425 protein-coding genes, 3 tRNA genes, 11 pseudogenes and 1 riboswitch (1 of these 440 only partly in view) are annotated in these 453,756 nt (G+C 68.4%); of the genes and pseudogenes, 218 read left to right on the top strand and 221 right to left on the bottom strand.

All coding sequences use genetic code 11. From position 1 onward, the window contains the following. A protein-coding gene (locus BLQ49_RS05150; RefSeq protein WP_091713846.1) for a GNAT family N-acetyltransferase crosses the window boundary here: on the top strand, positions 1-1,178 show its 3' portion. The gene continues 7 nt to the left of window position 1, outside the view; only the last 1,178 of its 1,185 coding nucleotides appear in the window; the start codon falls outside the window, past its left edge; the stop codon is at positions 1,176-1,178. Positions 1,179-1,181: 3 nt separating this feature from the next. Here BLQ49_RS05150 and BLQ49_RS05145 read toward each other — a convergent pair whose 3' ends face one another. Beyond that, on the bottom strand, positions 1,182-3,389 hold the full coding sequence (locus BLQ49_RS05145) for a GumC family protein (protein WP_091713844.1): 2,208 nt from the start codon (positions 3,387-3,389) through the stop codon (positions 1,182-1,184). Between the two features lie 186 nt (positions 3,390-3,575). Here BLQ49_RS05145 and BLQ49_RS05140 point away from each other — a divergent pair, with 186 nt between their 5' ends. Beyond that, positions 3,576-4,157 (top strand): polysaccharide biosynthesis/export family protein, encoded by a 582-nt coding sequence (locus BLQ49_RS05140; protein ID WP_167627634.1) that lies wholly within the window; start codon positions 3,576-3,578, stop codon positions 4,155-4,157. A 9-nt stretch (positions 4,158-4,166) separates the two neighbouring features. Here BLQ49_RS05140 and BLQ49_RS05135 read toward each other — a convergent pair whose 3' ends face one another. Both BLQ49_RS05135 and BLQ49_RS05130 read right to left on the bottom strand, forming a co-directional pair. After that, positions 4,167-4,793 (bottom strand): hypothetical protein, encoded by a 627-nt coding sequence (locus BLQ49_RS05135; protein WP_091713840.1) that lies wholly within the window; start codon positions 4,791-4,793, stop codon positions 4,167-4,169. A 187-nt stretch (positions 4,794-4,980) separates the two neighbouring features. Continuing rightward, positions 4,981-5,229: a hypothetical protein gene (locus BLQ49_RS05130; protein ID WP_091713838.1), complete on the bottom strand. Its 249-nt coding sequence runs from the start codon at positions 5,227-5,229 to the stop codon at positions 4,981-4,983. Between the two features lie 268 nt (positions 5,230-5,497). Between BLQ49_RS05130 and BLQ49_RS05125 the strand changes: the two genes are divergently transcribed. Further along, positions 5,498-5,713, top strand: coding sequence for a hypothetical protein (locus tag BLQ49_RS05125; protein ID WP_091713837.1), 216 nt, complete (start codon positions 5,498-5,500; stop codon positions 5,711-5,713). A 4-nt stretch (positions 5,714-5,717) separates the two neighbouring features. Here BLQ49_RS05125 and BLQ49_RS05120 read toward each other — a convergent pair whose 3' ends face one another. Together BLQ49_RS05120 and BLQ49_RS05115 are read right to left on the bottom strand one after the other, a co-directional pair. After that, positions 5,718-6,797 carry a hypothetical protein gene (locus BLQ49_RS05120; RefSeq protein WP_091713835.1) on the bottom strand — a complete coding sequence of 360 codons (1,080 nt, stop codon included), beginning with the start codon at positions 6,795-6,797 and terminating at the stop codon, positions 5,718-5,720. Positions 6,798-6,813: 16 nt separating this feature from the next. Then, a complete protein-coding gene (locus BLQ49_RS05115; RefSeq protein WP_091713833.1) occupies positions 6,814-9,834 on the bottom strand; it encodes a penicillin-binding protein 1A in 3,021 nt (1,006 codons plus the stop codon). Between the two features lie 153 nt (positions 9,835-9,987). Here BLQ49_RS05115 and BLQ49_RS05110 point away from each other — a divergent pair, with 153 nt between their 5' ends. The 6 genes from BLQ49_RS05110 to BLQ49_RS05085 all read left to right on the top strand — a co-directional run bounded on the left by BLQ49_RS05110 (position 9,988) and on the right by BLQ49_RS05085 (position 18,471). Then, on the top strand, positions 9,988-11,655 hold the full coding sequence (locus tag BLQ49_RS05110) for an alpha-amylase family protein (RefSeq protein ID WP_091713832.1): 1,668 nt from the start codon (positions 9,988-9,990) through the stop codon (positions 11,653-11,655). Between the two features lie 66 nt (positions 11,656-11,721). Further along, the gene (locus BLQ49_RS05105) at positions 11,722-12,105 is read left to right on the top strand and encodes a hypothetical protein (protein ID WP_091713830.1); all 384 of its coding nucleotides are present in this window, start codon (positions 11,722-11,724) and stop codon (positions 12,103-12,105) included. A gap of 88 nt (positions 12,106-12,193) precedes the next feature. Next, a complete protein-coding gene (locus BLQ49_RS05100) occupies positions 12,194-12,838 on the top strand; it encodes an MBL fold metallo-hydrolase (RefSeq protein ID WP_091713932.1) in 645 nt (214 codons plus the stop codon). A 5-nt stretch (positions 12,839-12,843) separates the two neighbouring features. After that, on the top strand, positions 12,844-13,806 hold the full coding sequence (locus BLQ49_RS05095; RefSeq protein WP_091713828.1) for an aldo/keto reductase: 963 nt from the start codon (positions 12,844-12,846) through the stop codon (positions 13,804-13,806). Positions 13,807-13,984: 178 nt separating this feature from the next. Then, positions 13,985-16,429 carry a DNA topoisomerase (ATP-hydrolyzing) subunit B gene (gyrB, locus tag BLQ49_RS05090; protein WP_091713826.1) on the top strand — a complete coding sequence of 815 codons (2,445 nt, stop codon included), beginning with the start codon at positions 13,985-13,987 and terminating at the stop codon, positions 16,427-16,429. A gap of 278 nt (positions 16,430-16,707) precedes the next feature. Continuing rightward, the gene (locus tag BLQ49_RS05085) at positions 16,708-18,471 is read left to right on the top strand and encodes a methyl-accepting chemotaxis protein (protein WP_244507437.1); all 1,764 of its coding nucleotides are present in this window, start codon (positions 16,708-16,710) and stop codon (positions 18,469-18,471) included. 15 nt (positions 18,472-18,486) lie between these two features. Here the strand turns inward: BLQ49_RS05085 and asd are convergent, their stop codons facing one another. Further along, entirely contained in the window at positions 18,487-19,392 is a 906-nt protein-coding gene (gene asd, locus BLQ49_RS05080; RefSeq protein WP_091713823.1) for an archaetidylserine decarboxylase, read from the bottom strand. A 32-nt stretch (positions 19,393-19,424) separates the two neighbouring features. Here asd and BLQ49_RS05075 point away from each other — a divergent pair, with 32 nt between their 5' ends. Further along, positions 19,425-21,116, top strand: a complete 1,692-nt coding sequence (locus tag BLQ49_RS05075; protein ID WP_091713821.1) for an aminotransferase class III-fold pyridoxal phosphate-dependent enzyme — start codon at positions 19,425-19,427, stop codon at positions 21,114-21,116. 46 nt (positions 21,117-21,162) lie between these two features. Here the strand turns inward: BLQ49_RS05075 and BLQ49_RS05070 are convergent, their stop codons facing one another. Together BLQ49_RS05070 and BLQ49_RS05065 are read right to left on the bottom strand one after the other, a co-directional pair. After that, positions 21,163-21,774 carry a hypothetical protein gene (locus tag BLQ49_RS05070; protein WP_091713819.1) on the bottom strand — a complete coding sequence of 204 codons (612 nt, stop codon included), beginning with the start codon at positions 21,772-21,774 and terminating at the stop codon, positions 21,163-21,165. A gap of 38 nt (positions 21,775-21,812) precedes the next feature. Continuing rightward, positions 21,813-22,499: a class I SAM-dependent methyltransferase gene (locus tag BLQ49_RS05065; RefSeq protein ID WP_091713817.1), complete on the bottom strand. Its 687-nt coding sequence runs from the start codon at positions 22,497-22,499 to the stop codon at positions 21,813-21,815. Between the two features lie 747 nt (positions 22,500-23,246). Here BLQ49_RS05065 and BLQ49_RS05060 point away from each other — a divergent pair. From BLQ49_RS05060 to mqo, 4 genes are all read left to right on the top strand, one after another. Next, positions 23,247-24,032, top strand: a complete 786-nt coding sequence (locus tag BLQ49_RS05060) for a lytic murein transglycosylase (protein WP_425283978.1) — start codon at positions 23,247-23,249, stop codon at positions 24,030-24,032. A gap of 329 nt (positions 24,033-24,361) precedes the next feature. After that, on the top strand, positions 24,362-25,465 hold the full coding sequence (locus BLQ49_RS05055; protein WP_091713929.1) for a DUF2778 domain-containing protein: 1,104 nt from the start codon (positions 24,362-24,364) through the stop codon (positions 25,463-25,465). A 162-nt stretch (positions 25,466-25,627) separates the two neighbouring features. Then, complete coding sequence (locus tag BLQ49_RS05050) at positions 25,628-26,149, top strand: lipocalin-like domain-containing protein (protein WP_091713815.1); 522 nt, start codon at positions 25,628-25,630, stop codon at positions 26,147-26,149. A 429-nt stretch (positions 26,150-26,578) separates the two neighbouring features. Then, positions 26,579-28,306, top strand: a complete 1,728-nt coding sequence (gene mqo / locus BLQ49_RS05045) for a malate dehydrogenase (quinone) (protein WP_091713814.1) — start codon at positions 26,579-26,581, stop codon at positions 28,304-28,306. Positions 28,307-28,384: 78 nt separating this feature from the next. Here mqo and BLQ49_RS05040 read toward each other — a convergent pair whose 3' ends face one another. From BLQ49_RS05040 to BLQ49_RS05030, 3 genes are all read right to left on the bottom strand, one after another. Further along, on the bottom strand, positions 28,385-29,119 hold the full coding sequence (locus BLQ49_RS05040; RefSeq protein ID WP_091713812.1) for a DUF3750 domain-containing protein: 735 nt from the start codon (positions 29,117-29,119) through the stop codon (positions 28,385-28,387). A 162-nt stretch (positions 29,120-29,281) separates the two neighbouring features. Beyond that, positions 29,282-30,187 carry a triphosphoribosyl-dephospho-CoA synthase MdcB gene (mdcB, locus tag BLQ49_RS05035; protein ID WP_425283975.1) on the bottom strand — a complete coding sequence of 302 codons (906 nt, stop codon included), beginning with the start codon at positions 30,185-30,187 and terminating at the stop codon, positions 29,282-29,284. Positions 30,188-30,244: 57 nt separating this feature from the next. Continuing rightward, positions 30,245-32,227, bottom strand: coding sequence for an acyl CoA:acetate/3-ketoacid CoA transferase (locus BLQ49_RS05030; RefSeq protein ID WP_091713811.1), 1,983 nt, complete (start codon positions 32,225-32,227; stop codon positions 30,245-30,247). Between the two features lie 1,619 nt (positions 32,228-33,846). Here BLQ49_RS05030 and BLQ49_RS05020 point away from each other — a divergent pair. The 3 genes from BLQ49_RS05020 (at position 33,847) to BLQ49_RS05010 (ending at position 36,416) form a co-directional block, all read left to right on the top strand. After that, on the top strand, positions 33,847-35,403 hold the full coding sequence (locus BLQ49_RS05020) for an integrase family protein (RefSeq protein WP_244507436.1): 1,557 nt from the start codon (positions 33,847-33,849) through the stop codon (positions 35,401-35,403). Between the two features lie 177 nt (positions 35,404-35,580). Then, entirely contained in the window at positions 35,581-36,159 is a 579-nt protein-coding gene (locus BLQ49_RS05015) for a metallophosphoesterase (protein ID WP_091713925.1), read from the top strand. Then, positions 36,159-36,416 (top strand): hypothetical protein, encoded by a 258-nt coding sequence (locus BLQ49_RS05010; protein ID WP_091713805.1) that lies wholly within the window; start codon positions 36,159-36,161, stop codon positions 36,414-36,416. Before BLQ49_RS05015 ends, BLQ49_RS05010 begins: the two co-directional genes overlap by 1 nt. On the opposite strand, the gene BLQ49_RS05005 is transcribed toward BLQ49_RS05010, so the two are convergent. From BLQ49_RS05005 to BLQ49_RS04975, 7 genes are all read right to left on the bottom strand, one after another. After that, positions 36,413-37,384, bottom strand: a complete 972-nt coding sequence (locus tag BLQ49_RS05005) for a hypothetical protein (protein ID WP_091713804.1) — start codon at positions 37,382-37,384, stop codon at positions 36,413-36,415. The genes BLQ49_RS05010 and BLQ49_RS05005 overlap by 4 nt on opposite strands. Further along, positions 37,384-37,743, bottom strand: a complete 360-nt coding sequence (locus tag BLQ49_RS05000; protein WP_091713802.1) for a hypothetical protein — start codon at positions 37,741-37,743, stop codon at positions 37,384-37,386. Before BLQ49_RS05000 ends, BLQ49_RS05005 begins: the two co-directional genes overlap by 1 nt. Then, entirely contained in the window at positions 37,743-38,999 is a 1,257-nt protein-coding gene (locus BLQ49_RS04995) for a DUF6011 domain-containing protein (RefSeq protein ID WP_091713800.1), read from the bottom strand. The genes BLQ49_RS05000 and BLQ49_RS04995 overlap by 1 nt, the downstream gene beginning before the upstream one ends. Positions 39,000-39,076: 77 nt before the next feature. Then, positions 39,077-39,766 (bottom strand): hypothetical protein, encoded by a 690-nt coding sequence (locus BLQ49_RS04990; RefSeq protein ID WP_091713798.1) that lies wholly within the window; start codon positions 39,764-39,766, stop codon positions 39,077-39,079. A 10-nt stretch (positions 39,767-39,776) separates the two neighbouring features. Further along, positions 39,777-40,325, bottom strand: coding sequence for a hypothetical protein (locus BLQ49_RS04985; RefSeq protein ID WP_091713796.1), 549 nt, complete (start codon positions 40,323-40,325; stop codon positions 39,777-39,779). Continuing rightward, positions 40,322-40,849: a hypothetical protein gene (locus tag BLQ49_RS04980; protein WP_091713795.1), complete on the bottom strand. Its 528-nt coding sequence runs from the start codon at positions 40,847-40,849 to the stop codon at positions 40,322-40,324. The genes BLQ49_RS04985 and BLQ49_RS04980 overlap by 4 nt, the downstream gene beginning before the upstream one ends. Further along, a complete protein-coding gene (locus BLQ49_RS04975; RefSeq protein WP_091713793.1) occupies positions 40,849-41,076 on the bottom strand; it encodes a hypothetical protein in 228 nt (75 codons plus the stop codon). The genes BLQ49_RS04980 and BLQ49_RS04975 overlap by 1 nt, the downstream gene beginning before the upstream one ends. Before the next feature lie 289 nt (positions 41,077-41,365). Here BLQ49_RS04975 and BLQ49_RS04970 point away from each other — a divergent pair, with 289 nt between their 5' ends. Further along, positions 41,366-42,034, top strand: a complete 669-nt coding sequence (locus BLQ49_RS04970) for a hypothetical protein (RefSeq protein WP_244507435.1) — start codon at positions 41,366-41,368, stop codon at positions 42,032-42,034. A 274-nt stretch (positions 42,035-42,308) separates the two neighbouring features. Further along, positions 42,309-42,779 (top strand): hypothetical protein, encoded by a 471-nt coding sequence (locus tag BLQ49_RS04965; protein WP_091713792.1) that lies wholly within the window; start codon positions 42,309-42,311, stop codon positions 42,777-42,779. Between the two features lie 56 nt (positions 42,780-42,835). On the opposite strand, the gene BLQ49_RS04960 is transcribed toward BLQ49_RS04965, so the two are convergent. Then, on the bottom strand, positions 42,836-43,129 hold the full coding sequence (locus BLQ49_RS04960; protein WP_091713790.1) for a hypothetical protein: 294 nt from the start codon (positions 43,127-43,129) through the stop codon (positions 42,836-42,838). Positions 43,130-43,513: 384 nt separating this feature from the next. Between BLQ49_RS04960 and BLQ49_RS04955 the strand changes: the two genes are divergently transcribed. Continuing rightward, positions 43,514-43,894 (top strand): hypothetical protein, encoded by a 381-nt coding sequence (locus BLQ49_RS04955; RefSeq protein ID WP_143012207.1) that lies wholly within the window; start codon positions 43,514-43,516, stop codon positions 43,892-43,894. A 53-nt stretch (positions 43,895-43,947) separates the two neighbouring features. Here the strand turns inward: BLQ49_RS04955 and BLQ49_RS04950 are convergent, their stop codons facing one another. Then, entirely contained in the window at positions 43,948-44,829 is an 882-nt protein-coding gene (locus BLQ49_RS04950) for a metallophosphoesterase (RefSeq protein WP_091713787.1), read from the bottom strand. Positions 44,830-45,214: 385 nt separating this feature from the next. Between BLQ49_RS04950 and BLQ49_RS04945 the strand changes: the two genes are divergently transcribed. Beyond that, positions 45,215-46,012, top strand: coding sequence for a DUF3800 domain-containing protein (locus BLQ49_RS04945; RefSeq protein WP_091713785.1), 798 nt, complete (start codon positions 45,215-45,217; stop codon positions 46,010-46,012). 102 nt (positions 46,013-46,114) lie between these two features. Here BLQ49_RS04945 and BLQ49_RS04940 read toward each other — a convergent pair whose 3' ends face one another. From BLQ49_RS04940 to BLQ49_RS04925, 4 genes are all read right to left on the bottom strand, one after another. After that, positions 46,115-46,954, bottom strand: coding sequence for an exodeoxyribonuclease III (locus BLQ49_RS04940; protein ID WP_091713784.1), 840 nt, complete (start codon positions 46,952-46,954; stop codon positions 46,115-46,117). Beyond that, complete coding sequence (locus BLQ49_RS04935) at positions 46,951-48,123, bottom strand: hypothetical protein (RefSeq protein ID WP_143012206.1); 1,173 nt, start codon at positions 48,121-48,123, stop codon at positions 46,951-46,953. The genes BLQ49_RS04940 and BLQ49_RS04935 overlap by 4 nt, the downstream gene beginning before the upstream one ends. A gap of 107 nt (positions 48,124-48,230) precedes the next feature. After that, positions 48,231-49,013 (bottom strand): hypothetical protein, encoded by a 783-nt coding sequence (locus BLQ49_RS04930; RefSeq protein ID WP_143012205.1) that lies wholly within the window; start codon positions 49,011-49,013, stop codon positions 48,231-48,233. 70 nt (positions 49,014-49,083) lie between these two features. Next, positions 49,084-50,214: a radical SAM protein gene (locus tag BLQ49_RS04925; RefSeq protein ID WP_091713778.1), complete on the bottom strand. Its 1,131-nt coding sequence runs from the start codon at positions 50,212-50,214 to the stop codon at positions 49,084-49,086. Positions 50,215-50,475: 261 nt separating this feature from the next. Between BLQ49_RS04925 and BLQ49_RS04920 the strand changes: the two genes are divergently transcribed. After that, complete coding sequence (locus BLQ49_RS04920; protein ID WP_091713776.1) at positions 50,476-50,991, top strand: hypothetical protein; 516 nt, start codon at positions 50,476-50,478, stop codon at positions 50,989-50,991. Positions 50,992-51,262: 271 nt separating this feature from the next. Here the strand turns inward: BLQ49_RS04920 and BLQ49_RS04915 are convergent, their stop codons facing one another. The 7 genes from BLQ49_RS04915 to BLQ49_RS04880 form a co-directional block, all read right to left on the bottom strand. Continuing rightward, positions 51,263-51,589: a GCG_CRPN prefix-to-repeats domain-containing protein gene (locus tag BLQ49_RS04915; protein ID WP_091713774.1), complete on the bottom strand. Its 327-nt coding sequence runs from the start codon at positions 51,587-51,589 to the stop codon at positions 51,263-51,265. A gap of 120 nt (positions 51,590-51,709) precedes the next feature. Next, on the bottom strand, positions 51,710-51,871 hold the full coding sequence (locus tag BLQ49_RS04910; RefSeq protein ID WP_091713772.1) for a DUF3309 domain-containing protein: 162 nt from the start codon (positions 51,869-51,871) through the stop codon (positions 51,710-51,712). 48 nt (positions 51,872-51,919) lie between these two features. Next, on the bottom strand, positions 51,920-52,225 hold the full coding sequence (locus tag BLQ49_RS04905) for a hypothetical protein (protein ID WP_244507434.1): 306 nt from the start codon (positions 52,223-52,225) through the stop codon (positions 51,920-51,922). A 69-nt stretch (positions 52,226-52,294) separates the two neighbouring features. Next, entirely contained in the window at positions 52,295-52,558 is a 264-nt protein-coding gene (locus BLQ49_RS04900; RefSeq protein ID WP_091713770.1) for a hypothetical protein, read from the bottom strand. A 40-nt stretch (positions 52,559-52,598) separates the two neighbouring features. Continuing rightward, positions 52,599-53,084 carry a hypothetical protein gene (locus BLQ49_RS04895; protein WP_091713768.1) on the bottom strand — a complete coding sequence of 162 codons (486 nt, stop codon included), beginning with the start codon at positions 53,082-53,084 and terminating at the stop codon, positions 52,599-52,601. A gap of 191 nt (positions 53,085-53,275) precedes the next feature. Further along, positions 53,276-53,434 (bottom strand): DUF3606 domain-containing protein, encoded by a 159-nt coding sequence (locus BLQ49_RS04890; RefSeq protein WP_091713767.1) that lies wholly within the window; start codon positions 53,432-53,434, stop codon positions 53,276-53,278. Positions 53,435-54,127: 693 nt separating this feature from the next. Next, positions 54,128-55,156, bottom strand: a complete 1,029-nt coding sequence (locus BLQ49_RS04880) for a CorA family divalent cation transporter (protein ID WP_244507433.1) — start codon at positions 55,154-55,156, stop codon at positions 54,128-54,130. Positions 55,157-55,313: 157 nt separating this feature from the next. Here BLQ49_RS04880 and BLQ49_RS04875 point away from each other — a divergent pair, with 157 nt between their 5' ends. The 13 genes and pseudogenes from BLQ49_RS04875 to BLQ49_RS30840 form a co-directional block, all read left to right on the top strand. After that, positions 55,314-56,870, top strand: coding sequence for a carbohydrate porin (locus tag BLQ49_RS04875; protein WP_244507432.1), 1,557 nt, complete (start codon positions 55,314-55,316; stop codon positions 56,868-56,870). Positions 56,871-57,569: 699 nt separating this feature from the next. Next, positions 57,570-59,495: a methyl-accepting chemotaxis protein gene (locus tag BLQ49_RS04870; RefSeq protein WP_091713763.1), complete on the top strand. Its 1,926-nt coding sequence runs from the start codon at positions 57,570-57,572 to the stop codon at positions 59,493-59,495. Further along, positions 59,488-60,966 carry a chemotaxis protein CheW gene (locus BLQ49_RS04865; protein WP_091713761.1) on the top strand — a complete coding sequence of 493 codons (1,479 nt, stop codon included), beginning with the start codon at positions 59,488-59,490 and terminating at the stop codon, positions 60,964-60,966. Before BLQ49_RS04870 ends, BLQ49_RS04865 begins: the two co-directional genes overlap by 8 nt. Beyond that, on the top strand, positions 60,963-62,069 hold the full coding sequence (gene cheB, locus BLQ49_RS04860; protein ID WP_091713758.1) for a chemotaxis-specific protein-glutamate methyltransferase CheB: 1,107 nt from the start codon (positions 60,963-60,965) through the stop codon (positions 62,067-62,069). The genes BLQ49_RS04865 and cheB overlap by 4 nt, the downstream gene beginning before the upstream one ends. Then, positions 62,069-62,611 (top strand): HEAT repeat domain-containing protein, encoded by a 543-nt coding sequence (locus BLQ49_RS04855; protein ID WP_091713755.1) that lies wholly within the window; start codon positions 62,069-62,071, stop codon positions 62,609-62,611. Before cheB ends, BLQ49_RS04855 begins: the two co-directional genes overlap by 1 nt. 4 nt (positions 62,612-62,615) lie before the next feature. Beyond that, entirely contained in the window at positions 62,616-63,479 is an 864-nt protein-coding gene (locus BLQ49_RS04850) for a CheR family methyltransferase (RefSeq protein ID WP_091713753.1), read from the top strand. Beyond that, entirely contained in the window at positions 63,472-63,870 is a 399-nt protein-coding gene (locus BLQ49_RS04845) for a response regulator (RefSeq protein ID WP_091713751.1), read from the top strand. Before BLQ49_RS04850 ends, BLQ49_RS04845 begins: the two co-directional genes overlap by 8 nt. Next, on the top strand, positions 63,867-66,137 hold the full coding sequence (locus BLQ49_RS04840) for a chemotaxis protein CheA (protein WP_091713749.1): 2,271 nt from the start codon (positions 63,867-63,869) through the stop codon (positions 66,135-66,137). The genes BLQ49_RS04845 and BLQ49_RS04840 overlap by 4 nt, the downstream gene beginning before the upstream one ends. After that, the gene (locus tag BLQ49_RS04835) at positions 66,134-66,385 is read left to right on the top strand and encodes a hypothetical protein (RefSeq protein ID WP_091713747.1); all 252 of its coding nucleotides are present in this window, start codon (positions 66,134-66,136) and stop codon (positions 66,383-66,385) included. The genes BLQ49_RS04840 and BLQ49_RS04835 overlap by 4 nt, the downstream gene beginning before the upstream one ends. A gap of 109 nt (positions 66,386-66,494) precedes the next feature. Beyond that, on the top strand, positions 66,495-66,878 hold the full coding sequence (locus BLQ49_RS04830) for a response regulator (protein ID WP_091713745.1): 384 nt from the start codon (positions 66,495-66,497) through the stop codon (positions 66,876-66,878). Beyond that, a complete protein-coding gene (locus BLQ49_RS04825; RefSeq protein ID WP_091713744.1) occupies positions 66,875-67,516 on the top strand; it encodes a chemotaxis protein CheX in 642 nt (213 codons plus the stop codon). Before BLQ49_RS04830 ends, BLQ49_RS04825 begins: the two co-directional genes overlap by 4 nt. A gap of 41 nt (positions 67,517-67,557) precedes the next feature. Further along, positions 67,558-68,358: pseudogene (locus BLQ49_RS30845) on the top strand (PAS domain-containing protein); the annotation flags it as partial. Positions 68,359-68,637: 279 nt separating this feature from the next. Continuing rightward, positions 68,638-69,933 (top strand): annotated as a pseudogene (locus BLQ49_RS30840) (ATP-binding protein); the annotation flags it as partial. A 67-nt stretch (positions 69,934-70,000) separates the two neighbouring features. On the opposite strand, the gene BLQ49_RS04815 reads toward BLQ49_RS30840, so the two are convergent. The 6 genes from BLQ49_RS04815 to BLQ49_RS04790 form a co-directional block, all read right to left on the bottom strand. Then, positions 70,001-73,177: a PAS domain S-box protein gene (locus BLQ49_RS04815; RefSeq protein WP_091713742.1), complete on the bottom strand. Its 3,177-nt coding sequence runs from the start codon at positions 73,175-73,177 to the stop codon at positions 70,001-70,003. A gap of 113 nt (positions 73,178-73,290) precedes the next feature. Further along, entirely contained in the window at positions 73,291-75,003 is a 1,713-nt protein-coding gene (locus BLQ49_RS04810) for a sensor histidine kinase (RefSeq protein ID WP_091713740.1), read from the bottom strand. A 209-nt stretch (positions 75,004-75,212) separates the two neighbouring features. Continuing rightward, positions 75,213-76,217 (bottom strand): HWE histidine kinase domain-containing protein, encoded by a 1,005-nt coding sequence (locus BLQ49_RS04805; RefSeq protein WP_244507431.1) that lies wholly within the window; start codon positions 76,215-76,217, stop codon positions 75,213-75,215. A gap of 70 nt (positions 76,218-76,287) precedes the next feature. Then, entirely contained in the window at positions 76,288-77,565 is a 1,278-nt protein-coding gene (locus tag BLQ49_RS04800; RefSeq protein WP_091713736.1) for a hybrid sensor histidine kinase/response regulator, read from the bottom strand. Positions 77,566-77,573: 8 nt separating this feature from the next. Beyond that, positions 77,574-77,999, bottom strand: a complete 426-nt coding sequence (locus tag BLQ49_RS04795) for a response regulator (RefSeq protein WP_043759363.1) — start codon at positions 77,997-77,999, stop codon at positions 77,574-77,576. Next, on the bottom strand, positions 77,983-79,107 hold the full coding sequence (locus tag BLQ49_RS04790; RefSeq protein WP_091713734.1) for a sensor histidine kinase: 1,125 nt from the start codon (positions 79,105-79,107) through the stop codon (positions 77,983-77,985). Before BLQ49_RS04790 ends, BLQ49_RS04795 begins: the two co-directional genes overlap by 17 nt. 342 nt (positions 79,108-79,449) lie before the next feature. Here BLQ49_RS04790 and BLQ49_RS04785 point away from each other — a divergent pair, with 342 nt between their 5' ends. The 5 genes from BLQ49_RS04785 to BLQ49_RS04765 all read left to right on the top strand — a co-directional run bounded on the left by BLQ49_RS04785 (position 79,450) and on the right by BLQ49_RS04765 (position 84,874). Beyond that, complete coding sequence (locus BLQ49_RS04785) at positions 79,450-81,873, top strand: PAS domain S-box protein (protein ID WP_091713732.1); 2,424 nt, start codon at positions 79,450-79,452, stop codon at positions 81,871-81,873. A 238-nt stretch (positions 81,874-82,111) separates the two neighbouring features. Next, the gene (locus tag BLQ49_RS30730; protein ID WP_342028155.1) at positions 82,112-82,948 is read left to right on the top strand and encodes a GAF domain-containing protein; all 837 of its coding nucleotides are present in this window, start codon (positions 82,112-82,114) and stop codon (positions 82,946-82,948) included. A gap of 28 nt (positions 82,949-82,976) precedes the next feature. Further along, complete coding sequence (locus BLQ49_RS04775) at positions 82,977-83,978, top strand: GAF domain-containing protein (RefSeq protein WP_091713730.1); 1,002 nt, start codon at positions 82,977-82,979, stop codon at positions 83,976-83,978. A gap of 12 nt (positions 83,979-83,990) precedes the next feature. Beyond that, positions 83,991-84,467 carry an HWE histidine kinase domain-containing protein gene (locus BLQ49_RS04770; protein ID WP_167627628.1) on the top strand — a complete coding sequence of 159 codons (477 nt, stop codon included), beginning with the start codon at positions 83,991-83,993 and terminating at the stop codon, positions 84,465-84,467. A 32-nt stretch (positions 84,468-84,499) separates the two neighbouring features. Beyond that, positions 84,500-84,874: a response regulator gene (locus BLQ49_RS04765; protein WP_091713727.1), complete on the top strand. Its 375-nt coding sequence runs from the start codon at positions 84,500-84,502 to the stop codon at positions 84,872-84,874. Between the two features lie 39 nt (positions 84,875-84,913). On the opposite strand, the gene BLQ49_RS04760 is transcribed toward BLQ49_RS04765, so the two are convergent. Then, positions 84,914-87,574: an MHYT domain-containing protein gene (locus BLQ49_RS04760; protein WP_091713725.1), complete on the bottom strand. Its 2,661-nt coding sequence runs from the start codon at positions 87,572-87,574 to the stop codon at positions 84,914-84,916. A 252-nt stretch (positions 87,575-87,826) separates the two neighbouring features. On the opposite strand from BLQ49_RS04760, the gene BLQ49_RS04755 reads away from it, so the two are divergent. Beyond that, positions 87,827-88,240, top strand: a complete 414-nt coding sequence (locus BLQ49_RS04755; RefSeq protein ID WP_091713723.1) for a DUF1236 domain-containing protein — start codon at positions 87,827-87,829, stop codon at positions 88,238-88,240. A gap of 54 nt (positions 88,241-88,294) precedes the next feature. Here the strand turns inward: BLQ49_RS04755 and BLQ49_RS04750 are convergent, their stop codons facing one another. From BLQ49_RS04750 to BLQ49_RS04635, 24 genes and pseudogenes are all read right to left on the bottom strand, one after another. Beyond that, the gene (locus BLQ49_RS04750; protein ID WP_091713721.1) at positions 88,295-88,486 is read right to left on the bottom strand and encodes a hypothetical protein; all 192 of its coding nucleotides are present in this window, start codon (positions 88,484-88,486) and stop codon (positions 88,295-88,297) included. A gap of 121 nt (positions 88,487-88,607) precedes the next feature. Further along, positions 88,608-89,453, bottom strand: a complete 846-nt coding sequence (locus BLQ49_RS04745; RefSeq protein ID WP_091713917.1) for a transglutaminase-like domain-containing protein — start codon at positions 89,451-89,453, stop codon at positions 88,608-88,610. Positions 89,454-89,548: 95 nt separating this feature from the next. Further along, on the bottom strand, positions 89,549-90,319 hold the full coding sequence (locus BLQ49_RS04740) for a hypothetical protein (RefSeq protein WP_091713719.1): 771 nt from the start codon (positions 90,317-90,319) through the stop codon (positions 89,549-89,551). 32 nt (positions 90,320-90,351) lie between these two features. After that, positions 90,352-92,121, bottom strand: a complete 1,770-nt coding sequence (locus tag BLQ49_RS04735; RefSeq protein ID WP_091713717.1) for a glycoside hydrolase family 15 protein — start codon at positions 92,119-92,121, stop codon at positions 90,352-90,354. Beyond that, positions 92,118-93,092, bottom strand: a complete 975-nt coding sequence (locus tag BLQ49_RS04730; RefSeq protein ID WP_208859006.1) for a mechanosensitive ion channel family protein — start codon at positions 93,090-93,092, stop codon at positions 92,118-92,120. Before BLQ49_RS04730 ends, BLQ49_RS04735 begins: the two co-directional genes overlap by 4 nt. A 66-nt stretch (positions 93,093-93,158) precedes the next feature. Next, positions 93,159-93,695, bottom strand: coding sequence for a CsbD family protein (locus tag BLQ49_RS04725; RefSeq protein WP_091713713.1), 537 nt, complete (start codon positions 93,693-93,695; stop codon positions 93,159-93,161). 59 nt (positions 93,696-93,754) lie between these two features. Next, entirely contained in the window at positions 93,755-94,891 is a 1,137-nt protein-coding gene (locus BLQ49_RS04720) for a coiled-coil domain-containing protein (protein ID WP_091713711.1), read from the bottom strand. 30 nt (positions 94,892-94,921) lie between these two features. Further along, a complete protein-coding gene (locus BLQ49_RS04715; RefSeq protein WP_244507430.1) occupies positions 94,922-95,224 on the bottom strand; it encodes a hypothetical protein in 303 nt (100 codons plus the stop codon). 33 nt (positions 95,225-95,257) lie between these two features. Further along, a complete protein-coding gene (gene aqpZ / locus BLQ49_RS04710; protein ID WP_091713707.1) occupies positions 95,258-96,028 on the bottom strand; it encodes an aquaporin Z in 771 nt (256 codons plus the stop codon). Next, entirely contained in the window at positions 96,028-96,363 is a 336-nt protein-coding gene (locus BLQ49_RS04705) for a DUF3618 domain-containing protein (protein ID WP_091713705.1), read from the bottom strand. Before BLQ49_RS04705 ends, aqpZ begins: the two co-directional genes overlap by 1 nt. Beyond that, positions 96,353-96,766: a phage holin family protein gene (locus tag BLQ49_RS04700; RefSeq protein WP_244507429.1), complete on the bottom strand. Its 414-nt coding sequence runs from the start codon at positions 96,764-96,766 to the stop codon at positions 96,353-96,355. Before BLQ49_RS04700 ends, BLQ49_RS04705 begins: the two co-directional genes overlap by 11 nt. Next, a complete protein-coding gene (locus BLQ49_RS04695; RefSeq protein WP_143012204.1) occupies positions 96,763-97,209 on the bottom strand; it encodes a hypothetical protein in 447 nt (148 codons plus the stop codon). The genes BLQ49_RS04700 and BLQ49_RS04695 overlap by 4 nt, the downstream gene beginning before the upstream one ends. A 46-nt stretch (positions 97,210-97,255) precedes the next feature. Further along, on the bottom strand, positions 97,256-97,618 hold the full coding sequence (locus BLQ49_RS04690) for a CsbD family protein (protein WP_091713698.1): 363 nt from the start codon (positions 97,616-97,618) through the stop codon (positions 97,256-97,258). A gap of 62 nt (positions 97,619-97,680) precedes the next feature. After that, positions 97,681-97,872 carry a hypothetical protein gene (locus BLQ49_RS04685; RefSeq protein WP_091713696.1) on the bottom strand — a complete coding sequence of 64 codons (192 nt, stop codon included), beginning with the start codon at positions 97,870-97,872 and terminating at the stop codon, positions 97,681-97,683. 112 nt (positions 97,873-97,984) lie between these two features. Further along, positions 97,985-98,449 (bottom strand): YidB family protein, encoded by a 465-nt coding sequence (locus BLQ49_RS04680; protein ID WP_091713695.1) that lies wholly within the window; start codon positions 98,447-98,449, stop codon positions 97,985-97,987. A gap of 45 nt (positions 98,450-98,494) precedes the next feature. Then, complete coding sequence (locus tag BLQ49_RS04675) at positions 98,495-98,743, bottom strand: hypothetical protein (RefSeq protein WP_091713693.1); 249 nt, start codon at positions 98,741-98,743, stop codon at positions 98,495-98,497. 83 nt (positions 98,744-98,826) lie between these two features. Continuing rightward, the gene (locus BLQ49_RS04670) at positions 98,827-99,720 is read right to left on the bottom strand and encodes a YsnF/AvaK domain-containing protein (protein WP_091713691.1); all 894 of its coding nucleotides are present in this window, start codon (positions 99,718-99,720) and stop codon (positions 98,827-98,829) included. Next, a complete protein-coding gene (locus tag BLQ49_RS04665; RefSeq protein ID WP_244507428.1) occupies positions 99,717-100,214 on the bottom strand; it encodes a YsnF/AvaK domain-containing protein in 498 nt (165 codons plus the stop codon). The genes BLQ49_RS04670 and BLQ49_RS04665 overlap by 4 nt, the downstream gene beginning before the upstream one ends. A 2-nt stretch (positions 100,215-100,216) precedes the next feature. Continuing rightward, complete coding sequence (locus tag BLQ49_RS04660) at positions 100,217-101,173, bottom strand: hemophore-related protein (RefSeq protein ID WP_091713688.1); 957 nt, start codon at positions 101,171-101,173, stop codon at positions 100,217-100,219. Positions 101,174-101,240: 67 nt separating this feature from the next. After that, the gene (locus BLQ49_RS04655) at positions 101,241-101,501 is read right to left on the bottom strand and encodes a GlsB/YeaQ/YmgE family stress response membrane protein (protein WP_091713687.1); all 261 of its coding nucleotides are present in this window, start codon (positions 101,499-101,501) and stop codon (positions 101,241-101,243) included. 85 nt (positions 101,502-101,586) lie between these two features. Continuing rightward, positions 101,587-101,781 carry a hypothetical protein gene (locus tag BLQ49_RS04650; RefSeq protein WP_091713685.1) on the bottom strand — a complete coding sequence of 65 codons (195 nt, stop codon included), beginning with the start codon at positions 101,779-101,781 and terminating at the stop codon, positions 101,587-101,589. A gap of 130 nt (positions 101,782-101,911) precedes the next feature. Next, positions 101,912-103,402 carry a helix-turn-helix transcriptional regulator gene (locus BLQ49_RS04645; RefSeq protein WP_167627627.1) on the bottom strand — a complete coding sequence of 497 codons (1,491 nt, stop codon included), beginning with the start codon at positions 103,400-103,402 and terminating at the stop codon, positions 101,912-101,914. A 101-nt stretch (positions 103,403-103,503) separates the two neighbouring features. Continuing rightward, entirely contained in the window at positions 103,504-105,483 is a 1,980-nt protein-coding gene (locus tag BLQ49_RS04640) for an ATP-binding response regulator (protein WP_167627626.1), read from the bottom strand. 43 nt (positions 105,484-105,526) lie between these two features. After that, positions 105,527-106,354 (bottom strand): annotated as a pseudogene (locus BLQ49_RS04635) (transglutaminase-like domain-containing protein). 197 nt (positions 106,355-106,551) lie between these two features. On the opposite strand from BLQ49_RS04635, the gene BLQ49_RS04630 reads away from it, so the two are divergent. The 6 genes and pseudogenes from BLQ49_RS04630 to BLQ49_RS04610 all read left to right on the top strand — a co-directional run bounded on the left by BLQ49_RS04630 (position 106,552) and on the right by BLQ49_RS04610 (position 110,842). Then, positions 106,552-108,525 (top strand): AI-2E family transporter, encoded by a 1,974-nt coding sequence (locus BLQ49_RS04630; RefSeq protein WP_091713913.1) that lies wholly within the window; start codon positions 106,552-106,554, stop codon positions 108,523-108,525. Positions 108,526-108,591: 66 nt separating this feature from the next. Then, positions 108,592-108,795 carry a hypothetical protein gene (locus tag BLQ49_RS04625; RefSeq protein WP_091713682.1) on the top strand — a complete coding sequence of 68 codons (204 nt, stop codon included), beginning with the start codon at positions 108,592-108,594 and terminating at the stop codon, positions 108,793-108,795. Between the two features lie 302 nt (positions 108,796-109,097). Further along, a pseudogene (locus BLQ49_RS30725) lies at positions 109,098-109,517 on the top strand (alpha/beta hydrolase); the annotation flags it as partial. Positions 109,518-109,557: 40 nt separating this feature from the next. Next, positions 109,558-110,247, top strand: coding sequence for an alpha/beta hydrolase (locus BLQ49_RS30160; protein WP_244507427.1), 690 nt, complete (start codon positions 109,558-109,560; stop codon positions 110,245-110,247). A 122-nt stretch (positions 110,248-110,369) separates the two neighbouring features. Then, positions 110,370-110,606, top strand: a complete 237-nt coding sequence (locus tag BLQ49_RS04615; protein WP_091713680.1) for a 3',5'-cyclic-nucleotide phosphodiesterase — start codon at positions 110,370-110,372, stop codon at positions 110,604-110,606. Beyond that, positions 110,603-110,842 carry a hypothetical protein gene (locus BLQ49_RS04610; protein ID WP_244507426.1) on the top strand — a complete coding sequence of 80 codons (240 nt, stop codon included), beginning with the start codon at positions 110,603-110,605 and terminating at the stop codon, positions 110,840-110,842. The genes BLQ49_RS04615 and BLQ49_RS04610 overlap by 4 nt, the downstream gene beginning before the upstream one ends. A 15-nt stretch (positions 110,843-110,857) precedes the next feature. Here the strand turns inward: BLQ49_RS04610 and BLQ49_RS29520 are convergent, their stop codons facing one another. The 12 genes and pseudogenes from BLQ49_RS29520 to BLQ49_RS04565 form a co-directional block, all read right to left on the bottom strand. Beyond that, positions 110,858-110,998 carry a hypothetical protein gene (locus BLQ49_RS29520; RefSeq protein ID WP_167627625.1) on the bottom strand — a complete coding sequence of 47 codons (141 nt, stop codon included), beginning with the start codon at positions 110,996-110,998 and terminating at the stop codon, positions 110,858-110,860. Positions 110,999-111,067: 69 nt separating this feature from the next. After that, positions 111,068-111,298, bottom strand: a complete 231-nt coding sequence (locus BLQ49_RS04605; RefSeq protein ID WP_091713679.1) for a hypothetical protein — start codon at positions 111,296-111,298, stop codon at positions 111,068-111,070. A gap of 29 nt (positions 111,299-111,327) precedes the next feature. Then, the gene (locus BLQ49_RS29515; protein ID WP_167627611.1) at positions 111,328-111,609 is read right to left on the bottom strand and encodes a hypothetical protein; all 282 of its coding nucleotides are present in this window, start codon (positions 111,607-111,609) and stop codon (positions 111,328-111,330) included. Positions 111,610-111,836: 227 nt separating this feature from the next. After that, positions 111,837-112,094 (bottom strand): annotated as a pseudogene (locus BLQ49_RS30560) (response regulator); the annotation flags it as partial. A 43-nt stretch (positions 112,095-112,137) separates the two neighbouring features. Next, a complete protein-coding gene (locus BLQ49_RS04595; protein WP_091713677.1) occupies positions 112,138-113,712 on the bottom strand; it encodes a sensor histidine kinase in 1,575 nt (524 codons plus the stop codon). A gap of 6 nt (positions 113,713-113,718) precedes the next feature. Beyond that, a complete protein-coding gene (locus BLQ49_RS30835; protein ID WP_091713675.1) occupies positions 113,719-114,933 on the bottom strand; it encodes a GAF domain-containing protein in 1,215 nt (404 codons plus the stop codon). Beyond that, positions 114,930-115,430, bottom strand: a complete 501-nt coding sequence (locus BLQ49_RS30720; RefSeq protein WP_342028153.1) for a Crp/Fnr family transcriptional regulator — start codon at positions 115,428-115,430, stop codon at positions 114,930-114,932. Before BLQ49_RS30720 ends, BLQ49_RS30835 begins: the two co-directional genes overlap by 4 nt. Positions 115,431-115,442: 12 nt before the next feature. After that, positions 115,443-115,745, bottom strand: a complete 303-nt coding sequence (locus BLQ49_RS30715) for a cyclic nucleotide-binding domain-containing protein (protein ID WP_342028152.1) — start codon at positions 115,743-115,745, stop codon at positions 115,443-115,445. A gap of 606 nt (positions 115,746-116,351) precedes the next feature. Next, positions 116,352-116,624, bottom strand: coding sequence for a hypothetical protein (locus BLQ49_RS04580; protein WP_091713674.1), 273 nt, complete (start codon positions 116,622-116,624; stop codon positions 116,352-116,354). Between the two features lie 2 nt (positions 116,625-116,626). After that, positions 116,627-117,391 carry a Crp/Fnr family transcriptional regulator gene (locus BLQ49_RS04575; RefSeq protein ID WP_091713672.1) on the bottom strand — a complete coding sequence of 255 codons (765 nt, stop codon included), beginning with the start codon at positions 117,389-117,391 and terminating at the stop codon, positions 116,627-116,629. Between the two features lie 168 nt (positions 117,392-117,559). Continuing rightward, a complete protein-coding gene (locus BLQ49_RS04570; RefSeq protein ID WP_091713671.1) occupies positions 117,560-119,911 on the bottom strand; it encodes a PAS domain-containing protein in 2,352 nt (783 codons plus the stop codon). Beyond that, positions 119,904-120,095, bottom strand: coding sequence for a type II toxin-antitoxin system ParD family antitoxin (locus BLQ49_RS04565; RefSeq protein WP_091713669.1), 192 nt, complete (start codon positions 120,093-120,095; stop codon positions 119,904-119,906). Before BLQ49_RS04565 ends, BLQ49_RS04570 begins: the two co-directional genes overlap by 8 nt. A gap of 989 nt (positions 120,096-121,084) precedes the next feature. Between BLQ49_RS04565 and BLQ49_RS04560 the strand changes: the two genes are divergently transcribed. From BLQ49_RS04560 to BLQ49_RS04490, 17 genes and pseudogenes are all read left to right on the top strand, one after another. After that, positions 121,085-121,270 carry a type II toxin-antitoxin system ParD family antitoxin gene (locus tag BLQ49_RS04560; protein ID WP_091713668.1) on the top strand — a complete coding sequence of 62 codons (186 nt, stop codon included), beginning with the start codon at positions 121,085-121,087 and terminating at the stop codon, positions 121,268-121,270. A gap of 9 nt (positions 121,271-121,279) precedes the next feature. Next, on the top strand, positions 121,280-125,020 hold the full coding sequence (locus BLQ49_RS30140) for a PAS domain-containing protein (RefSeq protein WP_143012202.1): 3,741 nt from the start codon (positions 121,280-121,282) through the stop codon (positions 125,018-125,020). Then, positions 125,017-127,890: a GAF domain-containing protein gene (locus BLQ49_RS04550; RefSeq protein WP_091713665.1), complete on the top strand. Its 2,874-nt coding sequence runs from the start codon at positions 125,017-125,019 to the stop codon at positions 127,888-127,890. Before BLQ49_RS30140 ends, BLQ49_RS04550 begins: the two co-directional genes overlap by 4 nt. 256 nt (positions 127,891-128,146) lie before the next feature. After that, positions 128,147-129,853, top strand: coding sequence for a sensor histidine kinase (locus BLQ49_RS04545; protein WP_091713663.1), 1,707 nt, complete (start codon positions 128,147-128,149; stop codon positions 129,851-129,853). A gap of 413 nt (positions 129,854-130,266) precedes the next feature. Beyond that, positions 130,267-131,235 (top strand): AraC family transcriptional regulator, encoded by a 969-nt coding sequence (locus tag BLQ49_RS04540; protein ID WP_091713661.1) that lies wholly within the window; start codon positions 130,267-130,269, stop codon positions 131,233-131,235. Between the two features lie 183 nt (positions 131,236-131,418). Further along, positions 131,419-132,525: a catalase family protein gene (locus tag BLQ49_RS04535; protein ID WP_091713659.1), complete on the top strand. Its 1,107-nt coding sequence runs from the start codon at positions 131,419-131,421 to the stop codon at positions 132,523-132,525. 180 nt (positions 132,526-132,705) lie between these two features. Beyond that, on the top strand, positions 132,706-133,068 hold the full coding sequence (locus tag BLQ49_RS28835) for a hypothetical protein (RefSeq protein WP_143012201.1): 363 nt from the start codon (positions 132,706-132,708) through the stop codon (positions 133,066-133,068). A gap of 49 nt (positions 133,069-133,117) precedes the next feature. Next, on the top strand, positions 133,118-133,858 hold the full coding sequence (locus BLQ49_RS04530) for a phosphate/phosphite/phosphonate ABC transporter substrate-binding protein (protein WP_091713658.1): 741 nt from the start codon (positions 133,118-133,120) through the stop codon (positions 133,856-133,858). A gap of 1,290 nt (positions 133,859-135,148) precedes the next feature. Continuing rightward, the gene (locus BLQ49_RS04525; protein WP_244507425.1) at positions 135,149-135,532 is read left to right on the top strand and encodes a phospholipase A2 family protein; all 384 of its coding nucleotides are present in this window, start codon (positions 135,149-135,151) and stop codon (positions 135,530-135,532) included. A gap of 106 nt (positions 135,533-135,638) precedes the next feature. Continuing rightward, a complete protein-coding gene (locus tag BLQ49_RS04520; protein WP_091713657.1) occupies positions 135,639-136,460 on the top strand; it encodes an alpha/beta fold hydrolase in 822 nt (273 codons plus the stop codon). A 104-nt stretch (positions 136,461-136,564) separates the two neighbouring features. After that, a pseudogene (locus tag BLQ49_RS30710) lies at positions 136,565-136,678 on the top strand (alkene reductase); the annotation flags it as partial. A 142-nt stretch (positions 136,679-136,820) separates the two neighbouring features. Further along, positions 136,821-137,162 (top strand): annotated as a pseudogene (locus BLQ49_RS30130) (oxidoreductase). Positions 137,163-137,277: 115 nt separating this feature from the next. Continuing rightward, positions 137,278-137,889, top strand: a complete 612-nt coding sequence (locus tag BLQ49_RS04510; protein ID WP_091713655.1) for a DUF892 family protein — start codon at positions 137,278-137,280, stop codon at positions 137,887-137,889. 572 nt (positions 137,890-138,461) lie between these two features. Beyond that, complete coding sequence (locus BLQ49_RS04505) at positions 138,462-139,802, top strand: SDR family oxidoreductase (RefSeq protein ID WP_091713654.1); 1,341 nt, start codon at positions 138,462-138,464, stop codon at positions 139,800-139,802. 41 nt (positions 139,803-139,843) lie between these two features. Continuing rightward, positions 139,844-140,401: an alpha/beta fold hydrolase gene (locus BLQ49_RS30705; protein WP_143012200.1), complete on the top strand. Its 558-nt coding sequence runs from the start codon at positions 139,844-139,846 to the stop codon at positions 140,399-140,401. A gap of 634 nt (positions 140,402-141,035) precedes the next feature. Beyond that, entirely contained in the window at positions 141,036-141,233 is a 198-nt protein-coding gene (locus tag BLQ49_RS04495; protein WP_091713653.1) for a type II toxin-antitoxin system ParD family antitoxin, read from the top strand. Positions 141,234-141,249: 16 nt separating this feature from the next. Then, positions 141,250-143,328 carry a hybrid sensor histidine kinase/response regulator gene (locus BLQ49_RS04490; RefSeq protein ID WP_425283977.1) on the top strand — a complete coding sequence of 693 codons (2,079 nt, stop codon included), beginning with the start codon at positions 141,250-141,252 and terminating at the stop codon, positions 143,326-143,328. 235 nt (positions 143,329-143,563) lie between these two features. Here BLQ49_RS04490 and BLQ49_RS04485 read toward each other — a convergent pair whose 3' ends face one another. Beyond that, positions 143,564-144,376 carry a Crp/Fnr family transcriptional regulator gene (locus BLQ49_RS04485; protein ID WP_091713652.1) on the bottom strand — a complete coding sequence of 271 codons (813 nt, stop codon included), beginning with the start codon at positions 144,374-144,376 and terminating at the stop codon, positions 143,564-143,566. Positions 144,377-144,821: 445 nt separating this feature from the next. Next, entirely contained in the window at positions 144,822-146,312 is a 1,491-nt protein-coding gene (locus BLQ49_RS04480) for a DUF3987 domain-containing protein (protein WP_091713650.1), read from the bottom strand. 365 nt (positions 146,313-146,677) lie between these two features. On the opposite strand from BLQ49_RS04480, the gene BLQ49_RS04475 reads away from it, so the two are divergent. Continuing rightward, a complete protein-coding gene (locus BLQ49_RS04475) occupies positions 146,678-148,030 on the top strand; it encodes an IS701 family transposase (protein ID WP_091713648.1) in 1,353 nt (450 codons plus the stop codon). Between the two features lie 25 nt (positions 148,031-148,055). Here BLQ49_RS04475 and BLQ49_RS04470 read toward each other — a convergent pair. Then, a pseudogene (locus tag BLQ49_RS04470) lies at positions 148,056-148,861 on the bottom strand (IS5 family transposase). 861 nt (positions 148,862-149,722) lie between these two features. On the opposite strand from BLQ49_RS04470, the gene BLQ49_RS28830 reads away from it, so the two are divergent. Together BLQ49_RS28830 and BLQ49_RS04465 are read left to right on the top strand one after the other, a co-directional pair. Next, positions 149,723-150,619: a hypothetical protein gene (locus BLQ49_RS28830; RefSeq protein WP_143012199.1), complete on the top strand. Its 897-nt coding sequence runs from the start codon at positions 149,723-149,725 to the stop codon at positions 150,617-150,619. Between the two features lie 824 nt (positions 150,620-151,443). Beyond that, complete coding sequence (locus BLQ49_RS04465) at positions 151,444-151,812, top strand: hypothetical protein (protein WP_091713647.1); 369 nt, start codon at positions 151,444-151,446, stop codon at positions 151,810-151,812. On the opposite strand, the gene BLQ49_RS04460 is transcribed toward BLQ49_RS04465, so the two are convergent. The 4 genes from BLQ49_RS04460 to BLQ49_RS04445 are packed head-to-tail and all read right to left on the bottom strand — an operon-like array spanning position 151,809 to position 154,876. After that, entirely contained in the window at positions 151,809-152,216 is a 408-nt protein-coding gene (locus BLQ49_RS04460) for a hypothetical protein (protein WP_143012198.1), read from the bottom strand. The two genes, BLQ49_RS04465 and BLQ49_RS04460, sit on opposite strands and share 4 nt — an antisense overlap. A 52-nt stretch (positions 152,217-152,268) precedes the next feature. Next, positions 152,269-152,610, bottom strand: coding sequence for a hypothetical protein (locus BLQ49_RS04455; RefSeq protein ID WP_244507424.1), 342 nt, complete (start codon positions 152,608-152,610; stop codon positions 152,269-152,271). A 14-nt stretch (positions 152,611-152,624) separates the two neighbouring features. Continuing rightward, positions 152,625-153,236, bottom strand: coding sequence for a hypothetical protein (locus BLQ49_RS04450; protein ID WP_091713643.1), 612 nt, complete (start codon positions 153,234-153,236; stop codon positions 152,625-152,627). An 11-nt stretch (positions 153,237-153,247) separates the two neighbouring features. Continuing rightward, positions 153,248-154,876: an AAA family ATPase gene (locus BLQ49_RS04445; RefSeq protein ID WP_091713642.1), complete on the bottom strand. Its 1,629-nt coding sequence runs from the start codon at positions 154,874-154,876 to the stop codon at positions 153,248-153,250. 616 nt (positions 154,877-155,492) lie between these two features. On the opposite strand from BLQ49_RS04445, the gene BLQ49_RS04440 reads away from it, so the two are divergent. The 4 genes from BLQ49_RS04440 to nifW all read left to right on the top strand — a co-directional run bounded on the left by BLQ49_RS04440 (position 155,493) and on the right by nifW (position 156,532). Beyond that, positions 155,493-155,741: a hypothetical protein gene (locus tag BLQ49_RS04440; RefSeq protein ID WP_091713640.1), complete on the top strand. Its 249-nt coding sequence runs from the start codon at positions 155,493-155,495 to the stop codon at positions 155,739-155,741. After that, complete coding sequence (locus BLQ49_RS04435) at positions 155,738-155,989, top strand: hypothetical protein (RefSeq protein ID WP_091713638.1); 252 nt, start codon at positions 155,738-155,740, stop codon at positions 155,987-155,989. The genes BLQ49_RS04440 and BLQ49_RS04435 overlap by 4 nt, the downstream gene beginning before the upstream one ends. Then, a complete protein-coding gene (locus BLQ49_RS29505; protein ID WP_167627624.1) occupies positions 155,983-156,150 on the top strand; it encodes a hypothetical protein in 168 nt (55 codons plus the stop codon). The genes BLQ49_RS04435 and BLQ49_RS29505 overlap by 7 nt, the downstream gene beginning before the upstream one ends. 97 nt (positions 156,151-156,247) lie before the next feature. Beyond that, positions 156,248-156,532 carry a nitrogenase-stabilizing/protective NifW family protein gene (gene nifW, locus BLQ49_RS04430; protein WP_091713636.1) on the top strand — a complete coding sequence of 95 codons (285 nt, stop codon included), beginning with the start codon at positions 156,248-156,250 and terminating at the stop codon, positions 156,530-156,532. A gap of 10 nt (positions 156,533-156,542) precedes the next feature. Here the strand turns inward: nifW and BLQ49_RS04425 are convergent, their stop codons facing one another. The 4 genes from BLQ49_RS04425 to BLQ49_RS04415 are packed head-to-tail and all read right to left on the bottom strand — an operon-like array spanning position 156,543 to position 159,154. Then, the gene (locus BLQ49_RS04425) at positions 156,543-157,676 is read right to left on the bottom strand and encodes a hypothetical protein (RefSeq protein ID WP_091713634.1); all 1,134 of its coding nucleotides are present in this window, start codon (positions 157,674-157,676) and stop codon (positions 156,543-156,545) included. Next, the gene (locus BLQ49_RS29500; protein ID WP_167627623.1) at positions 157,673-158,188 is read right to left on the bottom strand and encodes a DUF4365 domain-containing protein; all 516 of its coding nucleotides are present in this window, start codon (positions 158,186-158,188) and stop codon (positions 157,673-157,675) included. Before BLQ49_RS29500 ends, BLQ49_RS04425 begins: the two co-directional genes overlap by 4 nt. Before the next feature lie 58 nt (positions 158,189-158,246). After that, positions 158,247-158,843: a hypothetical protein gene (locus BLQ49_RS29495; protein ID WP_167627622.1), complete on the bottom strand. Its 597-nt coding sequence runs from the start codon at positions 158,841-158,843 to the stop codon at positions 158,247-158,249. Next, entirely contained in the window at positions 158,843-159,154 is a 312-nt protein-coding gene (locus tag BLQ49_RS04415; RefSeq protein WP_091713631.1) for a hypothetical protein, read from the bottom strand. Before BLQ49_RS04415 ends, BLQ49_RS29495 begins: the two co-directional genes overlap by 1 nt. 382 nt (positions 159,155-159,536) lie before the next feature. Between BLQ49_RS04415 and BLQ49_RS29490 the strand changes: the two genes are divergently transcribed. Next, positions 159,537-159,683, top strand: coding sequence for a hypothetical protein (locus BLQ49_RS29490; protein WP_167627621.1), 147 nt, complete (start codon positions 159,537-159,539; stop codon positions 159,681-159,683). A gap of 160 nt (positions 159,684-159,843) precedes the next feature. Here the strand turns inward: BLQ49_RS29490 and BLQ49_RS04410 are convergent. Next, positions 159,844-159,920: transfer RNA gene (locus BLQ49_RS04410), tRNA-Met, on the bottom strand. Positions 159,921-160,525: 605 nt separating this feature from the next. Here BLQ49_RS04410 and BLQ49_RS04405 point away from each other — a divergent pair. The 6 genes from BLQ49_RS04405 to guaA all read left to right on the top strand — a co-directional run bounded on the left by BLQ49_RS04405 (position 160,526) and on the right by guaA (position 166,755). Further along, positions 160,526-160,864 (top strand): hypothetical protein, encoded by a 339-nt coding sequence (locus BLQ49_RS04405; protein ID WP_091713630.1) that lies wholly within the window; start codon positions 160,526-160,528, stop codon positions 160,862-160,864. 124 nt (positions 160,865-160,988) lie between these two features. Then, a complete protein-coding gene (locus BLQ49_RS04400; protein ID WP_091713629.1) occupies positions 160,989-161,894 on the top strand; it encodes an aldo/keto reductase in 906 nt (301 codons plus the stop codon). Further along, positions 161,884-162,627, top strand: a complete 744-nt coding sequence (locus BLQ49_RS04395) for an NADPH-dependent F420 reductase (protein ID WP_091713627.1) — start codon at positions 161,884-161,886, stop codon at positions 162,625-162,627. Before BLQ49_RS04400 ends, BLQ49_RS04395 begins: the two co-directional genes overlap by 11 nt. 42 nt (positions 162,628-162,669) lie before the next feature. Beyond that, entirely contained in the window at positions 162,670-164,040 is a 1,371-nt protein-coding gene (locus BLQ49_RS04390; protein ID WP_091713626.1) for an NTP/NDP exchange transporter, read from the top strand. Positions 164,041-164,681: 641 nt separating this feature from the next. Next, positions 164,682-165,101 (top strand): hypothetical protein, encoded by a 420-nt coding sequence (locus BLQ49_RS04380; RefSeq protein WP_091713622.1) that lies wholly within the window; start codon positions 164,682-164,684, stop codon positions 165,099-165,101. Positions 165,102-165,198: 97 nt separating this feature from the next. Next, positions 165,199-166,755, top strand: a complete 1,557-nt coding sequence (guaA, locus tag BLQ49_RS04375) for a glutamine-hydrolyzing GMP synthase (RefSeq protein WP_091713620.1) — start codon at positions 165,199-165,201, stop codon at positions 166,753-166,755. 4 nt (positions 166,756-166,759) lie between these two features. Here the strand turns inward: guaA and BLQ49_RS04370 are convergent, their stop codons facing one another. Both BLQ49_RS04370 and tsaA read right to left on the bottom strand, forming a co-directional pair. Further along, on the bottom strand, positions 166,760-167,452 hold the full coding sequence (locus tag BLQ49_RS04370) for an SGNH/GDSL hydrolase family protein (protein WP_091713618.1): 693 nt from the start codon (positions 167,450-167,452) through the stop codon (positions 166,760-166,762). Further along, a complete protein-coding gene (gene tsaA, locus BLQ49_RS04365; RefSeq protein WP_091713616.1) occupies positions 167,449-167,946 on the bottom strand; it encodes a tRNA (N6-threonylcarbamoyladenosine(37)-N6)-methyltransferase TrmO in 498 nt (165 codons plus the stop codon). The genes BLQ49_RS04370 and tsaA overlap by 4 nt, the downstream gene beginning before the upstream one ends. Before the next feature lie 113 nt (positions 167,947-168,059). On the opposite strand from tsaA, the gene BLQ49_RS04360 reads away from it, so the two are divergent. The 22 genes from BLQ49_RS04360 to dprA all read left to right on the top strand — a co-directional run bounded on the left by BLQ49_RS04360 (position 168,060) and on the right by dprA (position 189,700). Beyond that, on the top strand, positions 168,060-169,553 hold the full coding sequence (locus tag BLQ49_RS04360) for an AMP nucleosidase (RefSeq protein WP_091713614.1): 1,494 nt from the start codon (positions 168,060-168,062) through the stop codon (positions 169,551-169,553). A gap of 147 nt (positions 169,554-169,700) precedes the next feature. Continuing rightward, a complete protein-coding gene (locus BLQ49_RS04355) occupies positions 169,701-170,225 on the top strand; it encodes a hypothetical protein (protein ID WP_091713613.1) in 525 nt (174 codons plus the stop codon). A 283-nt stretch (positions 170,226-170,508) separates the two neighbouring features. Beyond that, a complete protein-coding gene (locus tag BLQ49_RS04350) occupies positions 170,509-171,759 on the top strand; it encodes an SLC13 family permease (protein WP_091713907.1) in 1,251 nt (416 codons plus the stop codon). A gap of 129 nt (positions 171,760-171,888) precedes the next feature. Continuing rightward, on the top strand, positions 171,889-172,290 hold the full coding sequence (sdhC, locus tag BLQ49_RS04345; RefSeq protein ID WP_091713611.1) for a succinate dehydrogenase, cytochrome b556 subunit: 402 nt from the start codon (positions 171,889-171,891) through the stop codon (positions 172,288-172,290). A 10-nt stretch (positions 172,291-172,300) separates the two neighbouring features. Next, entirely contained in the window at positions 172,301-172,720 is a 420-nt protein-coding gene (gene sdhD, locus BLQ49_RS04340; RefSeq protein WP_091713609.1) for a succinate dehydrogenase, hydrophobic membrane anchor protein, read from the top strand. Between the two features lie 32 nt (positions 172,721-172,752). Continuing rightward, positions 172,753-174,570, top strand: a complete 1,818-nt coding sequence (gene sdhA, locus BLQ49_RS04335) for a succinate dehydrogenase flavoprotein subunit (protein ID WP_091713608.1) — start codon at positions 172,753-172,755, stop codon at positions 174,568-174,570. Positions 174,571-174,653: 83 nt separating this feature from the next. After that, positions 174,654-175,478 carry a succinate dehydrogenase iron-sulfur subunit gene (locus tag BLQ49_RS04330; RefSeq protein ID WP_091713606.1) on the top strand — a complete coding sequence of 275 codons (825 nt, stop codon included), beginning with the start codon at positions 174,654-174,656 and terminating at the stop codon, positions 175,476-175,478. A 163-nt stretch (positions 175,479-175,641) separates the two neighbouring features. Beyond that, the gene (locus BLQ49_RS04325; protein ID WP_091713605.1) at positions 175,642-176,220 is read left to right on the top strand and encodes an AprI/Inh family metalloprotease inhibitor; all 579 of its coding nucleotides are present in this window, start codon (positions 175,642-175,644) and stop codon (positions 176,218-176,220) included. 167 nt (positions 176,221-176,387) lie between these two features. Beyond that, positions 176,388-178,253, top strand: a complete 1,866-nt coding sequence (locus BLQ49_RS04320; protein ID WP_091713603.1) for an ABC transporter ATP-binding protein — start codon at positions 176,388-176,390, stop codon at positions 178,251-178,253. 271 nt (positions 178,254-178,524) lie between these two features. After that, on the top strand, positions 178,525-179,109 hold the full coding sequence (gene petA, locus BLQ49_RS04315; protein ID WP_091713601.1) for a ubiquinol-cytochrome c reductase iron-sulfur subunit: 585 nt from the start codon (positions 178,525-178,527) through the stop codon (positions 179,107-179,109). A gap of 13 nt (positions 179,110-179,122) precedes the next feature. After that, the gene (locus BLQ49_RS04310) at positions 179,123-180,409 is read left to right on the top strand and encodes a cytochrome b (protein ID WP_091713600.1); all 1,287 of its coding nucleotides are present in this window, start codon (positions 179,123-179,125) and stop codon (positions 180,407-180,409) included. An 18-nt stretch (positions 180,410-180,427) separates the two neighbouring features. Next, on the top strand, positions 180,428-181,330 hold the full coding sequence (locus BLQ49_RS04305; RefSeq protein WP_091713598.1) for a cytochrome c1: 903 nt from the start codon (positions 180,428-180,430) through the stop codon (positions 181,328-181,330). Positions 181,331-181,630: 300 nt separating this feature from the next. Beyond that, a complete protein-coding gene (locus BLQ49_RS04300) occupies positions 181,631-182,506 on the top strand; it encodes an S-methyl-5'-thioadenosine phosphorylase (RefSeq protein WP_091713596.1) in 876 nt (291 codons plus the stop codon). An 83-nt stretch (positions 182,507-182,589) separates the two neighbouring features. Beyond that, entirely contained in the window at positions 182,590-183,177 is a 588-nt protein-coding gene (gene hisB, locus BLQ49_RS04295) for an imidazoleglycerol-phosphate dehydratase HisB (protein WP_091713594.1), read from the top strand. A gap of 71 nt (positions 183,178-183,248) precedes the next feature. Further along, positions 183,249-183,728 (top strand): DUF2628 domain-containing protein, encoded by a 480-nt coding sequence (locus BLQ49_RS04290; protein WP_425283976.1) that lies wholly within the window; start codon positions 183,249-183,251, stop codon positions 183,726-183,728. Between the two features lie 46 nt (positions 183,729-183,774). Next, positions 183,775-184,434, top strand: coding sequence for an imidazole glycerol phosphate synthase subunit HisH (gene hisH, locus BLQ49_RS04285; protein ID WP_091713591.1), 660 nt, complete (start codon positions 183,775-183,777; stop codon positions 184,432-184,434). Positions 184,435-184,471: 37 nt separating this feature from the next. Then, positions 184,472-185,215 (top strand): 1-(5-phosphoribosyl)-5-[(5-phosphoribosylamino)methylideneamino]imidazole-4-carboxamide isomerase, encoded by a 744-nt coding sequence (hisA, locus tag BLQ49_RS04280; RefSeq protein ID WP_091713590.1) that lies wholly within the window; start codon positions 184,472-184,474, stop codon positions 185,213-185,215. A 40-nt stretch (positions 185,216-185,255) separates the two neighbouring features. Beyond that, positions 185,256-185,726 carry a DUF29 domain-containing protein gene (locus tag BLQ49_RS04275; RefSeq protein WP_091713588.1) on the top strand — a complete coding sequence of 157 codons (471 nt, stop codon included), beginning with the start codon at positions 185,256-185,258 and terminating at the stop codon, positions 185,724-185,726. A gap of 19 nt (positions 185,727-185,745) precedes the next feature. Beyond that, positions 185,746-186,549, top strand: coding sequence for an imidazole glycerol phosphate synthase subunit HisF (hisF, locus tag BLQ49_RS04270; protein WP_091713586.1), 804 nt, complete (start codon positions 185,746-185,748; stop codon positions 186,547-186,549). Further along, complete coding sequence (locus BLQ49_RS04265) at positions 186,546-187,850, top strand: dihydroorotase (protein ID WP_091713584.1); 1,305 nt, start codon at positions 186,546-186,548, stop codon at positions 187,848-187,850. The genes hisF and BLQ49_RS04265 overlap by 4 nt, the downstream gene beginning before the upstream one ends. Continuing rightward, the gene (plsY, locus tag BLQ49_RS04260; protein WP_091713583.1) at positions 187,850-188,452 is read left to right on the top strand and encodes a glycerol-3-phosphate 1-O-acyltransferase PlsY; all 603 of its coding nucleotides are present in this window, start codon (positions 187,850-187,852) and stop codon (positions 188,450-188,452) included. Before BLQ49_RS04265 ends, plsY begins: the two co-directional genes overlap by 1 nt. 36 nt (positions 188,453-188,488) lie before the next feature. Continuing rightward, complete coding sequence (gene dprA, locus BLQ49_RS04255) at positions 188,489-189,700, top strand: DNA-processing protein DprA (RefSeq protein WP_091713581.1); 1,212 nt, start codon at positions 188,489-188,491, stop codon at positions 189,698-189,700. Here the strand turns inward: dprA and ruvX are convergent. Both ruvX and BLQ49_RS04245 read right to left on the bottom strand, forming a co-directional pair. Continuing rightward, positions 189,690-190,190, bottom strand: a complete 501-nt coding sequence (gene ruvX, locus BLQ49_RS04250; protein WP_091713579.1) for a Holliday junction resolvase RuvX — start codon at positions 190,188-190,190, stop codon at positions 189,690-189,692. The genes dprA and ruvX overlap by 11 nt on opposite strands. Next, positions 190,187-190,756, bottom strand: a complete 570-nt coding sequence (locus BLQ49_RS04245) for an SMI1/KNR4 family protein (protein ID WP_091713578.1) — start codon at positions 190,754-190,756, stop codon at positions 190,187-190,189. Before BLQ49_RS04245 ends, ruvX begins: the two co-directional genes overlap by 4 nt. 447 nt (positions 190,757-191,203) lie before the next feature. Between BLQ49_RS04245 and gatC the strand changes: the two genes are divergently transcribed. The 4 genes from gatC to gatB all read left to right on the top strand — a co-directional run bounded on the left by gatC (position 191,204) and on the right by gatB (position 194,994). After that, positions 191,204-191,491, top strand: a complete 288-nt coding sequence (gene gatC / locus BLQ49_RS04235; RefSeq protein ID WP_091713574.1) for an Asp-tRNA(Asn)/Glu-tRNA(Gln) amidotransferase subunit GatC — start codon at positions 191,204-191,206, stop codon at positions 191,489-191,491. A gap of 72 nt (positions 191,492-191,563) precedes the next feature. Further along, positions 191,564-193,042, top strand: coding sequence for an Asp-tRNA(Asn)/Glu-tRNA(Gln) amidotransferase subunit GatA (gatA, locus tag BLQ49_RS04230; RefSeq protein WP_091713572.1), 1,479 nt, complete (start codon positions 191,564-191,566; stop codon positions 193,040-193,042). Then, a complete protein-coding gene (locus BLQ49_RS04225) occupies positions 193,039-193,338 on the top strand; it encodes a hypothetical protein (protein WP_091713905.1) in 300 nt (99 codons plus the stop codon). The genes gatA and BLQ49_RS04225 overlap by 4 nt, the downstream gene beginning before the upstream one ends. A gap of 183 nt (positions 193,339-193,521) precedes the next feature. Then, entirely contained in the window at positions 193,522-194,994 is a 1,473-nt protein-coding gene (gatB, locus tag BLQ49_RS04220; RefSeq protein WP_091713571.1) for an Asp-tRNA(Asn)/Glu-tRNA(Gln) amidotransferase subunit GatB, read from the top strand. A gap of 790 nt (positions 194,995-195,784) precedes the next feature. Here gatB and BLQ49_RS04215 read toward each other — a convergent pair. The 4 genes from BLQ49_RS04215 to BLQ49_RS04200 form a co-directional block, all read right to left on the bottom strand. After that, positions 195,785-196,840, bottom strand: coding sequence for an efflux RND transporter periplasmic adaptor subunit (locus BLQ49_RS04215; protein WP_091713569.1), 1,056 nt, complete (start codon positions 196,838-196,840; stop codon positions 195,785-195,787). Beyond that, complete coding sequence (locus tag BLQ49_RS04210; RefSeq protein WP_091713567.1) at positions 196,841-197,035, bottom strand: DUF1656 domain-containing protein; 195 nt, start codon at positions 197,033-197,035, stop codon at positions 196,841-196,843. It abuts the gene before it with no gap. A gap of 33 nt (positions 197,036-197,068) precedes the next feature. After that, positions 197,069-199,108, bottom strand: a complete 2,040-nt coding sequence (locus tag BLQ49_RS04205) for an FUSC family protein (protein WP_091713565.1) — start codon at positions 199,106-199,108, stop codon at positions 197,069-197,071. A gap of 125 nt (positions 199,109-199,233) precedes the next feature. After that, the gene (locus BLQ49_RS04200) at positions 199,234-199,563 is read right to left on the bottom strand and encodes a hypothetical protein (RefSeq protein ID WP_208859005.1); all 330 of its coding nucleotides are present in this window, start codon (positions 199,561-199,563) and stop codon (positions 199,234-199,236) included. A 239-nt stretch (positions 199,564-199,802) separates the two neighbouring features. Here BLQ49_RS04200 and BLQ49_RS04195 point away from each other — a divergent pair, with 239 nt between their 5' ends. Further along, the gene (locus tag BLQ49_RS04195) at positions 199,803-200,438 is read left to right on the top strand and encodes a glutathione S-transferase N-terminal domain-containing protein (protein ID WP_091713563.1); all 636 of its coding nucleotides are present in this window, start codon (positions 199,803-199,805) and stop codon (positions 200,436-200,438) included. Between the two features lie 7 nt (positions 200,439-200,445). Here BLQ49_RS04195 and BLQ49_RS04190 read toward each other — a convergent pair whose 3' ends face one another. After that, complete coding sequence (locus tag BLQ49_RS04190; RefSeq protein ID WP_091713561.1) at positions 200,446-200,910, bottom strand: DUF2147 domain-containing protein; 465 nt, start codon at positions 200,908-200,910, stop codon at positions 200,446-200,448. A 265-nt stretch (positions 200,911-201,175) separates the two neighbouring features. On the opposite strand from BLQ49_RS04190, the gene ndk reads away from it, so the two are divergent. Continuing rightward, positions 201,176-201,598 carry a nucleoside-diphosphate kinase gene (gene ndk / locus BLQ49_RS04185; protein ID WP_091713559.1) on the top strand — a complete coding sequence of 141 codons (423 nt, stop codon included), beginning with the start codon at positions 201,176-201,178 and terminating at the stop codon, positions 201,596-201,598. 166 nt (positions 201,599-201,764) lie between these two features. Next, positions 201,765-202,130: a hypothetical protein gene (locus tag BLQ49_RS04180; RefSeq protein ID WP_091713557.1), complete on the top strand. Its 366-nt coding sequence runs from the start codon at positions 201,765-201,767 to the stop codon at positions 202,128-202,130. A 151-nt stretch (positions 202,131-202,281) separates the two neighbouring features. On the opposite strand, the gene purN is transcribed toward BLQ49_RS04180, so the two are convergent. Both purN and purM read right to left on the bottom strand, forming a co-directional pair. Next, complete coding sequence (purN, locus tag BLQ49_RS04175) at positions 202,282-202,932, bottom strand: phosphoribosylglycinamide formyltransferase (RefSeq protein ID WP_091713555.1); 651 nt, start codon at positions 202,930-202,932, stop codon at positions 202,282-202,284. Then, positions 202,932-204,011 carry a phosphoribosylformylglycinamidine cyclo-ligase gene (gene purM, locus BLQ49_RS04170; protein WP_091713553.1) on the bottom strand — a complete coding sequence of 360 codons (1,080 nt, stop codon included), beginning with the start codon at positions 204,009-204,011 and terminating at the stop codon, positions 202,932-202,934. Before purM ends, purN begins: the two co-directional genes overlap by 1 nt. A 130-nt stretch (positions 204,012-204,141) precedes the next feature. On the opposite strand from purM, the gene BLQ49_RS04165 reads away from it, so the two are divergent. The 3 genes from BLQ49_RS04165 (at position 204,142) to ppx (ending at position 209,378) form a co-directional block, all read left to right on the top strand. After that, positions 204,142-204,852 carry a P-loop NTPase family protein gene (locus BLQ49_RS04165; RefSeq protein WP_091713551.1) on the top strand — a complete coding sequence of 237 codons (711 nt, stop codon included), beginning with the start codon at positions 204,142-204,144 and terminating at the stop codon, positions 204,850-204,852. A 93-nt stretch (positions 204,853-204,945) separates the two neighbouring features. Beyond that, positions 204,946-207,552 (top strand): RNA degradosome polyphosphate kinase, encoded by a 2,607-nt coding sequence (locus BLQ49_RS04160; RefSeq protein WP_091713549.1) that lies wholly within the window; start codon positions 204,946-204,948, stop codon positions 207,550-207,552. Positions 207,553-207,836: 284 nt separating this feature from the next. Beyond that, positions 207,837-209,378, top strand: coding sequence for an exopolyphosphatase (ppx, locus tag BLQ49_RS04155; protein WP_091713902.1), 1,542 nt, complete (start codon positions 207,837-207,839; stop codon positions 209,376-209,378). Positions 209,379-209,386: 8 nt separating this feature from the next. On the opposite strand, the gene BLQ49_RS04150 is transcribed toward ppx, so the two are convergent. Continuing rightward, positions 209,387-210,832 (bottom strand): acetamidase/formamidase family protein, encoded by a 1,446-nt coding sequence (locus tag BLQ49_RS04150; RefSeq protein ID WP_091713544.1) that lies wholly within the window; start codon positions 210,830-210,832, stop codon positions 209,387-209,389. Between the two features lie 82 nt (positions 210,833-210,914). Further along, positions 210,915-213,242, bottom strand: coding sequence for an NADP-dependent malic enzyme (locus BLQ49_RS04145; protein WP_091713542.1), 2,328 nt, complete (start codon positions 213,240-213,242; stop codon positions 210,915-210,917). A 78-nt stretch (positions 213,243-213,320) separates the two neighbouring features. Between BLQ49_RS04145 and BLQ49_RS04140 the strand changes: the two genes are divergently transcribed. Then, positions 213,321-213,932 (top strand): CatB-related O-acetyltransferase, encoded by a 612-nt coding sequence (locus BLQ49_RS04140; protein WP_091713901.1) that lies wholly within the window; start codon positions 213,321-213,323, stop codon positions 213,930-213,932. A 45-nt stretch (positions 213,933-213,977) separates the two neighbouring features. After that, positions 213,978-214,232 carry a DUF3297 family protein gene (locus BLQ49_RS04135; protein ID WP_091713540.1) on the top strand — a complete coding sequence of 85 codons (255 nt, stop codon included), beginning with the start codon at positions 213,978-213,980 and terminating at the stop codon, positions 214,230-214,232. On the opposite strand, the gene BLQ49_RS04130 is transcribed toward BLQ49_RS04135, so the two are convergent. From BLQ49_RS04130 to aspS, 4 genes are read right to left on the bottom strand one after another with little or no spacing between them, the layout of a single operon-like run. Then, positions 214,202-214,534 carry a hypothetical protein gene (locus BLQ49_RS04130; protein ID WP_091713539.1) on the bottom strand — a complete coding sequence of 111 codons (333 nt, stop codon included), beginning with the start codon at positions 214,532-214,534 and terminating at the stop codon, positions 214,202-214,204. The two genes, BLQ49_RS04135 and BLQ49_RS04130, sit on opposite strands and share 31 nt — an antisense overlap. After that, the gene (locus BLQ49_RS04125; RefSeq protein WP_091713537.1) at positions 214,531-215,607 is read right to left on the bottom strand and encodes an acyltransferase family protein; all 1,077 of its coding nucleotides are present in this window, start codon (positions 215,605-215,607) and stop codon (positions 214,531-214,533) included. The genes BLQ49_RS04130 and BLQ49_RS04125 overlap by 4 nt, the downstream gene beginning before the upstream one ends. After that, positions 215,604-216,476, bottom strand: coding sequence for a glycosyltransferase family 2 protein (locus BLQ49_RS04120; protein WP_091713535.1), 873 nt, complete (start codon positions 216,474-216,476; stop codon positions 215,604-215,606). The genes BLQ49_RS04125 and BLQ49_RS04120 overlap by 4 nt, the downstream gene beginning before the upstream one ends. Before the next feature lie 13 nt (positions 216,477-216,489). After that, positions 216,490-218,334, bottom strand: a complete 1,845-nt coding sequence (gene aspS / locus BLQ49_RS04115) for an aspartate--tRNA ligase (protein ID WP_091713534.1) — start codon at positions 218,332-218,334, stop codon at positions 216,490-216,492. Positions 218,335-218,521: 187 nt separating this feature from the next. Here aspS and BLQ49_RS04110 point away from each other — a divergent pair, with 187 nt between their 5' ends. From BLQ49_RS04110 to xoxJ, 6 genes are all read left to right on the top strand, one after another. Continuing rightward, positions 218,522-218,902, top strand: a complete 381-nt coding sequence (locus BLQ49_RS04110; RefSeq protein ID WP_091713900.1) for a hypothetical protein — start codon at positions 218,522-218,524, stop codon at positions 218,900-218,902. 75 nt (positions 218,903-218,977) lie between these two features. Further along, a complete protein-coding gene (gene rnd, locus BLQ49_RS04105) occupies positions 218,978-220,162 on the top strand; it encodes a ribonuclease D (RefSeq protein ID WP_091713532.1) in 1,185 nt (394 codons plus the stop codon). Positions 220,163-220,266: 104 nt separating this feature from the next. Beyond that, positions 220,267-220,554 carry a hypothetical protein gene (locus tag BLQ49_RS04100; RefSeq protein ID WP_091713530.1) on the top strand — a complete coding sequence of 96 codons (288 nt, stop codon included), beginning with the start codon at positions 220,267-220,269 and terminating at the stop codon, positions 220,552-220,554. A 728-nt stretch (positions 220,555-221,282) separates the two neighbouring features. Then, on the top strand, positions 221,283-223,088 hold the full coding sequence (gene xoxF1 / locus BLQ49_RS04095) for a lanthanide-dependent methanol dehydrogenase XoxF1 (RefSeq protein WP_091713529.1): 1,806 nt from the start codon (positions 221,283-221,285) through the stop codon (positions 223,086-223,088). 131 nt (positions 223,089-223,219) lie between these two features. Beyond that, positions 223,220-223,834: a c-type cytochrome, methanol metabolism-related gene (locus BLQ49_RS04090; RefSeq protein ID WP_091713527.1), complete on the top strand. Its 615-nt coding sequence runs from the start codon at positions 223,220-223,222 to the stop codon at positions 223,832-223,834. Continuing rightward, positions 223,834-224,679: a rare earth element methanol dehydrogenase accessory protein XoxJ gene (gene xoxJ, locus BLQ49_RS04085; protein WP_208859004.1), complete on the top strand. Its 846-nt coding sequence runs from the start codon at positions 223,834-223,836 to the stop codon at positions 224,677-224,679. The genes BLQ49_RS04090 and xoxJ overlap by 1 nt, the downstream gene beginning before the upstream one ends. Before the next feature lie 6 nt (positions 224,680-224,685). Here xoxJ and folK read toward each other — a convergent pair whose 3' ends face one another. From folK to BLQ49_RS04005, 16 genes are all read right to left on the bottom strand, one after another. Next, positions 224,686-225,156, bottom strand: coding sequence for a 2-amino-4-hydroxy-6-hydroxymethyldihydropteridine diphosphokinase (gene folK, locus BLQ49_RS04080; RefSeq protein WP_091713523.1), 471 nt, complete (start codon positions 225,154-225,156; stop codon positions 224,686-224,688). Next, entirely contained in the window at positions 225,153-225,530 is a 378-nt protein-coding gene (folB, locus tag BLQ49_RS04075; protein ID WP_091713522.1) for a dihydroneopterin aldolase, read from the bottom strand. Before folB ends, folK begins: the two co-directional genes overlap by 4 nt. Before the next feature lie 2 nt (positions 225,531-225,532). Further along, positions 225,533-226,369: a dihydropteroate synthase gene (gene folP / locus BLQ49_RS04070; RefSeq protein WP_091713898.1), complete on the bottom strand. Its 837-nt coding sequence runs from the start codon at positions 226,367-226,369 to the stop codon at positions 225,533-225,535. Between the two features lie 83 nt (positions 226,370-226,452). Beyond that, positions 226,453-226,815 carry a hypothetical protein gene (locus BLQ49_RS04065; RefSeq protein WP_091713520.1) on the bottom strand — a complete coding sequence of 121 codons (363 nt, stop codon included), beginning with the start codon at positions 226,813-226,815 and terminating at the stop codon, positions 226,453-226,455. Beyond that, the gene (locus BLQ49_RS04060) at positions 226,796-227,479 is read right to left on the bottom strand and encodes a hypothetical protein (protein ID WP_091713518.1); all 684 of its coding nucleotides are present in this window, start codon (positions 227,477-227,479) and stop codon (positions 226,796-226,798) included. The genes BLQ49_RS04065 and BLQ49_RS04060 overlap by 20 nt, the downstream gene beginning before the upstream one ends. A 23-nt stretch (positions 227,480-227,502) precedes the next feature. Then, the gene (gene pqqE, locus BLQ49_RS04055; RefSeq protein WP_091713517.1) at positions 227,503-228,648 is read right to left on the bottom strand and encodes a pyrroloquinoline quinone biosynthesis protein PqqE; all 1,146 of its coding nucleotides are present in this window, start codon (positions 228,646-228,648) and stop codon (positions 227,503-227,505) included. Next, entirely contained in the window at positions 228,645-229,730 is a 1,086-nt protein-coding gene (gene pqqC / locus BLQ49_RS04050; RefSeq protein WP_091713515.1) for a pyrroloquinoline-quinone synthase PqqC, read from the bottom strand. Before pqqC ends, pqqE begins: the two co-directional genes overlap by 4 nt. Positions 229,731-229,907: 177 nt before the next feature. Then, positions 229,908-230,807: a pyrroloquinoline quinone biosynthesis protein PqqB gene (gene pqqB, locus BLQ49_RS04045; RefSeq protein ID WP_091713514.1), complete on the bottom strand. Its 900-nt coding sequence runs from the start codon at positions 230,805-230,807 to the stop codon at positions 229,908-229,910. 35 nt (positions 230,808-230,842) lie between these two features. Next, positions 230,843-230,932 (bottom strand): pyrroloquinoline quinone precursor peptide PqqA, encoded by a 90-nt coding sequence (gene pqqA / locus BLQ49_RS04040; protein ID WP_007564431.1) that lies wholly within the window; start codon positions 230,930-230,932, stop codon positions 230,843-230,845. Between the two features lie 222 nt (positions 230,933-231,154). Next, complete coding sequence (locus BLQ49_RS04035; protein ID WP_091713512.1) at positions 231,155-231,859, bottom strand: response regulator transcription factor; 705 nt, start codon at positions 231,857-231,859, stop codon at positions 231,155-231,157. Then, complete coding sequence (locus BLQ49_RS04030) at positions 231,856-233,490, bottom strand: sensor histidine kinase (RefSeq protein WP_091713510.1); 1,635 nt, start codon at positions 233,488-233,490, stop codon at positions 231,856-231,858. The genes BLQ49_RS04035 and BLQ49_RS04030 overlap by 4 nt, the downstream gene beginning before the upstream one ends. A 60-nt stretch (positions 233,491-233,550) precedes the next feature. After that, positions 233,551-233,757 (bottom strand): hypothetical protein, encoded by a 207-nt coding sequence (locus BLQ49_RS04025; protein ID WP_091713508.1) that lies wholly within the window; start codon positions 233,755-233,757, stop codon positions 233,551-233,553. A gap of 81 nt (positions 233,758-233,838) precedes the next feature. Continuing rightward, entirely contained in the window at positions 233,839-234,633 is a 795-nt protein-coding gene (locus BLQ49_RS04020; protein WP_091713507.1) for a formylmethanofuran dehydrogenase subunit C, read from the bottom strand. A 3-nt stretch (positions 234,634-234,636) separates the two neighbouring features. Beyond that, a complete protein-coding gene (gene fhcD / locus BLQ49_RS04015) occupies positions 234,637-235,584 on the bottom strand; it encodes a formylmethanofuran--tetrahydromethanopterin N-formyltransferase (protein ID WP_091713505.1) in 948 nt (315 codons plus the stop codon). Positions 235,585-235,611: 27 nt separating this feature from the next. After that, entirely contained in the window at positions 235,612-237,258 is a 1,647-nt protein-coding gene (locus tag BLQ49_RS04010; RefSeq protein ID WP_091713504.1) for a formylmethanofuran dehydrogenase subunit A, read from the bottom strand. Continuing rightward, positions 237,252-238,322 carry a molybdopterin-binding domain-containing protein gene (locus tag BLQ49_RS04005; protein WP_091713502.1) on the bottom strand — a complete coding sequence of 357 codons (1,071 nt, stop codon included), beginning with the start codon at positions 238,320-238,322 and terminating at the stop codon, positions 237,252-237,254. Before BLQ49_RS04005 ends, BLQ49_RS04010 begins: the two co-directional genes overlap by 7 nt. A gap of 360 nt (positions 238,323-238,682) precedes the next feature. On the opposite strand from BLQ49_RS04005, the gene BLQ49_RS04000 reads away from it, so the two are divergent. The 7 genes from BLQ49_RS04000 to fae all read left to right on the top strand — a co-directional run bounded on the left by BLQ49_RS04000 (position 238,683) and on the right by fae (position 245,540). Next, positions 238,683-239,657 (top strand): beta-ribofuranosylaminobenzene 5'-phosphate synthase family protein, encoded by a 975-nt coding sequence (locus BLQ49_RS04000; RefSeq protein WP_091713501.1) that lies wholly within the window; start codon positions 238,683-238,685, stop codon positions 239,655-239,657. An 84-nt stretch (positions 239,658-239,741) separates the two neighbouring features. After that, on the top strand, positions 239,742-240,635 hold the full coding sequence (locus tag BLQ49_RS03995; RefSeq protein ID WP_091713499.1) for an NAD(P)-dependent methylenetetrahydromethanopterin dehydrogenase: 894 nt from the start codon (positions 239,742-239,744) through the stop codon (positions 240,633-240,635). A 25-nt stretch (positions 240,636-240,660) separates the two neighbouring features. Further along, positions 240,661-241,812: an ATP-grasp domain-containing protein gene (locus BLQ49_RS03990; RefSeq protein ID WP_091713498.1), complete on the top strand. Its 1,152-nt coding sequence runs from the start codon at positions 240,661-240,663 to the stop codon at positions 241,810-241,812. Continuing rightward, a complete protein-coding gene (gene mch / locus BLQ49_RS03985) occupies positions 241,809-242,783 on the top strand; it encodes a methenyltetrahydromethanopterin cyclohydrolase (RefSeq protein WP_091713496.1) in 975 nt (324 codons plus the stop codon). Before BLQ49_RS03990 ends, mch begins: the two co-directional genes overlap by 4 nt. Before the next feature lie 250 nt (positions 242,784-243,033). After that, the gene (locus BLQ49_RS03980; protein WP_091713495.1) at positions 243,034-243,942 is read left to right on the top strand and encodes an ATP-grasp domain-containing protein; all 909 of its coding nucleotides are present in this window, start codon (positions 243,034-243,036) and stop codon (positions 243,940-243,942) included. Between the two features lie 8 nt (positions 243,943-243,950). After that, entirely contained in the window at positions 243,951-244,784 is an 834-nt protein-coding gene (locus BLQ49_RS03975; RefSeq protein WP_091713493.1) for a triphosphoribosyl-dephospho-CoA synthase, read from the top strand. Positions 244,785-245,027: 243 nt separating this feature from the next. Next, on the top strand, positions 245,028-245,540 hold the full coding sequence (gene fae, locus BLQ49_RS03970) for a 5,6,7,8-tetrahydromethanopterin hydro-lyase (RefSeq protein WP_091713492.1): 513 nt from the start codon (positions 245,028-245,030) through the stop codon (positions 245,538-245,540). A 1,048-nt stretch (positions 245,541-246,588) separates the two neighbouring features. Here the strand turns inward: fae and groL are convergent. Further along, a complete protein-coding gene (gene groL / locus BLQ49_RS03965; RefSeq protein WP_091713490.1) occupies positions 246,589-248,232 on the bottom strand; it encodes a chaperonin GroEL in 1,644 nt (547 codons plus the stop codon). 72 nt (positions 248,233-248,304) lie between these two features. Next, positions 248,305-248,595, bottom strand: a complete 291-nt coding sequence (groES, locus tag BLQ49_RS03960; protein ID WP_007567860.1) for a co-chaperone GroES — start codon at positions 248,593-248,595, stop codon at positions 248,305-248,307. 208 nt (positions 248,596-248,803) lie between these two features. On the opposite strand from groES, the gene BLQ49_RS03955 reads away from it, so the two are divergent. Then, entirely contained in the window at positions 248,804-249,790 is a 987-nt protein-coding gene (locus BLQ49_RS03955; RefSeq protein WP_091713489.1) for a CorA family divalent cation transporter, read from the top strand. A gap of 206 nt (positions 249,791-249,996) precedes the next feature. Next, positions 249,997-251,457 (top strand): methyl-accepting chemotaxis protein, encoded by a 1,461-nt coding sequence (locus BLQ49_RS03950; protein WP_091713487.1) that lies wholly within the window; start codon positions 249,997-249,999, stop codon positions 251,455-251,457. 295 nt (positions 251,458-251,752) lie between these two features. Here the strand turns inward: BLQ49_RS03950 and pdeM are convergent, their stop codons facing one another. From pdeM to BLQ49_RS03935, 3 genes are read right to left on the bottom strand one after another with little or no spacing between them, the layout of a single operon-like run. Then, positions 251,753-252,466, bottom strand: coding sequence for a ligase-associated DNA damage response endonuclease PdeM (pdeM, locus tag BLQ49_RS03945; protein ID WP_091713486.1), 714 nt, complete (start codon positions 252,464-252,466; stop codon positions 251,753-251,755). A 38-nt stretch (positions 252,467-252,504) separates the two neighbouring features. Further along, positions 252,505-255,135 carry a ligase-associated DNA damage response DEXH box helicase gene (locus BLQ49_RS03940; protein ID WP_091713484.1) on the bottom strand — a complete coding sequence of 877 codons (2,631 nt, stop codon included), beginning with the start codon at positions 255,133-255,135 and terminating at the stop codon, positions 252,505-252,507. Further along, complete coding sequence (locus BLQ49_RS03935) at positions 255,132-256,088, bottom strand: alpha/beta hydrolase (RefSeq protein WP_091713483.1); 957 nt, start codon at positions 256,086-256,088, stop codon at positions 255,132-255,134. The genes BLQ49_RS03940 and BLQ49_RS03935 overlap by 4 nt, the downstream gene beginning before the upstream one ends. 275 nt (positions 256,089-256,363) lie before the next feature. Between BLQ49_RS03935 and BLQ49_RS03930 the strand changes: the two genes are divergently transcribed. Then, on the top strand, positions 256,364-256,717 hold the full coding sequence (locus BLQ49_RS03930) for a DUF6460 domain-containing protein (protein WP_091713896.1): 354 nt from the start codon (positions 256,364-256,366) through the stop codon (positions 256,715-256,717). 51 nt (positions 256,718-256,768) lie between these two features. After that, positions 256,769-258,133, top strand: a complete 1,365-nt coding sequence (locus BLQ49_RS03925; protein WP_091713481.1) for an MATE family efflux transporter — start codon at positions 256,769-256,771, stop codon at positions 258,131-258,133. Positions 258,134-258,172: 39 nt separating this feature from the next. On the opposite strand, the gene BLQ49_RS03920 is transcribed toward BLQ49_RS03925, so the two are convergent. After that, positions 258,173-258,526 (bottom strand): hypothetical protein, encoded by a 354-nt coding sequence (locus tag BLQ49_RS03920; protein WP_091713480.1) that lies wholly within the window; start codon positions 258,524-258,526, stop codon positions 258,173-258,175. A gap of 216 nt (positions 258,527-258,742) precedes the next feature. Between BLQ49_RS03920 and BLQ49_RS03915 the strand changes: the two genes are divergently transcribed. Beyond that, entirely contained in the window at positions 258,743-259,636 is an 894-nt protein-coding gene (locus BLQ49_RS03915; RefSeq protein ID WP_091713478.1) for an HpcH/HpaI aldolase/citrate lyase family protein, read from the top strand. A gap of 98 nt (positions 259,637-259,734) precedes the next feature. Here BLQ49_RS03915 and BLQ49_RS03910 read toward each other — a convergent pair whose 3' ends face one another. The 4 genes from BLQ49_RS03910 to BLQ49_RS03895 form a co-directional block, all read right to left on the bottom strand. Next, positions 259,735-260,043 carry a MarR family transcriptional regulator gene (locus BLQ49_RS03910; RefSeq protein ID WP_091713476.1) on the bottom strand — a complete coding sequence of 103 codons (309 nt, stop codon included), beginning with the start codon at positions 260,041-260,043 and terminating at the stop codon, positions 259,735-259,737. Continuing rightward, entirely contained in the window at positions 260,040-262,337 is a 2,298-nt protein-coding gene (locus tag BLQ49_RS03905) for an FdhF/YdeP family oxidoreductase (protein WP_091713474.1), read from the bottom strand. The genes BLQ49_RS03910 and BLQ49_RS03905 overlap by 4 nt, the downstream gene beginning before the upstream one ends. Positions 262,338-262,495: 158 nt before the next feature. Continuing rightward, positions 262,496-263,572: a quinone-dependent dihydroorotate dehydrogenase gene (locus BLQ49_RS03900; RefSeq protein ID WP_091713472.1), complete on the bottom strand. Its 1,077-nt coding sequence runs from the start codon at positions 263,570-263,572 to the stop codon at positions 262,496-262,498. Further along, entirely contained in the window at positions 263,569-263,919 is a 351-nt protein-coding gene (locus BLQ49_RS03895; RefSeq protein ID WP_091713470.1) for a DUF952 domain-containing protein, read from the bottom strand. Before BLQ49_RS03895 ends, BLQ49_RS03900 begins: the two co-directional genes overlap by 4 nt. Before the next feature lie 313 nt (positions 263,920-264,232). Between BLQ49_RS03895 and BLQ49_RS03890 the strand changes: the two genes are divergently transcribed. The 3 genes from BLQ49_RS03890 to BLQ49_RS03880 all read left to right on the top strand — a co-directional run bounded on the left by BLQ49_RS03890 (position 264,233) and on the right by BLQ49_RS03880 (position 267,181). Next, entirely contained in the window at positions 264,233-264,865 is a 633-nt protein-coding gene (locus BLQ49_RS03890) for a S24 family peptidase (RefSeq protein WP_091713468.1), read from the top strand. 124 nt (positions 264,866-264,989) lie between these two features. Next, complete coding sequence (locus BLQ49_RS03885; RefSeq protein WP_091713466.1) at positions 264,990-266,087, top strand: two-component system sensor histidine kinase NtrB; 1,098 nt, start codon at positions 264,990-264,992, stop codon at positions 266,085-266,087. 134 nt (positions 266,088-266,221) lie between these two features. Continuing rightward, on the top strand, positions 266,222-267,181 hold the full coding sequence (locus BLQ49_RS03880) for a TIM44-like domain-containing protein (RefSeq protein ID WP_091713464.1): 960 nt from the start codon (positions 266,222-266,224) through the stop codon (positions 267,179-267,181). A 37-nt stretch (positions 267,182-267,218) separates the two neighbouring features. Here the strand turns inward: BLQ49_RS03880 and rsmA are convergent, their stop codons facing one another. The 5 genes from rsmA to lptF all read right to left on the bottom strand — a co-directional run bounded on the left by rsmA (position 267,219) and on the right by lptF (position 274,169). Further along, the gene (gene rsmA / locus BLQ49_RS03875; protein WP_091713463.1) at positions 267,219-268,097 is read right to left on the bottom strand and encodes a 16S rRNA (adenine(1518)-N(6)/adenine(1519)-N(6))-dimethyltransferase RsmA; all 879 of its coding nucleotides are present in this window, start codon (positions 268,095-268,097) and stop codon (positions 267,219-267,221) included. After that, positions 268,094-269,206, bottom strand: a complete 1,113-nt coding sequence (gene pdxA, locus BLQ49_RS03870; RefSeq protein ID WP_091713461.1) for a 4-hydroxythreonine-4-phosphate dehydrogenase PdxA — start codon at positions 269,204-269,206, stop codon at positions 268,094-268,096. Before pdxA ends, rsmA begins: the two co-directional genes overlap by 4 nt. 49 nt (positions 269,207-269,255) lie before the next feature. Beyond that, complete coding sequence (locus tag BLQ49_RS03865; RefSeq protein WP_091713459.1) at positions 269,256-271,835, bottom strand: LPS-assembly protein LptD; 2,580 nt, start codon at positions 271,833-271,835, stop codon at positions 269,256-269,258. Positions 271,836-271,912: 77 nt separating this feature from the next. After that, the gene (gene lptG / locus BLQ49_RS03860) at positions 271,913-273,001 is read right to left on the bottom strand and encodes an LPS export ABC transporter permease LptG (protein WP_091713457.1); all 1,089 of its coding nucleotides are present in this window, start codon (positions 272,999-273,001) and stop codon (positions 271,913-271,915) included. 7 nt (positions 273,002-273,008) lie between these two features. Beyond that, positions 273,009-274,169 (bottom strand): LPS export ABC transporter permease LptF, encoded by a 1,161-nt coding sequence (lptF, locus tag BLQ49_RS03855; RefSeq protein WP_091713456.1) that lies wholly within the window; start codon positions 274,167-274,169, stop codon positions 273,009-273,011. Between the two features lie 179 nt (positions 274,170-274,348). Between lptF and BLQ49_RS03850 the strand changes: the two genes are divergently transcribed. From BLQ49_RS03850 to msrP, 4 genes are all read left to right on the top strand, one after another. Beyond that, the gene (locus BLQ49_RS03850) at positions 274,349-275,860 is read left to right on the top strand and encodes a leucyl aminopeptidase (protein ID WP_091713454.1); all 1,512 of its coding nucleotides are present in this window, start codon (positions 274,349-274,351) and stop codon (positions 275,858-275,860) included. Between the two features lie 326 nt (positions 275,861-276,186). Further along, positions 276,187-276,888 (top strand): hypothetical protein, encoded by a 702-nt coding sequence (locus tag BLQ49_RS03845; RefSeq protein ID WP_244507422.1) that lies wholly within the window; start codon positions 276,187-276,189, stop codon positions 276,886-276,888. Between the two features lie 99 nt (positions 276,889-276,987). Beyond that, the gene (locus BLQ49_RS03840) at positions 276,988-278,742 is read left to right on the top strand and encodes an AMP-binding protein (RefSeq protein ID WP_091713451.1); all 1,755 of its coding nucleotides are present in this window, start codon (positions 276,988-276,990) and stop codon (positions 278,740-278,742) included. Positions 278,743-278,891: 149 nt separating this feature from the next. Beyond that, positions 278,892-279,845: a protein-methionine-sulfoxide reductase catalytic subunit MsrP gene (msrP, locus tag BLQ49_RS03835; protein ID WP_091713449.1), complete on the top strand. Its 954-nt coding sequence runs from the start codon at positions 278,892-278,894 to the stop codon at positions 279,843-279,845. A gap of 16 nt (positions 279,846-279,861) precedes the next feature. Here the strand turns inward: msrP and BLQ49_RS03830 are convergent, their stop codons facing one another. Both BLQ49_RS03830 and BLQ49_RS03825 read right to left on the bottom strand, forming a co-directional pair. Then, positions 279,862-280,752 carry a LysR family transcriptional regulator gene (locus BLQ49_RS03830; RefSeq protein ID WP_012317569.1) on the bottom strand — a complete coding sequence of 297 codons (891 nt, stop codon included), beginning with the start codon at positions 280,750-280,752 and terminating at the stop codon, positions 279,862-279,864. A 279-nt stretch (positions 280,753-281,031) separates the two neighbouring features. After that, a pseudogene (locus BLQ49_RS03825) lies at positions 281,032-281,172 on the bottom strand (thioredoxin reductase); the annotation flags it as partial. A gap of 97 nt (positions 281,173-281,269) precedes the next feature. On the opposite strand from BLQ49_RS03825, the gene BLQ49_RS03820 reads away from it, so the two are divergent. Next, a complete protein-coding gene (locus BLQ49_RS03820; protein WP_244507421.1) occupies positions 281,270-282,742 on the top strand; it encodes a tyrosine-type recombinase/integrase in 1,473 nt (490 codons plus the stop codon). Positions 282,743-283,373: 631 nt separating this feature from the next. Here BLQ49_RS03820 and BLQ49_RS30555 read toward each other — a convergent pair. Next, the gene (locus BLQ49_RS30555) at positions 283,374-283,499 is read right to left on the bottom strand and encodes a hypothetical protein (protein ID WP_280140938.1); all 126 of its coding nucleotides are present in this window, start codon (positions 283,497-283,499) and stop codon (positions 283,374-283,376) included. 357 nt (positions 283,500-283,856) lie between these two features. On the opposite strand from BLQ49_RS30555, the gene BLQ49_RS03815 reads away from it, so the two are divergent. The 4 genes from BLQ49_RS03815 to BLQ49_RS03810 are packed head-to-tail and all read left to right on the top strand — an operon-like array spanning position 283,857 to position 290,705. Beyond that, positions 283,857-287,282, top strand: coding sequence for a hypothetical protein (locus tag BLQ49_RS03815; protein ID WP_143012197.1), 3,426 nt, complete (start codon positions 283,857-283,859; stop codon positions 287,280-287,282). A gap of 2 nt (positions 287,283-287,284) precedes the next feature. Beyond that, positions 287,285-287,932, top strand: coding sequence for a hypothetical protein (locus BLQ49_RS29485; protein WP_167627619.1), 648 nt, complete (start codon positions 287,285-287,287; stop codon positions 287,930-287,932). After that, complete coding sequence (locus BLQ49_RS29480) at positions 287,932-288,438, top strand: hypothetical protein (protein ID WP_167627618.1); 507 nt, start codon at positions 287,932-287,934, stop codon at positions 288,436-288,438. The genes BLQ49_RS29485 and BLQ49_RS29480 overlap by 1 nt, the downstream gene beginning before the upstream one ends. Further along, positions 288,435-290,705: an AAA family ATPase gene (locus BLQ49_RS03810; protein ID WP_167627617.1), complete on the top strand. Its 2,271-nt coding sequence runs from the start codon at positions 288,435-288,437 to the stop codon at positions 290,703-290,705. The genes BLQ49_RS29480 and BLQ49_RS03810 overlap by 4 nt, the downstream gene beginning before the upstream one ends. A 188-nt stretch (positions 290,706-290,893) precedes the next feature. Here BLQ49_RS03810 and BLQ49_RS03805 read toward each other — a convergent pair whose 3' ends face one another. After that, a complete protein-coding gene (locus BLQ49_RS03805) occupies positions 290,894-291,313 on the bottom strand; it encodes a hypothetical protein (protein WP_091713442.1) in 420 nt (139 codons plus the stop codon). Positions 291,314-291,731: 418 nt separating this feature from the next. Between BLQ49_RS03805 and BLQ49_RS03800 the strand changes: the two genes are divergently transcribed. The 12 genes from BLQ49_RS03800 (at position 291,732) to BLQ49_RS03740 (ending at position 308,003) form a co-directional block, all read left to right on the top strand. Beyond that, entirely contained in the window at positions 291,732-293,045 is a 1,314-nt protein-coding gene (locus BLQ49_RS03800) for a metallophosphoesterase (protein WP_091713440.1), read from the top strand. Continuing rightward, complete coding sequence (locus BLQ49_RS03795) at positions 293,038-294,138, top strand: GTPase-associated system all-helical protein GASH (protein WP_091713439.1); 1,101 nt, start codon at positions 293,038-293,040, stop codon at positions 294,136-294,138. Before BLQ49_RS03800 ends, BLQ49_RS03795 begins: the two co-directional genes overlap by 8 nt. Continuing rightward, complete coding sequence (locus BLQ49_RS03790) at positions 294,135-295,148, top strand: TRAFAC clade GTPase domain-containing protein (protein WP_091713437.1); 1,014 nt, start codon at positions 294,135-294,137, stop codon at positions 295,146-295,148. The genes BLQ49_RS03795 and BLQ49_RS03790 overlap by 4 nt, the downstream gene beginning before the upstream one ends. Continuing rightward, on the top strand, positions 295,149-296,006 hold the full coding sequence (locus tag BLQ49_RS03785; RefSeq protein WP_091713435.1) for a TRAFAC clade GTPase domain-containing protein: 858 nt from the start codon (positions 295,149-295,151) through the stop codon (positions 296,004-296,006). After that, a complete protein-coding gene (locus BLQ49_RS03780) occupies positions 296,006-298,054 on the top strand; it encodes a GAP1-N1 domain-containing protein (protein ID WP_091713433.1) in 2,049 nt (682 codons plus the stop codon). The genes BLQ49_RS03785 and BLQ49_RS03780 overlap by 1 nt, the downstream gene beginning before the upstream one ends. Before the next feature lie 351 nt (positions 298,055-298,405). Beyond that, a complete protein-coding gene (locus BLQ49_RS03775) occupies positions 298,406-299,503 on the top strand; it encodes a hypothetical protein (RefSeq protein ID WP_208859003.1) in 1,098 nt (365 codons plus the stop codon). Between the two features lie 424 nt (positions 299,504-299,927). Beyond that, positions 299,928-300,482, top strand: a complete 555-nt coding sequence (locus tag BLQ49_RS03765; RefSeq protein ID WP_091713429.1) for a metallophosphoesterase — start codon at positions 299,928-299,930, stop codon at positions 300,480-300,482. Next, positions 300,479-301,285 carry a metallophosphoesterase gene (locus BLQ49_RS03760; protein ID WP_091713428.1) on the top strand — a complete coding sequence of 269 codons (807 nt, stop codon included), beginning with the start codon at positions 300,479-300,481 and terminating at the stop codon, positions 301,283-301,285. Before BLQ49_RS03765 ends, BLQ49_RS03760 begins: the two co-directional genes overlap by 4 nt. A 324-nt stretch (positions 301,286-301,609) precedes the next feature. Further along, on the top strand, positions 301,610-304,954 hold the full coding sequence (locus tag BLQ49_RS03755; protein WP_167627616.1) for a DEAD/DEAH box helicase: 3,345 nt from the start codon (positions 301,610-301,612) through the stop codon (positions 304,952-304,954). Between the two features lie 298 nt (positions 304,955-305,252). Continuing rightward, positions 305,253-305,582: a hypothetical protein gene (locus BLQ49_RS03750; protein WP_244507420.1), complete on the top strand. Its 330-nt coding sequence runs from the start codon at positions 305,253-305,255 to the stop codon at positions 305,580-305,582. Between the two features lie 179 nt (positions 305,583-305,761). Continuing rightward, positions 305,762-307,807: an AAA family ATPase gene (locus BLQ49_RS03745; protein ID WP_167627615.1), complete on the top strand. Its 2,046-nt coding sequence runs from the start codon at positions 305,762-305,764 to the stop codon at positions 307,805-307,807. Next, the gene (locus BLQ49_RS03740; protein WP_091713421.1) at positions 307,800-308,003 is read left to right on the top strand and encodes a hypothetical protein; all 204 of its coding nucleotides are present in this window, start codon (positions 307,800-307,802) and stop codon (positions 308,001-308,003) included. The genes BLQ49_RS03745 and BLQ49_RS03740 overlap by 8 nt, the downstream gene beginning before the upstream one ends. A gap of 349 nt (positions 308,004-308,352) precedes the next feature. On the opposite strand, the gene BLQ49_RS03735 is transcribed toward BLQ49_RS03740, so the two are convergent. The 7 genes from BLQ49_RS03735 to carB all read right to left on the bottom strand — a co-directional run bounded on the left by BLQ49_RS03735 (position 308,353) and on the right by carB (position 316,506). Then, positions 308,353-308,808, bottom strand: a complete 456-nt coding sequence (locus tag BLQ49_RS03735; RefSeq protein WP_091713420.1) for a hypothetical protein — start codon at positions 308,806-308,808, stop codon at positions 308,353-308,355. 8 nt (positions 308,809-308,816) lie between these two features. Next, positions 308,817-309,821 (bottom strand): thioredoxin-disulfide reductase, encoded by a 1,005-nt coding sequence (trxB, locus tag BLQ49_RS03730; protein ID WP_091713418.1) that lies wholly within the window; start codon positions 309,819-309,821, stop codon positions 308,817-308,819. Positions 309,822-309,865: 44 nt separating this feature from the next. Continuing rightward, positions 309,866-310,804, bottom strand: a complete 939-nt coding sequence (gene trxB, locus BLQ49_RS03725) for a thioredoxin-disulfide reductase (RefSeq protein ID WP_091713416.1) — start codon at positions 310,802-310,804, stop codon at positions 309,866-309,868. A gap of 12 nt (positions 310,805-310,816) precedes the next feature. Next, positions 310,817-311,866 carry a mitochondrial fission ELM1 family protein gene (locus tag BLQ49_RS03720; protein ID WP_091713415.1) on the bottom strand — a complete coding sequence of 350 codons (1,050 nt, stop codon included), beginning with the start codon at positions 311,864-311,866 and terminating at the stop codon, positions 310,817-310,819. A gap of 94 nt (positions 311,867-311,960) precedes the next feature. Continuing rightward, on the bottom strand, positions 311,961-312,461 hold the full coding sequence (locus BLQ49_RS03715) for a hypothetical protein (RefSeq protein ID WP_091713413.1): 501 nt from the start codon (positions 312,459-312,461) through the stop codon (positions 311,961-311,963). Between the two features lie 4 nt (positions 312,462-312,465). Then, positions 312,466-312,942: a transcription elongation factor GreA gene (gene greA, locus BLQ49_RS03710; protein ID WP_208859009.1), complete on the bottom strand. Its 477-nt coding sequence runs from the start codon at positions 312,940-312,942 to the stop codon at positions 312,466-312,468. Between the two features lie 90 nt (positions 312,943-313,032). Further along, positions 313,033-316,506, bottom strand: coding sequence for a carbamoyl-phosphate synthase large subunit (carB, locus tag BLQ49_RS03705; protein ID WP_091713410.1), 3,474 nt, complete (start codon positions 316,504-316,506; stop codon positions 313,033-313,035). Positions 316,507-316,808: 302 nt separating this feature from the next. Between carB and BLQ49_RS03700 the strand changes: the two genes are divergently transcribed. Next, positions 316,809-317,243, top strand: a complete 435-nt coding sequence (locus tag BLQ49_RS03700; protein WP_091713409.1) for a pseudoazurin — start codon at positions 316,809-316,811, stop codon at positions 317,241-317,243. A gap of 30 nt (positions 317,244-317,273) precedes the next feature. On the opposite strand, the gene BLQ49_RS03695 is transcribed toward BLQ49_RS03700, so the two are convergent. Next, positions 317,274-317,651, bottom strand: coding sequence for a hypothetical protein (locus BLQ49_RS03695; protein WP_091713892.1), 378 nt, complete (start codon positions 317,649-317,651; stop codon positions 317,274-317,276). A gap of 142 nt (positions 317,652-317,793) precedes the next feature. Continuing rightward, entirely contained in the window at positions 317,794-319,026 is a 1,233-nt protein-coding gene (gene carA, locus BLQ49_RS03690) for a glutamine-hydrolyzing carbamoyl-phosphate synthase small subunit (RefSeq protein ID WP_091713407.1), read from the bottom strand. 213 nt (positions 319,027-319,239) lie between these two features. Between carA and BLQ49_RS03685 the strand changes: the two genes are divergently transcribed. The 4 genes from BLQ49_RS03685 to BLQ49_RS03670 all read left to right on the top strand — a co-directional run bounded on the left by BLQ49_RS03685 (position 319,240) and on the right by BLQ49_RS03670 (position 325,236). After that, positions 319,240-319,701, top strand: coding sequence for a GatB/YqeY domain-containing protein (locus BLQ49_RS03685; protein WP_091713405.1), 462 nt, complete (start codon positions 319,240-319,242; stop codon positions 319,699-319,701). Between the two features lie 119 nt (positions 319,702-319,820). Continuing rightward, entirely contained in the window at positions 319,821-321,713 is a 1,893-nt protein-coding gene (dnaG, locus tag BLQ49_RS03680; protein WP_091713403.1) for a DNA primase, read from the top strand. A gap of 210 nt (positions 321,714-321,923) precedes the next feature. Beyond that, positions 321,924-323,906, top strand: coding sequence for an RNA polymerase sigma factor RpoD (rpoD, locus tag BLQ49_RS03675; protein ID WP_091713402.1), 1,983 nt, complete (start codon positions 321,924-321,926; stop codon positions 323,904-323,906). 70 nt (positions 323,907-323,976) lie between these two features. Beyond that, positions 323,977-325,236: an adenylate/guanylate cyclase domain-containing protein gene (locus BLQ49_RS03670; RefSeq protein WP_091713400.1), complete on the top strand. Its 1,260-nt coding sequence runs from the start codon at positions 323,977-323,979 to the stop codon at positions 325,234-325,236. 632 nt (positions 325,237-325,868) lie between these two features. Here BLQ49_RS03670 and BLQ49_RS03665 read toward each other — a convergent pair. Beyond that, positions 325,869-326,606, bottom strand: a complete 738-nt coding sequence (locus BLQ49_RS03665; RefSeq protein WP_244507419.1) for a retropepsin-like aspartic protease family protein — start codon at positions 326,604-326,606, stop codon at positions 325,869-325,871. Beyond that, a riboswitch (TPP riboswitch) is annotated at positions 326,581-326,709 on the top strand. Its footprint overlaps the gene before it by 26 nt. A gap of 70 nt (positions 326,710-326,779) precedes the next feature. On the opposite strand from BLQ49_RS03665, the gene thiO reads away from it, so the two are divergent. From thiO to BLQ49_RS03645, 4 genes are read left to right on the top strand one after another with little or no spacing between them, the layout of a single operon-like run. After that, positions 326,780-327,997 carry a glycine oxidase ThiO gene (gene thiO / locus BLQ49_RS03660; RefSeq protein ID WP_091713398.1) on the top strand — a complete coding sequence of 406 codons (1,218 nt, stop codon included), beginning with the start codon at positions 326,780-326,782 and terminating at the stop codon, positions 327,995-327,997. Next, complete coding sequence (thiS, locus tag BLQ49_RS03655; RefSeq protein ID WP_091713397.1) at positions 327,994-328,206, top strand: sulfur carrier protein ThiS; 213 nt, start codon at positions 327,994-327,996, stop codon at positions 328,204-328,206. The genes thiO and thiS overlap by 4 nt, the downstream gene beginning before the upstream one ends. Positions 328,207-328,208: 2 nt before the next feature. Then, positions 328,209-329,012 carry a thiazole synthase gene (gene thiG / locus BLQ49_RS03650; protein ID WP_091713395.1) on the top strand — a complete coding sequence of 268 codons (804 nt, stop codon included), beginning with the start codon at positions 328,209-328,211 and terminating at the stop codon, positions 329,010-329,012. Next, a complete protein-coding gene (locus tag BLQ49_RS03645) occupies positions 329,009-329,653 on the top strand; it encodes a thiamine phosphate synthase (RefSeq protein WP_091713394.1) in 645 nt (214 codons plus the stop codon). Before thiG ends, BLQ49_RS03645 begins: the two co-directional genes overlap by 4 nt. A 127-nt stretch (positions 329,654-329,780) precedes the next feature. Here the strand turns inward: BLQ49_RS03645 and BLQ49_RS03640 are convergent, their stop codons facing one another. The 6 genes from BLQ49_RS03640 to map all read right to left on the bottom strand — a co-directional run bounded on the left by BLQ49_RS03640 (position 329,781) and on the right by map (position 335,536). Beyond that, on the bottom strand, positions 329,781-330,530 hold the full coding sequence (locus tag BLQ49_RS03640) for a proteasome-type protease (RefSeq protein ID WP_091713392.1): 750 nt from the start codon (positions 330,528-330,530) through the stop codon (positions 329,781-329,783). Between the two features lie 42 nt (positions 330,531-330,572). Next, complete coding sequence (locus BLQ49_RS03635; protein WP_091713391.1) at positions 330,573-331,400, bottom strand: transglutaminase family protein; 828 nt, start codon at positions 331,398-331,400, stop codon at positions 330,573-330,575. A 21-nt stretch (positions 331,401-331,421) separates the two neighbouring features. Then, on the bottom strand, positions 331,422-332,369 hold the full coding sequence (locus BLQ49_RS03630; RefSeq protein ID WP_091713389.1) for an alpha-E domain-containing protein: 948 nt from the start codon (positions 332,367-332,369) through the stop codon (positions 331,422-331,424). A 56-nt stretch (positions 332,370-332,425) separates the two neighbouring features. Beyond that, positions 332,426-333,859, bottom strand: a complete 1,434-nt coding sequence (locus BLQ49_RS03625; RefSeq protein WP_091713387.1) for a circularly permuted type 2 ATP-grasp protein — start codon at positions 333,857-333,859, stop codon at positions 332,426-332,428. Between the two features lie 96 nt (positions 333,860-333,955). Then, positions 333,956-334,702: a RadC family protein gene (gene radC / locus BLQ49_RS03620; protein WP_091713385.1), complete on the bottom strand. Its 747-nt coding sequence runs from the start codon at positions 334,700-334,702 to the stop codon at positions 333,956-333,958. Positions 334,703-334,708: 6 nt separating this feature from the next. Beyond that, positions 334,709-335,536 (bottom strand): type I methionyl aminopeptidase, encoded by an 828-nt coding sequence (map, locus tag BLQ49_RS03615; protein ID WP_091713384.1) that lies wholly within the window; start codon positions 335,534-335,536, stop codon positions 334,709-334,711. A 199-nt stretch (positions 335,537-335,735) separates the two neighbouring features. Here map and BLQ49_RS03610 point away from each other — a divergent pair, with 199 nt between their 5' ends. The 4 genes from BLQ49_RS03610 to BLQ49_RS03595 all read left to right on the top strand — a co-directional run bounded on the left by BLQ49_RS03610 (position 335,736) and on the right by BLQ49_RS03595 (position 337,745). Continuing rightward, positions 335,736-335,993, top strand: a complete 258-nt coding sequence (locus tag BLQ49_RS03610; RefSeq protein ID WP_091713381.1) for a zinc-finger domain-containing protein — start codon at positions 335,736-335,738, stop codon at positions 335,991-335,993. A gap of 88 nt (positions 335,994-336,081) precedes the next feature. Beyond that, positions 336,082-337,254, top strand: a complete 1,173-nt coding sequence (locus BLQ49_RS03605) for an FAD-dependent monooxygenase (RefSeq protein ID WP_244507418.1) — start codon at positions 336,082-336,084, stop codon at positions 337,252-337,254. A gap of 34 nt (positions 337,255-337,288) precedes the next feature. Beyond that, positions 337,289-337,375, top strand: a tRNA-Leu gene (locus tag BLQ49_RS03600). Between the two features lie 121 nt (positions 337,376-337,496). After that, complete coding sequence (locus tag BLQ49_RS03595) at positions 337,497-337,745, top strand: flagellar protein (protein WP_091713378.1); 249 nt, start codon at positions 337,497-337,499, stop codon at positions 337,743-337,745. On the opposite strand, the gene BLQ49_RS03590 is transcribed toward BLQ49_RS03595, so the two are convergent. The 5 genes from BLQ49_RS03590 to BLQ49_RS03570 all read right to left on the bottom strand — a co-directional run bounded on the left by BLQ49_RS03590 (position 337,735) and on the right by BLQ49_RS03570 (position 341,448). Continuing rightward, the gene (locus BLQ49_RS03590; protein WP_091713377.1) at positions 337,735-338,433 is read right to left on the bottom strand and encodes a YoaK family protein; all 699 of its coding nucleotides are present in this window, start codon (positions 338,431-338,433) and stop codon (positions 337,735-337,737) included. The two genes, BLQ49_RS03595 and BLQ49_RS03590, sit on opposite strands and share 11 nt — an antisense overlap. 36 nt (positions 338,434-338,469) lie before the next feature. Then, a complete protein-coding gene (locus BLQ49_RS03585) occupies positions 338,470-339,858 on the bottom strand; it encodes an HD-GYP domain-containing protein (RefSeq protein ID WP_091713375.1) in 1,389 nt (462 codons plus the stop codon). A 104-nt stretch (positions 339,859-339,962) separates the two neighbouring features. Then, on the bottom strand, positions 339,963-340,337 hold the full coding sequence (locus BLQ49_RS03580) for a hypothetical protein (RefSeq protein ID WP_091713374.1): 375 nt from the start codon (positions 340,335-340,337) through the stop codon (positions 339,963-339,965). A gap of 105 nt (positions 340,338-340,442) precedes the next feature. Next, positions 340,443-340,676 (bottom strand): hypothetical protein, encoded by a 234-nt coding sequence (locus BLQ49_RS03575; protein ID WP_091713888.1) that lies wholly within the window; start codon positions 340,674-340,676, stop codon positions 340,443-340,445. 148 nt (positions 340,677-340,824) lie between these two features. Then, entirely contained in the window at positions 340,825-341,448 is a 624-nt protein-coding gene (locus BLQ49_RS03570) for a carboxymuconolactone decarboxylase family protein (protein WP_091713372.1), read from the bottom strand. Between the two features lie 157 nt (positions 341,449-341,605). Here BLQ49_RS03570 and hrpB point away from each other — a divergent pair, with 157 nt between their 5' ends. From hrpB to BLQ49_RS03535, 7 genes are all read left to right on the top strand, one after another. Beyond that, the gene (gene hrpB / locus BLQ49_RS03565) at positions 341,606-344,059 is read left to right on the top strand and encodes an ATP-dependent helicase HrpB (RefSeq protein ID WP_091713370.1); all 2,454 of its coding nucleotides are present in this window, start codon (positions 341,606-341,608) and stop codon (positions 344,057-344,059) included. Positions 344,060-344,103: 44 nt separating this feature from the next. Continuing rightward, entirely contained in the window at positions 344,104-344,529 is a 426-nt protein-coding gene (locus BLQ49_RS03560; protein ID WP_091713368.1) for a PaaI family thioesterase, read from the top strand. A gap of 77 nt (positions 344,530-344,606) precedes the next feature. Continuing rightward, entirely contained in the window at positions 344,607-345,830 is a 1,224-nt protein-coding gene (locus tag BLQ49_RS03555) for an SMP-30/gluconolactonase/LRE family protein (RefSeq protein ID WP_091713366.1), read from the top strand. 87 nt (positions 345,831-345,917) lie between these two features. Further along, the gene (locus BLQ49_RS03550; RefSeq protein WP_091713365.1) at positions 345,918-346,499 is read left to right on the top strand and encodes a DUF1285 domain-containing protein; all 582 of its coding nucleotides are present in this window, start codon (positions 345,918-345,920) and stop codon (positions 346,497-346,499) included. Further along, on the top strand, positions 346,496-347,167 hold the full coding sequence (locus BLQ49_RS03545) for a CoA pyrophosphatase (protein WP_091713363.1): 672 nt from the start codon (positions 346,496-346,498) through the stop codon (positions 347,165-347,167). The genes BLQ49_RS03550 and BLQ49_RS03545 overlap by 4 nt, the downstream gene beginning before the upstream one ends. A gap of 12 nt (positions 347,168-347,179) precedes the next feature. After that, entirely contained in the window at positions 347,180-347,437 is a 258-nt protein-coding gene (locus tag BLQ49_RS03540; protein ID WP_091713362.1) for a DUF6111 family protein, read from the top strand. Next, entirely contained in the window at positions 347,434-348,678 is a 1,245-nt protein-coding gene (locus BLQ49_RS03535; RefSeq protein ID WP_091713360.1) for a CCA tRNA nucleotidyltransferase, read from the top strand. Before BLQ49_RS03540 ends, BLQ49_RS03535 begins: the two co-directional genes overlap by 4 nt. A gap of 174 nt (positions 348,679-348,852) precedes the next feature. Here the strand turns inward: BLQ49_RS03535 and BLQ49_RS03530 are convergent, their stop codons facing one another. The 7 genes from BLQ49_RS03530 to BLQ49_RS03500 form a co-directional block, all read right to left on the bottom strand. Next, complete coding sequence (locus BLQ49_RS03530) at positions 348,853-349,254, bottom strand: F0F1 ATP synthase subunit epsilon (RefSeq protein ID WP_039893282.1); 402 nt, start codon at positions 349,252-349,254, stop codon at positions 348,853-348,855. A gap of 152 nt (positions 349,255-349,406) precedes the next feature. Continuing rightward, the gene (gene atpD / locus BLQ49_RS03525; RefSeq protein ID WP_091713359.1) at positions 349,407-350,861 is read right to left on the bottom strand and encodes a F0F1 ATP synthase subunit beta; all 1,455 of its coding nucleotides are present in this window, start codon (positions 350,859-350,861) and stop codon (positions 349,407-349,409) included. 42 nt (positions 350,862-350,903) lie between these two features. Next, positions 350,904-351,794: a F0F1 ATP synthase subunit gamma gene (locus BLQ49_RS03520; protein ID WP_091713356.1), complete on the bottom strand. Its 891-nt coding sequence runs from the start codon at positions 351,792-351,794 to the stop codon at positions 350,904-350,906. A 149-nt stretch (positions 351,795-351,943) separates the two neighbouring features. Beyond that, complete coding sequence (gene atpA / locus BLQ49_RS03515; RefSeq protein ID WP_091713355.1) at positions 351,944-353,476, bottom strand: F0F1 ATP synthase subunit alpha; 1,533 nt, start codon at positions 353,474-353,476, stop codon at positions 351,944-351,946. Between the two features lie 54 nt (positions 353,477-353,530). After that, a complete protein-coding gene (locus BLQ49_RS03510) occupies positions 353,531-354,103 on the bottom strand; it encodes a F0F1 ATP synthase subunit delta (RefSeq protein ID WP_091713353.1) in 573 nt (190 codons plus the stop codon). 216 nt (positions 354,104-354,319) lie between these two features. Then, the gene (locus tag BLQ49_RS03505) at positions 354,320-355,009 is read right to left on the bottom strand and encodes a DsbA family protein (protein WP_091713351.1); all 690 of its coding nucleotides are present in this window, start codon (positions 355,007-355,009) and stop codon (positions 354,320-354,322) included. A gap of 106 nt (positions 355,010-355,115) precedes the next feature. Beyond that, positions 355,116-355,742, bottom strand: coding sequence for a 2-hydroxychromene-2-carboxylate isomerase (locus BLQ49_RS03500; protein ID WP_091713350.1), 627 nt, complete (start codon positions 355,740-355,742; stop codon positions 355,116-355,118). A 199-nt stretch (positions 355,743-355,941) separates the two neighbouring features. On the opposite strand from BLQ49_RS03500, the gene BLQ49_RS03495 reads away from it, so the two are divergent. Beyond that, positions 355,942-357,180, top strand: coding sequence for an argininosuccinate synthase (locus BLQ49_RS03495; protein WP_091713348.1), 1,239 nt, complete (start codon positions 355,942-355,944; stop codon positions 357,178-357,180). Positions 357,181-357,184: 4 nt separating this feature from the next. Here BLQ49_RS03495 and BLQ49_RS03490 read toward each other — a convergent pair whose 3' ends face one another. After that, positions 357,185-357,835: a hypothetical protein gene (locus BLQ49_RS03490; protein ID WP_091713346.1), complete on the bottom strand. Its 651-nt coding sequence runs from the start codon at positions 357,833-357,835 to the stop codon at positions 357,185-357,187. Positions 357,836-358,121: 286 nt separating this feature from the next. Here BLQ49_RS03490 and BLQ49_RS03485 point away from each other — a divergent pair, with 286 nt between their 5' ends. Beyond that, positions 358,122-358,697 (top strand): hypothetical protein, encoded by a 576-nt coding sequence (locus BLQ49_RS03485; RefSeq protein ID WP_091713345.1) that lies wholly within the window; start codon positions 358,122-358,124, stop codon positions 358,695-358,697. On the opposite strand, the gene mtgA is transcribed toward BLQ49_RS03485, so the two are convergent. Then, entirely contained in the window at positions 358,675-359,325 is a 651-nt protein-coding gene (gene mtgA, locus BLQ49_RS03480) for a monofunctional biosynthetic peptidoglycan transglycosylase (protein ID WP_244507443.1), read from the bottom strand. The genes BLQ49_RS03485 and mtgA overlap by 23 nt on opposite strands. A gap of 156 nt (positions 359,326-359,481) precedes the next feature. Here mtgA and BLQ49_RS03475 point away from each other — a divergent pair, with 156 nt between their 5' ends. After that, positions 359,482-360,453, top strand: coding sequence for a polyprenyl synthetase family protein (locus tag BLQ49_RS03475; protein WP_091713343.1), 972 nt, complete (start codon positions 359,482-359,484; stop codon positions 360,451-360,453). A gap of 108 nt (positions 360,454-360,561) precedes the next feature. On the opposite strand, the gene mmsB is transcribed toward BLQ49_RS03475, so the two are convergent. The 4 genes from mmsB to BLQ49_RS03455 form a co-directional block, all read right to left on the bottom strand. Then, entirely contained in the window at positions 360,562-361,728 is a 1,167-nt protein-coding gene (gene mmsB, locus BLQ49_RS03470) for a multiple monosaccharide ABC transporter permease (protein WP_167627631.1), read from the bottom strand. 56 nt (positions 361,729-361,784) lie between these two features. Then, entirely contained in the window at positions 361,785-363,320 is a 1,536-nt protein-coding gene (mmsA, locus tag BLQ49_RS03465) for a multiple monosaccharide ABC transporter ATP-binding protein (protein WP_091713339.1), read from the bottom strand. A gap of 188 nt (positions 363,321-363,508) precedes the next feature. Further along, positions 363,509-364,567, bottom strand: a complete 1,059-nt coding sequence (chvE, locus tag BLQ49_RS03460; RefSeq protein ID WP_244507442.1) for a multiple monosaccharide ABC transporter substrate-binding protein — start codon at positions 364,565-364,567, stop codon at positions 363,509-363,511. A gap of 463 nt (positions 364,568-365,030) precedes the next feature. Next, positions 365,031-365,783, bottom strand: a complete 753-nt coding sequence (locus BLQ49_RS03455; protein ID WP_091713335.1) for an SDR family oxidoreductase — start codon at positions 365,781-365,783, stop codon at positions 365,031-365,033. A gap of 165 nt (positions 365,784-365,948) precedes the next feature. Between BLQ49_RS03455 and BLQ49_RS03450 the strand changes: the two genes are divergently transcribed. From BLQ49_RS03450 to mutS, 5 genes are all read left to right on the top strand, one after another. Beyond that, entirely contained in the window at positions 365,949-367,730 is a 1,782-nt protein-coding gene (locus BLQ49_RS03450) for a patatin-like phospholipase family protein (RefSeq protein WP_091713334.1), read from the top strand. 101 nt (positions 367,731-367,831) lie between these two features. Beyond that, entirely contained in the window at positions 367,832-367,987 is a 156-nt protein-coding gene (locus BLQ49_RS29475) for a hypothetical protein (protein WP_167627614.1), read from the top strand. A gap of 43 nt (positions 367,988-368,030) precedes the next feature. Then, entirely contained in the window at positions 368,031-368,888 is an 858-nt protein-coding gene (locus BLQ49_RS03445) for an alpha/beta fold hydrolase (RefSeq protein WP_091713332.1), read from the top strand. Between the two features lie 232 nt (positions 368,889-369,120). Continuing rightward, complete coding sequence (locus BLQ49_RS03440; protein ID WP_091713331.1) at positions 369,121-369,417, top strand: hypothetical protein; 297 nt, start codon at positions 369,121-369,123, stop codon at positions 369,415-369,417. 117 nt (positions 369,418-369,534) lie between these two features. After that, positions 369,535-372,252, top strand: a complete 2,718-nt coding sequence (mutS, locus tag BLQ49_RS03435) for a DNA mismatch repair protein MutS (RefSeq protein ID WP_091713329.1) — start codon at positions 369,535-369,537, stop codon at positions 372,250-372,252. A gap of 195 nt (positions 372,253-372,447) precedes the next feature. Here the strand turns inward: mutS and BLQ49_RS03430 are convergent, their stop codons facing one another. Both BLQ49_RS03430 and BLQ49_RS03425 read right to left on the bottom strand, forming a co-directional pair. Then, a complete protein-coding gene (locus BLQ49_RS03430; RefSeq protein ID WP_091713328.1) occupies positions 372,448-372,885 on the bottom strand; it encodes a response regulator in 438 nt (145 codons plus the stop codon). Between the two features lie 68 nt (positions 372,886-372,953). Further along, positions 372,954-373,994, bottom strand: a complete 1,041-nt coding sequence (locus BLQ49_RS03425; protein WP_091713326.1) for a histidine kinase dimerization/phosphoacceptor domain -containing protein — start codon at positions 373,992-373,994, stop codon at positions 372,954-372,956. Positions 373,995-374,233: 239 nt separating this feature from the next. On the opposite strand from BLQ49_RS03425, the gene BLQ49_RS03420 reads away from it, so the two are divergent. From BLQ49_RS03420 to BLQ49_RS03410, 3 genes are all read left to right on the top strand, one after another. Further along, positions 374,234-375,622 carry an AmpG family muropeptide MFS transporter gene (locus BLQ49_RS03420; RefSeq protein WP_091713325.1) on the top strand — a complete coding sequence of 463 codons (1,389 nt, stop codon included), beginning with the start codon at positions 374,234-374,236 and terminating at the stop codon, positions 375,620-375,622. A 25-nt stretch (positions 375,623-375,647) separates the two neighbouring features. Beyond that, positions 375,648-376,586: an EcsC family protein gene (locus BLQ49_RS03415; RefSeq protein WP_091713323.1), complete on the top strand. Its 939-nt coding sequence runs from the start codon at positions 375,648-375,650 to the stop codon at positions 376,584-376,586. Positions 376,587-376,668: 82 nt separating this feature from the next. After that, positions 376,669-377,328 (top strand): MgtC/SapB family protein, encoded by a 660-nt coding sequence (locus tag BLQ49_RS03410; RefSeq protein ID WP_091713885.1) that lies wholly within the window; start codon positions 376,669-376,671, stop codon positions 377,326-377,328. Between the two features lie 13 nt (positions 377,329-377,341). Here the strand turns inward: BLQ49_RS03410 and ilvA are convergent, their stop codons facing one another. From ilvA to BLQ49_RS03380, 6 genes are all read right to left on the bottom strand, one after another. Continuing rightward, complete coding sequence (gene ilvA / locus BLQ49_RS03405) at positions 377,342-378,871, bottom strand: threonine ammonia-lyase, biosynthetic (protein ID WP_244507416.1); 1,530 nt, start codon at positions 378,869-378,871, stop codon at positions 377,342-377,344. Between the two features lie 81 nt (positions 378,872-378,952). Continuing rightward, the gene (locus tag BLQ49_RS03400; RefSeq protein WP_091713320.1) at positions 378,953-379,243 is read right to left on the bottom strand and encodes a type II toxin-antitoxin system RelE/ParE family toxin; all 291 of its coding nucleotides are present in this window, start codon (positions 379,241-379,243) and stop codon (positions 378,953-378,955) included. Then, entirely contained in the window at positions 379,240-379,491 is a 252-nt protein-coding gene (locus BLQ49_RS03395) for a type II toxin-antitoxin system ParD family antitoxin (protein ID WP_091713318.1), read from the bottom strand. Before BLQ49_RS03395 ends, BLQ49_RS03400 begins: the two co-directional genes overlap by 4 nt. Before the next feature lie 94 nt (positions 379,492-379,585). Beyond that, positions 379,586-379,933 (bottom strand): diacylglycerol kinase, encoded by a 348-nt coding sequence (locus BLQ49_RS03390; RefSeq protein WP_091713316.1) that lies wholly within the window; start codon positions 379,931-379,933, stop codon positions 379,586-379,588. Then, complete coding sequence (locus BLQ49_RS03385) at positions 379,933-380,988, bottom strand: AbrB family transcriptional regulator (protein WP_091713314.1); 1,056 nt, start codon at positions 380,986-380,988, stop codon at positions 379,933-379,935. The genes BLQ49_RS03390 and BLQ49_RS03385 overlap by 1 nt, the downstream gene beginning before the upstream one ends. Before the next feature lie 111 nt (positions 380,989-381,099). Beyond that, positions 381,100-382,044 (bottom strand): LysR substrate-binding domain-containing protein, encoded by a 945-nt coding sequence (locus tag BLQ49_RS03380; RefSeq protein ID WP_091713313.1) that lies wholly within the window; start codon positions 382,042-382,044, stop codon positions 381,100-381,102. Positions 382,045-382,180: 136 nt separating this feature from the next. Between BLQ49_RS03380 and BLQ49_RS03375 the strand changes: the two genes are divergently transcribed. Continuing rightward, complete coding sequence (locus BLQ49_RS03375; protein WP_091713311.1) at positions 382,181-383,770, top strand: catalase; 1,590 nt, start codon at positions 382,181-382,183, stop codon at positions 383,768-383,770. A gap of 114 nt (positions 383,771-383,884) precedes the next feature. Here BLQ49_RS03375 and BLQ49_RS03370 read toward each other — a convergent pair whose 3' ends face one another. After that, complete coding sequence (locus BLQ49_RS03370; RefSeq protein WP_091713309.1) at positions 383,885-384,409, bottom strand: BA14K family protein; 525 nt, start codon at positions 384,407-384,409, stop codon at positions 383,885-383,887. A 368-nt stretch (positions 384,410-384,777) separates the two neighbouring features. On the opposite strand from BLQ49_RS03370, the gene BLQ49_RS03365 reads away from it, so the two are divergent. After that, positions 384,778-385,254 carry a cupin domain-containing protein gene (locus BLQ49_RS03365; RefSeq protein ID WP_091713883.1) on the top strand — a complete coding sequence of 159 codons (477 nt, stop codon included), beginning with the start codon at positions 384,778-384,780 and terminating at the stop codon, positions 385,252-385,254. On the opposite strand, the gene BLQ49_RS03360 is transcribed toward BLQ49_RS03365, so the two are convergent. From BLQ49_RS03360 to BLQ49_RS03305, 12 genes are all read right to left on the bottom strand, one after another. Beyond that, entirely contained in the window at positions 385,206-386,450 is a 1,245-nt protein-coding gene (locus BLQ49_RS03360) for an MFS transporter (protein ID WP_091713307.1), read from the bottom strand. The genes BLQ49_RS03365 and BLQ49_RS03360 overlap by 49 nt on opposite strands. After that, entirely contained in the window at positions 386,447-388,108 is a 1,662-nt protein-coding gene (lnt, locus tag BLQ49_RS03355) for an apolipoprotein N-acyltransferase (protein WP_425283970.1), read from the bottom strand. The genes BLQ49_RS03360 and lnt overlap by 4 nt, the downstream gene beginning before the upstream one ends. 19 nt (positions 388,109-388,127) lie before the next feature. After that, complete coding sequence (locus tag BLQ49_RS03350; RefSeq protein WP_091713303.1) at positions 388,128-389,264, bottom strand: hemolysin family protein; 1,137 nt, start codon at positions 389,262-389,264, stop codon at positions 388,128-388,130. 36 nt (positions 389,265-389,300) lie between these two features. After that, on the bottom strand, positions 389,301-389,780 hold the full coding sequence (gene ybeY, locus BLQ49_RS03345) for an rRNA maturation RNase YbeY (protein ID WP_091713302.1): 480 nt from the start codon (positions 389,778-389,780) through the stop codon (positions 389,301-389,303). Between the two features lie 2 nt (positions 389,781-389,782). After that, positions 389,783-390,886, bottom strand: a complete 1,104-nt coding sequence (locus tag BLQ49_RS03340) for a PhoH family protein (protein WP_091713300.1) — start codon at positions 390,884-390,886, stop codon at positions 389,783-389,785. Positions 390,887-390,908: 22 nt separating this feature from the next. Next, positions 390,909-392,246, bottom strand: a complete 1,338-nt coding sequence (miaB, locus tag BLQ49_RS03335) for a tRNA (N6-isopentenyl adenosine(37)-C2)-methylthiotransferase MiaB (RefSeq protein WP_091713298.1) — start codon at positions 392,244-392,246, stop codon at positions 390,909-390,911. 155 nt (positions 392,247-392,401) lie between these two features. Then, a complete protein-coding gene (locus BLQ49_RS03330) occupies positions 392,402-394,138 on the bottom strand; it encodes an L-lactate permease (protein WP_091713296.1) in 1,737 nt (578 codons plus the stop codon). Positions 394,139-394,296: 158 nt separating this feature from the next. Continuing rightward, on the bottom strand, positions 394,297-395,157 hold the full coding sequence (locus tag BLQ49_RS03325) for a lysophospholipid acyltransferase family protein (protein ID WP_091713294.1): 861 nt from the start codon (positions 395,155-395,157) through the stop codon (positions 394,297-394,299). 4 nt (positions 395,158-395,161) lie between these two features. After that, the gene (locus BLQ49_RS03320) at positions 395,162-395,677 is read right to left on the bottom strand and encodes a GNAT family N-acetyltransferase (protein WP_091713292.1); all 516 of its coding nucleotides are present in this window, start codon (positions 395,675-395,677) and stop codon (positions 395,162-395,164) included. Further along, positions 395,674-396,351: a tRNA (adenosine(37)-N6)-threonylcarbamoyltransferase complex dimerization subunit type 1 TsaB gene (tsaB, locus tag BLQ49_RS03315; protein ID WP_091713881.1), complete on the bottom strand. Its 678-nt coding sequence runs from the start codon at positions 396,349-396,351 to the stop codon at positions 395,674-395,676. Before tsaB ends, BLQ49_RS03320 begins: the two co-directional genes overlap by 4 nt. Positions 396,352-396,599: 248 nt before the next feature. Then, positions 396,600-398,291, bottom strand: a complete 1,692-nt coding sequence (locus BLQ49_RS03310; protein WP_091713290.1) for a methyl-accepting chemotaxis protein — start codon at positions 398,289-398,291, stop codon at positions 396,600-396,602. 461 nt (positions 398,292-398,752) lie between these two features. Further along, entirely contained in the window at positions 398,753-399,319 is a 567-nt protein-coding gene (locus BLQ49_RS03305) for a NifU family protein (protein ID WP_091713289.1), read from the bottom strand. Positions 399,320-399,494: 175 nt separating this feature from the next. On the opposite strand from BLQ49_RS03305, the gene BLQ49_RS03300 reads away from it, so the two are divergent. From BLQ49_RS03300 to BLQ49_RS03285, 4 genes are all read left to right on the top strand, one after another. Further along, positions 399,495-399,947, top strand: coding sequence for an atp-dependent helicase (locus BLQ49_RS03300; RefSeq protein WP_244507413.1), 453 nt, complete (start codon positions 399,495-399,497; stop codon positions 399,945-399,947). Positions 399,948-400,221: 274 nt separating this feature from the next. Further along, the gene (locus BLQ49_RS03295) at positions 400,222-400,632 is read left to right on the top strand and encodes a DUF2934 domain-containing protein (RefSeq protein WP_091713287.1); all 411 of its coding nucleotides are present in this window, start codon (positions 400,222-400,224) and stop codon (positions 400,630-400,632) included. A 151-nt stretch (positions 400,633-400,783) separates the two neighbouring features. Beyond that, entirely contained in the window at positions 400,784-401,449 is a 666-nt protein-coding gene (locus BLQ49_RS03290) for an HAD family hydrolase (RefSeq protein ID WP_091713285.1), read from the top strand. Positions 401,450-401,638: 189 nt separating this feature from the next. Then, on the top strand, positions 401,639-401,845 hold the full coding sequence (locus BLQ49_RS03285) for a hypothetical protein (protein ID WP_091713284.1): 207 nt from the start codon (positions 401,639-401,641) through the stop codon (positions 401,843-401,845). A 403-nt stretch (positions 401,846-402,248) separates the two neighbouring features. Here BLQ49_RS03285 and BLQ49_RS03275 read toward each other — a convergent pair whose 3' ends face one another. Continuing rightward, positions 402,249-402,530, bottom strand: a complete 282-nt coding sequence (locus tag BLQ49_RS03275; protein WP_091713281.1) for a hypothetical protein — start codon at positions 402,528-402,530, stop codon at positions 402,249-402,251. Positions 402,531-402,702: 172 nt separating this feature from the next. Continuing rightward, positions 402,703-403,083 carry a DUF6481 family protein gene (locus BLQ49_RS03270; RefSeq protein ID WP_091713280.1) on the bottom strand — a complete coding sequence of 127 codons (381 nt, stop codon included), beginning with the start codon at positions 403,081-403,083 and terminating at the stop codon, positions 402,703-402,705. A 799-nt stretch (positions 403,084-403,882) separates the two neighbouring features. On the opposite strand from BLQ49_RS03270, the gene BLQ49_RS03265 reads away from it, so the two are divergent. From BLQ49_RS03265 to BLQ49_RS03225, 9 genes are all read left to right on the top strand, one after another. Next, positions 403,883-404,077 carry a DUF4089 domain-containing protein gene (locus BLQ49_RS03265; RefSeq protein WP_091713278.1) on the top strand — a complete coding sequence of 65 codons (195 nt, stop codon included), beginning with the start codon at positions 403,883-403,885 and terminating at the stop codon, positions 404,075-404,077. Beyond that, positions 404,074-405,471, top strand: a complete 1,398-nt coding sequence (locus BLQ49_RS03260; protein WP_091713277.1) for an AtzE family amidohydrolase — start codon at positions 404,074-404,076, stop codon at positions 405,469-405,471. The genes BLQ49_RS03265 and BLQ49_RS03260 overlap by 4 nt, the downstream gene beginning before the upstream one ends. Further along, positions 405,471-405,854, top strand: a complete 384-nt coding sequence (hpxZ, locus tag BLQ49_RS03255; protein WP_091713276.1) for an oxalurate catabolism protein HpxZ — start codon at positions 405,471-405,473, stop codon at positions 405,852-405,854. Before BLQ49_RS03260 ends, hpxZ begins: the two co-directional genes overlap by 1 nt. A gap of 89 nt (positions 405,855-405,943) precedes the next feature. Next, positions 405,944-407,566, top strand: a complete 1,623-nt coding sequence (locus BLQ49_RS03250; protein ID WP_091713274.1) for an ABC transporter substrate-binding protein — start codon at positions 405,944-405,946, stop codon at positions 407,564-407,566. Between the two features lie 217 nt (positions 407,567-407,783). After that, complete coding sequence (locus tag BLQ49_RS03245; protein ID WP_091713273.1) at positions 407,784-408,737, top strand: ABC transporter permease; 954 nt, start codon at positions 407,784-407,786, stop codon at positions 408,735-408,737. A 14-nt stretch (positions 408,738-408,751) separates the two neighbouring features. After that, entirely contained in the window at positions 408,752-409,687 is a 936-nt protein-coding gene (locus tag BLQ49_RS03240; RefSeq protein ID WP_091713271.1) for an ABC transporter permease, read from the top strand. Continuing rightward, positions 409,684-410,739, top strand: a complete 1,056-nt coding sequence (locus tag BLQ49_RS03235) for an ABC transporter ATP-binding protein (protein WP_091713269.1) — start codon at positions 409,684-409,686, stop codon at positions 410,737-410,739. Before BLQ49_RS03240 ends, BLQ49_RS03235 begins: the two co-directional genes overlap by 4 nt. After that, positions 410,736-411,779, top strand: coding sequence for an ABC transporter ATP-binding protein (locus tag BLQ49_RS03230; RefSeq protein WP_091713268.1), 1,044 nt, complete (start codon positions 410,736-410,738; stop codon positions 411,777-411,779). The genes BLQ49_RS03235 and BLQ49_RS03230 overlap by 4 nt, the downstream gene beginning before the upstream one ends. A 69-nt stretch (positions 411,780-411,848) precedes the next feature. Then, positions 411,849-413,093: a hypothetical protein gene (locus BLQ49_RS03225; RefSeq protein ID WP_091713878.1), complete on the top strand. Its 1,245-nt coding sequence runs from the start codon at positions 411,849-411,851 to the stop codon at positions 413,091-413,093. Between the two features lie 38 nt (positions 413,094-413,131). Here the strand turns inward: BLQ49_RS03225 and pdxR are convergent, their stop codons facing one another. Further along, positions 413,132-414,622, bottom strand: a complete 1,491-nt coding sequence (gene pdxR, locus BLQ49_RS03220) for a MocR-like pyridoxine biosynthesis transcription factor PdxR (RefSeq protein WP_091713266.1) — start codon at positions 414,620-414,622, stop codon at positions 413,132-413,134. Positions 414,623-414,723: 101 nt separating this feature from the next. Here pdxR and BLQ49_RS03215 point away from each other — a divergent pair, with 101 nt between their 5' ends. Both BLQ49_RS03215 and BLQ49_RS03210 read left to right on the top strand, forming a co-directional pair. Continuing rightward, a complete protein-coding gene (locus BLQ49_RS03215; protein ID WP_091713265.1) occupies positions 414,724-415,350 on the top strand; it encodes an FMN-binding negative transcriptional regulator in 627 nt (208 codons plus the stop codon). Next, complete coding sequence (locus BLQ49_RS03210; protein ID WP_091713263.1) at positions 415,347-416,063, top strand: GNAT family N-acetyltransferase; 717 nt, start codon at positions 415,347-415,349, stop codon at positions 416,061-416,063. The genes BLQ49_RS03215 and BLQ49_RS03210 overlap by 4 nt, the downstream gene beginning before the upstream one ends. Positions 416,064-416,070: 7 nt before the next feature. Here the strand turns inward: BLQ49_RS03210 and BLQ49_RS03205 are convergent, their stop codons facing one another. After that, positions 416,071-417,618, bottom strand: coding sequence for a GMC family oxidoreductase (locus BLQ49_RS03205; RefSeq protein ID WP_091713261.1), 1,548 nt, complete (start codon positions 417,616-417,618; stop codon positions 416,071-416,073). Next, complete coding sequence (locus BLQ49_RS03200; RefSeq protein WP_091713260.1) at positions 417,615-419,054, bottom strand: alpha/beta hydrolase; 1,440 nt, start codon at positions 419,052-419,054, stop codon at positions 417,615-417,617. The genes BLQ49_RS03205 and BLQ49_RS03200 overlap by 4 nt, the downstream gene beginning before the upstream one ends. A 135-nt stretch (positions 419,055-419,189) precedes the next feature. Here BLQ49_RS03200 and BLQ49_RS03195 point away from each other — a divergent pair, with 135 nt between their 5' ends. Next, positions 419,190-419,951 carry a GNAT family N-acetyltransferase gene (locus BLQ49_RS03195; protein WP_091713258.1) on the top strand — a complete coding sequence of 254 codons (762 nt, stop codon included), beginning with the start codon at positions 419,190-419,192 and terminating at the stop codon, positions 419,949-419,951. Here BLQ49_RS03195 and BLQ49_RS03190 read toward each other — a convergent pair. Both BLQ49_RS03190 and xseA read right to left on the bottom strand, forming a co-directional pair. Then, the gene (locus BLQ49_RS03190; protein WP_244507412.1) at positions 419,918-420,412 is read right to left on the bottom strand and encodes an NUDIX hydrolase; all 495 of its coding nucleotides are present in this window, start codon (positions 420,410-420,412) and stop codon (positions 419,918-419,920) included. The genes BLQ49_RS03195 and BLQ49_RS03190 overlap by 34 nt on opposite strands. A gap of 3 nt (positions 420,413-420,415) precedes the next feature. Beyond that, the gene (xseA, locus tag BLQ49_RS03185) at positions 420,416-422,065 is read right to left on the bottom strand and encodes an exodeoxyribonuclease VII large subunit (RefSeq protein ID WP_091713256.1); all 1,650 of its coding nucleotides are present in this window, start codon (positions 422,063-422,065) and stop codon (positions 420,416-420,418) included. Positions 422,066-422,105: 40 nt separating this feature from the next. On the opposite strand from xseA, the gene BLQ49_RS30700 reads away from it, so the two are divergent. Beyond that, complete coding sequence (locus tag BLQ49_RS30700; RefSeq protein ID WP_167627613.1) at positions 422,106-422,258, top strand: hypothetical protein; 153 nt, start codon at positions 422,106-422,108, stop codon at positions 422,256-422,258. A gap of 145 nt (positions 422,259-422,403) precedes the next feature. Here the strand turns inward: BLQ49_RS30700 and BLQ49_RS03175 are convergent, their stop codons facing one another. The 7 genes from BLQ49_RS03175 to BLQ49_RS03145 form a co-directional block, all read right to left on the bottom strand. After that, on the bottom strand, positions 422,404-422,694 hold the full coding sequence (locus tag BLQ49_RS03175; RefSeq protein WP_091713875.1) for a ribbon-helix-helix domain-containing protein: 291 nt from the start codon (positions 422,692-422,694) through the stop codon (positions 422,404-422,406). 83 nt (positions 422,695-422,777) lie between these two features. After that, the gene (locus tag BLQ49_RS03170) at positions 422,778-424,250 is read right to left on the bottom strand and encodes an MDR family MFS transporter (RefSeq protein WP_091713254.1); all 1,473 of its coding nucleotides are present in this window, start codon (positions 424,248-424,250) and stop codon (positions 422,778-422,780) included. Between the two features lie 173 nt (positions 424,251-424,423). Further along, positions 424,424-425,752: an MFS transporter gene (locus BLQ49_RS03165; RefSeq protein WP_091713253.1), complete on the bottom strand. Its 1,329-nt coding sequence runs from the start codon at positions 425,750-425,752 to the stop codon at positions 424,424-424,426. Continuing rightward, positions 425,752-425,967: a ribosome modulation factor gene (locus tag BLQ49_RS03160; RefSeq protein ID WP_091713251.1), complete on the bottom strand. Its 216-nt coding sequence runs from the start codon at positions 425,965-425,967 to the stop codon at positions 425,752-425,754. Before BLQ49_RS03160 ends, BLQ49_RS03165 begins: the two co-directional genes overlap by 1 nt. Before the next feature lie 65 nt (positions 425,968-426,032). Further along, the gene (locus BLQ49_RS03155) at positions 426,033-426,290 is read right to left on the bottom strand and encodes a DUF6894 family protein (protein ID WP_091713250.1); all 258 of its coding nucleotides are present in this window, start codon (positions 426,288-426,290) and stop codon (positions 426,033-426,035) included. Positions 426,291-426,376: 86 nt separating this feature from the next. Further along, positions 426,377-426,640, bottom strand: coding sequence for a hypothetical protein (locus tag BLQ49_RS03150; RefSeq protein ID WP_091713248.1), 264 nt, complete (start codon positions 426,638-426,640; stop codon positions 426,377-426,379). A 168-nt stretch (positions 426,641-426,808) separates the two neighbouring features. Beyond that, the gene (locus tag BLQ49_RS03145) at positions 426,809-427,036 is read right to left on the bottom strand and encodes a hypothetical protein (RefSeq protein WP_091713246.1); all 228 of its coding nucleotides are present in this window, start codon (positions 427,034-427,036) and stop codon (positions 426,809-426,811) included. A 280-nt stretch (positions 427,037-427,316) separates the two neighbouring features. Here BLQ49_RS03145 and BLQ49_RS03140 point away from each other — a divergent pair, with 280 nt between their 5' ends. Further along, positions 427,317-427,682, top strand: coding sequence for a c-type cytochrome (locus BLQ49_RS03140; protein WP_091713244.1), 366 nt, complete (start codon positions 427,317-427,319; stop codon positions 427,680-427,682). A 66-nt stretch (positions 427,683-427,748) separates the two neighbouring features. Here BLQ49_RS03140 and BLQ49_RS03135 read toward each other — a convergent pair whose 3' ends face one another. The 3 genes from BLQ49_RS03135 to BLQ49_RS03125 form a co-directional block, all read right to left on the bottom strand. Then, complete coding sequence (locus tag BLQ49_RS03135; RefSeq protein ID WP_091713242.1) at positions 427,749-428,267, bottom strand: MarR family winged helix-turn-helix transcriptional regulator; 519 nt, start codon at positions 428,265-428,267, stop codon at positions 427,749-427,751. 131 nt (positions 428,268-428,398) lie between these two features. After that, on the bottom strand, positions 428,399-429,340 hold the full coding sequence (locus BLQ49_RS03130; RefSeq protein WP_091713240.1) for a site-specific tyrosine recombinase XerD: 942 nt from the start codon (positions 429,338-429,340) through the stop codon (positions 428,399-428,401). Then, positions 429,337-429,489, bottom strand: a complete 153-nt coding sequence (locus tag BLQ49_RS03125; protein WP_091713238.1) for a histidine kinase — start codon at positions 429,487-429,489, stop codon at positions 429,337-429,339. The genes BLQ49_RS03130 and BLQ49_RS03125 overlap by 4 nt, the downstream gene beginning before the upstream one ends. A gap of 256 nt (positions 429,490-429,745) precedes the next feature. Here BLQ49_RS03125 and BLQ49_RS03120 point away from each other — a divergent pair, with 256 nt between their 5' ends. From BLQ49_RS03120 to BLQ49_RS03110, 3 genes are all read left to right on the top strand, one after another. Beyond that, positions 429,746-430,357 carry a shikimate kinase gene (locus BLQ49_RS03120; RefSeq protein WP_091713236.1) on the top strand — a complete coding sequence of 204 codons (612 nt, stop codon included), beginning with the start codon at positions 429,746-429,748 and terminating at the stop codon, positions 430,355-430,357. Between the two features lie 19 nt (positions 430,358-430,376). Beyond that, entirely contained in the window at positions 430,377-431,522 is a 1,146-nt protein-coding gene (aroB, locus tag BLQ49_RS03115; protein WP_091713873.1) for a 3-dehydroquinate synthase, read from the top strand. Positions 431,523-431,632: 110 nt separating this feature from the next. Then, positions 431,633-431,708 (top strand) — tRNA-Thr (locus BLQ49_RS03110). Between the two features lie 52 nt (positions 431,709-431,760). Here the strand turns inward: BLQ49_RS03110 and selB are convergent. The 9 genes and pseudogenes from selB to BLQ49_RS03060 form a co-directional block, all read right to left on the bottom strand. Continuing rightward, a pseudogene (selB, locus tag BLQ49_RS03105) lies at positions 431,761-433,638 on the bottom strand (selenocysteine-specific translation elongation factor); the annotation flags it as partial. A 67-nt stretch (positions 433,639-433,705) separates the two neighbouring features. After that, a pseudogene (locus BLQ49_RS03100) lies at positions 433,706-435,079 on the bottom strand (ABC transporter substrate-binding protein). 286 nt (positions 435,080-435,365) lie between these two features. After that, a complete protein-coding gene (locus BLQ49_RS03090) occupies positions 435,366-437,120 on the bottom strand; it encodes a complex I subunit 5 family protein (RefSeq protein ID WP_091713231.1) in 1,755 nt (584 codons plus the stop codon). After that, entirely contained in the window at positions 437,117-437,524 is a 408-nt protein-coding gene (locus tag BLQ49_RS03085) for a sodium:proton antiporter (protein WP_091713230.1), read from the bottom strand. Before BLQ49_RS03085 ends, BLQ49_RS03090 begins: the two co-directional genes overlap by 4 nt. Beyond that, positions 437,521-438,297 (bottom strand): MnhB domain-containing protein, encoded by a 777-nt coding sequence (locus tag BLQ49_RS03080; protein ID WP_091713228.1) that lies wholly within the window; start codon positions 438,295-438,297, stop codon positions 437,521-437,523. The genes BLQ49_RS03085 and BLQ49_RS03080 overlap by 4 nt, the downstream gene beginning before the upstream one ends. Further along, entirely contained in the window at positions 438,294-438,545 is a 252-nt protein-coding gene (locus BLQ49_RS03075; protein ID WP_091713227.1) for a Na(+)/H(+) antiporter subunit B, read from the bottom strand. Before BLQ49_RS03075 ends, BLQ49_RS03080 begins: the two co-directional genes overlap by 4 nt. A gap of 10 nt (positions 438,546-438,555) precedes the next feature. Further along, positions 438,556-438,840 (bottom strand): monovalent cation/H(+) antiporter subunit G, encoded by a 285-nt coding sequence (locus BLQ49_RS03070; RefSeq protein ID WP_091713225.1) that lies wholly within the window; start codon positions 438,838-438,840, stop codon positions 438,556-438,558. Further along, complete coding sequence (locus BLQ49_RS03065) at positions 438,837-439,088, bottom strand: monovalent cation/H+ antiporter complex subunit F (protein ID WP_091713224.1); 252 nt, start codon at positions 439,086-439,088, stop codon at positions 438,837-438,839. The genes BLQ49_RS03070 and BLQ49_RS03065 overlap by 4 nt, the downstream gene beginning before the upstream one ends. Further along, positions 439,085-439,576, bottom strand: a complete 492-nt coding sequence (locus BLQ49_RS03060; protein WP_091713222.1) for a hypothetical protein — start codon at positions 439,574-439,576, stop codon at positions 439,085-439,087. The genes BLQ49_RS03065 and BLQ49_RS03060 overlap by 4 nt, the downstream gene beginning before the upstream one ends. Positions 439,577-439,721: 145 nt before the next feature. On the opposite strand from BLQ49_RS03060, the gene BLQ49_RS03055 reads away from it, so the two are divergent. The 4 genes from BLQ49_RS03055 to BLQ49_RS03040 all read left to right on the top strand — a co-directional run bounded on the left by BLQ49_RS03055 (position 439,722) and on the right by BLQ49_RS03040 (position 444,386). Continuing rightward, positions 439,722-440,291, top strand: a complete 570-nt coding sequence (locus BLQ49_RS03055) for an NUDIX domain-containing protein (RefSeq protein WP_091713220.1) — start codon at positions 439,722-439,724, stop codon at positions 440,289-440,291. 121 nt (positions 440,292-440,412) lie between these two features. Continuing rightward, positions 440,413-442,131, top strand: a complete 1,719-nt coding sequence (locus BLQ49_RS03050) for a dihydroxy-acid dehydratase (protein WP_091713219.1) — start codon at positions 440,413-440,415, stop codon at positions 442,129-442,131. Between the two features lie 64 nt (positions 442,132-442,195). Then, positions 442,196-443,365, top strand: coding sequence for an acetyl-CoA acetyltransferase (locus BLQ49_RS03045; RefSeq protein ID WP_091713217.1), 1,170 nt, complete (start codon positions 442,196-442,198; stop codon positions 443,363-443,365). A gap of 85 nt (positions 443,366-443,450) precedes the next feature. Continuing rightward, on the top strand, positions 443,451-444,386 hold the full coding sequence (locus BLQ49_RS03040) for a glycoside hydrolase family protein (protein ID WP_091713208.1): 936 nt from the start codon (positions 443,451-443,453) through the stop codon (positions 444,384-444,386). A gap of 175 nt (positions 444,387-444,561) precedes the next feature. Here BLQ49_RS03040 and BLQ49_RS03035 read toward each other — a convergent pair whose 3' ends face one another. Both BLQ49_RS03035 and BLQ49_RS03030 read right to left on the bottom strand, forming a co-directional pair. Further along, positions 444,562-444,948: a response regulator gene (locus BLQ49_RS03035; protein WP_091713207.1), complete on the bottom strand. Its 387-nt coding sequence runs from the start codon at positions 444,946-444,948 to the stop codon at positions 444,562-444,564. 88 nt (positions 444,949-445,036) lie between these two features. Beyond that, positions 445,037-445,693, bottom strand: coding sequence for an alpha/beta hydrolase (locus tag BLQ49_RS03030; RefSeq protein ID WP_091713205.1), 657 nt, complete (start codon positions 445,691-445,693; stop codon positions 445,037-445,039). Between the two features lie 272 nt (positions 445,694-445,965). Here BLQ49_RS03030 and BLQ49_RS03025 point away from each other — a divergent pair, with 272 nt between their 5' ends. The 6 genes from BLQ49_RS03025 to BLQ49_RS03000 all read left to right on the top strand — a co-directional run bounded on the left by BLQ49_RS03025 (position 445,966) and on the right by BLQ49_RS03000 (position 452,866). Then, the gene (locus BLQ49_RS03025; protein ID WP_091713203.1) at positions 445,966-447,135 is read left to right on the top strand and encodes a cysteine desulfurase family protein; all 1,170 of its coding nucleotides are present in this window, start codon (positions 445,966-445,968) and stop codon (positions 447,133-447,135) included. Between the two features lie 69 nt (positions 447,136-447,204). Further along, on the top strand, positions 447,205-448,674 hold the full coding sequence (gene sufB / locus BLQ49_RS03020; RefSeq protein ID WP_091713202.1) for a Fe-S cluster assembly protein SufB: 1,470 nt from the start codon (positions 447,205-447,207) through the stop codon (positions 448,672-448,674). Positions 448,675-448,898: 224 nt separating this feature from the next. Continuing rightward, positions 448,899-449,651 carry a Fe-S cluster assembly ATPase SufC gene (gene sufC, locus BLQ49_RS03015; protein ID WP_091713200.1) on the top strand — a complete coding sequence of 251 codons (753 nt, stop codon included), beginning with the start codon at positions 448,899-448,901 and terminating at the stop codon, positions 449,649-449,651. Between the two features lie 3 nt (positions 449,652-449,654). Further along, positions 449,655-450,977 (top strand): SufB/SufD family protein, encoded by a 1,323-nt coding sequence (locus BLQ49_RS03010; RefSeq protein ID WP_091713198.1) that lies wholly within the window; start codon positions 449,655-449,657, stop codon positions 450,975-450,977. A 208-nt stretch (positions 450,978-451,185) separates the two neighbouring features. Continuing rightward, positions 451,186-452,430 (top strand): cysteine desulfurase, encoded by a 1,245-nt coding sequence (locus BLQ49_RS03005; RefSeq protein WP_091713196.1) that lies wholly within the window; start codon positions 451,186-451,188, stop codon positions 452,428-452,430. A 52-nt stretch (positions 452,431-452,482) separates the two neighbouring features. Further along, the gene (locus tag BLQ49_RS03000; protein WP_091713194.1) at positions 452,483-452,866 is read left to right on the top strand and encodes an SUF system Fe-S cluster assembly protein; all 384 of its coding nucleotides are present in this window, start codon (positions 452,483-452,485) and stop codon (positions 452,864-452,866) included. Positions 452,867-453,756 lie beyond the last annotated feature (890 nt).

The raw sequence follows: 453,756 nt of genomic DNA, 5'->3' as shown, positions 1-453,756 counted from the left end.
TCGGCATACAGGCAGCGGGTATGGATCGGGTCGATGCGCCGACGGAAACCATGCTCGACGCGGAGATCGTCCGGGATCCGACGGCAGCCGAGGTCCTGTGGCGCCGGATGGAGGCCGATCCGGCCAGCCTCCAGACACCCTATCAGCGCTACGACTGGACCATCGCTTACCTGCGCGCGAGCGGCCAGATGGAGAGCAGCCGGGTCGCCATCCTCCGGGACCGGGGTGGTCGACCTCAAATCCTCCTGCCACTGACCCTGCAGCGGGAATACGGCCTGCGCGTCGCTCGGACGGTCGGCGACACCCACGCGAACTATCACATGCCGCTCTTCGCCAGCCGTGACGCGGCAGCGATACCGGCCCGCGACATCGCCGGCGCGCTCATTCGCGCCGGGCGTTCTAGCGACATCGACGCCTATGCGCTGCGCCATCAACCCCGGATCTGGGATGGATCCGTGAATCCGCTCGCCGCCCGTGGCGCGGCCGAGGCCAGCGACGCTTACGGGCTCACCCTCGACCCCGATCCGGAGACGACCCTCCGGCGCGTGTTCAGCGCCGACGCCCGCAAGAAGTTGCGTTCCAAGGAGAAGCGCCTGATCGAGGCGCATGGCCCGATCGCTTACCGTCGCGCCGAGACGCCGGAGGAGGCAGTTCGCTTCCTGTCCGCCTTCTATGCGCACAAGGCCGCGCGGTTTGCCGGGATGGGCGTCGCCGATCCTTACGCCGATCCATCGATCCGCGACTTCCTCACGGCCGCCGCCGACGGTGAAAACCCGGCCGTAGAGATCCATGCCCTTTGCCTCGCCGGGAGCGGGCGGGTGTTGGCGACCTTCGGCGGCGCGGTCAGCGCACAGCGCTACAGCGGCATGATGACCGCGTTCGATCCTGACCCCGTGATCGCCCGCTACAGCCCGGGCGACCTGCTGCTGCAACATCTGGTGCGCGATCAGGCGGCACGTGGGAGGCTCGGCTTCGACCTCGGGGTCGGCGAGGCCCGCTACAAGGCCAGCATCTGCGACGAGACCATCAGCCTCGTCGAGTCCATCATTCCGGTCACCCTGGCGGGTCGAACCTACGGCGCGATCCGGCAGGGTATCGTGCGCACCAAACGGCGGATCAAGCGAGACCCGCGCTTATTCGCGGCGCTCCAGCGGCTGCGGAAGCTGCGCGGGGTCTGACGGTCACGCGGCGTTCAGGCGAAGCTGCGCGTCGAAGGTGCTCCCGGCCGGGCTGTCCTGCGCGACCACGATCTGCCCGGCACCCGCCTCCTGGACGACGGCGTAGAGGTCGGCGAGCGCAGGATCCTCGGCGGACGCGTTCGACGCAATGATCACCGTATCCATGTAGCCGGCCGTGAGTTCCAGGAGATCGACGGCCCCCGCGGCGGCGTGCAGGTGGCAGACGACCCAGTCGTAGGCCTCTGCCATCGCCTCGAAGGTCAGGGTCAGCGCGTCCTCCTCGTCGAACAGCACCGTTGTGGCGCGGCGTCCGGCTTCGATTCGATGCAGAGCGCTGCCGCGTTCGGCCTGGATCACGTCGAGGAAGGCCGCCCCGCCGGCAACCAGATCGGTGAACCCCAGCGTGCCGTCGGCGCGGCCGGCGTTCAACGAGACCGAGACGAGGCTTCCGGCGGCGCCGAGGGCGCGGGTGAGGGCGGACGACAAACCCGGAACGCCATTCGCCACATCGGTCTCCACGATCAGAATCCGGCGGCCGGCCGGGGCGTCGGAGGCCCGCGGGGCGGCGGTGATCCGCGCGATCAGCGGGGCGAGGTCGAAGGCCTGGGCCGCTTGCGCGGGCGCCGGGGCGGGCGGCACGACGGCCGTGGCGGTCTCGGTCGGCTGCGTCCAGCCGGCTGGCGGCATGGCCTCCGGGAAAGCAAAGAGCGGCCGCTCCAGGACCGGCTCCTGACGCTGACGGTCCTGCGCCGCCTCGAAGGCATTGTCTCGCACCGCCGCGTTCCGAGCCGATTCGGCCAGCAGCGCCCGGGCGATGACCGCGCCGATCGCAAGCATCAGCGTCAGCAGCGTCGCAAAGGCGACGATCGGCAGCTTCTTCGGGAAGGACGGTACTTCCGGCGTGACAGCGCGGGAGACGATGCGGGCATCGGCGGGGGTCGCAGCCTCGCCGTCGCGGGCTGCTGCCTCGCGATAACGGGACAGGTAGGATTCGAGCTGCTCGCGCTGAGCCTTCGCTTCGCGTTCCAGGGCGCGGAGCTGGATCTCGCTGGAATTGCCGCGGACGACGACGTCCTGCTGCCCATCCACCGCGGCTTGGAGGCTCTCGACCCGGGCATCCGCGATCTTGGCGTCGTTGTCCATCGTGCGGACGATGCGCTCGGCCGATGTCTTGATCTGCGCGTCGAGATCCTCGAGCTGCGCCTTCAGCTCCTTGATGCGCGGATGCGCCGGCAGGAGCGTCCGGGATTCCAGGGCGAGTTGCGCCCGCACCGCGATGCGATTGTCAACGATGCGCCGGACGACCTCGTTGTTGGCGACATCCGGGATCTCGAAGGCCCGCCCGTCCTTGATCAGGTCCTTGATGGCCTTCACCTTGCCCACGAGATCCGCCTTGAGGATCCGGGCGGCGGAAAGCTGGCTGGAGAGTTCCCCGAGTTGCTGGGCGTTGAGCGGACGGCCGCTGGCGCCGGAACTGCTCACCAAGCCGTTCTTGGCCCGGAAGGCTTCGACCTTCGCCTCGGCCTCGGCGACGCGCTTGCGCAGCCCATCGATGTTGCCGCCGAGCCAAGTGGAGGCGTAGCGCGCCGTATCGACCTTATCGGCCTCCAGCGAGGCGATGTAGAGTTTCGCGATGGTGTTGGCGGCCTCGGCGGCGAGCGCCGCATCCTTGGCGCGGAACTCGATCGTCAGGATGCGCGACTTGCCCGCTGGATAGACCAGCAGATGCTCGAAATAGGCGTCGAGCACCCGATCCTCGGCCGGGCGGTCGAGGGGGTTGGCGCCGATGCCGAGCATCATGAGCAGCCGCTGGACCGGGCCGATGCTGCCGGCGCCGGGATCGAATTCCGCGTTGCCGACGAGTTTCAGGCGCCGGATCGCCTCGCGCGCGAGATCACGCGACATGACGACCTGCACCTGGCTCGCCACCGCCTGCTCGTCGATCGGCGCGAGCTGCTCGCCGCGGTCCTGCGCGGTCCGGGCGAAGGCCGGGTCCCGGCTTTCCAGGAGCAGCTTCGCTTCGCCGGTATAGCGCGGGCTCACCACGTTCACGAAAACGGTCGCTCCGAGGGCGACGACCAGCGTCGGCCCGACGATCCAGCCGAGGGAGCGCCGCAGGAGGCGCGGCACCTCAGCGAGGCCGAGGCCCTCCTGAGCGCCGGGCACCGTCCCGGGCAGGGCTTCGATCGAGCGTTGACGAATACGGGACATGCGGACGCTCTGGGCGCGGGGGCAGACCGGCAGCACGTAGAGCCGCCCGGCAGCTATTAGCGGATATTAAGGTTGCTCAAGAGTTAAAGCGAAAGGTTGCTGGCCTAACCGCTGGCCAGCTGATCTCGATCAGACTTCGTTAACCTTAACAGCCTAACCCAAGCTGCAACCTCATCCATGACGGCGATGGTGATGAACCGGCGCGCTCTTCTGCTCTCCCTCGGCACCACCCTCGCGCTCGGCGGCTGCCTGCGTCCGACCTTCCGGACCGACCAGCTCGACGCCACCGGCACCGGTTCGATCGCCGCGCGCTACACCCTCGCGGCAGGTGACAAGCTGCGGGTGATCGTATTCGGTCAGGACAACCTGTCGAACATATACGCGGTCGATGGGGCCGGACGGATCGCGATGCCGCTGATCGGCGTCGTGCAGGTCGGCGGCCAAACGACCGGCCAGGCGGCGCGGTCGATCGAGGCCAAGCTCGCCTCTGGCTTCGTCCGCGAGCCGCACGTGACGGTCGAAGTGGACGCGTACCGACCGTTCTACATCCTCGGCGAGGTCACGACCTCCGGTCAGTATCCCTTCGTGAACGGCATGACGGTCGAGACCGCGGTCGCGATCGCGGCAGGCTTCGGACCGCGTGCCGCCCGGGATTACGCAGTCCTCACCCGCGATACGGGCGGCGGCAAACTCGTCTCCGGTATCGTGCCGATGACCTACTCGGTCCGGCCCGGCGACACGATCGTGGTTAAGGAGCGGTTCTTCTAAGCCGTCGCCTCACTGAGCGCTCTGCCACGGGTTGATCACCCGCATGGCCGTCTTCTGCTCGGGGATCGGCGTGACGTTCGACGGGACCGCATCCTTGGCCCGGGTCATCATGCGTCGCGCTTCCTGGGCAGGCCGTACGCCGACCGGGGTGAACAATCCGGCCAGGACCTTGCGCGTCCCCTTGCTGACGTAGCGGGAACTCTGCACCGGCTCGAAATCCCGGAGCGCATGACGTTTATCGGGATCGCCAGCGAAGACCTTCGCACCCGTATTCAGCACCACGATATCGCCGGGTTGCAGCGTCTCGTCCTTCATCAGCGCCGCGGTCGCCCCGGCCGTCATGTCGAGCGGGGTTTGACGCGGGGACAACTCGCGCTCCTTCACCCGGATCTTGACCGGCAGGGCCGCATAGCGGGTCTGGAAGCGCCGACGCGCCGCCCCGAGGCGCGGCGTGTGACGCGCGGACGGCGCGTCGTAGGCCGGAGCGGGTTGCGGTTGCATCTGCTGGGGCGCGGGACGTGCGCCGAACAGCATCTCGAGGAAGCCCAACTCGGCCGCATCGACGCGGGACACCGTCCCGAAGACAAAACCTGCGGCGGCGACGACCAGCAGCGTGCGGCCCGTGTGAAGACCCATGGCGTCCCCCGGAAACGACGCCCGACACGAGCATCCGATCTTCAACTGCAAGCTGTGCGGGCCGGTTCCCCCAGCGTATCGCTGTGCAGAGCCAGAACCGAAAACAGATTGGATGTGCAGTAGAGCCGCCGCGGGCAGCAAGATAGCCTAGGCGACATCAATCCTGTGGGCGAGATCGACGCGTTCGTCAGGCTGGGGCAGACTGCTCACCCTCACCGATGCAATCGAGGGCACGCTCGACGGCGCTGACGGCATCGAGCAGGTGCTGGACCGTCTGTTCGACCTCGCGGGCCGGACGTCCCATCGCGGCGGCGCGCGCGCTCACATCCTCGAGCTGCTCCAGCAGGGTGAGGAGGTCACCGGCCACCGTCACGACTTCGCAGCGGGCGAGGCGCGGGACCGACGGGCGCGGACGGAAGGGCAAGACATTGGTCATCGCCGAGGGTTGTCGCCCGAAAGGACCCGGATTCGCCAGAGGGTTGGGGCGCCGCTCAACACGATTGGCGTCGATTCTCCGCCGGAAAGCCGGGCTGTGGTGGATTTTCCGTGGCCGATGCGCATCGGAGGCGGCGGATCCGGTTTACAGGTCGCGGCGGATCTTGACGGATCCTGTTCCGCCCTGACCATGCCCCGCTCGCCCCGCGTCCGGTCCCGTCCGCGCGAGAACCCATCAACCGCCGATCCGGCGCCCGTCAGGATCCATCATGCGTGTAACTCTGTTCGCGATCGCCGTGCTGACGGTCGGCGGCCTGTGCGCCTGCGCCACCGAAGGGCCCGATTCCCGCAGCGGCCTTGCCGAGAGCTTCAACCTCGATAACTACCGCGCCTCCAGCAACACCAACGGCACGCAGACCCGGCGGGACGTGAACCGGGCCTACACGCAGCCGACCCTGCCGACGATCGGCAATCGCGGCATGTAAGCGCTCAGCGCTTGGCCAGCGCGTCCGCGAACGTGGTGATGCGGTTGCGGGCGTAGACCGGCAGGCCGGCGCTGATCGAGGTGCCGGTGTTGAAACTCGAATTGCCCATCAGCACCTGCGCGGGCAGCAGGTTCTTCAGGACCGGCACGCGCGCATACTCGGCTTTCCGATCGAGCACGTCGCCCTTGATGGCGAGCGCCATGTAGGCGGTGACGACAGTCCTACCCGGGTCGTTCGGCATCGGCTGGAACACCGCCAGGAACTTGCCGAAGCGCAGGATCTGGTTGACCCAGAAGATCGTCTGCTCCAGCCCGCCGGTGACGGGCGTGTCGATCTTGGTCAGTGCCCGCAGCGGACCGTCCTGGTCGGGCCCGAGCACGCGCAGCTCGCTCTGGAACGAGACGTATTCGGCGATCTTCTTGGCCGAACCATCCTCCAGCTTGTTGGCGAGCTTCACGCCGAGCGGCAGTTTGCCCTCCAGATCGTAGCGGGATTCGATGCAGGCGCCGGCGCCCTGGCACCACGGCCGGTCGGGCCGCTTGGCGAAGGCCGCCGCCGGATCCTTGTTCGGCGTCACGTCGGCGACCGAGAGGGCGCGGTGCTTGATCGCTGGATCCATCTTCTGGACGAAGGCGAGGTTGGCGAAGGACGCCGCGTCGATCGATTCGGGCGGACGCGGGATCACGAAGCGCCCCTCGGCCACGTAGATCTTGAGCGTCTCGTGCCGCGGCTTGGTCACGCCGTTCACCGTGACGGTGTAGTCCGGCTCCTTATAGCCCGGATAGGGCGCGAGCACTGCCGCCTCAGCCGGACGAGTCTTCTGCCAGTCGAGATACGGGATCAGCCCGTTTTCCGGTGTCGACGGCTTGTCGCGATGGTCGGTGAACAGGATCTGGCCCGGCTTGATCGTCGTCGGATCGACCGCCGCCACGGAGGGTACCTCCTTGATCCGCTCGGTGGCCGGCGGCGGGGCGGTATTGGCGGCGGGCGTCTGCGCGCGGGCCGGGATTGCAGCCGTCAGCGCGAACGCCAAGGCAGCAGGAACGAGGGCGGCAGGAAGCTGCGGTCGCAACGGGAGTCTCATCTCTCGGGGAGGGCGGTCAGAAGCCGGAATCTTCGCCGAACAGGTAGTCCGGATCGCGGCGGCGCGGCCTGCGTGCACCGTCATCCCCGAACGGCGAGCGCGCGGCCTGGCCCGGCCAAGGCCTGTAGGGGTCCTGACCGCCGGGATCCAGATCGCCCTGCGCACGGCGGCTGCGCGGCGGCGGGCGATCATTGAACGGATCGAGCAGGTCCTCGGGCGGACGTTCGCCGGTCATGGCGCCGGCATAGTCGCCCGCGACGCTCGCGCCGTCCTCGGCACCGCCGAGATCGCCGTCCTCCGCATCCGGCCGCATGGCGTAAAGCGTTTCGCGGGGCACGAGGCGGTACTGCGTGTCGGCCATCTTGCCGTCGCCGCTGGTGCGGAAATGCTCGATGAAGCCGCCGCCTGCGACCCGGACGCCGCTGCGCGGATCGATGGCGAGGTCGGCGATGAAGGGTCGGGCCTCGGGGGAGGGCCCCCGGAGGGGCGTCTTCGGCACGCCGTTGGCCCAGGCCGCCTGCAGGATCGCCGAGGCGATCGGGACCGAGACGTGGCCGCCGGTCTGGCCGCGCCCGAGGGTCTTCCGGCTACCGTCGGCGTTGTCGTAGCCGACCCAGACCACAACCGTGATCTCGTTGGTGAAGCCCGCGAACCACGCGTCGTTCTCGTTCTCCGAGGTGCCGGTCTTGCCGGCCACGTAGGCCGAGACCTTCGACAGCGCCGCCGCGGTGCCGTGCTGGGTCACGCCCTGGAGCATGGTCTTGAGCTGATAGAACGCCACCCGGTCGGCCGATCCGATGCGGACCGGTTCCCGGGGCGCGTGCGTGTAGAGCGCCTTGCCGTCCCGCTCGACCGATTCGAGCGCGTAGGGCGCAGGCCGGGCGCCCTCGTTGGCCACCGCCGCGTAGAACGCCGCGAGGTCGAGCATGCGCACCGGCTGGGCCCCGAGGACGAACGGGTAGTAAGGCTCGCATTCGGCGTAGATCTGCGCTTCGAGGGCGATGTCGCAGACGCGCTTCAGGCTCGCCGGGGCCTTCGGGGCGATCCCCCCCTGGAGCAGGCGGGCGGTCACGAGGTTCTTCGAGAATTCGAGGCCGCGCCGGAGCGTCGTGGGGCCGGAGCCGCCACCCTCGTAGTTCTTCGGCGACCAGGAATCCCCGGTCCCGTTGATCGGCGGCAGGGTGACGGCGGAATCCATCACGAGGGTGTTGGGCTGCAACCCCGCATTGAGGGCTGCGAGGTAGGTCAGCGGCTTCAGGGTCGAGCCCGGTTGGCGCACCGTCTGCGTGACGCGGTTGAGCTGGCTCAGCGGATAGGAGAAGCCGCCGGACATCGCCAGGATGCGGCCGGTCTGATTGTCCATGACCAGGGCAGCACCCTGAACGGTCGGACGCACGCGGATCTGGGCGCGTGGGCCGCCCTTGCCCTGCGTGAGCTTCACCCGCACCACGTCGTAGAGTTGCAGCTTGCCGCGGGCTATACCCGCATCGAGGGAAGCTGTGCGGCCATCCGCAAGGCCGACCTTGATGCCGCTCCGGCCTGTTTCCAGCACGATCGCCATCGGCCAGCGGACATCGTAGAGGACCGGCCGGGCACTCTCCAGTGCCAGCAGCCAAGCTGGTTTCCGCGCAGGCGTCGCGACGGCTTTCTCGGCCCGGAGCATCCGGGCATCCGGCTTGATCGCATCCGCCCGGGCGCCGGTGACGGCCGGGGCCGCCTGGGGTGAGCCCTCCGGCGCCGGCGTCGCGGCCTGGATGCGGCGGACGCTGTCGGCGAGGTTGAGTTCCGGCCCTGTGAATGTCTGGCGCCCGGTGCCGCGCTCGTAAGCGGCGAGCCCGTCCTGCAAGGCCTCCTCGACCGCCCGTTGCAGGCCGGCATTGATCGTCGAGCGCACCGTGAGCGAACCAGCGGTGAGCGAATCGACGCCCGCGAAGGTGCGCGCCTCCCGGTTGAGGAAATCGACCACATAGAAACCGGAATCGCGCCGCGAGACCTCGATCGGCTTCAGGCCGAGATCGGCCTTGATCGCGGCATTCATCTCGGCTTCCGTGATCGTGCCCTCGTCCTTCAGGCGGGAGAGCACGTAGGCGCGGCGCTCCCGCGCCCGGTCCGGGTATTTGTCCGGGCTGTAGAAGTTCGGCCCCTTGGGCATGCCGGCCAGCAAAGCCGCCTCCGGCAAGCTGAGCTGGCCGACCGGCTTCCCGAAATAGCTCTCGGAGGCCATCTCGATGCCGTAGGCGCCACGGCCGAGATAGATGCCGTTGAGGTAGAGACCGAGGATCTGCGGCTTGGTGAGGATTCGCTCCAGCCGCGAAGCCACGATCATCTCGCGGATCTTGCGCTCGTACGTGACATCATCCCCGACCGACAGGTTCTTGACCACCTGCTGGGTGATGGTCGATCCGCCCGCCGGCCGACCCGGCGAGGCGAGATTGCCGATGAAGGCGCGGATCACGCCGCGCTCGTCGATGCCGTGATGGCTTTCGAACCGCTTGTCTTCGGCGGCAATGAACGCCTTCTGCACGAGCGGCGGGACCGCCGAGATCGGTACGACGATGCGCCGGCCGTTGGGCTCGGAGGCCTCCGCGAAGGGTTTGCCGGCGCCGTCGAGGATTCGGGTCATGCCCGGCAGGGCCTTGTCGCGCAGAGCCTCGGCGCTCGGAAGATCCTTGGTGGCGTTGTCGTAGAACTCGATCACCGCCTTCGCATCGAAGGGGGAGTTCGGCGGGTTCTCGCCCTTGCAGAATTGCTTGTAGCTGACGTTCAGCTCGTTGATGTCGAGCCCGTGCAGAATCTTGGGCGCGCCTGGCCCGGCGACGCTCGACGGATCCTCCATGGCGGTGGAGATCAGGTCGTCGAGATTGATGTCCTCGATGTCGAAGCTCTTGCGCATGTGCGCGCAGCCGTCGCGCAGCAGGCGCACCACCTCAGGCCCGTCTGTGGCCGGATCGAATCGGGTCCGCACCGCGTCCGGCCGGGTGGTGACCTGGCTCAGCGTCAGGGCGGTCGCGAACAGCTTGATCAGGATGGCGTTCATGCGGGCCGGGTTCGGGGACGCAACAGGTGGACCCGGATCGTCCGGGTGCGTGCCCGACAGGGCGTGCACAACGCGGCTCTTTTATGGACGCGGCGAACGGCAACGCTTTTGCTCGGCCCCACGTTCTGAAGCCGTGATGACGCCGGGGACCGCATGATCACCGACCTCTGGTACAAGAACGCCGTCATCTACTGCCTCTCCGTCGGCACCTTCATGGATGCGAACGGCGACGGCGTCGGCGACTTCGCCGGACTGGAGCGCCGGCTCGACTACATCCAGGGGCTGGGCGCCACCGCGATCTGGCTGATGCCGTTCCAGCCCTCGCCCAAGAAGGATGGCGGATACGACATCTCGGACTATTACGGCGTCGACCCCGCCTACGGCTCGCTCGGCGATTTCGTGGCTTTCACGCATGCGGCCAAGCAGCGGGGCCTGCGCGTGCTCATCGACCTCGTGGTCAACCACACCTCCGACCAGCATCCCTGGTTCCAGGCTGCCCGCTCCGACCCGAACTCACCCTACCGGGACTGGTATGTCTGGTCGGACAAGCGGCCCTCCAGCGCTGACGAGGGCATGGTCTTCCCGGGCGTGCAGGACACGACCTGGACCTACGATGCGAAGGCCCAGGCCTGGTACTTCCACCGGTTCTTCAACTTCCAGCCCGATCTGAACACCGCCAACCCCGCGGTGCTGGCCGAGATCCTGAAGATCATGGGCTTCTGGATCCAACTCGGCGTCTCGGGCTTCCGGATGGATGCGGTGCCCTTCGTCATCGCCGAGAAGGGCGCCGATGTCGGCGGCAAGCCGCGCGAGCAATTCGACATGCTGCGCGATTTCCGCGAGTTTCTGCAATGGCGCCAGGGCGATGCGATCATCCTGGCCGAGGCCAACATCCTGCCGAACCAGGATTTCGACTATTTCGGCGACGATGCCGACCGCATGCACATGATGTTCAACTTCCAGGTCAATCAGGCGACCTTCTACGCCCTGGCGGGCCATGACGCACGGCCTCTGGTGAAAGCGATCGGGAAGACCAAGCCGCGCCCGCTCTCGTGCCAATGGGGCATCTTCCTCCGGAACCACGATGAGCTCGACCTCGGCCGGCTCACGGAGGCGCAGCGGCAGGCGGTGTTCGCGGAGTTCGGCCCGGAGAAGCGCATGCAGCTCTACGACCGAGGCATCCGGCGCCGCTTCGCCCCGATGCTGGCTGGCGACCCGCGGCGGATCCGGCTTGCCTACTCGCTGATGTTCACCCTGCCGGGGACACCGGTGCTGCGCTACGGCGACGAGATCGGGATGGGCGACGATCTCGCGCTGAAGGAGCGCGACTGCGCCCGCACGCCGATGCAGTGGACCGGTGAGCGTCAGGGCGGCTTCTCGCAGGCAGATACCACCGTGCTGCCGGTGATCGACCACGGGCCCTATGGCTACGCCCATGTCAACGTCGCCGACCAGCGCCACGAGCAGGACTCGCTGCTCAACTGGATGCAGAGCATCATCCGGCAGCGCAAGGAGACCCCGGAGATCGGCTGGGGCGACGTCGTCCCGGTGCCGACGGGCAAGAACTCGGTGCTGGCCCTGCGCTACGAATGGCGCGGCAACGCGGTGCTGTGCGTGCACAACCTTGCAGCGGAGCCGGTGGAGATCGCCCTCGAATCCGGCAGCCCGGATCGTGAGCACGACGTGCTGGTCGACGTGCTCACCGGAGCGCGGAGCGATATCCGAGAGGACGGCACGCATTGCGTGTTTCTCGAAGGCTACGGCTACCACTGGTTCAGAGTCGGTGGGCTCGACGCGCTGCTGAAGCGCCGCCCGGCCTGAGGGCGGTCGATTACGCCTCGCGCTCATCCGGCCGAACCGATAGGACAGGTCAGAGCGAGGTGGGACATGGCCCGGACGAAGCATTATCCCCCGGACGCGACAATCGCCGACATCCTGCCGGACCTCGCCGATGGCGAAGCCTATCTGCGCGAGGTTCTGGTCACCATGCGGATGTGCCAGAAGCATTACGGCGACGCCTGGGTGCGGATCGGCGTGACCGGTCGATCCCCGACGCCGTCCTACCGGATCGACCGGCCGGACGAGACGGCCGCGGGGGACGGTGCCTTCGAGGCGGGCCGGGCCCTGTTCGGCGCCTATGGCGGTCGGTCCCATGATCGGTTCACGCAGGTGAACACCGCGGAAACCCGCTGGAGCACGCGGGCGCTCGGCATGGCCGAGATGCTGGCGCTTCACGCTGGCTTGCGCCGTCCCAGGGGTGACGCGGCCTGAGCGGTCGCGCAGGGTGCCGTCCGTCCGCGTTCTGCGCTAGAATCCGATCGAGGGCGTCCGGAGCGGCGCTGCCAACATGCGGAACGTCATGCCAGGTACGCCACGCGCCGGGATCATCCCGGTTACGCCCTTCCAGCAGAACTGCACCCTGATCTGGGACGAGGCCACCAAGATCGGGGCGGTGGTCGATCCCGGCGGCGATCTGGACCGGATCGAGGCGGCGATCCGTGAGCAGGGCGTGCAGGTGGAAAAAATCCTGCTGACCCACGGCCATGTCGACCACGCCGCCGGCGCCGACGAGCTGCGGGAGCGCCTCGGTGTTCCGGTGGAGGGCCCGCACCTCGCCGACAAGTTCCTCCTGGATTCGCTGCCGGAGACGGCTGCCAATTACGGGCTCGGCGAGGCTCGGCCCGTCACGCCGGACCGCTGGCTGAACGAGGGTGACGCCGTGACGGTGGGCGGCCTTGGCTTCGACATCCTGCACTGCCCCGGCCATTCCCCCGGCAGCGTGGTGTTCGTGAGCCGCGACGCGCGCTTCGCCCTGGTGGGCGACGTGGTGTTCAAGGGCTCGGTCGGTCGCACCGACCTGCCCGGCGGCAACCATGAGCAGCTGATCCGGGCCATCAAGGAGAAGGTCCTGCCGCTCGGCGACGACATCGCCTTCATCCCGGGCCACGGGCCGACCAGTACGCTCGGCGAGGAGCGTGTCTCCAACCCGTTCCTGCAGGATTGAGCGCCATGGACAAGCGCCGCATCGGCCGCTCCGATCTCACGGTCGCGCCCTTCTGCCTGGGCGGGAACGTCTTCGGCTGGACCGCCGACGAGGCCACGTCCTTCGCGATCCTCGACCGGTTCGTGGAGCAGGGCTTCGACTTCATCGACACGGCCGACGTCTACTCGCGCTGGGCGCCGGGCCACGCCGGCGGCGAGTCCGAGACGGTGATCGGGCGCTGGTTCGCGGCCCGTCCGGGGATGCGCGATCGGGTCGTGCTGGCCACCAAGGTCGGCATGGATATGGGCGAGGCCGGCAAGGGTCTCTCTGCGCAGCACATCGAACGGGCCTGCGAGGCGTCGCTCCGGCGGCTCCAGACCGACCGAATCGACCTCTATCAGTCCCATCTCGACGATGCCGACGTGCCGCTGGAGGAGACGCTGCGGGCCTACGAGCGTCTGATCGCGGCCGGCAAGGTGCGCGTGATCGGAGCCTCGAATTACGAAGCCCGTCGCCTCGAGGAGGCTCTGGCGCTTTCGGCCGACTCCGGCCTGCCACGCTACGAGTGCCTCCAGCCGGATTACAGCCTCGCCCAGCGCGGCTACGAGGCCGAGCTGGAGCCGCTCTGCCGGGCCGAGCAGGTCGGCGTGATCGGCTACTTCTCTCTGGCGGCGGGCTTCCTCACGGGGAAATACCGCTCCGCCCAGGCTGCCGCCGGCCGGCCCCGGGAGAACCGCGTCGCCAAATACCTCAACCCACGCGGCTTCGCGCTGCTCGACGCGCTTGATTCGGTCGCCACGGCGCAGGGTGCAAGCCCGGCGCAGGTGGCGCTCGCCTGGGTCATCGCCCGGCCCGGCATCACCGCACCGATCGCCAGCGCCACCTCCGCGGCGCAGCTCGACGAGCTGCTGGGCGCGGCTCGCTTAAGCCTGCCGGCGGAGGCGATCGCGCGCCTGGACGAGGCCAGCGCCGGCGGGATCGAGGGCTAACGCGGCGTTAAGCCGGGCACGTCAGAAAAGCGCCCAGGGGTTCGCCCTGGGTGCGCAAAAGTCGTGCAAACTCAAGGTGGAACCCCTATATCAGGCAGACCGAGTGAGAGTTCAGGCGTGGGCGCCTGACAGCGCGAGTCCATCCGTCGCGTGAAGGCCCGCCTGCCCGAGGAAGTTCATGGCCGACACCCCCCAGAGCGAGCACGCCGATTACGGCGCGGAATCGATCCGCGTCCTGAAGGGCCTCGATGCCGTCCGCAAGCGGCCCGGCATGTATATCGGTGATACCGATGACGGTTCCGGCCTCCACCACATGGTGTACGAAGTCGTCGACAACGCCATCGACGAGGCGCTCGCCGGCCACGCTGACCTCGTCACCGTCACCCTCAACGCCGACGGGTCCTGCACGGTTTCCGACAACGGCCGCGGCATCCCGGTGGACATCCACAAGGAGGAGGGCGTCTCGGCGGCCGAGGTCATCATGACCCAGCTGCACGCGGGCGGGAAGTTCGACCAAAACTCCTACAAGGTCTCCGGCGGCCTGCACGGCGTCGGCGTCTCGGTGGTGAACGCCCTGTCGTCGTGGCTGAAGCTGCGCATCTGGCGCAACGACACGGAACACGCGATGGAGTTCCGCCACGGTGACGCCGTGGCGCCGCTCGCAGTGGTCGGCCCCGGCAACGGCCGGCGCGGGACGGAAGTGACCTTCCTGCCCTCGACCGACACCTTCACGATGATCGAGTTCGACTACGGGACGCTGGAGAAGCGCCTGCGCGAACTCGCCTTCCTCAATTCCGGCGTCCGCATCGTGCTGACCGACGCACGCCACGCCGAGAAGAAGCGCGAGGAACTCTACTACGAGGGCGGGATCGAGGCGTTCGTCCGCTACCTCGACCGCTCGCGCAAGCCGATCGATGGAATGACCAGCCCCGTCGTGGTCAGTGCGGAGCGCGACGGCATCCGCGTCGAAGTCGCGCTGTGGTGGAACGACTCGTTCAACGAGACCGTCCTGCCCTTCACCAACAACATCCCGCAGCGCGACGGCGGCACCCACATGGCGGGCTTCCGCGCCGCCCTGACCCGCCAGATCACCGGCTACGCCGATTCCTCAGGCGTCTCGAAGCGTGAGAAAGTCTCGCTCACCGGCGAGGATTGCCGCGAAGGCCTGACCGCGGTGATCTCCGTACAGGTGCCGGACCCGAAATTCTCGTCCCAGACCAAGGACAAGCTGGTTTCCTCCGAGGTCCGGCCCGCGGTGGAAAACGTCCTCAACGAGGGCCTCTCGACCTGGCTGGAAGAGAACCCCTCCCAGGCCCGCTCGGTTATGGGCAAGGTGGTGCTCGCGGCCTCGGCCCGCGAAGCGGCCCGCAAGGCGCGCGAGACCGTGACCCGCAAGGGCGCGCTCGACATTGCCTCGCTGCCCGGCAAGCTCGCCGATTGCCAGGAACGCGATCCGACCAAGTGCGAGATCCTACTGGTCGAGGGCGATTCCGCCGGCGGCTCGGCCAAGCAAGGCCGCGACCGCACCTTCCAGGCGGTGCTTCCGCTGCGCGGCAAGATCCTGAACGTCGAGCGCGTGCGCGCCGATCGGATGCTGTCCTCGGCGGAGATCGGCACCCTGATCACGGCGCTCGGCGCCGGGATCGGCCGCTCCTCGACCGACCGGGAAGGCTTCAACCCGGAGAAGCTGCGCTACCACCGCATCATCATCATGACCGATGCGGACGTGGACGGCTCGCACATCCGGACGCTGCTGCTGACCTTCTTCTTCCGGCAGATGCCGGAGCTGATCGAGCGCGGCCACCTCTACATCGCCCAGCCGCCGCTCTACAAAGCCGAGCGCGGCCGCCGGGCAATCTACCTGAAGGACGAGCGCGCCCTCGAAGATTACCTGATCGACCAGGGCACGGACGGGGCGATCCTGCGCCTCTCGACGGGTGCGGAGTTCGCCGGTCCTCAGCTCAAGAGCCTCGTCGAGGAGGCGCGGACCTTCCGGAGCATCCTACAGGGCCTGCACACGCGCTACGACCGGTCCGTGGTCGAGCAGGCGGTGCTGGCCGGCGCCTTCGATGCCGATGCGGCCGACCGCCCCGGCGAGGCCGAGGTGCTGGCCGACATGACAGCGCGGCGTCTCGACGCCATCGCCGACGAGATCGAGCAGGGCTGGCAGGGTGAATCCTTCGAGGGCGGGTACCGCCTCAGCCGGACCCTGCGCGGCGTGCGGCAGGTGGCGACCCTTGATGCCGGCTTGATCACCTCGCAGGAGGCCCGCCGCCTGTCCGAGCGGGCCGACGCCTTCCGCGAGATCTACGGCGAGCCCGCGACCCTGATGCGCAAGTCGGACGAGACCGTGCTGCACGGTCCGGTCGCGCTGTTCGAGGCCGTGATGGCCTTCGGGCGGAAGGGTCTCCAGCTCCAGCGCTACAAGGGCCTCGGCGAGATGACGGCCCAACAGCTCTGGGAGACGACGCTGGATCGCGACATCCGCTCGCTGCTGCAGGTCAAGGTCAAGGACGTTACCGACGCCGACGACCTGTTCGTGAAGCTGATGGGCGATGTCGTGGAGCCGCGGCGCGAGTTCATCCAAGAGAATGCGCTCAGCGTCGCCAACCTCGACGTTTAAAGCGGCATCGACCGCTCCGATGAGACGAGCCGCCGGCCCAGGACAGGGTCGGCGGCTCGTTGCGTTTCGACGGTCAGCGATCACGTGCGGACGCGGTAAGGTGGCTGCCGCGCACGCTACGGTGATCGCATGTCGTTCCGCGTGGCATATCCGAACTGGTCAGACTGACGGGTTTTCGAGAAGCGTGAACCTTGCGATACTCTCGCTTTCACGCAATATATTTTTCTGAAATTGTTGTATTTAATATCAGACCACACATCATCTAAGCTGCGTTTTCATTGCGCGGGATAAAACTGACACTTGAATCTTCTCTGCACACCGCTATGATATGCAAGTTTTTCAAAAGGTGTGGATCAGGAGCTCTGTCGGCTTCGATGAAGATCTCGATCAAGGCGCGGCTTATTGCGCTCCTCGCATTGCTTGGCACTCTCCTTCTTGGCTCAGCGTTGCTCGGCAATTATGCACTCCGCAGCACCAGCAGGAGCTTGGCGACAATCGTCGCCGACCGCGTTGTCCCGCTCAGCCAGTTCAGCGCATTGCGTGACACCTACGACGCCATTCTCGTCGTCGTCCGCACCATCGATATGCCGACGGCCGACACTGCAGATCTCGCGGCGACTGCGGAACGGCAGCTCGCACGCGGGCAACAGGTTTGGTCCGACTATCTGGCGACGTACCTGACACCCGAAGAGGAGCAGCTCATCGCAGCCGTGAAGCCTCAGCTCGAGCGGAACGCGAATATCGTCCACGATCTGAGCAGCGCCCTGAAGGCGCAGAACACCGCCGCCATCGCCACCGCCAAAGCCGCCTTGCTGCAGGCGATGGCGCCGACGATGGCGGGGGTGAGTAAGCTTACCGATCTTCAGGTCCGCGAGGCCAACGCGGAATTCGGGCGCGCGGAGTCGCTGACCGAGATTCTGAAGACCCTTCTGCTGGCCGCGCTGATCGGCGCTGTGGCCGCGGTCGCGTATGGCGTCTGGGTGATCCTCGTCCGGGTGACCCGACCCATCGAGCAGACCACGGCAACGATGGAGCGCGTCGCGGCTGGCGACCTCGACACGCAGGTCGTTGGCGCCGAACGGTCCGACGAGATCGGCGCCATGGCCAAGGCCCTTGAAGTCTTCCGGGAAGCGCTGCTTGCCAAGCACTCGGCCGACGAGGCGTCGGCACGGGATCTGACGGAGAAAGCGCGCCGGGTTGAGGTCCTGGATAAGGCGACACAGGCATTCCGGTCGCAGGTCGGACGGATGACGCAAACGCTGATGAGCGCAGCGGACGAGATGCAGGCGACGGCCCGATCGATGAGCGGCAACGCCGATCAGACCGCCGCCCAATCCGCTACGGTCTCGTCGGCAGCCGAGCAGACCTCGTCGAACGTCCAGACCGTCGCCGCAGCAAGCGAGGAGTTGTCGGCCTCGATCGGCGAGATCAACAGCCAGATCATGCGCTCTGCCGAGATGGCCGAGCGTGCCGCCGCGAGCGCCAACGAGACCAACGCCCTGGTTCTCGGCTTGGCTGAGGGTGCCGAGCGGATCGGCGCCGTGATCGGCCTCATTTCGGGTATCGCCGCTCAGACGAATTTGCTGGCGCTGAACGCCACGATCGAGGCGGCCCGGGCCGGCGAGGCGGGCCGGGGCTTCGCCGTGGTTGCGGCTGAGGTCAAGGAGTTGGCCGGTCAGACCGCGAAAGCCACCGAGACGATCTCCGGCCAAGTGAACGCCATTCAGGGTGAAACGGCCCGCGCCGTGGACGCCATCCAGGCCATCGCCGCCACGGTCCTCGACCTGCGGACCATCGCGGTCGGGGTGGCGGCCGCTATGGAAGAGCAGGGGACGGTTACTCAGGAAATCGTGCGTAGCGCCAGCGAGGCGGCCGGCGGGACGCAGGCGGTCACGGTCAATATCGGTGCGGTCACGCATGCCGCCGCCGAGACCGGCATTGCCGCCAACCAGGTTCTCAACGCCGCGACCGAGCTATCGCGTCAGTCGGATGGGCTGAGTTCCGCCGTGGCGGAGTACTTGGCGACCGTCCAGGCAGCCTGACGGCAGCGGGGGCTGTCAGCCGGCCTGCGCAGCCGGTGGCAGGCGCATCAGCGGCTCGCCCATGCGCAGGCGACGGCCCTCGGTCAGATCGGGCAGGAGCGTGAAGCCCGCCGGTGCCAGCACCACGATCGTCGAGCCGTGCTCGAACCAGCCCATCTCGTCGCCTTTGGCGAGGCGCGCCGTGCAAGGCAGGGTTTGGCCGCCCGTCCGGCGAAGGGCTGCGCCCTCCGGCAGAAAGCCGAGGCGCAGGCCCGCCACCAGAATCGCCGCCACCGGTACCAAAGTGACGGCGTGACCAGCCTCGGCCACGCGCAGCCGCAGGACCGCGCGCTCGTTGCGGCAGAACAGGGCCTCGACGCGCTTCAGGGCGATCGGATTCACGTTCCACGTGTCACCCCAGATGTGCCGCACGGATTCGACGCGGAGGTCGTGGGGGGCGTGGAAGCGGTGATACATCCCGGCGGTCAACCGCAGGGTCGCGTAGCTGCCACCCTCATGCGCCTCGGCGAGCTGCGCATCGCCCCCGAGCAACTCGATCAGCCGGTACGACAACCCCTTGATTTGCAACAGGCGGCCGGCCTCGATCCGGCCATGCGCCCCGAGAATTGCGTCGCTCGGACTCGTTAGGATCGCAGGATCAGCCGCGATCGGACGGGCCCCGGGCCGGAGCGCCCGGATGAAGGCCGCATGGAGGCTCGGGAAACGCGCCTCGCGCGCGTCACTGAGGTCAACGTCGCAGAACAGGCGCCACGTGGCGATCGAGAGGTCGCGTACCAGCGGCTGCTCGATCCGGCTGAACCAACCCATGAACCGGGTGGCGAGCCTTCGCGGCAGGCGGTTGGTCAACAGGAAGTTCAGGTCCTCCTGGGCGCCGACCCGCGCCAGGGCCCGCCGCAGCGGCGAAACGGAAACCGTCATCATGCCGTGAATTGCCTCCGATAGGGCGCGGGGCGATGTCCGCACTCCTCGTCACCCTGTCCGCCACGACCGCCGCCGCGGTTCTCGTTCTGCCGCGCGCGGCCCAGCGCCTGCAGCTGTCCCGGGCGAAACATCCTTCGCTCACCGGCCATGCCCGGATGGCTCGCCGCGTCGCCGGGCTCATTCCCAACTATGCCTATTCCGAGCGCGCCTTCTTCCGCTCCGACCATCCGGACGAGGCGGTCGCGCTGCGGCGGGAGGCGGGTTTCGCGCGGCTCTCCGAACTGTTCCGGACCCGGTACGCACGCACCCGTGCCGAGACCGACGCCGTGCGCGACGGCCTGTCCGACCTGCAATTCACCGGCCTCTACCGGGTGCCGTTCCAGTACGCCCGGCACGTGCGGGCGCATCTTGGGACCGGCGCCTTCGCGGCCGCCTCCGAAGGGGTGACCGTCACGGATCTCGACGGCAACGTGTCCTACGATCTCGCCGGCTCCTACGGAGTGAATCTGTTCGGCGTCGATTTCTACCGGGCCTGCCTGGAGGAGGGAGCCGCGCGCGTCTCCGCGCTCGGCCCGGTGCTCGGACCGCTGCACCCGGTGGTCGCCGGCAACGTCGCGCGCCTGAAGGCGCTCTCGGGCCTCGACGAAATCTCGTTTCACATGTCCGGGACCGAGGCGGTGATGCAGGCGGTACGGCTGGCCCGCTACCACACCGGCCGCCGCCGGATCGTGCGCCTGTGCGGCGCCTACCACGGCTGGTGGGGCGAGGTGCAGCCCGGCATCGGCAACCCTGTTCCGACCCGCGACACGCTTACCTTGGCCGACATGTCGGAGCGGACCCTGCGCGTCCTGGCAACCCGCAGGGACGTCGCCTGTGTTTTGGTTAATCCGCTCCAGGCCATGCACCCCAATGTGGGCGCACCAGCCGACTCCGCCCTGGTGGACAGCGCGCGCAAGGCCGCCTTCGACCGGGCTGCCTACACGCGATGGCTGCACGCCTTGCGGGCAGTGTGCAGCGCCCGGGGTATCGTGTTGATCCTCGACGAGGTCTTCCTCGGCTTTCGCCTCGCCCGAGGCGGAGCGCAGGAATATTTCGGCGTCAAGGCCGACATGGTCACCTACGGCAAGACGCTCGGGGGCGGCCTGCCGGTCGGCGTCCTGTGCGGACGCGCCGACCTGATGCGGCGCTATCGGGACGACCGGCCGGTCGATATCTGTTTCGCCCGCGGGACCTTCAACGCCCATCCTTACGTGATGGGTGCCATGAGCGCCTTCCTCGACCGGCTCGACACGCCGGAGGTCGCCGCGCTCTATGCCGACCTCGACGCGACCTGGGACCGGCGCGCGGCGCGCCTCAATACCCTGCTGGCGGCGGCCGACCTTCCGGTACGGGTCGCCAACATGTCCACGGTCTGGACGGTCCTGTACACCAAGCCGTCGCGCTACAATTGGATGCTGCAATTCTACCTGCGCGCGGAAGGGCTGGCTCTGTCCTGGGTCGGGACCGGACGCCTGATCTTCAGCCTCGCCTACGAGGACGCGGCTTTCGAAGCCGTCGCAACGCGGTTCGTGGCGGCGGCCACGGCCATGCGGGCTGACGGCTGGTGGGATGCCGGGGCGCCGACCGACAAGGCGATCCGCCGCGCCATCCTGCGGGAGGTCGCGGCCGTGCGCTTGGGCAGGTTCGGCGCCCGGTTCGGCCTACGCGCGCCGGATCGAGCCTGATCCGTCAACGAGCGCCGGGCGGATTTCCGCCCAGCGCCCTCCGATCTCAGGCGCCGTGCTCGTGCGGCTCGTGCTCCTCGACCAACTCACCCTGCAGCAGCGCGAGCGGCGCCTTGTGATAGAGCTTGATGTCGTGGAACGGGTCCGTGAGAATTTTGGTGACCCACACGATCCCGGTCTGCACATCTCGCAGGAAGAACAACTGCACCATCCGGAACAGCAGGCCCGCCAGCGCCAGCCATAGCCAGATCCAGCCGACATTGCGGATCAGGTCGCCGGTCGTCTGATGCGGTGAGAGCAGCCCGAACAAGGTGGGATCGAAGTAGAGCGGCAATGGCGACAGGGCCCAGATCGACAGGAGCACGATCTTGCGCTGCAGGTTATAGCCGACCTTGATCTCTTCCTTGTACTCGTGGGTCGCATCGTTAACGTGGTCGTAGCCCTTCGGCTCGAAGAACAGGTGACCGGCCTGTCTGGACGTCATGGCGACCAGCCAGCCGATGAGCGCGGACGTCGCCGGATCCTTGAACGCCAGGGCATAAGCCACCAGGAAGCTGATCGCACTGACGACGTGCAAGCTCTGGTTGACGCGATTGTGGTGATAGTACCGGTGATCATCCCAGCGCTGGATGCGCAGAGCTTCGAGAAAGCTCGCCATGGTGTGCGTCCTCGTGAAACGATGATGGGGGAGTGACGTCAGGCGTCGTGTTTGCGCATGCGGACGAGGGAGAAATGTCCGAGGGGCGGCAGCGCCCGGCGCTCGACGATCTCGACCGGAGCGCCGGCCGCCCAGGCGGCGTAGCGGTTCCAGGCGAATTCGGTTCGCCAGCCAAGGCGGCTCGTGATCGGGGCCAGGGCATGCTCGACGGTGCGGCGCAGACCGTCCTCGGCGCCGATGCGGGTCGTGATGACGATCTCGCCACCGGGGCGGAGCACCCGGGCGAATTCGTCCAGCGCCTGCTCAGGGTGCGGCACCGCCGTGACCACGTATTGCGCGACGATCACGTCGAAGGACGCATCCGGGAAATCGAGGTGCTCGGCGTCCATCACGGCGAGGCGCTCGACGTTGCGCAGGCCGAGCCGCGCCACGCGTTGGCGCGCCTTCTCCAGCATCGGCGCCGAGATATCGATGCCCACGATGCTGGCAGCCCGACGATAGGCCGGCAGGGACAGGCCGGTCCCGACGCCGACTTCGAGGATGCGGCCGCCGATCCGCTCCGCCGCCGCGGCTGCCAGGGTCCGCCCCTGGGCGAAGACCGGCCCGAACACCAGATCGTAGACCGGCGCCCATCGCCCATAGGCCTTGGCGACGCCATCGCGGTCGAGATCCGGGCCGAGGGCGCCTGCCCGCGATGAGTCGGTGCCGTGCATTCCGATGGCCATGGGTGTTCAGTCCCGCTGTCAGTTCGGTCGAAATCTGGTGGAACGAGATCGGAAGGGTCGGAGCGTCCGCGGCTGCCGTTACCAGAGCGGCGCTCCGGACCGGCCCCGCCTGCGTGACCGGATGACCTGTTGCGCGGCACTGCCCGGCCGCACCGCCTCGTGGGCGGCGACGGGCCATGCGGCCGCCGTCAGGATCACCGACATCACAGGGCGCCGAACGGGATCAGGAGATGCGGAACAAGCGTGGGCCTCTCGACGCCCTGTTCATCATGAGCCCCACACCGCTGCTCCCGAGACCTTTTTCCGCCGGCAAAGCTATGACCGTCATTTGACAACGTTGTGACGGCGACGAGAACCATGTCCGAAGAATTCAATTCGCTGGCAAATCAAATTAAGATGGCGGATCTGCCGAATTTATACTTTAGGCGCGCTCGCTGTAGGCCGCGATGATCTTGCCGGCAAAATGCTGGGTCCTATCCCGTGTGGTCCGTCGCGGGGCCTGAGGCTCACGGGGAAATCGTTGCCGGCACAGCACGGGCCTTCGTCGTTCCAGCCCGCAGCCGTGTGGGGATGCGTTGCGTGCTTGCTCTCGCGGAGCCGTTCTGCGAATGCGCGAGGATGTGAAGGTTGGGACCCGAAGTTCGCGTCCCGGACATCTTCTCGCCCTGATATCGCCGGGATGTCGCTGGGTATCGCCAAGCGGATAAGGCGCGCGGACGCGCCGAAGGAGTGTTTCGCGTGATCGAGATGATGCGGCGTCAGACCCTCGCACTGGCGGCAATCGCCGGACTCGCCCTGAGCGTCGGCCAGGCGCAGGCCGCGCAATGCGGCAACAGTGCCGCCGGCTTCGAGGCGTGGAAGCGTGAATTCACGGAGGAAGCGCGCGGCCGGGCCAGTGCGGCGAGCCTCGCGGCCCTGCAGAACACCACCTACTCGACCGCCACGATCTCGGCCGACCGCGGCCAGCACAGCTTCAAGCTGTCGCTCGACCAGTTCCTGGCGAAGCGCGGCGGCCCGGCGATCGTCTCCCGGGGCCGGGCGCTGAAGCGGCAGAATGCAGCTTTGTTCGAGTCGATCGAGCAGCGCTACGGCGTTCCGCCGGGGCCGCTCCTGGCGATCTGGGGCATGGAGACCGGGTTCGGCGCGGTGCGCGGCAACGTCAATACGCTCTCGGCCGTGGCGACCCTGGCCTACGATTGCCGCCGCTCAGAGTATTTCACCGATCAGCTCTACGCCGCGCTGACCCTGGTCGATCGCGGCCTGCTGACGCCGAGCACCCGCGGCGCCGCGCATGGTGAGGTCGGCCACACGCAGTTCCTGCCGAAGAACGTGCTGACCTATGGCACCGGCGATCTCAACAACGTCGGCGCGGCCCTGTCCTCGACCGCCAACTTCCTCAAGGCGCATGGATGGCGCGCGGGCGCAGGCTACCAGCCCGGCGAGCCGAACTTCGCCGCGATCCAAGGCTGGAACGCCGCCCCGGTCTACGAGCGGGCCATCGCGCTGCTCGGACGCCAGATCGACAACGACTGACGATTTTCGGTCGCGATCCGCACCGGTTCGGCGCGTACCCACGCGCGGGAACAACGTTCAGGTGCCGTCCTTGCTGATGGTGCATTCATGCGCGGCGGCCGAGTTTCTCGGTCGCCGGCATCCCGCGAAGACTTGTAGAAGCCGGGCTCCATGCCCGAAAATGGTCCCGATCGATCCAAGATCGACCATGGAGCCGCCCCAGAAAAGCCTGTCGGAGCCCGCTGTTTCGCACCGAGAGAGGCAGGCCCGCCACGTGGTCCCCACGTCGTTCCGGCGTATCGACCATCGACCGGTTCGGCCCCTCGGCGACGAGGAGCATGGGCACCCGCATGGCGATCGATCCCGTGCCGCTGGACGGCCTCCACAGCAGGCGGACGCGGCTTTCCTGCTTGGCACCGCTGGCGGTGTTCACCGGAGCGGTGGCGATGGCCCTCGTCGGGTCGGGCGCCCTGACCACCACGCCACAGCCCCCAGCATCGGCCGACATGACGGCAGCGTCCGGCGCCTCGGCGCCCGACGCGCCGTCGCGTGTCAAAACTTCAAGCGGATCTCGGACCGCCGAGCTCGATAACTCGCGGACGCCTGAGGTTTCACCGGACGACGCTGCTGGCGGCCCCCCGGCGCACTGGGCCTGGATGCAGATGGCACCGCTCGACGTCGCGCCGGTCCCGGACCTCCCGCTCGACGGTGGCTCGGTCGAGCCGCCGCGTACGGCCATGATCGTGCCGCTCCCGATCCCGCGCCCACCGGAATTCCGGTCCTCGGGTACGACCGCGCCCGTGCGGCGGGCCGAGCGCCGCGTGGCGCGGCGTGACGTGGCGCCCGTGCAGCCCGCCGCGCCGCCGGCCGATGAGCGCTCGTTCCTGGAAAAACTGTTCGGCATCGAACGCGCACCGGCCTTGGCCTACACGGCGCTGGAGAGCAAGCCGTTCGACCCCGCCCCCCAGCGGCGGATCTCGCCGCCGCTCACCCTGTCGCGTGAGCCGAACCCGACCGCGGGTGTGGCCGTCTACAACATCGCCGCTCGGACCGTGACGCTGCCGAGCGGCGAGCGTCTCGAGGCGCATTCGGGCCTCGGCGAGGGGCTGGACGAGCCACGCCTCGTCAACATCCGGATGCGGGGGCCGACGCCGCCCGGAACCTACGACCTGACGGAGCGCGAGCAGTTGTTCCACGGCGTGCGGGCGATCCGGCTGACCCCGGTGGGCGGAAGCGAGGCGGTCTATGGCCGTGTCGGGCTCTTGGCCCACACGTTCATGCTGGGCCCGCGCGGTGATTCGAACGGCTGCGTGTCGTTCCGTGATTACGAGCGGTTCCTCCAGGCCTTCCTCCGGGGCGAGGTCCAGCGGCTCGTCGTCGTCACCGGCACGCAGGATCCGCTCCCCTTGGTCGTGGATGGCGGGCGTACGCGCATGGCCCGGAACGGCGGCTGAGGCCGCTCGGAGGCACCTCGATTTCCGCCCTGGCATCCCGCAAGCGCTTGCGGCGCGGATGAGAAGCGAAGTATCGGCGCCTCCGCCGCCACAGGGGCGTCGGACAAGTCGGCCCGGCTGAGCACGCGCCGACCGATTCGCACCGCATAACCCGAAGAGACCATGCGTCGCGCACTGTTCCCGTTTGCCGTCCTCCTGATGCCGCTGGCGATGCCCGGAGCCCTCGGGCAGATCGCCGGCACGAACAGCCCGACAGGGACCGCGCTGGCGAACCGCCTCGTTGGAACCTGGGAACTCGTCTCCTACAAGGTCGAGGACAAGGAGACCGGCACGCTCATCGACGCGATGGGCAGCACGCCCCGCGGACGCGTCATCTTCACCCGGGACGGGTGGGTGGCCTTCAATCTGGAAGGCAGCGACCGGAAGCCGGCCTCCACGGATTCCGAGCGGGCCGCGCTGCTGAACAGCCTCGTCGCCTATATCGGCCGCTACCGGGTCGAGGGCGATCAATGGGTCACCGCAGTCCAGACCGCCTGGACGCCGGAATGGGTCAGCACAGAGCAGCGGCGGACCGTCCGCTTGGACGGCGATTATGCCGACGTGACAACGCCGTGGCGGGTCATGCCCAACTGGAATGCCGGACGCCCATCGCGCAGCCACGTCCGATTCAGGCGCGCATCGTAGGGCACGCACCATCGAAGCGCGCACCGGTGATTGTCCTGCCGCGCGTCATCCTCTATGACGACGCCGTTCAGCCGCTGTTCCGGACAGAACAGCGTTGTTCTCTCATCATGGTCGCGCGTCTATCCGCGATCGTTCCGAGCAGAGGCGGTCGCAGGTTCGACGGCCGGACTGTGCTCTGCGGTGGGCAATAATAAACGACTGCGCTTTGATGTGTGCGCAAGCTGACGTCGTCTGGTCGTTCGATTGGATGACGGCGGCACAGCGATGTCGATCGCATGAATTCCGGGCCACGGCCCGGAGCCGTGTATCGGTTTGGGGGAAACGATCCTGAAGGCCGGCGGGGAAATCCCTCCTGCGCCGACTGCCTACGTCTTTGCTCATCGGCGATCGACGCCGGTGACATCCGATACGTAAATACGGGATCCGACCATGCGTGCCGACGACGAGACCGCGCCCGTCCACCACCGGGACATGCAGGCTGCGCCGCCACTGAGTCGGAGGCAGCTCCTCGCCACCGCCGCGACCGGTCTAGCGGTGGCGGCGCTCCCGGCCTCTCTCGCCATGGCCGAGGCCGCCGACGGCAGGGTCGACGTGCTGCTCATCGGCGGCGGCATCATGAGTGCCACGCTCGGCGTGTGGCTGAACGAGCTTGAGCCCCACTGGTCGATCCAGATGGTCGAGCGTCTCGATCAGGTGGCGCTGGAAAGCTCGAATGGCTGGAACAATGCCGGCACGGGCCACTCGGCCCTGGCGGAACTGAACTACACCCCTGAGAAGAACGGCAAGGTCGAGATCGCCAAGGCGGTGGAGATCAACGAGGCCTTCCAGGTGACCCGTCAGTTCCTGGCCCATCAGGTCAAGACCGGCGTGATGCGGGACCCGCACACCTTCATCAACCACACGCCGCATATGAGCTTCGTCTGGGGCGACGACAACATCGCTTACCTGAAACGGCGCTGGGAGGCGCTGAAGGCCAGCCCGCTCTTCGCCGGGATGGAGTATTCGGAGGATCCCGAGCAGCTGCGCAAGTGGGTGCCCCTGATGATGGACGGGCGCGACCCGAAGCAGAAGGTCGCCGCCACGTGGTCGCCGCTCGGCACCGACTGCGAGTGGGGCGAGGTCACGCGGCAATACGTTGCCTATCTGCAGAAGCAGCCGAGCTTCAAGCTGCGCCTGTCCACCGAGGTCGAGAGCATCGTCAAGAATTCGGACGGGTCCTGGCGCGTGACCTCAAAGAATCTCAAGGACGGCTCCCGACAGAGCATCGATGCCAAGTTCGTGTTCATCGGCGCGGGCGGCGGCGCCCTTCACCTGCTGCAGAAATCCGGCATCCCCGAGGGGGAGAACTACGCGGGTTTCCCCGTAGGCGGCTCGTTCCTGATCAACGACAACCCGGATGTCGCCACGCTCCACCTCGCCAAGGCCTACGGCAAGGCTTCGGTCGGATCGCCGCCGATGTCGGTGCCGCATCTCGACACGCGTGTCCTCGGCGGCAAGCGCGTGATCCTGTTCGGACCGTTCGCAACCTTCTCGACGAAGTTCCTCAAGGAAGGGTCGTATTTCGACCTCCTCAGCTCGACCACCTCCAGCAACATCTGGCCGATGATGCGCGTCGGGCTGGATGAGTTTCCGCTGGTCGAGTACCTCGCCGGGCAGCTCATGCTGTCGGACGACGACCGCATCGCGGCCCTGCGCGAATACTTTCCCAAGGCGAAGAAGGAAGAATGGCGCCTTTGGCAGGCAGGCCAACGCGTGCAGATCATCAAGCGCGATCCGGATAAGGGCGGCGTGCTGAAGCTCGGCACGGAGATCGTCAACAGCAAGGACGGCAGCATCGCGGCCCTGCTGGGCGCCTCGCCGGGCGCCTCCACGGCGGCGCCGATCATGCTGCAGGTGCTGGAGAAGGTCTTCGCCAAGAACGTCGCGACGCCGGAATGGCAGGCGAAGATCCGTGAGATCGTCCCGAGCTACGGCACGAAGCTCAACGACGATCCGGATCGTGTGGCGCAGGAATGGGCCGCCACCAGCGAGGCGCTGCAGCTGCCGACGCCGCCGCAGATCGACCGGTCCCTCCTGAAGCCGGTCGACACCGGCAGTGCCGTCCTGAACAGCAGCGCCACGCCGGTGAAGGAGCCGGTTCACGACCTCGCGCCGTGATCGGCTTGTCGCAACCGTGAGTCGGCGCCGTGATCGCCTCCGATACGAGGCGGCCACGGCGCGCGGGCGATGCCGCAATCAGAACCCGAGCCGCCCCAACGCCGGCACCTTGATCCCGGGACGGCGCAGATCGATCCCGGCCACGCCGCCGAGCAAGTTCAGTTCGAGTCCCTCGACCCAGCCGACGGTCAGCCCTGCATAGCCGCCCAGATTGATCCGGATGCCGGTGCCGGAGGGTGTCCAGCCGATCCAGCGGCCATCGTAGGGAAAATCCTTGCCGATCGCGGTGGTCGGCAGGCTTGCCTTGATCTCGGGAACGGCCGCCATGATGGCGGCGACGAAGGTGTTCGAGTTCGGTCCCGGCCAGACCACGTAATCGCCGGGTCGGGCGTAACGGTACTCGGCGACCGCTTTCCGGATACGCGGCAGCATCGCCTCGGCCGCCGGACCGTCTGCTGCGAAGACAGTTTCCGGGGGATTGCCGAACCACCGCCCATCCGGGACGAAGCGATCGACCCAGATCGGCTGTCCCCAAGCGGTGTAGTCGAAGCGCCGGTAGGCGCGCTCGCCCCGCCCCTTGATGACGATCCAACTATGGGTCGCCACGATCCCGCGCCAACTGACCGTACGCGCGGAGAAGATGCGCACGACTGCGTCGGGCTCGGCCTCCGCGGGTGGGAGCAAGCCGGCGCTGGACCGGTCGGCGAGGCGCCAATCACCGCTCGCACGCAGCCAGTACAGCGTCGCGGAGATTGCGATAGGCACGACAAAGAGGGCTACGAACGCGAGGAGCGCGATCCGAATCAGGGTCACGGGAGGCCGGGGGCAGGGCGGAGCGAAGCCCTATCTGGGGATCGCTCGCCTTCGGGGGAATGCGACAGAAGCGGTGCCGCCCCAGATCGGCGTGCAGGACATGACACTGGGTTCGACACGCTCATCGAGCGATTGACGTGGTCTGTCACGGGCGGCGCCTGGTCAGGACGATGCCGCGAGGGCTTCGAGGAAGAGGGTGGCCGCGAGGAGATCGGCGCAGCCGCCTGGGCTGAGCCTGGCCGCCACGAAGGCGTGGTGGATCTCGATGGCCCGGTCGCGCCAGGCGGGCGCCGCCACGCCTCCGGCCGCAACGAAAGACGCGGCGGCGGCCCGCGCAGCCATCAACCCGTCTGCCCCGCCGCGATAGAGCAGGTTGGTATCGTCGAGCACGGCGAGGAGCGCGAAGAAGCAATCGACGCGCGCCGCCTCCGGGTCGTCCGGCGCACGCGAGCGGCCGAGGCGCAGGGCCGGCAAGCCGACGGCGCGGATCGTGGGGAAGCCGGCAGCCGCCTCGGCGCCCGCGCCGCCAACGCTGTAACGCTGCGCCGCGCGGCCGCCATGGCTCGTCGGCGACGCCGGAACCCGCGCGATCTCTGCACCCCAGCGGGCACCGACCGACGCCGCGCAGGTCTCGGCAGAAGCCGGCATTTCACCCGCCGCTCCCACCGCCGCGCAGATAAGGCCCAACGAGAAAATGGCGCCGCGATGCGCGTTGACTCCGCCGGTGGCGCGCAGCATCGCGGCCTCCGCCCGGAGCCCGATCGCCCGGAGATCCGCCATCACGGCGCCCCGGGCTCCGGCGGCGTACAGATCCGCGAAAAACGGCTGGATCGCTGCAGCACTGCGCCGGAGGAGGTCGGCATCCATGTCATCATGGCTGCCGGAATCGATCGGGCTCACGAGGCCGGGCTTCGGCCAGGTTTCCAGCTCGGCGATCAGGGCGGCGTGGGCGAGCGCCGCGATGCGCCGAGCCGATAACGTGTCCAAGGTCGCCGGCCCAGCGGCCGGCACGGTGACGAGGCAGAGATCCTGTCGCAGAATCGGGCTCCCGGAGAGGCCCGCCGGCACGGGCGGGTCGGACTGTATACCAGACCGCCGCCCGACCGTATGCGAACGGCCCCGGCGCTAGGCCGCCGACGCTACAGCCGGCGGGATCCGCTTGCGGGCCTTCTTGTCCTCGGTGCTGCTGACGAAGGCCTGCGCCTCCTCCTTTCGCTCGAAGACGTGGGGGGCAACACCGCGGCGGGTCAGCGCCTCCTCCATCTTGAGGCGTAGGAACGCGCTCGTCGCATAGCGCGTGGTTGTCGCGTAATAATTCGCCTGCAAGTATTGCAGCACCCCGGCGTAATCGTCGAGCAGATTATCGTTCAGCCGGAACCCGTCATGGTTGATCACAGCGTTGACGCGCTGACCAGCCTTACGGCACGCCTCGACGATGGTCATGCGCAACTCGTCCATGTCGCCCTTCACCCGGCAGTACCAGCCCTCCAGGTTGATGAAGAGGATGTTGCGCTCGCCGTCGTAGCTGACGCGCGACTTCAGATCCAGGTTGAGCAGATCGGAGATCAGCTCCATCGGCTCGTCGCGGAAGATGCGCGGATCCATCAGCACGGGGTTCCGCACCACGGGGGCGAAATCCATGTGCGCGAGGATGTCCCGCTCGATATCGATTCCGGGTGCGACCTCGATCAGTTCCAGCCCCTCCGGCGTCAGCTGGAAGACGCAGCGCTCGGTGACGTAGAGGACCGGCTGCGAACGCTCCACCGCATAGGGGCCCGAAAAGGTATTCTGCTGGACCTGGGCGACGAACTTGCGGGCCTTGCCCTCGCTGACGACCCGCACGTGGCCGTCGTTGACCGCGATCTCCAGTCCCCCGGCCGTGAAGGTACCCGCGAAGACCACGGTCCTGGCGTTTTGCGAGATGTTGATAAAGCCGCCGCAGCCGTTCAGCTTCCCACCGAACTTCGAGGTGTTGACGTTGCCGGCGGCATCACACTCGGCCATGCCCAAACACGTCATATCGAGGCCGCCGCCATCGTAGAAGTCGAACATCTGGTTCTGGTCGATGATGCAATCGGCATTCGTGGCCGCGCCGAAGCTCGATCCGGAGGCCAGTACGCCGCCGACGGCCCCAGCCTCGGTCGTCAGGGTGATGTATGGGGTGATCTTTTCCTCATTGGCCACTGACGCGATGCCTTCCGGTGCGCCGACGCCGAGATTGACCACGCCGTTCGGCGGGAGTTCGAAGGCGGCGCGGCGGGCGATGATCTTGCGCTCGTTGAGCGCCATCCGCTTGATGCCGGTGACCGGCACGCGGATTTCCCCGGCGAGGGCGGCGTCGTGCATCACGCCGTAGTTCATCCGGTGCATTTCGGGTTCGGCGACCACCACGCAATCGACCAGGATGCCGGGTACCCGGACGTCCTTCGGCAGCAGGTAGCCGTCATCGACGATGCGCTCGACCTGCGCGATGACGATGCCGCCGTTGTTGCGGGCCGCCATGGCCTGCGCGAGGCAATCGAGCGTCAGCGCCTCCTTCTCGTAAGAGAGGTTCCCCGACGGATCCGCCGAGGTGGCGCGGATGAAGGCGACGTCGATTTTGGTGGCGGTATAGAACAGCCACTCCTCGCCATCGACTTCGACGAGTTTGACGATGTCCTCCGTGGTCAGTTCGTTGACCTTGCCGCCACCGTGGCGCGGATCGACATAGGTCTTCAAACCGACCTTCGAAAACAGACCCGGCTGACCGGCCGCGCAGGCCCGGTAGAGCTGCGAGATCACGCCCTGGGGCAGGTTGTAGCCGCGGATCAGATTGTCCTGCGCGGCCTTGGCAACCTTCGGCATCCGGCCGAAATTGGCCGCGATGACCCGCGACAGCAGGCCGTCATGGTGCAGCCGGCCGGTGCCGAGGCCTTTGCTGTCGCCCGCGCCGGCGGTCATGATCAGGGTGAGGCCCCGCGGTGAGCCGGTCTCGACGAAGCGCTTCTCCAGGGCGGCGTGGAGCGCCTCCGGGATGCAGCTCTGCACGAAACCCGTGGTGGTGACGACATCGTTCTCGCGGATCAGCGCGATCGCCTCGCCCGCCGAGATGACCTTGTTCTTCCTCATGGAGCCCGTGATCCTCCCAATCGATCGAAGCCGTGACCGGCCCTCACCCACGCGCCAGCCGAGACATCGTCCCGTCGAGCGACGGAAGCCGAAGCGGATCGAAGCTCGCGCGCAGCTGAGTTCCGCCCGCGTCCTTTCTTGCGCCGCACCAATATTGCCGCACCGCAAGATGCGTCAGTCTTTTGCGGCAGCGTACTCCAGAATAGGACCTAGGCGCGCCACAAAAACACTTCGCGCCACCATCAGAAAAAGTTGTACGGCCACCGGGTGTGCGAGTCTTGTGATGCGGTGAGATCTCTCGATGCATCACCCACTTCGAGGCGGATCTCCGCGGCTCAGGGAGCGCTGCCTCAGAAATTCTGACGGGACCGCGCGCATCAGGGCGGGGCGGACCAGCAAATCATGAGCGGCGGCCAATCCTTCGAATCCACCTCTCTGCTTCATGTTAAATTCTTCGATTTCTCACGTCGATAATAACCGGCATCGACGAGCCGAAAGCGTCAATTTTACAATGGACAAGATATTGTATATAGCTGATCCAGCTTGGGGAGCGTGTCGAGCCAGGAGCACGCGATGACAGACTTGAAACCGATCGCGGATGAAGCCGCGACACGCTTTGCCTTCAGCCTTCTCCGGAGCGCATATCTAGACTTGGCGCAGACGCTGCTTCGGATCGAGGCGGAGCCGGCGCGGGAGTTACTGCAAGGCGTCGAGCACCGGATCGCCTACAGACTCGGATCTCTCGGGCAGGGCGACGTCGAGGGGCACTTACAGGCGAGCGCTCTCGCCGCTGCGGCCGGACAGGTCCAAGCGGTCCTTCGCGACGCGCAAGCGGGGTGAGGCCGTGCGCGGTAAGACGGGTCCGATCTCACCGGGTGCCCGCCGGACTTCTCGTCAGGATCCTGCCATGCGTCGGTATCCCGGCTGACGATCCTTTCCGCGACCACCGCCAATCTGAATATCTCCGATTCCAGGCGATCGACTCAGCAGGCCAGGACTCAGCAGCTACCGCGATAGCGGATGAGCTCAATGCGTTGGCTTTCGAGCCGCGGACGAGCCTGCGGCGTCGAGACATACCCGCCGCCATCGCTCTTCGCATCCGTGCCGAGTGGGGACGATAGCGCTTCGCCAACGGCGTGAACGCTTCCAGGCGCCCGTTGACGTATATCCACGGGGATGAATGCTGTTCAGTTCCGGGCTTGCCGTCGGATCACGCGACCGACAGCCCGCTTTCGGCGCGTTGCTGCAACCTGCACGAATCGCCAGCCACGTGACGACGATCGTCCTTAACGGGTCTCAGGCCCGCAAGGCGCAAACGCGTCATAGGCAGGCGGGTCTGCATGCGTCCAGAACGCTTTGGGATCGTCACAACAGGCTGGGACAGTTGCTACATGCAGTGTGTTGGTAGCGAGGGAGGGATTTGAACCCCCGACACAAGGATTATGATTTCTATTGTTCCGCCCCCGCAGCCCGAGTTCGAGACGTAGACGGTTAACGGCGGGAGCCCGGAAATGCCTGAGAATGCTGGGGATTGCCTTAACGGCGCGGTGACGCGCGGGGGCGTACAGGGCACGGAGGATTTCGGGCTGCGCAGCCCGAGAGCAGCCCGAGCCGGTTCGATGTCCGTTCGCCTGAGCAAGACCCACGTCGACAAGGCCCTGAAGGATGCCCGCGACGGCACCCCGGCCTACGATTTGATCGACAGCCAGCAGCCCGGGCTGCTGCTCCGCGTCGGACCCCGAGGCGCGCGCTTCGCGTTTAAGGCGATCCGTTTCAAGCAGACACTCAGGCTCACCCTCGGGTCGCCGCCCGGGCTGACGCTCGACGAGGCGCGCTCAATCGTGGCCGAGGCACAGAAGCTCGTCGCCAACCGCACGGGCATGCCCGACGACAAGTTCCTGGAGGCGCAGTTCATCCGCCTCGGCAAGGTGACGGCGCGGCCATCCCCGCCGCCGCGGGATCCCGCGCTGGTGGCCGAGCGCGAGCGCAGCATCGCCGACCTGCCGTACTGGACCTGGGAGACGGCCCGGACCGAGTACCTCGCCGAGGTGAGGCGGACCCTGCGCGAGGCGACCTGGAAGGACTATTCCGCAAAGCTCGGCGCGCCCGAGCTGGCGGTCCTCGCCGGCAAGGCGGTCAGGCGCGTCACAGAGGAGGACCTCGCTGGCGTCGTCTTCGAGGTGCACCAGTCCGGCCGGGAGACGCATGCCGTCAACCTCGCGGCCGCGCTGCGCCCGATGTGGCGGTGGATGTGGAAGCCACATATCCGGACCCGTAGCGGCATAGGCATCGAGGGTGTCGGCGCCGACATGTCGAAGCTGGCTGCCCCGCCCAAGTCATCGGCCCGGAAGGTCCGCGCGAACGGGAAGGTGGCCGGTCGCTACGTGGCGACCGCACCCGAGATCGGCACCGTCCTCGGCGTGGCCCGGGCCGGGATCCTCGACCCTACCGTGTCGCTTGCCCTGGAGCTCCTGGTCCTGACGGCCCAGCGCCGGCGACCCATCGTCGATGCCCGCGTCGAGGATTTCGTGCCTTGGACGGAACAGCCCGGGTGGGGCGTATGGTCGATGGGACCGGCGCATAGGAAGACCGCCGATAAGAGAGACGACCAAAGCCGCCACGCCCTGCCGCTCCCTCCGGCGCTGTGGCAGCGGATCGCCCCGCAGCTGAGGGCGTGCAGCGAGCGCGGCCTGGAGCACCTTTTCCCCCAGATCCGCGCATGGAAGCTGGGCGACGCCCTCGGCGGCCACATGAACGAGGCCGGCCTGAACCACAGGCTCTTGGACCTCGGCGTGAAGGCCTCCCCGCACGACATCCGCCGCGGGTTCTCCACGCACGCGCAGAAGACGCTTCGGCTGCCGCGCGACAGCGTGAAGATGGTCATGGACCACAACGAGGGCATCAGCTCGGACGACGTCCTCGAAGGGCACTACACGGTCGACGATCGCCTCGACCTCAAGCAGCCCGTGATGGAGCGGTGGCTCGCTTGGTGCGACGAGCAGGCCGCGGCGGCTGCCGCGGGATTCGCGCCGCTGCCAGAGCTCGCGGCTGAAATTTCAGCCCGCCGGCGCGCCCGGGAGAAGGAGGGCAAGGCCAAATCCGCGGCGAAGGCGGCGGCGAAGAAGGCTGCTGATGCGGCCGCAGCTGCCGAGGACGACAAAGCTCTCGCAGCCTAAGCCCAGGGATATCCTAACCACCCCGACAGCATCGACTTGCCGGGGCGGCCATGATGCCAGATGATGCACACATGACGACCGCTTTCCTCCTAGCGAAACGCGCCCGCTTGGCCTGACCGGCCAGCCTTCATCGTCCGGAAATCCGGACGCGCGTGATCGCTTTTTTTGGAGGATGCCATGACAACTTTCGTGGTCTCGGACACCCACTTCGGCCATGCCGGCATGCTGTCCGAACGGATGGGCAGGCCCCGGCCGTTCGGGTCCGTCGAGGAGATGGACGAGCACATGGTGTCGGCCTGGAACAACCGGGTCACCCGCAACGACCGCGTGATCCACATCGGCGACTTCGCCTACGGCTGCAGCCTCGCGCATGCCAGATCGATTTTCGATCGCCTCGCCGGGCACAAGACGCTGGTGCGCGGAAATCATGAGCAGCGCGGGGAACGTCTCGACTGGCAGGGAGGGATCCACGACGTGCTGCGCCTGAGCATCCAGGACCGCGGCATGCCCGCCCCCGTGGATCTTTGGATGAGCCACTATGCCCACCGCACATGGCCCGACGCGCACCGCGGCCGGATCCACCTCTTCGGCCATAGCCATGGCAGCCTCCCCGCCACGGCATCCTCCTGCGACGTCGGCGTGGACTGCTGGCGCTTCAGGCCGGTGGCCGTGCCCGAGGTCATGGAGCTCCTCGCCGACGTGGCGGCCCGGGAGGCCGGGGTCGCCGCCGTCGCGCAGATGGCCGAGGCTGCCTGATGCGGGGCGACCACTCCTTCAGCGAGCCCCCGGCCGGCTCGGTGACCTGCATGTCATGCGGCCGCGTCAGCATGGGGATGACGCGTGCCGAGGCCGAGGCCGCCGCAGCGCGCGTGAATGCCGGGCTCCGGCCGGGCGAGCACCCGGTCGAAGTCAGCTATTTCAGGTGCTGCAGGGCGCCTCGGTATAGGCCGGCCCGGATCGGGGACATCCCCGACGGGGCCAGCTACGGGAGCGTGCTGGCCGAGGGCGTCTAGACCTGACCGTTGATCCGGTTGGCCTGGTCAATGTTCTCCCTCTCCCGCCGCCGCGCCCTCCGCTTCATGGCGAGGTCCGACGGAGGCGAGATCACCCCTCTGAAATGGTCCAGCAGCATCTCGTCCAGCGGGCGGGCCGGCGGGGCCGGAGCCTGCCCGTCGACGTGGGCGTCGTGGTCGTCGAGGCCGGCCGCCCTCTCGAACTCGCGCTCGTAGAAGGCGACGGCGGCATGGATCTCCGGCGACATCCTGCCGACCGGGTGCATCCGCGTCCGGTGCGCGATGAGCCGTAGCCGTTTGGTGTCCTCACGCGAGATGAGCCGGCGCTTCCACTCGTCGCCAGGCGGCTCCATAACGTCGTAGCCCCGCATCGCGTAGTGACCGCGGATCCGGTCGGCCGTGTCCTCGTCCCGGCTAGCCTGCCAGAGCTCGCAGGCTCCGTGGTGGATCGCGGTCTGCCGGGTGGCCCAAAGATAGAAGCCGTGGGCATCGGCGTTGGGGTGCCAGTTCCCACCTTCGCCGGATCCGAAGCGGAAGGCCTGGAGGTCGAAGCCCGAGGTCCAGCCGAGGCGGGTCTCCGTGATGAGCACGCGCGCCGAGCATCCCTTCCCGGCGACTTCGACCTGTTCGGCGGCCACCTTGGCGGTCGGGATGATGTAGGCCTTCCACGCCGTCGAGCTGACGCCGAGAACGGCATAGTCCTCGATCACGGAGATCTGCTCGGCCGACCAGTGAACCGGCACCAGCGGGGGGTCTTCGCCGAAGACCGGGACGACGTCCGGGCGCTCGGGCCGGCGCTGCTCGGGCAGGTCCTCAAACAGCAGCGGCAGCGGGGGCTCCGGCTCGGCCCGGGGCCGCCGCTGCGTCGGCAGGGGCTCCGGGATCTTCAAGGGCTCGGCAAGGCGGATCCGGCACCAGGCCAGCATGTCCGCGTGCGTGGCCGAAGCGGGGAAGACGTGGCGGGGCATCAGCGCTTCCTCTCGGCTTCGTGCAGCAGGACCCCGATGTCCCCGTAGAGCCGCTGCGCCTCGCGGGACTGCGAGGCGAGGTCGAGGGCGCGCTGATGCAGCATCTCCCTCAGCACAGGCCAGACCCAGTCGGGGATCGGTCGACCGTTGAACTTCGCCGTCGAGTCCTCCGGCGGCTCCATCGTCCATCTGAACGGCAACCGCGGATCGATCGTCTCCATGGGGCCGCTGGGGTGGTAGGGCCCGAGCAGGCGTGCGAGCGGCCTCTTCCATTCGTCGCCGAGGAGCAGGCGCGCGGCCTGCTCCAGGGTCTTACGGTCCAGCGCCTCGGGGGGCGGGAGCCGGGTGCGGCGGGCCATCAGTTGGCCCTCGCCCAGGCAATGGCTTCCTCGCGCGTAAGGACCCCGACGGATGAGAACCCGGAGAACCTGCCTTCCTTGACGCGCAGCTGGTCCCACGTCCCGCTGGAGTCCCTGTAGACGACAGGCACGCCCGGGCGGATCAGGCCCGCCTTGCGGAGGTCGTCGATGACCCCCGAGGCGTCGTTGCTGACCGAGCGGCCGCCGCGGTCGAGGTCGACGACGAGGACGACGTCGAGCAGGTCCTCGACGGTGTAGTCGCTGCGGGTCGTGAAGAGGTCGCGGGTCGGCGCCGCGCTGTTCGCCCGGCAGATCGGGCCGATGCCGTGGCGGACGCTGACGTGGTCGGTGAGCCGGCGGCCGCAGCACGAGCAGTGCGTCGGGGGCGTCGGGTTCGTGATGACGGTGAGCCGGGCACCCGCGTTCGCCTGCTGCTGCTGGGCGACCTGCTGGATCATCGGTACCGGCATCGGCATCGCGGCCAGCTGCCGGCGCAAGTCGGCGGCGTGGAGGCGGAGCGCCTCGACGCTGTCCTGCGTGGCCGTCGTCGACCCGAGGCCAGCCGCGGCGCGGTCGACGCTCGCCTGGACGAGGGACTGCAGGTGCTCGGTGCCCTCGATCATGTCGAGAAGGTCGGCGCAGGCCTGAGCGGCGTCGTCCTCATCCTGCTCTTCGCGGAGGTTGAGGCAGGCCTCATGGTGGTCGTCGATGCACTCGTCGAGCCTGGCATCGGCCTCCTCGGCCGCCACCTCGGCGCGCTCCTCGTTCGTCCAGCACACGCCCGGGCAGGCGTCGAGCTCGCCGGAGACGGCGGAGATGCGCTCGGCGCGGCACTCGCGCAGCAGGTCATACGCGGGCAGCTTCTCCTCTCGCAGCACGGCGCATCGCGCCTCCAGGCGTGCCACCTCGGCCTTGGCTACCTCTACCTTAGAGGGCGTCCGGACAACCGCCGCGCAGGCCTGCTGCTGCTGGGCCTGCTGCTGGATCATCGCTGGCGCAGACCCGATCTCGGCTGCGGCAGCCCGGTCGAGGATCTCCTCGGCGTCTTCAGCAAGGTGCGCACGCACTTCGAAAAAGTCGCCGCTGAAGCCCGACCATCCACCGTGCCAGACCTGCCACTCCGTGCCCTTCACGCGGTGGACGCTGACGATGCTGTCCTCGATCGCGGCGTCGTAGGCGTCGACGAGGAGGCTGACGTTGGGGGCCCGCGAGATGCGGGAGATGAGCTCGGAGGTTGTGGGGGTCTTCTTCGTCATGATCGCGGTTTCCCTTCGATATGTGAGCCTGCAAGGCCTGCTCAACGTGCGTCAATGTACGCACGTTTAAGGAGTTGTCAAGCTTCGCGAGCGATCTCGGCGAGGGCCTTCTTCCGTGCCTCTGCCAGCCGCTTCCGCAGCTTGATCGCCTCGGCCCTGAGCGGGTGCGCCGCGTAGCGCGAGTGATCCAGGAGGCAGAGCCGGCTCCCTGACAGGGACGCCACCTCGGCCCTGCGCTCCAGCGCGGCGAGGCGGGGGGTCGCTTCCGCATGGCCGAGCCCGAGCACGAGGGCGCCCTCGACCTCGGTGAGGCCGCGTCGAGCTTCGATGACCGCTGGCGTGAGGTAATCCAGCTGCATCTGCTCGGGCGTCAGGGGGCGGCCGAGGAAGTCGTGGGTCCCTGCGTTGACCAGGTCGGCGACCGAGGGGCGCGAATCGGGGATAGGCGTCTCGACCGCCGGGGCCTGCTCCGCGGGCGGGTCGGCCTCGGACGGCAGGGCCCGCAGGAGTGTCTGAGCCGTTCTGCCGATCTGGGCGACGCCGCCATGCAGCGCGCAGAATGACCGAACTGCCTCGACCGGCATTCCCCCGTACAGGGCGAGCCCGTCCCAAGGATCGCTCGGCCTGCGGTAGGGCGCCAGGGCCGACGCGGCGGTCATATCCGTGTCGGGCGCCGTGATGAGCGTCAGGCGGGGGCCGTGGGCGTGGACGGAGAACGTCTCGCCATCGCGGCACTTCACTTCGGTCGCGTGAAGTTCGCTGTCCATGCTTGCCTCCTCAGAACGGCAGGTGTTCTTCGGGGCGGCCGCAGGCGGTGCACTCGATCCGCCGCTCGTCGGTCCAGCGGCACCCGTCGGCGCACGCGTCGTTCTGGCTGCATCCGCAGTTCAGGCAGACTGGCCCGAGCAGGGCGGGGATCCTCCACGATGGACCACGGATGGCGGCGACGACGCTGTCCGGGATCTCCGAGGAGAGCGCCTCCAGGCTCTGGTGGTAGCACTGGTCCCCAGCACGGGAGGCCGAGGCTGCCGTCGACTCCGCATGGGCGCCGATCAGGCCACCCACGATGAGGCCGAGGGCCAGCTCGCCGATGTGGGCGCGGTCCTCGTCGGGCAGGGACTGCCACAGCGCGGCGAGGTCGAGCCGCTCCTCGGAGATCACCGGCACGCCGGCCTCGGGGTGGGGCATGCCGCGCTCTCGAAGCAATGCGATCTCGCCGGCCCAGGCGGCCTCATCGCCCTCGTGGCGGTCTTTCTCCCGGGCCCAGAGCTGGTCCTCGGTGAGCAGCATCTCCTGCTCGATAACGTACTGTCCCATCCTGCTCATGCGACCCTCCTCTGACCCGGGACCCACACGCTGACAGGCCGCTGCGCCGGCGCTGCGCAGATCGCCCGGTGACCCGGGCACCACGAGCTGCCCGGAACGGTCTGGTGCCCGCAGCACGTACCCCCAGCCTTCGGGTCATCCGCGATGAAGCGGCAGCCCCCATCACGGATCTCCCAGATCGGGACCCCGAGCGACACTGGCACGTCTGCCGGCTGCACGCGGGGCCGCGGCGGGGGCACGGGCCGGCCCGCGGCGACGGCGGAACGCTCGCGGCGCCGGGCGGCCCGGGCGCGCTCCTTCTCGGCGCGCTCCTCTGGCGTCATGGGGATCCGCTTCGGCTGCGAGGGGGCCTTGCGGTGGCGGGCGCCTTGGAAGGCGAGGCCGGCCCTGAAGGCAATGCTGATGATGCTGGACTTCGACTTCTCGATGCCGAGGTCGAGCAGGGCGGCACGGATCACGGGCGTGCCGCAGCCCGTGGGCCACATCTCCAGGACGAGGGCCCGGTGTGCGGGGAGCCAGGGCATCAGCGGGCCTCCTGCGAGGTGGCGGGGGCGTAGGTGACGACCTTCACCAGCCCGAGGGCCAGTAGGATCGCGGGCCCGGGCTGGCGGCGGCAGGCGTGCACGTCACCGACGTACTGCTCGGAGAGGCCGATTTTCGTGGCGAGGGCCCGGATCGAACCGGCCTCCTTGATGGCGAGCGCGAGCGCTCGCAGAGGCTCACTCGCCTCGACGTGGACATCATCAGACACGGGGGGGGGAGAACCCTGAAAACCCAGGTGAGGCGCCCACGCCTAAGCGGGGCCGCTTGTGAGCAAGATAAGCAGGGCTCTCTATTCGTCAAGAAGAATTATTGGAAACCCGCCGGTTTCCGATCGAGCCGTTATAATCTTTTTGCGAAAAGATTATAACTCGGCCCGTTAACCCTCCTGAGCACTAGGGGTTGCTGAGGTCGCTACTTGCGACATGCAAACTCGGGTGTACTTATAAGCGTGCCAGCGGGGACGCTGGCCCCTCAACCCCGGTTTCTCCGAGATACACATGACTGCCCGCCCGCCGATCGCCTTCGGGACGACGTGGCGCCTCGCCGGCGTCTACAAGCGCTACGGACACGACCTCGACCTGTGGCTCGCCGATGAGCCTACGACCGCGTTCTCGGATGCCTACTGCGGCGCCAAGGAGATCATGACGACTTCCGGCTACAGCTGGACGGACCGCGGCCACGACCGCCCCAACCTGGCGGCCTGCTGGTGGGATCTCGGCGCCCCGATCCACCTCTGTGACCTCGCCAACGCGGCCGATCGCGCCATCACCGAGGCGGCCGCCGCCCGAGCCGAGAAGGCCCGTGCCGCCGAGGAACGCCTTGCGGACGAGGTCGCCGAGGTCGCCCCGAAGGCGGCCCCGATTCGCGCGGAGCTCGCCGCCATGATCGCTGACCGCCCGTGGGCGATGGGCCGCCAGCTCGCCGAGGCACGCGAGCTCGTCGCGCTAGCGGACTGGACGCGGCACGGCCTGCAGTGCGCTGACCGGCTGCTCTCGAACGCGACGGGCAACATCGCACGGGCGGCCGAGCGGCTCGGCCGGACGCCGCCCGCGACGTGGTTTGCCCGCGCGGAGGACGCCGACGTCCGGGCGGCCGCTCTGTCGGCCTGCCGGATCCTCAGCGCGCTCGACAGCGATTGGGCCGCAATCGAGAACGGGCGAGGCTGATCGCAGGTGACGACGTGGACCGGGCACACGCTCAGCGAGATGGACGCACTGGATCAGGGCGAGGCCGCCCACGCCCTCGGGATCCTGCATGGCCACCGGCGTCAGCTCCCTGATCCACTGTGCGTCTTGCTCTTCGGCTCGGCCCCCACCCGGCGGAGGCGCCCCATCGCAGAAGACGCGCCCTCGCTCGCCCTCTGACTTTCACGCCCGCGAGGCACACTCCACGCACGGGCGGCCCCACTCCCGGGGCCACCCATCAGGACAGGGGGACGACATGTTGAGGTTTCTCGCCCGGATCATGCGGGCGCTCATGGGGGCGGTGACCATGCCGCTCAGGCTGCTCGGGCTCAGCGGTGGCGTCACGGCCGCGGACGTCGCCCGGGCCGCCTTGGACGAGCCTGCCCGGGCGGCCGCGCCCCGCGAGCTGAACCTCGGGCAGTTGCTGAGGGTGCATGCTTGGGACCGCGTCGAAGGCTACGACCGCGACCGGCCCGCCCGCCCGCCGCTGCCGGCCGACGCCGCGGCGTGGCTGTCCCGGCAGTCGAAGGAGCAGGTCCTGAAGACCGCCAACATGCGCCCGCACGAGATCGAGGCTCGCTTCAAGGCGGAGGTCGCCGCGGCGGCGGCCGCCCCGGCCGGGCTCGACCGCTCGCTGGAGGAGACTGGCCTCGCGCTGCTGCGGAAGCTGGGGCCGGCGCGGCAGAGGGACGATGAGACGTTCGCGGCCTTCGCCCGCCTCGCCTGAGCGGACCGCGCTACCGAGAGAGGCCGTCCCGGGAAACCGGGGCGGCCTTCGTCGTTTCAGGCGACCTGGAGCGCGGCGGCATACCCGCGGAGGGCGGCCCGGCTGCGAGCGAGGGCGGCATGCAGGGCCGCGTTCTCCGCGGCGAGGCGGGCGTTCTCAGCCTGCGCCGCGGCGGCCGCGCGCCGGGTCCGGCCGAGCTCCGCGACGAGCTGCGTGACGGCATCGCGGTCGTCGGCGCGCTGGTCGGCGATCGCGGTGACGACACCGTCGACTGCGGCGTGCATGACGGAGAAGGCCAGCGCACCGCGGCCGGCAACATCGGCCATGACGTGGGCAGTGACGGCGGTCATGGCATCTCTCCGGGCGGGGCTGATCTCGCACCCAAAAGATGGGCCTGGGCGGAGTCGGCCGTCAAGAATCCGTCCGGGCCGTCCACAAAAAGCGGTTAAAGCTTTCCTGGCCCCCTTGTGCCTTTCCCTGTGCGCCCGAATAGGGCGCACGTCAGCCTATTTGCGCCCACCATCAATAAACCGCCCCCAACATACCCCTAGATCGCGTTACCTGCCTGGATGTCTGGTGCGCACGTATAGTCGAGTGGATTTCTGCCCGACGAGTTCTCCCCCCATTACTCCTACCCTCTGCAACGCGGGATCGAGCCCCATACGTATAGTCTCGTATGCATACGTATATGGCATTCTCTCCTCATGGCCGCCGCGGCCAGCGAGGAGACCCTGATGCGCATGCCAATCCCCACCGCCGAGGAGACCGACGTCGAGGTCGACCTCGCTCCTGAGACGCCCCAGCAGAGGCGTCGCCGCGCCGCGCGGGAAGCCGCCGCCCGCACGGCGGACTGGCGGGCCCGCCGGGCCGAGGAGGAGGCGGCCGTGCGCCGGCAGGCCGCCCGGGACGCGGCCATCGTCGATGCTCTGGTCACGGCTGGCTACATCGCCGAGCAAGTCTCGAAGCGGACCGGGACGGCCGAGGAGCCGAGCTTCACGATCAAGGACGTCTTGCGGGTCGCCCGCGACAAGTTGGAGCACCTCGGCATGTCGCGCGCCGAGGCGCTCCGGCAGCTGCACGGCAGGTTGGCCCCGGGCGTCGCTTGCCCGTTCTGAGGGCTACGCCGGTTCGAAGCTGACGACGGCCCGCTTCCCGGCCGGCACCAGGATCATCTGGACGCTGTGGTCCAGCGAGGCGGCCACGGCGCACTGGCGGTCACCCTGACCGACGGGAAGTTGGAGCCGGCGAAGGGCGTGCAGGCCGAGTACGAGATGATGCGCGCCCTCAACCGTACCCGTATCCGACCGACCTGATATTCGACTGCACGATGCACATGGCCATGGATCCATAGGTCTGGTCCGCGCTCCATGATCATGTCCGTCAGGTCCGACGCGTAGCACCACGCTAGGTCGACGTGAGGGTCTGGCAGGCTGACCGGGTGCGGGGCGTGATGGGTCACGACCACGGTCGGGCCAGCGTGGTGCCGGGCCAGCTCGCCCTCGATGAAGGCCCGCGTGGCCCGGTGCATCGCCAGCACTTCGCCCGGCTCGATCCTGTTCCGGGAGCGGGGCCCCGTCCTGATGCGCCGGTAGTCCACCATGCCGTCGCGGCCCTGGGCGGTCCGGAAGGCTTGCGTGAGCCCGTGCGAGCCCAACCGAAAGTCCGTCCATAGGGTCCCGCCGAGGTAGCGCGTGCCGCCGATCACCACGACATCATCGAGCAGCAGGTGGATGCCGAGTGCGGCCGCCCGTTCCCGCCCGCGTTCAAACTGGTCATGGATCGTGTAGCGGTCCTCGCCCCGGTCCCACCAGTAATCGTGGTTCCCCGGCACGTAGACGACCGGCACGCCGGGCATGCGCTCGCCCAGCCAGTCGAGGGCGCGGGTCAGGGGCATGTGGACGTCGCCGGCGACCGCGACCACGTCGAAGCCCCCGGCAGGGGCGTGGGCGGCAGGATCCCAGGCGTTCTCGGGCCATTCCTGATGGAGGTCGCTGAAAATCCAGAGCCTGGACGGCGAATAAGGTCTCGGGGGATCGACGTGGGGTGGCATGGTGGCCTCGCGGGGATGCGGAGGCTCGGCACGCGGCGGGGCACTCCGGAATCAATCGGACGGGTGCAGGGCCGCGCGTTTCATGATGGGAGGTTTCCTGAAGAAGGCACGTGGATCGCCTGGACGTGAGCGACGGGCAACCGGTGGACGCGGGCGGTGATGGCCTTGTCCACCGCCAAAGTCGGATGCCGGCAGGTAAATGTCCCACTCAGGATCCCAGCGCACTCAAGCCGATGAGGGTGTCATCCCCCCTCCGGCAGGCGTCGAGCATTCGAATAGTCCCTGAGGATGCGCGGGGCTTCGCGACAGCATTCGGGGCGACCCGTCACCGCCAGAAGCCCCCGAACGACTTGGCAATGGCCAAATCGCGCGGCATTCCCTGGGCATGAACCGTCCCTTCACCCTGTACCTCGACGAGACCGGCAACCGGCATCCGGACAAGCGTCCCGATGCCGGGCGCGAGGGGCGCGACTGGTTCGCGTTCGGCGGCATCATGGTCCGTGGCGAGGACAACGACGAAGCCCGGGGGCTCGTCGATGGCTTCGCCGAGCGGTGGCGCCTGAGGGGGCCCGCCCACCTGACGGACATGCGCGCCGAGAAGGGCCATTTCGCCTGGCTTGAACGCCGCACCCAGGAGGAGCGCGACGCGTTCTGGACCGACTGGAAGGGCGTCCTCGTCGGCGCCCCGGTCATCGGGCTCGCGTGCGTCATCGACCGCCCGCGCTACCTCGCCCGCGGCTACCTGGCGAAGCACGGCAACGACCGCTGGCTGCTGTGCCGGAGCGCGTTCGACATCACGGTGGAGCGGGCGCCGAAGATCGCGAAGAGGGAGGACCGGAAGCTGCACGTCGTGTTCGAGGCCGACCCGAGCTTCAACAAGACGGTCGTGGGCTACTTCGACAACCTGAAGGAGAACGGCCTCGCCTTCGACAAGGCGAACAGCGGCAAGTACGAACCGATGCCCAAGGAGGAATTCGCCTCCATCCTGGGGCGCATCCAGTACAAGCCGAAGGCGTTCCCGCTGCTCCAGCTCGCCGACAGTTACGTCTACGCGATGGCGAGGGCCGGGTACGACAAGAAGTTCGACCTGTACCGGCACGTCCGGGACCGGGCCCGGATCGCCGATTTCGCGTTCCCCGGCGAGGGGGCGAAGCTCGGCGTGAAATACTATTGCTTCGACTAAAAACGAAAAAACCGGGCGATGCCCGGTTGCTCGCGGCCCCCATGCGGTGAGCCTAAGAGGCTTGCGGCCTCGGGAGGATAATTAAGCCCAGGCCGGCGAATGTCAAGGAGCGCGGGGTCGCGGATCATGGTCCGGAAGGGCCGATGACGATGCCATCAACCCGCGGTGCCCGTCCGTCGCTTCCGCCGCGAACTCGACCTCGACCGGGCAGTGGTCCGACCCCGTCCGGCCGGTCAGGTGTCGGCAGGCGACGAGATTGCCAAGCAACGCCGGGTCGACGAAGGCGTAGTCCAGTCGCCACCCGACGTTCCGCTCCCTGACCGTCGGGCGCATGCTCCACCACGTGTAGTGGCCACCGGCGGGCTCGAACCGCCTGAAGGCGTCGACGAAGCCGGATGCGAGCAGGCGGTCGACCCAGGCCCGTTCCTCCGGGAGGAACCCGGCGTTCTTGCGGTTGGCACGGGGATTGGCGAGGTCGGCCTCGGTGTGGGCGACGTTGAAGTCGCCGACGAGGACGAGGGGGCGGCCGCGGGACCGCAACCCGGCGACGTACGCGTCGAAGGCCTCTATGAAGGCCTGCTTCTCCGCCACGCGCGTCAGCATGCGGTGGCTGTGGGGCGCGTAGACGTTCACCAGGGTGAAGGCGTCGAGGTCGAGCGTCAGGACACGCCCCTCCGCGTCGGAGGCGTGCCCGATGCCGCGCGTCACGCCGCGGACCGGGATGCCCTCCCGGACCAGGGTCGCCACGCCGCTGTATCCGCTCCGTTCGGCGCCGTTCCAGTGCGCGACGTATCCCGCGAACCAGTTGGTCGTCAGCAGGTCCTCGTGGACCTTGACCTCCTGCAGGCAGACGACGTCGTTGCCGGCCTGGGCCAGCCAAGCCTCGAAGTCCTGCCGTACGGTCGCCCGGAGGCCGTTCACGTTCCAGGTGACGATCCTCATTGCCACCACGCCCAAAACAGGCGCCAGGCGAGGAACGACACGGAACCGAGAATGCCGAGCGTCAGGACGGCGATAAGGGGATAGACCACCTTCCCGGTGCGCGACCAGACATGGGGCAGCCAGTCGAGCAGGCTTTGCCGCCTGGACGGGCAGCACCCGTCCGACGCTCGCTCCACCTTCTCGTCGGCCAGGAATGGCACCCAGAACCGCTCGGCGAATTCCCGTGTCAGGAACTGGCCGTGGTCGGTTCCCGGATGGAAACGGTCCTCGACCGTGACGCCGGAGTGGAAGCCGAAGCTGCCGGAGTGGCCGTAGGCGGGGGACACCTTCGAGGCCAGGACGGGCCAGACATCCAGCGACCCGACGTCGTTCAGCACGGGAGGTCCGCCGGCGGCGAAGTCATACTCGGAGGGAAGGATCGAGCCGCACAGGATCACGCGGTCGAACGTCTCCCCTTCGGCCAGGAGCCGGCCGACGACGTACGAGCCGTAGCTGTGCGCGAGCACCGCGAACGAGGCATGCCCGTACCTGTCCCGGGCCCGCCGGATCTGCCTCCGGATGGCCTCGATGGCATTCCGCTCGCGATCCCGGAACCGCAGCGCGAACGGGAGGAGGTTCATCATGCCGTAGTTCGTCGGCACCGGTATCAGGCCCGCCTGTTCGATTGCCGGCTTCACATGCGACATCCACTGGGCCCGCGTCCGGATCCCATGGAGCATCAGCACGACGGTCTCGTCAGGGTTGAGCCGCCTGATGCGGGCCGAGTTCCAGGCGACCAGGGCGTTGGCGCATGCACGGACGACGTGGATGCCGGTGCGGTCCGGGACGCGTTCGCCGCCGCCCGATGCCGGGAGGCTGACCAGGCCAGCCTTGTGTTCCTGCGCCAGCAGCCGTCGCAGGTACTCGTCCTCGGGTCCGGCGGGCACGCATGCCACGACCGCGCGGTCAGGGACGGGCTTCGAGGCCATCGCGAGACAGAGCGCGCGGGTCTCGCCGTCGAGTGCGAAGATCACGAGGATCTCGGCGTCGTCGTATTCCGGCAGCAGGGTCCCGCCCTGGCGCGCGCCATGCTCGAAGGCCGGGTCGATCCCGTATCGCGCCAGCAGGCGCATCACATCGTGGACCACGTCATCGCCGGTGCCGTATCCCGGCGGGGAGACGAGCAGCACGCGGAACGGCGCCTCCGCCTCGCGGACCTGGTCCCGTGCCAACACGAACGACGAGCCCGGCTTTTCCAGGTACCCGTCGAGGACGCCGGCACAGTGTTCGAAGGAACTCATGCCGTCTTGGCTATGAACTGCCTGCCTCCGGACGTGATGGCGACGATGCCAGCCGTGTCCGTCTTGACCAGGCCCAGGTCCCCGAGCCCGTCCAGTATGTCTCCGGCTCCGGGGTCGAAGTCGAGCAGTCGGGAGGTCAGCAATGCGGAGCGTCGGATCGGCCCGCCGGTCGATAGGGTCGCCAGCATGTCGTGGGCCGCCACGCCGTTCGTGCATATGAAGAAGTCGCGGAACTCGCCCTCGTTGATGTCCCGGGACTTGGAAAGGGTGGTCTCGGCCCATTCCGTCAGGATGCCGTTCACCTCTTCGGACTCAATCAGCCAGATCGGTTTCGCGACGCTGGGCGCGCCGTCGGTTTCCCGATGCTCGCCCTGGAGCTGCGTGTAACGGCCGCCGAACACCGTGTACTGCACCGCGTCCCTTGTCGGGCCAGCCCAGAGATCCACCAACTCGTCGCCGATGAGGCGGACCGCGGAGAGCTTGTCGTTCCAGGCGGCGTTCGCCCATCGCCTGGCACTCCTCGCAGCGGCGCCTCGCCCTTGCGTCGGGCCGCCGACGGAGCCGTCATAGACGATCTTGAACCGAGTCTTTCCCTGCCTGGCGACCTCGGCGCACAGGCGTCGATGGAATGGGTCCGCGAGGGCGTTCATCTTGCCGGTGATGTGGATGCAGTCGCGCAGACCGCCATCCATGATCGCTTTCTGAAGCGTCCGGTTGGTGGTCGCGTGCAGCTTGGCGTTCGCGGCCTTGTCGTCCGGGCTGTAGGCGATGATCCGCATGCCCTTGAACGAGCCGGCGTAACCCGCTGCCCGTAAGGTCTCCTGCGCCCCGGCCGCCTGAGGACCCTTGCTAAACGGCCACATCGAGGTCCCCGCGCTTCCGGGCCGCGTCGTCCCAGCCGAGCCGATGGTCCCACACGTACTCCTCCTGACCCGGCTTGAACGAGAAGCACACCGGGACGAGGTCGCCGTACTTCCTGTGGCGGCTGCGGTTCGTGCAGGGGGTCATGCGGTTGAGGTCATGCCCGGCGAGCTCGTTCGCGTGCGACCGCTCCCAGCCGATCCTGCCCTCGCCCCAGGTCGCCACGCCGAACGCCGTGCAGATGAGGTTGGAGCAGATCCTGATGGTCCCGTTGGGGTGGACCATGACCCGCTCGCCGAGCTTCACCGGGCAGTACCCGTAGTAGTCCGGCGCCCGGGCGAACTCGGCCTTGGTCACGAAGCACTGGGGCAGGCGCACCTTGATCCCGAAGGCGCCAGCCCGGACCTTGGCGGACAGTTCCTCGTAAACGGGCACCCAGTCCTTCGGGCGGGGCGCGAAATCCCCCGTCCAGGTATCCATCGGGATGCCGACCTTGAACAGGTCGTGGAAGTTGACCTGGTGCACGCCGAGCCCCTCGACGAAGCGGATCATCCGTTCGAGGTTGAGCGTCCCCGTCTCGTCCCGGTCGAGGAACAGCCTCTGGACGCAGCAGGTGACGGTCACGAAGTAGCCGAGCGCCACGGACTTTCGGATCGCGTCGACGGCACGGACGAAGGTCCCCTTGCCGCGCAGCGGGTCGTTCGTCCCCGCCGAGAACCCGTCGAGGCTGAACGCGACCTCGTCGAGCCGTTGGAACGAGGGCTGTTCGAGCAGGGACGAGACGCGCTGCCCGTTGGTGTCGATCCTGACGTAGTCGTACCCGAGGGCGCGCGTCCCCTCGATCAGGTCCAGCAGCGGTCGCCCGCCTTGCCTATGTCCGTAGAGGGTCGGCTCGCCGCCGAGGAAGGTGACCTTGCTGGCGCCGAGGCCGCGGAACGTCGCGAGGAGGCCCAGGGCGTCGTCGAGCGCGATCTCCTCGTTGATGAAGTGCGAGATGCTGGGCTTGTAGATGCACTGCTCGCATTCGAGGTTGCACCGGTCGGTGACGTACATGAACACCTGGTGCAGGCGTCGGAAGTGGTGGGCGAACTCGGGGTCCGCCGCGAACGTGTTCGGCATCGAGAGACCGTCCTTCCGCCGGGTTCGTCCGTGCCCGAAATGAAACCATGGGGTCGCGTATTGGACAAGCGCACGGCGTGATTGCCCGTACGACCCTTCGAGGTCACCCACAAACTTCACTCAAGGATGACGCGCGGGAGAGTACCCGGTTCACTTCGCGACCGGGGCACACGCTCCTGAGGTGCCTCCCCCGATGCCGCCCAGCCACCGCAACCTTCCGGCTAGTCGCGACCTAACCCGTCCCAGATCCCGGAGAAAGACATGCGTGTTCCCATCGCCCTCGCCCTGACCCTCGCCGCCGTGACCGCCGCCGCGGCCGAGCAGTCCAAGGACGAGGCCGTCGTTATCGGTCCGTGGAAGGTCGAGGCAGTCACGAAGGGGCAGAAGTTCGAGCGCTGCACGATGACGAGGACCACGGACGACAACGTCGAGGTCGAGTTCGCCCGCGACGCCGCGGGCCTCGACCTGACGATGAGCTCGCCGAAGTGGAAGCTCGGGCGCGGCAAGAGCTACCCCGTCGAACTGGCCGCCGGGTCGTCCGTCCTGCAGGCGACCGTGGCCGCGTCCGGCAACGCCGTGTCGCTGCCGGTCAAGGATGAGCGGTTCCTCAAGTCCCTGAAGCTTGCCGACGCCCTGGACGTGAAGGGTGAGGGCGCGACCATCAAGGTGGCGCTCGACAAGAGCGCCGCGGGGCTGGACCGGCTGGAGGCGTGCTACGCGAAGAACGGGTCGGCGACCGAGACCAACCCCTTCGTCCCACCCAAGGCCAAGCCGTAGGCGTCAGCGTCGAGTCCCCGTCGCCATGGCGCCGACGGGGGTGGTTGGGTCAGCTCCCGACCGTACGACCTTCGGCCGGTCCTGCCCCGGTACCGCGAGGTGTGCCGGGGCTAGGCTCGGACGACATCTCAAGCGCCGGCCGGCACACCACCGGTCGGACGATGAGGCCGAGCCCGGGGGTGGCCTCTTCGTCCAGCCGGCCACCGCCAAGGTGAAGGCCTCGGCGGTGGCCTGTCGTGAAGGCACCGATGCCGCCCCGGAGGAGCGCGGCTTAGTACCCCCCGTAGTACCGCCGCGGGCCGTCGTAACCGTCCGGGCCGCGTCCGTAGCCGTCATACCCGCCGCGGCCCGGGCCACGGTAGCCGTAGCCATAACCGCCGCGTGGTCCGCCCCAGCCGCCCCGGCCCCAATCGTTCGGGCGGCAGCGCCCCCAGGGGTTGGGGTGGAAGCCGGGACCGCAGCCGCCGGCGACCCGCTCGACGATTGCCTCACGCTCGGGTGGCCCGAACCCGTATCCGACCGGGGCGGCAACGGCCGCCGAGGAGGCGAAACCTACTCCGATCAGAGCGGGGAGGCCCATCACCTTCAAGCCCGTCATGACTGCATCTCCAAAGGCCCGCGGCCCGACCATGTCGGTCCGGATGGCTTGGAGGATGCCCCTGGACGGCTGACCCGGATCTGAGGAGCTCGTTCATCCTTCCGATGGGTGCCACCCGCCTCAGAGCCGCCCGGTCACCAGCAGCACGATCAGGACGATGATCAGGATGCCGCCAAGGCCAATGCCGCCGATGCCGTTGTAGCCGCCCCCATAGTAGCCGTAGCCGCCACCGCCGAGCGCTAGCACGATCAAGACGATGAGGAGGATGGTGACGAGATTCATGCGTTGATCCTTGTTCCGCAGGAGTAGGCCGATGCCCGGCCGGGCCGCTCAACGCCCATTGAGGGACGGGCCGCCGGAGGTGCCGCCTGTGCCGGGCGGTCCGCCCGTCGGGGTGCCACCGATGTTCACGTCCGGTGTCGTGCCGGGAGCCGACGAGTTGCTGGGGCTGGCCTCGTTGCCCCGGGTGATCGGGCTGGGCCCGAGGTCCCGGGCGCCGGGACCGACGCCGCCAACGGTGGCGGGCGGGGTGACGCCGGTATTGCCCGCGCCGCCCGTCGTGACCTGTTGCGCCCAGGCGGAGCCGGCTACCATCGCTCCCAGGGCGGCCAAGAGGACCAGCTTCGTTCGCAGCACGTGATCGCCCTTCCGTACGCGACAGGACAGTGCCGGCCGCCATTCCACCTTTAGCAGCGTTCGCCCGGCTCAGTACCGGCCGCGCGGCGGCACGCCGTCCTCGAAATCGCGCCGGCGCTCCTCCCGGCGGATGTCGTCCCGGATGGCGTCGCGGCGCTCCTCGCGGAATTCCTCCCGGCGCTCCTCGCGGCGGATGGCGTCGTATTCGCGCTCGCGCGGCGAACGCGGGTCGACCCGGACGCCGCCGGGGCCGATGTCGATGCTTTGCGCCAAGGCCGGTACGGCGGGGAACAGGCCGGCGACGACGAGGCCGGCGGTCAAAAGAGCTTTCACGGGTTTTCTCCCAGGTTCGATTGATGAGGAAACAAGGTGATCAGCCCTCGTCATCGCGGGCGGGATCACGTGGCACGACGCCGGGCGTCCCAATCGGCGCCGACTCGGCGTCCGACGACGACGCCTGGGCCGTCCGGGCGCGAGCGGCCACCGTCGGCCCGGTGCGAACGGAATGCATCGTGGTTTTGCCCCGTCGCCGCGCCCCCGTCTCCCGGGGCGCGGCGCCGGGACCCGACATCGCCGCCGGCAGGACCGGCATCATCGTCATCCCGGCCGGTAGCGGCGCGGTCAGCCGCGGGGCCAGCACCGCCATCCCGGGCGACGACGCGCCTGGGCGCATGTACGGACCGTAAGGCGGATCGCTCCTGACCATGGCCACGGTCGACGTCGTAGCGGCATGCGACTGGACCGGCCGCGCGACACGGGGCGAATGTTCGAAGTTGCCCGGGTGCAGCACGCGCGCGGCCACGAGAAGGCCGATGGCGGCGATGGCGGCGGTGCCCAGGGTCGAGCGATAGCGTTCCATGGCCTCGCTAACAGGCCATGGAGTTCGCCGTTCCGTTCCATCCGCGCGATCCCACGGGGCGTGGCATCGCCGCAACATCCAGGGCGTCGCCGGCATGGACCGCTGAACGCATGCTACGCCAGGGACGGCTCGGCGTCCCAGACCAACCCGTTGGTCGCCCCCCTGGCCGCAAGCCGTGAGCGGGCCCGGCCTCAGCGCCGGAGGTGGCCCCGCAGCGTGCTGACGCGGCTGCCCACGAGGCGGACGGCCTTGCGGAGTTGCTCCTCGCTGACCCCGAACAGCCTGGCGTAGGACTCGCGGCTGGTCCGGTCATGGATGTCGAGGTGCGTGCGTTCGGTCTCGGTGGCCATCTGTGTTCTCTCCCTGACACGCCTCGCGAAGGGGCGCCGTCCACTGTCGGGACAACACGACCGCATCCTTCGTGTTGCCGCCCTTGGAGATGCGTACCACCGCTCATGCACAGGTTCGGCGGGCGATCCGACGGCGCATCCCGCCGTTCACGCGAGGCGATATTGGAACCGACCTTGAGCAAACGGGCAGATGCCGGCGGCGGAGGCTGCCTGCTTCCGCCGATCTGCGGTTCGTATCGGGTATGGAACCCTTCCGAAACGGAAACCAGGAGCGATGCGACCAATGACGTTTGGCGCTCTTCTTCTCCTATCCACCACATCGAACATTTCGTCGGCCGCGTCCGCCGGATGATCCGCGTTCGCGAGGGCCGCAGCCATGATCCATTGCAATCACCGCCACGACGGCGAGGACCGACCAGTCCTCGCCGAGGTCGCCAGGGTGCTGGCAGGGCGAATGGTGCCTCCCAAGAACGCGGACCTCCCGACGCGCCTGGCCGAACTCGTCGCCGCGCTGCTCGCACATGATGGCTCGCGCGGCGACCATCGACCGGGCGATGGCGTCCGTCGACCCAACGACGCTTGACCGGTTCCCGGCTTGCGCGGGCGTTCAGGCCGCTGCGCTCTCCGAACATGAGCGGCGGGAGCAATCGCCCCAGGACCAGGTGACTGTACAAACGGTGGCAGACGACCTGGTCAAGCCCTGGGCGGCCGGATGCCGAGCAGGCGGATGACCGCGAAGGCCAGGACCGCCGACGCCAGGCTGAGGCCGCACACGACGAGGAAACCGTGCGGATCGTCGCCCAAGGGCAACCCCTTCACGTTCATCCCGAACAGGCCGGTGAGGAAGGTCGGGGGCAGGAACAGCGCCGACAGCACCGACAGGACGTAGAGCTGCCGGTTCGTCGCCTCGGCGACGCGCTCGGACACCTCCTCCTGCAGCAGCCGAGCCCGCTCCGCCTGGAGGGTCATGTCACGGTCGAGCGCGTCGAGGCGCTGCGCGAGCCGCGCCGCCGCCGCGACCGCGGGTCCGTGCACGTCGTCCGTCGCCCCGTCAGCCTCCAGCCGGTGGAACACGGCGGCGAGGCCGGTGATCTGCCGGTGCAGGCGTACCGCGTTGCGGCGGACCGGCCCGAGTCGGCGGCGGTCGTCGCGGGGCCGTCCGTCGAGGATGTGATCCTCGATCCCGTCGAGCGTGTCCGAGAGCCCCTGCCCGGTGGTGGCCATCGCCGACACGGCGTGCCCGACGAGCGTCTCAAGGAGCAGCGTCGGCGAGGCGACGGTGTCGCCGCCCTCAACCGCGGCACGGGTTGCGTCCGGGCTCTCCGCCGGTCCGCGCCGACCGCTGACGAGGCTGCGCGGCCCCATGACGAAGTGGAGCCTGCCCGCCGGGGCCGGCTTCGCGCCCGGGCGTGCGATGTCCGCGAGGACGCCCCCGACGTGGTCGGCCTCGACCGTGACGCGCTGGTGCTCGTCATGCGCGAACACGGCGGTGGCGAGCCGGATGGGACCGAACTTGCCTTCGCCTGCAAGTCCCGTCAGATCAGCGGCATCCAGGTCGTAGTGCAGCCACAGGAACCCGCCGCCGAACGCGTCGAGGTCGGCCGTCACCTCCGTCGCCGGGACGGACAGCCCCCGCCCGTCCGCGTCGAACGCCATGGCCCAGAGCGGCTCGCCCTGCCGGGTCGATCCCAGGATAGCCTCGGTCTCGGTGGAAGTTTTCACCGGTCGGTCCAATCGGTTCATGGGTGAAGTCCAATCGATGCCCGACCCAATGGCCGCGCGCCGGCGAAAACCGAACTGGCGCCGTGACGTTTTGAGCCGTGGCACTGGGACCGTATGGTGCGGCTCGTAGCCGAATCGAGGGCGACCGACGAGCGGCATGGGCACCCCACCGGACATCGAAGCGACGCATCGCTTCCGAGCGGCGGGCAAGATGTCCAGCCCCTCGACCGAACTCGCGCGGCGGTGGCACGCCACGAACGCCCGCGCGTCCCGTGTCGCCCTCGCCCTGTCCCTCGCACCCATCGCCGCGGTCGCCCAGTCCGCGAACACCGGCGCCGGCGGCGACCCGCGCACCTCCGTCGCCCAGCCCGAGGTGTCGGGCAAGCCGTCCGCAGTAGCGACAACCTCGATCCAGTCCGTGCTCGGTGACGCGGCCGATCCGACCGGTCTGCGCCGCTTCTTGTCCGACCGTGGCGTCGTCCTCAGCTTCAACGCCATCGCCGACATCCTAGGCGACACCAGCGGCGGCACGCGCCGGACCGCGACGGTACTCGGGCGGCTCGACATGCAGCTCGACGCCGATCTCGACCGCCTCGCCGGCTGGCACGGCGCCGCGTTCCGGGTCGAGGCCTACCAGATCAACGGAGCCGGGCTGTCCCGGGCCGCCGTCAACGACCTCGCAGTGGTCAGCGAACTGGAGGCGCTGCCGTCCACCCGCTTGTACGAACTCTGGATCGAGCAGCAGCTTCTCGACGGGCAACTGGCGGTCAAGCTCGGGCAGGTGGCGGCCGACACCGAGTTCCTGGTCAGCCAGACCGCGACGCTGTTCATCAACTCGACGTTCGGCTGGCCGACCATCGCCGGGACCAACCTGCCGAGCGGCGGCCCGGCCTACCCGTTCGGCGCCCCGGCGATACGGGCCAAGTACCTCCCGACGCCGAACCTGTCGTTCCAGGTCGGTCTGTTCGACGGCGACCCGGCCGGTCCGGCACGGGCGTGGAACGACCCGGACCCGCAGCGGCGGAACCGCACCGGCACGAACTTCCGCCTGTCCGACCCGGCGTTCCTGATCGCCGAGGTCGCCTACGCCTACAACGTCGAGGAACGGGCCCGCACCGGCCAGGTCCTGGACGAACCCGGGACGGTGACGTTCGGAGGCTGGCACCATTTCGGCCGGTTCGATTCGCTGCGGGTCGACGACACCGGTCGCTCGCTCGCCGACCCCTCGACCAGCGGGGTCGCCCGCAGGTTCCGAGGCGATGACGGCCTCTACGCAATGATCGACCAGACCGTGTACCGCGAGCCGGACGACGCCGGGCAGGGCGCCAGCGCGTTCGTGCGGGCGGTGACGTCGCCGGGCGACCGCAACCTGATCGACTTCTACCTCGACGCCGGCATCGGCTACCGTGGGTTGCTGCCTGGGCGGTCGAACGACACGGCGGGCGTGGCGGTATCGTACGCGCGCATCTCGCCGTCGGCCCGGGGCGCGGACCGCGACACCATCCTGGAGACAGGCATCGCGATGCCCCGGCGGCGGCTCGAGGCGCTGGTCGAGGCGACGTACCAAGCGGTCCTCGCCCCGGGCGTGACGGTGCAGCCGAACCTGCAGTACGTCTTCCATCCGGGCGGCAACATCCCGGATCCACGCGACGCGCTCGGGCGGCGGATCAAGGACGCCACCGTCGTCGGCATGCGGGCGACGCTGACCTATTAAGTGGTGCCGAACGTCGCTCATGGCCCACCGGTGGGCACTGTGCGCCCGGTACCCGCGAAGGGTTTGCTCAGGACCGATGCCACCATCGCACGGTTCCGCCAAGGGCATACATTTGGCATGATCGCGCAGGTCAGGGACTACCATTCCGATACGGTGAGCAAACGGCTGGGTCATGGAGCCTGGGGGGGCACCGACCGATTGCTACCGGCGGCCAGGCCCAGTGCGTTTGGTCGGGTCGAGCGAGCTGTAAGCCTAAACGATCACCTGCGCCGACGACCCGCCGAGGGTATGGCCGAGAGACGATCCTGGACGACCGTCGCGACGGCACACCGTTCCGGAGCGGGCCCTGCGTCAGTCCCGTATTTGTTTCGGGGATGCCTGCAGAACTACCCAGCCAACCAACTCGACGTCACCCGCCGCCAATCGCGAGCGTACGTCTCGTTGACGGATAGGCACGCTACCGAAACCGGTCGGAGGCTGTGCATGCCTCCGCTTTGACGGCAGGGTCAGGACCGCGTGAGCGTCGGCGGGGGGCACGCAGCGTCCGGGTGCAATGTACGGATGACGCACGTGCCCACCCGTTGTCCCAGCCTTGTTCTTGACCGGCCCGTGTCCCGGCTTACAAGCCGAACTCCATTTCCGAACCATCCTCGGCCTCGCTCCCCGCGGGAAGGACGGTTGAACGCGGGTGAGACGTCGATGTCGTTGGTGAAGAGGACGCGGCTCTCGCCGCAGGAGGCCCCCGCCGAGGTCGTCGCGTCGGCACCTGTCCCGGCGCCGGCCGCCACCGCCGGGCGTTCCCGCGAGCGGTCACGGGCGCGGCGGCAGAAGGCGGCCGAACGGCTCGCGGCTGCGACCGAGGAACTCGCTGCGGGGGTGACCGAGGCGTCGTCCGCCGCGGAGGAGCTGCGCCGGTCGATGGAGCAGATCGCCGCCGGGGCCGAGGAGGCGGCGGGCGCCGCGCAGGAATCCCTCGGTGCCATCGGCGGCATCGTCGGGCGCCTTTCCGAGGCCCGGACGCGGGCGGACGCCTCACGGCAGTCCACCGCCGCGTTCCAGACGCTGCTGGCGGAGACCGGCGTCCAGATCGTCTCCTCCGTCGCCGCGGTGCAGGCGAACTCGGAACGGCAGTCGGCAACCGTGTCGCTGATCGAGCAGCTCGACCGGGGGGCCGCGAGCATCGGCGAGATCACCGGCACGGTCGAGCACATCTCCGACCAGACCAACCTGCTGGCGCTGAACGCCGCCATCGAGGCCGCCCGCGCCGGTGAGCACGGGCGCGGCTTCGCCGTCGTCGCGGACGAAGTGCGGGCGCTTGCCGAGACGTCCGAGGCGAGCGCTGCCGAGGTCCGGACGTTAACCGAGGCGATCCGCACCGAGGTCCGGGGCGTCGGCGAGGTCATCCGCGCCGCGGCCCTGGCGGCGTCGACGGAGGCGGAGGCTGGCGGACGCGTCACCGTCAGGCTGGAGACCGCGCGCTCGGAGCTAGGTTCGGTGTCGGAGGGCGCGCAGGCCATCCTCGCGGCCGCGGTCGAGGCCGAGACCGCCGTCCGCGAGGCGCAGCGCGGCGCCGAGCAGATCGCCTCCGCGGCCGAGGAACAGGCCGCCGCCGCGGGGGAGGCCCAGCAGGCCGTGGCGCAGCAGGTCCAGTCGCTCGACCAGGCGCAGACGACGGCGCAGTCCCTCGCCGGTCTCGCCGACGACCTGACGGGGAGCGGATCGGTGCAGGCCCGCGCCGAGGAGGTCGCCTCGGCCGCGGAGGAACTGTCCGCGACGGTTCAGGAGCTCTCCGGCGCGGCCGGCGAGATCCTCGCCGCCATAGACCAGATCAGCCGCGGGACCGCCGTCCAGAGCGCCGCGGCCCAGCAGTCCAGCGCCGCGATGGCGCAGGTGGAGCGCAGCGCCGCGGTGTTCGGCACGAACGCCACCATCGCCCGCGAGAGCGTCGCAGGCATCGGGGCGACCCTGGGCGACGTGCGTACGGCGGTGGGCTCCCTCGCTGACGGTGTGGAACGGTCGCTCGACGGGACCCGCGCATGCCTCGCGCGGATCGGCGAGCTGGAGGGCAGCAACCGCCGCATCGACAAGATCGTCGGCTCCATCGCCCTCGTGGCGGTGCAGGTGAACATGCTCGCGGTCAGCGGGTCCATCGAGGCGGCCCGTGCCGGAGAGGGCGGACGCGGCTTCGCGGTGGTGTCCAACGACATCCGTGCGCTGGCCCGCGACGCCGCCGAGAACGCCGAGCGCATTCGCGACACGGTGCGGGACATTCAGGACGGGGTGGCCGCCGTCCGCCGGGCCCTGGAGTTGGTCATCGCCGCGTCCGAGACGGAGGTCCAGCGCAACCGCGGCCTCGTCGCCACGCTCGTCGGCGTCGGGGACGACGTCGCGAAGCTGGAGGCCGGCAACGCCGACGTGCTGTCCGGCGCGGACGCCATCGTCATCGCGGCTCGGGAGGGGCTGAAGGGGGCGCAGCAGATCGCCGCCGCCGCGGAGGAGGCTGACCGTGCCTCGGCGGAGGCCGCCACCGCGGCGCGGCAGCAGTCGCGGGGAGCCGAGGACCTCGCGGCGAGCATCGAGGAGATCGCGTCGCTGGCCGACGAGTTGCAGGCCGTCGATGCCTGAGGCGGCCGGCACGGGCGACGCACGCTACCTCGTCTTCACGCTGGGGCCGGACGACTTCGCCCTTGACCTGGGCGTCGTGCGCGAACTCATCCGGCCGCCCCGGCTGACGCGCGTGCCCGGCGCCCCCGCCGCATTGGCCGGCTTGGCCAACCTCCGCGGCCTGGCGCTTCCGGTGCTCGACCTGCGCCGCGTCTTGCGGCCCGACGCGGAGCCCGCCGCCGAACCGACCCGCGTCGTGGTGGCGGAAGCGGGCGAGCCCGTCGGCCTCATGATCGACCGCGTCCTGGCATTCTCCGGCGGCGCCGGGGCCAGCGGGGGGGACGACCAGCCGGGAAGCCGGCGCATCGCCACGTCCGTCGGGTCGGGGCGAGCCCGCCTCGTCGATCTCGCCGCTCTGGTCGCCGAGGCTTTCCCCGAACGCAAGGCCCGTCCTGCAGCATCCTTCGCCGGGCTTCGGACGACCCGGGGTGGCGACGGCGGCGCCGCGGAGCGCATCGCCCTGGTCTCGTTCAACGCCGCCGGCCGGTCCTACGCCCTACCGCTCGAACGGGTCGCTGAGGTGCTCGCGCTGCCGCCCGACATCGTTCCCGTACCCCGGGCCGGCGAGGCGGCGCTCGGCGTCGTGGCGCGGCGCGGCGGCGTACTGCCGTTGCTGGCCCTGCCGACGCTGCTGGGCCTCGTCGCGCCCCGGCCGGGTCCGGACGCGCGCATCGTGGTCGCGCGGATCGGGGGAAGCGAGGTCGGGCTGGTCGTCGACGCCCTGGGGCCGATCCTGCGGCTCGCTCCGGACGCGGTGGACCCCGTGCCGGCGGCCTTGGGCCGGGGACGCGCGACCGCCGTGGAAGCCATCTGCCGCGTCGACGGCGACGGGACGCTCGTCTCCGTCCTCTCGACCGACCGTCTCCTGGAGGGAACGACCGTGACCGCCAACCCACCGCGATCCGCCGACACAACGCGATCGAACGGCGAGACCGGGGGGCGTACCGAGCAGTTCGTCGTGTTCGACGTCGCGGGCGAGAGCTACGGCGTTCCGGTGGCATCGGTGCGGGAGGTGCTGCGGGTCCCCGCGACGATGACGCGCCTGCCCCGTTCGCCCGACATCGTCGCCGGCGCCGTCGACGTGCGCGGGACCGTTCTGGCCGTCGTCGACCAGCGCCGGCGCTTCGGCTTGCCCCCGGGCGAGGACGGGCCCCGGCGACGCATCATCGTCCTCGAAGCGGCAGGCAATGTCGCCGGCCTGCTCGTCGACGGGGTCTCGCGCATGCTGCGGCTGGAAGAGACGGCCATCCGGCCGACGCCGGGACTTTCGGATGAGGCCGGGAACGCAGTCGACCGCGTTGCGACGCTCGACGACGGCGGCCTGCTGCCCATCGTGGACGCGCAGGCCCTCCTGGCCGGGACGGAGCGCAGTGTGCGGGCGGCGACGAAGACCGTCGCCCACCGGGCGCCGGGGTCGGACGCCCCGGCATGATCCGGCTGCTGGTCGTCGACGACTCCGCCCTGATGCGCAAGCTCCTGGGCGGCGTGTTCGCGGCGGAAGGGGACTTCGAGGTCGCCTTCGCTCGGGACGGCGACGAGGCACTGGCCGAGCACGCCCGCTTCAGGCCGGACGTGATCACCCTCGACGTCAACATGCCGGGCCTCGACGGCCTCGGCTGCCTCGACCGCATCATGCTCGACCGCCCGACGCCGGTGGTGATGGTGTCGTCGCTGACCGCGGTCGGCGCCGAGGTCACCCTGGACGCGCTGGGCCGCGGCGCGGTGGACTTCGTCGCCAAGCCCGGGGGCGCCGTCTCGCTGGAGATGGACCGCCTCGGGCCGCTGATCGTGCAGAAGGTGCGGGCGGCCGCCCGTGCCCGCCTGCGCCCGACGCTGCGCCTCGCCGAGCGCATCCGCGCCCGGACCGGCGGGACGGACGGTCCCTTGCCTCGGTCCGCACGGCGCCCCGCACGGACGGCATCGCCCGAACCGTCGACCGTCCAGCCGCCCGTGCCGGGCTCGGTCGGGGGCATCGTGCTGGTCGGCACATCCACGGGCGGGCCTCCCGCCCTCGACGCGCTGCTCTCCGGCCTGCCGGCGGACTTCCCGTGGCCGGTCGTGGTCGCCCAGCACATGCCGGGCAGCTTCACCGGACCGCTGGCCCGGCGTCTCGACGGCCTGTGCGCCCTTCGGGTCCAGGAGGCGTCGCGCCCGATGCCGCTGGCCCCGGGCAACGTCTACGTCGGCAAGGGCGATGCCGACGTGACCCTCGCGCGCCGCCCATCCGGCCTCGTCGTGCAACCGGTGCCGGCACGGACCGAATACTCCTGGCATCCCAGCGTCGACCGCCTGGTGGCCAGCGCGCTCGACCTCGTCCAGCCCGAGCGCCTGGTGGGCGTCCTGATGACGGGCATGGGACGGGACGGGGCGGAGACGATGACCGTGCTGCGGGGGCGCGGCGGCCGCACCATCGCCGAGAGCGAGGAGACGGCGGTCGTCTGGGGCATGCCGGGCGAGTTGGTCCGGGCGGGCGGCGCCAGCGTGGTCGCCCCGCTCGAAGACATCGCCGACGCCCTCCTGAGGATGGTGCCCTGATGCCGCTTGTCCGCCGCGACCCACCCGGACTGCCGAAGGCGGAAACCGCCACGCCGGCCGTCCGGTCCGCGGAGGAACTCGGCACGGCCCTGGGATCGGAGCGGGACCTGCGCGGGCGCGAAGCCCTCCTCGCGGCGCTCCTGGCCCTCGCGGACGCATCCGCCGCGACCGCGCTCGCCCGGCACCTGCGGTCGGAGGATGCCGGGCTGCGCAATGCCTGCATCGAGACGCTGCAGGCCATGCCCGCCGCGGCCCTCCCGGTCCTCCCGGGCCTGCTGGTTGATCCGGACTCGGACGTGCGGCTGCTCGCGACCGAGGTCGCGCGCGCCCAGCCCACCGAGGTCGCGAGCGCGTTGCTCGCCCGTCTGCTGGAGGGGGAGACCCACCCGAACGTCTGCGGCGCCGCGGTCGAGGTGCTGGCCGAGGCCGGGACGGCGGCGGCGCTGCCGGCGCTTCGGGCCGCCCGGACCCGGTTCGCCTCCGAGCCGTTCCTGCCCATGGCCATCGACATGGTGCTCGCCCGCATCGGCGCGGGGCGCTGAACGCGTGTCCGATACACCGTCGCCGGTCACAGACGCCGATTTCGCGCGATTCTGTGAGTTCCTGTACCGCCGCACCGGCATCCTGTTCACGCCGGCGAAGCGCTACTTCGTGGACCGGCGCCTGAGCGAGCGCATGCAGGCCACCGGGTCGCGGTCGTTCGCGGTCTACCTCGCGCGGCTTCGGTCCGACGCGAGCGGCGAGGTGGAGCGGCTGATCAACGCCTTCACCATCAACGAGACCTATTTCTACCGCGAGGACCACCAACTCCGTTGCTTGACGGCGTCCCTGCTCCCGGAGACTGTTTCCCGGAAGGCCGCCGGCTCGACGGTGCGGATCTGGTCGATGCCTTGCTCGACGGGCGAGGAGCCGTACTCGGTGGCGATGTGGCTCCTGGAGAACTGGCCGGAGGTCGACCGCTACGACATCGAGATCGTCGGCTCGGACATCGACACGAGGGCGCTCACGGCGGCCGAGGAGGGACTGTACGGCGAACGTGCCCTGATGCGGCTCAGACCGGACCTCGTCGCCCGCTACTTCGTCCGGGAGGAGACCCGCCTCGGCCCGGGATGGCGCATCCTCGACGACCTGCGCGGTTCCGTGCGCTTCACGCCGTGCAACCTGACGGACGCGGCGGACATGGCCGCGCACGGCCGGTTCGACGTCGTGTTCTGCCGGAACGTGCTGATCTACTTCGACGACGCATCCCGGCGCATCGCGGCGGACCACATCTACGACGCCCTGGTTCCCGGCGGCTTCGTCTGCCTCGGCCACACCGAGAGCATGAGCCGGATTTCACCGTTGTTCAGGGTCTGCCGATACGATGACGCCATCGTCTATCGGAGGCCGCGGGAGGGCGAGCATGTCTGAGGCCGGAATCGGAGGTCCCCCGCACGTCCTGCTCGTCGAGGACGCGAGCCTCGTGCGGCTGTACTATCGCGGCGCCCTGGAGCGGGCCGGCTTCGTCGTGGACGAGGCCTTGAATGGCATTGAGGGCCTGGAGCGCGTCCTGACCGCAACCTACGACCTGCTGGTCGTCGACGTGAACATGCCGAAGATGGACGGCCTCAGCTTCCTGCGCGCCCTGCGCGGGCGGGAACCCGGGGTTCGCGCGATCCCGGCCCTCATGACCAGCACCGAGGCCGGCGACGGGGACCGCGCGGCCGCGCGGGTGGCCGGCGCCAACTTCTACCTGGTGAAGCCGGTACCCGAGGGGGCACTGGTCGCGCATGCCCGGGCGCTCGCGGGACGGCGGGCGTGAACGACCTGCTCGAACAATTCCTGGTCGAGACGCGGGAGCTCGTCCAGTCCGCGACGGAGGACCTGCTGGCCCTGGAAGGCAGGCCCGGCGACGCGGAGGCCGTGAACCGGGTGTTCCGGGCCTTCCACACGCTGAAGGGTTCCGTCGGCCTGTTCGACTACCCGCCATGGTTCGCGCTCCTGCACGCGGCGGAGGACGGCCTCTCCGCGGCCCGTGCCGGGAACCTGGTGGTCGACGCGTCGCTGGTCGACCTGTCGCTGGAGGCGCTCGACGCCACCGCGCGCTGGTCCGACGCCATCGAGGCGACGGGACGATTGCCCGACGCCGCGGGCGGCGAGGCGGCGGCGCTGGCCGAACGGTACCGGTCGCTGCTATCGCCCGACCGGAAGTCCGCGACGGAGGCAACGGGGGCCTTTCCCGACTGGGCGGCCCGCCTGGTCGCATCGATGGCGGAAGCGCCCGGGGGCCCTTCTACGGCGGTCCGTTACCGGCCGCGCGGCGACTGCTTTTTCTCCGGGGACGACCCCCTCAGCCTCGTCCGGAAGGTGCCGGGCCTGCTGGCCGTGTCGGTCGAGCCGGCCACGCCCTGGCCGCCGGACGGGGAGTTCGACGCCTATGCCTGCAACCTCGACATCACCCTGCTCGCCGGGGCTCCGCGCCGAGAGGTCGAGGCGCCCTTCCGCCTGGTTTCCGATCAGGTCACGGTCGTCGACGTTCCCGCGACCGGCACGGCGAGGCCGTCATCCGCATCCGCGATGGACCCGGTCGTGGCGGCCATCCTCGGGGAACAACTCCTGGCGATGGCCGCCTCGGGCGACCCGGAGACGGCCCCGGGCCGCCTCGAAGCCTGTGCGCGGTCCGTGGCGAACGCCCTTCGGTCGATTGGCCGGGATGCGGAAGCCGAACGATGCCGCGACGCGTCGGAACGAGGGGCCGCGTCCCTCGGTCCTGCCATCGAGGCGGCGCTGGCCGGAGGGAGCCCGACCGATCCCGGGAGCGATAGGGAGACGTCCGGCGCCGACGAACGTGCGTCCGGCGCCCACGGCGCGGGCACGGCGCGCACGCTCCGGGTCGATGCCGTCCGGGTCGATGCGCTGGTGGGCCGGGTCGGCGAGCTCGTCGTGGCCCGCAACGCACTGGGCCGCCTCGCGGCGCGTGCCGAGGCGGGCGAGGACGCGGCCACGCTGGCCCGGGCGATCCGCGAGGCAGACGCCGACATCGGACGTCTCGCGACCTCGCTGCATCGCGACGCGGTATCCCTTCGGCTCATGCCGTTGTCCGAGGTTTTCCGGCGCTTCGCCCGACCCGTTCGCGAAGCCGCCCGTAGCCTCGACAAGGAGGTCCGCATCGACTTCGAGGGGGAAGGCACGGAGGCGGACAAGGGCATCGTCGAGAACCTGTTCGAGCCGCTGCTGCACGTCGTGCGCAACGCCGTCGATCACGGGCTTGAGGACACGGGGACCCGCCTGCGCCTCGGGAAGCCCGCGTCCGGCCGCATCAAGATCGCGGCCGGACAGGACGGCGACGGCATCATCGTGTCGGTCTCCGACGATGGTCGCGGGATCGATCCGGCCTTCATCCGCCGACGCGCCGCCGAGCGTGGCCTGCGCTCGCGCGAGGCCGTGTCGGCCATGGACGACGCCGCCGTCACCGACCTCATCTTCGCGGCCGGCTTCTCGACGGCCGGCAGCGTCGGTGCCCTCTCGGGCCGGGGGGTCGGCATGGATGCCGTGAGGGTCGCCGCGGAGCGCATGGGGGGACGGGTCTCGGTCGAGAGCCGGGTGGGCGAGGGCACGACGGTCGCCCTGCATCTCCCGAGGACGGTCGCCCTGGTCCGGTTGCTGGTCGTCGGGATCGGCGAGGAATCCTACGGGATCGCGATGGACGCCGTGGCCGAGGTCGTCCGCGTCCCGAGATCGGCCATCCAAGCCGTCGCCGGGGGCGCCGCGACCGTCCTGAGGGGCCGGACCCTCCCGGTTTTGCGGCTCGCCGACCTGCTGGACCATCGGTACGGTGCCGGCATCGGGACGGAGGCGCTGCTCCTCGTCGTCCGAGCGGCCGACGAAACCGTCGGGCTGGAGATCGACCGCCTCGACGACCGCCTCGATGCCGTGGTGCGCCCCCCGGCCGGCCTCGTCGGCAGCGTGCCCGGCGTCGGCGGCACCACCGTCCTCGGGGACGGCGGCGTCCTGCTCGTCCTCGATCCCGCCGCACTGCTGGCGGACCCGGCGTCGGACGGCCGGCGAGCGCCCGAGGAAACCCGATGACCGTGACGCTGCGGGCGGACGATGGAACGAACGGGACGATCCGCCTTGAGGGCGACTGCCCTGTCGAGGATGCGGAAACGCTCGCCTCGCTCATCCTCGGGGATCCGGGCCGGGCGGTGGATTGGACCGCCTGCACCCGGATGCACACTGCGGTCTACCAGGTGCTGCTGCGCCTGCGTCCCGTCATGCGCGGTACCTGCCGCGACCCCTTCGTTGGCCGATGGCTGACCCCTCCGCGCTCAGGATAACGCAGCGCTACCCAAACATATCGCTATGCCGCGGCGAGGTCCCGACGCATAAATGCCGCCATCGCCACGCATCCGCCCGCAACGCGCGCAACCTCATTAGCATCGCCCCATGACGACAACTGCACTCATCGTCGACGACAGCAAGCTCGCACGCCTCGTCGCCGCCAAGCTCCTGCGCCAAGTCAAGCCGGACTGGGAGGTCGCGGAGGCCGCGAACGCCGACGCCGCGATGGCTGTGGTCGGCGGGCGTCAAGTCGACGTGGCGCTGCTCGACTTCAACATGCCCGGCAGGGACGGTCTCGAACTCGCCGCCGAACTGCGTGCCTTGAGCCCCGGAATGCCCATCGCCGTGGTCTCGGCTAACATCCAGGACGAGATCATCGCGCGGGCCCGCAGCGTGGATGCGACGTTCCTGCCGAAGCCGCTCACCGAGGAGGCGCTCTCTGGCTTCCTGTCCGGCGCCATGCTCCGGTTGCGCCGGGCCGCGTCGTGACGGCGGCCACGGTCGACCTCACGGAGCTGCAGCGCGACGCCTTCACCGAACTGGTGAACATCGGTGTTAGCAAGGCCGCCGCGAGCCTGCGCGGGATGATCGGCGTCCAGGTCCTCCTGTCGGTGCCGTCAGTCGAGATCGTCTCGCAGGGGCAGGCTGCGCGCATGATCGGCGAACGCGAGGCGTCCGAGCTCGTCGTGGTGCACCAGGACTTCACCGGCGCCTTCGCCGGCCGCGCCCTGCTGATCTTTCCCCAGGAGAACGGTCGCGAGCTCGTCCGAGCGGTCGCCGGGGAGGAGCTCTCCCCGGAGGAGGTCTCCGAGATGGAGGAGGAGGCCCTGACGGAGACGGGCAACGTCATCCTGAACGGCTGCCTCGCCACGATGGCGAACCTGCTGCAGCGGACGCTGACCATGTCGCTGCCGGAGGTCATGCGGGGAGACGGACAGCGCATCTTCCGGCCGACGGGCGACGTGGGCGGCGACGCGCTCGTCCTGTTCCTCTACATCAACTTCTCCGTGCGCGAGCGGGACATCCGCGGCTACATTGCCATGCTGATGGACCTGCCGTCTCTTGAAAGCCTGAAGGTGTTGATCGACGACTTCGTCGAGCGCGCCATCGGCGAGACGGAAGCGTGACGGCCATTTCTCCCGAACACCTGGCCCGGGCGACGGCCGAGATGCGTGGCCGCGCCGCCCCCTTCATCGCGGCCCTTGAGGTCAGTCGCCAGCCGATGGTGGTGACCGACCCGCGCCTCCCCGACAATCCCATCGTATTCGCGAACCGCGCATTCCTGGAACTGACGGGCTATGCGGCCGGCGAGATACTGGGACGCAACTGCCGTTTCCTGCAGGGACCGGACACGGACCCTGCCGCCATCGCCCTCGTCCGGGACGCATTGGCCGAACGGAAGGAACTCAAGGTCCAGCTGCTCAACTACCGCAAGGACGGCGCACCGTTCTGGAACGAGCTCTACCTCAGCCCTGTCTTCGACGGTGCGGGCGAGCTGGTGAACTACTTCGCCTCCCAATTCGACGTCACGTCCACCCGTCGGGGAGAGGCCGCCCAGGAGCGTTTGCCCGCCATCGAACGTCGCCTCGCCGACGCCCAGCGCCAACTGAGGATAACGCTCACGGCCGCGGGCGTCGCCGGCACTTGGGACTGGGACATCCCGGGCAAGCGGCTTCATGTCGACGACCGTTTCGCCCTGCTGAACGGCATCGGGACCCAGGCCGGCCCGGACGGGATCGAGACGAAGGCATTCTTTACCCGCATCCATCCCCAGGACCGCACGCGGGTACGCCTGGCGGTGACCGGCATCCTCAACGGCGCGGAGGTTTTCGACAGGGAGTACCGCCTGCAGGCTCCGGATGGCGCCGTCCATTGGGTCCATGCCCAGGGACGCTGCGCCTACGACGCCGGCGGCAACCCGATGCGCTTCACCGGCGCCCTGGTGGACGTCACCGAGCAGAAGCGCGTCGAGGAGCGGCTGCGCATCGCCCAGACCGCCGGCCGGATCGGCACGTTCGAGTACGTGCCGGGCTTCGCGACCGTCGAGGTCTCCCCCCAGTTCTGCGCCCTGCTCGGCGTCGTCCCGGCCGCGACGCTGGCCGTTAGCTCGGTCAACGCCCTCCTGGTCGAAGGCGGTCCGCTGCTCGATTCGGGCCTCCGGCAGGCCGGCGAGCTGCCCTATGCCGAGATGCGCGTTCCCGTCGGGGACGCGGGGGAGACGCGTTGGCTCGCCCGCCGCGGCGAGGCGGTCAGGGACAACGACGCCGCCGAGCTGCGCCATGTCGGCGTGATCTACGACGTGACGGCGACCAAGGCATCCGAGGTCGCCTTGCGCGAGATGAACGACACGCTGGAGGCCCGCGTCCAGGAGGCCATCGCCGAGCGGGAGCTGGCCGAGGAGCAGTTGCGCCAGTCTCAGAAGATGGAGGCGGTCGGGCAATTGACCGGGGGCATCGCGCACGACTTCAACAACCTGCTGACCGGCATCGTCGGATCGCTGGACCTGATGCAGACGCGCATCAACGAGGGCCGGACCGAGAACCTGAGCCGCTACTCGGGTTTGGCCATGGCCTCGGCCCAGCGGGCGGCGGCGCTGACCCACCGCCTCCTCGCCTTCTCGCGGCGGCAGCCCCTGGAGGCGAAGCCGGTCGACGTGAACCGGCTGGTTGGTTCGATGGACGACCTCCTCCGCCGCACGCTGGGGGAGCGGGTCCGCCTGGAGGTGGTCGTGGCCGGCGGCCTGTGGCTGACCCTGTGCGATCCCAATCAGCTTGAGAACGCGATCCTCAATCTCGCGATCAACGCACGCGACGCCATGCCGGACGGAGGCAGGTTGACCATCGAAACCGCGAACAGTTTCCTCGACGACGCCTATGTCGCCCGCGAGATCGGCGTTCGCGCCGGCCAGTACGTCTGCGTCTGCGTCACCGATAGCGGGACCGGCATGCCGCCGGACGTGGTCGCCAAGGCGTTCGACCCGTTCTTCACGACGAAACCCATCGGGCAGGGCACGGGGCTCGGCCTGTCCATGATCTACGGCTTCGCCAAGCAGTCCGAGGGCAACGTCAAGATTTACTCGGAGCCCGGTGAGGGCACGTCAATCAAACTCTACCTTCCCCGCTACTACGGCGAGGTCGACGAGACCGGGATGCCCAGGGGCGAGACGCCGCGCGCCGAGCACGGCGAGATGGTCCTGGTCGTGGAGGACGATGATACCGTCCGCACCCTCGTCGTGGAGGTGCTCGGAGAGCTCGGCTACGCGACGCGGGAGGCCCAGGACGGGGTCGCCGGCCTGCGCATCCTGCAATCGGACATTCGAATCGACCTTCTCGTCACCGATGTCGGCTTGCCGGGCCTGAACGGGCGCCAACTCGCCGACCAGGCCCGGACCGCACGACCTGACCTCAAGGTGCTGTTCATGACCGGTTATGCCGAGAACGCCGCCTTCGGCGCTGGCCATCTCGAACCCGGCATGCAGATGATCACGAAGCCGTTCCCGGTCGAGGGACTCGCGACCAAGATCCGTTCGATCATCGAGACATGACGGCGAAGCGGGCAGGCGGCGTTGTGAACGATATCTTGCAAACACGCTTACAGCCGCTGGACCAGGATTAGGCTCGGAAGCGAGCTAGTGGCGCCGCGAGGGTGCACATCAACCCCTTGGGGTCGAAATCCAGTCCGACATCGCCACCGACCGCGCCCGACAAACCCCGCTCGATCAGTCGAGAACCGAACCCGCGTCGCGTCGGCGCGACCACCGGCGGCCCGCCGCACTCGCGCCAGACCAGCTTGAACCAATCGCCGTCGTCGGACGGCTCCACGTGCCATTTTACTTCGACGTAGCCGGTCGCGTTCGACAGGGCGCCGTACTTGGCCGCGTTCGTCGCGAGTTCGTGCAACATCAAAGCGAGGGACAGGGCGGCGGCGGGATCGACGAGCAGGCTCGGGCCGGACACCCGGAACCGGTCGGCCCCGTCAGCGTGCAGATCGAGCGCACCCTGGACGACGGCGGCGACGCCCGCACTTTCGGTGTGTCCGGCGAGCAGTATGTCGTGCGCCTTTCCGAGCGCGATGAGGCGGGATGCCAGCGCCTCGCGTGCCGCCTCGACGTTCGGCGCGTTGCGCAGGGTCTGCGAGGCGATGGACTGCACCAACGCTAGGGTGTTCTTCAGCCGGTGCGAGAGTTCGCGGTTGAGGATGTCCTGGTCCGCCTCGGCTTGCTTACGGGCATCGACGTCCGACATAGCCACCACCGCGCCGACGGTCGCCCCATCCGGGTTCTTGATGGCCTCGCCCGAAATCGCGATCCACCGGCGCGTCCCCTCCGGCGGCGCGTACTGGACCTCCAGGAAGGCCTGGTTGCATTCCCCGGCGCAGATCCGGGCCAGCGGATACTCATCGGCCTCGACGCGCCGGCCATCAGCGTGGAAGGCGACGTACTCGCCGTAGGCCCCGTGTCCAGGCGAATACAGCGTGTCGTGGCCAAGCACTTCGATCAGACGCCGGTTGCCCATGATGATCCGCCCCGAGGGGGCCTCGGCGAGCAGGATGCCCACTGGAACCGTATCCATCACCGTAGCGAGGCGCGCCTCGGACAGTCGCACCGCGTCGGTCGCGCGATGCATCTCCTCGACGTCCACGAGCACGGTTACCGCCGCCGCGGTGGCGCCGTCCGGCCCGGTGACGGGCGAGCTCGATACATCCCATCGTTGGACGTCATTGGTCCGGCCCTGGCGGTACAGCATGCGCTCGTTCCGAACGACCTCGCCCGTGCGCAGGGCCCGCATGGTCGGGTAGTCCCGAATCTCGTAGGGTCGCCCGTCCGAGTGGACGGCGCCGTAGCCCCCGTACCGCGCGTCGCCGCCCTCGCCAAGGCCGTGGCCCAGCATCTCAAGAGCACGCCGGTTCAGGCTCGCAGTGCCGTCGGCATGCGCGATGGAGATGCCCACCGGGGCCTGCTCCACGACGGCCCGGAGCAGTTCCTCCTGGAGTGACAACCGCCGCTCGCTCTCGCGCCGGGCGTCCTCTGCCCGCTTGCGCTCGGTCAGGTCGAGCATGGCACCGATCATCCGGGTCGCGCGACCGTTCGCGTCGCGGATGACGTAGCCGCGGTCGAGGACGTCGGCGTAGGTCCCGTTGGCCCGCAGGAAGCGGTACTCGTCCGTCCAGGCGGTCTCGTCCCCGTCGATCACCGCGTGGATCGATGCCTCGACCCGCGGGCGGTCGTTGGGGTGGATGTGGGCCACCCACCAGTCCCCCGTCGGGTCCACCGTCCCCTCGCCGTGCCCGTAGGCGGTGGCTAGCGCCTCGTTCCACAAAACGTGGTTCGTGGCGAGGTCCCAGTCCCAGATTGCGTCGTTGGTGGCCTTGGCGGCAAGACGGTAGCGTTCCTGGTTCGCGCGGAGACGCGAGGCGGTCTCACGCTGGTCTGTGCGGTCGCGAAGGATCTTGAGGAAGCCGATATGCGCACCGCCCTCGCCACGCAAGGCGGTCATCTCGCCGGACGCGAAGAACCGCTCGCCGTTCCTTCGCAGGTGCCAGCGCTCGTCGGTCGCCTTGCCGATGGCGGCAGCCTCGCGCAGTTCCCGCGCGGGTACGCCGGCCTCCCGGTCCTCGGGAGTATAGAATAAGTCGGCCTGCGTGCCGCGGACCTCGTCTGGCTCCCAGCCGAGGATGCGGGTGGCGCCCGCGTTCCAGTCGTTGATGCACCCGTCGAGGTCCATGACGACGATGGCGTGGTCGACCGCGCTCTCGAACACCGCGCGGTAGTGACCCTCGCTACGCCCGGCTTCCCGGCGGGCCGCGGCCTCGCCGGCCGCCGCGAGACCCGGCGCAACGGTCTCGGCGAGCAGCACGGCCATTTCCAGGTCATGCGCGGCGAAGGCGTCTGCCCGGGACGATTGCAACTTGAGGACGCCGACTGTCTCCCGACCGCGGCGGATCGGGACGTACAGGGCGGCGCGCATACCGAGCGTCGGAAGGGCGGCCTGGTTGACCCGCGGGTCGGCGGCGGCGTCCGCGCACAGGATGGGCTCGCCCGACAGGAGCGCTGCGCCGGACAGGCTGCCGTCGAGGGGAAGCCGCAGGCCGACGTGGCGAGCGAGCGTGCCCGACCCGGCCCGGTACACGAGTTCGTCCCCCTCTCGGGTCTCGATGGCTCCGCCGTCCGCGGCCGGTACCGCGAGCATCGACCCGGCCAGCACCGCGTCGAGGCCGGCGGCGAGGTCGCCCCCGGCGACACCCACCGCGGCGACCGTCCTTGCCACGGTCGCGCGCAGCCTCGCGAGGCGGTCGCGCTCGGCCACGGCCCGGCGCAAATCGAGTTGCGCCATGACCTGCTCGGCCAGGGCCTCCAGGTCTTCTCCCTCGCCCAAGGTCAGGCCCCCGGGCCGGGGCTCGTGGTCGAGGACGCACAGGGTGCCGATCACCCGTCCGTCGGGCGCGGCCAGCGGGAAGCCGGCATAGAAGCGCAGGTGCGGCTCCCCGGTCACCAGCGGGTTGTCCATCGTGCGTCGGTCGCGCGTCAGATCGGGAATGACCAGGAGGCCTGGTTCGGCGAGGGCGTGGCGGCACACCGAGGCGTCGAGGCCGGTCTCGCACGGCTCGAAGCCGGACCGGGCCTTGAACCACTGCCGATCCCCCGCGACGAGGCTCACGAGGGCGACGGGCGCGCGGCACAGCCTGCGGGCGAGATGGACGATCCGGTCGAAGCCGCGTTCGGGCGGTGTGTCGAGAATTCCGTAGGCGGCAAGCGCCGCCAGCCTTTCAGGGTCCTGGGCGTCCGTCATGCTTCGAGGGGCGTGTTGGTCGAGTTACCCGTGTCGGTCGGGCCGACGGTGGTTTCTGCCATCCCGTACCGATCGCCGCAACGTCTCGGCGAGACGACGGTGAACGCCGGGGCTCACCCGGACCCGCTGTGCGGGGCGAGCATCGCTGGCTGCGCCGCGAGGGGGACGTCGAGCCAGCAGCGCAGGCCGTCCGAGGCGAAGTCGACCTCGATGCGCCCGGCGAGCTCGCGCTCCACGTTGGCACGTATCAGCCGCGAGCCGAAGCCCCGTCGTGCTGGTTCCGCCGTGGGGGGGCCACCGGCCTCGACCCAATCGAGGCACAGGCGACGAGCGCCGCTTTCGCCGACGGTCACCCGCCAGGATACCCGGACCGTGCCGCTCGGGACCGACAGGGCCCCGTGCTTGGCGGCGTTGGTGACCAGCTCGTGCAGCGTCATGCCGAGCGACAGCACGTGCCGGGCCGGGAGGTCGACGTCCGGGCCGTCGACCGCGAACCGGTCGGGCCCGTCGCGGTAGGGGCCGATCTCGCCCTCCAGCACCTCGCGCAGGGAAGCCCCGGACCAATCGTCCCGGGTGAGCAGGTCATGCGTCTTGGACAGCGCCAGGATTCGGGCCTCCAACCGCTCCCCCGGGGCCTCGCCGCCGCGGTTCGCTTGGCGGGCCAGGGCCTGGACGGTCGCGAGTGTGTTCTTCACCCGGTGGTTCAACTCGTGCAGCAGCGTCACCTGCCGTTCCTGCATCTCGCGGCCCCGGGCGATCTCGCCGCGGAGTTCCGCCTCGTTGCGCTGAAGGGCGCCGGCCATGCCATCGAGCTCGCGTCCCAGTCGCCCGAACTCGTCGTCCCGGGTCATGCCTATCCGGACGGACAGGTCGCCCTCCCGCCAAGCAGCGGATGCCCGGAGCAACCTGACGAAGGGGCGGCGGATGAAGAAACGGCCGGCCAGGAGCGCCGCGGCGATTGCGAGGACGGCCCCCAAGGCGATCATCGTGATCCCGCGCCGGGTCGCCGCATCGACGTCGGCGAAGGCGACGTCCCGGTCGCGCCCGACGGTGATCCAGGCCCCGGCGGCCGCTCCGCGGGGCGTGGCATTGGCCAGGATGCGTTCGCGCCCGTCGATGCCGACGTCGATGCGCACGCCCTCGCCCCGGCTCGCCAGGATGCGTTGCCGTTCCTCCGGAATGGGTTTGCCGACCCACTGCGGTCCGTCCGGACGGCGGATCATGATGACCTTGTCCTGGTCCGCGACCGTGAGCGTGGTGGAGGGGAGGCGCAGATCCTTCTGCAGGTGCAGCGACAACCAATCCAGGTCGAGGGCCGCCACCAGCAGGCCGACGACGGCGCCGTCCTCGTCCCTGAGGGGGCGGGCGAAATGGACGCTGTCCTTGCCGGTCGCGACGCCCCGGGCGTACCCGCCCATCGCGAAACGGCCGAGGGACAACGTGAGCTTGTGATAGGCGCGTTCGGCATTCGAGTATGCCCCCGTCGGAGAGCCGACGCTGTTGCAGACCACGGTGCCGTCCGGCCGCGTCAGCGCGAGGAGGTTGAGTTGCGGCAGGTCCGTGGCGGCGCCGCGAAGGTATTCGGTGCAGGCCGGTGGGTCCAAGGCGAGGATGCGCGGGTCGCGGGCCAGGAGGTCGAGTGACCGCCTGACCTCCTCGGCGACCTGGGCGAGATCGTCGGCCACGGTGCGCGCCGTCGCCGTGGTGTCCGCTCGCACCGCCTCGTCGCGGGCGGCGCGGAGGGCGTGCTCGTTGTAGCCTTGGATCGCGATGGCGGGTGCGAGGGCCAGCAACACCAGCAGCACGATGCGGGTGGTCAGGGACATGCGGCCACCCGCGCGGGGAACATGATTGCCGGGAGCATCTTCGGTTGCGTCGGCGGGCCTTTGCACGCCGTCACGGTCGCGGCCGGCGTTCCATAGGCCAAGATGCCGCTGGCGTCATCCGGCAAGACCGTCAGGATCGTACGCAGGAGGCTGCGACCGACCGGCCGTGCCCACGCCTTTCCGAGCCCGCTTCCCGGCGTCGGAAGGGGTCACCCCCGCCGCAAGGGGACGCGGACACCGATCCGTAAGCCGTCGGTATCGTGGGCGAAGTTGACCTCCGCCGCCGTCTGGGCGGTCAGGATCTTGTTCAGGAGGCGCGATCCGAATCCCTCACGCGTCGGCAGCGCAGGCGGCGGCCCGTCGTGTTCGTTCCAGGTCCAAGCCAACGCCTGTCCGCCCGGGTCGTCCTCCAGACCCCAAGTCACGACGACGCGTCCGCCCGGATGCCCCAAGGCTCCATGCCGGAGGGCGTTCGTGGTCAACTCGTGCAAGGCCATGCTCACAGGTACAGCGAGCTCGGACGGCAGCCTGAGACTGGGTCCCATGAGCGTCACCCGGCCATCCTCGGAGTACGGGTCGAGTTCGGCCCGTAGCAGCCCCTCGAAGGAGGCGGCCTGGGCCTGGTCCTCGGTGATGAGGGCGTGCGTCCGGGCGAGGGAGACGATCCGCCCGGTGAAGGCGTCGAAGAACTCGGACGGCGACATTGCCGAGCGCAAGGTCGCATTCAGCACGGCCTGGACCGTCGCAAGGGTATTCTTCACTCGGTGGTGCAGTTCGCGCACCATCATCGTCTGGCGGTCCTCGAACGCCCGTCTCTCGGTAACGTCGCGCTGGGCCGACACCCAGTTGGTGATCCGACCGTCCGCGTCCCGGACCGGGGTGATCAGCCACTCCACCCGGTAGGTGGAGCCGTCCTTGCGGTAGTTGAGCGCCTCGCCCTGGAACGCATCGCCAGCCACCAGGGAGCGGCGGGCCGCGTCGAGGGGGCCACGTTCGGTCGCGGGACCTTGCAGGAACCGCGGGGAATGTCCGACGACCTCGTCGAAGCCGTATCCGGAAAGCCGGGAAAAGGCCGGATTCGCATAGACGATCACGGGGCCGGGCTCGTCGAGGTCGGCGGTGGTGATGAGGATGGCTTCCCCGGCTGCCTCGACGGCGGCCCGGAGTAGCCGCAGGTCGACCCCGTCAAGCCTGATATCCCCAAATTGTGACAAGCCTTGCTCCCAACGTACGCTCCGGGGGTAGAAACCGGAACCCGCGGCGGAGCGGGTCAGACGACGAGGATCAAAACTCGCCAGGCGTTTGGCGGTTGCGGCCAGGGTTGCGGGGTGGGGAAACGTCGCGGGCGTTCCCGTCGCTGGACATAGGCGCATCGACGGTCACGCCCGGACTGGGTTCCGGCCGCCCTTCGCCGGAAGTGCACGCTGCCGCGGGCGATGCGGGCAGGATGAAGCTGAAGGTCGTCCCGCGGCCGGGGACACTTCGCACGTCGAGGCGCCCTCCCAGTCGTTCGACGAGATCGCGGCACAGCAACAGTCCCAACCCGCTGCCGCGTTCGCCGGCCGTGCCGTTGGTGGTGACGCGACGGTCAAGTCGGAACAGGTCGGCGACGCGACCGGGTGGCATGCCGAGGCCGCTGTCCGCGACCGAGATCTCGACGCCCTGAGTGACGGGTTTCGCGGTGATCTCGACCGCCCCGCCCGGCAGCGTGAATTTCACCGCGTTGCTGACGAGGTTGCGCAGCACCGTGGCGAGCATGTCGCGTTGGCCGAGGACCTTGAGGCCGCCCGTATCCGTCGAGAGCCTGAGTCCCTTGTCAGCCGCTGCCTCGCCCGTACCCGAGACGACATCGGCGGCGACCCCATCGAGATCCAGAGGACGGAGGGTCACCGCCAGGGTATCCATTTGCACGCTGGCCCAGGAGAACAGGCTCTCCAGCAGGGCGTAGGCCTGCGTCGCCGCCTCGTGGATGCCCTTCGACCTGCGCTCGATGGAGGCGGGATCGCGAGCCGCCACGGCCTTGCCCAGCACCTCGGACAGGCCGAGCAGCGCCTGGAACGGGTTGCGCAGATCGTGGCCGATGATCGAGAACAGCAGCGACTTCTGCCGGTTCAGCGTGTCGAGTTCGAGCGACTTCGCCTCCGCCTCGCGCCGTGCCGTGGCGAGCTCGGCCTGGAAGGCCTGCCTGGCCGCGGCGTAGCGGATCGCGCGGGCCAGGCCGGAGGGCGTGACCTCGGCCTTGTCGAGGTAGTCCAGTGCGCCGGCCCGCATCAGCCGCGTCGCCAGGTCCGGGTCGGCCTCGCCGGTCAGCATCAGGACCGCCCGAGCCTCACCCTCGGCCGCCAGCAGGGTCTTCAGGAGCGCGAACGTGTCGACACCCGGCAAGCGATAGTCGAGCAGGATACAGTCGAACGTATCCTCGGAGGCGAGGCGCTCGCCATCCTCGCCGCCGGCCGCCTCGGTCAGGGTGTGGGCGAGGCCGGACTTGGCGAGAGCCCGCCGCACGGCCGCGCGGTCGACCGCGTCGTCGTCGATCAGCAGGATGCGGGTCGGGTTCGTCACGATGGGGACTATGCAGGAAACTCGACCACCTTCCAGTAGTGCTCCAGCAGCGCCACCGCTTCCATGAAGGTGTTGGCCGGGTCGCGCTTGACGATGTACCCGGCGACGTTGTGGCCGTAGGCTCGCATTCGGTCCTCGTCGGCCTTCGACGTGGTGATCATGAACACCACCGCCGAGCGCAGGTCCTCGTCGGCGCGGACCGCCTCCAGGAACTCGATGCCGTTCATGCGCGGCATGTTCAAGTCAAGCAGGATCAGGTGCGGTTTGGGCAGGCGCTCGCGCCCGTTCTCACCGCGCAGGATCTCCAGGGCCTCGATGCCGTCGCGGGCGACGGTGATCGGGTTGCCGATCTTGCTTTTCTTGAAGGCGCGCTTGAGCCCCTGGACGTCGACCTCGTCGTCGTCGACCAGCAGGATGTTAACCGTCGAGCCCATCCGCCTGTCCCTTCCGGCCGTCGCGCGGCCATGTAAAGTGCGCCGCCAGCCCGCGTCCGTCGGGCCCGTCGAAAAGCCAGACCTTGCCGCCCAGCCGGTCGACGAGCTTGCGCACGATGGCCAGCCCCATGCCGCTGCCCTCGACCTCGTCGCGGGGCTTGAGCGTCTGGAACATGCCGAAGACGCGCTCGCGGAACTGCTCGGGGATGCCCGGCCCGTCGTCGGTCACAACGAACTCGAACGCGTCCCCCGCCGGCCTCGCCGCGACCGAGATATGACCCTCGGCCGGCCGGTCGTGGTGCTTGATGGCGTTGCCGATCAGGTTCTGCAAGGCTTGGGTCAGTGGGGCCCGGGCCGCCTGTAACGTCGGCAGGGACGCATCGGCCGTAATGGCGAAGCCTGCGGGCGGGCTGACCAGCACGGCGAGTTCCTCGACGAGCGCCTTCGTGTCGAGCGTGTCCATCGTCGCGTCGGCCCGTCCCGCCCTGGAATAGGCCAGGAGGTCGTCGAGCAGGCTGTCGAGCCGCCGCACCCGGCTCTTGAGCAACTCCATGTTGGTCTGGACGTCGCCGGTCAGCGAGCCTTCGAGATCCTCCTCGATCCATCCGACGAGGTTCTCGATGCCGCGCAGCGGCGCCTTGAGGTCGTGGGAGGCGACGTAGGCGAACTGCTCCAGCTCCTCGTTGGATCGGCGCAGGTCGGTGGCGTGACGGGCGAGCCGGCGTTCCAGGCCTTTGCGCTCGGTGATGTCGGTGTTGGTCCCGAACCAGCGCAGGATGGCGCCGTCCGGCCCGCGATGGGGCTGCGCCAGCGACAGGAACCAGCGGTATTCGCCGTCGGCGCCGCGAAGCGGGAAGGTATCCTTCCATGGCTCGCCGGTGCGGAAAGCCTCGCTGATGCGTTCCACGACGCGCTCGACGTGGTCGGGGTGGTGGACGTCGCGCCAGCCCCAACCTCGCATCTGTTCGAGGGTGGTGCCGGTGTAGTCGTACCAGCGACGATTGTACCAGATGATCTCGCCGCTCGGCTCGGCGACCCAGGCCATCTGGGGCAGCGCGTCGGCGAGGGCGCGGAAGTCGTCGCTGGTCAGGTTCGCGGCTCGCTCCAAGCGAACGCCCCCCTCGATTTCGATGACCGCCAGGGTCGGGATGAATGGTGAGATGCAGACTTAAATGTGAAGCGGGCCGCCGTCATCGTGACGCTGCGCCAGGCGGCGGCCGGGGAAATGTGTTGGCGTATGCCGCATGACCGAGCACGTCGTAGATGCCCGGAAACGCGCGAGCTGCGAAACTCCAGGGGACGCGCATTCCTTAGAGATGCCGGCGGGAATGGGCGAGTATCCGTCGCCAGCGGCCATGAGGCGATGCGTCCGGTATCGGGACCCCATCGACGTGGCAATTGTTTTGAACGTGGCGGCCAGGTTCGAAGACGCCAAGCGGGGCATTTGTGGATGAAGGCGGAGAACGACGAGTTGCGTCGCCGGCTGATGGCGGCGGAGGCGGAGATCGAACGGCTGCGGCGGCGGAACGAAGGGTACGTGCACGCGCCGGCCGGTGGGGAAAGGACTTCGGCGGCAGGAGCCGACCTGCTGTTCACGGCGGCGGAGAAGACCCGCATGCCGCAGATCATCACGGACCCCAACCTGCCCGACAACCCTATCGTCTTCGCCAACCGCGCCTTCCAGGAACTCTGCGGTTATGGAGCGGAGGACCTGATCGGACGCAACTGCCGCTTCCTCCAGGGGCCGGACACGGACCCTGCCGACGTCGCCAAGGTCCGTGACGCCATCGCGGCACGTCGTGACGTGGTCGTCGAGATCGTGAACTACCACCGCGACGGCGCGCCCTTCCGCAACGAACTGTACGTCAGCCCCGTCTTCGACCTGGCCGGGGGGCTACGGTACTTCTTCGCGAGCCAGCTCGACGTCACGCGCTTCCGCACCGAGGAAGGCCGGCTCGCCGAGAGCGAGGCCCGCTACCGGACCCTGTTCGAGGCCGTAGACGCCGGCTTCTGCATCGTCGAGATGCGCTACGACGCGGCTGGCCGCGCCGTCGATTACCGCTTCGTCGAGGTCAACCCCGCGTTCGAGAGCCACACCGGGCTCCGGGACGTTGCCGGACGCTGGGTCAGCGAGGTGATCCCCGGCCTGGAGCAGTCGTGGAAGGACGCCTACGGCGAGGTCGCCTTGACCGGCCGTCCGACGCGCTTCGAGAGCGGCGCGGTGGCGATGGGCCGGTGGTTCGACGTCCACGCCCTGCGTATCGGTGAGCCGGCCCGGCGCCGCGTAGCCATCCTGTTCAACGACATCACCGAGCGGCGCGAGGCCGAGCGGATCTTGGAGAACACCGCCCGCGACCGGACGGACGAGCGCGACATGGTCTGGCGCACCAGCCGCGACCTGTTCCTGGTCTGCGGTTTCGACGGCCGGTACCGCACGGTGAACCCGGCCTGGACCGAGATGCTCGGTTGGTCCGAGGGCGAACTCGTCGGCGCAACGTTCGACGCGTTCATCCATCCCGAGGACCTCGCCTCCGTGCAGGCGGTGTTCGGGGACCTCGTGAACGGCATCGTGCTCGACAACCTCGACGTACGCATGCGGACGCGCGAGGGCGGTTTCCGCTGGCTGTCCTGGTACGCGATCCCGCGCGGCGACCATTTCTACGCGGCCGGCCGGGACGTCACCGAGCGCAAGGCCCTGGAGGAGCAGCTCCGCCAGTCCCAGAAGCTTGAGGCGGTCGGGCAGTTGACCGGGGGCGTCGCGCACGACTTCAACAACTTGCTGACTGTCATCAAATCGTCGACCGACCTCCTCAAGCGTCCGAACCTCGCGGAGGTGCGCCGAGCCCGCTACGTCGACGCCATCTCGGACACCGTCGACCGGGCCGCCAGGCTGACGGGCCAGTTGCTCGCCTTCGCCCGGCGCCAGGCGCTCCGACCGGAGGTGTTCGACGTCGGCCGTGGCGTCGCCGCCGTCACCGACATGGTGCGCACGCTTACCGGCTCGCGCATCCATGTCGAGACGCTCGTCGAACCGTTCCACGACGCCGGGGGCCGGGAGATCCCTTGCCTCATCGATGCCGATCCGAGCCAGTTCGACACGGCCCTGGTCAACATGGTCGTCAACGCGCGGGACGCGATGTCCGGAGAAGGCCGGATCACGATCCGTGTACGGTCCGTCGACCAGGTGCCCATCGTCCGGGGTCACCCCGCCCACCGTGGGGACTTCGTCGCTGTCTCCGTGTCGGACACCGGCACCGGGATCGCCCCGGACGTGCTCGACCGCATCTTCGAGCCGTTCTTCACCACCAAGGGCGTCGGCCAGGGCACGGGCCTGGGACTGTCCCAGGTGTTCGGGTTCGCCAAACAATCCGGCGGCGAGGTCGTCGCCGAGAGCCGCCTCGGCGAGGGGACCGACTTCACCATGTACCTTCCGCGCGCCACCGCCGTCGCGGTCGCCGACAGGGAGGTCGAAGAGCTCGCGCCGTTGGCCGATGGGCATGGGACCTGCGTCCTGCTCGTGGAAGACAACCCGGAGGTCGGCGCCTTTGCGGCACAGGCCTTGGAGGAACTCGGCTACCGTACGGTTTGGGCGACGGACTCCGAGAGGGCCTTGCTCGAACTTGAACGCATCCCGTACCGGTTCGAGGTGGTCTTCTCCGACGTGGTGATGCCCGGGATGAACGGGGTCGACCTCGCCTGCGAGATCCGGCGACGGCAACCGGGCCTGCCGGTGGTACTGGCCTCCGGCTACAGCGACGTGCTGGCGGTGCAGGGGACCCACGGGTTCGAGTTGCTGAGGAAGCCCTACTCGGTCGAGGACCTGTCGCGCGTCCTCCGGAGGGCCGTGGGGCGAGCCGTCCCGCGCATGGGCTAGCGGCGCGGTCGCCGGCACCCACGGAAGACTTCCCCGGGCGCGCGCGTCCGACGTTTCACGCCGCCCTACGATCCCGGTGGCTGACGAAACGGTTAGGGTGGGCTATTCAGGCGACGATACGAGACGACCGTCGATGAATACCCATCCGCTTCCGACCATCGTCGATGACGCCGGCCGCCTCGGCGCCCTACTGAGCTATGCCATTCTCGACACCCCGGCCGAGTAGGGCTTCGACGACATCGTCCAGTTGGCCTGCAACCTCTGCCAGGTCCCTGTGTCCCTCGTCAGCCTGGTGGCCGGCGACCGGCAGTGGTTCAAGGCGCGTGCCGGGTTCCCGCATTGCGAGACAGACCTGAACAGCTCGGTCTGCGCCCATGCCTTGGTTCAGCCCGACGCCGTCCTGGTCATCCCCGACCTGACGGCGGATGCGCGCACCCGCGACAATCCGCTAGTGACGGGCGAGCCGTTCATCCGGTTCTACGCCGGCGCACCGCTGGTCACACCTGACGGCCATGTCCTGGGCAGCCTGTGCGTCATCGACAAGGTGAGCCGGCCCGGAGGGCTGACCGCAGCCCAGACCGAGAACCTGAAGGCGTTGGCGCGCCAGGTCGTCACCCAGCTTGAGCTCCGCCGGGCGGTGGCGAGCCGCGACGCCGCACGGGCCGAGGAACAGCGCGCCTACCAGGTCCGCGAGGCGCTGCGCGAGGCGCAAGCACGGATCGCGGTCGCCGGTGGCGACCTCGACGCGGTGCTGCGGGCCGTCGTCGCCGGCGCGATGTCGGCGGTGCCGGCGGCGGAGGGCGGCGTGATCGAGCTCCTCGACGGCGACCACCTCGAATACCGCGCCGTCCTCGGCACCCTGGTGGCACACAAGGGCCAGCGCATCACGGTGTCGACCAGCGCGGCGGGTCACTGCGCCCTGTCACGCGAGCCGTACCTTATGAAGGACGCGAGCAGCGACCCGCACGTCGGCCGCGACCTCGTCAGGACGCTCGGGCTGGGCTCGGCGGTGTTAGCGCCGATCCTGGGCGGCGACGGCGTGCTGAGCGTGCTCAAGCTAATCGGCGAAAGCTGACACGTTCACGGCGGGCGACCTCGACATCGTGGGCCTGTTCACCAGCGCGGCGACCGCCGGGCTGACCGAGGCGTCGGCCTGGGCCGAGACCCGCGACAAGGACGACTATTGGCGCGGTCTGTTCGACCACCTGAGCGAGGGGTTCGTGGTCGGCGAGGTCGTCAGGGACGCGGGCGGGCGGGTGACCGACTGGACCTACGTCGAGGTCAATCCGGCCTGGGGCGACCTTCCCGGCATCGATCCGACGACGGTGGTCGGCTGGTCCGTGCGCGAAGTCATCCCGGACATCGAGGACGCGTGGGTCGACGAGTTCGCCGAGGTGGTCGAGACCGGCGTCGTGGCCAACTTCACCCGGCGCATCGACACGATCAGCTGTTGGTACGAGGGCCGCGCGTTCAGGCTCGACGCGAACCGCTTCGGGGTGATCTTCCTGGAGGTCACCCAGCGCGTCGAGGCCGAGGCCCGCCGCTCCGCGCTCCTGACCCTCGGCGACCGCCTGCGCGACCTGACGTCCACGGCGGACATGACCCGTGCCGCCGCCGAGATCGTCGGTCGGACGCTGGGCGCGACCCGTGCCGGGTTCGGCCGGATCGAGGGCGACGTCGAGGCCATCGAGATCAATCCGGACTGGACCGCCCCGGGCATCGCGAGCATCGCCGGGCGGCACCGCTTCGACGACTACGGCGACCTCCGCGGCTCGCTCCGACGCGGCGAACCGCTCGTGATTCATGACGTCGCCACCGACCCGCGCACGCGGGACGACCCGGGTCCAATGAAGGCCATCGCCATCGGAGCCCTGGTCAACATGCCGGTGCGCGAGCGAGGGCGCACGGTGGCGGCGTTCATCGTCCACGACGTCGAGCCGCGGACCTGGACGGGTGAGGAACTCGCCTTCCTGCGCAACGTCGCCGACCGGCTTGAGGTCGGCGTCGCCCGGGTGCGGGCGGAGGAACTCCAGGCGGTGTTGAACACCGAGCTCGCCCACCGGCTCAAGAACACTCTGACCGTCGTGCAGTCCATTGCCACGTAGACCCTGCGGGGGGTGACCGAGCGCGAGCCGGTCGTGGCGTTCGAGCGCCGCGTCCTGGCGCTGTCGCGCGCCCATGACGTGCTCATGCAGAAGAGTTGGGCGGCGGCCCGGATGCGGTCGGTCATGGAGAGCGTGCTCGGCATGCAGGCCGACCTCGACCGCTTCGCCCTGGACGGTCCCGACATGGACATCAGTCCGCAGGCGGCCCTGTCGCTGACGCTGCTGCTGCACGAGCTCGCGACCAACGCGCTCAAGTACGGGTCGCTGTCGGCGAGGGCGGGCAGCGTGCGCATCGCTTGGCGAACCCAGCAGGGCAAGGCGCCGACGCTCGTGCTCGACTGGACCAAGACCGGTGGCCCGAGCGTCACGGCGCCCGACGGTCGTGGCGGGTTCGGTTCGAAGCTTATCGCATGGGTTTGGCGGGAACCCGCAACGCGGACCTTGAGTATGGTCAGACCGGGTTGCGCGCCGAGTTCCGCGCGCCCCTGACCGACATCCAGATCCATGTGCATTGAATCCCGATGACCGAGACTCGACGTCCCGAACACATCCTGGTCCTCGTCGTCGAGGACGACCCGATCCTGATGCTGTCGTTGGTCGATTTCGTAGAGAACGCCGGCTGCGAGGCCATTGAGGCCGATAGCGTCGCCGAGGCCATCCGCATCCTTGAGACGCGCCCCGACATCCGGACGGTGTTCACCGACCTCGACATGCGCGGGTCGACCGCCGGCATGCAGCTCGCCCTGTCGATCCGCGACCGCTGGCCGCCCATCGAGTTGCTGATGGTGTCGTCGCAGCCCTGGGACGCCTCGCAGATCCCCGAACGCGGCATCGTCCTGGGCAAGCCGTTCGATCGCCGCAGGATCGTGGCGGCCATCCAGAAGTTCGCGGCTTAATCCAGCCCCGCGAGCCTGGGGGATTCCAGTACCGGCCCATCAGACCCGCGATGGTTCCCCCGCCTCGACCGTTTCCGCAGCGTCGGTTTGACGGTTATCGAGCTTGCGCAGCTCGGTGGCGATGTCCTGTAGGCTGGTGTCGCCCTTCCGCATGATCCGGTCGGCCTCGGACAGCCGGTCGCGTTCCGCTGCCGTAATGGCTCGGGCGCTCAGTACCACCACGGGGACCTCGGCGCAGCCTGGCAGGCCCCGGAGCCGGTCTAGGAACGAGAACCCGTCCATCACCGGCATGGTCAGGTCGAGCAGCACCAGGCGCGGCACGCCGTGTCGGACCTGGTCGAGCGCTTCGCAGCCGTTCCCGGCTTCGTGTACGGTCCAGCCGTTGCGCTCCAGCACGGTGCGAAGGCGGTGACGCATGTCGGCGTCGTCGTCGACCACGAGCACGTCGCCGTCCGCCGCCCGGAACTGGTCCAGGATCGTGCGCAGTCGCGTCCAGTCCACCGGCTTGGGCACGGCCTCGACTGCGCCAAGCGAGGCGCTCAGCGCCGCATCGGCGACGAAGCTGACCATCACCACGGGGATGCCGGCGGTCTTCGGATCGGCCTTTAGGGCGGCGAGCACCGACCAGCCGTCCATCTCGGGCATCATCACGTCGAGGGGGATTGCACGTGGCTTGAGCGACCGGGCGAGGTCGAGGCCTGTTCGTCCGTCGCCGGCCGTGCGCACGGCGAAGCGTTGGCGTTCGAGGAACTGGGTCATCAGCTCGCGCTGATTGGCCTCGTCGTCGATGACCAGCACGAGGTCGCCGACCGTCACCTGGTTCTTGGGTGCCGCCGGTGCCGCCTCGACGGCCTGCTCGGGCGCCACCGCCGGGACGCGCAGGGTGAAGCTCGTCCCCTCGCCCTCGACGCTGTCGACCGTGATGTCGCCGCCGAGCAACTGGGCGAAGGCACGGCTCAGCGCCAGTCCGAGTCCGGTGCCGCCATAATTGCGGGTGGTGCTCTCATCGGCCTGCGTGAAGCGCTCGAACAGGCGCCCGACCTGTTCCGCGTTCATGCCGATGCCGGTGTCCTGCACCGTGAACCGGAGCCAGTCGCCGGCCACGTTGACCTCCCGGGCCGCCGTCAGCGTGATGGTGCCGCCCTCGGTGAACTTGGCGGCGTTCGAGAGCAGGTTGAACACGCACTGGCGCAGCTTGGTCGCGTCCGTGCGCGCCCGGCCGACATCCCCGGCGACGTCCAGCGCCAGGACATTGCCCTTCTTGGCCACCAGAGCCTCCACGGTACCGGCGGCGTCCGTGACGAAGCCGGCGACGTCGATGTCCTCGGGGTAGAGTTCCATCTTCTCGGCCTCGACCTTGGATAGGTCGAGCACGTCGTTGATCAGCCCGAGCAGGTGCTGCGCGTTCGACTTGATCTTGCCGAGGTCCTTGAGCAGGCTGTCCTGTCCGAGCTCCTCCGCCTCCTCCTCCAGCATCTCGGAGTAGCCGATCACCGCGGACAGCGGGGTGCGCAGCTCATGGCTCATGTTGGCGAGGAAACGACTCTTGGCCCGGCTATGCTCCTCGGCGGCGTCCCGGGCCTCCTTGAGGGCGACCTCTGACGCGTGGCGTTCGGTGATGTCCTCGTGGACGCCGACCCATTCCCGGATCGTGCCGTCGGCGTCGCGCACCGGCACCGCGCGGACCACGTACCGCCGCCATTCGCCGTGGGCGGTGCGCACGCGACGCTCGACCGTGTACGGGGTCCCGGCGCGTAGGGCGTCGCCCCAGGTGGCCACCGTCGCCGGAAGGTCCTCGGGATGGATCGCCTTCGCCCAGCCGGCGCCCATGTACTGTTCCGGGACGTGCCCGGTGATGCCGGCCCAACCCGCCTGCTCCTCGACGAAATGTCCGGCGGCGTCGGTGGTCCACATGATTCCGTTGACGGCCCGAACGGCGGATCGGAAGCGCGCCTCGCTGACGTGCAGGCGCCGCTGCACCCGGCGCTGGTCGAGCGAGGAGGCCATCATCGCCAGGAACAGGATCAGGAAGGTCACGCCGGCCACCGCCAAGGCGACGTCCCGCTGACCCGTCGCCAGGATGGTCACGTGCGCGGCGTCGGCGCCGGCCTCCTGCGCCGTGAACGTCGCCGCGGCCATCCCGGTGTAGTGCATCCCGGCGACCGCGAGGCCCATCACGCAGGCGGCGGCGAGCTTCTGCCATGGGCGGTTGCGGCGGAAGGTCAGCCACAGGGCGGCGGTCGCGGCGGTGACCGCGATGGCGACCGACACCGCCACGATGGCAGGGTCGTAGGCGAGGTTGCCGGGCACGCGCATCGCCGCCATGCCGGTGTAGTGCATCGCCGCCACGCCAAGGCCCATGAGCGGGCCGGCGACCAGCAGGGACCGCGTGCCTGTGCCCCGGCGCGCCACCCAGGCGAAGGCGGCGGCGGTCACGCCGACGGCGATCAGCAGTGACAGCAGCGTCAGGCCGAGGTCGTAGACGGCGGGCAGCCCCATCTCGAAGGCGAGCATGCCAACGAAGTGCATCGACCAGATGCCCCCGCCCATCGCCACCGCCGCGCCCGCACCCCAGGCCCAGCGCGGTCCGACGTCCGGCCGGCGCACCCGCGCGCCGAGGTCGAGAGCCGCATAGGACGCGAAGACCGCGATTATCAGGGAGAGCGCGACAAGGAGTGGGTTGTATCCGGTGTGGACCATGGCATGTCCGTTGGGGCACGGGGTCCGTAGCACCGAAAGGCAGCGGCCTCGGGGCAATCGCCCATTCGTGAAGCCGACCCTCGATCCGGTGGTCCGGTGATCGTCGAGGCCTTCGCGTCGTTCCCGACCATGCGGACGTTGATCCACCGGCATCGTATCCCGTATCCCACGGCATCCGGGGCGGATGTCCCGGCATCGGATCAAACGCGCCGGACGTAACCCACCGGCCGCGATTGGCATCAGGGGGATTCCATGAGCACCAAGTCCATTCTCGCCGCGGCGGCCCTCGCCCTCGCGCTCCCAGCCGTCGTCCAGGCGCAGGGCCTGGTACGCGGCGCACAGGAGGGTGCCGAGGACGGGCGTGCGGCCGGCGGCCCCATCGGGGCCATAGTCGGTGGCGCCATCGGCGCGGCCACAGGCACCGTCAACGGCATCCTCGGCGTCGACGACCGTCCGCGCTTCCGCACCTACGTCCGCGGCGAGCGCCGCGCGTCCTACGCCTACGACGGCGACGTCCGGGTCGGCACGGTCCTGCCGTCCGCCGGCGTGAGCTACTACGACATCCCGGAGGAGTACGGCGCCCGCGGGCACCGCTACACCGTCGTCAACGGCCGCACCGTCCTGGTCGAGCGCGGCAGCGGCCGCATCGTCGAGGTCATCGACTGAGCGACGCGAGGGAACGCCACGGGCCGACGTGCCCGTGGCGTTCCGAGGCCTGGCCTAAAGCAGGAATCGGAGGCAGGCCGCAAGGGCAGCCGTCGAGGCGAGCGGCAGACCCACCACCGCGACCATGGCCCCGGCCCGCATGCCCCGCGGCTCGTTGTCGTTGTCCGCGAAGCTGGCAAGGGTCAGGTGCCAGCGAGCAATGACGACCTCGGTGTGCATCGCCCCGGACGCGTTCGTCTCGGTCATGGGTCGCTCCCTCGAACGGACCCTCTCATAGCACGGGACGGGTCATCGGTCCGCCACGGCGGCCCCTTCGCGGAACGCGTCCGGACGGCGAGTCCCTCCCTCTCCCCGCGGCATCGAAACATCAGCCTTGAGGCTGAAGCACGAAGTCGTCGGCGACCTCCAGGGTGTGGACGTCGAACCGCGCCAGCAGGGCCGTGCCGAAGCTCGTCGAGATGGCGACGTCCGTCGCATCACGGCCCCTGGCGATGACCACCCGCCCGATCCGTCTGGCGTCGTGGCGCGCGTCGAAGGTATACCAGCGTGGCCCCTCCGGGCCGTCGAGGTAGACCTCGAACCAGGCCGAGAAATCCATCGGGTTCGGATCGACCGGAACCCCGATGTCGCCGAGGTAGCCCGTGCAGTAACGCGCCGGGATGTTCATGCACCGGCACAGGGTGACGGCGAGGTGGGCGAAGTCGCGGCAGACGCCGACCCGTTGGTTGTAGCCGTCGAAGGCCGAGCGCGTGGCGTCGGCGAGTTGGTAGTCGAACCGGATGCGAGCGTGCGCCCAGGTGACGATGGCCTGGACCCGCTCCCAGCCCTCGGGGGCGTTGCCGAACAACGACCAGGCCGTGCCTGCGAGCTTGTCGGTGTCGCAGTAGCACGAGCCGAGCAGGTAGACCAACGCGTCGTCCGGGAGGTCCTGAACCGCGATCTGCCGGGCATCCGGCGCGTAGGCGTCCGGTTCGCCGGTATCGGCGATGAGGAAGTCGGCGGAGACCGTCATCCGCCCGCCGGGGGAGACGAGGCGGACGCAGGTGTTGCCGAACCCGTCCGAGTAGGTCCGCATCGGCACCAGCGGGTCGGCCCGGATCGCGTCCGAGGTCAGTAGGTCATGGGCGCGGGAGGGGTGCACGTTCAATTGGTAGATGATCGGTGTCGGACCGAACGTGTCGTAGCCGATGGTGTATCCGGCCCTGATCCTCATGTTCGTCCCCGCGGTTGGGAGGTCCGCCGTCCCATTCGGTTCGGCGATGTCCGGCGATGCCTGCATGTGCCGTGCCCCGCCCGGGGGAGGCCGGCTCAAAGCGTCAGCAGCAACGCGGAGTACCCGGCCGCCCCGAGCGCGAAGGCCCAGAACCGGCTCTGGCGCTCGCTCGGCACCTCGTCCTTGAGGACGTTGAGGATCACGCCGCCACCGAGGAAGGCCGTCAGGGCGGCGATGGCCGCGTCCGAGACCGCCGTGGCGGCGCCGACGGCAAACCCAGCGAGTACGGCGACGACGAGGACCCAGCGCCCGATCCTGCGGTAGGCGGCCTTGTGGTCCTCGTTCAGGCCGTAGTCGGTGACCACGAAGTGCAGCGCCATGGCCACCGTGAAGAAGGCCAGGGAGGCGGGCCCCGTCGCCTCGCGATGGAGGAGGAGATAGCCGACGAGGCCGTTGTAGAGGCCGAAGGACCCCATGTGGATCCAGAACACCCCGGCCCCGGTGCCGACGTTCACCGAAGCGCCCCGGGCGTCGGTGACAGGGATGCCGGCGCGGCGGGAGCGGTCGACCTTGGCGAGCCGGTCGAGCCCGTAGAACGCCATCAGGCCGGTAAGCGCGATCAGGTAGACGTGGCGCTCCGAGAAGCCGCCGAAGGTGTCCCCGGCCATGCGACCGACGCTGGCCTCGCCACCGGCCAGCTCCGGAAGGAAGTGGACGAACACGTAGGCCACCGCGACCCCGCCCGCGGCGGAGAGCCAGACGCTTCGAGGTGAGCCGTCGAGGAAGCGCAGCGACGGGGTCACGACGTGGACCGCCGCCAGCAGCAGCACGGCGAGTCCTGCCAGAGCCAGGGTGAGGACCGTCATGGGACCGGCACGATCAATCGCGAGAGCACCTCTTACCCCCCGCCGAGGTTCACCACGGGACCCGACAGACCAAGGGCCGTGTTGACCACCGCAAGGTGCATGAGCGCTTGCGGGAAGTTGCCCGCCAGGCATTTCCCCGGGACGTCGTACTCCTCCGAGAGCAACCCAACGTCGTTGGCCACCCCGAGGACACGCTTCAGGTACGCCTCTGCCTTGTCGGGCTTTCCTTGCAGCCGCAGGCAGTCCGCCATCCAAAGCGAGCACGGTAGGAACGCACCCTCGTCTGAATCGCCGCCCTTGGCCCGCGTGCGCCGGATGAACCCGCCCTGGCTCAGATCGCGCTCGATCCGGTCAACTGTCGCCGCCATACGTGGCTCGTCCGCCGCCAGGAAGCCGACCAGGGGCAGCAACAGCAGGCTCGCGTCGACGGCATGACCGCCGTAGCTCTGGGTGAACGTGCCGAGACCCGCGTTCCAGCCGTCGCGATACACCTCGTCGCGTATCCTGGTTCGAAGTGCGTCGAGGCGGGCTAGCCTTTCCCCATCCCCCGGTGCCGGATGTCGCATCGCCCGGTCGACCCCGACCCAAGCCATGACTTTCGAATAGGTGTAGCGGCGTGGCTCGCCCCTGGCCTCCCAGACGCCGGAGCCCCGGCCGGACCAGGTCTGTTCCAGATGGTCGGCGATGCGGCGCTCGACCGCCCTTTGGTGTTCGGTCACGGGTATGCCGACGGAACGGGCCAGGCTCAAGCAATCGAGCACCTCGCCTAGCACGTCGATTTGGTGCTGGGTCGAGGCGGCGTTACCGATCCGTACGGGCCGCGCGTCGCGGTACCCGGGGAGCGCGTCCACGGTCCACTCGTCCAGGTGACGTGACCCGTCGACGCGATACATGATCCGGATCTTGTCGGGCGAGCCTGCGACCGCCCGCAGCAGCCAGTCCCGCCAGCGCGTGGCCTCGTCGCGGAACCCCGCGTTGACGAAGGCCCCAAGGGTAAACGTCGCGTCCCGCAGCCAACAGTAGCGATAGTCCCAGTTCATCGTGCCGGCGGGCGCCTCGGGCAGGCTCGTGGTCGGCGCGGCGATCAGCCCCCCGGTCGGCTCACGTACCAGCGCCTTCAGCGTCAGCAGCGAGCGCTTCACCTGGGCCGGCCAGCGCGTACGGGCGGCGTCGAAGCCGGCTATCCAGGCGCGCCAGTACCGTTCGGTGGCGATCAGCGCCGCATCCGCATCGACCGGGTCCGGTGTCGGCCCGGTGGACGGACCGTAGCCGAGGACGAAGGCGAGGCGCTGGCCAGCCCTCGCCGTGAAGGTACAGCCGACTTCGTCGCCGTGGAGTTCGAGCCCGACGGGCGCGCGCAGGACGACATGGTCCGGCCCGACCATACCGGTGTAGACGCCGTCCTCGACGGCGCCCCACGGCGGGAGCGCCCCGTAGTCGAAGCGCAGGCGAAGATCGAGGTGCATGGGTACGGCGCCGGCAAGCCCTTCGACGATCCGCACCAGGGCGGGATGCCGGCCGCGGACCGGCATGAAGTCGGTCAGCCGGACGACCCCCTCGTCGGTGTGTAGGTCCGTCTCCAGGATGAGGGTATCGTCCCGGTAGCGACGCTCGACGAGGTCGACCTTCGCCCTCGGCGCGATGAGCCAGCGCCCGTTCTCCCGGGTGCCGAGCAGGGCGGAGAGGCAGGCGTCGTCGTCGAACCGGGGCCAGCACAGCCAGTCGACCGAACCGGCGCGGCTGACCAGCGCCGCGGTCTCGCCGTCGCCGATCAGGGCGTAATCTTCGATGGGCAGGCTCATCGTGACTCGTGTTCGGCTTCTGGGATCGTCGGCGACGCCACCCGAATGGGCGGCAGGCCGACGATGTCGTAGGTCGCCGAGGCGATGCCGATGCCGGCCGCGTCGAACGCCGTGAGGATATCCCGGCTCATCGCGTCCTTGGCACCCCGGATCTGGTGCGTGCCGAGGATGAACCGAACCGTCAGTTCGAGCCAGTTGTCGGTGATGCGGTAGAACACCCGCGGTTCCAGGTCGACCGGCTCGACCCCGAAGCGTTCCTGCAGCTTGGCCTTGGCCTCGACGGTCATGGCGTTCGTGTCCAGCGCGTGCCTCCGGGCGGCCTCCAGCATCACCGCCTCGGCCCTGGTCCGGTCCGCCTGGTAGGTTACCGGCACGGCCATCTCCTCCCAGATGAACGGGAAGTCCCGGGTGTAGTTGAACACCGGCTCGGAGAAGATCTGTGCGTTGCTCACCGTCACGATGCGGCCGGTGAACTGCCGGCTGCGCACCCACATCGCCGGCGAGGCCCCCTGGACTGCCGGAGGCTGGCCCATCTCCATGATCGTGGTCTGGATGAAGCCGAGGCGCAGCACGTCGCCGCGCACGCCGCCCATCGAGATGCGGTCGCCGACCGTGAAGGTCGCCCCGCGCAGGATGACGAAGTAGCCGGCCAACGAGGTGATGACCTGCTGCAGGGCGAAGGCGAGGCCGGCCGACAACAATCCGAAGGCGGTCGCCAGGCGCGTCGGATCGTTGAACCAGATGGAGAGCAGGCCGAGGACCAGCAGGACCGCCGCGAGCAGGCTGATGCCCTGGCGCGTCCAGAACTTGGTCTGGAGCGTGGCGTGGTCGGTGCGCGTCAGGACGAGCCCGACCAGGGCGCGCAGCCCGAACCCGCCCCCGAGGACGACGGCGACGAACACCAGCGACAGGACGAGCTTGCGCCCGTTCTCGGCGTTGACGCCGACCCAATCGATTCCGAACAGATGCAAGGGGACGCCCCGGATGGCGGTGTTTGACCCGGCCACCGTGCGGCGGCAGGGCGACGAGGGACGACGTCAGCGGCGGCCGTGGACGAGCAGCGCGAGGCCGTAGCCGACCGCGCCCGCGATCAGCATCGCGACCAGCGGGCTCTCCTCGACCTGGTGGCGGACGGCCCGGGTACCGTCCCGGGCGTAGTCGTCGGCGTGCTCGTACAGGTCGCGGGCGTAGCCTCCGATGTCGCGTGCGGCATCCTCCGCCCGTCCATGGAGGTCCTGCGCGCGACCCTCGACCTGGCGCCGCCGGCCCTCGACCCGGTCACGCTCGCCGCCCGTGACGGCGCCAACCGCGCTCTGGACCTTGCCGCGGATCTCCTTCGCGGTACCGGCGACCCGGTCGCCGTCGATGCCGCCGCGTTCGACCGCACCCCCCACGGCGTCCGTGGCGTCGCTCACTGCGTCCTTGGCCCGCCCGTACAGGTTCTCGACGTTGCCCTTCGCCTCGTTGGCCGCGCCCTTGGCCTGGGTCTCACGGTTGCCTGTCAGTTCCCCGGCCTTACCCTGGATCTTGCCGCCGAGTTCCTTGGCGGCGCCGGTGATGCGGTTCTCGTCCATGTCGTCTCTCCTGTCGTCACGGTGAGGGGTAGATAGGGTGCACCCGATGCCGGCCGGCCTCAGTCGGGCTTCACGGGCGTCGCGGCCGGCGCCGGTGGGGTCGAGAGTTGCTGCCGGGCGTTGGCCAGCTTGGCCTGTGCATCCGCGAGCTCGGCCCGGGCGGAGCGCAGCTTCTCCTCGACGTCCGCCACCTCCTTGTTCCTAGCGGACATCGTCTCCGTCAGCGTCGCGAGCTGGCCCTGCGCGTCGGCCTGCCGCTTCTGCAGCGCCTCCAACGCCGCGGCGGCCGCGTCGCGGTCCGACGTCAGCTTCATGACCGACTGCTCCGCCTGGCCCCGCTCGGCGGTGACGCGGTCCCGCTCGGCCTGCGCCGTCGCAAGATCCTTCCGGGTGCCGTCCAGGGTCTCCCGTGCCTGCGTGGCTTGCTGGGTCATCTGCTCGTTCCCGGCGACGAGCTTTTCGCGGTTCGCGGTCAGGCTGGCGACCGCCTGCTCCAGGTCGCCGCGCTGCTTGATCGCCTGCTCGGTCGCGGTCCGGGCATCCGCGAGTTCCTTCTGTGCCGCGGCCGCCCCTTCGCGGGCCTTCTGCTGACGCTCCTCGGCCTTGGCGAGGTCGGCGGTCTTTCCGTTGGCCTCCTGCGCCATGGCGGCGATGTCGGCACGCAGCCTGGCTTCCTGCTGCCGGGCGTCCTCGAGCCGGCGCCCGACGTCGGCGAGTTCCTGGGTTCGGGCGGTGGCAGTCTTCTCCGCTGCGGTGGTCGCGTCGCGCAGGGGGGCGAGCTTCCGTTCCGCCTCCGTCACCTGGGTCTGGAGGTCTAACAGGCGCTTCGTCTCCGCATCGGACGCCGCCTTCGCCTCGCCGGCCTTCCGTTCGGCCGCCTCCCGCTCCTCGGCGAGGCCGGCCGCCTTCGCCTTGGCCTCCTCGCCGGCCTGGGTGGCTTGCTTCACCTCGGTCTCGGACGTGGCGATCCTAGCCTGCAGCGCCGTGAGGGTGCCGGCGGTGGACCGCTGTTGGTCGAGGTCCGTCTGCAGGGCCGTCCGCTGGCCCTCCAACTCGCCGATGCGGTGGTCCCTGGCGCCGCGTTGCCTGGCGCCGGCGATCGAGGCCACGACCAGCCAGAGCAGCAGCACGGCGGCGATTACCGCCAGGCTGAACGGGAGGGGGCGGCGAAGTTCCGAACGGTAGTCGATGGCCATGGCGGTCTCGCGAGCTTGGGGGGCGTAGGGTCAGGTCGAGGCGGCGGCCTCGCCCGGGGTCGGCTCCGCGCCAGCGGCACCAGGTTCGGGACCACGGTCGGTTGTGCCCGACCCGGCATGGGCCGTCCCGACCAGGGAACCGATCATCGTCAGCAAGGTGCGGTGCTCCGGCGATCCACTGCCGGAGGCGAGGAAGGTCGTAAGCTCGATGCGCGACCGCGATCCGCCCGACGGCCCGTTCGGCTCGTGGAACACAAACACGTCAGCCGCATCTTCGCCCTGGCAGAGGAACCACCGGTCGTCGTTGCCGCTGGCATAAATCTGCGTTCGCATGGTCGGCATCGGCGGGTCCCTCCGGTGGTGGCGCTAGAATTCGGTCGGCTTGATGCCGGCTTTCTCAAGGCGCTGTTCGAGCTCGGCCGGAAGGGCCTGCACCGCCTGCCGCACGGGCATTTGCACCACGGGGTCGAGGGCGCGCATCGTCGAGTACAATCCGGCCGCGGTGGCCCCGCCCAGCAGCGGGGCGAGCACGAACAGCCAGAGCTGCCCCACCGCGTCCCATCCGGCGAACAGGGCTGGCCCGATGCTGCGGGCCGGGTTGACCGAGGTGTTGGTCACCGGGATCGAGACGAGGTGGATCACGGTCAGCACGACCCCGATGGCGAGCCCGGCGAAGCCCACCGGCGCCTTCAGGTCAGTCGCCCCGAGGATGGTGAGGACGAGGAGCGCCGTCAGCACGAACTCGACGATGAACGCCGCCGCCCTGTTGTAGTGGCCCGGCGAGCGTGCGTCGTATCCATTCGATGCGAAGCCCGAGGCGAGGTCGAAGCCCGGATGCCCCTGCGCGACGACGTAGAGGACGTAGGCCGCGACGACCGCGCCGAGGACCTGGGCGGCCATGTAGCCGGGTAGGCGCGCCGTATCGAACTTGCGGCTCAGGGTGAGGCCCAGCGTGACCGCGGGATTGAGGTGGCAGCCCGAGATCGGACCCAGCGCGTAGATCATCGCCATCAGGACGAAGCCGAACGACAGGGCGACCCCGGCATAGCCGATGTGGTCGGCTGCCAGGACGGCGCTGCCGCAGCCGCAGAACACCAGGACGAAGGTGCCAATGAACTCGGCGAGGTAGGGACGCATCAGCGGTGGTCCTTGGGGGCAGAGGTGACCGCCGCCGCGGCGTACCGGTCGGGATCGCGCACGGCGCGGTAGGTCGCCGGCTCACGCGGCTTCTTACCGTTGAGCAGCATCACGGTACCGAGGCACATCAGCAGTACCGGCACCGGGTTGCGTCGGACCGCCTCCAAGGCGCCGTCGTAGAGGCCGGCCCCGGTCGCGTCGCGCCGGACGGTGCCGAGCATGTCATCGGCGATGCCGGTGGGGGTGAGACGCTGGGTGAGCCTGTCCAAGGTTTGGTCGAGGCGGTCGCGGCTCGCCTCGATCTCCCGCTCCAAGGCATCTGCGTCACTCGTCATGCGTCACGTGCTCCTTGATGACGACGGCATCGTGCCGAAGCTGTCGGCCCGTCCGGGTCGGGACGAGTCCGTCGACTGTGAACCGGCTCTTGGCCATCAGTGCCAGGACGAGGCCGATGACAAGGAAGGCGGTGCCGACGATCAGGGCGGCGAGCGCCTCCGAGCCGACGACGGTGGCAAGCCACTTCACCAGGGCGTCGACCAAGACCAGGAAGCCGACGACGGCGAACACGGCTGCGCCGGCCATCGCCGCGAGGCCGACGATCAGGCGGCGCAGGTTGTCCGCCATCTCCTGGCGGAACAGGGCGATCTCGCCCCGCAGGACATCGCCGGCACCCCGGAGGGCCTCGGCCATCAGGCCCTGGAGCCCGCCGGACGGCGGGGTTGGGGGAACGGCGCTCACGGATACCCGCCCCAGTCCCGCCTGGGCTCACCCGGGGACTTGAGGGCATCGCCGTTTCCGGACCGTAGGACATGGAAGGTGCCATACCCAAGCGCGCCGACCACCAGGGCCGTCGCCAGCGGGTTGCCTCGCGCCACCGCCTCGGCATCGCGGAAGAGTTCGCGCAAGCCACGGCGTGCGACGTGCTTCGAGAGCGCGTCGAGGTTGTCGGCGACCGTCTGGACGAACGGCTTCGCCCGCGCCCGTTTGTCGAGCTCGGCGCCGTTCGAACGCAGTGCCTTAGCGATCTCGGACAGAAAGCCGGCCGCCTCGGTCCTGCGCCGGTTGGCATAGCCGCTGGCTTGGTCGCGCACGGCATCGGCTAAGCCGGACGGCGAGCGTGCCGCCTGCAACGGGCCGTCGGAGGCCGGTGATGGTCCCGCAGGTCGGGTGGGATCGTTCATGATGCTGCTCCGGACCTGCGGGATGATGTTGGAACGGGGGCCGGACCTAGCGGCGGCCGTGGACGACCATCGCGAGCAGGTAGCCGAGCGCACCGGCCATCGCCGCCATCATCAGCGGGGACTCCTTGGCGTAGCTCGTCACCGTGTCGGCCCCCTGGCGGTAGGCCCGCTCGGCGTCGGGGAAGGCGTCACGACCCTGCTTCAGGGCGTTCTGTGCGAGATCGCCGGCCTGGTCGGCCGCGTCGCGCACGGCGTCCTTGGCCTGGCCGTACAGGTTCTCGACGTTGCCCTTGGCCTCGTTGGCGGTCCCCTTGGCCTGGGTCTCGCGGTCGCCGGTCACGTCGCCGACGGCGCCCTGGACCTTGCCGCCGAATTCCTTCGCGGCGCCGGTGATGCGGTTCTCGTCCATGGGTGTTCTCCTGAATGGGGCCGGACGCGCGGGATGCGCGTCCGGCGGTCGGGTTGGGTCGGTTACTTCTTGGCGCTCTTGCCGTGGGCCTTGGTCGAGCTCTCGTGCGCCTTCTCGGAGTGGCCGTGGGCCTCCTTGGAGTGCTTGGCGGCCTTCTCCTCGTCGCCCTTCTCGTGATGCTCGGCGGCGGTCTTGTGCGACTTGGCGGCGGCCTCGTGGTGCTTGGCGGCCTCGTCGTGCGCAGTCTTGGCCATGGTGGTGTTCCTCGTGCGGCACCGTCACGGTGCTCGTTGCGGTCGTGTCGACCGGCGCGTCCGGACGGGACGGATCCCGACCGGCGTGCGGGGTGTCATCAGGCGCACCGCCTTAGAGGGCGGGCAGCCTGCCGTCGGGGGTGTAGCGGTCCACCGCCGAGGGAAGCTCCCGGGAGAGCCTGGAAAGCAGTTCGTCGTGCGACAGCCCGGTCTGCCGGGACAGGGCGTCCATGACGTCGGGACCGATGGCCTGGCGCAGCTGGGGCGGGGCGATCTCGTGGTTGGGACCGTGGTTCACCCAGGAGTCCGCCGCTGCGCCATGTCCGTTCTGACGGAAGCTCTCGACCAGCTGACCCAGGCCCCCGCCGAGCACGTTGCCGACGCCGGCCCCGCCGAGCGCACCGCCGATGTTGCCGAGCAGGCCCCCGAGGCCGGCCTGGCCGGGCGCGGCTGCGGACCCAGTTTGGGACGCGGGGTGACCGCCGCCGAGCATCTCGGCGATCTTGTCCTTGTTCTGGAACCCAGCCACGGCAAGCAGGCCGAGCAGGGCGGTCATGGAGGGAAAGCCGTCACTCATGTTCGTTCTCCCGTTTGGGTGTGCGACGTACGGGTTCCGGGCGGCTCAGGACCTCGAACCGGTTCCCTTGGACGCCTTGTATTCGTCGGTGGCGGTCCGGCAGCCGGGCGAGAGCTTGCCCATGTTCCTGCGGAAGCACGCCACCACCTCCGGCCCCTTCGGGTCCATGCCGTTGCAAAGGCTGAGATAGTCCCCGGAGCAGAACGTACGAAGATGGTTCGTGGCGGCATCGTCGCCCTGAGCATTGGCGGAGCCGGCCGCCATGACGAAGGAGAGGGCAAGGATGCGGATCATGGGGCGGAGGCCGTGCTCGATGCTTGCCTGGAGGTTCGTGCGTTGGCCGGGAGGAGGCCGCGGGCTCCCTCCCGACCCGGCGCTCAGACCGGCTTGCGCGGGGCGGTCCCGGTGGTGGTGCCGGCCGTGCCAGTACGCTCGACGTTGCCGCGCTCGTCGGCGACCTCGACCTCAGTGTGGCGCACCTTGTCAGTCACGGTCTCGACGCGCTGGGTCGCGTCCCTGCGGATACCGACCTCGCCGACGACGCGCGCCTCCTTCGAGACCACCGCCTGCTCGCGCATCTCGGTCGCCTCAATGACCTTGTCCTCGAACAGGGCCATGTCGTCCGGCGTCACGGCCCGGTCGACCACGCGGCGGTCGACGTGCACGGTCTCGTCGTGCAGCGTGACGTTCTCGCTCACGTCCTTCTCGACCGCGTAGGAGCGGACCCGCACCCGGCCACTGTCGACCATGCGCTTGCCGACGTTGAGGCGCTCCTCGACCACTGGGATATAGTCGGTGCCCTGCGCGGTCCCCCGTGGCGCGGCGGTCTCGGTGGAACCCGCCGCACGCAGACCCGTCGTGGCGGTCGTCGATGCGGGAGCAACGGCCGCGACCGGCGCGCCTGCGGCCTGTCCGGTCCAGCCCTCCTTACGCCAGGACGCCTCGCGCTCGTCCATGTCGACCGAGCCGTGCTCCTCCAGGATGTCGTAGGTCCGCTCCGCGTACCCGTCCTCGACGGTCGCGGTCAGCATGGTGCCGCCCCGGTTCAGTCCCTCGGCGTGCAAATGGCGGTCCTCCTCCGGCATGAAGAACTCCTTCAGCGAGCCCCACATGCCGCCCTCTTGGGTCGTGGCGGCGCCGGTCGTGGTGCCGGTCTCGTTGCCGGACAAGATCCGGACGCCGACCTCGGGGATGCCGATGGCCACGAGTTTGGCCTTCGCGGCTGTTGCGTCCGTGTAGGTGTCGTACATGGCGGTGATGGACTGGGTCATGGTTCGATCTCCGGTGGGGGTGCAGGGGACACGGCCGTGACGTGCCCCTCGGGGGACACGCGTTCGATCACGGCGTGTTGTCTGCGCAGCGTCACCGGCATCTCGACGTCTTCGCCCGCCGTGGTCTGGCGGACATGCACCTCTTCCCGCAGGATGAGGCGCTTCTCGACGACGAGGATCTCTTCCAGGACCGGGATGATCGTCACCCCGTCCTCCTCGCGGACCACCGGGGGCACTTCGCCCTCGGCCAGGGTCCGGTTGATCGCCACCCGGGTGACCCCGACCATGTCGCTGCGAAGGTTCTCGCGCAGGACCTCGTCGACGGTCTCGGTTCGGGTCGAGACCCGCACCCGCCCGGTCTCCACCGCCCGCTTGTCGATGCGGACGGTCTCGGCGATCAGCGGGAGGACCGCCTCCTCGCCGACGGCGACCTCCGCCGCCTGCTTGTCCCGCGTCCCGAAGGGAAGCGGCTCGGTGGCGGCGGGGTCGCCCACGATCAGACCCGGCGCTGGGTCGTGACGGCGGGTGCGGTGCGGGTGAGCACCGGGTCGACCGCCGCGCCACGGCCGGCGAAGAAGGCGGCAAGTGCACCGAGGATCAAAGCCAGGGCGCCGTAGAGCGCCCCCTGCGAGCCGACGCGCGCGGCGGTGTCGGCCGCCTGCTTGGCCTGCTCCTTGGTCTTGGCGACCGTGTCGTTGAACTGCTGCACGTACTGAGCGACCTGGGTCCGGGCCTGATCGACCGGGATGCCCTGCGCCTTTGAAAGCGCTTGGGCCGCCTTCTCCTGCGCATCCTTCTGCTGGGCGGCGTCACCGGTCACCGCGGCGCGCATGGCGCTGACCGCGGCGTTCTTGAGGGCCTCCGGGTCGTTGCCGGTCGTGCCGCGAACCTGGCTCTCGATGTTCGAGAACGGGTTGTCCATGCCCGGCAGCGACGGGGCCGCGGCCTGCGCGGCGGTCTTCACCGAGCCGCCGATCAGATTGCCGGCGCCGCCGAGCGTGCTCGACACCGCGCTCGACGCGCCGCTGACGATGCCACCGACCGCTGAGGACAGCAGATACACGATGACCAGGGTCGAGACCGCCCAGGCGATCAGCCCGTGATAGGCGGTGGTTGTGTTGGTCGGCTTGCCCGACAGGCGCCCGGCGAGCCAGCCGCCGGCGGCGGATGCGAGGATGCCGGAGATCACGAACCAGATCCCGGCGCCCGAGGACAGGCTGCCAGCCGTCGGGGTACCGTTGCCGGCCGGGTCGACGGTCGAGAGCCCGATGCCGAGCCCGACCATGTTCAGGATGACCTGGGCGACCAGCGCGATTACCGCGCCGGCGATGACGGCACCCCAAGAGATGGAGTGCAGTGCCATCGTGCGCATGTCCTCGGCCGGGGTGGCGAGGCTGGTGGTCGGCAGGTCGCGGTCGTAGGCCGCGCGGGTGGTGTCGGTCGATAACGCCATGATCGGTACACTCCGGTCTGTGTGGTTCGGATGCTTTTCGGCTAAAGCGGAAGCAGTTTGGCCGGGCTCAGAACGCCCCACGGCGCCTCATCAGGGCGTGGTAGATGACCAGCACGATGACAGCGCCGACGACGGCGACGAGCAGGCTGTAGAGGTTCACCCCGGACACCCCGGGCTGACCGAACTGATTGAACAGGAAGCCGCCGACGACCGCGCCGACGACCCCGCGCAGGATGTCGACGAGCAGCCCCTGGCCGGTGTTGTTGACGATCTTGCTGCCGATGAAGCCGGCGATCAGGCCGAGCACGATCCAGGCGAGGAGGGACATGGTTGGCTTCCGTGTGTGGGCATGCGCTAAGGTTCCGACGCCCGTGGCTGCGCCGGGGATGGAGATGACCTGGAAGGCCGGGACGCTAGGGACCTGGGGTCGAACTCGGCTTGGTGGGTTTGGTCGCCTTAACCCTGCCCTTGGCGTGCTGCGCCTCTATCGCGGCGATTTCGGCCGTGGCCTCGGTTTCTACTGTGATGTCCCCGAAGATCATGCCGATGGCCTGCTTGATCAGGGCGCGCGCGTGATCGGCCGACAGAACCTTGCGGCCCTTGCCCATGTCCTGGCCCTCGCCCCAACCGGTTCGGCAGTCGTTCAGGAGCCCGGTACGAGCAGGCCTATACCGCTAGAATATCGAAATCCAGCCGATGTTCCTCGGCATTACATAAAAGTATTTTAGATCAACGCGCTTAGTGTTTTTTGCCCAGTTTTCGGGTGTTGTTTTTGCCGTTGTTGTCAAATGACGGCTTTTCCCCGATGCCGCGTTCCCTGGCCCACACCACCACAGCGCTGCGCCGGTTGACCCCGATCTTCCGGTAGAGGCTCGCGACGTGGTTGCGCACGGTGCTGAGCGACACGCCGAGCGCCGTTGAGATCTCCTCGTCGGTGTCGCCGCGACAGATGCCTTCCAGCATGTCGCCCTCGCGGGCGGTGAGCTTCTCGATCATGCCCTGCGGCTTGCCGGGCCTAGGCGGGTTGCGCAGCAGGGCGAGCTTCTCGATCACCCCGTGGCTGAACCACGAGGCGTCGGCCATCACCGACTCGATGGCCGAGATCAGCTCGGTCTCAGTTCGCTTCCTCGACGAGATGTCCTGGACGGCGCAAAGCAGCCCGGCGGCCCCGTTGACGGTGATTCTCTCGGCCGACACGAGGCAATCGAGTTCCTCGCCGTCCCGGGTGCGCAGGCGGCCCTCGAAGGCCCGCACCCGGTCGTAGCGCTGGAGCTCGCGCTTGAAGCGCGTCCACTCCGCCTCCTCCGCCCAGGGCATCGCGATGGCGTCCGCCCCCCCGAAGGTCGCGGCGTAGGCCTCGTTGACGCTCGTCGGTACGTCCGCGTCGGAGCTCAGGAGGACCGTCGGGATCGGGCTGAGCTCGAACGCCTTGGCGAAGCGCTCCTCGCTCAACCGAAGCTCGGCCTCGGCCTTCCGGCGGTCCTCTAGATCGGCGAAGGTGAACAGCATGCAGCGCTCGCCGCCCGGCATCTCGATGGGGTGGCCGGCGACGATGACGTACCTCTCGCCGTCGGAGGGGATCGAGAGACAGGCCTCGCGCTGGCGTATGGTGGTGCCGGCATGCAGGTGCGCCACGGCGGAGGCGCGGTGCTCGCCCTGGCCGATCAGGTCGATCTCCGTGAAGCTGCGGCCGAGCACCTGCTCGCGAGCGTACCCGGTCAGGTCGACGAAGCCTTGGTTGACCTTGACGTAGCGCAGGTCAGACAGCCGGCAGACTACCGCCGGGGCGGGGTTAGCCCTGAACATGCACTCGAAGCGCTCTTCGGCCTCGTAGCGTTCGCTGACGTCCTGCATCACCAGCGCGAGTCCGGTCGGGATGCCATCGGCGCCGGTGATGACCAGGCCGCGCATCCGGTGCATCCAGGTCCGGCCGGGATCACGCCTGTGGTTGACCTCGACCACGGCATCGCGAAAAGCCTCGCCGGCGAGCACGCGTTCCACCGGGTGCTGCAGCGGCCCGACCTCGTGATGGTTGCGGTAGCGCAGCACGAAGTTGGCCCGGTACTCGGCCACCGTCTCCCCGAGGTCGCCGAGGTCGCTCACCCCGTGCATCGTCAGGGCGGCGGCGTTGGCGTAGGTAAGGATATGGTCCGGCTCGATCAGGATCACGCCTTCGGAAAGGCCAGCCACCACCTGCCGCAACCGCATGTGCCGCGCTTCGTCGATCATCGGCGTATCTCCCGAGGTGTCGGTCAACGGCCAGTTCCAGCCGTCACGAAGGCGCAAGGCCCGCCATGCTAAACCCGAGATAGGGAAACGTGTCCCGGAGCTTACGAGGAGCTTTGGTTCGGTACCGCTTCCCCATCATCCATTTGGTGAATGTCGAGCTTGCGCAGTTCGGTGGCAATGTCCTGCAGACTGATGTCGCCCTTACGCAGGACACGGTCGGCCTCCACTAGTTGTTGCCGCTCGGCGGTGGTGACATCGCGCGCGCTCAGGACGACGACTAGGATCTCGCCGCAGCCCGGCATGCCCCTGAGGCGGTGGAGGAAGGAAAAGCCGTCCATCACCGGCATGGTCAGATCGAGGAGAACCAGGCGCGGCGTCGCCTCGCGGACCCTGTCCAACGCCTCTGTCCCATCGCCGGCCTCGCGCACCGACCAGCCGTTACGTTCGAGGACGGTGCGGAGGCGCTCGCGCATGTCGGCGTCGTCGTCGACGACGAGCACGTCCCCGGCCCCCGCCCCAAGCCGGTCGAGCACGCCCTTCAGCCGCGCCCAGTCCACCGGCTTTGGCACCGCATCCGCCGCCCCGAGCGAGGCGCTCAACGCCGCATCCGCGACGAAGCTCACCATCACCACCGGGATGTCCCGGGTGGCTGGGTCGCCCTTGAGCGTGGTGAGCACCGTCCAGCCATCCACCTCCGGCATCATCACGTCGAGCAGGATCACGCGCGGTGCGAGGCTACGTGCCAGCTGCAAACCGGTGCGCCCATCCCCGGCCGTACGCACCGAGAACCCCTGTCGCGTCAGGAACCGGCCCATCAGGTCGCGCTGGCTCGCCTCGTCGTCGATCACGAGCACCAGGCCGCGGGTGCCGATAGCCCCGGGGCTTCCAGTTGTGGTCTCATCCGAAATGTCCCCGACGGTCGGCTCGGGCAGCGCGGCCGGCACGGCGAGGGTGAAGCGCGTGCCGCAGCCGACCTCGCTCGCGACCGTGACGTCGCCACCCATGAGCTCGGCGAACGCCTTGGTCAGGGCCAAGCCCAGGCCGGTGCCACCGTACTTGCGCGTCGTGCTGCCGTCGGCCTGGACGAAGCGCTGAAACAGTCGTTCCACCTGTTCGGGACTCATGCCGATGCCGGTGTCCGCGACCTCGAACAGAAGGGTATCCCCGGCTGGGCCGGCTTCCCGCCGTGCCCGCAGGGTGACCGTTCCGTCCTCGGTGAACTTCGCGGCGTTCGAGAGCAGGTTGAACAGGCACTGGCGCAGCTTGGTCGCGTCGGTCCGGGCGAGGCCGAGGCCGGCAGCGAGGTCCAGAACCAGGCGGTTGCGCTTCTTGCCCACCAGCGCATCCACCGTCCCGGCGGCGTCGCGCACGAACGCCGCCACGTCTACGTCCTCCGTGAAGGTCTCCATCTTGTTGGCTTCGACCTTAGACAGGTCGAGCACGTCGTTAATCAGCCCGAGCAGGTGCTTGGCGTTCGACTTGATCTTCCCGAGGTCCTTGAGCAGGCCGTCCTGTCCGAGTTCCTCCGCCTCCTCCTCCAGCATCTCGGAGTACCCGATCACCGCCGAGAGCGGGGTCCGGAGCTCGTGGCTCATATTGGCGAGGAAGCTGCTCTTGGCGCGGTTGGCCTCCTCGGCTGCTTCGCGCGCGGCCTCGGCGTCCCGGCGTGCGTCCTCCAGGGCGGCTTGGCTGGTGCGCAGCCCGGCGTTGGCCGCGTCGAGGCGACGGAGCGTATCCTCGCGCTCGACCATGGTCCGGCGCAGGGCGTCGCAGACGAGGACCATCGCGCCGCCGACGACGACGTATTGCGCGAGCGCGACGACCTGGCCGGTGCTTAACGTCAGGGTGCCGTCCGACCGGCGAAAGAACCAAGCCGCGGCCAGCAGGGAGACCACAACGGTGACCGCGCCCGGTCCCCGCCCAAGGGCGAGCGTGACGAGGAAGACGAGCGGCAGGTAGAGGAGGAAGGGCGCAACGTCGAGCGGCGCGAGGAAGCGCAGCAGGGTCGCGAGACCGACGGCGGCGAACGGCACAGCGTAGCGTGCGGCCGGCCCGATGCCGTGGCCGGATATGGCCGCCATGAACCTTCGCACGGATTCCTCCTCCCGGCGCATCTCTGTGCCGTCACATCCCTGCGGGGATCTCGTCGGTATGGACCGTAAACCCCGCCAGGGACGCGGGACCGAAGCTCGTCGTGATCGCGCAGTCCGACGCGTCACGCCCATAGGCCACGACGATGCGGCCGATCCGAGGCCGGTTGTGCCGGGCGTCGAACGTGTGCCGGCGCGGTCCCGTCTGTCCGTCCAGATAGACCTCGAACCATGCAGAGAAGTCCATCGGCGCCGGGTCCTTCGGCGCGCCGATGTCGCCGAGGTAGCCGGTGGCATGGCGGGCCGGGATGTTCATACACCGGCACAGCGTGATGACGAGTTGATCGAAGTCGCGGCAAACCCCGACCTACTGGCCGTGACCGTCGAAGGCGCTACAAGTAGCGTCGGCCTGCATGTAATCGAAGCGCAGGCGTCAGTGCGCGTGGTTGACGGCGGCTTGCACGCGGGACCAGCCCTCGGGCGTGCCGCCGAACAGGTTCCAGGCGGTCTGCGAGAGCTTGTCGGTGTCGCAGTAGCGCGAGCCCAACAGAAACAGCAAGGCCTCGTCCGGCGGGTCCTGAACGGGGATCTGGCGAGCGCTGGAGGCGTGGTCGTCGGGCCAGCCACGATCCTCGATCACGAAGTCCGCTGACATCGCGATCCGCCAGGCCGGCACGAGGATGCGTGTCGCGACGTTGCCGAAAGGGTCGCGGAACTGCCTAAAGGCCACAGGCGGATCGGATATGATGAACTCGCGCGAGCGCAAGTCCGGCTGCTTCTCCGGGCGGACCTTAAGCAAAAGCGTCATCGGCGTTGAACTGAAGCTGCTGAGGGCGATGGTATAGCCACAACGGATGCGCATGGACAGCCTTCCACTCCCGGAACATCAATCTAAGCAAGATGTTCGCCAGAAAGCCGTTCCCGGCTGCGCTGCGAACTAGCTGGCACGACCGTGGGCGAACGCCCTATAAGGAGCGCTGCGGGACGAAACGGGACCGATTACGTTATAAGGAGGCACGCCGCTCCTGGGCCGGCGGCGAGGAGTTGCAGCGTATGCCGATGCCGACAGCCGTGACGGATGCTCCGAAGCCTCCTGCCCAGGTGCCGCCCCCGCTCGTGCCCGGACTGCGCGGCCTCCTGACCCTCGCGGTGGGCGTCGTGCTGATCGCGGCGCTGTACTTCGGGCGCGAGGTGTTCATCCCCCTCGTCCTGGCGGTGCTCCTCAGCTTCGTCCTGGCCCCGGTGGTCAACCTGCTGCGTCGGATCAAGCTCGGGCGCGTCCCCTCGGTCATCGTCGCCGTCCTGCTCGCGCTCGGCGTGATCGGCGGCATCGGCGCGGTCATCGGCACGCAGGTGGCCGGGCTCGCCGGCAACCTGCCGCAGTACCAGGCCACGGTCTCGAAGAAGTTCGCCGGCCTGCAGCAGGGCTGGCTCGGGGAGGCCAACCGGGTCATCTCGAAATTCAGCCACCAGGTCCACGACGCCACCCAGAAGGCTGACGCCGCCGGCACCACCGCGGCGACCGGCCCAGGCGGCGACACCCCGAAGGCGCAACTCGTCCGCGTTCAGGAACCCGAGATCTCGCCGCTCGCGCTCGCCGAGAAGGTATTGGGTCCAATCTTCGAGCCGCTGACGACGGTGGGCATCGTCCTTGTGGTGGTGGTGTTCCTGCTCCTTCAGCGGGAGGATCTGCGCAACCGCATGATCCGCCTGTTCGGATCGAGCGACCTGCACCGCACCACCGTGGCGATGGACGACGCGGCCGGTCGCCTCGGGACCTACTTCCTGGCCCAGCTCGGCATGAACGCCGCGTTCGGCGTCATCGTCGGCGTCGGCCTGTGGTTCATCGGCGTGCCCAACCCGGTGCTGTGGGGCGTGTTCTCCGCGCTGATGCGCTTCGTGCCCTACATCGGCGCCTTCATCTCCGGCATCCTTCCGGTCGCGCTCGCCGCCGCGGTCGATCCGGGCTGGAACATGGTCATCGCCACCGCGGCGCTGTTCCTGATCGCCGAACCGGTGTTCGGGCAGGTCATCGAGCCGCTGCTCTACGGGCATTCCACCGGTCTATCTCCGTTCGCAGTGATCGTCTCAACCCTGTTCTGGGGCTTCCTGTGGGGGCCCATCGGCCTGATCCTCGCTACGCCGTTCACGGTCTGCCTCGTGGTGCTCGGCCGACATGTCGACAGCCTGGAGTTCCTCGACATCCTGCTCGGCGACCGGCCGCCGCTGACCCCAGTCGAGAACTTTTACCAGCGCATGCTGGCAGGCGACCCAGACGAGGCGCGCGACCTCGGCGAGCAGATGCTGAAGGAGCGCTCCTTGTCATCGTACTACGACGAGGTCGCCCTCAAAGGCCTGCAGCTCGCTGCCAACGACTACGCTCGTGGGGTCGTCACACCGACGCAGCTTGAGAACATCCGGGCATCGTCCCGCTCCCTTGTGGACGACTTTGAGGACCAGCCCGACGTCGAGCCGGCCGGCACCGACGCGACGGTCAACCCGAACGACACGCCAACGCTCGCCGAGCGCTCGCACCCGAAGAACGAGGCCGTGCCCGGGCAGGCCCCGTCCCGCGATGCGCTCCCTGAGGCGTGGCGCGGCGAGGCGCCGGTGCTGTGCCTTGCCGGGCGCGGCCCCCTCGACGAGGCCTCCTCGGCGATGCTGGCGCAACTGCTGCGTAAGCACGGGCTCGGGGCGCGCGTGACCCCGTACCAGTCGGCTTCGCGCGAGGGCATCCGCGACCTCGACCTCTCGGGCGTGGCGATGGTGTGCATCTCCTACCTCGACATCACCGGCAACCCATCGCACCTGCGCTACCTGCTTGAGCGTCTCCGTAGGAAGTCGCGGGACGTCAAGCTTCTCGTCGGCCTATGGCCGCAGGGCGAGGCGGTCCTGACCGACACGGCGCTCGGCCGGCAAGTCGGTGCCGACGCCTACGTGTCGTCGCTGCGCGGAGCGGTCGAGGCGTGCCTGAGGGAGGCGGGCGCGACGACCACGGGCGACGAGACCCCGGCTGCCGCTAACGCCGCCTGAAGGTGGAACTGGCTAATGGCTTGACCGTTGTTCGGGCGCAATACAGTCAAGCCTCGGACAGCCGCCGTGAAGACAATCGCCGCCCTCGCGATCTCCCTGCTGGCCGCCGCACCGGCCATCGCTTCCGAGACGTCGAACGTCGTCCGCAACGTCTCGAAGCCCGCGACGGTCCAGATGGCCGCCGTCCTGAACGTCCCCCCCACACCCATCGTCCAGGACGTTCAGGCAAAGAAGGTCCGCGTCGTCCTCGCCTCGCCCTTCGGCAACTAAGGTCTGCCGGCCGACGCTGTCACCCGATGGTCAATGAAGCGGTCCTTCCGGTTTGCCGTCCGCACCCCGCCGCAATCATCCGCTAGGACTTCCCGGCCTCGACGGAGTGTGACCCGGTCACCCGTCCCGGCCATGGTTCGGGGGTTCGGGTGTTTCGACGTTTTGATGGTGTTGAGCGCTCTCTGGCGACCGCCGCCGAACTTGTCTTGCTCTTGGGACTCGGAGCCTGCGGCGCACGCCCGACCGGCGTGCTGCTGCCCATCGCCGACGCAGCACCGGTCGCCGGCACGTCCCGCGTCGAGATGCTGGTCGCCACGACCCGCAAGTCCGCCTGCGACCGCGGCGTGCTGTTCTCCGGCGTGCGCGGCGAGGCGGTGACCTACACCGACCTCGCTGTGTCGATCGCGCCCGACGCCACCCGTCAGCCGGGTACCGTGCAGTGGCCGGAACGCCTGCCCGGCAACCCTGCCACCGATTTCGTTGCGCTCCGCGCCGACCCCGTGGATCGCGGCAAGGTCGCGGCCTGGACCGGCAAGGCGGTCATGGGACGCGGCAAGCGCCACGTCCTGGTGTTCGTGCACGGGTTCAACAACAAGTTCGAGGACGCCGTCTTCCGCTCCGCGCAGATCGTGCACGATTCCGGTGCTGAGGTCGCGCCGGTGCTGTTCACCTGGCCGTCCCGCGGTTCGGTGCTCGCCTACGGCTACGACCGGGAGAGCACCAACTTCTCGCGCAACGGCTTGGAGACGCTGCTGCGCGACCTTGCCAAAGGACCCGAACGTCGGCGAGGTGACGGTGCTCGCCCACTCGATGGGCAACTGGCTGACCCTGGAGAGCCTCCGGCAGATGGCCATCCGCGACAAGCGCGTCGCGCCCAAGATCAGGAACGTGATCCTAGCCGCCCCCGACGTCGACATGGACCTCGCCCGGGGCGCCTTCCACGACATGGGCAAGGACCGTCCCCGCCTGACCCTGATGGTCTCTGGCGACGACCAGGCGCTGGCCGTCTCGCGTCTCGTCTGGGGCGACAGCGTCCGTCTCGGCGCCATCGACCCGAACGCAGAACCCTACAAGTCGGAGCTTGAGCGCGAGAACATCGGCGTCCTCAACCTGTCCTCGGTGAAGTCGGACGACGCCCTCAACCACGCCAAGTTCGCCTCCGGCGACGTGGTCGCGCTGCTGGGCAAGCGGCTCGCCGACGGCCAGCCGATCTCGGACGGCAAGGTCGGGATCGGGGACAAGCTCGTGAGCACTGCTGCAGGTGCCGCCTCTACGGTGGCGACCGGTGCCACGCTGGCGGTGGCGGCGCCCGTCGCCCTCTTCGACCCACAGACCCGCAAGAGCTACGGCGAGCACCTCTCGAACGTCAGCTCGGGCTTCAAGGATACACTCGGATCGACCGTGGACCTCGCCGGCGTGCCGGTCCGTGCGGTGACGGGGGCTGGACGGTAAGGGATTGGACGAACGGGCATGGGGCGCTTTCGTGGCGTCACGCGTTGATGAACGCGAGTCCGTGCCCCCATCGGTTCCGATGCATTTCGGGCGACGACGGCGATCCACCCACCGGAGCCCCGATGACCCGAACCCAAACCCTTGCGCTCGTCCTCGGCCTCGCCCTCGTCGCGCCGGCCACTGCTGCCGACGACAAGGCTAACCTCAAGCGCTACTGCACCGGCGACGCCACGACCTACTGCGGTGGCCTCGACCCGGCCGGGGAGGAAATGAAGGCGTGCTTCACCAAGCACCGCAAGGATCTGTCGGAGAACTGCCGGCGAGCCATCGACGCCTACGAGGCGAAGGGCGGCAAGTGAGCGGCATCCGGACCGCTCTCGCCGCCGTCCTGCTTGCCGGTAGTACCGTCGCGGCTTTGGCGCAGAACGAGACGATCAAGGGGCCCGAGGACGCCAAGTGCCGGGACGAGGCGAGGGACCTCGTCTTCTCCGCACCCAACCCGAAGCGGCTGTCGCCCTTCGACCTAGGCGCGGAAATCTACCATGGCTGCATGAGGCGGCTCGGCGCGGAGGGGAAACCGGCGCCGGGCCGATAGGCGCGGCGGGATCGGTCAGCGGCCGTCGATGGGACCCGGCGGCTGGGGTGCCGGCGGCTCGGTCTGCGGATCGCCCTCGGGCGTCTGCGGTCCGGGCGGCGGGTCGCCCATCGGCGGCAGCGGATCGTCGCCGGGGGTCGGGGTGTCGCTCGTCATGGTCTTCCCTCCCAAGTGGCCTGTATGCCGCCCGGGAGGGAAACGCGTCGCGGATGCGCAAGCTCCCCGCTACGGCTCGACCGGCGCGGCCTCGAAATGCACGTGGGTGATCACGCGCTTCATCTCGGCCACCAGCGCCTCGACCTCGGCCGTGGGAATGCCGGGCTTCAGATCGAACGCGAACGGCTTCATCGTGTCGGCGGCGGCGGCGCCCGGGACGCCCTGCTGCTCCAGCAGGATGTACGGGTTACCGTTCGCATACTCCTTCACGCGCACGCACAGCTCGATGAGTTGGGTCATAGCCCTTTCCTCCGGGTGACGCGTCGGGATCAGGCGGCGACGGCGAACGCCGTCACGGCATTGAGGCTCTCGCCAGCCGCCGCGAGGACGAGGGCGATGCGGGCGGCCTCGGCGGCGGCGACCGTGCGGGTGGCCTGCGCGAGCAGGAGGCGGTTGCTCGCCTCGACCCAGGCCGGGCACGACCGAGCCACCGGAAGCCGTGCGGCCTCCACGGCGCGGCGAGCGGCCGCCACGTCCGCCAGGACGTCCGGGAAGCCGGGCAGGCTGACGGTGGCGATGGGCTTCGAAAACAGAATCGTCGGCTCTGACATCTTGGGTCCCCTCTTGTCGTGACGGGGAGTAGGACAGTCGATTGTGGTCGCAGGGCAGAGGAAGCGTGGCGACAATTAGGTCTCGCGGACGCGCGACCTAATTGTCGCCGTGACGCCTTCGCATTGACCGCCGCGCGGATGGCCGCGCGTATGCGGCTATGGAGGAAAGGGCGCCCGACGAAGGCGGCATCCTCGGGGAGGTCGCCCGGCCCCGGCGTCTTGTGCGCCGACACGATGACCACCGCGACCCCCGGCCGGGTGCGGGCCACCTCGCGCGCCAGGCCGAGGCCGTCCATCGCCCCGGGCATGTGGATGTCCGTGACCACGAGGGAGATCCGGTCGTCGATCCTGAGCAGGGCCTCGGAGGCCGAGGCGGCCTCAACGACGGCGTAGCCCTCGTCGGCGAGGAGGTCGCCGACCTCCATCCCCAGAAGGATCTCGTCCTCGACGACCAGGGCCGTCCTCTCGTTCGCGTGTTCGCTCATGTCTTCGGCAAACGGGTGCCCGCGCCGTTCGTTGCTTCCGCGGTCAGTCCCCGGCCTGGAAGCCCGCCAACGGCGCCTCGACGACGCAGCGCAGGCCCTCCGGGGCGAAGTCCATGGTCAGCGCGCCCCCGACCTGGGCGGTGATCCCACGCTCGATCAGCCGTGATCCGAACCCCTTCCGGGCAGGGGGGCTGACCGGGGGGCCCCCACGCTCCGTCCAGGCGATGCGCAGGTCGGGTGCCCCATCGGACCCGAAGAGTTCCGCCACAAGCTCGACGCGTCCATCCGGGGCGGAGAGCGCGCCGTACTTGATCGCGTTCGTGGTGAGTTCGTGCAGCATCAGCGTGAGGGACAGGGCCGCCTTGCCACCGATCTCGATGTCCGGTCCCCGATAGTCTATGCAGCCCTCGGTTTCCTGCACGCCGACGCCCTGCCGCACCAAGTCGGTCAGCGGCGCATGCTCGGCCGCCCCGCCCAGCAGGACGTCGTGCGCCTTGCCAAGGGCGACGAGTCGACCCGCAAGGACATCACGGGCTTCTCCCACGTCGGATGCCGAGCGCAAGGTCGAGGCGGCGATGGCCTGGACCAGCGCGAACAAGTTCTTCATGCGGTGGGAGAGCTCGCGGTTGAGCAGCTCCTGCCGCGCCTCGTCCCGCTTGCGCCCCGTGATGTCCCGGCTGACCGTGGCGAAGCCGGCGAACTCGCCGAGCGGTGCCCGCAGGGGGAACAGGTTATAGTGGACCGGCACCGGCCCGCCGGTCGCGAAATCACGGAAGATGAAGTCGCCGACCCAGCTCTCGCCGGAAACGACCCGGGAGACGATCTCGGCCTCGACGAAGGGGAGGTCCTCCGGGCTGAAGAAGTCGGCGACCCGCTTCGCCCGGGCCGTGTCCTCGTCGAAGAGGCCGACCAGGACACGGCTGGCCGCGTTCACGTACTCGACGCGCCCCTCGGCGTCCGCGATGCCGACGAAGTCCGCGGACTGCTCGACGATGGCGGCGAGCTTGGCGGCCTCGGCCTCGGCGAGCTTGCGCGCGTCGATGTCCGTGTTGTGCCCGAGCCAGCCGACGACGGTCCCCTCGGCGTCGCGGACCGGCGCGGCGCGCGAGGCGAACCATCGGTAGGCGCCGGTGGCGGCGCGGATGCGGAACTCGGCCTCGTAGAGCGTCCCGCACTCACGCGCACGCTCCCATGCGTCCAGCGCCGCCGGCAGGTCGCGGGGATGGGTCACCCGGGGCCATTCCTGGGGCGGGAGTTCCTCGGGCGTCAGGCCGGTGAGGTCGTATAGCTGATGGCTGGCGAAGGTCAGGGTGCCGTCGGGCTGCCCGTACCAGATGATGGCCGGCGACAGGTCGATCAGGCTGCGGTAGCGCGCCTCGCTTTGCTTCAGCGCGTCGAGGGTTCGGACGTGGTCGTCGACGTCGATGAAGACCGAGACCGCGGCCATGGGCTCTCCGCCGGGCGCCAGGACCGGGGCGCTGTGCGCGCGCCATTCGCGGACCTGGCCGTCCCGGGCATTGTGGTAGCGCATCGCCTCGCCCTGGATGATCTCGCCCCGGCGCAGCGCCCGCATCGTCGGGTAGTCCGTGACCGCGTAGGGGCTGCCGTCGGCGTGCACCGCGCCTTAGCCGGCGTAGCGCGCGTCGTCGGCGCCGCCGACGCCGTGGCCGAGCATCTCCACCATCCTGTCGTTGAGGAGCGCGCCGCCACCCGCGTGGGCGATGGAGATGCCCACCGGGGCCTGCTGCAGGATGGTCCGCAGCAGGCCGCGCTCCAGGCCGAGGAGCCGCTCGCTCTCGGCGGCGACGCGGCGGGCCTCCGCCTCGCCGGTCTGCGCGAGGCCGGCGGAGACGGATCCGGCGAAGGTCAGGGCTGCGTAGAGGTCACGCTCGGTGAAGGCGCCCGGCGTCGCCGACTGGAGCTTCAGGACGCCGGCGACCTCGTGTCCCTTGCTCACCGGGAGCAGGATGCAGAAGCGCAAGCCGAGCGCCGCGACCTCCTCCGACCTCACCCGCGGATCGAGCAGCATGTCGGGGCAGAGGATGGCCTCGCCAGACCGGAGGCAGGTGCCGGCTAGGCTGCCGTCCACCGGCAGGCGGGTGCCGGCATGGCCCGCGAGCGTGCCGGCGACGCTGCGGTAGACGAGGTCGTCGCCCTCGCGCAGCTCGATGGCAGCCCCGTCCGCCGCGGTGACCGCCCGCAGCGCGCCGGACACGAGGGTCGACAGCACGGCGTCGAGGTCGCCCTCGGCGGCGGCGACCGCCCCCTGCGTCTCGATCAGCGTGGCCCGCTGGGCGAGGAACCGGCGCTGCTCGGCTATCGCCGTGTCGCGTTCCGCGATGGCCCGCCTGAGAACGAGTTGGTCCATGACCTGGCGCGCCAGCGCCTCCAGGTCCTCGACCTGGGCCAGCGTCAGCCCGCCGGGCCGCGGGACGCGGTCGATAACGCACAGGCTGCCGAGCACGTGGCCCTCGGGCGTGCGCAGCGGCGCCCCGGCGTAGAACCGCAGGTGCGGCTCGTCGGTGACCAGGGGATTCGCGAGGGTGCGAAGGTCGGCAGTCAGGTCCGGGATCTGCAGCACGCCATGCTCGGCGAGCACGAACTTGCAGACCGAGCGGTCGAGGTCGGTCTCGCACGGCGGGAAGCCGGCTCGCGCCTTGAACCACTGCCGGTCGCGGTCGACCAAACTAACCAGCGCGGGCACGTCGCACAGCCGGCGGGCGAGGTGGACGATGTCATCGAAGCCGCGCTCGGGCGGGGGGTCGAGGATGTTGAACGCGGCGAGCGCCGCGAGGCGGGCGTCGTCAACGCCGAGGGGGCGGGGCGGCAAGAGGGTCATCGCCGTGCCTCCCCGAGCGTCACGGCGACGGCCGGCGGCCGGAGGGCATCCGGCTTGGACGCGTCGACCGCGACCATGCGGCCGCCGGGGGCGTAGACCGCGCCCAGCACCTCGGCGAAGTGCCGGCGCACTGCCTCGTGGCACTCGCACGAAGCGGCCTCGGCCCTCGCCCGGTCCGGAAGCGTCAGGCGCCGGTGCCCGATCTCGACCAGGCCGTCGCGGCGCAGGCGGCCGAGCACCTCGGTGAGGTAGGCACGGCGCACGCCGAGCATGTTGGCGAGCACCTCGTGCATCACCGGCAGGTCGGGCGTGCCGATCCGGTCCTGCAGGGTCAGCAGCCAGCGCAAGCAGCGGCGTTCGATGGGATGGGCGGCGTTGCAGGCCACCGATTGCAGCACCTGCGCCAGCAGGCAGTCGCCGTAGCGCACGAACAGGTCGCGGACCGCGTCCGATGCGCGCTTGGCGGCGTCGAGCCGCTCGGCCTCGATGCGCAGCACCGGCCCGCCGACCTAGACGACGGCCTGCCCGAAGGCTGGCAGGTAGCCCTGGCTGACGACGCCGCCGATGGCGCCCTCGCGCCCGACCGTGGCGGTCTCCACCGACTTGCCGTCCTGCAGCGGCACCACCAGCGTGACGACGCAGCCGTCGGCGGAAAAGGTGACGTGGCTGACGTCGTCGCCGGGGCGGAAGAGCACGTCTCCGCGCCGGACCTCGCGCCGCTCGACGTGCCGCGCGATCAACGCGCCGTCATTCGCGTCGAGGGTTTCCAGGAGCAGGTTACCCTGCAGGGACGACGAACGGGCGGCCTTCATGGACGTGTCCGGTTGAATCGGTCGATTGTCTTCTAGCCAACGCCCGTTCCGGAAGATGTCCGATACCTGACAGGTCATAGCATAATTTGGTATGCTGCAACGCGTCCCCGGAGCCATTCAAGGGACGTTGCCCGAGGCGACGAACGATCAGGCCTTCCATGTCGGTGGGAGGAAGGCCGAGGGTTGCCCCGTAAGTTCGGATACAGCTCCCTTTGGGGGCCGGCGGGGATCGGCCCTGTCGTCAGGGGGATGTGACCTACCCAGGTCCAGGGAGGAATGCCGATAGATCGATCACCGCAGCAATGCAGGCTGTTCGGACAGGACGTCGGGCAGTCGGATGGTGCCGTTTTCCGAGCCGTTTCTCGTGCCCTACCGGGAAAAAGCCGAGTCCCGCCCAGGGGATGATTGGTTTGGCCGGACCGTTATGAGCAGTCGGGTCTGTCCCTATCAACCAAGTCGTGTGACCCGTGGAACGATAGCCTAGGACCGATGGATAAGGGCCCTTTTGGGCGCTCAGATAAAACTTCCCAACGACTGAGTTGGGTAGGTTCTTGCTCGTCTTCTTTTGAGTATTAAGTTCGTAAAGACGACTTTGGCTTACAGTCCTCAGCTTGCGTTCTCTCTGAACCGCTTTCGCACCCACCGCGTAGCGTCTTCCAGGGTTTCGAACACGGGCGGGCGTACCTTCGCGAGCCGCCCGAGCCTGACCTCCATGTACCAGGCCCCGCGTCGCTCATGCTCGGGCGCATCAAGGCGCACCAGCACAGCCACGAGCAGCCCGTTGGCGATCACGAGCATGCCGACCCGATCCGGGCTCGCCGTGTCTACGGAGATAGGCTGCAGCACGACCAGGGTCTCGACGTTGCCCCGGTCCGCCACCGCTACTCCCCTCGGACGCTGCTCAGCCACGGCACCTGCCGGCGGCCACTCCAACGCGCGTTCCTGAGGTGGAGGTAGTTGGGATTGAACCCACAGTACGCTTTGAGCTGCTCCACGTCCAGGATCGTCAGGACTCGGCGCTTGAGGTGAATCAGACCGAGCGCACGCAGCTCTCGCAGGCTGCGGCTGACCTGCACGTCCGATAGGCCCATCGTGTCGGCGATGTCGGTCTGTGTGAACGGGAAGGGAAAGCTGTTGTCGGTGACGCGCCCCACCGCCTCCAAGCGCAGCAGCAGCTCGCAGAACAGATGCGCGATGCGCTGATCCGCCTGCCGGCCGCCGATGTTGACCAGCCACTCGCGCAGCACAGCCTCGTCCACGAGGGCGCACCACATCAGGGCCCGCGTCACCCGCGGGTGGTGCGCCGTGATATCCTCGATGGCGTGCCGGGGGATCTCGACCGTTTTGCAAGGCGAGATCGTGCCGATGGCATGGTCCATCTGGTCGAGGATGAACACGTTGAGGTCGCAGAAGTCGCCGGGCACGAAGAAGGCCATGATCTGGCGCTGGCCGTCCGGCAGGACTTTGTAGCGGCAAGCGTAGCCGTCGAGGATGAGATGCACATTCTCGGGCTTGTCACCTTCCTGGATCAGGTCCGTCCGCGCCGGCACCTGCCGCAACCGAGGAACGAGCGCCCGCAGCGCGGCGCGGTCGGCGTCAGTCAGCTCCTCGAAGCTCTCAAGCTTGCGGGTCAGCGCATCTTGCATCGGATCGGAACATCATAGATCAATCCGCCACCTATGATATTTGCGGGGCAAAAACTCTGTCATAGGATGTCAATTTGGACTGTCGGTAAGTCGATAACCGATTTTTTGATGAGGGCGTGTAGCCGGAAAGGGCTGTTCCTGGGCCAAGTCGGTTGGCTGGGGCTGTGTCTATTTTCCGCGCCGGCTTCGGGCGGCGGCATTCAGCGTCTTCGAGAGTTGCTCCACCGAGTACGGCTTATGCAGCAACGGAAAGCCGTGGGTCCCCTCCTGCGCCAGCACGTGACTGTAGCCCGAGGTCAGGATCACCGGCAGGCCGGGATGCAGGCGGCGGATCTTCTTGGCGAGATCGACGCCGTTTATGCCAGGCATCACCACGTCGGTGAATACGACATCGAAGCCGTCGGCGTCTTTCGCAAGCTCCGCCAGCGCCTCTCCCGCGTTGGCGGCGAGGATCGGCAGGTAGCCTAGCTCGATCAGCGCCTGCACCGAGAAGCTGCCCACGTCCGCGTTGTCTTCGACCACAAGCACGCGCGTGTCGTGCCCCACGATCAGGATATCGGGCATCACCGCATCGACCGGCTTGTGCGATGCGCCGGACACGCGCGGTAGGTACAGCGTGAACGTCGTGCCCTCACCGACCTCGCTCTCGACCGTCACCTCGCCGCCCGACTGCTTGGTGAACCCGAACACCTGCGACAGGCCGAGGCCGGTGCCCTTGCCGACCTCCTTGGTCGTAAAGAACGGCTCGAAGATGTGGTCCAGCCGATCAGGCGGTATGCCGCTGCCGGTGTCGCTGAGCGAGACGGCCACGTAGGGGCCGGTCACGGCGGGATGGGTGCGCACCGCTGGGATCGCCTCGACCGGCGAGACGCGGATCGTGATCGCCCCCTCGCCCGCCATCGCGTCGCGGGCGTTGACCGCCATGTTGACCAGCGCCGTGTCGAACTGGCTCGGATCGGCGTCGATGTAGCAGCTCTGCTCGGGCAACTCGGTCACGATCCTGATCCGGGCGCCGGTCAGCGTACCGACCATCTCCGTGATCGCCCGCACGCCGTCGCAGGCGGCGAACACCTCGGGTTTGAGCGCCTGGCGCCTCGCGAAGGCGAGGAGTTGGGCGGTGAGCCGCGCGGCGCGGTCCACCGTGTCGGAGATCGCCTCGACGTAGCGGACGCGGCGTTCCTCGGGCAGGTTAGGCCGCTTGAGCAGGTCGGTCGAGGACTTGATCACGGTGAGCAGGTTGTTGAAGTCGTGCGCGACGCCGCCGGTGAGCTGGCCGATGGCTTCCAACTTCTGCGACTGCCGCAGGGCATCCTCGGCCTGCAGCAGGTCGTGCGCCTGCTCGGTCTCCAGGGTGACGTCACGCCCGTAGCAGTAGATCAGGCCGTCCTCGGGCGTCGTGATCCAGGCGATCCAGCGGTGGCTCCCGTCCTTGTGCCGGTAGCGGTTGCGATGCGAGGGCAATGGCTCATGCACGGCCTGGCGCAGCGCCGCCCGTGAGGCGGCATGGCCGTCCGGGGCGGTGAACGCGAACAGGCTGCGGCCGACCATCTCCTCGGGCGCCCATCCGAGCAGCCGCGTGGCGGATGGACTGGCAGCGCGGAACACGCCGTCCGCGTCGATAACGACCTGCAGGTCCTGGGCGTTGCGCCAGACCCGGTCCAGGTCGGCGCTGTGCTGGACGACCCGTCGTTCGAGCGTCTCGTTCAGCTCGTGCAAGTCCGCCTCGGCGCGCTTGCGCGCCGTGATGTCTGAGGCGGCGCCGAGCCAGCCAGTGATGCCACCCTCGGCACCGAACAGTGGCACAGCGCGTGACAACGCCCAGCCGACTGTGCCGTCGACGCGGTTGACCCGGTGTTCGATCTGATAGGTCGACCGGGTCTGGATCGCCCGCTCGAACTCCGCGCGCACGGCCGCCCGATCGTCCGGCGGGATGTACGTGCTCAGCCAGTCGCTGTTGGACGCAGCCGTGTCCGGGATGAAGCCGCCGCCCGCGAGGTGATGCAGGTCGCTCCAGTCGGCGCTGACCGAGAACCGCACCTCGGAGGACGAACGGACCAGAGCGTCCAGGTAATGCCCGCTGTCGCGCAACGCCTGCTCGGCGCGGACACGCTCTGTGATGTCGCGCGAGATGCCGATCAGCTTGAGCGGTCCCGCCGCTACCGGTCGGAATGGCGCGAAGCTCGCCTCCCACCACCGTGGCTCGCCCCTGGCCGTGGGGCAGAACCCTTCCGCCCGCGCGATCTCGCCGTCGGCTGCCTTGCGGATGGCCGCTCGGATCTTGTCGCGCTCCTGCTCCGGCCAGAGGTCCGCGAAGTTCAGCCCGATCACGTCATCGGCCGTGTCGAGCTGGTTCAGCTCGACACCGCGGGCGTTCATGAACTCCAGACGTCCTTCGGCAGACAGGACCTTCACGCAGTCCGGGCTGGCGGCGAGGATGCCGTTGAGTACGGCTTCGCTATAGGTTGCGTCCGCCCCCTCGGGCTCACTGTGTTGAGCCGCCAGGAACGCGATCTCAGACATCGGTCGTGCTCGATCGAGGACCGCGTGCCTTGGGGTATGTCGTCGCTTCGAACCGTTCGAGGGCGCGCAGGCTCGCCCGGACGACCTCGCTGGCACTGCCGTAGCGCCCAGTAGCGAGACGTTCCTTGATGAACGCCTTCAGCTCCGGGGTGATCGACACGGTGATGGTTTCGCGCAGGGCCATGCCGGGGCGTAACACGCTCCCAAACTGTCTTACACTCACATTGGTGAAATTTGGTCGAGCTTCTCCGGGCGGGAGCGCCGTCGGGCTCGGACGTCCGGCGCAACCGGATGTGGCACGTCAGTTTCGGGACGAAACATCAAAGTCTGATTGCCACCTCGGGCCGAAGTTGCTGGAGGGCTGACGAACGACCGCTTTCGGGAAGCGCCAACGGCATCTTGGGCGGCTGGGTTGGGTCGCTAGCAGGCCGTCCGCTTTTCCGGTCGGCCTTCTCCAAAGCAGCCCTTCCGCATTCGGCCAACTTCAGTCGCGTGCGTGAGGGCCCTTGAACGGCTGGGTTGGGTGGAAAGCCGCTGGTCCGCTTTCGGGCGTTAATGCAGAGAAGCAGACGTCGCCGTCGCGCGCGTTTCCAACTCTTCTTCGAGGTTCGAAAAGTTTGCTTGCAGGCAACCTGATCCGGTGCTGCGACCAATCCTGATCGGACACGCTGCACAGCAGCGTTCCACACGGGTCTAAGGTGTCGGCCTTTTGATCGTTCCAAACTCCGCAAGCACCTTCTGGAACGGCTTGGCCGGAATTGTAGATCGTCCCACTGGGGCAGGCCCTATCGGAACGGACTGCATACCGACGTCGTCTTGGTCAATCGTCGGAGCCGATCCGGCCTGCTACAGCACGCCCCTCTCCGCAGGCGCGCCCGAGGCGTTCGCGACACCGCACGGCGCGACGGTGGGTGAGCACGCGATGACAGGCGGGCGCGGGCCAGTTCCCCGCGCGAGCCCGTGAGGCCTCGGCCGGGCGGTCGCGTGAGGGTCGGTGCATGCGGCGGGACTGGAGACCGCGACGCGCCGGCTCACGGCCCAAAGTGATTGAGGCTCATACCGCCCGCTCGCATAAGTGGGGGGTACGGGACGTCAGAGCCTTCTCGCCCCAATGTCGCGTATGTGACGAATGGCAGTCTTGTAAGCAGATACCCCACAAGGCACAGCCGGGCCATGCCCGTGCGCCGGACCATCACCGTCTCGATCACGCCAGAGCAGGAAGACCTGATCCGGGCCTGCCTGCACTCCGGTCGCTTTGCCAGCACCAGCGAGGTCGTGCGCGCCGCCCTACGCCTGCTCGACCGCGAGGAGGCGCAGGATCTAGCAGCGCGGCCCAAGTCTTCGGCCCGGGCAAGCTAGGACGGGACGGTGAGCTCTACTTCAAAGCCCTCGGCCTTTCGGACACGGTCGGTCCCGCCGATGGCGGGCGGCGGCGCGATGGGCCGGCGCATCCGCGAGACGGACTGGTCGGCCACCCCCCTCGGCGCCTTCGCGACGTGGCCGCAGTCGCTGCGCTCCGCCCTCTCGCTCGTGCTTAACGCCAAGGGCATCGCCGCCCTGTACTGGGGGGCGGAGCAGTGGCTGCTGTACAACGACGCCTATGGCGAGGCCCTCGGCGAGAGGCACCCCCGGGCGTTCGGCCGCCCGATGCCCGAGGTCCTGACCGACATCGCCCCGGTGCTCGGGCCCCAGGTGGCGGAGGTCCTGCGCACCGGGAACGGGTTCGCCATCGAGAATTTTCCCCTCAAGATGCGCCGGCATGGCCGGGACGAGGAGACGGTCTGGACCTACAGCTTCTCGCCGGTGCAGGGCGAGGAAGGCGACTTCGCGGGCGTCTTGCTCCTGGCCACCGAGATGACCCGGCAGAAGGCGGCCGAGCGATCCGAGGAGCAAGCCAGGACGCGATTGGAAACGGCGCTCAAGGTCGCCCAGCTGGGGACGTTCCACTGGCATCCCTCGACCGGCGTGATCGAGGTGGATGCGCGCGGCCGCGAAATGTTCGGCCTGCCGGTGGAGGGCGCGCTCACGCAGGTCGATACCTTCGGCTGCATCGCGCCGGAGGACGTCGAGCGCGTGCGGACCGACGCCGAGGTCGCCATGGGCATCGGGAGGCCCTTCGATCCCGAGAACCTCCGGCGCATCGTCGACCTCAACTACGACGTCATCCATCCGGATGGCTCCCGGCGCTCGATCCTGAGCAGCGGCACCATCATCCAGAACCCGGACGGCACCCGGCGGATGCTCGGCACGTTCAACGACGTCACCGCGTTCAGGCTGGCCGAGAGGCAACTGCGCGATCAGAACGCCACGCTGGAACAGCGGATCGAGCAGAGCATCAAGGATCGTCAGCGGATCTGGCAGGTCAGCCAGGACATGCTTCTGGTCAGCGACGGCGACGGGGTGTGGCTGAGCGTCAATCCCGCCTGGACCCGCGTACTGGGCTGGACGGAAGCGGAGCTGGTCGGCCGCACGTCCGAGTGGCTCGAACATCCGGACGACCAAGCGAAGACCCGCGCGGAGATCAACAGGCTGGCCGAGGGCTTGACGACCCTCGCCTTTGAGAACCGGTTCCGGACCCGCGCGGGCGACTACCGCACCCTGGCTTGGACCGCCGTTCCAGACGACGGTCGGTTCTACTGCGTCGCCCGCGACATCACCGAGGAGCGGGCGCGCGCGGAGGCGCAGGTCGACGCTGAGCGGGTCCGGCTCGCCCTGTCTGCCGGGGCGATCATTGGCACCTGGGTCTGGGACCTGCCCACCGATCGCTTCACCGTCGATGAGGCGTTCGCCACCGCGTTCGGCCTCGATCCGGCGCTCGGTCGCGAGGGCATCCCGTTGGAGCGGATCGTCGCCACCGTCCACCCGGACGACCAGGCGGGTCTTGCCGCCGCGATCAACGAGGCGATCGACCGGGGCGGACGCTACGCCCACCAGTACCGCGTACGCCGCCATGACGGCCGGTACCACTGGCTCGAAGCCAACGGCCACGTCGAGCATGGCCCCGACGGCACGCCGCTTCGCTTCCCGGGAATCCTGATCGACGTGGCGCCCCGGCGCCTCAATGTGGCGCTCGGCGAACTCGGCGAGCGCCTGCGCGGCCTAGGGACCCCGGAGGAGCTGGCGCTTGCGGCGGCGGAGACGGTCGGTCTGGCGCTGGGCCTTTCACGGGTCGCCTACGGCGACATCGATGCTGCCGCGCGTCGGATCGTCGTCCGGCAGGATTGGCTTGCCCCCGGGCAGCCGAGCATCGCCGGAACCCACGAGTTCGCTAAGTTCGGCTCATACATCGAGGCCCTGCGGCGCGGCGAGGATGTCATCATCGACGACATCACCGTCGATCCCCGTACCGCGGGTCAGGTCGAGAGCTTCAAGCCGATGGACTTGATCGCCCTGGTCAACCTGCCGCTGATGGTTCGGGGCCAGCTCAAGGTCGTGTTTTGCCTCAACCAGAGCCGTCCGCATGCGTGGACCTCCGAGGAGGTCTCCTTCGCCCGCCGGGTCATGGACCGGACCGAGGTCGAGATCGCCCGACGCGTGGCCGAGCGCGAGCTGCGCGCCCTGAACGCCTCGCTGGAAGCGCAGGTCGCGGAACGGACGCAGGAGCGGGATCGCGTCTGGCGCAACGCCCAGGACCTCCAGTTCGTCATCGATGGAGAGGGCGTCCTGCTGGCCGTCAGCCCATCCGCGACACGGCTCCTCGGCTGGGCCCCCGAGGAGATGGTCGGCCGCCCCTTGTTCGCCTTCACCCATCCGGACGGCCATCCGGCGTCGCGGGACGCGCTGCGGCAGGCCGCGCACGAACCCTTGCCGTCGCACCGCAACCAGTACCGCCACAAGGACGGGACCTACCGCTGGATCTCGTGGATCACAACGCCGGAGAACGGCCTCGTCTACTGCTACGGTCGCGACGTGACGGTCGAGGCCCAACAGGCTGAGAACCTGTTACAGGCCGAAGAGGCCCTGCGCCAGTCGCAGAAGCTGGAGGCCATCGGCCAACTCACCGGCGGGGTGGCGCACGACTTCAACAACCTGCTGACCGTGATTAAGTCCTCGACCGACCTGCTCAAGCGGCCCGATCTCGCCGAGGAGCGGCGTACCCGCTACATCGGCGCGATCTCAGACACGGTGGACCGCGCCGCCAAGCTGACCGGCCAGCTCCTCGCGTTCGCCCGGCGGCAGGCGCTCAAGCCCGAGGTATTCTCCGTCGACGACAGCGTGCGTGGCCTCGCGGACATGATGGGCACGCTGACCGGCTCGCGCGTGCGGATCACCGTGACCCTGCCGGACACGCCGTGCTTCGTGAACGCCGACGCCAGCCAGTTCGACACCGCCCTGGTCAACCTCGCGGTCAACGCCCGCGACGCGATGGATGGTGAGGGCAGGATCACCCTCCGGGTCCGGACGGTGGAGGCACTGCCGGCGGTCCGGACGCACGCCGCCGTGAACGGTCCCTACGTGGCGGTCTCGCTGAGCGACACCGGCACAGGCATTCCGCCCGAGATGGTCGAACGGATCTTCGAGCCGTTCTTCACCACTAAGGAGACCGGGAAGGGCACCGGGTTGGGCCTAAGCCAGGTGTTCGGGTTCTCCAAGCAGTCAGGCGGCGAGGTGACCGTGGACAGCACGGTCGGCGAGGGCACAACGTTCACCCTCTACTTGCCACGCGTCGCGGCCCCGGCTCCGTCCGAAGAGGCCGAGGTGGCGGAGCTCATCGACGGCCACGGCACGCGCGTGCTGGTGGTCGAGGACAACGTCGAGGTCGGCACCTTCGCCGTACAGACGCTGAGCGACCTCGGCTATGCCCCCACGCTGGCCGCGGACGGCGCGGCGGCGCTGGCAGCTTTGGCTGAGGGCGCCGACCGGTTCGACGTGGTGTTCTCGGACGTAATGATGCCGGGGATGAGCGGGGTCGAGCTGGGCCAGGAGGTCCGCCGCTTGCACGAAGACCTGCCGGTGGTCCTAACCTCGGGCTATAGCCACGTCCTGGCCAAGGACGGCACACACGGGTTCGAGCTGCTGCACAAGCCGTACTCGGTGGAGCAGCTCTCGCAGATCCTGCGCAAGGCCGCCGCCAAACGGTGGCGCAAGCGGGTCACCCGGGACACATGACCCACGTTCCCGATCGCTCGCGTGCCCTCGATCCCTACGCGGTCATGGACACGCAACCTGAGAGGGCGTTCGACGACCTCGCCCGGGTCGCTGCCCTCCTGTGCGCGACGCCCACGGCGCTCGTCACGCTCGTCGACGGCACGCGACAGTTCTTCAAAGCGCGCGAAGGCTACGACGGCGGGCCGGACGCGCCGCTCGACGCCGGTTTCTGCCCGATCGCGGTGCGCACCGGAGCGCCCCTCGTCATCCGCGACACGCTGGCCGAAGGACACGGCGACAACGTCGCGGTGAGCGAGGGCGGGGTGCGCTTCTACGCCGGCATGCCGCTGCGGACCGCGGAGGGAGCGGTCCTTGGCACGCTATGCGTCCTCGATCGACGACCCCGCCCCGACGGCTTGGCGGCGCCGCAGGTAGAGGGTCTTGAACGGTTGGCCGACCAAGTCGTCGATCAACTTGAGATGCGCCGCGCCCTGGCCGAGCGAGACGGGCTCCTGGCGGACCGGCGAACGGCGACCAGGGACCGGCTGGCCCTTGGCCGCACGCAGGGGAATGTCGCGGCGAGCGGTGGCGACCTCGACGCCATCCTCGCCACCCTAGTCGATGGGGCGATGCGCGCCGTGCCCGCGGCCGAGGGCGGCGTCATGGAGATGCTCGACGGCCAAGAGTTGGAATACCGTGCCGTGGGTGGCACCCTGACCCCGCACCGGGGTACGCGCGTGCCGCTGAACGGCAGCACGTCGGGCGCCTGCGCACGGACCGGCGAACCGATCCTGCTGTCCGACGCCTTGACCGACCCGCGGGTGAAGGTGGACCTGCGCCCGATCATCGATCTGCGCTCGGCCGTGCATGCCCCGGTCGTCCGCGGCGGTCGCATACTCGGCGTGCTCAAGCTGCAGGCGAGCCGGCCGGACGCGTTCACGGAGCATGACCTGGATCTAGTCGTGGCGTTCGCCGGTCTGGCCACGATGGGGCTGACCGAGGCGAGCGAAATCGCCGCTTTGCGGTCGCTGAACGCGGGCGCGCAGCGCCAGCGGGCGATCTTCGACAGCACGACCCAGTTCGCGATCGTCGTCACCGACCGTGATGGCCGGGTCACCGACTGGAACAGCGGCGCCGAGCGGGTCCTCGGCTGGACGGCCGACGAGATGCGCGGGGAGACCGTCGAGCGAATCTTCACCCCGGAGGACCGCGCCGAAGACCGCGCCGGCGTCGAGATGCGGTTGTCACTGGAGCACGGGCGCGCCTCGGACGAGCGCTGGCATCTCAAGCGGGACGGCGCCCGGTTCTGGGCATCGGGCGAGATGATGCCGCTGCGCGACGCGGACGAGGGCCACATCGGCTTCGTGAAGGTGCTGCGCGACCGGACCGACGAGCACCTGGCGGGGAAGGCCCTGGCGGAGGCGGAGGCCGGCCTGCACCGTGCACAGGAGGCGGGCGGCGTTGGCCTGTTCGCGGTCGAGATGTCGGACAACACGCTCCGCCCGACCCCGGAGTTCTGCCGTCTCTACGGCCTGCCGATCCAGGATGCGTATCCTTCCACCGCGTTCGAGGGCTTGGTGGTCCCGGAGGACGCGCACCTCGTCTCGACGGCCACGACCCGTGGCAGCGGCGACGCCCCGCGCGATGTCGAGTACCGCATCCGCCGTCCCGACACCGGCATGGTCCGCTGGATCGGCCGCCGGGGCGATCTCGAACGCGACGGAGATGGTCGACCGGTGCGTTTCGTGGGGGCGGCCCGCGACATCACCGACCGCCGTGAGGCCGCCGCCCACCAGGCGGCGCTGCTCGCCCTGGGCGACCGCCTGCGCGACCTGCCGGCCGTTCCGGAGATGACGCGGGCGGCGGCTGAGATTGTCGGGCGGGCGCTAGGAGTTAGCCGAGTCAGCTTCGGTCTGATCGACGCGACGAACGGCGTCCTGCACGTCGAGCCCGATTGGACGATGCAGGGGCATACTAGTATCGCCGGTGTCCACCGGTTCGCCGAGTACGGCGATATCCTCGACGGCCTGCTGCGCGGCGAACCGCTGATCGTCCCCGACGTGGCGCTCGACCCGCGTACCGCCGGCGCATTGCCGCGGTGGGGAGCGATCGGCGTGACGGCGCTCCTCGACATCCCAGTGCGCGAGCGCGGGCGCACGGTGGCGATCTATCTCGTGCACCACCACGAACCGCGGGACTGGACTGAGGCTGAGATCGCCTTCGTGCGGGCGGTGGCCGACCGGGTCGACGTCGGCGTGGCGCGGGTACGCGCGGAGGAGCGGCGGGCGCTGCTCAATCAGGAACTGTCGCACCGGTTGAAGAACACCCTGGCGATGGTGCAGGCGATCGCCACGCAGACTATGCGCGGCGCGTCCGATCTCGACACGGCCATGGAGGTGCTCGCCGCCCGGCTCATCGCCCTGGGCAAGGCGCACGACATCCTGATGGCTGGCGAGAGTGAGCGCGCCGACATGCGGGCGGTGATCGCGCAGGCGCTGGCGATCCACGACGACGGACGGCCCGGCCGGTTCCAACTCGACGGTCCGGCGGTCGTGTGCGGTGAGAAGGCGGCGCTGTCGCTGGCGCTGATGATGCACGAGCTAGCGACCAACGCGACCAAGTACGGGGCACTCAGCACGGCGGATGGGCGCATCGACATCGGCTGGACGGTGACGCCGTCCGCCCCCGGGGGAGACGAGGTCCGCCTGACGTGGTCCGAGCGCGGTGGGCCGTCCGTGACTCCGCCCCCGCGCAAAGGGTTCGGCTCACGGCTGATCGAGCGCGGGCTGGCCGGGGCGGTCGGCGGGAGCGTGAGGCTGCATTACCACCGCGACGGCCTGGCGTGCGAAGTGGTCGCCCCGCTCGCCGGGTTCTCGCCCGAAGCGCCATGAGCAAGCGAGCCTGTGCCGTCCGAGTCCATTCCGCCGGTGTGGGGTGCTGCCTTACCTGGCCGATGATTGCCATCGTCAAAGCCGCGTGGGTGCCGACGAAGATGAAGCGATCGATGGGTGTCGATCCGTTCGACATCGCTATCCGCATGCCCGAAAACCGGGGTGGCGTGGACCCCGCCTGCGAGGCAACGGGCCCCCGGCCGACGCGTGCCTCGGACGCTGTGATCGACGCAGCTTCCGTTACCGGCGATGTGCGATGTCTCTGACGATCCGCATCCTGCTTCTGGTCCTGCTCGCACTCGCTCCGGCGCTGGCGATCCAGGGCTATAACGAGGTCGCGCTCCGTACCGCCCGCGACGCGGCGGTGCGGGCCGATACGATGGCCACCGCTCGCGCCGTGGCCGACGACCTCGCCCAGATCTCCGAGGGGGTGCGACAGTCCCTCGACCTCGTCGCCCAAGACCCGAGCGTGCGCGGCTTCGACCCTGCCGCCTGCACCGACTACTTGCGCCGCGCGGCCACAGCGCTGCCCCACGTCAACCTATTGGCCCTGACGCGCCCGGACGGCACCGTGGTGTGCAATAGCGTCGGCTCGCCCCCCGGCACCTATACCAACGCCACGCGGGCCTACCACCGGCGCGCCTTGGCCGAGGGCGGCTTCGTCATGGGCACCTACGCCCGGGGCGTCGCCACCGGGAAGGATTCTATCCACTTTGCCGAGCCGATTCGGGGTGCAAATGGAGTCGTCGACGGCGTAGTCGTGGCCTCCATCGACCTCGCCTGGCTGTCGCAGCACCTGGAGCAGGTGCTGCGCCTCCCCAGCACCTCGCTGACGGTGGCCGACGCGGACAACGTCATCATCGTCCGTCGGCCGGACGGCCCCGACTGGATCGGGCGCCCCATCCCGGCGGAGCGGCAGACCCTGCTCGCCGACCGGGGCGAGGGCGTGCGCCTCGACCTCGGCATCGACGGGCGCGAGCGTGTGCTGGCCAACGCCCGGCCGAGTAACCCCTCGGTGCGGGCGTGGGTCACGGTGGGGCGCGACCGGGACGTGGCCTTCGCCGACGTCGATGCGGCCGCGCGGCGCGGGTTGACCCTCATCGGCTTGAGCGCCGCCCTCGCCGTGGCGGCCGCGCTTCTGGCTGGGCGCCTGTTCATCCGTCGTCCGTTCGGCCGCTTGCTGCTCACCGCCTCGGCCTGGCAGGCGGGGGACCTGACCGCCCGCACGGGGCTGTCCGGGCGGGACGAGTTCGGTCAGCTCGGGGTCAAGCTCGACGCCATGGCCGGGGCGCTCCGGCGCAACGAAGTCGAGCTGAAGGGCGAGGTCGCCCGCGGGCTGCGGATGCAGGAGCGGCAGGTCACGCTGCTGCACGAGCTTAACCACCGGGTGAAGAACACCCTAGCCACGGTGCAAGCGCTGGCACGGCAGTCGACCCGGGGTGGCGACGCCCCGGGGGAGCGCCTGGAGGCGCGCATCCTGTCCCTGTCGAAGACCCACGACCTGCTCACCCGGGACGAGTGGAGCGGGGCGTCGCTAGGCGAGATGCTAGAGAACGAACTGTCGCCCTACCGCGCGGGCCCGGATCACATCACCCTAGAGGGTCCGGAGGTGGAGCTGCCGCCGCGGCACGTTCTGGCGCTGGGCATGACGGTGCACGAGCTGGCCACCAACGCGGCCAAGTACGGCTCGCTGTCCGTGCCCGGAGGGCGGGTGTGTGTTGCGTGGTCGCTCGCCCAGGGCGAGTCCGGCGCGGCGCGGCTGCGCTTGGCGTGGCGGGAGAGCGGCGGCCCACCGGTGGCGGCGCCGACGCGGGCGGGCTTCGGCACGCGGCTGATCGCCGGGGGCGTGCGGCGCGAGCTGGCGGGGGAGATCGACTTGGACTTCGAGGCGGGGGGCCTGCACTGCCGGCTCGACGTGCCGCTCGATCCCGCCGTTAGCGCAATGCTGGCACCGACACAGTAGCGCGGAGCTTCTAACCGGATGGATATGCCCCGGTGGGACATCAAGGTAAGACGCTTCCGCCGTCTCGCACGCATCTATCTGGTGCTTCCAAAGTGGTGCGAATGGACGATCTAGGACCATCCGAGACGCGTAGCGCCGACCGCCCGTTCTGATAGGGCTAAGCCCTATTGGAACGGCGATCCCCACGTCCGCTTTCAGGCAGCAGCTTGTATCGGTGGTAACGGCGAAGTTGGGTCGGAAGCGGGAGGGCCGCTTGGGGTGGATTGCCGTCAGTCCGCTTCGGGGCGGCGATCCATTGAAGCGGACATCGTCGTCGGGCCCGCTAAGGGTCGAAAGCAGCGTATCAGCTTCACCGCCCCCGTCTGCTCGAAATCACTGGGGCTTTCGACCTCGATGACGCATAGTCTGCCACCATGGAAGCCGATCTTCTCGACCGCCTTCTCGTCACGCTCGCGGTGCGGCTGCGCTCGTTCTCCGTCTGCACGATACAGCGCGGGTGGCGCCTGGGGTTCAGTCCATTCGAGGCGATCACCGTCCATTACGTGCTGCGTGGAACCGGGAGCCTCCGGGTCGGGCACGGACCGTGGCGGTCCTTCGCGCCGCACACTATCATCGTCGTGCCGGCACGACATTCGCACAGCCTTGGCGCTGCCGAGGATTGCATCGGTGAGGTCCGCGCCGAGGATCACTGCGTCCTTCACGGTGACGGGTTGATCTCCTTCACGGCGGGTGACGGGAGCCCCGACGCGCTTTTCGTATGCGGCCAGATCGCCGACACCCACACCGGTGCGATGGGTCTGTTCGAGTTGTTCCAAGCCCCTATGGTGGAGACCTTTCCCTCGGATCCGGTGCTACGTTACGCCTTCGAGCTCATGCTCGCCGAGGTCGTGAGCCCCAATCTCGCGACACAGGCGATGACGGAGGTGCTGATGAAGCAGTGTCTCATCCTCCTCCTGCGCCGGCAACTGGTGGCGAGCGACTTCACCTCCCCGATCTTGGCGGCATTGCAGAACCCGAAGCTCGCCCGCGCCGTCCTGGCGATCCTCGAACAGCCGGGTGCGCGTTACTCCGTCGACAGCTTGGCGGCCCTCGCGAGCATGGGCCGGACCAGCTTCGCGGAAGGGTTCGCCACGGCCTTCGGACAAGGCCCGATGGAGTTCGTCCAGAGGGTTCGCCTCCGCATTGCCTCCCGTCTCCTCAGCGGCACCGACTTGCCGGTGAAGGTCATCGCCGCAACCGTGGGCTACGCGAGCCGGAGCGCGTTCAGCAAGGCGTTTGAGGTAGAGTTCGGGGCCGCGCCGAGCCAATTTCGTCTGGTGGGCGGAATGGACGAAGGCGAGCCGGAGCGCATTGAGAGCGAGCCTCCCACAGAACCGACCTGATCCCGTCAAGACGTCAAGTGGCCCCGTCTCGGTGCTCCATCGTTCGGATCACGTCCGCGAGCGTTCGACGAGACCGAGCCCCTGGAACTGTCGAAGTCGCATTGTCTTGGCAACGTCCAGTGGGCGTCGACAAACGGTGACCGGTCCTCGGTCGTGCAATTGCTCCCGCCCCGAGGAATTATCATGATCGACGCGAGTGCCTTCTACCTTCGCTACAGTCCAGACATCGAAACCGTCGCCGATGATGAGGCTGAGACGGCGCAGGGCCTGATGGAGACGATGCGCTCGGTCAGCGAAAAGACCCTGGCGGACGGCGGCCACGCGATCCGCAGCGTCCACGCCAAGAGCCACGGGTTTCTTGAGGGTGAGCTTGAGGTGGCCTCGGGGCTTCCGCCCATGCTGGCACAGGGCCTGTTTTCAAAACCGGCGACCTATCCCGTGATCATGCGGCTCTCGACCATCCCCGGCGACATCATCGACGACAGCGTCTCGACCCCTCGCGGCCTCGCCGTGAAGATCATCGGTGTCGAGGGTGAGCGGCTGGAGGGCTCCGAAGGGGACGTCACCCAGGACCTTGTGCTGGTCAACGGACCCGCCTTCGGTGCGCCGACGCCGAAGGCCTTCCTCGCCACGCTGAAGCTGCTCGCGGCCACGACCGACAAGGCGGAGGGGTTCAAGAAGGTCGTCTCGGGCGCCATGCGCGGCGTGCAGGAGATCATCGTCGCGACCACCGGTGGACCCAACGCCACCGTCGCCACGATGGGCGGCCAGCCCGAGACCAACATCCTTGGCGAGACCTTCTACAGTCAGGTGCCCGTGCGCTTCGGCGACTACGTCGCCAAGTTGTCCGTGGTGCCGGTCGCACCCGAACTGACGGCCTTGACCGACAAGCCCTTGGCGGAGGACGCAGGCCCGAACGCCATACGGGAGGCGGTCGTCGAGTTCTTCCGTGCGAGTGGGGGGCTCTGGGAGGTCAGGGCGCAGCTCTGCACCGGCCTAGACGATATGCCGGTCGAGAACGCCGCCGCCGTCTGGCCCGAGAGCGAGAGCCTGTACCAGACCGTCGCGCGGATCCGGGTGAAGCCGCAAACGGCCTGGAGCGAGGCCCGGTCGAGCGCGGTCGACGACGGCCTGTCGTTCAGTCCGTGGCACGGGCTCGCCGCACATCGGCCCCTCGGCGGCATCATGCGCTCGCGCAAGCAGGCCTACGAGATGGGCAAGCGCTTCCGCGCCGAGCGGAACGGTCGCACCATCGCCGAGCCGCGGGAGGCAATGGTGTTGCCTGACTGATCGAGTTCTTTCGGCGGCTGGAGCCGGCTTCGATTTCGCATCCCTCCGCGCGGTCGCACTTAGGCGGTTACCGATATGCGTGCATGCCCGGGATCGAGGTGGGCCTTCATCACAGGACTGACCAGCGAGCTGATTGCGATCGCCGCGCTGCGCGCCGCAGAACCATCACGCGACGCACGCTTGGTCGAGATCCTCGGTCGACCTGTCATGAAACCACAGCCGGTCGGCGCCTACGTGCCAGCGCGCCGGGTCGGCAACGTGCTCTACCTCTCGACGGCGGCCGCGCGGGACGGACACCCATGCCGAGCGGCTGAACCGGGATCTCATCACCTTCCTGTAGGGCTGACCCACACTCCGCTCGCCATCGCCAGCATGATCCGAGGAACCATGACATTGAGCCCGACCCTGCAGCCCGTTACCATCGGCGACCTGACCCTCAAGAACCGCATCGTGAAGGCGCCGCTGATTCGCACCCGGCTAAGGGCGCTGGGTCTTGAAGCGATCGCGCCCGGCGGCGGCGCGCTGCAGTCCGGGGCGTACTGAGCGCGTTCCTCCACACCATCCACACGGCCCCCACGAGCGAGGCGCACGCATGGGTTACCGGTTCCTCATCGACACCAACCTGCCGATCGACACGGACGACGAGGCCGTGGCGGCGGTGCTGCGGGGGTTCGACGTCGCGGTGGACGGCTCGACCGATCTGCCGCTGATCGGCCGCAGGGTCGCGGGGCACGAACCCGACCTTGCCTACATCCCCTCGGCCGACTGGCAGCGCGCCCTGCGCCGGGGGGACCGCCACTACCGCGGCTTCGTCATGCCCACCTCGAAGTTCACCGGCAGCACCGACCTGCCCAGCGTCCTCGTGGTGCGCAAGGACGACCCGGCCGAGGGTCTGATGGACTTGAGGGGGGCGAGTTACGGCTTCATCAACAGTTCCTGCACGTCGAGCTACTTCCCACCGATCGTGATGCTGCACGCCCATGGCATCCGGTTCGCAGATTTCTTCGACGGCCGGCCGGTCGAGGCGTGGCAGGGGCAGGTCGACGCCGTGACCGCGGGCGAGGTGCGCGCCACCATGGTGCCGGAGGACGTCTGGCGCACGACGCCCGGCAACGCCGACACGACGAAGGTCATCGATCGCTACGAAGACGCCAAGCCAGCCGTCATCGTCGCCCGGCGCGGCCTCGACCCCGCACTCCTGTCGGCGCTGACCGATGCCCTAGTGGATTGGGTGCCGCCTTGGTCGGGGGTCTACGGCTGCTTCAAGCCGTTCCTCTACGCCGACGTGCATCACTTCTTCCACGAACTTGGCAAGCTCCCGGCCAACACCTGACCTAGCGAGCGATGTCTCGAATTCGTCGTAGGCGCTGCCTCGGGGTGGACGTCAAAGACGCGCTCGTCCTGGCGGAAGGCACGGAGATCTGAACGATAGGTGCTTCGCCTGCGACGTTGGGGGGCTCCAAGCCGCTCCGCTGGATCGCGCCCATTGCCGCCATCCAACCGTCAACGCTGGCAGCCCGAAAGCGGACACTCCCTCAGCGAATATTTTAGCATCCGGACTCATAGGTATGGCCAAGCGTTACTTCTTCGACTTCGTGTACAGCCGACGCATAAGGCCGGACGGCGTTGATGTCCTGCTGGGCGATCTCGGTGCGACCAAAAGGTATGGCACCCGATTGCTTGCCGAACACATCGTCGCGAACACGGGGGAACGCGATAAGCAGTTCACTATGATTGTGAGATATGCCAGTTGGGGGCATGCTGTTCCAGCTGAGCATGGAGATGCATATGGAGATGGCCGCCGCCGGTGGAATAGTCGCTCACTATAAAATGAACGCACACACTCGGAGATTACGTCCTATCGCAGGGCAACCACGGATTATAATCTATGTAAATTTTGAAAAAGTAGACAAAATATTACGAGCGAAAGGCGATTATAGGCAGGAACATCTCCTCGGTGACGCGGTTTGCCGTTCAAGATCCTCCCAAGGATCTCCGCGAATGACACGGGGAGTTTGAGATGAACGTCAGAAATTTTCGCATGCCTTTGATCGCTGTGGCTGTGCTTCTTGGAAGCGCTAGCTTTGCTCTCGCACAGGGCGGTGCGGCAGGTGGTGGAGCTGGTGGTGCAGGCACTGGTGGGGGCACCGGCATGAGCGGCGGCTCTATGGGAACAGGCGGTTCGATGGGTGCAGGTGGCGGATCCGGCACCAGCATGAGCACGGGCGGTCAGATGAACGACGGGACCGGCACGGGCGGCCGCATGGGGACGGGCAACTCCGGCTCAATGGGAACCGGCTCGGCCGGGAGTTCCGGCTCGATGGGCAACGGAACGGGTGGCTCTTCGGGCACCATGGGTCGCTGATAGTATCTCACCCCGCCATCCGTCGCAAAATGGGTGGCGGGGCTCCTCTGCCCTTCACAGCTTTGGCAATTAGCTATCGTCGACCCGTGCCTATCTCTTCCCACGTATAGAGTTTGTTCGCGTCACACCTAGCCCGATGCGATGCATAGCTCGTACCGAAACCCGCTGTTCGGTGGTCAGTTCTATTTCCGGGATGCTGTCAAGCAGCGCCCAATACCAGCCAGCTGAGGGGGCGTGCTCGCCTCGGGATATGAAACCATGCTTTGCAGAACCGTCGTACCGTTTCTTCTCGCCATAAGCATCGCGACACCGGTCCTGGCCGAACCCGGTGCTATGGGTGAGCCGAAAATGCTGATCCATGGCAATTACTGCGGCCCTGGCAACAACGCCCCATTTCCGCCAATTGACGCCCTTGACGCAGCCTGCGCCCGGCACGACGCCTGCACGCCGAACGGCAGGATGCCGTCTCGCGCTTGCAACGTTCGCCTGCAGCGAGAGACTGACGCGATCTCGCGTGATCCGAAGCAGCTTTCTGATGTGAGGGCGATGGCTGGTTTCATCGCGGCAGGGGCAGCCATGCTTCAGATTGCCGACGAACCCGGTCGCAACCTGACCATGATGCATCCAGGTGTCAGGCCCTAGCCTTCCGCCAGGCAGGGCGCCTGAATCCCCACGTACACCGCATGGGAACCGTCGCTGCCCAGCGGGCCTTCCCCGCCCGACATCACGACCGATCGGAGATACCGGCATGCCCTTCCTCGCGGCTAAGGATGGAGCGCAACTCTTCTACAAGGATTGGGGCAGCGGTCGGCCGGTCGTGCTGATCCACGGTTGGCCGCTCGATGCGGACATGTGGGAGTTTCAGCAGCCGGCGCTCACCGAGGCGGGATTGCGCACTATCGCCTACGACCGTCGCGGCTTCGGCCGTTCGGATCAGACCTGGGGTGGCTACGACTACGATACCTTCGCCGATGACCTGAAGGCGGTGCTTGACGCCCTCGACCTGCAGGACGTCGCTCTCATCGGCTTCTCGATGGGTGGAGGCGAGATCGCCCGCTACATGAGCCGACACGGCGGCGCCCGGGTCACCCGGGCGGCGCTGGTCTCGGCGGTGACGCCGTACATGCTCAAGACCGCCGACAATCCCAAGGGCGTGGATCCGTCTGTGTTCACGGGTATGATCGATGGATTGAAGAAGGACCGCCCGAGCTTCATGGCGACCTTCGCCAAGACCTTCTTCGGGGTCGGGATGCTCTCGTCGCCGGTCTCATCCGACCTGATCCAATGGACCGGCAACCTTGCGATGCTCGCTTCGCCAAAGGCGACGATCGCTAGCGTGACCGCCTTTGGAGAGACTGATTTCCGCGCCGACATGAGCGCGTTCCACGTGCCGACCCTCGTCATCCACGGCGACGCCGACCAGACCGTGCCGATCGACGTGTCGGGCAAGGCTAACGCAGCTGCGATCCCCAGCGCCAAGCTCGTGGTCTACGAAGGCGCCCCTCACGCGATCCCGTTTACCCATGCCGAGCGGCTGAACGGCGATCTCGTGGCATTCCTGAGGGGCTGACCCTCGGTCCGCTCGCCATCGCCATCATGATCCGAGGAGCCATCACATCGAGCCCGATCCTTCAGCTCGTCACCATCGGCGACCTGACCCTCTAGAACCGCATCGTGAAGGCGCTGCTGACCCGCAGTCGGTCTTCGACCGCAGGCGTGCCGCCGGACTTCGCCGCCGACTATTACGGTCAACGCGCCAGCGCCGGCCTGATCGTCTCCCTGGCAACCAACATCTCGCCCCAGGCCGTAGGCTACGCCTACACGCCGGGGATCTGGTCGGATGTATCAAGTCGAGGCCTGAACGCGCGTCGTCTCGACGGTCCACGCCAACGGCGGATGCATTTTCCTCCAGCTCTAGCACACCGGCCGGATATCCCATTCCGACCTTCAGGCGGGGAGCGGGCTCCCGGTTTCGGCCTCGGCGGTGAAGCCGGAGGGGACTGCCTTCACGATGGAGGGGATGAAGCTCCAAGTCACCCTACGGGCGTTAGAAACCGACGAGATCCCCGGCATCGTCAAGGATTGCCGACGCGCGGCCGTGAACGCCAGGCGCGCCGGCTTCGACGGGGTCGAGATCCACTCGGCCGACAACTACTTGCTGGAGTAGTTCGTACGAGACTCAACCAACAGGCGAACCGATCGTTACGGTTGCTCGCTCGCGAATCGTCTCCGCTTTCCGCTCGAAGTGGTCCGCGCGGTGACCGAGGCCTGAGACGGCGGGAACCGCGCCGGCATCCGGCTGTCGCTCGCATCGACCGAACGACTAGGGCGGTTAGAACTGCCAAACAGATTTTGCGCCCAAGAACGCGCATACGAGGTGTCGAACAATGCAAGGGAACCGGCGACTTTTCGAGGATGGGTTACATCTGCTCCACGGAGCGCATCGGCAGGGAGCGGCGCAGGCAAAGCGCAACGACAAGACGGCTACGCTGCCGAAGCTGAAACAGATGCTGGAGGCTGGATCGAAGCAGAACATCGTTCAGCTAAAGCGGTTGGATGAGGTCTTTGCCTCAATCGGCGTCAGGCCCGACCCCAGAAACGATCTCGCCATGCAGGGCATCTGCGATCTCAACGAAGCGGAAATAGCCAAGCACGGGAATGCCGCCGACCGCGACCTCATCAACATCGAGTACGGTCAAGTTGCGGCGCATTTCTACATCGCCCGGTATGGCACGCTGCGTAGCGCCGCACAGGCGCTCGGACACGCCAAAGCAGTCAAGCTCTTAGACCGCACGCTCGTTGAGACCCGCGCGATCGACCGCGCCTTCACGCAACTTTACGATCACCTGCTGGCACGCCGCACTTCGACCCGCTATCCGGGCGAGACCGCGCTCACCACCACGGCGGCCATGCACCCCGGCCTTACGCTCGGGCTGGCGTTTGGCGGTGTGCTGGCCGCGGTCGCACTCTTGGAAGCGGAGCGATCCAAGCGACGTTGAAAGGCGGGCGGACGAGGTGCAACTCCTACGCCGGGTCTGCCGTCGTCTGCTTATGGGGACGAACGAATGTGCCTCAAATGACTGAGACGGGCGCGAGGTCGAACGTCAACTTTATGGCTACCGGTCAACTTCCGTTCGCCACCCGGAGCCGGCCTTACCCAAGGGTCTGACGAACGGCTGCTTTGTGGAGGCGCAAAAAATCGTGGGCGGCCGAGTTGGGTCGGGTGCGGAACGGCGGCTCGGGGTGGAATGGAGCTGGTTCGCTCCTGGTGCACAAAGGTTGAAAGCGGACGCCATCCTCGCGCTCACCCGCGATCTCGAACGCTTACGAGAGCTGGGGCATGAACATCGCGGCGACAGTGTAGGGAGCCTCCGCTCCAAAGAACCAGGCAAGGTCCTCAGCAGATGCGTCGACGACGCGACAGGACGCGGCAGAAGCTCAGATGGATTACCGACCAAATCACCGCATCAGTGAGGGGCCGGTCGTTCCTCTGATCCATGTTGCAGCCGGCTTCCCAAAATGACGGGATAAGCATGCTGGATCGGATCATCCAGACCGCGCAAGGATTTACATGACGCCGACCCTGAAGCCTCTCGCCGAGCAGACCGTCGTCATCACTGGTGCCTCCTCCGGCATCGGCCTCGCAACCGCACGCATGGCCGCCGATCGCGGCGCTCGCGTCATCTTGGCTGCACGCAGCGACGGTGCGCTCCAGCAACTCGCTGACGAAATCAAAAGCAAGGGCGGACGGGCACACGTCGTGGTGGCCGATGTCTGTAAACCGGAGGATCTGACCCGTATCGCCGAAGAGGCGCGCACGACGTTTGGCGGCTTCGACACTTGGGTGAACAACGCCGGCATTGGCCTGTACGGACGCTTGGAGGAGGTCTCCCTTGCAGACATGCGCAAACTGTTCGAAACCAACTTCTGGGGCGAGGTCTATGGCTCGCTGGAGGCGGTAAAGCACCTCAAGAAGCACGGCGGTGCGCTGATCAACGTCGGCAGCGAGGTATCGGAACGGGCAGTGCCGCTTCAGGGGATGTACTCCGCATCGAAACACGCGGTGAAGGGTTTCACCGACGCGCTACGCATGGAGTTGCAGAATGAGGGCGCGCCGGTCTCGGTGACGCTGATCAAGCCCGGACAGATCGACACGCCGTTCACGGTCAATGCCAAGAACTACCTCGACAGCGAGCCGCACCATGTGCCGCCGGTCTACGCACCCGGTGTCGTGGCCGAGGCTATCCTCTCGGCTGCCGAGAAGCCGGTGCGCGACGTCTATGTCGGCGGCGGCGCCAAGGTGATGGCGGAGGTCGCGCATCTAGCGCCCAGCCTGACCGATCGAGGCATGAACGCGAAGATCATCCCGGATACGCCGAGTGGTCGTCCACTGCAGCGCAGCCGTGACCGCAGCGGACTGGATGAGGCGACCGAGATGTTAAGCGAGCGCGGCAATTATGAGGGTCGCGTTCTCGAGACGAGCCTTTACACCAAGGCGGCGCTCAACCCATTGCTGACGAGTGCAGCCGTCGTCGGCGCCGGCCTGGTGCTCGGGGCGATCGTAAAAGCGTTGCCGCACCGTCCAGTGAACATAACCGGATCGGCGGGGAGCACCACGGCCAAGGCGCTGCATATCCATCTCGAGGCCAAGGCCGGACATGAGGCGGATGTTGAGACCCTGCTCCGGGACATCCTCACTTGTGTCCGACGGGAGCGGGCGACCGCGCCGTGGTACGGTGTCCGGCTCAGCCACTCCACTTTCGGCATCTTCGAAGTCTTCCCCGACGAGGCCGGCCGCGAGGCGCACCTGATCGGTGAGGGAGCAGAGATCCTGATGAAACGTTCGAACGCTCTTCTCAAGGCGCCGGCGCGTCTCGACAAGCTCGACGTCCTGCTGAGCAAACCGGTTTGACCGACGTCATAACCCATCGGACTCTATTTTAGCATACCGTTATGTCCCTGCAGTTTGAACGCCAGGGCATGGGCCGGACCCTGCTGATGGTCCATGGGCTGGGGGCCAATCTGCGCACCTGGGATTCGCTCTTGACCGCCTTGCGAGGCTCGCGCGAACTGATCTTGGTTGACCTGCCGGGACATGGCCGATCGGCCCAACTCGCGGGCCCGCAGACAGTTGAGGCCCATGCGGACGCCCTCGCCAGCTTTGTGAAGTCGCAATGTCTGACGACAGCTGACCTTGTCGGTACTTCGGTGGGGGGGCCGGCTGGTGCTGGAGTTGGCGCGGCGGGGCATCGGTCGGCACTGCGTGGCGCTCGATCCCGGTGGTTTCTGGTGTGGGTGGGAAACACGCTGGTTTCACTGGACGCTCGCGGCGTCGATACGCCTGGTGCGGTTGCTCCGGCCATTCCATCCTGGCCTGTCGCACCACGCCGTCACCCGCACGCTGCTGCTAGCCCAACTGTCGGCCCGTCCGTGGGTGCTGCCACCGTAGCTTGTCGTAGAGGAGCTGCAGAGCCTAGCGGCCACACCGGTGTTCGATGCGATGCTGTGTGAGTTGGCACGCGGGCCGTTGCGGCAGGGCCAGCAGAGACCCTGGCCGGGTCACCTTAGGATGGGGCCGCCACGACCAGCTGCTGCTGCCGCGCCAGGCTGCCCACGCTCGGGTAGCTTTTCCGTCGGCTCGGCTGCACTGGTTCAATCGCTGCGGCCACTTCCCGCATTGGGATCAGCCTGTCGAAACGGCGCGCGTAATCCTTGAGACGGTCGGCGGGGATGCACCTTGAAAGTGCTTGTCGCAAACCTGAGCCGCGGTCATTTACACGTCGGTTACGGAACGTCCGCTTCACGGCGAAGGGTCAGCGTCCGCTCTTTAACTCCAGCCGAAGTTGCGCGACGGCTGACAAGCGACCGCTTTGGAGAAGCGCAATCAGCAGTCCCGGCGTCTTGGTTGGGTCGTAAGCAGCCACGAATGGCAGTCTGCTAAAGGCGCATCCATAGCGAACTGACAGCGCCGGTTCTCGATCGCATACCCAAATCGGACTGGCTGGACGGGGTGTTAAGGATGGGGAGCAGGCGTTCTAGAAGCGGCTCCACAAACACCCTCGGCGATAGAACCTGCCTCGTATCGGTGCCGGTGTGACAGGAACGCGCTTGTAAGGGCTACCCTTAATCGCGCACAGGCGTGGGTATGAGCCTGCGCAGGACCATCACCGTCTCGATCACCGAGGAACAGGACACCCTTTTGCGGGACTGTCTGCAATCGGGCCGATTTGGCAGCGTCAGCGAGGTCGTTCGCGCGGCCCTGCGGCTCCTTGATCGAGACGAAACACCGGCATTGGAAGCGCTTCGCGCCAAGCAGACCCGCGAAGAGACCCGGCGTGATTGATCCAACCGCTTCGACGATGTGGTTCCTGAATGGCGGCGGCGAGATGGGCGCGCGCATGCGTTCCCACGAGTGGTCGGCAACGACGCTCGGCCCTCCTGATACGTGGCCCGAGACCCTACGGACGATGGTGTCCGTCGTGCTGAACTCCGCACTGCTTGGCACCGTCCTTTGGGGGCCGGAACTGAGGCTTCTCTACAACGACGCTTATGCTCCCGCGCTGGCCGAGCGCCATCCGACAGCCCTTGGCCGCCCGATAGCCGATGTGTGGGGACCCGTTTGGGAGCAGATCGCGCCTCAATTTCTCCACGTCATGGAGGCTGGCGAGCCAATCTTTGAACGCAGCCTTCCGCTCATGATTGAGCGGAAAGGCCAGAACGAGTTGACGTACTGGAACTACAGCGTTTCACCGATCCGCGACCCAAAGGGGCGTATCGTGGGGCTATTCAACCAAGCTATCGAAGTCACCGGAGAAATCCGTGCGGAACAGGAGCGCGCCAAAGCGGAAGCGACGCTGCGAGAAGTGAATGAGACGCTTGCACAGCAGGTTACAAAGCGAACACAAGAGCGAGACCGGCTCTGGCAAAACACACAAGATTTACAATTGGTTATCGATCTAAATGGGGTAATTAAGGCGATCAATCCAGCGTTTACCGAGACGCTTGGCTGGACAGCCAATGATACTTTTGGGAAAAACGTCTTCGAGTTTATCGTTCCAGATGACAATGCCAGCCAAGGCGCGTTAGAGCACGTGCGCGGTCAAAAGCTGCCTACCTTTGAAAACCGTTACCACCACAAGGATGGAGGTTTTCGTTGGTTGTCCTGGGTCGCTACGCCCGAAGAAGAATTGATCTACGCGAGCGGGCGACACATCACGGCCGAGAAGGAGCAAGCTGAAGCTCTACGGCAGGCCGAAGAAGCCTTACGGCAATCCCAGAAAATGGAGGCGGTGGGCCAGTTGACCGGCGGCTTGGCCCACGATTTCAATAACCTGCTGGCGGGCATCTCCGGCTCGCTCGAACTCATGCAGACCCGTATGCAGCAGGGCCGCCTTACCGACGTGGACCGGTACATGACGGCGGCTCAGGGCGCTGCCAAACGCGCCGCCGCGCTCACGCACCGCCTGCTCGCGTTCTCGCGTCGCCAGACGCTCGATCCGAAGCCGACCAACGTGAACCGGCTCGCCGCGGACATGCAGGAGCTGATCCAGCGCACAGTGGGACCAGCCATCCTGATCGAGGTGGTGGGTACGATGGGCGTTTGGCCGGCACTGGTCGATCCCTCGCAGCTAGAGAACGCCCTACTTAACCTCTGCATCAACGCCCGCGACGCCATGCCGGACGGGGGGCGGATTATCATTGAGACCGCGAACAAGTGGATGGACGACCGGGCTGCCCGACAGCACGACATGCCGGAAGGGCAATACCTGTCGCTCTGTGTGACGGACACCGGCACCGGCATGACCCCGGAGGTGATCGCGCGGGTGTTCGAACCGTTCTTCACGACCAAACCCATTGGCGAGGGCACCGGGCTTGGCCTGTCGATGATCTACGGCTTCGCGCAGCAGTCGGGCGGACAGGTGCTGATCTACTCGGAGATCGGCCAGGGCACGACCGTATGCATCTACCTGCCGCGCCATTACGGGGAGGTCGCCGACGACGAGGGGGCAGCTCTCGTCACCAACCTGCCGCGCTCGGAGCAGGGTGAGACGGTGCTGATCGTGGACGACGAGCCGACTGTGCGGATGCTCGTCTCCGACATCCTGGAAGACCTCGGCTACACGGCGATCGAGGCTGGCGACAGCGCGGCGGGTCTGAAGATGCTGCAATCGGATGTGCGCATTGACCTGCTGATCACCGATGTTGGCCTGCCCGGTGGGATGAACGGGCGACAGATGGCGGATGCCGCGCGCGTGTCCCGCCCGGACCTACGCGTGCTGTTCATCACCGGCTACGCCGAGAACGCCATCCTCGGGAACGGGCATCTCTCGCCCGGCATGGCGGTGCTGACCAAGCCGTTCGCAATCGAGACCATGGCCGCGCGCATCCGTTCGATGATCGAAGCGGGACGGGACGTGAAGCGGCAACGCTTAGTCTGAAGGCCCTTAATCGGTCGTGAGCTGCCGCGGAATGCGGTCTGCTAAAGGCGCACCCATAGCGAACTGCCGCCGGTCGCTCCGATGGGCATACCCAAACCGTACCGGCTCGATGGGCTGCTTCGGGTGGATTTCTGCCGGTCCGCATTTGGTTGGTAAAAGGTAGAAGCAGACAGCATAGTTAAGCCTGCCTACAGCATGTCTATACCCCCGTAGGGTATGCCTCTAGCTGGAAGCGTTAAGCGTTCGAACGCAAAGGCGCGGTACCCACAACTTCGGCTCCCGCCTCAAAGAGCGATACCTCAACGTCCCACATCAGCCACTTCGGGGGGGACGCCATCGCTCGCCGCTCCCAATTTGCCACCCGCGCTAGGGCGCGCCGATCCAGGATCTCTATCCGCTTTCTATCGCTTCGAATGAAGCCTTCTCGCTGCAGGCGGCGGAACGTTCGGTTCGCGTGGACGGTGGTGATCCCAAGGATATCCGCGATCTGCTCCTGAAGAAGCATGAGGTTGAACCAAGTCGGCTCACAGAGACCAGACAAGCTTAGCCGCTCATGCAGGTCAAGCAGTAGCCACGCCATACGCTGGAAGGAGGACGCCCGTCCGATCTGGGTCAGCATGTCCATCAGGGCGATGCGCTCGCGCTGAGAGCTAAGGAACATCGCCATAGCGAAGCGCGGGGAGGCGGAGAACAAATGCGCGAACCGTTCCAGCGGTATCTGACCGATGACGACAGGAGTCAGCGCAGTTAGCGTATCAGCAGTCTCCTGCAGGCTCGCGCTAGGCATCCCCATGAGGTCGCCTGGTAGGTGCACCTTGGCGATTTGCTGGGTACCATTTTTCAGGTTGATCGACGCAGAGGCCCAACCCTCGATCAGTAGATAGATGCAGGTAGGCTCAATGCACTGCTCGCGGATGACCGCCCCAATCGGCAGCGCAACCGGCTTATGTGCCAACTGGCGGATCTTGTCGCGATCGTCTGGCGTAAGGACTGCAAACTCAGCGAAGCGGCGAAAGAGTCGCTCAGCATTGGCGTATGAGTGAGTCATAGAGCTAACCCATCCGAACAGCTTCGCTAGGAATGGCGATGCGTCTTTTCATGCCTCTTCGAGCGCGACTGCTGACGCGTCGACGCGCATTGAGCAGTATTATAGTGGCGTGACGAGGAGATATCGAATTTTGAGCAATTTATATTTTCTTAAATTTGAATAATGTATACAATGAGGGACAAGGGGTTGTACGAAACGTCGTTTATGATGCACATAGGCGACCTCTCTTTCCCTTCGTCAGCCGGAAATGTCTGCTTTCGAGAATACCCAGAAAAGGCCTTGGGCGGCTGGGTTGGGCCGGTAGCAGGCCGTCCGCTTTTCCGGCGGCACTTCTCCAAAGCAGCCATTCCGCTTTCGGCCAATCTCAGACAAGGCTGCTAAGCTGCTATTGTTGCTAGAAACCTTCGCTGTTTAGCAACAATAGCAGCCTAGCAAGAATGGGTTATCAGCTCGCGACGACCCGGAAGGTCCGCGGGCGCCGAGCAATCTCACTTACGAGATGATGCTCCACCAGTTGAGCTAGGGCAGCCTCAGCCTCTCTTTTCGTCCGGGTCCTTGCCGGCCCAAACTGCAGAATTTCGACGAACTCGGCCTTCGACTCCGGCCGCGCGGCTATCCAATCGAGAAGCGCTTTAGCTTGAGTCAGGACTGGATTGACGGGATGTGTATCCCGAAGACGTCGCGCCTCATTAACGTACCATACAACCAGCTCACTCGCAAAGTACATCTCCTCCTCCGCAATGTGAGAAGCGTTGTGGTCGCTTACGAGAGTCAGCACCCCAGCTATACGCGCAGCCTGCTCAGCAGCCTTCGCCGCAACATCTTTGACATCGAAAAACTCGCCATTCCGAGTCGACTGTAGTTCGACCCAATCACTGAGTTCTATCCATAAACTTTTAGCTTCTTGCGTCATCATTAGTTTGCGACGGCTTGCATCGACATCGGGACGGACATTGATAGTCGTCGCCTGCTGGAGAAGGTTCGACAAACGGTCAGTATACGCGGACAGGGATCGAGCGCTATTTTCTTGCGTAATCTTATGAAAGCGCGAGCCAATAATACTTTTTGGGGCGGCAATCAGCATGCGCGAGAAAAAACCTTGATTGATAAGGATCTCGTCATTAAGAAATCTAGCCGAAATCTGCGGCTGAACCATCAAATGAAGCGACAGCCGGCGTTCTTTCAAAACATGAAGGCCGTCAGATGCTCGAATTCGCTTATATGTCCCGCCATCCCAAAATAAACTAAGCCCTGCAGCAGTGTTAATTCTACTATCTCCCTTCATGCCATAGCCGCCGATAAACTGCCCCCCTTCTGTAGTAAACAGACCAATCGACCGCGGCAGTTTGTTCCACGCGTTTACCAGTCCCTCGAATGTTAGGTCATTGGGAATTAGCACTGGCTCGATAGGCTTCGCAGGCTCAGGACCTAAAGTGCGCAGCATTTCGATGCGGGTGGCTGCATCGATATCCCTATTGGTTCGAATTATGTTTTTTTCTATCTTCCATGATTCTCGACTGCGCACCCAAACATCGAGAGAGTTTTTGTAATTATTAAGGGCTTTCTCTTCATGTTCTTTTATTGCTTTGCAGGCAAAAGCATCAGTAGCCGACTTTCTGTCGCCGCTCTCTGCCAATGTCACAAAAAATAAGCTTAGCGGCTTGGCCATGCCATTAGGACCGATAGGCAAAAGAACGTCTGCAAAGTCTTGAACTATCAGTGCTGCCGCAGCTAAGACCGATTGTGCAGCAACTGCGATCGGAACTTGGACAATGTCCGCTATCGCAGAAGCGGCAGCACTCAAATGGGTACCCAGGGCGCGCACCGGATAATCCGCTGCCGCCTGCCATTCGGGCAGTAGGGGCAGGCTATCCGACGATGGGGCCCTACCGCCATCTTCTGCGGTCGCCTCGGCCCCAACCTGCTCTTCCGACAATGAAGCCTCCTAAATTGCGCTCGCGGCGACGTCGCGATGAAGCACATCAAGAAGGCATGGCAAAGCGCTCGGTCAACTAATAACCAAGCACAAAGTTAACAACCGTAAAGTCCTATTATAGATGCCCCCCCTTTATCGGCAAGTTCGACTCTAGGATAGGGTTAACGTTTCGTGAAACCACACGTTTTTCCTAGCGCCTTACCGTTAATCCATCTCGGCCGGCGCCATTCTGTTCGTGCGCCCGGAGGCCCATTAGTCGCCAGCTAAGCTCGACTTTGGCCAATTTTGACGGGCGGTCGAGGGTGTGAGGTGACGAAGCGGGTGTGATGGTTAGGCTGGTGATGTCCCCGCCAAGAGACACCGTCATGCTGCCTTTGCCCACCCGCTTCGCCGGGATCATCCTGGCGTTCGCGCCGCTGTTCGTCCACCGCTCGTGGCGCCATGCTCAGCTTCTGCTGATCGGCGCGATCCTGACGCCGGGCCGCCGCACGGTGACGAGCGTCCTGCGCATCCTGGGCCGCGCGCAGGAGCGACGGTTCGTGAACGTCCATCGCATCCTCAACCGGGCGGCGTGGTGCCCGCGCACCGGCAGCCGTATCCTGCTCAGGCTCCTCGTCGACGCGTTCGCGCAACGCGGTCCCGTGGTCCTGGGACTGGACGACACGATCGAGCGACGCCGCGGCAAGCGGATCGCCGCCAAGGGCATCTACCGCGACCCCGTGCGGTCCTCCGACAGCCACTTCGTTAAGGCGAGCGGGCTGCGCTGGATGAGCCTGATGCTGCTCGCCCCGATCCCCTGGGCGGGGCGCGTCTGGGCGCTGCCATTCCTGACCGCGCTGGTACCATCCGAGCGCGCCTGTCGCGAACGGGGCCGCCGCCACAAGCCGCTGCTCGACGTCGGACGCCAACTCGCTCTGCAGGCGCGGCGCTGGCTGCCGGGGCGCGACCTCATCCTGGTGGGCGATGGCGGCTTCTCGGCCCTCCAGTTCCTCGATGCGATGCGGCGCGGCGGCATCACGGCAATCACCCGCCTGCGGCTCGACGCAGCCCTCTATGATCCCGCACCGCCGCGACCGCTCGGCACGATCGGGCGTCCGCGTACCAAAGGCGCTCGGCTGCCCACGCTCGCCGCGCGCCTCGCGGCCAAGGACACGCTCTGGCGCAAGGTCGTGGTGCCCGGCTGGTACGGGGCGGGCGCGCGCGCGATCGAGATCGCCTCGGACACCGCGGTGTGGCGGCACGGTGGCTTGCCCGTCGTACCGATCCGTTGGGTCCTCATCCGCGATCCCGAGGCGCGCTTCCCGCCCCAGTCCCTGCTCTGCACGGATCCAACGCGCGAGCCCACGCAGATCGTCGGGTGGTTCGTGCGGCGCTGGACCGTCGAGGTCACCTTCCAGGAAGCGCGCGCCCATCTGGGCGTCGAGACGCAGCGGCAGTGGTCTGACACGGCGATCGCTCGCACTACACCCTGCCTGCTCGCCCTGTTCTCAATCGTCACGCTGCTGGCTGCACGGCTCCAGGCCCGCCAACGGCGACGCGTCGCGGCCGCCGCGTGGTACCCCAAACCGTGCCCGACCTTCGCCGATGCCCTGGCCGCCGTGCGCTGTGCGATCTGGCGCGAGCGGACTTTGGCAACATCACCGCGCCGATCCGCCCGAACAAAACCCCGATTCCGTTTGCCAGCCTCCTGGGTCTATGCCCTCTGCCACGCCGCATGAATGGCCAAAGTCGAGCTAAGAGCCTCTAACAAAACCATCGTTCGATGAAGCGCCAAACGAAGAGGGCGGCAGCCAGCGTCGAGAAGGCGAGATGGATGTCGGCCCGTCGCTCGTAGCGGATGGCGAGGCGACGAAACTGGGCGAACTACGCCAGCGTGCGCTCGACGACCCACCTGCGACGTCCCAGCCGTTGACTGCTCTCGATCCCGCGCCGGGCGATGCGGGGCTGGATGCGGCGGCGGGTCAGCGCTTGACGACAGCGGCGGTGGTCGTAGGCCTTGTCGGCGTGCAGCTTCGAGGGACGCTTGCGCGGCGGTCCCCAGCACGAGCGGATCGGCGGGATGGCATCCGCGACCGCCTTCAGCATTCGGCTGTCATGGACGTTCGCCCCCGTCAGCTTCAGAGCGAGAGGGATGCCCTTCGCATCGGTGACGATGTGGCGCTTCGCGCCCGGCTTGCCCCGGTCAGTCGGGTTCGGGCTCGTCGCCGGGCCCCCCTTTTGGCTGCAATCGAGGCGCTGTCCAGGGACGCTCGGCTGAAGTCGATGCCATTCTGGCGGCCGAGCCGGTCGAGCAGCTCATACTGCAGACGGTCCCACACTCCGGCCTTCTGCCAGTCCCGCAAGCGTCGCCAGCAGGTCATCCCCGAGCCGCAGCCCATCTCCCGGGGCAGCAACTCCCACGGCGTGTCTGAGCTCAGCACGAACAGGATCCCCGTCAGTGCCGCGCGGTCGGAGGTTGGAGGCCGACCGCCGTTGGGCTTGGCCCGTTCAGGCGGCAGCAGCGGTGTGATCTCGGCTAACAGGCCATCGGGGAGGAGCAGTATCGCCATCTCCGCTCAACGCGCCAAACCCGGTTTTGTTGAAGGCTCTAAAGCCGGCCGTTGCAAATCAGGAAACGTTTTGTCTTTATAAATCAATGCCTTGCGTCATTGCAATGCGCACACGCCTAATCTAAGATCGCGAAATGGTGGGGGAGTAAGGCGTGCATGTCCGCAAATCCGGACCTTTTCGAATTTATGCGCAAGGGTCTCGGAAAGCGCCTCCACGACCTACGCCATACTGGAGCCTTTGCCGACGAGCGAACCATTAAGGCGTTAGGCATGGAGGTCTTGGCTGAAGCTACCATCGCCGACCTATGCAGCGAGATATCCGACGACGACTGCGACAGCGTCGTATCGCGCGTTTGCGCCTATTTTTCCAGGCGTGGGAACACCAGTACCCGTCGGACAGCAACAAACTCAAACCAGAAGCTTTGGAACTACTTACTCCCATATTCCCGTCGGCTTGCGCTTACATCTGCACGGGGTAATGGCGGCGTTCCCGACCCCGTCTTTCTCAACCGCGAATTGCTTGCACTTGTTAAAGCTTACCGAGCCAAGCCAGGGTGTGCGGCGCTCGATGATGATGCGGACGGAGTCGTGGGTCGCCTGGTAGCGTACCGGGCAAAATGGCGACCGGGAGCTAAGGTTCTCAAGCCGCCAGCATCAAGACAAGGTGGAACAGCTGCAGCGAGACGCGCCCTTACACAGTCGGTTACGGACTTAGTGGATTATACCTCCGGGCCAGACCCAGCGCTCTACAGCAATCTACATAAAGACCGTCCCAGTTTAGCAATCTCGACTGGCAAACATGGACAGGTCGGAGGGAGGAGAACGCGCCTTATGCGACCCTCGTCAGGCGCGATCCACGACGTGATCGCCGAACGGGCCACTCGGCAGACGCAGCCGGCGCCGAGCCGCTCTGCAGTGGCAGCAGTGATAAGAAAGCGATATGGCGCGCCGGACCGTGACGCGCGCTTGCTTGCGTTACCCGCCTCAAGCCAGAGGGCTTACCGCATTCTTGCGGCATCACTTCCTGATAAGCGGATCAGCACGATCAATGCTATCGAATTGTCGGAGCAGATGTGGGGAGTAGCAACATGTGCGTCGACGCGCCGAAGTCACCGCAAGCGTTTACGTGACGCTCTCGCCATCCTTACAGGGGCACGGGTCGACCTGAACGCGGCCCTCATTGACGAACTCGTCGTAGTCGGTCGGGGGCGGAAGTTGCCCAATGGCCTAAATCGCGCGGCACTAGGAAAGCTACGTACGATTGATGCGGGTCGCGTTACCTATGAAAGCGGGATCTGGGCCACACGCGAAGGTGAAGTAGCAAAGGCGTTTCTGCGGCTCATCGCCCAGCAAGCGAAGGCAGACGATGTTGAGCGGTTAATGCGTTTTCAGGGAAGCGAGGCAACCGCATTCGCGCTTTCGATCCTGCGCCGTGAGCCGAAAGGACTTCAAAATCCGATCGCATATTTGGAAGAGGTCGTCCGCGCAGCGTCACACTCTATTTACCAGCCATCTGTCGCTCAATCGCTGCGCGGCATGAGGCCCGCGGTAGGTTGGCCGGAAGCAGTCTCCGCCGCAGAAGCTCTTCTAGCCGTCGTTGAGGCAGTCTCCGAAAAGGAGAGTTTGATCGTGGGATGGCGATTGCTCTGTGCGGCTTCCCGCGGGGATCCGGGTCGGATTGAAGCGCTCGGATGCATCATCACCCAGATCGAGGATCCGGAAACGCTCGACAGGTTTCTGACGCCCATACGCAGATAGGTGGGCAAAGCGCAGCGCAGCGCAGCGCAGCGCAGCGCAAAAGTTAGTGCTCGCATAAAGTCAACGCCGCCAGCTCGCTGAAGCTTTGTGCGTTTCATTACCATCCCCTCTTGGGGAGTGGCCTAAGCTTGTTCACGCGTTTGTGAACAAGCACAGGAACGACGTTTGAAGCCTCTCTGATTGGTCCAGCGTCATCAGCCGTGAAAAATGACCTCGGCACACCGGACCTAGCATACGCGACAGCTTGTGGTGCCTTCCTGAGGTCCATTCACGTCTTTGCTTGCTATTTTTGCAGCCCCTGCATCGGTTGAACAATTCAGACAAAGCTGCGTAGACAGATGGATCGAAAGTGCCATGATATTCCAAGTTCGAGACGACTTGGATGCATAGCATGCTCTTTGATACAGATGATATTCCGCTGATAGCGCGGCCCGCGGTGGAAACCGTCCGCGTTCAATCGCAACGAAAGAGGCCACCGAGGCCGCAGCAGCTTTGCCTATTTGACCTCGCTAACTCGAAATCTCCCAAGCTAAAATCTCAGAAGCGGAGTATGAGCTGATGCAGCCTTACATATGAAGCACATCAATCTAAAAATTCGTAAATCTAACTCGAGCGACAATTAATCAGATCTCGATTAGCTCATAGCACTTGCGCGTTTCTCAGCCAATCATATCGCAGCCAGCTTTCAGCAGCAGTCGTGGCTAGGCGGGCCCCGATCGAGTCGTCCCACTTCGACTACGAGGACTGCCCCACGATGGGAGGTAGGGGCAGCGAAGATCTGCAGCCCCCAATTTAAATGGGTATGCCAGCACCGGGAAAACCAAATGCAGCCGAGTATCATTTTCGAACGCGAGCGCCGCGACGCAGAGCGCGACCGTCGTATCGCCGAAGGCAGGGCCATCCGGGCCGCCGCGCCCGCTCGTGCCGAGGCGATCGTGTCAGAGGCCGGGCGCACGGGGAATGGGGGGCCGCCGACCCTGAAGCCCGCCGATGAGCTCCGGGCGATCGGCGAGCTGATGTACGGCCCCCGGTGGACAACGGACCTGGCGCGTGACATCGGCGAGGATCCCCGGCAGGTCCGGCGCTGGCTGAGTGGAGAGGCCACCATGCCCGCGCGGCCGCTGGCATGGGCGCGCGACGAGGCGAGGAAGCGCGCCCGGGCTCTGCTTGGGCTGGTCGGGGGCGAGGCTTAGAAGCCCACGAAGCCGGTCACGTTTTGCTCGTCCGGATTTGCGGACGAATGCTCCGAGACCGTCTTCGCCGATGGCTCGGCAGGCTGCGGGGACGCCGGGATCCGCAGCGGCTCCAGGGTCCTATAAAACCGCCCCTCTGTGCGAATCCAATTTGCGCCCCGCGCTATGATTGGCGACGTCGTCGCCGGCCCGTCCGGCACTACGGGATGCCCCATCACGTGGCCGACGAGGCACGGCAGCGACGTCCCGGGATACACGCTCTCGATCCACACATCGATCGTCGGCGCCGCATCCAGCGTCCTCGCATCAGGCTGCCATCCGCTCTGGAGAAGGTCGGCATCGCGGGCCCGGTCCGCCCGGCGCATCGCAATTTCCTTCAGGCTCAGGCGTCTCGTGCGGCGCATCGTTGGTCTCCCTGCGGGCATCGTCGGCTCGTGTCGAGAGAGGCACCAGGCCTCAGCTGTGTGGGCACGGGAGCGGGCCCGTCCACCGCCGGAAGAGCACCGAGCCGTGGACCATGCTGCCCGACGGGAGGATCAACAGGTCGGTCTCGTACGGTGCCTCGGAGTCCCCGTTCGCCCAGCACTTCGGCGACCGGACGCGCCCGCGGGACAGCGTGACGACGGGGCAGTCCAGCCCGTCGATGCCGAGACCGCCGTTCGGGCCCACAACGATGGCGTAGATGTCCTGCCCCTTTGCCGGGCAGTAGACGCCATCAGGGGGAAGCATCCAATTCTGGTCGGCGACAGCGGGCATGGCTAGAGATGCCACGCAGAGAGCGAGCACGAAGGTACGCATCACTAGATCTCCGATTAGCGGGCAGCCTTGCCCGAAGCGTGGACGTCACACCTGCACTTGGCCCACCCGCCGCGGCGGATGCGGCCCGGGCGGCCGCAGTCCTCGCAGATGAACGCCGACAGATTTTCGACTGTTGAGATGACGTTCTTGGTGTATTCGCAGCTTTCCTCGGCGCTCCAATACCAGCGCGCGCTTCCGAACTTCTCCTTAGTCTGCTGTGTCGTGAAGTTCCTCGGCACGCCGCGCTCGCGGAGCGCTACAGCCCCGGCTTCGAATAGCCAGCTCCAGCCCGGTCCGACGCACGGGTCCTCATCGCTGAAGAGCTTGGGGAACCTCTGCTGAAGGCTATTCCTCCAGTTCGCCGGGCAGCGCGGCGTGCCGTGGGCCCACCGGGCCGCGAGCGTTCTGCTCAGCAGGTCGAGCATCATCGGGCCACTAGGCGGTCCGAGAGAGACGAAGCCGCCCCCGGACAAGATGCGCTCGCGCTCAGCGGGCATGCCGGGCGCCTCCCAGCGAACGCGGGGGCCGATGGGCGACGGCTCGATGCCGTGGATCCGCAGGGTCTCCAGGCCTTCATAGCCGACGAGGGCGTAGCTGCAGACGGTCCGGAATTCGTCCTCGATCATGGCGCCCTCCCTCAGTTCGGCATGCGGCGGGCAAGGATGTCGCGTGAAGCGACGATCTTCTCGATCATGCGACGCAGGGGGCGAAGAGACCCGCCGCGCCACGCCGTCAGCGCGTCAAGCTCCTCGCCGTCGAGGTCCGGGCACCAAGTCGCGTCGAAGCCACGGTCTCGGCGCAGATCCGCGAGGAGCGCCGCAGCCACGATCGGGAGGTCCTCCGCACGAGGGGCCGGCCAGTGGATCGGGGGTGCCCTGTCGAGCAGGGGCGTCACGATCCCGGTGAGCGAATTCGCAGTGAGGATGTGGCTGACAGCGCTGAGATCCAGCGCGCATTCCAGCGCCGGGTCGTGGATCGCCCGGGCGGTCGTCTCCAAATATGGCAGGATCGTCTCGTCGAGGCGGCCCCACCTGCGGCTGTTGCCGGCCTTCTCGACCTCGTCCACGACCACGCCGTGGTTGGCCTGCCCGAAACGTAGGCAAGCTTGCGCCGGCACGGACAGCCGCCAGGATCCCCACTGCCTGCTTGTGCCGGCGTAGCTGCCGCCATCCATTTGTCCTGCCGCGCTGTAGACGGTGACGCCAAGGCCGGCCTCCTCAAGGATCGCCCGGGCGAAGGCGGTCTTGCCGAGGCCGGGACCGCCCACGAGGATCCGCGGCCGGAACCGCGCGAACGGCGCGCCGACGAGATCCATGGCGTACTGCTCGATCGCCTCGCTGGCCCACGGGAACCTGGCGCGCATCGCTGCTGCGAAGGCAGCCGGGTCGGGCGTCCGGACGAGCGGCATCGGCTTTTCCGCCCAAGGCTCGGCGAGCGCACGGGGGCTGTCGCCTCTGTCGATCGCGCCCGTCGACGGCTTGGGCAGATGCCGGAGCGATGGGATGACGACGAGCGTCTGCGCCGGCCGCGCCGCCTGGGACCCGGGCTTGTCCCAGTCTTCCGGCACGGGCGGGAGATCCACGAGCTGCGAGAGGTCGGACTTCATGCCCGCGCCGCCGCGCAGGATGTCGTCCTCGGCGGCAATGGCGTCCTCCGCCTTGGCGATGACCGCGAACGAGGCCAGCCAGAACCGCGCGCGCTGGTCGAATGCGGCGAGCCTCGAATAGAGCGGCCCCGGCTTGTACTCGACGTCTGTAGCGTCGGCCTGGGCGTCGCACGCCCACAGGCATGCGGCCCTGAATGCGAGGTGGCCCTTTTCGTAGCTGTCCGTGCCATCGCCGCTGCCGATGTGCATCACGGCGCTGTCGAGCGCGGCCGCGGCGCACTCAGCAGAGGCGGCGGGGCATCCCAGGGCCGCGATGTTGAAGACGAGCAGGTTGTCCGCGTCCCTGCAGGCAAACTCGGCACCCTGCGGAACATCGCGCCGCAGGGCCTGCCGCAAGCGGCGCAGCTTTCCGACAGTGGGCCGTTCGATCGCGCGGGCGATCTGCAGGGAGAGGTCGTCAGGCAGCTCGTAGGCTTGGAGACGCCTGAGGATCGCCTGAGCGTCCACCCGGGCGTCCCATTGCACGAACTCGCCGCCGCGCAGCCGGTCGCCCCGATCGATAGGCGCCATCGGCTCGCGCGGGCCGCAGTGAAGGACGGGATTGAGGATGACGGCGCGCAGGCGGGCCCACGCCGCGAGGCGCTTAGTATCGTCGGACATTGGGGGGTGCTCGCTGGAAACGGAGGACGCGCAGGCACGCCGAGCGGGTGGCTCAGGCGGCAGTGGCTATCTCTCGTTTCAAGTTGCGAGCGGCGGTCACGGCGGGGATCCCCGGTGGCTGAGTCCCCATAAAGACCTGGGCGCTCATCCGGGTCCAGCGGGTCAGCTCGGGAAGGTGTGCAGAACCCTAACGACATCCCAAAAGCGCGGGTGCGTCAACATGCCATACCCATGCGATCCAGCCTGAAACCGGCCTCCCCGTAGGAGAGCCCACTCTACGAATCAGGGCGCTCGCAAAAATTGGCTGGCGGCGTCCAGTGGCAGGCGCCCGCCCGTGGCAAGATTCCCTTGGGACGATTCGGAGCGGTGGAGCGGGCGGGATGGCAGCGTCGGCGGCGGAGAGTGTGGCAATCCCCGAGGATGTCCGGGCGCGCCTCCAGGCCAGGTTCCCCAAGGTGGCCCGATAATTCCCCGAGCCCATAGCCGGCCCCGCGCCGTGGGAGATCATCCGTGAGGCGCTCGCCCGCGGGCGCGCCAACAGCCTCGACGACGTCTAGCTCGCCGGGGGCATCTATGCCGTCCTGGTGTCCCATGGGCTCCTGCAGGAGGGCCGGGCGTGAGCGAGCGGGCCTTCTGGGAGACCCCGCGCGAGATCTCGCACGCCGAGGCGAAGGAGGCCGCGCGCCGCCTCGTGAACAGCCACTTCCGCAACGAGGACGGGGCCCGGGTCTCGATCCCGGCGAACCCGAACCGGGACGATGACATCGTCCTGCTCTCCTACATCGCACAGCGCGAGCGCGCCGGGGATCCGGACGCCGCCCGTGCGATGGGCGAGCTGCGGGCCTCGGCGGGGGACCGGGCGTGACGCGCCCGCTCTACACGATCGCGCCCGAGCGCCAGCGGAGGTTCCGGTCCTCGGTTGCCGCGGTCCGGGACGACCGGGCTGACGACGTCCTGCTCGACGCCTGGGGTGCCCTGGCGATCGAGCGCCGCGTCATCGACACGACCCGCGCCGTCGACCTCTACGCGCTAGCGGCCGAGCGGATCGCGGTCCTCCCGGCCGGTGAGCGCGCCGCCGTCGAGGCCGCCCTGCTCGGGGGGCCGGCATGCTGACGTCCGACCTCGTCATCCTCCTCTCCTCGGCGGTCCTCTGCCTGGCGATCATCCCTGTCTGGGTGCTGACCGTCATCGAGCATAGGCGGCCCCCGATCCGTGGGCGCCTGAAGGAGATCATCGCGGCGGCCGCCCGGCGGAAGAACGGGCCATGCCCATGAGCTGGCTCGCCGCACGGCTGGGGGTCTCGATCGTGTCGGGGCCCCTGATCGGGAAGGTCATCAAGCACCGGGCTCACCCGTCGAGGAGGGATGCACGATGACCCGACGCCTGACCGATGCCGAGTTCATGGACGCGCTGGATGACCTCATCGTCGAGGACATCCTCGCGATGTCGGGCGACGAGCTCCGCGCCGAGATCATCGCCGAGGGCGGGGATCCCGAAGCGATCGAGGCCGAGTGCCGAGCTGCCCTGGAGCGAGCGATCCGCGAGTGTGAGGGCCTCATGCCCATCGCTTGGTCGCTCGTTCCGATGTCGCCGCGCGTCGAGATCGAGAAGGCCACGGCGGCGAGTTCGCTGCCGGCGGTGGGGAGCTTCTGGTGAGGGAAGTGATCTAGAGCAGGGTGAAGTCGCGCGGGTTCTCAAGCCGCCAGAACCTTCCAGGCGGCTTCAGCTCGCCGTGGATCGACACCATGCGCCCGGTCTTGTGAGCATCGACGGCCTGCAGGTACTCCTCCGGAGGCAGCGAAACTCGCACTCGGATCATGCCATGCTCGTCGCTGTCCCACTCGACGATCACGTCCTGCGTGCCCGAGATGCTGAACAGGTCGGAGGGATTCTCGTTCGAGTGCAGCGTGCGGATCAGGCCAACGATCGTACGGCGCCGCTCGTCGTCGGAATGGCGAAGGGCCTTAGCCGCCTCCCGCATGATCTCGGCCGAAAGCGCATGCCGGATTTCAAACGTGGGGGCCGCCCCCACGTCATCGGGCACACCCCACTCGGGCGAGAAGACGATGTCGATGCGCACCTCGCCGGCGTGCGGAACCTCGACCAGGGCGGCGAGCTCCTCGCAGGCGTTGGCGTTGAGGCCTGCTTCGTAGCCCCGCACGATCTCCGCGGGGTCCTGGTGTGCGATAGCCCCCTCGATGAGACGCAGCCCGCGTGCAAGCCGATGCACTGTGCGGCGCTCTAATGGTGGCGCGGGCGGCGCCCCGTTACCCGGCTCCATCGTGTGCGGCCCAACCGGGCTCTCCACCGTGAAACCAAAGCTGCCACGGAAGGTGTGCCCGAATCGGCATTCGTCGGCATAGCGCTGAGCTACGCCGTCGACGCGGTTGAAGTAGGCGCTGGCGTGCAGCTCGGAATGGGCAGAGGCGGCGAGCAGGCGGGCCATGCGCCGGATGAACTCCTCGGCGGTGCCCAGCTTGATGGTGTCGTGCCGGATGACCGAGTCGGGGAGCCGCGACTTGATCAAGTCGTAGCTGATGGAGCGGATCGCCGCGATGACCGCGGCCATGTCGCGATCTTCGAGAGCGGTCAGCGCTCGAATGGCTTGGCCAACCCGCACAGGGGTATCCCTGGCCTTAGGCGTGCCGGGCAGGAGTATCTCTATCTCGTCTTCCCTAGGGCCGAGCGCGAACAGCTCCAGGCCGCTCCGCAGCGTCTGTCTGTGCCACCCGGCAGTCACCAGATAGCGCTTGAGGGAGCCGAGCGGGACGCGCTCGATATCGTCGGGCTCGCTAGTCATCGGCCTGCCAGGGCCTCCTCGCGGGCGAGCGTCATGATGCCCTGCAGGGCATCAGGTGTCAGCACATTCCCGCGCGGGATCCGGATGCGCCTTGACGAGACATTATCGGTGGGCGGATCGTCCGTACGGTACCAGTAGCAGCAGTGCCGCAGGTACATTTCGGTTTCGGATCCGGTCAGCCATTGGCTCTCATCGCGAGGCAGGCACAGCAGGATCAAGATAGTCATGACCTCACCGGGCTCGCGTTCAGCGATAGTCCGGTGCGCACGCGCCTCCAGGTCATAGACGACGTGCTCGTCCTCATGCTCCCAGTCCACGCTGGCCTTCATTTGGAATCTAACGGGATTGCCAGTCTCGACGCGCTCCCGGCCGCGCATCTTCACCCGATAGAAATAGCCGTCGATCCCGTAGTCGAAAATTGGTTTGGCAGCGATGTTCAACCCGGCTCGGCCGGCCAGAGCATGGACGTACGCGAGCGACAGGGCCTCCTGCGTATGCTCGCGGCTGATCAAATCCCCGCCCCAGCGAGACTGTCCTAGATCATCGGCATACCATGCAACCTTAAGGAGTCTAGCTGGGCGGCTGGTCGGAAGCGTCGACCTGAACAGCGCGCTCGACGGCCGCCGCCGCGGCCCGGGCTTCGTCCCCGTGCGACACCACCTCGTTCGCGACGGCGCGCCCCGTGACCGCGTCGACGACGATGACCGTGGACCGCTCGGTCCCCACCATGACGCGCACGGCCAGCTCGACGCGCGGGCCCGACGCCCCGGGGCCGTCCTCGCTCGGGTACCGGACCTCGTCGTCGGGAAGGTCGTCGAGTTCGTAGCCGGGTCCGCTCGGCCGGGATGCCATGATACCGAACATCTCCTCGTCCGTGAGGTCGTCCGCCCGCAGTGAGATCCGCCCGCCCGGCGGGATCGCCCGAGCGATGAGGCAGACGCGGTCAGGCCAAATCACGCCCTCGCAGCCGAGGCGCGCGACGCCCCACGGCTGCCGGGGATCCTGCTCTGCGCCGGCGTCGCGCCATAAGCCAACGGGTTCGGGGGCGAGCCCGTCGATTGAAGCCCACCAATGCTCGGGGCCCGTGCCGATCGTGACGCCCGGGTCCCGGTGTTGCAGGCCGGCGAGGACGCAGATGCTATCGGGCGGGTAGTCGTCGTCGGCCATCAGTGCCACGCCTCCACACGGTCCAGCCAAGCGCCGACCGCCCGCCGCTCGGAGGCGTCTAGCTCTCGGAGGATGCCGCCGACGTCGCGGTAGCCCCACGTCCGGCCGTCCGGGGCCGTGGCGCCATCCAGATAGTCGAGGGTCCCCACGTCGAGATGGAAGCGTACGCGCCAGCTGCCGATCCGCACGACCTGGATCCCGTCATGGGGGAGCGAGCCCCCGCCGAGCAGGCCGGCTTTCAGGGACACAGTCATCCCGGCGCGGATGACGCCGAGGAGGTCGGCTGCGATGGTCGGGGCATCCGTAGGCATCGAGGGATTCTCGCGCTGGGCGCGGCGGCGGGCAAGCCTGGACGGGTGCGGAGGCTACGCCCGCGCGACGGCTGCCTCGACGATCCGCTCGACTGAATGGCACACGAAACCGACGCCCACGCGGTACGGCTTCCACGCGTAGAGCAGGCGAGCAGCAGCTTGATCCGCCTGACGCGTTCGCGCGGCGTGTCCCTGTCGGTGAAGGGCTGGAGCAGGTCGTCATTATCGCGGGGGAATGGCCGCCCCGCGCACCGGTCGACGAGGAACTTGACCTCCTCGTCCGTGGCGCAGGGAAGCGCCTCGCGGATGAGGGTCTCGGGGACGCTGAGATCGATGACGCGCATGGGAAGGCTCCTGCCCGGCGCAGCGGCCGGCGCAATGGATGGGAGCCCTCAAGGGGATGCGAGAGGCCGACCGGCCGAAGCCGATCTCCTATGCCGAGATGATGGCCCTCGGGCTGGCGCCGGGCAAGGGCGGGGTGTGTGATCCGGGATCACACGTCGGGCTTGGCACTGCCAGCGGCGGGTGAAACGATCTGGACCTGGAGCGCGTCCGGGCGCTCGAATCCGTGCGGATCGGGCCGCCGCGAATATCGCGGGTCGCAGCCCGAGAACAGCCCGAGATGCGAAAAGCCCCGGACGGTCGGTCCAGGGCTCGGCGGCTAAGTGCATGTTTTGATGTAAGGTTTTTGGTAGCGAGGGAGGGATTTGAACCCCCGACACAAGGATTATGATTCCTCTGCTCTAACCAGCTGAGCTACCCCGCCCCAAACCGTGATCGCACTGCGGACGATCAGCGAGGGCGGTATAGGGAGGCGCGGCGCACGGTGTCAACGGCCTGTCGCGGCGAAATCGCGTCTGTACGGAGCCATTCGGGTCGTGCGGCGGGTGCGGGACTCAGCCTCACCGCCTGAGCTGCCCAGCGATGAAACCGGCGCGGCACCGGCCCTTCCTCCGACCGTGCCGGCGGCGGAGGGGGCGCTTCTCGCGCCATCTTTGACGCCATCAGCGATGTACCGGCCAACCTGTGGAGGAAAACTGGCGAGGTCACCGCAACCTTCGATCCGGCTACCAAGCGTCACAGCCGGGCGGAGAGCTACAGGGGACGGGCAGGCCTCATGACGGAGGCTCATGTCCACAATCCGGGCACGCCCGGCGTGACTGCCGGTGAGCACACCCTCCAGCCCTATTCGCGGCGAGACCGAGGCGGCGGATCGCGCGCTCAACCGGTTCGATTCCACCTTCAGCAGGGCGGCCGATCCGAAGGGGAACTCCGCGGTCAGGTCGTGAAGGCCCCCTGAGCCCCCCGCGACGCCTCGACGTGCGCGCGTAAGCCCGGTAGGCGGATCGTGCCCCCTGCCGGAGCTTTTCGATGAAGCAGACCGAGGCCATCATCGCCTGGACGCCCGTACGTTGGGCGGAGCTGAAGCCGGAGACGGCAGGACAGGTGGTCGTCCTGCCCGCACTCGACGGGGCCGGGGAGGCGCGCCGCTACATGATGCGCGCGGGTGCGAGTTCGTCAGCGTTGGCTGCTTTGTCGGAGGAGGAGCGCATCGCCCGCCTCTTCATCGAGTTTCAGACCCTGGTCGTTCGCGACGGCATCGATCCGCAGGTCGCCCACCGCGCGTTCCTGGCCATCGACGAGTACCGGTTCCGCATCGCGCCCGATACCGAGGGCGCCGAGTTCGAGGATCCACCCGAAGAGGATTAGCCGGGCATGCGCCCCGCTCCGGTCCCCCTCGGACATCCGATCGCGCAGGCGTGAGAATAAGGAATACACATCCGCGTGCGCGCGCCCTATCTCGGTTCGGCGCCCCGCTCCCCGGAGACCGGACATGCCCGTATCCCGTCGCGTCGTCATCGCGGCTGCGGCCCTTGCTCCGCTCGCCCAGCGCGTCAGCTACGCCGCCGAGCCGCTGATCCGCCGGCCGATACCGTCGAGCGGCGAGATGCTGCCGGCGATCGGGATCGGCACGTCCCGGCGCTACGAGGTGGAGCCGACACCCGACAGGATCGCGCCCCTGAAGGATGCGGTGGAAACCTTCGTGTCGCTCGGCGGCACGGTGATCGACACTGCGCCGAGCTACGGCAGTGCGGAGGACGTCCTCGGCGCGATCCTGGCTGAGACCGGCCTGCGCGAGAAGATCTTTCTCGCCAGCAAGGTCGACACCACCGGACGGGACGCGACGCTTGCGGAATTCGAGCGATCGCTGAAACGGATGCGGGTCGATAGGCTCGACCTCGTGGCGGTCCATAACCTGATCGACGTGCCCGAGAATCTCGCGGTGCTGCGCGATCTGAAGGGCGCCAAGCGGATCCGCTATGTCGGCGTCACGGTTTGGCGCGACAACCAGCTCGATGCCCTCGAAGCGGTCATGAAGCGCGAAGCCCTGGACTTCATTCAAGTCAATTATGCCATCGACAACCGCGCCGCCGCCGAGCGAGTGATCCCGCTGGCCGCCGACCGGGGCATGGCGGTGATGACCAACGTCCCCTTCGGCCGCGATCGCCTGTTCAAGGCGGTTCAGGGCAAAGAATTGCCCGCCGTGGCCAAGGATCTGGGCTGCACGAGCTGGCCGCAGCTCTTCCTCAAATACGTCCTGGGCAATCCGGCCGTGACCTGCCCAATCCCCGGCATGGCGAAGGCTGCCTATGTGGCGGACAACCTGGGCGCCGCCCGCGGACAACTCCCGGATCCGGCTCAGCGAAAGCAGATGGAGGCCTTCATCGATGCGGTCTGATCGTTTCACGCGCCGCACGGCGCTCGCCCTCGCGGTTGGCCTGTCCCTGGCATCCGCCGCCCCGGCCTTCGCTCAGGACGGCGCTACGAAGATCCGGATCGGCGTAATCGGCGCCGGCAACATCGGCGGTACCATCGGGGCCCTCTGGGTCAAGGATGGGCACGAAGTGATGTTCGCGTCGCGTCACCCCGAGACCCTGGCACCCCTGGTGTCGGAACTCGGACCCGGAGCCAAGGCCGGCACGCCCGAGGAGGCGATCAAGTTCGGCGACGCCGTATTCATCGCCGTGCCCTACAAGGCCTATCCGGACCTCTCGAAGGAGATCGGACCGTCCCTGAACGGCAAGATCGTCCTCGATGCCGGCAATGCCACACAGAAGCGTGACGGCGCCCTCTACGATGAGGTGCAGGCCAACGGCATCGGCGCGACCTCCGCCAAGTATTTCTCGGGTGCCAAGTTGGTGCGGGCCTTCAACGCGGCCAACTACAAGGTCTTCGCCAAGGAGGGCGCAGACGGCGGAAAGGACCGCGCCGGGGGCCGTATGGCAATCCCGATCGCCGGAGATGACCCGGACGCGCTGAAGGTCGCCGCCGGTCTCGTCCGCGATGCCGGCTTCGATCCGGTGGTGGTCGGCCCGATCAAGGATGCCGACAAGTTCGCCATGGGCTCGCCGGGCTTCGGCCACGACGTCACCGCGGCGGAACTGCGCGAGAAGCTCGGGCTGGCCAAGTGAGCCAACGGCGGAGCGGATGCCTGTTCTTGCCGGGGCGCGATCATGCCTGATCCCGTCCCGGCCCGCGGGTCGCTCGCACGCCTGATCGATGTTCAGCCCGGTGAGGGGCGGGCGCTCGCCTGGGCCTGGGCCTACATCTTCTCGATCCTCGCCGCCTATTACGTGCTCCGCCCGATCCGCGACCAGATGGGCGTCGCCGGCGGCATCGAGAACCTGCCCTGGCTGTTCACCGCGACGCTGGTGGGCATGCTGTGCCTGAACCTGCCGTTTGCCTACCTCGTGAAGCGGATGCCGCGGGCGCGCTTCGTGCCGATCACCTACCGGTTCTTCGCGGCCAACATCCTCGCCTTTGCGCTGACGCTGTATCTGGCGCCGCAGGACTGGGGGATCTGGATCGGTCGCGTGTTCTTCGTCTGGCTGTCGATCTTCAATCTTTTCGTCGTATCGATCTTCTGGGCGACGATCGTCGACGTGTTCTCCAACGAGCAGGGCCGGCGCCTCTTCGGCTTCATCGCGGCGGGTGCGACGCTCGGGGCCATCGCCGGCTCGGCCACCACGGCAATCCTCGCCAAAAACGCCCCGACCTGGGGCCTGATGCTCTGCGCCGTGGTGCTTCTGGAGATCGCGGTGTTCTGCATGCGCGGTCTGGCGGCCCTGTCGAGCCGGCTTTACGAAGTCCCTGGCGGCACATCGAGCGGCACGGGCGAACAGGATCGGACGATCGGCGGCAGCGTGCTCGCGGGCGTCACCCGCACGGTCGCGTCGCCCTACTTGCTCAACATTTCGTTGTTCCTTCTCCTGTTCTCGGTGACGTCCACGTTCCTCTATTTCGAGCAGGCGGGGATCGCGAAGCGCAGTTTTCCGGATCGCGGCGCGCAGACCGCCTTCTTCGCCAGCGTCGATCTGGCGGTCAACATTCTGACGCTCGGCGTTCAGCTGTTCCTGACCGGCCGGATCGTAAGCCGGCTCGGCGTCGCACTCACGCTCGCGATCCTCCCGGCCTTCAGCATCATGGGCTTCGCGGCCCTTGCGATCTGGCCAACGATCAGCGTCATCGTGGCCTTCCAGGTCCTGCGCCGGGCGGGCAATTTCGCCATCGCCCGCCCGGTCCGGGAGGTCTTGTTCACGGTCGTTCCGCGGGAGGATCGCTACAAGGCGAAGAGCTTCATCGATACGGTGGTCTATCGCCTGGGCGATCAGGTCGGCGCTTGGTCATTCACCGGCATCGAGGGGCTCGGCTTCGGCAGCACCGGAATCGCCGGCACCGCGATCCCGCTCTCCGCCGCGTGGCTCCTGAACAGCCTCTGGCTCGGACGCGCCCAGGAACGGCGTCGGACGGCGCAAGGGTCGGACGGTGCCGAGACGGCGGGGCTGCCGCTTGATCGGTCGGCGGAGACGCGCCGAAGCGCGTGACGTATCCTCGGCCTATCGGTTCCTCATCCAGTCCCAAACCAGAAAGGCCGGGAAGGGGAGCATGATGGCGAAGAAGATCCAGTCGAACATCTGAGGCATGGGGCAGTCCCTCTCCCAGTCCGCCCTTGAACCTACCAGCGCGGGCGCGCAATGTTCCCGTTGCCGACCGTCGCGGCATACCGCGCCTGCCAAGGGTCATCGTTAAGACGCGGTTTACCCTACCGCGTGAGGTATCGGGCTTGGTTCGGTCGGAAGGGATGCATGACCAGCCTCGCGTACGCTCCACGGGGGTACCTCAGCCGTCACATCCTGCTCGTGCTGGGTCCGCTCATGCTGGTACCCGCGACTGCCCGTGCCGAGGAGCCGCTTTTCATCCGGATCCGTCCGCTGTCGGATGCCGAAGCCGCGCATGTGGCCCGGGAGGCCTTGTGGGCACGGCGTCAGGCCCATGCCCGGACGGTAATCGAATCCGTCTGTACCGGGTGTCTCGGCGCCTGGAAGCCGACAGGCGATCCGGTCCCCGTGCAACCTGAGCCGGCTCCGGCCCCTGTGGCAGACCTCACCGTACGAATAGGGGTTGAACTCGACCCCGGCCCCGTTGCATCCGACCTCCCCGATCCACCGACCTCCGAGAGGCATCCATGACGCAAGCGCATCCGACCAGTGGCGCCGAGCCCGAAGTCGATTGCCCGGTGAGCCTCGAAGTCCTGGGCTCCGTCTACCGCGCCGACGAATTCGACCTGCCGCTGATCCTGGAGCAGATCCCGCCGCTGAAGCGCGCACAGCTTGCCACCTACCTTTACGGCAAGAGCCATATGCACAAGCTCGGCCTTAAGGTCGCCCGCGCGTGCGATCGCGAGGATCTGATTCGGGTGGCGGGCGAAATCGGCTCGGTGATCCACGGGCAGGCACATCTGAAGCCGTCCAAACCGGCTCCAACCGCCGCGCCCGAGTTGCGGGCCAAGACCCTGCCGGGCCAGAAGAAGGTGAGCCTCGCCGGCGCGCCGGCAAAGCCCGCGATCAGCCTGGGCGGCTCGGCGAAAGTCCGCAACTTCGATTGAGGACCCGACGATCCTGGCGCGTGCCTTGCGCGGCGATCCCCAGCCCGCATCGGGGGTGCGCGTTGCGTGCGCCCCGGGCTTCGGATAATCGCCCGCGATGAACACCGACCACGACAAGATCCTGATCGTCGATTTCGGCTCTCAGGTGACGCAGCTCATCGCCCGCCGGGTGCGGGAGGAGGGCGTCTACTGTGAGATCGTACCCTTCACGAAGGCCGAAGCCGCGTTCCGCGAGCAGAGGCCGAAGGGCGTGATCCTCTCGGGCGGGCCCGAATCGGTGACCGTCGATGCTTCGCCCCGGGCGCCGCAGCTCGTCTTCGATTCGGGGGTGCCGGTCTTCGGCATCTGCTACGGCCAGCAGACCATGGCGGCCCAGCTCGGCGGCGCCGTCGAGGGCGGACACCATGCGGAGTTCGGCCGGGCCGAAGTCGAGATCCTCGCTGATTGCCCCCTGTTCAAAGGCGTCTGGCACAAGGGCGAAACATATCCGGTCTGGATGAGCCATGGCGACCGGGTCACCAAGCTGCCCGACGGTTTCACCACCGTGGCGATCTCCAAGAACGCCCCCTTCGCGGCGGTGGCCGACGCGGCGCGCAACTACTACGCGGTGCAGTTCCACCCGGAGGTAGCGCACACCCCCCACGGAGCCCTGCTGATCCGCAACTTCGTGCGCGACATCGCCGGCTGCTCGGGCGACTGGACGATGGGCGCCTACCGCGAGGAGGCGATCGCCAAGATCCGCGAGCAGGTCGGCTCCGAGAAGGTGATCTGCGGCCTGTCGGGCGGCGTCGATTCCGCCGTGGCGGCGGTGCTGATCCACGAGGCGATCGGCGACCAGCTGACCTGCGTGTTCGTGGATCACGGGCTGCTGCGCCTGGGCGAGGCCGAGCAGGTCGTGGCCTTGTTCCGGGACCACTACAACATCCCGCTGGTCCACGTGGAAGCATCGGGCATGTTCCTGGCGGCGCTCGAAGGCGTCTCCGATCCGGAAATCAAGCGGAAGACCATCGGACGCCTGTTCATCGACGTGTTCGAGGCCGAGTCGAAGAAGATCGGCGGCGCGAAGTTCCTGGCGCAAGGCACGCTCTACCCGGACGTGATCGAGAGCGTGTCGTTCACCGGCGGCCCCTCGGTGACGATCAAGAGCCACCACAATGTCGGCGGCCTGCCCGAGCGCATGGACATGAAGCTCGTGGAGCCGCTGCGCGAATTGTTCAAGGACGAAGTCCGGGTGCTTGGCAAGGAACTCGGGCTGCCTGAGGCCTTCGTCGGCCGGCATCCGTTCCCGGGTCCGGGCCTTGCGATCCGCTGCCCCGGCACGATTACGCCTGAGAAGCTGGAGGCTCTGCGCAAGGCCGACGCGATCTACCTCGATGAGATCCGGCAGGCGGGCCTCTACGACACGATCTGGCAGGCCTTCGCGGTGATCCTGCCGGTTAAGACAGTCGGCGTGATGGGTGACGGGCGCACCTACGACCATGTCTGCGCGCTGCGCGCCGTCACTTCGGTCGATGGCATGACGGCTGATTTCTACCCGTTCGACATGGCCTTCCTCGGCCGGGTCGCGACCCGGATCATCAACGAGGTCAAGGGTATCAACCGGGTGACCTACGACATCACCTCGAAGCCGCCCGGCACGATCGAATGGGAGTAGGCCCCTAGGGCCCGCACAAAGCCGGTTGGAGCGCCGCCAGCGCCGGGCGGTAGGCGGCAAGGTGCAAGCCGTCGCGCATGGCACCGGGCTTGGCGTAGCCGGTGTCACCGTCGCGCAGAGCCGCGAACGGGTCCGTGAAGGTGCAGCCCAGGCGTCCACACAGGCCACGCAGGCGCTGCGAGTAATCGGCCACCGCGGCGGCATCGACCAAAGCCGCCAGCTCGCGTCCTACCGGGGGGAGGGCGGTGACCACCACCCGCGGAGCGAGACTCTGCAGACGTCGCACGATCGTTTCCGCGGCGGCCTCGAACCGGGCTGCCGGCTCGGCCGAACGCGGCTTGTTCTTCAGCAGGATGTCGTTGGTTCCGATCGTCAACGCGGCGCGATGCGGGTGCACCGGAAAGGTCAGGTGCGCGAGGTGATCGGCGTAGGCGGCCGCGGTCGAACCGCTGACGCCGCCATTGACCAACGGCAAGCCGCAGACTGGCTGCCCCCCTGGCTGCAACTCGACCTGCGAATCGCCACCCCAGAACGCGTAATCCGGCGGGGCCTCATCCAGGCTCACTTGGATGGCGATGAGGCGCATCACCGCGTAGGCCCGCGCATCGGCCGCCGGCCGGTGCAGGCGCCAGCCCGCGAGGCCGCCGATGGCGAGCAGGATCAGACCGCCACCGATCGGAAGCGCGAGACGCCTCACGACGGCGCGCCGGCGCGATCGACCTGCGCCTCCGGCCGGGAATCCGTCGTAGCGTAATAGGGTTTGATGTCGAGGAGCGGCGTTCCATCGATGCAGTCGAGGCCGCGGACTCGCAGCACGCCACCCTCCCGCCCAAGCAGCTCTACCACCGACAGGGCGATCGGGTTCGGTCGCGCAGGCGAGCGCAGCGAGAAGGTGCCGCGTGGCCCGTCCGCATGGCGCGGTTGCTGGACCAAGAGCCCGCGGGTCGCCCGGTCCATCCAGTAGAGCACGATGAGATGGAAACAGCCCATGACGTTGCGCAGGCCGGGCACATAGGCGGCATCGACCTCCACGGTGCAGAGCGCATCGGTCTGCAGCCCGTTCTTTGGGCATTCGGAGCGTGAGCGCCAGGGCGTGCGCAGCCGGCCGATGAAGTGGAGGCCCGCATCGAAGGTTGCGGGCAGGCTCGCCATCTCCTCGCCGGGCCGGATCCCGAACTCGTCCGTGCTCATGCGACCTCGCTGTAATCCCGCCGGCTTCTCGTCCAAGCCCACGGCGCCCGCAAGCCCGCGTCTCGCTCGCCCGCGTTGGCGGGTGTAGAGCCAGCGCGAGGAACGGAGGCGACATGATCGAGCGCGAATTGCGGCCGATGCAGGCGGTGACGGATGCCGGAACCGCGATCGACCGGCTCGTGGAACTCTACGACGGCGCGGCTCGCGCCCTGCGAAGCGCTCTGGAGCGCTACCTCGCGGGCGGCCCGCCGCCGGACGCCACCGAACGCTTGGCCTTCCGCTACCCCGAGTTGCGGATCAGCTATCGCCCGGACGGGCCGCTGCCGCGGGTGCGCCGCGCCACCGCGAAGCTCCAGGCCGCCGGCACCTACGCGACGACAGTCACGCACCCCGCCTTCTTCCGTCACTACCTGACCCGGCAGCTTGAGCCGCTGATCGCCGATTACGGCATCGCCCTGGAAGTCGGCCTGAGCGCGCAGGAGATCCCCTATCCCTACGTCCTCGAAGCCGGGCTCGACGCACGCGGGCGGGCCGTCGACGGCGCGGATCTCGCCACCTACTTCCCGGTGCCGCTCCTGTCGCTCGTCGGCGACGAGATCGCGGACGGCACCTTCGATCAGGTCGCCGGCGAGCCGTTGCCCCTGGCGCTGTTCGACGCGGTGCGGGTCGATTACTCGCTGCGACGGCTCGTCCATTATACCGGCTGCGACTGGCGCGACGTCCAACCCTGGATCCTGCTGACCAACTATCACCGCTATGTGGATCAGTTCGTCCGCCACGGGCTGGAGCGGCTCGCCTCCGGCGCGGAGGGGTTCGAGCGTCTGGTACTGCCGGGCGGTGTCTCCGTGTCCCGCGCCGAGGCCGCGGAGGCCGACCCCGCCGCGGTCATCGCCGCCTCGCCGTGGCACCGGCACCAGATGCCCGCATACCATCTCGTGGCCCAGGGGGCCGACGGGACCCATCAGGGCACGACGCTCGTGAATATCGGCGTCGGTCCCTCGAACGCGAAGACGATCACCGATCACCTCGCGGTGCTCCGGCCGGATTGCTGGCTGATGGTCGGTCATTGCGGCGGCCTCCGGCAGTCCCAGACCATCGGGGATTACGTGCTGGCGCATGCCTACCTCCGCCGCGACCGGATCCTCGACGAATTGGTTCCGCCGGACGTGCCGGTCCCGGCTCTGGCCGAGGTGCAGGTCGCGCTCCAGAACGCGGCCGCCACCGTGACGGGCGAGCAGGCCGAGGATCTCAAGCGCCGCCTGCGGACCGGCACGGTCGTCACCTACGACGACCGCAATTGGGAATTGCGGTTCAGCCAGGAACGGCGACGGATCAATCAATCCCGGGCGGTCGCGGTCGATATGGAGAGCGGCACCGTCGCCGCGCAGGGTTTCCGCCTGCGCGTGCCCTATGGGGCGCTCCTCTGCGTGTCGGACAAACCGCTCCACGGTGAGATCAAGCTGCCTGGGGCCGCCAACGCCTTTTACGACCGGGCCGTATCCGAGCATCTTCAGGTCGGTCTCGCGGCCCTCGACGCCCTGCGCGCCGATCGGCACGGGTTGCACTCGCGCAAGCTGCGGAGCTTCGACGAGCCGCCGTTCCGTTGACCCCCGGCTCCCTGCCGAACCGTCTAGTTTTCATGCAAACGCGTGGCAGCGACGGACTGCCACGCACCCATCAATACTCAAGCTTGGATACGCAGGTCTCGAACGCGGTTGGACAGCCAGAGACTACTCATCAAATTGGATTGTCCTATGAAGCGTTTGGTATTGGCATCGACCGCCCTGCTCGCAGCGGTGGCATTCGCACCGGTCAGTGCGGACGCGCGCGGCTTCGGCGGCGGTGGTTTCCACGGGGGCGGCTTCGGCGGCGGCTTTCACGGTGGCGGCTTCGGTGGTGCGCGCGTGGGCGGGGTCGGCGGTTTCCGGGGCGCTGGCATCGGCAGCGGATTCCGCGGTGCGGGCCTCGGCGGGGCTGGCGTCGGTGGCCTTCGAACGGGTGGCTTCAACAATGCAGGCCGCCTCGGCGGGGTTGGAACCCATGGCGGGCTCGAAACCCATGGCGGGATTGGAACCCGCGGCGTCGTCGGGCGTGGCTTCGCAGGCCGTGGATACGGGCGCGGCTACGGGCGCGGTCTCGGCTACGGGCTTGCCGGCGTGGGCCTCGGCCTCGGCGTCGGTTACGGGCTCGGCGGTTTCGGCTACGACAACTGCACGAACGACTACGGCTACGGCGCCTACGACCAAGCCGGATGCGGCTATTACGGCTACGGCTACTAAGCCGTTCAAGCCAGCCTCAAGACAAAACCCTCGAAGCCCGGCTGCTCGGCAGCCGGGCTTTCGTGTTCGGCACACCCCCGTCGACGGCTGAACCGCCCGGATCGGGACGGACATCGTCGACCTGCCCGGCTTTCGTCTCCCGCGAAGGCACGGTCAAGGACATCCGAATTGCGAACCGTTCCACGGTGGCCACGATGGTGGCACGGTGAGATCGAGCGAGTTGGGGGATCGCGTGGGCGTGGTGGCAACGGTTCCGGCGACGGCGGCCCTGCTGATGCTCTGCATGGGTCTCTGGGCGACCGCCCTGCTTCCCGAGGTCGTAACAGCACTGAGCTTCTTCGGTTCGGCGATGCTCCTGCGGCTGGGAAGCGCCACAACGGTCTTCTCGGGCTTCTCGACCTCCGCCTTCTGGCTCGTCCTGTCCGGCATGGTGGTCGGTCAGGGCATGACACGGACGGGGCTCGGCGCCCGCATGGCAAATCTCCTGGCCCGGCGTCTGTCCGGTTCCTACGCGCAGCTCATCGCCGGGCTGGTGCTGCTGAGCTTTCTCATCGCCTTCGTGATGCCCTCCAACCTGGGACGAATCGCCTTGATGATCCCGGTGACCCTGGCACTCTGCGATGCGTTCGGCCTTGCCCCAGGCCGTCCCGGCCGCAGCGGTGCGATCCTGGCGGTTGGCGTCGCGACTCCGATCCTGTCCGCAGCGATCCTCCCCGCCAACGTTCCGAACCTCGTCATGGCCGGCTCGGCCGAGCGGCTGTTGGATCTGCACTTCTCCTACCTGTCGTACTTTCTCCTCCACGCGCCGGTGCTGGCCCTGGTCAAGGGCGCGATCCTGATCGCCCTGATCGTGTGGCTCTTCCCCGATCGCTTGGACTCGAGCACGCGGGCCTTGCCTGCACTGCCGCCGCTCTCCGCGCTTGAGCGGCGCCTCACGACGATCCTCGCCGCCACGCTTGCGCTCTGGATGACCGACAGCCTGCACGGGCTTGCGCCGGCCTGGGTCGGCCTCGCTGCCGCGGTGACCTGCCTGCTGCCGCGGATCGGCGTGCTGCCACCCGAGGCGTTCCAGCAGGTCAACCTGCGGACGTGCTTCTATATTGCGGCTCTGCTGGGTCTCGTGGCCCTGGTCAACGAGACGGGGCTGGGTGAGCGCCTCGGACACCTGCTTCTGGCGGTGGCGCCGCTGGAGCCCGGTGCGCCGGCGCAGAATTTCGCCGTGCTCACCGGCATGGCGACGATACTGACGCTCCTCGTCACCGCCAACGGCGCGCCTGCTCTATACACCGCCCTCGCGGGCGAGATGACGGGGGCGAGCGGTCTGTCACCGATGGCGGTCGTCTCGCTGCAGGTCATGGGTTACGCGACCGTGTTCTTTCCCTATCAGGCGCCGCCGATCGTCGTCGCCAGTGAACTCGGTGGTGTCCGTCTCCGGGACACGACGCGGCTCACCCTGAGCTTCGGCTTGGCCGGCCTCATCGTGGCAGCGCCCCTCGATTACGCGTGGTGGAGGCTGCTCGGTCAGCTGAAGTGACAGATTCGGTTTTGTGTTGCGCAAGCGGGCACATTGCGTCGCACCATGACGGATTGCAGCTTGCCCGCGCAGGCACTAGCGCTACCAGATTAGAGACGGTCCAGTCCGCAGCTGCGAGGCATCAATCCGATGGCACCCACCGCCCGCCCGACAGTGGCACAGCCGCTTTCGCCCCATCTCCAGATCTATCGCTGGACCTGGACCATGGCGATGTCGGTGTTTCACCGCATCACCGGCACGGCGCTCTACGGTGGGACTGCCCTCGTGGCGATCTGGCTGCTCGCCCTAGCTTCCGGACCGGTGGCCTATTCTTACGTGGCCGGATTTTTCGGCTCCATAATCGGACGCCTGATCCTGTTCGTCTACACGTGGATCTTGATGCACCACATGCTCGGTGGCCTGCGCCACTTCGCCTGGGATTTCGGCATTGGCTTCGATCGGGAGAAGCGCCTCGCCATGTCCCGGCTGACCCTGATCGGGTCGGTGGCGCTGACCCTCGTCATCTGGGCGGTCGCCCTTCTGGTCCGCTGAGGAGGGCGCAATGGCTCAGGAACAGATCCGCCAGGACACACGCGTCTCGATCCGCACCCCGCGGGCCCGCGTGCGCGGCCTCGGCGTCGCCCATCACGGCGTCAATCATTGGTGGCTCCAACGAATCACCGCAGTGACCAACACGGTGCTGATGCTGGCCTTCGTGGTCATCATCGCCAACATGGCCGGTCGCAGCTACGCGGACGCGGTGCATATCGTCGCGAACCCCTTCGTCTCGATCATCCTCATCCTGGCGCTCCTGTCGGTCACCCTCCACATGCGTATCGGCATGCAGGTGATCATCGAGGATTACGTCCACGCGCAGGCGACCAAGATCGCCGCCGTCTTCGCCAACAATGTCTACGCGGTCCTCGTGGCCGTGGCCTGCCTCTACGCGGTCCTGCGCATCGGCTTCGGTCAGCCGGCCTGAATCCCGCCACCACGCTTTTCGAGGAACCGACCATGGCCGCCAACGGCACCAACGGCAGCGGGCCTGCCTACACCATCCACGATCACGCCTTCGACGTGGTGATCGTCGGCGCAGGCGGCGCGGGCCTGCGGGCCACCGTCGGCTGCTCGGAAGCCGGCCTGCGTACCGCCTGCATCACCAAGGTGTTCCCGACCCGCTCGCACACCGTAGCGGCGCAGGGCGGCATCTCGGCCTCGCTCGGCAATATGGGCCCGGACGACTGGCGCTGGCACATGTACGACACCGTGAAGGGGTCGGACTGGCTCGGCGATCAGGACGCGATCGAGTACCTCGTGCGCAACGCGCCCGCGGCCGTCTACGAGCTGGAGCATTGGGGCGTGCCGTTCTCCCGCACGGAGGAAGGTAAGATCTACCAGCGTCCGTTCGGCGGCATGACCACCGATTACGGCAAGGGCACCGCCCAGCGCACCTGCGCGGCAGCCGACCGCACCGGCCATGCCATGCTGCACACCCTCTACGGGCAGGCGGTGAAGAACCGGACCGACTTCTTCATCGAGTACTTCGCCCTCGACCTCATCATGGACGAAGAAGGTCGCTGCCGCGGCGTCATCGCCCTCGATCAGGCCACCGGCGAGATCCACCGGTTCCGCGCCCAGACGACGATCCTGGCAACCGGCGGTTACGGGCGCGCCTACTTCTCGGCGACCTCCGCGCACACCTGCACGGGCGACGGCAACGCCATGGTGCTGCGCGCCGGCCTGCCGCTGCAGGACATGGAGTTCGTGCAGTTCCACCCGACTGGCATCTACGGCGCGGGCTGCCTGATCACCGAGGGCTCGCGCGGCGAGGGCGGTTATCTGACGAACTCCGAGGGCGAGCGCTTCATGGAGCGCTATGCGCCGTCCGCCAAGGATCTTGCATCACGCGACGTGGTCTCGCGCTCCATGACCATGGAGATCCGCGACGGCCGCGGCGTCGGCAAGAACAAGGATCACATCTACCTGCACCTCGACCACCTCGATCCGAAGATCCTGCACGAGCGCCTGCCCGGCATCTCGGAGAGCGCGAAAATCTTCGCGGGCGTCGATGTCACCAAGGAGCCAATCCCGGTCATCCCGACCGTGCACTACAACATGGGCGGCATCCCCACGAACTATCACGGCGAGGTGCTGACGCTGCGCGACGGCAACCCCGACACCGTGGTCCCGGGCCTGATGGCGATCGGCGAGGCGGCCTGCGTCTCCGTCCACGGCGCCAACCGTCTGGGCTCGAACTCGCTGATCGACCTCGTGGTGTTCGGCCGCGCCGCCGGCAAGCGCTGCGCCGAGATCGTCGAGCCGAACGGCCGCGCGATGGAACTGCCGAAGGGCGCCACCGACAAGGCGCTCGAGCGCCTCGACCGGTTCCGCTACGCCAACGGCTCGACGCCGACCGCGGAGCTGCGCGCCGAGATGCAGAAGACGATGCAGAACAACTGCGCCGTGTTCCGCACGGGTGAGGTTCTGGAGGAGGGCAAGGGCCTGATCCACAAGGTCTGGAACGCAGCCGCCGACGTGAAGGTCACCGACCGGTCCCTCGTGTGGAACACGGACCTGCTGGAGACCCTGGAGTTCGACAACCTGATCGGTCAGGCGGTGGTGACGATGGAATCAGCCGCCAACCGCACCGAGTCCCGCGGCGCCCACGCCCGCGAGGACTTCCCGGATCGCGACGACAAGGACTGGATGAAGCACACCCTGTCCTGGCTCGACGAGAGCCGGCATCAGGTGAACATCGATTATCGCCCGGTTCATACCTACACGATGTCGAACGAGATCCAGTACATCGAGCCGAAGGCGCGGGTGTACTGATCCTGAACTTTGCATCTTGCGTGGCGGCTCGGGCTTAAGTCCGAAGCCGCCGCACTCTGCTCTAGCGGAAGCCGTCGAGACCCATGGCTCAGTTCAACCTTCCGAAGAACTCTCAGATCACGCAGGGCAAGGCTTGGCCGGCCCCTCCGGGTGCCAAGAGCCTGCAGACCTTCAAGATCTACCGCTGGAACCCGGATGACGGGGCCAATCCGCGGATCGACACCTATCAGGTCGACCGTGAGGATTGCGGCCCGATGGTCCTCGACGCGCTGCTGTGGATCAAGAACAAGGTCGATTCGACGCTCGTCTTCCGCCGCTCCTGCCGCGAGGGCATCTGCGGCTCCTGCGCGATGAACATCGAGGGCCAGAACGCGCTCGCCTGCACGATGGGCATCGACGAGTGCAAGAACCCCGACAACGCCCTGCCGGTCATGACCCGGAAGGACAAGGACGGGGCGATCCGAATCTATCCGCTGCCGCATATGCCAGTCCTCAAGGATCTGGTGCCGGACCTCACCAACTTCTACGCCCAGCACGCGGCGATCGAGCCGTGGCTGCAGACCGAAACCCCGGCCCCCGAGAAGGAGTGGCGGCAGACCCCCGAGGACCGTTCTCGCCTCGACGGCCTTTATGAGTGCATCCTGTGCGCGTGCTGCAGCACGTCCTGCCCGAGCTACTGGTGGAACGGCGACAAGTTCCTCGGCCCGGCGGCGCTGCTCCAGGCCTATCGGTGGCTGATCGACTCGCGCGACGAGAATACCGGCGACCGGCTCGACAACCTGCACGATCCGTTCCGGCTCTATCGCTGCCACACGATCATGAACTGCGCCAACACCTGCCCGAAGAGCCTCAATCCGGCCAAGGCAATTGCCGAGATCAAGAAGATGATGGTCGAGCGCACCCTCTGATTGCAGGACTTGCGGCCTCGCGGCCACACTGTCGAGAAAAGGCGCCGTCGGCACGTGGGACTCACCGACGGTCGCCGGGGCCGCCTTGCAGTCAGCGCAATTGCCACCGAGTCAGGACGGAAGCGCCGCCGTGCGCCTTTTCAAACCTGACCCAAGTGGATCGATGCTGCGACCGAGCCTGCCGACGTTCGCCGTCCTCTGTCTGAGCGCCAGCCTCGGCGCCTGCGCATCCAGCCGGCTCGACGCGCCGCGCACCCGGGCCCCCCAGGCCGCCCTCGAGACGGTGCCGGCTCTACCCTCGGGGACTGTGACGGCAGCGCCCCTTGCTCCGCCGCCCGGCGTGGCGGCGAGCCCGGACGCGCCGCCCCCTCCGGGTCCGCAGGCGGCGCTGTCTCCAGCAACGCCGACAGTGATTCCCGAGCCGGTTACCCCTCCGGCGCCGCCTCCGCCCGTGGTCGCTACCGGCCGTGCCGCCGTGGTCGGGAGTTGGGACGCCCGCGATGCGACCGGGGCGAATTGCAAGGTCACGCTGTCGAGCGCCCCGGCCCTGGATCTCTATAAGGCCTCGGCCTCCGGCTGCCCCAACAAGGATCTGGCCCGGGTCTCGGCCTGGGATTTCCGGGACGGCGAGGTCTACCTCTACCAACCTGGCGGCACGGTCGCGGCGCGCCTGCGCCAGGGCGGCGCCGGCCTCGAAGGCGCGCTGACCAAGTCCGGTGCAGGCCTCGCCCTGAACCGCTGAGACGGTCGCGATTGCAGCTCTCCGCCGTGCGGATGCGGCGGGGTGCCACCATGGATGCTTGGCGTCGAGGCGGGTCACGATCAGCCTGCCGCGACCTCGGCGCACGGTTGGCGCCGGGCGCGCCACGCTTACATGAAGGGTTCCCGTAGCGTCACATCCCAGGCAGCATGTTCCTCGATTGGCTCGAGCGCCGCATCGATCCGTTCGCGTCCTTCGATGAATCGCAGATGCCGCCGCGCTCGGTCATCGGATTCGCGTGGTTCTATCTGCGCCCGATCCGCGCTGCGCTCGCGGCGCTGTTCGTCATCGCGGTGATTGCCGGCACGGTCGAGGCCTCGCTCTACCTCGTCATGCGGTGGTTCATCGACCTGCTCGGCACGGCCGATCGGGCGACCGTGTTGTCGGAGCACGCGACAGGCCTGGGGCTCGCGGTGCTCCTGATCGCTGCGATCAGGCCGCTCTCAATCTGGGCTCACGAGGTGCTGTCGAACCAGCTCGTCGTGCCGCAATCGACAAGCCAGATCCGTTGGCGCGCGCACCTCTACACCCTCGGCCACGCACTCTCGTATTTTCAGGGGGACTTCTCGGGACGCCTCGCCAACCGCGTCGTGCAGGTCGGCCCGGCGGTGCGGGAGTTGGCCGTCGTCTTCATCGACACGCTGCTCTACGTCGCGATCTACGCGGTGACCGCGGTCGGGTTATTCAGCTCGATCTCCCCATGGTTGGCCCTGCCGGTGCTGCTCTGGATCGGCGCCTATGCGTGGCTGACCGCGTGGTTCGTGCCCCGGGCCCGGGCTCGCTCGCACAAAACCGCCGATACGCGCTCCAAGCTGATCGGCCGCATCGTCGACAGCTACACCAACATCCTCACGGTGAAGCTCTTCGCCCGCGACCGGGAGGAACGGGCCGCGGTCCGCGACGCCGTGGAGGTCCATACCGACGCCTACCTGCACCAGTTCCGCCTGGTGACGCTCACCACATCGCTGCTGGGCGTCCTCAACAGCGCCCTGCTGATCGCCACCGGGGCGGCCTGCCTGATCCTCTGGCAGGGCGGCGGCATGACAACCGGCGAGGCCTCGGCGGGGCTCGCGCTGGTACTCCGGCTCATCGCGATGTCGGGCTGGGTGATGCAGACCGTCCGCGGCGTCTTCGAGAACGTGGGCGTCGTGCAGGAGAGCATGCAGACCATGGCGCGGCCACATGCCCTCAACGATGCGCCCGATGCCCGGACACTGACCGTCACTGGCGGTGAAGTGCGGTTCGAGAATGTCGGATTCCACTATGGGCGCGGCGACGCCACGGTGATCGAGAATTTCTCCCTGACGATCCGCCCCGGCGAGAAAGTCGGGCTCGTCGGCGTTAGCGGCGCCGGTAAATCCACCCTGGCAAGCCTGCTCCTGCGCCTCTATGACGTCGAAAGCGGACGCATCCTGGTTGATGGCCAGGATATCGCGACGGTGACGCAGCAATCCCTGCGCGAGGCCATCGCGATGGTCAGCCAGGACACCTCCCTTCTGCACCGCTCGATCCGGGACAACATTGCCTACGGGCGCCCCGATGCGGGCGACGAGGCGATCGCGCGCGCGGCCCGGTTGGCGCATGCGGACGGCTTCATCGCCGATCTGGTCGATCACAAGGGGCGCCGGGGCTACGATGCGCAGGTCGGCGAGCGCGGCGTCAAGCTCTCCGGCGGCCAGCGCCAGCGCATCGCGATCGCCCGCGTGATCCTGAAGGACGCGCCGATCCTCATCCTCGATGAAGCGACCTCGGCCCTCGACAGCCAGGTCGAGGCGGCGATTCAGGAATCCCTCGACACATTGATGGCCGGCAAGACCGTGCTGGCCATCGCCCACCGGTTGTCGACCATCGCGGCGCTCGATCGTCTGGTGGTGATCGACCATGGCCGAATCGTCGAGGAGGGGACGCATGCCGAACTCGTCGCTCGCGGCGGGGTTTATGCCGGCCTGTGGGCGCGCCAGTCGGGGGGGTTCCTGGCGGACGGGGCGAACCGTTACGACACGGCCGCAGCCTAAGGTCCTGCCGCCGACGATCTTTCGGTCAAGCCGGTCCCCCCGTGACGGCGTTCGCTCGCACCGGCCGTTCGGCGCCCGGGGCCGCACCCGGCAACATAAGCGGACAAAGTTGTCGCGGCCGTATCGATGCAGTGCAACCGGCCGCTTGACTCGGGGGCGGCAGACGGTCTCATTGCCCGCATTAGAACGATAATGCTTTGATTCAGGCGGTAGCCGGGAAACCAAGGCAGGGCGCCTGCGGCCCTCACGCCAACGCACGGAGTTCACAATCTTGGCGAACACATCAGCCGCCGCTCCCGCGGGCCACGGGCAAGAGACCCACGGGCACGAAGGTAGCCGTCGTGACTTCCTGTTCCTGGCCACGGGTGCCGGGCTGGCGGTCGGAGCAGCGGCTACGGCGTGGCCGTTGATCTCGTCCATGGCGCCTGACGCCGACACCATCGCGGCCGGCGCGCCGATCGAGGTCGATCTGACCCCGATTCAGGACGGGCAGATCGTCAACGTCTTCTGGCGCGGCAAGCTGATCTTCGTGCGCAAGCTCACCGCGAAGGAGGTGGGCGACATGAAGGCGGTGCCGCTCTCCGCGATGATCGACCCGGCCGCCTTCACGACACGGGTCAAGACCGGCCACGACCAGTGGCTTGTCGTCTATGGCAACTGCACGCATCTCGGCTGCGTCCCGATCGGTCACCAGGGCAATTTCGAGGGCTGGGCCTGCCCCTGCCACGGCTCGCAGTTCGACGCGGTCGGCCGCGTCCGCCACGGGCCGGCGCCGATCAATCTGCCGATCCCGCCCTACGCCTTCGAGACGGACGCCAAGATCCGGATCGGCGAGGGCGGCAAGGAAGCGGCCTGAGGAGGACGGAAGCATGAGCGGAACGGCCAGCACCTACGTCCCCAAGAGCCGCGTGGCCAAATGGTTCGAGGCGCGCCTGCCCATCGCAGGGTTGGTGCACTCGTCCTTCATCGCCTATCCGGTTCCGCGGAACCTCAACTACTTCTGGACCTTCGGCGCGATCCTGGCGGCCTTCCTGGGCATGCAGATCGTCACCGGCGTCTGGCTGGCGATGCACTACGAGCCTTCGGCGACGGGCGCCTTCAATTCCGTCGAGAAGATCATGCGCGACGTGAATTACGGCTGGCTGCTGCGCTACGCGCACGCCAACGGCGCATCGATGTTCTTCGTGGCGGTCTACGTCCACATGTTCCGCGCACTCTACTACGGGTCGTACAAGGCCCCGCGCGAGGTGCTCTACATCCTGGGCGTCGTCATCTACCTGCTGATGATGGCCACGGCGTTCCTGGGCTACACGCTGCCCTGGGGCCAGATGAGCTTCTGGGGTGCCACCGTCATCACCAACATCCTGGCGGCGATCCCGGTGGTCGGCGACACGATCCAGACGTTGCTCTGGGGCGGCTACTCGGTCGGCAACCCGACGGTGAACCGCTTCTTCTCGCTACACTACCTGCTGCCCTGGATGATCGCCGGCGTCGTCGTCCTGCACGTCTGGGCGCTGCACGTGACGGGTCAGAACAACCCGGCCGGCATTCCGATCAAGTCGGGCAAGGATGCGGTGCCGTTCACGCCCTACGCGACCATAAAGGACGTGTTCGCGACCTGCGTGTTCATGATCCTGTTCGCGTGGTTCCTGTTCTATCAGCCGAACTTCCTCGGCCATGCCGACAACTACATCCCGGCGAACCCCGCAGTGACGCCGGCGCACATCGTGCCGGAGTGGTACTTCCTGCCGTTCTACGCGATCCTGCGCGCGGTCCCGAGCAAGCTCGGCGGCGTGATCCTGATGTTCTCGGCGGTGATCATCCTGGCCTTCGCCCCCTGGCTCGACACGTCGCGGATCCGTTCGTGCAACTACCGGCCGATCTACCGCCAGTTCTTCTGGGTGTTCATCGGCGCGACCCTTCTGCTCGGCTGGCTCGGCTCGCAGCCGCCTGAAGGGGGCTACGTGCTCGCTGCGCAGGTCTGCACGGCCTACTACTTCGCCCACTTCCTGATCGTCATGCCGCTCTGCGGCCTGTTCGAGACGCCGAAGAAGCTGCCGGGCTCGATCCTCGAGAGCGTGACCGGGCCGGGTAAGCAGGTGAGCGGATCCGGCATGCCGGCAGGCGCCGCCGCCGCTCCGACCACCAAGGGCTGACGGGCTGACGACGGGACCATGATGATGACACGCGTCCTCTCGACCGCCGCCCTAGCGGCCCTGCTGCTCGGCGCCGCGCCGGCCTCTGCCCAGGAAGGGCATGGCGGACCGATCCCGGCCCGCGTGAACTGGAGCTTCGCCGGCACGTTCGGCCGCTTCGACACCGCGCAGCTCCAGCGGGGCTTCCAAGTCTACAAGGAAGTCTGCTCGGCCTGCCACTCGATGAAGCTGGTCGCCTTCCGCAACCTCGCGCAGGAGGGCGGGCCGGACTTCACGGCCGCCCAGGTCAAGGCGCTCGCAGCGACCTATCAGGTCAAGGACGGGCCGAACGATGCGGGCGATATGTTCGACCGCCCCGGCCGTCCCGCCGACACGTTCCCGCCGCCCTTCCCGAACGACCAGGCCGCGGCGGCGGCCAATGGCGGCAAGGCGCCGCCGGATTTCTCGGTGATCGCCAAGGCGCGGACCTTCTCCCGTGGTTCGCTCTACTTCCTGACCGACTGGCTGCCTTTGGTGGGCTACTCGGAGCAGGGGCCCGACTACATCCACGCGCTGATCAACGGCTACGAGGATCCGCCGAAGGATTTTACGGTCCCGGATGGCGGCCACTACAACAAGTACTATCCCGGCCATATCATCGCGATGCCGCCGCCGATCACCGACGGTCAGGTGACCTACGCGAAGGACGACAAGGGCCAGCCGGTGGTGCCCGAGACCGTCGATCAGTACGGCAAGGACGTCGCGGCCTTCCTGATGTGGGCAGCCGAGCCGCACATGATGGACCGCAAGGCCCTTGGCTTCCGGGTGATCCTGTTCCTGATCATCCTGTCGGGGCTGCTCTATTACGTGAAGAAGAAGATCTGGGCCGATGTCGGCGGCGAAGTGCACGGCCTCCAGCCGGAATTGCACAAGGCTTATTGAGGCCGGCCAAATTGCTGCCTTGGTTCGGATGGGCCTCCCTTGCGGAGGCCCATCTTTTTTGGGCTTGGGCTCCATGCTACCGCTCGGTCGCCGCGATGGTCGGCCTTCCGGCGACGTCTGTCCCGCTCACCACCTCATCCTGAGGTGTCCGCGACAGCGGACCTCGAGGAGGGCTTCAGGGATCGCTGCGCCATCTGGAGGGCTCCTTCGAGGCTTCTGCTGCGCTCGGGCACCTCAGGATGAGGTTGCGTATGGGACAGGCGGTTCTTCGAGGCGCCGCGCCACGACAGGGAATTTGGCATGACGGCAGCGGTTCTCGGGGTGATGGGTGGCTCGGGCGTCTACGATCTGCCTGGGCTTGAGGACGTGCGCGAGGAACGCATCGCCTCCCCCTGGGGCGAGCCCTCGGATGCCCTGCGTATCGGGCGGATCGGCGACACCCGGATCGTGTTCCTGGCCCGGCACGGGCGCGGCCACCGCTTCTCGCCCGCCGGCATCAACTACCGCGCCAATATCGACGCGATGAAACGCGCTGGCGTCACAGACCTCGTCTCTCTCTCCGCCTGCGGCTCGTTCCGCGAGGAGTTGCCGCCTGGCCTGTTCGTCCTGGTCGATCAGTTCGTCGATCGCACCCATGGGCGCGCCGCGTCCTTTTTCGGCGACGGCTGCGTGGCGCACGTTTCCCTCGCCCATCCGGTCGGTCCCGGGCTCCAGGCGCGGATCGCCGCGGCGGCGAAGTCCGAAGACATCCCGGTCCATCGCGGCGGCACCTATGTCTGCATGGACGGACCGCAATTCTCCTCGCTCGCCGAATCCAGGGCCTACAAGGCGCAGGGGTTCGACGTAATTGGCATGACCAACATGCCCGAGGCCAAGCTCGCCCGCGAAGCCGAGATCACCTACGCGACCATCGCGATGGTGACCGACTACGATTGCTGGCATCCGGGCCACGACGCCGTCGACGTGGCCGCCGTCGTGGCTGTTGCCCGCGCGAATGCCGACAAGGCGGCCCGGCTGGTGGCCCGGCTGGCGCGCGACTTCCCGGCCGAGCGCGAACCCTGCCCAGCCGGATCGCACCGGGCGCTGGACGGGGCGATCATGACGGCGCCTGCCGTTCGCGACCCCGCGCTGCTCGCCAAGCTCGACGCCGTAGCGGGTCGGGTGCTGAACGCATAGGCGGGCACCCTTTCCATTCCGGACGAAGTCCCTTTAGAAGGCGCGAGCGGCTGCCGCCGCTCCCGACGCAAAGCCCAGAACGAATGCGCAGCGCCACCATCACCCGGAAAACCGCGGAGACCGACATCGCGGTGACGGTCGCCCTCGACGGGACAGGGCGATCGACGATCGCTACCGGGATCGGCTTCCTCGATCACATGCTGGATCTGCTCGCCCGGCACGCCCTGTTCGACCTCGACGTGAAGGTGGACGGTGATCTGCACATCGACCAGCACCATTCGGCCGAGGATTGCGGCATCGCCCTCGGTCAAGCCTTCGCCAAGGCGCTGGGCGACAAGCGCGGGGTCACCCGCTACGCCGACATTCATTTGCCCATGGACGAGGCGCTGACCCGGGTCTGCGTCGATATCTCCGGCCGCCCGTTCCTGGTCTTCCGCACGACCTTCCGGGTCGAGAAGATCGGCCAGTTCGACACCGAACTCGTGCGGGAGTGGTTCCAGGCCTTCGCGATGAATGCCGGGCTGACGCTTCATGTGGAGACGCTCTACGGGGACAACGCCCACCACATCGCGGAGAGCTGCTTCAAGGGGCTGGCCCGTGCCTTGCGGAAGGCGGTCGCGATCGATCCGCGGGAGGAGGGACGCGTTCCCTCCACGAAGGGCTCCCTGTAGACCACCTCACCGTCCGTCCGGATCGCCCAGCGGCGATCGGAGGGTACTATCGCCGGAGTCCCGCGATGCGCATGCGCAGCTACACGCTCCACCTGCCGGAGGATGCGCGGCCGGGTGAAAGCCTCGGCCTGGATCGGGCGGTGCTCGTCCCCGACGGCTTCTCCTGGCCGGCCTTCGCCTTCACCGTTCTTTGGTTCCTGTTTCATCGCCTCTGGCTCGCCGCGCTGATCGTGCTCCTCGGCTTGATCGCACTCGCCGGCGGGGGGATTCTGCTCGGTCTGCCGACCGGCGCCGGCCTGATCGCCGCCCTGCTGGCCGCGTGGCTGATCGGGCTGGAAGCGTCGACCCTGCGCCGCTGGACGCTCGCCCGGCGCGACATGCCCATGCGCGACACGGTCATCGCGGCAAGTCCTGCGGAGGCTGAGACCCGTGCCTTCGAGCGTTGGCTCGGCAGCATGGCTTCGGCCTCGCGCCCGCCGTTCCCTGCTGGGCCGTCCCGCCGCGCGGAGCCGGTCATCGGCCTCTTCCCCGCTCGGGAAGGCGCCCGGTGATGCTCGCTCGATGCGCGTATGAGGTTCGAGGCATAAGTACCCCAACATGAGTACCGAGACAGTCGCGATCATCGATTACGGATCCGGCAACCTCCATTCCGCCGCCAAAGCCTTCGAGCGCGCCGCCCGCGAGAGTGGGTGCGACGCGCGGATCTGCCTTACCGCCGACCCCGACGTGGTCGCCAAGGCCGACCGCGTCGTTCTCCCCGGCGTCGGGGCCTATGCCGATTGCCGACGCGGGCTCGACGCCGTGCCCGGTATGATCGAGGCGATGACGCAGGCTGCCCACGGCGCGGGCCGTCCATTCCTGGGGATCTGCGTGGGCATGCAGCTCCTGGCGAGCCGTGGGCTGGAATACGCCATCACGCCCGGTCTCGGCTGGATCCCAGGCGATGTCGGGCCGATCCAGCCCGCCGATCCGGCGCTCAAGGTGCCCCATATGGGTTGGAACACCTTGCGGCCGGCGCGTGACCACGCTCTGCTGGCCGGCATTCCGACCGGCGAAGACGGCCTGCACGCCTATTTCGTCCACAGTTATGCGCTGATCCCCGAAAACCCCGACGACGTGGTGGCCCGGGCGTATTACGGCGGACCGGTCACCGCGCTCGTCGCCCGCGGCAACATCGCGGGCACGCAGTTTCACCCTGAGAAGAGCCAGCGCTTGGGCCTCGCGCTCATCGCGAATTTCCTGCATTGGCGGCCCTGAGGGCGCTCGTGCGACGGCAACAAGGACAAATACACCCGTGATCCTCTACCCGGCGATTGACCTCAAGGAGGGACGCTGCGTCCGCCTCGTCCAGGGCGACATGGCCCAAGCCAAGGTCTTCGGCGACGATCCGGCCGCGCAGGCCGCGATCTTCGAGGCGCAGGGTTTCCCCTGGCTGCACGTGGTCGATCTCGACGGCGCGTTCGCCGGCACCCCGCGCAACGCGGCGGCGGTGGACGCGATCCTTGAGACGGTGACGATCCCCGTTCAGCTCGGCGGCGGCATCCGCGAGATGAAGACGCTGGAAGGCTGGCTTGCGAAGGGCGTGGCCCGGGTGATCATCGGAACCGCGGCCGTGCGCGACCCCGGCTTCGTCCGCGAGGCCGCCCGTCAGCATCCCGGGAAGATCGCGGTCGGCATCGACGCCAAGGACGGCCGGGTGGCCGTCGAGGGTTGGGCGCAGACCTCCAGCATGACCGCCGAGGAACTGGGCCGCCGCTTCGAGGACGCGGGCGTGGCCGCCATCATCTACACCGACATCGCCCGCGACGGGATCCTGAAGGGCCTCAACGTCGAGATGACCCTGGCGCTGGCGCAGGCCGTGCGCATCCCGGTGATCGCCTCGGGCGGCCTCGCCTCGATCGACGACGTGCACCGGCTGCTCCAGCCAGATTGCGCGCTGATCGCGGGCGCCATCACGGGGCGGGCGCTCTATGACGGCCGCATCGATCCGCAGGCGGCCCTGGCGGCGATCGCTGCGGCGCGCGGCCCGGCTTCGTGATAGTTCAGCTGCGATAGAAGCGCCGACACGGGAGGCTTCGATGACGGCATTGAAGACCCGGGCCGCCGCCGCCGGAACGGCTGACGCGGATAGATTCTACAGCTGGACTCAGGAGCGGGGCGCGCGTTTGCGGACCGGGGACGACTCGGGGCTCGACCGCGAAAACCTGGCCGCGGAGATCGAGAGCACGGGCGGGAGCCAGTTCGCCAGTCTGGTGAGCGCCTCACGTGCCGTTCTGCTACACATGCTGAAGATCGACCACCAGCCCTCCGAGTGGGCACGGAGCTGGTCGATCTCGATTGCGACGCACCGCGTCCATATCGGCGACGCGTTGAAGGAGTGTCCGGGTTTGAAGAGCCGCCTCGTCGAGGCCATCGGCAAGGCATATCGCCTCGCGCGCCTAGAGGCGGCGCAAGAGACGGGGCTCGCGCTCGGAGGCTTCCCTCAGACCTGCCCTTACACCTATCAGGACATCATGGATCGCACCTTCGCGATCGATCCCGAACCCTGAACCGAACTGCCGAGACGCCGTGCTCAAGACCCGCATCATTCCCTGCCTCGACGTGAAGGACGGGCGCGTCGTGAAGGGCGTGCGCTTCGAGGGCTTGCGCGACGCCGGCGATCCCGTCGAGGCCGCCAAGGTCTACGATGCGGCCGGCGCCGACGAGCTGTGTTTCCTCGACATCACGGCAAGCCGCGAGGCCCGCGGTACTCTGCTGGACATCGTCAGCCGGACTGCCGAGGCCTGCTTCATGCCGCTGACCGTCGGCGGCGGGGTGCGCACCGTCGAGGATGTGCGAGCGCTGCTGCTGGCCGGGGCCGACAAGGTCGCGATCAACACCGCAGCCGTGAAGGATCCGGATCTGGTCGCCCGGGCCGCGGAGAAGTTCGGCGCCCAGTGCATCGTCGTCGCGATCGACGCCAAGCGCGTCTCGCCGCCCGGCACCCCGGCCGCCTGGGAGATCTTCACCCATGGCGGCCGCGATCCGACAGGGATCGACGCCGTCGCCTTCGCGCGCCTGGTAGCGGAAAAGGGGGCTGGCGAATTGCTCGTCACCTCCATGGACAAGGACGGTACGCGCTCCGGCTACGACCTCGCCCTCACGCGGGCGATCAGCGACGCCGTCACCGTGCCGGTGATTGCCTCCGGCGGCGTCGGCGGGCTCGACGACCTCGTGGCCGGCGTTGCCCAGGGTGGCGCGAGCGCCGTGCTGGCCGCCTCCATATTCCATTTCGGGCAGGCGACCATCGCCGAGGCCAAGGCCCATATGGCCGCCGCCGGCCTCGCCATGCGCCTCGATAGCCCGGCATCTTCGGCGAGAACGCCCCTGTGAGCAGCTACCTCCTGGCGAATGCCAACCTCCTCGATCCGGAGACGGGCCGCGAAACCGCCGGCACGGTCCTCGTCCAGGACGGCCGGATCGCCGATATTGCGAGCGGCGCCGCCCCCGGCGCGCCGGAAGATACGATCCGAATCGACTGTGCCGGCCGGGTGCTGACGCCCGGCCTCATCGACATGCGCGCCTTCGTGGGCGAGCCCGGAGCCGAGCATCGGGAGACCCTGGCCTCGGCCAGCGCGGCCGCCGCCGCGGGGGGCGTCACGACATTGGTCTGCATGCCGGATACAAACCCGGTGATCGACGGTCCGGCGATCGTCGATTTCGTGCTGCGCCGCGCCCGCGATACGGCCAGCGTCAACGTCCTGCCCGCCGCGGCCATCACCAAGGGCTTGGCCGGGCGCGAGATGACCGAGTTCGGCCTGCTCAAGGAGGCCGGGGCGGTTGCCTTCACGGACGGGCTGCACGCCGTCAAGAACGCTCAGGTCATGCGCCGCGCGCTGACCTACGCTCGGGATTTCGATGCCCTGGTCATGCAGCATGTCGAGGACGACGACCTCGTCGCCGAAGGTGTGATGAACGAGGGCGAGCTCGCCTCCCGCCTCGGCCTGATGGGCATCCCCCGCGAGGCCGAGACGGTGATGCTGGAGCGCGACATCCGCCTCGTGCGTCTTACCGGCGCCCGCTACCATGCGGCGATGATCTCCTGCGCCGATTCGGTCGAGATCGTCCGTCGGGCCAAGCAGGATGGGCTGCCCGTGACCTGCGGCGTCTCCGTCAACAACCTCGTGCTCAACGAGAACGACATCGGCCATTACCGCACCTTCTGCCGTCTCTCGCCGCCCCTGCGCGACGAAGCCGACCGCCAGGCGGTGGTGCGGGCCCTCGACGAAGGCGTGATCGACGTGGTCGTCTCCGACCACAACCCGCAGGATGTCGAGACCAAGCGCCTCCCGTTCGCGGAAGCTGCGGACGGCGCCCTCGGGATCGAGACCCTGCTCGGCGCGGCCCTGCGCCTCGTCCATACCGGCGATCTCGCCTTCCCCAAGCTCCTCGCTGCGCTGACGGTGAACCCGGCCCGGATCCTGGGTCGGGATGCCGGCCGGCTGGCAGTCGGCGCGCCCGCCGATCTCATCCTGATCGACCGCGACCTGCCCTACGTGCTCGACAAGCGCCGTTTGAAGTCGCGTTCCAAGAACTCGCCCTTCGACGAGGCCCGCCTCCAGGGCGCCGCGGTTCTGACGCTGGTCGCCGGCAGGGTCGTTCACGCAAGCGACGATTTGGCGGCAGCGGCCTGATGCCTCCGGACCTCGTCACTCTGGCGGCTCTCGTCGGCCTCGTCCTCGGCTACATTCTGGGCTCGATCCCGTTCGGTCTGATCCTGACGCGCTTCGCTGGCCTCGGCGACGTACGGGCGATCGGCTCCGGCAATATCGGCGCCACCAACGTGCTGCGCACCGGCCGGAAGGGCCTCGCCGCCGCGACGCTGCTGGGCGATGCCCTAAAGGGCACCGCAGCCGTCCTGGTCGCCAGAAACCTGAGCGAGGGGCCTGCGCTCGCCGCTGGGCTCGGTGCCTTCCTGGGCCATCTCTTCCCGGTCTGGCTCGGCTTCAAGGGCGGCAAGGGCGTCGCCACCTTCATCGGCGTGCTCCTCGCCTTCTCTCCGCCCGCTTTGGGCGCGTTCGCGGCGATCTGGCTCGGGCTCGCCTTCGCGCTCAAATATTCGTCGCTGGCGGCGCTCGCAGCCTCGGCGGCTACACCCCTGGTTCTGTGGGCGCTCGGGGCTCCGACGCAAGCTGTGCTGTTCCTCATCCTGGCGTCGCTGCTATGGTGGAAGCACGCGCCCAACATCCGCCGCCTCGCGTCCGGCACCGAGGGGCGCATCGGCCAGAAGGGCTGAGCGCACGCACGAGATGCGCGGTCCTTGGAGGATCGTATGCAGCTCACCGATGCACAACGTCTCGATTGGCTGCGTCTGATTCGCACCGAAGGTATCGGTCCACGCACCTTCCGCACTTTAATCAACCGCTTCGGTAGTGCGGCAGCCGCCCTCGACGCGCTGCCCGATCTCGGCCGCCGCCAGGGCAAGCGGCTGGAGCCCCCGAACCGTGCGCGGGCCGAGGACGAGATCGCGGCGCTGATCCGCCTCGGCGGCAGACTGATCGCCACCGGCGAGGCCGACTACCCACACCTCCTGCAACAGATCGATGCCGCACCGCCGCTCCTGGCCGTGCGCGGCGGCGCGATCCTCAACCGTCCCAGCGTGGCCCTCATCGGCTCGCGCAACGCCTCGACGGCGGGGCTCGCCTTCACGGAGCGGTTGGCGCATGGCCTGGGCCAAGCGGGCTTGGCGGTGGTCTCAGGTCTCGCCCGGGGCATCGATGCCCGGGCCCACAAGGCCTGCCTCCAGACCGGTACCGTGGCGGTGATGGCCGGCGGCCACGACCGGATCTACCCAGCGAACCACGCGTCTCTGGTCGATGCGATTCTAGGCGAGGGCGGTGCCGTCGTCGCCGAGATGCCGATGGGGTGGGAGCCCCGTGGTCGCGACTTCCCGCGGCGTAACCGCATCATCTCCGGCTTGTCCTACGGCACCGTCGTCATCGAGGCGGCGCGGCGCTCGGGCTCGCTCATCACGGCACGCTATGCCCTGGAGCAGAATCGTGAGGTGTTCGCCGTGCCGGGCTCACCCCTCGATCCCCGGGCCGAGGGCACCAACGACCTGATTCGCCAGGGCGCCACCCTCGTGTCCGAGGTCGCGCACGTCCTCGATGTGATCGGCCCGCTCATCGAGCGCGGCCCGGATGCGGACGGAGCACCGGCGCGCGGTCGGCCTGATCTCCGCGAGCAATTGAGCTTCTGGGACGAGATCGACCTGGACGCGCTGGATCCAACCGAACCGGCCGGGCAAACCCCCTTCGCGCGCACCTTACCGGCGCCCTGCGAGGATCTGGAGGATCCCTTCGAGCCCGACGACGACCGCACACGCATCGTCGCCCTGCTGAGCCCAAGCCCGATCGGGACCGATGAATTGGCGCGCAGCGCCGGCGTTGGCGTCCGAATCGTGCAGACCGTGCTCCTGGAACTCGAACTCGATGGCCGGATCGAGCGGCACGGCAGCGGCTCGGTCTCGCTGATCAGTCGTTGAACGGGTCGTCCTCCCGATCGGCGTCGGCCAAGTTGCGCATCACGTCCAGGCAGCCCTGGAGGATGTAGGCGGCAGCGAGCTTGTCGACGAGTTGGCCCCGCCGGACCCGGGACGCGTCGGCCTCGATCAGCGCCCGGGTCACGACCGCGGTGGAGAGGCGTTCGTCGAAGAAGACGTGGGGCAGGGGCAAGATAGGCGCGAGGTTGCGCATGAACGCCCGCGTGGATTGCACCCGCGGACCCTCGGTGCCGTCCATGTTCAGCGGCAGCCCGACCACGAGGCCGCCCACCGCGTGCTGACGGCACAGGGAAGCGAGACGCTGTGCGTCCGGAGTGAACTTGACCCGCCGGATCGTTTCCAGCGGCGTCGCGATCTGCCGCCCCAGATCCGACAGCGCGAGGCCGATCGTCTTTGTGCCGAGATCGACCCCGATGAGCCGGGCCCCGCCGCGCGAGGCTTCCGAGAAAGCGCGAATGGCGTCGAAATTCATGACTCCGCCTGAGCGCTGCGTGCCAAGGTTGCCTCGGTGACGCCCTCGAAGCGCGCGGGCAACGGCTCCGCGCCCGTGCCCAGCACCAGGAGCGCGGTCGGGGCGGTGACCGTCATGAAGAAGTCGCCAAGGGTCTCGCCGGCGAACCGGATCGTCTCCAGATCGGGCGCAAGCAGCCAGATATCGTATTCCCCGTCGCTCCCGGAGACGTCCCAGAACAGGAAGCTGCCATCCTCACCGTGGCCGAAGAAGCAGGCCCGCTCGACGATGCTCGGGTCGCCGTCCTCGATATCGAATCGGTGCGGCTCGGCGCCGTCCGCCAGCATCCCGATGGCTGATCCGACGCTGTGTGCGATGATGCCCGCCTGGGTGATCAGATCGCACGCCTCGAACGGCGCCGGCACCGCGATCCGGAACTGATCGCCCGCCAATCCGACACCACAGGTCGTGCAGAAGCTGCGATAAGAGGCGGGCAGGGGAAAGCCGAGTTCCGCCGCCGCGCGCTCGAGCGCCGCTTCATCCGGGATGAAGCCCGGCGACAGGCTGGTGAACACGCGCTCCCACATCGATCCCGCTTCCCTGTCCACAGCCTTGCAGCCCTCCGTAGATCGCACCGGATGTGCGCGCAGCCGTTCGTGTTAGGTAGGTAAACACATCGTTAAACCATTGTTCGGGTCCCCGCCTTGTCGACCATCGGCCAGCTCACCCGTTCCGCCCCGTCGCGGTCCGCCCTGCGGCGCAAGCACCGCCTCATGCTTCTGCTCGCGTTCGAGATCCTGGTGCTGGGTTTCACCCAAGCCATGATCGAGCCGGTGCAGCGGCCCGGCATCACCATCGAGATGTCGGTAACGCCGCACCACGTCGTGACCTGACGGCGGGACCGCCCTCGAGCGTCATGGGTCCGAGCCGCCATCCACTACCGCCGACGCCCTGCGTTGCGGCGCGTCGGACGCCGGTGCTATAGCCCGGCCGATCCCGGGGGGCCGCCCCCGGACAGGGGCGAACGGGACGGCATGTCGGTCGACGAGAAGACGGTTCGGCGCATCGCGCATCTGGCGCGCATCGCGGTCACCGACGACGAGGTCGGGCCGCTGCAGGGCGAGCTGAACGCGATCCTGGCCTTCGTGGAGCAACTCGGGACGGTCGACGTGTCCGGCGTCGAGCCCATGACCTCCGTCACCCCGATGGCGATGAAGAAGCGCGAGGACGTGGTCACCGAGGGCGGCCGCGCCGCCGACGTCGTGGCCAACGCGCCCGAGACCGAGGACAATTACTTCCTGGTTCCGAAGGTGGTCGAGTAGGCCGGTTCCGGCTCGACTCGTGCGGACCGGATTTCTGATGGGCGCGCCGCGGCGCGCGGGGACGGGAACAGCGTGAATCCGAACGAACTCACCCTGGCGGAGGCGCGCGACGCCCTCAAGGCGAAGCGGCTCTCGGCCCGCGAGCTGACGCAGGCGCATCTCGACGCGATGGAGAAGGCCCGCGCGCTGAACGCCTTCATCCGGGAGACGCCGGATCGCGCCCTGGCGATGGCGGACGCCTCAGACCAGAAGCTTGCGGCCGGTGAGGGCCGGCCGCTGGAGGGCATCCCGCTCGGCATCAAGGACCTGTTCTGCACCCACGGGGTGACCACGACGGCGGGCTCCAAGATCCTGCAGAATTTCGAGCCGCATTACGAATCGGCGGTCTCGGCCAATCTCTGGCGCAACGGTGCCGTGATGCTCGGCAAGCTGAACCTCGACGAGTTCGCCATGGGCTCGTCCAACGAGACCAGCGCCTTCGGCAACGTGGTCTCGCCCTGGCGGCGCAAGGGCTCGGACGCGGCGATCGTGCCCGGCGGCTCCTCGGGCGGGTCGGCCGCCGCGGTCGCGGCGCGCCTCTGCCTGGGCGCTACCGCCACCGATACCGGCGGCTCGATCCGCCAGCCCGCCGCCTTTACCGGCACGGTCGGGATCAAGCCGACCTACGGGCGTTGCTCGCGCTGGGGTACGGTGGCGTTCGCCTCGTCGCTGGATCAAGCCGGCCCGATCGCCCGCACGGTGCGCGATTGCGCGATCCTGCTGGGCTCCATGGCCGGGGCGGATGCCCGCGACACGACCTGCGCGGATCTTGCGGTGCCCGATTTTGAGGCGGCGGTCACCCGCGGCGTGAAGGGTCTGACCATCGGCATCCCGAAGGAGTACCGGGTCGACGGCATGCCGGCCGAGATCCAGAAGCTCTGGGATGAGGGCGCGGCGTGGCTGAAAGCGGCCGGCGCGACCATCAAGGAAATCTCGCTGCCGCACACCTCCTACGCGCTGCCGGCCTACTACATCGTGGCGCCGGCCGAGGCCTCCTCGAATCTCGCCCGCTACGACGGCGTGCGCTACGGCCTGCGGGTGCCCGGCAAGGATATCGCCGGGATGTACGAGAATACCCGCGCCGCCGGCTTCGGCCGCGAGGTGAAGCGTCGGATCATGATCGGCACCTACGTGCTCTCGGCCGGCTATTACGACGCCTATTACGTCCGCGCGCAGAAGATCCGCACGCTGATCAAGCGCGACTTCGAGGCTGCCTACGCGGACGGCGTCGACGCGATTCTCACGCCGGCCACCCCTTCGGCCGCCTTTGGCATCGGCGAGAAGGCCTCGGCCGACCCGGTGGAGATGTATCTCAACGACGTGTTCACCGTGACGGTGAATATGGCCGGCCTCCCGGGCATCGCGGTGCCGGCGGGGCTTGATGGTCAGGGGCTGCCGCTCGGCCTCCAGCTCATCGGCCGGCCCTTCGACGAGGAGACGCTGTTCGCGGTGGCCCAGGTGATTGAGGATTCGGCCGGACGGACCCAATTGCCCGAGCCGTGGTGGGCATGACCGTCCCGTATTACCCCTGGACGGTCTGGATCTGGGCTGGGTTCGACCCGGCGCTGATCGTGGTCGCGCTCTATCTCGGCTGGACTGCGAGCCAGTTCGGCAAGGTGTTCATCGCGGCGATCGCGGCCCTGGGCTTCTCGGTGCTGTTCTCCTACGCGGTGAGCGCGGCCGGCATCCCCTGGCCGGCCCCAGTGACCCATGACGGGCCGACCTTCTTCCCGGTCCGGGCCGTTGCGGCGTTGCTGTGGGCGATCGTCGGCTACGGCGCTCAGAAGGCGATCCGTCGCCGCGCTTGACCCTGCGGGTAGCGGCCTCCTAAGAAATCTTGTGCTCGACGCACGCGAAGGCTTTGCCGTCTTTGCGAGCGCAGCGAAGCAATCCAGTGACACCACGTCTGGAGGCCGCGCGCTTCCCTGGGTCGCTTCGCTGCGCTCGCGAAGACGGCGGGGCCTCGAATGCCAGCCGCCTCCGGACCGACCATGAACGCACCCGTCGACCCCAAGAAGCTGATCAAGGGCGGCCTCCACGATTGGGAGGTGATCGTCGGCATGGAGATCCATGCCCAGGTGTCGAGCCGGGCCAAGCTGTTCTCCGGCGCCTCCACCGAGTTCGGGGCCGAGCCGAACGATCACGTCTCGCTGGTCGATGCCGCGATGCCGGGCATGCTGCCGGTGATCAATGCCGAATGCGTCGCTCAAGCCGTGCGCACCGGCCTCGGCCTGAAGGCACAGATCAACCTGCGCTCGGTGTTCGACCGGAAAAACTACTTCTACCCGGATCTGCCGCAGGGCTACCAGATCTCGCAGTACAAAGACCCGATCGTCGGCGAGGGCGAGGTGCTGGTCGACATGGCCGACGGAACGTCGATCACCGTCGGCATCGAGCGCCTGCACCTGGAGCAGGATGCCGGCAAGTCCCTGCACGACCAGGACCCGACCCGCAGCTTCGTCGACCTCAACCGCTCGGGCGTGGCGCTGATGGAGATCGTCTCCCGGCCGGACCTGCGCTCGTCCGAGGAGGCGAAGGCCTACGTCACGAAGCTCCGCACGATCCTGCGCTACCTCGGCACCTGCGACGGTGACATGGAGAAGGGTAGCTTGCGCGCCGACGTGAACGTCTCGGTGCGCCGCCCCGGCGAGCCGCTCGGCACCCGCTGCGAGATCAAGAACGTCAATTCGATCCGCTTCATCGGGCAGGCGATCGAGACCGAGGCGCGGCGCCAGATCGCGATCCTGGAGGATGGCGGGACGATTGATCAGGAGACCCGCCTGTTCGACCCGACCAAGGGCGAGACGCGCTCGATGCGCTCCAAGGAGGAGGCGCACGATTACCGCTACTTCCCCGATCCGGACCTGCTGCCGCTCGAATTCGATCAGGCCTTCGTCGACTCGCTGGCCGAAGGGTTGCCGGAGCTGCCGGACGCCAAGAAGGCCCGGTTCGTGACCGATTACGGCCTGTCGCCCTACGATGCCGGCGTGCTGATCGCCGAGCGGGCCTCCGCCGACTATTACGAGGCGGTCGCCAAGGGCCGGGACGGCAAGGCCGCAGCCAACTGGGTGATCAACGAGCTGTTCGGCCGCCTCAACAAGGAAGGCCTGTCGATCGAGGCGAGCCCGGTCTCGGCGACCCAGCTCGGGGCGATCATCGACCTGATCGGCGAGGGCGTGATCTCGGGCAAGATCGCCAAGGACCTGTTCGAGATCGTCTGGACCGAGGGCGGCGATCCGCGCGCCCTGGTCGAGAGCCGCGGCATGAAGCAGGTGACGGATACCGGCGCCATCGAGAAGGCGGTGGACGAGATCATCGCCGCCAATCCCGACAAGGTCGCTCAGGCCAAGGAGAAGCCGACCCTGCTTGGCTGGTTCGTCGGCCAGACCATGAAGGCGACGGGCGGCAAGGCGAACCCGGCCGCGGTGAACGCACTGCTGAAGGCGAAGCTCGGGATCGAGTAACGGCGCATTCGCCCCTGAGGATCGGCATCGCCGTCCTCGCGGGCGCAGCGATGCAATGCCGTGACGCGCCACACCTGCCGGTGTCGTGCCGCCCTGGGTCGCTTGGCTGCGCGCGAGGACGGAACGGAGCGCTTCGGCGCGAGACTGTCATCGCGTGACGACAAAATCCCGCCGCGGCGCCGCCGGGCAGGTGCGAGCCTTCAGATCTTTCGAAAAGAAACCGCGGCGGAACGGCTCAAGTCGGGGCCTTTCGCGCATTCGAAGGCGTGCCGTGTCGGCCGCTTCTGCGCCCCTGGAGCCGCTTCCGTCCGGCTGTCCGTCTAATGCCGCTGAGCTACGGGCCGAACCGATCCCGGAACCGTCTAGGCGGCGTTTCGCTGCGGTGGAGTCATCCCTGTCTCCTCCAGCTTCGACCAATCGCAACCGTTGCGAAACCTGATCCTTTCAAGGTTTCCGGCCGATCCGTGCCTGCATTCGCGAAGCACAGGAGGAGACTGCGCCCGTCGCCACGAGCCGTCAACTGGCAATTTTCCGGCAAAAAGCTTTTTCGGGGCCGCCGGCGTCGCGGCGCGATGCAAAGTGAGATCGGTCAAACACTTGGATCGATCCTGCGGCACCGCGGAAACTTCACTGGCGCCCCAACGGATTGTCGCCCTCCCTATCGTCCTTGATCAGTAAGCGGATGCCCTGATCGGACGACGCGTCCGTGTCGCCGCACTGGTCGACGCTGTGAGCCGTCTCGGCGAGGGCCAACACGGCGAACCGGTCCAAAGTCACGTCGGGGGTGCGATCAGCGCCGGTCCGCCTCGATGGTGGGCGCGGTGGTCGCGTGCGTCAGGGCCGAGACGCGCGCGCGCAGGTCCATGAACCACGATGGGGCGGGGGCACGGCCGCCGTTGACCACCACGGTTGCCGTCATGCCGGCGATCAGCGGGATCTCCGGCGGAACATGATCGATGTGGATCCGGACGGGAACGCGCTGCGCCAGACGCACCCAGGTGTAGACCGGGTTGACGTCCGGCAGGCCCTGCGTGCTGGCCGCGGCGTTCGCCGTCGCGATACCGAGGGTAATGCTGGCCACTGTCCCGGTGAGGCGCGGATCGAATCCCATCAGCTTGACGTCGGCTCGATCGCCGACATGGATGTTGGGCATCTTGGTTTCCTCGAAGTAGCCGTCGATCCAGTACGAATCGGTATCGACCACGCTGATGTTCGAGGTTCCTGTCCGGGCGTAGTCGCCGACCCGCATCAGCAGGTTGGTGACGCGGCCGTTGACGGTGGATTTCACCTGCGTGCGTTCGAGGTTGATCTTGGCTTGGCGCAGCTGCGCCTGCGCACTCTCGAGGGCAGCCTGGGCGATCTTGGCCTGACCGGCATATTGCTGCTTCTCCTCGACCGAGGTCGAGACCGTGGTGAGCGCCTGCCGCCGAGCCGATTGAGCGTTCTTCACCTGCAGGTCGGCTTCCCGGTTCTTCACTTCGGCATCCGCCGACGTGACCGAGACCTCGAAATCGACCGGGTCGATGACGTAGAGCACGTCGCCCTTGCGGACGTTTTGGTTGTCGTGGACCCGCACCTCAACGATCTGGCCGGCGACCTGCGGCGCGATGTTGGCAACCTGCACCCGAACCGTCCCATCCCGCGTCCAGGGCGCTGCGACGTAGAATTCCCAGACATAGGCCGCCGCCCCGAAGGCGAGGAGCAAAATCACGCCGGTGGCGGCCAAGCGGACGATCTTGGCGCCCCGGCCGCGGCGCGGGACGAGCGGCAGGGGATCGGCGTGATCGGTCGTCCCGGCGCGCTGGGCGGTCTTGGGATCGTCCTCGTCGGCGGTCGTTTCGGGCATTCAGATCAACGCGATGAGGAGGGCAAGAACACAGACGTAGATCCCGGCCTCGGCTAGCGGGGCATTGGCGACGTAGCGGCTGAAGCGGATGCGGGCGAACACCCGGCGCAGCAGCAGGAGAATGACGAACGCGGCCAACGCGTACGCGACGAACGAAGAGATCAGAACTCCCCCGATATGAATGTCTTCGTACATAATCGCCTTGTGAAGACCTAACGTGGGGTACGGCTAACTTGAAGCGACGACGAGACGATGGAAGAATTTTCGGTGTCGGGCGAGGGTTCGCGACGCCGTGACGAGATCGCTGGCGGCCCGCGCCGTGATCAGGCGCACGGTGCGATCCCGCCCGGATGCCGCGCGGACAAGGTCCCGGGCAGCCGTTTCGAGGACGCGATCGTCGGCCGCTGCCAGCCCGCTCCGGGCCCGTCCAATCGCATCGCGCAGGGTCGTCACGGACCAGAGGCGGCGCAGTTCGGCATGGGCCCGGGCTGCAGCCGCCTCCAGCCGCGCGAGCGCGAAGGCGTGCGCGAGGCTGGCCCGTCGCACCGCGCCGCTTCCGGAGCTGTAGCTGGCGAATTGAAACAGCCGGTCGGCGTTCAGGCTGGTGCGCGTGGTCGCGTCACCGCCCTCGCCGACGAGCGCGTCCGCCAGGGCCCGGCGCGCGGAATCGAGGGCAAAGACACGCTGCTGCGCGGGCGTCACCGGGATCAGGACGCGGACGACGATCGACAGGATGATGGCGGAGACCACGACGAGGAATGCGTTCAGGAGGAAAGTTTGGGCATCGTAGGTCTGCGGATTCGCTGGGCCGAGCAACACCGGGAAAAACACGATCAGGATGAAGCCGATGCCGAAGGTTTTTGGGTTCAGCGACAGGAAGCAGCCGAAGAAGATCACCGGCGCCATCACCAGGGCGAGGATCGGGAAACCCTGAACCCCGATCAGGAACCCGTATCGGGCGATACAGGCGAAGCTTGCGGCCAAGCTCATCCCGATGACGACGCCGGTGGCGAATTTTTTGGGATCGGGCGTCGTCGAGGACAATGCCGCGGTCGCCGCCACCTGAACCAGGGCGAACGACGCCTGGGGTAGGCCCAGCGCCACGAAGATCGCGGCCGTCGCGGCGAAGCCCAGGGCCACCCGAAGGGCGCCGCGCAGGGCCACGGGGAAATCCCGGTGGGTCGGCAGAGTGGCGTCGCGCAACGGCGCATGGCCATCGGCGACCGCGTTGATTCCGTCCTGCGCGAAGGTCGCCGCGCAGACGAAATCGAGGGCGCGCTGAAGCACCACCACCTCGTCCAGGGGCCGGTGACCGTCCCGGATCGCCGCGTCCACGAGGTCGCGCAGACGCTCGTCATCGCGCTCGAGCGCGTCCGGGTCGGGCGCGTCGGATACCCGGCGACAGATCGCCATCGCCTCGGCGACCGCGGGGCTTGGATTCCGGAGATGGGCGGCGGCGGCCCCCACAGTCCGGATCGATGCCGCCATGACGTAGAGGGCGGCGATGCAGCTGCGTGCGCCCGCCGCGCGGAACGGGCCGTCATCGAGCTCCCCCGCGATGGCGCTGGCATCGGCCCGCATCGGTGCGATGGTCCGGATCAGCGCGGCGGTGCGGGTCGCGCCGAGATCGCCCTCCGCCAGGGTCTCGCGGGCATAGAGGCGCGTCCCGTCCCAAGCCTTACGGAGTTGCGGAAGCAGCGCCCGCCACGTGTCGGGAGAGGCGAGGGCGTCGTTGATGAAGGTGATCGCCACGATCCCGAGGACGATGACGGCGACGCGCGACACGGCCGCGTCGAAGGCGCCCTGCGGATCGTCGATCTGGCCCAGCGCGATGATGGCGACGGTGTAGCCCGAGAGCATGGCACCGTAGGCGCGGGTGTCCTGCAAGTATTGCGCAACGAAGACGCACAAGCCGAGCCAGACAGAGAAGGAGACGAACAGCAGGACACGGTCCTGCCCGAACAAGGCCACGACCAAGATCGACACCGCAGCGCCGATCAATGTGCCGAGCAGGCGGTAGACCGCCTTCGAGAGGGCCTGCCCGCGCTTCGGCTGGGCGAGGATCGCCACGCAGGTGGCGGCCGAGGAGGCGCTGTCGAGCTGCAACCAGAAGGCCGCGCCCAGCGCCAGCATCATTGCGGTCCAGATGCGCAGGGCGAACGCCCAGGCCGCCGGCTTGGGCACCCAGGCGTCGAGAAACCCGATCAGCCGGTCGGTGATTGAAGCCCGAGCCGGGTCCGGGTTGGCGGTGACCGCGCCGTCAGCCATGCCGAACCCGGCGGCGTGCGGCCCTCGCAGTCCTGGAGGCTCGCCCTCGCTCCATCCCCCGTGCCCCTGGTAATCCGCGATCCCGGCGATAGGAACAAACGAGACGCGTCGTAGTTCGCGGCGTCCTAGGCCTTGTCGCCGCCCTTCAGGCGCTTGTTGCACTTGCTCCAGTACTGGGGCCATTTCGGCCCCTGAGCGGTCTTCTGCGCGTCGGTGAGCGCACGCCACTCGGCGCCGCAGGTCTTCTGGCGGCTGCGTGCGGCAGTCTGGCCTGGGCTCAGTTCCTTCGCGGTCGGGGTGCTCGGCGCCGCGGCCGGCGCTTCGGGCGCGGTGGGTGCCTTGGCGAGCAAGTCCTTGGCGGGCAAGTCCTTGGCGAGGCCAAGCTGCACGGCGGACAGCTGCACGGCGAATAGCGGCACGGCCAGAGCCGCGATCCTGACAAACCGGTCGATCATCGCTCAAATCCCCCCGAGGCACAGCTGCGCCTCGGCTGGAGTTTCGCAGGCAGCCGGTGCGAGCGGCAAGGGCGTCGTGCGATCTGCCAACAGGCGCCGGGGCCAATCCCCGGATTCACGGGCCGCGCCTCGGCGTCGCCCTTGAGCGCGGCCAGGAAATCGTCTTCACTGCGGGGGTTGTCCGAACTCGGCGGAGGGGCACTGCGCCGCTGAGAGTTCGGTCGAGGAGCAGGCAGAGCATGGCAGCGGTGTCGGGGCGTCCGATCGACGTCCATACCTGGAGCACGCCGAACGGCTGGAAGATTCCGATCATGCTGGAGGAGTGCGGACTTCCCTACAGGATCGTTCCGGTGGACATCGCCAAGAACGAGCAGTTCGCCCCCGACTTCCTGGCCATCTCACCCAACAACAAGATCCCCGCCATCGTCGATCCCGACGGGCCAGACGGGCAACCGATCTCCGTGTTCGAGTCAGGCGCGATTCTGCAATATCTCGGGCGGAAGACCGGGCAGTTCTATCCGGAGGACGAACGGGCCCGCGTCCTCGTGGATCAATGGCTGTTCTGGCAAGTGGCGGGTTTCGGGCCGATGCTCGGGCAGACCCACCACTTCAAGATCTACGCCCCCGAGAAGGTCCCATACGCGATCGAGCGATTCACGACCGAGGCGAAGCGCCTGTACGGGGTATTGGAACGCCGCCTCGAAGGCCGCGCCTATCTCGCCGACACGTACTCCATCGCTGATATCGCGACGGTCACCTGGGCCAAACTCAACTTCAAGCAGGGCGTCGAGATCAACACCCTGCCGAATGTCGCGCGCTGGCTGGAGACGGTTCTAGCAAGGCCGGCTGTTCAGCGCGGCCTCGCGGCGATCTGACCGTTTCCTAGTTCTTGTTGGCAGCCTGCTGATTCACGTCCGGAACCCGCGTCCAGGTCTGAGAACCGCACAGCACCCGAAGCATGCAGCCGGAAACGCTCAGTTCCGCCTCGCTCTCGCGCTCGAGGCTGACCGTATAGATCTTGCCCTCCTCGATATTGTAGATCTCGCCCGTATACTTCTCCTCGTCGGGCTTCAACCCGTCGATCAGCTGAAGGCCCATGACCGGACGGGCACGCTTCTTCGGATCGGGGTTCTTGAGATCCGTGCGCGGCGTGCCGGACTCGGTGGTCGGCACCTTGAGCCACACGACCTTACCGCAGACCAGCTTCTGGCCGGGGCCGCATCGGTCGATCCGGATCTTGGCGCGGCCATCTCCGGTGAGCCAGGTGCCGGACGGATCCTTAGCCGTGTCGGCGGCGGCAGCCGAGACGCCGGCGAGAAGCAGAGCGGCGCTGAAAGCGAGGCGCATTGTTCGTCTCCGGGATAGGGGCATCGTAGATGCCCGGGGGTGGACGACGTCGATGGATCGGACTGAGCCGCCGCAATCGGGCGATTTTTCGGCGGTGTTGCGGCAGGGCCACGGCCGCGCTTGCCGCAACGGATCTCCCTCCGCGGCTTGAGACCCCGTAGGCCGGAAGCTATAAGCCCGGCGCTGAAGCGAAATTCTCGCTCACAAGGCGCGCCCGGCATCTTGGCGCGCCGCACGCCTTTTCCACAGACGGACCGGACGCATCATGGCCACCGAGCGCACCTTCTCGATCCTCAAGCCCGACGCCACGCGCCGGAACCTCACGGGCGCCGTCAACGCGGTGATCGAGGAGGCCGGCCTGCGCATCGTCGGCCAGCGCCGCATCCGCATGAGCCAGGCGCAGGCGGAAAAGTTCTACGAGGTGCACAAGGAGCGCCCGTTCTTCGGCGAGCTCGTCAGCTTCATGACCTCCGGCCCGGTGGTGGTCCAGGTTCTGGAGGGCGAGAACGCCGTGGCCAAGTACCGTGAGGTCATGGGCGCCACGAACCCGGCCCAGGCCGCCGAGGGCACGATCCGCAAGAAGTTCGCCGAGTCGGTCGGCGAGAACACCGTCCACGGCTCGGACAGCGCCGACAACGCCAAGATCGAGATCGCTCAGTTCTTCCAGGATTCCGACATCGTCGGCTGATGCGCGCAGCGGTGGCGGACCGGGCACACCGGGCCGCCATCGTTCCGTCGCGCGCTTGGCAGCGCGGTGAATGCCGCCCTGTGTGTCCGGCCCGCCATTGACGGACGGGAGCCCGGGAGCGTCCAACGGCCGAGCTTAGCCAACTTCAGCCCGGACACTGACCCCCATGACGATGCGCCGCCTGCCCCTGCTGATCGCGACCGGTCTCCTCGCCCTCGGCGCGACCGCCGCCCTCGCGGGCGGATCCCCGGCCCCGTTCCAGCAATACGAGCCGGATCCGGCGCTCAAGACCGCCACCAAGGCGAATCTCGAAGGCCGCGTGCGCCACGCCTGCACAATCGTCCAGGCGCGCATGACCAGCGCCACCGAGGCGTCCCTGGAGCGCCCCTGCGGCTGCTACGCCCGCCAGACCCTGCGCAGCCTCGACGAGTCCGAGATCGAGGCTTACCGCGCCACCGGTTATTTCAACGATTCCGCCCGCGCCAAGGCGCTCTCGGCGCTGGATAGCTGCAAGCTGCAGCGGCCGGTCTGAGGACGGCCTGAACGGCTACTGGGACCGCCACCGCGTCTTTGCGAGCGGAGCGAAGCAACCTAGGGCAGCGGAACATCGGTGAGTGTTGCGGAGCTGGATTGCTTCGCTCCGCTCGCAAAGACGTCGCCCGCCCGAGCTATCGCAGAGCCAGCTACAGGCTGAACAGCACGCCCTCCGGGGCCTGCTCGGTGATAACGACGCGCTCGCCCTCCAGGCGGGCGCGGCCGCCCGCCACGAGGGCGAGGACGGCCGGGTAGAGGCGCCGCTCCTGCACGATCACGCGATCCGCGAGGCTGTCGGGATCATCGTCCTGTCGGACCGGGATCGCGGCCTGCGCGACGATCGGGCCGGCATCGAGTTCCGGCACCACGAAGTGGACGGTGCAGCCGTGCAGGCGCACGCCCGCCTCAAGCGCCTGCCGGTGCGTATGCGTGCCCTTGAACAGGGGCAGCAGGGAGGGATGGATGTTGATCATCCGCCCCGCCCAGCCGGCGACGAATTCGGGCGTCAGAATCCGCATGAAGCCCGCGAGGCATACCAGCTCGACGGAAGCGGCTCGGAGTTCGGCGTCGAGAGCGGCGTCGAAGCTGGCGCGGTCCGGAAAGGCCGTGTGGTCGATGATCCGCGTCGGGATGCCAGCCTCCGCGGCCCGGGCGAGGCCCGCCGCGTCCGGCCGGTTCGACAGGACGAGCACGATCTCGGCCGGGTAGGCCGGGTCCCGCGCTGCCTCAAGCAGCGCCACCATGTTCGAGCCGCGCCCCGAGATCAGGATCGCGACCCGCATCTTCCCCGTGGCCGCCATCAGAGGGCGAGGCGCCCGCTGAAGGTCACAGGCTCAGAGCCCCGCTCTGTGATGCGGCCGAGGCGCACCGGTGTCTCGCCGGCCCGGGTCAGGGCCTCGTCGACGTCGTCCACCGCGTCGGCGGCGGCGATCACCACCATGCCGATTCCGCAATTGAAGGTGCGCAGCATCTCGGGCTCCGCGACGCCGCCCTCCCGGGCGAGCCAGCCGAACACCGGCGGCGGGGTCACGGCATCGAGGTCGATCGTGATGCCGACATCGTCCGGCAGGACCCGGGGCAGGTTGTCTGGGAAGCCGCCGCCGGTGATGTGGGCCAGCGCCCGGATGCCGTCCGTGGCGGCGAGCGCCGCCAGCAGGGGCTTCACGTAGATCCGGGTCGGCGTCAGCAGCGCCTCGCCGAGGCTCATCTCCGGCGCGAAGGGCGCGGGCGCATCCCAGCCGAGGCCGGTCTTGGCCACGATCCGGCGGACCAGCGAGAAGCCGTTCGAATGGACGCCGGAGGAGGGGAGGCCAAGCACCACGTCGCCCGGCCGGATTCCCGGGCGCGGCAGCAGGCTGCCCCGCTCGGCGGCGCCGACCGAGAATCCGGCCAGATCGTAATCCGATCCGTCGTAGAGGCCCGGCATCTCGGCGGTCTCGCCGCCGATCAGCGCGCAGCCGGCCTGCTGGCAGCCCTCCGCGATGCCGCGCACGATGTCGGCGCCGACGCCGGGCACCAGCTTGCCGGTCGCGTAATAGTCGAGGAAGAACAGCGGCTCGGCGCCCTGGACGATGATGTCGTTCACGCACATCGCCACGAGGTCGATGCCGATCGTGGCGTGCCGCCCGGTCTCGATGGCGATCTTGACCTTGGTGCCGACGCCGTCATTGGCCGCCACCAGGATCGGATCGCGGAACCCCGCGGCCTTCAGATCGAACAGGCCGCCGAAGCCGCCGATCTCGGCGTCGGCCCCGGGGCGCCGAGTCGAGCGCACCAGCGGCTTGATTGTCTCGACCATCGCGTTGCCGGCGTCGATATCGACACCCGCCGCCGCGTAGGTCAGCCCCGTCGTCGGCTCCTTGCCGTCCCTGGCCGTCATGCCCGCGCCACCTCGGTGATTGATGGGCTCGCTCTAGCGGCTAACCGCGCATTGCGCGAGTCGGCGCCGGATCGCTCCGACAGCGGATCGGGCCTTGACCTACGCCGATGCGGGGTGATCCTGAGTAACCATGCCCGAGAATGCGCCCCCCCGGCAGCTGGCCTTCGACCTGCCGCTCGATCCCCGCTACGGCCGCGAGGACTTCCTCGTGGGTCCGGCCAACGAGGCCGCTTACGCGCTGATCGAGGCGTGGCCGGACTGGCCCGACAGCGTGCTGGTGCTCACCGGCCCGCCCGGGAGCGGCAAGAGCCACCTCGCGGCGATCTGGGCCGAGCGCGCCCATGCCTGGACCGTCCCGGCCGCCGACATCAACGCCGACGCGGTTCAGCACCTCGTCTCGAACGGCGCGCTCGTGATCGAGGATATCGACCGCGCGCAGAGCCGGGACGAGGCGGCCCTGTTCCACCTTCTCAACCGAGCGCGCGAACTCGGCTGCCCGCTGCTTCTGACAAGCGGCACAGGCATCGACGCCCTCGGCCTGGCGACGCCTGACCTGCGCTCGCGCCTGCGCCTCGCCCCCGGGATCGCCATCGAGGCGCCGGACGATGCCTTGCTGCGGGCCGTGCTGGTGAAACTGTTCGTCGATCGCCAATTGGTGGTCGATCTGAGCGTCATCGATTCGCTGGCCCTTAGGATCGACCGCTCCCTGGGGCGTGCCCGGGACGTCGTGGCCGAACTCGACCGCGACGCGTTGGGTCGGCAGAGGCGGATCAGCCGGCCGCTCGCCCTCGCGGTCCTGCGCCGCATGGGCTTCGACGACGAGGGCGAGCCGAGCGGCTGATAGCTGAATCGCGCAGCGTCATGAAACTGTTGTGATGCCTCGCAGTGTACATTGTAGAACACGCCACGCAGCGACGAGGAGCAGGACCCCCGAATGGATTCGACGCAGAAGCCCGTGGAACGCGAAGCCGCCGATGAGGCCGCGGAGCCCCGTCGGCCTTCGGCGGCCAATCCCATCTCCCGGCGCGCTCCGGCCGCCCGGCGCTCGCCAGCCGCCACGGCGCCGGGCGCCACGTCGGATGCGGCCGCCGCACCGGTTGCACAGCCCAGGCCGGCCGTAACCCGCGCCCGGACCGCCGCGCCGCCGGCGGCGAACGGCCCCGCGGAGGCACCACCGACAGCCAGCGCGCCGGTTGCGCAGCCCAGGCCAAGTGGAAGCCGCGCCCGGACCGCAGCCGCCACCCAGACTGCCGCGGCGACCGGCCCCGCGGAAGCGCCGCCGACGGTCAGCGCGCCGGCGGCCACTGCAGCCGCCATCCCGGACACGACCGATGAATGGCCGGCCCTCGCCGAGCCCGAGGAGCCCCGGGCGGATGCGGCGCGGGAGACCGTGCTTGAAGCCGGGCGCGGCCTGCGGCACACGCCGGAGCGGTTCGTAAATCGCGAATTGTCCTGGCTGCAGTTCAACCGGCGCGTGCTGGAAGAGGCGTCGAACCCCAACCACCCGCTACTGGAACGCCTGCGCTTCCTCTCGATCTCGGCAAACAACCTCGACGAGTTCTTCATGGTCCGCGTGGCCGGCCTGATCGATCAGGTGCGTGCCGGCCTCACAGTCCCGTCCCAGGATGGCCTGTCGCCCTCCGAGCAGCTGGTGCGGATCGGTGCGGAGGTCTCTCGTCTCGCCGCCGACCAGCAGGCCCGCTGGCGCGAGCTGCGCGAGGAGCTGCACGCCTCCGATATCGACATTGTCGAGCCCGCCGCGCTCACCGCCGAGCAGGCGACGTGGCTGGAGGATTACTTCCTCACCCACATCTTCCCGGTGCTGACGCCGCTCGCGATCGATCCGGCCCACCCGTTCCCGTTCATCCCGAATCTCGGCACAACGATCGCGCTGACGCTCGTGCGGCCGAAGGACGGTCGGATTCTGCGCGCCCTGATTCGCCTGCCCGGCGTCATCGACCGGTTCGTCCGCCTGCCGGTGAGCGACAACGAGACGGCGGCGCACCTGATCCCGATCGAACAGGTCATCGGGATGTTCACGGGTCGCCTGTTCCCCGGCTATCTCGTGAAGAGCAGCGGTGCCTTCCGGGTCGTGCGCGATTCGGATCTCGAAATCGAGGAGGAGGCGGAGGATCTCGTTCTCCACTTCGAGACAGCGCTCAAGCAGCGCCGGCGCGGTGTCGTGATCCGCCTCGAGGTCGAGGCCGGGATGACGGAGGATCTGCGTGGTTTCGTGGCCGACGAGCTGGAGATCGCCCCGGACGCGATCTTCCTCGTGGAAGGCATGCTGGCCCTCAACGAGCTGTCCCAGGTGGTCGGGATCGACCGGCCGGACCTGAAGTTCAAGCCCTACAACCCGCGCTTCCCGGAGCGTATCCGCGAGAGCGGCGGCGACGTGTTCGCGGCGATCCGGCAGAAGGACTTCATCGTCCACCACCCCTACGAGTCCTTCGACTCCGTGGTGCAGTTCCTGGCCCAGGCGGCCCGCGATCCGAACGTGGTGGCGATCAAGCAGACGCTCTACCGCACCTCATCGAACTCGCCGATCGTGGCGGCCCTGGCGGAGGCGGCCGAGCTCGGCAAGTCGGTCACCGCGCTCGTGGAGCTGAAGGCCCGCTTCGACGAGGAGGCGAATATCCGCTGGGCGCGCAACCTGGAGAAGGCCGGCGCGCAGGTGGTGTTCGGATTCGTGGAGCTGAAGACCCACGCCAAGCTGTCACTGGTGGTCCGGCGCGAGGGCGACAAGCTCGTCACCTACTGCCATGTCGGCACCGGCAACTACCACCCGATCACGGCGCGCGTTTACACGGACCTGTCGTTCTTCACGGCGGATCCGGCGATCGCCCGGGACGTGTCGCGGATCTTCAACTTCATCACCGGCTACGCGGAGCCAGCCGAGCTGGAGCGCATGGCGGTCTCACCGCTGACGGCGAAGAACAAGCTCCTCGAGCACATCGAGGCCGAGGTCGCCCACGCGAAGGCCGGCCGCCCGGCGGCGATCTGGATCAAGTGCAATTCGCTGGTCGATGCCCAGATCATCGACGCGCTCTACGACGCCTCGGAGGCCGGCGTTCAGATCGATTGCGTGGTGCGCGGCATCTGCTGCCTGCGGCCCGGCATCCCGGGCCTGTCGGAGACGATCCGGGTGAAGTCGATCGTCGGGCGCTTCCTGGAGCACGGGCGCATCTACGCCTTCGGCAACGGCGTCGGGCTGCCCCATCCCAAGGCCACGGTCTACATCTCGTCGGCCGACCTGATGAGCCGGAACCTCGACCGGCGCGTCGAGGCGCTGCTGCCGATCACCAACCCGACGGTGCATCAGCAGGTGCTCGACCAGATCATGCTGGCCAACCTCCTCGACAATCGCCAGAGTTGGCGGCTGCTCGCCTCCGGTGGCTGCGAGCGGATCCAGCCGGCGGACGGAGAGGAACCGTTTAACGCGCACAAATATTTCATGACGAACCCGAGTCTCTCGGGCCGCGGCAAAGCCTCGAAGAAGTCGAGTCCCCGTGCGCTGAGCCGCCGGGCGCAGCGCGCCTAGATCTCCGACCAATGCGCCGGAGGCTCGACAGGTTTCGGACGGGCGCGCTGCGGTTCTGCGTGAGGAACTTGCGCACGCTCAAAGAACTGCGCAAAGGAAGCAGCCGTCCGCCGACGCAACGCCATGTGGTTTCCGCGTCGCCACCATGGCTACCCGTCCGGCAGCCGGGCAACGACATCCGGGATCTGGAGCCGATTTCGGTCGCCGCGCGACCGACCACGGCCCCGGATCGCACGGGCGCTGCGATCATCGAGCCCGCCACGCTCAACCAAGGACCTGGACGCTTGGGCAGTTCTCGCGCCAATCTCTTCCTCGCGCACCATGCGGAGCAGCCCGTGCACGCCGCGCAATCGCCGGTCGCCATCATCGACATCGGCTCGAATTCGGTCCGCCTCGTCGCCTACGACGGCCTGACCCGGGCGCCGACGCCGCTCTACAACGAGAAGGTCCTGTGCGGCCTGGGCCGCAACGTCCTGACCACGGGCCGGCTGAATGAGGAGGCGGTGGCGCGGGCTCTCACCGCGCTCGCCCGTTTCCGGGTGCTGTGCGAGACGATGCGGGTGGGGCGGGTCTTCGTGCTGGCCACCGCGGCAGCCCGCGACGCGGAGAACGGCCCCGACTTCCTGCGCGCCGCGGAGGCGGCCTGCGGCCAGGAGATCCAGCTGCTCTCGGGCCGGCGCGAGGCGGAACTCTCGGCGATGGGCGTCATCTCGGGTTTCCACGCGCCGGACGGCGTGGTGGGCGATATGGGCGGCGGGTCGCTCGAACTCGTCGATGTCCGCGGCACCGTGGTCGGCCAGGGCGTGACCATGCCGCTCGGCGGCCTTGCCCTCCAAGACCTCTCCGGCGGCTCGGTAAAGAAGGCCGCCAAGATCGCGCGCGAGCACATGCGCAAGGCCGTGCCGCAGCTCGAAACGCTGCGCGGGCGGACCTTCTACGCGGTCGGCGGCACGTGGCGGGCGCTGGCGCGGCTGCACATGGCCGCCCGCGGCTACCCGGTCCACGTGATGCACGGCTACACGGTTGAGCCGAACGACGAATTGACCTTCCTGCAACTCGTGGAGCAGACCGACGTCGCCCTGCTTCAGGACGTCGATGCGATCTCGGAAGCGCGGCGCCCGCTCCTCGCCTACGGCGCGGTGGTGCTGGAGGAGATCATCCGGGTCGGCCGCCCGCGCGAGGTCGCCATCTCGGCCTCCGGCGTCCGGGAGGGCCTGCTGTTCGAGCAGCTCGACCGCGACGCCCGGCTGATCGACCCGCTGCTCGCCTCGGCGGCGGAATTCAACACCCTGCGCTCCCGCTCGGCCCGGCACGGCGAGGAACTGATTGCCTGGACAGACCGGTTCGTGGCGACCCTCGACGGTCACGAGACCGCCGACGAGCGCCGCCTGCGCCACGCGGGCTGCCTGCTCTCGGATGTCGGCTGGCGGGCCCATCCCGATTACCGCGACGAGCAGAGCATCGCGGTGATCCAGAACGCGGCCTTCGTGGGCGTCGATCACCCGGGACGGGCGTATCTCGCCCTGGCAGTGTCGCTGCGGCACACGGGGCTCGCGCCCGAGAAGGCCAATCCGGTCCTGCGCGGCGTCGCGGGCCCGCGCCTGTTCGAGCGGGCGCGGCTCCTCGGGGGACTGCTGCGCATCGCCTTCCCGATCTCGGCTGGCATGGACGGGGCTCTCGGCCGTGCGCCGCTCACCGTCGAGGACGGGCGCGTCACCCTGCGGCTGCCGCGGGACTGGCAACCGCTTAGCGGCGACCGCTTGCTGAACCGCGTCCGCGGTCTCGGTCGGGTCGTCGGCCTCGACGGGCGAGTCGAGATCGGCTGAAGCCCGGTTCAGGCGGACCGATCCGGGAAGATCGCCTTCTTGACCACAGCGTGGACGCCCCAATTGCCGTCCACGACCTGCGTGATCCCGAAATCCACCGCCACCGACATCAGCGAGATCGCCTCGTCCTCGGTGAGCCCCTTCGCGTGCATCAGAAACTGGCGCATCTTGCGGAAAGCGTCACGCATGGCGAGGTCGATCGACGATTTCTCGAAGATCGCAGCCTGCGCGTCCGGGCCGAGGTCGCGCAGGTAGTTCGGGTAGCTGAAGCCCGATAGCACCCAATCATCCTTCGTCTCGATCATCGGGAAGTCGAGGGCTTCGAGCGGCGAGCCCGGCAGATCGGCCTTCTTGTGCAGGACGAACTGGAAGGTGCCGGTGAGCGAGCACTCGATCGCGGTGCCGCACAGCTCGGAATCACCCTGGCTGGCATGGGGATCGCCAACCGAGAACAACGCCCCCGGAACCGCGACGGGGAAGTACAGCGTCGCGCCCTTGCCGATCCGCCAGTTGTCGATGTTGCCACCGGTATAGCTCGGCGGGATCGTGTTGACGCGGTCGGCCTCGGCGGGCGCCAGACCGATCGTGCCGAAATGCGGGCGGATCGGGACGCGGATCCCCTTCAGCACGTCGAAGGTCTTCTGCGTCTTCGTGTGGTCGACCGGCAGACCGGGATAGTCGATGGTCGGATGCTCGACCCCGAACGGGTCGGTGACGCCGGGCCAGCGAAAGCTGTAGACCGCCCGCGCCCAATCGCGGGCACCGGTGGCATCGACCTCGTAGATGGTCACTACTTCCCGGGGTTTATCGCCGGTGATCAGGTCCTTGTAGTGGAAGCCCCACCATGCCGCCGCGTTGCTGCCGAAGGCGAGCCCCTTGTATTTCGGGTTGGCGCTGGGGCGGGGCGCCACGTCGAGGATGCGGACCTCCAACACGTCGCCGGGCTCGGCGCCCCGGACCGCCACCGGCCCGGTGCAGATGTGGACGCCGAGACCGCCGCCGGGGCCGATCTTGGCATCCATCGGACCGGCACCGCGGGGCGAGACGCCCATCTTGTCCTTGGTCCAGAGGTAGACGCTCTCGGCCCCCGGATCGCCCTGGATCATCCGCTCGGCATCGTCGCTCGCCTGATGGGTGAGCGTCTCGATGGTGACGAAGTCACCCGAGCCGATCTCGATTTGCGGCCTGAGACTGCGGCTGAAGAAGCCCCAATGCACCGTCTCGGCATTGGCCGGCACGTGATAATGCCCGGTCGCGGCAAACTTGGCGCACGAAGCCTGCGCCAAAGCTGGGCTGACCAGCGAGGGGCCTCCGGTCGCGAAGGCCGCTGCCGCAGCCCCCGTGGCGACGAAGCCACTCTTGAGGAAGGCGCGCCGTTCCGGCTCCAGCTCACGCCGGAACCGGCGCCGGTGTTCTTCGTAGGCGTGGCAGTTCGGGTCGTCGCCCTGGCACATGGTGTCTGCGTCCGGTGGTTGCGTTTCCCCGGACACAGCCAAGCAATTCGACGGCCACGCTCGCGGCCGCCGTGGGGGATCCTTACTCCGAGACCATCCCGACACCCGGCTCCTCGGCCTTCGGCGGCGCCTCGTCGGCCTGCGCCTCCACCACAGCGGCCGCCGTCACGTTGACGATGCCCCGGGCCGTCACCGACGGCGTGAGGATGTGTGCGGGCTTGGCCGGCCCGATCAGCAGGGGGCCGACCGGCAGGGCGTCCGCCATCACCTTCGCGAACTGGAACGCGATGTTGGCCGCATCGAGGTTCGGGAAGATCAGGACGTTCGCCGAGCCCTTCAGGCGAGAACCCGGCAGCACCCGGTCGCGGACCATCTCGGAGAGCGCCGAATCCGCCTGCATCTCACCGTCGACCATCAGGTCAGGGTCGCGCTTCTGCAAGAGCGCGAGGGCATCGCGCATCTTCATGGCGGAGGCCGAATCCGACTGGCCGAAGTCCGAGTGGCTCAAGAGCGCAATCTTCGGCGTCATCCCGAAGCGGCTGACATGGCCGGCGCAGGCCTGGGCCACGTCGGCGATCTCCTCCGCGGTGGGGTTCGGCCGGACATGGGTGTCGGCCAGGAAGTAGGCCCCCGTATGGGTCACCACGAGGCTCATGGCGGCGCATTGCTCGACGCCCGGCGCGAGCCCGATCACGTCGCGGATGATACGCAGCCGCGTCTCGAACCGGCCCTCCAGGCCGCAGATCAGCGCGTCGGCCTCGCCGCGGCGGACCGCAATGGCGCCGATCACCGTGCTGTTAGTGCGCACCAGCGTGCGCGCCGCGTCCGGCGTGATGCCGCGCCGGCCCGCGACATCGAGATAGGTCTGCACGTAGGCGCGGTAGCGCGGATCATCCTCGGGATCGATCAATTCGAAGTCGCGGCCGTGCTCGATCGACAGGCCGAAGCGCTTGAGCCTCGTCTCGACCACGCGCGGACGTCCGACCAGGATCGGGAACGCGACCTTGTCCTCGACGATCGCCTGAACGGCGCGCAGGACCCGCTCGTCCTCGCCCTCGGCGTAGATCACCCGCTTGGGCGCTTCCTTCGCCTTGGAGAAGAGCGGCTTCATGATCAGGCCGGACCGGTGCACGAACCGGTCGAGGCTCTCGACATAGGCGTCGAGATCCGTGAGCGGCCGGCCGGCGACGCCGGAATCCATCGCGGCCTGGGCGACCGCCGGGGCGATGCGCAGGATCAGCCGCGGATCGAACGGGCTCGGGATCAGCGATTTCGGTCCGAACGGCCGCGCCTCGCCGCCATAGGCGCGGGCGACGACGTCCGAGGTGGTCTCGTGGGCGAGGCCGGCGATCGCCTTCACGGCCGCCTTCTTCATCTCCTCGTTGATCTTGTGGGCGCCGACATCCAACGCGCCACGGAAGATGTAGGGGAAGCACAGGACGTTGTTGACCTGGTTCGGGAAGTCCGACCGGCCGGTACAGATCATCGCGTCCGGCCGCTCCTTCTCGGCCAGATCCGGCATGATCTCCGGATAGGGATTGGCGAGCGCCATGATCAGCGGCTTCTCGGCCATCTCCTTCAGGTACTCGGGCTTCAGCACGCCGCCGGCCGAGAGGCCGATGAACACGTCGGCACCGGGAATCACCTCGGCGAGGGTGCGCTTGTCGGTCTCCTGGGCGTAGACGTCCTTCCAGCGGTCCATCAGCTCCGGACGGCCCTTGTAGACCACGCCCTTGATGTCGGTGACCGTGATGTTCTCGCGGGTGGCGCCGAGCGACACGAGGAGGTTGAGGCAGGCGAGCGCCGCCGCACCGGCACCGGATGTGACGATCCGGACGTTGGACAGGTTCTTGCCGGCGAGTTCCAGCCCGTTGAGGACGGCCGCCGCCACGATGATCGCGGTGCCGTGCTGGTCGTCGTGGAAAACCGGGATGTTCATCCGGGCCCGGCACTGCTCCTCGACCTCGAAGCACTCGGGCGCCTTGATGTCCTCCAGGTTGATGCCGCCGAAGGTCGGCTCCAGGGCGCAGACGACATCGACGAGCTTCGACACGTCCTTCTGGTCGACCTCGATGTCAAAGACGTCGATGCCGGCGAATTTCTTGAACAGGACCGCCTTGCCCTCCATCACGGGCTTCGAGGCGAGCGGGCCGATATCGCCGAGGCCGAGCACGGCCGTGCCGTTGGTGAGCACCGCCACGAGGTTCTGGCGGATCGTGAGGTCGGCGGCCTGCTGCGGGTCGTCGTGGATCGCCATGCAGGCGGCGGCGACGCCGGGCGAGTAGGCCAACGCGAGGTCGCGCTGGTTCCCGAGCGGCTTCGTTGCCTGGATCTCGAGCTTTCCGGGCTTAGGCAGGCGGTGGTAGACGAGCGCCCCGGCCTTGAGGTCCTCGGACATGTTATCGGCCATCGCCCACGCTCCCGCTCACCTTTTTCACCGAGGACGACGCGATCGCGCATCGCGCGGGCTCGCGTCTTGATCGGTCTGTTGCACCGGCTACGCAGGGGGCGCAACCCGCACAACGAGACCCGGATCCATCTCGCCACGCTGGCGAGGGCCTACGGCTTCTCCATAGGCGCGTACTCGTACGGCCGTCCAAAGGTGCGGTTCCCCGAGAGCGGGCGGCGGCTGACGATCGGCCGCTATTGTTCCATCGCCGACAAGGTCGAGATCCTGCTCGGCGGCGACCACCGGCTGGACTGGGTGTCGACCTACCCGTTCGCCGCGATGCGCGGGCTGTTCCCGGATGCGCGGGCGCCGGAGGATTTCCACGCGTCCCGGGGCGACGTGGTGATCGGGCACGATGTCTGGCTGGGCTCGGGCTGCATGATCCTCTCGGGCGTCACGATCGGGCACGGGGCCGTGGTGGCGGCGCGCGCCGTGGTGACCCGCGATGTCCCGCCCTACGCGGTGGTGGCGGGCAACCCGGCCCGGGTGGTGCGGCACCGGTTCGACCCGGCGACCGTGGAGTCCCTGGTGGCGGCGGCGTGGTGGGACCTGCCGCATGCGGATGTGACGCGGCTCGTGCCGCTGCTGCAGAGCGCCGACGTGGCGGCCCTGATCGCGGCCGCCGTTGCGGCGGGACGGGGGATTGCGTAATCCGCGGCCCATCTTCGCCGCTCACGCCGAATCCGGAGCCCGACCATGTCCGACCTCGCGCTGCCCGACCGCCTCTCGGTCAACCCGGACAGCCCCTACTATGACGCGGCGCTGCTGGAGCGCGGCGTCGGCATCCGCTTTAAGGGCGTCGAGAAGACCAATGTCGAGGAGTATTGCGTGAGCGAGGGCTGGGTGCGCCTCTCGGCCGGCAAGACCCTCGACCGCGCCGGCAACCCGATGACGGTGAAGCTGAAGGGCCCGGTGGAGCCCTACCTGCGCGAACCCGATTCCGAGGCCTGATCGGCCTTTCGGGCGAGCGAGGCCCGGAAGTTGCGCACCGCATCTGCGACCAGCGCCTCGATCCGTTCCGCAGAGCGCGGCCCGTCGATGACGAGGCTCGCCAGGATGTCGGTGCGCCGGGCGCGCTGTTTGGCGGTGCGGGCGTGGTTCGACAGGCGGAGGTGCCACGGGCAGTCGGCCGGCCTGAGATAGAGGCTGTCGCCGCGCTCGTTGCGCGCGACGACCGTGAAGCCCTGGGCCTCCAGCAAGCGAGCGGCCAGGGCCAATGCCTTCGGCGGCGGCGGTGGCCCGTTTGCGCTCACGGCCCCGCCGGCTCGATCGTGCCCAGGCGTCGCCGTCCGAGCGCCCGCGCCTTGAGAGCCAGGGCCGGCCGCTCGATCCCGTACCAAGAGAGGGCTGCCACCGGCAGCGTCACCGCGAGGGCCGGGGCCAGCAGTGCGGGTCCGGACATCTGCGGCCACAGGGCGTGCAGACTCTGCTGTATCGGCCAGCCGTAGAGGTAGATCCCGTAGGACAGGTCCGCCGGCGGATCAAACAATCCGCGCCCCAACGGCCCGAGGGCGAGCCAGACCACGCCGTAGGCCTCCGCCAGGAACAGCAGGGCGGGGTAGGCCGGCGTCCGCGCGAGGACGAAGGCCGCGAAGGCGAGGCAGGCGAGGGCGGCGCCGGAGATCCGCAGACGCTCGCGCCAGAGATAGAGACACGCACCGGCCGCGAAGATTAGGGGCAGGCGTAGCGCGGTCTCGGTGCCCTTGGGCAGGTCGGAACCCCGCAGGCCGCCCACGATCGTGAGCGCCAGCGCGAGCCCCGCTACAATCACAAGGGCCGACCAGCGCCGCCGGAGAAAGCCGCACAGCGCGGCAACCAGGACGCCGAGATAGCACAGCACCTCGTATTTCAGCGTCCAGACCGTGCCGAGGGGCGCCCGGTAGGGGTTGGCCTCGAACACCCCGGGGAGGGCGGCGTTGCTCTTGAAGGTCGTCAGCGTCCCGCTGATGAACGACCACAAGCCCGGCTCGCGCAGATACTCGGAGACGGGCAGGCGGGTCATCGCCGCACCGAGACCCAGCGACACGACGAGGGTCGCGGCCACGAGCCCCGGTAGGATCCGCAAGGTTCGGGCAAGGGCGTAGTCCAGGATCCCGCGCCGGTCGCAGCTCATGGTCACGAGGAAGCCCGATACGGCGAAGAAGCCGTTCACCGCGTGCTCGCCCAGCGTGTAGCCGGTGAGCCGGGCCAGGGGCTCGTCGCCGGCGGCGCCGGTAGTCACGCTGAAGGCGTGGGACACCACCACGGCGAGCGCCAGGGCCAGCCGCAGGCCGGTGAAGCCGTTGCGTCCGCGACCGAGGGCGTCGGCGATGGTCGGGGCGCTCATCCGGGCAGGCCCTCGCGGGCGAGGGCGGTCCGGCCGCGCAGGAAGGCGAGGGCGCCGGCCGCCGAACCGCCGTAGCGCTCCAGCCCGCTCCGGCGCAGCACCAGGGCCGAGAGCAGCGCCTTCGGCAGGTTGGTCAGCAGGGTCGCAAGGCTCGGGTCCGGCAGGCCGTATTTGCGGCTGACATAGGCCCGCGACCACGCCTGATGCCAGCGGGTGCGGAACACGCGGCCCCGCTCGGGCGCCGAGGAGCGGCCGCGGCCGTGCAGCGCCTCGGCGGCGTGGACGTGGACCAACGCCCGGCCGGCATCGGCGACGCGCCGGCAGAGATCGTCATCCTCGTAGAACAGGAAGATGCGCTCGTCGAAGCCGCCGAGATCCAGGAACAGGCGGCGCGGCATCATCAGGCAGGCCCCGGAGAGGAACGGCGCGCAGGCATCGCCCTGCGGCAGCGCGAGGCGACCGCCGGGATTGGTCAGATAGGGTGCGAGCAGCGAGCGCGCCTGGAAGAAGAAGCGCCCGTCGGGCTCCACAATGCGCGGCGCCAGCAGGCCCGCATCCGGCCAGGACCGTGCCGCTGCCAGAAGGGCATCCACCGCACCCGGACCCAGGATCACGTCCGGGTTGACGATGAGGACGTGCTCCGCCGTCTCGGCGGCTTGGACGCCCCGGTTGTTGGCGCGGCCGTAGCCCTCGTTGCGGGCGTTGCGGATCACCCGCGCGCCGGCCGCCTCCGCCACGGCAGCGGAGGCATCCCGGCTGGCATTGTCCACGACGATCGCCGGCACGTGCTGACCGGCGAGCGCCGCGAGGCAGGCGGGCAGCACCTCGGCGCTGTCGTGCGCGACGACGATGGCGACGAGGCGTGGCACTGCGCGGCCGGGCTTAGGCCTTCTTCTCGGGCAGGTTGAGGCGGATGTGCAGCTCACGGAGCTGCTTGGGCGTCGCCTCGGCGGGCGCGCCCATCATCAGATCCTCGGCGCGCTGGTTCATCGGGAACAGCACCACCTCGCGGATGTTCGGCTCGTCGCACAGGAGCATGACGATGCGGTCGACACCCGGCGCGATGCCACCGTGCGGCGGGGCGCCCATGCGGAGCGCATTCAGCATGCCGCCGAACTTCTCCTCAAGCACCTCGCGGCCGTAGCCCGCGATGGCGAAGGCCTTCTCCATCACGTCGGGGCGGTGGTTCCGGATCGCGCCGGACGACAGCTCGATCCCGTTGCACACGATGTCGTACTGAAACGCCTTGATCCCGAGGATTTTCTTGGTGTTGGCGCCATTCTCGTCCTCGGAGGCCAGGGCCTCGAGGTCGAGCGCCAAAAATTCCTCGCGGTCGATGTTCGGCATCGAGAACGGGTTGTGGGAGAAGTCGATGCGCTTCTCCTCCTCGCTCCACTCGTACATCGGGAAGTCGGTGATCCAGCAGAAGGCGTACTGGTCCTTGTCGCACAGGCCCAGCTCGTCGCCGATGCGGATGCGCGCCTTGCCGGCGAGTCCGGCCGCCTTGCCTTCGACGCCGGCGGAGAAGAACACCGCGTCACCCGCCTTCGCCCCAGCGCGCTCGGCGATCAGCGCCTGGACCTCGGCCGGGATGAACTTGGCGATCGGCCCCTTGCCGGAGAGCTGGCCGTTCTCCTCTTCGAACACGACGTAGCCGAGGCCGGGCGCCCCCTCGGAGCGGGCCCAGTCGTTGAGCCTGTCGAAGAACGAGCGCGACTGCGCCGCCGCGCCAGTCGCCGGGATGGCACGGACGACGCCGCCGGAGGCGATCACGCCCTTGAACGCCTTGAACGCCACGTCCTCGCGGGCGAACAGGTCGGTGACGTCGGCGATGATCAGCGGGTTGCGCAGGTCCGGCTTGTCGACGCCGTACTTGAGCATCGAATCCGCATAGGTGATCCGCGGGAACTCCTTGGTGACGCGCTTGCCCGCGGCGAATTCCTCGAACACCCCGCGCAGGACCGGCTCCACCGCTTGGAACACGTCCTCCTGGGTGACGAAGCTCATCTCGATGTCGAGCTGGTAGAACTCGCCCGGCGAGCGGTCGGCGCGGGCGTCCTCGTCGCGGAAGCAGGGGGCGATCTGGAAGTAGCGGTCGAAGCCCGCGATCATCGTGAGCTGCTTGAACTGCTGCGGCGCCTGCGGCAGCGCGTAGAATTTGCCGGGATGGACGCGCGACGGCACGAGATAGTCGCGGGCGCCCTCGGGCGAGGAGGCCGTCAGAATGGGCGTCTGAAACTCGAAAAAGCCGCCCTCGCGCATCCGGCGGCGGAGCGAGTCGATGATCGCGCCGCGCTTCATGATGTTGGCGTGCAGCTTCTCCCGCCGCAGATCGAGGAAGCGGTAGCGCAGCCGCGTCTCCTCCGGATACTCCAAGTCGCCGAAGACGGGCAGCGGCAGCTCGCCCGCCGGACCCAGCACCTCCAGGTCATCGATATAGACCTCGACCGCGCCGGTCGGCAGCTCGGGGTTCTCGGTGCCGGCGGGGCGGGTGCGCACGCGGCCGTCGATCCGCACGACCCATTCCGAGCGGACGACCTCGGCGGCCTTGAAGGCCGGCGAGTCGGAATCGACCACGCATTGCGTGAGCCCGTAATGGTCGCGCAGATCGATGAAGAGCACGCCGCCATGGTCGCGGATGCGGTGACACCAGCCTGAGAGGCGGACGGACTGTCCGACATCGGACGGGCGGAGCGCCCCGCAGGTGTGGGAACGGTAACGGTGCATGACGGGCTTCTTCTATGGGAAGGCCGGCACCATTCACGCGAGGCCCCCCAAGTCAAGCGCGGTCCGCTCGGGCACCGGGTACCGAATGCCTCCGCAAACGGTGCTCACAAATGCCTCCGGACTACCGGATCGGACCGCCAATCCCCATATGATGCCCATGAGCGAAAAGGCTTTTTACCCCTCGGCAATGGGCGCCGTTGCGCCCCTGGATCGGCCAGCGAATGCGTGGCGGACGCTGCCGCTCGACGGTCATTTCGACCTCGTCTACGAGGATGCGACGGGCGTGTGGAGCAACCGCTCCTTGCAGGCCAGGGAACTCAAGCTCGGGCCTGGCCGGACGCTTCTCGGCGGCATCGATGCGCGGCGCGGCCTCTATCGTGGTTTCCGTGTCGACCGGATCCGCCGCCTCATCGACGGCGCCACCGGTGAGCGCATCGAGACCGGTATCCTTGATCAGCTGCTCGGACGCGCCGAAGCGCAGCGCCGGGCGAACGCCGTCCGGATCCGGCGACAGGCTCAGGCGCGCCGTAAGGCCGCGACCCGGCGCGCGACCGAAGCGTTTCAGTGACACAACACACGGGAAAAGTGCGGAGCCACGCCCGTTTCTCTCCCCAGCATCGCATCGGTTGCGTATAGCCGATCCATGGATCTGATTTCTTCGACCGACACGCTCCGGGACATCTGCACGCGTCTGGCCACGCAACCCTTCGTGACCGTGGACACGGAGTTTATGCGGGAGACGACCTACTACCCGAAGCTTTGCCTGATCCAGATGGCGGCTCCGGACGGGACAGCCGTTCTCGTGGACCCACTGGCGCCGGGGATCGATCTGCAGCCGTTTATCGACCTGATGGCGGATACGCGAACCGTGAAGGTTTTTCACTCCGCCCGCCAGGATCTCGAGATCGTCTGGCTGCTCGGTGGAATCCTGCCGCACCCGTTCTTCGACACACAGGTCGCCGCCATGGTGTGCGGCTACGGCGATTCCGTTTCCTACGAACAGCTCGTCAACGACGTTGCCAAGGCCAAGATCGACAAGTCGTCCCGGTTCACCGACTGGTCGCGGCGGCCTCTGTCGGAGGCGCAGCTCACCTACGCCCTGTCGGACGTGACACATCTCGTGACGGTCTATGAGGTTCTGGTCGCCGAGCTGCTACGAACGGATCGCGGCGCGTGGCTCGACGAGGAGATGGCGGTGCTGACATCGCCCGAGACCTACCAAGCCCATCCGTCCCAGGCGTGGCGGCGCCTTTCGGGCCGCATGCGCAAGCCCCGGGAAATCGCCGTCCTGATGGAGGTTGCCGCCTGGCGCGAAGGCGAAGCGCAGACGCGCAATGTCCCACGCGGACGAGTCCTGAAGGATGAGGCGGTGATCGACATCGCCTCGGCTGCGCCGCGAAATGCCGAATCGCTCGGCCGCCTGCGCACGATCCCGGCAGGCTTCGAGCGCTCGCGTACGGGCGCCGAGATCCTCGCTGCCGTGGAACGCGGCCTTTCACGCGACACGAGCGACATCCGCATGCCGGAGCGGCTGCGCCGCAGCGGCGGCAACGGCGCCATCGTCGAGTTGCTCAAGGTGTTGCTGAAAGCGGTATGCGAGGCCGAGGGGGTCGCCCCCAAAATTATTGCCACGGTCGACGATCTGGAAGCCGTCGCGGACGATGACACAGCCGAGGTTCCTGCGCTGGAAGGCTGGCGGCGAACCCTTTTCGGCGAGAAGGCCCTGGCGCTGAAGCAGGGCCGCTTGGCGCTATCCGTCGAGGCCGGCCGTATCGTGGTGCGGACGCTCGATCCGCAGGCGCCGAACCTCGAGACAACCGAGCGATAAGCCCGCCATACACCATCATCATGCAAGCCGGGGCGTGACTTGCCCAGTGCGCGGGATTAAGTGGCAATGAGGTTGCCAGTTAATCCCGTCCGTGCGTCCCGCGTATGTTCGAGCCGAACGAAGTCCTGAAGACGCTCACAGGCCGCGGACTCGTCTCGGCGGAAGGCTGCGCCTCGGTCCGGGTGCGCTACCGCATCGTCGTCGAGCGACGCGGGAATGATGTAGTCGCCTACGGAAACCTCCACGGCAGCTGTGCCAACCTGCGGCCGATCTGGCTTGAGCCGGATGCGGAACTTCGCTTGGCCAATGGTCGGCGCCTCAACATCTCGCTCACCGACCTGGTCGGCGACACCGCTGAGTTCGAGAGCACCGGACCCGTCGGACCGCTCTGACGGCGCGGCGCCGATCCGCACGTACGGTGTCGTGTCGAAAGTCCAGCACCGACTCAGACCCCAGCTATCCAAAGTCCGGGTGGCAGCCGGTTCAGAACGGCGTTTGGGACGATCTGGCAATTTGTCGCGCGTCATCGGCAGCCAGCTGGTAGTGCCTCACTCACAGCGGTGTGCGGCGACGGGGCGCACACCGATAAGATCGGAAATCAACTGGTTTTTACCCAGGATATCCATGCCGCGCTGCAATCCGAACGCGGGAACCCGTGGCGCGGCATCGAAACTTGGCGGTGGCTAAACCCGCACGAAGCGCATGAGATTCCCCAGCAACGCTTCCTCAATTGCAAGGTCTGCATGTGCTGGCCTCACGTTCCCGTGAGACACCCGCTTAACAAAGGCTGATCGATTGTGCACCGCACCATTTCATTTTGCGGCTCGATGACGATCAGCCGGCTTTTGTTACCTGCGAAGAAGCTTTCACCCTGTGTAGACAGCCGTCAAACGGCGAGTTGACGGCGCTCAAAAATCTCTTAAGGTCCCGGCAAGCCTCGGTTTCGAGGGGGCCACCTCAGGGATGGTGGTTCCTGGCTAAGGGATCTGAAGATCTTCTGAAGTCGATGAAGCCCGCTACCGAGGCGTCCATCCCTGTCGCAAACAGTCAGGTCGGAGTCCGCGCGACATCCTTCTCTCAGTGTGTCGCAAGAACGCTCAAAGACTTGTCGGAGGAACCCATGAAAGCGGTACATCTCCTTGCGCTTGGCGCGGGTGTCGCGGCCATCGCCGCGCCAGCGCTGGCCAACGAAAGCGTTCTGAAGGGCATCGCCAACCCGGCGGAGCAGGTGCTTCAGACGGTTGACTACGCCAACACCCGCTATTCGAAGCTCGACCAGATCAACGCGTCGAACGTGAAGAACCTCCAGGTTGCCTGGACCTTCTCGACCGGCGTTCTGCGTGGCCACGAGGGCTCCCCGCTCGTCGTCGGCAACGTCATGTACGTGCACACGCCGTTCCCGAACATCGTGTACGCCCTCGACCTCGACCACGAGGCGAAGATCATCTGGAAGTATGAGCCGAAGCAGGATCCGTCCGTGATCCCGGTCATGTGCTGTGACACGGTCAACCGTGGCCTGGCCTATGCCGACGGCGCCATCCTCCTGCACCAGGCCGACACCACCCTCGTGTCGCTCGACGCCAAGACCGGCAAGGTCAACTGGTCGGTCGTGAACGGCGACCCGAAGAAGGGCGAGACCAACACCGCGACGGTCATTCCGATCAAGGACAAGGTCATCGTCGGCATCTCGGGCGGCGAGTTCGGCGTGCAGTGCCACGTCACCGCCTACGACCTGAAGACCGGCAAGAAGGTGTGGCGCGGCTACTCCGAGGGCCCGGACGATCAGATGCTGATCGACCCGGAGAAGACCACCTACCTCGGCAAGCCCGTCGGCAAGGACTCTTCGCTGAAGACCTGGGAAGGCGATCAGTGGAAGACCGGCGGCGGCTGCACCTGGGGCTGGTTCTCCTACGATCCCAAGCTCGACCTGATGTACTACGGCTCGGGCAACCCCTCGACCTGGAATCCCAAGCAGCGTCCGGGCGACAACCGCTGGTCGATGACCATCTGGGCGCGTAACCCGGATACCGGCGTCGCCAAGTGGGTCTACCAGATGACCCCCCACGACGAGTGGGACTATGACGGCATCAACGAGATGATCCTCACGGATCAGAAGATCGACGGCAAGGAGCAGCCGCTCCTGACCCACTTCGACCGCAATGGCTTCGGCTACACGCTGAACCGCGCGGACGGCAGCCTCCTGGTCGCCGAGAAGTTCGATCCGGCCGTCAACTGGGCGACCAAGGTCGACATGGACAAGGGGTCGAAGACCTACGGCCGTCCGCTGGTCGTGTCCAAGTACTCGACCGAGCAGAACGGTGAGGACACCAACTCCAAGGGCATCTGCCCGGCGGCGCTTGGTACCAAGGATCAGCAGCCTGCGGCCTACTCGCCGAAGACCCAGCTGTTCTACGTGCCCACCAACCACGTCTGCATGGACTACGAGCCGTTCCGGGTGACCTACACCCCGGGCCAGCCCTATGTCGGTGCGACCCTCTCGATGTACCCGGCCCCGAACTCGCATGGCGGCATGGGCAACTTCATCGCTTGGGATGGCGTCAACGGCAAGATCAAGTGGTCCGACCCCGAGCAGTTCTCGGTGTGGTCCGGTGCTCTGGCCACCGCCGGCGACGTGGTGTTCTACGGAACGCTTGAGGGCTACCTGAAGGCGGTCGACGACAAGACCGGCAAGGAGCTGTTCAAGTTCAAGACCCCGTCGGGCATCATCGGCAACGTGATGACCTACCAGCACAAGGGCAAGCAGTACGTGGGCGTCCTCTCGGGCGTCGGCGGCTGGGCGGGTATCGGCCTTGCGGCCGGCCTGACCGACCCGAACGCCGGCCTCGGCGCGGTGGGTGGCTACGCGGCTCTGTCGCAGTACACCAACCTCGGTGGCCAGCTGACCGTCTTCGCCCTGCCGAACTAATCGGCCGCAGGTTTAGACGTGAAATGGTGCCGGCGCGGGCTTCCGCGCCGGCACTCTTGTAGTTAGACTTTCTCGCAAGAGGCTATCGGTCATAGGAAGACGAAAGGCCTCGGATCAGGGAGACAGATGCGTTGCTTAACCTCAGCAAGATCGTAACGCGGCCGGTTATCGCCGCCCTCGCCCTAGTGACCGTTTCTGCGGTTGCCGTACATGCTGAGGATGCCAAGCCCGCTGCCGACCCCAAGCTCGCCAATTCGTTGAACGCGAACGACAAGACCGCCGAGCAGGACCCCAAGCTGCTGGCCACGGATGCCGCCGTGAAAGTCGAAGACGGCAAGTACATGGATGCCGACGGTCACCCGACCTTCCACGTGACCCAGGACGGCAAGATGCTCGACTGGTATAGCTATTCGGGGTACCGCCGTTATCACGCCGAGTGTCACGTCTGCCACGGCCCCGACGGCATGGGCTCCACCTACGCCCCGGCCCTGAAGGATTCGCTGAAGCACCTCTCGTACGAGGAGTTCATCGGCATCCTGGTCGGCGGCAAGCAGGACGTGAACGCCGCCGAGCAGAAGGTCATGCCGGCTTTCGGCGACAACAAGAACGTCATGTGCTACTCGGACGACCTCTACGTCTATCTGAAGGCGCGTGCCGCCGGGGCGATCGGTCGTATCCGCCCCTCCGAGCACGAGGATAAGCCTGACGCGGCCAAGAAGGCCGAGAAGGAGTGCATGGGCTTCTGATGGCGCCCCTTGCCCGGATCCTCGCTCTCTGCGCCCTGTCCTTGACGACGGCGCAGGGAGCGCTCGCCCAGCATCTGCCGGATACAGTGACCACGGACGTCCTGCGCGTCTGTGGGGACCCGGGCAACATGCCGTTCTCCGAACGCAAGGAGGACGGCTTCGAGAACAAGATCGCGGCCATTATTGCCGACGAGCTGAAGATCAAGACTCGCTACTACTGGCTGACGCAAGGGCCGGGCTTCGTGCGCAACACGCTCGGGACCGGCCTTTGTGATCTGATCATGGGTCAGACCTTCGGCAGCGATCTCGTCCAGACCACCAATCCCTATTATCGCTCTGCCTACACCTTGGTGACCCGGGCGGGTGAACTCGATGGCGTGACCGCCCTCGACGATCCGCGTCTGAAGGGCAAGAGCATCGGCGTGATCGCCGGTACGCCGCCGGTCAACCGGATGGGCGAACTCGGCCTCGTGTCGACCATGAAAGCCTACGCCCCTTACCAGCTCGATCCGTCGCGCAAGTATCAGACGGTCGCGGCTGAGATCGTTGCGGCGCTCGCCGCCAAGGAGATCGACGCGGCCGTGCTCTGGGGGCCGGCAGCGGGTTGGCTCGCCAAGCAATCCAGTACGGCAATGAATGTCGTGCCCCTGCTCAAGGAGCCGGAGCGGCCGCCCATGGCCTACCGGATCGCCATGGGTGTGCGAATCGGCGAGAACGACTGGAAACGCACCCTCAATACCGTACTGCGCAAGCGCAAGGCGGATATCGACAAGGTCCTGCGCGACTACGACGTGCCGCTCCTCGACGAGGAAGAGAACAAGCTGGCGCCGACCGGAGAGCGTTGAGCGGGCTCAGGCCCGGGCAATCCCTGTCTGGTCGAGCTTGTTCAACGCATCGATGACCCGTTCGCCGCCGATAACGAGATCCGGCGCGATCTCGGCGAGCGGCACCAGCACGAAGGCGCGCTCCCGCACGTAACGGTGCGGAAGCACGAGCCGGGCATCTTCTACGGCTGCGCCCTCGTAAGCCAAGACGTCGATATCGATCACGCGCGGACCCCAACGCTCTTCGCGCACGCGGCCGAGATCCTGCTCAACCGTCAGGCAGGCATCCAGCAGGCCGTGAGGGTCGAGATCGGTATCCACCGCCACGGCACCGTTGAGAAACCAGGGCTGGTCGGTCTTGCCCCAGGGCGGCGTCCGATAGTCGGCTGAGCGTGCGAGCACCCGGATGCCTGGCGTAGCGGCAAGGCCCGCCACGGCCTCGCTGAGCATCGCCGCCATGTCGCCGATATTGCTGCCGATCCCCAGATAGGCCCTCACGCGCGCCCTCCACGACTGCGAACGATCTCGATGCTGACCCCTTCCAGAATCGCGGGGACGGGTGCGCTCGGCTTGTCGATCCGCACGGCGATCGCCTCCAGGCGGGCGAAGCGATCGAGGATCGCGGCCGCGATGGCCTCCGCTAGGGCCTCGATCAGCTTGAAGCGCCGCTCTGTCGCGATCTCGACCGCGATCTGCGTGAGGTCGGCGTAGCTCACCGTGCCGGCGACATCGTCGGACCGACCGGCTTCACTGAGATCAAGCCGCGCTTCGAGGGAAATATAGAAGCGCTGGCCGAGCACCGCCTCCTCGGGCAGCAACCCATGCCACCCGAAGACGGCAATCCGCGTCACCCGAATGAGATCGACCGCCATTCTCAGTGAACCTCTGGCCGCATCACGGCATCGACGACCCGCATGGCATCGACATGGGCGGCCACGTCGTGGACCCGCACGATGTCCGCGCCCAACGTCGCCGCGACGGCGTGGGCCGCCAGGGACCCGGTGAGCCGGTCGGCTGGCTTGGTCCCGCGGTCGTGCAGCCGCCCCAGGAGCGACTTGCGGGAAACACCGACCAGGACGGGGAAGCCCAGGGCCCGGATCTCCGGGAGCCGCCGCAGCACCTCCAGATGCTGCGCCCAGGTCTTGCCGAATCCGACGCCCGGATCGAGCACGATGTTGGAATCTGCGATGCCGGCGCGGTGTGCAATGCCGAGCGAGCGCTCGAAGAAGGCCAGCATGTCGGCGACGATGTCGATGTTGGCCTCGATCGTGTCGCGGTTGTGCATGACGATCACCGGGGCCCCGTGCCCGGCCGCCACGGCGGCGATATCGGGCTCGCGCTGCAGGCCCCAGACATCGTTGACGATCCGGGCTCCCGCCTCAAGGGCGAGGCGGGCCGTGGAGGCCTTGTAGGTATCGATCGAGATCGGCACGCTCAGCCGGGGCGCGACCGCCCGGATCACCGGAAGGACGCGCGCCTGCTCAACCTCGGCCGCCACAGGAACATGGCCGGGCCGGGTGGATTCGCCGCCGATGTCGAGGATCGCGGCTCCCTCCGCCACCAGCCGATCGGCCTGGGCGATGGCCTTGGCCTCCCCGGCGAACAAGCCGCCGTCGGAGAAGGAGTCGGGCGTGACGTTGAGAATGCCCATGACCAGCGTGCGCCCGCCAAGACCGGGCAGCAGGTTGGACAGACCGGGGGAGGGGGTCACGGTGCGGGTCCCGTACACGAGCGCGGTTCAGGAGCCGGTTTGCGCGAATCGCGAGGCCGGCGCAACGCCGGCCGCGCTGGGTTTCAGCCGTGGTAGCAGCGGATCTCGGCCTCGGCCTGGGCGCGCCGAAGCTCGGCGACCTTATCGTCGAAAATCTTGGTCGATTTGAACTCGTTGGCGCGGTTGCCGATACCCTGCCGCATGGACAGAACCGTGCTCGCCTGCACGTACTTGTCATAAGGCAGGATCGCGGCGAGCTGATCGAGCGAGCAGGAGCACTTCTGCAGGCTGTCGCGGGTCTGACCGTTGGCCGCCATGCAGCCGAACACGTAATCGACCCGTGCATCGGTCGGGTAGTCGTTCTCCTCGGCCGCCCAACCGGCCAGCCCCGACAGAGTCAGGGCGAGCACGGCCAGCGCGCCGGTTTTAGCCAGCCTTCTGGTCATAATTCAGCTTCTCCTCCAGTAACTCGCCACCGTCCTTGCTCTTCGAAGACGCCTCGATCGAGACGATCTCGCCGGGGACCGACGGGGCCGTGACGAAGGTATAGGTCATGTCGTCCATGCCGCGCATGCGCTGCGCCAACGCGTCACCCGCGAAAGGCTTCGTGACCACCTGCCAGCCATCGACCTCTTTGCCTCCGACGGTGACCTTCGTGGGCGTCACCACCGCCTTCTCACGAAGGCCCTTGCGGATCGCGAGCTTCAGGTAGCGCGGATTGGCCTCCAAGACCTTGGCCAAGCCCCGCAGATGGTTCTCCAGAAAGAGCGAGACCACCGGGTTTCCGACCATGTCCTCGAACGGACCCGCTGGCACGCGGTTCAGGCCGGAGAACATCGTGACGCTGATGTCCCGAGCGTCGGGGCTTTTGCCCGGCTCGACCTTCAAGGTCAGCGTGTCCTGCAACGGTGCCCCGAACGGGCCGCCCGAGATCCCGGAACGGCGCAGGTAATCGTAGGTGAGGGTCGATCCCGGTGCCGTATTCTTCATCTGCGGCTGGTCGAACAGCAGATCGGCCGCCGAGGGCGGCGCCGCCGCGTTGGCCTGGGTGACGGTCGCGGGTTTCGGTGCGTCCTCGGCAGAGGCGGGCAGCGCAGCCAGCACCAGCATGAGGGCGGTCGTGGTAACAACTCTCACGAGTGGACTTCCTCCTTGAACGGCGACCGGACGTTGCTGCCGATCGTCCGATAAACATAATCGGGCGGGTTCTCGGCCGCCTCCTCGACGGCGAGCGCCCGTACCTTGGCGTGGAGCGGCGAGAGCGAGCAGGCCGGATCAGTGGCCGCCGCATCGCCGGCCAGCGCCAGGGCCTGGCAGCGGCATCCACCCCAATCCTTCTCGCGCCGATCACAGGAGCGGCAGGGCTCCTTCATCCAATCGGTGCCGCGATAGGCCGTGAAGGCCGGCGAATCGCGCCAGATCTCACCGAGGGAGTGGTCGTTGACGTTCCAGAATTCGAGTCCCGGGATGGTTTCGGCGGCGTGGCAGGGCAGGACCTTGCCCTGCGGCGTCACGTTCAGCAGCTTCCGGCCCCAACCGCCCGCACAAGCCTTCGGGTATTTCGCGTAGTAATCCGGGACGACCAGATCGATGACGAGCTGGCCCTTCAGCCGCTCCCGGGCCGCCTCGACGATCCGGATCGATTCGTCCACCTGCGCCTTATCGGGCATCAGCGCGGCGCGGTTGACGTAGGCCCAGCCGTAGTACTGCGTGTGCGCCACCTCCAGGCGCTTGGCGCCCATCTTCACCGCGAGGTCGATGAAGCCCGCAACCTCGTGGATGTTGCCGCGGTGAATCACGGAGTTCAGCGTCAATGGCAGGCCGAGTTCCACCACCTTGGCAGCGAATTCGAATTTTTGAGGCTGCGCGTTCTTCAGGCCGCCGATCCTCTCGGCGTTCTGCGCATCGACCCCCTGGACCGAGAGCTGCACATGATCGAGCCCGACATCGTAGAGTGCCTGCAGCTTCGCGAGCGCGCCGCCGACGCCTGACGTGATCAGGTTCGAGTAGAGGCCGAGATCCGCGCAGGTCTTGGTGATCTCGACAATGTCGTTGCGCGCGGTGGGCTCGCCGCCCGACAGGTGCACATGGAGGACGCCGAGGCCCGCGGCCTCCTTGAGGACGCGCTGCCACGCCGCCGTATCGAGCTCGCCGGACCGGCGGTCGAGCTCCAGCGGGTTCGAGCAATAGGGGCAGCGCAGCGGACAACGGTGGGTCAGCTCGGCGAGCAGGCCCACCGGCGCCGGCGCCTCCAACCGGTTCGGCGTCAGGGCGTTCATCGCTCCAGAACCCGCTTCTCGGCGAGGCCATCGAGCATCGCCAGGATGTCAGCCTCGATGGCCCGCGGATCGGCCGCATAGGTCTTGCCGAGCTCGTCCGCGATGTCCGCGACAGTCCGGTTTCCATCCACCAGCTTGAGCACCGCCACGGCGTTGTCGTCGAGATCGAAGGTGCGCTCGGGGGCGAGGAGGACGTACTTTCCGCGGGTCTCGTCGTTACGCAGCCGAACGCCCCGGGGCAGGCGCGGACGGTCCCCAGCGGCCATCTTGCGGGTGCCACCTGCGGCTTGAACCGAGGCCGGCGCGGCGACCAGACCTTCGCCCGGACGCCAAGCATCCGGCGGGATCATCCCCGGGGCGACATAGGCGAAGTAAAGGGCGTCGAGCTGCGTCCAGAGAACGTTGCACTTGAACGTTAGGGCGGCCATGGCCTGGCGCTGCAGCTCCGGCGTCGTGGCGTGCTGCTTGACGTAATCGAGGGCGAAGTCGGCATCCCGTGGCGCCTGGGTGAGGCGCTTGTCGAAATAGGCCAGCGTGTCCTTCGTGATGAAATCGTAGTTCTTCAGCATCCCGGCGACGCGCTCCGAGATGATCGTCGGCGAGAACATCTCGGTGAGCGACGAGGCGATCGCCTCAAGCAGCGTCTTCTCGGAGACGAAGTGGACGTAGGCTTCCACCGAAAATTTGGTCGCCGAGAGGATGCCGCGGGTCGAGAGCACGTAGTCCCGGTCGAAACCGACGCCTTCGGCGAGCTTGAGCCAACGCTCGATCCCGCCATCGCCCTCGTGGTCGCCGTCATGATCGACGATGCGCTGACGCCAGATCCGCCGCAGGGACGCATCGGTCATCCGGGCGAGCACCGCCGCATCCTTCACGGGGATCATCGCCTGATAGTAGTAGCGGTTCAGCGCCCAGGCCCGGACCTGATCCTTCGACAGCTTGCCGTCGTGGAGCAGCCGGTGGAACGGATGCAGGTTGTGATAGCGCCGCGCACCGATGCCGCGGAGCGCAGCCTCCAGCTCCTCGGGACTCAGGAGACGCTCGCTCTCGGCGGCGTCGGGGGTCGGGAAGACTGCGTTCATGGCGTATCCGGCGTCCGTTTTCGGGTCGCGTTTCCTGTCTCGTCGTCCCGCCCTCAACGATCGGGCGAATAGCGCGGCGTAGAGACGATATAGTGCCGAGGTCCTGCGGGCCCAACCTTAGGCATCGGCCGGCCGACATGTCCGTCGCGCTGAGGCCTGCGGCAAAGGGCGCAGGCTCTAGAGCGACAGGTTGAGCCCGTCATGGGCCACCGTCCAGCCGGCCGCCTCGACATCCGCCCGCTCCGGCGAGCCCTCAACCAGCACCGGATTGGTGTTGTTGATGTGCACGAAGATGCGGTGCCCGATCTCGACGGCTGCGAGGGCATCGATCGAGCCGTTCTCACCGCGCATCGGCACGTGCCCCATGCGCCAGCCGGTCTTCGTGCCGACGCCCGCCCGGATCATGTCGTCATCGTGCAGGACGGTGCCGTCAAAGAGGAGCGCGTCCACGCCGGCGATCCGCCGACGCAATCCGTCGGTGACCCGGGCACACCCGGGAATATAGGCCAGGCGGCGACCGCCCGCCTCGATCAAAGCGCCGACCGTGGTCTCGGTCTCGGCGCCGATCTCCATCGTCTCGTCCTCGAGCCAGAGGGGGACCTTGCCGGGAACAGGGAACAGCGTCACCGTCAGCCCGGGCAGGGGCTCGAACGGCTCGTCCATCCCGATCGCCTGACGCTCGACCACGCCCTCGGCCATCACGTCGAAGACACGGTTGGCGTTCACCGAATCGAGGATGCCACGCGTGCCGTAGAGCGCGTAGGGCTGGCCCTCGCGCAGGGTCAGAAGGCCCGCAACGTGATCCACATCGCCATTTGTCAACAGGACGGCGCGGATCGGCGAGTGGCGCAGGCCCTCGCGCGGGTGCATCTGGGCGTTGTCGAAAAGCTGTTGCCGGATATCCGGCGAGGCGTTGATCAGCAGCCAATCCGACCCGTCCGCGGAAACCGCGATACTCGACTGGGTTCGTGGCCGCACCCGATCCGGCTCGGACCGCGCCAGGGTGCAGATGGGGCAGCGGCAATTCCACTGGGGAAGGCCGCCGCCGGCTGCGGAACCGAGGATCACGACGCGCATGGTGCGGCTCCCGAGATCCCCGGCCCGTCAGAAACTCAGTTGAAGGTGTCGATCTCGGCCGACTCGTAGCTCGTCACTTCCATGCCGACGCAGATCTCGGACACGACGGGGGCAGCCCACTTCATGGTGTTTCTCCTTGGCGGTATCCTCACCGAGCGTCCAGCGGATCCTAAGAAGACCCTAAGACACTGATGGCGCTCTGATTTCCGGCGCGCGATCGGTATCGACGATTCAGGCGCGGGCTTCAAGCACTAAGTTGCCGGATCCTCCCAAAATTTTCGTCAGAAACTTCATAAACACCGGGACACCAACGAGAAACGCGGCGCCTAAGACTTAAGTACACGCCTTCATTGCCGGAAATCGGGACCGCGCAACTCGAGCATGAACCCCTTGCCTCGCACGGTGACCAGTGTCGGACCACCGTAGCGCACGAAGTCGGCCATCTTGGTGCGAAGGTAGCCGATGTAGACATCGACCACGTTGAGCGACAGACCGCCCTGGCTCGCCCATAACCGGTCGAAGATCTCGGCCCGGGACACGGGCTTGCCGATGCTGGCCATCAGCATGGCGAGCAGTTCCGCCTCGCGCGGGGTGAGGCGGGCGGTGGCTTCGCCGCAGGCTGCCTGACGTGTGTCGAGATCGAGCATCAGCTTGCCGGCCGAGACGCGGGAGCGCGGTGCCTCGGCCTGCGCGCGTCGCATCAGGTGGGTGCGCAGACGAGCCACCAGTTCGTCGAATTCGAACGGCTTGACGATGTAATCGTCGGCGCCCAGCGCCAGACCCTCTGCGCGATCGCGAATCTCGTCCCGGGCAGAGAGGAACAGGATCGCACCGGGGAAGCCGCCCTCGCGCAGCGATCGGCAGACGTCGTGGCCCGATCCGTCAGGCAGGTTGATGTCGAGGAGCACAGCGCCGGGCGCCGGATCGTGCGCGGCCTTGAGCGCTTCATCGACACAGGCCGCCGTACCGACCTCGAATCCCTCGGCCTCCAACCCCCGGGCCAGGAGGCCGCGAATGTCGATGTCGTCCTCGACGATCAGGATCCGCGTCATGCGGCCGGCTCCCTCACCTGCAGGGTGTCGGCCGCGTCCCCGGCCGTACCCTCCTCCCATGCCGGATCGAGCGCCGGGATGTCCAGGGTGACGCGAGCGCCGCGTCCGTCCGGTCCGGTCCCGAGCCGAATCGTGCCGCCGTGCTGCTCGACGATCCAGCGCGCCAGGGCCAGGCCGATGCCGAAGCCGGTCTCGTCCGGGCCCGCACCCTTGCCGCGCCGGAAGCGCTCGAACAACTCGGCCTCGGTGGCGTTGAAGCCCGGTCCATCATCGGTCACGGTGATCCGGCCGATCAATCCCGGCCCTGCCTGCAGGCCGACGACCACGTGGGTGAGGCCGCTGGCGTGGCGCAGCGCGTTGTCCACGAGGCTCTCCACCGTCTGCCGCATCCACTCTCGGTCGGCGAGGCACTCGACGTCCCGGGGCCCCGGATCGAGACTGAGCGCGACGCGGCGGCGCGCGGCCTCCGAGGCCATGTTGTCCACCGCCTCCGAGAGCACCAGAGCGAGACCGAGCGGGCGCTTGTCGAAGGCAATCTGGCCCGTCTCCGACCGGGCGACGCGCAGCAGATCCTCGACGCGCAGCTTCAGCCGCTGCGCGCGCTTGCGAATGGTGGCGAAGACCGGTTCCGGATCGGCACCCCGGGAGGCACCACGTAGGGCGAGGTCGCATTCACCCAAGATCACCGTCAGCGGCGTGCGCAACTCGTGGCTGACATCCGCGAAAAACCGCCGCCGCGATTGATCGACCGCCTCCAGCCGGGCATTGGCGGCGCGTAGGTCAGAGGTCCGGGCAGCCACCGTGTCCTCAAGTGCCGCCCGGTCGGCCGCGACCCGCGATTCCCGCCGGGCGAGGCGCGCAGCCATGCGGTTCACGTTGGTCATCAGCAGTCCGAGTTCGTCCCGCGTCTCAACGGAGAGGCGGGTGTCCAGGGCGCCATGGCCGATCGCGCTCGCCGCACGGCGCACCTCCTCGATCCGCGCCAGGGTCGGCCGGGTCACGCCGCGGTAGAGAATCGCCAGCAGGACCAGGGCTGCCGCCACCGCCGCCGCGGCGGCCAGGCGCAGACGCACGGACAGGGCCCGGGCCTGCTCGGAGCCGAGCGCCATGCTGCGCCGCTCGGCCTCGATCAAGAACGAAAGCGGCTGGCCCGTCATGGCGCCGAACCCGTTGAGCGCCCCCTTGATCGCGTCCTGACGCCGCTCCGAGTCGGTCTGCCGGCTGATCAGCGCCACCTGCCGGTCGAGGATGACGCGTGCCGCGCGCAGCTGCGCCATCGGACGCGTGCGTGCCGCATATTGCATCCGGTCGGCGGGATCGTCGGTGGGCGGGAAGCTTCGCGCCAGGGCTTCATCGACGGTGGTCAGCGCGCGATCGGCGTTGTCGCGGGCGATCGCCATCGCCTCGGGCTGACCGTCGGGATTACCCACGGTCTCAACGGCCGCGAGCCCGAACTGCGTCAGGCGGCCGGACAATTCGGCGAGCAGTTCCAACCGTCGCTGCGCCTCGAGCGTCCGATCGACGGTTCGCTCGGCCGCGCCGATCGCCACCAGCGCCGCGGCGGCGGCCAGCACCACCACGATGGCGATGCTGCCGAGCAGCAGCGCGAACCGGACCTTCAGCGAGCGCATGGTGCCGCCCTCGATGCCGGGCTCAGCATCGCACTGCCCGGCTGTGGGGCCAAGACGCTGTCATAGGTCCTTGGGCACGCTGCCCTTCGCGGCGCAGCGCCAGCGCTCGACGTGCCATTCCGGATGGGAGGCCTGCCAGACCGCCAGCGCACTCTGGGAGTTGCGCAGGCAAACGAAGGGGCTCGACGCCCCGGAGGACATCTCGATCCGGTCCTCGCGGCACGTCGAGGGCTGGGCGACGAGGCAGATCGACAGCAGCAGCAGCATGGGCGCTTCCCGCAACGCCGGCCTCGTGCGGGCCGGCTTGAGAGAAGCATACGAGGCGCGCCGCGCCCTGCCCAGGCGGCGTCAGGCCGCGACCCAGATCTCGCCCTTGGCGATGGTGGCGAGGTCGCCGGAGTAGCGCCGCAGGGGCTTGGCGAGGAGGTCGGCGTGCTCCGGGCTGAGGCCGCGCAGGGCTTTTGACAGCAACCGCAGGAACACGAGATCGTGCGCGCCGGTCTCCACGAAGGTCGCCGCCATCCGGCCATGCGCGCCAAGGACAAGCGTCCCGCGGCGCATGCCAAGGCCCGGATGGTCGCCGACCGCGAGGGCCGCCAAAGTGCCGGCGATCATGCGCGAGCCCGCCATGGCGCCCGCGCGCCCAGCCAGGATCGTCCCGCGCCGCATCCGGTCGCCGAGATGGGCACCGGCATTGCCGCGGATGATCAGCGTCGCCCCGTCGAGCCCGACCTTGGCAGCGTAGACGGCACCGCCGGCATAATCGCCGGCATCGCCCGCGATGGTGATCGTGCCGCCGGTCGCGCCGGAGGCCGCGTAGGGGCCGGCATTCCCGGTGATCGTCAGGCTGCCGCCCGCCATGCCGGCGCCAAGGCGCTGGCCGACATCGCCGGTCACCCGGATCGCGCCCTCCGACAGGGAGGCACCGACCCGATCCAGGCGCTCGTGGCCCCCCTCGATGGTGAGGGTATCGGATTTGTCGAGGGATACGGAAAAGCAATCGCCCAGGCGCACGCCCGTCCGGGTGGTGCCGATCTCCAGGCGCTCAACTTCGCCCTGTGACAGGCGGCTCAGCGCCAGGGGATTGATGTTCAGAAAATCCAACCGCTCGGGCGGCGCTTGGCGCAGGGTGAGGGTGCTCACGGCTCAGCCCTCCAGCTTGGCGTCGTCGCGCGCGATCAGGTCGCGCAGGTGGTAGTGATGGCGGCCGAGATTGCCGCCGTAATTGCCGGCCGTGACGGCGATCAGGCCGTGCTTCCCGCCGATCTCGGTCGCCGCGTGCAGGCCGGCGCGCATCGAGTCGGACACGCCCTGCGAGGTGAGGGCGTCGATCACGATCTCCAGCACCACCCCGCACTCAGCCGGCAGAGCCGAGCCGGCGCGGCCCTTGAGGGTCGGGCAGTAGGCATCGTTGGTCGAGGCCATCATGCCCTTGGTCCGCCCGCCGACCTTCGAGCCGGAGCGCACGATGCCGCCCGGGAAGGGCAGGATCGCGCCCGGCACCGCCTTGGCGGCCTCCACCGCCACCTCGGCGACCTTCAGCGTCTCGGCATGGGTGCGCCCCAGGAACAGCAGGTTGCCGCCGCCGACCGCACCGTCCACGGCCCGGACCGAATCCTCGCACAGGAACTCGCCGTCCATCACCGGGATGCGCCAGTAGCGTCGCTCCTTGCCGGTGGCGTCGGGCAGGCGCTTGGCCACCGCGAACCCGTCGCCGAAATAGCGAATTGCGCCGCCGAGCTTGATCTTGGTCGGCCCCTCGACGCCCGCGTAGCAGGCCGTGCCCGGGCAGGTGAGGATGCACTGGCCGACCCGCTTGATCAGCTGCTCCTTGAGTCCGTTCGGCTCGAAGCCGAACAGCAGGATGCGCACGCCCGGCCGCCCGTCCGGAGTCTCCTCCGGCGACAGCTCGGCGTCGATCCCGGCCTCGGCGCCGCAGCCGATGACCGAGGTGGCGAAGCCCGTCATCGTGGTGGCGGCGATCATCGCCCATTTGGCCGTGTCGTTCGTGACGATAATGGCCGTGCCGGCCACGTCGAACGCCTCCGCGAAGGTGTCGACGACAGGAATGCCATTGAGGGACAGATCAGACATCGTTGTTCCCGCGGCTCGCCCCGCTGATCAGACCCGGCATGGCACCGCCTCGAAGTTCTCCTGGCCCTCGCCGAAGGCCGCATCGGGCACGGCGAAGCTGTCGAGGCCCTCGCCGAACCGCTCGGTCAGGTAGGCGTCGGCGCGCTTTGCCATGGCCTTGTCCGACTCGACCGAGAGCGAGAGCGTACGCCCGGAGCGCCATTCCACGACCTCGCCGTCCTCGACGATCGGCACACCGTCCTTGAGGACGAGCTTCGCGGCGGTGAACATGGCGGTGCGGTCGGTGTCGTCGCGATAGACGGCGACATCGGCCCGGGCGCCGGCCCGCAGATGGCCGCGGTCGGCGAGCCCCAGGAGCTTTGCCGGTCCGGACCGGGTCAGCTGCGCGATTTCCGAGAGCGTGTACTCGCGCTCCAGACCCGGCAAGCTCGAGCGCTCGCCGACGATCTTGGGCAGCGTCGCGATCTCGCGGTCGCGCTCCCCCTTGTCCATCAACAGGTGGATGATGCGCGGATACTGGGTGAACGGGCCGCCATTCGGGTGATCCGTCGTCAGGATCGTGCGTTCCGGATCGGTGGAGAGGAGCATGATCTCCAAGCCGATCGCCCATTGCAGCGAGCTGGTTGGGCCCTTGGGCCGGTACAGGAACGGCACCACGCCGCCGCCCTCGGCATCGCCCGCGTTCAGCACCCACTTCTTCGGGTTGGCGCCCTTCCGCCCCGCGAACTGGCGCAGGATGTCGAGGGACACCGTGACCGTTTGGCCGAACACCACCTGCCCGATATCCAGGGTGGCGTTCGGGTTGTCGGTGATGGCCTGGGCGATGCGTTCCGCGGCCGAACGGAACCCGCCGGTGCCGGGATTGGCCGGATCGACCGCGCCGTAGGCGTAGAACTGGGCGTGCGCGAAGTGGATGCGCCGACCCTCCGCCGCGTCGAGCGTCGCCATGAAGCTGTCGTCGGCGCCCGGCAGGCCCAGATTATTGCAGTGGACGTGCAGCGGGTGCGGGACGCCGATCTCCTCGACCGCGTCGAGGAGCGAGCCCATGATCTGCCGGGTCGAGAGGCCGTAGCAGGGAATCTCGTCGTCGAGCGACAGGCGCAGGGCCCCGTCCTTGAAGGCGGAGGCGCCGCCCGCGTTGATGCACTTCACCCCGAGGCCGCGCGATTCGGCGACCGACAGGGCCACGAGGTCGCGCACGGCGTTGCCGCCCTGACGCTCGCGCAGCAGCTGCAGGAGCTGGTCATCGTTGCCCATCACGGTCAGCGCGCCGCGGTCGAGCAGCGGGATGTCGGCGAGTTCGAGCTGCGTCGCGAGCGCGTGGGTCGGCGGCATCGCGGGCTCGACCGCGGTCGTGTAGCCCATCCGCGCGTAGGTCGAGCCGATCCAGGCCGCGGCCCCGCCGGCATGCGCGAAGGGATGCCCCTCGGGCGCCGCCTCACTCACGTAGAGATCCGGCAGGAGCAGCCGCGAGGTGATCACGTTGCCGCCCGCGATGTGCGAATGCACCTCGACGCCGCCCGCCATCACCACGCAGCCCGCGGCGTCGATCACCGCGTCGGGCTCGCGACCCGGCGGATCGATGACGCGGCCGTCTTCGATCCACACATCGCCCACGGAATCGCGGGACGCGGTCGGATCGACGACGCGCCCGCCCCGAATCACGCTCAGCATGCGGCTTCACTCCTCGGCGCAGCCTGACCCCGGACAAGGCGCTCCCGGAGGGCACCCAGCACCGACGCGGCGGATGGCAGGTCCGACGGCGCCGAGGCCGGCCAATAGGTCAGCGCGGCGCGCTGCTCGTTCCACAATACCCCGCCATGGTCGCGGCCGGGCTGGCCGACCCCGATCACCACCTCGGCGGCCTGCGCCTCGCCGTCCGCAACCAGCGCGACCGACGGAACGCGCGACAGCCAGTCCGGCCGCGCCACCGGGACGGCACCCAGCCATAGGACGGCGTCAACCTCGCCGGCGGCGACCTGCCGGGCGGCATCGAAGCGCCAGGGATCGTGCTCCGGTACCCGGCGTCCGAAGCCGCTGCGCGGCGCCTGACCGGTCAGCCAAGCCGAGACCGGGACCACGGCCCGGTCCTGGCCGACGCCGCCGACCGCAAGTGTGAAGCAACGCGTCACCTCGCTCAGCTCCATGGCGAGGCCTTGAAGCATCTCGATGCCAGCCTCGCCGAGTTCGGCGGGATCGTAGAGGAGCACGCCGTACTGGCCGGCTATGAGCCGAGCGGCGATCTGGCCCGGGATGTCATCACCGGCGAGATGGCCGCGGGCATAGGCCCGCACCACGCCGACCGCCTCCACCAGCCCGCCCTCCGCCGGCCAGGACAGAGACGCAGTCGCGTTGGCGCCGACCGCGAGAACGAGGCGGTCCGATCCGGCGGCGCGCCCGCGCGTCGGCTTAGCGTCGATCAAACGCTTCAGGAGCGGCGCCTGCCAGGGGGCGGCACCGACCACCAGCACCACATCGGCGCGCCCAACGGCCTCCGCAGGTGTCGAGGTCAACGCCCCGACCCGGCTGAGGGAGGCGAGATCCGCGTAAGTGCCGGCCGAGCCGGCAGTGTCGACGGAGGCGCCGATGCGCCCCGCGAGATCGTAAGCCGCGCGGATCGCAGCCACGTCGGCGCTGAGGCCGGCAATCACCGGCGCGCGCGCCCTGGCGAGCAGGGATGCGGCCGCCCCGATGGCGGTGCCCGCGTCCGTCGCGCCACCCTTCACCCAGGCTGCCATGCTCCCTCTCGCAACGTTCTTGCTTGGCTTCGGAGCGGGCGACGGCCGTAAGACCTGACGAAGCGGGGACGCTCACGAAGAGAGGTCCCCACCGAATCGGAATGGCTCATCCACCCAGCGAGTTCCGGGTGGGCGGCAAACTCGGCGCGCCGTCGCGGCGGTAGATTTGCCCTCATCCACGCACCGCGGCAAGGGGGTTCGACGGAGAAGCAGGTCGGGAGCCGGATCGGCGCGGTCATGTTGCCGCTTCACCGGTCCGCCCCCGCACCGATCGAACCGGACGCGATTGCCCCCGAACCCAGCCGTATGTGAAAAGCGCGCCGCGCCACCATTGGACGGGCAGGATCGGAGGGGATTGTTGTGGACGGAGTCCGCGAGCGGAACGAAGCGGCGGACGGCACCGTGCGGGTCGAGGCGCCAGCGCGGCTCCATTTCGGCTTCTTGGACCTCCATGGTGGCCTCGGCCGTCGATTCGGCAGCCTCGGCCTCGCGCTCGATGAACCCACCCTGGCCCTGACTGCCCGCCGCGCGCCGCAGCTCTCCGTTTCGGGACCCGAGGCCGAACGCGTCCGCGGCTATGTCCATGCAGCCGCCGCGCATCTGGGCGGCGGGGAAGCCGTATCGCTGCAAGTCGAGCGGACGATACCGGCCCATGCCGGTTTCGGCTCGGGCACCCAGCTCGCCCTCGCGGTAGCCGCCGCGATGGCCCGCCTGGAGGGCCAAACCTTCACGCCCGACGCCTTCGCGGCCAGCCTCGACCGGGGCAACCGCTCCGGCGTCGGCCTGCGCGCTTTCACGGAGGGTGGCCTGATCGTCGATGGCGGCCGCGGCCCGGACGGAGGCCCGCCGCCGGTCATCGCGCGGCTGCCCTATCCCGAGGCGTGGCGCGTCGTCCTCATCCTCGATCCCGGCATGGCGGGGGTCCACGGCGCCCGCGAGGTCGCGGCGTTCCGCGACCTTCCGCGCTTTCCCGAGGCCCAGGCCGCGGAGATCTGCCGGATCGTGCTGATGCAGATCCTTCCGGCCGTCGCTCTGGCCGAGCCCCAGGGCTTCGGCGCCGGCATCACGCGGATCCAGGATCTCATCGGCGACCACTTCGCGCCCCATCAGGGCGGTCGTTACGCGAGCGCCGCGGTGGCACAGGTGCTCGCCACCGTCGCGGCGCAGGGCGTGCCCGGCTACGGCCAATCTTCCTGGGGTCCCACCGGTTTCGTGCTCATGCCCACCGAATCGGACGCCCGCGCCCTCGTGGCGAGCCTCGATCGAGGCGGGCCGCTACAGTTCCGCATCGCCCGCGGTCGGAACAAGGGCGCTTCGGTGAGCTGTCGTGCGTAAGCCGGCCGCTCTGGGCTTGACCCGGAGCGCCGCTCTGGGTTTGGACACGCGGGAGGCGCATCGGTCGCGCCGAACGAGGATTCTATGGCCCGCTCGATCCTCCACATGCTGACGCCGCTCCGGCACATGAGCCCGTTCGACGTGAACATGGCCGTGGATGCCGGCTTCGAGACGGTGGTGACCTACACGGAGGTCAGCCTCGCCGACGTGGTCTCGCTGACCCAGGATTCGATTTTCTCCCGCGCTCCGGCCGACGGGACGCGCACGGGCATCTTCATCGGCGGCAAGAACGCCGAGGACGCCCTCGACATGGTCGACCGCGCCAAGAAGGCCTTCGTGCCGCCCTTCGTGAACCACGTCTTCGCCGATCCGGCGGGCTCGTTCACCACCGGCGCCGCCATGGTGGCTCAGGTCTCCCGCGCTCTGCGGCAGAAATTCAACACCGACCTCCAGGGCAAGCGCATCGTGATCTTCGGCGGCGCGGGCGTGGTCGCCTACGTGGCTGCGGTGATCGGCGCCCTGCAAGGCGCCACCACCGTCCTGGTCGGACATGACGGCGAGGAGCGCGTCTCGAAGATCGCCTTCACCATGAAGTGGCGCTTCGGGATCGAGGTTGGCGCCGTCGATGGCACGACGCCCGAGGATCGCCGCGTCGCCATCCGGGACGCAGACGTGATCCTCTCGGCTGGCCCGGCGGGCATCCCGATCCTCACCACCGAGGATCTGAAATCAGCGCCGAAGCTCCTTGTCGCGTCGGACGTCAACGCCGTTCCGCCCGCCGGCATCGCGGGGATCGACGTCAACGCCGTCGACGTGCCGCTGCCGTCCGGCAAGGGCGTCGGCATCGGCGCGCTGGCCGTGGGCAATGTCAAATATCAGACGCAGCGGCGCCTGTTCGATCGGATGCTCGCCTCCGACACGCCGCTCTGTCTCGACTTCCGCGACGCCTACGCGCTCGCCATGGAGATCGCCGGCTGATCATCCGCATCGGGACCGGCGCGCGATGGCGGATGCGGTCCTGATCGCCGCCCAGGCCGGACGCGCCCTGGCCGAGGCCGCGCGTCGGGCCGGGCTTCGCCCCTTCGTTGCCGACCTGTTCGGCGATGCCGACACGCGGGCTCTGGCGGAGGCCTACCGGCCGCTACCGGGACGGTTCGGCACGGCCCTCGCTTCCACCGCCACGCTGGCTGCGCTCGATGATCTCGCCGAGATGGCTGGGCGAGCAGTCGGCCTCGTCCTGGGCAGCGGCTTCGAGGACGCGCCCCGCCTGATCGGGCGCCTCGCCGCCCGGCACCGGCTGATCGGCGCCTCTGCCGACACCGTCGGCGCCCTCAAGGATCCCCTGGCCTTCGCGGCCCTGTGCGCGCGCCTCGGCGTGCCGCATCCTGCCGTGGCGACCGACCCGCCGCCGGATCCATCGGCTTGGCTGCTCAAGCGGGAAGGGGGCTCCGGCGGCAGCCACATCCGGCCTGCGACCCGGTCGCCTGCGCCGTCGGGTTATTATTTCCAGGCGCGTGTGCCAGGCCGGCCGCACGCCCTCAACATCCTCGCTGACGGACACAGGATTCGCGTCCTCGCGGTCACCGAGCAATGGTGCGCGCCATCGCCGATCCGACCCTTCCGCTATGCCGGGGCGCTCGCTCGCGGCGCCGAAGACGCCCCGGCGCTTCCCGCTCGGGTCGTTGAGGCCGTCGCCGCCGGGACTGAGCGAATCGTGGCCGCGACGGGCCTGCAGGGCCTCGCCAGCGCCGACTTGCTGGTCGACGGGACCGACTGGTGGCTCACCGAGATCAACCCGAGGCCCGGCGCGACGCTCGACATCCTCGACCGGCGCGGGACGCCACTCTTCGCGTCCCACATCGCCGCCTGTCTCGGCCCGATGCCGGATCCCGGTGCGCATCCGGCGGGTGCGGCCGCCGCGCAGATCTGTTACGCCGACCGTGAGCTTGCGCCTGTGCCGGACCTCGCTTGGCCGGACTGCGTGCGCGACCGCCCGTGCCCCGGCTCGGTGGTCCGCCGCGACGCGCCGCTCTGCACGGTGCTGGCCGAAGGCGCGGACCGGGCGGAGGTGCTCGCCCTGTTGGAGACGCGGACGGCACACCTGCGGGCCGTCTGCGCGGCGAAGAAACCACACCCCGAGGAAGCCCCGTCATGAGTGCCAGCCAGTCCTATCCCAGCATCAACGCACTTTCAGGCCCCCTGGTCGAGCGGCTTGTGGCCGACGCCGCGACGCTGCGGCTCTCCGTGTCGCAGGCCGCCGGCGGCGCCCGCATGGTCGATGCCGGCGCGCAGGCGCGGGGCTCGATCGAGGCCGGGCGGCGGATTGCCGAGATCTGCCTCGGAGGCCTGGGCACCGTCACCATCGCGCCGAGCGGGCCGATCGCGTCCTGGCCGTACTCGGTGATCGTGCATTCCGCCGACCCGGTGCTCGCCTGCCTGGGCAGCCAGTACGCCGGCTGGAGCCTCGCGGACGAGACCGGCGATTCCGGCTTCTTCGCCCTCGGCTCGGGCCCGGGCCGCGCGGTGGCGGCCGTCGAGGATCTGTACCAGGAGCTGGGCTTCCGCGATTCCGCCACCAGGACCGCCCTCGTGCTGGAGGCGGCGGGGGGCCCGCCCGACAGCGTCGTCGCCAAGGTTTCCGAGGCCTCCGGCGTGAGGCCTGAGGATCTGACCTTCATCTTCGCCCCGACCCAGAGCCTCGCCGGCTCCACCCAGGTCGTGGCCCGCGTGCTCGAGGTCGCCCTCCACAAGGCCCACACGGTCGGCTTCGATCTGCACGCCGTCGTGGACGGGATCGGCTCGGCGCCGCTGTCGCCGCCGCATCCGGACTTCATCAAGGCCATGGGTCGCACCAACGACGCGATCATCTATGGCGGGCGGGTCCAGCTCTTCGTGGATGCCGACGATGCCGACGCCAAGCAGCTCGCCGAGCAGCTGCCCTCCACCACGTCGAGCGACCATGGGGCGCCTTTCGCCGATATCTTCGCCCGGGTGAACGGCGACTTCTACAAGATCGACGGCGCCCTGTTCTCGCCAGCGGAGGCGATCGTCACCTCGGTGCGCTCCGGCGCGACCTATCGCGGCGGGCGCCTGGAGCCGACGCTGGTGGATGCGTCCTTCGCCTGAGGCGGCCACCCATCCACACGCCAGCGTTTGCGGGCGCGCGCGATTTCGCGCAACTTGCTCGTGAACACCGCCGCAGGATCGTGCGCCGGCTCACTCTTCCGCGCGGGAGCGGGAGCCGGTCGCGTTTCGGCGCGCACGTTGCAGTCCGCGACAGGATAACCATCGCGGCCGCTCCGAAGGCGGCCTGACCTGTCGCGTTCCATCATGCCCAAACCCGCGGATCAGCACCTCCGTGACGATCAGGACCCCCATGCGCATCGGGCTCGCGGCCGATAACGGCACCTGGCACAAGAACCGGCTGCTGACGGCCCTTCGGGCGCAGGGCGTCGAGCCGGTGCTGTTCTCCCTGGCCGACGTTGCCGTGGTGACCGGCGGCGGCGAGCCCCTGCGGGTACCGGGTTTTCCGGGCACCCTGCCGGACGGCGTGCTGATGCGGACCATCGCGGGCGGCACCTTCGAAGCCACCACGATGCGGCTAGGCGTGCTGCACGCCCTGGTGGCGGCGGGCGTCACCGTCTGGAACGCGCCGACCGCCATCGAGCGGTCGGTCGACAAGGCGGCGACCTCGCTGCTCATCGCCCGGGCCGGGCTGCCGACGCCGGCAACCTGGGTCTTTTCGAAACGGGAGGCCGCCGCCGCCCTGGTGGCGGTCGAGGCGCGGCCCGGTGCCCCCCTCGTGCTGAAGCCGCTGTTCGGCTCCCAGGGCGAAGGGCTCCTCCTGATCGAGCGGCCGGAGGATCTCCCCGACGAGGAGGCGGTGGCGCGGGTCTACTACCTCCAGCGCTACATGCCGCGCCAGGACGGGTTGTGGCGCGACTACCGGGTGTTCGTCTGCGACGGCCGAGCGATCGCCGGCATGATCCGCGAGGGCGACGGCTGGATCACCAATGTCCACCGGGGCGGCCGGCCGCTCCCCTGGGCGATGCCGCGCGGTGCCGCCGATCTCGCCGAAGCCGCCGCCGCCGCGGTCGGCGTCGATTATTCCGGGGTCGACCTGGTCGAGGACGGGGAGGGCGGCTTCTCGATCCTCGAAGTCAATTCCATGCCGGCCTGGTCCGGCCTCCAGACCGTGTGCGAGACAGACATCGCCGCCGCCGTGGTCCGCGGTTTCCTCGGCGCGGCCCGAGGGGCGAGCCGGCCGCGGCTGGTGGTGGCGTGAGGCGTGGCATGAGCGGGCTCGAGCCGGCGCAGATCGGCACGCTCTACCGGGCCGCCTGCCTCGCGGAACTCGATGCCCTCAAGCCCGGCAATGTCCACGCTTATGCGGCCGGCCACCGCATGGTGGTGGCGGATTTCCGCACCAGCGCCGACGTCTCGGCCCCGGCTTTGGCGCGGGCCGGGGTCGGAATCGGCACGCGGATCCGCGACGGCGTCGCAGCGACCCTGGCGGCGGTCGGCCAGAACACCAACCTCGGTATCCTGCTGCTCTGCGCGCCGCTCGCCGCCGCCGCCGAGCGCGGCGTGACCGTCGCGACGGTGCTCGACCACCTCGACCCGGCGGACTCGACAGCGGTCTTCGCAGCGATCCGCCTCGCCAATCCCGGCGGCCTCGGCCATGCCGACCGGCACGACGTCACCGCAGACGCCCCGGCTTCCCTCCGTGACGCGATGGCGGAGGCCGCCGACCGGGATCGCATCGCCCGCGCCTACGGGACCGGTTTCACCGACATCACGGCGATCGGTCTTCCAGCCCTTATGGACGCCAGGGCGCAGGGGCTTGATCCGACTTGGTGCACGACCGCGATCCACCTCGCCTATCTCCGATCGGTTCCGGACAGCCATGTCGCCCGGAAGATGGGTGCGGATATCGCCGAGGATCTTCGACGTGAAGTTGCAGCAGCCCTGCAGGATCTCGATCTGGCCGACAGGCCGGTCGAGCGGCTCCTCGCCCTCGACGCGTCGCTGAAGGCACGGGGCCTCAACCCGGGCACGAGCGCGGATTTCACGGTCGCGACCCTGTTCTGGGAGGCCCTGACGGAGGCGGGCGCCGCGCTCGCCTGAACACGCACCCCGGTTCCGAAGGTTCCCGGCCCGAAGGGTGAGAAATTCCTTCGCGGCAGGGCGTTGCGCGGGTTGTGAGCCGCAGGGCCCCGCTGTAGGGTCCGCCGCGCTGTCCGGCCCAACCGGCTCGACCCATCCGGCTCGGCCGGTGGTCGGGCGCCGATAACAAGGATGGCTTCCCGGCCGCGGCCTATGTATGCCCGGTGCTGCGGCTCTAGTTCGGAATCCAGGGAGAGACACCGAATGGCGAAGATCACCAAGGTTCAGGTCGGCGAGGCCCTCGTCGGCGACGGCAACGAGGTCGCCCACATCGATCTCATCATCGGACCGCGCGGCTCGCCCGCCGAGACGGCGTTCTGCAACGGCCTCGTGAACAACAAGCACGGCTTCACCAGCCTGCTCGCGGTCATCGCGCCGAACCTGCCGTGCAAGCCGAACACCCTGATGTTCAACAAGGTCACCATCAACGACGCCCGTCAGGCCGTCCAGATGTTCGGCCCGGCCCAGCACGGTGTTGCCAAGGCCGTGCAGGACGCGGTGGCCGAGGGCATCATCCCGGCGGACGAGGCCGACGACCTGTTCATCCTGGTCGGCGTGTTCATCCACTGGGAGGCGGCCGACGACGCCAAGATCCAGAAGTACAACTACGAGGCGACCAAGCTGTCGATCCAGCGCGCCGTTAACGGTGAGCCGAAGGCTTCGACGGTCACCGAGCAGCGCAACTCGGCGCAGCACCCCTTCGCCGCCAACGCTTAGATCGGGGACGGTCCTGGGCAGAGCGCGCCTCCGCCCGCACCGCGGGGCCTGCTCCAGCGACTGGCTTCGATCTTTCTCGGCCGATAGGTAGGCCCCGGACGGGACGGCGCGAGCCGTCCCGTTTTTCGTTCGGCCGCTGCGCCCACGAGCGCGGTTGGCTGAGCGCAATCGGCATTCAATGCCGGATAGGGACCGGATCCCCATCATCGCCTCCGCGCCTGCGACGCCGGGGGCAGGGCCCAAAAATGACATCCGCGGCATCGGGCAGGCATGGCCCGCGCCCGGCGGCCTGTTTCCCGTCGCCGAGTCACCGACAGTTCCCAACCTGCTAGGGGCTGTCTAACGGTCCCGGGCGAGGTGCACGCACCGCTGGAACCCGCACAGCCCTGTGCCGTTCAGCCGTCGTCCGCCGCGCAATGGGCAGGTCCGGAAATCGCTCGGGGTGAGCCCGAAGGTGGGCGGCGCGGGGGCCTTTCATCAGCCCCGCCGGGTGCTACCGGAGGATGGCTTCCTCCGTCCTATCGCTGACTGCAAGTTGCTGCCTTGCGTAATCTGATCCGTTATTGATCGCGATCGCCGGCGACAAGTTAAGCTGCCCGGTCTGCTGACCGATCGCGGTGCCGTTCAGGGACAGGAAAGGCGCCAACCGGTCCAGGACGTTGGCGTTTGCGGGTGTCGTCTTGGCTGCCGGCGCCTGCGCTGATCCTGCGGCAGCGATCAACAGCGTGATCGAGACCTTCTTTTGAAATTCCGTTGGACATCCCAGTCGCCGTGTCCCCCTTCGACGTAACGAGGGCCATCCGAAGAGCGCGGTTAGCCTAAGTTCATAGTCAGGTTTTAACTTTTGATCTCACGACCTGTTTTAGTCTGACAAGGCGATCGCAAATTATTTTATCTTGCAATCCCGTAACTAGTTAACGATCCGCCTTCCCCATTTTTGCAATCAGATAACTTAAATCTACTTAAGCCGCCGCGAAGTTTTCTTCGAAACAAAAAAGGGGCCGCCTCTCGGCGACCCCCTCCCTTCGTCTCAGCGGAAGGCTTGGACTTAGAAGTCCATGCCGCCCATGCCGCCGCCGCCCGGCATCGCGGGGGCGCCGCCGTCCTTCTTCGGCGCGTCGGCGACCATCGCCTCGGTGGTCACCAGCAGGCCGGCCACGGAGGCCGCGTCCTGCAGGGCGGTGCGCACCACCTTGGCCGGGTCGACGATGCCGGCCTGGATCATGTCGACGTACTCTTCGGTCTGGGCGTTGAAGCCGAAGGTCTCGGAGTCCGTCTTGTCGGTGATCTTGCCGACCACGATCGAACCCTCGACGCCCGCGTTCTGGGCGATCTGGCGGATCGGGGCCTCAAGGGCCTTCAGCACGATCTTGATGCCGGCCTGCACGTCCGGGATCTCGGACTTCAGCTCGGCGACCGCTTTCTTGGCGCGCAGCAGCGCGGTGCCGCCGCCGGGAACGATGCCTTCCTCGACCGCCGCGCGGGTGGCGTTGAGGGCGTCGTCGACGCGGTCCTTCTTCTCCTTCACCTCGACCTCGGTCGCGCCGCCGACGCGGATCACCGCGACGCCGCCCGCGAGCTTGGCCAGACGCTCCTGCAGCTTCTCACGGTCGTAGTCCGAGGTGGTCTCCTCGATCTGCGCCTTAATCTGCGAGATGCGGCCCTCGATGTCGGACTTCTCGCCGACGCCGTCGATGATCGTGGTGTTCTCCTTCTCGATGCGCACGCGCTTGGCGCGGCCGAGCATGGGGAGCGTCACGTTCTCGAGCTTGATGCCGAGATCCTCGGCGATCATCTGGCCCTTGGTCAGGATCGCGATGTCCTCGAGCATCGCCTTGCGGCGGTCACCGAAGCCCGGCGCCTTGACGGCCGCGACCTTCAGGCCGCCGCGGAGCTTGTTGACGACGAGCGTGGCCAGGGCCTCGCCCTCGATGTCCTCGGCGATGATCAGCAGCGGCTTGCCGGTCTGAACAACGGCCTCGAGCACCGGCAGCATGGCCTGGAGCGAGGAGAGCTTCTTCTCGTGGATGAGGATGTAGGGGTCCTCGAGCTCGGCGACCATCTTCTCCGCGTTCGTGATGAAGTACGGGGAGAGGTAGCCGCGGTCGAACTGCATGCCCTCGACGACGTCGAGCTCGGTCTCGGCGGTCTTCGCCTCCTCGACCGTAATCACGCCCTCGTTGCCCACCTTCTGCATGGCGTGGGCGATCATCTCGCCGATCTCCTTGTCGCCGTTGGCGGAGATCGTGCCGACCTGGGCGACCTCGTCGGAGGTCGAGACCTTCTTGGCGCGCGCGATGATGTCCTTCACGGCGGCCTGGGTGGCGAGGTCGATGCCGCGCTTCAGGTCCATCGGGTTGATGCCGGCGGCGACGTACTTGGCGCCCTCGCGGACGATGGCCTGGGCCAGCACGGTCGCGGTGGTGGTGCCGTCACCCGCGATGTCGTTGGTCTTCGAGGCCACTTCGCGCACCATCTGGGCGCCCATGTTCTCAAACTTGTCGGCGAGCTCGATCTCCTTGGCGACCGTCACACCGTCCTTGGTGATGCGGGGGGCGCCGAAGCTCTTCTCGATCACGACGTTGCGGCCCTTCGGGCCCAGCGTCACCTTCACCGCGTCGGCGAGGATGTCGACGCCGCGCAGCATCTTGTCACGGGCGTCGGCGGAGAAACGAACGTCTTTCGCTGCCATGGTATGCCTCTTAGCTAGTGGTTGAACCCCAAGGCCTCAGATGACCTCAAAGGGCGGGAAGGGGTGAGCCGATCAGAGGGCGACGACGCCCATGATGTCGGATTCCTTCATGATCAGGAGGTCCTGACCGTCGATCTTGACCTCGGTGCCGGACCACTTGCCGAACAGGACGCGGTCGCCGGCCTTGACGTCGAGCGCGTTGACGCGGCCCTGCTCGTCGCGGGCGCCGGGACCGACGGCGACGATCTCGCCCTCCTGCGGCTTCTCCTTGGCGGTGTCCGGAATGATGATGCCGCCCTTGGTCTTCTCCTCGCTCTCGATGCGACGGACGACCACGCGGTCGTGCAGCGGACGGAACTTCATGAGCTGCCCTCTTGCTTCAGGTCTGGAGTTGGCGTTGATGCGGCCGGCGGGACCGCCGCGAACTCGACTGTTAGCACTCTGTCTCGGCGAGTGCCAAAGACGGCCGCGAGATAGGCGCGGGGCCGTTCCGTGTCAAGGCTGTCGCACCACTGCGTGACGACGATCTTGCCCCCTGCCTGCCCTCTTCTTCCATGGATGACGCGCCGCGATGCTGAGCCTGCACGGCCCCGAGGGCCCGGTGGCGTCCGAGACCGCACGTCTGATCGCGCACAACGCCGTCTGGATCGACCTCAACGATCCAACCTCCGAGGAGGCGGCGGCAGTCGAGGCCGCGACCGGCCTGCGCGTGCCGTCCCGGGAGGCGCTGTCGGAAGTCGAGACGTCGAGCCGTCTGCGGCGGGTGAAGGGCGGCCTGTCGCTGTCCACGCCGATGATCACCTTCGAGCGCAGCGCCTCGCAGCTGAAGCCGCTGGGCTTCCTGCTGACCAAGGACCACCTCGTCACGGTGCGCTTCCATGATCTGCGTGCCTTCGATTCCTCCGCCAAGCGCATCGCGGAGGGCGACGGCAGCACAACGCCGAGCGAGGTCTTTCTCGTCGTCCTGGAGGAGCTGGTGGACAGCCTCGCGGACGCGCTGGAAGACATGGCGTCCGAGCTCGATTCCCTCTCCACCCGGATCTTCGATTTCGACGTGCGGGGCGTGGAACGCCGCCGGCTGGAAAGCCCACCGCCCCGGCGACGCGACCTCGCGCTGCGTCGGATCCTGCGCGGGATCAGCAACCGGGGTAAGGTGCTGGGCAAGATCCGGGCGAGCCTGCTCGGCCTGGAACGGATCGTGCCCTTCGTGGCGGCGGCCTGCGACGCCCTCGGCCTTCCGGAAGACGGACGGTTCGACACGATCCGCCGGGACATCGATTCCCTCGACGAGTTCGAGACGCGGCTGGCCGAAAACGTCCAGTTCCTCCTCGATGCGGCGCTGGGCCTGATCAACATCGAGCAGAACAACGTCTTCCGCGTACTGACCGTCGTGTCGGTGGTGGGCGTGCCCCCGACCCTGATCGCCTCCATGTACGGCATGAACTTCAAGCACATGCCGGAACTCGACTGGACCTACGGCTATCCCTACGCGCTGGCCCTCATCGTTCTGAGCGCGCTGGCACCGATTGTATATTTCCGTATTCGCGGCTGGTTTTGAGGCTTTGATATACGAGCGCACGCGCTGTATCTTTATATTCAAACTTAAATCACTACTCATATAACAAGATAGTTGGCAATATTCACCTTCAATAAGAACGGTATAACGACCGCATAAATTTCACGGTTGCAGGTCCCGATCACCATTTTAGCGAACGATTAACGCACTCATGTCTTATTTCGCCGCACGTGATAGCGGGTTCGGATATGTTCAAGCGATCCACATACAGCGAAGCCCAAGCCAAGATCGAGGCACTCGATCGATCGCTGGCGATCATCGAGTTTTCGCTGGACGGCGACATCCTGAGCGCCAACGAAAACTTCCTGAAGCTGATCAAGTACTCCCAGTCCGAGTTGATCGGCAAACATCACCGCATCTTTATTGAAGACGCGCACGCCCAATCGGCCGGCTATGCGGAATTCTGGGCCAAGCTGCGGAAGGGCCAGTTCGTGACCGGCGAATTCCTTCGGCTGGACAAGGACAAGAACCCCGTCTGGCTCGAAGCCACCTATAATCCGATCCTTGATGCTCGGGGCAACCCGGTGAAGGTGGTCAAGTTCGCCTCGGATATTTCGGCCAAGAAGAAGCAGATCGGTCGGCTGATGTCGATGATCGACAACATGCCGGTCGCGGTGATGACCGCGGATCCGAAGGACAACTTCCGGATCGACTACCTGAACGCGACATCGCGCAGAACCCTCGGGCCGCTCGAGCAGTATCTGCCGATCAAGGTCGACGAGATGATGAACAACTCGTTCGACGTGTTCCACAAGAACCCGCACCACCAGCGCTCGATGCTGGCCGATGCGAGCCGCCTTCCGCACCGGACCAAGATCAAGGTCGGCCCCGAGACGCTCGACCTTCAGGTCACGGCCGTCAACGACGAAAAGGGCAATTACATCGGGCCGATGCTGACCTGGGCCGTGGTCTCCGCGCAGGTTCAGATGGCCTCCGAGGTCACGCGGGTGGTCGACGCGGTCGGATCGGCGATCCAGGAAATGCAGCACTCCGCCGAAGGGCTCACCCAATCGGCCGATGCCGCGCGCGACCAGGCGGCCTCGGTCGCGGCGAGTTCGGAGCAGATGAACAACGCGATCCAGGAGATCTCCGGCCAGGTCGGGCGCGTCTCCGAGCGGGCGCAGCAGATCGCCACGCAAGCCGAAACCACCGACGCAACGATGCGCCAGCTGGCCGAGAACGCCCGGAAGGTCGATGCCGTCGTCGGGATGATCAAGTCGATTGCCGATCAGACGAATCTGCTCGCGCTGAACGCCACGATCGAGGCCGCCCGGGCGGGGACGGCCGGTCGCGGATTCGCGGTGGTTGCCAGCGAGGTCAAGGCGCTGGCCGAGCAGACCGCCAAGGCGACCGGCGAGATCACCCAGCAGGTCTCGGCCATCCAGAACGCGACCGGCGAGGCGGTCGGCGCCATCGAGATGATCACCGCGGCGGTCGGCGAACTCTCCAAGCTGACGCTGGCCATGGCCAGCGCCGTGGAGGAGCAGGCGGTCTCGACCCAGGAGATGTCGGGCAGCATCGGCGGGGTGTCGCAGGCTGCGACCGCGACGGGTCAGTTCGCCGTCGCGGTCCGCGGCATCGCCGGGAGCCTGGCGGACCATTCCTCGGGCCTATCGGAGAGCGTCAGCCGCTTCATGAAGGCAGGCTGATCCGGCGCAACGAGGCGCGAAGCTCCACTCCCGGCCTGCCGAGGATATCCGCACTCTACAGGCTGCGAGATTCTCTCCTCCCCCTTGTGGGGAGGCGTTGGAGGTGGGGGTGTTTCAGGATTGCGTGCAGCGGCTCCTTCTGCACCACCCCCACCCCTAGCCCCTCCCCACAAGGGGGAGGGGAATCACGCTTGGTCCTAAAACCGTTGGCGTTCAGCAGCGGAGCGGTCATCCGTAAACCCGCCCGCGGGGGCCGGGGAACCGCTCCACGCTTCCGCAGTGCGGGTGTCGGCCTTCAGTCCCGGGCGAGCTGCGCCCGGCCGATGGCGAAAACCCGCCCGTCTCCGAGGAGGTGGGCGGTGAAGCCCGTCGGAAACAGCCCTTCGATCGCCTTGTCGCGCACGTTCAGGCCGCCCGCATAGGCGCCGAAGGCCGGCATCACGAGGCGCGACCCGTCTGTGACGAAGCAGCGGCGGCGCACCGCCCGGCCGCGCATCGCGACCTTGCCGCAGGGATGGAGATGGCCGGCAATCTCACCCGGCGCCTCCCCGGGGCTCGGCTCGTGGCGCAGGAGGAGTCCGCCGAGCGTCAGCGCGTCGGCGTAGCGGCCGCCGATCCCTTCGGTCACCGCCGCGTCGTGGTTCCCGGCGATCCAGACCCAATCCCGGCCCTCCTGCAGTGCCGCCACCATGGCGCGGTCGCCGGGCTCCATGCGCTCCGGGCCCCGGGCATCGTGAAACGAATCGCCGAGCGCGACCACCCGGGCCGGGTCGTGCCGCACCACCGCCTCGTGCAGGCAAGCCAGCGTCTCGCGGGTGTCGTAGGGCGGCAGGAACTGGCCGGACCGGACCGCGTAGGACGAACCCTTTTCCAGGTGAAGATCGGACACGATCAGGGTCCGGTGCTCCGGCAGCCAGAGGCCGCCGCACAGGTCGAGCACCAGGGTCTCGCCCGCGAGCCTCAGGGTGGGGTGCTTGTGAGTCTTCTCGAGTCTCAGGCCGGCCGCCAAGATCGCATCCTCGTCGTCGGGGGAGGGCGGATCGATGGTCAGGACAAAGCCTCTTGAAGAAGCTCCGCCTCGGCCTCGGCCAGGATCTCGTCGGCGCCCTCGCCGTAGACCCGCTCGCGCCCGATCTCGAGCATCACGGATACGGAGAGCGGCGAGACCCGGTCGAGAGACCTGTGGATGATTCGCCCCTGGATGCGCTCTAGCATCATACCGAGGCGCCTCACGTCGAGGAGTCCGGTTGCCGCATCCTGCCGCGCGGCTCGCAGCAGCAGGTGGTCGGGCTGGTGCTTGCGCAGCACGTCGTAGATCAGGTCGGTCGAGATCGTGACCGCCCGGCCGGATTTCTTCAGGCCCGGGTGATGGCGCTCGATCAGGCCGGCGATCACCGCGCATTGGCGGAAGGTGCGCTTCATCATCGCCGATTCGTCGAGCCACGCCTCCAGATCGTCGCCCAGCATGTCGACCGCGAAGAGATCGCCGATGAAGTCCGGATCGAGGGCGGCACGCTCGGCGATATCGCGGGTCATCCAGATCGCGATGCCGTAATCGTTGGCCGCGAAGCCGAGCGGGCGAAGGCCGTCGCGCTCCAGGCGCCGGGTGAGCAGCATGCCGAGCGTCTGGTGGGCGAGGCGGCCCTCGAACGGGAAAGCCGTCAGGTAGTAGCGCTTCCCCCGCGGGAAGGTCTCGACCAGGAGGTCGCGCTCCCCCGGCAGGACCGAGCGGCGGCGCTGCTGGAGCAGGTACGCGCCGATCTGCTCGGGCAGCCGGTCCCACTCGAACGGGTCGGCGATCAGCGCTCGGACCCGCGCGGCCAGGAAGGTCGAGAGCGGGAATTTCGAGCCCGCGTAAGAGGGGATTGCCGGATCGGTATCGGGCGGGGCGCGGGTGACGAGGCACTCGTCCTCGGCGAGCCCCTCGAACCGCAGGGTCTCGCCCGCGAACAGGAAGGTGTCGCCGACGGTGAGCGTCTCGGCGAACTCATCCTCGATCTCGCCGAGCACGCGGCCGGTCTTGGGCAGGACCGTCCCGGGCTTGCCGCGCAGGGTCCGGCCGAGGCGGACCTTCACCCGGGCCGCCTCCACGATGGTGCCGACATTCATCCGATAGGCCTGGGCGGTGCGGGCATCGCGGACACGCCAGAGCCCATCCGGCCCGCGCAGGATCTTGGCGAAGCGCTCGTAGGCGCGCAGCGCGTAGCCCCCGGTGGCGACGTAATCGACCACCTGCTCGAAGGATTCCCAGGTGAGCCCAGCATAGGGCGCGGCCGAGACGATCTCGTCGTAGAGGTCGAGGGGATCGAAGGCGTCGGCGCAGGCCATGCCGAGGACGTGTTGGGCGAGCACGTCGAGGGCGCCCAGCCGGGCATCGGGGGTGTCCTGGGCGGCCTCCTCGACGGCGTCCAGCGCCGCTTGGCACTCCAGCATCTCGAAGCGGTTGCCGGGGACGAGATAGGCTTTCGAGGGTTCGTCCATCCGGTGGTTGGCCCGGCCGATCCGCTGCATGATCCGGCTCGCCCCCTTGGGCGCGCCGACATTGACCACGAGGTCGACGTCGCCCCAGTCGATGCCGAGGTCGAGGGTCGCGGTGCAGACGATCGCCCGGAGCTGGCCCGCCGCCATCGCGGCCTCGACGCGGCGGCGCTGCTGCGCGTCGAGCGAGCCGTGATGGATCGCGATCGGCAGCGCATCCTCGTTGAGCCGCCACAACTCCTGGAAGGTGTATTCGGCCTGGAGGCGGGTGTTCACGAAGACCAGCGTGGTCCGGTGCTCCTTGATGAGCTCGTAGATCGCCGGCATCGAGTGCCACGCGGTGTGGCCGGAAATCGGCAGCGCCCGGCCGAGATCGAGCATGCGCAGATCCGCCTTCGCGCCGCCGGCCACGGTGACGAGATCGGCCATGGGGGGCGCGTTTTCCCCTCCCCCCTGCGGGGAGGGGCAGGGGTGAGGGTCCATCAGGATCAAGCGTTCCGGTGCCTCCTGAACCACCCCCACCTCCAGCTCCTCCCCACAAGGGGGAGGAGAGAGGTGCGCGCTCGCAACACGCTGCGGCACCAGATACTTCCGCAATTCATCCGGCTCGCGCACCGTCGCCGATAGCCCGATCGCCACGAGCCCCGGGCTCAGCCGGTGCAGCCGGGCCATCGCCAGCGACAGCAGATCACCCCGCTTCGACGTCACCAACGCGTGCAACTCGTCCAGCACCACGCACCGCAAGCCCGAAAAGAAATCTGTCGCCTCGCGGTGGGCGATCAGCAGCGCCAGCTGTTCGGGCGTGGTCAGCAGGATGTCGGGCGGGCGCGAGATCTGCCGGGTGCGCTTGTGGGCCGGCGTGTCGCCGGTGCGGGTCTCGACGCGCACCGGCAGATCCATCTCGGCGATCGGCGCGTCGAGGTTGCGGGCGATGTCCACCGCCAGCGCCTTCAGGGGCGAGACGTAGAGCGTGTGGAGCCCCGTCGGCTTCAGCTTCTGCGGGCCGCGCTCCGCGAGGGCGACGAGGCTCGGCAGGAAGCCGGCCAGCGTCTTGCCGGCCCCGGTCGGCGCCACAAGCAGCGCCGAGCGGCCGGCCCCGGCGATCCGCAGCAGATCGAGTTGGTGCGGCCGGGGCGCCCAGCCCCGCGCGGCGAACCAAGCCCGGAACCGCTCCGGCAGGATCTCCGCAGGATCGCTCAGGCGAGGGCCATCAGGAAGCGGTCAATCAGCTCCAAGGCTTGCTCGCTGATCGCGCTCGGATAGCGAGCGAAGACGTGGCAGCCGCCGGGATAGATCGCGGTATGGCCGCCATTGCCCGCCGCCGCCCAGCGCGCCGACATGTAGAGCGTGTCGTCCAGCAGCGGATCCATGGTGCCGATCGTGAACAGGGCGGGCGGGAGACCCTTCAGCTCCGCGTAGATCGGCGACACGTCCGGCCGACGCCGGTCGATCCCCTCGCGGACATAGTCATCGGCGAACCTCGTCAGGTCGCCGGTGTTCACCACCAAGCGCTCGTCACCCCAGTTGCGCACCGATGGGGTGAGACCCAGGTCGAAGAACCCGGCATTGAGGTTGGCGCCGCGGAAGGCCCGCGGCTGGTTGTGCTTGTCCCGCAGCCGCAGCAGCACCATCACGGCGAGGTGGGCGCCCACCGACTCCCCGCCGATGGTCAGGGCGTGGATGCCGAATTCGGCCTTGCCGGGACCGGCCAGCCAGAGCGCGGCCGCCTCGCAATCGAGGAGGGCGGCCGGATAGGGATGCTCCGGGGCCAGCCGATATTCCACCGACAGGGCGACGAAGCCGCAAGCATCGGCGATCCGCTCCAGCCAGGGATCCTGCTCGTCGGCCGCGCCCCAGACCCAGCCGCCCCGGTGGATGTGCAGGTAGGCCCCGCGTAGCTTGGTACCCGCCTTGGGCTTGATCACACGGAGCTTGAGCGGGCCGCCGGGCCCGTCGATCGTCAGCCACTCGGCTCGGGCGCTGTGCGGCATCGCGGGCGCCGCCTTCGTACCCGCCCGACGGCGCGCGCGCACCTCCGCGATCGACAGAGACCAGGGATCGGGCAAAGCCGCGTGGGCGGCCACGATCGCGGCGTTCAGCCGGGTGGTCTCGGGATCGATCGTCGCCGGGTCGAACAGGGCGTGGTCGATCATCGTGCGTTGGGTCCCGTCGGCACTTCGTTTCCTCAGACAACGTCCGGCCCCGGGATATCCCCCTTTGGCCTGCGCGGCGAGCCGGGCCTGTCCCGGCGGCGGCTCCCGCTCCGCCGGACATCTTGGCGAGAACATCGCCGGTTGCCATCTCGGGTGCGCGGGAGAAACCAGCCAACGCTCGATCGCCCATCGGGTTTCGATGCGGTGTGATGTACCGGCCACGGTTCCGCCCGCTTCATCGCCGATCGAACGGCGCGGGGTTTCACGAGGACACGATGCTCGTCGATCATCAGCGGCACCGGCGGGACGACACGCAGCACACGGTGCCACCGGGTGCCTACGGGCCGGATTCCTATCGCCCGCGGGACTCGGCGCTGCGGCGCTTCCTGGGCGGCTCGCCCGCCGGCGTGCTGTTGCGCCTGCTGTTCCTGTCGATCCTGGTCGGCGCCTTCATGTCGATGCTCGGGCTGACGCCGGGGCGCCTGTTCTGGCACATCTACGACTCGGCCCGGGCGCTGCTGGAACTCGGCTTGACCTCGCTGCACGATTTCGGCGGCTGGATCGTCGCCGGGGCGATCGTGGTCGTGCCGCTGTGGTTCATCGCGCGCCTGTTCGCCGTCTCGCGCTAATCGGCGGCCCGCGAGGGTTCACGAATCGTTCGCGACCGCTAAGGTCGCGACATGACACCCGCGACCACGCAACTCGACCGGCCCACGCATCGCCGGGTGCTGACCCTCGCCCTGCCGATGACGCTCGCCAACGTCACGACGCCGATGCTCGGCTTCGTGGGCGCGGCGGTGATCGGCCGGCTGGGCGATGCGGCCCTGCTCGGCGCCGTCGCGCTCGGCGCGGTGATCTTCGACGCGATCTTTTGGTCCTTCGGCACCCTGCGCATGGCGACCGCGGGGCTCACCGCGCAGGCGGCCGGCGCGCGCGACGACCGTGAGGTCGACCGCATCCTGGCCCGGACGCTCGCCGCAGGCGCCCTGATCGGCCTCGTCCTCGTGGCGCTGCAAGGCCTGATCGGCCCGATCGCCTTCGCGATCAGCGGAGCGAGCGACGCCGTGCGTACCGGGCTCGCCACCTACTTCCACATCCGCATCCTGTCCGCCCCATTCGTGCTGGCGAATTACGGTGTGCTCGGCTCGGTCCTGGGACGCGGGCGGACCGATCTCGGCCTGCTGCTGCAGGTGGCGATCAACCTGATGAATATCGGGCTGACTCTTGCCCTGGTCCTCGGTTTCGGCCTGGGGCTGGCCGGCGCGGCGCTGGCGACCGTCGGCGCGGAGGCGCTGGGGCTGGGACTTGGGCTGGTGGTCCTAGTGCGGCTCGGCTCACACCCGTTCCGCGTGCCCCTGCGCGACCTGCGCGACGCGGTGGCCCTGCGCCGGACCTTGAGCGTCAACCTCGACGTGATCCTGCGGACGCTCGCGCTGATCACCGGGATCGTCCTGTTCTCGGCGCTCGGCGCCCGGCAGGGCGACGTGGTGCTGGCCGCCAATTCGGTGCTGTGGAATCTCTTCCTGATCGGCGGTTTCTTCCTCGACGGCTTCGCCACGGCGGCCGAGACCTTGTGCGGCCGTGCGGTGGGCGCCCGGGATGCGGAGGCGTTCCGAATCGCCGCCGCCCTGAGCCTGCGCTGGTGCCTCGGCTTCGGACTCGGCGTCAGCCTGCTGGCCTTCGCGGGGGGCCAGACCTTCATCGATTTCGTGACGACGAACGGACCGGTGCGCGAGGCCGCCCGGACCTACCTCGTCCTGGCCGCTTTGGCGCCGCTCGCCGCCGCTGCGCCGTTCGCCTATGACGGCATCTATATCGGCGCAACCTGGACACGGGCGATGCGCAATCTGATGCTCTGCGCGCTGGCCGTCTATGGCGCGGCACTCGCGCTGGTGCAGGTCTTCGGCCTCGGCAATGCCGGCCTATGGCTCGCCTTCGTGGTGTTTCTGGGCGCCCGGGGAATCGGCCAAGCGATCGCCTATCCAGCACTCGCCCGCGCCACCTTCACGCGTGTCGCCCCGCCCGCCCTTCGGACAGCAGCCTGAGGCGCCGATCGCGGCTCAGGTCGACCGCCTCGGTGCCGCTCAATGCGGGTCCTTCCACGTGGACACGCCAGGGGCAGGCGCCTGCGCCGCTGCCGATTGATCCACAGGGCTCACCGCTCGCGGCATCGCGGCCTCCGCCCGCCGCGGGAGAGGCCGCCGCGGGGCCGCAGAACCGTAGCGGCGGCCGCGCCGTACCCGATGGCGCCGCCGCTCCGTCGAATTACCGACGAGGCCGCCGACCACGGCCCCCGCCACGGCACCGATCGGTCCGCCGACCAGCGCGCCCGCGACGGCGCCGGACCCGACCCCGAGTGTCGTCCGACTCTGCGCCTGGGCCGCCCCGGGCGCAGCCAGCGCGCCGACGAGGACGAGGGCGACCAGAACTTTACGCATGACAGGGATTCCACAGTCCGAGATCTGAATACGGGCTGCCTTTAATCGCCGGAACATGACCAAACCGCGGCTTCCACGCACGAAGATTACGGTCGGTATCAAACCGCAGCGGAACTCACGAAACCGCACCTTTGGGGTGTGGCATGCCCTGCGGCGTGCTTTAGGGTGCACCGCAACGACGACGGGCCGCCCGGCGGCCGCACGAGGGAGAAGCCCATGGCCCTGACGACCGACCTGCGCCTGCGCCGGAGCGTGCTCTACATGCCCGGCTCGAATCAGCGGGCGCTCGACAAGGCGAAGACCCTGCCGGTGGACAGCATCATCCTCGATCTGGAGGACGCGGTCGGCCCCGAGGAGAAGGAGATCGCCCGCGCGCAGGTCTGCGCGGCGGTCAAGGGCGGGGAATACGGCAGCCGCGAGCTGGTGATCCGGGTCAACGCCCCGCAGACGCCCTGGGGCGAAGCGGATCTCCACGCTGCTATCGAGGCCAAGCCCGACGCGATCCTGATGCCCAAGGTGTCGTCCCCGGCCGTGCTGGAGAGCATCGCCGACCGGCTCGAATCCCTCGACGCCCCGGAGGACATCGCGATCTGGGCGATGATCGAGACGCCGGCCTCGATCCTCAACATCCAGGAGATCGCCCGGGCCAAGCGCGATCCGCGCAACCGCCTGACCTGCCTCGTGCTCGGCACCAACGACCTTGCCAAGGACACCTGGGCCAAGATCGTACCGGGCCGGGTGCCGATGCTGCCCTGGATGATGATGGCGCTGGCCGCCGCCCGGGCCGAGGGTCTGGCGATCCTCGACGGCGTCTACAACGACATCGCCGACACGGAAGGCTGCCGCGCGGAGTGCCGGCAGGCGCGCGACCTCGGGTTCGATGGCAAGACCCTGATCCACCCGACGCAGCTGGAGCCCGCCAACACCTCGTTCGCGCCGACCGAGGAGGAGGTGCGCCGGGCCAAGCTGGTGATCGAAGCGTTCGAGCGGCCGGAATACGCCAAGCGCGGCGCGATCAAGCTGGAGGGCCGGCTCTACGAGCGCCAGCATCTCGGGGTGAACCGCCGGGCCGTCACCTGGGCGGAGGCCATCAAGGCGAAGGGGTTCTGAAGGAAGGGGCGGACGATCGCTCGGCCGTCTATGCGAGCGGAGCGAAGCAATCCAGAAGCGCCACGCCCGACGGCGTCGCGCTGCCCTGGGTCACTTCGCTACGCTCGTGATGACGGCAGCGCCGATGGCGTACAGGGTCTCGAACCGGCCCCCGCAAACCGCGTCCGCTGCGTCCGCGCATCCCGAGCCGTGACGGCGATGTGGCCCTGCTCCTCCAGCCCGGCCAGCGCCCGGAGCACGAGCGCGTGCTCCACCCCAAAGGTCCGGGCGAAGGCGCGGCTGTCGCCCGGCAAGCCGACCTCCAGCGCCGCCAGAAGGCCGGCCTCGAGAGGCGGCAGCGCCGGATGGGCCGCCGACACCCGGTCGAGGGCTGCAACGAACGCCGCTTCCTCGGGCGTCGCGCTCACGCCGCCGCGCGCGCCTCGAGTGTGACCAGCACCGACTTGGAGGTCGGGGTGTCGCTCTTCTCGCCGTAGGTCGAGAGCGGCACCAGCACGTTCAGCTCCGGGTAGTAGCCCGCCAGCGCGCCGCGGGGCATGTCGAACGGCACGAGGCGGAAATCCTCGGCCCGCCGGGTGATGCCGTCTTCATGCGTCCCGACGATGTCCACGCGCTCGCCCAGCCGGTCACGGATCTCCGCGAGGTCGTCCGGATGGGCGAAGACGACGCGGCGCTCGCCGTACACGCCGCGATAGCGATCATCGAGACCGTAGATCGTGGTGTTGTATTGATCGTGACTGCGGAAGGTCTGCAGCACGAAGGTATCCTTGGACTTCCCCGCGATCTGGTGCTCCGTCTCAGCCGGCAGCGCCTCGGCGGAGAAATTGGCCCGGTTCGTCGCGGTCTCGAAGACCCGCTCGGCGGCGAGGTTGCGAAGCATGAAGCCGCGCGGCTTGCGCACCCGGGTGTTGTAGCCAGAGAACCCCGGAATCGTGGCGGCGATTGCCTCGCGGATCCGGTCGTAATCGGCGGCAAACCCGGCCCAGTCGATGGCGGAGGAGCCGACCGTCGCCGCCGCAATCCCCGCGATGATCGCGATCTCCGAGCGCAGCTCCTTGGAGGCCGGCTTGTTGATGCCGCCCGAGCCGTGGACCATGCTCATCGAATCCTCGACGGTCACGATCTGGACCTTGCCCTCCGCGTTCCGGTCGATCTCGGTGCGGCCGAGGCAGGGCAGCAGGTAGCCGACCGCGCCGGGCACGAGATGGGCGTGGTTGAGCTTCGTGGCGATGTGCACGGTGAGCCGGCAGGAGGCCAGCGCCTGCGCCACCACCGGCGTATCGGGCGTTGCCCGCAAGAAGTTGCCGCCGAGTCCGATGAAGGCCCTGGACGTGCCGTCCCGCATGGCTCGGATCGCCGCCAGCACGTTGTGGCCGTGCCGGCGCGGCATGCTGATCCCGAAATGGCGCTCCAGCGCGTCGAGGAAGGCGGCGGGCGGGCGCTCGTTGATGCCGACCGTCCGGTCGCCCTGCACGTTGGAATGGCCGCGCACCGGGCACAACCCCGCGCCCGGCCGGCCGATATGGCCGCGCAGGAACAGGAGGTTGGCGATCTCGCGGATCGTCGCCACGGAGTGCCGGTGCTGGGTTACGCCCATCGCCCAGGTGGCGATCACGCGCTGCGCCCCGAGATAGACGTCCGCCATCGCGGTGATCGCGTCCATCGTCAGGCCCGACTGATCGAGAATCGCCTCCCAGGAGGTGGACTCGACGGCGGCGCGATAGGCGTCGAGCCCCGCGGTGTGATGCTCCAGGAAGGCGCGGTCGAGAAGCGAGGGCCGGCCGGCCGCGAGCGCCTCGGCGTCGCGGGCGAACACGATCTTGGCGATGCCCCGGAAGGCCGCCATGTCGCCGCCGGAGCGCGGCTGCAGGTAGTGGCTGGCGATCGGGCGGCTCGAACCGCGCAGCATCTCGACGGTGTTCTGCGGGTCGGCGAAGCGCTCCAGACCGCGTTCGCGCACCGGGTTCAGTACAACGACCTCGGCGCCGCGCTCGGCCGCCCGGCGCAGGTCGCCGAGCATGCGCGGATGGTTGGTGCCGGGGTTCTGGCCGACGCAGAAGATCGCGTCCGCCTTCTCGAAATCCTCCAGCAGCACCGTGCCCTTGCCAATGCCGATCGCATCGATGAGGGCCACGCCGCTCGCCTCGTGACACATGTTCGAGCAGTCGGGGAAGTTGTTGGTGCCGTAGGCCCGGGCGAAGAGCTGATAGATATACGCGGCCTCGTTCGAGGCGCGGCCCGAGGTGTAGAACTCGGCTTGGTCCGGATGTTCGAGCGCGCGCAGTTCCGCGCCGATCTCCGCGAAGGCCGCGTCCCAGCTCACCGGCAGGTAACGGTCGCTCGCCGCGTCGTAGCGCAGCGGGTGCGTAAGACGGCCCTCACCCTCCAGGGCGTAGTCGCTCCAGGTCCGCAGCTCGGTCAGCGTGTGCTTGGCGAAGAAGGCGGGCGGCGTGCGCTTGTCGGTCGCCTCCCAGGAGACGGCCTTCACACCGTTCTCGCAGAACTCGAACGACGAGCCGTGTTCCGGATCGCCCCAGGCGCAGCCCGGGCAGTCGAATCCGTCGGGCTGGTTCGCCTTCAGCAGGGCGCGGGCGCCCGTGAGCGGGGCGCGGCTGCCAAGCAGATGCTTGCCGCAGCTCTTCAGAGCGCCCCAGCCGCCGGCGGCGGACGAGCGCTTGGTGGACCCTTCAGACTGGGCCATGAACCGTCCTGGAATTGATGACGCGAGTGGTCTCGCAACCGCGAGATAAGCGCCATCACGCTGCGCTCACAATGGCGTGCGCGCGCAGGCCCCTCATGCACGGGGCACAGGCTAAACGCCCGCTGCGCAAAGTTTTTCTAAGGAACAGTCAAATCTATTCACGCCGCGCGAGCGAGGTCTTCCGCATCGCGGCCGACCAGCGCATCGAGCCGCGTCACGCCCGCCCGGTCCATCCGCTCCAACAGGCCTGACTTGATACGACCGACAAGCCCCGGCCCGTCATACACGAGAGCCGAGTAGAGCTGGACGAGGCTCGCGCCGGCCAGGATCTTGGTCCAGGCGGCCTCGGCTGAATCGACGCCGCCGACGCCGATCAGCGGGAAATCGCTGCCGAGGCGCAGCCGCGCCTGGGCCAGCATCCGTGTCGCCGGCCCGAACAGCGGCCGGCCGGAGAGCCCTCCGGTCTCCCGGGCGAGCCCTTGCTCGACGAGGCTCGCCGGCCGCGCCACCGTGGTGTTCGACACGACCAGCGCCTGGACGCCCCGCCGCCGGGCGGTGGCACAGACGGCATCGAGACCGTCGAGACTCATGTCGGGCGCGATCTTCAGCAGGATCGCCGTCGCGGCGTTGGCCGCATCCCGCGCTTCGACGGTACGGGCGAGGAGTTCGTCGAGGAACGCCTCGCCCTGAAGGTCGCGCAGGCCCGGTGTGTTCGGAGAGGAGACGTTGACGGTGACGAAATCGACGAGCGGCGCCAGGGCCGCCGTGCAGGCGGCGTAGTCGGCGAGCCGGTCGGAAGAATCCTTGTTGGCCCCGATGTTGACGCCGACGATGCCGGGCCGGCCGGCTCGAGCGCGCAGCCGGGCGGCCACCACCACCAGCCCCTCGCTGTTCAGGCCGTAGCGGTTGATCACCGCCCGATCGGCCGCGAGGCGAAACACCCGCGGCTGAGGGTTGCCCGACTGTGGTTGCGGAACCACGCCGCCGACCTCCACGAAGCCGAAGCCGAGCCCGAGCAACGCATCCGGGACCCGTGCGCCCTTGTCGAAGCCTGCCGCGAGACCGACCGGATTGGGGAAGCGGCGGCCGAGAAGTTCAACCGTGAGTCGCGGATCGTCCGCCGGCAGCCGGGCGGTCGGCATCAGGGCGAGGGCGCGCAGGGTCAGGTCGTGCGCCCGCTCCGCGTCGAGGCGGTGCAGCACCGGTCGCACCAACGGGAATGCGGCGCCGATCATGCCGGCAGGAGCCCGGCCGGGAAGACGTGGCGCCCGCTCGAGTCGAGCGGCAGCGGATTGACCGCCGTCACGGCGTCGAGCGACAGCGGCCCGTAGAGGTGGGGGAACAGATCGCCGCCCCGGGAAGGCTCGAAGCGCAGGGCATCCCCGAGCGCGTCGGCCTCGACAGCGATCAGGAGGAGGTCGGTCTGCCCGGCGAAATGGCGGGACGCCGTCTCGGCAACCTGCGCGATCGTGGAGAAGTGAATGAACCCGTCCTGGTGATCGATCGGTGAACCGGTGAACCGGCCTGCCTCCTCGGCCTCGCGCCAAAGGGCGCGCGGACAGATTTTATAGATGCGCGCCATCGAAGCTCCTCGGGCCCGTCGCGTGGATAGAGGCGTCGCCGGCCCGCGGCAACAACGGAGCGCTGGTTGATTCGAGGAGCGATTGCATTCTGCAGCTTGTAGTTCTACTTTCCTACGACTAGGCCCCGCGTCATAGAGCAACGTCCGCGCCGGGAGATCTGCGCCCGACCGAGTAAGGTCTGATATTTCCGTGCGTACCCGCAGGGTGTCGACCGTACCTGGCGGGGCAACGTTTTCGTGCTCCCACGACGGCCGATTCCCGGCTGGCGGGATGGGGGCGCCGGCCGGTCAGGGTTAAGTCTTCGAGCCCGCTATGCTGTCGCACGAGCAGATCTGGAACGCCATCGACCGGCTCGCCGAGCGCCACGGCTACTCGGCCTCCGGCCTCGCCCGTCGCGCCGGGTTGGACGCGACGAGCTTCAACCGTTCGAAGCGCGTGGGTGCGGACGGGCGCAAGCGCTGGCCCTCCACGGAATCGGTGTCCAAGGTCCTGGCGGCGACCGGGTCCAGCCTGGACGAGTTCCTCCGCCTGATCGAGGCCCGGGAAATCCCGGCCCGCACCATGGTCCCGCTGATCGGCCTGACCCAGGCCGGCGCTGGCCGTCTGTTCACCGACGAGGGCATGCCCACCGGCGGCGCCGGCTGGGAGGAGATCGAGTTTCCGGATCTCGGCGAGGAGCGCGCCTTCGCGCTGGAGATCCAGGGCGATTCAATGCTGCCCCTGTTCCGTGACGGCGACGTGCTGATCGTCTCGCCCACCGCCAGCGTGCGCAAGGGCGACCGTGTCGTGGTCCGCCTGCACGGGGGCGAGGTTCTCGCCAAGGAGTTGAGACGCCGCACCGCCCGAACCGTGGAACTCGCCTCCCTCAATCCGGAGCACGAGGACAGGATCCTGAACCTCGGCGAGGTGGCCTGGATGGCCCGGGTGATGTGGGTGCGTCAGTAGCCGGCCCCCTGAACGGATCTTGGTACCGGCGGGCCTTGGCCCCGACGCGTCTTGGCCCCGGCGGCATTCGTCGCTATCGCTGACCCGTCGCGGGTCTCCCGCATCCGCTGAGCGCGAATCCCGTATGGTGCAGCCCGGGACGGATCGAGATGGGGAGACGCCGGCACCGCTGACGCCCGAGGCCCTGGCGCTTTTCGACGCCCTGCCCACGGCCAGCCTCCTGCTGGACGCGCAAGGCGACATTCGCCATGTCAATCCTGCCTTCGAAAGCCTGACGGGCCATCCGGCGGCAGCATTTCGCGCGCAGGGTTTCGCGCTTATCCAGGCGCCGCACGCCCCCGCGCCCGATCCGAAGCGCGACGGTGCGCAGGTGTTTCAGGCTTTGCATGCGGACGGGGTGAGCTTCTGGGCTTGCATGACCCTGGCGCCGTTGCCCGGCACCTCGGGACGGATCGGCCAAGTGATCGACATCACGACGCACCGCGAGGCCGAGGGGGCGCTGGCCCTCTCCCGGCAGCGCGAGGCGCTGGGCCTGCTGACCAACAGCGTCGCGCACGAGTTCAACAACTTCCTTCAGATCCTGATCGGCTACATCGACGGTCTGAAGCGCCGGCTCGGGGACCGCCAGGAGCCGTTCATCCAGCGGGCGATCTCCCGTTCGGCCGACGCCACCGAGCGCGCGGCCATTCTGACGCGCCAGCTCCTGGCTTATTCCCGCCGCATCGCACCGGACGTACGCCCCGTGGATCTCGACGCCATCGTGGCGGATCTGGCGGAGCGCATCGGACCCGATCTGCCCCCCGGGATCCGGCTGACCGTGACGTCGACCCCCGGCTTGCCGCGGGCAATCAGCAACCCGACGCAGATCGAGTTCGCCGTGCGCCACCTCGTCGCCAACGCCTGCGAGGCGATGCCGTCCGGCGGCACGCTGACCCTGTCGACGTTTCGGGTCGATCCCGGCGACCGGGGGATGCAGCAGCCCGGCGCGGGAAGCGTCGGCATCCTCGTGGCTGATACCGGCCACGGCATGTCGCCCGAGATGCTGGCCCGGGCGCTGGCGCCGTTCCAGACCAGCCGCGAGGCCGGGCGCGGAGCGGGCCTTGCGATCGTCCACGGCTTGATGAAGCGTCAGAACGGGACCATCACCCTCGACAGCCGGACCGGGGAGGGGACTCAGGTGCGGCTGTCGTTCCCGGCGGCACCGGATCGGACGCTGCATTGACGGGCCGTGCGCCCTCCAGCGACGGCAAACGTCACCGCGCCGTCGCTGGTGCAGGACTAAAACGCGGCCTCAGCCGTTCCCATATTGTTGATGGCGCTCCGCGCCGTTCGGTTCTCGTCCCCAGGGGCCTGTTCATGTTGACTCAGATTTCGCGCCGTCGGCGTGTGGCCGCCCTCCTGGCGCTGGCCACAGCACTGACCGTCGCGGCGCCCGTCGTCGAGGCCCGTCCGGGCGGCGGCGGCTCCATGGGCTCGCGCGGCTCGCGCACCTTCAACGCGCCCTCCGCCACGCCGACCGCGCCCGGCGGCGGCATGACGATGCAGCGCTCGCAGACCGCGCCGTCCCCCGGCATGGGCAGCCCCGGCATGCAGGCGCCCGCGCAGGGGCGCCGGTTCGGCGGCGGCTTCTTCGCGGGCCTTCTCGGCGCCGGCCTGATCGGCGCCCTGCTCGGCGGCGGCTTCTTCGGGGGCCTCGGCGGACTCGCCTCGATGATCGGCCTGCTGTTCCAAGTCGGGCTGGTCGTGTTCGTGGTGATGCTCGCTCTGCGCTTCTTCCGCCGCCGGAACGAGCCGGCCGGCGCGGGCGCGCTTTATGCGCGCTCGTCGCTCGACGGACAGCAGGGTCCGGCCGGCCCGATGGGCGGCGCGCCCGGCGGGGCCGGAATGTTCGGCGGCCAGCGTCCGCCGCAGACCCGTCCGGTGCAGATCGGGCCGAACGACTATCAGGCGTTCGAGCGCCTGCTCGGCGACATCCAGGAGGCCTATTCCCGCGAGGATCGCGTGACGCTGGCCAACCTCTCGACGCCCGAGATGGTCAGCTACTTCGATGAGGAGCTGCGCAACAACGCATCCCGCGGCGTGGTGAATAAGATCTCGGACGTGAAGCTCCTGCAGGGCGACCTCGCGGAGGCCTGGGCCGAGGATCGGACCGAATACGCCACCGTGGCGATGCGCTACGCCCTCAAGGACGTGATGGTCGAGCGGGCGAGCGGCCGCATCGTGCAGACCGACTCGTCGGAGGCCACCGAGCTGTGGACCTTCCAGCGCCAGCCCGGCCGCGGCTGGGTCCTTTCGGCGATCCAGCAGACTCGCTGATCGCGGCGCGCCCCGGCCGGAGCCGAAGCTACGTCTCTCAAGCCGGTGCCGCCAACGCGGTGCCGGCTTTTCTATGCGCGTCCCACAGGTTGGCGAGATCCACGAATCCCGCCACCGGGATCTCTTCCGCCCGCGCCGTCTCGGCGAGGCCGGCTTCCTCCAGCAGGCGGGCGGCCTCCGGCGTAAGCGCCTTCAGGCTCTGGCGGAGCATCTTGCGGCGCTGGCCGAAGGCCGCCCGGGTCACGGCCTCCAGGGCGCCGGCCCGGCAGGGCAAGGGCGCGGCCCGCGGCACCAGCCGGACCACGCTCGACGTGACCTTCGGCGGCGGTACGAAGGCCGAGGGGCTGACGTCGAACAGGATCTCGGCCTCGGTGCGCCAGCCGCACAGCACGCCGAGCCGGCCGTAATCGGCCCGCTCCTCCGGACTGGCGACGATCCGCTCCGCCACCTCGCGCTGGAACATCAGCACGGCCTGATCCCACCAGGGCGGCCAGGCCTCGCCGTCGAGCCAGCCGGTGAGCAGGGCCGTGCCGACATTGTAGGGCAGGTTGGCGACGATCCGTGCCGGCCCGGAGCCGATCAGCGGCCGCGGATCGAAGGCCAGCGCATCGGCGTCCACCACCTCCAGCCGTCCGGGGTAATGCGCGGCGATCTCGGCGAGCGCCGGCAGGGCGCGGGGATCGCGCTCGATCGCCACCACGCGGGCGGCGCCTTCGGCGAGCAGCGCGCGGGTCAGCCCGCCCGGACCCGGGCCGACCTCCACCACCGTCACACCCTCAAGGGGGCCCGCGGACCGAGCGATCCGACCGGTGAGGTTGAGATCATACAAAAAGTTCTGGCCGAGGGCCTTCCGCGGTTCCAGCCCGTGCCGGGCGACGACCTCGCGGAGCGGGGGCAGACCGTCCCCGGCGCTCACAACTCGTCCTCGGGGTCGAAGTGTCGGGCACCTGCGGGCCTGGGCCGTCCGGCATAGACGCTGAACGGCACGACCTCGCCGCCCAGTGTTTCGGCGCGATCGGCCGCGTTGGCGGCGAGCCGGGCCGCAAGGCGCAGGGCCGCCACGAGGCTGTCGGGCCGGGCGATCCCCTGTCCGGCGATGTCGAAGGCGGTGCCGTGATCGGGCGAGGTGCGCACGAACGGCAGGCCCAGGGTGACGTTCACGCCGTCGTCGAACGCGATGGTCTTGATCGGGATCAGGGCCTGATCGTGGGTCGGCGCCAGGGCGACGTCGTAGGTCGCGCGGGCGCGGGCGTGAAACAAGGTATCAGCCGGAAGCGGTCCGCGGATGTCGATGCCCGCCGCGCGCAGCCGCGCCACCGCGGGCGCGAGCACGTCGCGATCCTCGTGACCGATCGTGCCGGCCTCGCCCGCATGGGGATTCAGGCCGGCGAGCACGAGGCGGGGCTCGGGCAGGCCGAATTTTTCCCGCAGGTCCCGGGCCACGATGGTGGCGGTCTCTTCGACCAGTTCCTGGGTCAGAAGCTCGGGGACGTCCTTCAACGGCACGTGGATCGTCACCGGGACCACCGACAGCCCCTCGCTCCAGATCATCATCACCGGCCGCGGCGGCGTGCGGCCGGGGGGCACGGCGAGGGCCGCCAGGAACTCGGTGTGGCCGGGATGGGCGAAGCCGGTCCGGGTCAGCACGAATTTGGCGATCGGGTTGGTGACGACGGCGCTGGCGCGCCCGGCCTTCACGAACGCGACCGCGGCCGTGATCGACTCGATCGTTGCGCCGGCATTGGCCGTGTCCGGCACGCCGGGCGCGGCCGCTACAAGCGCCCCGCTCGGCAGCGGCACCACTGGCAGCGCGCGGGGAAACACCTCCGCGGCGGTCTCGGGATCGACCTCGGCCACCGGGACGAGTCGGCCAAGGCGGTTTGCGAGGCGCTCGATGAAGGCCGGATCGCCCACCAGGAAGAAGGGCGGCAGCGGGTCGGCACCGCCGCGCCCGAGCCAGGCGCTGAGCGCCAGTTCTGGACCGATCCCGGCGGGGTCTCCAAGGGTGAGGGCGAGGGGCGGCATGAAGGGTCTATAGCGCCGGCCGGGCGCGGGCGCACCCGTCCCGCTGCGCTTACCGCACCGACGCGATGCCGTCCGCCGTGGTGGCCGTGCCGACGTTCTGGCGCAGGTCCGCCTCACCCAGCGTCTTCAGCTCGACGCGGAGCAGCACCGTCTGATTGCGCTCGCGCACGCCCGTCGCGGTGGCGATCGGCGAGTTGATATAGTTCAGCGAGACCGTCGTGCACTCGTCCTGATAGCCGCCGCCGAAGCTCGCCCCCGACAGGTAGAACCGGCCCGGATTCTGATAGACCGGCACGGTCCCGATCGGGTTCGCGAGATAACTGGTCAGCGCGTCCTGATAGGTGTTGCGCACGTCGAGGAAGTGCGTGAGGTCGACCAGCAGCGAGCCCGTTACGAACCAGTTCGGCGTGATGTTGTAGGTCGCGGTGGCGGTGATGCCCTCGCGGTAGTGGCTGTAACCCAGGAGCGGCTGCGCCTCGTAGTACGAGTAGAAAGCCGAGAGCGTCAGCGGCAGGAACGGCGCGAACCGGGCCGTCGCGCCGGTCTCCAGGCGCGCGACGTGGAAGTCGGATTGGTTGAACCGCGCCCGGGTGATGAACGTGATGTTCTGGTTCGGCGAGACCTGGAACCGGCCGACGAAGTCCGAGCGCCGCGTCTCAAGCCCGGAATCGAGGCCGACATCGGCGATGTCGCCGCGGCGGAACGAGTTCACGCCCGCGAGCTGGACCGACTCGCCGAACAGCACGTTCGCGTACCAGCCCGACGGCGTCACCACCGAGTACTGGCCGCCGAGATTGGTGCGCACGCCGCCCTCGACCCGGTCGTAGCCCGAGAACTTGTCCCATTCGAACAGCGATGTGTCGTCGAAGACGAGGCTCTGCGCGTCCTCGTTCGGCAGGCGGCCGATCCGCGTCTCGGAGGGGCGCGCGATGATCTGGCCGATCGGCTCTAGGGTGTGGACGCCCAGCGCGCCGAAATTGGCGACGAACGGGTAGCGGTAGTCGAGGCCGATCGCCGGCATGACCCGGCCGGCCAATCCCTGGTCGACATGGGCGACCTGGGGGACGAGGTCGTTCTGGTAGCCCGAGAAGCTCGTGCTGGTGAAGAACGCGTCGGTGCGCAGATAGGCGAAGGGCGTGAACTTCTGGCCGATGTCGTCGATGAAGCTGCGCCGCCAGGACAGCTCCGCGGAGGCGCGGGTGTTGTTGCCGGCAAGCCCCTGGATCGCGCAGGTGCCGCGCTGGAACACCGTGCAGGTCTGATACAGCGGGAAGCTGACGCCATTCACGCTCGGCGAGAACAGGTAGCTCGAAGTCCGCGGCAGGCCCTGGTACTGCGTCGTCTCGCGGTTCAGGCTGGTGATGTTGGCTTGAAAGCGCACCTCGCCGCCGATCTCGGCCGGGCCGTTGATGCGCTTGTCGTAGTCGATCACCGGCGCGACGATCGGCTGCTGCTTCTGCCAGTCGAAGCTCGACAGGCCCTTGAAGTAGTAGCCACGCGCCTCGAACCACGAGCGATCGCCCTGGCCGATCAAGTAGGCGGTGGAAGTCGCCTCCCGGAAATAATCCGTGGTGATGTTCTGGTTGCGGATCCGGTAATTGTCGAGGAACCACTTGTCGGTCACGCCGACGAGGTCCCAGCCGGTGCGCCAGCGCGGGTTGATGTAGAACCGGCCCTCGGATTCCACCGAGCCACGGAAGTCCCGCTCGCCCGCGCCGAGCGGGCTCGGCAGGAAGGCCGAGGGCGTCGTCTGCGAGATGCCTGACAGGCGCAGGTTGTAGAAGCCGTTATCGACCCGCTGGCGGAACTCGCCCTGCGCCAGGAGGCCCTGGCGGCTAAGCACGGTCGGCGTCAGGGTCAGGTCGTAGTTCGGCGCGAGATCCACGAAATAGGGGAGCGACACGCCGGTGCCAAGCGCCGTCGTGCTGACGAAGCGCGGCGTCAGGAAGCCGGTCTTGCGCTTCACCGTCGGGTCGGGCGCCTCGAAATACGGCAGGTAGGCGACCGGGATCCCGGCGAGTTCGAGCGTCGATTCGTCGAAGTAGACCGTGTGGGTCTGGTTGTCGTGGATAATTTTCTTCGCCTTGATCTGCCAGAGCGGCGGCGTCTCCGGGTGGTCCTTACAGGGCTCGCAGGCCGTGTAGCTGCCGGAATCGAAGCTCGTCTGCTCGCCGTTCAGGCGCTCGGCGCGGGGCGCCGAGAAGCGGGTGCGCACGGTCTCGAACTTGCGCTGCACCGTCTGCTGGCCGCGGAAGGCGTCGACGAAGCCGGTCTTGAAGTCGTCGGTGAGCTCCATGCGCTCGCCGGTCACGACGCCGCCATCGGCCTCGGTGAGGCGGACATTGCCTTCGGCGAAGACGCGGCCGGTGTTCCGGTCGTAGCGCACCCGGTCGGCCTGCAGCGTCCGGGGGCCGTAATGCAGCTCGGCATTGCCGCGCGCGGTCACGGTGCTGTGGTCGTTGTCGTAGATCAGCTCGTCGGCCTCGACGAGGAGCTTGTCGCCGGGCTTGCCGGTCCGGAGTTCGGGCAGGCCCTGGGCGTGCGCCGACAGCCCACCCGCCAGCGGCGCGCTAAGCGCCAGCATGGCCAGGAGGCCCGCCTTCCGCAGGATGTCGGCGACCTTACGCAACGCGTGTCCCAACCCCTGTGACGTTGACCGCCACCAACCCCACCACCGGTCTCCCTGCCCGCGACGGATCGCGGGCGTCAGCCGTCTTCCTGGTACAGAAGCGTGAGCGTACCGAGAAGACTGCCTACCACGGCGGGGAACCAGGCCGCCACCGGTGCAGCGACGAGTCCGGACGCTCCGAGCCCCTCCATGACCTGTCGGATCACGTAGAGGGTGAAGCCGGCCGCGACGCCTCCGAGGACGAGTTTGCCGACACCACCAAAGCGGAAGAACCGTAAGGAAACGGTTGCGGCGACTAGAACCATCGCCACGAATAGAACCGGCCTTGCCCACAGGACATCGTACTGGAGGCGGTATCGGGTGGCGTCCAAACCGGCCCGCTCGGTGCGTGCGATCGTTGTGGGAAGTTGCCAGAAAGGCACAGATTCCGGGGGGGTGAAGCGCTGCCGGACCTGCCCGGGGTCGAGGTTTGAGGCGATCAGGTACGTGTCGAACGACTCAGGCGGCGCGTCCGGTGTGAGAACGCGCACATCGGAGAGTTCCCAGTAGCCGTCGTGGAGGGTGGCCTGGGCGGCCACGAGCTGGTCCACGAACTTGCCGGCCGCGTCGAAGGCGAAGACCGAGACGCCCGACAGGGTCGTGGTGCCCTCGATCGCGGTCTCGGCGCGCAGGATCGCCTCGCCGTCGATGCCCTTCTGGCGGATCCAGAGATCCTTGCCGGAACCGGCCTTGGTGGCCTTGGCGAAGATCTTCGCCTCGATCTCGGTCGAGCGCTGCTTCAGCAGCGCCGAGACCGGGTTGTAGATCCCGACCGCCAGAGCGCCCAGCGCCAGGGCCACGAAGATCCCGGGCTGCAGGAACTGCCACGCCGAGATCCCGGCCGCGCGGGCGACCACCAGCTCCAGCTTGCGCGACAGCTGAAGCAGGGTCGCCATCGAGCCGAAGAGCACCGCGAAGGGCAGCACGCCCTCGGCCACCGCGGGGGTGCGATAGAGGGAGAGCTGCGCCATCAGACCGGTAGAAGCGCCCTGGCTCTCGCCGGCGCGGCGCAGCAGCTCCACGAAGTCCAGGGTGTAGACCAGCGCGAAGACGGTGATGAACACGCCCAGCACCGTGCGGGCGAAGCGGGCGGCGAAGTACCGCCCCAGGGTCGGTCCGATGAACATGGCCGGCTCAGGACGCCGGGGCGAGGCGACGGCCGGGCACGAGGCTGCGCAGCCCCCGCGCCACCGCGCCGTTGAAGGCCCGCACCTGCGGCCCCCAGAAAATCAGCAGACAGGACAGGACGATGGCGAGCAGCGGCACGCCGTAGACCGCGGCCACCGCGGCTTGGCTCCGCGCAGCAGCGCTGACCGCCGCAAAACCCGCGATCCGTAAGGCCACCACCGCGAGGATCGCCCCGGCAATGGCGAGACCCCGCCCCTGGCGGGTGGTGCGGGGGTCCCCCAAAGCCGCGAAGGCGATGAAGGCGAGCGCCAGCGGGTACAGGCAGGCGGAGAGCCGATCGTGCAGCTCGGCCCGGAACCGGCCCTTCTGCAGCTTGTAATAGCCCTCGCTCGTATCGGGGAACAGAAGCTGCGTCGTCGAGCGCTCGCGCGGCTTGTAGATCGTGTCGGCATCCGGCGGCGCGAAGGCCGCGAGGTCGATCGTGTAGCGCTCGAAGGTCAGGATCGAGGAATCGCGCGAGTCCTTCTGCTGCTGATGGACGCTGCCGTTCTCCAAGATCAGGTAGCTCTGCCCGTCGATGTCGACGGCGTTGCCGCGATCGGCGAGGTAGACCTTGGTCTTGCCGGCCTCGCGGCGGTCCTGGATGAACAGGCCCTTGAGGGTGCCGCCCGGGCCGCGCTCGCGGAAATGGAAGGTGATGCCGTTGTCGAGCTGGGTAAACTGCCCCTCCTTGACGACGTTCGCGATGAAGTCGCCGCGCACCCGGGTGATGACGTCGCGCAACTCCTGGAAGCTCGCCGGCATCACCACCACCACGAGGAAGCCCACGAGGAAGCTGACGATCACCGCCAGCCTGCGGAACGGGCGCAGCAACGCGCGGGGCGGCATGCCGGCCGCCGACATCACGATCAGCTCGGAATCGCCGTTGAGCTTGTTGAGGGCGTAGATCGTGCCGATGAACAGGGCCACCGGTGCGATCACCACGATCAGCGTCGGCAGTGACAATCCCGTGACGAACAGGAAGACGAGCAGCGTCTGCCCCTTGGCGGTCACGAGGTCGAGCTCGCGCAGGGCCTGCGTCAGCCAGATGGTGCCGGTCAGCCCGATCAGGCAGGCCAGGGTGGCGCCCAGGGCGATCCGGAAGATGTAGCGCTCGATCAGCCTCATCGGCCCGGCAGTCCCGCCCGTCCCATCGCGCCCCCGGCGCGGCAGGGACCCGACAAAAGGGGCAATTCCAGGGCTGTCGCGCCGCGTTGCGTTCTTCGCCTCAGCGGCTACACAGGGCGGATGGCCTGCGCGGCTCAGCGCGGCCTCGGTGTGCGACGGCGGCAGGGATGGCGGCGGGTATGGCGGACGGTATCGAGATCGGTTTCGGTCCCCTGGAGAAGAGCGGGCAGGGCCCGAGTGGATCCGGCGATCTCGTGGTGTTCGTGGGCGACGACCTGGCCCTCGGCTCGGCGGCCCGGGAGATCCTGGGCGGATCGGGGGCGGACCTCGTGGCCCGCGCGGCCGCCTCGGAGAAATTCAAGGGCCGCTCGCTCAGCGCCCTGAGCCTGCCAGCGCCCGCGGGCATCGCGGCGGACCGCCTCGTGGTGGTGGGTCTCGGCTCCGACAAGGACCGCGCCAAGACCGACTGGCCGGCGCTGGGCGGCTTCACGGCCGGCAAGGTCTCGGGCCGCACGGCCCGGGTGGTGCTCGACTGGCCGGGGGCAGTGGTCTCCGCCCGGGAAGCCGGCCAGTTCGCCCTCGGCGCGCGCCTGCGGACCTACAGCTTCGACCGCTACAAGACCAAGAAGAAGCCCGATGCCGACGAAAAGGCCGGCACCACGCTGACCCTGCTGCTGCCCGACCACGAAGCGGCCGCCCGCGAGGGAGAGGGCGCCCGGACGCTCGCCGACAGCGTGATCCTGGCCCGCAACCTCGTGAACGAGCCGCCGAACGTGCTCTTTCCGGAGGAGTTCGCCAAGCGCGCCTCGGAACTCGGCAAGCTCGGTGTCGAGATCGAGGTGCTGGAGCCCGCCCGGATGCGGGAGCTCGGCATGGGCGCACTGCTCGCCGTGGCGCAGGGCTCCGTCCGCGAGCCGCGGGTCGTGATCATGCGCTGGAACGGCGGCCCCGCCGGCGAGGCGCCCGTAGCGCTGATCGGCAAGGGCGTGATCTTCGATTCCGGCGGCATCTCGATCAAGCCGGGCGGCGGCATGGAGGACATGAAGGGCGACATGGGCGGCGCGGCCGCCGTGGTCGGAGCGCTGCACGCGCTGGCGTCGCGGAAGGCGCGCTGCAACGTGGTCGGCGCCATCGGCATCGTCGAGAACATGCCGGATGGCGGCGCGTACCGCCCCTCCGACATCGTGACGTCGATGTCGGGCCAGACGATCGAGGTGATCAACACCGACGCCGAGGGCCGCCTCGTGCTGGCCGACGTGATCACCCACGTGATCCGCAGCTTCAAGCCGAAGGCGATGGTGGACCTCGCGACGCTCACCGGCGCGATCATCGTGGCCCTCGGCCAGGACATCGCCGGGATGTTCTCGAACGACGATACGCTGGCCGGCAACATCCACGCGGCGGGCGAGGCCACCGGCGAGAAGGTCTGGCGGATGCCGCTGATCCCCGCCTACGACAAGGCGATCGATTCCAAGTTCGCCGACATGAAGAACACCGGCGGCCGCCACGGCGGCGCGGCGACGGCGGCCTCTTTCATCAAGCGCTACGTCGAGGAGGTGCCGTGGGCGCATCTCGACATCGCGGGCGTGGCGATGTCGTCGAATGCCAGCGAGATCAACCGCAGCTGGGGCGCCGGCTGGGGCGTGCGCCTCCTCGACCGTCTCGTGCGGGATCACTACGAGGCGAAGTAGGGGCGGGCTGCTTCGCTGAGCATGTCGGCAGGCCGGGTCAATCTGGTGGCATGGCTCTGTTCCCGCCTCCGGACTGGGACAGCCGGATTCGCTCGGTTCCCTCTCCCCTCTGCGGGGGAGGGTGACTCGCGAGACAGGTCGAGGGATGGAAACCCGGCATCCGGATGGCACGCGACCTTTATGAAGGCCGTCGCTCCATTGCGCACCGTCGCACCCCTTGACCGACCCTCGCCGAGACGGGAGCCCCCCTCTCCGGCCGAGGGGGAACGGCAGGCGCGCGGCAAATTCGAGCTGCCCATCCCCAACCGTGCCACACGGTGCGCCCCATGATGCCCCAGCAGCCCCATGCGACGGCGACAGGGTGGCGGACGTCCCTCGGCGCAGCGGTTCCAATCCTCGCCATGCTGGCGGCACTGATCCTCGTCTTCGTCGCCGGCTTCAGCCAGCGCTCGGCCATGCCTGAAGCTGTCGAGCCACTCGTCTTCGGTTACTTTGCTGGGCGCTACCCGCTCTTCGCCTTCGCGCTCGTCTACGGGCTCGCCCATCTCGCCCGCGAGGCTGCGGCGCCCGGCCCCGCCTCCGGGCCACGCCGCATTCTCTTCGGCGTCGTGGGGGCGGTGCTGCTGCTTCTGGCCGGGCTCTATCCGACCTTCGGCGGGGTGATCCTGCGTGCGGGCTTCGCAACCGGTGGGATGGCGTTCCTGACTTACCAGCCGCTCTGGCTAGGCTACGGGCTCGGAGCCGGGGTGGCGGTAGCCTTGTTCGGCGGCATCGTGGGACTTGCCGTCATTACGGCCAACCGTTCCCTGCGGCCGCGGCTGAAGCGGCTTGGCGCCGGGGCGCTCGCCTTCCTGGCCCTTTGGCTCGGCGCGATCGTGCTGGGTCTCGCAGGTCCCTTGGGACTCGGCCCCTGGCCGCGCCGCGCCCTCCATCCTGACGAGGCGGGCCTTGCGGCCGTCATCCTGGTCGCCGCCGCCCTTCCGCACGCGGCACTGACGACATTGCGCCGGCTTCGTCCAGTGGTCTGAGCGTGCCGGCTTGCCGGGCGCCCGCGGTTCCCGCAGAATCCCCGCGTCCTGCGTGGGGGGACTCGGCCGGTCAGAGCCGAGCCTGAGGGAGGCTTCGTGATGCATGAGGCGAGCGTGATCGAGCACGGCGCTCAGGCGGCGACAGACGAGCGGACGCGGAATCCCCAGGTCGATCCGGCCTCGCGCCGCCCCTGGCTCGCCGCGTATCCCCCCGGAGTCCCCGCGGAGATCGACGTCCCGCGCCTCGGCACTCTGGTCGATCTGTTCACGAACAGCGTGACCACGTTCGCAGACCGGCCGGCGATGCTGTGCTTCGGCTCGACCCTGACCTACGCCGCGCTCGGCCAGCAGGCGCGCGCCCTCGCGGCCTGGCTCCAGGCCGAGGGGTTGGCCAAGGGCGACCGCGTTGCGATCATGCTGCCGAACGTACCCGCCTACGCGGTGGCGATCTTCGGCGTGCTGATCGCAGGCGGCACCGTGGTCAACACCAATCCCCTCTACACCCCACGGGAATGCACCCAGCAGATCAACGATTCCGGTGCCCGGTTCCTGATCGTGCTGGAGAATTTCGGCGCGACCGTCGCGGCCTCGCTGCCGGACGTCGCCCTCGACCGCGTCGTCCTCGTCGGGCCCGGCGACGGGCTTGGCCTCAAGGGGCGCGTGATCAATCTGGCGAGCCGGCACGTGCGTAAGGCGGTACCGCCGTTCCGGCTGCCGGAGGGGCTCGCGGTCCCGTTCGCGGCGGTTCTACGCCTTGGAAGCCGCAGGGCTCTGGCCCCGGTGCGGATCGAGCCGGAGGACCTCGCCTTCCTGCAATACACTGGCGGCACCACCGGTATCGCGAAGGCGGCGATGCTGAGCCATCGCAACATCATGGCGAATGTCGAGCAGTCGCAGATCTGGTTCGACTCGAAGGACCCGAGCGTCGAGCGCTGCGCCGTGACGGCGCTGCCGCTCTACCACATCTTCGCGCTGACCGCGTGCTTCTTCCAGTTCATGCGCAGCGGCGGCTCGTGCCTGCTGATCCCCAACCCGCGCGACTGTGACGGGATGGTCAAGACCCTCAGCCGCTATCGCTTCACCTGCCTGATGGGTGTCAACACGCTGTTCAACGTGCTGATCAACCATCCGAAGATCGGCACGGTGGATTTCTCGCACCTCGATTTCGTGGTCGGTGGCGGCACGGCGGTCCAACGGGCGGTGGCCGAGCGTTGGAAGGCGCTCACCGGCAACACGATTATCGAGGGCTACGGCCTGTCGGAGACCTCACCGGTGGTCTGCGTCAACCCGCGCGGGATGCGGGACTTCTCCGGCACGATCGGCTTCCCGCTGCCATCCACGGAGGTCTCGATCCGCGATGCGTCCGGCCAGCCGGTGCCGCCCGGGGAGCCCGGCGAGATCTGCGTGCGCGGGCCTCAGGTGATGCGCGGCTACTGGAACCGGCCGGAGGAAACCGCCCGGGCGATGACGGCGGACGGGTTCTTTCGTACCGGCGACGTCGCCGTGATGCTGCCCGACGGGCAGTTCAAGATCGTCGACCGGATGAAGGACATGATCCTCGTCTCCGGGTTCAACGTCTATCCGAACGAGGTGGAGGACGTGCTCGCCACTCATCCCGGCGTGCTCGAATGCGCGGTCGTCGGAGCGCCGAACGAGGAGACCGGCGAGATGGTGGTGGCCCATGTCGTCCTAAAGGATACGACGGTCTCGCCGGACGCGATCCGGGCGCATGCGCGCACGCAGCTCACCGGCTACAAGGTGCCGCGGCGGGTGGTGATGCACGACACGCTGCCCAAGACCAATGTCGGCAAGGTGCTCCGGCGTATGCTGCGGGATGAGCTGCCCGACGCGTGACCCTCGGCCCTGTGCCGCGACGCCTGGACGCGCCCGCTCCGCGTAACCGCCCGGCAGTGCTCGCCGAAAGGTGAGGCTGCGGCGCTTGCACCCTCACCGGCCCGAGCCGATCTGTGAGACGTTCGCGCGGAAAACTTGAGGAGCCGGCCATGTTGATCAAGCGCACGCGCGGATGGGAGATTCCGGAGCACCTCGCGACGCCGGAGGCTGTGTTCCTGAATCGCCGGACGCTTCTCGGCGGTGCGGCCGGTATCGCCGCTGGCTCGCTCCTGAGTGGCCGGGCCGCCTTCGCGGCCGCGGGCGACCCATCGCTCTATCCGGCGCCGCAAAATCCCGCCTACACCCTCGATCGGCCGATCACGCCGGAGAAGTTCAGCGCGGATTACAACAACTTTTACGAGTTCGGCACGTCGAAGACCGTGCTGCCGGCCGCGAATGCGCTCAAGACCCAGCCCTGGACCCTGAAGATCGACGGGCTCGTGGAGAAGCCGTTCGAGATCGGGGTCGATGACCTGATCCGAAAAATTGGCCTAGAGGAGCGACTGTATCGCCACCGCTGTGTCGAGGCGTGGTCGATGGCCGTGCCCTGGACCGGCTTCCCCCTCGCAAAGCTCGTGGCGCTCGCCAAGCCGAGTTCCGGAGCGAAATATATCCGCTTCGAGACCTTCATGGACAAGGCGATGGCGCCGGGCCAGCGCGCGTTCTTCTACCCCTGGCCCTACACGGAAGGTCTGACGCTCGCCGAGGCCAACAACGATCTCGCCTTCGTGGCCACCGGCATCTACGGCAAGCCGTTGCTCAACCAATTCGGCGCGCCGATCCGAATCGCCGTACCGTGGAAATACGGCTTCAAATCCGCGAAGTCCCTGGTGAAGGTGTCGTTCACCGCAGACCGGCCGAAGACGTTCTGGGAGGGCCTGCAGGCTTCCGAATACGGCTTCTGGGCCAACGTGAACCCAGCCGTGCCCCATCCGCGCTGGAGCCAGGCGACCGAGCGTGTACTCGGGACCGACCAGCGGGTGCCGACGCTGATCTACAACGGCTACGGCGAGCAGGTCGCGGGGCTTTATAAGGGGCTGGAGGGCGAGCGGCTGTTCGTGTGATCCGCCTGCCCGCCGCTCAATAGGTCCAGCGCTGCGCCTTCGAGACCAGGAAGTCACGGAACGCCTGAACCCGGGCGACTGAGCGCATCTCCTCGGCGTAGACGAGATAGCTTTCCAGGCTCGGCATCTCGGTCTCGCGCAGCACCTGGACGAGCTGCTGGCCGCCATCCACCGCGTAGTCGGGCAGGATGCCGATGCCGGCACCGGCCTCCATGGCCCGCTGTAGCGCGCCGATATTGTTCACCGTCAGGTGGACCTGCCGCCGCTCGCGCCCCTCGCGGCCGGCATCGGCCAGCCAGTGGGCGGCAAGCAGGTACGAAGGCTCGTTGCCGCCGAACGAGACCAAGCGATGATCGTCGAGTTCCTCGATCGTCTTGGGCTCGCCGAAGCGCTTCACGTAATCGGGGCTTGCGAAGGCATGGTAATGGACCGTGAAGAGGCGCCGCTGGATCAGATCCGGCTGCGCAGGCCGACGCATGCGGATCGCCACATCCGCCTCGCGCATGGCGAGGTCGAGTTCCTCGTTGGTGAGGATCAGCTCGATGCGCACATCCGGGTAGAGATCGAGGAATTCGCCCACCCGCTGTGACAGCCAGGAGGTGCCAAGACCCACGGTGGTGGTCACCTTGAGGTCGCCGGTCGGCCGTTCCGAGGTCTCGACCAAGCGGGCTCGGGTATTCTCCAGACGCAGCTTCATGTCCCGGGCAGCCCGGAACAGCAGGTCGCCCTGCTCGGTCAGCAGGAGGCCCCGGGCGTGGCGATGGAACAGCGGGGCCTTCAGCTCGCGCTCCAGCGCGCTGATCTGCCGGCTCACGGCCGACTGGCTGAGGCCGATGTCGTCACCCGCCTTTGTGAAGCTGCCCGCCTCCGCGACGTTCAGGAAGATCCGGATCTTATCCCAATCCAAGGCCAGAACCCCTACCAGCGCGAGCCCACTTACAGCGCCCGTATGAAGCGGACGCGTGGCACAGCGGGCGGATCACCGGGCGACGAGCGCGGCACCGGCCGTGGGGCAAACCACGGGGTACCGCGCGGGTATGCGTGAGAAGCATCCCGGCGCAGTCGATACCCCTATGCACATGGTGCATGGTCCGGCGCAAGCACACCGATCCGGAATTCGGTGCACTAGGTGCCCGCCGACTGGCACATGCTTACCGGGGATGCAATGCCCCCGCCCTAAGCAACCTCACTCGGCTGCTGCCTGGACCGGGGTCTCGCCGATATCCAGATTGGCGAGGAACTTCTCGGCTTCCAGGGCGGCCATGCAGCCCATGCCCGCAGCCGTGATCGCCTGACGATAAACGTCATCGGTCACGTCGCCCGCCGCTTCTCTTAACCAAGGCGTGACGCGATATGTATCATCACCCTGAGTGATCGCATAGCGTCGCGCGCCGTACGCCCAGGCAATGACTTCGGGGTGGGTCTTGATTCGCCGCGGCCAACGCGGGGCCCAGGCATATACAAGGTGGGCGATGGCCCTAAAGCATCTCACGCGGCTGACCATCACACGCCCCTCGGGCATCCGGGAGGACGTCTTCATCAATGACGCGGGGTTCGAGGTCGACGCGCTCGTTCGCTTTGCGCGTCACCTCGATACCAAGGGCTATCGCGCCACCACCGCGAAGCGCTACGTCGAGGCAGCGGCGCGCTTCGTCGATTTCCTCATCGAGTGCCAGGTCTTCGGCAGGCCTGCCCGCCAGGACATCATCGCCGGCGCGCTCGACGTCTACCCGCTCTTCCTCAGAGATGGGGTTGAAGTCGAAGGGCCCGCCTTTCCGGACCTGTCGGACTATGCAGAGGACATCGGGCTGCGCCACGGCCTCGCCCGAAACAGCTTTGCACCCGTCCTTGCTGCGACGAACCTGTTCCTCCGCCTTGGCCGCGCCGAGGCCGAGAACGCGATGTCCATCCTCCGGGACCAGGGACTGGTCGCCGACCTGCAGGACTTGGCGGTCACCTTCGCCGCCATTGATGGCGTGGAGGCGTGGTCGGGCCTCGAACGGGAGCGGCTCAAGCAGCACACGCTGATCGGGGGCTGCGTTCGCATCAGGGGCCAACTCGAAAGGCCACGCGGTTTGCGAAGCCCCCTCCGCGGCGGCAGCCAAGTCGATCTGGAGAACAAGGACTTCCCGCTCGAACACCTATCTGACCTCCTCGATGCGGCGAGGTCGCACCGGGACAGGGCCCTTTACGCGCTCCTCGCCGGGGGAGGGCTCCGCCTTCACGAAGCCCTCAACCTGCGCCTGTCGGACATCGACGCGACGACGGGGGAGGTCTGGGTCGTGGACCCGGACAATCGACGCTTCGGGCGGGAGATGCCGAAGCGGGACCGGCTGCGCTTCAAGGGCCGCGCGATGAGCCGTGTTTATCTCTACGAGCCCCTGCTGTCGCGCTTCTGGGACGAGATGCGCGCCTATCTCCGTTCCGAGTATGTCGGCACCGCCGACGACGAGCAGTTCCTGTTCAAGAAGCTCGACGGCCAGGGGCGCGGCGAAGCCCTGAACGACGCCAGCGACACCGCGTTGCAGAAGCAGTTCAAGGCTGCCGTTCTCAGGGCGGGCGTCGAGGGGCCACGCGAGGCGCCCGACCACGTATGGACGCTGCATTCCCTGCGGCACAGCTACGGCGTCTACATGCTCAACTTCATTCCTGTGCCCGGGGGGGCGGGGCTCAAGCTGACGGAGGTCCAGATGCTGATGGGCCACGCCTCACCCGAGAGCACGCAGGTCTATGCCCGGCACGACAGGTTGCTGACTGAAGCGCGGGTCGCCGCCGCCAACGAGTTCTTAGACATCGGGGAACCGGGGGCGGCCGAGGCGAGGATGGACTTCCTCCCCGCGAGCATCGCTGCCCGGCTGCGCCAGACCGCCGACCGCATCGACCGGGCCGCGGGCTAGCTCGCTTCCGGACCGGTCACCGACCGCATCGCGGTTCTGTGGACAACGCCGAAGTCGTCGCCGCAAGCCTTGCCTCCTCGCGACTGCCTTGCGATCGTCCCGGGACCCTGGGGAACCGACGCATGATACCGACGACCGCCGCACCGACCCGCTAATCGCCGGAGTGCCGCGTCGCGTGCCGAGCCTCCGCGTTCGGAGGCTTCCATGCCGAGATCTTCCAGCCCAACACGCCATCCGCCCTTTCGTCACCGATACCGGTCCGCCGAACAGGGTCCGAACGCGTGCCCCAACTTATCTCCGGTACCCCGCCGCGCCGCCTCGTACGGCGACCAGGCAGGACGCTCGGCTGGTCGGCCGATGCGCCGCGTCGGTTGCCGGACCGCCCGTGACCCCGGGGTCTTCGGGGCTTTTCTCAAAGCATATGCAGATTTCCAAAAAAAAATCGTGTCGCCCCGGACGGCGTAAAAGGCGCCGCTGAGCGGTCCCGGGGCCCAATGTGAATCCGCTATACTTCCGGCCGGACAAGGACCGGATTTGACTCGGATTCCCGCCTTAAGCCTTTGAGCGCAGCTGGTCCGACCAAACGGCCGGCCAGGTTGGGAGTGGAGTCAAACCAGACCGCGTGCAAGGATTAGATCGACAATCCTTGAGCTGGAAATCCTTTGCCCATCAGGGCCTTGAGCCCGCCCGCGGCGGCGTCGAGGGGCTTGCCGGCACCCTGGCCCGGTGCCAAGTTCATCGTGGTCGAGGCGGCCATAAGCATCTCGGCAAGCGGCCGGCAGGCCCACGGTCAGGGACGCAGATAGGCCCTGACTGACCAGCCAAACGAAAGACCCCCGACAGGAAGCCTGCCGAGGGTCTGATCATACCATCGAACCTGACAAGGCTGGGTCCCTACCAAGAACGGCCTTGTCGTGAACGCCAACCTAGCCGGCACGCCTGCGAAGCGGTGCCGGCCAGTTTAGGGATTGAAATTTCTACCGCCATGACGAAGCGAAAGCAATGCCCCGGGGCTCCCGTGGGTGAAGGCTCCCCCATGCCCGGGCACGTGCCGGACCCGGCAACCAGCCCGTCCTCGCTCGAAGGGCCAGACGGTCACCCCGGCGAGCTCGCGTTGAGCGGCCCCTTCAATACCGGGTCGGACCTGTTGGTCATCACGCCGGTGGAGCGGTTGCGCGTGCTGTTCGCCAAGTACGTCGCCGAAGCGAGCGAGTTCGACCTGTCGCGACGGGCCTCGCGCGTGACCTCGACGCGCAACTTGACCCTCGCCCGCTTCCTTGAGCGACGGTTGGAGACCCTCGACGAGATGACGGTCCGCGATTTCGTGGTCGCTTTCAGGATCTTCCGCGCCTACCCCCGTGAGAGCCGGGACGAGGCCACGCTGAAGGATGTCAGGGAGGCCTTGTGCCTCGACAGGGAGCGCATCACCGGTATCATCATCGCGCAACGATGGCTCAAGTACGTTTTCTCCAGGCTGTGGAATGACGGTGCGGTCCTCTTCCCGCTGCATTTCAGGTTCGGCTCGTCGTTGGTGACCAAGGAATCGGTTTCGTTCCTTCCACGCCTTGCCACCTGCAATCTCGACACGCTGGACGGTACGGTCTCCTGCATTGGTCTCGCAGTCATCCTTGCGAGCAGATGGCGGGACTTCTCCGACATCGACCTCGACGATTACGCGAGGTTGATCAGGACCATTTGTGACGATGTTAGGAAGCTTGACGAAATCGGCATGCGGCGACGCCATCCTCAAAGGCCGTTCACCCAAGCCTTGAGGGTTTGGGCGAGGATTGGGCGGTCCGAGGGTTTTCGTTACTCGGCGTCCGACATCGAGATCTACCGCTATTGGATCGTGCGCCTCAGGGAAGGCGCCACGGACATGTCCTTCCTCGACTTCAGCCGGAATTCGGCCGAGCGGCGCCGGAACTCGGCGTTGGAAGCACATGCACGGTCTGAGAGGCGAACCGCGGCGGCGCAGTTGACCCTTTACGAGGGGGCCGACCAAGACGAGCACGTACAGGCGGTGATCGAAGGACAGAAGTCCGTAATGGGGATCCGTCTGGAGATGATGGCGTCGAACGTGGCGTCCCCTTCGGACGTGCTGGACTACGTACGCTTACTTCGCACCAAGGGTTTCCGGCATGACAGCCGCATGCGGTATCCTGGTAGGATGCACGCGGTTCCGACGGACTTATGGGTGGTCTGGAATAACGTCTTCGAGGAGTTTTTCGCCTATAGGTCCCGGCGCGGCTACGAGGAGAGCGCGGGCTGGCACTCGTTGCGGTACGTCTATCAGGATTACCTATGCTGTTACCTGCCTTGGTGGCGGGACCTGGTACCCGACCTACCCTTCGCGGTTCCCGTTGACCCGTCCGAGTTCAACCGGTCGAGCCACTGGACGGGCTACGCCGAGGATGGCGCGCCCTTATCGCTCCTGCGGTTCTTCGACCAGACCAGGGGCGGCCAATCCCTGGCCCACTACACTTGGTTCGTCTCGGCGTCGAAGATGTTCTTCGACTATTGCCGATCCGAGGCGCCGCGGCTCCGCCTCTCGACGCCGGGGTTCATCAACCCCGTGGTGCGGCAACTCGATCAGAAGGTGAACCGAAGGCCCCAAAAGACCAATAAGAACCCCATCGCGACCTCAGTCCTCCCATACCTGCTTCGGTATGCCTACGCCTGCGAGGCGTTCTTCGAGACCCTGGCCCAGCAATCGCTCGAAGGCACGCTGGGCCGCGAACGGCGCAAGGCGCTGGGCTCGGCCGTCCGAAACGCCAATCCCTTCGACACGAAGGCACTGGGAGTGGATGTCGGTTTCGACTTCGAGGGCGCGCGCTACGTCATCGACAGCGTGCCGCACCTGGCGCCCATGGAGGACCGTTTCGTCAGGCTGCCGGGAAAGGAGGCCGCGATGGTTTACCTCCCCCACCTTTCCGGGCTGAGGATGAACATCGCAGCCCTGGAGATCGGTATCCGGTTCCAGGGCATCCAATGGCTATGCCGTAAGACATACCGGTCGCGGGTGGCCGAAGGCATGGATGACGCCGAGCTCGTACCGCTGGTGGTGAACACCGACAAGGTTCGGGACCGCCCATGGACCACGCTCGTCGTCAGGCGCGTCTACGAGATGCTGCTGCGAGAGGAGCGGTACCAGGATCTTATGGCCGACGCACAGGTGGAACGCCTCGTCCAGTACGAGCGGCGACCGAGCACACGCTTCGACCCGGTGCTGCCCCTGTTCCGGGGGCCGCAGTCGGAATATCCAGCGGGGGACAAGAGCTACGCCACCGTGTGGGAGCGCCTGTTGATCGGCTTCTCGCTCTGGTACCGCGCGGCGGTCAAGGGAGCGGCGCCGCTCGACATGTTCGGCTACGAGCCGGAGATCGAGCCCCAGACGAAGGCTCCCCGGGTCCTCGTCCTGGTCGACGGCGAGGACCGTCGCCAGTATTGCCCGCTGAAGGTCAAGCTGAAGCACACCCCACACGCTGCCCGGGCGACGTTCATCTCCGCGCGGTCGGGCATCCTGCCCATCGAGATCACGGGCTGGCTCGTCGGTCACACGAACAAGACCACGACCTACTACTACACCGTCGAGAGCGAGGCCGACCTGAGCGCCCGCCTTCTGGCGGCCTCCGAAGGCATCTGGTCCCCCGACCGATCCAACCCGGTCGACATCAGGGCCGACGAGGTCAACAGCGCGCTGCGCCGCAGCTTCAAGTCCGACCGAGCGGGCACCGAGATCGCGTTCGGGATGCAGACGCTGTCGCTGCTCAATGACGACGCGCCGGACATCGACGGGGTGACGCTTCTCCGCTCGACGCCGATGGGGCACGTGGCATTCAGGGAGACGCACATCTGCCCGGTCGGGGAGGTGTGTCCGGCGAACGTCATGGACGTGATCGTCGAGCCGCGGCGGTGCGGCGTCTGCCCACTCGCCGTCAAGTCCGTCGACCACCTTCCGTCCATCGCCGCGAAGATGCGCCACCTCCTGGAACAAGCCCGCGAGGGAAGTCGCCTGGTCGACCGGATGCGGGCGCGGAGCGAGCCCGAGAAGACCATCGAGGAGGTACGGTACCGCCGCCGGCTCAACGTGATGGAGTACGAGGGGTGGCGCAGCTCCCTCCTCGCCCTGACGCGCAGCCTGGCGGAGTTGGGGGAGGCCTCGGCCGACCTGTTCCACACGGGCATGCCCGACGCCGTCAGGCTGCACCTCAAGCTGGTTACGTGCGACGCAGGGCAGGCCGAGTTCGTCATGCGCCGCATCTGCGACAGCGACGCCCACGCCGCGTTCGAGACGCCGACGGTGCGGGCGCAGGCCACGCAACTGCGCCAGCGCCTCCTGGCCAAGCCGGAAGCCCTGGATAACGAGATCGGGCTTTACGACGACGATCCGGTCCGCTCGTTCGTCTCGGGCCTGCGGCTCCTGCTGGAGGCGCACGGGATCGCGCCGACGTTCCAGGCCGCCCTCGAAGCGGTCAGGAAGAGCCTCGCCCCGCCGCGCGGCGCGGCCAGGCCGGCCCTGCCCAAGCCGCGGGAGGCCTAGCCGTGGGCGCGCGCAAGGGGCAGAACAACTTCGCCTCCCACCACGAGCGGTTGGTCGCCACCAACCTCCTGAAGGTGCGCCGCGCGCTCGGCGCCCTGTCGCGGCGCACCCGGTACGCGGACTTCCCGACGCTGTCGCGGGCGGTCGCGCTGGCGGCCGGCATCCACCCGACGACGCTGGCACGGAACCGGCGCTACCTCAAGGAGGTCTGGGCCCACGTCCAGGCCAACCCCGGCATCATCGTCGGACTCCTCGACGAGAAGGCGCCCGTCCCGGCGCTGAAGGTGAAGACGGTCGAGGCCGAGATCGAGGCGGCGTCCCTGCGTCGGCACAACGCCAGGCTCAGGAAGGCCATCGAGATGTACGGGGCCCAGCACGGGCCCGTCGCCGCCCCGGCGGCCGCGCATGCCGACCCCGACGCGCGAGAGCGCGACTTCGCCAAGACCGCGACGGTGCTGGCGCGGCTGCTCAACAGGCTCGCCGACAAGGAACTCGGCATCGTCCTCGACGCGAGGCGCGGGGCGATCCTGGACACCGCCGAGGACGGCGACGCGGCGGTGGTCGCCGGCCGCCCCGACACGACGCCCTTCCTCGACTGGATGCAGCGTCAAAAGGCGGCCAGGCGGATCACGCACGGGGAGGATTCCTGATGGCCCGTCCCGCCACCACTCCCGCGCTGCTCGCCGAGCTGCGGACCTACCTCGATCAGAAGGGGGCCGAGTGGGAGCAGGCCGGGGGCGTCGACCCGACCCTTCCGGCCACGCGCGGCGGCAAGGTCAACGTTCGTGCCCTGATGCGCGGGTTCCGCGAGTGGGGCGGGGACCGGGGCGTCGCGGTGCCGGAGAGCGCGTGGCAGTACGTCTACGCCGACCCCGCATGGGCGAGGGACATCGACGCCGCAGCACGGGCCCAGGGACTGCAGCCGACGGGTTCGACCGAGTCCGCCAAGGCCGACGACGCGGCCCAATCGAAGATCGGGAGGCTGGCCAAGGCCGCCAAGGAACAAGAGGAGGGTCACGCGCTGGCGCGCGTCAGGCTGGTCCACCTCGAACGCCGGCTGGCGGAGACGGAGGCCGAGAACCGTCGCCTGCGCGAGCGGTTCGCGCTTATGCAGCGGACGGGTTCACTGGTCCGAACCGGGGACGTCACCGAATGAGCGGCCCGGGTTCGCACCTGACCGCCCAGGTCGCGTCCGTCCTCTGGGTCGGGGAGACCGCGGCGGTCTTCTCCGGCATCACGCCCGAGGGAGCCAGGTTGCGGGTCGTCGCCGGGGGGCGCGGCTTCGAGCCCGCCATCGGAGACGTGTACCGGATGGAGGGGGACTGGCGCGACAGCGAGCGCCACGGACCCCAGTTCCACGCGCCGGCGGACCGGTTCCACCGGCTCGCACCTTGGGGACGGCTCGTCGTCCCGTGGCTGCAGCGCATCCCCGGGCTGGGGCCGGATCGCGCCAGGCGGATCGTCCGCGCGTTCCCCGGCAGGCTCGACAGGCTGTTCGACGGCCAGGTCCCCCTGGAGCGGCTCGCCGAGGTCATCGACCCGGGCCGCCCCAACCTCGCGGCGCAGGTGGCCGCGGCCGTCGCCATGGAGTGGCGCGACCTGAAGGGCGAATACGCGACGATCCACTGGCTGGAGGAGCGCGGCGTAGAGAACGTCGCCGTCGCCAGGAAGGTGGCCCGTCTCCTCGGTCCCGAAGCCGTGGAGGTCCTCCGGACGAACCCCTACGTGCTCGCGGGGGTGCTGCCCTGGACCCAGGTGGACGCGCTGGGCATGGCCGTCCTGGGCGGCGACGGCGCGGACCCGAGCGCCGGCGCCCGTCGGATCGTCGGCGCCATCGACGTCGTCCTTCAGGCCGCCGTGTCACGTGGCGACACGGCGGTGAGGAAGGGGGACTTCCACGAGCACGTGGCGGCGAGGCTCGGCCTCGAACCGACGGAGGAACTCCACGCGCGCATCGTCCGCGTCGGCTTGGCCAACGGCGCCATGGTCGACGGGGGAGACCGATGGCGCTCGCCCGGCTGCGCGATCATGGAGGAGGAGATCCTGTCGCGATTCCGGGGCATGTCGTCCGGGGCAGAGCGCGGCGGCCTGGCGGTCCCGACCGGTTCCGACCTGCGCCGTGTCCTGGCTATGGTGGAGAACCGCGGGCGCCCGCTTCATCCCGAACAGCGCGAGGCGGTGCTCGCTGCCGTCTCCCGACCCGTAGGCTGTCTCACCGGTGGAGCCGGGACCGGGAAGACGACCACCTGCCGCGCCCTGGTGGACCTGTGGGAGGCGCTGGGGGGCGAGGTGCAGATGGCGGCCCTCTCTGGGAAGGCGGCGCTGCGCCTGAGCGAGGGGACCGGGCGCGTCGGGCCGGGCGCGAAGCAGGCCGTGACGGTCCACAGGTTGCTCCTCGGCCTCCGCAAGAGGTCCGAGGGAAAGGTCCACTGGGGCGGGCTCAAGGGGCAGGGCGGCGCCGGCGCGGAGGAGCTGCCCATCCTGACGGCCGGGACGCTCCTCGTGATCGACGAGGCGTCGATGGTCGACCTGGGTCAGATGCATCAGATCGTGGACGCGATGCCCGCGGGCGCCCGCCTGCTCATGGTCGGCGACCCGTTCCAGCTCGCGCCGGTCGGGTTCGGGCTGGTCTTCCACCGGCTGGCGGCGCAGCCGGCCGTGACCTCGCACCTGGAAACCGTCCATCGGCAGGAGGACGCCAGCGGCATCCCGCACGTCTCCCGGCAGGTCCGTTCGCGGCGGGAGCCCGACCTTCCCGCCTACCGGCCCGGGCGATCCGGGGTCTCGTTCCTGGAGGCCGAGGACGGCGGGATCGGCGACGCGGTCGAGCGGGTGGTCGGTGACCTCCGCGGCCGAGCGGACGGTACGGGCGCGCCGATGGTCGTCTCGGCGGTGAACCGCAGGGCCGGTCGCCCGGACGGGACGGTGCAGGACCTGAACCGTCGCCTGCACGCCGCCCACCGGGACGCCCGGGCGGCCGCCGGCATGCCCGTCGAGGTCGCCATGGGCTATTTCGGGAACGCGTTCTGCGTCGGTGACCCGGTCACGTTCAGGCGAAACGACTACGAGCTCGGGCTCAGGAACGGCAGCCTCGGCAGGGTCCTGGCCGTGGACCCGGAAGGAGGCCGCGTGACCTGCGCGTTCGACGGACGCGAATTCGTCTTCGCGGACCGCGACCTCGTCGACCTGGCGCTGGCCCACGCCATCATCTGCCACCGGGCGCAGGGCAGCCAGGCGAGGGCGGTGGTGGTCGCGGTGCTCGAAGCGCCCAACGTGGAGTCGACGTGGATCTACACGGCGATGACCCGGGCCGAGGACACCGTGGTGTTCGTCGGGTGCCGGGACGGCCTGGCCCGTATGCTGGCCCGCGTCCCGGCGCACGACGCGCGGGTCGTCGGTTGCGACTTCGACCTCTCGCGATGACCGTCGGGCCGGGAAGCCCGAACATGGCCGTGCGGAGGCTCCGCCGTCGTCCCCGGGACCGTAGCCCTACCACCGCCGTCCGCTCGCGAGGATGTCCGCCACGCTCCGTTCAGGGAGCCGCTTCATCCGAGGCCCGACCGGGCCAAACCCGCGGGTGACCATCCACGGCAGGTCCGGCCCGCACGGTCTCAGACCAGACGCTTGGAGTTGGTCACGTAGTTCCGGCCCTGGAGCGGCGAACGGTAGTAGTCCTCGTCGAGGAACTTAAGAAGCGCCTTCAGCTCGGCCTTCACCCCGGGGAGCGTCACCGCTTCCCGGCCGTTCGCCTGGACCGTTTGGACCTCGATCCCGAATTCGAGTGCGGCCCTCTGGATCTCGGCCGAACTGACGGCCGCGAGGATTCCGTTCCGGCCGATCAGCGTCACCTTCTTCCGGACCCAGGTATCCGCCATCGCGACGAAGGCTTCCTCGTCGGCGACGTGGATGCCTTCGGTGCGCGCGAAGGCACGCAACTCGGGTACGGTCGCCTCGGCGAAGTAGGCGCTGAGGTCGAGCACCTGTCGGATGGCGTGGAAGCTGAGGAACCTCAGGCTGGTCCCGACGAGCATCGCGGCGAGCCGGTCGTCGAGGGTCAGGCCGACCTCGTCGACCCTCCGGTAGGTGTCGGCCGAATGCAGCAGGGTGAAGCCGGTCGGGGATGCGGCTGCACAGCCCGCCAGATGGCCTACCGGGACCCCCGATACAGCTTCATGCGCCGGAAGCCGAGCATTGGAAGCAGGACACGCGCATCCGGTCCTAAGTCCGCGCTCGAAGGTCGCGAACCACTGCGTTAGGTCTCAGTTACCGATGGGTACTCATTCGGGTCGATGCCTGGGTGGCAAGTGGCCATTGGATGGGGCCCAGCTCCAGCCATGCCTATGACCCTTTTGGCTGACCCGCGGGAAAATCGGTCACTGCCTCGCACCAGCCTTGCATCCACACGGCGATATACGAATTGTCCCTGCCGGGACCACCGAACGGACCTTGATGCGTATCCTCCTGATCTCCGATATCCACTTCGAGAGCCCGAAATGCCTCGACCGCCACTCAGACCCTGACTGGTATTACCGGAACCAGCTCGTCTACGAGCTCAGCGGCAGGGTGGCCGAACTTGGGACCTTCGATGCGATACTGATCGGCGGCGACATCGCGTTCAAGGGCGTCGCCGAAGAGTACGCGGAGGCCCTCCGGTGGATCGACGAACTCGTCGCGGCCTGCGGATGCGAGCGTTCCCAAGTCTTCGTCATCCCCGGGAACCACGATATCGACAGGAATCGCATCAGGCGCTCTGCCGCAGTGAGGAACGCACAGGGGGCGGTCCTCGCCTCACCCCAGGGGCGGAGGAGCCGTGAGTTCAATGACCAGTGGACATCGCCGGACACCGGACGACATCTGACGGAATCCCTTGAGGCGTACAACGAGTTCGCGAAATTGTTTGGTTGCCAGATCTACGCCCCGGACCGGTTGATGTGGCGGCAGGACATCGACCTGACTGACGGCGTCAAGCTCCGCATCCATGGCATGACATCCGCCTTGTTCTGCGCGGCCGGCGTGATGCAGAATAGGGAGGAAAGGCCTGGGGACCTGTACCTGGATGCGTCCCAGTATGTCCTAGCGAGGGAGCCGGACGTCGCGAACCTCGTGTTCTGCCACCATCCGCCGAACTGGTTCAGCGACCACCGCGAATTCGAGGACGCCGTTAACGGCCGCGCCGCAATCCAGGTTTTCGGTCATGAGCATCGGAGGCGTCACTTCCCCCTGCCGACCTCTATCCGGTTCGCATGCCCCGCCGTCACGCCCCCTAAAAGCGAACAGAACTGGCAACCGGGCTTCACCGTGCTGGAACTGGACGTCCGAGGCGTTGGCACTGACCGGATGCTCCACGTCGAAGCCGAGATCATGGTCTGGCAGGAGAACCCTGATTGCTACCGACCCGTCCGCATGGAAAACGGCACGGATCGGCATGTTCAGGACATCCCGCTGCCGGCTCGCCGGTACCCAGCCCCGAGGCCGGTCGCCCAAGCCATAGCGCCGGGTACGGTGGCACCCCCGGCCGACGACCCTGTCCAGGTGGAGGCTGCCATGGGCAATCCGAACGTGAGGCATCTCATCGAACGGTTCTGGAGGCTGCCCGGCAGCATGCGACGGGAGATATCGCTCGAACTCAAGCTGATCTTGAGCGACGAGGTCTCGTTGCCGGAGCCCGAGCGTTATGGCCGAGCGCTCCTGCGGGCGGCCGAGCGGAAGCAACTCAGCGCCCTGGACGCCGCCATGGCAGCCAAGGAGGCCGTACATGGCTAAGGCCGAGCCGATGGACCCCGAGTTTCCGGGCTGGATGAGCGAGTTCGAGATCGAGCCGGACCCGAAGGTCCAGGCCGCCCGGTGGAAAGCCCTCCAAGCGGTTACGGTCAACACGCCGACGACGCAGACGGAGTGCTGGGTCAGGCTCGCCTTCGAGATGCAGCGGCTCAAGCCGGAAGACCGGGCACGTGCGGATTTCGCGGAAGCCTTCAGGAAGGCGGACCCTGCATTCGACCCCAGGCTTGAGAGGCAGCTGCAGATCCTCGCCTGCATTGGCCTCGCCCTCCGTCTTAAGACGAAGGGCGACCACGCGAACGAAGCTGCCCTCGCGATCCTAAGCGCGTGCGTCAACGGCGCACGCAATGAGATCGGGGCCCTGCATCTCGTGGAGCGCGCTAAGGAGCATCTCGAACGGGAGATACGGCGGCGGGGAGACGCCATCGCGGTCGCCAACCTCTTCGAGACGGGGGCCGGCGACCTGAACCTCACACCGACCCTGGCCAAGCTGACCCAGCCGAGTGACCCCGCTGCCGTTGCCACCACGTTGAAGGAGGTTGCCAACGCGATCCAATCCCATTTCACGCGGCTGCAGGCGGCGAGCCTCCGAGCCGCGGAAGCCGTGGATGCGGTGCTTGCCCGTCAGGAGCAGGAACTCGGGATGCACTGGTGGCTCACGGGTGGTCGAAGCACGCACCTGAAAACGCCGTTCGCGGCCATGGACGACAGGACGCGGCCGCTCGTGCTCGCTAACGAGCTGAGCGGCATGACGCAGGACCGCCTGGGTCCGGCCAGCGTCGATGCCCTTCTTTCCAGGGCGGGAGTGAGCGCGACGCGTGAAACGAACATCCCGGACGCCGTGATGGCGTGCGACCTCGAACTCCTCGACTGGCTTGAAGGGCGCAATCCATCTCCCATGACGACGCCGGTCCATTTCGCCATCTCGCGCCAAAAGGAGATGGGACAGGGCAACGAGTGGGTGGCGCCTTGGTCTAGGGTCACCGAGATTGAGGCGGAGTGCGCGATGTCGGAAATCGACCTCGCCATGCAGTTTTATCGCGAGAAACGTCTTCTCGGCTTGGCTGATAGGCAATGACCGCGGTTGCCGTCCATTCCTGCAGCAACGCCGAGTGCAACGTCCGCATCGACGGATCGTGCGCGGAGGGCCGTAGCCTTCAGGAGTGCCCCTATTACGAAACCGCCCACGATGTACAGGAGGCCGGTGCCTCCGGTGGGGCGGTCCTCGCCGAGGAGGACGACCTGGAGGCCATCGAGGAGGCGGTCCGGCTCGCGTCCGCCGAGGCGGCGGCCCATCTCCGGGAGTTCGAGGCCAGCGTCGTCGCCATCGTAGGTCCCAGCGCCGCCGGCAAGACGAGCCTTATCGCGGGCCTGTACGAGCTGTTCCTGCAGGGCCCGGTCGGCCCCTTCGAGTTCGCCGGCTCGAAGACGCTGCATGCCTTCGAGGAGGTCTGTCATGGCGCCCGGCTGGAAAGCGGCCTGGATGAGCCCGACAGCGAGCGGACGCTGTCCGGTCCCGCCAAGTTCTTCGAACTGACGCTAGGCACACCGTACCGGCTTGGAAAAAGGAAGGTGCTGATCGCCGACCGTTGGGGGGAGGATTACAAGGGCGTCGTCGACACCCACCCGCGCCCGGAGGAGTTCTTCGAGGTCGCCAGGGCGGACGTGCTGACCATGCTCGTCGACGGCCAACGCATTGTGAACCCGAGCAGCCGATACGAAGTCCCCGAGGAAGTCATCGCAACCCTCCAGGTTTTCGCGGAGGTCGGCCTGCTCGCGCGGAAGCCACACCTCGCCCTCGTCCTGACCAAGCTCGACGCCGTCATGGACGGCGGGAACGCTACGCGTGCGCTTGCAGATTTCGACCGCTTGGTCGCCCGCGTACACGACCATTTCTCAATGCATGTGGCAGGCGTTTCCCCCTACAGAACAGCCGCCTCGCCCAAGGTCGCGGGCGTAAGGCAGGGCGAGGGGTTGCCCGATTTACTCGAATGCTGGGCTAGGGGCAGGCGACCCGCCCCATACATCCGCAGGCGTTACGCTCCCCGACGCTTGATTGATGTCCTCCTGCCGTACGAGGAGGCGTAGATGCCTGAAAGCGCGGTCACCATCATCGGGTTGCCCGGCTCGGGGAAAACCACCTACTTGGCGGCTCTCTGGGCCATCCTGAACGAGCGGCCGCGGGACGCCGCCCTCCGCTTTCGGGAGCTGGGGGCCGGTGACCGCTCGTATCTTACGGAGATCGCCAGGCGCTGGCGGTCCGCCCACGAGCAGGAGCGGACACTGCCGGGCATCCGGGTGGTCACGCTTCATATGTCGGGGCCGGCGGACGAACCGGTATCCGTGACCTTCCCGGATCTCGCCGGCGAGACCTTCGTCCGCATGTGGGTGGACCGGACCTGCAGTAAGGATGTGTACGGGCACCTCGCATCGTCCGGGCTCCTGCTGTTCGTCAACGCCGACAAAATCGCGCAGGTCGCCTACATCCGCGACGCCGCGAACCTAGCTAGGCTTGTCGGCGAAACGCTGACCGCGGGCGAGCCGGTTGCTTGGGACGCCGAAACCGCGCCGACCCAGGTGCAACTCGTGGGACTTTTGGACGCGCTCCGCTCGCAGCCGTTCGAGGAGAAGCACAGGCGCGTGGCCATCGTTGTCTCGGCCTGGGACCGCGCCGAAGAGGAAGGTACGAGCCCAGAGGAATTTCTCGCCGGGCGGATGCCGCTGCTCGCGCAGTACATGCGGCAGAACCTCGCAGGCTGGGACTGGCGCGTCTACGGAGTGAGCGCGCAAGGAGGCGAGTTCGATCCTGCCGACGACCGCAAGCCCCGCGCCCCGAACGTCGACCGGCTGCGGGAGCTTTCTACCTTGGCCGAGCGGATCAAGGTGGTCGGCTCCGACGGGCAGTCCAACGACCTCACGGAGCCCTTGGCCTGGGTCCTCGGCTGATGCGTGACGGTGCTGAGATCCATCAGGCGATCCATGGCTACGCCGAGGGGCATACCCTCCTGGCCTCGTCGATCCGCCTCGACAAGCGGGACGCTCGGACGATGCTCGTCCTGAGCGACCTTGCTGGGTCGGGGGGGATAATCGGCGAGGAGGGCTACATCACCGGATATCCCCTGCCGGTGAGCGGGTATTATGTCCTGGCGAAAACATGGCTCGCCCCGGAGATGCGCAGGCCGGGATGCGTATGGACGCACTCTCTCATCATCAAGGCGGACCGACTCGACGCTATTGCGCGCCATGCCTTCCCGGACGAGCTCTTCGCCCGGCCCGAGGCTGGCTTCTACGAGCCCTATAAGGTGCCGCTGTCCCGGAGGCTGCACGGTAAGGCCGTCACCCCCATACGACCGGCTCAGGAGGCGCTCGTCAGGTCAATCCTCTCGGCCCTCTACGCCCACCCGACGAAAGGGGTCTTTTTCACGGACGCGGATCAGTCGGCCACGGCCATCGTCACGGGCGTATGGTCCCAGCAATGGACGGCGCTGAAGGCCCGCTTCCGATTCTGCACGTCGGTCGCGGCGGACCGCTCCGCGGATGGTTTACAGTTCGATCTCCAGGTGACGCGCAAGGGCCTCAGGAACCCCGCCTCGGTGCTCAAGTCGTCGCTCGACGTGCGAAAGCTGAGGATCACCCAGGCTCCTTGGCTCGACCCGGCGGTCGACGACCTCATCGGCTCGTCATCGGAGCTCTCGACGTTCTTCGACGAATGCGGACCGGTGCTGGTTGAGGGACGCGAGGCGTTCGTGCCTTTGGCGACCCTGTTCTGCTTCCTGCGGGGCGCACCGTCCGTCCCCCAGGACGAGGCGATGGAGACGCTGGAACACCCTGCCGTCGGTTCCTTGCCCGACCGGATTAGGCTCGGCGTGATCAGGCGCGCCGTCCTCGCCGCGGACGACGCGTCCTCCCGGGCAGTCGCGGCCTTCCTGGACCGGCTGGACCTCTTCGATAGCGCCGAGCGGAAAGAGGCCGCGCGGCGACTGGGACACCGTCTGGTCCGGACGGAACGCGGCCGGCTGCTGGCCATGGCCGAAGGCACGCCGGGCGAGATGGACTTCGCTTCGCAGGTCATCGACCTCGCGAGCACGAGGAATCTCGTTGAGGCAGCGATTGACGATGCCTCGTTCGCCCGCACGCTCCTAGACCGTCGCCGTGACTTGTTGGCGGACAGCCGCTTCGTGTCGAACTACCCGGACGTGGGTGCGCTCCTGTCTCTGGCGGGACAACTGGACGATGCTGGTAAGGAGGTCGTGATAGGGGCCTTGCTGCGGTCCGGTCGGAGCGACGTCGACGTACGTCGGTTGCGCAGGGTCGACGGGCGCGCGTTCTGGAAGGTCCTCAAAGACCTAGCGCGAGGCGGCGAGCTGCCCGACAGGTTGTATGCTTCCAACCTCGTGCGCCAACTCTGCGACGATATCGGCCTGATCACGTCGGATCTGTCCGCCGGCCTCGTCACGTCCGCGCCGGCGCTGGAAGCCATCTGCCATGCCACGTGGCCGGACCAGATCTTCAACGACTACGGCGCGGACCCATGGCTGGCCGCCTTGGAGGGGCTGCCGAAGGATGAAACCTTCGGCGACAAAACCTTCGTCATGGCTTTCAGCTTTTGCAGGGCACTGGGCTGGCGGACGAGACAACCTATCGAACTCGCGGCGCTCGCCCTTCCTGGCATCTACGAAGTGGCCAAGCGCGGTGCCCTCCCGCCGGCGGCTCGCTCCATGTTGGACAACAAGCTTCCGGGCTCCTACGTTCACAGATGGGATATGTGTAAACGCCTGCGGCGTGCCGTGTCCGACCTTTTCATCGATAAACGCGGCTCGCCATCGGTCTACCTGCACCTGCTGGAGGATGACGGCGACTTCGTTGCGCTCGTCGAAGAGACCGCAGACCGGTACGGTGGACGAACTTTTCTCAAGGATGTTAGGCGACATCTCAAGTGCGTCGACCGGCCGGAGAAGCTGAAACTTAAGATTGTTGAGCTTGCCCTCGACTGAACCCGGGGCATCCGGTCTCCGGTCAGATGGCGGCTCCCGCCGTCGCGCCGGGCTGACCATCGTGGCCTGTGCACCCCCCCAAGCGTCCCAAGGCATCCTCACGTATCCACTGCAGTCAGTGAAGATGCGCCGCGGGACTGCATTGATCAAAAAATAGCATGCGATGCTAGGTATTGATTGGGCCAATGGTAAGAAAAAGTTTTGCGCTTCGCTGGTCAGGAGCAAGCGAAAGCTTTGGTCATTATGGATACTGGTCCGCGCTATCACGCTCGGCATAGGGGAGTCCCGCCTCGTTTCCGGCCTTGAGTTAAGGTTTGCGGCACGCGAGAATGGGTGTGGGAACAGCGGAAATTGGCGACCAAACAGATGGCAAAAGCCCCAACCAAGAGGGACCCAGCGAAGACAGCCCGCAACAAGATGATTGCGACAATGTCAAAGCAACTACAGGATCTTCTACCATCAGTCTTAGCGCAGACTAAATTTCCACACCTGCAGTCGTTAAACGCGACGATTGGTCACCGTACCGACGAATTTATTGATCTAAAGAATGAGATAATAAACAGTCCAGAGCATTACACCCTTCTATGGATGGATGGTTTCGACAAAGCCCGGTCTAAGGGCATATTTGAAAATTCGCACGATCAACTTTTCAATATCATCAAATCATCACCAGCTATGCAGGAGTATCTGGATATATTTTTGAGGCGCTCCTACTTAAAACACTACGACGAGCTACATAAGCGTCGCCCAACTGTCGATGAAGCAGAAATCTGGATCGGCCAAAACCACGCTGACTACGGCCTTCTAGTTTCGCCTAGATTTGTAAATGGCCATTGGGAGAACGATAAGAGCGAAATCAGGAGTTTCAAGCCGAAATACTGGACTATTGGGCACGTTTTGCAAACAGGACTTGTCATTCCGGACAAAGATAAGCGGATCACGTTCACAACTGCAAATGACTATCTAAACTTCTTCGAGCATAGCATGGTTCGAGGAACTGCCTCGCCTCATCAAAGGGCAATTGCCGAACTCTACGTCGAATATGTGAAGGCGGCCGATGCCCCAAAGGATGTCCCACTTTTATTACCGGAATTGCGTTACGATGGACGAGTGCCAAAACATAAGTATCGCTTGGACTTCGCCGTAATCGATCCGGCCACCATGGACAAAGTTGGCTTCGAATTGTCGCCGTGGTCAACCCATGGGAAATTGACCGGGGTCAAAACAAAAACCCAGAAAGAAGTCAACGAAGAGGCATCTGCCAACTTTGACAAGGAAATGTCAAAACATAAGGACTTCTTCCGTAAGCATGGCGTTTTTGCGCTTATATATACGGACGTTGACTTGAAGTCGCCGGAAGTTATATTTGGCGATATTGAGAAATATCTTGCGAAGAAATCCGGCGCGAAGCAGCTTAGCTTCAAGTTTGTCAAAGACTATTTTAAATGATGAAAAGTATCGCCGCATGGCGGTATTGGCGGCTTCTTAATAATTTTATAGTAAAATATGTCGATAGTTAAAGTGCGGGACGCAACGGCGGCAAAACCCTGGACCAGATCGTCGATCACATGGCCCACGACGACCTTGTGGGCTGGGGCTGGAAAACCGACAAGGGGCGCAAGCCCGTCCCCGGGACCCACGCCGGCTTCGGCGACCTCATCAAAGCTTGAGCGGAGAGCGGAGCCGCTTGTCCGGCGACCTAGGGGTTCGGATGTGGATCCATCGGGTCTGGGGTTGCGCCGACGCCACGGACCCGACACGGTAGGCGTTCCTTTGGAGTGACTTTCATGAAACACGCGAGCCAGCACCCGACCGATTGATCGCCGGAGTGCCGCCGTCCGCGTGGCGAGCCTCCGCAACCCGCGAGGCTCACGTGTCACGTCACCTCTTCGTTTCCGATACGCATTTCGGCCACCGAGCCATCCTCTCACCCAGGATGCAGTCCCCCCGTACGTTCGCTTCCATCGAGGCGCACGACGAGACGTTGATCGCGCGGTGGAACGCCGCCGTTCGGCCGGAGGACACCGTCTGGCACCTCGGCGACTTCTCCTACCGCTGCAGCGAGGACTACGCACGCTCCGTTTTCGGTCGTCTCAGGGGGAGATACCGCTTCCTCGTCCGGGGCAACCATGACCGCATCTCGGTACGCCTGCCCTGGGACGGGATCTTCGATGTCGCTCGGGTGGCGGTGCCCGACCCCGCGACCGGCACCACCGTCGGGCTGTTCCTTTTTCACTACGCCTGCCGGGTCTGGCCTCGCATGCACCGCGGTGACCTGCACATCTACGGCCATTCCCATGGGACGCTGCCGGGTACCGCCACCAGCACCGACGTCGGCGTCGATTGCTTCGGCTTCCGGCCCGTTACCCTCGACGAGATCCGCGTCCGTCTGCACGAGAACGCCCGCTCGTTGGAGGATGGGCCATGACCACTCGCAGGCTCTGGGTCTTCAGCGACCTGCACCAGGACTGCCCGGAGAACGCTTGGGACCCGGCCGCCCACGAGCCGCCGGACGGCTTCGACGTGGCGGTGGTCGCCGGCGACGTGCACATGCCGCTAGCACGCGCGCTCGATTGGCTCGGCGAGCGCCTGCCCGGCGTGCCGGTCGTCTACGTCCCGGGAAACCACGACTTCTGGTGGGACCGCGGGGAAGAGCGCTACACCATCCACGATCAGGTCGCCCGGGGACGGGACCGGGCCGCCGCGCTCGGCATCCATCTGCTGATCGACGATGCCGTACTGCTCGACGGCATCCGCTTCCTGGGCGGCACCCTGTGGACCGACTTCCGGCTCGGCTCCTTCTCGCTGACACACGCCTTCCGCACCGCCCAGGGCCGCGACGGCATGGTGGACTACCGCCGCATCCGCACCGGGCATCGCTCGCGCGACCGGATCGAGCCCGAGGAGGTCCTCGCCATGCACCGGGCGACCCGCGCCTTCCTCGGCGCCGAGCTCGCCCGTCCGCACGACGGCCCGACCGTGGTGGTGACCCACCACGCCCCACACCCGGACAGCTTGGCGGACCCGCACGCCCACCTCGCTTGGTGCTATGCCTCCGACCTAACGGGGCTGATCGAGGAGCGCGGCCCGAACCTGTGGGTCCATGGGCACGCGCACCGGCACATCGACTATTGGATTGGTCGTACCCGCGTCGTCTGCAACGCGCGCGGCCGCGTCGAGGGGCGGACAGACTTCGTGCCAGGCTACGTTGTGGATGCCGTCTTTTCCTGACCGCGACACGGGTCCAAGACAACGTCAGTGAACCTTCGCTCGGTCGGCTGCGAAATGGCCCACACCGGCTTCCTGCGCACGTCTGTTCGGGCACCATGCAGCCGCGGCGCTAGGCTTCGCGATAGGTCAGGGGCCACGCCGGTTCGTTAAAGCCGCCTTCATCCCCAGCAGTGCTTGGCCACGGACGCGAACGAAAGGTGGACGGCTCGTCGTAAGTCCTTGAAATGCCGAGCACCGACTTGCATGCTCGACGATGGGGCCGTCCCGGGGGATTCACCTCTTCGCAACGCCAGCGATTCCAGGTCGCCGAGGGGGCGGCACAGGATGCTCGATCTTTTCGCGCATGATGTCGAGGGTCGTCTTCCCGCGGAGTACATCCGGCACGGCCGGGTGGTCGGCAACTTGGTCTCACAGTTGCGGGCCCCACCCTTCGCCTGCTCGATGCGCTGCGTCGAGAGACAGGTACGAGGGCGGCGCATGTACGTCGGCGACGCGTCGAATGGGCAGAGGATAGCCCTTCTTCCACGGTCGCTGCAGAAGCCGAAGGACTGTGCCAAGGGGGTCGTCGTCGGCGATATCGCGGGATACGGCGAGATAGAGGGCGCCCTTCGGCGTGCTGGGACGAGGTGGCATGGCGCCCGTCCGCAGGACCCCGGCAAGGACACCACGGCCGCGTGCTCCGACGTCCACCGCGAGATCCGCGAGACCTGGGTCGACGCGTTGCGCCTCGTCCCTGAGAAATACGATGGCGATGAACTGGTCTCGCCCGGTTTCAGGCCTCCCCAGATTGGGGCCGTCCATGCGGTCAAGGCACACTGGATCGTCTCGAACGAACCCGCGACGCTGGTCATGCCAACCGGCAGCGGAAAGACCGAGACCATGTTGGCCTTGCTCGTCTCTGAGCCGATTGAGAGACTGCTGGTGGTGGTCCCGACCGACGCCCTGCGGACCCAGGTCGCCGGCAAGTTCGCGGATTTCGGGGTACTCAAACGGACCGGCTGCTTGAGCGCGGACGCCGCGTATCCGGTGGTCGCCGTCATGAAGAAGGCACCGACGACGATCGCCGACGCCGAGGCGCTGTTCCTGCGGGCCCAGGTGGTCGTCACGACCATGGCATCCATGTCGCGCCTGGACGCGGACATCCAGGTCAGGGTCGCCGAACTCGTCACCCACCTATTCGTTGACGAGGCGCATCACATCGGGGCGGACACCTGGAAGGCGCTCAAGGGCCGGTTCACCCAGAAGAAGCGCAGCATCCTTCAATTCACGGCCACGCCCTATCGGAACGACAATCGCCGCGTCGACGGCAAGTTCATCTTCGCCTACCCCCTGCGCCGGGCCCAGGAGGACAGGCTGTTCACGAAGGTGAACTACGAGCCCATCTTCGAAAACCGGCAGGACCGAGCCGACCTCGCTATCGTCGGGCACGTCGGGGCGGCGCTGGCCCGTGACGATGCGGAAGGGTTCGTCCACCTGGCGATGGCCCGCACGGATACCATCGCCCGGGCCCAAGCCCTCCTCGAACTCTACAGGGAGCGGCTGCCCGAGTATCCCTCGGCCCTCGTTCACAGCAAGATGCGCCCGAACGAGCGCGCCGCCGTCCTGGAAGACCTGCGGGAGCGAAGGATCAGGATCGTCGTGTGCGTCGATATGCTCGGCGAGGGCTTCGACCTGCCCCGGCTCAAGATCGCCGGCCTCCACGACCGGCAAGCCAGCGAAACCATCACCCTCCAGTTCATCGGGAGGTTCACGCGAAGCCAGAAGGGCCTTGGCGAGGCGACCGTGATCGCCGCAGTCTCCCTGAAGGACCCGAGGGAATGGCTCAACGCCCTCTACCGGGAGGACGCCGACTGGAACCATCTGCTGCAGTTGCGCAGCGCCTACAAGACGGAGCGCCAGAGGCGGAGGGAGGCCTTCTACATCGGCCTGGACAACAGGTTCGACCACATCCCCGAGGAGGCGATAGCCCCGCGGCTGAGCACGTTCGTCTTCCGGACGAAATGCGACCGATGGGAGCCGCACGCCCTGACCAAGCTCGAACGCGGGAGGGTCCTCGTCGTCGAGGAGCCCGTCGTCCAACCCGAGTTGTCGCTGGTGATGATGGTGACGCGGCACGAGGACAAGTTGCGATGGGCGCGGGTCATCAGCCCGACGAACGTCGTCTACAACCTCATCATGGCGCACTGGGATGCCGACCGGGGCCTCCTCTACGTCCATAGTTCGACCGTGGAGGGCATCCAGCACGAGATCGCCAAGCTCCTGGCCGGCCCGGACGTTGTGCCGCTAGGGGGCGAAGACGTCTTCCGCGTCCTCCACGGCTTCCGGCGGGTGATGCTGACGAACCTGGGGGTCAAGGAGACCGACGCGAAGCCCGTGCGGTTCCAGCTCTCGGCGGGCATCGACATCACCGAGCAGTTGGAGAGGATGACCGACAACCGGACCAGGGTAAAGACCAACCTCTTCGGCACCGGTTTCCTGGACGAACCCGTATTCCCGGACGAGGACGACGACCTGGTCGAGCCCGCCAAGAGGAGCATCGGATGCTCCACAAAGGGTAAGGTCTGGTCTCAGGACGCCACGGTGCACCCCGGCGAATGGGTCGACTGGTGCCGTCAGGTCGGCCCCAAGATCGTCGACGAGACCATCACCACCGAGATGGTGCTCCGGAACGTGCTGCGGCCGAGGCGGCAACAGGTCCGCCCGGACGGCAAGGTCCCGATCTCGGTCGAATGGCCGGAAAGCGTCCTCCAGGGCGACGAGGAGCGAGTGGAGCTCCTGTTCGACGGTCATGCCGTTCCGCTGGCGGATTGCGACATCGAGTTGACCGGTCACGAACCCACCGGACCCATCGCCTTCCGAGTTGCCACCGAGGCGCGCGAGGCTCGCTTCACCCTCGACATCCGCGAGGGTTCGGCGGTGTTCGGCCAGGTCGGCCAACCCGTCCGGGTCAGGCGCGGCGAACGGGAAAGGTCGATCACGGACCTGTTTCGTGAGGACCCGGTCACGGTGAGGTTCACGGACGGGGCCACGCTTATCGGGGCGGACCTGGCGGAGTCCCCCGGTGACGACGTCCCGTTCTTCGACCTCGCGCTCATGAAGGCGCTCGACTGGACCGGAGTGGACCTGCAAAAGGAATCGCAAGGGCCTGGCCGGGACCCGACCAGCATCCAGCACGCCGTCATCGAGCGTCTGAAGGCGAGCCCGGTGCCCTACGAGCTGATCTTCGATGGGGACGGATCGGGCGAGGTCGCCGACGTCGTCGCGGTCAGGCGCCAGGGGCGGACGCTCGACGTCGAATTGTACCACTGCAAGTATTCGATGAAGCCTACGGCGGGAGCCCGGGTGGACGACCTCTACCCGGTTTGCGGCCAAGCGATGAAGTCGGTTCGCTGGGCCGACCCGCGCAGCAGGTTCCTGCACCAGATACGGCGGCAGGAGGAAAACCGCCGCGCGAGCGGCGGAACCCGCATCGAAATCGGCGGTCGCGCCCTGATCGACGATTGGCTGACCAACAGGCGCGACTTCACCACGCGCTTCAAGGTCGTCGTGGTGCAGCCTGGGTACCGGAGATCGAAGGCCGACGTGAAGCACCTTCCGATCCTCGGAGCCGTGAGCGGCTACCTGATGTCGACCTATCGGATCGGCTTCGAGTTCTGGGCCAACGAATAGCTCCCCGGTCGCGACGACCGCCGGCCGTGGCATCAACGACGACGGCCATCCACAAGCACCCGCCTCGGACAGGCGTGAATGTTGCTGTGTTGGGCCTATCGGCTTGACGCCGCCGGTATCGGTTGCCAGTTTGTTTCATCCCTGGACAGACCCCGTCCGAGCGCGAGACCATAGTGTCCCATCCCCTGCGCCTCATACGGATAGCGCCGCCGGCAGCCCGCCGGACCACGCTTTCCCTTCACGCCCAGCAGGGGGCCTAACCGACGCGTGTCGTCCGGCGGCCCCGATGGAGGCCGCCTTGTCAGACATCGTCGACGCCGACGCCGCGCCAGCCCGCACGCCTTCCCAGTCCTTCGCCGCGCCTCCGCCGGACACCGAGGACCCCGCCCGCCAAATCGGGGAAATCTTCAAGCGGCTTAGTGGCTGCCATGCCGTCTATGGCGAAACGGGCTTCACGCGCATCGTCGCAGCCGTGCTCGTCGCCCTCGGCAGGGCCGCCATGGAGGAGTCCGAGCGGCAGGCCCTGCGCCTGCGGGAGCGGACCACCCCGGCAGGCCCCGGCATCAGGGTCTCGGCAACGGCCCGTCGCGTCGACTTCGACGGGTGGGACCCCGGCGAGCGCGACTGAACCCGCAGCCCTGACATCTAAGGAGCACCCCATGCCCGACCGCCTGAAAGGCATATCGCGCACCGCCGGCCGCCTCCCGGGGCCGCCGGCCATGCCCTGCCTCACCCGATCCGAGAAACCCCGAGGGGCCTGACCGGCGCGCCATGGATGCGCGCGGCGGCCCCGTTCCGGAGGCCGCCATGACCAGTTCCAGGAAGAATTCCTCCTTCTCGCTTCTCGACCATGCCCTCCGTGTCGCCCGCCAGGCCGATGAGGGCCGGTTCCCCGACGAACCCGGTTTTCGCGTCGAGGAAGTCGACCTCTCATCGAAGGCCGACGACCACGCCGCCTTCCTTAACGCCAACTCCGTCCCGCGCATGCTCGCGACCGCCCTGCTGATGGAGGCCCTGTCGGATCGCGACCTGGCAGCCATCCAGGCGCGCAACGGCCTCGCGGTGGTGGTCGAGGTCGCCCATTCCGAAATGGTCGCGCCGGTCGCCGACGCACTCCGTGCCGCCGGGGTCTTCTCCGATATTTTCCAGCGCTGGGGCGGGAGCAAGAGCCAGGACAGACCAGATAACGGTGGAGACAAGGTCGCCGGCATCCTGGGAAGCGGCGGCAACGTGGCCGGCGTCTCACCGGCACCGGCCCGCTACCTGCCCTCGAACCTCAACGCCGGCGCGGACATCCGCCTGACCCTGGGCGCGCCTACGCCGGCCGCGGTCAGGACGGTCATCGCGCTGGTCACCGGTAGTCGCGCCAGGAAGCTCCCGCCCCTGGCCGGCTTGGGCTTCCTCGACGTCTGCTCGGCGATCCGCCGCAACTCGACCGCCGGGGCTTGCGCGAGGCGGCTCGCCGCGATGGTGGAGGCCAAGCGGGCCGTGGTTGCGACGAGCGACGCCCCGCCCTTGGCGCTGACGCACGGCTACGGCGAGGCCAAGGAATGGGGTTTGGCCCTCGCGGCCGCGGTCGAGGACTGGCGCTCAAAGGGCATTCCCTGGTCGGACGCCGTCAAGGGTGACCGCGCGGTCGTGTTGGGTGGCCCGCCCGGCACTGGCAAGAGCAGTTTCGCGGTCAGTTTAGCCAAGAGTTTGAAGCTTAACTTGCACGTTACCAGCGCATCGGCTTGGTTCGTGAACGGCTCAGGTTATCTGGGCGACGTAGTAAAGGCTATCACTTCTACGTTCCAGGAGGCATCTGCAAACGGTCCTGCAGTGCTCTTCATTGACGAAATCGACGGCGTTCCGTCGCGTGATAGCGTAGACCCGAGATATAGGGATTTTTGGAGCCCCGTGATCGGGTGCTTGTTGCAGGAAATTCAGTCTGCGGCTTCCTCAAGCGCGAACCTGATCCTGGTGGCCGCGACGAACTACCCCGAGAGGCTCGACCCGGCACTTGTGCGTCCGGGCCGTCTCAACCGCGTGCTCCGGATCGGGCTGCCGGACGCGGAGGCCATCGTCGGGATCCTCGGTCAGCATCTCGGAGACGATGCGCCCGCCGGCGCCGACATGACGCCGCTCGGCATCCTTGGCGTCGGCGCTACCGGGGCCGACGTCGCCGGGTGGGTCGGGGCTGCCCGGGCGGCCGCCCAGGCCGCGTGCCGCCCGGTCACGATGGACGACCTCATCCGGCAGGTCTGCCCGCCGGAAACGCGCCCGCCCGAGATCGTCCGGGCGATTTCCCGCCACGAGGCCAGCCATGCCGTGCTCGGGGAAGTCACCGCATCCTCGACGGTGGATGTCGTGACCATCGTCGAACGCGGGTCGTTTGCCGGTAGCGCGACCTTACGGCTCCGCCATCCCACAATGATGACGCTGGCCCAGATCGACGCCCTGGCGTTGACGCAACTCGCCGGCAGGGCGGCCGACGAGCTCTGGGGCGAGCCGACGTCCGGTTCCGGGGGCGGGCAGTCCAGCGACCTCGCGGCCGCAACCAACCTGCTGGCGTCCAAGAGGGCTTCGTGGGGGCTGGCGGGTTCCCTCCTGTACCGCGGGGACCGTACGGAGGTGCAGGCGCTGCTCCGGACCGACGTCGTTTTCCGGGACGAGGTCCGGCGCGATCTCGACCGGGTCTATGCCCTGACCGTCCGTCTGGTCCGTGAAAACATGGGAAGGATCGAACGCGTCGCCGACCGCCTCGTCGAGCGCCGCGTCCTCGGCGGGAACGAGGTCCGCGCGATCATCGCGGAAACCCCGGCATCGCCCGTGGACGACGCGACGACCGCCGAGGGAGTCCCCCATGCATGAGGATGTCGATGCTCGCATCGCCGAGGTCATCGTGGGGTTGGTCCGCTTGTCCCGGCTGCTCCCGCCCGAAGACCTGGACAATCTCCTCGGGGCCGTCGCCGTCGAGGTCGAGACCGGGATGGAACTCGTCGAGGAACGCCGCCTGACACGCCGGGTGGACGGGAACGTCGTGACCTTCCCGGGAACGCGCGGCTGATCGGCGGGCACGCTTTACCGGCCCTTGATCGGCCCACCGACCTGCGTCGCGACAGCGCAATGGCCGGGAGCCGGTGACGTCGCACGACGGAAAGCGATTGGCACGTGGAGGCAGGGGTGCTGTCCCAGCACCCCTGCCTGTCCGGCGAGGACGGGGGTAGCAAGTGCCAGGGCGAGGGGGCGGGAGGGGGATCGCCCGGCCTGCACAAGCCATAGGCGCGGAAGGCCGGGGATACCCGCCCCCTCGGCGGCGAAGCCGCGGACCCTGGCGCGCGCGAGGGGCGAAGCCCCTTAGCCTCCCGCAGGCTGGGGCGGTGCGACGTCGTGGGCATTGCGCGGTGGCGAGCCTGTCACTCCTGTTCGGGATTGGGATAGGCGATGGGCGCGTCCCGCCTGGACGCCCTTGGGAACACGGCCTCGAACCACGCCGTGTCCAGGGCGGCGTCGATCTCACGCCGGTCATCATCGTCCATCATCGCGCACAGGGACTCGGGCGGGCAGCACGTCCACTCGCCGACGTCGCGCTCGCACCGTATCGCCACGAGCGACCGGCCGATGGGGTCGGGGAAGACACCGAAGGCGTCGACCAGGGCCCGGTCCGGCCGCTCGACGCACCAGTGGACCGGCCAAGTTCCCTTGCGCCCGAGTTGGAGCACCCGCCAACCGGTCCACTCGTGCATCCGTGCCGCGAGGGCGGCGCACTCGCCCTCGCCCCATTTTCGCGCGAGGGCCTCGACCTCCACGGGGTCGAAGCCGAGTGCCGCGACCCCGGCGAAGTCGCGCTTACGGATGCGCGGCTGGCTCATCCCGCCGCTCAGTCGTAGGCGCCGATCATCTCGGGCTCGCGCAACTCCTCGGTCCGCACCTTCGGGTCCGGCGAGTGCTCGGCGAGGAACTTCTCGGCCTCAAGCGCGGCCATGCAGCCCATACCGGCGGCCACCACCGCCTGGCGATAGACGAATTCGGCGCAATCGCCCGCCGCGTAGACACCCTCCACGTTCGTGCGCGTCGTGCCCGGCACGATCTTGATGTAGCCACCCTCCAGCAGTTCGAGCTGCCCGGTGAAGAGCTTCGTGGCGGGGTCGTGCCCGATGGCGACGAAGAGGCCGTCGGCCTTGACCTCCCGCGTCCCGCCGCCCGCGACGTCCCGGAGCCTGACGCCGGTCATCGACTTGACGGGCTCGCGCTTGCCGAGGATCTCGTCCACCGAATGGTTCCAGATGACCTCGATCTTGGGGTTGGCGAACAGGCGGTCCTGCAGGATCGGCTCCGCGCGGAAGCGGTCGCGCCGGTGCACGACGGTGACCTTCGAGGCGAGGTTGGCCAGGTACAGGGCCTCCTCGACCGCGGTGTTGCCGCCGCCGACGACGACGACCTCCTTGCCCCGGTAGAAGAAGCCGTCGCAGGTCGCGCAGGCGGAGACGCCGGCCCCGTTGAATTCCATCTCGGACGGTAGGCCGAGCCAGCGGGCCTGGGCTCCCGTGGCGGCGATCAGGGTATCCGCGACGTAGGTGTCGCCGCCGTCGCCCTGCGCGACGAAGGGGCGCTTCGACAGATCGACCGACACGATGGTGTCGAGGATGATCTGCGTGCCGACGTGCTCGGCCTGGGCCCGCATCTGCTCCATCAGGTCGGGTCCTTGGACCGCCGTCGCGAAGCCCGGGTAGTTCTCGACGTCCGTGGTGATGGTCAGTTGGCCGCCGGGCTGGATGCCCGTGACGAGGATGGGCTTCATGTTGGCGCGCGCGGCATAGATGCCCGCGGTGTAGCCGGCCGGCCCGGCCCCGATGATGAGGACCTTCGTCTTGTGCGTGGTCATGGCGAACTCGGAGTTGGGGGAGACGGTGATGCCTTGAAGGTGCTCTAAGCTGCAGCTTCTAGGGCAGCCGTCGGGAGGTCGTCGTTCGCAGCCGGGGCATTCGAATACACACGCATCCGGGGCTCCCCTGGTTCAGAGAACACCTCGAAGACCCCCGGGATGTCGGTCTCGGTGGTACCGGGCTTCACGCTGAGGTAGCCACCGTGGCGCATGGGAAGCTGACCCTCGAAGATCGCCGTAGCTGGCTGGTGTCCGATCGCGACGAACACGCCGTCAGCCTTCACCTCACTGATCGCGCCGGAGCGGGGATCCTTGAGCCGGACATGGGTGACGGTCGGGGCGGGCTTCTGCACGCCGCAGATCTCCGCGATTTCCCGGTGCCACAGAACCTCGACATTCGGGTGCTTGAACAGGCGCTCCTGCAGGATCCGCTCGGCCCGGAACGCGTCCCGGCGGTGGACGACGGTCACCTTGCTGGCGATGTTGGCGAGGTACAGGGCCTCCTCGACAGCAGTGTTGCCGCCGCCGACCACCACGACCTCCTTGCCGCGGAAGAAGAACCCGTCGCAGGTCGCGCAGGCCGAGACACCGCCACCCTGGAAGGTCGCCTCGGAGGGGATCCCGAGCCACTTGGCCTGGGCGCCGGTGGCGATGATCAGCGCGTCGCAGGAATAGGTCTCGCCCGAATCGGCCTCCAGCCGGAACGGCCGCTGCTTGAGATCGACCTTCGTGATGTACTCGGAGACGATCCGGGTGCCGACATGCTCGGCCTGGAGTCGCATCTGCTCCATCAACCAGGGCCCCTGGATCGCCTCGGCGAAGCCCGCATAGTTCTCGACATCCGTGGTGATCATGAGCTGGCCGCCCGGCTGGAAGCCCGAGATCAGCAGCGGCTCCACCATGGCACGGGCCGCGTAGATCGCCGCCGTGTAACCGGCGGGCCCCGAGCCGATGATCACCAGCTTCGCGTGGGTGTGGGCCATCTCTGGGTCTCCTCAGGCGCGGTCGGCCGTGCGGTGCGCAGCATAAGCGTTCGCGAGCGCCCCGGCGATCACCGGCGTCGCATCGATGGGCTTGTACGACAGGTCTACCAACTGACCCGTAAAGGGCCGGAGCGCTCCGGCGATCGCCAACCCGGCGAACATCCGCCGATGCCGGATATAGGTACGCGGCAGATCGAACAGCAGGACCGGCGCGCCGGTGGCGACGGCCTCGCTCACCATGTTGGCCGAGTCCGAGGTGACCACGATCGCCTCGGCCAGCGCCAGCATGCCCACATAGGGATTCTCTCCGCTCCCGTCCCAGAGAAAGCCGCCGGTCTCGGAGGTCAGCGCCCTCACGGCGTTTCGGAGCGGATCGGGGGTCCGGCGGGAAATCGTCACCATGAGCCGGCAGCCCTGCTCCACCAGGTTCCGCAGGTCGCCGACGAGGCGGATCATATCGGTCTTGCGGTAGCTCAGATGCCGGCTGTCGCCGCCGACGAGCACGGCCACACGCGGCCCGTCGAGGCGGGCGAGGCGCGGATCGGGCCGGGCGCGGGCCGCCGCGAGGCGCGCCGCGGTCACGAGATGGGGCGCCGTCAGCGTCGTGAACACGTTGGGCCCACGCAGGTCGTCGTAATCCGGCACCCAGATGAAGTCGGCGCTGTCCTCGCCGGTACGCGGATCCTTGAGAAAGGCCGTGAAGGTGCGGCCGCCGGTGGCGCGCCGCACGGCCCGCAGATAGGGCACGGACCGGCGTCCCGAGGCGATCAGGATGTCGGGATAGGGTCCGGACAGGGCGCCGGCGCGGCGCCGTGGGCCCTCGCGCGGGTCGATCGGTCCCCAGGGCGCCATCCAGCCGAACGGCCCGGAGGCTGGCACCTGCCGGATCTCGAAAGCGAGGCCCAGCGTCTCGGCGATGCCGACGCACTGGTTCTCGTCGCCAGCCTTGCCGTCCGTGACGATCCAGGCGCGGGCGTGGGCGAGTTCGGGGAGGGGTTCGGATCGCGCGTCCGGGCGGTTGCGCAGGGCGGGTTTCGCCGCCGTCACGTCGATACTTTCCATGCTCCTCACCGGAAACGCTTCGCCGCGGGCTGACTTCCGACCGCGGCAGATAGCCTGCTGTCGCGGTCGCGGGCCGAAGGCGGCTGGGGGCGCATCAATCCCGCGGCAGATCCCGCGCGAGCCACTGAGCGTAGATGTCGGCGATCGCCGCCAGCCGGCGCCCCTCGAATTGCGGATCGTACCACGCGCCACCGTAGCTTGACGGCGTCGCGGTCATCTGCGGGTGCCGGCCGAGGATCTGGCCCTTGGCCCCGACGAGCAGCGCCTCGCCTTCCAGGTAATCGGTCTGGAAATTACCGCCCAGGCCGGGCCGCGCGCCGCTGCCGGCATAGGGCCGCAGCGAGAGGCCGCTCACCACGACGATGAGGCGTGGCCCGCGTCCGCCGATCCGATCCGAGAAGTTCTTGCGCAGGGCCTCGGTCAAATCGGCCGCCAGCGCCTCCGCCTGCAGGCCGGCGCCCTTGTCGCGCAGGGGTCGCACATCGACGCGGATGTCGGAGAACTGCGCCGTCGGCGGAAAATCATCCGCCGCCGCGGACCCCGCGGCGGCGAGCAGGATCAGCCCGGCAAGCCGGCCCGAGAAGCGCAAACGCATACCCTCAGCCACCATACCGGACGGCGACGACCTCGTAGGACTTGCCGCCGCCCGGCGTCGTCACCTCGACGGTGTCGCCGACTCCCTTGCCGATCAGCGCGCGGGCGATCGGGGAGGTGATCGAGACCCGGCCCGAGCGCACATCGGCCTCCGGCTCGCCCACGATCTGGTAAGTCTTCTCCTCCTCCGTGTCCTCATCGACGAGTTTCACGGTGGCGCCGAACTTGATCTTGCTGCCCGAGAGCTTGGTGACGTCGATGATCTCGGCGCGCGCGATCATGCTCTCCAATTCCATGACGCGGCCCTCGTTGTGGGACTGCGCCTCTTTGGCGGCATGGTACTCGGCGTTCTCCGACAGGTCGCCCAGCGCCCGCGCCTCGGCGATCGCCTGGATGATGCGCTGACGCTCCACCTGCTGGCGGTGTTTCAGCTCCTCTTCGAGGGCTGCGAAGCCGCGCACCGTGATCGGAACCTTGTCTATCGCCATCGTCTCGCGCCACAATGAAGAGGCCCGGCCGAGAGTGTAGCACTCCCTCCGGGCCACGAAATGAAGTCAGCGGAACCCTGAGGCTCAGGCCGCGAAGTATTCCTGCAACGCGCGGACCTTGAGATCGCCTTCTAAGTAGGCCTTGATCCCCTCGGCCGCGGCCACTGCGCCGGCTAGAGTGGTGTAATAAGGCACCTTATGCAAGAGGGCGGCGCGCCGAAGCGAACGCGAGTCCGAAAGAGCCCCCGCACCCTCAGTCGTGTTGAGGACGAGGTGGATGCCGCCGTTCTTGATGGCATCGACCACGTGCGGCCGGCCCTCGAGAACCTTGTTGATCCGCTCGGCCGGGACACCGTTCTCGACGAGGTAGCGCTGGGTGCCGCCGGTCGCCAGGATGGTGAAGCCGAGATCGGACAGCAGCTTCATGGTCGGCAGGATGCGCGCCTTGTCGGCATCCCGCACCGAGACGAACACGCTGCCGGCCTTCGGCACCTGCGTCCCTGAGCCGAGCTGGCTCTTGGCGAAGGCGACGCCGAAGCTCGCATCGAGCCCGATCACCTCGCCGGTGGAGCGCATCTCCGGCCCGAGCAGCACGTCGACGCCGGGGAAGCGCGCGAAGGGGAACACCGCTTCCTTCACCGCGATGTGCGGCAGGATCTTCGGCTTCAGGCCGAAGGTCGCCAGCGGCTCGCCCGCCATGACCCGCGCGGCGATCTTGGCGATCGGCTCGCCGATGACCTTGGCGACGAACGGCACCGTGCGTGAGGCGCGGGGGTTCACCTCCAGCACGTAGATGAGGCCATCCTTGATGGCGTACTGCACGTTCATCAGGCCGACGACATTGAGCGCCAGCGCCATCGCCTTCGTCTGCCGCTCCAGTTCGGCCATGGTCTCGGGCGAGAGCGAGCGCGGCGGCAGCGAGCAGGCCGAGTCGCCGGAATGGATGCCGGCCTCCTCGATGTGCTCCATGATGCCGGCGATGAACACGTCCTTGCCGTCGCAGACCGCGTCGACATCGACCTCGACCGCGTCCGACAGGTAGCGGTCGAACAGGAGCGGGTTCTTGCCCAGAACCGTGTTGATCTGGCCGGTCTTGTCGTTCGGGTAGCGGGCCTTGACCTCGGAGGGAATCAGGCTCGGCAGCGTGTCGAGCAGGTAGTCGGCGAATTGCGTCTCGTCGCGGATGATCGCCATGGCGCGGCCGCCGAGCACGTAGCTCGGCCGCACCACGAAGGGCAGGCCGAGATCGGCCGCGACCAGCCGGCTCTGCTCAACCGAATAGGCGATGCCGTTCTTCGGCTGCTTCATCCCGAGCTTGTCGAGGAGGCGCTTGAACTGGTCGCGATCCTCGGCGAGGTCGATCGCGTCGGGCGAGGTGCCGAGGATCGGCACGCCGGCGGATTCGAGCGCCCGGGCGAGCTTCAGCGGAGTCTGGCCGCCGAACTGCACGATCACCCCGTGCAGGGTGCCGGCCTGCCGCTCGGTCTCGATGATCTCCAGCACGTCCTCGGCGGTCAGCGGCTCGAAATAGAGCCGGTCCGAGGTGTCGTAGTCGGTCGAGACCGTCTCCGGGTTGCAGTTGACCATGATGGTCTCGTAGCCAGCATCCGACAGCGCGAAGCAGGCGTGGCAGCAGCAATAGTCGAACTCGATGCCCTGGCCGATCCGGTTCGGGCCACCGCCGAGGATCACGACCTTCTTGCGATCCGAGGGCTCTGCCTCGTCCACGACCGTACCGGCGTAGGGGGCCACATAGGTCGAGTACATGTAGGCCGTGGGCGACTTGAACTCGGCCGCGCAGGTGTCGATCCGCTTGAACACCGGCCGCACCGAGAGCGCCCGGCGCTTAGCCCGCACCTCGGCCTCCTCAAGGCCGGCCAGAACCGCGAGGCGCGCATCCGAGAAGCCGGCGGCCTTGAGCTGGCGGAAGGCGCCCGGCGTGCCCGGCAGGCCATGGGCCTTCACGCGGTTCTCCAGATCGATGATCGCCTGAAGCTGCTCCAGGAACCACGGATCGATCTTGCAGGAGGCGTAGACCTGCTCGTGGCTGACGCCCAGCCGCAGGGCCTGCGCAACCTTCAGGAGCCGGTCCGGGGTTGGGGTGCCGATCGCCGCCTTGATGGCGTTGTGGTCGTCGCCCTTGCCGAGCCCCTCGATCTCGATGTCGTCGAGCCCAGTGAGGCCGGTCTCCAGCGAGCGGAGCGCCTTCTGCAGCGATTCCGCGAAGCAGCGGCCGATCGCCATGGCCTCGCCCACCGACTTCATGGCGGTGGTCAGCGTCGGCTCGGCGCCCGGGAACTTTTCGAAGGCGAAGCGCGGGATCTTGGTGACGACGTAGTCGATCGTCGGCTCGAACGAGGCCGGGGTCGCGCCGCCGGTGATGTCGTTGGCGATCTCGTCGAGCGTGTAGCCGACCGCGAGCTTGGCGGCGACCTTGGCGATCGGGAAGCCGGTGGCCTTCGAGGCGAGCGCCGAGGAGCGCGAGACGCGCGGGTTCATCTCGATCACGATCATCCGCCCGTTCTCGGGGTTGATCGCGAACTGCACGTTCGAGCCGCCGGTCTCGACGCCGATCTCGCGGAGCACCGCCAGCGATGCATCGCGCATCACCTGATACTCCTTGTCGGTGAGCGTCAGCGCCGGGGCGACGGTGATCGAGTCACCGGTATGGACGCCCATCGGGTCGATGTTCTCGATGGAGCAGACGATGATGCAGTTGTCGTTCTTATCGCGAACGACCTCCATCTCGTACTCCTTCCAGCCGAGCACGCTCTCCTCGATCAGCACCTCGTTGGTCGGCGAGGCGTCGATGCCGCGCTCGACGATGTCGAGGAATTCCTCGCGGTTGTAGGCGATGCCGCCGCCGGTGCCGCCCATGGTGAAGGAGGGGCGGATGATCGCCGGCAGGCCGACCTCGGCCAGCGCGATCAGAGCCTGCCCGATGGCGTGCTCGCCGTAGCGCTTCCGCCGCTCGCTCTCGCCGGCCATCCAGCTCTTCTCGAAGGCGGCCAGCGCAACCCGGCGCGCCTCAGGATCCGCGTTGGCGGCCTCGATGCGTGCGACCTCGGCAAGGTATTTCTCGCGATCCGCCTTCTTGGCCGCGGAGGCGTTGGCCAGGGCCGATTTCGGGGTATCGAGCCCGATCTTGGTCATGGCGTCGCGGAACAGGCTGCGATCTTCGGCCTTGTCGATCGCCTCGGCGGTGGCGCCGATCATCTGCACGCCGTACTGGGCGAGCACGCCCATCTTCTGCAGCGAGAGCGCGCAGTTCAGCGCCGTCTGGCCGCCCATGGTCGGCAGGATCGCGTCCGGGCGCTCCTTCTCGATGATCTTGGCGACGATCTCCGGCGTGATCGGCTCGACATAGGTCGCATCCGCCATGTCCGGATCGGTCATGATCGTGGCGGGGTTCGAATTGACCAGGACGATCCGGTAGCCCTCCTCCCGGAGCGCCTTGCAAGCCTGGGTTCCGGAATAATCGAACTCGCAGGCCTGTCCGATGATGATCGGACCCGCACCGATGATCAGGATCGAGGAGATGTCGGTGCGTTTGGGCATCTTCGGCCTTGTCAGGCCAAGCGCGCCCGATCGGGCAGGGCCAGTACCCTGCGCCCGGACGCGCGTGGCGGGATTATCGTTGAGCCCCGCGTTTACACGGGCCTTCCGCGCTTTGGAAGGCCGGGCACAGGCGCAACGCCCGCGCGCACAGGACGGGCATCGCCGCCATCCGCAGGTAGTTCTAGAGATTTTCTAAGTTTATCCGCAAATCAACTGAACGCTTGCCGGCCTTAGATGCGATCCATAAGGCTAAAACGATCGTCACTTCCGTCGATCGATATGACAATAATTCGAGACTGACGATGATCTGGGGAAGCATGGGAGCCGCGGCGCTGCTGATCGGCTCGATCTTGGGGGCGAACGCCGCGGAGACCGTCGTGAAGACGTTGAACAGCGGCCCCGGCGGGATGATGGTCTTCGATCCCGCCTTCGTGAAGATTCAGCCGGGCGACACGATCCGGTTCGTCCCGGCTGACAAGGGCCACAACGCGGAACTCATCAAGGGCATGGCCCCCGAGGGGGCACCGGCCTTCAAGACCGTGGTGGGCAAGGAGGAGACCGTGACCTTCGACAAGCCCGGCCTCTACGGCTTCAAATGCGCGCCGCACTACATCATGGGCATGGTCGGGCTGATCCAAGTCGGCGACAAGCCGGCGAACCTAGAGGCCGCCAGGGCGGTCCAGCACGGCAAACTCGCTGCCAAGCGCTTCGAGCCGCTGTTCGAGAAAGTACAGTAGCCCATTCGGGGCGGCAGACGCCGCCCCGGTTCAGAAGCTCGCGTAGAGCGCCGCCACGGCCCGGTCGATCGATAGGTAGAACACCCCGAAGGCCACCAGGGCTGCGGCGGCGAACTCGACGGCGACGTTCGAGAGCGTCTGCGCGCGGCGCAGGGCCTCGCGGCCGAAATACACGGACACCCAGGCCAGGGCGAGGACGGCCGGCAGGGCGAAGAGGTAGGAGACCGTGCTCTCGACACGGTCGAGGCCGGCGGACGGGTCGATCAGCGCGCGGATGTTGCGCACCCACGGCGCGTAAAACGCGGCGGTGAGGGCGGTCAGCCAGGACAGGCCCACGGCAACGCCGAGATGGAACGTGAAGGTGCGGTGCAGGCGGGAGAAGTCGTCGCGCGCCTCGTCGATGGTCATCCGGCATTCCCCTTCGACGGAGCCGGTGGCGGCGGGCGCGGATGCGCCGCCGCTCATGGCCGTCATGGATCTCTTAAAGCCGGCAGATTCAGCAGTTTTTATGGCCCCAGCGGGGCCCGATTGGGATCGCGCCGGGAACCGATCAGGCTTTCGCCGCTTGCTCCGGCTCACCCGAGCGCATCAGCGTCACGAACCGCTCGAACAGGTAGTGGCTGTCGCGCGGGCCCGGCGAGGCCTCCGGGTGGTGCTGCACCGAGAAGGCCGGCCGGTCGATGAGCGTCAGGCCGCAATTCGAACCGTCGAACAGCGAGACGTGGGTTTCGACTGCGGTCTCCGGCAGGCTCGCCGGATCCACCGCGAAGCCGTGGTTCATCGAGACGATCTCGACCTTGCCGGTGGTCTTGTCCTTCACCGGGTGGTTCGCGCCGTGGTGGCCCTGGCCCATCTTCACGGTCCGGCCGCCCAGCGCCAAGCCCATGAGCTGGTGCCCCAGGCAGATGCCGAAGGTCGGCACCTTCGCGTCGAGCAGCTTGCGGATTACCGGGACCGCGTAGGCGCCGGTCGCAGCCGGATCGCCAGGTCCGTTCGACAGGAACACACCGTCCGGCTTCAGCGCCAGGATGTCCTCGGCCGTCGTGGTGGCCGGCACCACGGTGACGTCGCAGCCGGCCTGGGCCAGCAGCCGCAGGATGTTGCGCTTCACGCCGTAATCGATCGCCACGACCTTCAGGCCCTTGCCGGAGGCGCGCTTGCCGTAGCCGTTGCCCAGCGCCCAGACGGTCTCCGACCATTCGGACGTTGCCCGGCTGGTCACCGGCGGCACGAGGTCGAGCCCTTCCATCGGCGCCAGCGCTGCCGCCCGGGCCTTCAGGGCCGCGCGGTCGAATTTGCCGTCGGGATCGTTGGCGATCACGGCGTTCGGCATGCCCTGGTCGCGGATCCGGGCGGTGAGCGCCCGAGTGTCGACGCCCGTGATGCCCACGATGCCGCGGGCCTTAAGCCAGCCGTCGAGGTGGGAGGAGGAGCGCCAGTTCGAGGGCTTCGTCACCGCCGAGGCGATCACGGTGCCGCGCACGCCCGAGGCGGGGGCCGCCTCGAGGCTCTCCAGATCCTCGTCGTTGGTGCCGACATTGCCGATATGCGGGAAGGTGAAGGTGACGATCTGCCCGGCGTAGGACGGGTCGGTCAGGATCTCCTGATAGCCGGTCATCGCCGTGTTGAAGCAGACTTCGCCGTCGGCGATGCCGGTCTGGCCGATGCCAAAACCCTCCAGGATCGTGCCGTCGGCCAGGACCAGCAGGGCCGTGGCGACGGGCTCGGCCCACGGCTCGGGCGCCGTGGCGTCGGGGGCGGGCGCGGCGGCGTCTTGCAGCATGGGGCGAGTCTCGCTTATGTCCGGCCGAAGGCGGGCGCCGGGTTGCGGCGCTCTCGGCTTGCGGCATGATCGTGTGCGGCGCTCTTAGCGAGCGGCCCGCGATGGGGTCAATGTGGCTCCGCCCTCCGCAGGGCTCAACGTCTGCTTATCACAAGGCAGATCCGCAAATCGCAGGCCAGCCTCACCGTTTCGACCGAAAGAAGGTTCATCCCCATGCTGCGCGCGCGCCTCACCACCGAGATGAAGGAGGCCATGAAGGCCGGCGACAAGGAGCGGCTCGCGACCGTCCGGATGATCCAGGCCGCCCTCAAGGACCGGGACATCGAGGCCCGCGGCAACGGCAAGGACCCGATCTCCGAGGACGAGATCCTGTCGTTGCTCCAGAAGATGATCAAGCAGCGCACCGAATCGGCCAACGTCTACGAGCAGGGCGGTCGCCCGGAACTCGCCGCCAACGAGCGCGCCGAGATCGCCATCATCGAGAGCTTCCTGCCGAAGCAGATGGACGAGGCCGAGACGCAGGCGGCGATCGACGCGGCGATCGCCGAGACCGGCGCCGCCGGCCCGAAGGACATGGGCAAGGTGATCGCCGCCCTGAAGGGCGCCTATGCCGGCCGGATGGATTTCGGCAAGGCGAGCGGGCTGGTGAAGGCGGCGCTCGCCGCGAAGGGCTGAGCGAACGCGGTCACGCTGTCCCCGCAATCCCCGATCCGGGATGCGGCGGGGACAACGATCAGGACTCTGTGGTGTTCGGCGCGCTATAATCGGCGGCCCCGCAAACCCTCCCAGGCCCCGTGCGCTATCCGCCCCACATTCTGGAAGAGATCCGTGCCCGGCTGCCGGCCTCCTCCGTGGTCGGGCGGCGGGTCCAGCTCAAGAAGGCCGGCCGGGAGTGGCGCGGCCTGTCGCCGTTCAACGCCGAGAAGACCCCGTCCTTTTATGTGAACGACCAGAAGCAGTTCTATCACTGCTTCTCCTCCTCCAAGCACGGCGACATCTTCACCTTCCTGATGGAGACGGAGGGCCTGAGCTTCCCCGAGGCAGTCGAGCGGCTGGCCAGTGAGGCGGGCGTCAGCCTGCCCGCGCCCACCGAGGACAACCGGGCCAGCGAACAGAAGCGCGCGGGCGCGATCGAGGTCATGGAGATGGCCGCACGCTGGTTCGAGGAGCGGCTGCTGTCGAACCAGGGCAGCGAAGCCCGTGCCTATCTCGAGCGGCGGGCGCTGACCCGCCAGACCCAGCAGGCCTTCCGCCTGGGCTACGCCCCGAACGATCGCTACGCCCTGCGCGATCATCTGGCCGGGCAGGGCGTCGACAAGGATCTGATGATCGAGATGGGTCTGCTGGCGGCCGGGGAGGGCGTCTCGGTCCCGTACGATTATTTTCGCGACCGGGTGATGTTCCCGATCACCGACACCCGCGGCCGGGTCGTGGCCTTCGGCGGGCGGGCGCTCTCGAAGGACGTGCGCGCCAAGTACCTGAACTCACCCGAAACGCCGCTCTTCCACAAGGGTCGGACGCTCTACAACCTGCACGGCGCCCGGAAGGCCGCGCATGATCGCGGCTCGATCATCGCGGTCGAGGGCTATGTCGATGTCATCGCCATGACGCTCGCCGGCCATCCCGAGACCGTGGCGCCGCTCGGCACCGCCCTCACCGAGGACCAGCTCGGCCTGCTCTGGCGTCATGCCGACGAGCCGATCCTCTGCTTCGACGGCGATAAGGCCGGCCAGCGAGCGGCCTTCCGGGCGCTCGACATCGCGCTGCCGCTCCTCGAACCTGGTCGGTCCCTGCGGATCGCGCTGCTGCCCGGCGGGCAGGATCCCGACGACCTGCTGCGATCCGGCGGCCCCGGGGCGATCGATCAGGTGCTCGAGGCGGCGCTGCCGCTCTCGGAATTGCTGTGGCGACGGGCCATCGAGGCGGGGCCGGTCGATACGCCCGAACGGCGCGCCGGCCTGACCCAGACCCTGCGCACCACCGTCGCCACGATCCGCGACGAAACCGTGCGACGCTATTACCGGGACGACATCGAAGAGCGGCTGCGCAGCCTGTCGCCACGCGCCGGACGACCCGCGGGACCGGTCGCGGCGCGCGGCCGATCCCGATTCGTCAGGCCCGGCGAGCCGGTCTCGCCCCGCATCACCGGCGGTCCGAGCGCGTCGGTGACCGCTTCGGTGGGCTTCACCGGCGCCGCACCGGTGCGCGAGGCGGTGATCGTCGGCACGCTGCTGGTGCAGCCCGAGATGCTCGCCGAGTTCGCCGAAGAGATCGCCGAGCTGGACTTCGAGGATCCGGATGCCAAGGCGCTCCTGTCGATCCTGCTGGCCTGCGCGGCCGAGGATGAGCGCACAGATCCGGAGGTGTTGCACAATCGCATCACCCGCGCCGGACTGAAGCCCGCCGCAGAGCGCATCCTCGCGTTGGCCCGCTCGCGGGACCGCAATACCGTCGCGCCGCATGCCGATCCGGCGCAGCGCGCAGACGCGCTCAGACAGGCGATGATCTTGCACCGGCAGGCAGGAGCGCTACATAGCGAACTTCGCGAAGCACGGCAGGCGTTTGAGAACGATCCGACCGATGCCGGATGGGCATGGCTCTGCGAAGTGAAGGCGAGGCTGGAGACCGTCATCGCCGCCGAGGCTGAAGCCGAACAGCCGGTGTCGAGCGACTCGACGGCCGCCTGACGGCTGTGTCATGGCGGTGTGGGCTGGCGGTGGCGATGGGGGGCAGCCCGCCATAGTTAACAATCGGTCAAGCCTCAGGCTTGCATACGGAACCCGACGACTCAAGGCGACGAAGCGATTCGGCGCCTATCCGATACCGCGGCGCCGATGGCGTGGAGCGGCCCCTCCCGGGCCTCCGCAGCGCGCCGCCCACGAAACAATAGGCTGATCATGGCGACGAAGGCAACGGAACGGGACGAGACGGACGCTGCCCCCGAGCAGCAGACCGACGGGCCGCTCCTCGACCTGACGGATGCTTCGGTCAAGCGGATGGTGAAGCTCGCCAAGAAGCGCGGCTATGTGACCTATGAGGAGGTCAACGAGGTTCTGCCCGAGGGCCAGTCCGATCCGGACCAGCTCGAGGACGTGCTGTCGCAGCTCTCCGAGATGGGCATCAACGTCGTGGAGGCCGAGGAGACCGACGAGGCCGCCGCCGGCGAGAAGGCGGCCGAGGGCGAGGAGGAGGAGGCCGAGGGCGGCGAGGTCGCTGAGGTCGCGCCGACGCGCGCAGTCGCGGTCGCTACCACCACCAAGGAGCCGACCGACCGCACCGACGATCCGGTGCGCATGTACCTGCGCGAGATGGGCTCGGTGGAGCTGCTGTCGCGCGAGGGCGAGATCGCGATCGCCAAGCGCATCGAGGCCGGCCGCGAGGCGATGATCGCGGGCCTCTGCGAGAGTCCGCTGACCTTCCAGGCGATCATCATCTGGCGGGACGAGCTCGTCGAGGGCAAGGTCCTCCTGCGCGACATCATCGATCTTGAGGCGACCTACGCCGGCCCGGACGGCAAGAACGCGCCGCAACTCGCCGAGGGCGAGGAATCCGAAGACGGCGAGCCGCCGGCGCCTCCGGAGGGCGGCGACGACGAGGATGATCTCGAGAACAACGTGTCGCTGGCCGCCATGGAGGCGGAGATCAAGCCGCGGGTCCTGGAGACCTTCGACGCGATCGCCGCGAATTACCGGAAGCTGCGCAAGTTCCAGACAGAGGGGACCGAGCGTAAGGCCGCAGGCGGGCAGAACACCCCGGCTCAGGACCAGAAGCAAGCCGAGTTGAAGGACATCGTCGTCGCCGATGTGAAGTCCCTCTCGCTCAACAACAACCGTATCGAGGCGCTGGTCGGCCAGCTCTACTCGATCAACAAGCAGCTGATCGGCCACGAGGGCCGGCTGATGCGCTTCGCCGAGAGCCACGGGGTCGCCCGCGACGAGTTCCTGCGTCACTACCAGGGCTACGAGCTTGATCCGAACTGGATGGCGCGGGTCGGCACGCTGGGCGGCAAGGGCTGGAAGAACCTGGTTGAGAAGGGCTCGAAGCAGGTGACGGAGCTGCGCGCGCAGATCCTGGACCTCGCCTCCGAGACGGGCCTGGAGATCGGCGAGTACCGCCGCATCGTCAACATGGTCCAGAAGGGCGAGCGCGAGGCTCGGCAGGCCAAGAAGGAGATGATCGAGGCGAACCTGCGCCTCGTGATCTCGATCGCCAAGAAGTACACGAACCGCGGCCTGCAGTTCCTGGACTTGATCCAGGAGGGCAACATCGGCCTGATGAAGGCCGTGGACAAGTTCGAGTACCGGCGCGGCTACAAGTTCTCGACTTACGCCACGTGGTGGATCCGGCAGGCGATCACCCGCTCGATCGCCGATCAGGCGCGCACGATCCGCATCCCGGTGCACATGATCGAGACGATCAACAAGATCGTCCGCACGTCGCGCCAGATGCTGCACGAGATCGGCCGCGAGCCGACCCCGGAGGAGCTGGCCGAGAAGCTGGCCATGCCGCTGGAGAAGGTCCGCAAGGTCCTGAAGATCGCCAAGGAGCCGATCTCCCTCGAGACGCCGATCGGCGACGAGGAGGACAGCCACCTCGGCGATTTCATCGAGGACAAGAACGTCGTCCTGCCGATCGACGCGGCGATCCAGTCGAACCTGCGTGAGACCACCACGCGGGTGCTGGCCTCGCTCACGCCCCGCGAGGAACGCGTGCTGCGCATGCGCTTCGGCATCGGCATGAACACCGACCACACCCTCGAGGAGGTCGGCCAACAGTTCTCGGTGACCCGCGAGCGCATCCGCCAGATCGAGGCGAAAGCTCTGCGCAAGCTGAAGCACCCCTCGCGCAGCCGGAAGCTCAGGAGCTTCCTGGACAACTAAGCCCCCGCCGCGGCACGGGCCGCGGCGCCTGCCCTTCGACCGCGCCGCCGCGCGGCATGACACTGGCGCCATGCTCGAACGCCGCTCGCAAACGCCCGGAGCGCCGACGGCCTTCGCGGACGGCTCCGAAGCCGATGACGTCCCGTTCGGGTCGATCCAGCCCTCTGTCGGCATCCGCGACTGGCTGCTCGGCGAGGCGGCGCGGATGCCGAACGCCGAGGACATGCTCGCCGGCTTGGCCGAGCGGCTGATCGCCGTCGGCGTGCCGGTGGACCGCGCCTCGACGGCGATTGACACCCTGCATTCCGAATATGCCGGGGTTGGCCGGATCTGGACCCGGGACGGCGGCACCACCGTGCGCCTGTTCCCGCACGGCGCCCGGTCGACGGATGCCTATCTCAACAGCCCGTTCCACACGGTCCACGAGACCGGAGAATGGCTGATCCTCGACTTGGCCGAGACCCCGGACGATGCGTACGCGATCATCCCGGACCTGAAAGCCGGTGGCTACACCGCCTATGTCGTGGCGCCCCTGTTCTTCACCAACGGCACCAAGAACGGCATCACCTTCGCGACCCGGGCCCCGGAGGGGTTTCGCGACGACGACATCGCGATCCTGCGTTTCGTCATGCCGGCGCTCGCGGCCGTGATGGAGATGCGTGTCCTCAACAAGCAGCTCGACCACGTGCTGCGGCTCTATGTCGGCGACGAGCCACACCGGGCGATCCTGGCCGGTGATATTCGCCGTGGACAGGTGACGCGAATCCGCTCGGCGATCCTGTTCGCCGATATGCGCGACTACACCCGCACCTCGGCCGACATGACGCCCGAGGAGGTGGTGGGCCTGCTCAACGTGTTCTTCGATTGCCTGGTGCCGCCGATCGAGCGGGAGGGCGGCGAGGTGCTGAAGTATCTGGGCGACGGCCTGCTGGCGATCTTCCGCGAGTCCGGCGACGATCTCGGCGGCGCCGCCAAGGGTGCGCTGACGGCGGCACAGCTCGCCCTGGCGGCCCTCGACGAGGCCAACGCGCTGCATCAATTCCCGGTGCCGGTGGCGGCCGGCATCGCGCTCCACCACGGCGAGGCAGCTTACGGCAATGTGGGCTCGGGCTCCCGGCTCGACTTCACGGTGATCGGGCGGGACGTGAACCTCGCCAGCCGGCTGGCGCAGCTCAATCGGACCCTCGGCGAGCCGCTGTTGATGTCGAAGCCATTCGTCGACTTCCTGTGGGGCGACCCGATCCCGCTGGGCGAGCATGCACTCGACGGTTTCCGTGAGCCCATGGCGGTGTTCCGGCCGAAATTCCTGCGGCCGCGCGCGTCAACCTGAGCCGTCCTGCCGATCTGTCGCAGATCACGCCGTTGATCCCCATGCGACGGCGCACGCATCCCGTCGGCTCCGCACCGCTCTCCGACGAGCCCCGGTGGTTCTCGTCATTCCGGCGCAGCTACTCCAGGGTTAACGCGGCGCTGTAGGCGGATTGCTGGCATCCCCAGACCGGGTCGATCAGTTTGGCGAGCGCGGATCGGGCCAAGTCGCTGGACGGCCGATTCATTCTTGACTATCATCGATAAAACAGATCGTTTGACCATAGTTATTCATTACATTGACCACCTCTTCACGTGCGACGGAGCAGAACCTATTCTTCAATCTCGCTAAAGACGCTTACCACAATTATGGGACGGGAGCAGAACAGGGATGTTCAGCCGTGTTTTTTGGGAATTCACCTCATATTACGGCATATGACAGCGACGTGTTTGTTGAACGGGATTCTTGGATAATATCAACAATAGAACAATGAGTAGTTTGCCGAGCGGGATGTGTCTCGTCGAGAGGTGCGTTGGCCGTGGGGCCACGAACAATCCTGCGTCCGCGATCAGCGAGCCCGAGGACGTCAGCCTGATCGCTATAAGAATGGGCGCGGCCGTCGGATCGGCGCTGTATGCGGCGGATCGGGGCCCTCAGCCCCGCAAGGTCATCGTGCCGCCGCTGACACTGAAATCGCGCAGGCGCTTCAGAAACGACATGCCGAGCAGGCTCGTGGCGAGCCGTCCGCGCGGGATCACCACCGCCTCGACATCGCGCACGGTGATCGAGCCGACCTGCATCACGGCGACTCGGATCGGAGCAACCGGGACCGTCCCGTTGGCCGTATTCCAGACGCGCGTGAAGTCGCGCGGCTCCAGCCGGATCCCGATCCGCTCGGCATCCTCTTCGGAAAAGGCGCAGGAACTTGCGCCGGTATCGACCATCATCGGCAGCATGCGGCCGTCCATCAGCGCACGCACGAAGAAGTGGCCATTGCGGCCGGCCTGCAGCGCGACCCCCACCACGGCACCGTCAACGGCAGGGCCAGCGGCCACAGGGGCGGCGGGCGGTACCGGATCGGAGTGTGCCCGCTCCCTGAGCTTCTGAAACGCCGTAGCGGACAGAAAGCCGATCGTGCAGACAACCACGAATGAGCGCACGGCTCCTGCTCCATCGAGACGATAGAGCCGGTGTGAGGTGCGATCCATGAAGGGTCGGTGCCCGCCGATCCGCCGCCGCAGATCGACACCCGGTATTCGCATGGCTTGGTATCCGAGCGGTGACTGCAACCGGCGAATGTCGGTTCCACCGACGCCGCCGACCAGGATCGGGGTTGACCGGCACGGCGCGGGTGACCAAATCTCATCCTGTTCCAGGGAGATCCCCGGCAAGGGGCTGAGAAACCGCTGGCACGTCCGTCAGGACCTGCGGCGCGGAAATCCTTCGAACCTGATCCGGCTCATACCGGCGTAGGGATTGGACCGCGGCCGCCCGCAGGGTAGGCCACAGCTTCTCGTCGAAGCTTCCGGACCGATCTCCACGTTGGAACCCTGTGGAGAGACGCGTGTCCCTGGACCGCCCCCTATCACCGATCGGACGACGCCGCGGCCCCACGGTCGCGATCGAGCAGGCCCGCCTACCTGACGCGACCGACGTCGCGATCGTCGGTGGCGGGTTGATCGGGCTGTCGATCGCGTGGCGGCTCGCCCGCGCAGGCCGCTCCATCACCGTACTGGAGCGGGAAACAATCGGCGCGGGGGCGAGCCTCGCGGCCACCGGCATGCTGGCGCCGGCCGCCGAGCACGAGCCGGGCTCCGACCCGCTGCTGCCGCTCGCCCTGGATTCGCTCCGGCGCTGGCCGGCCTTCCGCGATGCGCTGGAGGCCGAGTCCGGCCTGTCGATCGATTACCGGGCGGACGGCACGCTGGTCCTGGCCATCGGACGCGACGAAGTCGAGCGCCTGCGCTTCCGCTACAATCTCCAGCGCCGTTCCGGGCTCGACGCGACCTGGCTGCCCGGCAGCGAGGTCCGGCGCCTGGAGCCGGGGCTGCGCCCGTCCGTCACCGCCGGAATCCAGTGCCCGCTGGATCATCAGGTCGATCCGTGCCGCGTGATGGCCGCCCTGGCGGAGGCCTGCCGGCGCGCCGGAGTCACGTTGATCGAGCACGCCCCGGTGAGCGCCATCGACTGGGCGGGGGATCGCGTCACGGGTCTACGCGTCGGCGAGCACCGCGTGCAGGCCGGGGCCGTGATCCTGGCCTCCGGCGCCTGGAGCGGGGAGGGCGGCCTGCTGCCGGATACCCTATCGCTGCCCGTGCGGCCCCTGAAGGGCCAGTCGCTCGCCCTGCGCACCACCGCCCGGACCGGCACGCTCGCCCGGATGGTCTGGACCGAGCAGGTCCATATGGCCCCGAAGAGCGACGGCCAGCTCATCATCGGCGCCACCGTCGAGGATTGCGGCTTCCGCCCTGGCGTGACCGCGGGCGGCCTCTACGCGCTGCTGGAAGGTGCGCGCCGGGTACTGCCCGGGATCGAGGAGATGGAGGTGGCTTCCGTCTGGAGCGGCTACCGGCCGACCTCCGACGACGATGCGCCGATCATCGACACGCTGGCGCCTGGGCTCGTCGCCGCCACGGGCCATCACCGCAACGGCTATCTGCTCGCCCCCGTCACCGCGGATGCGGTGGCCGAGCTGGTGACGGAGGGCGCGCTACCCGAGGTCGCCCGTCCCTTCACCCGGGCGCGGTTCGCGCAGGTCCAGCCCCGGAGGGCCTCGGCATGAAGCTCTTCATCAACGGCGAACCGCGCGAACGCGACGCCGAGACCGTGGACGCTCTGTTCCGCCAGGAAGCGGAAGAGACCGGCATCGAGAGCCCGCAGGGCGTCGCCATCGCGCTGAACGGCCGGGTGCTGCGCCGCCGGGACTGGGATGAGACCCCGGTCAACGAGGGCGACCGCATCGAGATCGTCCGCGCCATGCAGGGAGGTTGAGTATGGATCATACCGTCACGCCGCTGCGCCCCGAAACTGGGGACGACAGCTTCACCATCGCAGGAGTGAACCTGTCGTCCCGGCTGTTCATCGGCACCGCCGGCTATCCGACACAGGCGATCATGCGCGACGCCGTCGCGGCGAGCGGGGCCGAGGTGGTGACCGCCTCGATCCGCCGGGTCTCGCTCCAGGGCCACGGGTCCGACACGGTGACGCTGCTGAAGGGCAAGCGCTTCCTGCCGAACACCGCCGGCTGCGAGACAGCCCGCGACGCGATCATGACCGCCGAGCTCGCCCGCGAGGCGCTGGACACCAACTGGATCAAGGTCGAGGTGATCGGCGACCGCGAGACGCTCTACCCGGACGTGACGGAGTTGATCGAGGCCTGCCGCCACCTCGTGGACGACGGCTTCGTGGTCCTGCCCTATTGCAACGACGACCCGATCATCTGCCAGCGCCTAGAGGATCTCGGCTGCGCCGCGGTGATGCCGATGGGTTCGCTGATCGGCTCCGGGATGGGGGTGGCGAACCCGGCCAACCTCGAGCTGATCTGCCGGCGGGCGAAGGTACCGGTCGTGGTCGATGCCGGGATCGGCACTGCGTCGGATGCGGTGATCGCCATGGAGCTCGGCGCCTCGGCCTGCCTGATCAACACGGCCGTCGCCAAGGCCGACGACCCGGTGCGCATGGCGCGCGCCATGGGCCGGGCGGTAGAGGCCGGCCGCGATGCCTATCTCGCCGGGCGCATCCCGCGGCGCGGCCGGGCCGAGCCTTCGAGTCCGCAACTCGGCCTCGTCGGCTCGTGAGGGCGCTGCCGTCGCCGCTGCTCGCGGTGACGGACCGGCACGGCCATACGCGCCCCCTCGCCGAGACCGTGCAGGCGATCCTGGACGGCGGCGGGCGCTGGATCTGGTTCCGCGACCGCGACCTAGAGCCGGAGGCGCGGCTTCGCCTGGGTGAGGCCGTGGCCGGACGCGTGCGGATGGCTGGTGGATTCCTGACGGTCGGGGGCGATGTCGCCCTGGCCCGGGCGCTCGGCGCCGACGGGGTGCATCTCGGCGGCGGATCGGGGCCGGAGGCGATCGCGGCGGCGCGGGACGCGATGGGGGCGGGGGCGCTGATCGGCGTCTCAGCCCATGCGCCGCAGGAGATCGCGCAGGCCGCGGCGGCCGGCGCCGATTACGTGACCCTTAGTCCGATTTTTCCGACGGCGAGCAAGCCGGGCTACGGGCCGGCCCTCGGTCCCGAGGGCATCGCCGCCGCGCGGAGGGCGGGCCTGCCGGTGGTGGCACTCGGCGGAGTGGGATCCGACTCGGTCGCAGAGTGCCGGAGGGCCGGGGCCGCGGCCGTCGCCATCATGGGCGGGTTGATGCGGGCCAGTGATCCGGCCATGGCGACGAAGGCCTTACTGAAGGCTTGGCCTACAGCGCAAGTCGTCTCCGAGTAACAGCCTCGATGCCATCGTCGTTGCGAGCGCAGCGAAGCAATCCAGGGAAGCGCCGCGCTGTCCAGATTGCCGCGTTACCCTGGGTCGCTTCGCTGCGCTCGCGATGACGGGGGGGCGACGCCAGTGCCTACTTCTCCGAAGGCCCATAGGGCGGGCGCGGGATCGCCCGGTGCGCGGCCCGGAGCGCCGCCGACCAGCGCTCGCGCAGATCATGGAAATAGCCCTCGCCGGCCTCGATCCGATGGTTCACCTCCAGCGTCAGCGCGTTCCGGCGCGCCACCGCGATGTCGATCGGCAGGCCCACGCCCAGATTCGAACGCATGGTCGAATCCATCGAGACGAGGCTCACCTTCAGGGCGTCGTACAGATCGGTCCGGTAGGTCACCGCCCGATCGAGGATCGGCTTGCCGTATTTATGCTCGCCGATCTGGAGGAACGGCGCGTCCATGCTGCACTCGATGAAGTTGCCGGCCGAATATATCAGGTACAGCCGCATCTCGCCGGTACCGATCTGGCCGCCGAACAACAGCGAGATCGAGAACCGGATGTTGGCCGCCTCGAACCCGTCCTTCTCGATCGTCCGGACCCGGCGAATCGCCCGGCCGATGAGCTGCGCCGCCTGGAACATGGTCGGCGCCTCGACGAGCTTCTGAGTCGGCTCATCGCCCTCGCCGGGGACGCCCTCCTGCAGCAGGCTCAGCACCGATTGGGTGATCGACAGGTTGCCGGCCGAGGCCAGCATCATCACCCGCTCGCCCGGCACGGTGAAGTGATGCAGCTTGCGATAGGTCGAGATGTCGTCGAGCCCCGCATTGGTGCGGGTGTCGGCGACCATCACGAGCCCCTCTTCGACAAGGACACCGACGCAGTAGGTCATCGTCTTCGGGCTCTCGTGCGGCCGGGGCCGGTGTCGCGGGAATCAGGACTGGATCGCGGCCCTGCCTTGCTCGACGCGGAGCTTCACGTCCAGTGTCTCGGTGCCGCCGCCGGTGCGGCTGCCGCGGATCGGCGCCGCGCCGAGGTAGTCGAGCCCCGTGGCGACGCGGATGTAGCTGTCGGACGGGCTCATCCCGAAGCACGGATCGAACGCGACCCAGCCGAGATTCGGCACCAGCGCCTCGGCCCAGCCATGCGGCGCCTCGACCGCGGCCTCGCCGTCGTCCCGGGCGCGATAGCCCGCCACGTAGCGCGCCGGGATGCCGATATGCCGCGCCGCCGCGATGAAGACGTGGGTCAGGTCCTGGCAAATGCCCCGCCCCGCCTCGAAGGCCTTCCCGGCCGGGACTGCATTTGCGGCGGGACCGGGCTCGAACGCCACGGCCTCGGGGACGGCATGCATCAGACGATGCAGCAGGGCGAGCGGCGCACCATCGCCCTCCGTGGCGATGCGCTCGGCGAAGATGTGCAGGTCGGGGTTCGCCGCGCAGAGATCCGTGTCGCGCAGATAGAAGGGATCCGGCAGGCGCTCGACCGTGCCGCGCACGACGCCCTGCGTGTCCTCGGTGTCGACCGTGCCGGTGACCCGGATGGTCAGGGCTTCGGCTGGTTCGTCCGGCGTGAACCAGTGGACGAGGTTCCCGAACCCGTCCTCCCGGGCGGTCAGCCGCCCGTCGACCGTGGTGTCGATCCGCCAGGACCGCACATACTGGCCGTCATGGTCCCGGGGCGTCATGCGCAGGACCTGCACGAGCCCGCGGGCGGGCTGCTCATAGGTGTAGATGGTCTCGTGGACCACGCGGATGCGCATGCGCCGTCCCGTCTGTCTCGTTCAGCCGACCAGATACTGCTTGACGATGGCCTCGCCCACCCCGTTGTTCTCGGCGATGAAGGCCTCGACGAATTCGTGCAGGCCCGAGGCGAAGACCCGGTTAATATCCTCGCCCTCGAGCTTGGCCAGCATGTTGCCCGCGAGCCGCTGGCTCGGTCCCCGGCGGCCGTAGGCGTCGGCGATCAGGTCGAGATACTCGACGATCACGCCGTAGCAGTTCGCGAAGGAGCGCGGCATCTGCTTGTTCAGCATCAGCAGGTCGGCCACAAGCACCGGTTTGATGCTCTCGCGATAGACCCAGTGATAGGCGTTGAAGGCCGAGACCTCGCGCAGGATCGTAGTCCACTGGAAGTAGTCGAGGCTGCCGCCGACCTTCTCGTCGTGGGGGAGCAGGATCTGGTACTTCACGTCGAGGATGCGGGCGGTGTTGTCGGCCCGCTCGATCGCGGTGCCAAGGCGCGTGAACCAGAACGCATCGTTGCGCAGCATCGTGCGGAAGGCCGAGCCGTCGAATGTCAGCGAGACGGTCTTCACCCAGTCGAGGAAGCGGCCGAACTCGTCGCGGTTCAGGTCCTTGCCGGCGTAGTTGCGCAGCTCCAGCCACGCACCGTTGATCGCGTCCCACATCTCGGTGGTGAGCGCCGTGCGCACCGAGCGGGCATTCTCCCGGGCCGCCTCGATGCAGGAGCGGATCGAGGACGGGTTGTGCGGGCTGAAGGCCAGAAAGTCGCAGACCGTGTCGGCATTGATGGCGCTGTAATGCGTCTTGAACGCCTCCGGGTCACCGGCCGAGGCGAGGGCGGATTCCCACTCGTTGCCCTCGCCGCCGCCGTAGCTCGTCGGCAGCGACGCGAAGCGATGCGCCGCGTCGAGGATGCGGGCGACGAAATCGGCGCGCTCGACGTAGCGCGAGAGCCAGAAGAGGTTGTCGGCAGTCCTGGACAGCATGTCGTTTCAGCCCCGTCGGGCGGCCACAGGGTGCCGCACCGCATATCTCACGGATCTCAGGCGTCGAGCACCCAGGTGTCCTTCGTGCCGCCGCCCTGGCTGGAATTGACCACCAGGGAGCCCTCTTTGAGCGCCACCCGCGTCAGGCCGCCCGGCACGATGCGGATCTGATCGGCGCCGCACAGCACGAACGGCCGCAGGTCCACGTGGCGGGGCGCGACGCCCGAGGCCACGAAGGTCGGGCAGGTCGAGAGCGAGAGGGTCGGCTGGGCGATGAAGCCGTCCGGGGCGTGCTTGAGCTTCCGGGCGAAATCGTCGATCTCCCGCTTGCTCGCATGCGGCCCGACCAGCATGCCGTAGCCGCCCGAGCCGTTGACCTCCTTCACCACCAGCTCGGACAGGTTGTCCATCACGTACGCGAAGGCCTCCTTCTCGCGGCAGCGGTAGGTCGGCACGTTGTGCAGGATCGGCTCCTCGCCGGTGAAGAATTTCACGATCTCCGGCATGTAGCTGTAGACGGCCTTGTCGTCCGAGATGCCGGTGCCGACCGCGTTGGCCAATGTCACGGAGCCCCGCTCGTAGGCGTTCATCAGGCCCGGAACGCCGAGGACCGAGTCCGGCCGGAAGACCAGCGGATCCAAGAAGTCGTCGTCGAGGCGGCGGTAGATCACGTCGACCTTCCGCGGTCCCTCGGTGGTGCGCATGTAGACCACGTCGTCGCGGGTGAAGAGGTCGGAGGCCTCCACCAGCTCGACGCCGAGCTTGTCGGCCAGGAACGAGTGCTCGTAGAAAGCCGAGTTGTACCGGCCGGGGGTCAGCAGCACGACCGTGGGATCCCGCGTGGCCGAGCCCGGCGCGAGGCTGCGCAGGGTGGCCAGCAGGGCGTCGGGATAGTTCTCCACCGGGGCGACCCGGTGCTTGGAGAACAGGTCCGGGAACAGGCGCAGCATCACCTCCCGGTTCTCCAGCATGTAAGACACGCCGGACGGGATGCGGGCATTGTCTTCCAGCACGAAGAAATCGTTCTCGCCGGTGCGCACGATGTCGATGCCCGCGATGTGGACGTAGAGGTCGTGCGGCACCCGGAACGAGCGCATCTCCATCCGGTAATGGGCGTTCCGGTAAACGAGGTCGGCCGGGATGATGCCGGCCTTGATGCATTCCTGCGCGCCGTAGATGTCCTTCAGGAACAGGTTGATGGCGGTGACCCGCTGCTTCAGCCCGCGCTCGAGGAACGACCATTCCGGCTTGGTGATCACCCGGGGGATGATGTCGAACGGGATCAGGCGCTCGGTCGATTCATTGTCGCCGTAGACCGCGAAGGTGATGCCGATCCGGCGGAACAGCAATTCGGCCTGGCTGCGGCGGGTGTTGAAGTGTTCCGGCGGCGTCGCGTCGAGCCATGCCTTGAGCTGGCCATAGGCGTCGCGGACGGCGGCCGAATCGGAAACCCCGATCCCGTTCATCTCGTCGAAGGCCGTCACCGCCATCTCGCTCCTCCCGTACGCTCCCGCTCTTGAGGCAAGAGGCGCGCCATTTCGTCATGGCTATAGGCCTGCGCGACAACGCTCAAGGTGGCCGAAGGATCAGATTAACTTGAGGCCTTTCAAGCTGGCATGTCCGTTTCGCCCGAGGATGACGTGATCGTGCACGACGATCTGCAGCGGCGTCAGGACCGTCATGATTTCCCGGGTCATCGCCACGTCGGCGGAGGAGGGGGTCGGATCGCCGGACGGGTGGTTGTGCGCGAGGATGATCGCAGTGGCCGAGAGCTCCAGCGCCCGCCGGGCGACCTCACGGGGATAGACCGGGGTATGATCGACGGTGCCGTGTCCCTGCACCTCGTCGGCGATAAGGTGGTTGCGCTTGTCCAGAAACAGGATGCGGAACTCTTCGCGGGGCGCGAAGGCCATGGTGGCGCGCAGATATTCGAGCAGCGCGCTCCACGATCCCAGCAATGCGCGCTCGCGGATCGCACCCTTGGCTAGACGCCTTCCGGCGGCTTCGATCACCTTGAGGTCCGAGGCTACGCCGGCACTGACGCCGGGCACCTCCATCAGCCGGGCCGGCTCGGCACTCAGGACTTCAGCAAAGCTGCCGAACCGGGCAACCAGCGCCTTCGCCAGCGGCTTCACGTCCCGCCGCGGTATCGCGCGGAACAGGATAAGTTCGAGCAGCTCGTAATCCGGCAGGGCGTTGCCCCCCGCCGCCGCGAACTTGTCTCGCAGCCGGTCGCGATGGCCGTGATAATGCGGCGTCTCCCCCGCGAGCGAGGCCGTCTCGGCGCTGTCAGCGAACAGCCCCGGCTGGGCGTGCTCCGGCAGCGACGCCATGGGGGATCAGGCGGCGGTGTTGACGGGTTGATGCAGCCCCTTCGGCGAGACCGTGAAGATTTCCACGCCCGTCTCGGTGACCGCCACGGTATGCTCGAACTGCGCCGAGAGCGACCGGTCGCGGGTCACCGCGGTCCAGCCGTCGCCCAGGACCTTCACGGCGGGGCGGCCGAGATTGATCATCGGCTCGACCGTGAAGAACTGGCCCGGCTTGAACGGCACGTCGTAGCTCGCCTCGACATAGTGCAGGATGGTCGGCGCGTCGTGATAGGTGCGCCCGAGCCCGTGGCCGCAGAAATCCCGCACCACCGAGCAGCGCTCGCTCTCCGCGTAGGCCTGGATCGCCCGGCCGATATCGTTGGTGGAGCCGCCGGGCTTCACCGCCGCGACGCCGCGCATCAGCGCCTCGTAGGTGATCTCGCACAGGCGCTGCGCCTTGCGCGGCACCTCGCCGACATAGGCCATCCGGCTCGAATCGCCGTGCCAGCCGTCGAGAATCAGGCAGATGTCGAGGTTGACGATGTCGCCCTCGCGCAGCGGCTTGTCGTTGGGGATGCCGTGGCAGACCACGTGGTTGATCGAGGTGCAGATCGACTTCGGATAGCCGCGGTACAGCAGCGAGGCCGGGTAGGCGCCGTTGTCCATGGCGAACTCGTAGGCGAGCTTGTCGAGTGCCTCGGTGGTGACGCCGGGCTGCGTCGCCTCCATGAGTAGATCGAGGGCCTCGGCCGTGAGGCGCCCCGCGCGGCGCATGCCTTCAAAGCCCTCCGGGCCGTGGATCGGGGGCTCGGGGGCGCGGCGCGTCCCCTGCGCGGTGGCCTGTTCCTGCTGCATCTCGAGACTTTTCGCGGCGTCATCAATCGGGCGTGCGCCCTATGTACGGTGCGCGGCGCGGCAGGCCAAGCGGCGTCCCGACGGTTGCGGGGCGAGGCTTGCGCCCGCCGCGGGGCTGGCGGCATAAGCGGCCGTGAGGCGCCCGGGGGCGCGCTGGCAGATTCGCCGCGCGGTCGGTTGCGGGTCAGGCGAGGGCCGGATGGCAGGCAAGGCGGTACCCCACTTCCACAACGAGCCCGGCGTGCCGGTGGTCGCCGTGGGGGTGAAGGAGTTCATGTGCATCGGCGCGCTGCCGCCGTTCGACCATCCGCACGTCTTCCTCGACATGGGCGCCGACACCGAGATCATCTGCCAGTACTGCTCGACGCTGTACCGCTACCGTGCCGGCCTCAAGGCTGACGAGGCTGATCCGCAGGCCTGCGTTTGGCACGACGACGCCAAGCTCGCCGCGGAGTAGGCGCGCTTCGGCGATGTCGTCCGACAGTCAGGACTTGCGGCTCGGGCAGCCTTCGCGGATCGGGCAGCCTTCGCGGATCGGGCCGCCCTTGCGGATCGGTATCGTCGGGGCCGGGATCGGCGGCCTCACGGCGGCTTTGGCGCTGTCGGATGGCGGCCATGCCGTCACGGTGATCGAGCGCCGCACCGGCTTCAGCGAAGTCGGGGCCGGGATCCAGATTTCCCCCAATGCCAGCCGGGTGCTGGCTAGCCTCGGCCTCGCGGCATCCCTGCGCCGGGCCGCGAGCGAGCCACCGGGCGTCGAGGTACGCACCCTCGACAGCGGCCGCCGGATCGGCGGCGTCGCCCTGGGTACCGAGGCGCGGAGGCGGTTCGGCGCGCCCTATTACGTGATCCACCGGGCCGACCTTCAGACTCTGCTCCTGGACGCCCTGCGTGGCCGGCCGGCGATCCGGTTGATGATGGGCCGCACGGCGACGACCCTGACCGAGACGGAGTCCGACGCCCGAGTTTGCGCCGAGGGGGCCAGCGGCACGCAGGACCTCGCCTTCGATCTGGTGATCGGGGCCGATGGGATCCGGTCGCGCCTCCGCGGCCATTTGAACCCGGCGCCGCTGCGGCCGGGCCACGCGGCGGCGTGGCGGGCCCTGATCCCGATTGAGTCCGTGCCGGAGGCGCTGCGGGGGGCGGCGACCGGTTTATGGCTCGGCCGGAACCGGCACGTGGTGCATTATCCGGTGCGGGACGGCCAGTTCCTCAACGTCGTGGCGGTGGTGCCTGAAGCGGTCGGCGACGAGGGCTGGGGCCGGCTCGGGGATCCGGCGGTGCTGCGGGTGTTTTTCCGCGGCTGTGCCGGACCGCTTCGGGAGGTTTTGAGCATCCCGGATTCCTGGCTGGTCTGGTCGTTGGCCGACCGGGCGGTGGCGCGTCCGCTGGCGCGGGGGCGCGTCGCGCTGATCGGGGATGCGGCGCATCCGGTCCTGCCCTATCTCGCGCAGGGCGCGGCGTTGGCCATCGAGGATGCCGCGGTGCTGACGCACGCGCTCGCCGCCCATCCCACCGTGCCGGCGGCGCTTGCGGCCTTCTCGGCGGCGCGCACGGCCCGCGTCCGGCGGGTGCAGAAAGCAGCCCGCGCCAACGGCCGGACTTACCACGCACGGGGACTGGTGGCGCTGGCCCGCAACGCCGTGATGGCGCGGCTCGGCCCCGACGGCATGCGCGATCGCTACGCATGGCTCTACGGCTGGACGCCCCCGGCTTGATCGCGGAAGCGCCGGCCGTTACCGAGGGCGCGATGCGGACGTGGCGGAACCGGTAGACGCACGAGACTTAAAATCTTGCGGCCGCAAGGCCGTGCGGGTTCGAGTCCCGCCGTCCGCACCACGGTCACCCAGAACACAGCGTCAAGCATCCGCCGTTGAACGCGGTGATCCAGCGCATTTGAGCGATCGTCTCAACGCAACCGCAGCGTGAGCCCGGCACAATCATCGGTCGGAGGTACCGCATGATCGACGCCCTTCAGACCGCCACCGTGGGCATGGCCCGCGCCACCGACCGCCTCGATACGGCCGCCCAGACCATCGCGTCCGCCGGAGCGCCCGTCTCCGGAACCGCCCTTCAACCCGCCGCGCAGGTGGACCTGTCGAGCGCCGCCGTCGAGCTGCTCGGCTCCAAATCCGCCTTCGCGCTCAACGCCGCCGTGGCGCGGACCGCCGACCGGATGACGGGTCAGCTCCTCGACATCAACGCCTGAGCGCAGGCAGCGCCAGGGCGGCCAGGATCGCGGCCGCCGCGAACAGCAGCGCGACCCCGACGGCACGGTAGGCGACGACGCCCACCAGGCCGCCCGCCAGGAACGAACCGACCGTCAGCAGGTGGAGCTGAAGCCGCACCGGATCGTGGGGCTTCAGCGGCACCCGGTCGGGCGCGCCGCGATCGAGCCAACGCGCCAACTCAATGCCGATATCGGTGACCATCCCGGTGACGTGCGTGGTGCGCACCCGTGCCTCGGAGATCTTGGTCACCGCCGCGTTCTGCAGGCCCATCGTGAAGCTCAAGCCCAGCACCAGGGCGTGGCCCCGGGTCGCCTCATCGAGCTGAAGCGTGACGAGCCCGAGGACGACGAGGCAGAACGCCTCCGCACACACGCTGAAGGCGTGGGAGCCCCGGACGGACCTGCGGCGGCGGTAGCGGATCAGCAGCGTCGAGCTGGCCGAGCCCAACACGAACAGCAGAACGAGCAGCAGCGCCTCGGCGGCCAGGGCGAAGTCGCCCGTGCCGGTCCGGTCGGAGATCGCCGAGACGTTGCCGGTCATGTTCGAGGCGTAGAGGCCGACCGCGTAGAACCCCGCGGTGTTCAGCGCACCGGCCACCGCGGCCAGGGACAGACCGAGCTTCCGGTCGGCTTCGGGGGTGCGCGTTATGCCTTCGTGGATCAGCATGGAAGTCTCAAATCGGCTGAGGGGCGCCGGCCGGTCTCAGGCCGCCCGGGCCAGATCGCCCTCGATCACCGCCAGCGCGCGCTCGAGCGCGGCGAAGCAGATCGGATCGAAGGCCGTGCCGAGATCGGCGCGCATGATGGTGAGCGCCTTGTCCAGCGGCATGGCTTTCCGGTACGGCCGGTCCGCCGTAAGGGCGTCGAACACGTCGGCCACCGACACGATCCGGGTCTCCAGGGCGATATCGGCCGCTTCAAGGCCGCGGGGATAGCCGCGCCCGTCCAGGCGCTCATGGTGTCCCCCGCCGATGCGTGCCATGTCCTGGAAGGCGGGGACGCGCGCCAGGATCGTCTCGGACAGGAGGGCATGGCCGCGCATGGCGTGCCACTCGTCATCGTCGAGCTTGCCGTTCTTGTCGAGGATCGCGTTCGAGACGCCGAGCTTGCCGACGTCGTGCAGCAGCGCCGCCCGCCTCAGCCAGCGGCGGCGGCGTGCGTCGAGGCCGAGTTCGGCCGCCACCATGTCGGCGTAGACCGCCACCCGCTCGGAATGGCCGGAAGTGAACGGGCTCTTGGCATCGATCACCTGGGCGAAGGCCTGGGCGATGTCGTCGAGGTAGGATTCGTCGACCACGATGGCGCTCTGCGCCGGCTCCAGCGCCAGGACCGCCGCCTCGACCGCGTCGGATCCCAGGAGCTCCCAAAAGCCGGGCGCGGCGGCCGCGGACTCGAAGGACGCAACGATCTCGGGGTCGAACCACGTCCCGATGCGGCCGCGGATCTCCGCCAGGGCGGCTGCGGGACCGGCCGCGGTGTGGAACACGTCCGCGACCTGCGCCAGCAGGGCGATGCGGGCGTAGAGGGGGATCGCCGGGCCGGCGAGATGGTCCGGACGTCCCTTGCCGTTCCAGTGCTCGTCCAATGCGTGAATCGCGGTGCAGACGGCCGGGGGAAAGCGCAGGCGCGCGGCGATCTCGGCCCCGCGCTGGCAGCGGGTCTGGATCAGGTCATCGACGATCGCGCCACCGTTCTGCAGGACGTTCAGCACCGCCCTGAACCGCTCCGCGAGACCAGTGTTCAATCCGGTATGGGAAAAGACGAAGCCCAGAACCTTGGGCAGGCTGTCGCTCACCGTTTTAAAATCGCGCTTGAAGCCGATGTCATCCGACAGGTAGAGCGCGCAGATCCGGGCGGCGTTGCTGGAGCAGCCCAGGTCCTTCAGCATGATGGTGTAGTAGAGTTCCCAGAGCGCGCGGGTTTCCAGACCCATCACCCGCCCGACATGCATGCCGATGAACGTGGCGCGCACGCAATGGCCAGGCGGCTGGCCCTCCGTCAGGTCCAGGGCGTGGCTCAGGGCCGCGAGGATGTCCGAGAGTCGAACGTCACCGGAAATGTCTGCGTCTACACCGGCTGATGGCAAAGACATCTGCGCACGATCCCCGAACATCGTCCCGACCGTAGCGGCTCAGGCATGAACACGCGGTTCATGCCGGACCCCAAGGTCGAGGCCGATGCCCGGTGGAGGGTCGATCACCAGCCGTAGCCGTCGGACCAGTCCCGGTGCCAATGGCGGACGGGGCGGTCATAATAGCCGACCGGCACGCGCTCGTAGGTTACGGTCCGGCGAGTGGCGTAGACGGGGCCGTCCTCCTCGTAGACGCGGTAGGCCGGCGCCGGCCGCACCACCACGGGTGCCGGCGCGTAGCCGTAGCCACCATAGCCGTAATCATACCCGTAGGCGGGGGCCGCGTGGGCCTGGGTGGCGGCGCCGATCAAAGCGCCGGCCGCGAGGCCGCCGATGATGCCAGCCGCGATGGCGCCGCCGCCGCGCGCCTCCGCGGTCGAAGAGGCCAGAGTGCCCGCGCCGATCAGCGCGGCGGCCGAAAGCAAAGCGAAGCGTTTCATGACCTGTCTCCGAATGAAGCGGGCGGCTCGAACCGTCCCGGATCATGAAACAGATCATGTCACCGCCGCGCTGCATCAAGCCTGAACTGCGTTTGCAGCAACCGTTCAGCTTGCAGGACTGTGGCCGGACTCGGGCGCCCCGCGGACATAACCTCGGGAGATCAGGCGGCTGCGTTCGCGGGTGCGCCGCTCGGCCTCCATCAGGTCGGACAACGCGTCGGCGATCGCACAGCGCAGCGCGATCCCGGCATCGCCGCCGGCAAAGCCGAGATAGGCGCTGCTGATCGCCTCGACCGGACAGGCGTGATCGTCGCGCACGGCATCGGCTGCAATCCGCATGGTGTTCTCCTCCTCGCGCTGGGAACGGAAAGAGAACAAGCCATAAAGGTTAACGCTTCGTCAACGCGCTTGCGGCGGCCGCGCCGGAGGCCGCCATAGGCTGTGGACAACGGGGTTTTGCCTCCGCAGGCGCTGTGGATAAGCCGGCTTACTCGGGCAGGCGCGGCAGGGGCTGGCCGTCTTTGGGAATCGGATAGCGGGCCGCGTTCAGCTCCATGGCAAGCAGCGTGTAGTAGCCGGAGATCGCCGCCAGATCGACGATCGCGGGCTTTCCGAAGCGGGCCTCCGCCCGGGCGAAGGTTGCATCCGAAACGCGCTTGGTGTCCTGCAGCTCGGACGTGAAGTCGTACACGATGGTCTCGTCGTCGCTCATCCGGGCCGGGCGGCGTCCGTCGCGGATTGCCGCGATGATGTCGGCCGAGATCCCCGCCTTCTCGGCGATCGGGGCGTGGACGTACCATTCGTAATCCTGGGTCCAGCGCCTTGCGGTCATCAGGATCACCAGCTCCGACAGGGTGGTGCCGATCTTGGGCTTGAAGCGCAGGTAATCGCCCATCGACCGCGCCAGCGTCATGACGTCGGGCGAGTACATCAGCGGCTCGAACGGGCCGAAGGGTGGCTTACCCCGGGCCTGCGCGAAGGTTTCGGCCGCCTGCTTCTGCTCGGGTGTGTAGTCCTGCGGCGGAATCGTCGGCAGCCTGTCCTGCGCGTGAGCCGCAGCGAGCGCGTAGGGCAGGGCGACCAGAGCCAGGATGGTCCGGCGAAAGCGCATCGTTTCACTCCCGATTATTTTTGATACGCCTGAGCTTCGCGTTTGGCCGGCGCGGAGGCCAGGGTCCGGCGACGGGATCGGTATCGATCACGGCCTGCCGTCACCAAACGGCCGCGCCGGTTGCGCACGGCGCCGCGCCGCGCCATCAGCGGCACCGATGCCCGATCTCCAGACCGCATTGCCGATCGAGGCGGCGCTCCCCGCCCTGCGCAAAGCCCTCACTGTGCGGAACGCCGCCGTGCTGGTGGCCCCACCGGGGGCCGGCAAGACCACGCGCGTGCCCCTCGACCTGCTCGACGCCCCCTGGCTCGACGGCCGAAAGATCATCCTGCTGGAGCCCCGCCGGCTCGCGGCCCGGGCCGCAGCCGCCCGGATGGCGCAGACATTGGGTGAATCGGTCGGCGGAACGGTCGGCCTGCGTGTGCGGCTCGGCTCGAAAATCACGGCCCGAACCCGGATCGAGGTTGTGACCGAAGGCGTGTTCACCCGGATGATCCTCGACGATCCGGAACTCGCCGGCATCGGCGCGGTGCTGTTCGACGAGTTCCACGAGCGCTCCCTCGACGCCGATCTCGGCCTCGCCCTGGCCCTCGACGCGCAGGGCGGCCTGCGTGAGGATCTGCGCCTCCTCGTCATGTCGGCGACGCTCGACGGCGCCCGGGTCGCGAAATTGATGAACGACGCGCCCGTCGTCGCCTCGGAGGGCCGGGCTTTTCCGGTGGAGACCCGCCACTTCGAGCGCGACCAGAACCGGCGGATCGAGGAGGCCGTGGCCGAGGTCACGCTGCGCGCCCTGCGGGCGGATCCGGGCTCGGTGCTGGTGTTCCTGCCCGGACAGGCCGAGATCCGCCGGACCGCCGATCTGCTGGCCGAGCGCCTCGACCCCGGGGTGGTGCTCGCCCCCCTGTACGGCGCGCTTCCGCCGGCCGAGCAGGACCGGGCCGTCGCCCCTGCGCCGCCCGGGACCCGCAAGGTGGTGCTAGCCACCAGCATCGCCGAGACCTCGCTGACCATCGAGGGCGTCCGGATCGTGGTCGATTGCGGGCTCGCCCGGGTGCCGGTCTACGAGCCCGGCCTCGGCCTGACGCGGCTCGTGACCGCCCGCGCCTCCCGGGCCTCCGTCGATCAGCGGCGGGGCCGCGCCGGCCGGACGGAGCCCGGCGTCTGCTGGCGGCTTTGGTCGGAGCCAGCCACCAACGCGCTCGAACCGTTCTCGCGGCCCGAGATCCTGTCGGCCGATCTGGCGGGCCTGGTCCTCGATTGCGCCGCCTGGGGCGTCGCCGACCCGAGTAGCCTCGCCTTTCTGGATCCGCCACCGGCCCCGGCGCTGGCGGAGGCCCGCGCCCTGCTGGCCGAGCTGGGCGCGCTCGATCCGGACGGGCGGCTGACCGAGACGGGCGCCCGCCTGCGCGCCCTGCCGCTGCCGCCGCGGCTCGCCCGGATGGTGACGGTCGCCGCCGGGTCCGGCGAGGCCCGGGCCGCTTCCGACCTCGCGGCCGTGCTGGTCGAACGCGGCCTCGGGGGCGACGATGTCGATCTCGATACGCGCGTCGAGCGGTTCCGCCGCGATCGGGGCGGACGGTCCGCGGACATGCGCCGGCTCGCCGAGGGCTGGGCGCGGATTGCGGGCGGCGGCCGGGATTCCGGACCGGTACCGGCCGGCCGGCTCCTGGCGCTCGCCTATCCGGACCGCGTGGCGCGGGCGCGGGGCCGCGACGGCGAGTTCGTGATGGCGAGCGGCCGGGCGGGCCGGCTCGACCCGGCAAGCCCGCTCGCCCGGGAGACCTATCTGGTCGTCGCCGACCTCGTGGGATCGGCCGGCAACGCCCGCATCCTGGCCGCGGCGGCGATCGACGGCCCGGCCATCGAGGCGCTGTTCGCCGACAGGATCGAATCCCGCACCGAAATCACCTTCGAGTCCCAATCCGCCGCCCTCAGGGCTCGGGCGGTCCGGCGGCTCGGCGCCGTCAGCCTGGGGGAGCGCCCCCTGCCGGTCCCGAGCGACCTGGAGAGCGCGGCAATCCTCGCGCGGGGCATCGCGGGTCTCGGCCTCGACCGGCTGCCCTGGACGCCCGCCCTGTCGCAATGGCGCGCCCGGGTGCGCTTCCTGCACGCGGCGGAAGGCGAGGCCTGGCCCGATCTCTCGGATACGGCGCTGGCCGAGACCGTGACGACCTGGCTCGCCTCGTCCCTCGTCGGACGCACGTCGCTCGCTTCGGTTACCGCAGACGACCTCGCCAGCGCTTTGCAGGGCCTGCTGCCCTGGGAGTTGCGCGCCCGGCTCGACGCAGAGGCGCCGACTCATGTGGAGGTGCCGACCGGCTCGCGCATCACGGTGGACTACGCCGCCGACGAACCCGCCCTCTCGGTGCGCGTGCAGGAGCTGTTCGGCCTCGACCGGCATCCCCGGGCCGGCGGCCGGCCGCTGGTGCTGCATCTGCTGTCGCCGGCCCAGCGGCAGATCCAGATCACCCGCGACCTCCCGGGCTTCTGGCGCGGATCCTGGGCGGCGGTGCGCGCCGAGATGCGCGGACGCTATCCGCGCCATCCCTGGCCCGAGGACCCGCTCGCCGAGGCGCCGACGCGCCGGGCCAAGCCGCGGGGAACCTGACGGCCCGTCCCGGTTTCCAGAGCCGGACAGAGACGGACGGCACCATGACCACCGAAACCGATCCCTTCGACCCGAACGACGCGGGCTGGGCGCCCATCGCGGATGACGGCTTCATCGCCCATGTCGGCCCGGTCCACCGGCGCACCGCCGACGGCGCCTACGCGTTCCGGGCGGAGCCGAAGCACGCCAACCTGATCGGCGTGGTCCATGGCGGCATGCTGATGAGCTTTGCCGACCGCGCCCTCGGCGAGACAGCCATGCGCGCGGCCGACGGCGCCAATTGCGTGACGATCCAGCTCGAGATGAAGTTCATCGATGTCGGCCGCCTCGGCGACTGGATCGGCATCTGCCCCCAGGTGGTCAAGCGGACCGGCTCGCTCGTCTTCATGCGGGGCGACGTGCGGGCGGGGAGCCGGCTGCTGGCCTCAGCGGATGGAGTCTGGAAGATCCTGCGGCGCCGTCCCAGTTGACGCGAACAGGATAGTCGTCCCAGGATCGGAACGGCTCCGCACGGTGTCTTCGTGCGGGCGCGAACCGGGGGGATCGCATGCGTCAGGTGGAAACAGACGAATCCAAAAGTGAAGCGTCACGCGGGTTTGCCCCGCCCTCGCGCCGCTCGATCCTCGCTGGGGTCGGGGTCATCTTGGGCTCGGCAGGTTTGGCCTCCGCGGAGCCCATGCCGCCCAGCACGGTGACGAACCCGCCGCGCGACTTCCGGCCCGGCGCAACACCGACCACCTACTTCACCGATCCCGACGTGCTCGCGGTCGATCCGGCCTTCGAAGCCTATATCGTGCCCAACAGCGCGATCCGCCGCCTCTGGACCGGGGCGCTCTGGGCGGAGGGGCCGGCCTGGAACGCGGTCGGCCGGTTCCTGATCTGGAGCGACATCCCCAACAACCGCCAGATGCGCTGGCTGGAGGAGGACGGGCACGTCTCCACCTTCCGCATGCCGAGCAACAATTCGAACGGCAACAGCTTCGACTGGCAGGGCCGCCAGCTTTCCTGCGAGCACGCCACGCGCCGCGTGGTCCGCTACGAGCTCGACGGCTCAGCGACGGTGCTGGCCGACCGGTTCGAAGGCAAGCCGTTCAACTCGCCGAACGATATCGTGCAGCATATCGATGGCTCGTACTGGTTCACCGATCCGCCCTATGGCGGCCAGCTCTACGAGGGGCTGCCCGACGAAGCGGGCGGCCCCTCGAACCCCAAGGGCCATCTCAACCCGCGCCTCGGGCAGCCGGCGGGAATCGTGACGGGGCGGCGGGTGCTGCCGAACGCGGTCTACCGGATCGACCCCTCGGGCCGGATCGACCGGATCCTCACCGACGATCAGATACCGGACCCGAACGGCCCGTGCTTCTCCCCCGACCACCGGATCCTCTACGTCACCTCGACCGGCAAGGGACCGGGCGATACCGGCCCCGGCGGTAAGGGCGAGATCTACGCCTTCGACGTCGCCGAGGGCGGTAAGCTCTCGAACCGGCGCCTGTTCGCGGATTGCGTGGTGGACGGCATCAGGTGCGGGCCGGACGGCGTGCGGACCGATGTCGACGGCAACGTCTGGGCGTCGAGCAATGCGGGCCGGGCGGTCGGCTATAACGGGGTGACGGTCTGGAACCCGGCGGGCAAGCTGATCGGGCGGATCCGCCTGCCGGAGGTCTGCGGCAACATCACCTTCGGCGGCCCGAAGCGGAACCGGCTGTTCATGGCGGCCAGCCAGTCGCTCTACGCCGTGACGGTGAATACGCAGGGTTCTGGGCCCGCTTGAGGCTCTGACGGCCGCGGCCAATTCACGTCGGGTTGGTCGGGTCCCTGCCATGGCTGTCTGGCCGTAGGGACGCTATCTGTAGCGGGCATGAGCGAGGATTCCGCCGACCCGACCCTGAACCGCCTCAGCGCCGCCCTCGGGGACCTGCCGACCCGGGGGCCGCCGCCGGTGGAGCGCTGGAACCCGCCCTATTGCGGCGCGATCGACATGCGGATCGCCGCGGACGGGACGTGGTACCACAACGGCACGCCGATCCGGCGGCCGAAGCTCGTCCGGCTGTTCTCCAGCATCCTGCGGCGCGAGCCGGACGGGCGCATCGTGCTGGTGACGCCGGTGGAGTGCGTCGCCATCACGGTCGAGGACGCGCCGTTCGTAGCTGTCGAGATGGCGGTCGATGGGTCCGGGCAGGACAGGCGCATCAGCTTCCGGACCAATGTCGACGACCTCGTCCCGGTCGATGCCGAGCACACGCTGCGCTTCGAGGAGGCCGCGGACGGGGCGCTGAAGCCCTATCTCCACGTCCGGCGCGGCCTCTGGGCGCTCGTCTCCCGGGCGCTGACCTACGACCTCGTGGATCTCGCCGAGGAGGGCACCCTCGACGGCGAGCGCTGGCTTGGGCTCTGGGCCGGCGGCCTGTTCCATCCGATCGCGCCGGCCACCGCAGCGTGAGCGACGCCATCGCCGATTTCCTCGCCCGCGCCGCCGCCGGCCTGTCGCCGCACCCGCCCGGGCCGGACGATCCGACCTCGAACCCGCGCGGCGACCACAGCCTCGATCCGGACGGTTCGGCGGTGATTCCGCCGCCGCCGCACCGGCGGGCCGCCGTGCTGGTGCCCGTCGTCTTCCGGCCAGAGGGACCAGGCCTGATCCTGACGCAGCGGGCGGCGAATCTGCGCGACCATTCCAGTCAGGTCGCGCTGCCCGGGGGCAAGATCGATCCGTCCGACCCCGATCCTGCCGCCGCCGCCCTGCGCGAGGCCGAGGAGGAGATCGGCCTCGATCCGGCCTCGGTGCGCCTCATCGGCTATCTCGATCCCTACCTGTCGGGGACGGGCTTCCTGGTCACGCCGGTCATCGGCCTCGTGGCACCGGACGCGACGTTCCAGGCGAATCCTGCCGAGGTGGCCGACCTGTTCGAGGTGCCGCTGCCGGTGCTGATGGACCGGGAGCGCTACCGCCTGCGCTCGCGCGACTGGCAGGGCCGCACCCGCTACTTCTACGCCCTGAATTTTGGGGAGCGACTGATCTGGGGCGTCACCGCCGGGATTCTCAACAACCTCCGCGAGCGGCTCTATCCGGATTCCGATCCGGACCAGCTCCGCCGCTCAGCCGGGTAGGGGCGAATCGCCATGCTGCGTCGCGTCCTCGAAGAGTTCGGCCTCTTCCTCATCCCCTTCGCGCTCTTCCTGGTTTACCTCGTGCTGGCAGGCCGCAACCCGTTGCGCCGGATCCATTGGGATGCCCACCTCTTTCGCCTGGTGCTCGCCGGATTGGCCATCGTGATCGGGACGCTCGTCTACGAGGGCCTGTTCTCCGAGCGCCGTGCCGGCGGTTATGTGCCGACGCATATGGAGAACGGGCAGCTGGTCCCGGGCGGCTTCCGGTGAGGCGGAACCTCGACCAGAGCGGCCTGACGGCGCTGGTCGACCGCCCGGGCGTGAGTCGGGCCTTCGCGGCGCTGGACGAGCCGGGCGCCGAAACCAGGCTGATCGGCGGCTGCGTCCGCGATGCCCTGCTCGGGATCGCCGCAGCCGATATCGACCTCGCCACCACGCTGTTGCCGGAGGCCGTCCTGGCGCGGGCCCGCGCGGCGGGGCTCAAGGCGGTGCCGACTGGGATCGAGCACGGCACGATCACCCTGATCATCGGGGACGGGCCAATCGAAGTCACCACGCTCCGCGAGGATGTCGAAACCGATGGCCGCCACGCGGTGGTCCGGTTCGGCGGCGACTTTGCCCGGGATGCCGAGCGCCGCGACTTCACGGTCAATGCCCTGTCCCTCGGCCGGGATGGGCGCCTGCACGACACGGTCGGGGGTCTGGCGGATCTGGAGGCCGGGCGGGTGCGCTTCATCGGCGATCCCGCCACCCGGATCCGGGAAGATGCGCTACGGATCCTGCGATTTTTCCGCTTCCACGCCCGATTCGGCAGCGGGACGCCCGACCCGGAGGCGCTGGCCGCCTGCGTGGCAGCCCGCGACAGCCTGCGCCGCCTCTCCCGGGAGCGCATTCGCGACGAATTCCTGAAACTGCTGATGGCGACCGGCGGCCCCACCATGGTCGTCACTTTAAGCGCCACAGGCCTGCTCCAGCGGATCACCGGCGGCGTCGGAGAACTCGGCCGGTTGGAGCGCGCCGCCAGGGCGGACCTGCCGCCCGTGATGCGGCTCGCGGCGCTGGCGGTCGGCGCGCGGCACGATGCGGATCGCCTGCGCGACCGGCTTCGGCTGTCGAACCAGGAGCACGGCCAGCTCACCGCCTATGCAGACGTGCTGGCGGCCCTCCACGACCGGGCGACGATCGATGAATCTGCAGCCCGGTCCCTCGCGGCCGAGCACGGCTTGACACCCTTGACGGAAACGCTGGCTATCCTCGCGGGTGAGCCGCGGCCTCACGTCACTGACGGGACGCGGCAGGCCTTGCTGACTCTGCGCGGAGAGGGCGGCCCACCGACCTTCCCGCTCGCCGGCGCCGATCTGGTCGCCGCAGGGATCCCCCCGGGTCCGACCATCGGACGTGCCCTAGCGGCGGCGCGGCGCCTTTGGCTGGAGCGCGGCTGTCCGTCAGGCCCAGAGGCGCGGGCAGGCCTGTTAGACCATGCGCTGGATCACGCCCGGGCACCTCAGTGACGAGCCACTTCCAAGTTTCCAAAGGGCTCAGCCCTTTGGCGGGTCCTCAGGGCAGAGCCCTGAGCTGTTCCCCAGGGCTCTGCCCTGGACACGCGAAAGGTCTCGACCTTTCGAAACCCTGACGTGATCAGTCGACGCGGGGTGGAAGCGTGTTCGCTTCCGTCAAACGTAGCCTCAGAGCTTCAGCAGCGCCTTGGTCTCCTGCAGCTGGACGATCTGGCCGTTCAGCTCCTCGCGCTTCTGCAGGTCCTCGGTGGCGTCGCGCTGCATCTCGACGGCCTCGATGTCCCGATCGAGGGATTCGTGCGTCAGTTCCTCGATCGGGGCGGCGCGCTCGGCAAGCACGGTGACGGCCGTCGGGCCGATATCGGCGAAGCCGCCGCGGACGTAGATCCGCTTGCCGCTGCCCTGGCTCTCGGTGACCACGATCACGCCGACCCGCAGAGAGGTCAGCACGGGCGCGTGGCCCGGCATCACGGTCATCTCGCCCTCGGTGCCGGGCAGCTGAACGGCGGTCACCTCGCCGGAATACAGCGTCCGCTCGGGGCCGACGAAATCGAAGTGGAAGGTGGCCATCGGTCTCTAGCTTCCCGAACCCGCAACGCGCGCTCCTCCCCCGTGTGGGGAGGAGGTGGAGGTGGGGGTGGTGCAGGAGGCACCGGATCGCTCAATCCTGAACCACCCCCACCCCCGGCCCCTCCCCACAGGGGGGAGGGGAGGGAGCAGCCTTACGCCGCCTTCAGCTTCTTCGCCTTCTCCTGGGCCTCCTCGATGGTGCCGACCATGTAGAAGGCCGCCTCCGGGAGGTCGTCGTAGTCGCCGTTCACCAGGCCCTTGAAGCCCTTGATGGTGTCTTCCAGCGCGACCTGCTTGCCCGGCGAGCCGGTGAACACTTCGGCGACCGAGAAGGGCTGCGAGAAGAAGCGCTCGATCTTGCGGGCGCGGGCCACGGTCAGCTTGTCCTCCTCGGACAGCTCGTCCATGCCCAGGATCGCGATGATGTCCTGGAGCGCCTTGTAGCGCTGCAGGGTCTGCTGGACGCGACGGGCGACATCGTAATGCTCCTCACCGAGGATCGCCGGCGACAGCATGCGCGAGGTCGAGTCCAGCGGATCCACCGCCGGGTAGATGCCCTTCTCGGCGATCGAGCGCGACAGCACGGTCGTGGCGTCGAGGTGGGCGAAGGAGGCGGCGGGCGCCGGGTCGGTCAGATCGTCGGCCGGCACGTAGATAGCCTGCACCGAGGTGATCGAGCCCTTGGTCGTGGTGGTGATGCGCTCCTGCAAGGCGCCCATGTCGGTGGCCAGCGTCGGCTGGTAGCCCACCGCCGAGGGGATGCGGCCCAGAAGCGCCGACACCTCGGAGCCCGCTTGCGTGAAGCGGAAGATGTTGTCGACGAAGAACAGCACGTCCTGGCCGTCGTCGCGGAACTGCTCGGCGATCGTCAGGCCAGTCAGCGCGACGCGGGAACGGGCGCCCGGCGACTCGTTCATCTGGCCGTAGACCAGGGCGCACTTCGAACCCTCGGCGGAGCCGTGCTCCTTCGGGTCGACGTTCACCTTGGACTCGATCATCTCGTGGTAGAGGTCGTTGCCCTCGCGGGTGCGCTCACCCACGCCGGCGAAGACCGAGTAGCCCGAGTGCACCTTGGCGATGTTGTTGATCAGCTCCATGATCAGCACGGTCTTGCCGACGCCGGCGCCGCCGAACAGGCCGATCTTGCCGCCCTTCGCGTAAGGGGCGAGCAGGTCCACCACCTTGATGCCGGTGACGAGGATCTGCGCCTCGGTCGACTGCTCGGCGTAAGAGGGAGCCGGCTGGTGGATCGCGCGGTAGGTCGTGGCCTGGACCGGGCCGGCCTCGTCGATCGGCTCGCCGATGACGTTCATGATGCGGCCGAGCGTGTTCATGCCCACCGGAACCTTGATGGGCTCGCCGGTGTCGGTGCACTCCTGGCCGCGGGTCAGGCCCTCGGAGGTGTCCATGGCGATGCAGCGGACGGTGTTCTCACCGAGCTGCTGGGCGACCTCGAGCACGAGGCGGGCGCCGTTGTTCTTGGTCTCCAGGGCGTTCAGGATCTCGGGCAGGTGGCCCTCGAACTGCACGTCGACCACGGGGCCGATGACCTGGGTGATCTTGCCGGTCTTGTTGGAGCCGGCGCCGGGGAGTGCGGTGTTCGCCATCGTGTACCTACCCTTCAAGCTGTGCAGTCAGGTCGCGGTGCCTCAGAGGGCTTCCGCACCCGAGATGATCTCGATGAGTTCCTTGGTGATCATGGCCTGACGGGTCCGGTTGTAGACCAGCGTCTGCTTCTTGATCATCTCGCCCGCGTTGCGGGTGGCCGAATCCATGGCGCTCATGCGCGCGCCCTGCTCGGAGGCGGCGTTCTCGAGGAGCGCCCGGTAGATCTGCACCGTCAGGTTCTTCGGGAGCAGCGTCTCCAGGATCGCTTCCTCGGAGGGCTCGAATTCCAGGGCGGCGTTGCCGGCGGTCGCCTTCGCGGACGTGTCGGCGGCGGGCAGCTCGGCGGGGATCAGGCGCTGCGCGGTCGGGATCTGCGAGATGACCGAGCGGAACTCGGAATAGAACAGGGTCGCGACGTCGAACTCGCCGGCCTCGAAGCGGGTGAGGATCTTGTCGGCGATTTCGGCCGCGAACGGGTAATCCACCGGACGGTTGCCACGGATGTCCATGCTCTCGATGATCTGGTCGCGATACTGCCGCCGCAACGCGTCGAGGCCCTTCTTGCCGACCGTCATGATCTTGACGGTCTTGCCCTCGGCGGTGAGCTTCTGCGCGTATTCACGCACGGCGAGCCGGACGATCGATGAGTTGAAGGCGCCCGCCAGGCCGCGGTCACCGGTGCAGACCACCAGCAGATGTGTCTGCTCGGAGCCCGTGCCCGACAGAAGCTTCGGCGCGCCGACGCCGCCCACGAGGTTGCCGGCGAGATTGCCCAGCACCGCCGACATCTTCTCGGCATAGGGACGGCCGGCCTCGGCAGCCATCTGCGCCCGGCGCAGCTTGGCGGCGGCGACCATCTGCATGGCCTTGGTGATCTTCTGCGTCGCCTTCACCGAGGTGATGCGGTTACGCAGGTCCTTCAAACTCGCCATCGGGTGAGGTCCAGGTCCATTTGAAAGGGCCTCTCCTCCCCCTTGCGGAGAGGAGCCGGAGGTGGGGGTGGTTCAGGATGGCGCGGCACGGTGTCTCCTGCACCACCCCCACCCCTAACCCCTCCCCACAAGGGGGGAGGGGAGGTGCCTTAGGCGATCGACTTGGCGACGCTCTCGACCACGCTCTTCAGCTTGCCGGCGTTCTCGTCCGACAGGTCCTTGGAGGCGGCGATGGAGTCGAGCAGATCCTTGTGCCGCGAGCGGAGCGTGCTGAGCAGCGCGTCCTCGAACGGGCGGACCTTGGCGACCGGCATCTTGTCCAGGTAGCCGTTCACACCGGCGTAGATCACCGCGACCTGCTCTTCCATCTTCAGCGGCGAGAATTGCGGCTGCTTCAGAAGCTCGGTCAGCCGCGAGCCGCGGTTCAGGAGCTGCTGGGTCGAGGCGTCGAGATCCGAGCCGAACTGCGCGAAGGCCGCCATCTCGCGGTACTGCGCCAGCTCACCCTTGATCTTGCCGGCGACCTTCTTCATCGCCTTGGTCTGGGCCGAGGAGCCCACCCGCGAGACCGAGAGGCCGACGTTCACCGCCGGGCGGATGCCCTGGTAGAACAGGTCGGTCTCGAGGAAGATCTGGCCGTCGGTGATCGAGATCACGTTGGTCGGGATGTAGGCCGAGACGTCGTTGGCCTGGGTCTCGATGACCGGGAGGGCGGTCAGCGAGCCGTTGCCGGCGGCATCGCCCATCTTGGCGGCTCGCTCGAGCAGGCGGCTATGCAGGTAGAACACGTCGCCCGGATACGCCTCGCGGCCCGGCGGGCGGCGCAGCAGCAGCGACATCTGGCGGTAAGCCACGGCCTGCTTCGACAGGTCGTCATACACGATCACGGCGTGCATGCCGTTGTCGCGGAAGTACTCACCCATGGCGCAGCCAGCGAACGGCGCGATGAACTGCATCGGGGCCGCGTCGGACGCCGTGGCAGCGATGACGATGGAGTATTCCAGGGCGCCCTGGTCCTCAAGGACCTTCACGAACTGGGCGACCGTCGAACGCTTCTGACCGATGGCGACGTAGATGCAGTAGAGCTTCGACTTTTCGTCGCCGCCCGCAGCGTGGCCCGGCTTCTGGTTCAGGATCGTGTCGAGGGCGATGGCAGTCTTGCCGGTCTGGCGGTCGCCGATGATCAGCTCGCGCTGGCCGCGGCCCACCGGGATCAGGGCGTCGATCGCCTTCAGGCCCGTGGCCATCGGCTCATGCACCGACTTGCGCGGGATGATGCCCGGGGCCTTCACGTCGACGCGGCGACGCTCGGTGGAGACGATCGGGCCCTTGCCGTCGATCGGGTTGCCGAGGCCGTCGACCACGCGGCCGAGCAGGCCCTTGCCGACCGGCACGTCCACGATGGCGCCGGTGCGCTTGACGGTCTGGCCTTCCTTGATCTCGCGGTCGGAGCCGAAGATCACGATGCCGACGTTGTCCTGCTCGAGGTTCAGGGCCATGCCGCGCACGCCCGACTCGAACTCGACCATCTCACCGGCCTGGACGTTGTCGAGGCCGTAGGCGCGGGCGATGCCGTCGCCGACGGACAGGACCTGCCCGACCTCGGAGACCTCGGCCTCTTCGCCGAAGTTCTTGATCTGCTCTTTCAGGATCGCGGAGATTTCGGCGGCGCGGATGTCCATACTCGGGCCTCTGTCGCTGATGCGTCTATAAGTGTTCGGGTCGGATGGGGGCGCTTACTGCGCGGCCCGCATCGCGAGGCGGATACCGTTGAGCTTGGTCCTGAGGGACGCGTCGACCATGCGCGAGCCCATCTTCACGATGAGGCCGCCGATCAGGCTCGGGTCGACCACGAGATCGACGTCGACCTCGGCCTTGGTGATGTCGCGCAGCGACGCCTTGATCTCCTCGATCACCGTGTCGGAGGGCTTCTCGGCCACCCGCACTTCGGCGCGCACGATGCCCTTCGAGTCCTGCACCAGGGCGCGGAACGCAGTGATCATGTCGGGCAGGGCGAACAGCCGGCGGTTCGCCGCGGCCAGCCGGATGAAGTTGCCGGCGAGCCCGCCGATCTCCGCCTTGTCGAGCACGGCGACGATGGCGGCTTCCTGCTCCTCGGCGCTGAAGACCGGGCTGCGGACGAGGCGGCGGAGATCCGCGCTCTCCTTCAGCAGCCGGTCGAATTGGTTGAGGGATTCGGCGACCGCGTCGACCTGGCGCTCGTCGCGCGCGAGCTCGAACAGGGCGGAAGCGTACCGGCCCGCCACGCCTGCGACCAGGGGACCAGCCTCGGAACCGTTCTGCGCCACCCGTCGCTCTCTTCTCTGGTTGCCCGCCCGTTCCGCGCGCTCCGGCGGGGAGCACGGCGCGAGATCGTTCGGGACGTGGGATCGCGCCGATTGGGACAGGGTCGAGAACCGTCCGATCGGCGCGGCGACCGCCTAGCATGCCAGCATGGCCGCGCGCAACACGGACCGGACCGCCGCTGCGCGATAGGACGGCAGAAGTGTGACGCAGCGGGATCGTCAGCAGGCCAGCCGGTCGCAGCGCCGCACGCTGGCGATCATCTTGGCCATGGCGCGGGCGCCCGGATGGCCGAGGATCCCGCTGTTTCCGAGTACGTAGGACGGCGTCGCGTAGAGCCCGAGATCGGCGGCCATCCGCATCTGGCTCTTGAGCGCGGCACGGACCTCCTCGCTGTCGGCGATCTCCTCGACCTCCGCCTGCGGGATCCCGAGGGCAGCCGCGGCGGTCAGCGCGCCCGGCCCGTCGATGCGGCCCGGCTTGCCGAGCAGCGTCTGGTAGAAGCCCCAGGCAGCCTGCGCGCCGAGCCTGCGCTGAACCGCCAGCATCACCTTGGCGGCCTGGGCCGATTGCGGCGACAGGATCGGGTTGTGGACAAGCCCGATCCGCAATTCGGCGTCGCTGTCGTGCAGCGCCACCACGTCGGCGGCCGCCTTCCGGCAGAACGGGCAATTGAAGTCGAAGAACTCGTAGAGGGTGGTCCCCGCGTCCCGCGGTCCGACATAGGTGACGCCGCGCAGGGCCGGGATCTGGCCGGTGATCTCGCCGGGCAGGATCGAATTCGCCACCGCCTTGCCGTCGTCGCCGTTGACCGCGACGCGCTGGCCGTAGGACTGCGCGGCCGCGCCGCCCAAACCTGAACCCAGCGCGGTACCCGCGGCTGCGAGGAAAAGGCGTCGGGAAACCTGCATGAGATATGTCCAGGGCATCGCGGCTTCACCCGGGCCTCGCCGGGGTGGGCCTGAGCGGAACCAGGGGCTCGAGTCGGATTGATGGCCGAACGGCGTGAATGCCGCCCTACCGCAGGCCCTTCGGCCGGTCGCCCGTCGCCCAGGCCAGGGCCTGTTCGAGCCGGTCGTTGCCCCAGAACAGCTCGCCATCATCAGCCAGGAAGGTTGGCGCCCCGTAGATGCCGCGGGAGCGGGCCTCCTCGACGTTGACCCGCAGCTTGGTCTTGTTGGCCTCCGCGGCGGCGGCGCGCACCGTCTGCGTCCCGTCGAGGCCGAGCGAATCGAGGATCTCGGCGACCGCCGCCGGCTCCGCGATGGAGCGGCCCTCGGCGAAGCTCGCCGTAAACACGGCCTTGGAGAACGGCACCAGCCAGTCCTGATCCTGGCCGAGGACGGCGACGCGCACGGCGCTCAGGCTGTTCTGAGGAAATTGCGCAGGCTTGGTCAGCGGCGGCAGGCCGAGACGCGCGGCCTCGCGCTCCACGTCCCGCCACATGTTCTTGCCCTTGGCCGGGTACAGGTTGAACGGCGACGTGGTCCAACCCTGCGACGCGAAGAGGGGCCCGACCAGGAACGGACGCCACCGCACCGCCACATCGGCCTCCGCGGCGGCCGCCTCGACGCGCATCGCCGTGAGATACGAATAGGTCGAGGCGAATTCGTACCAGAACTCCAGAATCGGCTGGCGCGCCATAGACTTCGCTTCTCCGATGCACGTTTTCGGGCCTGATCACACGCAATGCCCGCGCCGGTTCTTGCACGTCCGCAAGGCCGCCGTGAGGCGAAACGCGGCCGATCCTTCGGCAAAGGCTACGCGCCACGCGGCACGCCGGTTGCAGGCCAATCCCACCCGCGATAAGCGGCTCAGGCCCCATCCCAGTTCCGGAAGCCGCATGTCCGTCCCCGCGAAAAGCCCCGTGAAGAAGGTCGTGCTGGCCTATTCCGGCGGGCTCGACACATCGATCATCCTGAAGTGGCTGCAGACCACCTACGGCTGCGAGGTCGTGACCTTCACGGCCGATCTCGGCCAGGGTGAGGAGCTGGAGCCGGCCCGGCGCAAGGCCGAACTGCTCGGCATCAAGCCCGAGAACATCTACATCGAGGACCTGCGCGAGGAATTCGTCCGCGACTACGTCTTCCCGATGTTCCGGGCGAACGCGGTCTACGAGGGCGTCTACCTGCTCGGCACCTCGATCGCCCGACCGCTGATCGCCAAGAAGCAGATCGAGATCGCCGAGAAGGTCGGGGCCGACGCGGTCTGCCACGGCGCCACGGGCAAGGGCAACGATCAGGTCCGGTTCGAACTGGGCTACTACGCGCTCAAGCCCGACGTGACGGTGATCGCCCCCTGGCGCGAGTGGGACCTGCGCTCCCGCGAGCAGCTCATCGCCTTCGCCGAGCAGCACCAGATCCCGATCGCCAAGGACAAGCGCGGTGAGAGTCCATTCTCGGTGGATGCCAACCTCCTGCATGCCTCATCCGAGGGCAAGGTGCTGGAGGATCCGGCGGTCGAGGTGCCGGACTACGTCTACTCGCGCACCCTCTCCCCCGAGGAGGCGCCGGACCAGCCGACCGTCATCACGATCGGTTTCGAGCGGGGCGACGCGGTCTCGATCGACGGCGAGACGCTCTCGCCCGCGAGCCTATTGGCGAAGCTCAACGAGCTGGGCCGGGCCAACGGCATCGGCCGGCTCGATCTCGTCGAGAACCGCTTCGTCGGCATGAAGAGCCGCGGCATGTACGAGACGCCGGGTGGCACGATCCTGCTGCCAGCCCACCGCGCCATCGAGTCGATCACGCTGGACCGGGGCGCCGCCCATCTGAAGGACCAGCTCATGCCGCAATACGCGGAGCTGATCTACAACGGCTTCTGGTTCTCGCCGGAGCGCGAGATGATCCAGGCCCTGATCGACAAAAGCCAGGAGAAGGTGACCGGCACGGTGCGGCTGAAGCTCTACAAGGGCGGCGTCCACGTGATCGGCCGCGAGAGCCCGCACTCCCTCTACGACCAGGACCTCGTGACCTTCGAGGAGGGCGCCGTCGCCTACGATCACCGCGACGCGGCGGGCTTCATCAAGCTCAACGCGCTGCGGTTGCGGACCCTGGCGCAGCGGAAGAAGCGCGAGGGTTGAGCCCTCAGGCCGGCTCCCAAACCCGGGAGCCTTCCGGGCGCCGGAAGTCGCCCGGGCCAAGATCGGCATAGCGCAAAAAAATCTGGAGGGCCGGCTGCATCTCGCGATGGAGCCGGACCCGGTGGGTCTCGCTGTCCTCGTCGTCGTTGGCGGCGGCTTCGGGCACAGCGGCGAGATGGCGCGCCATGGCAGCTGTGTAGGTCGCCCCATCACCGTAAGGCCGCTTCGGATCCACGCGCGGCACGTTCGCGGTCGCATCCCAGCCGTAGGCGAGATGCGGGATCAGGGCCAAGTGCTCCGCCGTCACCGCGAAGGTGATGTGCTCAGGCGTCTCGCCGGTCTGCGCGTCCCGGAAGACATCGCCGACCGTGCCGTGGTCGAGCTTGGCCAAGCCATTGTGGTACTGATAGCGACCGGGCTTCAGCTGCGCGTTCTGGGCGAAGACCGCCAGCCCCTGCTCCAGGGACCGGTGCTCCTCCTCGGCGCCCTCGTCGTCGCCGGTGACGTTGGCGATGTCGCCGTCCCGGTCGAGGCTGCCATAGGGGGCGTCCGGATGGATGGTCGGCGCGCCCGGCTCGGCCTCGCCCCAGGCCACGACCATCCGGCGGATCAGGGCGATGCGCTCCAGGGTCAGGTCGTAGACGGCGTCGCTCATGAAAATCGGCCTTGGTCTTGGAACTGGCGCCTGTCTTACAGACCGGATTCGGCGGCTGCTACCGTCGCAGGCTGTCGTTTCCGTCGCGATCCATCCACTCGGCGGCGATTTCGCGTATTGGATCGCCGCGACGATGGCCGAGCCAGTTCTGGTCAGGTCGCGACCGTGCCGTTGCCGGATGCAGCCGCCCGACTTGGCGATTGCCACATCACGCCTTGGCTAAGCTCCCGGCATAACGCATGGCGACAAGTCTCCCGACTCACCTCGGCCACGGTATGATGCCGGCATGCGCCGCCTCGATCGCTACTGTCCGACCTATCAGTTCAGCGAAGTGCATGCCTGCGACGTGGCTGCCGAGCCTGCCGCAATCCTGAATGGCGTCGCCGCCTATCGACCGGCCTCGGACCGCTTCTTCCGTCTCATGATCGGCTTGCGGGAATTGCCGATGCGCGCCCTGGGACGACCGGATATGGCGCGTGCGCCGTTCGGATTGCACGACTTCACGCTGCTCGACCGCAGCGAGAGCGAGATCGTCTACGGGCTGATCGGCCGTTTCTGGCGCCCGGGTTACGGCTTGGAGCCCGTGGCCGACGGCGCAGCGTTCCTGCGGTTCGACGCGCCCCAGGTCGCAAAGCTCGCGCTGGCCTTCGAAGCCCGCCCCGGTCCCGATGGCCGGACCCAGCTCGTCACCGAGACGCGGGTCTCCTGTGCCAGCCGGGCCGCGCGCCTGAAGTTTACACCCTATTGGCTGCTGATCCGTCCGGTCAGCGGCCTGGTGCGCCAGCGGATGCTCGCCGCGATCAAGCGCGATAGCGAGCGCTCTTCCAGTTCGGGACGGATCATCGCCGCAGGCAGCCCGTAAGCCCCTCGACCTGACCCATCATCGCCTGGATCCGCGCGGCGCGGCGGCGCACGCCGGGGGAGGGGCGTCCGGCGCTGCGCAGGATCGGATTCGGCAGGACGGCGGCGAGCAAAGCCGCCTCATTGCGGGTCAGCCGGCTCGCGTCCTTGCCGAACCAGTGCCGGCTGGCCGCCTGCGCGCCGTAGATCCCGTCGCCCCATTCGGCAACGTTCAAGTAAATCTCCATCATGCGCCGCTTGCCCCAGAGAGTGTCGAGGGCGAGCGCCAGCGGGATCTCGACCGCCTTCCGGATGTAGGAGCGGCCGGGCCACAGGAAGACGTTCTTCACCGTCTGCATCGCGAGGGTCGAGGCGCCGCGGCTCGGCGAATCCTCGTCCTCCACCACCTCGCGGATGGCCCCGAAATCCACGCCGTGATCGAGGCAGAAGCGCTGGTCCTCGGAGGCGATCACCGCCAGCGGCAGGGCCGGCGCAATGCCGGAGAGCGAAACCGGATCGCGGCTCACCGGCTGAAGTGTCAACCACCGGCCGAGCATCAGAGTCGACGGCGGCATCACCGCGCTATAGACGAGCGCCAGACCCAGCACGAGGACGAAACCGAGGGCGGGGAGCAGCAACAGCGTCCCCACGACCTGCCGGACACGGCGGGAGCGCCGCGGGCGGGCGCGCGGGAGATTGCGTTCCGCCGCCTCCCCCATGCTTCCCACCCCGCTCACGGTGATTTCGTTCCCGTACAACTGACACGCGATTGGTTTTCGCAAGGCCAGGACCGGACGTAGCGCCCGATGACCACGACCTCCTCAACGCAGGCACAGACCGGTTCGGTCAAGGCTGGCACGCCAGCCGTCGAGTTTACCCACAGGCTGACCGAGGTCGCCGGGACGGTCGAGACCTTCCTGGTCGAGCGCCTCGGCCCGGAGGTCGGCCCCGGCGAGATCGCCCGGCCGCCCCGCCTGATGGAGGCGATGCGGCACGCGGTGCTGGGCGGCGGCAAGCGCCTGCGGCCGTTCCTCGCCATCGAGACCGCCCGGATGCTCGGCGGCTCCGAGGCTGCGGCGCTGGCGGCTGGTGCCGGGATCGAGCTGGTCCATTGCTACAGCCTCGTCCACGACGACCTCCCCGCCATGGACGACGACGACATGCGCCGCGGCAAGCCCACGGTGCACAAGGCCTACGACGAGGCCACCGCGATCCTGGTGGGCGATGCCCTGCAGACGCTGGCCTTCGAGATCGTGGCTGATCCGACCTGGCAGCCCGATGCGCGGATCCGGGCCGACCTCGTGCTCGGCCTCGCCCGGGCCTCGGGCCTCGGCGGCATGGTTGGCGGTCAGCTCCTCGACCTGACCGCCGAGGGCCGGTTCGGCGCGGCCAACATGGATGTGGACGACACCCTGCGGATGCAGGCGATGAAGACCGGCGCGATCCTGGCCTTCTCGGTGGAGGCCGGCGCGATCGTGGGCGGCGCCGATGAGGGCCAGCGCGCGGCCCTGCTGCGCTACGGCCTCGCCCTGGGTCAGGCCTTCCAGATCGCCGACGATATTCTCGACCGGGAAGCCTCACCCGAGGCGATGGGCAAGGCCACCGGCAAGGACAAGGATGCCGGCAAGGCCACGCTGGTCGACCGCCTCGGCATCGACGGCGCGCGAGCCGAATGCGACCGCCTCGTCGGCGTCTGCGAGGACGCGGTCGGCGCCTGGGGCGAGAAGGCCCGCATCCTGCGGGACGCCGCTCGGTTCACGGTGGCGCGCAAGACCTGAGGGCCGCCTCGACCGGCAATCGGTCCGGACTGTTCCTGCGACCTGTGCCTCGAACACGACAACGCCCCGGACTCCCACGAGTCCGGGGCGTTGTCGTATGGCTCCGGCTCAGGCCTTGTTCTTGTTGTAGACGTCGAGGCAGACGGCGGCGAGCAGGACGATCCCCTTGATCACCTGCTGGTAATCGACGCCAATGCCCATAATTGACATGCCGTTGTTCATCACGCCGATGATGAAGGCGCCGATCACCACGCCCGAGACCTTGCCGATGCCGCCGGAGGCCGAGGCGCCGCCGATGAAGCAGGCCGCGATCACGTCGAGCTCGAAGCCCACACCGGCCTTCGGGGTCGCGGTGTTGAGCCGGGCGGCGAAGATCATGCCGGCGAGGCCCGCCAGCGCGCCCATATTGGCGAAGGTCAGGAAGGTCAGCCGCTCGGTCTTGATGCCGGAGAGCCGCGCCGCCTTGATGTTGCCGCCGAGCGCGTAGATCCGCCGTCCGATCGTCGTCCGGGTGGTGACGAAGCTGTAGAGCATCACCAGCACGAACATCACGAGCAGCACGTTCGGCAGGCCGCGGTAATTGCTCATCTGGTAGGCGAAGGCGAGGATCACGATCGTGGCCACGCCGTTGCGGAAGATGAACGACGCCCAGGATTCCACTTCGCCGCCGTTGCGGACCCGCGCGGCGCGGCGGCGCCAGTTCAGGCCGACGAAGGTCGACGCCAGAGCGAGCGCCATCAGCAGCGCAGTCCAGGGGCCGGCGAAGTTGGCAAGGAAGCCCTTGGCGAGGAGCTGGAACACCTCCGGGAACGGGCCGATCGAGGCGCCCTGGAGGAGGGCCAGCGTCATGCCGCGGAACACCAGCATGCCGGCCAGGGTGACGATGAAGCTCGGGATGCCGAGATAGGCCACGAAATAGCCCTGCAGCCCGCCGATCGCGGCGCCCACCGTGAGGCAGAGGATCGTTGCGGTGAACGGATCGATGCCGAACCGCACCATCAGCAGGGCCGCGAGCGCGCCCACGAAGCCGACCACCGAGCCGATCGACAGGTCGATATGGCCCGCCACGATGATGAGCAGCATCCCCAGCGCCATCACCACGACGTAGCTGTTCTGCAGGATGAGGTTGGTGAGGTTCAGCGGCTGGAACAGCACGCCGCCCGTCGTGTACTCGAAGAACAGGGTGATGACCGCCAGCGCGACGACCAATCCGTAGTCGCGCAGATGCGTCATCGGCAGGAGGCCGCGCAGGCCGCGCGGCGCGGGGTCGGACATGGATCCGGTCAGTCCTTCGGTCGCGGGGATCATGGGCTTGCTCGCTGGGGTATCGCTCATCCGTTCAGGTCCTTGGAGCGCATGATCGCGCGCATGATCGCTTCCTGGCTGGCCTCTTCGCGCTGGAACTCGCCCACGAAGCGCCCCTCGTTCATCACGTAGATCCGGTCGCACAGGCCGAGCAGCTCGGGCATCTCGGACGAGATCACCAGCACGCCCCGGCCCTCCTCGGCCAACTCGTTGATGATGCTGTAGATCTCGTATTTGGCGCCGACATCGATGCCGCGCGTCGGCTCATCCAGGATCAGCACCTTGGGCTGTGTGAACAGCCACTTGCTCAGCACGACCTTCTGCTGGTTGCCGCCCGAGAGGTTCACCGTCTGCTGCGCCACCCCGAAGGAGCGGATCCGCATCTTGCTCCGGTAGCCGCTCGCGACCCGGTGCTCGACATCCTCGTCGATCACCGTCGCGGTGGACACGCCTGGCAGGTTGGCCAGCGTCGTGTTCTTGGCGATGTCCTCGCCAAGGACGAGGCCGAGCTGCTTGCGGTCCTCGGTCACGTAGGCGATGCCCGCGGCGATCGCCTTGTCGATCGTCGAGACGTCGACCTCCGCGCCGTCGATCCGGACGGTGCCGCCGATGCCCTGGCCGTAGGACCGCCCGAAGATGCTCATGGCGAGTTCGGTGCGGCCCGAGCCCATCAGCCCGGCAATCCCCACGATCTCGCCCCGGCGTACGGTGAGGTTGACGCCGCGCACCACCGTTCGGTCGGGATGGATCGGGTGGTGGACCGTCCAGTCGCGCACCTCCATCAGCACGTCGCCGATCTTCGGCTCGCGCGTGGGATAGCGACTCGCCAGCGTGCGCCCGACCATGCCCCGGATGATCCGGTCCTCGTCGACGGCTTCGCGCCGGCAATCGAGCGTCTCGACGGTGGTGCCGTCGCGCAGCACGGTGATCCGGTCGGCGACCTTCGAGATCTCGTTCAACTTGTGCGAGATCAGGATCGACGCGATGCCCTGGTCCTTGAAGCGCAGCAGCAGCCGCAGCAGCGCCTCGCTGTCGGTCTCGCTCAAGGACGCGGTCGGCTCGTCGAGGATGAGCAGCTTGACCTTCTTCGACAGGGCCTTGGCGATCTCGACGAGCTGCTGCTTGCCGACGCCCAGATGCGTCACCAGCGTGTCGGGGCTCTCGTTCAGCCCCACGGTGGCCAACAACTCGCGCGCGCGGGTGTAGACCCGATCCTGATCGATGATCCCGAACCGGGCCGGCTCGTTGCCGAGGAAGATGTTCTCGGCGATCGTCAGGAACGGCACCAGCGCCAGTTCCTGGTGGATGATCACGATGCCAAGGCGCTCGCTGTCCGAGATGTCCCGGAAGTGGCCAGGGCGGCCCTCATAGACGATCTCGCCCTCGTACGAGCCGTGCGGATAGACGCCGCTCAGCACCTTCATGAGCGTCGACTTGCCGGCGCCGTTCTCGCCGACCAGGGCGTGGATCTCGGCCGGCGCGACGGAGAGATTGACGTCGTTGAGGGCCTTCACGCCGGGGAAGGACTTGGAAATCCCCCGCATTTCGAGGACGGGCTGCATGCGACCTTCCAGACGGTCTGCGTCACGTCGTGTCCCACCGCAGGGCGATCGGGAACGCCGCGAAGTCCTTGGTTCCATGCGCGCTCAGCCGAACCCACATCACGGTCGGCGGAGGGCGCTTCGGATGGGCCCGCGCCGCCGGAAAGCCGGCGCGGGATCGAAGGGGCCGGCAGCCGGCCCCGCGACGCTCACTTCAGCTGGTCGAGGGTGTAGTAGCCCGAGTCCACGAGGACCGGCTTCCAGTTGTCCTTGGTGACGATGACCGGCGACAGCAGGTAGGACGGCACGACCTTCTTGCCGTTGTTGTAGGTCTTGGTGTCGTTGACCTCCGGCTGCTTGCCGGACTCGATCGCGTCGATCATCGCCACCGTGACCTTCGCGAGCTCGCGGGTGTCCTTGAAGATCGTCGCGGTCTGCTCGCCCGCGATGATCGACTTGACCGATTGCAGCTCGGCGTCCTGACCGCTGATGACAGGCAGCTTCAGATTGCCGGAGCCATAGCCGACGCTCTTCACCGACGAGATGATGGCCGTGGAGATGCCGTCGTAGGGCGAAAGCACCGCGTCGAGATGGGCATTGCCGTAATAGGCCGAGAGCAGGTTATCCATCCGGGCCTGGGCGGTCGCCGGGTCCCAACGCAGGGTCGAGACCTTGTCCATGCCGAACTGGCCGGAGCGAACCACGAGCTTCTTGGCGTCGATATACGGCTTCAGCACCGACATGGCGCCGTCGTAGAAAAAGTATGCGTTATTGTCGTCGGGCGAGCCGCCGAACAGCTCGATGTTGAACGGCCCCTTGCCGTCCTTGAGACCCAGCGCGTCGACGATCGAAGTCGCCTGCTGCACCCCGACCTTGTAGTTATCGAAGGTCGCGTAATAGTCGACGTTTGGCGTCCCCTTGATCAGGCGATCGTAAGCGATGACTTTGACGTCCCTCTCGGCAGCCTTCGACAGCACATCACCGAGGGTCGTCCCGTCGATCGATGCAACCACCAGCACCTTCACGCCCTTCGTGAGCATGTTCTCGATCTGCGCGAGCTGCGTCGGAATATCGTCGTCGGCGTATTGCAGGTCCGGCTTGTAGCCCTTGGCCTGGAGAAGCTTCACGATGTTATTGCCGTCATCGATCCAGCGCTGCGACGACTTCGTCGGCATTGCCACCCCGATTGGATCGCCCCCAGCCGCCCACGCCGACGGCACGGCGGCGGCGCTCAGGAGCGCGGCCCCGAGGATCAACTTGCGTAACATCTGCCTGGCGATCATGACTCCCCCATTCCTCTGTAGTGCCGACGGTTGAAGCTGTCACCACAGCCGGCGCTGAACCTGGAATTCCCAGTTTTATAGTTAAGGCCGCATCGACGTTCGTCTTCTGTCCGGACACCATCGTGGCGAGCGCTGATGATCACCGCCATTTCACGAAGGTGGCATACGAATCACTCGCCAGTGGATTGGAACGTCTTGAACGCGCACGGCCCATGTTTGCGGTATGGCCGCGAAGTCTGCGCGGAAGTGGTAGAATACCCCTCCCAGCTTCGAGGCGGGCTTGATCCCGTCCGTTCTTCCTTAGTTGATTTGTATGAGTTATATCGCAGGTCGTCAATCGCGTTGGGCCGGGCTCAGAGCCAACGGACCCGACATACGCACAGCGATGATCGAAGCGCGCCTTCGGAACCTGAAATCGCAGCCGGCGGCGCGGGAGACCGGCCGCCGCTCAGCCGCGGCCGACGAACGGCATTTTGGTCGCCATGATCGTCATGAACTGGACGTTGGCTTCGAGGGGTAGGCTCGCCATCGTCAGCACCGCCTGGCCGACATGGCCGGGATCCATCACCGCTTCGGCGCGCAGCGAACCATCCGCCTGGGGAACGCCGGCCTTCATCTTGCCGCCCATCGGCGTATCGGCGTTGCCGATGTCGATCTGCCCGCAGGCAATGTCGTAGGCACGCCCGTCGAGCGAAGTCGCCTTGGTGAGGCCGGTGACCGCGTGCTTGGTCGCCGTGTAGGCGATCGAGTTCGGCCGCGGGGCATGCGCCGAGATCGAGCCATTGTTGATGATCCGTCCGCCCCGCGGGTCCTGATCGCGCATGATCCGGAAGGCGTGCTGCGTGCACAGGAACAGAGCGGTCAGGTTGGTATCGATCACCTGCCGCCACGTCTCGAGGGGCAAGTCTTCCAGGGGTACGGCCGGCGCGCCGATACCGGCATTGTTGAACAGCAGGTCGAGACGGCCGAACGCATCCCGCGTGCGGGCGAACAGGTTGGCGATCGAATCCGGGTCGGTGACGTCGGTGGGCACCACGAGCGACCGGTCATTTCCGATCTCGGCCGCCACCTCTTCGAGCGGGGCCGGACGTCGTCCGGACAGGACCACGCGCCACCCGGCGCCGGCGAGCGCGACGGCTGCAGCCCGACCGACCCCCGTCCCCGCCCCGGTCACGATCGCGATTCGACCCGCCACCGACATGCGCTCCTCCCGGTTTCTGTCCCGACCGGCTGTATCGGATGGCGACCGCCGCGCGAAGGCACCGGCGTTTCAGAAACGGCGTGCGGTCACGGAGGCGGTCGGGCCGATTGGCGGCGCTATGTTGGGCGGAAACCGAATGACGAGAGAGCCCCGAATGATGCGGCGATGCCCGACGACAGCGAGGCCCACGCCCATCGATACGGTGGTGAAGGCGTGAGTGCGCCCGAAATCCCGTTCCTGGCCGGGCTCGACCCGGCCGCCATCGAGGCCGTGCGCGCCCGCATGGTGCCGGTGGCGGTACCGGCCGGCAAGATCCTGTTCGAGCAGGGCGCGCCGGGGGACGCGCTCTACACGCTGGTCTCCGGCGTCGTCGGTGTCGCGGCGCGGGATCACAACGGGAGGCCGACCCGGATCGCACGCCTGCGGCCGCCCGAGATCTTCGGCGAGATGGCGCTCCTGTCCGATGCGCCCCGGGCAGCCACGGTGATCGCCCTGCGCGACGCCCACCTGCTGCAGCTCACCCGCGACGCCTTCGAGACGGTGATCGCCGAGCACCCGCACACGCTCCTCTACCTCGCCAGGATGCTCGCGGACCGCCTGCGCACCCTCTACGAGGGCTACTCGGTGCATCATGCCCCGCGGAACTTCACGATCCTGGCGGTGACGGACGGGCCCGACACGGAGGGTTTCGCGCGGAAGCTCGCGGGTGCGTTCGACACGGTCCTGCCTGGCGAAACCGGCTGCCTGACCGATTGGCCCGACACGGCCGATGAGGCTTGGTTCCAGGCCTATGAGGGCCGGCACGCGCGTACGATCTTCGCAGCCCGCGAGATCGATTGCCCGTGGTGCCGGCAGAGCCAGCGCCGGGGCGACCATGTCCTGCTGCTCGCCGAGCCCGGCGCGGCGCCGCGGCCGGGGGCGGCGGAGTATCTGGAGCGGGTGCGCTCTGACTGGATCCGCATGGACCTCGTCATCCGTCAGGATCCCGGGGCGAAGCGCCCGAAACCGCTGCATCCGGCCGTCGCCGCTTTGCCCGTTGCGCTGCGGATCCAGCTCCGCGACGGCCGCCCGGCGGATCTTCAGCGGCTCGCGCGGCTCGCCAGCGGTGCCGGCCGGGGGCTCGTGCTCGGCGGCGGCGGCGCCCGGGGGCTCGCCCATCTGGGTGTCCTGCGAGCCCTCGACGAGGTGTCCTGCGCGCCGGACTTCGTAGGCGGTACCAGCATGGGGGCCATCATCGCGGCGAGCCTGGCCATGGATTGGAGCCTGGCCGAGATTCAGGAGCAGACCGAGGCGTTCTTCGCCACCGACAACCCGATCAACGATTACACGCTGCCGCTCCACGCCCTGACCCGGGGCGCCAAGGTCGATGCCGGCCTCGCGGCGCGCTACGGGGGGGCGCGCATCGAGGATCTGTGGCTGCCCTTCTTCTGCGTCTCCTCGAATCTCACCACGGGCGACACGATGGTCCACCGCTCGGGCGATCTGGCGCAGGCCCTGCGCGCCAGCATCGCCATCCCGGGCCTGCTGCCGCCGGTACTCTGCGACGAAGGGGTGCTGGTCGATGGCGGCATGATGAACAACCTTCCGGCCGACGTGGCGGCCGAGCTTGAACGCGGCCCAGTCCTCGCCGTGGATGTCGGCAGCGACCGGGCGTTCCAGGACATGCCCCGCCGCGGCTGGACAGGCCGCCTCATGCGCAAGCTGATCGGCTCGCCCCTGGCGATGCCGGGACTTGCACCGCTGCTGCTGCGCGCCGCAACCGTGTCGAGCGACGCCCAGAGCCTGATGGCGGCCACCCATGCGACTGCGGTGCTGAAGCCCCAGCTTTCCGGCATCGACCTCCGGGCTTGGTCGCGTTTCCGGGAGTCGGCCGAGCTTGGCTACCGGGAGGCCCGCTCAAATCTCGAGGCGGGCAAACTGGATCGCTGGCTCGATCCCCTGCGGTAACCTGTCCGCGTGCGGCAGCGCACCCGGGCGCCCCGCATACCTGTAACCCCTGGGACGCGGCGCCGATCTCATCTGCAGGATCGTCTTCAGAGTTCGACGCCATGTCCCGACCCGCCACGCACTCATCTGCTCCAACGACCGGCCTGCTGCAGGGGGCGGCCTTCGTCCTGCTCTGCCTCTGGACCCGGACCTCACCCGACCGTCTGCGCGACCAGCTCTCGCCGGAGAGCGGCACCTGCGCCACCCTGGGCTTCTGACGGGACCCCGGGCACCTGTCCGGATCAAGGAGCGCGAAAGCCCATGGATGTCGCAGGTGTGAGCTTTCGCCGGATCGGGTTGCCGAACCTCAGTCTGCACGTCGCTGAGGCGGGCCCCGAGGCGGGGTTGCCGACCATCCTGCTGCACGGGTTCCCGGAATTCTGGTACGGGTGGCGCCATCAGATCGGTCCGCTCGCCGCGGCCGGCTTGCGCGTCGTCGTACCGGACCAGCGCGGCTACGGCCTCAGCGACAAGCCGCGCGGGATCGCCGCCTATCACTTGGATCGGCTGGCCGACGACGTGGTCGCACTCGCCGACGCCTGCGGCTTTCCGACGGTTCGGCTGGTGGGCCATGATTGGGGCGGTCTCGTCGCGTGGTGGGTGGCGAGCCGGCATCCGGAGCGGATCGACCGGCTGGCGATCCTGAACGCGCCGCATCCCGGCATCGTCGGGGCGTATATGCGACACCATCCCGGCCAGATGCTGCGCAGCTACTATGTCGGGCTGTTTCAGCTCCCAGGCCTGCCCGAGCGTCTGCTCACCGCTGATCGAGGCCGGGCCTTGCGGCGGGCGCTCATCAGCACCAGCCGGCCGGGGGCCTTCGCGGCCGCCGATCTCGACCGCTACGTCGAGAGCTGGTCGCAGCCGGGCGCGATGATCGCGATGGTGAACTGGTATCGGGCGCTTGTGCGGTTGCCCCGGGCGACGCCGCCCCGGGTCCGGGTGCCTGCCCTGGTCCTCTGGGGCCGGCAGGATACCGCCCTCCAAGCTGGCTTAGCCGAGGCGAGCCTCGATCTCTGCGACGACGGCCGGATCCGCTGGTATGACCGCGCCACCCACTGGCTCGCGCATGAGGAGCCGGACGCGGTGAATGCCGATCTCCTCGAATTCCTCGCCTGAGATGCCCGGGCGGATCTTGTCTCCACGCCGGTGAATCACGCACGACGACGCGTTTCGCTTTTCAGTCTCTGCACATCGCTCAAGCCAGAATAGCCCCTGTCGAGACTGAGTGTTCTTTTAATCCGGAGCCACGATAAAATAAGTCTCCGAAACATTGGCGCAATTCAGGAACTTACCGATCACCAAAATCTTTGGAGGGTTATTCATCAGAGCAGACCGGAGTTTTCCGACAATGTCTTTTCGCACCTTCCTGACCGCGGGCTTGATCGCCGGGGGCCTCGTGATCGGTACGACCGCCGCCCAGGCTGTCCCCGCGATGCCGCAGACCGGCTTGGCCGGCGACGGCATGGTCGAGACCGTCACGATGCACCATCGCCAACACTGCATGCATCGGCACGGCTATGGCCGCCACGAGCGCCGGATGCGCCGGCACAACACCCGGCGGCACGGAAACCCGAATGCGAAGAACCCCGCCCTGCAGGGCCACCAGCAGAACCTCGGCAACACGACGAACGGCCCGCGCTACTGAAGGCGTCCCGGGCCGGCCTGCCCCCGGCCCGGGCTCATCCACCGCTGCGGCAGCTTCTCCCCAGCCGCGACGGTGTCCGCGGCCTGATTCGTGCGCCGCGCTCTGCTAAGAGGCGGCATGGCCCTTACCGCCGTCCGCCCCGCCGCCGACATCACGCCCGCCCCCGGCCTCGATCCGGTGGGCGCCACGCCCATGATGGCGCAGTACATCGAGATCAAGGCCGCCAACCCGGACTGCCTGCTGTTCTACCGGATGGGCGACTTCTACGAGCTGTTCTTCGCGGATGCTGAGATCGCATCCCGGGCGCTCGGCATCGTCCTGACCAAGCGCGGCAAGCACGCCGGGAGCGAGATCCCGATGTGCGGCGTGCCGGTCGAGCGCTCCGACGATTACTTGAACCGCCTCATCGCCCTCGGCCATCGCGTCGCCGTGTGCGAGCAGACCGAGGATCCAGCCGAGGCGAAAAAGCGTGGCCCGAAATCGGTGGTGCGCCGGGAGGTCGTGCGCCTCGTCACGCCGGGCACAATCACGGAAGACCGGCTCCTCGATCCGGCCCGGGCCAATCTGCTCCTCGCGATCGGGCGCCGGAAGACGGGGGAGGGGGCGGTCGCCTACGGGCTGGCGGCGGTCGACATCTCCACCGGCCGCTTCTCCTTGAGCGAGGTTCCGGCCGGCGATCTCGCGGGCGCGATCGCCCGCCACGATCCCCGGGAGATCGTGCTGTCCGAGGCGATCCACGCCGACCCGGCGCTGACGCGGATCTGGCAGGAGAGCCGGGCGGCCATCGTGCCCCTGGCGCAGGCGGAGCTGGAGCCGGCGGCGGCCGAGCGGCGCCTGCGTGAGCAGTACGGTGTCTCGACGCTGGACGGCTTCGGCCAGTTCACCCGGGCCGAGATCGCGGCCGCCGGGGCGGCGCTCCTCTACATCGCGCGCACCCAGCTCGCCGCCCGGCCGCCTCTGGCGATCCCGACCCGGGAGGATCCGGGGGCGACGCTGGCCATCGACGCGGCCACCCGCGCCAACCTCGAACTCACCCGCACCCTTTCGGGAGAGCGGACGGGGAGCCTGCTCGCCACGATCGACCGGACCGTGACAGCCAACGGCGCGCGGCTCCTCGCCGAGCACCTCGCGGGTCCTTTGACCAACCTCGAAGCCATCGCCCGACGGCACGAAGCGGTGGCGCATCTCGTCGAGAACGGCCCTCTGCGTGCCGGCCTGCGCGACGCGCTGGCCCGGGCGCCCGACCTCGCCCGCGCCCTGTCGCGCACCGGGCTGGGCCGCGCCGGGCCGCGGGATCTCGCCGCCATTCGGGACGGGCTCGCCGCAGCGGCGGACCTCGAAGCGCGCCTGTCCGCCGTACCCGATCTGCCGGAGGACCTCGTCCGCCTCGCCGGTCATCTGGAGCAGGTCGATGCCGACCTGATCGCGACCCTGACGGCGGCGCTCGCCGACGAGCTGCCGCTCAGCCGGCGCGACGGCGGCTTCGTGCGCCCGGGTTATCACCCGGAGATCGACGAGGCCCGGATCCTCGGGCAGGATTCCCGCAAGGTGATCGCAGCCCTCCAGGCCCGCTACGCGGAGCAGACCGGCTGCCGGACCCTGCGCATCAAGCACAACAACCTGCTGGGCTATTTCATCGAGGTCCCGCAATCGATCGGCGAGGCCTGCCTCAAGGGGCTGCAGAGCGAGTTCGTCCATCGCCAGACGATGGTGGACGCCATGCGCTTCACCAGCGTCGAGCTAGGCGCGCTGGAATCCAAGATTTCGGGGGCTGCCGACCGGGCGCTGGCCCTTGAGGCGGCGGTGTTCGACGATCTGACCGCCCGTATCCTCGCCGGGGCCGAGACGATCGCCGAGGTGGCCGAAGCCCTGGCCGGCCTCGATGTCGCGGCGAGCCACGCCGAACTAGCCGTCGAGCTCGACTGGCGCCGGCCGGTGGTGGACGACTCATTGAGCTTCGTCGTGGTGGGCGGCCGCCATCCGGTGGTCGAGGCGGCGCTCCGCCGAGCGGGCGAGCCCTTCATCGCCAACGATTGCGACCTATCCGGCGACACGCGGGGGCGGATCCGGCTGATCACCGGACCCAACATGGGCGGCAAATCGACCTTCCTCCGCCAGAATGCGCTGATCGCGGTGCTTGCCCAGATGGGTGCCTTCGTGCCGGCCGCGGAAGCGCGGATCGGCCGGATCGACCGGCTGTTCTCCCGCGTCGGTGCCGCCGACGACCTCGCCCGCGGGCAATCGACCTTCATGGTCGAAATGGTCGAGACCGCAGCGATCCTGAACCAGGCGACCCGCCGCTCCCTGGTGATCCTAGACGAGATCGGCCGCGGCACCGCGACCTTCGATGGCCTCTCGATCGCCTGGGCCTGCCTGGAACATCTCCACGAGGTGAATGCCTGCCGGGCCCTGTTCGCCACGCATTTCCACGAGCTGACCGCGCTCGGCGACCGCCTCGCCCGTTTGGAGAACGCCACCCTCAAGGTGGCCGAGCATCGGGACGGCGTCGTCTTCCTGCACGAGGTGGTGCCCGGCATCGCCGAGCGCAGCTACGGGCTGCAGGTGGCGCGGCTGGCCGGGCTGCCCGGCAGTGTCGTGGCGCGGGCCGGGTCAATCCTCAAGAGCCTGGAGAAGGCGGAGCGCGGCCGCCCGGCGCGCGCGCGGATCGACGACCTGCCGCTCTTCGCGGCCCTGGCGCCGCCACCGCCGCCCGAGCCGCCACCCGAGGATCCCCTGGGCGCGTTGCTCGACGCCATCGATCCCGACGCACTGACGCCCCGCGAGGCGCTGGATGCGCTCTACCGGCTGAAGCGCCAACGGGCGGGACGGGGGTGAGAAGCCGGGCAAGCAGGCACCCCCTCTGCGGGGGCGGATGATGCCCGAAGAGCGTCGGGAGCGCGAAGCAACGGGGTAGAAGGAGGGCCCGACCCTCGCAGGTCACGCGGTTCCCCTGACGTCGGGTTCCCCCATACGGGACCTCGTTCCAGCCCGCGCGGAACGGATTACGGTCCGCTGAGGATGTCGGGAAACTCACCCCGGCGCGGGCACGAATCCATCGGGGCAAACCGGCTGGCCGCGGCCGGCGCGGCGGTCGGCGACGTAATCGAGGGTACTGGCCACAACCCGCTCGGAGTAGGGCTTGGCGATGACGCCGATGGCGCCGGCGAAATCCCGGGGGATGCGCTTGGCGTTGGCGGTCATGAACACCACGGTGATGCGCTGATCCTCCGAGAGCGCGCGGGCGACCTCGATCCCGGTCGGACCATCCACCAAGTGGACGTCGACTAGGGCGACATCGGGCGCCGTCGAACGCCCCAACGCGATGGCCTCGGCCGCGTTGCCGGCGACGCCGACCGTCACATGCCCGAGATCGTCCAGAAGGCACTCGAGTTCGAGGGCGATCAGCGCCTCGTCCTCGACCACGAGGATGCGCAGGGCCATGTCCGCGGCGGCGTTCCCGGTCCCCATGCGCGCTTCGTCCTCCGGCAGGTCAATCGCCCACCCGTCCGCGAGCGTGGAACGTCCGTTTAAAATTCTCAAGACGCGGTCTGCAGCGGAATATCGATCTCGACATTCGTGCCCGGCGCTGCGTCGGTCCAGACTATGGTCCCGCGCATCTGACGCACCACCATCTCGACCAGATTGCGCCCGAAGCCCGCCGGATTGGGCGACGCCCCCGCGAGACCAACTCCATCGTCCCGGATCGTCAGATGCATCCCGCTCGCATTCCGCCGGGCCGCGATCGAGACCCGCCCCTCCCGCTCGTCGGGGAAGGCGTGGCGCAGGGCGTTCGCGGTCAGCTCGTGGATGAGCAGCGCCAGCGGCGCCGCCATCGCGGCCGCCACCGCGATCGGCTCCACGTCGGCCTCGACGCGACGCCGCTCCGGATCGAGGCCGGCATTCATGTCAGCCAGGAACTCGGACGCGAACTCGCCGAGGTTGAAATGCGCGCAGTCACCCTCCGAGTAGAGCAGCCGGTGTGCCGTGGACAGCGCGCCGATGCGCTCGGCCATGCTCTGAAGCGCGTCGCGCGCCTCACCCTCGGGGGTCCGGCGCGCCTTTAGCAGCATCAGTGAGGAGATCACCTGGAGGTTGTTCTTCACCCGGTGATCGACCTCGTGCAGCAGCGCGGTCTTCTGCTCCAGCGCGGCAGTCAGGGCCTGGGTCCGGGCATCGACGAGGCGTTCGAGCTCGTCGTTGGTGCCGCGCAGGGTCACTTCGAACTGGTGGACATGGGTCATGTCCGCTTGGGCCGCGTAGTAGAAGGCCACGCCGTCCGCGTCGCTCACCGGCGTGATGGTCATCGCGTTCCAGAAGGCCGTGCCGTCCTTCCGGTAATTCAACAGCTCGACCGAGATCGGCTCGGCCGCTTGGATGGCGGTGCGGATCCGCTCGACGGTCGCCCGGTCGGTAGCCGGGCCCTGCAGCATGCGGCAATTACGCCCGACGACCTCGTCGACACCGTAACCGGTGGACTGCAGGAAGGCCGCGTTGGCCCAGGCGACCGGGTTGTCGGGGGCGCGCGCATCGGTAATCACCATCGGCGACGGGCTGCGCGCGAAGGCGTCGACCAGCATAGCCGGGGGTGGAGCAGGCTCGGATCGGGCACTCAACGCATGATTCCATACTCTGCGATGCTACGCGTCTATCCGTCGGCGCCTCCTCCACGCCGCGATCCACGGGGCGTGGATAGTGCGTTAAGCAAGGTTCGATCAAATTGGGGCGAACAGCTTCACAATCCAGCGAGACCCTAGGCGGCGCAAGGTTGCCACGATTTCGCCGGATCAAGGCCAGGACGGCTCAGGAGTTCCATGCGATGGGCAACCAGCCACAGGCGATGCGCCGCTTCCGGCTCCGCGACATCGTGGAGGACCGGCGCATCGTCCTGATGCTCGCCCTCGGCTTCTCTTCCGGATTGCCGCTGCTGCTGGTGCTGGGGACCTTCACGCTCCGACTCGCCTTCTCGGACATCGACGTGCGTGCCATCGGGCTGTTCAGCTATGTGGCGCTGCCCTATTCGCTGAAGTTCCTCTGGGCGCCCGCCATCGATCGTATCAACGTTCCGGTGCTCGGTCGGCGTCTCGGACGCCGCCGGGCCTGGATGGTCACGACGCAGGCCGCCGTCGCCCTGTGCCTGATCCTGATGGCCTTCTCGGACCCGAAGACGAATCTCGCGCTGCTTGGCCTCGGCGCCTTCTTGATGGCGTTCTGCGCCGCCAGCCAGGACGTGGTGATCGACGGGTGGCGCATCGACGCCGCCGGCAGCGACTTCCAGGGCATTCTGGCGGCGACATCGAACCTCGGCTACCGCCTCGGCCTCATCGCGGCCGGCGCCGGCGCGCTGTTCATTGCCGCAGCCGGGGGTTGGACGCTCGCTTACCTGATCATGGCCGCGCTCATGCTGGTCGGGATGGTGGCCGCGCTGCTGGCGCCCGCCTTCGACAGCGCCCGCCCGGCGGTGATCGCGACGGCCGGACGCTCGCGGCTCTGGTCGATCCGCCGCGCGGTGTCGGAGCCGCTGACCGAGCTGCACGGCCGTTTCGGGGGCGCGCTCTGGGGCATCCTCGTGCTCGTCGCACTCTATCGGCTGCCCGACTTCCTGTCCGGCGTGATGGCGAGCCCGCTCTACCGGACCCTCGGCTTCGACCTGAAGGAGATCGCCACCGTCACCAAGCTCTACGGCATCTGGGTCGGCATCGCGGGCGGCTTCGCGGGGGGTTGGGCGCTTGCCCGGCTCGGGCTGTTCCCGACGCTGCTGCTCGGCGCGTTCCTCGCCGCCGCCTCGCACCTCGCCTTCGCATGGCTGTCGGCCGGCGCGCCCGAGATCTGGCGCCTGACGGTCGCCATCTCGATCGAGAACTTCTGCGGTTCCTTCGCGGGCATCGTGCTCATCGCTTACATGTCGAGCCTCACCAGCCCGGCCTACGCGGCGACGCAATATGCCCTCTTCTCCTCCCTCTACGCCTTGCCCGGCAAGCTGATCGCCGGCGCCTCGGGTTTCATCGTGGCGGCGATCGGCTATCCGGCGTTCTTCGTTTTGACATCGCTGGTCGGCATTCCGGTGCTTGCGCTGTGCCTCGCCGTGGGCCGTCGCAACGGTCAACCGGCCGCCGAAGCGGCGCCGGCGCAGGCAACGAACACCGCGGGGAACCGCTCGACGGGCGCGGAACTTCCTTCCACGGCGCGCGCCCCGGGGGCTGCGTAACAGGAATAGATCCAGGGATCCTTGGATGACCACGACCGACATCACCCGCGCCGACACGACGCTGCCAACGGTGGCCCGCGAGACGATGCTGAGCGACGCGGACCTCGCCGCCCTGCGCAGGGCCGTGCAGACCCTGGAGCGGCCGAGCCTCGCCGCCCGCCTCTCCTCGGCCGCAGGGGCACCTTTGGACATCATCGGGCGCTCGCTGCCCGCCCCGGTCACAGAGGCGGTGAGCCGGAGCACCGAGGTGGCTATGCGGACGGCGCTGCGGGTCGCGCTGGCGACCCTGCCGCGCAAGGAAGTCGCGCCGGCGGAGGGCGGCGGCATCGGCGCGGCCGCCGTGAAGGCCGAGAGCCGAATTGCGCGGATCCTCGGCTCGGGCGATACCAAGCACAAGGCGTTTGCCGCGCTCTCCGGCGCCCTGGGCGGCGCGTTCGGCCTCTCGACCCTGGCGGTCGAACTGCCGGTCTCGACGACGCTGATGCTGCGCTCGATCGCCGAGATCGCCCGCGAGGAGGGCGAGGATCTGGAGACGCCCGAGGGCGCGCTCGCCTGCGTGCAGGTCTTCGCGCTGGGTGGCCGGGCGGCCGCCGCCACGGAGGCCGGTTCGGCGCTCACCGAGAGCGGCTATTTTGCGGTCCGCGCGGCCCTGGCCAAGACCTTGGCGGAAGCTGCACGCTATGCCGGCAGCAAGACCCTCCTCGACCAGTCGGCGCCCGCGCTGATCCGGTTCACCGCGCAGATTGCGGCCCGCTTCGGCCTCGTCGTGTCGCAGAAGGTCGCCGCGCAGGCGGTGCCGATCCTCGGGGCGTTCGGGGGTGCTGCGGTCAACACCGCCTTCATGAACCACTTCCAGGCGACGGCGCGGGCCCATTTCACGGTGCGGCGCCTGGAACGGACCTACGGGCCGGTTGCCGTGCGAGCCGCCTACGAGGTCGAGAAGGCCGCGCTCGGCGTGAGTTGATAAGCCGGCTCATGAGCGTTCAGAATCTGCCGCTCCCACGCGATGCGCGAGATCGGAGGTGAGCGTGATCGGCAACGGCGAGATGGTGGTGCGACTGGCGCTGGCCGCCCTGTTCGGCAGCGTGATCGGCCTGGAGCGCGAACGCCTGCTCTGGGCGGCGGGCCTGCGGACCCACATGCTGGTCTGCGTCGGCTCGTGCCTGATCATGCTGGTCTCGGCCTTCGGGTTCAGCGATGTGCTGGGTACCGAGCATGTCGTGCTCGATCCCTCCCGGATCGCCGCCCAGGTCGTGTCGGGGATCGGATTCCTGGGCGCGGGCACGATTCTGCTGCGCGGCGAGGTCGTGAAGGGCCTGACCACAGCGGCGAGCCTCTGGGGCGTGGCGGCGATCGGCCTCGCGATCGGCAGCGGCCTCTACGTGCCGGCCGTCGCCGCGACGGCGCTCATCGTGGGCATCCTGGCCGGGGTTAAGCCGTTCGAGGAACGCTGGCGCGATCGGATGCGCGTGCGGACGCTGCGGTTGACGGCGCGCACGGGCACGCTGTCGATCGACACCCTCCAGACAGCGACAGGCGAGCGCGCCTCCCGGGTTCGAAGCTTCACGGTCCGCCCCAGCGCGAACCCGGACTTCGATGATGTGACCGTCACCTTCGTGCGTCTGTCGCATACGAGCGTCGCGGCGATCGCCGAGAAGCTGCGTGCCATGCCAGACGTGAGGTCGGTGGAAGAGGCGACGGAGTAAACGGATCCGGGGCTCACGCCGCCCCGGCAATCTCGCCGTCGAGGAACAGGCGATAGGCCGGGTTCTCGGTCTCGTCGGTGGCCGGATAGCCCAGCGCCTCGATGACCGCGTCGAACCTGGCCCGCTCGGCCGGGGGGACCGCGATGCCGGCAAGCACGCGGCCGTAATCGGCCCCGTGGTTGCGGTAGTGGAACAGCGTGATGTCGAAGTCCGGCCCCAGCGCGTCGAGGAACTTCATCAGAGCGCCGGGCCGTTCCGGGAACTGGAATCGGAACAGCCGCTCATGCGGGACGCCGACCGCCCGGCCGCCCACCATGTAGCGGACGTGGACCTTGGCCATCTCATTGTCACTCATGTCGAGGACGCGGTAGCCGGCCTCGCGCAGGGTGCCAATCAGCGCCTGCTTCTCGCGCTTGCCGCCGGTGACGTTGATGCCGACGAAGATCTGCGCCTCGCTCCCCGGGGCATGGCGGTAGTTGAACTCGGTGATGGCGCGCGGGCCCAGGGCGTTGATGAAGGCCCGGTAGGCGCCCGGTCGCTCCGGAATGGTCACGCCGATCAGGACCTCCCGCTGCTCGCCGATCTCGGCCCGCTCGGCGATGTGGCGCAGGCGGTCGAAGTTGAGATTGGCCCCCGACGAGATCGCGATCAGCGTGCCGGTGCCGCCCTCGCGCTCGGCATAGAGCTTGGCACCGGCGAGACTCAGGGCGCCGGAGGGTTCGGAGACCGCCCGGGTATCGTCGAAGATATCCTTCACGGCCGCGCACATCGCGTCGGTGTCGACGGTGATGACCTCGTCAAGGTGCTCGCGGCAGAGCCGGAAGGTCTCCTCGCCGGCCTGCCGCACGGCGACGCCGTCGGCGAACAGGCCGACGGAGGGCAGGCTGACGCGGGTACCGGCGGCGAGCGCCGCGGCCATGCAGGCGGCATCCTCCGGCTCGACGCCGATCACCTTGGTGCCGGGCCGCAGGTACTTCACGAAGGTGGCGATCCCAGCGGCGAGGCCGCCGCCCCCGACGGGCACGAAGATCGCCTCGATCGGGCCGGTATGCTGCTCCAGGATCTCCTTGCCGATCGTGCCCTGGCCGGCGATCACGTCGGGATCGTCGAACGGGTGCAGAAAGGTCAGGCCCTGCTCGGCTTCCAGGATCTTGGCTTGCGCCAGCGCCTCGTCGAAGGCGTCGCCGTGCAGCACCACCTCGGCCCCGCGGGCCCGGCAGGCATCGACCTTGATCGACGGCGTGGTGCGCGGCATCACGATCACGGCCCGCGCCCCGAGCTTGGCGGCGGCGAGCGCAACGCCCTGGGCATGGTTGCCCGCCGAGGCGCAGACCACACCGCGGGCGATCTGGTCCGGGCTCAGGCCCGACATCTTGTTGTAGGCGCCGCGCAGCTTGAACGAGAAGACCGGCTGGAGATCCTCGCGCTTGAGCAGCACCGGGCGGCCGAGCCGCTGGGTCAGGCGCGGCATTGGATCGAGCGGGCTCTCGATCGCCACGTCGTAGACGCGGGCGGTGAGGATCTTGCGGATGTAGTCCGTCACGGGGTGGTGTCTCGGCGGGTGTGCGAAGGCGGTGGCCGCCAGATAGACCCTTGCGCCGCGAGATGCGAGCGGCGCCCCTGTTCAGGTCAGATGCCGCGCCCAGTTCTGACGGCCGTGTAGCACGCGAACGATCAGGATGCCGTCCGCCTGCTCGATGTAGGCGACGACATGCGCGCGATAGGGATACAGCCGCACCGGCCTGACAAATTCATCGCGAAGACGGGCCATCTGCGGCCTTTCTTCGAGCAGGGCCAACAGGGTCTTCAGTCCAGCGTAGTAGTGTTCGGCATGCGCGTTTCCGAACTTGACGGCGCCGGACATGTAGATCTCGATGAGATCCAGGTTCGCCCGCCGCGTCGTCCGGATTGTCACGGACGCCGGGCAGACCGCGAGCGCTCCCGGGCCTCGGCCAGGACATCGTCCAGCGACGATGCGCTGATGCCGCTGTCGAACCCCTCGGCGATCAACGCCTGGACCTGCGCGAGACCGTCGCTCCGCTCCTGATCTTGGCGAATCAAGTCGCGGACGTAATCGCCGGCGCTGTTGAAGCGGCCGCTCGCGGCCTGGGCGTCGACCCAGTCCTTCATCGTTTCCGACAACGATATGTTCACGCTCGCCATCTCGAACCGCCTCCCGCGTCAGGGAAGATGGCAAAGATTCTGAATCGTTGCCAGGGACAGGCGATTGCCGAAACGCGGTTACATCGCGGTCGGGTCACCCCAGCCGTTCGACCAACGCTGCCACCCACACCAGCAGCGCCGCCACCTGCGCCATGAACGTCCCCGCCGAGGCGAGGTCCTTCACCCGGCCGATCATCGGGTGGTGGCTCGGATGGACGTGGTCGCAGAGCTTCTCGACGGCCGTGTTGAGGAACTCGGCGGCCAGCATCAGCAGCAGGCTCACCATCAGCGCCACGCGCACCCACAGGGTCGCGCCGAGCAGCAGCGCGACCGGCACGCCGACCACCAGCAGAACCAGTTCCTGCCGGACGGCCCGCTCGGTGCGCGCGCCGTGGCGCAGGCCGCGCCAGGAATTGAGGAAGGCGAGGACCAGGGCGTTCATCAGGCCGCCCCTTCGGGCACGGACCGGCTGATCCACTTGGCCAGCAGCGGGCCGGTCAGCAGCACCACGAACAGGCGCAAAGTCTGGACCGCCAGCACGAAGGACACATCGGCCTTCGAGCCGACCGCGATGATCGCCACCGAATCGAGCCCGCCGGGGCTCGTGGCAAGCACCGCGGTCAGCAGATCGATGGGCAGCAGCAGGGTCAGGCCCCAGCCCCAGGCGGCGCAGAGGGCGATCACCGAGAAGGTCGCCACCAGGATGCCCGGCAGCGCCGCGACGGTCAGGCGCAGGGTCTCGCGGGTGAAGCGCAGGCCGACATAGATGCCGATACAGGCATAGGCGAGTTCAAGGAGCGGCACCGGCAGGGCCATCCGGACGAGGCCGGTGGCGTGGAGGAGGCTGCCCAGCACCATCGGGCCGACCTGGGCGCCCGCCGGCACCCGCAGGGCGAGGGCCACGCCGGCGCCGATCACCGCCACCGCCAGGGTCGCCAGGAGGGAGAGGGGCTCGATAGACTCGGCGCCACCGGCGGTGCCCGCGGCGGCCGGGTTCGCCATCAGGAACCGGGCGGCGAGCGAGGCCGAGAACACGACCGCGGCGACGCGCACGTACTGCATGAAGGCCACGAGCCGCGGATCCGCGCCAAAATCCTCGGCCATCGCCACCATGGCGGAGGCCCCGCCCGGCGAGGAGCCCCAGGCGGCGGTCGTCCCCGGCAGCACCCGCAGGCGGGTAAGGACCCAGCCGACGACACCGCTGACCGCCACGGTCACCAGCACGACGGCGACGATGAGCGGGCCGTCCTCCAGCAGGGTCTGGGCGATCTGTCCGGTGACGGCATGGGCCACGAGGCAGCCGATCATCGCCTGCGAGGCCTGGAAGGCCGATCGCGGCACGTGGAGGCGCGACCCGCCGACGCCGAACGCGATCGCCGCGATCATCGGCCCGAGCAGCAGCGCCGCCGGGAACTGCGCGCGCACCAGGCCATACGAGATGGCCACGGAGACGGCGGCAAGGGCGGCCCAGAGGCCGAGGGTGCGCAAGGAGGGCAAGGCGTTCGCGGGCGGAGGTGCCCGCGGGGAAAATCGGGCTTCGGCCGCGCGCTACACGGGAATATTGGCCCTGTCACGGCAAAGATTCGGCAGGGCGGCCCCGCGCAAATATCAGGGCTCGGAGGCCAGTGCAGTTCCGTCGCGGCAGGCCGCAGTTCCCGGCGGCGCATGCGCCCGGAAGAAGGCCGCAAGGCGCGACAGGCCGGAGGCACGGGGATCGCTGGTGCGCCAGGCGAGGGCGATGGTCCGGCCCGGGCCGTCGACATCGAAGGCCCGCGTCACGGTCAGCCCGCTCGGGTCTGGCCCAGCCGGCACCGCGAGGGCGGGGAGCAGCGTGTAGCCGGCCCCGGCCGCCACCATCGAGCGCAGGGTCTCCAGGCTCGTGGCGTGGCGGCCGACCGAGGATCCGGCACCGCAGGCCGCGATCGCCTGATCGCGCAGGCAATTGCCCTCGTCGAGGAGCAGGAGGTCCGGCCCGGCGATCTCGGTGGCCGAGAGGGCGCCGCCGCGGGCGAGGGCGTGCTCGGCCGGGCAGGCGAGCCAGAACGGCTCGATGAACAGGGGCGCCGCGGTCAGCGCATGCTGAGGCACCGGCAGCGAGACCAGGGCCGCGTCGATCCGGCCATCCCGAAGGCCCTCCACGATGTCGGCGGTCCGGGATTCCTGCAGCGAGAGCGTCAGCAGAGGATATTCCTCGCGCAGCGGCCGCAGCACCAGTGGGAAGAAATAGGGGCCGAGCGTCTGGATCGCCGCGAGGATCAGGCGCCCGGTCAGCGGCGAGCCGCGCCCCTCGCTGGCGAGCGTCAGCAGGCGCTGCGCCTCCCCCAGGATCACCCGGGCCTGCCGCACGATCACCTGACCGGCCTCGGTCAGCAGGACGCGGCGGTTCGAGCGCTCGAACAACACGAGGCCCAGCGCGGTTTCCAGTTTGCGGACCTGCACGCTGAGCGTCGGCTGGCTGATGTTGCACCGGTCGGCGGCCCGCCCGAAGTGCCCTTCGTCGGCAACGGCGACGACGTATTCGAGATCGCGCAGCGAGAGGCCCGAGAGGTTCATAGGCAGCGTCTATCACGACGTTTGTGACGATGCATTTGCCTCGGGGTCATGCCGGGGTCATAACCTTTCACCAGAACGGTTCCAGGTTGACCCCGGTGTCTGCCGAGGGCCTTCGCAGAACGGAGAGACGGTACGCATGAGCGATCAACGCCCGATCCTGACCACCCGCCAGGGCCATCCGGTCCGCGACAACCAGAGCACCCGCACGGTCGGTGAGCGCGGCCCCGCGACGCTCGAGAACTACCAGTTCATCGAGAAGATCACGCATTTCGATCGCGAGCGGATCCCGGAGCGCGTTGTCCACGCCCGCGGCGCCGGCGCCCATGGCTGGTTCGAGGCCTACGGCAAGATCGGCGATGAGCCGGCCTCCAAGTACACCCGCGCCCGCGTCCTGAACGAGACCGGCGTGAAGACGCCGATGTTCGTGCGCTTCTCGACCGTCGCCGGCGCCAAGGAGAGCCCGGAGACCGAGCGCGATCCGCGCGGCTTCGCGGTCAAGTTCAAGACCGTCGACGGCAACTGGGACCTCGTGGGCAACAACCTCAAGGTCTTCTTCATCCGCGACGCGATCAAGTTCCCCGACATGATCCACGCGTTCAAGCCGGACCCGGTGACGAACCGCCAGGAGGCATGGCGCTTCTTCGACTTCGTGGCCCAGCACCCCGAGTCGATCCACATGGTGACGCACCTCAAGTCGCCCTGGGGCATCCCGGCCAATTACCGCGAGATGGAAGGCTCGGGCGTCAACACCTACAAGCTGGTCAACGACCAGGGTGAGGCGGTGCTCTGCAAGTTCCACTGGATCCCGAAGCAGGGCGTCCGGAACCTGACCTCGAGCCAAGCGTCCGAGATCCAGGCCAAGGATGTCGGCCACGCGACCCGCGACCTGTACGACAACATCAAGGCCGGCAATTTCCCGGAGTGGGAGTTCGCCGTTCAGATCATGCCGGACGGCCCGAACGACCACCTGTCGTTCGACCCGCTGGACGACACGAAGCTGTGGCCGGTGGACCAGTTCCCGCTTCTGCCCTGCGGCCGGATGGTGCTCGACCGCGTGCCCGACAACTTCTTCGCTGAGGTCGAGCAGTCGGCCTTCGGCACCGGCGTGCTGGTCGACGGCATCGACTTCTCGGACGACAAGATGCTCCAGGGGCGGACGCTGTCCTACTCGGACACGCAGCGCTACCGCGTCGGCGCCAACTACCTCCAGCTGCCGATCAACGCGCCGCAGCCCGGCGTGAAGGTCTACTCGAACCAGCGCGACGGTCAGATGGCCTACACGGTCGACGGCACCGGCCCGAACAAGCACATCAACTACGAGCCCTCGACCCTGGCTGAGGGTCTGCGCGAGGCCCCGAAGCCTGCCAAGGACTACCACCAGCCGGTCCAGGGTAACCTCGGCCGCTACCAGACTTCGCGCACCGAGGACGACTACACCCAGGCTGGCGTGCGCTACCGTTCGTTCGCGGATTGGGAGCGGGACGACCTGATCGCCAACCTCGTGGCCGACATGAAGCAGTGCCCGGAGCCGATCCAGCTGCGGATGGTCTGGCACTTCTGGCACGCCGACGAGGATTACGGCCGCCGCGTCGCCGAGGGTGCGGGCATCGATCTGGAGAAGGCCAAGGCTTTGCCGCCGCTGCCGGGCCGCGCCGCCCCGGGCAAGCGCCTGCAGACCGAGACCTACACGGACGGCTCGCAGGCCCACCGGGTCGCTGCGGAATAAGTCCCCTCAACACCTGACGACGGAAGGCCCCGCGAGCACCCGCTCGCGGGGCCTTTTTGCTGGGCGAGGCAGCGATGAACCGTCGGGCGAGGGCAAGCCCACGCGCGCGCCGCCTCAGGGACAGTGGCGCCGCACGTAACCCTTGCCGATGTAGGTCTGCGTCCGCGGATCGTAGGTCCTGAAGCGCCGCGCACAGGCCGCGATGGCGGCCGGATCGTCCGTCACCACCTCCGTCTGCGTCTCGACGGGGACCTCTACCGGCGCCACGTAGATCGGTGGCATGTAGACGTAATCGGCGTCATACCAGGGATCGCCATAGGCCCCGAACAGGCCGCCGAGGCCCAGGCCCAGCCCGAAACCGCCCAATCCGTAGCCGTAGCTCCAATAGCCACGGTGCCAGTGATGATGATGGGCGTAGGGAGGCCGTCCGAAAAAGCCGGGGCGGGCGAAGCCCCCGCCGGGTGCGATGCCGGGCCGGACGGGTCCGAGCGGCCGCCCCCAGGCCCCGACCCGCGGCCCCACCGCGCCCGCGTGGAAGCCGCCACCGAACCCGCGCGCCTCTGCCCCCATCGTGCCCAGACCGAGCGCCACCAACGCGGCGGAGACAAGTTGACGTCCTGACCTATCGATGCGTGCCATGCTGATCACCCGACGCGGATGCCGCCCAGCGGCCGGCGCTTGCTAGAGGAATCCGCGTTAACGTGCGTGCGTCGTGCGTTCAGTCAAGGGCGTCCCAGGCGCAAGACACCAGCAGTCATGCAGCTGCAGAATGCCAACCTTCGAAGAAACAGCGAATGAACAGACTCGCCCGATGTAGGCCGAGCTTCAGCGCTTGATCTTTCGATCAGTATATTGAACCCGGAAACGACCATAACGGTTTATTGTCTTGCCGACAATTACAACGCGAGATTTCTGCGCCTAAGTTTCTCGGAGCATCGTGACGGCCAGCCTGTGCTCGCATGATGCGGGTCTCGGCAGGCTTGAGTCTCGAGCATGGGGAGGATGCGATGGCAGCGCTAATCCATCAGGACGCGAAACCCGACGTGGTGTTCGGCGGGGTACGCGTCACCTACCTTGCACGCAGCGATGCGACGGCGGACGTCCTCGGGATCTATCGGCTGGAATTGGACCCCCGCACGCCGGGCGCCGGGCTGCACCGGCACGCACGGCTGACTGAGACCTTCGCGGTGGAGGCGGGCACCCTCGCCCTGCACCTGGACGGGGCGGATCTCGATCTGGGACCCGGTGACTTCGCGCTGGTCCGGCCGGGCACACCGCACGCCTTCGCCAACCGCAGCGACCAGCCGGTCCGGCTCACCCTGAGCTTCACACCGGCGCTCGCCCGCGAGGGTTTCTTCGAGGGCTTGGCCGACCTCGCCAAGTCCGAACGCCTTTCGGATGCCGAGGCGTTGGAAGAGCTGATGCTGCGCTACGATCAGGAACCGCTGGCCGGGTTCGAGGGCTGGAGCGCGCTCAAGGGCTGAGCGACCGGGCCGCGGGTCTCCGGTTCCGCCGCGCTGACCTTCCGGTCGCGGCCCGCCGCGAGGCCGATCAGGATCGCGGCGGCGGCGATGCCTGCGAACAGGGTGCCGGGAATACCCCATCCTCCGGTGGCCTCATGGGCGAGCCCGAATACCAGCGGGCCGAGGCACGCGCCTGCATAGCCGATGCCCTGCGCCATGGCGGACAGGCCGGCAGCGCTCGCCGCATCCGCCGCGCGGAGCACGATCAGGGTGAGCCCGAGGCCGAAACAGCCGCCGATCCCGAATCCCAACACGCAGGCGGCCGGGACGCGCAGGGAGTCGGCCCCGAAGGCCAGCACCAGGAAGGCGGCTGCGGTCAGGCCTGGGATCACGACGATCCAGGCGCGCTGGTCGCGGGCGCGGGCGGCCAGCGTGGCGGTGATCAGGGCTCCGGGCGCCTGGACCAGGGTCGTCAGCGAGGCGAACAGGCCGGCATCCAGCGGCGACAGACCACGCCCCTGCAGCAGCAGCGGCAACCAGCCGAACAGGATGTAGGCGAGGGAGGATTGCAGGCCCATGAAGCCCGTCACCCACCACGCGAGGGGGTTGCGCAGCAGCCGCCCGGCCGAGGGCGCCGACCGCGGGCTCGGCCGACGGGCGAACGGGATCCAGACGAGGCCGGCGACGAGCGCAGGCAGCGCCCAGATCGCCAGGGCGGACGGCCATCCGCCCCCGAGGACGTGCTCGACCGGCACCGATGCACCCGCCCCCGCCGCGGCCCCGAGGCAGAGTGTCATGGTGTAGAGCCCGGTCATCAGGCCGCCGCTGCCGGCGAAGTCGCGCTTGACCAGGGCGGGCAGCAGCACGTTGTCGAGGCCGATGCCGATGGCGGCGAGCGCCGTCCCGGCAAAGAGTGGGACCAAGCCCCCGAGGCCACGCAGCGCCAGCCCGGCCGCCAGGATGGTGGTGCCCGCGAGCACCGCGAGATCGGCCCCGATCCGCCGGATCAAAGGGGCCGCCAGGGCGCAGGCGATGCCGAGGCACAGGACCGGCAGGGTCGTGAGGATCGCGGCCCCGCCCGCGCCGAGGCCGGTCTCGTCCCGGATCGTCGCCAGAAGGGGGCCGACCGTGCTCAACGCTGGCCGCAGGTTGAACGCGACCAGCATCAGCGCGAGGGCGAGGAGGATCCGGCGCGATCCGGCGGGTTCCACGCTCATATCCGCCGTCCGGTCACGGCACCGATGAGGCAAGCTGCCAGCATCAGCACGAAGGCCCCATCGCCGAACCGGCCATAGAGGGTCCCGCCGACGATGCGCGCCGGCAGGTCGGCATCGAGCCACGTTTCCTTGTCGAGGGGGGTCTGCGCGACGATGCGACCGTGCGGGTCGATCACCGCGGAGATGCCGGTATTGGCGTCGCGCACCATTGGCAGCCCCTCCTCGACGGCGCGCAGGCGCGCCTGGGCGAGGTGCTGGCGCGGCCCCGGCGTGTCGCCGAACCACGCGTCGTTGGTGACGTTCAGGATCAGCCCGGCAGGGCGGGCCGACGGCGCGGCATGACCCGCCGGCAGGATCGCACCCGGAAAGATCGCCTCGTAGCAGATCGTCGCCGCCACCGGCGGAAGGCCGGGCACCGCCAGGATTCTCTGCGCCGCCAGCGTACCCGCCGAGAAGCCGCCGGGCACCGCCACGAACTGGCGCAGGCCCAGCGCCCGCAGGGCGGCGTCGAGGGGCCCGGGCAGGTACTCGCCGAACGGGACGAGGTGGACCTTGTCGTAGCTGTCGGAAATCACGCCGTCCGGCCCGATCACCAGGATGGCGTTGAAGTAGCGCAGGCGCTCGCCCGGCAGCGGCTCCTCGGCCCGGGCCGCGCCGGTGACGAGGTGCTGCCCGGGCTTGAGACCGGCCGCCACCTTGGCCAGCGCATCGGGATCGCGCTGGATCAGGAACGGGAAGGCCGATTCCGGCCAGACGATATGGGTCGGCTCAGGGTCGCCGGCCTCGACCGGGCGCTGGCTCAGCTCGATGTAGCGGTCGACGATGTCGGCGCGGTTCTCGGGCCTGAACTTGGCGTCCTGCGGCAGGTTCGGCTGGACGAGGCGCAGGCGCACGCCCGCCACCACGGGATCGGGCGGTCCCAGGCGCTCGGCGCCGAACAGGGCCATGCCGGCGAGGACGATCGCGGCGGCCGCGCTCGGCCCGAACCGGCTGCGCGGGTGCGATCCGGTGGCGAGCGTCGCGGGGGCTGCGCAGATCAGGATCGCCAGCACAGTGAGGCCGTAGAGGCCGATCTCGGCCGCCCATTGCACCAGCCAGAGGTTCTGGGCCAGCGCCATGCCGAGGGTGTTCCACGGGAAGCCCGTGAACAGGTGGCCGCGCAACCACTCCGCGGCCCCGACCCCGACGGCGAGGGCGGCGATCCGCGCCGGTCCGCGGCGCCAGAGCAGGCCAGCGGCCCCGAAACCCGCCCCGTAGAACAGGCCGAGCCCGAAGGGCAGGCCGATCACGCCGAGGGGCAGCGCCCAGAGGAATTCGTCGGCCTCGACCAGGAAGGCCTGACCCAGCCACCACAGGCCGGCCGTGAGATAGCCGAAGCCCCAGGCCCAGCCGATCAGGAAGCACGGCCAGAGCCGCCGCAGGGCAGGGCGGTCCGCGGCCGCGCCGTCCATGAGCCAGACCGCGACGGTCAGGGAGACGATCAGGGCCGGCAGGATGCCGTAGGGCGGCATCGCCAGGGCGCCGAGCGCCCCCGCGAGCCACGCCAGGCCGAGGCGGCGCCAGCCGGTCAGGCCCGCAATGCCCCGTACGAAACTTGGCGCCCGGCCAAGCATCGGCGCACCCGGCGCCGCGGAAGCCCGGGCGTACCCCTCCACCATGCCCGTCACGCCGGGACCGTCACGGGTGGGACGTCTCGGCAGCCGGTGGATTGGGGTTCGCGGGCGGGGGCAGGGCGAGCGGCACGACGCTGCTGATCCGCGCCGCACCCTTGTGGAAGCGCAGCCGCTTCAGGCGGCGGGGATCCGCGTCGAGCACTTCGAATTCGAGGTCGCCGGGCCCGGCGATCAGCTCGCCACGCGACGGGACGCGGCCCGCCAGGGTCACGATCATGCCGCCCAGCGTGTCGATCTCCTCGGCCATCTCGCCGACCGCCGCCGCCAGATCGACGCCGGTCGCCTCAGACACCTCGGCCAGCGGCGTGCGCGCGTCGGCCACGAACACCTCGCCCTCGCCATCGACCCTCTGGACGTAACTGGCCTCCGCGACATCGTGCTCGTCCTCGATGTCGCCGACCACGACTTCGATCAGATCCTCGATGGAGATCAGCCCATCGGTGCCGCCATACTCGTCGATCACCAGCGCCATGTGGGTGCGGGTCGCCTGCATCCGCACCAGCAGGTCGATCGCCGGCATGGAGGGCGGAACGAACAGGACTGGGCGCTGGATACGCGCCGCCGCCAGGGTCGTGGTCAGATCGACCTTCCCGAGGTCGAGGCTACGCGGAAGCCGCGGTGCCGGGCGCCGGACCCGCGGCGCGGCCACGCCATCGGCCGTCCCATCGGCAGCGGGCTCCGCGAGCTTGGCCGCCGGGACGCTGCGCCGGGTCGGCTCGGCCTTAGCGGCAATATGGTCCACGAGATCGCGGATGTGGACCATGCCGCGGGGATCGTCGAGCGTCTCGCCGTAGACCGGCAGGCGGGAATGGCCCGCGGTGCGGAACAGCTTGAGCAGGTCGCCCAGGTTGGTCTCATCGGAGACGGCCACGATGTCGGCCCGGGGGATCATCACGTCGTCCACCCGCACCTTGTGCAGGCCCAGCACGTTCTTGAGCATCACGCGCTCGAGCGGGGATAATCCGCTCTCGCCGGCATCCGGCTCGGCCAGCGCCTCCTCGAGGCCCTCGCGCAGCGAATCGCGCGGCTTGAGGTGGAGCGCCTGAAGCAGGCGGTCGTACCAGGGCTCCCGATGCTGGGATTCACCCTCGGTGGAACTGGGCGCGGCCAGGGCCGCGCCGCGACTTCGATCGTTGCTCATGTCTCTCGGGTCTGGGGTCGCTCGGGCGTCGCGCGCTCAGGCATAGGGATCCGGGATGCCAAGGGTCGCGAGGGCCGCGACTTCGAGGGCTTCCATGGCATCAGCCTCGGCCTCGCCGATCTCGTGGTCCTGACCGAGACAATGCAGGGTGCCATGGACGAGGAGGTGGGCGAGGTGATTCTGGAGCGGCTTCGACTGCTCCGCACTCTCGCGCACCAGGGTCTCGTACGCAAGGACCACGTCACCCAGCGGCGTCGCGACCTGCGCATGCCGCGGCTGCGGCGCGGCCGGGAACGACAGGACGTTGGTGGGCTTGTCCTTGCCACGCCACGTCTTGTTCAGCTCCTGAACGGCGGCGTCGTCGGTCAGCAGGACGCTGACCTCGACGGGGCCATCCGGCATCTCGGGGGCCATGGCGAGCCCCGCCTCGACGGCGCGGATCACGAGGGCTTCGAGGCCGGGAATCGCGGTCTCCCAGCGCTCATCCTCGACGGCGAGGTCGATGTCGTGCGGCATGCTCACGCCAGCGGCCGGCGCCGGGGATTCGGATTGCGCTCGGCCTCGTCCGCACCGTGAGCGGCCGACTCGTAGGCGGTGACGATCCGGCGCACGAGGTCGTGGCGGACGACATCGATGTCCTTGAACCGCACGTGGCCGATCCCCTCGACGCCGTCCAGCACGCGCACCGCCTCGACGAGGCCGGACTTCTGGCCCGGCGGCAGGTCGATCTGGCTGGGATCGCCCGTGATGATCATGCGCGAACCCTCGCCGAGCCGCGTGAGGAACATCTTCATCTGCATGGAGGTCGTGTTCTGCGCCTCGTCGAGCAGCACCACGGCGTTGGTGAGCGTCCGCCCGCGCATGAAGGCCAGCGGCGCGATCTCGATCTGGCCGGTCTGAAGGCCCCGGTCGACGTGACGGGCCTCCATGAAGTCGTAGAGGGCATCGTAGATCGGGCGCAGATAGGGATCGACCTTCTCGCGCATATCACCCGGCAGGAAGCCCAGGCGCTCGCCGGCCTCGACGGCGGGGCGCGACAGGATCAGCCGCTCGGCATGGCCCTGCTCCAGCAGCGAGACCGCGTGGCCGACCGCGAGCCAGGTCTTGCCGGTGCCGGCCGGCCCCTCGGCGAAGACCAGCTCGTTGGTGCGCAGGAGCTTGATGTATTCGTCCTGCGCCGGGTTGCGCGCCCGCACGGCCCCGCGCTTGCGGGTGGCGATCTGCTCGAAATGCGGCTTGTCGGCCTCGGCCGCGATCGTCTCGGCCGGGAACAGGGTCGCCTGCGCAGTGGCCTCGCGGATCGCCCCGTCGACATCGCCGAGCGTCAGCGTGCTGCCGCCGGTGCGAACCCGCGCGTAGAGCTTCTGGAACACCCGCCGGGCCTTCTCGGCGGCGTCGGGCGAGCCCTTGATGACGAGATGGTTGCCGAGCGCCGTGGCGGTGACGTCCAGACGGCGCTCGATATGGGCGACGTTCTGGTCGTACTGACCGAAGACAAGGCTCGCGAGGCGGTTGTCGTCGAACGTCAGCGGCACCTCGACCGCCTCGTCCTGCCCAGCCGGGCGAACCGGGCCGCGCCCCTTCAGGGCGCCGCGCGCGCCCGCCCCGTCCGATGCGCTCAAGCCGTCATCCTCGTCATGCCCCTCACGCCGCCACGGCCTCCGAGACGAGCTGCCCAAACAGGCTGTTGGCGCCCGCCTCGATGATCCGCACCGGAACGACAGTGCCGATATGGTGGGGCGCCGCGTCGAACTGCACTGCGAGGAGGTGCGGCGTCTTGCCCGCGACCTGACCGGGATGCCGGCCGGGCTTCTCCACCAGCACGTCGAACACCCGGCCCTCGGCCGCCCGCTGATAGGCGTGGCGCTGGCTGTCGAGCAGGGCCTGCAACTCCGCGAGCCGCGCCGCCATCACGGTGTCCGGCACCTGATCGCCCCGGTCGGCCGCCGGCGTGCCGGGGCGGGGGCTGTACTTGAACGAGAAGGCGCTCTCGAAGCCCACATCGCGCACGAGCCGCAGGGTCTCGGCGAAATCCGCATCGGTCTCCCCGGGAAAGCCGACGATGAAGTCGGACGAGAGGGCGATGTCGGGCCGGGCCGCGCGCACCCGGTCGATCAGGCGGCGGTACTGGTCGCCGGTGTGCTTGCGGTTCATCGCGGCGAGGATCCGGTCCGAGCCCGACTGCACCGGCAGGTGCAGGTAGGGCATCAGGGCCGGCACTTCGGCATGGGCCCGGATCAGCGCGTCGTCGAAATCGTTCGGGTGGCTCGTGGTGTAGCGGATCCGCGCGATCCCGGGGATTTTTGCGATCGTCCGCACCAGCTCGGCGAGGCCGACCGGCGCGCCGTCCGCCCCCGCGCCGTGATAGGCGTTCACGTTCTGGCCGATCAGCGTGACCTCGCGGACGCCGCCTTCGGCCAGCTTCTCGGCCTCGGCCAGGACCGCCGCCACGGGGCGCGAGACCTCGGCGCCGCGGGTATAGGGCACCACGCAGAAGGCGCAGAACTTGTCGCAGCCCTCCTGCACGGTCAGGAAGGCCGAGGCCCCGAGGGTCCGCCGCCGGGGCAGGTGGTCGAACTTGTCCTCGACCGGAAATTCGGTGTCGACCACGCGGCGCTCGCGGGAGCGGGCCAGCAGGTCGGGCAAGCGGTGGTAGCTCTGCGGGCCGACCACCACGTCGACGGCCGGCTGGCGCGCCTGGATCTCCGCGCCCTCGGCCTGGGCAACGCAGCCCGCCACGACGATGCGCGTGTCGAGCCCCTGCGCCTTGCGCTCACCCTTGAGCACGCGCAGGCGGCCGAGTTCCGAATAGACCTTCTCGGCGGCCTTCTCGCGGATGTGGCAGGTGTTGAGGACGACGACGTCCGCGTCCTCGACCGAATCGGTCGGCGCGTAGCCCTCGGCGCCCAGGACGTCGGCCATGCGGGCCGCGTCGTAGGCGTTCATCTGGCATCCGTAGGATTTGACGTAGGCCTTCTTCAACGCGCCCGTCCCGAACCGTCCACTTGAGCTTCACGCCGGCCCCGCGGGGCCCGGCATCCGGCCTGTAGCACGGATCGCGCGGGCCGTCGCGGCGCCTGAAACGCGACCGGCCGCCCGAGGGCGGCCGGTCAATGGCTTCGGCTGATGGATCCGCCTCAGTGAGCGGCGGGCACCGCCGCAGGCACGTCGATCACCATGTGCTGGAAGAACGGCACGTAGGCCTGGAGCATCACGAACAGGCCGACGAGGCAGGCCAGCGCGATCGAGTGCCAGAACACGAAGCGCAGGATCTTGCCCTCCTGCCCGAAATAGCCGGTGGCCGTGGAGGCGACGACGATCGACTGGGCGTCGATCATCTTGCCCATCACGCCGCCCGACGAGTTCGCCGCCGCCATCAGCACGCCGGGCAAGCCGAGCTGCTCGGAGGTGATCCGCTGGAGGCCGCCGAACAGGACGTTCGACGCCGTATCCGACCCTGTGAGCGCGACGCCCAGCCAGCCGAGCAGCGTGCCGAAGAACGGGTAGAGGATCCCGGTCCCCGCGAAGGCCAGCCCGAGGGTGGCGTCGACGCCCGCGTAGCGGGTGAGGACGCCCAGCGCGAGCATCGCCGAGATGGTGATGAGCGAGTAGCGCAGGGCCCAGATCGTCTCGAAATAGGCCGTCACGAGGCGCAGCGGCGAGAAGCGCATGATCAGGCCGGAGATGATCGCGGCGATCAGCACACCCGTGCCGGTGAACGACATGTAGGTGAACAGGAAGACCGCACCCTCCGGCACCGGCTTCGGCACCACCGGCGGGACCTTCATGATCACGTTGTGCAGGCCCGGCACCTCGTACTTCCAGGTGAAGAGCGGGTTGACGATGCCCTTGAACCAGCCGGTGCCCCAGATGGCGACGATGATCGAGAGGACGATCCACGGCACCCAGGCCATCAGGATCTCGCCCTGCGAGGCCGTGCGGGCCCCGACATGGACCGGGGGCGTACCGGGCACGCCGGCGCCGAGCGCCACCGGGCGCGGACCCGCGACGGCGAGCGACGGATCGTGGCCGCGCAGAGCCGGCGAGGACCAGATTTCCTTCGGGTGCCAGACCTTCAGGAACAGCACCAGCGCAAGCATCGAGGCCAACGAGGCGCCGATATCGACGATCCAGGGGTTCACGTAGTTGGAGATCAGGAACTGCGCGACCGCGAAGGAGGCGCCGCAGACCAGGATCGGCGGCCACACCCGGATCATGCCGCGGAAGCCCGCAAACACCCAGATCAGCCAGAACGGCACGATCAGCGAGAACAGCGGCAGCTGCCGGCCGATCATCGCGCCGAGGATCTCAGGCGGGTAGCCGGTCACCGACGCAAGGCCCTGAATCGGCGCGCCGAGCGCTCCGAAGGCGACCGGCGCCGTGTTGGCGATCAGCGACAGGCCCGAGGCCGCGAGCGGCGAGAAGCCCAGACCGATCAGGATCGCGCCCGTGACGGCGACCGGGGTGCCGAAGCCGCCCGCGCCCTCGAAGAAGGCGCCGAACGCGAAGGCCACCAGGAGCAGTTGCAACCGCCGGTCGGCCGTGATGCCGGCCACCGATTGCTGGAGGATCGCGAACCAGCCCTTCTCCACCGTCAGCCGATAGAGGAAGATGACGTTGAGGATGATCCAGCCGATCGGGAAGAAGCCCGTGACCATCCCGAGGATCGCGGCCCGGCCGGCGAGGCCGGTCGGCATGCCGAATCCCACGATGGCGACCAGCAGGGCGAGCCCGAGGGCGATGACAGCTGCGAGGTGAGCTTTCACCCGCCCGCTGGCGATCATGGCGAGCAGTGCGATGACCGGCACTGAGGCGGCGAGCGTCGAGAGCCACGGGCTCCCGAACGGATCGTAAACCTGATTCCAGGTTTGCAACGGGCGTCCTCCACTTATCCCGACTGTTCCGGGTTGCGGCCTAGCTAGCAGAGAGATTCGACCCGCTCAATGCACGGCATCATGTATTCCAGTGACCATTTCTACGGATGTTCTTGCATGCGATCCGGTCGATCGCGCGTGTCGCAGAATCCGGGCGGTCAGACCGCGGCGACTTCTGGGTCGTGAAGGTCGAGGCGCGCCGGGCTCGCATGGATGGCGGGCGCGCGGTCGCCGCCGGCACCGACGCCCCGAAGCGCGGCGCGGACCTCGGCCTCGGCGGCGGCCGTGGCGGCCTTCCGGTCGGTGGTCGCCTCGAAGGCGATCGGCGCGCCCCAGACCACATGCACGTCGATGGGGCCGCCCTGCACGAAGGCGGCGAGGTGCGGCGCCAGCTCCATGTCGCCGTACCACGCGATCTCGGATCTTTCGGACAGGGTCACCGGCAGGCCGTTGCGCCGGGGATACGCGATCGCAAGCGGCTGGAGGCGTACACGGCCTCGACCCGCCTCGGCCTGCAAGGCCGCCCGGGCAGCGCCGACCAGGGAAGACCGGAACGGCAGCAGCCGGACGCCGTCGCCGGTCGTGCCTTCCGCGAACAGCACCACGAGCTCGCCCTCGGCCAGGCGATGCCCCATCGCTGCACTCACCGTGGCGGTCGCTCCCCGCCGTTGCCGATCGATGTAGATCGTCCGCTGAAGCCCCGCGAGGGCGCCGATGAGCGGCCAGCCGGCGATCTCGGATTTCGCCACGAAGGAGAGCGGCCGCAGCGAGCCGATGGCGATGATGTCGAGCCACGAGACGTGGTTGGCGAGGACCAGGGCCGCCTCGCCGGGGGCAGGTGCCGTACCGGTCTGCGTCACCCGCACCCCGAAGAGGCGCAGGAAGACGCGGTGGAACAGGATCGGCGCCAGGCTCGCGCGGCGGCCAAGCAGGCGCAGCGCCACCCAGTGCGGCGGTGCCAGAATCGCGAAAGCGAGGCACAGGGCCGCGACGCGCCACGTGATGCCGAAGCGGCTCACGACGTCACAGATCGACGGTCATCGTCAGCGCGGTTGCCCGGCTGCCGTCGGCCTTGAGGTAGTAGCCGGTGCGCGCGCCGACCTGCCGGAAGCCGTTGCGGGCGTAGAGGCGCAGGGCCGGCGCGTTGCCCTCGTCGACCTCCAGATGCACCCGGGCAATGCCTGCGAGGGCCAGACTCGCGAGGTGATCACGCAGGAGCTTTCGGCTGTGACCGCCGCCGCGCAGGGCCGGGGACAGTACCACGGTCAGGATCTCGGCCTCGTCGGCGGCCCGGCGCGAGAGCACGAACCCGTGGAGCGTGCCCGACCGCCAGAGCGCATGCGCCTGGGTCGAGCGCTCGCAGAGCATGCGCTCGAACTCGTGCGCATCCCAGGGCCGCGCGAAGGCGGTGGCGTGCAGGCGGGCCAGGGCCGGGGCCTGGGACGCGTCGGAGAGCGGCGCCACGTAGGGTTCCGGGGTCAGCGCGTCCCACCACGCGAACCACCAGTCGAAGGGCCAGAAGGGCAGGGGGCGCGTCATCGCCGCGCGATCCGCGCATGGTCCTGGGGCCGCGCATCGGGCCCGCGCAGGTACATCGGACGCGGGAGCGCGTGATCGGGATCGGCCACGAAGCCCAGCGACGCCACGGAGGCGATGTCCGGTGCGGAGATGCCGGCGATACGGGCGGCCACGCCGCGCGTGGCCAGAGCCGCCGCGAGCAGCGGAGCGCCGGATCCGACGAGCAGTACGGGGCCGTTGCCCGCCAAGCGCTCGGCGGCGGCCTCCACGGCGAGATGGGCCGGCGCCAGGCCATCGCCGGGCCCCAGGGCCTGAACGTAGACCGCGCCGTGCCGGGCATCGACCGCCGCAGCGATCAAACCCTCGCCGGCATCCGCCAGCAAGGGGGCGAGCAGGGCCGAGAGGGTACCGACGCCGACGACGGGCTTGCCGGTGGCGAGCCCGATCGCCCGGGCCGCCGACAGGCCGACCCGCAGGCCGGTATAGCTGCCCGGCCCCACCGTGACGGCGACGCGGTCGATCGCGCCAAAGCCGCCCTCGACCCGCGCAATGACCCGCTCGATTAGCGGCAGCAGGGCTTCCGCGTGGCCGCGCTCCATCGAAAGGGATTCGGCGGAGAGGGGTGACTCGGCATCGTCCGCGGCGACGCAGGCGGCGCAGATGTCCAGCGCTGTGTCGATGGCCAGGATACGCACGCCCACTCCCGCATGCCGGCTCGGACCGGCCACCGCCTCCCTAGCCCCTGTCGCATCGTCCCGTCTCCGAAAGCCGAAGGCTACAGTCCGGGACGGTGCTTGAGAGGGGCTCTCAGATCGCTCAGCGTTAGAACAAAATACCCGTCGCGTCAGCGCCATGACACTGCTGACGGGATCATCGGCCGCGGAGTGTTGCCGGCTTGCGCCGGTCGCCTGATCCGCCGCCGCCGGGCCAGCCCCGCCGCACCTCAGGCGGCGCGGACGGTCGCGAGGAAGCGCTGGACCTCGGCGCCGAGCTGATCGGATTGCCGCGTCAGTTCGGAGGCCGAAGCCAGAACCTCGGTGGCGGCCGTCTCGGTCCCCTGGTTGGCCTGGGCCACGCCCGCGATATGATCGGTCACCTGCCCGGTCCCGCTGGCGGTCATCGCGACGTTGCGCACGATCTCCTGCGTCGATGCGCTCTGCTGCTCCACGGCAGCCGCGATGCTGCCCGCGACGGCGTTGATCTCGCGGATTCGCTCCGTGATCGAGGCGATCGCCGATCCGGCCTGGCCGGTCGAACCCTGCACGCGTCCGATCTGCGCGGCGATCTCGTCCGTGGCCTTCGCGGTCTGCTGGGCCAATTCCTTCACCTCGGCGGCGACCACCGCGAAGCCGCGCCCCGCCTCGCCGGCCCGGGCCGCCTCGATGGTGGCGTTGAGCGCCAGGAGGTTCGTCTGGCTGGCGATGTCGGAGATCAGTCCGACGACGGCACCGATTCGCGACACGGCGTCACTCAGCTCCTGCATCAGCGTAGAGGTCCGGTCGGCCTCCGCCACCGCGCGCTGCGCCAGATCCGAGGAACTCGTGACCTGCCGGCCGATCTCGCCGATGGAAACGCTGAGCTCTTCAGCGGCGGCCGCCACCGTGTCGACGCTGCTGGCCGCCTCGCCCGCAGCAGCGGCGACGCTCGCGGATTGCTCGGCGGTCCGGGCCGCCATGGCGGTCATCGTCTCCGCCGTGGCCTTGAGTGTGGTGGCCGACGACGCGACCTGCCCGACGATGCCGCCGACCGCGGCCTCAAACCGATCCGCGACCGCGATGACGGCGCGGCGCTGCTCCAAGCCGGCAGCCTCCTGTGTGATCCGCTTCTCTTCCGCCTCCTGCGCGTTGCGCGCTGCCACGAGGGTCCGGATGCCCTCGACGGCCCGACCCACGGCGCCGATCTCGTCGCCACGTTGCGCCTCGGCAATCGGCAGGCCGGTCTCCCCCCGCGCCATGCGCTCCAGCACCGCCACGAGACTGCGCAGCGGCTGCACGATGCCGAGCATCGCCATCGCCCAGAGACCCGCCATGCCGACGAGCAGGCCGAACAGACCGAAACCGATCAGGCTATAGCGTGTCGCTTCCGTCTGGGCGCTGAGCTCGTGCGATTGCTGGATCATGTCGTCCTCAATCGCATTCCCCAGCTTCGTCCCCGCCTGGCCCAGGCCAGCGAAGGCCGGCTCGGAGGTTTGGTGCGCCCGCTCGAGAGCCGCAGCCTTGTCACCGGCGAGTGCCAAGGTGCGCACCTCCTCGGCCGCGTGGACGTAGCGCATGATCCGTTCGCGCTGCTGGCCGATCGCGCCCGCGAAGGTCGGGGCCTGCCGCACGAGATCCGAAAGGGTGACGTCCATCTGCCGAACGAGGCTGTCCATCTCCGCTGTGGACGCGCGCAGCCGTTCCGGGTCCGTCTCGGCGATCATCCGGTACACGAGATAGTTGATCGAGGTGTAGAGGCGATTGCTGCGACGCACGTTCGAGACGGCCTTCGCCTCCCGGGCGATGAGCGAAGTATAAGTTTCGTCGACCGCCTCCATGTGCGACTGGGCATACCAGATACATCCGCTCACGATCGCACCAACCATCAGGTTGATCGACATCAGCTTTTTGACGACGTCCACACGCGCGAGAAAGTTCATCCGGCCCTCCCAGAGCTCTGGGAGACGAACGCCATGATGAAGCCCGCCGTCAACTTCAAAAAAAACCTAAACGATGGCAATCAAAACCGAATACTCGCCGTCGTCAATTGCCGGAAAATTAAGCTCACATAGTCGATCGATACAAAATATTTGACAACCTACGTAATGTCGACCTTCAAAAGCTGTTGCTTGGCTATCACAAGCTCCTGCCCAGACCCTTTCTCGATGCCGCCCGTGCTGGAAATTTCATGGCCAGATCCGATAATGCGGACTGTACAGGAATCGGGCAGGCCGCCGAACCATCTCGGAATCCAACGCCGGACACTGGAAGGCGCCTTCCGACGACGCCCGGCGCCGCAGTATAGGCCGGCTCTTCGCAACTCCGACCACACGCACACTCGGAGCGGGCTCGGACAGGCCGCGAACCCGCAGGCCGTGCCCGTCCGATCAGGCCTGTTCCCTCAGATCGCCTGGACTTCGCGCACCTCAGGAAGGAAGTGCCGAAACAGGTTCTGCACCCCGTGCCGCAGCGTCGCGGTCGAGGACGGGCAGCCGGAACAGGCGCCCTTCATCTCCAGGTAGACGACGCCTTCCTTGTAGCCGCGGAAGGTGATGTCGCCGCCGTCGCCGGCCACCGCCGGGCGCACACGGGTCTCAAGCAAATCCTTGATCGTGACGACCGTATCGTGGTCGGCCTCGTCGTAGAACTCGTCGCCGGGCTCGTCCGCGTCGTGGCCGCCCTCGACCATCACGGGCGCACCCGACTGGAAATGCTCCATGATCGCGCCGAGTACCGCCGGTTTCACCTGCGCCCATTCGGAACCGTCCTCCGCCTTGGTCACGGAGATGAAGTCGTGTCCGAAATAGACGCCGGACACCCCGGGGACCGCGAAGAGGGCCGAAGCGAGGGGGGAGCGGGTCGCCGCCTCGGCGTCCCGCGCCTCGAAGGTCGATTCGGATAGGACCACACGGCCGGGGAGGAATTTCAGGGTCGCCGGGTTCGGCGTGGCTTCGGTCTGGATGAACATGGTGGGATCACTCCGCTGCGCCGGTTCAAGGCCGGCCGGGACATGCGCCCCGAGGCGCAACCGTCCATGTGGACCGGCAACCCGATTTTCTCAACCTGCGCCCCGGACGGCAGGAGTGGACATTCCCTTCGCCACGCGGGAGGACGAGCGGATTCGGGTGCCAGAGGAGCCGGCGGTGACTGTGACTGGGGATGAGACGCTCAGGCAGGAGTCCATCGATATCCTGCGTCAGACCCAGGCGAAGCTGGAGGAAGCCCAGGCCGAGGCCGCCTCCCTCAGGGTCCTGCTCGCGATCCGCACGCACCAGCACAGCCAAGCCTGGCGGGCGCGGCAGCTCTGCGCGGCGGAACTCGAAGCCGTGCGGAGCGCGGCGGCCGCCCGCACGGTACCCCGGGAGGCTGATCAGGCCAGCACGGAGGCAATAGCCCGCGCCGAGGCACGCACCGATGCTGTTCAGACCGTGCTCGGTGCGGTGCTGGCGAGCCTCCGGTTCTGGGCCTTGGATCGCCGCCGGTTCCAGGCGCTGATCGTCCAGGCAAGCCGCGCGACACCGGACGAGGGGTCCGCCGCGGAGCGTCATGCGGTTCTCCTCGCCGAGACGCGTCGGGTCCTGGGGCGCACGGAATAAGCGGCTCCGGAGGCATGGAGCCTGCCGCACCGGCATTCCCGCCGGACAATCCCGCCGGCCCCAGCGCGGCTGCCAGCCGCGCGGGGGGAGCACCGCCCGATCTTGCACAGACCCGACATCCGCCGGTGACGCGTCGCAGCACGGCGAACCCAGTGCCGCAAGCAGTACCGTCCGAGCCGGCCCGGGGTGGCGAACGCGGCCGGGCGGCGGGGTTAACCGCCCCTTAACCACCCCCTCCCATCGTCCATGACGGGACCGACAGGAGATCGACGGCATGCAGATCAGCGAGCACCACGTGCGCGAGTGCGCTTACTACATTTGGGAGAACGAGGGCCGCATCCACGGTCAGGCCGCCGTGCATTGGCTGCGGGCGGAAGCCGAGTTGCGCGCCAACGCTGTGCTGGCGGCCGGCACGATCGTGTCCGAGATGGCTCCTGCCGTGAAGGTCGCTCCTGCCGCGAAGGCCGCCAAGGCTCCCGCGAAGGCCGTGGCGCCCAAGGTTGCCACTGTGAAGGCTACCGCTCCGAAGACCGCCGCCGCCAAGCCGGCAGCGCCGAAATCCGCGCCGGTCAAGGCGGCCGCCAAGCCGACCGCGCCGAAGCCCGTTCGGGCCTCGAAGACCGCCGTGACGGCGGGTCTGGCCGCCAAGGCCAAGCCGGCCCGCGCTCCGGCCTCCATGCACTGATACGACCGCGCCTCCAGGCAAGGGTCGCTTCAGAAGCCCGCCCCTCCCCAGGGGCGGGCTTCTGCCGTTCTGGTTCCCCGGCGGGAACAGGCCGCATGCCGCTCCCGTTGACCGGCCTGACGCGGGCCGCATGTGCCGCGACGGAGCTGTAATGCGCGCGGTGATCTTCGACATCGACGGAACCTTGCTCGACAGCGTGGACCTGCACGCGCGGGCCTGGGTCGAGGCCTTCGCCCATTTCGGCGTCGCGACGGATGAAGCGCAGGTGCGCAGCCAGATCGGCAAGGGCGGCGATGAACTCATGCCCGTCTTCCTGCCCGCAGAACGAATCGAGCGCGAGGGCGACACGATCGAGGCCTACCGGTCCGATCTGTTCAAGCGGAAGTTCCTGCCGGAGGTGCGTCCGTTCCCTGGTGTCCGCGCGTTGTTCGAGCGGATCCGCGCGGACGGTCTCAAGATCGCACTGGCCTCCTCGGGCAAGCGGTCCGAGGTCGAGCGCTACACGGAGATCCTGGGCATTGGGGATCTGGTCGACGTTTCAACCAGCTCAGACGATGCCGACCGGTCGAAACCGCACCCGGATATCTTCGAGGCCGCGCTCAAGAAGCTGAACCGCGCGCCCTCCGACCAGATCCACGTGGTGGGTGATACGCCGTACGATGCCGAGGCCGCCGCGAAGGCGGGTCTGCCGACCATCGGCCTGCTCTGCGGCGGATTCCCGGAAGCCGACCTCTCGGGCGCGGGCTGCATCGCGCTCTACCGCGACCCTCAGGATTTGCTCGACTGGTTCGCGCAATCGCCGTTGGCAAAACGATGAGCGTCGAACGGACAAGCCCTGGACGCGCCACACGCGCGGATGTCCACACAATTCATCCGCCGTGTTGCAATGCGGTAACGATGATCGATGCCGGCTACCGAATTTCGCGAAAAGGGCTGGTGCGGCGCGGGTGAAAGGCGTAGCGACCCGCCCGCCAATCTGGATCCTTTCGAAGGACGAGCGTCTCGCATGCCCCAGACTCACCAGGCCGAAACCGCGTCGCGCTTCGTTCCGGCCGCCAAGACGCTGACCGAGCAGATCGCCGAGGCCGTCGCATGCCGGTCGACGCCCCTGAGCCATCTCCTGCGCCTGATGACGGCGCTGCAGGAGGAGGGCGGCAACGAGGCTCTGCGCCTGCGGCTTCGCGCCCGGATCGGCGCCCCTCTGGACGCGTGAACGGCCAGCCAGAACGCCTCAACGGCGGCGATGCCGCCGTTTCCCACGCTTGACCGGTTGGGCCGCCGCGCTGATGCGGCTCATGCAAGCATAGTAGATCTGGCGCCCGATCTCCTCCAGCTCCAGGCCACGGGGATTGGGTGCCGAGAAGACCTTGGCCTTTGCCTCCAGCCGGCACGCCGCATCTTCGGGGCTCCGGATCGGAGGCTCGGCCCGCGCAGGGTTGGCGGCCAGGACCAGGCCAATCAGCGCTCCGGACCACAGCCCTGCGGAGAAACGCCTACGGGTCCGGAGAATCGGCATACGGTCTATCGTCCCAGCTCAAACTGTACGCCGACATAGCGTAGTCCACCGCGGCGTGAATTGCGCATGGACGACTGACATGCCCACCAGGCGCGGCGCATCAGGGCACGATCCACAGGCAGCGGCCGGCTCCGGCGATGGTCATGCACTCGTAGGGTGCGCCGCCAATCAGCGCCCGCTGCTCCACCGAACGGATCTTGTCCCGCTCGACGCGGCGACACCCGGCATCGGTGGCAGGCGGCTGACCCGAGCCCGTCGCCGCATCGACCCGGCGGGCCGCCAGCAAGGTATCGCAGGCGATCGCGGTGGTCCCGTCCTGCGCCCGTGCAGCGCCCGACCACAGCAGGATCGGACTCAGAGCCAGGACGACCTGGAAGCGCATTGTGCAATCCTCGCCCACGCGGCCGCAGGAACCGAGACCGCGGACTGAGAAGGCGCAACGCTGGGCGCGCCCGTTCGGTTTCCACCGACCACCTCGGAGCCCCTCAACGCAACGACGCCCGCCGGGGAAGGCGGGCGTCGCTTCGGGAGGCGCTCGACGATGAAACAGGCGCTCAGCGCTTGACCTTCACCTTGGCCTTCCGCGCCGCGTACCGAGCGTCGCGCTGGGCCTTCTTGGCCGCGAGTTCGGCAGACTTGCGCTCCTGCGCGGCGGCGAGTTCAGCGGCTTCGCGGGCGAGCTGAGCGGCGAGCTCGGCCTCCTCACGCTCACGCTTCTCCTCGGCGGCCTTGAGCTCGGCAGCGATCCGGGCCGCCTCGCGTTCCCGGGCCCGCTCCTCGCGCGCCTTCGCGACTTCCGCGCGGGCCCTGGCCTTGGCGATCACCTCCGGATCATCGGACGGCGGTCGCGCCTTGAATTTGGCCAGCAACGCGGCCTTAGCATTCTGTGAGTTCTGACGGCGGTCGTCGAAATTCCTGTAGTCGAATGCGCTCATCTGACCTTTCTCAGTTTGGCATCATGTCAGGGCATCCGGTCAAGCCGGAGAGGGACATCAGTCCGCAGATTCCGACGCCGTCCCCGGACCTCAGAACCGTGCCGATCCATCGGCGCCGCCGATGGTTCGACCCGAGCCCTGAGCTTGCGCTGCAGCGTTCGGGTCGAACCAAGGTTTGAAAACGACAAGCCCTTAACCAGAGCCCTATCCGCGATGCAATCGCGGTGTTGCGCGCTGCCGGTCGGTAGGGCGACAATCCACATCGTCTCGATAAGAGTTTCGCAGGGCGATGCAGGAAAACATCAAAGCGTAGGCCACGCATCGCGTCGGCGTCATGCCACGATGCAGAGCCCGCTACACGGAAGATAGGTCGTGCGGGAGGCGCCGACAAGCGTCGCGGCAAGGCGGCATGGCTCGCCCAAGTTCAGGTCCGCGCGACCCAAGACGTCAATCCATTCCAAGTCTCTATGCCGTCCACCGTGCGGCAGACCTTTGCATGCCTCGGTCTTCACAACCGGCACCCCTGGTCTGCAAGATCCACATTGCCACCTGCGTTGGGGCGTCCCGTCGAATGGAGCGGCACGGGGTAAACCGGCCCGTGGTCGAGACTCGATATGCCGAGGCGGAATGCCCGTTGCTGAAACGCACAGCACAATCCTGATGCACACGCCGCCGGTTCGCGCGATCCAAAATTGCCTAATAAATAGGCACATTCGTCATTCACTGGTTGTGCGATCGCCCGGCACATACCCTGCTAGGATGGCGTCGCGCTCTTCGACGCGCCGACACGGGAAGACCGATGCAGGAAGCTGAACAATCATTCGCGCCAGAAGCGTACGTGGCTGCGGCGCGTCCGCTGCTCGGCCTTGAGATCGATGACGCCTGGACCGCGTCGATCTGCGCGAATCTCCGCGTTCTCGCCGCAGCGGCCGCCCTGATAACGAGTTTCCCGTTGCCGGATGAGAGCGAAGCCGCGCCGAGGTTCGAAGCGTGAGCGGACCGATCCCGACCTCGGCAGCCGCGATCGCTGCAGCCGTTGCAGGCCGGCGTCGCAAGGCGCGGGATGTCGTGGCGGACGTTCTTGGGCGGATCGAGCGGTCTGACCCCCGCGTCAACGCCTTCACCGAGGTCCTGGCGGCCCGCGCCTTCGACAGGGCCGATGCCCTCGATGCTGCTTTGAGCGGCGGTGCCACCGCCGGCCCGCTCGCCGGTGTTCCCTTCGCGGCCAAGAACCTGATCGATATCGCGGGGCTTCCCACGCGGGCGGGCTCGAAGATCAACCGCGAGCGTCCTGCGGCCCAGCGTGACGGCAGCCTGGTGCGCCGCCTCGAAGCAGCCGGGGCAATCCTGGTCGGCGCACTCAACATGGGCGAATACGCCTATGACTTCACGGGCGAGAACGTCCACGACGGGGACGCCCGAAATCCGCACGCCCTGGATCACATGACCGGCGGCTCGTCCGGCGGTTCCGGCGCGGCCCTCGCCGCCGGGATGGTGCCGCTGACCTTGGGCTCGGACACGAACGGCTCGATCCGGGTGCCCGCGGCCTTCTGCGGATGCTTTGGGCTGAAGCCGACCTATGGGCGCCTCAGCCGCGCCGGAAGCTTCCCTTTTGTCGGCAGCCTCGATCACCTCGGGCCGATGGCGCGCAGCGCCGCCGACCTCGCTCTGGCGTACGACGCCATGCAGGGCCCCGATCCGGACGACCCGGTGGCGACGACCCGAGCGCCCGAGCCAGTCATGCCGCTCTTGGACTCCGGCATCGGCGGCCTGCGGATCGCGGTGGCGGGCGGCTACTTCGCCCGGGGCGGCGATCCGGAGGCCTTCGCGGCGGTGGCGCGCGTCGCGGAGGCACTGGGTGCCGAACGCACCGTCGCGTTGCCGGAGGCGCACCGCGCCCGGGCGGCGGCCTACCTGATCACAGCCGCCGAGGGCGCGACGCTCCACCTCGACCGTCTGCGCACCCGGCCCGGGGATTTCGACCCGGCGGTGCGGGACCGGCTGATCGCCGGCGCGATGATCCCGGCGCCCTTCGTCGAGCGGGCGCAGCGCTTCCGGCGCTGGTACCGGAACGCGGTGCTCGACCTATTCGGCGGCGTCGACGTGATCCTGGCACCCGCCACACCGTGCCGAGCGCCGAAGCGTGGGCAGACCCATTTCGTCCTCGACGGCGTGAGCCTGCCGGTGCGCGCCAATGTTGGCGTCTTCACGCAGCCGATCTCGTTCATCGGCCTGCCGGTGGTCGCCGTGCCGGTCTGGCTCGACGACGGGCTGCCACTCGGCGTTCAGGTGATCGCCGCGCCGTGGCGGGAGGATCTGGCGCTGCGCGTGGCCCGCCACCTCGAACAAACGGGCGTCTGCGCGGCACCCATCGCGGAGCTGACCTGATGGTGATCGACGATCCCGCAGTGAAGGCCGAAGTCGAGGCCGCGTTCCGGGCCTACGAGACGGCGCTCACCACCAACGACGTGCCGACCCTGGAGGCCCTGTTCCGGGACGACCCGCTGACCATCCGGTATGGCATCGGCGAGAACCTCTACGGCATGGACGCCATCCGCGCCTTTCGCCGCGCCCGCTCGCCGGTCGGCCTGGAGCGCACCCTCGCTCAGACGCAGATTACCACCTACGGGCGCGACTACGCCACCGCGATGACACTGTTCACCCGCGCCTCTGCCCCTGGGAAGATCGGCCGCCAGAGTCAGACCTGGGTGCGCTTCCCCGAAGGCTGGCGGGTGGTGGCCGCGCATGTGAGCCTGATCGACGCTGGATAGCTGCGCGGGCCGACTGGCCGCCGGCTTGCATACGGTCGAGCGTATGCCGAGCCCGATTGGCCCGGACCCACGCGAGTACCCGATCCAAGATGCTGTCCCGTTTGAGAAAATTCGGCGCCCGTGCGGCGCTGGCCGGCGCCCTGGCGCTTTCGGCGAGCTCTGCCGCCCTCGCGCAGGGGACGCTCCGGATCGGCATGACCGCCTCCGACATCCCGCTGACCACTGGCCAGACCGACAATGGCGGCGAGGGCATGCGCTTCCTCGGCTACACGGTCTATGACGGGCTCATCAATTGGGACCTGTCGAGCGCGGAACTGGCCTCCGACCTCGTGCCGGGGCTCGCCACCAGCTGGACCGTCGATCCGAGCGACAAGACCAAGTGGACCTTCAAGCTCCGGCCCGGCGTGAAATTCCACGACGGCTCGGACTTCAACGCCGACGCGGTGGTCTGGAACCTCGACAAGCTCCTGAAGAGCGACGCGCCGCAATACGACCCGCGCCAGTCGGCGCAGGGCAAGACCCGCATCCCGGCGGTGGCAACCTATCGCGTCGTCGATCCGATGACCGTCGAGATCACCACCAAAGCCCCCGACGCGACGCTGCCCTACCAGATCGCCTGGATCATGATGTCGTCGCCCGCCCAGTGGGAGAAGCTGGGCAAGTCCTGGGACGCCTTCGCCAAGCAGCCCTCTGGGACCGGCCCCTGGAAGCTGACCCTGTTCGCCCCCCGCGAGCGCGCCGAGATGGTGCCGTTCAAGGAGTACTGGGACAAGGATCGGGTGCCGAAGCTCGACAAGCTGGTGCTGATCCCGCTGCCCGAGGCCAATGCCCGGACCGCCGCCCTGCGCTCCGGTCAGGTGGACTGGATCGAGGCGCCCGCGCCCGACGCGGTGGAATCGCTCAAGAGCGCCGGCTTCACCATCGTCACCAACGCCTATCCGCATAACTGGACGTGGCACCTGTCGCGGGTCGAGGGCTCGCCCTGGAACGACATCCGCGTGCGTAAGGCGGCCAACCTCGCCATCGACCGCGAGGGCCTGAAGGAGCTGCTCGGCGGCCTCGCCATCCCCGCCAAGGGCTTCATGCCGCCCGGCCACCAGTGGTTCGGCCATCCGACCTTCGACATCAAGTACGATCCGGAGGCCGCCAAGAAGCTGCTCGCGGAGGCCGGCTACAGCCCGGCCAAGCCCCTGAAGCTGAAGGTCGCGATCTCGGCCTCGGGCTCGGGCCAGATGCAGCCGCTGCCGATGAACGAATTCATCCAGCAGAACCTTGCCGAGGTCGGCATCCAGGTCGACTACGAGGTGGTCGAGTGGAACACGCTGATCAACATCTGGCGGGCCGGCGCCAAGGCCGACATCTCCCGCGGCGTCTCGGCGATCAACTACTCGTACTTCATCCAGGATCCGTTCACCGGCTTCATCCGCCACCTGCAGTGCAACCTCGCCCCGCCGAACGGCACGAACTGGGGTTATTACTGCGATCCCGCGATGGACAAGCTGTTCGATCAGGTCCGCAACACCTTCGACAAGGCCGAGCAGACGAAGGTGCTGCAGAAGATCCACGAGAAGTACGTCGATGATGCGCTGTTCGTCATGATCACGCACGACGTGAATCCGCGGGCGATGAGCCCAAAGGTGAAGGGCTTCGTCCAGGCGCAGAACTGGTTCCAGGACTTTTCGAAGATCACCATCGCGACGGCGGCGCGGTAGCGCCGCCACGCTAACCCTCCCCCCCTCTGCGGGGGAGGGTGCCCCACGCATGCGGGGCGGGAGAGGGGCAGCGCGACGATGCAGGATGGAGCGCCCGTCGCGTCCTCTCCTACACCGTCGCTCCCCTCTCCCGACCCCCTTCGGGGGCCACCCTCCCCCGCAGAGGGGGGAGGGAGGTTCAGCGGCGACGATAGATCCATCGGCCAAAAGGCAAGTGATGCTCCTCTACACCCTCAAGCGCCTGCTCTACGCGACCCCCGTGGCGTTCGGGGTCAGCGTGGTCTGTTTCCTCCTCGTCCACCTCGCGCCGGGCGATCCGCTGAGCGCGATCCTGCCGGTCGACGCGACGCAGTCCATGATCGACGAGATGCGCGCGGCCTACGGCTTCGATAAGCCACTGCCGGTCCAGTACCTGATCTGGCTCTGGCACGTGCTGCATGGCGACCTCGGCACCTCGATCGCCACCGGACGGCCGGTGCTGGGTGAGGTCAGCCGGGCGGTGGTGAACTCCCTGATCCTCGCCTCCGTGGCGACCGTGATCGGCTTCACCTTCGGCACGCTGTTCGGCTTCGTGGCGGGCTATCACCGCAACTCGCTCGCCGACCGGGCCGCGTCCGCGCTTTCAGTCTTCGGCGTGAGCGTGCCCCATTATTGGCTCGGCATGGTGCTGGTGATCGTGTTCTCGGCCACACTCGGCTGGCTGCCGCCCACCGGCGCCGGGCCCGACGGCTCCGGCAACTGGCGTCCGGACTTCGACCACCTGCGCTATATGATCCTGCCGGCGGTCACGATGTCGGTGATCCCGATGGGCATCATCGCCCGCACGGTCCGGGCGCTCGTCGCCGACATCCTGTCCCAGGATTTCGTCGAGGCGCTGCGCGCCAAGGGCATGGATGAGCGCGGCGTGTTCAGGCATGTCGTACGCAACGCCGCCCCGACCGCGCTGGCCATCATGGGCCTGCAGCTCGGCTACCTGCTCGGCGGCTCGATCCTGGTCGAGACCGTGTTCGCGTGGCCGGGCACCGGCTTCCTGCTCAACGCAGCGATCTTCCAGCGCGACCTGCCCCTGCTCCAGGGCTCGATCCTCGTGCTGGCGATGTTCTTCGTGCTCCTCAACCTCCTGGTGGACGTGATGCAGACCGCCCTCGACCCGCGCATCGAGCGCGCCTGAGCCGGAGCCCGATCATGACTGCTCCCGTCACCGCGGCCTCCATCGCCCTCGACGGCGGCGTGCTGGCCGCCGAGGATGCTGCCCACGGGCCCGAGGCCGCCTTCGTCCCGTCGCGGGGCTTCTGGGGCCATGTCGGCCACCGGCTGGTGCGCGATCCCGTCGCCATGGGCGCCGGCGCCGTGATCCTGCTGGTGGTGCTCATCGCGCTCCTGTCGCCCTGGATCACCCCGATGGACCCCTACAAGGGCTCCATGCTGCGCCGCCTCAAGCATGTCGGCGACGCCACCTACTGGCTGGGCTCAGACGAGCTCGGCCGCGACATGATCAGCCGGCTGATGCTGGGCTCGCGCCTGTCGCTGTTCATCGGCGTCACCCCGGTGCTGATCGCCTTCGTGATCGGCTCCGGAATCGGGATCCTGGCCGGCTATGTCGGCGGCTGGACCAACACGATCCTGATGCGCACGATCGACGTGTTTTTCGCCTTTCCCTCCGTGCTGCTGGCGATCGCTCTCTCCGGCGCCCTGGGTGCGGGCATCTTCAACTCGATCGTGTCGCTGACCTGCGTGTTCGTGCCCCAGATCGCCCGGGTGGCCGAGAGCGTCACCACGGGCATCCGCCGCCGCGACTACATCGACGCTGCCAAGCTGTCGGGCGCCTCAGCCCTGACGATTATGCGCGTGCAGGTGCTCGGCAACGTCGTCGGGCCGATCTTCGTCTATTCGACCAGCCTGATCTCGGTCTCGATGATCCTAGCCTCGGGCCTGTCGTTCCTCGGCCTCGGCGTGCGCCCGCCGGAGCCCGAATGGGGCCTGATGCTCAACACCCTGCGCACGGCGATCTACGTGAACCCGGTCGTCGCCGCCCTGCCGGGCGTGTGCATCTTCCTCGTCTCGATCGCCTTCAACCTGTTCTCGGACGGCCTGCGCGCCGCCATGGAGATTCGCCAGTGAGCGTCATCCCGGACGCCCCCGATCCGTTCGCCCGCGACCGCGGCGGACCGGCCCAGCCGCTCCTGTCGGTCTCGGGGCTGACCAAGCACTTCCCGGTCCGCAAGGCCGGGGGCAAGAAACAGGTGGTCCGCGCCGTCGACGGCGTCGATTTCGATGTCCTGAAGGGCGAGACGCTGGGCATCGTCGGCGAGTCCGGCTGCGGCAAGTCCACCACCGCCAAGCTGCTGATGGGCCTGATCGAGCGCGACTCCGGCGCCATGCTGTACGACGGCCAGGCAATCGGCGAGCGCGCCATGCCGTGGCGGTCCTACCGCCGCCAGGTGCAGATGGTGTTCCAGGACAGCTACGCCTCGCTCAACCCGCGCATGACGGTGGAGCAGTCGATCGCCTTTGGCCCGAAGGTGAACGGCGTGCCGGGCCGGGAGGCGGTGGAGCGCGCCCGGGCACTCCTCGCCCGGGTCGGCCTGGAGCCGAAGCGCTTCGCCGGCCGCTATCCGCACGAGATCTCCGGCGGCCAGCGCCAGCGGGTCAACATCGCCCGCTCGCTGGCTCTTGAGCCGCGGCTGGTGCTCCTCGACGAGGCGGTCTCGGCGCTGGACAAGTCGGTGGAGGCGCAGGTGCTGAACCTGCTCCTCGACCTCAAGGCCGAGTTCGGCCTGACCTACATCTTCATCAGCCACGACCTGAACGTCGTGCGCTTCATCTCCGATCGGGTGATGGTGATGTATCTCGGCCGGGTCGCCGAGATCGGTCCGTCCGACACGGTGCTCGACGCGCCGGCGCACCCCTACACCGAGGCGCTGCTCGCCTCGATGCCCTCGCTCGATCCCGACAACCGCACGCAGGCCGCGCTGCTGCAGGGCGATCCGCCGAACCCGATCGACCCGCCCTCCGGCTGCCGCTTCCACCCGCGCTGCGCCCTCGCGGAGGGTGTCTGCGCCGAGAAGGAGCCGCCGCTCGACGCGATCCGGCCGCTGCACCGGGTCGCCTGCCTCGCCCGGCAGCCCGGCTCCGGCCATTCGGCTGCGCCGGATCGGGCGCTCGCGGCATGAGCACTTCAAATCCCACCCCTTCGGTCGAACCCGCCGTCACCCTCAAGGACCTGCGCGTCGCCTTCGGCAAGGTGCAGGTCGTCGACGGCGTTGACCTCACTCTGGAGCGCGGTCAGGCGCTGGCGCTCATCGGCGAATCCGGCTCCGGCAAGAGCGTGACCCTGCGGGCGATCTTGCGCCTGTTCCCGGAAGGACGCAGCCGGATCGACGGCACGATCCGAGCCGCCGGCCGGGACGTGCAGGCCCTGACCAAGCGCCAGCTCGCCGATTTCCGCGGCGGCGACGTCTCGATGATCTTCCAGGAGCCGCTGCTCGCCTTCGATCCGGTCTACACGGTTGGTCAGCAGATCACCGAGGCGATCAGGCGACACGAGAAGATCTCCAAGGACGAGGCGCGCAAGCGGGCGCTCGCCCTGTTCGAGCGGGTGCGGATCCCGAGCCCGGAGCGGCGCCTCGACAACTACCCGCACGAGATGTCGGGCGGCATGCGCCAGCGGGCCATGATCGCCCTGGCGCTCGCCTGCCGGCCGCAGGTGCTGCTCGCCGACGAGCCGACCACGGCGCTCGACGCCACGGTGCAGATCCAGGTGCTTCTGCTGCTGCGCGAGCTGCAGCGGGATCTCGGCCTGTCGATCGTCATCGTCACGCACGATCTCGGCGCGGCGGTCGAGGTCGCTGACCGGATCGCCGTGATGTACGCGGGCAAGATCGTCGAGACCGGCACCGCGCATCAGGTCGTGCTGAACCCGCACCACCCCTACACGATCGGTCTGCTGCGCAGCCGGGCGGAAGGCGCGCTCGCCAAGGGCTCCCGGCTTCAGACCATCCCGGGCAGCCCGCCGGACCTCGCCAACCGGCCGCCGGGCTGCCCGTTCGCGCCGCGCTGCTTCCTGGCGGAAGAGCGCTGCCGCCGGGAGATGCCCCCGGTCGCCGAGATCGCCCCCGGCCACCGCGTCGCCTGCTGGCGGACCGAGGAGGCCTCGGCCGCCTACCGGGCCGACCCGACGCCGATCCGCGCTGCGGAGCCGGTCCTGGCCTGACCTCGACGCCCGCTCACGAACTCGTTATCCGGCCAGTACGGTCCGGTCGTGGGCCGTCCGGGCACCACGATGAGTCAACCATCTTCCGAGATCCTGCTCGTCCCCCGGGGCGAGGCCGGCCACTTCCTGCCGGCCGCGCTCGGCTGGATGGGCAAGCCGGTCACTGTCACGGCTGATCCGGGTACGGCGAACCACGTCCTCTGCCTGCCGGTGCTCGACTTCGTTCGCCTCGGCTTCCCGGAGGCGAACGGACGCCTCGACCTGCTGCAACCAGGCGACGTCGAGAACCTGCGTGCCGGGCGAGCTGCGCTGCTCCTCGATTTGGCGAACGAGGGCCCGGGCCTGCACGCGCCGACCTTCGAGGCGCTCCACCGCAACCTCCACACGCTCGGCATCCCACGCGACCGCGTCATCCTCGTTTCCCAGAACAAGATCCTGCGGCTCGATTACGAGCGGCTCTACGGCGCGGGCCTACGGTTCTGGACGTTTGAGTTCTTCCCGCTGCAAGTGGCCCTGTGGCTGGATGCGGAGGCAGGTCCACGGCTCTTCCCGCAGCACGCCCTCGACCGCGCCGGCTACGCGCCGTTCACCCAGGCGACCCGGCCGGCCCGCTTCTTGTGCCAGAACGCGGCCCTGCGCTGGCACAGGGTCCTCCTCTACCGCTGGTTCCAGCTCAGCGGCTTGGACCGTGACGGCGTGATCTCCTTCCACGGCATCGGAGCGGACAACCCGAAGGCGGGTGGAATCGATGTCTTCCACGCCCCGCCCGAGATCGAGGCGGCCTTCGCGCCGCTTCTGGCCGATGTCGGCGACTGGATCCCGCGCCGGGCCCGGCGGATCGACCCCGATCAGGGGACCGACATGGTCATGACCCTCGACACCCAAGCTTATGGAGAATGCGACTTCACCGTGATCTCCGAGACTGACTTCTTCGAACCCGGCGTCGAGCGGATCACCGAGAAGTCGCTGAAGGCTGCTGCGACCGGACTGCCCTTCGTGGTCGTTGGCGCGCCGCGCGCTGTCGCACGGCTGTCCGAGTTGGGCTTCCATACCTTCGATGGCTTGATCGACCACCCTTACGATCTGATCACGGACCCGATCGTGCGTCTGCCGCAGGTGTTCAGCGCGATCGAGCGGGCTTGGTCTGCGTGCAAGGGCGACCGCACTGGCTGGCAGAACCGGGCGCGCGAGCAGGCCGAGGCGAACGTCGCCCACGCGCGCGGGGGTTTGCTGCGGCAGCTCGACCGCATGATGGTCGCGCCCCTCATCGCGCGCTTGGCCCATTTCGCCGAGACGGGCGTCGTCGTGCCCTGAGCACCCGATCTGAGCCGGCTGACACAGCCCCGGTCAATCTACGACGGTCCGGACGCCGCCCGCAGCACCTCCGCCATGCGCCGGACCGCCGGCTCGATCGCGCGCTCCGGTACCGCAGCGTAACCGAGCAGCAACCCGGGCTGCGGTGCGCCCGCGTGATAGGTCGACAGCGCCACCGCGGAGATGCCGGCTGCGCCGAGCGCGGCGGCGGCATCGCGATCGGTAAGGCCCGACGCCCAGGCGGGCCCGGGTCTGGCGATGAGGTGCATGCCACCCTCCATCGGCGCAACCGCGATGATGCTCTTGGCGAAGCGCGCAGCGGCCTCCACCAGACACTCCTGACGCAGGCCGTAGAGGCGCCGGGTCCGACGCAGGTGGCTGGCGAGGTGGCCATCCTCGATGAACCGCGCGAGCGCCCATTGCCCGATCCCGGGCGGCACGGGGCCGATTTCGGCAAGCGCTTGGTTGACCGGCGTCACGAGCCCGCGCGGTAGGACGAGGTAGCTGAGGCCGAGGGCCGGCAACAGGAGCTTGGAGAAGCTGCCGACGTAGATGACCCGGCCGGCACGATCGAGGGCACGCAGCGGCGCAAGCGGACGCCCGGCATACCGGTAGGCGCCGTCGTAATCGTCCTCGACGATCCAGCCGCCGGCCGCATCCGCCCAGGCCAGGAGATCGAGGCGACGCTCAAGGCTCATGGTGTGGCCGAGCGGATAGTGATGGGCCGGCGTCACCACGGCGAGGCGGGCGCCCGGCATCGAGGCCTCAGCCTGAATGACCGAGAGCCCACCCGGACCGATCGGGATGGGAACCGTCCGGAGCCCTGCGCTCGCCAGAGCCTGCGCGATCCCGGGAAAACCCGGCTCCTCGACCAGGGCCGTCTCCCCGGGATCGAGCAACAGTTCCGCGAGGAGCCGCAGGCTTTGACGGATGCCCGCGGTGACGATGACGTCGTCGGCTTCGCAGGCGACGCCGCGCGCCTGGGCGAGATAGGCGGAGATCGCGCGTCGCAGTTCCGGCGCGCCGCGGGGATCCGGTTGTCCTGCCGGCCCCCGGCGCCACTCGGCCTGGAGCAGGCGCGCCCAGACCGCATAGGGAAACGCGTCGAGGGCCGGCCGCCCCAGCGCGAACGCGTCGGGTGCAGCCGATCCCGCCAGATAGCGACGGTGCGGTGCCGCCGCGAGCCGGGCGCCCCGCCGCGACAGCCGCGGCGCCGATGCGGATATGGGCTCTCGAGGCTGGCTGAAGGACGGGACCGCATCGTCCGGCAGGCTGGCGGCCACCCGGGTCGCCGCGCCCGGCCGTGCTGTCAGATAGCCTTCGGCGGTGAGTTGCTCCAGGGCGAGCACGACCGTGCCGCGGGCACAGCCGAGATCGGCCGCAAGCTCACGCGACGCCGGCAGCCGCGCACCACGCGGCAAGCGGCGCTCGAGGATCGCCGCACGCAATCCCTCGCGCAGTTGCACGTGCAGCGGCAGCGATGCAGCCGGATCGAGGCTGACAGGTAGCGGCAGCGGGCCCCGAGCCATGGCGCAAAGCGGTCCAGTCGATTTCTCGAAACTGGACCTTTTGTCTGGTCCAGCATGGCGTCAAGCATGGCTGTCGCAACGTCCCGGACAGGACAGGCCTCGTGTATCAGCCACCGCACTTCAGGGAGGAGTCCCGCGACGCGCAGCACGCGCTGATCCGCGCGCACCCGCTCGGCCTGCTGGTCACGGCCGGGCCGGGGGGCCTGATCGCCAACCCGATCCCGTTTCTTCTCGATGTGAACGGGGGATACGGGATGCTGCGGGCCCATCTCGCTCGGGCAAACCCGCAGGCTCAGGATCTGGCCGTCGTGGGGGAGGGCCTTGTCGTGTTCCAGGGGCCGGAGGGCTATGTCAGCCCGAGCTGGTACGCGAGCAAGCGCGAGCACGGCCGCGTGGTGCCGACTTGGAACTACGCGATCGTCCAGGTGAGGGGCCGGCCGCGGGTCATCGAGGATCCGGCGTGGCTGCGGCGGCAGATCGCGGATCTGACCGCCCTGCGCGAGGCGCCGCGGGCCGAGCCTTGGGCCGTATCGGACGCACCGGAGTCGTTCGTCGCCGCGCAGGTGCAGGCGCTGATCGGCGTGGAGATCGCGATCACGCATCTCGAAGGCAAATGGAAGATGAGCCAGAACCGGTCCGCGGCCGACCGGACGGGCGTCATCGCGGGGCTTCAGGCGGCGGGCGAAGCCGACCTCGCCAAGCTAGTCGCCGAACGGAGCGGATCATGAGCACGCGCGTCAACGCCTACGGCCAACCCATCGGCCCGGACTTGCCGGGTTGGCGACCACGCCCCCGACCACCGAGATCCGCCATGGAGGGCCGGACCTGCCGGCTGGTGCCGCTGGATGCCGCGGCACACGCCGCTGGCCTGTTCGCGGCCTACAGCGCCGCGCCCGACCCACGCGGCTGGACCTATCTCCCCGACGAGATGCCCGAGAGCGCGGCGGAATTCCGGGACCGGCTCGAAGCCCGGGCGGCGAGCGAGGATCCGCTGTTCCACACGATCCTCGACCGCGGAAGCGACGCGCCACTGGGACTAGCGGCGTATCTACGGATCGATCCAGCCAATGGTGTGATCGAGGTCGGCCACCTCAATTTCGGACCCGGCCTGCAACGGACGCCTGCGTCCACGGAAGCCATGGCGCTGATGATGTCCCGCGCGTTCGACGAGCTGGGCTACCGCCGCTACGAGTGGAAATGCGACAGCCTCAACGCGCCGTCCCGGGCGGCGGCTTTGCGACTGGGTTTCACCGCCGAGGGCCTCTTTCGCAACGCCGTCGTGGTGAAGGGCCGCTCCCGTGACACCGCGTGGTTTTCCATTACCGACACGGAATGGCCCAAGGTCCGCGCCGGCTTCGCGGCGTGGCTCGATCCCGGGAATTTCGACGCGCAGGGTCACCAGCGGCGCGGGCTGGCGGAGCTGCGCGCCGCGGTGTCCTGAAGCGTTCTCAGGGCCGACCGGCCAGGAACGCTTCCGCAGTCCGCAGGCTCAGCGCCATGATGGTGAGGGCCGGATTGGCGGCCAGCGAACTCGGGAACGTCGAGCCGTCGCAGATCCACAGGTTGTCGATGTCGAAGCTTCGTCCATAGGGGTCGACAACGGCACTCGACCCGTCGCGCCCCATCCGGCAGGTGCCGAGCGTGTGGGCGACGCGCTCCAGAACCCAGATGTCCTCGGCGCCGGCCTCTTCCCACAACCCGCGCATCACCTGCGTGGCGTGGGCGTTGAGGCGGTTCTCGTTGGTGCTGTAGCCGAAGTTGACATGGGCTTTCCGCACGCCGTTCGCGTCGGTCTCGTCGGAGAGCGTCAGCACGTTGGCGTCGCAGGGCAGGGTCTCGCCGTTGATGCCGATGCCGGCGAGATGGTTGTAGCGGTCGAGGTAGTTGAGGAGCGGCTTGCCCCACAGGCCGCGTCCGCGCGCTACGGCATTTCCGAAGGTTACCGGCACCACGCCCAGGCTCTGGATCAGGTAGCCCCCAGCGAAATCGGCCCCTGGGCGGATGAAATCCTCGGTGATGAGCGACGAGGGATAGCCGCGATTCATCCGGACTTCGTGCGGGAACGTGCCCCAGACCTGGGTCGCCACGTGGCCCATATAGTTGCGGCCGACCTGATCGCTGGAATTGGCCATCCCGAGATGCAGCAGCAGCCGCGGCGTCTCGACGGCGCCGGCGCAGAGGAAGACCGCCGCGCAGCGCTGGCGCTTGTCCTGGCCATCCTGCCGGTAGACCACCGCGTTCACCCGCCCGTCGGCGCCGCGCTCCAGGCGGTGCACGAAGGCCTCCGCCCGGATCTCCGCGCCGCGGGCCAGCGCCAGCGGCAGGTAGGTCACATCCATGCTGGTCTTGGCGCCGTTGCGGCAGCCCTGGTGGCAGTAGCCGCAATTGATGCAGGCCTCCCGCAGGGGGCCGTCCTCGGACTGGAAGTCCCGCGAGACGACGGCGGCGGGCGCATCCGCCCAGCGGATGCCGCGCGCCTCGCAGGCCTGCGCCATGATCTGCGCCGGACCGTTGCGGGGCACCGGGGGCAGGGGATAGCGCCGGTCCCGATCCCAGGGATAGTCCTGCGCCCCCGAGACACCGATGAACCGCTCGACCCGCTCGTAGTACGGCACCAGTTCGTCGTAGCCGAGCGGCCAGTCGACACCCTCGCCGGACTCCGTGTGGAGCTGAAGGTCCCGGGCATCGGCACGGGGGACGAAGGCACCCCAGTGCAGCGTCGAGCCGCCGACGCCGGTGCCGCTGTTATTGCCCCCGAAGGCCTCCGGCGTCGAGCCGCCGCTCAGGCGCTCTCCGGTCCAGTAGATCTCGTCGGCCAGCGTTTCGTCGAAGGCGAAGCGTTCCGGCGTGAAGTTCGGTCCGGCTTCCAGCGCCACGACCTTCAGGCCGGCCGCGGCGAGGCGCGCCAGGAGCGGGGCGCCGCCCGCCCCGGTACCGACGATCACCGCATCGACGACATCGTCCTCGCGGTAGCTCCGCATCCCCGCGAGGTTCATCGTCCGTCCTCCATCTGCTGCGGCATGATCGTCTGTGGCTTGGGCTCCCAGGGCTCCGGCGCGTCGAGTCCGGTTTCGCGGAAGCCCGGCAGGTCCCGGGCGATCTCCCCCGGCCGGTCGCCGCCGACGCCGATCCCCGAGAAACCGATCCGGGCCAGCGCGGCCGGATGGCCAAGCCAGAGCCGGACCGCATCGGAGCGCAGATCCTCGAACCAGAACCGCATCCGGTCGGCATCGAGCCGGCCGCCGAGCAACCCGAGGACCGTCAGTTCGGCCCGTTCGCAGAGGGTGAGCAGGGCGTCCTGATCGGTACCATCGAGGACCACGAAGGGGCGGCCATGGGCGGCACGGGCGGCGGCGTCCAAAGTGCGCAGGGCCGCTCGATAGGCGTCCGGATCGGGCGGCAGGGCGGAGAAGCGCCAGCCGTCGCCCGCGCCAGCGGCGAGGCGCCGGTCGATCCGGGCGGCGAGGTCGAGGCCGGGCATCGGCAGGACCCGGGCGAGCACGGCCCGCAGGATTCCGAGTTCCACGGGGTCGAGGGCTTGCGGGTTGTAGGCAGGATCGGGCGGCTCGGCGCGCGTATCGAGGGCCCCGCGCAGGCGGCTGTTGACGCGATCGGATGCGATCAGCGCCGCGTAAGCGGGCGGCACGTGAGGCGGCGCCATCTCCGGTTGGTGCGGCCGCACATGGATCGCGTCGAGCACCAGGGTCGCCAGCGTTTCCGGGCGCTCCAGCGGCAGAAGATGGCCAACGCCGTCGAGGGTGATGAGGCGCTGGTCTGCGAAATGTGGGGCCATCAGGGCGCACTGCGCGTCGGGGCCGAGATCGGCATCCTCCGATCCGGCCAGGATCAGCGCCGGCGTACGCAGGACGCCGACCCGGCGGCACCAATCCTCGTTCGCGCCGCTGGAGAGCCAAGCCTTCCAGGCCTCGGGCGAGGCCCGCAGCACGTCGTCCACCGCCTTGTCCTCGGTGTCGGCATCGAGATCGCTCCCGACATTCGCTCGCACGAAGCTCCGCGCCTCCCGCTGGCGCGTCTCGGTATCCGCGTCGATCCAGGCGCGCATCGTCGACCGACGCTCCTCCGGGATCGGCTCGGGGCTCGGCGGCGAGCCGGAAACCAGGATCAGACCCGTGAGCCCTTGAAGACCGGGGGCACCGTCCTCGGCGCGGCGGGCGAGCGCCAGCGCGACCTTGGCGCCCATGCTGTGGCCCGCGATCGCGAAGGCGGCGGGCGCATGCGCACGGATCGCCTCCGCCACGTGGTCGGCCATCGCATCGACGGAGAATTCCGTCCTGCCCGCTTCCTGCCCGAAACCCGGCAAGTCTATGGGTTCGCAAGTCAACGCGCCGTCAAGCGCCTGGGCAAGTGGTGCCCAGCTACGGGCACTTCCGCCGAGAAAGTGCAGGCAGAACAGGATTTCAGGTTCGGACATGGCGGGGACATCGCGCGGGCCGAATACGCTTCAAGCGTACGCGACGCCGCATGGCCGAGATCTTCCGAAAAGACCTGTAGACGGAGCCGTTGGCCCGATCGCAGTCCCGTGCGATCACCCAAGCCGGAGGCTGTGATGGTTGCGGAACCCGATCTCGCCTGGCAGGTGGAGGAGGCGTGCCTCAACGCTTGGCCGAGCCCGCGCCAGATCCTGTTGGACGGCTATCTGCTGCGCGCCGCGGGCGGCGTGTCGAAGCGGCAGAACTCGGTCAATCCGATGCGGGGGAGCGGGCCCCCGGAACCGGCGATCACGGCAGCCCGCGCGGTCTACGCGCGCCTCGGGCAACGCCCGATCTTCCGGATCCCGGCCATCGCGTCGCAGATGGAGCCCCTGCTCGGACGGGACGACTACACGGTCGTCGACGAGACCTGCACCCTGTACCGCCCCATCGATGATCTGACGGCGGCGCCGGATCCGTCGGTCCAGATCTCAACGGCGCCTGATGCCCCTTGGTTGGCTCTGCGCGATGCGATCAACCGAGCCGATGCCGCGGCCGCGCAAGTCTTCCGCGACACGGTCGCCGCCCTGATGCTGCCGCGGGCCTTCGCGACCGCCCATATCGAGGGTGGGATCGGCGCGATCGCCTTCGGCGTCCTCGACCGGGAGTTGCTGGTGATCGAGTCGGTCGCCACCCCCGGGCCCCTGCGCGGTCGCGGCCACGCCCGGCGCGCCGTGGGGGCGCTGCTGCGCTGGAGCCGGACGCAGGGCGCGCGGGCCGCCTGCCTGCAGGTCGTGGCGGCGAACACGCCGGCCCGGGCGCTCTACCGTGGCCTCGGTTTCGAGCGCGAACTGTACCGCTATCATTACCGCGTCGGGCCGGAGCCGTCCGACGGCTGACTCCGCCGCTCCGGCCACGCGCCGGCCGCCCGCAGATAGTCCTCCAGGCGATCGCGCAGATGCGGCACGGCCTCCGGATGCGCGACGAAGTCCGTGGCCGGCATCAGCATCCAGCCGGAGCCTTCGGTTCCGAAGCGGATCCCCGCGGTTTCGGCTGCGGTCACAGGTGCGGCCAGGAAGTAGCTGGGGGCGGCACCGCCGGACCAGCTGGGATATCGCCCGAGCCAGACGATACGCCCGGGATCGATGACGAGCCCAAACTCCTCCTCGGTCTCGCGCAGGGCGCATTCGACCGGGGATTCCGCGCCCTCCCGGCCGCCGCCAGGAAGATCCCAACAGGCCGGGAAGGGAATGTCCGGGCGATCGTCGCGGCGATAGGCGATGATGGCGGCACCCCATGTCAGCGCGATCTTCGCACCCGAGAACGGGGTTCCGTCCCAGATGTCGAACCGCGTGGACATGTCTCAGAACAGGGTGCCCTGTCGCGTCGCAGTTCGCCCGGCCGCCTTGTCCGCGGCCGGGCGAACCGATCGGCGTGGTGCCGCGGTCTTCGGGGTGCCGTCGGGCACCGCCGCGATGGTCCCGTCCGAGAATTGCAGGCTCAGACGCTCCGCGGCGGCCGCATCCCCGGCCCGGCGCACCGGTAGGCCAGCGGCATCGCGCACGAGCACGTAACCGCGCTCCAGCACCGCGTGGTAGCTCAGCGACCCGAGCAGCCCGGCCAAGCCAGCGAGACGATCACGCCTTCGCTCGACGCTGCGGGCGCCGGCCTGGGCGAGGCGGTCGGAGAGGGCGAGCAAACGGTCTGTGCGCCGCGCCTGAAGCGCCCGGGCTCGCTCCAGGCTCGCCTCCCGGGCCACGACGAGGCGGCGACCGAGCTGGACCAGCGCCTCACCCTTGCGCTGCACGTCGTTGCGCAGGGCGTGGAGCGGCCGGTGATCGATCCGCGCCAGCCGCGCGCGAGCGTTGGCGAGGGCGACGTCCGGGGAGCGCCGCGCCATCCGGTCGAGGAGCAGCTGAAGCCGCGCCCGGTGCCGGCTGGCACCGGCGGCGAGTGCGGGGGCGAGTCGCGCATCGGCGAGGTCGAGCCGCTGCCGCTTGGCCGAGAGCAGGGCGTCGGCCCCGGGCAGAGCACGCCCCAGCGCCCGCAGATCCGCCCGATCCCGCTCGATGCGACGACCGGCCGCGCCGATTGCCCGGGCGGAGAGATCCGCGACCGTGGCGATCAGATCGGCCCGGACCGGCACCGCCATCTCGGCGGCGCCCGTCGGAGTCGGCGCACGCCGGTCGGAGACGTAATCGATCAGGGTCGTGTCGGTCTCGTGCCCCACCGCCGAAATCAGCGGGATCGTGCTCTCGAAGGCAGCGCGGACCACGCATTCCTCGTTGAAGGCCCAGAGATCCTCGATCGAGCCGCCGCCGCGGGCGACGATCAGCACGTCCGGACGCGGGATCGGACCACCGGGCTTCAGGGCGTTGAAGCCGCGGATCGCCGCCGCGACCTCCTCGGCGGCACCATCCCCCTGGACGCGCACGGGCCAGACGAGGACGGGGCGCGGAAAGCGATCCTCCAGCCGGTGGAGAATGTCGCGGATCACCGCGCCGGTGGGCGACGTGACGACGCCGACGACGCGGGGCAGGTAGGGGATCGGCCGCTTGTGCTCCGCGGCGAACAGGCCCTCGGCAGCGAGCTGCTTCTTGCGCTCCTCGAGCAAGGCCATCCAAGCGCCAAGCCCGGCCGGCTCCAGGCTCTCGACCACAATCTGGTACGAGGATTTTCCAGCGAAGGTGGTGATGCGGCCGGTGGCGATCACCTCCAGCCCCTCCTGGGGCCGCTGGCGCAGCCGCCCGAACACGCCCTTCCAGACGACCGCATCGATCCGCGCCTGCCCGTCCTTGAGGGAGAAGTAGGCATGGCCCGAGCCGTGCGGCCCGCGATAACCGGAGATCTCGCCGCGCAGCCGCACATGGCCGAACGCATCCTCGAGGGTGCGCTTCAGCGCGCCCGCGAGTTCGCCCACCGTCCATTCCGGCTGGTTGGCGGTCAGCACGCTGGTCGGCGGGATGTCCGCCGCGGGTGCGGCGGCGGGGCGTGGGGGCGGGACGAGGGGCATGGCCAGAGGCTAAAGCATGACGCGCGGAAGGGGAAACCGGTTGTCGGGGTTCCTCGATACCGAGGCGGCACGGCAACCATCGGAAATCGTCAGCCCCGTCCCGCCCACCATAGAAAATGTGCAGGATCACGACACGCTTTCCCTCGACCGTGAAGGCGATGGTCACACGGCGCTCGAAACCGATCGCCCGTAGCCCCGGGCGAAGATCGTCGTGCAACCTTCCACGCTCGGCACCGTCTTCGAGCGTCCGACAGCATGCGCGGAGGCTTTGCGCGTAGCCCGACGGGACCGTGAGCGTCGTGACCGCGGCGAGCGTGCCGTAGATCCAGTCGAGATCGTCACCCGCGACGGGCGCCATCCCGCATCCGTGCTTCGTGACGCTGGCGCCTCGGCTCGGCCTTGCCCTCTGCCGACATCGAGCGCTCGGGATGGGCCTTCATCGCGTCATAGGTCGCGACCACCTCCTCACGGAGCCAGCGCCCCACGGCGGCGTCGCGCTCCTGGAGCGCGCGCAACCCGGCCCGCGCCACTTCGCTCGCGCCCGGGAACGACCCGGCTCTGACTTGAGCATCGATGAACGCGGCCCGCTCAGCAGGCAGGCTGAACCTCCGCTTCTCGGTCGCGGCCAGGCCGGCTCCCACGCAGCAGCGGTATGACACTTCCATACCGCGCTCGCAGCTCGCCGCAGCGGCTGCGCCCCCCGAATCATCGCCTACTCCACCGCCAGTTCGCGCGGCCCCTCCGAGATCGCCACGGGCGGGACGAGGAGCGACAGGAGCAGGGTCAGCACGGCCACCGCGAACACCGTCCAAAAGGTGCCGTGAAGCGCGTGCTGGAGCCCGGCCCGGATCGCCTCGCCGCCGGCGCCGAGACTCGCGGAATCGTCGAGCAGGCGCCGGAGTTCATCCGAACTGACCGTGGGCCCGCTCGAGGGATGAGCCAGCCGATAGTTCAGAACGGCGCCGAGCGCGGTGGCGCCGAGGGTCGAGCCGAGATTGCGTGCGAAGATGTTGGAGGCCGTGGCCGCACCGCGCTGGGCCCAGGCGACGCTGTCCTGAATGATCACGATGGCGGCGGTCGACAGGAAGCCCATGCCGAGGCCCATCACGATCGAGCCGACGGCCGCCACGGCGGGCGAGGTCGAAGGCCCCAGGGCAACGAAGGCGGTCGCCCCCAGCGGGAGCAGGGTCGCACCGACGAGCAGGATCGGGCGCAGGCCGAAGCGCACGAAGCTGCGCGCCGCCGTGGTCGCGCCGATCGGCCAGCCCAGCACCATCAGCGTCAGGGTCAGGCCGGCGATCAGCGGCGATTGCCGCAGCACGCCCTGCACGTACATCGGCAGGAAGGCCGTGAGGCCAATCACCGTCATGCCGGAGAGGAGCGTCGCGGCGTTGGCGGTGGCGATGGGGCGCTGCGTCCACAGGCGGATGTCGAGCATCGGATCAGGGGCGCGCCGCTCCTGCACCACGAACAGGATCGCGGCCACCACGAAGGCGATGCCCGGCCAGAGCGCCGCCGCGGCCGAATCCCCCGCCTCGGTGAGCGCGATCATCAGCGCCGCAATGGCGGCCGTGAACAGGCCTGCGCCGATCACGTCGATCTGGCGGCTGCGGCGCTCCACACCCTCGTGCAGGTACCGGAGGAACAGGACGGCCGCGATGATGCCGATCGGCAGGTTGATCCAGAAGATCCACGGCCAGCTCAAATGGCCGATGATCAGCCCACCGACCAACGGGCCGGCCACCGAGGAGATCCCCCATACGCTGGCGAGGTAACCCTGGATCCGGCCGCGCTCCCGCGCCGAATAGAGATCGCCCACCACCGTCAGGCTCACCGGTTGGATCGCCCCGGCCCCGATCCCCTGCACCAGGCGGAACAGGATCAGAGACGGCATCGACCACGCGAGCCCGCAGAGCAGGGAGCCGAGCAGGAACACCGCGATGCCGAACAGCAGGACCGGTCGCCGCCCGTAGAGGTCGGACAGTTTGCCGAACACCACCGTGGTGGCGGTCTGAGTCAGCAGGAACGAGGCGAACACCCAGGCATAGAGGTGCAAATCGCCGAGTTGGCCGGCGATTTGCGGCATCGCGGTCGAAACGATCGTCGCCTCAATGGCGATCATGAACATCGCCGCCATCACCGCGGCGAGGACCAGCGGGCGATTCGTCTGAACGGGCGTCGGCATGGGGCCGGTCTAGGCCCAGACGAACCTGCAACCTAGCATCGCAGTGACGCGCCGTGCCCCACGCGGCGACGTCCGTGCGGGATCACACACCGCTTGCGCGGGCGGCCTGCCGCAGGTGCATGGAGTCCGGGTCGCTCTGCTCTGAAAGCATGCCGCCGGGTCCGGCAACCCCGTCAGGCCGCCCCGGCCTCGATGTTCGAATCGAGATCGCGGCCACGGGTCTCCGGCAGGAAGAAAGCGGCGATCGTCCCGATGAGGCTGAAGGCTGCGAGGTAATAGGCGGGGGCGAGCCGATCCCCGGTCGTGGCGATCAGCCAGTTCACCACGAAGTTGGTGCTGCCGCCGAACACCGACACGGCAACCGCGTAGACGATCGACAGGCCGGCGCTGCGCACGGCCCGGGGCAGGGCCTCCGGAATGCCGACGATCACCGCGGCGGCGTTGATCGACGACAGCGCCGAGAGCAGGAACGTCACGGCGTAGACGCTGACCGCGCTTGGCGCCTTCACCACCCAGGCGAAGGCCGGCACCGCTAGGATCAAGATCAGCGCCCGCGGCCAGATCATCACCGGCCGCCGCCCGACCCGGTCCGCGAGCCAGCCGCCGAGCAGCGGGAACGCCACCGAGGCGAGCCCGAGGGCGATCGGCACCGCGGTCGCGGCGGTCTCGCTCAGGCCCAGGGTCGCACCGGCGAAGACCGGCATGTTGGTGCCGACCGCGTTCGAGACCGTGGAGGCGGCGATGACCAGGAAGGTCAGGCCCAGCAGACGGCCGTGCTCGCGCAGGAGCCGGCCGATAACCGCCATAGTCGAGGCAGCGGCGTCGGGATCCTCCTCGGCACCTGCGGTCTCAGGCAGGTGGCTGCGGATCACGAGGCCGATCGGAACGACGCCAAGGCCGAGCAGGAACATCAGCCGCCAGCCCCAGTCCGACATCGCTTGGTCGCCGACGGACAGCGCCAAGGCGGTAGCCACGATCCCGGCGAACAGGGCGGCGCAGCCCTGGCTGGCGATCTGCCAGCTCGTGACAAATCCGCGCCGGTTCTGAGGGGCTGCCTCAAGCAGGTAGGCCGTGGACGGCCCGACCTCACCGCCGAGCGCAAGGCCCTGGACGAGCCGTCCGGCGATGACGATTACCTGCGCCCAGCCGCCAATCGTCGCGTAAGAGGGACAAACGGCGAGCATCAGCATGCCCAGCGCCATAAGCGCGATGGTGATCAGCATCGCGGGCTTGCGCCCGGCCCGATCCGCGAAGGCGCCGATCAGCGCACCGCCGATCGGCCGCATCACGTAGCCGACCCCGAACAGCGCGAGCGAGGCGAGCAGGCTGTGGGTCGGATCGGTGGCTGGGAAGAAGGCCGCGCCGATCGGCTTGGCGAAGAATGCGTAGACCGTGAAGTCGTAGAATTCGAGGGCATTGCCCAGGACCACAGCCCCGACCGCCTTGCGGTTCAGGGCAGGGTGCGCAGTTGCGCCGGGCTGCGGTCCGGTCCGGGCGTCCATCACCGCGCCCGGTCGGCGGGAGGCGGGGCTGGGTGCTGGGCGATACCGCCGGTCACGGCCTCGGCGCCGTCGGCCAATGCCTCATCGTAACCGGCAAGCCAGAGCGTGCGGGCCTCGGTGCCCTCCGCGTAGGGGCAGGCCTCGCGCGCGAGGCCCTTGCCGGGCGCAGCGCGGCCAAGGGCGCGGGCATCGAGGTCGTTCGGGGGTGAATCCATTGGTCGGCGGGTCCTGATCTCCGGCGCTCGCCCCGATGTAGGGCACGCGCCGCGTCAGGCTGCAATCAATGGAGGATCGGATCGTCCGGTGTCGGCAGCGTGACAGCTTCGCTGAACGGAAATTCCAGCACCACCTCGCCCGCCGCGTCGGCGACGATCAGGCAGGCCGTCATCAGCCGCGCCTGATCCCGGCGCTCGCGCAGGGCCGCACGGATGGTGTGACGGGCCTTCTCCCAAGCTTCGTCGGGATCGCGGAGGTCAACGCCGGTCGGATCGGAGATGACATCGTCGCCGATCTGCGTGTGGAAGAAATAGCGCGGCATGGTGCTGTCACCTTTCGAAGCGTCCCCCGCCGGAGAACATCCTCCATGTGGTGATCGGCCTCGCCCGGTGCACAGCAGGGGAGAGCTCAGCCGTTGGCTGCCCGCCCCTCCGATACGGCCGGCACCGGCCGAAGGGTGCGAACCTGCGCAGAGCCGGCTCCGCTGCGGTGATGCTTTTCCATCATCATCAAGGGCCGCAATTCCGGTTCCGCGAAATCGAGCAGCTTCGCGTTGCGCCAGCGCGGCTTGCCGGCGCCGCGCCCGAACCAGCGCGGGCGCTCCTCCTCGACCAGGAGCACGAGCCGCCCCGTCCAGGTTTTCCGAAACCAGAAGCGCCCGGTCAGCGACATAGTCCGGTCTCCACGGATGGAACGTCTCCATCACGGACCCTGTACCGGTCACGCGAGACGACATGCCCCCAATACCGGATTTGCCCGGTCAAGTCTCGACTGAACGGGTGGAACACGGTGTGCTGGAGCACTTTCCACAGGCGGGCCAAGCGGGCGCCAGGCTGCCGCTCACCACGCGATGTGGCGGGCGATCAGCAGCATCACGGCGAGCCATACGAGGCCGGACACGCCGTACACGAAGCCACGCAGGAGCACGGATTCCAGGGCGGCATGCCGGGACGCCCGATTCGGCGGCGGAACGAGTTCGGCCGGCCAAGACCGGGCTCTCACCGCGGGCAGGGGCACGGAGAGCAGGCGGGTCAGACTCTCGGGAAGCGGTCGTTCGTCAGGCTTCACGGCGTCGATACCAATAGAGGACCCTGGCCCCAAGCGACAGGGCATCCCGGGAGGCCGACGACCGATCGGCCGCGCGGCTTCCAAAGGCCGCAGGGAGCCAACACCTTGGCCGCGGGTTGAGGCTTTCGGCGACCGGACGCGGTCGTTGGTCCCGCGCACAGCCACGCGGTCTGGCGAGGCTAGGCCGTTGCGCCGTGCACATGGATTCAATTAGAGCTATTCCAGGCAGGCGAGCTCTGCCGAAAGCGCTGCCGCGGCGGCGGCCAACAGGAGGAAATCCATGCGTTCACTCGTTCTCGGCGCCGTCCTTGCTGCCCTGATCCCGCTCTCCGCGCAGGCCCAGGAGGCCGGCGACGCGGCAGCCGGCGAGAAGGCGTTCGCCCCGTGCAAGGCTTGCCACAACTTCCAGAAGAACGGCGTCGGCCCGGACCTGAAGGGCGTCGTCGGGCGCAAGGCCGGCACCTACGAGGGTTACAACTACTCGGCCGCGCTGAAGAACTCGGGCATCACCTGGGACGAGGCCAACCTGCACGAGTGGCTGAAGAACCCGAAGGCGAAGGTGCCCGGCACCAAGATGATCTTCCAGGGCTACTCGGACGACAAGAAGATCAACGACGTGATCGCCTACCTCAAGACGCAGTCCTGAGTTCGGTTCACACAGGAAGACACCCGGGGGTGGGCCAAAGGGCCGCCCCCGGGCTCACAGGGCAGCCTATTCGGTGATGAGCCCGGCCTGGAGGCCCATCCTCAGCGTCACGAGGTCGTGCAGAAGGTTTCTTCGGCCCTCGACGTCGAGCCCCGTCAGACCTCCGGCCTCATCGGGGATGCAGGCGAGAACATCGCGCAACGCCGCACCGGCTGGCGTCAGGAAGATGCTCACCTGCCGCTCATCGACCCGGTCCCGCGCACGTCGCACCCGCCCCGAGGCTTCGAGCCGCTTCAGCAGCGGCGTCAGCGTTCCGGAATCAAGGAACAGCCGATTGCCGATCTCCTTGACCGAAAGGCCGTCCTGCTCCCAGAGCACGAGCAGGACCAGATACTGCGGGTAGGTCAGTTCGTAGCGGCCGAGCAGGTTCCGGTAGGCGCGTCCGAAGGCATGCGCAGCGGCGTAGACCGCGAAGCACAGCTGATTGTCGAGGCGTTGTCGCTCCTGCTGCTCCGGCAGATCGGCAGGCGCGCGACCCGCCTGAACCGGCTCAGCGCCGCTCTGCACAGCAGTCGGGCCTGGCATCGAATGGATCTCTCTCTGGTAAAAGCGGGTCCGCGTACCGGTATGACGAAGAGCCACTCTTAGGCAGTTCGGCATACAAGAACAATCGCCGAGGCCGATCGGGCATGGGCCAGATCGCAGCAGGCCGGTGTTCAGCTGTCCATCAGGGGATGCAGGTCTCGTACCATCGCCTTCAGCCGTTCATCGAGGACGTGCGTGTAGATCTGCGTCGTCGAGATATCGGCGTGGCCGAGCAATTCCTGGACGATGCGCAGGTCGGCGCCGTTCTGCAGGAGATGACTGGCGAAGGCGTGGCGCAGGACGTGGGGGCTCACGCGATCGGGCCGCAACCCGGCGTCCAGCGCGACAGCCTTCAGGTCACGCGCGAAGGCCTGGCGGGTCAGATGCCCGCTCTCGCTGTCCGCCGGGAAGAGCCAGGGGCTGTCGTCGGGTACGGCCGTGAGGTGGTCCGCCATCGCGGCGCGGGCCGCCTCGGTCAGCGGCACGAGGCGCTCGCGGCCGCCCTTTCCCTTGATGAACAGGTATCGCTCCCGGGTCGCCCCCGCGGCCCGGGGCAGGGCGACGAGTTCGGAGACGCGCAGGCCCGTGGCGTAGAGGAGTTCGAGCAGGCACATCATCCGGCGCGCCCGCCGGGCCGGGCCGGGCGCCTGATCGGCGCCGGCGGCGGCCTGCGCGACCGACAGCAGGCGGTCGACCTCGGCCACCGACAGGATTTTCGGCAGGACCCGCCCCCGGCGCGGCCCCGAGACCGCCACGCTGGGATCGGCCTCGGCAAGCCCTTCGGCGTACAGGAACTTGTGGAAGCCGCGCACGCAGGACAGGCGCCGCGCCGCCGAGGAGGCCTTCAGCCCGCGCGTCTCCAAGTCGGCCAGGAAGGCGCGCAGCGTCCCGGCCTCCACGTCATCGAGGTCGATCCCCGCGCGGGCGAGATAGGCGAGGTAATCGTCGAGGTCGCGACGGTAGGCGGCGAGGGTGTTGGCGCCGGCCCCGCGCTCGGCGGCCAGCATGTCGAGGTAGTCGGCGACGTCCGCCTGGGGCGTACGACCGGCGTCGCCGCCCGCCGCTGTACTCAACGGTTGCCCGGCTGCAGCTTCGCGGCGGGGATGGTGACGGTCATCTCCCGCGGGGTCGGCTGCACGAAATTCGCCAGCGCGAACATCGCCGCGAAGACGAGACCCGCCAGGATCGCGAGGGTGGCGAAGAAACGGAACAGGGTCGGCACGTCGGTCGAACCTCGGGCAGACAGGTGCGGGCGGCGGGGAGGGGACGAGCGCCGGCTTTCTCCGAACCGCCGCGGGTGCCCGGTTTCGATCACGCGATCAAGGCGCTGACAAGGCCCGGGACGACACAGCGATGCGTTTCGCTGGCCGCTTGAATCGCGCTAAGAGCCTGCCGCAGGATGGGAGATCGCCCGGCGCCGTGCGCCCGGCGGGGCGGCGCGGTGTTGTGGGCGCCAGACGGATGCGGTGCAGGGGTCGATGCAGGGGTCGGTGAGCGAGGTGGAGGGTGGCGAACCGATCGAGGCGCGGCTGCGCCGGGCGCTCGGTCTGCGCTCGATCGTGCTCGTCGGCCTGATGGGGGCGGGCAAGAGCACCGTGGGCCGCCGCCTCGCGAGCCGGCTCGGCTTGATCTTCAAGGATGCCGACATCGAGATCGAGGCGGCGGCGGGCCTGACGATCCCCGACATTTTCGCCATCTACGGCGAGCCGAGCTTTCGCGACGGCGAGGAGCGCGTGATCTCGCGTCTTCTGCGGGCGGGCCCCCTGGTGCTCGCCACAGGCGGCGGTGCCTACCTGCGTGAGGCGACGCGCCTGCGCATCGCCGAATCCGCGGTCTCGGTCTGGCTGAAGGCTGATCTCGATGTGCTGATGCGGCGGGTGCGCAAGCGCGGAAACCGGCCGCTCCTCCAGACGGAGGATCCCGAGGCGACGATGCGCGACCTGATGGCTTTGCGCCATCCGGTCTACGCCGCGGCCGACGTGATGGTGATCTCGCGGGAGGTCTCGCACGACCGCGTCGTGCAGGACGTCCTGGAGGCGCTGGATGCCTATCTCAACGGCGAGCGCTCGATCTCGGTCGCGGCGCAGTAGAACTTCAGTGAGCTTGTCCGTGACCGAGCCCTCGACCCGTCCCGAAACCTTGACCGTCCACGTCCCCCTAGACGGCGGTCGCGCCTACGACATCCGGATCGGCCGCGGCCTGATCGACACGGCGGGCGACGCGGTGGCCGCCCTCGGCGGCCGGCGGGCCGCGATCGTCACGGACGAGACTGTCGGGGCCCTGTATGCAGGCCGCCTGCGGGAGAGTCTGGAACGGGCCGGATTGCAGGCGGGCATCGTGACGGTGGCGCCGGGCGAGGGCTCGAAATCCTATGCGGGCTATGCCGCGGTCTGCGACGGGCTGCTCGCCCTCAAGGTGGAGCGCGGAGACCTCGTGGTGGCGCTGGGCGGCGGCGTCGTCGGCGACCTCGCGGGCTTCGCGGCGGCGACCCTGCGGCGCGGCGTCCGTTTCGTGCAGGTTCCGACCAGCTTGCTCGCACAGGTCGATTCCTCGGTCGGCGGCAAGACCGGCATCAACGCGCCGCTCGGCAAGAACCTGATCGGCGCCTTCCATCAGCCCCGCCTCGTGCTGGCTGACACGGCAGCCCTCGATACGCTGTCCGAGCGCGAGATGCGCGCCGGCTACGCGGAAGTCGCCAAGTACGGGCTGATCGCCGATCCCGGCTTCTTCGATTGGTGCGAGGCCAACTGGCGGGGGATTTTCTCCGGCGGCCCTGAGCGCGAGGCGGCGGTGGCGTCCTGCTGCCGGGCCAAGGCCGCGGTCGTGACCCGCGACGAGCGCGAGGATGGCGAGCGGGCGCTGCTCAATCTGGGCCATACGTTCGGACACGCCCTGGAGCGGCTGACCGGTTACGATCCGGCGCGGCTGGTCCACGGGGAGGGCGTGGCGATCGGCCTCGCGCTGGCGTTCCGCTTCTCGGCCCGGCTCGGCCTGTGCGCTGGGCAGGAGGCGGGCCGCGTCGCCAACCATCTGGCGCTCGCCGGCCTGCCAACGCGCCTGCAAGCGGTCCCGGGCGGATGCGGCGATGCGGACGCGATCCTTGATGCGATGGCGCAGGACAAGAAGGTCCGCGACGGCGCCCTGACTTTCATCCTTGCCCGGGGGATCGGCCAGAGCTTCATCGCGCCGGGCGTGGATCGGACGGAGGTGGCGGCGTTCCTGCGCAACGAACTCACCGCGGATGCCGACGTGTGATCGCGTTCGAGCTCGGCTCCGGTCTTGCCTAAAGCAGGTCGGGCCGCTATGAGCCTGCCACGTCCGACGCGGCCGATCGCGCGCCGGGCATGGTCCCTGTCGGGGGCCGGGCCGCAATAGCTCAGCTGGTAGAGCACCTCATTCGTAATGAGGGGGTCGGGGGTTCGAATCCCTCTTGCGGCACCACTCCTTCATCAATCTTCATCTCGCGCCACTCGGCGCGGATCTGCCGCCCCTCCGCGATACGCATCGTCAGACCCTGCGCGTCGAAATACTCGAGGAGTGGCATCGTCAGGTTGCGCCCGATGCCGGCCGCCTCGCGGAACTGGCCCACGGTCAGAAGTCCCTCCGGATGCTCCGCCGCCACCGCCCGCGCGACGCTTGCGAGGTCGGCGAGGATTGCCGGCGGGACGTAGTAATGCCTCGATATCCGGCGCAGCCAGCCGATACGGCCGACCTTGTCGAGGAGGGGGCGCAAATCCTCCGGATCGCGCTCGAGCCGTTCGGCAAGGAGGGCGAGCCGAGGCTGGTCGCGCCCGGCCGCCTCCAGCGCGGCCCGGATTGCGGCGTAGAGCGCCGCATCGGCTGGGCGCAGGCTTGCGACATGGTCTGGCCGGTGGAAGAGCCGGCCGCTGCGCGCGATCAAACCCGCCCGCACGAGCCGGTCGACGGCAGCTGGGAGAGCCGGCCGGTCCGGAATCGGCAGCGAGGCGGCGATCTCCTCGGCCAGCAGGCCGGGATCGTCGGGTGTGTCGGCATGCGCCCGGTCGAGGTCGGCCAGTACCCGCCCGGATAGCGCCGCGATCCGCGCGCCCCCGAAGGCCTGGCGCCCATCGCCGACCTTGATCACGACCGCCCCGAGATTCGATGCCAGGGCCTCGCCCGTATCCGCAGGGAGGTTGCGCAGGCGGCCGAAGACCGTGAGGTCGGTGCCGCCCTGCGCTACGGCGAGCAAACCTTCCAGCGCGCGGCCATCGTCCGGCGTGTCGAGGGCGGCGAGGATGGCCCGGCGGCCCGGCGCCCAGGCGCCGCGGCGGGGCCCGTCGATGTCGATGACCCGGCCGCCGCCAAGGGTGCGCGTGGCCGAGATATCGCGCAGGATGAAGCGGTCGCCCGCCAGGGCGCCGAGTCCGGCATCGAGGGCGATGATCGCGGGGGCGGCCGCACCGGGATCCAGGGCGCCATCGGCCTCCAGCAGGACCCGGCCGGTCACCACGGCCGCGCCGAGATGGACTTGGACGGGCGTTCGGTGCCGCAGCGGCTGCGCCGCGCCGGGCAGGACACGCAGTGCCACGTCGAGCCGGACCGTCGGCCCGTAGAGGTCCGGCGCCAGGATCCAGTGACCGCGGCCGACCGCCTCCCGGGTGAGCCGCGGGCCGGTCAGGTTGAGGGCGCAGCGCTCTCCGGCCTGCGCCGACTGGGATTCGCCGTCTCGGACGCGGATCGCGCGGACCCGTGCCTCCTGCCCGCCGGGTGAGACCAGCAGCCGGTCGCCCACGCGAACCGTGCCGGCATGCACGGCGCCGGTCACCACGAGACCAGCGCCCGGTACCGTGAAGCGACGATCGACAGCGAGGCGAAATCCCCGGGATGCGGTCTCGGCGTCCCCCGCACTGACGCAGGCTTCGAGGTGGCCGGCGAGTTCTGCGATCCCGACGCCCGTCAGGGCCGAGCAGGCGCGGATCGGCGCGGCGGCGAGCCCGGTGGTGGCGAGCAGCGTGCCTATCTCCGCGGTCACGGCGGCGATGCGCCGTGGCTCGACCCGGTCGGCCTTGGTGATCGCCACGACGCCGCGGGTCAGCCCGAGGAGATCGAGGATCGCGATATGCTCGCGGGTCTGCGGCATGACCCCGTCATCGGCCGCGACTACGAGCAGGGCGCAGGCGACGCCGGTGGCGCCCGCCACCATGGTGCGCACCAGCCGCTCATGGCCCGGCACATCGACGAAGCCGATCGGCGTTCTGAGAAGGCCCCCCTCCGGCGCATAGGCGAAACCGAGGTCGAGGGTGATGCCCCGCGCCTTCTCCTCCGGCAACCGGTCGGCATCGACACCGGTTAGCGCCTTCACCAGGGCGGTCTTGCCGTGATCGATATGCCCCGCGGTCGCGACGATCATGGGGGCCGTTGATGTCCAATCCGGTCGGGGACCGGCGCGGATCGCTCCGCGCCGGCCGGTGGTCATGTCAGCCCTTGATACGGGTCTCGGCGAGTTCGGACATGCAGGTGTCGTAGGGCGTGAACGCCACCCGTTCGGAGACCGCAAACAGCGTGAACGGCGCGTACAGGAACAGGGCCTTGGACCGGTCCTGGATGTACCGCTCCACCTCGCGGACGACCGCCTCCGTCTGCGCCTCGGGCGCGTGCAGGAGCTTCTCGTAGAGGGCGTCGAACTCCGGATCCTCCGGACCCTGGCGCAGGGTCGCGTCACGCCCGAAGAACTCCCGGTGCATGCAGGCCACCGGGTATTGCGGCGTCCAGTCGAAGTACCATTCGAGCTTGATGTCGAAGTCCTCCGGCAAATCGCCGCGGTCGCTCACGAAGCGGGCCGACAGGCCGATCGTCGAGAGGCACTGCCCGATCGCCTCGACGACCTCCTTCCAGGCGGGTGAGGAAACGATCACGATCTCCCGCCCGCCGAGGCCCGCCTTCTCCAGATGCGCGCGTGCGGCCTCGGGATCGTGCGGGAGCGGGCTCATGCCAGGATCGGCCCCGAAGCGGCCGGGCTGGATGAAGGCGGGAATGACCGTGCCGTAGCCGTACGCACCCTGATCGAGCACGAACTGCCGGTCGATGGCGAGGTTGAGCGCCCGCCGCACGGCGGGATCGCGCCAAACGGAGCCGGGCTTGTTCTCGTTGAAGACGCCCGTGAGGATCGTCTTGGCCTTCTTCGTCTGAATCCGGCCCTTGTCGCTCTGCGGGAAGGCCTTCGCCTCCGCGGGCGTCAGGTCGAACACCACGTCCACGCGCCCGTCACCGGACGCCACGGACGCGATACCCGCGTCCTTGCCGATGACGTTGTCGTAGACGATCCGGACCGTCGGCCTGCGAGCCGGGTTCCAGTAGGTCGGGTTGGGCTCCATCACGACGCGATCGGAGCGGGAGTCGATCAGCGAGACACCCTCGGTGAGCACGAACGGGCCAGTCCCCCACGGACCAGGCGCGTCGATGACTCACCAATGGCCTTCGGCCGATCCCGTCTTCGGGTCGATGAAGCCCCATTCGTTCCAGAAGCGCGTCGACGGCAGATGCATGCCGCGTAGCTTCATCAAGGCAGCCGAATCGCCGCCGGGGAAGCGCATGCGGATGGTGCGATCATCCACCGCCTCGCAGGTGACGTCCCGGGCGAAGTTCAGGAAAGCGCCCGGCGGGTGCGGGTTGGTCCATTCCTGGACCTTGTCGAAGCCGAGCTTGAACATCGCGGCATTGAACGGCTCGCCATCCTGGTAGACGGCATCCCGCATCTTGAGCTCGAGGGTCTCGCTATCGAGCCATTCCCAGGATTCCGCGAGGCTTGGCTGGCCGATCCCGTCGTGATCGACGCGGTTGGCCTCCTCCATCGTGTTCCAGGTGATCGAGAGCCAGTTCACCGGCGACGGATCCACCACCGTGACCGTGTTGTGGAGCCCCCAGGCCCCGCCTCCGGGATCCCCGGTCGCTTGCGCGTCCATGTCTCCTCCTTGGTCCGCCGCCCGCTTCCGTGCGGGCGCCGTCCGACTCGGCGTGAGCCGGATTGGGAGAAAGCTAGTTCCCTATGGCATTGCTCTCAATCGATCGCGTCTCGGCATTTGGCAGGGGGCGATCACATCGTGTCGAGGGCTGGACTGATGAGTGTGGCGATGGCCCTCAGACCATCGCCAGCACGGCGGCGATTCCCGCCACCCCGACCGCCAGCCACGCGGCGTAGTCGCCGATCAGACCGCTGTGCAGGAACTCCAGGGCGCGCGTCGGCGCCGATTGCGTGGCGCTCACGGGCTGGACCACGATCTTCGGCAGCCGGTTCCGGAACAGCCCGTAGCCGGCCCCCGCCAGCCCCGCCGCCACGGACGCCCAGGGCAGCCAGGCCGGCCCCTCGACCAGCGCACCGGCGGCCGGCTGGTGCATGAAGGCCGCCGCGGCCCGGGGGAGGGCGTGCGCGATCAGTTCCGGTGGGATCGCGACATCGAGGGCCAGCAGGGCGCAGCACGGGGCCAGCATGAGCCAGAGGGGGCGATTGGCCTTCTCGCGCTCGTCCTCGCTCGGCGCGCCGGCCTCGTCGCCGGGATCGGGTCCGAGCCCGAGGAAGATCCGGCCCGCCGCCCGCAGCACCGCCGCCCCGGTCAGCGCCGCGCCGACTGCGGTGGCGGCCAGCGCGATCCCATGGCCCTGCTGCGACAGGGCGCCCTGGACGAGCCGCGTGCCCTGGTCGAGGGCGCCGAGCGGCAGGCCGCTGAGCAGGAGGCCTGCCAGCGCCATGGCGATCCCGGCGGGCCAGATGCCCCGTCCGAGCCCGCGCAGGGCGATCTCGTCGATGCTCGCCTGTGTCGCCAGCAGGATGCCGGCGATCATGAACAGGGCACCCTTCACCAGCCCGTGGCCGACCACGTAGACGAGCATCCCGCCGGTGCCGCCCGCCGTGAGAGCGCCGATGCCAGCCAGCATGATGCCGGCATGCGAGATGGTCGAGAAGGCGAGCATCCGTTTCAAGTGGCGTTGCAGCAGAGCCATCCAGCCGCCAAGCAGCGCGGTGAAGCTGCCGAGGCCGATGAGCAGGATCGGCAGCGCCTGCTGGACCTGCGCCGAGCCCGCGAACACGACGGCGCTCACTTTCGCCAGGCCGAACAGCCCGAGCGAGACCATCGAGCCCGAGAAGATCACCGAGACCGGGCTCGGCGCCACCGCGTGGGCATCGGCGAGCCAGAACTGGAACGGTACGATCGCGCCCTTGATCATCAGGGCGGCCGCCACGAGACAGAAGGCCCCGGCCACCACGGGATCGCGCCCGCCGCGGGCCACCGCCGCCGCGATGCCCTCGAAATCCAGCGTGCCGGCCTGGGCGTAGATCAGGCCGATACCGCCCAGCATCAGGAAGCCGGCAAGGCTGTTGACCACCGTGAAGTTGATGGCTCCCGCGAGGGACGATTCCGCCAGGTGGTAGGCGGTGAGCGCGAAGGCGGCGACGCTCATCACCTCGAACCACACGAACAGGTTGAACATGTCGCGCGTGAAGCTGAACCCGACCATGGCGGCCAGGAACAGCAGCATTAGGATGTGGAAGTGGCCGTGCGTCCGGTCGAAGAAGCCCCAGGCGAACACGAAGGTCAGGGCGTAGAGCATGCCGATGAAGGCCGCGATCCAGCCGCTCGCTTCGTCCACCGAGAAGCCGATGCCCAGATACACGCCGTCATGCGGCTCCCAGCCGCCGAACCAGTAGACGATCGGCCCCTGGGCGGCGTACCGGGCGATTACGGCGCACAGGACCGCCACGCTCACGGCGGCGCCGATCGCCAGGATGTCGGGCAGACGCCCCGGCAGGAGATGCGCCGTGGTCAGGATCACCGCGCACACCACGAGGGGTATGGCGACCGGCAGGGGCAGGAGCAGGGCGGGGAAGGCGGTCACCGGGCCCCCCGCGCCGCTTCGTCGCCCCGGCTCGTGTCCTGACTGCGACCGGACTTTCTCCCCGCACGCATCGGCCGGAGTTTTTCCGGATCCAGACTGCCGCCGCGCTTGTGCGCCTGCACGGTCAGCACGAGGAGCAGGGCCGTGAGCGTCGCGCCGACCACGATGTCGGTCAGCACCAGCGCCTGCATCACCGGATCGACCGCGGGCGTACCCGGCGGATGGTCGTAGAAGATCGGCGCGATGCTGCCCCAGCGATAGCCGAGGCCGAGCAGCAGCACGTAGGTCGCCGATTGACAGACGCCGAGGCAGCCGACGAGGTGGATGAAATTGCGGCTGGTGGCGATGCCGTAGAGGCCCACTCCGAACAGCCATGCGGCGACCGCGTAGGGCAGGACACTCACGCGGATTCCTCTCCGGGCTCATCGGGCTCTTCGGCTTCGCGGGTCTCCTCCATGAATTCCAGGAAGAGCTGCGTGAACCCGCCCGTGACCGCCAGGGCGACGCCCAGATTCTCGACGAGCATCAGGCCGCCCGAGAACAGGTCACGGAAGGTGCCCAGCGGCAGGATGTTCTGCATGAAGGCGGCGCCGGTGAGCATCGGCACCAGCCCGCACAGGGCGAAGAGGAGCGCGCCGCCGCCCTCCAGGGCGTCGAGCCAGTGGCTGCGGATGGAGTCGCGCCAGCCGGCATAGCCCTCACCGAGGTAGATCAGCAGCGTTCCGGATGCGAGGATCACGCCCCCCTGGAAGCCGCCGCCGGGCGTCACGGTGGCGTGCAGCACGACGTAGAGGCCGAACAGCGCGGTGAGCGGGCCGGCGATCCGGCAGCCGAGAACCACGGCGTCGGAGCGCGGGATCACGGCGCGGCCGGGCAGGCGCATGGCGCGCCCGGTGGTGCCCTCGCCGCGGCGGCCGCGCAGCAGCACCACCGTGCCGGTGATGGCGGCGAGCAGCATGAACTCCTCGCCCAGGGTGTCGAGGCCGCGCAGGTCGAAGTTGATCGCGCTCACCATGTTGGCGACGTGCCGCGCCTCCGGGGTGATCGCGTTGATCCGGGCGCCGTAGCGGGCAATCGTTGATCCGAACGGCGGCAGGGCGGCCATCACCTGGGCGGCGGCGGGCATCAGGACGAGCCCCGCCAGCACCAGCAGAGCGATGCGAAAGCGCGGGCTCACGGCTCCTCCCCGGAGGCGTTGGCCCGCACCGCCATGAGTGCCACGAGGAACAGGAGCGGCACCGCCGCCGTGCCCACCGCCAGTTCCGATAGGGCGACGTCGGGGGCCTGCAGGGCGTCGAACAGGATCGTCAGCACGAGCCCGTTGGCCGCGATGGCGAAGACCTGGCGATTTGGGTCGCGCACCAGCACCACCGCGGTACCGGAGATCGCGGCGAAGAGCAGGAGGAGCGGCAGGAGGATCGTCATCGGGGCGTCCTCATGCCGACCGCCCCTCGCGCATCAGCACCGCCCGCCCGGACACGTGCGACAGCAAAGCCGCCCAGGCGAGGTACACGCTCATCATCACCAGGATCTTGAGGGACCGCCCGGAGATGCCGTCGGACAGGAAGGCCGCCACCGTGACGCAGACGGAGCCCGTGACGTTGAGAAAGGAGAGGGCGTGCAGCCGGTCGAGCGCCCGGGGCAGACGCCACAGGGCGAGCGCGGCGAGCCATGACGCCGCCACCGCGAGGCCGAGGAACAGGCCGATCACCACGCTCATATCCAGCGCTCCAGGAAGACCGCGAGCAGCATCGTACCGGGCAGGTTGAGCAGGACCAGGGTGAGGGCGAGGTCGGTGATCGAGGCTTGGTCGGTAGCGAAGGCGAGCAGCGTCAGGATCAGCACCGTGACGCTGCCTGCGAGCTGATAGGCGGCGAAGCGCTGGCCGGGCCGGCCCCGCCATGCCAGGGCCGTCGCAAGGGCGAGCGGCGGCAACAGCGCCAGGATGGCGGCCGTCCAGATCGTCATCCCGCCGCGTCCTTCAGGGCGTGCGTCACCACCGTCCCATGCGGGCGGTCGATAGTCAGCACGTAGCTGTCCGGGGCGAGCGAGGCTGCGAGCAGCCCGACCGCCCGTTCGGCCGGTGCTGTCCCGCCATGCGGCGTCGCCCAGGCGATCTCGGCGGCGCTCCGCTCGCGGACGACACCGCCTCCGGTCTGCCCCAGGACCGCCCTGGCCAAGTGAACGCCCACCCGGACGGTCTGGCGCGGCATACCGAGGAGCGCCGCGCCGAACGGCTTCAGCAGGGCCCGGCTGAAACGGAAGCGGATGCCGCCCCGGCGGCCCACCGCCCACCACCAGATCGTGCCGAGGGTCGCGCAGGCGACCATGGCGAGGCCTTCGTTCAGGCTGACCGAGCCGGCGAAGACCAAATAGGTGGCGGCCAGCAGCAGCCAGATCGCAACGGCGTCCCGCGTCGACCGGTCCTTCAACGCCTTGATCGGTCCTGCCTGCATAGACCCTGACCAGAACCGCCATAAAAGCGTGGCTGTACGCCTGATCGACCCAAACGTGATGGGAGCCTCCCCGTTCCCGGAACTTGAGGACACGCCTTCGTGTAAGCACAGGGCGGAGCGGGGCGGTTCCGCCAGGGGGCGCATCATGAAGGCCGAGATCCTGTCCATCCGCTTCCTCCACGAGGGCTGGAACCGGTTCGGACTCGCGCAGGTGCGCCTGCAGGACGGGTCTGTGGCCGAGCGCGCGATCGAGGATCACGGCGACTCGGTGGGGATCCTGCCCTACGATCCCGTGAGACGGGTCGCGACGCTGGTGCGCGAGCTGCGGGTGCCGCCACTCTTCGCGTCCGGCGAGCAGGTCCAGCTGGAGGCGCCGGCTGGCCTGATCGATGACGGCGGTCCGCAGGAGAATGCCCGCCGCGAGGTGCTGGAGGAGGTCGGCTTACGGCTGCACGACCTCGAATTCGTTGGCGCCACCTATTCCTGCGCGAGCCTGACCACCGAGAAGATCCACCTTTTCCTCGCCCCCTACGGCTTGGCCGACCGGACCGAGGCCGGCGGCGGGGCCGAGGGCGAGCACGAGAACATCCGCGTCGTCGAGATGCCGCTCGCCGAACTTGCCGCCGAGGCCGACCGCGCGGCGATCACCGACCTGAAGACGCTCACCTTGATCCTGGCGCTGCGCGCCCGCCACCCGGAGCTTTTCCCGGCGTGAGAATACGGTATCGCGTATACGCGCGGTGGTTGCTGACGGCCGTCGTGCTCGCCGGGGTGGCGTGGATCGCCTTCCATCTGCGCTGACCACCGGCGGAGCTGATGTTTCAGGGATCGATGCCATGAGCGAAGACGCCGGACATGCCGAGCCGCACGGGTTCGACCGGGGCCTGACCAATTACGGCGACCGCGACTTCGCCCGCTATCTGCGCCGCTCCTTCGCCCGTTCCATGGGAATCTCGCCGGGCCTGCTGGCGAAACCGGTGGTGGGCATCGCCATGACGCCCTCGGGCTTCAACAACTGCCACCGGGGCATGGACGAGCTGGTGGAGGCGGTCTCCCGCGGCGTGTTGGCGGCCGGCGCCCTGCCGCGGCCGTTCCCGACCGTGTCGCTCGGCGAGGTTTTCCTCAATCCGACCAGCATGATGTACCGCAACCTGATGGCCATGGACACGGAGGAGATGATCCAGGCCCAGCCGATGGATGCCGTCGTGCTGATCGGCGGCTGCGACAAGACCGTGCCGGCCCAGCTGATGGGCGCAGCCTCGGCGGGGCTGCCGGCGATCCAGCTCGTGACCGGCCCGATGTCCACCGGCCGCCATCGGGGCCAGCGGCTCGGCGCCTGCACGGATTGCCGGGGTTTCTGGGCCAAGTACCGGGCCGGCACCGTCGATGCCCAGGAGATCGCCGAGGTCGAGGGCCGGCTCTCGGTCACCGCCGGCACCTGCGCGGTGATGGGCACGGCTTCCACCATGGCGTGCATCGCCGAGGCGCTCGGCATGTCGCTGCCCGGCACAGCCGCGATCCCGGCGGTGCATTCCGACCGCCTGGTCGCGGCCGAAGAATCGGGTCGCGCTGCGGTACGGCTGATCCAGTCGAAGATCGCGCCGGCGCAGGTCATCACCCGCAAGTCGGTGGAGAACGCCATCCGGGTGCTGATGGCGGTCTCGGGCTCGACCAACGCCATCGTCCACCTCACAGCCATCGCGGGGCGGCTCGGCATCCGCGTACCCTACGAGCGCTTCAACCAGATTTCCGACGAGACACCGGTGCTGGTCGATCTGAAGCCCGTGGGCGAGGGCTACATGGAGGATTTCCACGCGGCCGGCGGCATGGGCGCGCTGCTGCGCGAGTTGCGCCCGCTCCTGCATCTCGACACCGTCGATGTGGAGGGCCGCACCCTCGCCGAGCGCCTGGACGAGCCCGCCGGCTGGGTCGATCGCGCGATCATCCGCACCTTCGACAACCCGGTCTCGCCGGTCGGCGGGCTGGTGGCGCTCGCCGGCAACCTCGCCCCCGAGGGTGCGATCTTCAAGCGCGCCGCCGCGACGCCGGAGCTGTTCGAATCGGAGGGCCGGGCGGTGGTGTTCACCGGCCTGGAGGATCTGAGCCGGCGGATCGACGATCCCGACCTCGACGCGGCGCCGGGCGACGTGCTGGTGCTGCAGAATGCCGGCCCGCACGCCGCCGGCATGCCCGAGGCCGGCTACCTGCCGATCCCGAAAAAGCTCGCCCGGGCGGGGGTGAAGGACATGGTACGCATCTCCGACGCCCGGATGTCCGGCACGGCCTTCGGGTCGATCGTGCTGCACATCGCCCCCGAATCCGCTATCGGCGGTCCGCTCGCGGCAGTGCGCGACGGCGACCGGATCAAGCTGTCGATCCGCGACAAGCGGATCGACCTGCTGGTCGAGCCGGACGAGATCGCCCGCCGGCTTGCCGAACACCGGCCGCCACCGGCGCCGAGCCGGGGTTACAAGGCGCTCTACCGGCGCACCGTCACGCAGGCGCCGGAGGGCTGCGACTTCGATTTCCTGATGGGGGAGGCCGGCCAGGGCTGATTGGCCGGCTTGATCGCCGGCCGCGCCGGGCCCATCGTCGGGCCAAGACTCGGGAGGTCACCGGATGACGCGCGCCTGCATCGTGGGCTGGGCCCACACCCCGTTCGGCAAGCTTGAAGAGCCGGATGTCGAGGGGCTGATCGCCCGTGTCTCGGGCGAGGCGCTGGCCCATGCCGGGGTCGAAGACTCCCGCGTCGACGGCATCTACGTGGGCTCGATGAACACCGGCTTCTCGAAGCAGGGGTTCGAGGGCTCGCTCGTCGCCGTGAACCGGCCGGGCCTTGCCCATGTCCCGGCGACCCATCTGGAAAATGCCTGCGCCACCGGCTCGGCGGCGCTCTACGCGGCCCTCGATTTCGTCGATAGCGGCCGGGGCCGGATCGCCCTGGTGATCGGCGCCGAGAAGATGACGGCCAAGACCGTGGCCGAGACGGGCGACATCCTGCTGGGCGCCTCCTACCGCAAGGAGGAGGCCGAGATCGAGGGTGGCTTCGCGGGCGTGTTCGGGCGGATCGCGGCCGGCTACTTCCAGCGCTACGGCGACCGCAGCGAGGAGTTGGCCCGAATCGCCGCCAAGAACCACCGCAACGGCGTCGCCAACCCCTACGCGCAGCTGCGCAAGGATCTTGGCTTCGACTTCTGCAACCGGGTCTCGGACAAGAATCCCTACGTGGCCGCACCCCTGCGGCGGACCGACTGCTCGCTGATCTCGGACGGGGCGGCGGCCCTCGTGGTGGCCGATGCCGAGACCGCCGAGGGGCTGGAGCGGGCGATCGGCTTCCGCGCCCGGGCCCATGTCAATGACATCCTGCCCCTGTCCCGCCGGGATCCGACCGCGTTCCAGGGTGCGCGGATGGCCTGGGACAAGGCGCGGGCCGAGGCTGGGATCGGCAACGAGGATCTGTCGTTCGTGGAGACCCACGATTGCTTCACCATCGCCGAGCTGATCGAGTACGAGGCCATGGGCCTCGCCGAACCGGGCGAGGGCTTTCGCGTGGTCCGCGAGGGACTGGCCGAGAAGGGTGGGCGACTGCCGATCAACCCATCGGGCGGGCTGAAGGCCAAGGGGCACCCGGTGGGGGCCACCGGCGTGTCGATGCACGTGATGGCCTGCCTGCAACTGATGGGCGAGGCCGGGGAGATGCAGGTGCCCGGGGCCGAACTCGCCGGGATCTTCAACATGGGCGGCGCGGCCGTCGCCAATTACGTGTCGATCTTGGAGCGTCGGCGCTGACGCGGGGTCACGACGAACCCTGCGCACGCCTCGATCGTCATCCCATCGGCCTGCAGCACCACGCGCATTGAACAGGAAAGGTCGCATGGCCTGGGACAAACTCGGCGTCGTCTACAACACGGATGGAAGCCGCGACTGGATGCGGTCGCACCCTTATCTGCCCACCGCCATCCAGATCGATCGGGAGACCATCCGGGTCTTCCTCGCGTTCCGTGATGCGGAGAATGTCGGACGCCTCGGTTTCGTGGACGTTGCGGCTTCTGATCCCCGGCGGGTTCTGCGGGTCTCCGAGCGACCCGCGCTCGATATCGGCGTCCCGGGCGCCTTCGACGACAATGGCGTGTCCCCGCTATCGGTCGTGCGCGACGGGGATCGGCTGAGGATGTACTACGCGGGCTGGCAGCTCACACCGCGCGTGCGTTACCTCCTGCTGACCGGCCTCGCGTTCAGTGACGACAACGGCGAGACCTTCTCCCGCCATCAACTCACCCCCGTCCTGGAGCGCAGCTCGAAGGAGCTTCTCGTCCGCTCGGGTGCGGCGATCATCAAGGACGGCGGCCTCTGGAAAGCGTGGTACGCGGCCGGCTCATCCGTCATCACTGCGGACGCCAAATCGGTCCCGACCTACCATGTGGCCTATGCGGAGTCCGCCGATGGCGTGGCTTGGCCGGACCATGGCCAGCCCGTCATCGTGCCCGTGGCTCCGGATGAATACGGATTTGGCCGCCCGCACGTCGAGAAGGCCGGGGACGAGTACCGCATGTGGTACTCCGTACGCTCCCATTCCCTGATCTATCGGATCGGCTACGCCACGTCACCCGACGGCGTCCATTGGCACAGACGCGATGATGAGGTCGGGATCGATGTTTCGCCGTCGGGCTGGGACTCGGAGATGATCGGGTTCGCCTCGATCGTCGAGAACGAGCACGGCCGATTCCTGTTCTACAACGGCAACGATTATGGAAAGACCGGCGTCGGCGCGGCGAGGTGGACAGGCGCGCGCTCCGAAGCAGAGCGCTGAACGATCTGAACCGCCCCGCTCAACCTGAGCTGCAGCCATACGGTCCGGCGACCCGGACGATATCGCCGGTCGCCTCGAACGCGAAGCCGTCCGTCGCAGGGAACCTCTGACCCCGCCCACCCGCGGCGGGGTTCGGCGCCCGGCCTGTGGAGGGAAAGCCCAAGTCGGCGGCTCGTCAAGCCGCGCGCTGCATGAAGGCGCGCAAGGTGCGGACCAGGGTCGTCGGCTCATAGGGTTTCGGAATGAACCGGGCGCCCTCCGGCATGTCGTTCGGGCCGGGCGTGCCCATGCCGGAGACCACCAGCACGGGAATCGACGGCCAGCGATGCGCCACGAGACGGGCCAGGGCGAAGCCGTCCATCGACCCTTGCGGCATGTCGACATCCGTCATCAGGACGCCGACATCGTCGCGGTTCTCCAACACCTTGAGCGCCTTGTCGGCGTGGCTCGCCTCCACGACGGTGAAGCCGGCATCCGCCAGGGTATCGGCGGCCTCCATCAGCAGGAGGCCGTCATCCTCGACGAGGAGCACGACGGGTTGGTCGGACGGGCTTTCTGACATCAGACCTGCGGAGGTGTGTCGTGGATTTCCGAAGCCCGCGCCGTATTCCTCCGGGCCGCGTCCCGTCAAGGCGCGAACCTGAGATGCGTCAGGCTGCCTCCTCGCGCTTGCCGAGGCGCTTGTCGAGGTAGGTATCGACGGTCTGAGTCAGCTCCTCGACCTTGCCGTCGAAGAAGTGGTTGGCACCCTCGACCACCTGATGCTCGATGATGACGCCTTTCTGCACCTTCACCTTCTCGATGACCGGCATGACCTCGCGGGCCGGAGCGACCCGGTCCTCGGAGCCGTGCACGAACAGGCCGGAGGACGGACACGGCGCCAGGAAGGTGAAGTCGTAACGGTTGGCCATCGCGGCGATGGAGATGAAGCCCTCGATCTCCGGCCGGCGCATCAGCAGCTGCATGCCGATCCACGAGCCGAAGGACACGCCGGCGATCCAGCAGGCCTTCGCCTCCGGGTTCACCGACTGCACCCAATCCAGCGCGGCCGCGGCGTCGGACAGCTCGCCCGAGCCGTGATCGAACGAGCCCTGGCTGCGGCCGACCCCACGGAAATTGAAACGCAGGGCTGCGAAGCCACGATTGGCGAAGGTATAGAAAAGGTTGTACACAATCTGATTGTTCATCGTGCCCCCGAATTGCGGGTGCGGGTGCAGGATGATCGCGATCGGCGCGCCACGCTTCTTAGGGGCCTGATAGCGGCCTTCCAGGCGGCCGGCGGGGCCGGTGAAGATGACTTCGGGCATGGTTCAATACTCACTCTCGCATGCGCCCGCCGCGCGCGTGGCGCCAAGCTCACGCAGCCTTGACTCAATGCGCGAGCACCATAAAAGCACTCTTAGAACAGTTCTAGGCGATTAGAATTGTTCTAAAAAGACCGCTCGGTGCGTCGCACGGGCTGCCTGAGCCGATCCTGCCGGTCGGCGGGCCTCGATCCATCGGCGGCCCTTAGCACGTCGGACCGGTCGGAAGGCAAGGAATTGTGACGCGCGACAGACAAGGAACGCACGGAACGCCGATGAGCCGGGCCCGCGCCTATCTGGACTACAACGCCACTGCGCCGGTCCGCCCGACCGTGGCAGACGCGGTGGTGCGCGCGCTGATGCTCCCCGGCAACCCGTCTTCGATCCATGCGGAGGGCCGGGCCGCCCGGGCCGCGCTGGAGGCCGCCCGCGCCGCGGTCGCGGCCCTGGTGGGCGCACGGGCCGAACAGGTGATCTTCACCAGCGGCGGCACCGAGGCGGCGAATGCCGTGCTGTCGGGCGATCTGCGCGGCCGCGGTCTGCCGCCTCCGACCCGGCTTCTGCATACGGCGACCGAGCATCCCTGCGTCGCCGCGGGACACCGGTTCCCCGAAGCCGCGGTGGAACGGCTGCCGGTTGACGGGGATGGCGTCATCGACCTCGCCGCCCTTGAGGATCGCCTCGCGTCGCTGGCGGACGAGACCGTGCTCCTGTCGGTCCATGCCGCCAACAACGAGACCGGCGCGGTACAGCCGCTCACCGCGATCGTCGCGCTGGCGCGGGCGCACGGTCGCACCCTGGTACACAGCGACGCCGTTCAGGCGGCCGGCAAGATCCCCCTCGACATGGTGGCGCTCGGCCTCGACGCGCTCACCCTGTCGGGCCACAAGTTCGCGGCGCCGAAGGGCGTCGGCGCGCTGGTGCTGGCCGAAAGCGTCAGCCTGGAGGCCGCCCTCCTGCGCGGCGGCGGCCAGGAACGGCGGCAGCGTTGCGGCACCGAGTGCCTGCCGGCCATCGTCGGCATCGGCGAGGCGGCTCGGGCCGCACGCGCAGCGCTGGATGGGGAGCAGGCGCGGCTGACTGCCCTGCGCGACCGGATCGAGGCCGGCGTGCGGGCTCTGGCACCCGACGCCGTCATCTTCGCGGCCGGAGCCCCGCGCCTGCCCAACACCCTGAATTTCTCGGTCCCGGGGCTCGATGCCCCCGCGGCCGTGATCGCCCTCGACCTCGCCGGCGTGGCGGTGTCGTCGGGCTCGGCCTGCTCATCCGGAAAGGTCGCGCGCTCGGCGACGCTCGCTGCGATGGGCGTCGATCCGGGGCTCGCCGGGGGGGCGCTGCGCGTCAGTCTCGGCTGGAACACGGTGGACGAGGAGGTGGCATGCTTTCTCGACGCCTTAGAACGGGTCTTGCAGCCCCTATATAAGCGGCGAGGACAGGCGGCCTGAGCGCCGCCGCCCCCGCCTTCCGACAGTCGCTTCCCGGCCCTTGACGCCGGAGATGCCTAGGAGACGCTGATGCCTGCCGTGCAGGAAACCATCGACCGGGTCCGCTCGATCGACCTCGACCAGTACAAGTACGGGTTCGAGACCACCATCGAGATGGAGAAGTCCGAGAAGGGCATCTCCGAAGACGTGGTCCGCTTCATCTCGGCCAAGAAGAACGAGCCCGCGTGGCTGCTGGAATGGCGCCTCGACGCCTACCGGCGCTGGCTGACCATGAAGGAGCCGGAGTGGGCGCGGGTCTCCTACGACAAGGTCAATTACGACGACATCTACTACTACGCGGCTCCCAAGCGTCCGGCCGCGATGTCGCTCGACGAGATCGATCCCGAGATCCTGAAGACCTACGAGAAGCTCGGCATCCCCCTGCGTGAGGTCGAGGTGCTGGAGGGCATCGCCCCCGAGCGTCGGGTCGCCGTCGACGCCGTGTTCGATTCGGTCTCTGTGGCCACCACCTTCAAGAAGGAACTCTCGAAGGCCGGCGTGATCTTCATGCCGATCTCGGAAGCCGTGCAGGAATACCCTGAGCTGGTGCAGAAGTACCTCGGCTCGGTCGTGCCGGCGACCGATAACTTCTTCGCGACGCTGAACTCGGCCGTCTTCTCGGACGGGTCGTTCGTCTACATCCCGCCGGGCGTGCGCTGCCCCATGGAGCTCTCGACTTATTTCCGCATCAACGAGCGCGATACGGGTCAGTTCGAGCGCACCCTGATCATTGCCGACAAGGGCTCTTACGTCTCGTACCTGGAGGGCTGCACCGCCCCGAAGCGCGACGACAACCAGCTCCACGCCGCCGTGGTCGAGCTCGTCGCCCTGGATGACGCCGAGATCAAGTACTCGACGGTCCAGAACTGGTACCCGGGCGACAACGAGGGCAAGGGCGGGATCTACAACTTCGTGACGAAGCGCGGCGATTGCCGCGGCGCCCGGTCGAAGATCTCGTGGACGCAGGTCGAGACCGGCTCGGCGATCACCTGGAAGTATCCGTCCTGCATCCTGCGCGGCGACGATTCCCGCGGCGAGTTCTACTCGATCGCGGTCTCGAACGGCATGCAGCAGGTCGATTCCGGGACCAAGATGATCCATCTCGGCAAGAACACGACGAGCCGGATCATCTCGAAGGGTATCTCCGCGGGGCGCTCGCAGAACACCTACCGGGGTCTCGTCTCGGCGCACCGGAAGGCCAAGGGCGCGCGCAACTTCACGAACTGCGACTCCCTGCTGATCGGTGATCAGTGCGGCGCGCACACCGTGCCCTACATCGAGTCGAAGAACGCCTCGGCGGTGTTCGAGCACGAGGCGACCACCTCGAAGATCTCCGAGGAGCAGAAGTTCTACTGTCAGCAGCGCGGCCTCTCCGAGGAGGAGGCGACCGCGCTCATCGTCAACGGCTTCGTCCGGGACGTGCTGCAGCAGCTGCCCATGGAGTTCGCCGTCGAGGCGCAGAAGCTGATCTCGATCAGCCTGGAAGGCTCGGTGGGCTGAGAACCCTCCACGGGTGTGCGCATTCCCCCTCCCCCTTGTGGGGAGGGGCAGGGCTGGGGGTGGTGCCGGATAAAGCGCGGCGTTGCCTCCTGCTCCACCCCCACCTCCAATGCCTCCCCGCAAGGGGGAGGAGGGCGCGTCGCGCTTCGCCACGCCAGGGTGCGTGAGCAGCGAGACCTCGGGGGCAGGGGACAATCAGCGAATTCGAATAGGACGACCAAGACATGCTGGAAATCAAGAACCTCGTCGTGCAGATCGAGGACAACCGCATCCTGAACGGCCTCAACCTGACCGTGAACGACGGCGAAGTCGCTGCCATCATGGGCCCGAACGGCTCGGGAAAGTCGACCCTCTCCTACGTCATCGCCGGCAAGGAGGACTATGAAGTCCTCGACGGCGAGATCCTGCTCGACGGGCAGAACGTGCTGGAGATGGCCGCCGATGAGCGCGCCGCCGCCGGCGTATTCCTGGCGTTCCAGTATCCACTGGAAATTCCTGGCGTCGGCACCACGACCTTCCTCAAGGCCTGCCTGAACGCCCAGCGCAAGGCGCGCGGCGAGGCCGAGCTGTCGACCCCCGATTTCATCCGGGCGGTGAACGGCGCGGCCGACAAGCTCGAGATCAACAAGGAGATGCTCAAGCGCGCCCTCAACGTCGGCTTCTCCGGCGGCGAGAAGAAGCGCATGGAGATCCTGCAGATGGCGCTGCTGCAGCCGAAGTTCTGCGTGCTCGACGAGACCGATTCCGGCCTCGACATCGACGCCCTGCGCATCGTCTCCGAGGGCGTGAACGCCCTGCGCGGCCAGGGCCGCTCGTTCCTGGTGATCACCCACTATCAGCGGCTGCTGAACCACATCGTGCCGGACGTCGTGCACGTCATGTCGAAGGGCCAGATCGTGAAGACCGGCGGCAAGGAACTCGCCCTGGAGCTCGAGGCCTCCGGCTACGCCGAGTACCGCACCAGCGAGGCCGCCTGAGCCATGGCCGACGTCACCAACCTCCGCTCCCCCGCCGAGGCCGGCCTGTCGAAGCTGTTCGAGACCGCCCGCCAGAGCTTCGCCAGCGAGACCACCATCGCCCGCGAGGAGGCATTCCGCTTCTTCGAGGCGACCGGCCTGCCGAGCCGCCGGGTCGAGGCGTTCAAGTATACGGACCTGCGCGCCGCGATCGCCGAAGCCGCGCCGCCGGCCGAGGCGCCGAGCCTCGACGCCGCCAAGGCCGCCGTTGCCCAAGCGAAGGGCTTTTCTGGTCTTGAGGCCGCGCGTCTGACCTTCGTGAACGGCCATCTCATCCGCGAGCTGTCCGACCTCGATAAAATCCCGGCCGGCGTCACGATCCTGCCGCTCAACGACGCCCTGAGCCAGGGCGACACCGCCCTGACGCAGTTGGCCCCCGTGCCCCAGGCCCGGGAGAATCCGGTCTATCAGCTCAACACCGCCTTCCTGGCGGACGGCGCGGTGATCCGGGTCGCCCCCGGCGCCAAGCCAGAGCAGCCGATCCACCTGCGCTTCGTCGGCACCGGCAACACGCCGTTCTCGACGGCGACCCGTGTGCTGGTCCAGATCGGCGAGGACGCTGCGTTCAGCCTGCTGGAGAGCCATGAGGGGCCGAACGGTCTCACTTGTCAGCCGAACGATGCCCTCGACGTGGTGGTCGGCCCCAAGGCCGTCTTCCGGCATACCCGCCTGAACATTGAGGGCGATGCCGCCATCGCGCTCTCGACCCTGTCGCTGAAGGTCGAGGCCGAGGGTCAGGTCGAGACCGTGAACCTCGTGACCGGGGCCGTGCTGTCACGCCACCAGATCTACGTCCATGTCGCGGGCGAGGGCACGAACGTCGTCGTCAACGGCGCCGCCATGCTGCGCAGGGGCCAGCTCGCCGATTCGACGCTGCTCGCCGACCACGCGGCGGTCGGCGGCGTCGGCCGCGAGCAGTTCAAGTGGATCATCGATGGCGACGCCACCGGCGTGTTCCAGGGCAAGATCATCGTTCGGCAGGCCGCCCAGCAGACCGACGGCAAGATGAAGTCCGACTGCCTCCTCCTCACCGACGAGGGGCAGATGATGAACAAGCCGGAGCTGGAGATTTTTGCCGACGACGTCGCCTGCGGCCATGGGGCCACCTGCGGCGCGCCGGACGAGGATCTGCTGTTCTACCTGATGGCCCGCGGCCTGCCGCGCGCGACCGCCGAGAGCCTGCTCGTTCAGGCTTTCGTGGGTGAGGCGGTTGAGGCGGTCACGCACGAGGGCGCCCGCGCGGCGCTGATCGGCGAGATCGAGGCTTGGTTGAAGGCGCGCGGCTAGCGTTCCTCGATCCGCGCCGCGCTTTCCTTCCCCTGGCGATCCCGGGCGTGCCCGGAATCGGTCACGCTTGCGGGGAGGAACCAGTGGTGGGGGCGGCCAAAAGGCTCCGGGTCGCTCGATCCTGAACCACCCCCACCCCTTACCCCTCCCCACAAGGGGGAGGGGATTCCGTCCTTCCGAAAGGAGGGCGCTCCGTGAGTGAGAAGCGATGAACGCACCCGTCCTCACCCCCACCTACGATGTCGAGGCGATCCGGAGGGATTTCCCGATCCTGGGCCAGCAGGTCTACGGCAAAAAGCTGGTCTACCTCGACAACGCTGCCTCGGCGCAGAAGCCCAAGCAGGTCATCGACGCGATGGTCTCCTGCATGGAGACCGGCTACGCGAACGTCCATCGCGGCCTGCACTACATGGCGAATGCCGCGACCGAGGGGTTCGAGGGCGCCCGCGAGACCACGCGCCAGTTCCTCAACGCGGCCTCGACGGACGAGATCATCTTCACCCGCAACGCCACCGAGGCCTACAACCTCGTGGCCTCGTCGATGGGTTGGGGTGGGCTGATCGGGGAGGGGGACGAGATCATCCTCTCGATTATGGAGCACCACTCCAACATCGTACCCTGGCACTTCCTGCGCGAACGCCGCGGCGCCGTGATCAAGTGGGCGCCGGTGGACGACGACGGCAATTTCACGGTCGAAGAGTACGAGAAGCTGTTTTCACCGCGCACCAAGATGGTGGCGATCACCCACATGTCGAATGTGCTGGGCACGGTGACGCCGGCCGCCGAGATCGTCCGCATCGCCCACGCCCACGGCGTGCCGGTCCTGCTCGACGGGGCGCAGAGCGCGGTGCACACGCCCGTCGACGTCCGGGCGCTCGATTGCGACTTCTTCGTCTTCACCGGTCACAAGGTCTACGGACCGACCGGCATCGGCGTGCTCTACGGCAAGAAGGAGTGGCTGGATCGCCTGCCGCCCTACCAGGGCGGCGGCGAGATGATCCGGACGGTCAGCGAGGATGGGATCACCTACAACGATCCGCCCCACAAGTTCGAGGCCGGCACCCCGGCGATCATCGAGGCGGTGGGCCTCGGCGCGGCGCTCGAATACATGATGACTCTCGGCCGCGACGCGATCGCGGCCCACGAGGCGAAGCTCACGGCTTACGCGCAGGAGCGGCTCGGGGCCATGAACGCGCTGCGCCTGATCGGCACGGCTGCGGGGAAGGGCGGCGTGATCGCCTTCGAGATGAAGGGCGCGCACGCCCACGACATCGCCACGGTGATCGACCGCCAGGGCGTGGCGGTGCGGGCCGGGACGCATTGCGCGATGCCGCTGCTCAACCGCTTCGGCGTCACCTCGACCTGCCGCGCCTCGTTCGGCCTGTACAACACGACGGCCGAGATCGATGCCCTTGCCGAGGCGCTCGCCAAGGCAGAAATGCTGTTCACCTGATATACGGGTTCGAAGCCGGTCCCGTCCGGACGCGTCCGAAGAGAGTGAAGCGATGACCACCGACGCCACCATCACGGGCGGCATGAACGCCCCCGCCGTCGCCGGCGACTCCGCGATCCCGCCGGCGGAGCTGGATCGCCTGACCGACGACATCGTCGCGGCGCTGAAGAGCGTCTACGATCCGGAGATCCCGGCCGACATCTACGAGCTCGGCCTGATCTACAAGGTCGATATCAGCGACGACCGGAAGGTCGCCATCGACATGACGCTCACCGCCCCGGGCTGCCCGGTGGCGGGCGAGATGCCCGGCTGGGTCGAGAACGCGGTGGCTGCGGTGCAGGGGGTTCAGTCCTGCTCGGTGACGATGGTCTTCGATCCGCCGTGGGATCAGAGCCGCATGTCGGACGAGGCCCGCGTCGCCCTCGACATGTGGTAGGCCGCTGACGCGAGGGTAACTCCAGCCCATCCAGTGGTCCGGTTCGGAGCCGCCGGCCACCGCGTCGATGTCGGCGAGGGTGGCAAGGCGGATTGCACGGCGTCGGAGCCGCGGGAGCGGCCTCAGAGCGATACGACCGGCCCCAATCGAAGGCGTCGTTAAGACCCCACTAACCATACGGGCGCAGATCGGGACGGGCCGCCGCCTGGGCGGTTTCCTCCCCGACAGGCGCGGTGAATTCGGATGGCTTCGGGCTACGTGGTCTCTGCCGTGCTAGAGGCGGCAGGGTTGATCGGTCTGGTGATCGCCCTCATCAAGATACGGGCCGAGCGGCGGGCGAAGGCTGCCGAGTTGCGGAGCTTTCTCCGGTCAGGCCAGGGCGCTCTCGCGAGCTTTGACGGCGCCCTCATGCGGCGCCACGCTGACGTCACGGCCCGGGTGGTCGTCGTTCCGTTTGCGCCCGAACGCGGCACAGCGCGACCAGCCCGGGACTCGGCAGCCCGTTCGGCGCTCAAGCGTGCCGTCGCGCACGGCAACCGGTCATTCCGATCGGAGCCCACGATTCCTCTCAGCGCAGGATGATGTCGAGGCCGCTGCCGAAAAGCACAACGGCGCTGAGGGTCAGCATGAACTTCAGATCTTCAAGGTGAGCGCTCATGGTGGGTCCTCTCTGATCGGCGGCGGGTTGGCCGCCTGGCCTCGCATTACCAACTGATTAACGGAATTTCTGCGAGTCCTTTTAGCTTCCGTTAGGGATTTACCGCCGCTTTCCAGGCCGTAAGGTTATCGAACCATTAAGTCCGCGCCGGATCCGTTAAAGTGTCTTAGGCTGGGTGACGCCGTAGGGCGGTGCGGGAGAGCACTGCCGGCTCAGGCTTCCCAAGAAGGTC

The organism is Methylobacterium phyllostachyos, from assembly GCF_900103445.1.
Lineage (GTDB): Bacteria > Pseudomonadota > Alphaproteobacteria > Rhizobiales > Beijerinckiaceae > Methylobacterium > Methylobacterium phyllostachyos.
This window is presented reverse-complemented; position numbering and strand designations above follow the sequence as displayed.

Bases quoted from the DNA above. Each gene is read 5' to 3' on its own strand.
- BLQ49_RS03165 (WP_091713253.1), bottom strand. From the start codon at position 425,752: ATGGACGCCCGGACCGGACCGCAGCCCGGCGCAACTGCGCACCCTGCC.
- BLQ49_RS03450 (WP_091713334.1), top strand. From the start codon at position 365,949: ATGCCCGACGACAGCGAGGCCCACGCCCATCGATACGGTGGTGAAGGC.
- aspS (WP_091713534.1), bottom strand. From the start codon at position 218,334: ATGCACCGTTACCGTTCCCACACCTGCGGGGCGCTCCGCCCGTCCGAT.
- BLQ49_RS03270 (WP_091713280.1), bottom strand. From the start codon at position 403,083: ATGAGCGCATTCGACTACAGGAATTTCGACGACCGCCGTCAGAACTCA.
- BLQ49_RS03840 (WP_091713451.1), top strand. From the start codon at position 276,988: ATGCATGAGGCGAGCGTGATCGAGCACGGCGCTCAGGCGGCGACAGAC.
- BLQ49_RS05125 (WP_091713837.1), top strand. From the start codon at position 5,498: ATGCGTGTAACTCTGTTCGCGATCGCCGTGCTGACGGTCGGCGGCCTG.
- carB (WP_091713410.1), bottom strand. From the start codon at position 316,506: ATGCCCAAACGCACCGACATCTCCTCGATCCTGATCATCGGTGCGGGT.
- pqqB (WP_091713514.1), bottom strand. From the start codon at position 230,807: ATGCGCGTCGTGATCCTCGGTTCCGCAGCCGGCGGCGGCCTTCCCCAG.
- BLQ49_RS04655 (WP_091713687.1), bottom strand. From the start codon at position 101,501: ATGTCCCTCCTCGCCTGGATCGTGCTCGGCCTGATCGCCGGCTTCATC.
- BLQ49_RS04745 (WP_091713917.1), bottom strand. From the start codon at position 89,453: ATGAGGATCAGGGCCGGATACACCATCGGCTACGACACGTTCGGTCCG.
- BLQ49_RS03995 (WP_091713499.1), top strand. From the start codon at position 239,742: ATGGCCCGCTCGATCCTCCACATGCTGACGCCGCTCCGGCACATGAGC.
- BLQ49_RS04565 (WP_091713669.1), bottom strand. From the start codon at position 120,095: ATGGCCCTGCGCGAAACCATCACCGTGTCGATCACCCCGGAGCTGAAG.
- BLQ49_RS03550 (WP_091713365.1), top strand. From the start codon at position 345,918: ATGAGCGAGGATTCCGCCGACCCGACCCTGAACCGCCTCAGCGCCGCC.
- BLQ49_RS03905 (WP_091713474.1), bottom strand. From the start codon at position 262,337: ATGGCCCAGTCTGAAGGGTCCACCAAGCGCTCGTCCGCCGCCGGCGGC.
- BLQ49_RS29520 (WP_167627625.1), bottom strand. From the start codon at position 110,998: ATGACGAGCGACACCCCGACCCCCGGCGACGATCCGCTGCCGCCGATG.
- BLQ49_RS04680 (WP_091713695.1), bottom strand. From the start codon at position 98,449: ATGAGTGACGGCTTTCCCTCCATGACCGCCCTGCTCGGCCTGCTTGCC.
- folB (WP_091713522.1), bottom strand. From the start codon at position 225,530: ATGGCGGTCGATCTCATTCGGGTGACGCGGATTGCCGTCTTCGGGTGG.
- BLQ49_RS04910 (WP_091713772.1), bottom strand. From the start codon at position 51,871: ATGAATCTCGTCACCATCCTCCTCATCGTCTTGATCGTGCTAGCGCTC.
- hpxZ (WP_091713276.1), top strand. From the start codon at position 405,471: ATGGTGATCGACGATCCCGCAGTGAAGGCCGAAGTCGAGGCCGCGTTC.
- BLQ49_RS04535 (WP_091713659.1), top strand. From the start codon at position 131,419: ATGATCGACGCGAGTGCCTTCTACCTTCGCTACAGTCCAGACATCGAA.
- BLQ49_RS05000 (WP_091713802.1), bottom strand. From the start codon at position 37,743: ATGGCCCGCCGCACCCGGCTCCCGCCCCCCGAGGCGCTGGACCGTAAG.
- BLQ49_RS04475 (WP_091713648.1), top strand. From the start codon at position 146,678: ATGCTGCCTTTGCCCACCCGCTTCGCCGGGATCATCCTGGCGTTCGCG.
- BLQ49_RS03720 (WP_091713415.1), bottom strand. From the start codon at position 311,866: ATGGAAAGTATCGACGTGACGGCGGCGAAACCCGCCCTGCGCAACCGC.
- BLQ49_RS03455 (WP_091713335.1), bottom strand. From the start codon at position 365,783: ATGTCGGTGGCGGGTCGAATCGCGATCGTGACCGGGGCGGGGACGGGG.
- BLQ49_RS03365 (WP_091713883.1), top strand. From the start codon at position 384,778: ATGGCAGCGCTAATCCATCAGGACGCGAAACCCGACGTGGTGTTCGGC.
- BLQ49_RS05030 (WP_091713811.1), bottom strand. From the start codon at position 32,227: ATGAGGAAGAACAAGGTCATCTCGGCGGGCGAGGCGATCGCGCTGATC.
- BLQ49_RS04640 (WP_167627626.1), bottom strand. From the start codon at position 105,483: ATGGCGGCCATATCCGGCCACGGCATCGGGCCGGCCGCACGCTACGCT.
- BLQ49_RS05140 (WP_167627634.1), top strand. From the start codon at position 3,576: ATGGTGATGAACCGGCGCGCTCTTCTGCTCTCCCTCGGCACCACCCTC.
- BLQ49_RS04545 (WP_091713663.1), top strand. From the start codon at position 128,147: ATGTCTCTGACGATCCGCATCCTGCTTCTGGTCCTGCTCGCACTCGCT.
- BLQ49_RS04765 (WP_091713727.1), top strand. From the start codon at position 84,500: ATGACCGAGACTCGACGTCCCGAACACATCCTGGTCCTCGTCGTCGAG.
- cheB (WP_091713758.1), top strand. From the start codon at position 60,963: ATGATCCGGCTGCTGGTCGTCGACGACTCCGCCCTGATGCGCAAGCTC.
- BLQ49_RS04355 (WP_091713613.1), top strand. From the start codon at position 169,701: ATGAAGCGTTTGGTATTGGCATCGACCGCCCTGCTCGCAGCGGTGGCA.
- BLQ49_RS03740 (WP_091713421.1), top strand. From the start codon at position 307,800: ATGCATGAGGATGTCGATGCTCGCATCGCCGAGGTCATCGTGGGGTTG.
- BLQ49_RS03575 (WP_091713888.1), bottom strand. From the start codon at position 340,676: ATGCGGATTGCAGCCGATGCCGTGCGCGACGATCACGCCTGTCCGGTC.
- BLQ49_RS04830 (WP_091713745.1), top strand. From the start codon at position 66,495: ATGACGACAACTGCACTCATCGTCGACGACAGCAAGCTCGCACGCCTC.
- BLQ49_RS04245 (WP_091713578.1), bottom strand. From the start codon at position 190,756: ATGTGGGAGCGCGTGTTCACCAGCCTGTCGCCGGGCTTCATCCCGGAT.
- BLQ49_RS04990 (WP_091713798.1), bottom strand. From the start codon at position 39,766: ATGGACAGCGAACTTCACGCGACCGAAGTGAAGTGCCGCGATGGCGAG.
- BLQ49_RS03050 (WP_091713219.1), top strand. From the start codon at position 440,413: ATGAGCGAAGACGCCGGACATGCCGAGCCGCACGGGTTCGACCGGGGC.
- atpD (WP_091713359.1), bottom strand. From the start codon at position 350,861: ATGGCGAACACCGCACTCCCCGGCGCCGGCTCCAACAAGACCGGCAAG.
- BLQ49_RS03625 (WP_091713387.1), bottom strand. From the start codon at position 333,859: ATGGCGGTGACGGCCTTCGACGAGATGAACGGGATCGGGGTTTCCGAT.
- BLQ49_RS04225 (WP_091713905.1), top strand. From the start codon at position 193,039: ATGACCGTCCCGTATTACCCCTGGACGGTCTGGATCTGGGCTGGGTTC.
- BLQ49_RS03540 (WP_091713362.1), top strand. From the start codon at position 347,180: ATGCTGCGTCGCGTCCTCGAAGAGTTCGGCCTCTTCCTCATCCCCTTC.
- fhcD (WP_091713505.1), bottom strand. From the start codon at position 235,584: ATGTCTGATCTGTCCCTCAATGGCATTCCTGTCGTCGACACCTTCGCG.
- BLQ49_RS30555 (WP_280140938.1), bottom strand. From the start codon at position 283,499: ATGGCCGCCTCGACCACGATGAACTTGGCACCGGGCCAGGGTGCCGGC.
- lnt (WP_425283970.1), bottom strand. From the start codon at position 388,108: ATGGTGGAGGGGTACGCCCGGGCTTCCGCGGCGCCGGGTGCGCCGATG.
- BLQ49_RS04675 (WP_091713693.1), bottom strand. From the start codon at position 98,743: ATGATCCGCATCCTTGCCCTCTCCTTCGTCATGGCGGCCGGCTCCGCC.
- BLQ49_RS03395 (WP_091713318.1), bottom strand. From the start codon at position 379,491: ATGGCGAGCGTGAACATATCGTTGTCGGAAACGATGAAGGACTGGGTC.
- BLQ49_RS04010 (WP_091713504.1), bottom strand. From the start codon at position 237,258: ATGCTGAGCGTGATTCGGGGCGGGCGCGTCGTCGATCCGACCGCGTCC.
- ndk (WP_091713559.1), top strand. From the start codon at position 201,176: ATGGCCACCGAGCGCACCTTCTCGATCCTCAAGCCCGACGCCACGCGC.
- plsY (WP_091713583.1), top strand. From the start codon at position 187,850: ATGCCTCCGGACCTCGTCACTCTGGCGGCTCTCGTCGGCCTCGTCCTC.
- tsaA (WP_091713616.1), bottom strand. From the start codon at position 167,946: ATGAGCACGGACGAGTTCGGGATCCGGCCCGGCGAGGAGATGGCGAGC.
- BLQ49_RS04560 (WP_091713668.1), top strand. From the start codon at position 121,085: ATGCCCGTGCGCCGGACCATCACCGTCTCGATCACGCCAGAGCAGGAA.
- BLQ49_RS30705 (WP_143012200.1), top strand. From the start codon at position 139,844: ATGTCCCTGCAGTTTGAACGCCAGGGCATGGGCCGGACCCTGCTGATG.
- BLQ49_RS03935 (WP_091713483.1), bottom strand. From the start codon at position 256,088: ATGATCGACCACGCCCTGTTCGACCCGGCGACGATCGATCCCGAGACC.
- BLQ49_RS04125 (WP_091713537.1), bottom strand. From the start codon at position 215,607: ATGAGCGCCCCGACCATCGCCGACGCCCTCGGTCGCGGACGCAACGGC.
- BLQ49_RS04570 (WP_091713671.1), bottom strand. From the start codon at position 119,911: ATGTCTGAGATCGCGTTCCTGGCGGCTCAACACAGTGAGCCCGAGGGG.
- mmsB (WP_167627631.1), bottom strand. From the start codon at position 361,728: ATGTCCGACCCCGCGCCGCGCGGCCTGCGCGGCCTCCTGCCGATGACG.
- BLQ49_RS03415 (WP_091713323.1), top strand. From the start codon at position 375,648: ATGACCACGACCGACATCACCCGCGCCGACACGACGCTGCCAACGGTG.
- BLQ49_RS04795 (WP_043759363.1), bottom strand. From the start codon at position 77,999: ATGGGCTCGACGGTTAACATCCTGCTGGTCGACGACGACGAGGTCGAC.
- trxB (WP_091713416.1), bottom strand. From the start codon at position 310,804: ATGGCCCACACCCACGCGAAGCTGGTGATCATCGGCTCGGGGCCCGCC.
- rpoD (WP_091713402.1), top strand. From the start codon at position 321,924: ATGGCGACGAAGGCAACGGAACGGGACGAGACGGACGCTGCCCCCGAG.
- BLQ49_RS03795 (WP_091713439.1), top strand. From the start codon at position 293,038: ATGGCTAAGGCCGAGCCGATGGACCCCGAGTTTCCGGGCTGGATGAGC.
- BLQ49_RS04755 (WP_091713723.1), top strand. From the start codon at position 87,827: ATGAGCACCAAGTCCATTCTCGCCGCGGCGGCCCTCGCCCTCGCGCTC.
- BLQ49_RS03245 (WP_091713273.1), top strand. From the start codon at position 407,784: ATGCTCCTCTACACCCTCAAGCGCCTGCTCTACGCGACCCCCGTGGCG.
- hrpB (WP_091713370.1), top strand. From the start codon at position 341,606: ATGCCCGATCTCCAGACCGCATTGCCGATCGAGGCGGCGCTCCCCGCC.
- BLQ49_RS03005 (WP_091713196.1), top strand. From the start codon at position 451,186: ATGAACGCACCCGTCCTCACCCCCACCTACGATGTCGAGGCGATCCGG.
- BLQ49_RS05105 (WP_091713830.1), top strand. From the start codon at position 11,722: ATGGCCCGGACGAAGCATTATCCCCCGGACGCGACAATCGCCGACATC.
- BLQ49_RS03140 (WP_091713244.1), top strand. From the start codon at position 427,317: ATGCGTTCACTCGTTCTCGGCGCCGTCCTTGCTGCCCTGATCCCGCTC.
- BLQ49_RS04350 (WP_091713907.1), top strand. From the start codon at position 170,509: ATGGGTCTCTGGGCGACCGCCCTGCTTCCCGAGGTCGTAACAGCACTG.
- BLQ49_RS04815 (WP_091713742.1), bottom strand. From the start codon at position 73,177: ATGACGGACGCCCAGGACCCTGAAAGGCTGGCGGCGCTTGCCGCCTAC.
- BLQ49_RS03285 (WP_091713284.1), top strand. From the start codon at position 401,639: ATGCCCCAGACTCACCAGGCCGAAACCGCGTCGCGCTTCGTTCCGGCC.
- mutS (WP_091713329.1), top strand. From the start codon at position 369,535: ATGGCCCTTACCGCCGTCCGCCCCGCCGCCGACATCACGCCCGCCCCC.
- BLQ49_RS04720 (WP_091713711.1), bottom strand. From the start codon at position 94,891: ATGGCCATCGACTACCGTTCGGAACTTCGCCGCCCCCTCCCGTTCAGC.
- BLQ49_RS03485 (WP_091713345.1), top strand. From the start codon at position 358,122: ATGCGCCGCCTCGATCGCTACTGTCCGACCTATCAGTTCAGCGAAGTG.
- BLQ49_RS03440 (WP_091713331.1), top strand. From the start codon at position 369,121: ATGTCTTTTCGCACCTTCCTGACCGCGGGCTTGATCGCCGGGGGCCTC.
- BLQ49_RS03195 (WP_091713258.1), top strand. From the start codon at position 419,190: ATGGTTGCGGAACCCGATCTCGCCTGGCAGGTGGAGGAGGCGTGCCTC.
- BLQ49_RS04305 (WP_091713598.1), top strand. From the start codon at position 180,428: ATGATGATGACACGCGTCCTCTCGACCGCCGCCCTAGCGGCCCTGCTG.
- BLQ49_RS03635 (WP_091713391.1), bottom strand. From the start codon at position 331,400: ATGCGCATCCGCGTGGTCCACGAGACCATCTACACCTATGAGCAGCCC.
- lptG (WP_091713457.1), bottom strand. From the start codon at position 273,001: ATGTTCATCGGACCGACCCTGGGGCGGTACTTCGCCGCCCGCTTCGCC.
- BLQ49_RS29515 (WP_167627611.1), bottom strand. From the start codon at position 111,609: ATGTCAGAGCCGACGATTCTGTTTTCGAAGCCCATCGCCACCGTCAGC.
- BLQ49_RS03065 (WP_091713224.1), bottom strand. From the start codon at position 439,088: ATGACGATCTGGACGGCCGCCATCCTGGCGCTGTTGCCGCCGCTCGCC.
- hisB (WP_091713594.1), top strand. From the start codon at position 182,590: ATGCGCAGCGCCACCATCACCCGGAAAACCGCGGAGACCGACATCGCG.
- BLQ49_RS03370 (WP_091713309.1), bottom strand. From the start codon at position 384,409: ATGGCACGCATCGATAGGTCAGGACGTCAACTTGTCTCCGCCGCGTTG.
- BLQ49_RS03915 (WP_091713478.1), top strand. From the start codon at position 258,743: ATGGCCCTGACGACCGACCTGCGCCTGCGCCGGAGCGTGCTCTACATG.
- BLQ49_RS05060 (WP_425283978.1), top strand. From the start codon at position 23,247: ATGATGCGGCGTCAGACCCTCGCACTGGCGGCAATCGCCGGACTCGCC.
- BLQ49_RS03555 (WP_091713366.1), top strand. From the start codon at position 344,607: ATGCGTCAGGTGGAAACAGACGAATCCAAAAGTGAAGCGTCACGCGGG.
- groES (WP_007567860.1), bottom strand. From the start codon at position 248,595: ATGAAGTTCCGTCCGCTGCACGACCGCGTGGTCGTCCGTCGCATCGAG.
- rnd (WP_091713532.1), top strand. From the start codon at position 218,978: ATGGATCTGATTTCTTCGACCGACACGCTCCGGGACATCTGCACGCGT.
- BLQ49_RS03295 (WP_091713287.1), top strand. From the start codon at position 400,222: ATGCAGATCAGCGAGCACCACGTGCGCGAGTGCGCTTACTACATTTGG.
- BLQ49_RS04695 (WP_143012204.1), bottom strand. From the start codon at position 97,209: ATGAACGATCCCACCCGACCTGCGGGACCATCACCGGCCTCCGACGGC.
- BLQ49_RS04195 (WP_091713563.1), top strand. From the start codon at position 199,803: ATGGCAGCGGTGTCGGGGCGTCCGATCGACGTCCATACCTGGAGCACG.
- BLQ49_RS03375 (WP_091713311.1), top strand. From the start codon at position 382,181: ATGAGCGATCAACGCCCGATCCTGACCACCCGCCAGGGCCATCCGGTC.
- BLQ49_RS04845 (WP_091713751.1), top strand. From the start codon at position 63,472: ATGTCTGAGGCCGGAATCGGAGGTCCCCCGCACGTCCTGCTCGTCGAG.
- BLQ49_RS04890 (WP_091713767.1), bottom strand. From the start codon at position 53,434: ATGGCCACCGAGACCGAACGCACGCACCTCGACATCCATGACCGGACC.
- BLQ49_RS03735 (WP_091713420.1), bottom strand. From the start codon at position 308,808: ATGAGCCAGCCGCGCATCCGTAAGCGCGACTTCGCCGGGGTCGCGGCA.
- trxB (WP_091713418.1), bottom strand. From the start codon at position 309,821: ATGACCACGCACAAGACGAAGGTCCTCATCATCGGGGCCGGGCCGGCC.
- BLQ49_RS03805 (WP_091713442.1), bottom strand. From the start codon at position 291,313: ATGCTCGTCGGGACCAGCCTGAGGTTCCTCAGCTTCCACGCCATCCGA.
- BLQ49_RS04670 (WP_091713691.1), bottom strand. From the start codon at position 99,720: ATGACCCAGTCCATCACCGCCATGTACGACACCTACACGGACGCAACA.
- BLQ49_RS05095 (WP_091713828.1), top strand. From the start codon at position 12,844: ATGGACAAGCGCCGCATCGGCCGCTCCGATCTCACGGTCGCGCCCTTC.
- BLQ49_RS04650 (WP_091713685.1), bottom strand. From the start codon at position 101,781: ATGGGCAAGGGCCGCAAGGTTCTGTCGGCCGATCACGCGCGCGCCCTG.
- BLQ49_RS03310 (WP_091713290.1), bottom strand. From the start codon at position 398,291: ATGAACTTTCTCGCGCGTGTGGACGTCGTCAAAAAGCTGATGTCGATC.
- BLQ49_RS04920 (WP_091713776.1), top strand. From the start codon at position 50,476: ATGCGTGTTCCCATCGCCCTCGCCCTGACCCTCGCCGCCGTGACCGCC.
- BLQ49_RS03780 (WP_091713433.1), top strand. From the start codon at position 296,006: ATGCGTGACGGTGCTGAGATCCATCAGGCGATCCATGGCTACGCCGAG.
- BLQ49_RS04870 (WP_091713763.1), top strand. From the start codon at position 57,570: ATGTCGTTGGTGAAGAGGACGCGGCTCTCGCCGCAGGAGGCCCCCGCC.
- BLQ49_RS04030 (WP_091713510.1), bottom strand. From the start codon at position 233,490: ATGCGCTCGCTGAAGGTCCGGTTCGCGCTGCTGCTCGGCAGCATCGCC.
- BLQ49_RS04445 (WP_091713642.1), bottom strand. From the start codon at position 154,876: ATGTCCGACGATACTAAGCGCCTCGCGGCGTGGGCCCGCCTGCGCGCC.
- BLQ49_RS04300 (WP_091713596.1), top strand. From the start codon at position 181,631: ATGACGGCAGCGGTTCTCGGGGTGATGGGTGGCTCGGGCGTCTACGAT.
- BLQ49_RS04150 (WP_091713544.1), bottom strand. From the start codon at position 210,832: ATGTGCCAGGGCGACGACCCGAACTGCCACGCCTACGAAGAACACCGG.
- BLQ49_RS05135 (WP_091713840.1), bottom strand. From the start codon at position 4,793: ATGGGTCTTCACACGGGCCGCACGCTGCTGGTCGTCGCCGCCGCAGGT.
- BLQ49_RS04035 (WP_091713512.1), bottom strand. From the start codon at position 231,859: ATGACGCGGATCCTGATCGTCGAGGACGACATCGACATTCGCGGCCTC.
- radC (WP_091713385.1), bottom strand. From the start codon at position 334,702: ATGGCGTCGCTGCCGGAGCACGCCCAGCCGGGGCTGTTCGCTGACAGC.
- BLQ49_RS03170 (WP_091713254.1), bottom strand. From the start codon at position 424,250: ATGCCGACGCCCGTTCAGACGAATCGCCCGCTGGTCCTCGCCGCGGTG.
- sdhD (WP_091713609.1), top strand. From the start codon at position 172,301: ATGGCTCAGGAACAGATCCGCCAGGACACACGCGTCTCGATCCGCACC.
- BLQ49_RS04310 (WP_091713600.1), top strand. From the start codon at position 179,123: ATGAGCGGAACGGCCAGCACCTACGTCCCCAAGAGCCGCGTGGCCAAA.
- BLQ49_RS04660 (WP_091713688.1), bottom strand. From the start codon at position 101,173: ATGGCGTTATCGACCGACACCACCCGCGCGGCCTACGACCGCGACCTG.
- BLQ49_RS05050 (WP_091713815.1), top strand. From the start codon at position 25,628: ATGCGTCGCGCACTGTTCCCGTTTGCCGTCCTCCTGATGCCGCTGGCG.
- BLQ49_RS03205 (WP_091713261.1), bottom strand. From the start codon at position 417,618: ATGAACCTCGCGGGGATGCGGAGCTACCGCGAGGACGATGTCGTCGAT.
- BLQ49_RS03380 (WP_091713313.1), bottom strand. From the start codon at position 382,044: ATGAACCTCTCGGGCCTCTCGCTGCGCGATCTCGAATACGTCGTCGCC.
- BLQ49_RS04485 (WP_091713652.1), bottom strand. From the start codon at position 144,376: ATGACTCACTCATACGCCAATGCTGAGCGACTCTTTCGCCGCTTCGCT.
- gatC (WP_091713574.1), top strand. From the start codon at position 191,204: ATGTCGGTCGACGAGAAGACGGTTCGGCGCATCGCGCATCTGGCGCGC.
- purM (WP_091713553.1), bottom strand. From the start codon at position 204,011: ATGACGGCCAGGGACGGCAAGGAGCCGACGACGGGGCTGACCTACGCG.
- BLQ49_RS05015 (WP_091713925.1), top strand. From the start codon at position 35,581: ATGACAACTTTCGTGGTCTCGGACACCCACTTCGGCCATGCCGGCATG.
- BLQ49_RS03670 (WP_091713400.1), top strand. From the start codon at position 323,977: ATGCTCGAACGCCGCTCGCAAACGCCCGGAGCGCCGACGGCCTTCGCG.
- BLQ49_RS03055 (WP_091713220.1), top strand. From the start codon at position 439,722: ATGAAGGCCGAGATCCTGTCCATCCGCTTCCTCCACGAGGGCTGGAAC.
- BLQ49_RS03560 (WP_091713368.1), top strand. From the start codon at position 344,104: ATGACCACCGAAACCGATCCCTTCGACCCGAACGACGCGGGCTGGGCG.
- BLQ49_RS04740 (WP_091713719.1), bottom strand. From the start codon at position 90,319: ATGACGGTCCTCACCCTGGCTCTGGCAGGACTCGCCGTGCTGCTGCTG.
- asd (WP_091713823.1), bottom strand. From the start codon at position 19,392: ATGATGACGGTTTCCGTTTCGCCGCTGCGGCGGGCCCTGGCGCGGGTC.
- BLQ49_RS03060 (WP_091713222.1), bottom strand. From the start codon at position 439,576: ATGCAGGCAGGACCGATCAAGGCGTTGAAGGACCGGTCGACGCGGGAC.
- BLQ49_RS04645 (WP_167627627.1), bottom strand. From the start codon at position 103,402: ATGATCGACGAAGCGCGGCACATGCGGTTGCGGCAGGTGGTGGCTGGC.
- BLQ49_RS29480 (WP_167627618.1), top strand. From the start codon at position 287,932: ATGGCCCGTCCCGCCACCACTCCCGCGCTGCTCGCCGAGCTGCGGACC.
- BLQ49_RS03630 (WP_091713389.1), bottom strand. From the start codon at position 332,369: ATGCTGTCCAGGACTGCCGACAACCTCTTCTGGCTCTCGCGCTACGTC.
- BLQ49_RS04360 (WP_091713614.1), top strand. From the start codon at position 168,060: ATGATCGAGCGCGAATTGCGGCCGATGCAGGCGGTGACGGATGCCGGA.
- BLQ49_RS03135 (WP_091713242.1), bottom strand. From the start codon at position 428,267: ATGCCAGGCCCGACTGCTGTGCAGAGCGGCGCTGAGCCGGTTCAGGCG.
- BLQ49_RS04760 (WP_091713725.1), bottom strand. From the start codon at position 87,574: ATGGTCCACACCGGATACAACCCACTCCTTGTCGCGCTCTCCCTGATA.
- BLQ49_RS04450 (WP_091713643.1), bottom strand. From the start codon at position 153,236: ATGATCGAGGACGAATTCCGGACCGTCTGCAGCTACGCCCTCGTCGGC.
- BLQ49_RS03580 (WP_091713374.1), bottom strand. From the start codon at position 340,337: ATGAAACGCTTCGCTTTGCTTTCGGCCGCCGCGCTGATCGGCGCGGGC.
- BLQ49_RS04970 (WP_244507435.1), top strand. From the start codon at position 41,366: ATGACTGCCCGCCCGCCGATCGCCTTCGGGACGACGTGGCGCCTCGCC.
- BLQ49_RS04630 (WP_091713913.1), top strand. From the start codon at position 106,552: ATGCCGACAGCCGTGACGGATGCTCCGAAGCCTCCTGCCCAGGTGCCG.
- BLQ49_RS03000 (WP_091713194.1), top strand. From the start codon at position 452,483: ATGACCACCGACGCCACCATCACGGGCGGCATGAACGCCCCCGCCGTC.
- BLQ49_RS03900 (WP_091713472.1), bottom strand. From the start codon at position 263,572: ATGATCGGCGCCGCATTCCCGTTGGTGCGACCGGTGCTGCACCGCCTC.
- BLQ49_RS03590 (WP_091713377.1), bottom strand. From the start codon at position 338,433: ATGCTGATCCACGAAGGCATAACGCGCACCCCCGAAGCCGACCGGAAG.
- BLQ49_RS04505 (WP_091713654.1), top strand. From the start codon at position 138,462: ATGACGCCGACCCTGAAGCCTCTCGCCGAGCAGACCGTCGTCATCACT.
- BLQ49_RS04455 (WP_244507424.1), bottom strand. From the start codon at position 152,610: ATGCGTACCTTCGTGCTCGCTCTCTGCGTGGCATCTCTAGCCATGCCC.
- xseA (WP_091713256.1), bottom strand. From the start codon at position 422,065: ATGCCCCTCGTCCCGCCCCCACGCCCCGCCGCCGCACCCGCGGCGGAC.
- BLQ49_RS04405 (WP_091713630.1), top strand. From the start codon at position 160,526: ATGAAGCAGACCGAGGCCATCATCGCCTGGACGCCCGTACGTTGGGCG.
- BLQ49_RS03075 (WP_091713227.1), bottom strand. From the start codon at position 438,545: ATGACGATCCTCCTGCCGCTCCTCCTGCTCTTCGCCGCGATCTCCGGT.
- BLQ49_RS05110 (WP_091713832.1), top strand. From the start codon at position 9,988: ATGATCACCGACCTCTGGTACAAGAACGCCGTCATCTACTGCCTCTCC.
- BLQ49_RS04930 (WP_143012205.1), bottom strand. From the start codon at position 49,013: ATGCGGATCATCGCCTACAGCCCGGACGACAAGGCCGCGAACGCCAAG.
- BLQ49_RS04160 (WP_091713549.1), top strand. From the start codon at position 204,946: ATGGATTCGACGCAGAAGCCCGTGGAACGCGAAGCCGCCGATGAGGCC.
- BLQ49_RS03035 (WP_091713207.1), bottom strand. From the start codon at position 444,948: ATGTCAGAAAGCCCGTCCGACCAACCCGTCGTGCTCCTCGTCGAGGAT.
- BLQ49_RS04540 (WP_091713661.1), top strand. From the start codon at position 130,267: ATGGAAGCCGATCTTCTCGACCGCCTTCTCGTCACGCTCGCGGTGCGG.
- BLQ49_RS04415 (WP_091713631.1), bottom strand. From the start codon at position 159,154: ATGCCTACGGATGCCCCGACCATCGCAGCCGACCTCCTCGGCGTCATC.
- BLQ49_RS03490 (WP_091713346.1), bottom strand. From the start codon at position 357,835: ATGAGCGACGCCGTCTACGACCTGACCCTGGAGCGCATCGCCCTGATC.
- BLQ49_RS03040 (WP_091713208.1), top strand. From the start codon at position 443,451: ATGGCCTGGGACAAACTCGGCGTCGTCTACAACACGGATGGAAGCCGC.
- BLQ49_RS04855 (WP_091713755.1), top strand. From the start codon at position 62,069: ATGCCGCTTGTCCGCCGCGACCCACCCGGACTGCCGAAGGCGGAAACC.
- BLQ49_RS04210 (WP_091713567.1), bottom strand. From the start codon at position 197,035: ATGTACGAAGACATTCATATCGGGGGAGTTCTGATCTCTTCGTTCGTC.
- BLQ49_RS03895 (WP_091713470.1), bottom strand. From the start codon at position 263,919: ATGGCGCGCATCTATAAAATCTGTCCGCGCGCCCTTTGGCGCGAGGCC.
- BLQ49_RS03290 (WP_091713285.1), top strand. From the start codon at position 400,784: ATGCGCGCGGTGATCTTCGACATCGACGGAACCTTGCTCGACAGCGTG.
- BLQ49_RS04895 (WP_091713768.1), bottom strand. From the start codon at position 53,084: ATGGAACGCTATCGCTCGACCCTGGGCACCGCCGCCATCGCCGCCATC.
- BLQ49_RS04145 (WP_091713542.1), bottom strand. From the start codon at position 213,242: ATGGCCGATAACATGTCCGAGGACCTCAAGGCCGGGGCGCTCGTCTAC.
- BLQ49_RS04735 (WP_091713717.1), bottom strand. From the start codon at position 92,121: ATGAGCCTGCCCATCGAAGATTACGCCCTGATCGGCGACGGCGAGACC.
- BLQ49_RS05130 (WP_091713838.1), bottom strand. From the start codon at position 5,229: ATGACCAATGTCTTGCCCTTCCGTCCGCGCCCGTCGGTCCCGCGCCTC.
- BLQ49_RS03880 (WP_091713464.1), top strand. From the start codon at position 266,222: ATGTTGACTCAGATTTCGCGCCGTCGGCGTGTGGCCGCCCTCCTGGCG.
- sufC (WP_091713200.1), top strand. From the start codon at position 448,899: ATGCTGGAAATCAAGAACCTCGTCGTGCAGATCGAGGACAACCGCATC.
- BLQ49_RS03045 (WP_091713217.1), top strand. From the start codon at position 442,196: ATGACGCGCGCCTGCATCGTGGGCTGGGCCCACACCCCGTTCGGCAAG.
- xoxF1 (WP_091713529.1), top strand. From the start codon at position 221,283: ATGAAAGCGGTACATCTCCTTGCGCTTGGCGCGGGTGTCGCGGCCATC.
- BLQ49_RS03390 (WP_091713316.1), bottom strand. From the start codon at position 379,933: ATGAACGCCCTGGTCCTCGCCTTCCTCAATTCCTGGCGCGGCCTGCGC.
- BLQ49_RS03275 (WP_091713281.1), bottom strand. From the start codon at position 402,530: ATGCGCTTCCAGGTCGTCCTGGCTCTGAGTCCGATCCTGCTGTGGTCG.
- mqo (WP_091713814.1), top strand. From the start codon at position 26,579: ATGCGTGCCGACGACGAGACCGCGCCCGTCCACCACCGGGACATGCAG.
- BLQ49_RS04715 (WP_244507430.1), bottom strand. From the start codon at position 95,224: ATGCGAACGCAGATTTATGCCAGCGGCAACGACGACCGGTGGTTCCTC.
- BLQ49_RS03475 (WP_091713343.1), top strand. From the start codon at position 359,482: ATGACCACGACCTCCTCAACGCAGGCACAGACCGGTTCGGTCAAGGCT.
- BLQ49_RS04810 (WP_091713740.1), bottom strand. From the start codon at position 75,003: ATGTCCCTGACCACCCGCATCGTGCTGCTGGTGTTGCTGGCCCTCGCA.
- BLQ49_RS03920 (WP_091713480.1), bottom strand. From the start codon at position 258,526: ATGCGTAAAGTTCTGGTCGCCCTCGTCCTCGTCGGCGCGCTGGCTGCG.
- BLQ49_RS03800 (WP_091713440.1), top strand. From the start codon at position 291,732: ATGCGTATCCTCCTGATCTCCGATATCCACTTCGAGAGCCCGAAATGC.
- BLQ49_RS04690 (WP_091713698.1), bottom strand. From the start codon at position 97,618: ATGGACGAGAACCGCATCACCGGCGCCGCGAAGGAATTCGGCGGCAAG.
- BLQ49_RS04200 (WP_208859005.1), bottom strand. From the start codon at position 199,563: ATGATCGACCGGTTTGTCAGGATCGCGGCTCTGGCCGTGCCGCTATTC.
- BLQ49_RS03150 (WP_091713248.1), bottom strand. From the start codon at position 426,640: ATGTCGCTGACCGGGCGCTTCTGGTTTCGGAAAACCTGGACGGGGCGG.
- BLQ49_RS04750 (WP_091713721.1), bottom strand. From the start codon at position 88,486: ATGACCGAGACGAACGCGTCCGGGGCGATGCACACCGAGGTCGTCATT.
- BLQ49_RS03695 (WP_091713892.1), bottom strand. From the start codon at position 317,651: ATGACCATCGACGAGGCGCGCGACGACTTCTCCCGCCTGCACCGCACC.
- BLQ49_RS03790 (WP_091713437.1), top strand. From the start codon at position 294,135: ATGACCGCGGTTGCCGTCCATTCCTGCAGCAACGCCGAGTGCAACGTC.
- BLQ49_RS03240 (WP_091713271.1), top strand. From the start codon at position 408,752: ATGACTGCTCCCGTCACCGCGGCCTCCATCGCCCTCGACGGCGGCGTG.
- aqpZ (WP_091713707.1), bottom strand. From the start codon at position 96,028: ATGCGTCCCTACCTCGCCGAGTTCATTGGCACCTTCGTCCTGGTGTTC.
- sdhC (WP_091713611.1), top strand. From the start codon at position 171,889: ATGGCACCCACCGCCCGCCCGACAGTGGCACAGCCGCTTTCGCCCCAT.
- BLQ49_RS03810 (WP_167627617.1), top strand. From the start codon at position 288,435: ATGAGCGGCCCGGGTTCGCACCTGACCGCCCAGGTCGCGTCCGTCCTC.
- gatB (WP_091713571.1), top strand. From the start codon at position 193,522: ATGAACGCACCCGTCGACCCCAAGAAGCTGATCAAGGGCGGCCTCCAC.
- mmsA (WP_091713339.1), bottom strand. From the start codon at position 363,320: ATGCAGCCCGTCCTCGAAATGCGGGGGATTTCCAAGTCCTTCCCCGGC.
- BLQ49_RS03210 (WP_091713263.1), top strand. From the start codon at position 415,347: ATGAGCACGCGCGTCAACGCCTACGGCCAACCCATCGGCCCGGACTTG.
- BLQ49_RS04465 (WP_091713647.1), top strand. From the start codon at position 151,444: ATGCAGCCGAGTATCATTTTCGAACGCGAGCGCCGCGACGCAGAGCGC.
- BLQ49_RS04785 (WP_091713732.1), top strand. From the start codon at position 79,450: ATGAAGGCGGAGAACGACGAGTTGCGTCGCCGGCTGATGGCGGCGGAG.
- BLQ49_RS03250 (WP_091713274.1), top strand. From the start codon at position 405,944: ATGCTGTCCCGTTTGAGAAAATTCGGCGCCCGTGCGGCGCTGGCCGGC.
- BLQ49_RS03495 (WP_091713348.1), top strand. From the start codon at position 355,942: ATGTCCGTCCCCGCGAAAAGCCCCGTGAAGAAGGTCGTGCTGGCCTAT.
- guaA (WP_091713620.1), top strand. From the start codon at position 165,199: ATGAACACCGACCACGACAAGATCCTGATCGTCGATTTCGGCTCTCAG.
- BLQ49_RS05020 (WP_244507436.1), top strand. From the start codon at position 33,847: ATGTCCGTTCGCCTGAGCAAGACCCACGTCGACAAGGCCCTGAAGGAT.
- BLQ49_RS03755 (WP_167627616.1), top strand. From the start codon at position 301,610: ATGCTCGATCTTTTCGCGCATGATGTCGAGGGTCGTCTTCCCGCGGAG.
- BLQ49_RS04380 (WP_091713622.1), top strand. From the start codon at position 164,682: ATGACGCAAGCGCATCCGACCAGTGGCGCCGAGCCCGAAGTCGATTGC.
- map (WP_091713384.1), bottom strand. From the start codon at position 335,536: ATGCAGCAGGAACAGGCCACCGCGCAGGGGACGCGCCGCGCCCCCGAG.
- BLQ49_RS03010 (WP_091713198.1), top strand. From the start codon at position 449,655: ATGGCCGACGTCACCAACCTCCGCTCCCCCGCCGAGGCCGGCCTGTCG.
- BLQ49_RS04180 (WP_091713557.1), top strand. From the start codon at position 201,765: ATGACGATGCGCCGCCTGCCCCTGCTGATCGCGACCGGTCTCCTCGCC.
- BLQ49_RS04960 (WP_091713790.1), bottom strand. From the start codon at position 43,129: ATGACCGCCGTCACTGCCCACGTCATGGCCGATGTTGCCGGCCGCGGT.
- BLQ49_RS05115 (WP_091713833.1), bottom strand. From the start codon at position 9,834: ATGAACGCCATCCTGATCAAGCTGTTCGCGACCGCCCTGACGCTGAGC.
- dprA (WP_091713581.1), top strand. From the start codon at position 188,489: ATGCAGCTCACCGATGCACAACGTCTCGATTGGCTGCGTCTGATTCGC.
- BLQ49_RS03850 (WP_091713454.1), top strand. From the start codon at position 274,349: ATGGCGGACGGTATCGAGATCGGTTTCGGTCCCCTGGAGAAGAGCGGG.
- purN (WP_091713555.1), bottom strand. From the start codon at position 202,932: ATGGCGGCCACGGGGAAGATGCGGGTCGCGATCCTGATCTCGGGGCGC.
- lptF (WP_091713456.1), bottom strand. From the start codon at position 274,169: ATGAGGCTGATCGAGCGCTACATCTTCCGGATCGCCCTGGGCGCCACC.
- BLQ49_RS03265 (WP_091713278.1), top strand. From the start codon at position 403,883: ATGCAGGAAGCTGAACAATCATTCGCGCCAGAAGCGTACGTGGCTGCG.
- BLQ49_RS04985 (WP_091713796.1), bottom strand. From the start codon at position 40,325: ATGAGCAGGATGGGACAGTACGTTATCGAGCAGGAGATGCTGCTCACC.
- BLQ49_RS03360 (WP_091713307.1), bottom strand. From the start codon at position 386,450: ATGAGCGTGGAACCCGCCGGATCGCGCCGGATCCTCCTCGCCCTCGCG.
- BLQ49_RS03640 (WP_091713392.1), bottom strand. From the start codon at position 330,530: ATGACCTACTGCGTCGGTGTCCTTGTCGAAGAGGGGCTCGTGATGGTC.
- pqqA (WP_007564431.1), bottom strand. From the start codon at position 230,932: ATGAAGTGGGCTGCCCCCGTCGTGTCCGAGATCTGCGTCGGCATGGAA.
- BLQ49_RS04065 (WP_091713520.1), bottom strand. From the start codon at position 226,815: ATGACCAGAAGGCTGGCTAAAACCGGCGCGCTGGCCGTGCTCGCCCTG.
- BLQ49_RS03025 (WP_091713203.1), top strand. From the start codon at position 445,966: ATGAGCCGGGCCCGCGCCTATCTGGACTACAACGCCACTGCGCCGGTC.
- BLQ49_RS04460 (WP_143012198.1), bottom strand. From the start codon at position 152,216: ATGCGCCGCACGAGACGCCTGAGCCTGAAGGAAATTGCGATGCGCCGG.
- BLQ49_RS03530 (WP_039893282.1), bottom strand. From the start codon at position 349,254: ATGGCCACCTTCCACTTCGATTTCGTCGGCCCCGAGCGGACGCTGTAT.
- BLQ49_RS05075 (WP_091713821.1), top strand. From the start codon at position 19,425: ATGTCCGCACTCCTCGTCACCCTGTCCGCCACGACCGCCGCCGCGGTT.
- BLQ49_RS04510 (WP_091713655.1), top strand. From the start codon at position 137,278: ATGCAAGGGAACCGGCGACTTTTCGAGGATGGGTTACATCTGCTCCAC.
- BLQ49_RS04135 (WP_091713540.1), top strand. From the start codon at position 213,978: ATGTCCGACCTCGCGCTGCCCGACCGCCTCTCGGTCAACCCGGACAGC.
- BLQ49_RS03595 (WP_091713378.1), top strand. From the start codon at position 337,497: ATGATCGACGCCCTTCAGACCGCCACCGTGGGCATGGCCCGCGCCACC.
- groL (WP_091713490.1), bottom strand. From the start codon at position 248,232: ATGGCAGCGAAAGACGTTCGTTTCTCCGCCGACGCCCGTGACAAGATG.
- BLQ49_RS05120 (WP_091713835.1), bottom strand. From the start codon at position 6,797: ATGAGACTCCCGTTGCGACCGCAGCTTCCTGCCGCCCTCGTTCCTGCT.
- BLQ49_RS03975 (WP_091713493.1), top strand. From the start codon at position 243,951: ATGAGCGGGCTCGAGCCGGCGCAGATCGGCACGCTCTACCGGGCCGCC.
- BLQ49_RS03845 (WP_244507422.1), top strand. From the start codon at position 276,187: ATGATGCCCCAGCAGCCCCATGCGACGGCGACAGGGTGGCGGACGTCC.
- BLQ49_RS03785 (WP_091713435.1), top strand. From the start codon at position 295,149: ATGCCTGAAAGCGCGGTCACCATCATCGGGTTGCCCGGCTCGGGGAAA.
- BLQ49_RS05145 (WP_091713844.1), bottom strand. From the start codon at position 3,389: ATGTCCCGTATTCGTCAACGCTCGATCGAAGCCCTGCCCGGGACGGTG.
- gyrB (WP_091713826.1), top strand. From the start codon at position 13,985: ATGGCCGACACCCCCCAGAGCGAGCACGCCGATTACGGCGCGGAATCG.
- BLQ49_RS04940 (WP_091713784.1), bottom strand. From the start codon at position 46,954: ATGAGGATCGTCACCTGGAACGTGAACGGCCTCCGGGCGACCGTACGG.
- BLQ49_RS03225 (WP_091713878.1), top strand. From the start codon at position 411,849: ATGAGTCAACCATCTTCCGAGATCCTGCTCGTCCCCCGGGGCGAGGCC.
- BLQ49_RS04955 (WP_143012207.1), top strand. From the start codon at position 43,514: ATGCGCATGCCAATCCCCACCGCCGAGGAGACCGACGTCGAGGTCGAC.
- BLQ49_RS05070 (WP_091713819.1), bottom strand. From the start codon at position 21,774: ATGGCGAGCTTTCTCGAAGCTCTGCGCATCCAGCGCTGGGATGATCAC.
- BLQ49_RS03030 (WP_091713205.1), bottom strand. From the start codon at position 445,693: ATGCCCGAAGTCATCTTCACCGGCCCCGCCGGCCGCCTGGAAGGCCGC.
- BLQ49_RS03410 (WP_091713885.1), top strand. From the start codon at position 376,669: ATGGTGGTGCGACTGGCGCTGGCCGCCCTGTTCGGCAGCGTGATCGGC.
- BLQ49_RS04425 (WP_091713634.1), bottom strand. From the start codon at position 157,676: ATGACTAGCGAGCCCGACGATATCGAGCGCGTCCCGCTCGGCTCCCTC.
- BLQ49_RS03120 (WP_091713236.1), top strand. From the start codon at position 429,746: ATGCAGGGGTCGGTGAGCGAGGTGGAGGGTGGCGAACCGATCGAGGCG.
- BLQ49_RS03955 (WP_091713489.1), top strand. From the start codon at position 248,804: ATGCTGAGCCTGCACGGCCCCGAGGGCCCGGTGGCGTCCGAGACCGCA.
- BLQ49_RS04215 (WP_091713569.1), bottom strand. From the start codon at position 196,840: ATGCCCGAAACGACCGCCGACGAGGACGATCCCAAGACCGCCCAGCGC.
- BLQ49_RS03155 (WP_091713250.1), bottom strand. From the start codon at position 426,290: ATGCCGCGCTATTTCTTCCACACGCAGATCGGCGACGATGTCATCTCC.
- BLQ49_RS29475 (WP_167627614.1), top strand. From the start codon at position 367,832: ATGTCCCGACCCGCCACGCACTCATCTGCTCCAACGACCGGCCTGCTG.
- BLQ49_RS04330 (WP_091713606.1), top strand. From the start codon at position 174,654: ATGGCTCAGTTCAACCTTCCGAAGAACTCTCAGATCACGCAGGGCAAG.
- carA (WP_091713407.1), bottom strand. From the start codon at position 319,026: ATGCTGCAAGACGCCGCCGCGCCCGCCCCCGACGCCACGGCGCCCGAG.
- BLQ49_RS03745 (WP_167627615.1), top strand. From the start codon at position 305,762: ATGACCAGTTCCAGGAAGAATTCCTCCTTCTCGCTTCTCGACCATGCC.
- mch (WP_091713496.1), top strand. From the start codon at position 241,809: ATGAGTGCCAGCCAGTCCTATCCCAGCATCAACGCACTTTCAGGCCCC.
- BLQ49_RS04100 (WP_091713530.1), top strand. From the start codon at position 220,267: ATGTTCGAGCCGAACGAAGTCCTGAAGACGCTCACAGGCCGCGGACTC.
- BLQ49_RS04965 (WP_091713792.1), top strand. From the start codon at position 42,309: ATGTTGAGGTTTCTCGCCCGGATCATGCGGGCGCTCATGGGGGCGGTG.
- BLQ49_RS03445 (WP_091713332.1), top strand. From the start codon at position 368,031: ATGGATGTCGCAGGTGTGAGCTTTCGCCGGATCGGGTTGCCGAACCTC.
- xoxJ (WP_208859004.1), top strand. From the start codon at position 223,834: ATGGCGCCCCTTGCCCGGATCCTCGCTCTCTGCGCCCTGTCCTTGACG.
- BLQ49_RS04945 (WP_091713785.1), top strand. From the start codon at position 45,215: ATGAACCGTCCCTTCACCCTGTACCTCGACGAGACCGGCAACCGGCAT.
- BLQ49_RS04950 (WP_091713787.1), bottom strand. From the start codon at position 44,829: ATGCCACCCCACGTCGATCCCCCGAGACCTTATTCGCCGTCCAGGCTC.
- BLQ49_RS04490 (WP_425283977.1), top strand. From the start codon at position 141,250: ATGTGGTTCCTGAATGGCGGCGGCGAGATGGGCGCGCGCATGCGTTCC.
- BLQ49_RS03885 (WP_091713466.1), top strand. From the start codon at position 264,990: ATGGTGCAGCCCGGGACGGATCGAGATGGGGAGACGCCGGCACCGCTG.
- BLQ49_RS05100 (WP_091713932.1), top strand. From the start codon at position 12,194: ATGCCAGGTACGCCACGCGCCGGGATCATCCCGGTTACGCCCTTCCAG.
- BLQ49_RS03190 (WP_244507412.1), bottom strand. From the start codon at position 420,412: ATGTCCACGCGGTTCGACATCTGGGACGGAACCCCGTTCTCGGGTGCG.
- BLQ49_RS04205 (WP_091713565.1), bottom strand. From the start codon at position 199,108: ATGGCTGACGGCGCGGTCACCGCCAACCCGGACCCGGCTCGGGCTTCA.
- pdxA (WP_091713461.1), bottom strand. From the start codon at position 269,206: ATGCCGCCCCTCGCCCTCACCCTTGGAGACCCCGCCGGGATCGGTCCA.
- thiS (WP_091713397.1), top strand. From the start codon at position 327,994: ATGAAGCTCTTCATCAACGGCGAACCGCGCGAACGCGACGCCGAGACC.
- BLQ49_RS04995 (WP_091713800.1), bottom strand. From the start codon at position 38,999: ATGACGAAGAAGACCCCCACAACCTCCGAGCTCATCTCCCGCATCTCG.
- hisH (WP_091713591.1), top strand. From the start codon at position 183,775: ATGAGTACCGAGACAGTCGCGATCATCGATTACGGATCCGGCAACCTC.
- BLQ49_RS03425 (WP_091713326.1), bottom strand. From the start codon at position 373,994: ATGCTGGTCGACGCCTTCGCGCGCAGCCCGTCGCCGATGGTGATTACC.
- BLQ49_RS30835 (WP_091713675.1), bottom strand. From the start codon at position 114,933: ATGACCCTCTTGCCGCCCCGCCCCCTCGGCGTTGACGACGCCCGCCTC.
- BLQ49_RS04320 (WP_091713603.1), top strand. From the start codon at position 176,388: ATGTTCCTCGATTGGCTCGAGCGCCGCATCGATCCGTTCGCGTCCTTC.
- BLQ49_RS03070 (WP_091713225.1), bottom strand. From the start codon at position 438,840: ATGAGCGTGGTGATCGGCCTGTTCCTCGGCCTCGCGGTGGCGGCGTCA.
- BLQ49_RS04575 (WP_091713672.1), bottom strand. From the start codon at position 117,391: ATGCAAGATGCGCTGACCCGCAAGCTTGAGAGCTTCGAGGAGCTGACT.
- chvE (WP_244507442.1), bottom strand. From the start codon at position 364,567: ATGTTACGCAAGTTGATCCTCGGGGCCGCGCTCCTGAGCGCCGCCGCC.
- sdhA (WP_091713608.1), top strand. From the start codon at position 172,753: ATGGCCGCCAACGGCACCAACGGCAGCGGGCCTGCCTACACCATCCAC.
- BLQ49_RS04190 (WP_091713561.1), bottom strand. From the start codon at position 200,910: ATGCGCCTCGCTTTCAGCGCCGCTCTGCTTCTCGCCGGCGTCTCGGCT.
- pqqC (WP_091713515.1), bottom strand. From the start codon at position 229,730: ATGAACGCAGTCTTCCCGACCCCCGACGCCGCCGAGAGCGAGCGTCTC.
- BLQ49_RS03505 (WP_091713351.1), bottom strand. From the start codon at position 355,009: ATGCAGGTTTCCCGACGCCTTTTCCTCGCAGCCGCGGGTACCGCGCTG.
- nifW (WP_091713636.1), top strand. From the start codon at position 156,248: ATGACCCGACGCCTGACCGATGCCGAGTTCATGGACGCGCTGGATGAC.
- sufB (WP_091713202.1), top strand. From the start codon at position 447,205: ATGCCTGCCGTGCAGGAAACCATCGACCGGGTCCGCTCGATCGACCTC.
- BLQ49_RS04835 (WP_091713747.1), top strand. From the start codon at position 66,134: ATGACCGTGACGCTGCGGGCGGACGATGGAACGAACGGGACGATCCGC.
- BLQ49_RS04165 (WP_091713551.1), top strand. From the start codon at position 204,142: ATGCCCGAGAATGCGCCCCCCCGGCAGCTGGCCTTCGACCTGCCGCTC.
- BLQ49_RS04005 (WP_091713502.1), bottom strand. From the start codon at position 238,322: ATGGCAGCCTGGGTGAAGGGTGGCGCGACGGACGCGGGCACCGCCATC.
- BLQ49_RS03420 (WP_091713325.1), top strand. From the start codon at position 374,234: ATGGGCAACCAGCCACAGGCGATGCGCCGCTTCCGGCTCCGCGACATC.
- BLQ49_RS04275 (WP_091713588.1), top strand. From the start codon at position 185,256: ATGACGGCATTGAAGACCCGGGCCGCCGCCGCCGGAACGGCTGACGCG.
- BLQ49_RS03500 (WP_091713350.1), bottom strand. From the start codon at position 355,742: ATGGCGCGCCAGCCGATTCTGGAGTTCTGGTACGAATTCGCCTCGACC.
- BLQ49_RS04875 (WP_244507432.1), top strand. From the start codon at position 55,314: ATGGGCACCCCACCGGACATCGAAGCGACGCATCGCTTCCGAGCGGCG.
- BLQ49_RS29495 (WP_167627622.1), bottom strand. From the start codon at position 158,843: ATGGCCGACGACGACTACCCGCCCGATAGCATCTGCGTCCTCGCCGGC.
- BLQ49_RS03610 (WP_091713381.1), top strand. From the start codon at position 335,736: ATGGCAGGCAAGGCGGTACCCCACTTCCACAACGAGCCCGGCGTGCCG.
- BLQ49_RS04290 (WP_425283976.1), top strand. From the start codon at position 183,249: ATGCGCAGCTACACGCTCCACCTGCCGGAGGATGCGCGGCCGGGTGAA.
- BLQ49_RS04705 (WP_091713705.1), bottom strand. From the start codon at position 96,363: ATGACGAGTGACGCAGATGCCTTGGAGCGGGAGATCGAGGCGAGCCGC.
- atpA (WP_091713355.1), bottom strand. From the start codon at position 353,476: ATGGACATCCGCGCCGCCGAAATCTCCGCGATCCTGAAAGAGCAGATC.
- BLQ49_RS03715 (WP_091713413.1), bottom strand. From the start codon at position 312,461: ATGCGTTTGCGCTTCTCGGGCCGGCTTGCCGGGCTGATCCTGCTCGCC.
- fae (WP_091713492.1), top strand. From the start codon at position 245,028: ATGGCGAAGATCACCAAGGTTCAGGTCGGCGAGGCCCTCGTCGGCGAC.
- BLQ49_RS03320 (WP_091713292.1), bottom strand. From the start codon at position 395,677: ATGACGCGCCCCCTGCCCTTCTGGCCCTTCGACTGGTGGTTCGCGTGG.
- BLQ49_RS04110 (WP_091713900.1), top strand. From the start codon at position 218,522: ATGGGCGCCGTTGCGCCCCTGGATCGGCCAGCGAATGCGTGGCGGACG.
- BLQ49_RS04390 (WP_091713626.1), top strand. From the start codon at position 162,670: ATGCCTGATCCCGTCCCGGCCCGCGGGTCGCTCGCACGCCTGATCGAT.
- BLQ49_RS03200 (WP_091713260.1), bottom strand. From the start codon at position 419,054: ATGTCCGAACCTGAAATCCTGTTCTGCCTGCACTTTCTCGGCGGAAGT.
- BLQ49_RS05010 (WP_091713805.1), top strand. From the start codon at position 36,159: ATGCGGGGCGACCACTCCTTCAGCGAGCCCCCGGCCGGCTCGGTGACC.
- BLQ49_RS04520 (WP_091713657.1), top strand. From the start codon at position 135,639: ATGCCCTTCCTCGCGGCTAAGGATGGAGCGCAACTCTTCTACAAGGAT.
- BLQ49_RS04325 (WP_091713605.1), top strand. From the start codon at position 175,642: ATGCTGCGACCGAGCCTGCCGACGTTCGCCGTCCTCTGTCTGAGCGCC.
- BLQ49_RS04525 (WP_244507425.1), top strand. From the start codon at position 135,149: ATGCTTTGCAGAACCGTCGTACCGTTTCTTCTCGCCATAAGCATCGCG.
- ruvX (WP_091713579.1), bottom strand. From the start codon at position 190,190: ATGAATTTCGACGCCATTCGCGCTTTCTCGGAAGCCTCGCGCGGCGGG.
- BLQ49_RS04495 (WP_091713653.1), top strand. From the start codon at position 141,036: ATGAGCCTGCGCAGGACCATCACCGTCTCGATCACCGAGGAACAGGAC.
- BLQ49_RS03160 (WP_091713251.1), bottom strand. From the start codon at position 425,967: ATGGATTCACCCCCGAACGACCTCGATGCCCGCGCCCTTGGCCGCGCT.
- BLQ49_RS05005 (WP_091713804.1), bottom strand. From the start codon at position 37,384: ATGCCCCGCCACGTCTTCCCCGCTTCGGCCACGCACGCGGACATGCTG.
- BLQ49_RS03350 (WP_091713303.1), bottom strand. From the start codon at position 389,264: ATGAGCAACGATCGAAGTCGCGGCGCGGCCCTGGCCGCGCCCAGTTCC.
- BLQ49_RS03685 (WP_091713405.1), top strand. From the start codon at position 319,240: ATGCTGCGCGCGCGCCTCACCACCGAGATGAAGGAGGCCATGAAGGCC.
- BLQ49_RS03585 (WP_091713375.1), bottom strand. From the start codon at position 339,858: ATGTCTTTGCCATCAGCCGGTGTAGACGCAGACATTTCCGGTGACGTT.
- BLQ49_RS04025 (WP_091713508.1), bottom strand. From the start codon at position 233,757: ATGCTGCTGCTGCTGTCGATCTGCCTCGTCGCCCAGCCCTCGACGTGC.
- BLQ49_RS04915 (WP_091713774.1), bottom strand. From the start codon at position 51,589: ATGACGGGCTTGAAGGTGATGGGCCTCCCCGCTCTGATCGGAGTAGGT.
- thiG (WP_091713395.1), top strand. From the start codon at position 328,209: ATGGATCATACCGTCACGCCGCTGCGCCCCGAAACTGGGGACGACAGC.
- BLQ49_RS04550 (WP_091713665.1), top strand. From the start codon at position 125,017: ATGACCCACGTTCCCGATCGCTCGCGTGCCCTCGATCCCTACGCGGTC.
- BLQ49_RS29490 (WP_167627621.1), top strand. From the start codon at position 159,537: ATGGGAGCCCTCAAGGGGATGCGAGAGGCCGACCGGCCGAAGCCGATC.
- BLQ49_RS04395 (WP_091713627.1), top strand. From the start codon at position 161,884: ATGCGGTCTGATCGTTTCACGCGCCGCACGGCGCTCGCCCTCGCGGTT.
- msrP (WP_091713449.1), top strand. From the start codon at position 278,892: ATGTTGATCAAGCGCACGCGCGGATGGGAGATTCCGGAGCACCTCGCG.
- BLQ49_RS04685 (WP_091713696.1), bottom strand. From the start codon at position 97,872: ATGGCCAAGACTGCGCACGACGAGGCCGCCAAGCACCACGAGGCCGCC.
- BLQ49_RS04530 (WP_091713658.1), top strand. From the start codon at position 133,118: ATGGGTTACCGGTTCCTCATCGACACCAACCTGCCGATCGACACGGAC.
- BLQ49_RS03230 (WP_091713268.1), top strand. From the start codon at position 410,736: ATGAGCACTTCAAATCCCACCCCTTCGGTCGAACCCGCCGTCACCCTC.
- BLQ49_RS04925 (WP_091713778.1), bottom strand. From the start codon at position 50,214: ATGCCGAACACGTTCGCGGCGGACCCCGAGTTCGCCCACCACTTCCGA.
- BLQ49_RS03925 (WP_091713481.1), top strand. From the start codon at position 256,769: ATGACACCCGCGACCACGCAACTCGACCGGCCCACGCATCGCCGGGTG.
- BLQ49_RS03930 (WP_091713896.1), top strand. From the start codon at position 256,364: ATGCTCGTCGATCATCAGCGGCACCGGCGGGACGACACGCAGCACACG.
- BLQ49_RS04060 (WP_091713518.1), bottom strand. From the start codon at position 227,479: ATGCTGGTGCTGGCTGCGCTGCCCGCCTCTGCCGAGGACGCACCGAAA.
- BLQ49_RS04865 (WP_091713761.1), top strand. From the start codon at position 59,488: ATGCCTGAGGCGGCCGGCACGGGCGACGCACGCTACCTCGTCTTCACG.
- BLQ49_RS04615 (WP_091713680.1), top strand. From the start codon at position 110,370: ATGACCCGAACCCAAACCCTTGCGCTCGTCCTCGGCCTCGCCCTCGTC.
- BLQ49_RS04400 (WP_091713629.1), top strand. From the start codon at position 160,989: ATGCCCGTATCCCGTCGCGTCGTCATCGCGGCTGCGGCCCTTGCTCCG.
- BLQ49_RS05055 (WP_091713929.1), top strand. From the start codon at position 24,362: ATGGCGATCGATCCCGTGCCGCTGGACGGCCTCCACAGCAGGCGGACG.
- BLQ49_RS03950 (WP_091713487.1), top strand. From the start codon at position 249,997: ATGTTCAAGCGATCCACATACAGCGAAGCCCAAGCCAAGATCGAGGCA.
- BLQ49_RS03990 (WP_091713498.1), top strand. From the start codon at position 240,661: ATGGCGGATGCGGTCCTGATCGCCGCCCAGGCCGGACGCGCCCTGGCC.
- BLQ49_RS03520 (WP_091713356.1), bottom strand. From the start codon at position 351,794: ATGGCGAGTTTGAAGGACCTGCGTAACCGCATCACCTCGGTGAAGGCG.
- BLQ49_RS30715 (WP_342028152.1), bottom strand. From the start codon at position 115,745: ATGAAGGCCGCCCGTTCGTCGTCCCTGCAGGGTAACCTGCTCCTGGAA.
- BLQ49_RS03570 (WP_091713372.1), bottom strand. From the start codon at position 341,448: ATGCGCTTTCGCCGGACCATCCTGGCTCTGGTCGCCCTGCCCTACGCG.
- BLQ49_RS04605 (WP_091713679.1), bottom strand. From the start codon at position 111,298: ATGACCCAACTCATCGAGCTGTGCGTGCGCGTGAAGGAGTATGCGAAC.
- BLQ49_RS04980 (WP_091713795.1), bottom strand. From the start codon at position 40,849: ATGCCCTGGCTCCCCGCACACCGGGCCCTCGTCCTGGAGATGTGGCCC.
- BLQ49_RS03430 (WP_091713328.1), bottom strand. From the start codon at position 372,885: ATGGGGACCGGGAACGCCGCCGCGGACATGGCCCTGCGCATCCTCGTG.
- pqqE (WP_091713517.1), bottom strand. From the start codon at position 228,648: ATGAACGCCCTGACGCCGAACCGGTTGGAGGCGCCGGCGCCGGTGGGC.
- BLQ49_RS29505 (WP_167627624.1), top strand. From the start codon at position 155,983: ATGCTGACGTCCGACCTCGTCATCCTCCTCTCCTCGGCGGTCCTCTGC.
- BLQ49_RS05065 (WP_091713817.1), bottom strand. From the start codon at position 22,499: ATGGCCATCGGAATGCACGGCACCGACTCATCGCGGGCAGGCGCCCTC.
- BLQ49_RS03305 (WP_091713289.1), bottom strand. From the start codon at position 399,319: ATGTTCATCCAGACCGAAGCCACGCCGAACCCGGCGACCCTGAAATTC.
- pdxR (WP_091713266.1), bottom strand. From the start codon at position 414,622: ATGGCTCGGGGCCCGCTGCCGCTACCTGTCAGCCTCGATCCGGCTGCA.
- BLQ49_RS03890 (WP_091713468.1), top strand. From the start codon at position 264,233: ATGCTGTCGCACGAGCAGATCTGGAACGCCATCGACCGGCTCGCCGAG.
- BLQ49_RS03760 (WP_091713428.1), top strand. From the start codon at position 300,479: ATGACCACTCGCAGGCTCTGGGTCTTCAGCGACCTGCACCAGGACTGC.
- BLQ49_RS03700 (WP_091713409.1), top strand. From the start codon at position 316,809: ATGATCTGGGGAAGCATGGGAGCCGCGGCGCTGCTGATCGGCTCGATC.
- BLQ49_RS04725 (WP_091713713.1), bottom strand. From the start codon at position 93,695: ATGGACGAGAACCGCATCACCGGCGCCGCCAAGGAACTCGGCGGCAAG.
- ybeY (WP_091713302.1), bottom strand. From the start codon at position 389,780: ATGCCGCACGACATCGACCTCGCCGTCGAGGATGAGCGCTGGGAGACC.
- BLQ49_RS03980 (WP_091713495.1), top strand. From the start codon at position 243,034: ATGCGCATCGGGCTCGCGGCCGATAACGGCACCTGGCACAAGAACCGG.